The 459055-nt window shown below is 63.5% G+C and carries 442 protein-coding genes, 3 tRNA genes, 1 other RNA gene, 11 pseudogenes and 1 riboswitch (2 of these 458 cut by a window edge); of the genes and pseudogenes, 230 read left to right on the top strand and 227 right to left on the bottom strand.

Features of this window, described 5'->3' with window-relative positions; translation table 11 throughout:
- From WG907_RS03090 to WG907_RS03080, 3 genes are all read right to left on the bottom strand, one after another.
- Positions 1-443, bottom strand: partial view of a sensor histidine kinase gene (locus WG907_RS03090; RefSeq protein WP_340231122.1) — the beginning only. 925 nt of this gene lie to the left of the window's left edge; only the first 443 of its 1368 coding nucleotides appear in the window; its start codon is at positions 441-443; its stop codon lies beyond the left edge, outside the window.
- Positions 444-1130 carry a winged helix-turn-helix domain-containing protein gene (locus tag WG907_RS03085; RefSeq protein ID WP_340231121.1) on the bottom strand — a complete coding sequence of 229 codons (687 nt, stop codon included), beginning with the start codon at positions 1128-1130 and terminating at the stop codon, positions 444-446.
- Between the two features lie 121 nt (positions 1131-1251).
- Positions 1252-1674: a DUF3597 domain-containing protein gene (locus WG907_RS03080; RefSeq protein WP_340231120.1), complete on the bottom strand. Its 423-nt coding sequence runs from the start codon at positions 1672-1674 to the stop codon at positions 1252-1254.
- Positions 1675-1819: 145 nt separating this feature from the next.
- On the opposite strand from WG907_RS03080, the gene WG907_RS03075 reads away from it, so the two are divergent.
- Positions 1820-2383, top strand: a complete 564-nt coding sequence (locus WG907_RS03075; protein WP_340231119.1) for a DUF4142 domain-containing protein — start codon at positions 1820-1822, stop codon at positions 2381-2383.
- 57 nt (positions 2384-2440) lie between these two features.
- On the opposite strand, the gene WG907_RS03070 is transcribed toward WG907_RS03075, so the two are convergent.
- A complete protein-coding gene (locus WG907_RS03070; protein WP_340231118.1) occupies positions 2441-2929 on the bottom strand; it encodes a Ros/MucR family transcriptional regulator in 489 nt (162 codons plus the stop codon).
- Between the two features lie 306 nt (positions 2930-3235).
- On the opposite strand from WG907_RS03070, the gene WG907_RS03065 reads away from it, so the two are divergent.
- The 3 genes from WG907_RS03065 to WG907_RS03055 all read left to right on the top strand — a co-directional run bounded on the left by WG907_RS03065 (position 3236) and on the right by WG907_RS03055 (position 8432).
- Entirely contained in the window at positions 3236-4318 is a 1083-nt protein-coding gene (locus WG907_RS03065; RefSeq protein ID WP_340231117.1) for a sensor histidine kinase, read from the top strand.
- Positions 4319-4446: 128 nt separating this feature from the next.
- Positions 4447-4689, top strand: a riboswitch (cobalamin riboswitch).
- A gap of 175 nt (positions 4690-4864) precedes the next feature.
- The gene (locus WG907_RS03060) at positions 4865-7018 is read left to right on the top strand and encodes a TonB-dependent receptor (protein ID WP_340231116.1); all 2154 of its coding nucleotides are present in this window, start codon (positions 4865-4867) and stop codon (positions 7016-7018) included.
- Positions 7019-7106: 88 nt separating this feature from the next.
- Positions 7107-8432 (top strand): PepSY-associated transmembrane domain-containing protein, encoded by a 1326-nt coding sequence (locus WG907_RS03055; protein ID WP_340231814.1) that lies wholly within the window; start codon positions 7107-7109, stop codon positions 8430-8432.
- Positions 8433-8483: 51 nt separating this feature from the next.
- On the opposite strand, the gene WG907_RS03050 is transcribed toward WG907_RS03055, so the two are convergent.
- The 4 genes from WG907_RS03050 to WG907_RS03035 form a co-directional block, all read right to left on the bottom strand.
- Positions 8484-9263, bottom strand: coding sequence for an SDR family oxidoreductase (locus tag WG907_RS03050; RefSeq protein WP_340231115.1), 780 nt, complete (start codon positions 9261-9263; stop codon positions 8484-8486).
- 26 nt (positions 9264-9289) lie between these two features.
- Positions 9290-12847: a carboxylic acid reductase gene (gene car, locus WG907_RS03045; protein ID WP_340231114.1), complete on the bottom strand. Its 3558-nt coding sequence runs from the start codon at positions 12845-12847 to the stop codon at positions 9290-9292.
- Positions 12848-13028: 181 nt separating this feature from the next.
- Entirely contained in the window at positions 13029-15392 is a 2364-nt protein-coding gene (locus WG907_RS03040) for a TonB-dependent receptor (protein ID WP_340231113.1), read from the bottom strand.
- A 59-nt stretch (positions 15393-15451) separates the two neighbouring features.
- Positions 15452-16411 carry an AraC family transcriptional regulator gene (locus tag WG907_RS03035; protein WP_340231112.1) on the bottom strand — a complete coding sequence of 320 codons (960 nt, stop codon included), beginning with the start codon at positions 16409-16411 and terminating at the stop codon, positions 15452-15454.
- A 266-nt stretch (positions 16412-16677) separates the two neighbouring features.
- Between WG907_RS03035 and WG907_RS03030 the strand changes: the two genes are divergently transcribed.
- From WG907_RS03030 to WG907_RS03015, 4 genes are all read left to right on the top strand, one after another.
- Positions 16678-17817 (top strand): NADH:flavin oxidoreductase, encoded by a 1140-nt coding sequence (locus WG907_RS03030; protein WP_340231111.1) that lies wholly within the window; start codon positions 16678-16680, stop codon positions 17815-17817.
- 93 nt (positions 17818-17910) lie between these two features.
- Positions 17911-18567, top strand: a complete 657-nt coding sequence (locus WG907_RS03025) for a glutathione S-transferase family protein (protein ID WP_340231110.1) — start codon at positions 17911-17913, stop codon at positions 18565-18567.
- Positions 18568-18692: 125 nt separating this feature from the next.
- Positions 18693-19367 (top strand): glutathione S-transferase family protein, encoded by a 675-nt coding sequence (locus WG907_RS03020; RefSeq protein WP_340231109.1) that lies wholly within the window; start codon positions 18693-18695, stop codon positions 19365-19367.
- Between the two features lies 1 nt (position 19368).
- Entirely contained in the window at positions 19369-20004 is a 636-nt protein-coding gene (locus WG907_RS03015) for a hypothetical protein (RefSeq protein ID WP_340231108.1), read from the top strand.
- 71 nt (positions 20005-20075) lie between these two features.
- On the opposite strand, the gene ndk is transcribed toward WG907_RS03015, so the two are convergent.
- From ndk to WG907_RS03000, 3 genes are all read right to left on the bottom strand, one after another.
- Positions 20076-20498, bottom strand: coding sequence for a nucleoside-diphosphate kinase (ndk, locus tag WG907_RS03010; RefSeq protein ID WP_340231106.1), 423 nt, complete (start codon positions 20496-20498; stop codon positions 20076-20078).
- An 87-nt stretch (positions 20499-20585) separates the two neighbouring features.
- Complete coding sequence (locus tag WG907_RS03005) at positions 20586-21023, bottom strand: DNA polymerase III subunit chi (RefSeq protein WP_340231104.1); 438 nt, start codon at positions 21021-21023, stop codon at positions 20586-20588.
- Between the two features lie 23 nt (positions 21024-21046).
- Positions 21047-22492, bottom strand: a complete 1446-nt coding sequence (locus WG907_RS03000) for a leucyl aminopeptidase (RefSeq protein ID WP_340231813.1) — start codon at positions 22490-22492, stop codon at positions 21047-21049.
- Between the two features lie 212 nt (positions 22493-22704).
- Here WG907_RS03000 and WG907_RS02995 point away from each other — a divergent pair, with 212 nt between their 5' ends.
- From WG907_RS02995 to WG907_RS02975, 5 genes are all read left to right on the top strand, one after another.
- Positions 22705-24972, top strand: a complete 2268-nt coding sequence (locus WG907_RS02995; protein ID WP_445326757.1) for an LPS-assembly protein LptD — start codon at positions 22705-22707, stop codon at positions 24970-24972.
- 88 nt (positions 24973-25060) lie between these two features.
- Positions 25061-26449, top strand: coding sequence for a peptidylprolyl isomerase (locus WG907_RS02990; protein WP_340231810.1), 1389 nt, complete (start codon positions 25061-25063; stop codon positions 26447-26449).
- Positions 26427-27464: a 4-hydroxythreonine-4-phosphate dehydrogenase PdxA gene (gene pdxA, locus WG907_RS02985; protein WP_340231103.1), complete on the top strand. Its 1038-nt coding sequence runs from the start codon at positions 26427-26429 to the stop codon at positions 27462-27464. Before WG907_RS02990 ends, pdxA begins: the two co-directional genes overlap by 23 nt.
- Complete coding sequence (gene rsmA, locus WG907_RS02980) at positions 27454-28329, top strand: 16S rRNA (adenine(1518)-N(6)/adenine(1519)-N(6))-dimethyltransferase RsmA (RefSeq protein WP_340231102.1); 876 nt, start codon at positions 27454-27456, stop codon at positions 28327-28329. Before pdxA ends, rsmA begins: the two co-directional genes overlap by 11 nt.
- Before the next feature lie 293 nt (positions 28330-28622).
- The gene (locus WG907_RS02975; RefSeq protein ID WP_340231101.1) at positions 28623-28952 is read left to right on the top strand and encodes a hypothetical protein; all 330 of its coding nucleotides are present in this window, start codon (positions 28623-28625) and stop codon (positions 28950-28952) included.
- A 15-nt stretch (positions 28953-28967) separates the two neighbouring features.
- On the opposite strand, the gene WG907_RS02970 is transcribed toward WG907_RS02975, so the two are convergent.
- The 12 genes from WG907_RS02970 to ptsP form a co-directional block, all read right to left on the bottom strand.
- Positions 28968-29486, bottom strand: a complete 519-nt coding sequence (locus WG907_RS02970) for a tetratricopeptide repeat protein (protein ID WP_340231100.1) — start codon at positions 29484-29486, stop codon at positions 28968-28970.
- 77 nt (positions 29487-29563) lie between these two features.
- Positions 29564-30739: an RsmB/NOP family class I SAM-dependent RNA methyltransferase gene (locus tag WG907_RS02965; RefSeq protein ID WP_340231099.1), complete on the bottom strand. Its 1176-nt coding sequence runs from the start codon at positions 30737-30739 to the stop codon at positions 29564-29566.
- A 39-nt stretch (positions 30740-30778) separates the two neighbouring features.
- Positions 30779-32236, bottom strand: a complete 1458-nt coding sequence (gene guaB, locus WG907_RS02960) for an IMP dehydrogenase (protein ID WP_340231097.1) — start codon at positions 32234-32236, stop codon at positions 30779-30781.
- Between the two features lie 99 nt (positions 32237-32335).
- Complete coding sequence (locus tag WG907_RS02955) at positions 32336-33748, bottom strand: efflux transporter outer membrane subunit (RefSeq protein ID WP_340231096.1); 1413 nt, start codon at positions 33746-33748, stop codon at positions 32336-32338.
- Complete coding sequence (locus WG907_RS02950) at positions 33748-34929, bottom strand: HlyD family secretion protein (RefSeq protein WP_340231095.1); 1182 nt, start codon at positions 34927-34929, stop codon at positions 33748-33750. The genes WG907_RS02955 and WG907_RS02950 overlap by 1 nt, the downstream gene beginning before the upstream one ends.
- Positions 34926-36635: an MFS transporter gene (locus WG907_RS02945; RefSeq protein WP_340231094.1), complete on the bottom strand. Its 1710-nt coding sequence runs from the start codon at positions 36633-36635 to the stop codon at positions 34926-34928. Before WG907_RS02945 ends, WG907_RS02950 begins: the two co-directional genes overlap by 4 nt.
- Positions 36636-36954: 319 nt before the next feature.
- Positions 36955-38904 carry an ATP-dependent zinc metalloprotease FtsH gene (ftsH, locus tag WG907_RS02940; RefSeq protein ID WP_340231093.1) on the bottom strand — a complete coding sequence of 650 codons (1950 nt, stop codon included), beginning with the start codon at positions 38902-38904 and terminating at the stop codon, positions 36955-36957.
- 87 nt (positions 38905-38991) lie between these two features.
- Positions 38992-39183: a hypothetical protein gene (locus tag WG907_RS02935; RefSeq protein WP_340231092.1), complete on the bottom strand. Its 192-nt coding sequence runs from the start codon at positions 39181-39183 to the stop codon at positions 38992-38994.
- Positions 39184-39325: 142 nt separating this feature from the next.
- Positions 39326-40261, bottom strand: coding sequence for a tRNA lysidine(34) synthetase TilS (tilS, locus tag WG907_RS02930; RefSeq protein WP_445326756.1), 936 nt, complete (start codon positions 40259-40261; stop codon positions 39326-39328).
- 12 nt (positions 40262-40273) lie between these two features.
- Positions 40274-41224, bottom strand: a complete 951-nt coding sequence (locus WG907_RS02925; protein WP_340231091.1) for a hypothetical protein — start codon at positions 41222-41224, stop codon at positions 40274-40276.
- A 93-nt stretch (positions 41225-41317) separates the two neighbouring features.
- The gene (locus WG907_RS02920) at positions 41318-42286 is read right to left on the bottom strand and encodes a helix-turn-helix domain-containing protein (RefSeq protein WP_340231090.1); all 969 of its coding nucleotides are present in this window, start codon (positions 42284-42286) and stop codon (positions 41318-41320) included.
- 73 nt (positions 42287-42359) lie between these two features.
- Complete coding sequence (gene ptsP / locus WG907_RS02915; protein ID WP_340231089.1) at positions 42360-44633, bottom strand: phosphoenolpyruvate--protein phosphotransferase; 2274 nt, start codon at positions 44631-44633, stop codon at positions 42360-42362.
- Positions 44634-44795: 162 nt separating this feature from the next.
- Between ptsP and WG907_RS02910 the strand changes: the two genes are divergently transcribed.
- Both WG907_RS02910 and WG907_RS02905 read left to right on the top strand, forming a co-directional pair.
- A complete protein-coding gene (locus tag WG907_RS02910) occupies positions 44796-45953 on the top strand; it encodes a pyridoxal phosphate-dependent aminotransferase (protein ID WP_340231088.1) in 1158 nt (385 codons plus the stop codon).
- A gap of 233 nt (positions 45954-46186) precedes the next feature.
- The gene (locus WG907_RS02905; protein WP_340231087.1) at positions 46187-47350 is read left to right on the top strand and encodes a pyridoxal phosphate-dependent aminotransferase; all 1164 of its coding nucleotides are present in this window, start codon (positions 46187-46189) and stop codon (positions 47348-47350) included.
- 261 nt (positions 47351-47611) lie between these two features.
- Here the strand turns inward: WG907_RS02905 and WG907_RS02900 are convergent, their stop codons facing one another.
- Genes WG907_RS02900 through WG907_RS02885 form a run of 4 tightly spaced genes read right to left on the bottom strand, consistent with a single transcriptional unit; the run spans position 47612 to position 49764 of the window.
- Entirely contained in the window at positions 47612-48079 is a 468-nt protein-coding gene (locus WG907_RS02900) for an SRPBCC domain-containing protein (protein ID WP_340231086.1), read from the bottom strand.
- Complete coding sequence (locus WG907_RS02895; protein ID WP_340231085.1) at positions 48076-48570, bottom strand: VOC family protein; 495 nt, start codon at positions 48568-48570, stop codon at positions 48076-48078. Before WG907_RS02895 ends, WG907_RS02900 begins: the two co-directional genes overlap by 4 nt.
- Positions 48567-49379 (bottom strand): VOC family protein, encoded by an 813-nt coding sequence (locus WG907_RS02890; protein ID WP_340231084.1) that lies wholly within the window; start codon positions 49377-49379, stop codon positions 48567-48569. Before WG907_RS02890 ends, WG907_RS02895 begins: the two co-directional genes overlap by 4 nt.
- Before the next feature lie 25 nt (positions 49380-49404).
- Positions 49405-49764 (bottom strand): DUF1428 domain-containing protein, encoded by a 360-nt coding sequence (locus tag WG907_RS02885; RefSeq protein ID WP_340231083.1) that lies wholly within the window; start codon positions 49762-49764, stop codon positions 49405-49407.
- 116 nt (positions 49765-49880) lie between these two features.
- Between WG907_RS02885 and WG907_RS02880 the strand changes: the two genes are divergently transcribed.
- Positions 49881-50555, top strand: coding sequence for a winged helix-turn-helix transcriptional regulator (locus WG907_RS02880; RefSeq protein WP_340231082.1), 675 nt, complete (start codon positions 49881-49883; stop codon positions 50553-50555).
- Positions 50556-50565: 10 nt separating this feature from the next.
- Here WG907_RS02880 and WG907_RS02875 read toward each other — a convergent pair whose 3' ends face one another.
- From WG907_RS02875 to WG907_RS02865, 3 genes are all read right to left on the bottom strand, one after another.
- Entirely contained in the window at positions 50566-51333 is a 768-nt protein-coding gene (locus WG907_RS02875; RefSeq protein ID WP_340231080.1) for a hypothetical protein, read from the bottom strand.
- An 81-nt stretch (positions 51334-51414) separates the two neighbouring features.
- The gene (locus WG907_RS02870) at positions 51415-52431 is read right to left on the bottom strand and encodes an NAD(P)H-dependent flavin oxidoreductase (protein WP_340231079.1); all 1017 of its coding nucleotides are present in this window, start codon (positions 52429-52431) and stop codon (positions 51415-51417) included.
- Positions 52432-52561: 130 nt separating this feature from the next.
- Positions 52562-53827, bottom strand: coding sequence for an aspartate kinase (locus WG907_RS02865; RefSeq protein ID WP_340231078.1), 1266 nt, complete (start codon positions 53825-53827; stop codon positions 52562-52564).
- Between the two features lie 88 nt (positions 53828-53915).
- On the opposite strand from WG907_RS02865, the gene ubiG reads away from it, so the two are divergent.
- A complete protein-coding gene (gene ubiG / locus WG907_RS02860) occupies positions 53916-54677 on the top strand; it encodes a bifunctional 2-polyprenyl-6-hydroxyphenol methylase/3-demethylubiquinol 3-O-methyltransferase UbiG (protein WP_340231077.1) in 762 nt (253 codons plus the stop codon).
- Between the two features lie 107 nt (positions 54678-54784).
- Positions 54785-55477: an HPP family protein gene (locus tag WG907_RS02855; RefSeq protein WP_340231075.1), complete on the top strand. Its 693-nt coding sequence runs from the start codon at positions 54785-54787 to the stop codon at positions 55475-55477.
- A gap of 3 nt (positions 55478-55480) precedes the next feature.
- Here WG907_RS02855 and WG907_RS02850 read toward each other — a convergent pair whose 3' ends face one another.
- Positions 55481-56296, bottom strand: coding sequence for an HpcH/HpaI aldolase/citrate lyase family protein (locus tag WG907_RS02850; protein ID WP_340231808.1), 816 nt, complete (start codon positions 56294-56296; stop codon positions 55481-55483).
- A gap of 78 nt (positions 56297-56374) precedes the next feature.
- Here WG907_RS02850 and WG907_RS02845 point away from each other — a divergent pair, with 78 nt between their 5' ends.
- The 4 genes from WG907_RS02845 to WG907_RS02830 all read left to right on the top strand — a co-directional run bounded on the left by WG907_RS02845 (position 56375) and on the right by WG907_RS02830 (position 58874).
- Entirely contained in the window at positions 56375-57352 is a 978-nt protein-coding gene (locus WG907_RS02845) for an SPFH domain-containing protein (protein WP_340231074.1), read from the top strand.
- A 145-nt stretch (positions 57353-57497) separates the two neighbouring features.
- Positions 57498-57944: an NfeD family protein gene (locus tag WG907_RS02840; protein WP_340231072.1), complete on the top strand. Its 447-nt coding sequence runs from the start codon at positions 57498-57500 to the stop codon at positions 57942-57944.
- Positions 57945-58052: 108 nt separating this feature from the next.
- Positions 58053-58271: a hypothetical protein gene (locus WG907_RS02835; protein ID WP_340231071.1), complete on the top strand. Its 219-nt coding sequence runs from the start codon at positions 58053-58055 to the stop codon at positions 58269-58271.
- A 39-nt stretch (positions 58272-58310) separates the two neighbouring features.
- The gene (locus WG907_RS02830) at positions 58311-58874 is read left to right on the top strand and encodes a DUF1993 domain-containing protein (protein WP_445326755.1); all 564 of its coding nucleotides are present in this window, start codon (positions 58311-58313) and stop codon (positions 58872-58874) included.
- Positions 58875-59895: 1021 nt separating this feature from the next.
- Here WG907_RS02830 and WG907_RS02825 read toward each other — a convergent pair.
- Positions 59896-60216 carry a hypothetical protein gene (locus WG907_RS02825; protein WP_340231070.1) on the bottom strand — a complete coding sequence of 107 codons (321 nt, stop codon included), beginning with the start codon at positions 60214-60216 and terminating at the stop codon, positions 59896-59898.
- Between the two features lie 49 nt (positions 60217-60265).
- Between WG907_RS02825 and WG907_RS02820 the strand changes: the two genes are divergently transcribed.
- Positions 60266-60916, top strand: a complete 651-nt coding sequence (locus WG907_RS02820; protein ID WP_340231069.1) for a hypothetical protein — start codon at positions 60266-60268, stop codon at positions 60914-60916.
- A gap of 95 nt (positions 60917-61011) precedes the next feature.
- Here the strand turns inward: WG907_RS02820 and WG907_RS02815 are convergent, their stop codons facing one another.
- Both WG907_RS02815 and WG907_RS02810 read right to left on the bottom strand, forming a co-directional pair.
- Entirely contained in the window at positions 61012-61830 is an 819-nt protein-coding gene (locus WG907_RS02815; RefSeq protein ID WP_340231068.1) for a ferredoxin--NADP reductase, read from the bottom strand.
- A 160-nt stretch (positions 61831-61990) separates the two neighbouring features.
- A complete protein-coding gene (locus WG907_RS02810; RefSeq protein ID WP_340231067.1) occupies positions 61991-62302 on the bottom strand; it encodes a hypothetical protein in 312 nt (103 codons plus the stop codon).
- Positions 62303-62440: 138 nt separating this feature from the next.
- Here WG907_RS02810 and WG907_RS02805 point away from each other — a divergent pair, with 138 nt between their 5' ends.
- From WG907_RS02805 to WG907_RS02780, 6 genes are all read left to right on the top strand, one after another.
- Positions 62441-63145, top strand: coding sequence for a response regulator (locus tag WG907_RS02805; protein ID WP_340231066.1), 705 nt, complete (start codon positions 62441-62443; stop codon positions 63143-63145).
- Complete coding sequence (locus WG907_RS02800; RefSeq protein ID WP_340231064.1) at positions 63114-64706, top strand: sensor histidine kinase; 1593 nt, start codon at positions 63114-63116, stop codon at positions 64704-64706. Before WG907_RS02805 ends, WG907_RS02800 begins: the two co-directional genes overlap by 32 nt.
- Positions 64707-64779: 73 nt before the next feature.
- The gene (locus WG907_RS02795; RefSeq protein ID WP_340231063.1) at positions 64780-65211 is read left to right on the top strand and encodes an HPr kinase/phosphorylase; all 432 of its coding nucleotides are present in this window, start codon (positions 64780-64782) and stop codon (positions 65209-65211) included.
- A complete protein-coding gene (gene rapZ, locus WG907_RS02790; RefSeq protein ID WP_340231061.1) occupies positions 65208-66146 on the top strand; it encodes an RNase adapter RapZ in 939 nt (312 codons plus the stop codon). Before WG907_RS02795 ends, rapZ begins: the two co-directional genes overlap by 4 nt.
- A 22-nt stretch (positions 66147-66168) precedes the next feature.
- Positions 66169-66573: a PTS sugar transporter subunit IIA gene (locus WG907_RS02785; protein WP_340231060.1), complete on the top strand. Its 405-nt coding sequence runs from the start codon at positions 66169-66171 to the stop codon at positions 66571-66573.
- Entirely contained in the window at positions 66570-66842 is a 273-nt protein-coding gene (locus WG907_RS02780) for an HPr family phosphocarrier protein (protein ID WP_340231059.1), read from the top strand. Before WG907_RS02785 ends, WG907_RS02780 begins: the two co-directional genes overlap by 4 nt.
- Here WG907_RS02780 and WG907_RS02775 read toward each other — a convergent pair whose 3' ends face one another.
- Positions 66843-67724: a metallophosphoesterase family protein gene (locus WG907_RS02775; RefSeq protein ID WP_340231057.1), complete on the bottom strand. Its 882-nt coding sequence runs from the start codon at positions 67722-67724 to the stop codon at positions 66843-66845.
- Positions 67725-67794: 70 nt separating this feature from the next.
- On the opposite strand from WG907_RS02775, the gene WG907_RS02770 reads away from it, so the two are divergent.
- The 3 genes from WG907_RS02770 to WG907_RS02760 all read left to right on the top strand — a co-directional run bounded on the left by WG907_RS02770 (position 67795) and on the right by WG907_RS02760 (position 70887).
- Complete coding sequence (locus WG907_RS02770; RefSeq protein ID WP_340231056.1) at positions 67795-68688, top strand: diacylglycerol/lipid kinase family protein; 894 nt, start codon at positions 67795-67797, stop codon at positions 68686-68688.
- A 90-nt stretch (positions 68689-68778) separates the two neighbouring features.
- Entirely contained in the window at positions 68779-69576 is a 798-nt protein-coding gene (locus WG907_RS02765; protein ID WP_340231055.1) for a TrmH family RNA methyltransferase, read from the top strand.
- Positions 69577-69579: 3 nt separating this feature from the next.
- The gene (locus WG907_RS02760; RefSeq protein WP_340231054.1) at positions 69580-70887 is read left to right on the top strand and encodes an MFS transporter; all 1308 of its coding nucleotides are present in this window, start codon (positions 69580-69582) and stop codon (positions 70885-70887) included.
- A 69-nt stretch (positions 70888-70956) separates the two neighbouring features.
- Here WG907_RS02760 and WG907_RS02755 read toward each other — a convergent pair whose 3' ends face one another.
- From WG907_RS02755 to ffh, 7 genes are all read right to left on the bottom strand, one after another.
- Entirely contained in the window at positions 70957-73434 is a 2478-nt protein-coding gene (locus tag WG907_RS02755) for a TonB-dependent receptor plug domain-containing protein (protein ID WP_340231053.1), read from the bottom strand.
- A gap of 338 nt (positions 73435-73772) precedes the next feature.
- The gene (gene rplS, locus WG907_RS02750; RefSeq protein WP_340231052.1) at positions 73773-74141 is read right to left on the bottom strand and encodes a 50S ribosomal protein L19; all 369 of its coding nucleotides are present in this window, start codon (positions 74139-74141) and stop codon (positions 73773-73775) included.
- A 5-nt stretch (positions 74142-74146) separates the two neighbouring features.
- Positions 74147-74884, bottom strand: coding sequence for a tRNA (guanosine(37)-N1)-methyltransferase TrmD (trmD, locus tag WG907_RS02745; protein WP_340231806.1), 738 nt, complete (start codon positions 74882-74884; stop codon positions 74147-74149).
- Positions 74881-75159 carry a hypothetical protein gene (locus WG907_RS02740; RefSeq protein WP_340231050.1) on the bottom strand — a complete coding sequence of 93 codons (279 nt, stop codon included), beginning with the start codon at positions 75157-75159 and terminating at the stop codon, positions 74881-74883. The genes trmD and WG907_RS02740 overlap by 4 nt, the downstream gene beginning before the upstream one ends.
- Positions 75160-75164: 5 nt before the next feature.
- Positions 75165-75659, bottom strand: coding sequence for a ribosome maturation factor RimM (gene rimM, locus WG907_RS02735; RefSeq protein WP_340231049.1), 495 nt, complete (start codon positions 75657-75659; stop codon positions 75165-75167).
- 5 nt (positions 75660-75664) lie between these two features.
- Positions 75665-76126: a 30S ribosomal protein S16 gene (gene rpsP / locus WG907_RS02730; RefSeq protein ID WP_340231047.1), complete on the bottom strand. Its 462-nt coding sequence runs from the start codon at positions 76124-76126 to the stop codon at positions 75665-75667.
- 39 nt (positions 76127-76165) lie between these two features.
- Complete coding sequence (gene ffh / locus WG907_RS02725) at positions 76166-77623, bottom strand: signal recognition particle protein (protein ID WP_340231046.1); 1458 nt, start codon at positions 77621-77623, stop codon at positions 76166-76168.
- Between the two features lie 432 nt (positions 77624-78055).
- On the opposite strand from ffh, the gene dapF reads away from it, so the two are divergent.
- The 4 genes from dapF to ispZ all read left to right on the top strand — a co-directional run bounded on the left by dapF (position 78056) and on the right by ispZ (position 82069).
- On the top strand, positions 78056-78868 hold the full coding sequence (dapF, locus tag WG907_RS02720) for a diaminopimelate epimerase (protein ID WP_340231045.1): 813 nt from the start codon (positions 78056-78058) through the stop codon (positions 78866-78868).
- Entirely contained in the window at positions 78868-80244 is a 1377-nt protein-coding gene (mtaB, locus tag WG907_RS02715) for a tRNA (N(6)-L-threonylcarbamoyladenosine(37)-C(2))-methylthiotransferase MtaB (RefSeq protein WP_445326754.1), read from the top strand. The genes dapF and mtaB overlap by 1 nt, the downstream gene beginning before the upstream one ends.
- 119 nt (positions 80245-80363) lie before the next feature.
- Entirely contained in the window at positions 80364-81296 is a 933-nt protein-coding gene (ftsY, locus tag WG907_RS02710; protein ID WP_340231044.1) for a signal recognition particle-docking protein FtsY, read from the top strand.
- A 113-nt stretch (positions 81297-81409) separates the two neighbouring features.
- Complete coding sequence (ispZ, locus tag WG907_RS02705) at positions 81410-82069, top strand: septation protein IspZ (protein ID WP_445326753.1); 660 nt, start codon at positions 81410-81412, stop codon at positions 82067-82069.
- A 32-nt stretch (positions 82070-82101) separates the two neighbouring features.
- Here ispZ and WG907_RS02700 read toward each other — a convergent pair whose 3' ends face one another.
- A complete protein-coding gene (locus WG907_RS02700) occupies positions 82102-82665 on the bottom strand; it encodes a urate hydroxylase PuuD (protein WP_340231043.1) in 564 nt (187 codons plus the stop codon).
- Positions 82666-82872: 207 nt separating this feature from the next.
- Between WG907_RS02700 and WG907_RS02695 the strand changes: the two genes are divergently transcribed.
- Positions 82873-83484, top strand: coding sequence for a superoxide dismutase (locus tag WG907_RS02695; protein WP_340231042.1), 612 nt, complete (start codon positions 82873-82875; stop codon positions 83482-83484).
- Between the two features lie 21 nt (positions 83485-83505).
- On the opposite strand, the gene WG907_RS02690 is transcribed toward WG907_RS02695, so the two are convergent.
- The 11 genes from WG907_RS02690 to mscL form a co-directional block, all read right to left on the bottom strand.
- Positions 83506-83826 carry a (2Fe-2S) ferredoxin domain-containing protein gene (locus WG907_RS02690; protein WP_340231040.1) on the bottom strand — a complete coding sequence of 107 codons (321 nt, stop codon included), beginning with the start codon at positions 83824-83826 and terminating at the stop codon, positions 83506-83508.
- A complete protein-coding gene (locus WG907_RS02685) occupies positions 83823-84371 on the bottom strand; it encodes a J domain-containing protein (RefSeq protein ID WP_340231038.1) in 549 nt (182 codons plus the stop codon). Before WG907_RS02685 ends, WG907_RS02690 begins: the two co-directional genes overlap by 4 nt.
- Positions 84372-84487: 116 nt before the next feature.
- Positions 84488-84875, bottom strand: an RNA gene (gene rnpB, locus WG907_RS02680) — RNase P RNA component class A.
- 186 nt (positions 84876-85061) lie between these two features.
- On the bottom strand, positions 85062-85760 hold the full coding sequence (locus WG907_RS02675) for an N-acetylmuramoyl-L-alanine amidase (RefSeq protein ID WP_340231037.1): 699 nt from the start codon (positions 85758-85760) through the stop codon (positions 85062-85064).
- Positions 85761-85940: 180 nt separating this feature from the next.
- Complete coding sequence (locus WG907_RS02670; protein WP_340231036.1) at positions 85941-86813, bottom strand: CheR family methyltransferase; 873 nt, start codon at positions 86811-86813, stop codon at positions 85941-85943.
- 5 nt (positions 86814-86818) lie between these two features.
- The gene (locus WG907_RS02665) at positions 86819-87907 is read right to left on the bottom strand and encodes a chemotaxis protein CheB (protein WP_340231035.1); all 1089 of its coding nucleotides are present in this window, start codon (positions 87905-87907) and stop codon (positions 86819-86821) included.
- A 133-nt stretch (positions 87908-88040) separates the two neighbouring features.
- Positions 88041-88406 carry a response regulator gene (locus WG907_RS02660; RefSeq protein WP_340231034.1) on the bottom strand — a complete coding sequence of 122 codons (366 nt, stop codon included), beginning with the start codon at positions 88404-88406 and terminating at the stop codon, positions 88041-88043.
- An 80-nt stretch (positions 88407-88486) separates the two neighbouring features.
- On the bottom strand, positions 88487-88924 hold the full coding sequence (locus WG907_RS02655; protein WP_340231802.1) for a chemotaxis protein CheW: 438 nt from the start codon (positions 88922-88924) through the stop codon (positions 88487-88489).
- A gap of 11 nt (positions 88925-88935) precedes the next feature.
- Complete coding sequence (locus WG907_RS02650) at positions 88936-91305, bottom strand: chemotaxis protein CheA (RefSeq protein WP_340231033.1); 2370 nt, start codon at positions 91303-91305, stop codon at positions 88936-88938.
- A gap of 156 nt (positions 91306-91461) precedes the next feature.
- A complete protein-coding gene (locus WG907_RS02645) occupies positions 91462-91731 on the bottom strand; it encodes a hypothetical protein (RefSeq protein WP_340231032.1) in 270 nt (89 codons plus the stop codon).
- Between the two features lie 143 nt (positions 91732-91874).
- Positions 91875-92312 (bottom strand): large conductance mechanosensitive channel protein MscL, encoded by a 438-nt coding sequence (gene mscL, locus WG907_RS02640; protein WP_340231031.1) that lies wholly within the window; start codon positions 92310-92312, stop codon positions 91875-91877.
- 118 nt (positions 92313-92430) lie between these two features.
- Between mscL and WG907_RS02635 the strand changes: the two genes are divergently transcribed.
- The 4 genes from WG907_RS02635 to WG907_RS02620 are packed head-to-tail and all read left to right on the top strand — an operon-like array spanning position 92431 to position 95042.
- Positions 92431-93033 carry a LemA family protein gene (locus tag WG907_RS02635; protein WP_340231030.1) on the top strand — a complete coding sequence of 201 codons (603 nt, stop codon included), beginning with the start codon at positions 92431-92433 and terminating at the stop codon, positions 93031-93033.
- A gap of 4 nt (positions 93034-93037) precedes the next feature.
- Positions 93038-93829 (top strand): TPM domain-containing protein, encoded by a 792-nt coding sequence (locus WG907_RS02630; protein ID WP_340231029.1) that lies wholly within the window; start codon positions 93038-93040, stop codon positions 93827-93829.
- Positions 93829-94506 (top strand): TPM domain-containing protein, encoded by a 678-nt coding sequence (locus WG907_RS02625; RefSeq protein ID WP_340231801.1) that lies wholly within the window; start codon positions 93829-93831, stop codon positions 94504-94506. Before WG907_RS02630 ends, WG907_RS02625 begins: the two co-directional genes overlap by 1 nt.
- Positions 94503-95042 carry an NUDIX hydrolase gene (locus tag WG907_RS02620; protein ID WP_340231028.1) on the top strand — a complete coding sequence of 180 codons (540 nt, stop codon included), beginning with the start codon at positions 94503-94505 and terminating at the stop codon, positions 95040-95042. Before WG907_RS02625 ends, WG907_RS02620 begins: the two co-directional genes overlap by 4 nt.
- Positions 95043-95049: 7 nt before the next feature.
- On the opposite strand, the gene WG907_RS02615 is transcribed toward WG907_RS02620, so the two are convergent.
- Positions 95050-95508, bottom strand: coding sequence for a DUF6456 domain-containing protein (locus WG907_RS02615; protein WP_340231027.1), 459 nt, complete (start codon positions 95506-95508; stop codon positions 95050-95052).
- A gap of 96 nt (positions 95509-95604) precedes the next feature.
- On the opposite strand from WG907_RS02615, the gene WG907_RS02610 reads away from it, so the two are divergent.
- Together WG907_RS02610 and WG907_RS02605 are read left to right on the top strand one after the other, a co-directional pair.
- Positions 95605-96168, top strand: a complete 564-nt coding sequence (locus WG907_RS02610; protein WP_340231026.1) for a helix-turn-helix domain-containing protein — start codon at positions 95605-95607, stop codon at positions 96166-96168.
- Positions 96169-96213: 45 nt separating this feature from the next.
- Positions 96214-97398 (top strand): glycosyltransferase, encoded by a 1185-nt coding sequence (locus tag WG907_RS02605; protein ID WP_340231025.1) that lies wholly within the window; start codon positions 96214-96216, stop codon positions 97396-97398.
- Here WG907_RS02605 and WG907_RS02600 read toward each other — a convergent pair.
- Complete coding sequence (locus tag WG907_RS02600; protein WP_340231024.1) at positions 97395-99041, bottom strand: molybdopterin-dependent oxidoreductase; 1647 nt, start codon at positions 99039-99041, stop codon at positions 97395-97397. The two genes, WG907_RS02605 and WG907_RS02600, sit on opposite strands and share 4 nt — an antisense overlap.
- 160 nt (positions 99042-99201) lie before the next feature.
- Here WG907_RS02600 and modA point away from each other — a divergent pair, with 160 nt between their 5' ends.
- From modA to WG907_RS02565, 7 genes and pseudogenes are all read left to right on the top strand, one after another.
- The gene (modA, locus tag WG907_RS02595) at positions 99202-99987 is read left to right on the top strand and encodes a molybdate ABC transporter substrate-binding protein (protein WP_445326752.1); all 786 of its coding nucleotides are present in this window, start codon (positions 99202-99204) and stop codon (positions 99985-99987) included.
- Between the two features lie 5 nt (positions 99988-99992).
- Positions 99993-100688, top strand: a complete 696-nt coding sequence (gene modB, locus WG907_RS02590) for a molybdate ABC transporter permease subunit (protein WP_340231798.1) — start codon at positions 99993-99995, stop codon at positions 100686-100688.
- Positions 100678-101289 (top strand): ATP-binding cassette domain-containing protein, encoded by a 612-nt coding sequence (locus WG907_RS02585; RefSeq protein ID WP_340231023.1) that lies wholly within the window; start codon positions 100678-100680, stop codon positions 101287-101289. The genes modB and WG907_RS02585 overlap by 11 nt, the downstream gene beginning before the upstream one ends.
- Positions 101290-101358: 69 nt before the next feature.
- A pseudogene (locus WG907_RS02580) lies at positions 101359-101891 on the top strand (sugar nucleotidyltransferase); the annotation flags it as partial.
- Between the two features lie 101 nt (positions 101892-101992).
- Positions 101993-102046: pseudogene (locus WG907_RS02575) on the top strand (hypothetical protein); the annotation flags it as partial.
- A 193-nt stretch (positions 102047-102239) separates the two neighbouring features.
- Entirely contained in the window at positions 102240-102401 is a 162-nt protein-coding gene (locus WG907_RS02570; protein WP_340231797.1) for a GDP-mannose 4,6-dehydratase, read from the top strand.
- Between the two features lie 15 nt (positions 102402-102416).
- Positions 102417-102527: pseudogene (locus tag WG907_RS02565) on the top strand (NAD(P)-dependent oxidoreductase); the annotation flags it as partial.
- A 719-nt stretch (positions 102528-103246) separates the two neighbouring features.
- On the opposite strand, the gene WG907_RS02560 reads toward WG907_RS02565, so the two are convergent.
- The 8 genes from WG907_RS02560 to WG907_RS02525 all read right to left on the bottom strand — a co-directional run bounded on the left by WG907_RS02560 (position 103247) and on the right by WG907_RS02525 (position 113269).
- Positions 103247-105418 carry a glycosyltransferase gene (locus WG907_RS02560; RefSeq protein WP_340231022.1) on the bottom strand — a complete coding sequence of 724 codons (2172 nt, stop codon included), beginning with the start codon at positions 105416-105418 and terminating at the stop codon, positions 103247-103249.
- A 12-nt stretch (positions 105419-105430) separates the two neighbouring features.
- The gene (locus tag WG907_RS02555; protein WP_340231021.1) at positions 105431-105964 is read right to left on the bottom strand and encodes a hypothetical protein; all 534 of its coding nucleotides are present in this window, start codon (positions 105962-105964) and stop codon (positions 105431-105433) included.
- Positions 105965-106189: 225 nt separating this feature from the next.
- Positions 106190-107128 (bottom strand): GDP-L-fucose synthase family protein, encoded by a 939-nt coding sequence (locus tag WG907_RS02550; RefSeq protein WP_340231020.1) that lies wholly within the window; start codon positions 107126-107128, stop codon positions 106190-106192.
- A gap of 744 nt (positions 107129-107872) precedes the next feature.
- Positions 107873-108775 carry a GDP-mannose 4,6-dehydratase gene (locus WG907_RS02545; RefSeq protein WP_340231019.1) on the bottom strand — a complete coding sequence of 301 codons (903 nt, stop codon included), beginning with the start codon at positions 108773-108775 and terminating at the stop codon, positions 107873-107875.
- A gap of 131 nt (positions 108776-108906) precedes the next feature.
- The gene (gmd, locus tag WG907_RS02540) at positions 108907-109938 is read right to left on the bottom strand and encodes a GDP-mannose 4,6-dehydratase (protein WP_340231017.1); all 1032 of its coding nucleotides are present in this window, start codon (positions 109936-109938) and stop codon (positions 108907-108909) included.
- Between the two features lie 30 nt (positions 109939-109968).
- Positions 109969-111660 carry a glycosyltransferase family 4 protein gene (locus tag WG907_RS02535; protein WP_340231015.1) on the bottom strand — a complete coding sequence of 564 codons (1692 nt, stop codon included), beginning with the start codon at positions 111658-111660 and terminating at the stop codon, positions 109969-109971.
- Complete coding sequence (locus WG907_RS02530; protein ID WP_340231014.1) at positions 111657-112853, bottom strand: glycosyltransferase; 1197 nt, start codon at positions 112851-112853, stop codon at positions 111657-111659. The genes WG907_RS02535 and WG907_RS02530 overlap by 4 nt, the downstream gene beginning before the upstream one ends.
- A complete protein-coding gene (locus WG907_RS02525) occupies positions 112850-113269 on the bottom strand; it encodes a DUF4214 domain-containing protein (protein ID WP_340231012.1) in 420 nt (139 codons plus the stop codon). The genes WG907_RS02530 and WG907_RS02525 overlap by 4 nt, the downstream gene beginning before the upstream one ends.
- 193 nt (positions 113270-113462) lie before the next feature.
- Here WG907_RS02525 and WG907_RS02520 point away from each other — a divergent pair, with 193 nt between their 5' ends.
- The 3 genes from WG907_RS02520 (at position 113463) to WG907_RS02510 (ending at position 117431) form a co-directional block, all read left to right on the top strand.
- The gene (locus tag WG907_RS02520; protein WP_340231011.1) at positions 113463-114128 is read left to right on the top strand and encodes a hypothetical protein; all 666 of its coding nucleotides are present in this window, start codon (positions 113463-113465) and stop codon (positions 114126-114128) included.
- Between the two features lie 166 nt (positions 114129-114294).
- Positions 114295-116079, top strand: a complete 1785-nt coding sequence (locus WG907_RS02515; RefSeq protein ID WP_340231009.1) for a type I secretion system permease/ATPase — start codon at positions 114295-114297, stop codon at positions 116077-116079.
- A 32-nt stretch (positions 116080-116111) separates the two neighbouring features.
- Positions 116112-117431 carry an HlyD family type I secretion periplasmic adaptor subunit gene (locus WG907_RS02510; RefSeq protein WP_340231008.1) on the top strand — a complete coding sequence of 440 codons (1320 nt, stop codon included), beginning with the start codon at positions 116112-116114 and terminating at the stop codon, positions 117429-117431.
- 288 nt (positions 117432-117719) lie between these two features.
- On the opposite strand, the gene WG907_RS02505 is transcribed toward WG907_RS02510, so the two are convergent.
- Complete coding sequence (locus WG907_RS02505) at positions 117720-118400, bottom strand: hypothetical protein (protein WP_340231007.1); 681 nt, start codon at positions 118398-118400, stop codon at positions 117720-117722.
- Between the two features lie 324 nt (positions 118401-118724).
- Between WG907_RS02505 and WG907_RS02500 the strand changes: the two genes are divergently transcribed.
- Positions 118725-119474 (top strand): HAD-IIB family hydrolase, encoded by a 750-nt coding sequence (locus WG907_RS02500; protein ID WP_340231006.1) that lies wholly within the window; start codon positions 118725-118727, stop codon positions 119472-119474.
- Between the two features lie 151 nt (positions 119475-119625).
- Positions 119626-120214, top strand: a pseudogene (locus WG907_RS02495) (IS5 family transposase); the annotation flags it as partial.
- A gap of 13 nt (positions 120215-120227) precedes the next feature.
- Here the strand turns inward: WG907_RS02495 and WG907_RS18170 are convergent.
- Both WG907_RS18170 and WG907_RS02490 read right to left on the bottom strand, forming a co-directional pair.
- Positions 120228-120567: pseudogene (locus WG907_RS18170) on the bottom strand (transposase); the annotation flags it as partial.
- A 49-nt stretch (positions 120568-120616) separates the two neighbouring features.
- The gene (locus tag WG907_RS02490; RefSeq protein WP_340231005.1) at positions 120617-122191 is read right to left on the bottom strand and encodes a hypothetical protein; all 1575 of its coding nucleotides are present in this window, start codon (positions 122189-122191) and stop codon (positions 120617-120619) included.
- A 424-nt stretch (positions 122192-122615) separates the two neighbouring features.
- Here WG907_RS02490 and WG907_RS02485 point away from each other — a divergent pair, with 424 nt between their 5' ends.
- The gene (locus WG907_RS02485) at positions 122616-123560 is read left to right on the top strand and encodes a WcbI family polysaccharide biosynthesis putative acetyltransferase (protein ID WP_340231004.1); all 945 of its coding nucleotides are present in this window, start codon (positions 122616-122618) and stop codon (positions 123558-123560) included.
- Between the two features lie 455 nt (positions 123561-124015).
- On the opposite strand, the gene WG907_RS02480 is transcribed toward WG907_RS02485, so the two are convergent.
- Together WG907_RS02480 and WG907_RS02475 are read right to left on the bottom strand one after the other, a co-directional pair.
- Complete coding sequence (locus tag WG907_RS02480; RefSeq protein ID WP_340231003.1) at positions 124016-124834, bottom strand: class I mannose-6-phosphate isomerase; 819 nt, start codon at positions 124832-124834, stop codon at positions 124016-124018.
- Between the two features lie 30 nt (positions 124835-124864).
- Positions 124865-126034, bottom strand: a complete 1170-nt coding sequence (locus WG907_RS02475; RefSeq protein WP_340231002.1) for a polysaccharide biosynthesis/export family protein — start codon at positions 126032-126034, stop codon at positions 124865-124867.
- 776 nt (positions 126035-126810) lie between these two features.
- Here WG907_RS02475 and WG907_RS02470 point away from each other — a divergent pair.
- From WG907_RS02470 to WG907_RS02460, 3 genes are all read left to right on the top strand, one after another.
- Positions 126811-127920 carry a KpsE/RkpR family capsule polysaccharide export protein gene (locus WG907_RS02470; protein ID WP_340231001.1) on the top strand — a complete coding sequence of 370 codons (1110 nt, stop codon included), beginning with the start codon at positions 126811-126813 and terminating at the stop codon, positions 127918-127920.
- 134 nt (positions 127921-128054) lie between these two features.
- Complete coding sequence (locus tag WG907_RS02465; RefSeq protein WP_340231000.1) at positions 128055-128708, top strand: ABC transporter ATP-binding protein; 654 nt, start codon at positions 128055-128057, stop codon at positions 128706-128708.
- On the top strand, positions 128705-129946 hold the full coding sequence (locus WG907_RS02460) for a glycosyltransferase family 4 protein (RefSeq protein ID WP_340230999.1): 1242 nt from the start codon (positions 128705-128707) through the stop codon (positions 129944-129946). Before WG907_RS02465 ends, WG907_RS02460 begins: the two co-directional genes overlap by 4 nt.
- Positions 129947-129953: 7 nt before the next feature.
- Here WG907_RS02460 and WG907_RS02455 read toward each other — a convergent pair whose 3' ends face one another.
- The 7 genes from WG907_RS02455 to WG907_RS02425 form a co-directional block, all read right to left on the bottom strand.
- Positions 129954-130505 carry a D-glycero-alpha-D-manno-heptose-1,7-bisphosphate 7-phosphatase gene (locus WG907_RS02455; protein ID WP_340230998.1) on the bottom strand — a complete coding sequence of 184 codons (552 nt, stop codon included), beginning with the start codon at positions 130503-130505 and terminating at the stop codon, positions 129954-129956.
- A complete protein-coding gene (gene rfaE2 / locus WG907_RS02450) occupies positions 130502-130990 on the bottom strand; it encodes a D-glycero-beta-D-manno-heptose 1-phosphate adenylyltransferase (protein WP_340230997.1) in 489 nt (162 codons plus the stop codon). The genes WG907_RS02455 and rfaE2 overlap by 4 nt, the downstream gene beginning before the upstream one ends.
- Positions 130987-131949 (bottom strand): D-glycero-beta-D-manno-heptose-7-phosphate kinase, encoded by a 963-nt coding sequence (gene rfaE1, locus WG907_RS02445; RefSeq protein WP_340230996.1) that lies wholly within the window; start codon positions 131947-131949, stop codon positions 130987-130989. The genes rfaE2 and rfaE1 overlap by 4 nt, the downstream gene beginning before the upstream one ends.
- Positions 131946-132530, bottom strand: a complete 585-nt coding sequence (locus WG907_RS02440; RefSeq protein ID WP_340230995.1) for a D-sedoheptulose-7-phosphate isomerase — start codon at positions 132528-132530, stop codon at positions 131946-131948. The genes rfaE1 and WG907_RS02440 overlap by 4 nt, the downstream gene beginning before the upstream one ends.
- A 2-nt stretch (positions 132531-132532) precedes the next feature.
- Complete coding sequence (locus WG907_RS02435) at positions 132533-135709, bottom strand: glycosyltransferase (protein ID WP_340230994.1); 3177 nt, start codon at positions 135707-135709, stop codon at positions 132533-132535.
- Between the two features lie 9 nt (positions 135710-135718).
- The gene (locus tag WG907_RS02430; RefSeq protein WP_340230993.1) at positions 135719-136339 is read right to left on the bottom strand and encodes a DUF4214 domain-containing protein; all 621 of its coding nucleotides are present in this window, start codon (positions 136337-136339) and stop codon (positions 135719-135721) included.
- A 116-nt stretch (positions 136340-136455) separates the two neighbouring features.
- On the bottom strand, positions 136456-136830 hold the full coding sequence (locus WG907_RS02425) for a hypothetical protein (RefSeq protein ID WP_340231854.1): 375 nt from the start codon (positions 136828-136830) through the stop codon (positions 136456-136458).
- On the opposite strand from WG907_RS02425, the gene WG907_RS02420 reads away from it, so the two are divergent.
- Positions 136717-137631 carry a methyltransferase domain-containing protein gene (locus WG907_RS02420; protein ID WP_340231795.1) on the top strand — a complete coding sequence of 305 codons (915 nt, stop codon included), beginning with the start codon at positions 136717-136719 and terminating at the stop codon, positions 137629-137631. The genes WG907_RS02425 and WG907_RS02420 overlap by 114 nt on opposite strands.
- Before the next feature lie 89 nt (positions 137632-137720).
- Here WG907_RS02420 and WG907_RS02415 read toward each other — a convergent pair whose 3' ends face one another.
- Positions 137721-138518: an ABC transporter permease gene (locus WG907_RS02415; protein WP_340230992.1), complete on the bottom strand. Its 798-nt coding sequence runs from the start codon at positions 138516-138518 to the stop codon at positions 137721-137723.
- A 357-nt stretch (positions 138519-138875) separates the two neighbouring features.
- The gene (locus tag WG907_RS02410) at positions 138876-139922 is read right to left on the bottom strand and encodes a hypothetical protein (RefSeq protein WP_340230991.1); all 1047 of its coding nucleotides are present in this window, start codon (positions 139920-139922) and stop codon (positions 138876-138878) included.
- 641 nt (positions 139923-140563) lie between these two features.
- On the opposite strand from WG907_RS02410, the gene WG907_RS02405 reads away from it, so the two are divergent.
- Together WG907_RS02405 and WG907_RS02400 are read left to right on the top strand one after the other, a co-directional pair.
- The gene (locus WG907_RS02405) at positions 140564-144067 is read left to right on the top strand and encodes a calcium-binding protein (RefSeq protein WP_340230990.1); all 3504 of its coding nucleotides are present in this window, start codon (positions 140564-140566) and stop codon (positions 144065-144067) included.
- A gap of 293 nt (positions 144068-144360) precedes the next feature.
- Positions 144361-145464 carry a DUF2279 domain-containing protein gene (locus tag WG907_RS02400; RefSeq protein ID WP_340230989.1) on the top strand — a complete coding sequence of 368 codons (1104 nt, stop codon included), beginning with the start codon at positions 144361-144363 and terminating at the stop codon, positions 145462-145464.
- 509 nt (positions 145465-145973) lie between these two features.
- On the opposite strand, the gene WG907_RS02395 is transcribed toward WG907_RS02400, so the two are convergent.
- From WG907_RS02395 to thiS, 8 genes are all read right to left on the bottom strand, one after another.
- The gene (locus WG907_RS02395; RefSeq protein ID WP_340230988.1) at positions 145974-147068 is read right to left on the bottom strand and encodes a mannose-1-phosphate guanylyltransferase/mannose-6-phosphate isomerase; all 1095 of its coding nucleotides are present in this window, start codon (positions 147066-147068) and stop codon (positions 145974-145976) included.
- Positions 147069-147188: 120 nt separating this feature from the next.
- Positions 147189-148466, bottom strand: coding sequence for a capsule polysaccharide biogenesis protein (locus WG907_RS02390; RefSeq protein WP_340230987.1), 1278 nt, complete (start codon positions 148464-148466; stop codon positions 147189-147191).
- Entirely contained in the window at positions 148459-150093 is a 1635-nt protein-coding gene (locus tag WG907_RS02385) for a capsular polysaccharide export protein, LipB/KpsS family (protein ID WP_340230986.1), read from the bottom strand. The genes WG907_RS02390 and WG907_RS02385 overlap by 8 nt, the downstream gene beginning before the upstream one ends.
- A 36-nt stretch (positions 150094-150129) precedes the next feature.
- Positions 150130-151428, bottom strand: a complete 1299-nt coding sequence (locus tag WG907_RS02380) for a glycosyltransferase family 4 protein (RefSeq protein ID WP_340230985.1) — start codon at positions 151426-151428, stop codon at positions 150130-150132.
- A 54-nt stretch (positions 151429-151482) separates the two neighbouring features.
- Complete coding sequence (locus WG907_RS02375; RefSeq protein WP_340230983.1) at positions 151483-151923, bottom strand: HIT family protein; 441 nt, start codon at positions 151921-151923, stop codon at positions 151483-151485.
- Between the two features lie 10 nt (positions 151924-151933).
- A complete protein-coding gene (locus WG907_RS02370) occupies positions 151934-152584 on the bottom strand; it encodes a CoA transferase subunit B (RefSeq protein ID WP_340230982.1) in 651 nt (216 codons plus the stop codon).
- The gene (locus tag WG907_RS02365) at positions 152584-153294 is read right to left on the bottom strand and encodes a CoA transferase subunit A (protein ID WP_340230981.1); all 711 of its coding nucleotides are present in this window, start codon (positions 153292-153294) and stop codon (positions 152584-152586) included. The genes WG907_RS02370 and WG907_RS02365 overlap by 1 nt, the downstream gene beginning before the upstream one ends.
- Positions 153295-153373: 79 nt before the next feature.
- Positions 153374-154423, bottom strand: a complete 1050-nt coding sequence (gene thiS / locus WG907_RS02360) for a sulfur carrier protein ThiS (protein ID WP_340230980.1) — start codon at positions 154421-154423, stop codon at positions 153374-153376.
- 149 nt (positions 154424-154572) lie between these two features.
- On the opposite strand from thiS, the gene aroQ reads away from it, so the two are divergent.
- The 9 genes and pseudogenes from aroQ (at position 154573) to WG907_RS02320 (ending at position 159769) form a co-directional block, all read left to right on the top strand.
- Positions 154573-155013, top strand: a complete 441-nt coding sequence (aroQ, locus tag WG907_RS02355) for a type II 3-dehydroquinate dehydratase (RefSeq protein ID WP_340230979.1) — start codon at positions 154573-154575, stop codon at positions 155011-155013.
- Between the two features lie 71 nt (positions 155014-155084).
- Positions 155085-155567: an acetyl-CoA carboxylase biotin carboxyl carrier protein gene (accB, locus tag WG907_RS02350; RefSeq protein WP_340230978.1), complete on the top strand. Its 483-nt coding sequence runs from the start codon at positions 155085-155087 to the stop codon at positions 155565-155567.
- 13 nt (positions 155568-155580) lie between these two features.
- Positions 155581-156933: an acetyl-CoA carboxylase biotin carboxylase subunit gene (gene accC, locus WG907_RS02345; protein ID WP_340230977.1), complete on the top strand. Its 1353-nt coding sequence runs from the start codon at positions 155581-155583 to the stop codon at positions 156931-156933.
- Positions 156930-157274, top strand: coding sequence for an arsenate reductase (glutaredoxin) (arsC, locus tag WG907_RS02340; protein WP_340230976.1), 345 nt, complete (start codon positions 156930-156932; stop codon positions 157272-157274). The genes accC and arsC overlap by 4 nt, the downstream gene beginning before the upstream one ends.
- A 95-nt stretch (positions 157275-157369) precedes the next feature.
- Positions 157370-157501, top strand: a pseudogene (locus WG907_RS18165) (Flp family type IVb pilin).
- 82 nt (positions 157502-157583) lie between these two features.
- Positions 157584-157916, top strand: coding sequence for an ArsR/SmtB family transcription factor (locus tag WG907_RS02335; protein ID WP_340230975.1), 333 nt, complete (start codon positions 157584-157586; stop codon positions 157914-157916).
- Entirely contained in the window at positions 157913-158593 is a 681-nt protein-coding gene (locus WG907_RS02330) for an aquaporin (RefSeq protein ID WP_340230973.1), read from the top strand. Before WG907_RS02335 ends, WG907_RS02330 begins: the two co-directional genes overlap by 4 nt.
- A complete protein-coding gene (locus WG907_RS02325) occupies positions 158590-158934 on the top strand; it encodes an arsenate reductase family protein (RefSeq protein ID WP_340230971.1) in 345 nt (114 codons plus the stop codon). Before WG907_RS02330 ends, WG907_RS02325 begins: the two co-directional genes overlap by 4 nt.
- Positions 158935-159019: 85 nt before the next feature.
- Positions 159020-159769 carry a ParA family protein gene (locus WG907_RS02320; RefSeq protein ID WP_340230970.1) on the top strand — a complete coding sequence of 250 codons (750 nt, stop codon included), beginning with the start codon at positions 159020-159022 and terminating at the stop codon, positions 159767-159769.
- Positions 159770-159803: 34 nt separating this feature from the next.
- Here the strand turns inward: WG907_RS02320 and WG907_RS02315 are convergent, their stop codons facing one another.
- Entirely contained in the window at positions 159804-161594 is a 1791-nt protein-coding gene (locus WG907_RS02315) for a fatty acyl-AMP ligase (protein ID WP_340230968.1), read from the bottom strand.
- Between the two features lie 159 nt (positions 161595-161753).
- Here WG907_RS02315 and WG907_RS02310 point away from each other — a divergent pair, with 159 nt between their 5' ends.
- The 3 genes from WG907_RS02310 to WG907_RS02300 are packed head-to-tail and all read left to right on the top strand — an operon-like array spanning position 161754 to position 163308.
- Positions 161754-162287: a regulatory protein RecX gene (locus WG907_RS02310; protein WP_340230966.1), complete on the top strand. Its 534-nt coding sequence runs from the start codon at positions 161754-161756 to the stop codon at positions 162285-162287.
- A gap of 41 nt (positions 162288-162328) precedes the next feature.
- A complete protein-coding gene (locus tag WG907_RS02305; RefSeq protein WP_340230965.1) occupies positions 162329-162853 on the top strand; it encodes a DUF192 domain-containing protein in 525 nt (174 codons plus the stop codon).
- A 56-nt stretch (positions 162854-162909) separates the two neighbouring features.
- Complete coding sequence (locus WG907_RS02300) at positions 162910-163308, top strand: NADH:ubiquinone oxidoreductase subunit NDUFA12 (protein WP_340230964.1); 399 nt, start codon at positions 162910-162912, stop codon at positions 163306-163308.
- A 109-nt stretch (positions 163309-163417) separates the two neighbouring features.
- On the opposite strand, the gene WG907_RS02295 is transcribed toward WG907_RS02300, so the two are convergent.
- On the bottom strand, positions 163418-163573 hold the full coding sequence (locus tag WG907_RS02295) for a hypothetical protein (protein WP_340231853.1): 156 nt from the start codon (positions 163571-163573) through the stop codon (positions 163418-163420).
- On the opposite strand from WG907_RS02295, the pseudogene WG907_RS02290 reads away from it, so the two are divergent.
- Positions 163536-163706: pseudogene (locus tag WG907_RS02290) on the top strand (DUF2155 domain-containing protein); the annotation flags it as partial. The gene WG907_RS02295 and the pseudogene WG907_RS02290 sit on opposite strands and share 38 nt — an antisense overlap.
- 23 nt (positions 163707-163729) lie before the next feature.
- Here the strand turns inward: WG907_RS02290 and aat are convergent.
- Entirely contained in the window at positions 163730-164512 is a 783-nt protein-coding gene (aat, locus tag WG907_RS02285; RefSeq protein WP_340230963.1) for a leucyl/phenylalanyl-tRNA--protein transferase, read from the bottom strand.
- Between the two features lie 94 nt (positions 164513-164606).
- Here aat and WG907_RS02280 point away from each other — a divergent pair, with 94 nt between their 5' ends.
- Positions 164607-165890: a dipeptidase gene (locus WG907_RS02280; RefSeq protein ID WP_340230962.1), complete on the top strand. Its 1284-nt coding sequence runs from the start codon at positions 164607-164609 to the stop codon at positions 165888-165890.
- A gap of 237 nt (positions 165891-166127) precedes the next feature.
- Positions 166128-167270: a succinyl-diaminopimelate desuccinylase gene (gene dapE / locus WG907_RS02275; protein ID WP_340230961.1), complete on the top strand. Its 1143-nt coding sequence runs from the start codon at positions 166128-166130 to the stop codon at positions 167268-167270.
- On the opposite strand, the gene WG907_RS02270 is transcribed toward dapE, so the two are convergent.
- From WG907_RS02270 to WG907_RS02255, 4 genes are all read right to left on the bottom strand, one after another.
- Positions 167271-168962 carry a putative bifunctional diguanylate cyclase/phosphodiesterase gene (locus WG907_RS02270; protein WP_340230960.1) on the bottom strand — a complete coding sequence of 564 codons (1692 nt, stop codon included), beginning with the start codon at positions 168960-168962 and terminating at the stop codon, positions 167271-167273.
- A 97-nt stretch (positions 168963-169059) separates the two neighbouring features.
- The gene (locus WG907_RS02265) at positions 169060-169599 is read right to left on the bottom strand and encodes a Smr/MutS family protein (RefSeq protein WP_340230959.1); all 540 of its coding nucleotides are present in this window, start codon (positions 169597-169599) and stop codon (positions 169060-169062) included.
- Between the two features lie 6 nt (positions 169600-169605).
- The gene (mltA, locus tag WG907_RS02260; RefSeq protein WP_340230958.1) at positions 169606-170868 is read right to left on the bottom strand and encodes a murein transglycosylase A; all 1263 of its coding nucleotides are present in this window, start codon (positions 170866-170868) and stop codon (positions 169606-169608) included.
- Entirely contained in the window at positions 170865-171518 is a 654-nt protein-coding gene (locus tag WG907_RS02255) for a Tim44/TimA family putative adaptor protein (RefSeq protein WP_340230957.1), read from the bottom strand. Before WG907_RS02255 ends, mltA begins: the two co-directional genes overlap by 4 nt.
- A gap of 180 nt (positions 171519-171698) precedes the next feature.
- Between WG907_RS02255 and secB the strand changes: the two genes are divergently transcribed.
- From secB to WG907_RS02235, 4 genes are all read left to right on the top strand, one after another.
- Positions 171699-172205 (top strand): protein-export chaperone SecB, encoded by a 507-nt coding sequence (secB, locus tag WG907_RS02250; RefSeq protein WP_340230956.1) that lies wholly within the window; start codon positions 171699-171701, stop codon positions 172203-172205.
- 151 nt (positions 172206-172356) lie between these two features.
- The gene (murJ, locus tag WG907_RS02245) at positions 172357-173949 is read left to right on the top strand and encodes a murein biosynthesis integral membrane protein MurJ (RefSeq protein WP_340230955.1); all 1593 of its coding nucleotides are present in this window, start codon (positions 172357-172359) and stop codon (positions 173947-173949) included.
- 17 nt (positions 173950-173966) lie between these two features.
- Positions 173967-174971, top strand: coding sequence for a tryptophan--tRNA ligase (gene trpS, locus WG907_RS02240; RefSeq protein ID WP_340230954.1), 1005 nt, complete (start codon positions 173967-173969; stop codon positions 174969-174971).
- Positions 174972-175126: 155 nt separating this feature from the next.
- Positions 175127-175810: a DUF4136 domain-containing protein gene (locus WG907_RS02235; protein WP_340230953.1), complete on the top strand. Its 684-nt coding sequence runs from the start codon at positions 175127-175129 to the stop codon at positions 175808-175810.
- Positions 175811-175871: 61 nt separating this feature from the next.
- On the opposite strand, the gene WG907_RS02230 is transcribed toward WG907_RS02235, so the two are convergent.
- The 4 genes from WG907_RS02230 to mutM form a co-directional block, all read right to left on the bottom strand.
- Entirely contained in the window at positions 175872-176477 is a 606-nt protein-coding gene (locus tag WG907_RS02230; protein ID WP_340230952.1) for a peptidylprolyl isomerase, read from the bottom strand.
- Positions 176478-176734: 257 nt separating this feature from the next.
- Positions 176735-178126 (bottom strand): chromosomal replication initiator protein DnaA, encoded by a 1392-nt coding sequence (gene dnaA / locus WG907_RS02225; RefSeq protein ID WP_445326771.1) that lies wholly within the window; start codon positions 178124-178126, stop codon positions 176735-176737.
- Between the two features lie 439 nt (positions 178127-178565).
- A complete protein-coding gene (gene rpsT, locus WG907_RS02220; protein ID WP_340230950.1) occupies positions 178566-178829 on the bottom strand; it encodes a 30S ribosomal protein S20 in 264 nt (87 codons plus the stop codon).
- A 113-nt stretch (positions 178830-178942) separates the two neighbouring features.
- Positions 178943-179755 carry a bifunctional DNA-formamidopyrimidine glycosylase/DNA-(apurinic or apyrimidinic site) lyase gene (gene mutM / locus WG907_RS02215; protein ID WP_340230949.1) on the bottom strand — a complete coding sequence of 271 codons (813 nt, stop codon included), beginning with the start codon at positions 179753-179755 and terminating at the stop codon, positions 178943-178945.
- An 82-nt stretch (positions 179756-179837) separates the two neighbouring features.
- Between mutM and WG907_RS02210 the strand changes: the two genes are divergently transcribed.
- From WG907_RS02210 to infC, 10 genes are all read left to right on the top strand, one after another.
- Positions 179838-180569, top strand: a complete 732-nt coding sequence (locus WG907_RS02210) for a class I SAM-dependent methyltransferase (protein WP_340230948.1) — start codon at positions 179838-179840, stop codon at positions 180567-180569.
- Between the two features lie 50 nt (positions 180570-180619).
- Entirely contained in the window at positions 180620-182152 is a 1533-nt protein-coding gene (ubiB, locus tag WG907_RS02205; RefSeq protein ID WP_340230947.1) for a 2-polyprenylphenol 6-hydroxylase, read from the top strand.
- 4 nt (positions 182153-182156) lie between these two features.
- Positions 182157-182453, top strand: coding sequence for a nucleotidyltransferase family protein (locus tag WG907_RS02200; protein WP_340230946.1), 297 nt, complete (start codon positions 182157-182159; stop codon positions 182451-182453).
- The gene (locus WG907_RS02195; protein WP_340230945.1) at positions 182453-182803 is read left to right on the top strand and encodes a HepT-like ribonuclease domain-containing protein; all 351 of its coding nucleotides are present in this window, start codon (positions 182453-182455) and stop codon (positions 182801-182803) included. The genes WG907_RS02200 and WG907_RS02195 overlap by 1 nt, the downstream gene beginning before the upstream one ends.
- Positions 182800-184044 carry a bifunctional phosphopantothenoylcysteine decarboxylase/phosphopantothenate--cysteine ligase CoaBC gene (gene coaBC / locus WG907_RS02190; protein ID WP_340230944.1) on the top strand — a complete coding sequence of 415 codons (1245 nt, stop codon included), beginning with the start codon at positions 182800-182802 and terminating at the stop codon, positions 184042-184044. The genes WG907_RS02195 and coaBC overlap by 4 nt, the downstream gene beginning before the upstream one ends.
- Positions 184025-184480 carry a dUTP diphosphatase gene (gene dut, locus WG907_RS02185; protein ID WP_340230942.1) on the top strand — a complete coding sequence of 152 codons (456 nt, stop codon included), beginning with the start codon at positions 184025-184027 and terminating at the stop codon, positions 184478-184480. The genes coaBC and dut overlap by 20 nt, the downstream gene beginning before the upstream one ends.
- Positions 184477-185244 carry a HesA/MoeB/ThiF family protein gene (locus WG907_RS02180; protein WP_340230940.1) on the top strand — a complete coding sequence of 256 codons (768 nt, stop codon included), beginning with the start codon at positions 184477-184479 and terminating at the stop codon, positions 185242-185244. Before dut ends, WG907_RS02180 begins: the two co-directional genes overlap by 4 nt.
- Positions 185232-185597, top strand: a complete 366-nt coding sequence (locus tag WG907_RS02175; RefSeq protein WP_340230939.1) for a DsrE family protein — start codon at positions 185232-185234, stop codon at positions 185595-185597. The genes WG907_RS02180 and WG907_RS02175 overlap by 13 nt, the downstream gene beginning before the upstream one ends.
- 372 nt (positions 185598-185969) lie before the next feature.
- Positions 185970-187949, top strand: a complete 1980-nt coding sequence (gene thrS, locus WG907_RS02170) for a threonine--tRNA ligase (protein ID WP_340231794.1) — start codon at positions 185970-185972, stop codon at positions 187947-187949.
- Between the two features lie 127 nt (positions 187950-188076).
- Positions 188077-188610, top strand: coding sequence for a translation initiation factor IF-3 (gene infC, locus WG907_RS02165; protein ID WP_340230938.1), 534 nt, complete (start codon positions 188077-188079; stop codon positions 188608-188610).
- A gap of 65 nt (positions 188611-188675) precedes the next feature.
- Here the strand turns inward: infC and WG907_RS02160 are convergent, their stop codons facing one another.
- Entirely contained in the window at positions 188676-189929 is a 1254-nt protein-coding gene (locus WG907_RS02160; RefSeq protein WP_340230937.1) for a hypothetical protein, read from the bottom strand.
- Positions 189930-190041: 112 nt separating this feature from the next.
- Here WG907_RS02160 and xth point away from each other — a divergent pair, with 112 nt between their 5' ends.
- Positions 190042-190866, top strand: coding sequence for an exodeoxyribonuclease III (gene xth / locus WG907_RS02155; RefSeq protein ID WP_340230936.1), 825 nt, complete (start codon positions 190042-190044; stop codon positions 190864-190866).
- On the opposite strand, the gene msrA is transcribed toward xth, so the two are convergent.
- The 8 genes from msrA to WG907_RS02115 all read right to left on the bottom strand — a co-directional run bounded on the left by msrA (position 190842) and on the right by WG907_RS02115 (position 202400).
- The gene (msrA, locus tag WG907_RS02150) at positions 190842-191513 is read right to left on the bottom strand and encodes a peptide-methionine (S)-S-oxide reductase MsrA (protein WP_340230935.1); all 672 of its coding nucleotides are present in this window, start codon (positions 191511-191513) and stop codon (positions 190842-190844) included. The two genes, xth and msrA, sit on opposite strands and share 25 nt — an antisense overlap.
- Positions 191500-191658: a hypothetical protein gene (locus WG907_RS02145; protein ID WP_340230934.1), complete on the bottom strand. Its 159-nt coding sequence runs from the start codon at positions 191656-191658 to the stop codon at positions 191500-191502. The genes msrA and WG907_RS02145 overlap by 14 nt, the downstream gene beginning before the upstream one ends.
- Positions 191659-191853: 195 nt before the next feature.
- Positions 191854-193056: a pyridoxal phosphate-dependent aminotransferase gene (locus WG907_RS02140; protein ID WP_340230933.1), complete on the bottom strand. Its 1203-nt coding sequence runs from the start codon at positions 193054-193056 to the stop codon at positions 191854-191856.
- 271 nt (positions 193057-193327) lie between these two features.
- Entirely contained in the window at positions 193328-193951 is a 624-nt protein-coding gene (locus WG907_RS02135; protein WP_340230931.1) for an aminotransferase class IV, read from the bottom strand.
- Positions 193952-193981: 30 nt separating this feature from the next.
- The gene (gene pabB, locus WG907_RS02130) at positions 193982-195163 is read right to left on the bottom strand and encodes an aminodeoxychorismate synthase component I (RefSeq protein ID WP_340230930.1); all 1182 of its coding nucleotides are present in this window, start codon (positions 195161-195163) and stop codon (positions 193982-193984) included.
- A gap of 49 nt (positions 195164-195212) precedes the next feature.
- Entirely contained in the window at positions 195213-196541 is a 1329-nt protein-coding gene (locus tag WG907_RS02125) for a glycosyltransferase (protein ID WP_340230929.1), read from the bottom strand.
- A gap of 108 nt (positions 196542-196649) precedes the next feature.
- Positions 196650-198890, bottom strand: coding sequence for an O-linked N-acetylglucosamine transferase family protein (locus tag WG907_RS02120; RefSeq protein WP_340230928.1), 2241 nt, complete (start codon positions 198888-198890; stop codon positions 196650-196652).
- A 105-nt stretch (positions 198891-198995) separates the two neighbouring features.
- Positions 198996-202400, bottom strand: a complete 3405-nt coding sequence (locus WG907_RS02115) for an acyl-[ACP]--phospholipid O-acyltransferase (RefSeq protein ID WP_340230927.1) — start codon at positions 202398-202400, stop codon at positions 198996-198998.
- Between the two features lie 139 nt (positions 202401-202539).
- Between WG907_RS02115 and WG907_RS02110 the strand changes: the two genes are divergently transcribed.
- Positions 202540-203136, top strand: coding sequence for a TetR/AcrR family transcriptional regulator (locus tag WG907_RS02110; protein ID WP_340230926.1), 597 nt, complete (start codon positions 202540-202542; stop codon positions 203134-203136).
- On the opposite strand, the gene WG907_RS02105 is transcribed toward WG907_RS02110, so the two are convergent.
- A complete protein-coding gene (locus WG907_RS02105) occupies positions 203133-203693 on the bottom strand; it encodes a histidine phosphatase family protein (RefSeq protein WP_340230925.1) in 561 nt (186 codons plus the stop codon). The genes WG907_RS02110 and WG907_RS02105 overlap by 4 nt on opposite strands.
- 208 nt (positions 203694-203901) lie before the next feature.
- Between WG907_RS02105 and WG907_RS02100 the strand changes: the two genes are divergently transcribed.
- The 3 genes from WG907_RS02100 to WG907_RS02090 all read left to right on the top strand — a co-directional run bounded on the left by WG907_RS02100 (position 203902) and on the right by WG907_RS02090 (position 207303).
- Entirely contained in the window at positions 203902-204129 is a 228-nt protein-coding gene (locus WG907_RS02100; RefSeq protein ID WP_340230924.1) for a CbtB domain-containing protein, read from the top strand.
- Positions 204130-204132: 3 nt separating this feature from the next.
- Entirely contained in the window at positions 204133-204876 is a 744-nt protein-coding gene (locus WG907_RS02095) for a CbtA family protein (RefSeq protein WP_340230923.1), read from the top strand.
- Positions 204877-205086: 210 nt separating this feature from the next.
- A complete protein-coding gene (locus WG907_RS02090; RefSeq protein ID WP_340230922.1) occupies positions 205087-207303 on the top strand; it encodes a putative bifunctional diguanylate cyclase/phosphodiesterase in 2217 nt (738 codons plus the stop codon).
- Positions 207304-207323: 20 nt separating this feature from the next.
- Here WG907_RS02090 and WG907_RS02085 read toward each other — a convergent pair whose 3' ends face one another.
- From WG907_RS02085 to WG907_RS02045, 9 genes are all read right to left on the bottom strand, one after another.
- Positions 207324-207572 carry a hypothetical protein gene (locus WG907_RS02085; RefSeq protein ID WP_340230921.1) on the bottom strand — a complete coding sequence of 83 codons (249 nt, stop codon included), beginning with the start codon at positions 207570-207572 and terminating at the stop codon, positions 207324-207326.
- A gap of 24 nt (positions 207573-207596) precedes the next feature.
- Complete coding sequence (locus WG907_RS02080; RefSeq protein ID WP_340230919.1) at positions 207597-207872, bottom strand: HU family DNA-binding protein; 276 nt, start codon at positions 207870-207872, stop codon at positions 207597-207599.
- Between the two features lie 104 nt (positions 207873-207976).
- Entirely contained in the window at positions 207977-208774 is a 798-nt protein-coding gene (gene cobA, locus WG907_RS02075; RefSeq protein ID WP_340230917.1) for a uroporphyrinogen-III C-methyltransferase, read from the bottom strand.
- Positions 208761-211373 (bottom strand): molybdopterin-dependent oxidoreductase, encoded by a 2613-nt coding sequence (locus tag WG907_RS02070; protein ID WP_340230916.1) that lies wholly within the window; start codon positions 211371-211373, stop codon positions 208761-208763. Before WG907_RS02070 ends, cobA begins: the two co-directional genes overlap by 14 nt.
- A complete protein-coding gene (gene nirD, locus WG907_RS02065; protein ID WP_340230915.1) occupies positions 211370-211741 on the bottom strand; it encodes a nitrite reductase small subunit NirD in 372 nt (123 codons plus the stop codon). Before nirD ends, WG907_RS02070 begins: the two co-directional genes overlap by 4 nt.
- Positions 211738-214266 carry a nitrite reductase large subunit NirB gene (nirB, locus tag WG907_RS02060; protein WP_340230914.1) on the bottom strand — a complete coding sequence of 843 codons (2529 nt, stop codon included), beginning with the start codon at positions 214264-214266 and terminating at the stop codon, positions 211738-211740. Before nirB ends, nirD begins: the two co-directional genes overlap by 4 nt.
- Positions 214267-214550: 284 nt before the next feature.
- Positions 214551-215795: a nitrate/nitrite transporter gene (locus tag WG907_RS02055; protein ID WP_340230912.1), complete on the bottom strand. Its 1245-nt coding sequence runs from the start codon at positions 215793-215795 to the stop codon at positions 214551-214553.
- A gap of 219 nt (positions 215796-216014) precedes the next feature.
- A complete protein-coding gene (locus WG907_RS02050; protein WP_340230910.1) occupies positions 216015-217229 on the bottom strand; it encodes a CmpA/NrtA family ABC transporter substrate-binding protein in 1215 nt (404 codons plus the stop codon).
- Entirely contained in the window at positions 217226-217807 is a 582-nt protein-coding gene (locus WG907_RS02045) for an ANTAR domain-containing response regulator (protein WP_340230909.1), read from the bottom strand. Before WG907_RS02045 ends, WG907_RS02050 begins: the two co-directional genes overlap by 4 nt.
- A 220-nt stretch (positions 217808-218027) precedes the next feature.
- Here WG907_RS02045 and WG907_RS02040 point away from each other — a divergent pair, with 220 nt between their 5' ends.
- Positions 218028-220172 carry a TonB-dependent receptor gene (locus tag WG907_RS02040; protein WP_340230908.1) on the top strand — a complete coding sequence of 715 codons (2145 nt, stop codon included), beginning with the start codon at positions 218028-218030 and terminating at the stop codon, positions 220170-220172.
- Between the two features lie 40 nt (positions 220173-220212).
- Here the strand turns inward: WG907_RS02040 and WG907_RS02035 are convergent, their stop codons facing one another.
- Complete coding sequence (locus WG907_RS02035; RefSeq protein ID WP_340230907.1) at positions 220213-220806, bottom strand: nitroreductase family protein; 594 nt, start codon at positions 220804-220806, stop codon at positions 220213-220215.
- Positions 220807-220978: 172 nt separating this feature from the next.
- On the opposite strand from WG907_RS02035, the gene WG907_RS02030 reads away from it, so the two are divergent.
- Positions 220979-222316 carry an LLM class flavin-dependent oxidoreductase gene (locus WG907_RS02030; protein ID WP_340230906.1) on the top strand — a complete coding sequence of 446 codons (1338 nt, stop codon included), beginning with the start codon at positions 220979-220981 and terminating at the stop codon, positions 222314-222316.
- A 66-nt stretch (positions 222317-222382) separates the two neighbouring features.
- On the opposite strand, the gene WG907_RS02025 is transcribed toward WG907_RS02030, so the two are convergent.
- From WG907_RS02025 to WG907_RS01990, 8 genes are all read right to left on the bottom strand, one after another.
- Entirely contained in the window at positions 222383-223036 is a 654-nt protein-coding gene (locus tag WG907_RS02025) for a peroxiredoxin-like family protein (RefSeq protein WP_340230905.1), read from the bottom strand.
- A gap of 86 nt (positions 223037-223122) precedes the next feature.
- Positions 223123-223914 (bottom strand): class II aldolase/adducin family protein, encoded by a 792-nt coding sequence (locus WG907_RS02020; RefSeq protein WP_340230904.1) that lies wholly within the window; start codon positions 223912-223914, stop codon positions 223123-223125.
- Positions 223915-223993: 79 nt separating this feature from the next.
- A complete protein-coding gene (locus WG907_RS02015) occupies positions 223994-224950 on the bottom strand; it encodes an aliphatic sulfonate ABC transporter substrate-binding protein (RefSeq protein WP_445326770.1) in 957 nt (318 codons plus the stop codon).
- A gap of 1 nt (position 224951) precedes the next feature.
- On the bottom strand, positions 224952-226043 hold the full coding sequence (locus WG907_RS02010; RefSeq protein WP_340230902.1) for an LLM class flavin-dependent oxidoreductase: 1092 nt from the start codon (positions 226041-226043) through the stop codon (positions 224952-224954).
- A gap of 19 nt (positions 226044-226062) precedes the next feature.
- Positions 226063-227325 (bottom strand): rhodanese-like domain-containing protein, encoded by a 1263-nt coding sequence (locus WG907_RS02005; RefSeq protein WP_340230901.1) that lies wholly within the window; start codon positions 227323-227325, stop codon positions 226063-226065.
- Positions 227322-227942 carry a cysteine dioxygenase family protein gene (locus WG907_RS02000; protein ID WP_340230900.1) on the bottom strand — a complete coding sequence of 207 codons (621 nt, stop codon included), beginning with the start codon at positions 227940-227942 and terminating at the stop codon, positions 227322-227324. The genes WG907_RS02005 and WG907_RS02000 overlap by 4 nt, the downstream gene beginning before the upstream one ends.
- On the bottom strand, positions 227939-228730 hold the full coding sequence (locus tag WG907_RS01995; protein WP_340230899.1) for an ABC transporter ATP-binding protein: 792 nt from the start codon (positions 228728-228730) through the stop codon (positions 227939-227941). Before WG907_RS01995 ends, WG907_RS02000 begins: the two co-directional genes overlap by 4 nt.
- A gap of 2 nt (positions 228731-228732) precedes the next feature.
- Complete coding sequence (locus WG907_RS01990) at positions 228733-229551, bottom strand: ABC transporter permease (protein WP_340230898.1); 819 nt, start codon at positions 229549-229551, stop codon at positions 228733-228735.
- Positions 229552-229823: 272 nt separating this feature from the next.
- Here WG907_RS01990 and WG907_RS01985 point away from each other — a divergent pair, with 272 nt between their 5' ends.
- On the top strand, positions 229824-230660 hold the full coding sequence (locus tag WG907_RS01985; RefSeq protein WP_340230897.1) for a LysR substrate-binding domain-containing protein: 837 nt from the start codon (positions 229824-229826) through the stop codon (positions 230658-230660).
- 17 nt (positions 230661-230677) lie between these two features.
- On the opposite strand, the gene WG907_RS01980 is transcribed toward WG907_RS01985, so the two are convergent.
- Genes WG907_RS01980 through WG907_RS01970 form a run of 3 tightly spaced genes read right to left on the bottom strand, consistent with a single transcriptional unit; the run spans position 230678 to position 233801 of the window.
- A complete protein-coding gene (locus tag WG907_RS01980) occupies positions 230678-231634 on the bottom strand; it encodes a D-isomer specific 2-hydroxyacid dehydrogenase family protein (protein WP_340230896.1) in 957 nt (318 codons plus the stop codon).
- A gap of 3 nt (positions 231635-231637) precedes the next feature.
- Positions 231638-232819, bottom strand: a complete 1182-nt coding sequence (locus WG907_RS01975; RefSeq protein ID WP_340230895.1) for an acyl-CoA dehydrogenase family protein — start codon at positions 232817-232819, stop codon at positions 231638-231640.
- A gap of 4 nt (positions 232820-232823) precedes the next feature.
- Complete coding sequence (locus tag WG907_RS01970; protein ID WP_340230894.1) at positions 232824-233801, bottom strand: ABC transporter substrate-binding protein; 978 nt, start codon at positions 233799-233801, stop codon at positions 232824-232826.
- Between the two features lie 244 nt (positions 233802-234045).
- On the opposite strand from WG907_RS01970, the gene WG907_RS01965 reads away from it, so the two are divergent.
- Positions 234046-235398, top strand: a complete 1353-nt coding sequence (locus WG907_RS01965) for an FAD/NAD(P)-binding protein (RefSeq protein ID WP_340230893.1) — start codon at positions 234046-234048, stop codon at positions 235396-235398.
- 22 nt (positions 235399-235420) lie between these two features.
- Here the strand turns inward: WG907_RS01965 and prfB are convergent, their stop codons facing one another.
- Positions 235421-236548, bottom strand: coding sequence for a peptide chain release factor 2 (gene prfB / locus WG907_RS01960; protein ID WP_340230892.1), 1128 nt, complete (start codon positions 236546-236548; stop codon positions 235421-235423).
- A gap of 217 nt (positions 236549-236765) precedes the next feature.
- Between prfB and WG907_RS01955 the strand changes: the two genes are divergently transcribed.
- Positions 236766-237047, top strand: coding sequence for a BrnT family toxin (locus tag WG907_RS01955; RefSeq protein WP_340230891.1), 282 nt, complete (start codon positions 236766-236768; stop codon positions 237045-237047).
- Entirely contained in the window at positions 236998-237255 is a 258-nt protein-coding gene (locus WG907_RS01950) for a BrnA antitoxin family protein (RefSeq protein WP_340230890.1), read from the top strand. The genes WG907_RS01955 and WG907_RS01950 overlap by 50 nt, the downstream gene beginning before the upstream one ends.
- Positions 237256-237268: 13 nt before the next feature.
- Here the strand turns inward: WG907_RS01950 and WG907_RS01945 are convergent, their stop codons facing one another.
- Together WG907_RS01945 and WG907_RS01940 are read right to left on the bottom strand one after the other, a co-directional pair.
- On the bottom strand, positions 237269-239800 hold the full coding sequence (locus tag WG907_RS01945) for a penicillin-binding protein 1A (protein ID WP_340230888.1): 2532 nt from the start codon (positions 239798-239800) through the stop codon (positions 237269-237271).
- A gap of 66 nt (positions 239801-239866) precedes the next feature.
- Complete coding sequence (locus tag WG907_RS01940; RefSeq protein WP_340230887.1) at positions 239867-241147, bottom strand: N-acetylmuramoyl-L-alanine amidase; 1281 nt, start codon at positions 241145-241147, stop codon at positions 239867-239869.
- A gap of 524 nt (positions 241148-241671) precedes the next feature.
- Between WG907_RS01940 and WG907_RS01935 the strand changes: the two genes are divergently transcribed.
- The 8 genes and pseudogenes from WG907_RS01935 to yihA all read left to right on the top strand — a co-directional run bounded on the left by WG907_RS01935 (position 241672) and on the right by yihA (position 250059).
- Complete coding sequence (locus tag WG907_RS01935; RefSeq protein ID WP_340230886.1) at positions 241672-244479, top strand: Rne/Rng family ribonuclease; 2808 nt, start codon at positions 241672-241674, stop codon at positions 244477-244479.
- Between the two features lie 142 nt (positions 244480-244621).
- Positions 244622-245971: a M48 family metalloprotease gene (locus WG907_RS01930; RefSeq protein WP_340230884.1), complete on the top strand. Its 1350-nt coding sequence runs from the start codon at positions 244622-244624 to the stop codon at positions 245969-245971.
- Entirely contained in the window at positions 245968-246735 is a 768-nt protein-coding gene (locus tag WG907_RS01925; protein WP_340230883.1) for a DsbA family protein, read from the top strand. Before WG907_RS01930 ends, WG907_RS01925 begins: the two co-directional genes overlap by 4 nt.
- A 150-nt stretch (positions 246736-246885) precedes the next feature.
- Positions 246886-247020 (top strand): 50S ribosomal protein L34, encoded by a 135-nt coding sequence (gene rpmH, locus WG907_RS01920; RefSeq protein WP_340230882.1) that lies wholly within the window; start codon positions 246886-246888, stop codon positions 247018-247020.
- A gap of 32 nt (positions 247021-247052) precedes the next feature.
- A pseudogene (rnpA, locus tag WG907_RS01915) lies at positions 247053-247370 on the top strand (ribonuclease P protein component); the annotation flags it as partial.
- A 5-nt stretch (positions 247371-247375) separates the two neighbouring features.
- Positions 247376-247588 (top strand): membrane protein insertion efficiency factor YidD, encoded by a 213-nt coding sequence (gene yidD, locus WG907_RS01910; protein ID WP_340230881.1) that lies wholly within the window; start codon positions 247376-247378, stop codon positions 247586-247588.
- Between the two features lie 35 nt (positions 247589-247623).
- Entirely contained in the window at positions 247624-249327 is a 1704-nt protein-coding gene (gene yidC / locus WG907_RS01905) for a membrane protein insertase YidC (RefSeq protein WP_340230880.1), read from the top strand.
- Positions 249328-249411: 84 nt separating this feature from the next.
- Positions 249412-250059 (top strand): ribosome biogenesis GTP-binding protein YihA/YsxC, encoded by a 648-nt coding sequence (gene yihA, locus WG907_RS01900; RefSeq protein WP_340230879.1) that lies wholly within the window; start codon positions 249412-249414, stop codon positions 250057-250059.
- A gap of 9 nt (positions 250060-250068) precedes the next feature.
- Here yihA and WG907_RS01895 read toward each other — a convergent pair whose 3' ends face one another.
- Complete coding sequence (locus tag WG907_RS01895; protein WP_340230878.1) at positions 250069-250623, bottom strand: 2'-5' RNA ligase family protein; 555 nt, start codon at positions 250621-250623, stop codon at positions 250069-250071.
- 139 nt (positions 250624-250762) lie between these two features.
- On the opposite strand from WG907_RS01895, the gene WG907_RS01890 reads away from it, so the two are divergent.
- The 3 genes from WG907_RS01890 to WG907_RS01880 all read left to right on the top strand — a co-directional run bounded on the left by WG907_RS01890 (position 250763) and on the right by WG907_RS01880 (position 253506).
- Positions 250763-251176: a DoxX family protein gene (locus tag WG907_RS01890; protein ID WP_340230877.1), complete on the top strand. Its 414-nt coding sequence runs from the start codon at positions 250763-250765 to the stop codon at positions 251174-251176.
- Positions 251177-251275: 99 nt separating this feature from the next.
- The gene (locus tag WG907_RS01885) at positions 251276-253324 is read left to right on the top strand and encodes a carbon starvation CstA family protein (protein WP_340230876.1); all 2049 of its coding nucleotides are present in this window, start codon (positions 251276-251278) and stop codon (positions 253322-253324) included.
- The gene (locus WG907_RS01880; protein WP_340230875.1) at positions 253321-253506 is read left to right on the top strand and encodes a YbdD/YjiX family protein; all 186 of its coding nucleotides are present in this window, start codon (positions 253321-253323) and stop codon (positions 253504-253506) included. Before WG907_RS01885 ends, WG907_RS01880 begins: the two co-directional genes overlap by 4 nt.
- On the opposite strand, the gene WG907_RS01875 is transcribed toward WG907_RS01880, so the two are convergent.
- Together WG907_RS01875 and WG907_RS01870 are read right to left on the bottom strand one after the other, a co-directional pair.
- Entirely contained in the window at positions 253503-254435 is a 933-nt protein-coding gene (locus WG907_RS01875) for an XdhC family protein (RefSeq protein ID WP_340230874.1), read from the bottom strand. The genes WG907_RS01880 and WG907_RS01875 overlap by 4 nt on opposite strands.
- 54 nt (positions 254436-254489) lie before the next feature.
- Entirely contained in the window at positions 254490-255161 is a 672-nt protein-coding gene (locus WG907_RS01870) for a S24 family peptidase (protein WP_340230873.1), read from the bottom strand.
- Between the two features lie 115 nt (positions 255162-255276).
- On the opposite strand from WG907_RS01870, the gene WG907_RS01865 reads away from it, so the two are divergent.
- Positions 255277-255462, top strand: coding sequence for a hypothetical protein (locus WG907_RS01865; RefSeq protein WP_340231793.1), 186 nt, complete (start codon positions 255277-255279; stop codon positions 255460-255462).
- Positions 255459-255833: a hypothetical protein gene (locus WG907_RS01860; protein ID WP_340230872.1), complete on the top strand. Its 375-nt coding sequence runs from the start codon at positions 255459-255461 to the stop codon at positions 255831-255833. The genes WG907_RS01865 and WG907_RS01860 overlap by 4 nt, the downstream gene beginning before the upstream one ends.
- Before the next feature lie 30 nt (positions 255834-255863).
- Here WG907_RS01860 and WG907_RS01855 read toward each other — a convergent pair whose 3' ends face one another.
- Together WG907_RS01855 and WG907_RS01850 are read right to left on the bottom strand one after the other, a co-directional pair.
- Positions 255864-256832 carry a hypothetical protein gene (locus WG907_RS01855; protein WP_340230871.1) on the bottom strand — a complete coding sequence of 323 codons (969 nt, stop codon included), beginning with the start codon at positions 256830-256832 and terminating at the stop codon, positions 255864-255866.
- 54 nt (positions 256833-256886) lie between these two features.
- Entirely contained in the window at positions 256887-258113 is a 1227-nt protein-coding gene (locus tag WG907_RS01850; RefSeq protein WP_340230870.1) for a TIGR04063 family PEP-CTERM/XrtA system glycosyltransferase, read from the bottom strand.
- A gap of 99 nt (positions 258114-258212) precedes the next feature.
- Between WG907_RS01850 and WG907_RS01845 the strand changes: the two genes are divergently transcribed.
- From WG907_RS01845 to WG907_RS01835, 3 genes are read left to right on the top strand one after another with little or no spacing between them, the layout of a single operon-like run.
- A complete protein-coding gene (locus WG907_RS01845; protein WP_340230868.1) occupies positions 258213-258347 on the top strand; it encodes a hypothetical protein in 135 nt (44 codons plus the stop codon).
- Entirely contained in the window at positions 258340-259704 is a 1365-nt protein-coding gene (locus WG907_RS01840; RefSeq protein WP_340230867.1) for a putative O-glycosylation ligase, exosortase A system-associated, read from the top strand. Before WG907_RS01845 ends, WG907_RS01840 begins: the two co-directional genes overlap by 8 nt.
- Positions 259701-260414: a hypothetical protein gene (locus WG907_RS01835; RefSeq protein ID WP_340230866.1), complete on the top strand. Its 714-nt coding sequence runs from the start codon at positions 259701-259703 to the stop codon at positions 260412-260414. Before WG907_RS01840 ends, WG907_RS01835 begins: the two co-directional genes overlap by 4 nt.
- Here WG907_RS01835 and WG907_RS01830 read toward each other — a convergent pair.
- Positions 260374-260928: a type 1 glutamine amidotransferase domain-containing protein gene (locus WG907_RS01830; protein ID WP_340230865.1), complete on the bottom strand. Its 555-nt coding sequence runs from the start codon at positions 260926-260928 to the stop codon at positions 260374-260376. The genes WG907_RS01835 and WG907_RS01830 overlap by 41 nt on opposite strands.
- Positions 260929-261041: 113 nt before the next feature.
- On the opposite strand from WG907_RS01830, the gene WG907_RS01825 reads away from it, so the two are divergent.
- Positions 261042-262040 (top strand): DNA topoisomerase IB, encoded by a 999-nt coding sequence (locus WG907_RS01825; RefSeq protein ID WP_340230863.1) that lies wholly within the window; start codon positions 261042-261044, stop codon positions 262038-262040.
- A 19-nt stretch (positions 262041-262059) separates the two neighbouring features.
- A complete protein-coding gene (locus WG907_RS01820) occupies positions 262060-263181 on the top strand; it encodes a mechanosensitive ion channel family protein (RefSeq protein WP_340230862.1) in 1122 nt (373 codons plus the stop codon).
- A 10-nt stretch (positions 263182-263191) separates the two neighbouring features.
- On the opposite strand, the gene dgcA is transcribed toward WG907_RS01820, so the two are convergent.
- Entirely contained in the window at positions 263192-264190 is a 999-nt protein-coding gene (gene dgcA / locus WG907_RS01815) for an N-acetyl-D-Glu racemase DgcA (protein WP_340230860.1), read from the bottom strand.
- A 108-nt stretch (positions 264191-264298) separates the two neighbouring features.
- On the opposite strand from dgcA, the gene WG907_RS01810 reads away from it, so the two are divergent.
- Positions 264299-266086, top strand: a complete 1788-nt coding sequence (locus WG907_RS01810; RefSeq protein WP_340230859.1) for an ABC transporter transmembrane domain-containing protein — start codon at positions 264299-264301, stop codon at positions 266084-266086.
- Between the two features lie 1924 nt (positions 266087-268010).
- On the opposite strand, the gene WG907_RS01805 is transcribed toward WG907_RS01810, so the two are convergent.
- The 5 genes from WG907_RS01805 to WG907_RS01785 all read right to left on the bottom strand — a co-directional run bounded on the left by WG907_RS01805 (position 268011) and on the right by WG907_RS01785 (position 271066).
- On the bottom strand, positions 268011-268346 hold the full coding sequence (locus tag WG907_RS01805; RefSeq protein WP_340230858.1) for a PilZ domain-containing protein: 336 nt from the start codon (positions 268344-268346) through the stop codon (positions 268011-268013).
- A 192-nt stretch (positions 268347-268538) separates the two neighbouring features.
- Entirely contained in the window at positions 268539-268961 is a 423-nt protein-coding gene (locus WG907_RS01800) for an ExbD/TolR family protein (protein WP_340230857.1), read from the bottom strand.
- A gap of 24 nt (positions 268962-268985) precedes the next feature.
- On the bottom strand, positions 268986-269474 hold the full coding sequence (locus tag WG907_RS01795) for an ExbD/TolR family protein (RefSeq protein WP_340230856.1): 489 nt from the start codon (positions 269472-269474) through the stop codon (positions 268986-268988).
- 112 nt (positions 269475-269586) lie between these two features.
- Positions 269587-270342: a MotA/TolQ/ExbB proton channel family protein gene (locus WG907_RS01790; protein WP_340230855.1), complete on the bottom strand. Its 756-nt coding sequence runs from the start codon at positions 270340-270342 to the stop codon at positions 269587-269589.
- A 70-nt stretch (positions 270343-270412) separates the two neighbouring features.
- Positions 270413-271066 carry an energy transducer TonB gene (locus WG907_RS01785; protein ID WP_340230854.1) on the bottom strand — a complete coding sequence of 218 codons (654 nt, stop codon included), beginning with the start codon at positions 271064-271066 and terminating at the stop codon, positions 270413-270415.
- 327 nt (positions 271067-271393) lie between these two features.
- Here WG907_RS01785 and WG907_RS01780 point away from each other — a divergent pair, with 327 nt between their 5' ends.
- From WG907_RS01780 to glpX, 3 genes are all read left to right on the top strand, one after another.
- Positions 271394-272200, top strand: a complete 807-nt coding sequence (locus WG907_RS01780; RefSeq protein WP_445326751.1) for a hypothetical protein — start codon at positions 271394-271396, stop codon at positions 272198-272200.
- 99 nt (positions 272201-272299) lie between these two features.
- On the top strand, positions 272300-273604 hold the full coding sequence (locus WG907_RS01775; RefSeq protein WP_340230852.1) for a homoserine dehydrogenase: 1305 nt from the start codon (positions 272300-272302) through the stop codon (positions 273602-273604).
- A gap of 156 nt (positions 273605-273760) precedes the next feature.
- On the top strand, positions 273761-274744 hold the full coding sequence (glpX, locus tag WG907_RS01770) for a class II fructose-bisphosphatase (protein ID WP_340231792.1): 984 nt from the start codon (positions 273761-273763) through the stop codon (positions 274742-274744).
- 57 nt (positions 274745-274801) lie between these two features.
- Here glpX and WG907_RS01765 read toward each other — a convergent pair whose 3' ends face one another.
- The 7 genes from WG907_RS01765 to WG907_RS01735 all read right to left on the bottom strand — a co-directional run bounded on the left by WG907_RS01765 (position 274802) and on the right by WG907_RS01735 (position 283442).
- Positions 274802-275179 carry a MerC domain-containing protein gene (locus WG907_RS01765; RefSeq protein ID WP_340230850.1) on the bottom strand — a complete coding sequence of 126 codons (378 nt, stop codon included), beginning with the start codon at positions 275177-275179 and terminating at the stop codon, positions 274802-274804.
- Between the two features lie 70 nt (positions 275180-275249).
- Positions 275250-277037 carry a sensor domain-containing diguanylate cyclase gene (locus tag WG907_RS01760; protein ID WP_340230849.1) on the bottom strand — a complete coding sequence of 596 codons (1788 nt, stop codon included), beginning with the start codon at positions 277035-277037 and terminating at the stop codon, positions 275250-275252.
- Positions 277038-277135: 98 nt separating this feature from the next.
- Positions 277136-278611, bottom strand: a complete 1476-nt coding sequence (locus WG907_RS01755; protein ID WP_340230848.1) for a glycerol kinase — start codon at positions 278609-278611, stop codon at positions 277136-277138.
- Entirely contained in the window at positions 278608-280107 is a 1500-nt protein-coding gene (locus WG907_RS01750; protein WP_445326750.1) for a glycerol-3-phosphate dehydrogenase, read from the bottom strand. The genes WG907_RS01755 and WG907_RS01750 overlap by 4 nt, the downstream gene beginning before the upstream one ends.
- A 111-nt stretch (positions 280108-280218) precedes the next feature.
- Positions 280219-280596: an ATP-dependent Clp protease adapter ClpS gene (clpS, locus tag WG907_RS01745; RefSeq protein ID WP_340230845.1), complete on the bottom strand. Its 378-nt coding sequence runs from the start codon at positions 280594-280596 to the stop codon at positions 280219-280221.
- Positions 280597-280731: 135 nt separating this feature from the next.
- Complete coding sequence (locus WG907_RS01740) at positions 280732-281544, bottom strand: phasin family protein (protein ID WP_340230844.1); 813 nt, start codon at positions 281542-281544, stop codon at positions 280732-280734.
- A gap of 152 nt (positions 281545-281696) precedes the next feature.
- Complete coding sequence (locus WG907_RS01735; protein WP_340230843.1) at positions 281697-283442, bottom strand: PHA/PHB synthase family protein; 1746 nt, start codon at positions 283440-283442, stop codon at positions 281697-281699.
- 135 nt (positions 283443-283577) lie between these two features.
- Here WG907_RS01735 and WG907_RS01730 point away from each other — a divergent pair, with 135 nt between their 5' ends.
- From WG907_RS01730 to WG907_RS01720, 3 genes are read left to right on the top strand one after another with little or no spacing between them, the layout of a single operon-like run.
- Positions 283578-284786 (top strand): LL-diaminopimelate aminotransferase, encoded by a 1209-nt coding sequence (locus WG907_RS01730; protein WP_340230842.1) that lies wholly within the window; start codon positions 283578-283580, stop codon positions 284784-284786.
- A gap of 51 nt (positions 284787-284837) precedes the next feature.
- Positions 284838-285320 carry a DUF2721 domain-containing protein gene (locus WG907_RS01725; RefSeq protein ID WP_340230841.1) on the top strand — a complete coding sequence of 161 codons (483 nt, stop codon included), beginning with the start codon at positions 284838-284840 and terminating at the stop codon, positions 285318-285320.
- Positions 285317-285853, top strand: coding sequence for a (2Fe-2S)-binding protein (locus WG907_RS01720; protein ID WP_340230840.1), 537 nt, complete (start codon positions 285317-285319; stop codon positions 285851-285853). Before WG907_RS01725 ends, WG907_RS01720 begins: the two co-directional genes overlap by 4 nt.
- A gap of 7 nt (positions 285854-285860) precedes the next feature.
- Here the strand turns inward: WG907_RS01720 and WG907_RS01715 are convergent.
- The 3 genes and pseudogenes from WG907_RS01715 to WG907_RS01705 form a co-directional block, all read right to left on the bottom strand.
- A pseudogene (locus tag WG907_RS01715) lies at positions 285861-286656 on the bottom strand (DODA-type extradiol aromatic ring-opening family dioxygenase).
- A 59-nt stretch (positions 286657-286715) separates the two neighbouring features.
- Complete coding sequence (locus tag WG907_RS01710; protein ID WP_340230839.1) at positions 286716-289313, bottom strand: HWE histidine kinase domain-containing protein; 2598 nt, start codon at positions 289311-289313, stop codon at positions 286716-286718.
- Complete coding sequence (locus WG907_RS01705; protein ID WP_445326749.1) at positions 289306-289845, bottom strand: biliverdin-producing heme oxygenase; 540 nt, start codon at positions 289843-289845, stop codon at positions 289306-289308. Before WG907_RS01705 ends, WG907_RS01710 begins: the two co-directional genes overlap by 8 nt.
- Before the next feature lie 243 nt (positions 289846-290088).
- On the opposite strand from WG907_RS01705, the gene WG907_RS01700 reads away from it, so the two are divergent.
- The 3 genes from WG907_RS01700 to WG907_RS01690 all read left to right on the top strand — a co-directional run bounded on the left by WG907_RS01700 (position 290089) and on the right by WG907_RS01690 (position 292500).
- Positions 290089-291045, top strand: coding sequence for an RcnB family protein (locus WG907_RS01700; RefSeq protein ID WP_340230837.1), 957 nt, complete (start codon positions 290089-290091; stop codon positions 291043-291045).
- Between the two features lie 126 nt (positions 291046-291171).
- A complete protein-coding gene (locus tag WG907_RS01695; protein ID WP_340230836.1) occupies positions 291172-291849 on the top strand; it encodes a prolyl hydroxylase family protein in 678 nt (225 codons plus the stop codon).
- A 180-nt stretch (positions 291850-292029) separates the two neighbouring features.
- The gene (locus WG907_RS01690; RefSeq protein WP_340230835.1) at positions 292030-292500 is read left to right on the top strand and encodes an RcnB family protein; all 471 of its coding nucleotides are present in this window, start codon (positions 292030-292032) and stop codon (positions 292498-292500) included.
- A 197-nt stretch (positions 292501-292697) separates the two neighbouring features.
- Here the strand turns inward: WG907_RS01690 and WG907_RS01685 are convergent, their stop codons facing one another.
- On the bottom strand, positions 292698-294281 hold the full coding sequence (locus WG907_RS01685) for a lysine--tRNA ligase (protein ID WP_340230834.1): 1584 nt from the start codon (positions 294279-294281) through the stop codon (positions 292698-292700).
- 128 nt (positions 294282-294409) lie between these two features.
- On the opposite strand from WG907_RS01685, the gene WG907_RS01680 reads away from it, so the two are divergent.
- The 4 genes from WG907_RS01680 (at position 294410) to WG907_RS01665 (ending at position 298668) form a co-directional block, all read left to right on the top strand.
- Complete coding sequence (locus WG907_RS01680; RefSeq protein ID WP_340230833.1) at positions 294410-294781, top strand: PilZ domain-containing protein; 372 nt, start codon at positions 294410-294412, stop codon at positions 294779-294781.
- Between the two features lie 61 nt (positions 294782-294842).
- Positions 294843-297596 carry an ATP-dependent DNA helicase gene (locus WG907_RS01675; RefSeq protein ID WP_340230832.1) on the top strand — a complete coding sequence of 918 codons (2754 nt, stop codon included), beginning with the start codon at positions 294843-294845 and terminating at the stop codon, positions 297594-297596.
- Complete coding sequence (locus tag WG907_RS01670; RefSeq protein WP_340230831.1) at positions 297593-298135, top strand: SixA phosphatase family protein; 543 nt, start codon at positions 297593-297595, stop codon at positions 298133-298135. The genes WG907_RS01675 and WG907_RS01670 overlap by 4 nt, the downstream gene beginning before the upstream one ends.
- Before the next feature lie 5 nt (positions 298136-298140).
- A complete protein-coding gene (locus WG907_RS01665; RefSeq protein ID WP_340230830.1) occupies positions 298141-298668 on the top strand; it encodes a GNAT family N-acetyltransferase in 528 nt (175 codons plus the stop codon).
- On the opposite strand, the gene WG907_RS01660 is transcribed toward WG907_RS01665, so the two are convergent.
- The 5 genes from WG907_RS01660 to rpmF form a co-directional block, all read right to left on the bottom strand.
- Positions 298665-299015, bottom strand: a complete 351-nt coding sequence (locus WG907_RS01660) for a MerR family transcriptional regulator (protein ID WP_340230829.1) — start codon at positions 299013-299015, stop codon at positions 298665-298667. The two genes, WG907_RS01665 and WG907_RS01660, sit on opposite strands and share 4 nt — an antisense overlap.
- 72 nt (positions 299016-299087) lie before the next feature.
- Entirely contained in the window at positions 299088-299384 is a 297-nt protein-coding gene (locus tag WG907_RS01655) for an integration host factor subunit alpha (RefSeq protein ID WP_340230828.1), read from the bottom strand.
- Between the two features lie 148 nt (positions 299385-299532).
- On the bottom strand, positions 299533-300501 hold the full coding sequence (locus WG907_RS01650) for a beta-ketoacyl-ACP synthase III (RefSeq protein ID WP_340230827.1): 969 nt from the start codon (positions 300499-300501) through the stop codon (positions 299533-299535).
- Positions 300498-301523: a phosphate acyltransferase PlsX gene (plsX, locus tag WG907_RS01645; protein WP_340231791.1), complete on the bottom strand. Its 1026-nt coding sequence runs from the start codon at positions 301521-301523 to the stop codon at positions 300498-300500. Before plsX ends, WG907_RS01650 begins: the two co-directional genes overlap by 4 nt.
- 64 nt (positions 301524-301587) lie before the next feature.
- Positions 301588-301767, bottom strand: coding sequence for a 50S ribosomal protein L32 (rpmF, locus tag WG907_RS01640; RefSeq protein ID WP_340230826.1), 180 nt, complete (start codon positions 301765-301767; stop codon positions 301588-301590).
- A gap of 219 nt (positions 301768-301986) precedes the next feature.
- Between rpmF and WG907_RS01635 the strand changes: the two genes are divergently transcribed.
- Entirely contained in the window at positions 301987-302436 is a 450-nt protein-coding gene (locus tag WG907_RS01635; RefSeq protein WP_340230825.1) for an MAPEG family protein, read from the top strand.
- On the opposite strand, the gene WG907_RS01630 is transcribed toward WG907_RS01635, so the two are convergent.
- The 5 genes from WG907_RS01630 to WG907_RS01610 form a co-directional block, all read right to left on the bottom strand.
- Entirely contained in the window at positions 302433-303089 is a 657-nt protein-coding gene (locus WG907_RS01630; RefSeq protein WP_340230824.1) for an MBL fold metallo-hydrolase, read from the bottom strand. The two genes, WG907_RS01635 and WG907_RS01630, sit on opposite strands and share 4 nt — an antisense overlap.
- A 54-nt stretch (positions 303090-303143) precedes the next feature.
- Positions 303144-303569 (bottom strand): RrF2 family transcriptional regulator, encoded by a 426-nt coding sequence (locus WG907_RS01625; RefSeq protein ID WP_340230823.1) that lies wholly within the window; start codon positions 303567-303569, stop codon positions 303144-303146.
- A gap of 66 nt (positions 303570-303635) precedes the next feature.
- Positions 303636-304622 (bottom strand): glycerophosphodiester phosphodiesterase, encoded by a 987-nt coding sequence (locus WG907_RS01620; protein ID WP_340231790.1) that lies wholly within the window; start codon positions 304620-304622, stop codon positions 303636-303638.
- 44 nt (positions 304623-304666) lie between these two features.
- Complete coding sequence (locus tag WG907_RS01615) at positions 304667-305023, bottom strand: ArsC family reductase (RefSeq protein WP_340230822.1); 357 nt, start codon at positions 305021-305023, stop codon at positions 304667-304669.
- Between the two features lie 5 nt (positions 305024-305028).
- Positions 305029-305409, bottom strand: coding sequence for a RidA family protein (locus WG907_RS01610; protein WP_340230821.1), 381 nt, complete (start codon positions 305407-305409; stop codon positions 305029-305031).
- A gap of 131 nt (positions 305410-305540) precedes the next feature.
- Here WG907_RS01610 and WG907_RS01605 point away from each other — a divergent pair, with 131 nt between their 5' ends.
- A complete protein-coding gene (locus WG907_RS01605) occupies positions 305541-305888 on the top strand; it encodes a hypothetical protein (protein ID WP_340231789.1) in 348 nt (115 codons plus the stop codon).
- Between the two features lie 219 nt (positions 305889-306107).
- The gene (locus tag WG907_RS01600; protein ID WP_340230820.1) at positions 306108-306641 is read left to right on the top strand and encodes a thermonuclease family protein; all 534 of its coding nucleotides are present in this window, start codon (positions 306108-306110) and stop codon (positions 306639-306641) included.
- A gap of 76 nt (positions 306642-306717) precedes the next feature.
- On the opposite strand, the gene WG907_RS01595 is transcribed toward WG907_RS01600, so the two are convergent.
- Positions 306718-307329 carry a glycine zipper 2TM domain-containing protein gene (locus WG907_RS01595; RefSeq protein ID WP_340230819.1) on the bottom strand — a complete coding sequence of 204 codons (612 nt, stop codon included), beginning with the start codon at positions 307327-307329 and terminating at the stop codon, positions 306718-306720.
- 468 nt (positions 307330-307797) lie between these two features.
- Complete coding sequence (locus WG907_RS01590) at positions 307798-307986, bottom strand: hypothetical protein (protein ID WP_340230818.1); 189 nt, start codon at positions 307984-307986, stop codon at positions 307798-307800.
- Between the two features lie 203 nt (positions 307987-308189).
- Here WG907_RS01590 and WG907_RS01585 point away from each other — a divergent pair, with 203 nt between their 5' ends.
- Entirely contained in the window at positions 308190-309023 is an 834-nt protein-coding gene (locus WG907_RS01585) for an FkbM family methyltransferase (RefSeq protein WP_340230817.1), read from the top strand.
- A gap of 76 nt (positions 309024-309099) precedes the next feature.
- Positions 309100-309599 (top strand): annotated as a pseudogene (locus WG907_RS01580) (transposase).
- Positions 309600-309763: 164 nt separating this feature from the next.
- On the opposite strand, the gene WG907_RS01575 reads toward WG907_RS01580, so the two are convergent.
- On the bottom strand, positions 309764-310810 hold the full coding sequence (locus WG907_RS01575; RefSeq protein WP_340230815.1) for a ribonucleotide-diphosphate reductase subunit beta: 1047 nt from the start codon (positions 310808-310810) through the stop codon (positions 309764-309766).
- Positions 310811-310897: 87 nt separating this feature from the next.
- On the opposite strand from WG907_RS01575, the gene WG907_RS01570 reads away from it, so the two are divergent.
- The gene (locus WG907_RS01570; RefSeq protein WP_340230813.1) at positions 310898-311143 is read left to right on the top strand and encodes a DUF2171 domain-containing protein; all 246 of its coding nucleotides are present in this window, start codon (positions 310898-310900) and stop codon (positions 311141-311143) included.
- A 46-nt stretch (positions 311144-311189) separates the two neighbouring features.
- On the opposite strand, the gene WG907_RS01565 is transcribed toward WG907_RS01570, so the two are convergent.
- A complete protein-coding gene (locus WG907_RS01565) occupies positions 311190-313118 on the bottom strand; it encodes a ribonucleoside-diphosphate reductase subunit alpha (RefSeq protein ID WP_340230812.1) in 1929 nt (642 codons plus the stop codon).
- Positions 313119-313639: 521 nt separating this feature from the next.
- Between WG907_RS01565 and WG907_RS01560 the strand changes: the two genes are divergently transcribed.
- Positions 313640-314293 (top strand): glutathione S-transferase family protein, encoded by a 654-nt coding sequence (locus tag WG907_RS01560; RefSeq protein ID WP_340230811.1) that lies wholly within the window; start codon positions 313640-313642, stop codon positions 314291-314293.
- A gap of 7 nt (positions 314294-314300) precedes the next feature.
- Here the strand turns inward: WG907_RS01560 and WG907_RS01555 are convergent, their stop codons facing one another.
- The gene (locus WG907_RS01555) at positions 314301-314843 is read right to left on the bottom strand and encodes a hypothetical protein (protein ID WP_340231787.1); all 543 of its coding nucleotides are present in this window, start codon (positions 314841-314843) and stop codon (positions 314301-314303) included.
- A 129-nt stretch (positions 314844-314972) separates the two neighbouring features.
- Here WG907_RS01555 and WG907_RS01550 point away from each other — a divergent pair, with 129 nt between their 5' ends.
- From WG907_RS01550 to WG907_RS01535, 4 genes are read left to right on the top strand one after another with little or no spacing between them, the layout of a single operon-like run.
- A complete protein-coding gene (locus WG907_RS01550; RefSeq protein ID WP_340230810.1) occupies positions 314973-316493 on the top strand; it encodes a fumarate hydratase in 1521 nt (506 codons plus the stop codon).
- Positions 316494-316507: 14 nt separating this feature from the next.
- Positions 316508-317098, top strand: a complete 591-nt coding sequence (locus WG907_RS01545; RefSeq protein WP_340230808.1) for an NADPH-dependent FMN reductase — start codon at positions 316508-316510, stop codon at positions 317096-317098.
- 20 nt (positions 317099-317118) lie between these two features.
- Positions 317119-318036, top strand: coding sequence for an EamA family transporter (locus tag WG907_RS01540; protein ID WP_340230807.1), 918 nt, complete (start codon positions 317119-317121; stop codon positions 318034-318036).
- 38 nt (positions 318037-318074) lie between these two features.
- Positions 318075-319280: an MBL fold metallo-hydrolase gene (locus WG907_RS01535; RefSeq protein WP_340231786.1), complete on the top strand. Its 1206-nt coding sequence runs from the start codon at positions 318075-318077 to the stop codon at positions 319278-319280.
- Positions 319281-319332: 52 nt separating this feature from the next.
- Here WG907_RS01535 and WG907_RS01530 read toward each other — a convergent pair whose 3' ends face one another.
- From WG907_RS01530 to yajC, 8 genes are all read right to left on the bottom strand, one after another.
- Positions 319333-319707, bottom strand: coding sequence for a hypothetical protein (locus WG907_RS01530; protein WP_340230806.1), 375 nt, complete (start codon positions 319705-319707; stop codon positions 319333-319335).
- Positions 319708-319912: 205 nt separating this feature from the next.
- The gene (locus tag WG907_RS01525; protein ID WP_340230805.1) at positions 319913-321421 is read right to left on the bottom strand and encodes a YifB family Mg chelatase-like AAA ATPase; all 1509 of its coding nucleotides are present in this window, start codon (positions 321419-321421) and stop codon (positions 319913-319915) included.
- Positions 321422-321461: 40 nt separating this feature from the next.
- Positions 321462-322154, bottom strand: coding sequence for an RlmE family RNA methyltransferase (locus WG907_RS01520; protein WP_340230804.1), 693 nt, complete (start codon positions 322152-322154; stop codon positions 321462-321464).
- Positions 322151-323266, bottom strand: coding sequence for a Ppx/GppA phosphatase family protein (locus tag WG907_RS01515; protein ID WP_340230803.1), 1116 nt, complete (start codon positions 323264-323266; stop codon positions 322151-322153). Before WG907_RS01515 ends, WG907_RS01520 begins: the two co-directional genes overlap by 4 nt.
- A 169-nt stretch (positions 323267-323435) precedes the next feature.
- Positions 323436-323777, bottom strand: coding sequence for an Mth938-like domain-containing protein (locus WG907_RS01510; RefSeq protein WP_340231785.1), 342 nt, complete (start codon positions 323775-323777; stop codon positions 323436-323438).
- Between the two features lie 65 nt (positions 323778-323842).
- Positions 323843-324823, bottom strand: coding sequence for a protein translocase subunit SecF (gene secF / locus WG907_RS01505; protein ID WP_340230802.1), 981 nt, complete (start codon positions 324821-324823; stop codon positions 323843-323845).
- Between the two features lie 19 nt (positions 324824-324842).
- Positions 324843-326444 (bottom strand): protein translocase subunit SecD, encoded by a 1602-nt coding sequence (secD, locus tag WG907_RS01500; protein WP_340230801.1) that lies wholly within the window; start codon positions 326442-326444, stop codon positions 324843-324845.
- Positions 326445-326451: 7 nt separating this feature from the next.
- The gene (gene yajC, locus WG907_RS01495) at positions 326452-326787 is read right to left on the bottom strand and encodes a preprotein translocase subunit YajC (RefSeq protein WP_340230799.1); all 336 of its coding nucleotides are present in this window, start codon (positions 326785-326787) and stop codon (positions 326452-326454) included.
- Positions 326788-326974: 187 nt separating this feature from the next.
- On the opposite strand from yajC, the gene WG907_RS01490 reads away from it, so the two are divergent.
- From WG907_RS01490 to maiA, 6 genes are all read left to right on the top strand, one after another.
- A tRNA-Pro gene (locus WG907_RS01490) sits at positions 326975-327051 on the top strand.
- A 277-nt stretch (positions 327052-327328) separates the two neighbouring features.
- Positions 327329-327535, top strand: coding sequence for a hypothetical protein (locus WG907_RS01485; protein WP_340230798.1), 207 nt, complete (start codon positions 327329-327331; stop codon positions 327533-327535).
- An 18-nt stretch (positions 327536-327553) separates the two neighbouring features.
- Positions 327554-328027, top strand: coding sequence for a hypothetical protein (locus tag WG907_RS01480; RefSeq protein WP_340230797.1), 474 nt, complete (start codon positions 327554-327556; stop codon positions 328025-328027).
- Between the two features lie 173 nt (positions 328028-328200).
- Positions 328201-329484, top strand: a complete 1284-nt coding sequence (gene hmgA, locus WG907_RS01475) for a homogentisate 1,2-dioxygenase (protein WP_340230796.1) — start codon at positions 328201-328203, stop codon at positions 329482-329484.
- A complete protein-coding gene (gene fahA, locus WG907_RS01470) occupies positions 329484-330803 on the top strand; it encodes a fumarylacetoacetase (protein ID WP_340230794.1) in 1320 nt (439 codons plus the stop codon). Before hmgA ends, fahA begins: the two co-directional genes overlap by 1 nt.
- Entirely contained in the window at positions 330800-331441 is a 642-nt protein-coding gene (gene maiA, locus WG907_RS01465; RefSeq protein WP_340230793.1) for a maleylacetoacetate isomerase, read from the top strand. Before fahA ends, maiA begins: the two co-directional genes overlap by 4 nt.
- A gap of 9 nt (positions 331442-331450) precedes the next feature.
- Here maiA and WG907_RS01460 read toward each other — a convergent pair whose 3' ends face one another.
- The 8 genes from WG907_RS01460 to WG907_RS01425 form a co-directional block, all read right to left on the bottom strand.
- Positions 331451-332188 carry an IclR family transcriptional regulator gene (locus WG907_RS01460; RefSeq protein WP_340230791.1) on the bottom strand — a complete coding sequence of 246 codons (738 nt, stop codon included), beginning with the start codon at positions 332186-332188 and terminating at the stop codon, positions 331451-331453.
- A 34-nt stretch (positions 332189-332222) separates the two neighbouring features.
- Positions 332223-333032, bottom strand: coding sequence for an IclR family transcriptional regulator (locus tag WG907_RS01455; protein ID WP_340230790.1), 810 nt, complete (start codon positions 333030-333032; stop codon positions 332223-332225).
- 127 nt (positions 333033-333159) lie between these two features.
- Entirely contained in the window at positions 333160-334419 is a 1260-nt protein-coding gene (locus WG907_RS01450) for a spinster family MFS transporter (RefSeq protein WP_340230789.1), read from the bottom strand.
- On the bottom strand, positions 334419-334604 hold the full coding sequence (locus WG907_RS01445; RefSeq protein WP_340230787.1) for a DUF2783 domain-containing protein: 186 nt from the start codon (positions 334602-334604) through the stop codon (positions 334419-334421). Before WG907_RS01445 ends, WG907_RS01450 begins: the two co-directional genes overlap by 1 nt.
- Positions 334601-336208 carry an FAD-dependent oxidoreductase gene (locus WG907_RS01440; protein ID WP_340230786.1) on the bottom strand — a complete coding sequence of 536 codons (1608 nt, stop codon included), beginning with the start codon at positions 336206-336208 and terminating at the stop codon, positions 334601-334603. The genes WG907_RS01445 and WG907_RS01440 overlap by 4 nt, the downstream gene beginning before the upstream one ends.
- A 4-nt stretch (positions 336209-336212) precedes the next feature.
- On the bottom strand, positions 336213-337172 hold the full coding sequence (locus tag WG907_RS01435; RefSeq protein ID WP_340230785.1) for an MBL fold metallo-hydrolase: 960 nt from the start codon (positions 337170-337172) through the stop codon (positions 336213-336215).
- An 89-nt stretch (positions 337173-337261) separates the two neighbouring features.
- On the bottom strand, positions 337262-339475 hold the full coding sequence (locus tag WG907_RS01430; protein WP_340230784.1) for a TonB-dependent receptor: 2214 nt from the start codon (positions 339473-339475) through the stop codon (positions 337262-337264).
- Between the two features lie 412 nt (positions 339476-339887).
- A complete protein-coding gene (locus WG907_RS01425) occupies positions 339888-340925 on the bottom strand; it encodes an alpha/beta hydrolase (protein ID WP_340230783.1) in 1038 nt (345 codons plus the stop codon).
- Positions 340926-341310: 385 nt separating this feature from the next.
- On the opposite strand from WG907_RS01425, the gene WG907_RS01420 reads away from it, so the two are divergent.
- On the top strand, positions 341311-342582 hold the full coding sequence (locus WG907_RS01420) for a sugar MFS transporter (protein ID WP_340230782.1): 1272 nt from the start codon (positions 341311-341313) through the stop codon (positions 342580-342582).
- 13 nt (positions 342583-342595) lie between these two features.
- Positions 342596-344752, top strand: coding sequence for a beta-glucosidase family protein (locus WG907_RS01415; RefSeq protein WP_340230781.1), 2157 nt, complete (start codon positions 342596-342598; stop codon positions 344750-344752).
- 89 nt (positions 344753-344841) lie between these two features.
- Here WG907_RS01415 and WG907_RS01410 read toward each other — a convergent pair whose 3' ends face one another.
- Together WG907_RS01410 and WG907_RS01405 are read right to left on the bottom strand one after the other, a co-directional pair.
- Positions 344842-344985: a site-specific integrase gene (locus WG907_RS01410; protein ID WP_340230780.1), complete on the bottom strand. Its 144-nt coding sequence runs from the start codon at positions 344983-344985 to the stop codon at positions 344842-344844.
- Positions 344967-345401 carry a site-specific integrase gene (locus WG907_RS01405; RefSeq protein WP_340230779.1) on the bottom strand — a complete coding sequence of 145 codons (435 nt, stop codon included), beginning with the start codon at positions 345399-345401 and terminating at the stop codon, positions 344967-344969. The genes WG907_RS01410 and WG907_RS01405 overlap by 19 nt, the downstream gene beginning before the upstream one ends.
- Positions 345402-345775: 374 nt before the next feature.
- Here WG907_RS01405 and WG907_RS01400 point away from each other — a divergent pair, with 374 nt between their 5' ends.
- The 3 genes from WG907_RS01400 to WG907_RS01390 all read left to right on the top strand — a co-directional run bounded on the left by WG907_RS01400 (position 345776) and on the right by WG907_RS01390 (position 347973).
- The gene (locus WG907_RS01400) at positions 345776-347071 is read left to right on the top strand and encodes a class I SAM-dependent methyltransferase (protein ID WP_340230778.1); all 1296 of its coding nucleotides are present in this window, start codon (positions 345776-345778) and stop codon (positions 347069-347071) included.
- A 77-nt stretch (positions 347072-347148) separates the two neighbouring features.
- Positions 347149-347688: a glycoside hydrolase family 108 protein gene (locus WG907_RS01395; RefSeq protein ID WP_340230777.1), complete on the top strand. Its 540-nt coding sequence runs from the start codon at positions 347149-347151 to the stop codon at positions 347686-347688.
- 9 nt (positions 347689-347697) lie between these two features.
- Positions 347698-347973 (top strand): 3TM-type holin, encoded by a 276-nt coding sequence (locus WG907_RS01390; RefSeq protein WP_340230776.1) that lies wholly within the window; start codon positions 347698-347700, stop codon positions 347971-347973.
- Between the two features lie 473 nt (positions 347974-348446).
- On the opposite strand, the gene WG907_RS01385 is transcribed toward WG907_RS01390, so the two are convergent.
- Positions 348447-349013 carry a hypothetical protein gene (locus WG907_RS01385; protein ID WP_340230775.1) on the bottom strand — a complete coding sequence of 189 codons (567 nt, stop codon included), beginning with the start codon at positions 349011-349013 and terminating at the stop codon, positions 348447-348449.
- 141 nt (positions 349014-349154) lie between these two features.
- On the opposite strand from WG907_RS01385, the gene WG907_RS01380 reads away from it, so the two are divergent.
- From WG907_RS01380 to WG907_RS01260, 25 genes are all read left to right on the top strand, one after another.
- Complete coding sequence (locus WG907_RS01380; RefSeq protein WP_340230774.1) at positions 349155-349832, top strand: CDP-alcohol phosphatidyltransferase family protein; 678 nt, start codon at positions 349155-349157, stop codon at positions 349830-349832.
- 167 nt (positions 349833-349999) lie between these two features.
- Positions 350000-351022 carry a class 1 fructose-bisphosphatase gene (locus WG907_RS01375; protein ID WP_340230773.1) on the top strand — a complete coding sequence of 341 codons (1023 nt, stop codon included), beginning with the start codon at positions 350000-350002 and terminating at the stop codon, positions 351020-351022.
- A 544-nt stretch (positions 351023-351566) separates the two neighbouring features.
- A complete protein-coding gene (rpsM, locus tag WG907_RS01370; protein ID WP_340230771.1) occupies positions 351567-351935 on the top strand; it encodes a 30S ribosomal protein S13 in 369 nt (122 codons plus the stop codon).
- A 101-nt stretch (positions 351936-352036) separates the two neighbouring features.
- Positions 352037-352426 carry a 30S ribosomal protein S11 gene (rpsK, locus tag WG907_RS01365; RefSeq protein ID WP_092952865.1) on the top strand — a complete coding sequence of 130 codons (390 nt, stop codon included), beginning with the start codon at positions 352037-352039 and terminating at the stop codon, positions 352424-352426.
- A 117-nt stretch (positions 352427-352543) separates the two neighbouring features.
- On the top strand, positions 352544-353608 hold the full coding sequence (locus WG907_RS01360; RefSeq protein ID WP_340230770.1) for a DNA-directed RNA polymerase subunit alpha: 1065 nt from the start codon (positions 352544-352546) through the stop codon (positions 353606-353608).
- Between the two features lie 118 nt (positions 353609-353726).
- Positions 353727-354152 carry a 50S ribosomal protein L17 gene (rplQ, locus tag WG907_RS01355; protein WP_340230769.1) on the top strand — a complete coding sequence of 142 codons (426 nt, stop codon included), beginning with the start codon at positions 353727-353729 and terminating at the stop codon, positions 354150-354152.
- A gap of 117 nt (positions 354153-354269) precedes the next feature.
- Positions 354270-356471 carry a prolyl oligopeptidase family serine peptidase gene (locus WG907_RS01350; protein WP_340230768.1) on the top strand — a complete coding sequence of 734 codons (2202 nt, stop codon included), beginning with the start codon at positions 354270-354272 and terminating at the stop codon, positions 356469-356471.
- A 31-nt stretch (positions 356472-356502) separates the two neighbouring features.
- On the top strand, positions 356503-357087 hold the full coding sequence (locus WG907_RS01345; protein ID WP_340230767.1) for a hypothetical protein: 585 nt from the start codon (positions 356503-356505) through the stop codon (positions 357085-357087).
- A 52-nt stretch (positions 357088-357139) separates the two neighbouring features.
- Positions 357140-358369, top strand: coding sequence for a TCR/Tet family MFS transporter (locus WG907_RS01340; protein ID WP_340230766.1), 1230 nt, complete (start codon positions 357140-357142; stop codon positions 358367-358369).
- A 77-nt stretch (positions 358370-358446) separates the two neighbouring features.
- Positions 358447-360006, top strand: coding sequence for a glutamine-hydrolyzing GMP synthase (guaA, locus tag WG907_RS01335; protein ID WP_340230765.1), 1560 nt, complete (start codon positions 358447-358449; stop codon positions 360004-360006).
- Between the two features lie 122 nt (positions 360007-360128).
- The gene (locus WG907_RS01330; protein ID WP_340230764.1) at positions 360129-360599 is read left to right on the top strand and encodes a YbgC/FadM family acyl-CoA thioesterase; all 471 of its coding nucleotides are present in this window, start codon (positions 360129-360131) and stop codon (positions 360597-360599) included.
- A complete protein-coding gene (gene tolQ, locus WG907_RS01325) occupies positions 360596-361315 on the top strand; it encodes a protein TolQ (RefSeq protein ID WP_340230763.1) in 720 nt (239 codons plus the stop codon). The genes WG907_RS01330 and tolQ overlap by 4 nt, the downstream gene beginning before the upstream one ends.
- Positions 361315-361776 (top strand): protein TolR, encoded by a 462-nt coding sequence (gene tolR / locus WG907_RS01320; RefSeq protein ID WP_340230762.1) that lies wholly within the window; start codon positions 361315-361317, stop codon positions 361774-361776. The genes tolQ and tolR overlap by 1 nt, the downstream gene beginning before the upstream one ends.
- A 19-nt stretch (positions 361777-361795) precedes the next feature.
- On the top strand, positions 361796-362812 hold the full coding sequence (gene tolA, locus WG907_RS01315; RefSeq protein ID WP_340230760.1) for a cell envelope integrity protein TolA: 1017 nt from the start codon (positions 361796-361798) through the stop codon (positions 362810-362812).
- A 5-nt stretch (positions 362813-362817) separates the two neighbouring features.
- Positions 362818-364140 carry a Tol-Pal system beta propeller repeat protein TolB gene (tolB, locus tag WG907_RS01310; protein WP_340230758.1) on the top strand — a complete coding sequence of 441 codons (1323 nt, stop codon included), beginning with the start codon at positions 362818-362820 and terminating at the stop codon, positions 364138-364140.
- Positions 364141-364259: 119 nt separating this feature from the next.
- The gene (pal, locus tag WG907_RS01305) at positions 364260-364769 is read left to right on the top strand and encodes a peptidoglycan-associated lipoprotein Pal (RefSeq protein ID WP_340230757.1); all 510 of its coding nucleotides are present in this window, start codon (positions 364260-364262) and stop codon (positions 364767-364769) included.
- Between the two features lie 85 nt (positions 364770-364854).
- On the top strand, positions 364855-365466 hold the full coding sequence (locus WG907_RS01300) for a TetR/AcrR family transcriptional regulator (RefSeq protein ID WP_340230755.1): 612 nt from the start codon (positions 364855-364857) through the stop codon (positions 365464-365466).
- A 165-nt stretch (positions 365467-365631) separates the two neighbouring features.
- The gene (locus tag WG907_RS01295; protein WP_340230754.1) at positions 365632-366036 is read left to right on the top strand and encodes a hypothetical protein; all 405 of its coding nucleotides are present in this window, start codon (positions 365632-365634) and stop codon (positions 366034-366036) included.
- A gap of 140 nt (positions 366037-366176) precedes the next feature.
- The gene (locus WG907_RS01290; RefSeq protein ID WP_445326748.1) at positions 366177-368075 is read left to right on the top strand and encodes a potassium transporter Kup; all 1899 of its coding nucleotides are present in this window, start codon (positions 366177-366179) and stop codon (positions 368073-368075) included.
- 76 nt (positions 368076-368151) lie between these two features.
- On the top strand, positions 368152-368883 hold the full coding sequence (locus tag WG907_RS01285; RefSeq protein ID WP_340230753.1) for an AcvB/VirJ family lysyl-phosphatidylglycerol hydrolase: 732 nt from the start codon (positions 368152-368154) through the stop codon (positions 368881-368883).
- A gap of 79 nt (positions 368884-368962) precedes the next feature.
- Positions 368963-371515 (top strand): bifunctional lysylphosphatidylglycerol flippase/synthetase MprF, encoded by a 2553-nt coding sequence (gene mprF / locus WG907_RS01280; protein WP_340230752.1) that lies wholly within the window; start codon positions 368963-368965, stop codon positions 371513-371515.
- A complete protein-coding gene (locus WG907_RS01275; protein WP_340230751.1) occupies positions 371515-372975 on the top strand; it encodes an AcvB/VirJ family lysyl-phosphatidylglycerol hydrolase in 1461 nt (486 codons plus the stop codon). The genes mprF and WG907_RS01275 overlap by 1 nt, the downstream gene beginning before the upstream one ends.
- A gap of 144 nt (positions 372976-373119) precedes the next feature.
- Positions 373120-373902 (top strand): LPS export ABC transporter ATP-binding protein, encoded by a 783-nt coding sequence (gene lptB / locus WG907_RS01270; protein WP_340230750.1) that lies wholly within the window; start codon positions 373120-373122, stop codon positions 373900-373902.
- Positions 373903-373941: 39 nt separating this feature from the next.
- Entirely contained in the window at positions 373942-375447 is a 1506-nt protein-coding gene (gene rpoN, locus WG907_RS01265) for an RNA polymerase factor sigma-54 (RefSeq protein WP_340230748.1), read from the top strand.
- 199 nt (positions 375448-375646) lie between these two features.
- Positions 375647-376393 carry a Ros/MucR family transcriptional regulator gene (locus WG907_RS01260; protein WP_340230747.1) on the top strand — a complete coding sequence of 249 codons (747 nt, stop codon included), beginning with the start codon at positions 375647-375649 and terminating at the stop codon, positions 376391-376393.
- A gap of 52 nt (positions 376394-376445) precedes the next feature.
- Here the strand turns inward: WG907_RS01260 and WG907_RS01255 are convergent, their stop codons facing one another.
- The 5 genes from WG907_RS01255 to WG907_RS01235 all read right to left on the bottom strand — a co-directional run bounded on the left by WG907_RS01255 (position 376446) and on the right by WG907_RS01235 (position 381363).
- Complete coding sequence (locus tag WG907_RS01255) at positions 376446-377231, bottom strand: PhzF family protein (RefSeq protein WP_340231783.1); 786 nt, start codon at positions 377229-377231, stop codon at positions 376446-376448.
- A 317-nt stretch (positions 377232-377548) separates the two neighbouring features.
- Positions 377549-378649: a chorismate synthase gene (gene aroC, locus WG907_RS01250; protein ID WP_340230746.1), complete on the bottom strand. Its 1101-nt coding sequence runs from the start codon at positions 378647-378649 to the stop codon at positions 377549-377551.
- Positions 378650-378662: 13 nt separating this feature from the next.
- A complete protein-coding gene (gene fabI, locus WG907_RS01245) occupies positions 378663-379469 on the bottom strand; it encodes an enoyl-ACP reductase FabI (RefSeq protein ID WP_340230743.1) in 807 nt (268 codons plus the stop codon).
- The gene (locus WG907_RS01240) at positions 379466-380434 is read right to left on the bottom strand and encodes a YihY/virulence factor BrkB family protein (RefSeq protein WP_340230741.1); all 969 of its coding nucleotides are present in this window, start codon (positions 380432-380434) and stop codon (positions 379466-379468) included. Before WG907_RS01240 ends, fabI begins: the two co-directional genes overlap by 4 nt.
- A 14-nt stretch (positions 380435-380448) precedes the next feature.
- On the bottom strand, positions 380449-381363 hold the full coding sequence (locus WG907_RS01235) for a DnaJ C-terminal domain-containing protein (RefSeq protein ID WP_340230740.1): 915 nt from the start codon (positions 381361-381363) through the stop codon (positions 380449-380451).
- Positions 381364-381491: 128 nt separating this feature from the next.
- Here WG907_RS01235 and pdxH point away from each other — a divergent pair, with 128 nt between their 5' ends.
- The gene (gene pdxH, locus WG907_RS01230) at positions 381492-382067 is read left to right on the top strand and encodes a pyridoxamine 5'-phosphate oxidase (RefSeq protein WP_340230739.1); all 576 of its coding nucleotides are present in this window, start codon (positions 381492-381494) and stop codon (positions 382065-382067) included.
- 157 nt (positions 382068-382224) lie between these two features.
- On the top strand, positions 382225-383553 hold the full coding sequence (locus WG907_RS01225; protein ID WP_340230738.1) for a dicarboxylate/amino acid:cation symporter: 1329 nt from the start codon (positions 382225-382227) through the stop codon (positions 383551-383553).
- A gap of 72 nt (positions 383554-383625) precedes the next feature.
- On the opposite strand, the gene WG907_RS01220 is transcribed toward WG907_RS01225, so the two are convergent.
- On the bottom strand, positions 383626-384084 hold the full coding sequence (locus WG907_RS01220; RefSeq protein WP_340230736.1) for a hypothetical protein: 459 nt from the start codon (positions 384082-384084) through the stop codon (positions 383626-383628).
- Positions 384085-384535: 451 nt separating this feature from the next.
- On the opposite strand from WG907_RS01220, the gene WG907_RS01215 reads away from it, so the two are divergent.
- Positions 384536-385684, top strand: coding sequence for a calcium-binding protein (locus tag WG907_RS01215; protein ID WP_340230735.1), 1149 nt, complete (start codon positions 384536-384538; stop codon positions 385682-385684).
- Between the two features lie 708 nt (positions 385685-386392).
- On the opposite strand, the gene WG907_RS01210 is transcribed toward WG907_RS01215, so the two are convergent.
- The 6 genes from WG907_RS01210 to WG907_RS01185 form a co-directional block, all read right to left on the bottom strand.
- Complete coding sequence (locus WG907_RS01210; RefSeq protein ID WP_340230733.1) at positions 386393-386575, bottom strand: hypothetical protein; 183 nt, start codon at positions 386573-386575, stop codon at positions 386393-386395.
- Between the two features lie 17 nt (positions 386576-386592).
- The gene (locus WG907_RS01205; RefSeq protein WP_340230732.1) at positions 386593-387882 is read right to left on the bottom strand and encodes an adenylosuccinate synthase; all 1290 of its coding nucleotides are present in this window, start codon (positions 387880-387882) and stop codon (positions 386593-386595) included.
- A gap of 158 nt (positions 387883-388040) precedes the next feature.
- Entirely contained in the window at positions 388041-389171 is a 1131-nt protein-coding gene (locus WG907_RS01200; protein ID WP_340230731.1) for an ATP phosphoribosyltransferase regulatory subunit, read from the bottom strand.
- A complete protein-coding gene (locus WG907_RS01195) occupies positions 389168-389554 on the bottom strand; it encodes an endonuclease domain-containing protein (protein ID WP_340230729.1) in 387 nt (128 codons plus the stop codon). The genes WG907_RS01200 and WG907_RS01195 overlap by 4 nt, the downstream gene beginning before the upstream one ends.
- Positions 389555-389605: 51 nt before the next feature.
- Positions 389606-391186: a phosphoglycerate dehydrogenase gene (serA, locus tag WG907_RS01190; RefSeq protein ID WP_340230728.1), complete on the bottom strand. Its 1581-nt coding sequence runs from the start codon at positions 391184-391186 to the stop codon at positions 389606-389608.
- Between the two features lie 138 nt (positions 391187-391324).
- Positions 391325-392485, bottom strand: coding sequence for a phosphoserine transaminase (locus tag WG907_RS01185; RefSeq protein ID WP_340230727.1), 1161 nt, complete (start codon positions 392483-392485; stop codon positions 391325-391327).
- 159 nt (positions 392486-392644) lie between these two features.
- Here WG907_RS01185 and WG907_RS01180 point away from each other — a divergent pair, with 159 nt between their 5' ends.
- The 5 genes from WG907_RS01180 to WG907_RS01160 all read left to right on the top strand — a co-directional run bounded on the left by WG907_RS01180 (position 392645) and on the right by WG907_RS01160 (position 398102).
- Positions 392645-393349, top strand: a complete 705-nt coding sequence (locus WG907_RS01180; protein ID WP_445326747.1) for an extensin family protein — start codon at positions 392645-392647, stop codon at positions 393347-393349.
- A 229-nt stretch (positions 393350-393578) separates the two neighbouring features.
- Entirely contained in the window at positions 393579-394454 is an 876-nt protein-coding gene (locus tag WG907_RS01175; protein WP_340230725.1) for an LOG family protein, read from the top strand.
- Positions 394455-394506: 52 nt separating this feature from the next.
- Entirely contained in the window at positions 394507-395178 is a 672-nt protein-coding gene (locus WG907_RS01170; protein WP_340230724.1) for a pyrimidine 5'-nucleotidase, read from the top strand.
- Positions 395175-396014, top strand: a complete 840-nt coding sequence (dapD, locus tag WG907_RS01165) for a 2,3,4,5-tetrahydropyridine-2,6-dicarboxylate N-succinyltransferase (RefSeq protein ID WP_340230723.1) — start codon at positions 395175-395177, stop codon at positions 396012-396014. Before WG907_RS01170 ends, dapD begins: the two co-directional genes overlap by 4 nt.
- Positions 396015-396260: 246 nt before the next feature.
- Positions 396261-398102, top strand: a complete 1842-nt coding sequence (locus WG907_RS01160) for an ABCB family ABC transporter ATP-binding protein/permease (RefSeq protein ID WP_340230721.1) — start codon at positions 396261-396263, stop codon at positions 398100-398102.
- A gap of 145 nt (positions 398103-398247) precedes the next feature.
- Here the strand turns inward: WG907_RS01160 and WG907_RS01155 are convergent, their stop codons facing one another.
- Together WG907_RS01155 and WG907_RS01150 are read right to left on the bottom strand one after the other, a co-directional pair.
- The gene (locus WG907_RS01155) at positions 398248-398853 is read right to left on the bottom strand and encodes a hypothetical protein (protein ID WP_340230719.1); all 606 of its coding nucleotides are present in this window, start codon (positions 398851-398853) and stop codon (positions 398248-398250) included.
- Positions 398854-398950: 97 nt separating this feature from the next.
- The gene (locus tag WG907_RS01150) at positions 398951-399394 is read right to left on the bottom strand and encodes a globin domain-containing protein (protein WP_340230717.1); all 444 of its coding nucleotides are present in this window, start codon (positions 399392-399394) and stop codon (positions 398951-398953) included.
- Between the two features lie 83 nt (positions 399395-399477).
- Between WG907_RS01150 and WG907_RS01145 the strand changes: the two genes are divergently transcribed.
- Entirely contained in the window at positions 399478-399915 is a 438-nt protein-coding gene (locus WG907_RS01145; RefSeq protein ID WP_340230715.1) for an RrF2 family transcriptional regulator, read from the top strand.
- A gap of 8 nt (positions 399916-399923) precedes the next feature.
- Here the strand turns inward: WG907_RS01145 and WG907_RS01140 are convergent, their stop codons facing one another.
- Positions 399924-400322: an acyl-CoA thioesterase gene (locus WG907_RS01140; RefSeq protein WP_340230714.1), complete on the bottom strand. Its 399-nt coding sequence runs from the start codon at positions 400320-400322 to the stop codon at positions 399924-399926.
- Positions 400322-402388 carry a S9 family peptidase gene (locus WG907_RS01135; protein ID WP_340230713.1) on the bottom strand — a complete coding sequence of 689 codons (2067 nt, stop codon included), beginning with the start codon at positions 402386-402388 and terminating at the stop codon, positions 400322-400324. Before WG907_RS01135 ends, WG907_RS01140 begins: the two co-directional genes overlap by 1 nt.
- Before the next feature lie 94 nt (positions 402389-402482).
- On the opposite strand from WG907_RS01135, the gene WG907_RS01130 reads away from it, so the two are divergent.
- Complete coding sequence (locus WG907_RS01130) at positions 402483-404279, top strand: aminopeptidase P family protein (RefSeq protein WP_340230711.1); 1797 nt, start codon at positions 402483-402485, stop codon at positions 404277-404279.
- Here WG907_RS01130 and WG907_RS01125 read toward each other — a convergent pair.
- Entirely contained in the window at positions 404267-404413 is a 147-nt protein-coding gene (locus WG907_RS01125; RefSeq protein ID WP_340230709.1) for a hypothetical protein, read from the bottom strand. The genes WG907_RS01130 and WG907_RS01125 overlap by 13 nt on opposite strands.
- Positions 404414-404528: 115 nt before the next feature.
- Between WG907_RS01125 and WG907_RS01120 the strand changes: the two genes are divergently transcribed.
- The 5 genes from WG907_RS01120 (at position 404529) to WG907_RS01100 (ending at position 409487) form a co-directional block, all read left to right on the top strand.
- Positions 404529-404603: transfer RNA gene (locus WG907_RS01120), tRNA-Thr, on the top strand.
- A gap of 427 nt (positions 404604-405030) precedes the next feature.
- Positions 405031-406290, top strand: coding sequence for a CmpA/NrtA family ABC transporter substrate-binding protein (locus WG907_RS01115; protein WP_340230707.1), 1260 nt, complete (start codon positions 405031-405033; stop codon positions 406288-406290).
- A 21-nt stretch (positions 406291-406311) separates the two neighbouring features.
- Positions 406312-407301, top strand: a complete 990-nt coding sequence (ntrB, locus tag WG907_RS01110; protein WP_340230705.1) for a nitrate ABC transporter permease — start codon at positions 406312-406314, stop codon at positions 407299-407301.
- Between the two features lie 11 nt (positions 407302-407312).
- Positions 407313-408116, top strand: a complete 804-nt coding sequence (locus tag WG907_RS01105) for an ABC transporter ATP-binding protein (RefSeq protein WP_340230704.1) — start codon at positions 407313-407315, stop codon at positions 408114-408116.
- A 108-nt stretch (positions 408117-408224) separates the two neighbouring features.
- Positions 408225-409487, top strand: coding sequence for an alginate export family protein (locus WG907_RS01100; RefSeq protein ID WP_340230703.1), 1263 nt, complete (start codon positions 408225-408227; stop codon positions 409485-409487).
- An 850-nt stretch (positions 409488-410337) separates the two neighbouring features.
- On the opposite strand, the gene WG907_RS01095 is transcribed toward WG907_RS01100, so the two are convergent.
- From WG907_RS01095 to WG907_RS01085, 3 genes are all read right to left on the bottom strand, one after another.
- Positions 410338-410922, bottom strand: a complete 585-nt coding sequence (locus WG907_RS01095; RefSeq protein WP_340230702.1) for a hypothetical protein — start codon at positions 410920-410922, stop codon at positions 410338-410340.
- Positions 410923-411073: 151 nt separating this feature from the next.
- Positions 411074-411340, bottom strand: a complete 267-nt coding sequence (locus WG907_RS01090) for a cytochrome C oxidase subunit IV family protein (protein ID WP_340230701.1) — start codon at positions 411338-411340, stop codon at positions 411074-411076.
- Positions 411341-411349: 9 nt separating this feature from the next.
- Positions 411350-411937: a cytochrome c oxidase subunit 3 gene (locus tag WG907_RS01085; RefSeq protein ID WP_340230700.1), complete on the bottom strand. Its 588-nt coding sequence runs from the start codon at positions 411935-411937 to the stop codon at positions 411350-411352.
- 332 nt (positions 411938-412269) lie between these two features.
- On the opposite strand from WG907_RS01085, the gene WG907_RS01080 reads away from it, so the two are divergent.
- From WG907_RS01080 to WG907_RS01055, 6 genes and pseudogenes are all read left to right on the top strand, one after another.
- On the top strand, positions 412270-412875 hold the full coding sequence (locus tag WG907_RS01080) for a TetR/AcrR family transcriptional regulator (protein WP_340230698.1): 606 nt from the start codon (positions 412270-412272) through the stop codon (positions 412873-412875).
- Positions 412876-413299: 424 nt separating this feature from the next.
- The gene (locus tag WG907_RS01075) at positions 413300-413614 is read left to right on the top strand and encodes a hypothetical protein (RefSeq protein ID WP_340230696.1); all 315 of its coding nucleotides are present in this window, start codon (positions 413300-413302) and stop codon (positions 413612-413614) included.
- A 115-nt stretch (positions 413615-413729) separates the two neighbouring features.
- Positions 413730-413999 (top strand): CopG family ribbon-helix-helix protein, encoded by a 270-nt coding sequence (locus WG907_RS01070; protein ID WP_340230695.1) that lies wholly within the window; start codon positions 413730-413732, stop codon positions 413997-413999.
- Complete coding sequence (locus WG907_RS01065; RefSeq protein WP_340230693.1) at positions 413948-414289, top strand: type II toxin-antitoxin system RelE/ParE family toxin; 342 nt, start codon at positions 413948-413950, stop codon at positions 414287-414289. Before WG907_RS01070 ends, WG907_RS01065 begins: the two co-directional genes overlap by 52 nt.
- 3 nt (positions 414290-414292) lie before the next feature.
- A complete protein-coding gene (locus tag WG907_RS01060) occupies positions 414293-414724 on the top strand; it encodes a hypothetical protein (protein ID WP_340230692.1) in 432 nt (143 codons plus the stop codon).
- A gap of 18 nt (positions 414725-414742) precedes the next feature.
- Positions 414743-414958, top strand: a pseudogene (locus WG907_RS01055) (recombinase family protein); the annotation flags it as partial.
- Between the two features lie 291 nt (positions 414959-415249).
- Here WG907_RS01055 and WG907_RS01050 read toward each other — a convergent pair.
- Positions 415250-415339, bottom strand: a tRNA-Ser gene (locus tag WG907_RS01050).
- A 134-nt stretch (positions 415340-415473) separates the two neighbouring features.
- Between WG907_RS01050 and hspQ the strand changes: the two genes are divergently transcribed.
- The 3 genes from hspQ (at position 415474) to WG907_RS01035 (ending at position 418691) form a co-directional block, all read left to right on the top strand.
- Complete coding sequence (gene hspQ / locus WG907_RS01045; protein WP_340230691.1) at positions 415474-415845, top strand: heat shock protein HspQ; 372 nt, start codon at positions 415474-415476, stop codon at positions 415843-415845.
- Positions 415802-416620: a GDSL-type esterase/lipase family protein gene (locus WG907_RS01040; RefSeq protein ID WP_340230690.1), complete on the top strand. Its 819-nt coding sequence runs from the start codon at positions 415802-415804 to the stop codon at positions 416618-416620. The genes hspQ and WG907_RS01040 overlap by 44 nt, the downstream gene beginning before the upstream one ends.
- Before the next feature lie 130 nt (positions 416621-416750).
- Positions 416751-418691, top strand: a complete 1941-nt coding sequence (locus WG907_RS01035) for an OPT family oligopeptide transporter (protein WP_340231781.1) — start codon at positions 416751-416753, stop codon at positions 418689-418691.
- A gap of 37 nt (positions 418692-418728) precedes the next feature.
- On the opposite strand, the gene WG907_RS01030 is transcribed toward WG907_RS01035, so the two are convergent.
- Complete coding sequence (locus WG907_RS01030; RefSeq protein ID WP_340230689.1) at positions 418729-421518, bottom strand: TonB-dependent receptor; 2790 nt, start codon at positions 421516-421518, stop codon at positions 418729-418731.
- Between the two features lie 176 nt (positions 421519-421694).
- On the opposite strand from WG907_RS01030, the gene WG907_RS01025 reads away from it, so the two are divergent.
- Positions 421695-422765, top strand: coding sequence for a phytase (locus WG907_RS01025; protein WP_445326746.1), 1071 nt, complete (start codon positions 421695-421697; stop codon positions 422763-422765).
- 51 nt (positions 422766-422816) lie between these two features.
- Here WG907_RS01025 and WG907_RS01020 read toward each other — a convergent pair whose 3' ends face one another.
- A complete protein-coding gene (locus WG907_RS01020) occupies positions 422817-425477 on the bottom strand; it encodes a M1 family metallopeptidase (protein ID WP_340230688.1) in 2661 nt (886 codons plus the stop codon).
- Between the two features lie 154 nt (positions 425478-425631).
- A complete protein-coding gene (gene queF / locus WG907_RS01015) occupies positions 425632-426105 on the bottom strand; it encodes a preQ(1) synthase (protein ID WP_340230687.1) in 474 nt (157 codons plus the stop codon).
- Between queF and WG907_RS01010 the strand changes: the two genes are divergently transcribed.
- The 8 genes from WG907_RS01010 (at position 426104) to WG907_RS00975 (ending at position 434250) form a co-directional block, all read left to right on the top strand.
- Positions 426104-427339, top strand: coding sequence for a hypothetical protein (locus WG907_RS01010; RefSeq protein WP_340230686.1), 1236 nt, complete (start codon positions 426104-426106; stop codon positions 427337-427339). The genes queF and WG907_RS01010 overlap by 2 nt on opposite strands.
- Before the next feature lie 65 nt (positions 427340-427404).
- Positions 427405-428250 (top strand): 3-mercaptopyruvate sulfurtransferase, encoded by an 846-nt coding sequence (sseA, locus tag WG907_RS01005; protein ID WP_340230685.1) that lies wholly within the window; start codon positions 427405-427407, stop codon positions 428248-428250.
- Positions 428247-429458 carry a cystathionine beta-lyase gene (gene metC, locus WG907_RS01000; RefSeq protein ID WP_340230684.1) on the top strand — a complete coding sequence of 404 codons (1212 nt, stop codon included), beginning with the start codon at positions 428247-428249 and terminating at the stop codon, positions 429456-429458. Before sseA ends, metC begins: the two co-directional genes overlap by 4 nt.
- A gap of 8 nt (positions 429459-429466) precedes the next feature.
- Positions 429467-430711 carry a mechanosensitive ion channel family protein gene (locus WG907_RS00995; protein ID WP_340230683.1) on the top strand — a complete coding sequence of 415 codons (1245 nt, stop codon included), beginning with the start codon at positions 429467-429469 and terminating at the stop codon, positions 430709-430711.
- A gap of 184 nt (positions 430712-430895) precedes the next feature.
- Positions 430896-431636 carry a TorF family putative porin gene (locus tag WG907_RS00990; protein ID WP_340230682.1) on the top strand — a complete coding sequence of 247 codons (741 nt, stop codon included), beginning with the start codon at positions 430896-430898 and terminating at the stop codon, positions 431634-431636.
- A 92-nt stretch (positions 431637-431728) separates the two neighbouring features.
- A complete protein-coding gene (locus tag WG907_RS00985; protein ID WP_340230681.1) occupies positions 431729-432256 on the top strand; it encodes a sterol desaturase family protein in 528 nt (175 codons plus the stop codon).
- A gap of 73 nt (positions 432257-432329) precedes the next feature.
- Entirely contained in the window at positions 432330-433196 is an 867-nt protein-coding gene (lgt, locus tag WG907_RS00980; protein WP_340230679.1) for a prolipoprotein diacylglyceryl transferase, read from the top strand.
- The gene (locus WG907_RS00975; protein ID WP_340230678.1) at positions 433186-434250 is read left to right on the top strand and encodes a class I SAM-dependent methyltransferase; all 1065 of its coding nucleotides are present in this window, start codon (positions 433186-433188) and stop codon (positions 434248-434250) included. Before lgt ends, WG907_RS00975 begins: the two co-directional genes overlap by 11 nt.
- Before the next feature lie 124 nt (positions 434251-434374).
- On the opposite strand, the gene gmk is transcribed toward WG907_RS00975, so the two are convergent.
- On the bottom strand, positions 434375-435040 hold the full coding sequence (gmk, locus tag WG907_RS00970) for a guanylate kinase (RefSeq protein WP_340230677.1): 666 nt from the start codon (positions 435038-435040) through the stop codon (positions 434375-434377).
- Between the two features lie 52 nt (positions 435041-435092).
- Here gmk and WG907_RS00965 point away from each other — a divergent pair, with 52 nt between their 5' ends.
- Positions 435093-435650 carry a DUF2585 domain-containing protein gene (locus WG907_RS00965; protein WP_340230676.1) on the top strand — a complete coding sequence of 186 codons (558 nt, stop codon included), beginning with the start codon at positions 435093-435095 and terminating at the stop codon, positions 435648-435650.
- A 2-nt stretch (positions 435651-435652) separates the two neighbouring features.
- Here WG907_RS00965 and WG907_RS00960 read toward each other — a convergent pair whose 3' ends face one another.
- The 3 genes from WG907_RS00960 to WG907_RS00950 all read right to left on the bottom strand — a co-directional run bounded on the left by WG907_RS00960 (position 435653) and on the right by WG907_RS00950 (position 437989).
- Entirely contained in the window at positions 435653-435997 is a 345-nt protein-coding gene (locus tag WG907_RS00960; RefSeq protein WP_340231779.1) for a hypothetical protein, read from the bottom strand.
- Between the two features lie 65 nt (positions 435998-436062).
- Positions 436063-437448: a class II fumarate hydratase gene (gene fumC / locus WG907_RS00955; RefSeq protein WP_340230675.1), complete on the bottom strand. Its 1386-nt coding sequence runs from the start codon at positions 437446-437448 to the stop codon at positions 436063-436065.
- A gap of 64 nt (positions 437449-437512) precedes the next feature.
- Complete coding sequence (locus tag WG907_RS00950) at positions 437513-437989, bottom strand: SspB family protein (protein ID WP_340230673.1); 477 nt, start codon at positions 437987-437989, stop codon at positions 437513-437515.
- 99 nt (positions 437990-438088) lie between these two features.
- On the opposite strand from WG907_RS00950, the gene hisB reads away from it, so the two are divergent.
- The 6 genes from hisB (at position 438089) to WG907_RS00920 (ending at position 441907) form a co-directional block, all read left to right on the top strand.
- A complete protein-coding gene (hisB, locus tag WG907_RS00945) occupies positions 438089-438676 on the top strand; it encodes an imidazoleglycerol-phosphate dehydratase HisB (protein WP_340230672.1) in 588 nt (195 codons plus the stop codon).
- Positions 438673-439287, top strand: a complete 615-nt coding sequence (gene hisH, locus WG907_RS00940) for an imidazole glycerol phosphate synthase subunit HisH (protein ID WP_340230671.1) — start codon at positions 438673-438675, stop codon at positions 439285-439287. The genes hisB and hisH overlap by 4 nt, the downstream gene beginning before the upstream one ends.
- On the top strand, positions 439284-440045 hold the full coding sequence (gene hisA / locus WG907_RS00935) for a 1-(5-phosphoribosyl)-5-[(5-phosphoribosylamino)methylideneamino]imidazole-4-carboxamide isomerase (RefSeq protein ID WP_340230670.1): 762 nt from the start codon (positions 439284-439286) through the stop codon (positions 440043-440045). The genes hisH and hisA overlap by 4 nt, the downstream gene beginning before the upstream one ends.
- 37 nt (positions 440046-440082) lie before the next feature.
- On the top strand, positions 440083-440859 hold the full coding sequence (hisF, locus tag WG907_RS00930; RefSeq protein WP_340230669.1) for an imidazole glycerol phosphate synthase subunit HisF: 777 nt from the start codon (positions 440083-440085) through the stop codon (positions 440857-440859).
- A gap of 45 nt (positions 440860-440904) precedes the next feature.
- The gene (locus WG907_RS00925) at positions 440905-441225 is read left to right on the top strand and encodes a phosphoribosyl-ATP diphosphatase (RefSeq protein ID WP_340230668.1); all 321 of its coding nucleotides are present in this window, start codon (positions 440905-440907) and stop codon (positions 441223-441225) included.
- Positions 441226-441316: 91 nt separating this feature from the next.
- Positions 441317-441907, top strand: a complete 591-nt coding sequence (locus WG907_RS00920; RefSeq protein ID WP_340230666.1) for a hypothetical protein — start codon at positions 441317-441319, stop codon at positions 441905-441907.
- Positions 441908-441917: 10 nt separating this feature from the next.
- On the opposite strand, the gene WG907_RS00915 is transcribed toward WG907_RS00920, so the two are convergent.
- Complete coding sequence (locus WG907_RS00915; RefSeq protein WP_340230665.1) at positions 441918-442820, bottom strand: histone deacetylase family protein; 903 nt, start codon at positions 442818-442820, stop codon at positions 441918-441920.
- A gap of 56 nt (positions 442821-442876) precedes the next feature.
- On the opposite strand from WG907_RS00915, the gene WG907_RS00910 reads away from it, so the two are divergent.
- Genes WG907_RS00910 through WG907_RS00900 form a run of 3 tightly spaced genes read left to right on the top strand, consistent with a single transcriptional unit; the run spans position 442877 to position 445360 of the window.
- Positions 442877-444313, top strand: a complete 1437-nt coding sequence (locus tag WG907_RS00910) for a L,D-transpeptidase family protein (protein ID WP_340230663.1) — start codon at positions 442877-442879, stop codon at positions 444311-444313.
- Between the two features lie 4 nt (positions 444314-444317).
- Positions 444318-444632, top strand: a complete 315-nt coding sequence (locus tag WG907_RS00905) for a hypothetical protein (protein ID WP_340230662.1) — start codon at positions 444318-444320, stop codon at positions 444630-444632.
- 53 nt (positions 444633-444685) lie between these two features.
- Positions 444686-445360, top strand: a complete 675-nt coding sequence (locus WG907_RS00900; RefSeq protein ID WP_340230661.1) for a murein L,D-transpeptidase catalytic domain-containing protein — start codon at positions 444686-444688, stop codon at positions 445358-445360.
- A gap of 213 nt (positions 445361-445573) precedes the next feature.
- On the opposite strand, the gene WG907_RS00895 is transcribed toward WG907_RS00900, so the two are convergent.
- The 7 genes from WG907_RS00895 to WG907_RS00865 form a co-directional block, all read right to left on the bottom strand.
- Positions 445574-446302 carry a tetratricopeptide repeat protein gene (locus WG907_RS00895; protein WP_340230660.1) on the bottom strand — a complete coding sequence of 243 codons (729 nt, stop codon included), beginning with the start codon at positions 446300-446302 and terminating at the stop codon, positions 445574-445576.
- Between the two features lie 86 nt (positions 446303-446388).
- Positions 446389-447081, bottom strand: a complete 693-nt coding sequence (locus WG907_RS00890) for an ATP12 family chaperone protein (protein WP_340230659.1) — start codon at positions 447079-447081, stop codon at positions 446389-446391.
- A complete protein-coding gene (locus WG907_RS00885; RefSeq protein WP_340230657.1) occupies positions 447078-447347 on the bottom strand; it encodes a hypothetical protein in 270 nt (89 codons plus the stop codon). Before WG907_RS00885 ends, WG907_RS00890 begins: the two co-directional genes overlap by 4 nt.
- Entirely contained in the window at positions 447344-448006 is a 663-nt protein-coding gene (locus WG907_RS00880) for an HAD-IA family hydrolase (RefSeq protein ID WP_340230656.1), read from the bottom strand. The genes WG907_RS00885 and WG907_RS00880 overlap by 4 nt, the downstream gene beginning before the upstream one ends.
- Before the next feature lies 1 nt (position 448007).
- Positions 448008-449417 (bottom strand): RluA family pseudouridine synthase, encoded by a 1410-nt coding sequence (locus tag WG907_RS00875; protein ID WP_340230655.1) that lies wholly within the window; start codon positions 449415-449417, stop codon positions 448008-448010.
- Positions 449414-449797: a fluoride efflux transporter CrcB gene (gene crcB / locus WG907_RS00870; protein ID WP_340230654.1), complete on the bottom strand. Its 384-nt coding sequence runs from the start codon at positions 449795-449797 to the stop codon at positions 449414-449416. The genes WG907_RS00875 and crcB overlap by 4 nt, the downstream gene beginning before the upstream one ends.
- Positions 449798-449848: 51 nt before the next feature.
- Positions 449849-450610, bottom strand: a complete 762-nt coding sequence (locus tag WG907_RS00865) for a hypothetical protein (protein ID WP_340230653.1) — start codon at positions 450608-450610, stop codon at positions 449849-449851.
- 122 nt (positions 450611-450732) lie between these two features.
- Between WG907_RS00865 and WG907_RS00860 the strand changes: the two genes are divergently transcribed.
- Together WG907_RS00860 and rarD are read left to right on the top strand one after the other, a co-directional pair.
- The gene (locus WG907_RS00860; RefSeq protein WP_340231778.1) at positions 450733-450954 is read left to right on the top strand and encodes a hypothetical protein; all 222 of its coding nucleotides are present in this window, start codon (positions 450733-450735) and stop codon (positions 450952-450954) included.
- Positions 450951-451859: an EamA family transporter RarD gene (gene rarD, locus WG907_RS00855; RefSeq protein WP_445326769.1), complete on the top strand. Its 909-nt coding sequence runs from the start codon at positions 450951-450953 to the stop codon at positions 451857-451859. The genes WG907_RS00860 and rarD overlap by 4 nt, the downstream gene beginning before the upstream one ends.
- Here the strand turns inward: rarD and WG907_RS00850 are convergent.
- Complete coding sequence (locus WG907_RS00850) at positions 451856-453187, bottom strand: dihydroorotase (protein ID WP_340230651.1); 1332 nt, start codon at positions 453185-453187, stop codon at positions 451856-451858. The two genes, rarD and WG907_RS00850, sit on opposite strands and share 4 nt — an antisense overlap.
- Positions 453188-453245: 58 nt before the next feature.
- Between WG907_RS00850 and ygfZ the strand changes: the two genes are divergently transcribed.
- Positions 453246-453983, top strand: a complete 738-nt coding sequence (gene ygfZ / locus WG907_RS00845) for a CAF17-like 4Fe-4S cluster assembly/insertion protein YgfZ (RefSeq protein ID WP_340230650.1) — start codon at positions 453246-453248, stop codon at positions 453981-453983.
- The gene (locus WG907_RS00840; protein ID WP_340230649.1) at positions 453980-454726 is read left to right on the top strand and encodes a glutaminyl-peptide cyclotransferase; all 747 of its coding nucleotides are present in this window, start codon (positions 453980-453982) and stop codon (positions 454724-454726) included. The genes ygfZ and WG907_RS00840 overlap by 4 nt, the downstream gene beginning before the upstream one ends.
- Before the next feature lie 149 nt (positions 454727-454875).
- On the opposite strand, the gene WG907_RS00835 is transcribed toward WG907_RS00840, so the two are convergent.
- Both WG907_RS00835 and WG907_RS00830 read right to left on the bottom strand, forming a co-directional pair.
- On the bottom strand, positions 454876-455853 hold the full coding sequence (locus WG907_RS00835; protein WP_340230648.1) for a GGDEF domain-containing protein: 978 nt from the start codon (positions 455851-455853) through the stop codon (positions 454876-454878).
- Between the two features lie 203 nt (positions 455854-456056).
- A complete protein-coding gene (locus tag WG907_RS00830; protein WP_340230646.1) occupies positions 456057-456728 on the bottom strand; it encodes a glutathione S-transferase family protein in 672 nt (223 codons plus the stop codon).
- 183 nt (positions 456729-456911) lie between these two features.
- Here WG907_RS00830 and acs point away from each other — a divergent pair, with 183 nt between their 5' ends.
- Together acs and WG907_RS00820 are read left to right on the top strand one after the other, a co-directional pair.
- Positions 456912-458855: an acetate--CoA ligase gene (gene acs / locus WG907_RS00825; protein WP_340230645.1), complete on the top strand. Its 1944-nt coding sequence runs from the start codon at positions 456912-456914 to the stop codon at positions 458853-458855.
- 24 nt (positions 458856-458879) lie between these two features.
- Positions 458880-459055 carry the 5' end (the start) of a cytochrome b gene (locus WG907_RS00820; RefSeq protein WP_340230644.1) on the top strand. Its footprint extends 340 nt past the window's final position, so only the first 176 of its 516 coding nucleotides appear in the window; the start codon lies at positions 458880-458882; its stop codon lies off the right edge, out of view.

Below are 459055 nucleotides of genomic sequence, written 5' to 3'. Positions count from 1 at the left end.
TGGCCCGTCAGCAAGTGCGCGCCGCCCGGCAGCATGGTGGCGACCACCCCCATATGTTCGGGCAGATCGTTTCCGATGCGGCGCAGGTCGATCGTGGTCCAGCCGGCGCGCGCCGGCATCGGGGCAGGCCAGGCTTCGATATTGCCGGCTATGCGCGCGCCCGAGCGATCGGCGAGCAGGATGACCGCCGTACCGCCATGCGCCGAATTGAGCCGCTGGCGAATGAGCCGGGCCAGCGCGACCTCCCCGCCATCGCGGAATGCCACGCGCAATTCATCGCGCAGTTCGGCGACCAGCGCTTTTTCCTCGCCAAGAAGGGCGCGCTCGCTCGCCTGTTGGACGAAGATCAGCAGCCCACCCGTCACCGGCGCCTGAAACAAAAACGCAAGGGCGACAAAGCGCGCGGTCGTGGACCGCGTGAACAGGCGCAGCCGGGCAAGCATCTAGTCGGCGGCCCCGAACCGGTAACCGGCACCGCGAACGGTGTGTAGCAACGGCTTGGGAAAGCCATCGTCCAGCTTTCGGCGCAGCCGGCTGACATGCACGTCAATGACATTGGTTCCGGGATCGAAATGATAATCCCATACGCCTTCGAGCAGCATCGTACGCGTCACCACCTGATCGACATGGCGCAGGAAATATTCGAGCAGCCGGAATTCCCGTGGCTGCAGCTCCACGATCCTGTCGGCACGCCGGACCTTGCGGGACAGAAGATCCATTTCAAGATCGGCACAGACAAGCTTCGTGATAACCTGCGCGCCGGCCCCGCCCTTGCGCAGCATCAGCCGCACGCGCGCGAGCAGTTCGGCGAAGGCGAAGGGCTTGACGAGATAGTCATCCGCCCCGGTATGAAGCCCGGCCACGCGATCGTCCGATGTGCCGAGCGCCGACAGGATGATGACGGGCGTATCGAGTTGAGCGGCGCGCAGCGCGGCCAGCACTGCCATGCCTTCCATCACCGGCAACATGCGGTCCAGCACGATCGCGTCATAGCTGCCGTCGCTCGCGAGGAACAGGCCATCGCGGCCGTCCCTAGCGCGATCGACGGTATAGCCTTCTTCCGTCAGGCCCTTGACGATGTAGGCCGCCATCGCCTCATCATCTTCGATCACCAGCACCTTATACGTCATCGGCCCCCGCCCTTGCCTGCGACGCTGCTATAGCGCGGGTAACCGTGCCTTGCCTATATCGATGGTGGGTAAGCCGGCGGGCCGCAGACGGCAACCGGCCTCGCCCACAAGCCGCAGGCCATCAGGTCCGCAGGCTGTCGGGCACGATCCCGCCATTTTCGGCAAGCTTTGCGACGACGGCCCGATGCAGCGCGATATTCTGTTCAGCACTGCCATCGGCAGCCGCATGCACGCCCAGTTCATCGGCCAGTTCCTTGCGGGCGGTCAGACCTGAATCAAGGTCGAGCAGTTTTAGAAGATCGACGATCGAGCTTTGATAATTGCCGCCGCCGCCTTTCATTTCCGCCATCGTTGCAAGGACAGCGCCAACGTCGACCGCGGCGGGCGGCGGCGCGGCGGGCGACGCGGAAGATGCCGGCGCCTGTGGCACTGGCGTCGGCCGCACGGGTGTCGGCCCGGTCGCCGTCGGGGCACTCGTCGGCGTTGGCGCGGCCTTGGCGTCGTGGTGGAAGATCTTGTCCATTATCTTGCCGAAAATGCCCATTGTCATACCCTTTCGAGATTGTAGGTCCGCGCGGCGATCACCGCCTGCTGAGGGAACGGAGGAGACAGATTAAAGGTCCCCGGAACGTCGATGCCCGTCGAATGTTCTGGGGAGGTCGGTGACGATGCCGAACGGGAGACAGACTATGAAGCGCAGCATCTTCGTCACGCTATCGGTAACCGCGCTCGCACTCGCCTCGTGTGGCAAGAAGGACGAACCGATCGCAAACAATGTCGGCGCCAACGCAGCAAGTCCTGTCGTTACCGAGGCGCCTGCTGCGCTGAGCGCCGGTCAGGTCTTCGCCAATGCGGCCGCCGCGAGCGACGCCTTCGAGATCGAAAGCTCCAGGCTCGCCGCGACGAGCGCCGCCTCCGCGTCGACCAAGGCTTTCGCCCAGTCGATGATCAAGGGCCATACCGACTCCACGGCTAAACTGAAGAAGGCAGCGGCAGAGGCGACCCCGCCGCTCACGCCTGACCCGACCCTGGCGGGCGAACAGTTGCAGACGCTTGAGGCGCTCAAGGGCAAGGAGGGCGCTGCATTCGACGCCGCTTATGCCGACGCCCAGACCAAGGCCCATGAAATGACGCTGACGACCCTGCGCGATTATGCGACCGCCGGGGATGTGCCGTCGCTCAAGGCATTCGCCGCGGCCATGGTCCCGATCGTCACGGCGCATGTGAATATGGCGAAAGGCCTGGGGCGCTAAAGACCACAGAGAAAAGCTCGTCCGGCAGCGACACGGCCGCCGGACGAGTAATCACATTCAGGCGATTTCGGTTTCCGCCTTCGCCTTGGGCTTGCGACCGCGTGGCGCTGGCGCCTTGGCGACGGCTTCGGCGACAGCCGGTTCGCGCTTGCGGCCAAGGCCGATCTTGTGCGCCAGTTCCTTGCGCTGCGCCGCGTAGTTGGGCGCCACCATCGGGTAGTCCGAAGGTAGGTTCCACTTGGTCCGGTAATCGGCAGGCGTCATCTGATAAGTGGTCATCAGATACCGCTTGAGCATCTTCAACTTCTTTCCGTCTTCAAGGCAAACGATATAGTCTGGCTTGACGGAAGCGCGGACAGAAACAGCAGGCTCCTGTACCACGGCCGGTACTTCGGCGGGGCTGGCGAGCCCGGTCAATGCCGCGTGCACGCTGGAAATCAGCGCCGAAACATCGCCCACGCTGACCGAATTGTTCGAGACATGGGCCGAAACGATGTCAGCCGTAAGGGTAACGAGGGTATCTTGTGCGAGTTCGGTGTCGGACATGCGACCTGTCTTTCTGTGATTATGGAAGAGGATTGCCACAAGTGGGATGACAATTACGACTGTACATAGGCGTGACGGGCGCAATGTTCAAACCGCTATTATTTCCTCAGCGAGGCGTTAATCGACCTGGCCCCGCCATCATCGCCTCCAATCGCTGGCGCCTTCCGTCATAACCACACTTTCAGCGGCATCGCCCACAATTTGCAATCGCGGCGTTCCGGCATCGTGAACACTTTATCGGCGGCGGGGCAATCCGCTGCGCCCGCCGGCAATTTCATGATAAGGGGCTCCCAAGGGAGTATAGTTTTGGACGATGCAGACCATGGAGCGGCGAATGTCGAGCAGTTGCTCGATACCCCCGGACTTGCCGATGCGCTGGAAAGCGATCGGTTCAAGCAATTTCTCGACCATATGCCGGTGGCGATTGCCGTTTCGGAACTGTTGCCCGAAGAGCGCATAACCTACGCCAATCTGGAGTTCGAACGGCTGACGGGTCAGTCCGCATCCGAACTGGAAGGTAAAAACTGGCAAGCCCTGCCAGGTGTAGCGTCCGCCCCCGACGATGACCGGCCACTGAGCGAGGCCGTGGAGGCCGATGAGGAATATGTCGGGACCTTCTCGATCAGCCTCGACGGGCAGACCGTCAATGTCGATGCATGGTCCAATACCATCGAAGACGACAGCGGCGAACCGAGTTTCCGATTGGTCGCTCTTGCCAGGACGGGGCAGGGATTGCGCAACGACGAGGAGATGGTTCGCCAGTCATTGCGGGACAAGGATACATTGCTGTTCGAATTGCAGCACCGGGTAAAGAACAACCTTCAGATGATCACGGCGCTCATCCGCATGGAAGCGCGTAATGTCTCCGATCAGGAGACCGGGGAACGGTTCGATCGCCTTGCCGGCCGGATCAATTCGCTCGCTCTGTTGTATCGCTCGCTATCGATCGAGGGTCAGGGCGACACAATCGATCTGGGCGTGTATCTAAGCCAGATCGCGTCCGCAGTCATTCAGGCGCATGCGCCCGAAGGCATCCGGCTCGACCTGAAGATCGACACCTGGCCAGTCGCGCTGGACGTTGCCATGCCCGCAGGCCTGGTCGTCAACGAATTGCTGACCAACAGCCTCAAACATGCTTTTCCCAACGATGAAGGCGGCACCATCACCCTGCACAGCCTGGTCGACGAGACCGGATGCCGGGTGACCGTGGCCGACGACGGCGTCGGCCTCGCCGATGGCATGACCTGGCCCAAGCCGGGAAAGCTCGGCGCAGTGATCGCGCAATCCCTGCGCCAGAATGCGAAAGCCGACTGGACGGTCACTTCCCGTCCCGGAAGCGGCATGCGGGTCGACATTTTCTTTGCAAGGAAAGATGCCGCGCCGAAGTGACCGTTAGAATAGATGATGGACGATCAGCGCCATCACGCTTTGGGCCAGGAGCATTCGCGGCCAGCGCGAGAGCTACTTGCGAACCGCCCGCCTGCCCGCTATCGGAGCGTTGTTCGGGGCAGCAATGGCCCGGACATGATCGCGCCGGTGCCTTGAAAGAGGCTTAAAAGGGAACGCGGTGCGGATGGTTTACGCCATCCAACTCCGAGGCTGTCCCTGCAACTGTAAGCGGTGAGTGCGATGCATATCGCTTTCTCCAGACCGGAGGAAGCAGCCACTGGGCCGGACGCTAAGTCATGCGAGGCCTGGGAAGGCCGTGCGTCCTGCTATGACCCGTGAGCCAGGAGACCTGCCAGCGTCTGGTCGCTCTTGCCCGGTCCAGGGGTTGGTCACGGCACGGTATCTTTCCGTTTGAGCGACGAACGGGCGGTGGGGGCCGCATCGGTTCGCGTGGCGGTCGCCTCGGCGTCCGGCTGTCTGCGCGCGCCGACCGTCGTTGGCGGCACGTCTCCACCCTAGTGTCGCGTGACGCCGGGAAGACATGCAATGGAATGGAAGACCATAGGATTTTTGCTGGCGACGGGGCTTGCCGCAACGACGACGCAACAGGCGCGCGCGGATAGCGCGGATAGCGCCGCCGAAAGTTCGACAGACATCATCGTTTCGGGGGTCCGGCCGGGTGCGCTGTTGCAAGAAACATCGACCGGATCGCGACTGGGACTGACCGCGCTCGAAATGCCGGCCAGCGTCACGCGGATCGACGGCGATTCGATCCGCGCGCGCGGCGATCTCGATATTCTATCGGCCGTTGTCCGCGCGCCGGGCGTCACATCCTCGGCGAATCCCGGCAATGGCGGCACAGCTCTGGCGCTTCGCGGCTTTTCGGGTCAAGGCTCGGTGCTTCAGCTCGTCGACGGGGTTCGGCTTTTCCCGGTCGCGGGCACGATCACCTTTCCGACCGATCCGTGGAATGTCGACCGGATCGAATTGTTGAGCGGCCCCGCATCGGTCCTGTATGGCCAAGGCGCGCTGGGCGGCGCGGTCAATATCATCACCCGGTCGCCCAATGCCGAACGCACGCAATTCGACGCCGAGGCCGGCTATGGATCGCAGAACAGCTGGCGCGCGGCGGCAGGGGTCGGCGGCCCGTTGAACGAGCAGTTTTCCTATCGGATCGACGCCAGCTATCGGGAATCGGACGGCTATGTCGATCGTGGCCATTCCAAAAGCCTCGCGCTTTCGGGCGCGCTGCGCTTCCGGCCGAATGAGAATTTCTCGCTCACCCTGCGCAACGATTATGGCAATCAGCGGCCGATGGAATATTTCGGCACGCCGCTGATCGACGGCAAGCTGGTGAAGGGCAACCAGCGGCGTAACTATAATGTCGCCGACGCGAGCCTGCACTATCGCGACAACCGGACTTCGCTGACGGCGGACTGGACGGTGGCGGAAGGCATCACCCTGTCCAATGCCGCCTACCGCCTGACGAGCAAGCGGTTGTTCAGGAATCTGGAAAGCTATTTCTACAATGGCGGCACCGGGCAGATCGACCGGATGGACAATTACGGCATCGTCCATGACCAGACCCAATATGGCGATCAGGCAACCGTGCGCATCAACAGACCGATCGCGGGCCTCAAAAATGATCTGGTCGTGGGATTCGACGCCAATCTGATCAAGCTGACCTATTCCAATGATTTCGGGTCGGACCCGCAGGAGGATATGGTCGATCCCTTCGCCTTCGATCCGGGCCTGTTCTTCGACACGCAGGGGATCGCGCCGCGCTATCGCACGCGGACGAACGAATATAGCATCTTCGCCGAAGACCGGCTGGCGCTGACCGACCAGCTTTCGCTGGTTGCGGGCATCCGGCACGAGCGCGACAAGGTGCAGCGCCGGAACATCGTCTATAATCCCGACGGCAGCACGAGCGAGGTCAACGCCTTCCCGCTGGGCGCGACGAACCGGAAGTTCCGCAACACGACATGGCGGATCGGCGGCGTTTATCAGCCAACATCGAATATCTCGCTCTATGGCCAATATTCGACCGGGGTCGATCCGCTCGGCACGCTGACGACCTTTACGACGAACAAGGCGCAGTTCGTCTTTACCAACGCCACCGGCGATCAGGTCGAAGCTGGGATCAAGGCGGTGTTCCTGGACGGACGAGGCAGCGCGACGCTGGCGGCATACCGCATAGTCAAGAAAAAGCTGGTGGCCCAACGCACCATGTCCAGCCCGATAGAGCAGATCGGCCAGCGTTCGGCCAAGGGCATCGAGGCGTCGCTGACGCTGCAACTGACCGACCGCCTGGGCTTTGACGCCAACGGCACGGTGCTGGATGCCGACTATGACGACTTCATCAGCGGCGGCACCAGCTACACCGGCAACACCCCGCCCAATGTCCCCGAAGTCTCGGCCAATCTGTCGCTCTACTGGACGCCGGTCGACCGGCTGCGCGCCACGGCGAGCCTGCGCTATGTCGGCCGGACCTTCTCGGACAATGCCAACGACTATCGCGTGCCGGGCTATGCGGTCGCCGATGCGGGGCTGACCTATGAACTGACCCCCAATCTGGGCGTAAACCTGCGGGTCTATAATCTGTTCGACAAGGATTATGCGACCACCACCTATAATGACGAGCAGTGGATTTTGGGCCGTCCGCGCTCCATCGACGTCTCGGTGACCGCGCATTTCTGATGCGCTTACCCGGTGGCGGCATCGCGGCAAGCGGTGGCTGTATCTGACCCATCGCTGGCTGGGCATCTCCACATGCCTGTTGCTGGCGATGTGGTTCCTGTCGGGCATCGTCATGATGTATGTGCCTTTCCCGTCGCTGACCAAGGCCGATCGGCTGGCGGGATTGGCACCGATCGACTGGAACCAGGTGCATGGGATCGTTCGGGCCGATGCCGCATTGCAGCAGGGGCCGAACGGTCCGGTTTGGCTCGGCAGCAGCGTTTCTTCGGCATCGACCGGCCTTGCCGTAGGTCCTGTCGATGCCCGCCGCGCCGGGGATATCGCCACTGCGTTCGGCAACGCGCCGGCTTCCGATATCGAACGCGTCCAGCGTGACCAATGGACGGTCGCGGGCAGCTTCGACCGCTATCGGCCATTGTGGAAGGTGACGCTCCACCGCCCCGACGGGCTGACCCTGTATGTCGCGTCGACCACCGGAACCGTGGTGCTCGACACCAACAGGACGGAACGGTTCTGGAACTGGGTCGGGTCCGTCCCGCACTGGATCTACCCCACGGTCCTGCGCCAGCACCAGCCGCTGTGGCGACAGGTCGTCCTTTGTACATCGGGCGCGGGCATCGTCGGCGCGGTCAGCGGCATGTGGATCGGCGTCCTGCGCATGCGGCTGCGCCGCCGCTACAAGGGCGGGCGCGTATCGCCCTATCGCGGCTGGCAATGGTGGCATCATCTCATGGGGCTGTTCGGCGGCACGATGCTGGTCCTGTGGATCGCCAGCGGCTGGCTGTCCGTCGATCCCAATCGCTGGTTCGCATCTAAGGGCCTCGGCGACGCCGGCCTTGCCGCCTATGCCGCGGCGGGCATGGCGCCCGTGATCGACTGGGCGCGCTTAAGCGCTACACAACAGGCGACCGGGGCGCGCCAGATGCGGATGATCTGGACCGATGGCACCCCCTTGCTGCTGCTGTCGCGACCGGGACTTCAGGAAGCCATCCTCGACGCACGGAACCTGAAGCCGGCGAAGTTAGACCCCCGCCGCCTGACACGGGCAGCGGAAAGACTTCTCCCCGGCGCGCGCATCGAAGCGGTGGACCGGCTCACCCGAACCGATTCCTATTGGTACGCAGCCAAGGGCGATGTCGAATTGCCCGTTTTACGCGTCCGCTTCGCCGACAGCGCGAAAAGCTGGGTCCATATCAGTCCGCGCACGGGCGCGGTGCTCGGCGATCTGGATGCGCGCCGCCGCCTCTATCGCTGGCTGTTCGACGGGCTGCATCGCTGGGATTTCGGACCCTTGCTGAACCGGCGGCCCTTGTGGGACATCTGGATGCTGGGCTGGCTCACGGCCGGCGTCGTCCTGTCCATCAGCGGCGTCGTGATCGGTGTCCGCAGGATGCGAAAGCGGCGGCGACGCTGAACCGCCTCCCTCTCGCACCAGCGGAATATGATCAAGCGGCCGTGTATCGCCTCAAACCCCGGTGGCGACCGGCGGACGGATCACCAGTTCCTGGATGTTGATGTCGATGGGCTGTTCCAGCACATAGGCGACCGCATTCGCCAGATGGACCGGATCGGACACGAGCCGATGGGCGCCCGCCCCATCCGGACCGATGCCCTGCTGAACAAAGCTCTGCTGCACGGTGGCGAGCTGTTCGGCCTGGAATCCGCGCGCCAGTTGGGTCGCAAAGCCGCCGGGAACGATGGTCGTCACCCGGATATCGTCCTGCTCGGTCTCACCGCGCAGGCTGGCGGTGATATTTTCTACCATCTTCTTGGTCGCGCCGTAGACGCCCGTTTCTTCCCAGCGCGCCGCGACCGAGCCGATGTTGATGATATGACCGGGTTTGCCGTGAGTCCGCATGACGGCGACGGCGGCCTGCGCGCCTTCCAGAACTGCCAGCACGTTGACGGAGAGCATTGCGGTCCAACGATCGACCGATCCCTGCATCACCGGCTCGGGGAACATGAGGCCGGCATTGTTGATCAGCGCGAACAGATGATCGCTCGTGCCGGCCGCCTCCGCCACCAGCGCCGCGAGCGGTCCGCGCTCGGCAAGGTCTATGGCCCGGGTCTGCGGCGGCGGCCCGCCTGCGTCGACCACCATGCTGGCGGTCACGTTCAATTCCGCCTGCGACCGGCCGGTCAGCCACAGGTCCGCCACCGCACTGCCGAGGCGAATGGCGATGGCGCGCCCAAGGCCGCTGGATGCGCCGGTGATGATGATGGTCTTGCCGGTAAATTGGGTCATAATGCTGTTCCTTGGGGTTGGCAGGTTCATGCCATTTCGGTGGCGGCAAGCGCGGTCGGGGCGGGAACCAGATCGAGGCTTTGCATGTCCCACAGATATTTGTGGATGAAGGCTTCGTCGATATGCGGCACCTGTGGCCCGGCGGGCAGGCGACGAACCGCCTCCACGAACTGCCGTGAATCCGGGTGTGAAGGCGTCGGGTCGCCGGGTTCGGCAAAGCCGCTGGTGATGGCAATGGACGATAACTGGCGCTGCTGTTCGGGAAGCGTCCGTAACCGGTCCTCGAACTCGGTCATCCACTCGGCATAGTCGGCGATGCGACGAACGGGATAGCCCGCGCTCTCCACCCAGTCGATGATGGTGTCGAGCGACACGCCGTCATCATGCATGTTGACGATATTATAGGTGCGGAACGCGCCCATCGGTTCCGTGCCCAGTTGCTGCATCACGTCGGCGATGAAATCGACCGGCAGCCCGTCATAATGGGCGCGAACCCCGTCCGGCGCAGAGCGATAGAAAGAGGCAGGCGCGATGCCCGTCGCGATGACGCTGAAGAGCATCCGGGTGAACATGTCGGGGACGTTGATCTGCCCGGCATAATGGCGGTGCGCCAAAATCATGTCGGCGCGAAAGACATTGACCGGCAAGCCATAATGGTCGTGCGCCTCGCGCAGCAGCACCTCGCCCGCCCATTTGCTCGCGCCATAGCCGACCGCATAGCCATCGCTCAGCGCGCAAGCGGGGCCTCCGACGCGCACGTCCATGTCTTCGGCCTCACGCAGCGCCGGGTGCATCGATGGCACGGCGGTCGACGATGTATAGTCGAAGCTCTTTTTACGCCCCGTCAGTGCGAGACGGATGAGTTCCGCCGTGCCGACGACATTGGGCTCGAACAGATTTTCATAGGAAAGCCGGTGGTTAACCAGCGCGGCGGGGTGAACGATGTGATCGACGGACCGCGCGAGACGATCGAATGTTTCGGCGGGCAAGCCGAGCCGTGGCGCCGACAGATCGCCGGTCAGCACCTCCAGATGGCGATCGGCGAGACGCTGGAAATGCGCCGCCAGCTGCGGGTCGGGACCACCTAAAGCCTCGATCAGGCGTTCGCGGGCCGCATCCGCATCGCGCGCGCGGATAAGGCATGTGAGCCGGCCGCCCTTCTCCGCCAGTCGCTCCAGCCAGGTCAGGCACAGGAAGCGGCCAAGGAAGCCGGTAGCGCCTGTGAGCAGGACATGGCGCTTGTCGTCGGCAGGCGGCGCGGCCTGTTCGGCCAACTCAAAAGTCGCCGCATCGAGAAAACGGTCCAGCGTCAGATCGGACGCCGTGATCACGGTCGCGCCAGCGCCATGGACACTGGCGAAGGTCGGCCCGCTACCGTCGCCGGCGCGAGCCCGTTCCACGAAGTCGGCGAGCCGCTGCGCGCTGCCCGCCGGGTGCAGGATGACGCTCACCGGCACGGCGACCTCGAACATTTCCTCCAGCAGCGCCGCCAGCGACACCGCCCCCAGCGAATCGCCGCCCAGATCGGCGAAACACTGGTCGGACGCCGGGTCGACGGAGGCGAGGCCGAGATTGGCCTTGAAGGCGCCAGCGACGCGCTCGACCGTGGAGAGCGCAGCCCCTTCCCGTCGCAACATGGCGAGTTCGGCATGCTGCTGGCGATCCATATCCTGATACAGCGCCTCCAGCCGCTCGCCATAACGGCGGTAGAGATTGGGGCGCAGTGGCTTGCGGACGCTGGAAAGCAGCCCGTTTTCCAGGGCGAAGGCTTCGGTTTCGACCAAAATGTCGCGCGGGATTTCGAAGCTTTTAAGGCCGGCCGCCCGCGCGGTCGCCTGAAGCTCCGCCAGCAGCACGACCCTGACTTCAGCGCTATCCTGCGGCGAGAGGCCATGGCGATCGCGCAGGATGTCGAGGTCGGGCACGACCACGGCAAGCAGAAACGAGCGATAGGAACTGCCATAGACATAGATTTGCCGGATCAGCGCGCTGCCGCTCGTAAAGGCTGCCTCCAGCCCGCCGATCGCGACATATTCGCCCTGCGACAGCTTGATCACATTGTTGCGCCGATCGATCCACACGACATGGTCGGGGCCGCGTTCCTCGACGATGTCGCCGGTCCGCTGATAGCCGTCGGCGTCGAGGATCGCGGCGCTCTCCGCCGGGCGCTTGAAATAGCCGGGGATCGCCATTCTGGATTTGATGAGCAGTTCGCCGCGCGGATAGGGACGGTCCGTGGTCCGGTAACCCAGTTCGGGCACATCCAGCAGGCGGTAATCCTCGATGATGTTGCGCAGGATGCGATTGCCCGACGTAATACCGCCACCGGCCTCCGTCGTGCCATAGCCTTCCACGAAGGCGATATCGAAACAGCTGCGGATGAAGGCGCGCACTTCCGGCGCGGTGGGTGAGCTGCCGACGCCACCCGCCACCAGCCGGTCGCCGAGGAAATTTTTGGCCATGGCCGAGCGAACACTAGCGTCGGCGGCGTCCGGTTCCTCGCCGGCGGCGATCAGGCGTTGCAGTTCCGACTGATAATGCTGGTAGACCATCTCGCAGACGCGCGGGATGAACAGCAGGAAGGTCGGTCGCGCTATCCGCAGGTCCTCGAACAGGCTCGTCATGTCGCTTCTGAGCGTGAAATGGACCGTGCCGCCCTGCGCCAGGGTGGAGGCGACCATGTTTCGGCCCATGAAATGATTGAGCGGCGCATAGGCCAGCGTCACTATGGGCTGCATCCGGGCGATGCCGTTCCAATATTGATTGGCGATCCGCTCCGGGATCATCGCTCCCTTGGGCGTACCGGTGCTGCCGGAGGTGTACATGATCAGCGACAGCGCCTCGACGCCCTCGGGCGCGGACGGTAGCGGGGTCCAGTCATGCCGCGATCCGCGCGCGACCAGCTCTGCAAAGCTGACCAGTGTCACGCCGCTTCCCGAAAGGCGCGCCAGCGCCGCGTCGATCCGCTCGCGGTCGTCATCCACCTGCATGTCGGCATCGATGACGACCAGGCTGGCGATGGTCGGCTGACCGAGCGCGCGGTCGACGGCAAGCTCAAGATGATCCATGCTGGCGACCAGGCATCGCGGCGCGGTGTCGGACAATATGTCGGCCATGTCCGCAGCGGCGATGTTCGCCTGCAATGGCACGATGACGGCTTGGGCATAGGCGCAGGCGAGATCGATCGTAGCATATTCCGCGCCCGTAAAGCCGATGAACGCGACGAAATCGCCCGGCTTCACGCCAAGCTCCTCCTCGTGACGCCAGGCGCTGGCGATCGCTTCGACCTGCCGCCCGAGCGCCCCGTAGGTGATCGTCGCGAAGGACGGCCGATGATGACGAACCTGCCGCCCCGCTCCGTCGCGCCTTATGTCATAGGCGCGGCTGCCGAATGCTTCGCGATCGGCATAGCCGTCCAGCGTCGCCCGGACGATCTGGGCCAGGGACGCGCCCGGCGTCTTGATCGCCGCGGTCACGGCATCATCGGGAATGAGCCTTGCGATCTGCGGATCATGGGCCGACAGGTCCATCAACCGGCGGTAAGCACGCTCGAAGGCCTGGACCATATCGGGTTCGTCATGCATCGCTGTAACCTCTCCGGCATAGGGAATGTTGCCGGCCGCCTTTTGACGGTTCCGGCAAATGATATGGTGGCATCTTATATCGGTGGTAAGCCAACGTCACCGGACGGATCGTGCGAAAGCCTTCGCTTATCGTCCGTCCGCCGGCGCGCATCGCTGCGGCCGGCGAAGCGATATTCCTGGGTCAGCGCCCGCCCAGCCTGTCCAGTTGCACGCTAAGGCGCAGAATCAGTTCGCGCCCCCTGCTCACATAGGCCACGGTATCCGCGCCAAAGCCCGCCGCCGTGCCGGTGCCCGCACCCGTCAGCGGATTGTCCGCCGACCGCTGGAAATAATAGACGTTGGTGAGGTTGCGGCCGATCAGGGCAAATTCGACGCCTGACGACAGCGTCACCTTCGCCGACGCGTCCAGCATCCAATATCCCCGCTGGAAGCTGGCCGGCTTGTTGGTGGCATCGGTGAAATAGCCCGAACTATGGTTGGCGTCGACCGACATGTCGAACTGGTTCCCGCCGGCATCGGTGGCCGAATAGCTCGCGCCCAGGCTCTGGCCCCATTTCGGCGCGCGCGGCAGAACCGCGCCCGACAGGCTTTGCGCCCGGTAAACGCCACCTACCAGATTGAGGTCGCACCCGAGCCCAATCGTCTGGCCCGCATAGCAGGGAGCATTGGTGTAATCGGAGTAGCGCGCCTTGTTGAAGGACGCCCCGCCATGGAGCGACAATCCCTCCATCGGGGTTTTCCAGTTCAAATCGCCTTCGATCCCCTTGGTCCGGGATGAAGCCGCGTTCGTCACGACCTGGGTGACGCCGATCAGGGACGTGACCTGCTGACCCGAAATCTTGTAATTATAGACGGACAGATTGCCGGTCAGCATGCCGCCAAGCAATTTGGCCTTGATGCCGCCCTCGAACCCCTTGACCGTCTGCTGGTCATAGGAACGGTCGAGCCCCTGATTGCCGTTGCCGGCATTGAAGCCACCCGACAGGAAGCCCTGCTTGTACGACGCGAAAATCGTCATCCTGCCGCTTGGCCGGTAGCTGATCGTGGCTTCCGGCGAGGTGTTCGTCCATTTTTTCCTCGGGACGACCGTGCCGCCGGGCAGGGTCGGATCGAACGGCGTTCCATTCAACAATGTCGGTTCATAGCGTTTGCGTTCGTAGGAATAGCGGGCGCCGCCCGAAATTTCGATCGTGTCGATGGGCTTCACGCTCACGCTGCCGAATAGCGAATAGGCCGTCCCTTTCTGGGTCGTGTGATAGGGTGTGGAGATATAGGTCGGCGTGATCGCGTTGAGCGCCGTCGCCGAGTCATAATCAAGCCTGGCATTCTGATAATAGCCGCCGACCATGAAATTGAACGCGCCATCGAAATCGCTCGACAGCCGCGCCTCTTGCGACAGTTCGCGGATGGTCAATTCGCCTGCCGACGCCAGAATGCGGGCTGGCACCGTGAAATCGGTCGCATTGAAATTCTCGTTATAGACGAGGTGGTTGCGATAAAATCCCGATTGCAGGGCGAGCGAGAGACTGTCACTCAGCCGATACTGGATATCGAGACCCGCCAGATATTGCTGCTGCCGCAAATCGGGATCGGGCTTCAACCGGGGATTGAGCGTCTGGAAATTCGCGCCGAGGCCGGACCGCACCACCCGGTCGTCGGCCGTGCAATCATCGGGGCCGCCCAGTTGCGGCGCGCCGAGCGGACAAGCCACCCGCTGCGTATTTTCCGCGAGCCCAGCGGTTCGAACCGAGCCGTAAGCGAATTTGAACCGCGCCGACAGCGCATCGGTCGGCGTCCATTTCAGCGTGACCCGGCCACCAAATTCGCGATCATGCGGCACGCTGCGATATTCGGGGCCGTAGAGGGCGGACGGCGTGGTGATGTTGGTTACCCAGCCATCGGTGCGCGACACATAAGCCGCGATGCGGATGCCAAGCGAGTCGGTGATCGGGCCGGAAACATAGCCCTCGCCGCGCAGTTCCTTGCCATAGGCCTCATAGCCCACCGACATGCGCGATTGCAGGGTGTCGGTCGGGTCGCCGGTGCGGATGACGACGATGCCGCCGGGACTGTTCTTGCCGAAATACAGCGCCTGTGGCCCTTTGAGCACCTCAACCTGCGCCATGTCGAATTCGCCCATCCGCCGCGGCGCGGCGCGGGCGACCTGAAGACCGTCGAGATTGAAAGCCACGGCCTGGTCGCCGAAGGGATTGGAATCGCCCGCGCTGATGCCCCGCAATGCAATCGCTCCGCCCTGGATAGAGCCGGAGGCGTTGCCGATGATGAGCTGCGGAACGGTGCGTGCGATGCCTTCGAGGCTGACGATCGATCGGCGGCTGAGCTCTTCCGATCCGATCGCCGCGATCGTGACCGGTGTGGAAATCAGGGTTTCGTCGCGCCGCCGCGCCGTGACGATGATGTCTTCGACAGATGGCGGGGCCAATGCCGGTCCAGCCGCGCTCTCCTGCGCCATGGTCGCCAACGGCGAAAAAAAGGCACAGGTCATCACCGCCGCGCAACCGCAGCGTAGCCGATAGGATAACATTTTCTCTCTCCCTGTTGGACAGCGCCTTGTCTGCGGCGCTGCATTCTAACGTCTTCGGGTCATTGCCGGGTCGTCACGGCCGCCTCGCTATTCTGCGTGAACAGGCTTGGCGAAACGCCGTGATAGGATGTGAAGGCCCGGGTGAAGGATGACGCGATCCGATAGCCTACCCGCCGCGAGACCTCTGCAATGGCGAAACGGTCGCTCTGCAGAAGTTGCGCGGCCCGCTTCATGCGGATCTGGTTGAGATAGGCCATCGGGGTCATCCCGACATCGGCCGCGAAAGCGCTGGCGAAACAGGACCGCGACAGTCCGACCTCGCGCGCCATGATCGCGACCGTCCACTCCCGTTCGGGCTGGGCATGGATCGCCAGCAGCGCGGATGCGAGCCGCCGCGCATGGGGCGCCCATACCGGCATTTCACGGCCGTCCCACAAGCTGCGATGCATGTCGCGGAGCGACCGGATCAGCATCAGGTTCGCAAAGTTTGCCATGACGCCACGCGCGCCTGGCCCTTCGCAATCGGCCCGGACCTGGCCCGCGTCGAATGCAAGAGCGCAATCGGAGCCGTTACCGCCCTCGCGCCCCATCCGCCATAAGCCGAGACCCGCGCGAATGGAGTAGGCGGCAGGCGATACATGCGCGAAGCTGAACACCGTGCTCAATATCGTCGCGTGCTTTTGCACAGCCCGTGCGCCTGCCGGAATGCGAAGCTGCTCGATACCGTCTTCCCCGGCATTCTCCTCCCCCAGCGACAGCAACGCGGGGACCGCATCGGTGCCAAGGCTCAGACGATGATGATCGCCGTAAAAACAGGTCCCCGTTTCGCCCGGCCCCAGATTCAGATTCTGGTCGCCACCGACCAGGCCGATCGCTACCGTGCCGTCGAGAACGACATGCAGCACGGCACGGCCGTTGCTGACGATGTCGACCGAATGTCCATCGGCGATTTCGATGAGATATGTCGTGCTGTCCAGCACGCGAAGATCGCGCAGCAATATTTCGCTCAGGCCAGTCATGCCTTCATCCTCCACCCGATGAGCGACGTTCAAACATGATGCACGTCGGTGCCGGCATGCTCTCTGCGGAACGATTTGCCGACTTAGTGAGCTTGCATATCATGTTTTTCGTAAGGGGTATAACCCGCTTAGTCCGAAAGCCTTCGCAATTCGTCTTTGCCGCCAAGTTCGGCTGGATAAACGCGTCATCCGAGCGCAGCGCTCGCATCGAAGGCCCCATGCGTCTGTTAAAGCCGCGGCCGATGAAAAAAGCAGAGAGGCGCGCGATGACCGGCATCAAATCCGACGACAGAAAAAGTCTCTTCGAGCCGTTCCGGCAGCAGTCGCTTTCCTTGAGCAACCGGATCGCCATGGCGCCGATGACGCGCACCTTTTCCCCCGGCGGTGTTCCGGGTGCGGATGTCGCGGCTTATTATCGGCGGCGAGCCGAAGGCGGTGTGGGACTGATCATTACCGAGGGCGCATGGGTGCCTCATGCCGGCGCTTCTAACGAGGAAAATGCGCCCCGTTTCTATGGCGAGGATGCATTGGCCGGCTGGGCCGGAGTCGTTCGCGAGGTGCATGCCGCCGGTGGCCGGATCGTGCCGCAGCTATGGCATGTAGGCCTGACGCATCGTCCTAAAGCGCCGGGCGTGTACGACGATATCAGGGAGGATTTTTCCGGCCGGGTAAGCCCTTCGGGTTATGTCGCGGTCGGCGACAAGATCGCCGAAGGCATGGCCGAGCGCGATGTCGGGGCGGTGATCGCGGCCTATGCGACGGCAGCCGCGACCGCCAAGCGGCTTGGCTTTGACGGCGTGGAAATTCATGGCGCGCACGGCTATATGGTCGATCAGTTCCTCTGGCGGGAAACCAACAGGAGGACGGATCGCTGGGGTGGCGATATAGCCGGGCGAGTCCGTTTCGCCGTGGAACTGGTCCGTGCCTGCCGGGCAGCGGTGGGGCCGGACTTCGCCATCATCCTGCGCTTCTCGCAATGGAAATTGCAGGATTATGCCGCCCGGCTGGCCCAATCGCCGCAGGAACTGGCAGAATTTCTGCTGCCGCTCAGCGATGCGGGCGTTGATATTTTCCACGCGTCACAGCGGCGCTTCTGGGAACCGGAATTTGCAGACAGCGATCTCAATCTGGCCGGCTGGGCAAAGAAGATCACCGGCAAACCGTCCATCACCGTGGGATCGATCGGGCTCGACCAGGCGCTTTTGGAAACATCGGTCGACCCGGGCGTCGCGACCGACGTCGCCCATCTCGACCGCCTCTTTGAAATGCACGCGCGCGGTGATTTCGATCTCGTCGCCATCGGCCGCGCCCTGATCTGCGAACCGGACTGGCCGGCGAAGGTGCGAGAGGGTCGATATGATCAGCTGCGTCCCTTCGACGCCACCCGACTGACCCAACTTGTCTGACGCGCCCGATCCGTTGCGCAAGTCGAGCGCCCTTTCCGCTGATGGTGCGCCAGGACCGCGCCTCACTACCGGCCCAATGACACAGGTTTGCCCATGCTGACGCTATATCATGCCGCGACCACCCGCTCCTTTCGCATCCGCTGGCTGCTCGACGAACTGGCCGTGCCTTATGAAATGAAGGTGCTGGACTTCTACAATGACGATCGCGACCAGCCGGCGTTTCGCGCGGTCAGCCCGATGGGATCGCTGCCGGTCATCACCGACGGTGATTTCGCACTGATCGAATCGGGCGCGATCATCGACTATATCCTCGATCATTATGGCGAGGGTCGCCTCGGCTTTCCGCCCGGATCGCAGGAGGCCGCGCTGGTCGATCAGTGGATGTGGTGGTCGGAATCGCTGTTCGCGGTATATCAGCGCATCTACTGGGATCATTGCGCGCCATTTCCCGCCGGGCTCGAACACCCCGTGCCCCAGATCGGCATCGACGCGAAGGCGGTCGCGCTGCGCTATGCCGATATGCTGGAAGGGCATCTGGGCGAAGATGGGTTCGTGATGGGCGCGGGCTTGAGCGCCGCCGATTTCATGCTGTGCTTTCCCCTTTATCTCGCCTGGCTGGAACAATGGTTCTTGGGGCATCCCAAGATCAACGCCTATGTCGAACGACTGCTCGCGCGCCCGGCTTTTGCCAACGCCATCGTCGATACCAACGAGATCGTGGCGCAGTTCGAGGCATTGAAACAACAATAGCACGCCGCGCCCCAGGTCGCCGTCATCGCTTCAGACTCCAACGGCGGGACGGCTCGAATTTTTTTCGATCGGGCCCGATGGCTGCGCGCTCGACTTGTGCGCCCCGCCCCGGCTAAGACACGCGTATGATGAAGCTGTTCATTGGCAATAAGGCCTATTCGAGCTGGTCGCTGCGCGGCTGGCTGGCGTGCAAGCTGTCGGGCCTGCCGTTCGAGGAGGTGGTCGTACCCCTCTATGACGAAGCGTGGGAAAAGCGGCGCGAGGGCGATGAGTTCGCCCCTTCGTCCGGCAAGGTGCCGATCCTGTGGGACGGCGACGACATCGTCGTGTGGGACAGCCTCGCCATCGTCGAATATCTCAACGAAAAAACGGGCGGCGACACATTCTGGCCCGCCGATCCCGCCGCGCGCGCCATGGCGCGATCGATGGCCGCCGAAATGCATTCAAGCTTCGCCGCGCTGCGCCGCGAGCACAGCATGAACATTCGCCAGATCTATCCGCCATCGCCGCCGTCCGAAGCCGTCGCCCAGGATCTCGCCCGGCTCATGCAGCTTTGGGCGCAGGCGCGCGCCTGTCACGGCGGCGACGGCGATTTCCTGTTCGGGCAATTCGGCGCGGCGGACGTGATGTTCGCGCCCGTGGTCACCCGCCTCATCACCTATCAACTCCCCGTCCCCCGCTTCGCCCAGGGCTATATGGGGGCGGTCATCGCCCATCCCTGGATGCAGGAATGGATCGGCGGTGCGCAGGCGGAAGATTGGGTGATCGACCGCTTCGAAGCACCGCCGCAGCCGAACTGACATGAGCGATCTCGCCCCGGAATCGAAGGAAAGTCGGGCACAGGAAGCCGCAGCGATCCGTCGCCGCTGGATCACGCTTGGCGAGGTGCTGGCGGTGATCGCGGTGCTGATCTCGGCCATCACCCTCTACCTCAACTGGGCCGACAGGCGCGACGAGCGGACCGTGGAAGCGACGCGGAGCCGCGAGAAATCGGCCCGCGCCGCAACCTTGTTGCTGAATGCGGCGACGGCGAGCGACGATCGCCTGACGCTGAAACCGGCGGGCCCGGATCAGATCGTTCAAAGCCAGTCCATCCGCTTTCCGACAGCGCTCGGGATTGCTCCGGTTGACACGACGGGCGATCCCCGGATCGAGGGGGAATGGTTTTCCGAGGCCCTGAAAAAGGCTCGCGAAAAGGCGAAGCTGCCCGACGACAGCGTCGGCGACGAACGGCTGCCGGTCGCCATTGCGACCCGCTTCATCGTCGATGGCGATGCCCATGAAGAGGTGGCGCTCTACGACGTCGGCTATGGCATAACCGGGCGGCTGCTCGGCGGGCACCATCTGACGCTGCGCGGCCTGTCCCGGGTAAGCGCGATCAAAGCGGCCGATGCCCAGGCCGCACTCGACGCCCGGTGGGGCAAGCTGACGCGATAACGGTCCCGCAAACAAAAAACCCGGCCACTCGATGGAGAGCGCCGGGTCTTTTGTCAGCGAAAATGCCAGCGTCAGCCCACGATTTCTTCCGGCTTGAAGAAAAAGGCGATCTCGGTCGCTGCATTTTCCTCGCTGTCCGAACCATGGACCGAATTGGCCTCGATCGATTCGGCATAATCCTTGCGGATCGTGCCTTCATCGGCATTGGCGGGGTTGGTCGCGCCCATGACGTCGCGGTTGCGCTTTACCGCGTCCTCGCCTTCCAGCACCTGCACGACCACCGGGCCGGAGATCATGAAAGCGACCAGATCGGCGAAGAAGGGGCGTTCCTTGTGGACGCCATAAAAGCCCTCGGCCTGCTCGCGGCTCATGCGGATGCGCTTGGATGCGACGACGCGCAGACCAGCATCTTCCAGCTTCTTGGTGACCGCGCCCGTCAGGTTGCGACGGGTCGCATCGGGCTTGATGATCGAAAAGGTGCGAGTGGCGGCCATAAGCCTTTAAAACTCCGGACTGTGGGATTGAATGGCGCGCCCTTTAGACTGCGCTCTCCCTCGCTGCAAGTGCGTTGATCCAAGCCTTCAGGGGCCTTGGACCCACTTGCGTCCCTCTTGCCGCCAGAAGCGCGGGTCGACCTCGTCACGCTTCGACAGCGTCCGCCAGTTCGACCGGGCGCCTTCGATCGTTTCGGCATCGAAGAAATAGAAAGCGCGGTCGAAGCCGAACGCCTCGTCGCGCCAGACACCGTCCGCCAGCGCGACATGGCGCGCCCCGTTGGCGGCGACGCAGGTCGCGGACAGCAGGATGGGTTGCCCATCCTCCCGCCCGTCGCCTGCCGTCCCGTGCGCCAGAAAGCTTTCGGGCGGTCCGTTCCACAGGCCTTCTGAAATGCGCGCCAGCCGCTCGGGCTCGTCCGCGACCACCAGCAGCCGCTCGCCCATCCCCAGGATACGCGCCGCGATCGCGGGCAGCACCTGATCGACGGGATCGCGGCTGAGCTGGTAGAAATCGACTTGCACGGCGTTCCCCTACCGGCCTGGCATCAGCGCTCGAACTTGTCCGTCACGAGTCTGTCGAGCAGGCGCACGCCGTAGCCGGTCGCGCCCTTGTCCCATGTAGCGCCGGGCTTGTCGGCCCAAACCATGCCGGCAATATCGAGGTGCGCCCATTTGACGCCCTCGTCGACGAACCGCTTGATGAACTGCGCGGCGGTGATCGACCCGGCATAGCGCGCGCCCATATTCTTCATATCGGCGATCGCGCTGTCGATCAGCTTGTTATAGGCGTCGCCCAGCGGGAAGCGCCACAGCGGATCACCGGCGGCAGCGCCCGCCGCGATCAGGTCGTCGGCCAGTTGGTCGTCATTGGCGAAGATACCGCCATATTGGTCGCCCAGCGCGACGATCATCGCGCCGGTCAGGGTGGCGAGATCGATGATGACCTCTGGCTTGTAGGTCTTTTGCGCCCAGGTAATGACATCGCACAATACCAGCCGTCCTTCGGCGTCGGTGTTGATGACCTCGATCGTCTGGCCCGACATGGATGTCACCACGTCGCCCGGCCGCTGGGCATTGCCGTCGGGCATATTTTCCACCAGGCCGCAAATACCCACGACATGCGCCTTGGCCTTGCGCCCCGCCAGCGCCTTCATCGCGCCGACGACCGCGCCCGCGCCGCCCATGTCCCACTTCATATCTTCCATGCCGGCACCCGGCTTGATCGAAATGCCGCCGCTGTCGAAGGTTACGCCCTTGCCCACCAGCACGAGCGGCTTGCCCGATGTCTTCCCTGTGCCGTTCCATTCCAGCGCCAGGATGCGCGGTTCGCGCACCGATCCCTGCGCCACGCCCAGCAACGCGCCCATGCCAAGCTCCGCCATCGCTGCCTTGTCCAGCACGGTCAGCGTGATGCCCATGTCCGCAAGGTGCGCGCAACGCTCGACGAAGCTCTCGGGATAGAGGATGTTCGCCGGTTCCGACACCAGTTCGCGGGTAAAGGCGACGCCGCTCGCGACCGCCGACAAGCGCTCCCATTGCGCGCCCCCGTCAGCGGAAACGATCGTGATGCGCGTCAATGTGGGCTTGGCCGTTTCGGCCTGACGCGATCTGTAAATATCGAACCGCCAGCTCCGCAGGAGAGCGCCGAACGCCAGCCGCGCTGCGCCCTCGCCATTGACGCCGCCGGGAAGTTCGACGGCCGCATGGCTCGCGCCGCTGTTGAGCAGCCGCGCCGTCAGCGCCCCGCCCGCTTTTTCGAGGTCCGCGTCGGTCCCCGCGCCAAGGCCAAGCAGCACGACGCGTACGACCCGCCCGCCTTCCTCGACGAAGCTCTCGAAGCTCGATCCCGCCTCGCCGCTGAAACGGGCGGCCTGCGCGCCGGCGGCCAGCGTCGCGGACGCCGCTACCGGGGCGGCGGCGGCCGCGCCCTTGGCGAGCGCAAACACCAGGGTGTCGGCGGTGGGCCGGGACGGGCTGAAGATGATGTCCATCAAGGGTCCTCTTGTCGGTGCGGCTTTTCAGGGCGCAAATGTCGGGGCGCGGTCATCGAACGGACGCGTTTGTCCGTCAGATAAGGCGGCTTTTCCCTTCTGGCAAAGCCGTTCGGCCGATTTTCCGGGAAAAGACGCGTGAGGACAGATTGCGGCGCGCGCCAAGCAATGCGATAGGCGACCCTTGACGCGCCCTCGATAGAGCCTGACCCTTGCAGCATTTTCCCCTTTTGTTCCTGCGATCCCGATATGCGCTGCTTGCGGGCGCGGCGCTTGTATGTCTGACGCCGGCATCGCAGGCGCTGGCCCAGCAACTCGCGTCCCCGCCGACGCCCGTGGGCGCGCCGGACGCGCCGGTGCCGCAGGGCGACGACCAGATCGGCTTTGCCGCCGACGCGCTCGCCTATGACGACCGGAGCGAGATCGTCACCGCCAGCGGCAATGTGCAATTGCTGCGCGAAGGCAACCGGCTGCGCGCCGACAAGGTGGTGTGGAACCGCACCACGGGCAAGGTCGAGGCGCAGGGCAATGTCTCGGTCACCGATCCGGATGGCAATATCGCCTATGGCGACCGGTTCGACGTGACCGACTCGCTCAAGGACGGCGCGGTCGAAAATATGCTGCTGGTTCTTCAAAAGGGCGGGCGGCTCGCCTCGCTGACCGGCGAACGCATCAACGGTATCTACACGCTGCACCATGCGGTCTATTCCGGCTGCGCCGTGGTGGATGGCGAGGGCTGTCCCAAGGAACCGACCTGGCAGATCAAGGCGGTCAAGGTCGTCTATGATCCGACGAAGGAGCGCGTCACCTATACCCGTCCCCATGTCGAGCTGTTCGGCATCCCGCTCATCCCCCTGCCCGGCCTGTCGCATCCGGTCGGCGACAATGGCGGCAGCGGTCTGCTCGCGCCCAATTTCCGCTACAACCGCGCCAACGGCTTCGAAGTCGCGCTGCCCTATTATCTCAAGCTCGCGCCCAATCGCGATCTGACGATCACGCCGCACGTCTATACCAACACGCTGCCGATGGTGGAGGGCAATTACCGGCATTTGTGGGATCGCGGCGCTTATGAGATCACCGGCTATCTGACCTATGGCAGCCGCGTCGCAACCAGCAGCGCCGCGTCAACCACGCCCGCCAGTTCGCAGAAGGATATTCGCGGCTATATCGATGCCAGCGGCAGCCTTCAGCTGACGCCTGAATGGAGCATCAGCGGATCGATCCGCGCCACCACCGACCGCACCTTCCTGCGGCGCTATTATCTGAGCGGCGACGATCGCCTGCGCTCGACGGTCGGCGCGCAGCGGATCGGCGAAAACAGCTATTTCTCCATCGCTGGCTGGGCGATCCAGACTTTGCGCGCGGGCGATTCGCAGGGGCAGACTCCGATCGCCCTGCCGGTGATCGACTACCGCCTGCGCATGAAGGACCCGCTGCTTGGCGGCCAGATCCAGTTTCAGGCGAACAGCCTGGCGATCACCCGCACCCATGGCGAAGATACGCAGCGCGCTTTCGCCGCGTTCCAGTGGGACCTGCGCAAGCTGACCGCAATGGGCCAGGAAGTGACCTTCACCACCTATCTGCGTGGCGACGTTTATCACAGCAACGACAATCTGCTGGCCACCAATCCCAACTACGCCGGCAATCCGGGCTGGCAGGCGCGCGGCATCGCCGCCGCCGCTATCGACGTGCGCTGGCCGTTCATGGGTGAGGCGTTCGGCGGGGTGCAGCGGATCGCGCCGCGCGTCCAGATCGTCGCCGCGCCTAGACTGGCGAACCTGTCCGTCCCCAATGAGGACGCGCGCGCCATCGATCTGGAGGACAGCAACCTCTTCGCCCTCAACCGTTTCGCGGGCTATGACCGGTTCGAAGATTCGACCCGCATCACCTATGGGCTGGAATATAGCTTGTCGCTGCCGGACTTCAGCCTCGAAAGCGTCGTGGGCCAAAGCTATCGCCTCAACAGCCGCGAGAGCATCCTGCCCGACGGCACCGGCCTGTCCGATCGGCTGTCCGACGTGGTCGGGCGCACCACGATCCGCTACAGGAATTTCGTCAGCCTCACCCATCGCTTCCGGCTGGACAAGGATCATTATTCGGTTCGCCGCAACGAGATCGACGCGACCGTCGGGTCGGCCAAGACCTATTTCGAGGTCAGCTATCTGCGGCTGAACCGCAACGCGCTCGCGTCGCTGGAAGATTTGCAGGACCGGGAGGAACTGCGCTTTGGCGCACGGGTCCAGTTTGCCCGCTTCTGGTCGGTTTTCGGGTCGACCGTCGTCGACCTCACCGACGCGAAGGAGGACCCCTTGAGCGTTGCCGATGGCTATGAGCCGGTCCGCAACCGGCTCGGCGTCGCCTATGAAGACGACTGCCTGACGCTCGGCTTCACCTGGCGGCGCGATTATCAGACGACCGGCGACGCGCGAAAGGGCAGCAGCTTCCAGCTACGACTCGCTTTTCGCAATATTGGCATATAAGGATCAGCCCGCATCCCGCCGGCGCTCAGGGCCGGTTCAGGCGGCCCGGGGCATCAGCGCCGGACCACATATGAGAGTTTTGTCGAAGATGAAGCCTGCCGTTCCCTGTCTACATCGCCTTGGCTCGTCATTTCGCCGGGGTGCCCGCGTCCTGCTGCTCTCTTCCGCGCTGCTCGCCACCGGCCTCAACGGCGCCGCCGCCCAGTCCGTCGCGGACGAGGGCGAAGGCGTCGCGACGCAGCAACTGGCTCTGCCCAAGGACCTGACGCTGTTCGGCAAGGTGGACCCCAATGTCCGCAAGGCGACCGCGATCGTCAATGGCCGCATCATCACCGGCACCGATGTGGACCAGCGCCTCGCTCTGATCATTACCGCCAACGGCGGCAAGGTGTCGGCCGAGGAAAAGGACCGGCTGCGCGTGCAGGTGCTGCGCAACCTGATCGATGAAACGCTTCAGATCCAGGAAGCCGCCGCCAACGACATCAAGATCGGCGCGGACGAGGTCAACCAGAGCTATGAACGCGTCGCGGCCAATTTCCGCCAGTCGCCCGCCCAGTTCGAAGAATTTCTGCGCAAGCAGGGCAGCGCCCCCGCCAGCATCAAGCGCCAGATCGAGGGCGAACTGGCCTGGAGCCGTCTGCTCCGCCGCAACATCCAGCCCTTCGTCAATGTCAGCGAAGATGAGGTGAAGTCGGTGGTCGACCGCCTCAACCAGGCCAAGGGCAGCGACGAATTCCGCATCGGCGAAATCTATCTCTCGGCGACACCGGAAAACCAGCAGCAGATCACCGCCAACGCCCGCAACATCATCGACCAGATCAAGCAGGGCGGCAGCTTCGCCGCCTATGCCCGGCAATTTTCCGAAGCCTCGACCGCTGCGGTCGGCGGCGATCTCGGCTGGGTCCGCCCGGCGCAGCTGCCCAACGAACTCGCCGTTGCGGCGGCCGACATGCAGGTCGGCCAGATCGCCGGGCCGATCGCCGTGCCCGGCGGCGTGTCGGTCATCTATGTCATGGACAAGCGCAAGGTGCTGACCGCAGATCCGCGCGACGCGCTGCTCAGCCTCAAACAGCTCGCGGTCAATTTCCCGGCCGGCACGACCGAACAGCAGGCCGGGCAGAAGGCCGCAGCCTTTGCGGCGGCGGTCAAGGAAATCAAGGGCTGCGGTCAGGCCAATGACATGGGCGCGAAGATGGGTGCCGATGTCGTCGACAATGACAATGTGAAAATCCGCGATCTCCCACCTCAGTTGCAGGACATTCTGCTCAACCTTCAGGTCGGACAGACGACGCCGCCCTTTGGATCGATCAAGGAGGGCGTTCGCGTCCTGATCGTCTGCGGCCGCGACGAGGGCGGGGCCGCCGCCGCGCCCAATTACGAACAGATCATGGCGCAGATGGAAGAAGAGCGGGTCAACAAGCGCGCCCGCATCTATCTGCGCGACCTGCGACGCGATGCGGTCATCGACTATAACTGACGCCGCCGCCAGCCCGACCGTTCTGGCGCCCTTCGCGATACCGCTGGGCGACCCGGCGGGCATCGGGCCGGAGATCGTCGCCAAATCATGGGTCATGCGCGACGCGCGCGGCCTGCCGCCCTTCTTCGCGGTCGGCGATATCGCATCGCTACGCGCCATATGGGCGGGACCGCTCGCCCCTATCTCCACCCCGCAGGAAGCCGCCGCCGCGTTCGGCGCGGCGCTGCCCTGCCTGCACATCGCCGATGCTGGCGAGATCGTGCCGGGACAACCAGGCACCGATGGCGCGCGCGCGGCCTTTCAAGCGCTCGAAGTAGCGGTCGGCCTCGCCCGCTCCGGCTCGGCGGCGGGAATCATCACCGCGCCGGTCGGCAAGGAACAGCTTTATGGCGTGGGCTTCACGCATCCGGGTCAGACCGAATTCGTGGCCGAACGCTGTGGCGTCTCCCCCCAGAATGCGGTGATGATGCTCGCTGGCCCTTCGCTCAAGGTGGTGCCGGTGACCATCCACATCCCGCTTGCAGATGTAGCATCGGTGCTGACGATCGACCTCATCCGCGCCCGCGCGCTCACCACCGCGAAGGGTCTGCAACGCAATTTCGGGATTGCGCGCCCCCGGCTGGTGGTCGCCGGGCTGAACCCGCATGCCGGCGAAGGCGGAGCGCTCGGGCGCGAGGAGATCGACATCATCCGCCCGGCCGTCGAGTCCCTGCGCGAAGAGGGTCTCGATATCGTCGGCCCGCTCGCCGCCGATGGCCTGTTCCACTCGCGTGCCCGCGAAACCTATGATGTCGCACTGTGCATGTATCATGATCAGGCGTTGATCCCGCTCAAGACGCTGCATTTCGACGATGGCGTCAATATCACGCTCGGCCTGCCGATCATCCGCACATCGCCCGATCACGGCACCGCTTTCGGGATCGCCGGGACGGACAGCGCCAATCCCGGCGCGATGATCGCCGCGATCCGTATGGCTGCCGACGCCGCCCGGGCGCGCCTTGCTTATGGCGGCTGACGGCGTCCCCCTGCTCCCGCCGCTCCGCGAGGTGATCGCCGCGCATGGGCTCCAGGCCAGCAAGGCGCTCGGCCAGAATTTCCTGCTCGACGAACAATTGCTCGATCGCATCGCCGCCGTGCCCGGCCCGATCCTGGATCAGCCCGCATTCGAGGTCGGCCCCGGCCCCGGTGGCCTGACCCGCGCGATCCTGCGCGCCGGGGCGCAGCTTGTCGCGGTCGAGCGCGACCGGCGCTGCCTGCCGGCGCTCGCCGAACTGGAGGTCGCCTTTCCGGGCCGGCTGCGCGTCCTGTCGGGCGATGCGATGGAGGTCGACGCTCGCGCCGAGGCGGGCGAGGGCGCGCATATCATCGCCAACCTTCCCTATAATGTCGGCACGGCCTTGCTTGTCGGCTGGCTGTCGGCCGACTGGACGCCCCTGCCCTGGTGGTCGAGCCTGACCCTGATGTTCCAGCAGGAGGTTGCCGAACGGATCGTCGCAAAGACCGGCTCTAACCATTATGGCCGTCTCGCCATTCTCGCGCAGTGGCGCGGACAGGCGCGGATCGCGATGAAAGTGCATCGCAGCGCCTTCACCCCGCCACCTAAAGTCATGTCGGCGGTGGTTCACATCACGCCGACTGCCGCGCCCGAAGGCGTGGCGCTCAAGATGCTCGAACGCCTCACCGCAGCCGCCTTCGGCCAGCGCCGCAAGATGCTGCGCCAGAGCCTCAAGGGCCTGCCCGGCGCTCTCGCCGCGCTCGAACAGCTAGGCATCGACCCGCAACGGCGGGCCGAAACGGTCAGCGTGGACGAATTTGTTGCGATCGCACGGCAAATTGGGTCGCTAGAGCCTCTTGGGTCGAGTGTGAACCGGTCGCCCTGAGCGAAGGCGGAGAGGGACTTGCAATGGTAAGCCTGTCGCGTTTTCTATTTCCAGTCGGGCGCACTCAGCCAAAGGAAATTATACTCTGTCTCCGCGCCTCCGCGCCTCCGCGCCTCCGCGCGAAATAAAGGTTCAGCCGCTGAAGTCGATCCGGCTGACAAATGTTCCTGGTCCACGCCGATCCCCAGCAGACTACCGGCCATTATTAAATGTTGTTGCCCGGCCCGTCCGCGTGAACCCAATCGCTACTAGAGCGTTGTGAACGCGACATAAAACATCGACGGAGACGAGTGGTGGCAATCGCGGTTCTATTTCCCGACGGCAGCACACGCCACGTCCCCGCCCAATTACGCGCCTGCGCCCCTGCCGATGATAAGGGCGGCCCGCCAGCTTATGAGCAGGTTCCGCTTAATTATGATGCCCGGTGGCGCTTCGCCCGGGTGACGGGACGCTGGGTCGCCCTCCCCCGAAAGGGGAGCATTGTCGTTTTGCGGCCCCCGGCCGCTCCATGGTGGTCCGACATCGCGCTCATGCGCGACGGCATATCGACGGTCGAGCGCGGTGATACTATGGTCGTAGCGATCTCGTCGGCGCATCGGACCATCCGGGAATCCGCCGCCTGACTCATCATATTTTCGTCAGGGCGTCTCGGTCTGCGATGCCTTAGGCGCGGGCACGGCTTCCTTGGCGGTCATCGCGACCGCTGGCGGTCCCTTCTGGATCGCCGCAGCCAGCCTGCCGACCGCCGCACAATCCGTCTTGCACGCGCTTTGCGCCAGCGCGAGATTATCCTTCGCCTTGGCGATCGCTCCTTTTTCGACCATCGCCTCGCCCTGACCGACGAGCGCCGAGACATCGGTGGGGTCGAGCAGCAACGCCTCACGATAGAGGCGGATCGCCTTGCCCTGCAACCCCTGCGCGCGCGCGACCTGCGCCAGCTCGACATAGGCGGCGCGGTTGCGCGGATCGACCGCGAGCGCGCTTTCCAGCGCATCGTTCGCGCCGCTCAGATTGCCAGCGGCGCGCGCCGCCTCGCCGGCCTTCAGCCATTCGGTCGACAGCGGCGAAATTTGCGCATCGGGGCGCTGCGTCAGCCCGGCGCTCGACACGGTGGTCAACAATATGGCGAGGGCAATCGAGGCAGGGGTGAAACGCATGCAGATCTCCAGCCATGTTTCAGGCGCTGATTGGGGCCAAGTCTCGCGCGTTTGCACGCTCTTGTCCATCATGTGTTTCAGGGCGTCCGCCGCAGCGCCGCGAAGAAGAAGCCATCGGTGCCGTCATGCCCCGGCGTCAGCAGCACGCCCGCGCCATGCGCTCGACCCAGTGGCAGGTTCAGCGGCAGCGCCGCCCAGCCGGCATGGCGGGTCAAAAATCCATCCACCTGATCGCGTCCCTCCCGCTCGGTCAATGCGCAAGTGGCATAGACCAGCGTGCCGCCGGGCGCCAGCAGCGGCGCGGCGAAATCCAGGATGCGGGCCTGTTCCGCGACCAGCCGGTCGAGCCGCGCCGGGGTCAGCCGCCACCGTGCCTCAGGATTGCGCCGCCACGTGCCCGTGCCCGAACAGGGCGCATCGACCAGCACCACATCGACCTGGCCGCCAAGGCTCGCAAGCGCGCCAGCCTCATGCCCCTGATCCAGCAGCAGCGTCTCGATAAAGGTCGCTCCTGCGCGTTCGGCGCGCGGCCCGAGGCGCGCGAGCCGTGACCGGATCGCATCGGCAGCGATCAGCGCGCCCTTGCCCGCCATGGCGGCGGCGAGCGCCAGCGTCTTGCCGCCGGCCCCGGCGCACAGGTCGACCACCGTCATGCCCGGCTTCGCGTCACAGGCGAGCGCGATCATCTGACTGCCCGCGTCCTGAACCTCGACCAGCCCCTTCTTCCATGCCTCGCTTTGCTCGACCGGCGAGCCTTCCGGCAGGCGCAGCGCGTCAGGCAGTCCCGTGATGGCGGCGGCATCGGGCAATAGCAGTGCGGCGTCGCCCAGCGTCGCCTTGAGCCGGTTGACCCGCAGGTCCACGGGCGCGCGGCCCAGCAGGCCATCCTGTTCCACCGGCGCCGCGATCAGGGGCGCGAGCCATGCCGGCACGCCCCCTGCTGGTGCTGCCGGCTCATCCGGGTCGATCGGCGCGGGCCCATGCGCTGATCCGTCGAAGCACGCAGCAAGCTCGGGCCGCTCGCGCGCCAGCCCCACCATCGCCGCCCGGCCGCTGTCGGGCCGGTCCCCCGCGCGGCGAATCGCGTCATAGACATGGTCGCGCACCGCGCGACGGTCGCGCGATCCGGCATAGCGGCGGGCCTTGAAATAGCGGGCAATCAGCGTGTCGGCAGCGGGGCCGCCATCGCGCGCGGACACAATGATGGCGTCGAGCAGGTCGATCGCGGCCTGGATGCGTGCGGATGGAGTCATGTCGCGGCCGATCCCTTGACCGGCCAGGTTACGACGACGTTAACGTGTGGGATAATTGGGCGCTTCCCGGGTGATGGTGACGTCGTGCACATGGCTTTCGGACAAGCCCGCATTGGTGATCTGCACGAAACGCGCGCGTTCCTGAAGGTCCTTGATCGATCGGCTGCCGGTATAGCCCATAGCCGCCTTCACGCCGCCAACGAGCTGATGGATGACATCCTTGGCCGGCCCCTTGAACGGCACCTGCCCCTCGATCCCCTCGGGCACCAGTTTCATCTGGTCTTTGATGTCGGCCTGGAAATAGCGATCGGCCGAACCGCGCGCCATCGCGCCGACGCTGCCCATGCCGCGATAGCTTTTATAGGCGCGCCCCTGATACAGGAACGTCTCGCCCGGCGCTTCGGCGGTGCCCGCGAGCAAAGATCCCACCATGACGCAGCCAGCGCCCGCCGCCAGCGCCTTGGCCAGATCGCCCGAGGTGCGCAATCCGCCATCGGCGATCACCGGCACGCCATGCTTGGCGGCTTCCTCCGCTGCGTCCATCACCGCCGTCAATTGCGGCACGCCGACGCCCGCCACGACGCGCGTGGTGCAGATCGATCCCGGCCCGATGCCGACCTTCACGCAATCCGCCCCCGCGCCGATCAGCGCCCGCGTCGCCTCGGCGGTGGCGACATTGCCCGCGACCACCTGCACCTGGTTCGACATGCGCTTGACCGCCTCGACCGCGGCGGACACCTGCTTGCTGTGGCCATGCGCCGTATCGATGACGATCAGGTCGCATTCGGCGGCGATGAGCGCCTCGGTACGCTCCAGCCCCTTGTCGCCGACCGTGGTCGCGGCGGCCACACGCAGGCGGCCGGTCGCATCCTTGGTCGCCTGCGGATAATTGACCGCCTTTTCGATATCCTTGACGGTGATGAGGCCCACGCAATGATAGGCATCGTCCACCACCAGCAGCTTTTCGATCCGCCTTGCATGCAGCAGCCGGCGCGCTTCTTCCTCGCCGACCCCGGCCTTGACCGTCGCGAGATTCTCATGCGTCATCAATTCGCTGATCGGCTGGCCGGGATGTTCGGCGAAGCGCGTGTCGCGATGGGTGACGATGCCGACCAGCTTGCCGGACGACTCGACCACCGGAATGCCGCTGATCTTGTGCCGCTGCATCAGCATCTGTGCATCGGCGAGCGTCGCATTGGGGGTAATGGTGATCGGGTTCACGACCATGCCGCTCTCGAACCGCTTGACCGCGCGCACGGCGTCCGCCTGCTCTTCGATCGACAGGTTGCGGTGCAGCACGCCGATGCCGCCAAGCTGCGCCATGACGATCGCCATGTCGGCTTCCGTCACCGTGTCCATGGCGGACGACAGGATCGGGATATTGAGCTTGATCTCGCGCGTGACGAAAGTGCTGGTATCGGCCTGGCTGGGCAGTACGTCGGATTCGCCGGGCTGCAACAGCACATCGTCGAAGGTGAGGCCGAGGCGGATATCCATGGAACTAGCCACTTTCTGCTGCGAGGGCCGCACGAGGCGGCCGGGGATCGGTGGCGGCCCATGTAACCATTAACCCCCGCCACGGCCAGTCCCCGCTCATCATTTTGTTACGCGCTGCAATCTCCGGTCCGGCGCACCCTCCTCCGCCACGCCGCTCCACCCACCGCCCAGCACCTGATAGAGCGCGACCAGCGATGTCATCTGGTCGGCTCGCACCTGCACCAGCGCAAGATCGGCGGACAGCAGCGCGCGCTGCGCGTCGAGCTGTTCCAGATAGCTGCTGTAACCGGCCTGATAGCGATTGGTCGCGTGGCGCAGTGCCTGCGCTATGGCCAATCGCTGTGCCTCCGCCGTGGCGCGCTGCCGCGACAGGCTGGCGACCGCCGCGAGCGCATCCTCGACCTCGCGGAACGCGGTCAGCGCCGCCCGGCGATAGGCGAACGCCGCCTGATCGCGCCGCGCCGCCGCGCCTTCCACATTGGCACGCAACCGCCCCCCCTCGAACAAGGGCGCAAGAATGCTGCCGCCCACCGACCAGAGCGTCACCGGATCGGGCAATCCGCTGCTGAACACCGCCCCGGTCGAGGCGGACAGGCGCAGGCTCGGCAGGAACTGCTTGCGCGCAACCGACAGGCTGGCGTCGCTCGCCGCGAGCGACAGCTCCGCCTGCGCGATATCCGGCCGGCGGCGCAGCAGATCTGATGGCAGGCCCGCATCGGGCAGCGGCGGCCCAACCAGCGCGGCCAGCGAAGTCCCCCGCGTCACCGGCCCCGGCACGTCGCCCGCCAGCAACCGCAAGCCATTTTCCTGCCGCGCGATCGCAAGGTCGACCTGCGGCAAAATCAGCGCTGCGCCTTCATATTCCACCTCTGCCTGCCGCAGCTCAAGCTCCGACGTATAGCCCGCCCGCGCCCGCGACCGGGCCAGCCGCAGCGCTTCCGCGCGCGATACGATCGTCTCCAGCACCACCCTGCGCCGCGCGTCCAGCCCGAGCAGGGTGATATAGCCGGACGCCGCCGACGACGCGACGCTCAGCCGCGCCGCATCGCGCGCCGCCGCGCTCGCCAGCCACGCGTTGCGGGCGGCGGAAACCTGATCGGCGATCCTGCCGAACAGGTCGACCTCATAAGCCGCCTGCACCCCCGGCTGGGCAGACGATCCCTCGGACGCTACGCCGAGCGCTGAAACCGATCGCGCATGGGTCGTCCCGGCGCTCGCGTCCAAAGTCGGAAACAGTGCCGCTCGCGCGAGGCTTTCCTGCGCTCGCGCCTCCCGCACGCGCGCAACGGCCATAGCGATATCGACATTATTCGCGAGCGACCGCTCGACCAGTGCGGTCAGCGCCGGGTCCCGGAACGCGTCCCACCACGCCCCGTCGACCGCCGCAGCTCCGGCAAGGCCGCTCCGCCAGTCCGGTGGCGGCGCAACGGCGGCCGCATCCGGGCGCGGCGAATCCGGCGCGGCACATCCCGCCAGCACCGCCAGCGGCAAAAGGGCGAACCCTGCCCGCATCAGCGGCCTCGCGGCGAAGGACCGCCGGTCGTATCCACCCGCGCCTCCACCGACATGCCCGGCCGCAGCCGCGCGTAAAGCGGGTCCTTCGCATCGACCGCGATCCGCACCGTTATCCGCTGCGGCACCTTCACGAAATTGCCGGTCGCATTGTCCGACTTGATGATCGAAAATTCGCTCCCCGCCGCCGGCGCCATGCGTTCGACCCAGCCCTTGATTTCTGCGCGGCCCAGCGCATCGACGTTCAGCCGCACCGGCTGGCCGGGGGCCATGCGCGCGGTCTGCGCTTCCTTGAAGTTCGCCGCCACCCACACCAAAGGCGGCACGAGGAAGGTCAATTGCGTCCCCGCCGTCACATATTGGCCCAGCCGCACGTCTACCTCGCCCAGACGCCCGTCCTGCGGCGCGCGGATGATCGTGTTGGCCAGGTCGATCTGCGCCAGCTTGAGCGCCGCCTCCGCCGCCTCCACCCCGGCGCGCAGCCCGCCGCGTCCCACCGTCACGGTGCGCACCTGTTCCTGCGCGACGCTGCGCTGCGCCTGCGCCTGCAACACGCCCGCCTGCGCCGCCCGCAGCGCCGCCAGCGTCTGGTCCCGCTCGCGGATCGAGACCGATCCCTCACCCACAAGCTGGTCGACGCGGCGCATATCCGCCTGCGCGCGGGCAAGCTGCGCCTGCGCGTTGACGACATTGGCGGCCTGCCCGCCCAGTTGCGCCGCGCTCGACCGCTCGCTCTGCTGGCTGTTGTCCAGATTCGCGATCTGCGCCGCGATCTGTGCCTGCGCCTGTTCCACCCGCTGGCGATAGATGCGATCGTCCACCCGCGCGAGGATCTGGCCTCGCTTTACCTGCTCATAATCCTGCACCGCAACTTGCGTGACATAGCCGCTGACCTGCGGCGCGATCACCGTCGTCTGGCCGCGCACATAGGCATTGTCGGTGGTCTGCACCGCGCTCGAAAAGGGCGGCACGCCCCAGGCGTAGAGGATGAGCGCGACGCCGATAAGGAGAAAGATAATGGTCAGGATCGTCACCGGCCGGCTGGCGCGCGGCGGCGCCCAGCCCCGTTGCGGCTGCGGCGGGGCCTCAGTCACTGCGTCCGTCGACGCCTCGGGCGGCGTCTCGATCGGATCATCCAGTCGCTGCCCCTCCTCGGGCGGGCGTGGCGGCTGCTCGGTCATGCGGTCCTGTTCCTCATCGCGGCCAGTGCCGCCAGTTCGGTGGCGAGCGGATTGATCCCCTTCCGCCTATAATAGCTCCAGCGCCACAGCAGATAGACAAATGCGACCGTCGCCAGCACGCCCACCAGCAGGAACACATCGTTGAATGCGAGGATATTGGCCTCTCGCGTCACGATCTGTCCCTCCAGCACGGCCCCTTCGGCCTGCCGCAACAGCGGATCGCCGAGCGTCCGGGCATAGGACGCGCCCAGTTGCGCGAGCCGCGTCGCGACCTGCGGATCGGTCGGCAGGATGGCTTGAGTCAGCATTTCGGAATGAAACCGCTCGCGCATGATCTGAAAGCTGCCGAGCAGCGCCGCCCCGGCAAGGCCGCCCAGTTGCTGGGAAATGCCGAAGATCGCGGAAAAGCTCACCAGATGGCTTGGCCCCTTCACCAGCGCGCGCAGGATGCCGTTCATCACCGTTGGCCCCAGAAAATAGACGGCGGCAAAGCTGATCATCGCCTGCGTCCAGTAAAGCTGCGCCGGCCGCGTCAGATTGCTGGCGTCGGCATCCAGAAAAGCGGCGACCGCGATCAGCGCGCAGGACAATATCACCGGCTTGATCAGGTCCAGCGGGTTGAACGTAGCGACGCTCGCGGCCAGTCCGGCGGCGGAGGCGACGGTCACGATGGCGTAAAAGCCGACCAGTTGATCCTGCCCCATGCCGAGCACCGTCAGCAGCCCGGCCGCACCGAAATTCTGTTCGCCCAGCAGCACGCGCATGCTCGCCGCGACGATGGCGAAGCGGATGATCGCCGCGCTGCCGATCCAGCGTGTGTTGAGCAAGGGGTTCGCGCGATTATGCTCGACGATCAGCGCCAGCCCGATCAGCAGCATCGCCCCGGCCAGCGCATAGCCGAGCCAGGGCGTCGACCACCACTGGATGCGCCCCTGCACCAGCACCGCCGACAGCAGCGCGAGGCCCGGCGCGAACAGGCTGAACGTCAGGAAATCCAGCGGCTCGAACGCCCCGAACCGCTCGCTGGGCGGCAGGCGCAACATCGACACGCAGGCGAGGCACAGCAGGGTCAGGCCGAATTCGAACAGGAACAGATTCTGCACATCGCCGTGAATGAGCAACCCCGGCGAGATCACGCGCGCCAGCGGCAGCGCGACCTGCCCCATGCCCACGCCGATGATCATGCCCGCCAGCCGTGCGGCGGGCGGCATGGATTGCATGAAATAGAAGAGGGAGAGCGTGGACAAGCCACTCGCCACGATACCACTGCCGGCGCGGACGATCAGCTCGATGCCATAGCTGTGGACGAACAACTGCGACAGGTTGAGGATCAGAAATCCCGCAAGAATGTACCGGGTAAAACGCTGGATGCCGAACTGCTGCCGGAATTTGATCAGCAGCAGGCTCATGCAGACATTGGTCATGCTGTAGGCAGCGGTCAGCCAGCCACCCTCGACATTGGTAAGCCCGAGGGCCCCCTGAATTTGCGGCAGATTGGCGGTCAGCAGCCCGTTGAGGAAACCCCCGGTCATGCTGAGCAGCAGGCCGATCGCGAAATAGCCTATCCGGCGAGGGGTCGGGTGGTCCGGGTTCGCGGGCGATCCGGGCATCATCGCCCGCTCGTGTGGCTGGAACTGATAGTCCGATGATGACCGTTGCTCTGCCAATGCCCTGCCCCGATACGCGCGCGTGCCGAACGCCGTCATCGCCCGTTCGTTGCATGATGCCAATGGAAATGCGCCGAGGGGCGGCGTCATCTGTTCCCGGCTGACGGCAGGAACTCAAATCGGAAGGTGGAACCCGCCTTTCAGCCTTTGACTGAAGTTTATCCTGAGCGACTGCCGCAGGCAGGCAGGCGCATGGCCGGGGGAGCAGACTAAAAACATGGCACGATATGTTCCCCGGCGAAAGCCGGGTCCAGGTGTCCAAGCAGTAGAGTGGATGAGCCAGTGAAACGCATCGAACCCATCACAACGAAAAAGGGCGGCCTTTCGAACCGCCCTTTTCCTCAACCTGGCATGGACGTCACGCCCCGAGCGGCGTCGGATCGCCGAAGGGCCCGCTCCGCCTGCGGGTCTTGGGAATGGAAGACCCAGCCGCCGGCAGGGTCGACGGCTTGATCGTCGTCCCGTCGTCGCGGGTGATCTCGCCCTTCTCCAGTAGCGCCTTGATCTCGTCGCCCGACAGCGTCTCATATTCGAGCATGGCGTTGGCGAGCAGGTGCAACTGGTCCTCATGGCCCCTGAGCAGCTCCTGCGCGCGGGCATAGCCCTGCTCGACCAGTCCACGGATTTCCTTGTCGATCAGCTTGGCCGTCTCGTCGGACATATGCGTGCGCTGGCTCTGCGAATAGCCAAGGAAGGTCTCGCCCTGCTGCTCTTCATATTGCAGCGGGCCCAGCTTGTCCGACATGCCCCATTGCGTGACCATGTCGCGCGCCAGCTTGGTCGCATATTGAATGTCGCCCGACGCGCCCGACGACACTTTGTCATAACCGAAGATCAGCTCTTCGGCGACGCGCCCGCCCATGGCCACGGCCATGTTCGCATGCATCTTGTCACGGTGATAGCTGTAGCTGTCCCGCTCGGGCAGGCGCATCACCATGCCCAGCGCGCGGCCGCGCGGGATGATCGTCGCCTTGTGGATCGGGTCCGACGCCGGCTCGTGAACGGCGATGATGGCATGGCCGGCCTCATGATAGGCCGTCATCTTCTTTTCATCGTCGGTCATGACCATGGAGCGGCGCTCGGCGCCCATCATCACCTTGTCCTTTGCCGCCTCGAACTCGTCCATCGCGACCAGCCGCTTGCCGCGCCGCGCCGCCATCAGTGCCGCTTCGTTGACGAGATTGGCGAGGTCTGCGCCGGAAAAGCCCGGCGTACCACGCGCGATCGTGCGCGGCTCGACATCGGGCGCCAGCGGCACCTTCTTCATATGCACGGCCAGGATCTTTTCGCGGCCCTCGATATCGGGACGGGGCACGACGACCTGGCGGTCGAAGCGGCCCGGACGCAGCAAAGCGGGGTCGAGCACGTCGGGGCGATTGGTCGCCGCGACGATGATGATGCCCTCATTCGCCTCGAAGCCATCCATCTCGACCAGCAACTGGTTCAACGTCTGCTCGCGCTCGTCATTGCCATTGCCAAGGCCGGCACCGCGATGGCGACCCACCGCGTCGATTTCATCGATAAAGACGATGCAGGGCGCGTTCTTCTTGGCCTGCTCGAACATGTCGCGCACGCGGCTCGCGCCGACGCCGACGAACATCTCGACGAAATCCGAACCCGAAATGGTGAAGAAGGGCACGCCCGCCTCCCCCGCGATCGCCCGCGCCAGCAGCGTCTTGCCGGTGCCGGGCGAACCGACCAGCAGCGCACCCTTGGGGATCTTGCCGCCAAGCCGCGCAAATTTGGTCGGGTCCTTGAGGAACTCGACAATCTCCTCCAGTTCCTCGCGCGCTTCATCGATGCCCGCGACATCCTGGAACGTCACCTTGCCATGTTTTTCGGTCAGCAGCTTCGCCTTGGATTTGCCAAAGCCCATCGCGCCACTCGCGCCGCCGCCCTTCTGCATCTGGCGCAGTACGAAGAAGGCGATACCCAGGATCAACAGGAACGGCAGCGACTGGTAGATCATGATCATCCAAAAGCTCGGCTGCTCCTCGGCCTGGCCCGAATATTTGACGTTATAATTGTCCAGCAGGCCGGTAAGGCCCGGATCGCTGACCGGAAGCGTGGTGAATTTCTGTCCGCTCGACAGCGTACCGGAAATCCGGTCGGGCGCGATCGCCACCTCCTTGACCTGGCCTTCGGCGACCTTTGAGCGGAACTCCGAATAGGCGATGCCCGTGCCCGCCGTAGAGGCGGAACGACTGTCGAACATCGAGACGAACAGCAGCAGGGCGATAATCACCCCGGCCCAAATCATGGCGCTCTTGATCCAGGGGTTACCCTGGGGGTCCTTCTCGTCGTTCATTCGGCACTCTCTTTCGCCCTGCAAGATAGGATCGCCGCGCAAAAGCGCAAGCTGGCCGATGGACGACTGCGTACGCTTTGCGCGCGTTCAGCCCGGCAGCAGCGAGGAAATGGCGAGATAGGCGAGGATCATCACCAGCCCGGCCGACAGGCCGCACATCAGATAACCGACATAAAAGAGTATCGGCGGGTGAGGCCGCGCCAGTTTCCGGTTACGTTGCGCCGCCGAAAGGACGATGCTCGCCAGCAGGCCGTAGGTCAGGGCCGCAAATTCCATCATGCCAGTATATTCTCCGCTTGCGATGCTTAATACTGGCAATTCATCGCTGAAAAAACATTATTGCACCGCAGCAAATCGGCGGACCGTTCTCCCTATGCGACGGCTTGCGGAACTTTCTCGCGCCAGGGATCTGTTCGGTCGCTCAGCGCCGGCGAGGAGCGGGCCTCAGCGACCAGCGGACGCCGCCCTCCAGCACCCAGTCGCCAAGGCTGCACTTTTTCCCGGCACCGGCCATGGCAAGCGCCCGGTCGATCGACTCGCCGCGCGGAACCAGCAACGGCGCACCGCGCACCAGCATCAGCAGCAACAGCCGGCGCAACAGTTCACGCGGCAAATCGGTGCGATCGAGCACCCAGCCATCGCCATCGGCGCTTACATGGCGCGCGGCCAGTTCCTCCGCCGTCCATTGCAGCGCCGCATCGGCCTCGCCCAGCGCCGCCGCGCTTCGTCCCGCCGCCGCGCGGTCCAGCCACGCCACCGGCTCCAGCACGGATCGCAGCGCCGCCCGGTCAAAGCGCGGATCGTCGTTGGACGGGTCGGACACGAACGGCAGATTGTGGGTACGACCATAGTCCAGCAACGCTGCCTTGCGCATGCCCAGCAGCGGCCGAATGACCTGCCCGCTGCGCGCCCGCACCCCGGCCAGTCCCCCCACCCCCGCGCCGCGATTGAGCCGCATCAGCATGGTTTCCAGCTGATCGTCCGCGTGATGCGCGGTCATGATCCAGTCGATCCCGCTCGACGCCCGCCAATCTTCCAGCAGCGCGTAGCGCTGCGCCCGCGCCCAGTTCTGGACATTGCCGGTCACGGCCGTTGCTGGATGGAGAATGGTATGCGGAATGGATCGTTCGCCGCACCAGCGTCCGACCATCGCGGCCTCGCTCGCCGACTCCGGCCGCAGGCCATGATCGACCGTCGCCGCCGCGGTCCGGCCGGGGAAAGCGCCCGCCGCAAGATCGAGCAACGCCATGCTGTCGGGGCCCCCCGACACCGCCACGCCGAACCGCGCCTCGGTCACGTCGCCGACGATCGCCCGCGTCGCCGCCAGCAGCCCGGCGGAATCCGGAACGACCGCCACCGCCACCGCCCGTCAGCCGCTACATTTGGCCTTGGTCTTGCCCTTGTCCATCACGCCGCGCACGCTTGCGGTCATGGTCGCGCCATAGACCTGCTCCAGTTCCTCATAGACCTTGCAGGCGTCGGCCGGCTTCTTGAGCTGGATCAGCGCCTCGCCAAGATAGGCGAGGCTGTCGGGCGCACGGTCGCCGCGCGGTCGCTTCTGGTAATTTTCATAGAAAGCGACCGACGCCAGCGCCGGCTTGCCGTCGTCCAGATAGGCGCGGCCGAGCAGATTTTGCGCCCGGCTGCCGATCGATGTGGCGCCATATTTGTCGACCACGGCCTTTAGCTGCGCCTGCGCCTCGGGATAGAATTTCCCGTCCCACAAGCGATAGCCATAGGAATAGCCATCCATGCCCGCATCGCCTGTTTCGGGCTTTTCGATGGCGGCGACCGCGGCCTTGCGCGCCTCGCTTGCGGGGCCAGTGGCCGGCGCAGGCTTGGCGGGCGCGGGTTTCGCCGGCGCCGGCTTGGTCGCGGCCGGGCCGGATTCGATCGGGTCGGCGGCCGGCGCTGGGCCCGAAGGCCGGGTCGCCGACGTGTCGCCCGACGACAGCCGGCCGTCGGTATCCGCCTTATATTTATTGAACGCCGCTTCGAGCTGCTTCAATTTATAACTATTCTCCTCGACCTGACCGGTCATCGAGGCGAGCTGGGATTCCAGCGCACCGACCCGCGCGGTCAGGTCGGCGACCGGCGAGGAGGATGGGCTGCCCGGCGCGACCGAGGGCGCTGCGGGGCGGGTGATTTCCGGCTCCAGCGGGGTCCCGCCGGGAAACACCTTGCGCTGCACCGCGCGCATTTCCTTTTCGAGGCGGTCGACCCGCACCTCGACCGGACCCGACTGGGCCAGCGCGGGCAATGACGGCAGGAATGACGCCGCCAATGCCAGGGCGGATGTCGCGAAAACGGCGTAACGCATGTTAGTCCCCGATCGAAGCTCTCACCTTAACCATAGGGCCATATTTCGCCCCGTAAAGCGCGACGTGCGGCACGGGTTCGCCCGCCAGCCGCGCTAGTCGGCCGGGGTCGCGTTCGCCGCCGGCGCGGAAGGCTGCGCCGCAGGCTCGGCCGACGGGGACGGCGCCGCCGGCTGGCTCGCGGCCGAAGGCGTCACCGGCCGGCCTCGCAGGGCCGGTTCCATCGCGCTCCCGCCCGCCGAACCGGCCACGGGCGACACGGACGTGCCCGAAGGCGCGGGCGCGGGCGCGGTGCGCGCCAGTAGCGCCGCCGCGTTGACAGGTACATCGGCGATCGTCCGGTCCGCCGGCCCGAGCGACGGGATCGCCCTGCCCCCGACTGTGATCGCCACCGCCTGCGGTCGCCCGGTCAGGATCATCGGATTGCGCGCGCCCGCCGGCAGGGTGAAGCTCTCGCCCTTCTTGAGCAATCCGTCCTTGAGACGCTCGCCCGCCTCGTCATAGATGCGCAGCCACACATCGTCGATGGCGGTGAAGATCACCGGCTGCGCCTCCACCGGCAGCGTGGCGGCGGGGCGTGGGGTCGCCACCGGCTGATCGGCCTGTCGCGCGATTTCCTCGCCGGTCGGCGCCGTCAATATCTGGGTGCGCCACAAGACAAAGCCGGCGATCACCAGAATGGCGATCGCCGCCGCCGTCCAGGCCAGCGTACGCGAAGGCACCCGCGCCGGATCGGCCGGCTCGAACGCTTCATAGCGTGCCGTGCCCAGATCGCTGTTATTTACGGCGCGCCGCACATCGGCGGCGATGGCCACTTCGTCGAAACCGATCGCGCGCGCATAGGCGCGGGCAAAACCGATCGCATAGGGAATGCCGGGCAGTGCCGCATAATCGTCCCGCTCGATCGCCTCGAGCTGGCGTTGCGCGATCCGCGTGCGCGTCGCCACATCGTGCAGCGAAAGGCCCTGCGCCTCCCGCGCCGCGCGCAGCTTCGCTCCTGGCGTCGCGGGCAATGGCTCGGGCGAATCGGTCGCGCCGGTCAGGAATTCGGGTTCGTCTGCCATGCTGCTCCGCGAAAATATATCGCCGGCCTTGTCTCATTGAGGGACGGGGATTGTCAACGCCGCGCCCCGCGCTTCAGCTCAGTTCGACGCCCCGCTCGACCGCCCATCGCGTCAGTCCGGCGCGGATATCGGTCATCCCGTCCGCAAGCATGACGCGTAATATATCCTGGAGCTCGGCCACGTTGATCGACCGGATCATCGCCTTGACCGGCCCCACCGATGCGGGCGTGATCGACAGGCGACGGACGCCCAGCCCGATCAGCGCCATCGCCTCCAGCGTGCGCCCGCCCATTTCGCCGCACACGCCGACCGGCACCTGATAGGCGGCACAGGTGCGCACGACCCGGTCGAGGAAGCGCAATATGGCGATGCTCAGCCAGTCATAGCGTTCGGCAAGCCGGGGATGCGCGCGATCGGCGGCGAACAGGAATTGCGTGAGGTCATTGGTGCCGATCGACAGGAAATCGAGCTTGGGCAGCAATATGTCGAGCACCTCGGCCAGCGCCGGCACCTCCAGCATCGCGCCATAGCGCACCGCCACCGGCAGCTTCTTCTTCTGTCCTTGCAACCATTGCCGCTGATGTTCGACCAGCGCCCGCGCCTGCTCATATTCCCACGGCTCGGACACCATCGGGAACATGACGTGCAGTATCTTGCCCGCCGCCGCCTCCAGCAACGCGCGTGCCTGCGCCTTCATCAGCCCGTCGCGATCCAGCGCGAGCCGCAGCGCGCGCCACCCCATCGCCGGATTATCCTCCAACTCGTCATCGTCGCGCTGCATATAGGGCAGCGCCTTGTCGCCGCCGATATCCACCGTACGAAAGATCACCGGCCGGTCACCGGCCGCATCCAGCACTTCCTTATAAAGCCGCTGCTGTTTTTCGCGCTGCGGCAGCGTTGCGGAAACCAGAAACTGGAATTCGGTCCGGAACAGGCCGATGCCGTCGGCACCGACGATGTCGAGCGCCTGCGCATCCTCGCGCAAACCCGCATTGACCATCAGTTCGATCCGCGCGCCGTCCTGCGTGACCGACGGCAGGTCGCGCATCGCCGTGAACTCGGCACGGCGCTTTTGCGTGACGTGCAGCTTATTCTCGAACGCCTCCTCCATGTCGGGGGTCGGGCGGATCAGCAACGCATTGGCGGCGACATCCATCAGGACGAGGTCGCCTTCATTGACCTGATGACGGATGTCGCGCACGCGGCCCAGCACCGGCACGCCCATGGCGCGCGCGACGATCGTGACATGGGCGGTCAGCGATCCTTCTTCCAAAATCACGCCCTTCAGGCGACGCCGGTCATATTCCAGCAGTTCCGCCGGCCCCAGATTGCGGGCGATCAGGATCGCATCCTGCCGCAGTCCCATGGTCGCCGCTGTGCCGAGTTGGCCCGACACGATCCGCAACAGCCGGTTGGCCAGATCCTCCAGGTCGTGCATCCGGTCCTGCAACAACGGATCGTCGATCTGGCGCATGCGGATGCGCGTGCGCTGCTGCACCCGCTCGATCGCGGCCTCGGCGGTCAGGCCGCTCTCGATCGCCTCGTTGATGCGCCGCGACCAGCCCTCGTCATAAGCGAACATCTTATAGGTTTCGAGCACCTCCTGATGCTCGCCTTCCAGCCCGAATTCGGCCGCGCCGGTCATCCGGTCGATCTGCTCGCGCATCTTGGTGAAAGCGGAAATGACGCGCGCGCGCTCGGCTTCGGTATCCTCGGCAACGGTATGCTCGATATGGACGCGCGGCTGGTGAAAGACGATATGTCCCCGCGCCATGCCCATCACCAGCTGCAACCCGTGCAGGACCATGGTTCCGGTATCCTGCACCCGGGAATCGCTCGGCGAATCGTCGGCCAGTTCGGCATGGGCGATCAGTTCGGCCAGCACCATGGCGACCGTCTGGAGCGCCTCGATCTCCACCTCTTCATATTTGCGCGGCTCGACATGCTGCACGCTCAGCACGCCGATGGCGCGCTCGCGCCGCACGATCGGCACGCCGGCAAAGCTGTGATAGACTTCCTCGCCCGTCTCGGGACGATAGGAAAAATCGGGATGCGCGGCCGCTTCGTCCAGGTTGAGCGGTTCGACATTGGTCGCGATCAGGCCGACCAGCCCCTCGCCCTTCGCCATGCGGGTGACATGCACGGCCTCCTGGCTCAACCCGCGCGTCGCGAACAGTTCCAGCACGCCTTCGCGCACCAGATAGATCGAACAGACCTCGCTCGACAGCGATTCGCCGATCACCTCGACGACCTTGTTCAGCTTCGCCTGCGCGCTGTTGCGCGACGCCATCACCTCCTGCAGGCGGATCAGGATCTGGCGGGCGGCTGCGGCGGGCGTGCTGGGCATGAATGACGCGCTATCAGATAGCCGGGCTGCTTTCCAACGCGATTATATCCGCGCCGTTCGATGCCTGTCGCGGCGATCCGGTCATTTACGTGGCGGAAACATGCGCTAGCTTCGTCCTGCATCAAAAGGGCGCGCCCCGCGCCTGTCAGGAGATTGAGGATCATGGCTACGACGGCGCGCAGTGCATTCACCCAGGACCTTATCGATCGCGGTTATTCCCGCCGCCAGCTGGCCAAGGCGGCGGCGCTGCTCGGCGCGGGCGCCGCCGCCATGCGCTCGGTCGGCGCGGGCGCGCAGCAATCGGCCAGACCGGTCGCCGGCGCGGTGCAGATCGGCGCAAACGAATGTTGGACCGGCCCTTTTCCGGTCGCCGCCGAAGCGGCTTTCAAGCTGGTGAAACAAGGCAATCGCTACGAACCGGATAATGAACATGCCAAATTGTTCGCGGCCGTCGCCGCTGTCGAGGGCATTCCGGCCGACCGGATCACCGCCTGGCCCGGCTCCAGCGATCCGTTGAGCCGCGTCGCCATCGCCTTCGCCTCGCCCACACGCGGCATCGTGACCGGCGACCCGACCTATGAAGCGATCTGGCGGACCGGCGAGTGGATCGGCGCGAAAGTGACTAAAGTGCCCCTGAACAAGGCCTATGCCCATGATGTCCGCGCGATGCTGGCCGCTGATCCCAATGCGGGCGTCTATTATATCTGTTCGCCCAACAACCCGACCGGCACGATCACGCCGATCGCGGACATCGAATGGCTCGCCGCGAACAAGCCCAAGGATGCGGTGCTCGTCGTGGACGAAGCCTATATCCACTGGACCGATACGCCCCGCGCCGCGAAACTCGCCGCGACCCGCGACGATGTGCTGGTGCTGCGCACCTTTTCCAAATTGTTCGGCATGGCGGGCATGCGCCTTGGCCTGACCCTGGCCGCGCCTTCCCTCATGGCAAAGATGATGCGCTATGATGGCGCTTTCGTCACCGCGCTGCTGCCGATGACCGCCGTAGCCTGCGGCACGGTGTCGGTCGCGCAGGCCGACCTCATCAAGGGGCGACAGGTGGAAATGGCGGCCAACCGCGAACTGGCGGTCAGCTTCCTCACGAAGAAAGGCTATAAGGTCATTCCCGGCAGCCATGCCAATATGTTCATGGTGGACTGGGGCAAGCCGGCCAAGCCGATGTTCGACGCGCTGCTTGCGAACAATGTGCAGATCGGTCGCAGCTGGCCGATCTGGCCCAATGTCTCGCGTGTGACGGTGGGATCGACCGAAGAAATGAAGGCTTTTTGCGCCGCCGTCGACAAGGTCGGCAAGGCTTAAGGGTCTGACAGCTTATGTCGCGCAGAGGATGCGGAGATGAAAAGCCTCTCCGCGCCGCTGCGTCTCCGCGTGACCATATCTTCTGTAAACCCACCGGCGGCTGAATATCATCTGATCCCCATTGCTGGCCGTTTGGCGGGATCCAGGAATCTGTATGTGCCCATTGTGGCAATCAGCCCCCCCTTCGTTTCTCATACTGAACCATTTCATTCGCGCTTGAAGGGACAGACGACATGACCATGATGCTGGACAAGGACGCCAAGGAAGATCTGATCGCGCGCGGTTATTCCCGCCGCCAGCTGGGCCGGGTCGCCGCGCTGATCGGCGCGGGCGCGGCCGCCCAATCGATGCTGACGATGCCCGCTTTCGCGCAGCAGCAGGCGGCGCGCGGAATCAAGGGCGCGACGCGGATCGGCGCCAATGAATGCTGGACCGGGCCGTTCCCTGCCGGCATCGAGGCGATCCGCGAATCCGCCGCATCCGGCAACTGGTACGATCCCGACAATTATATGGGCGATCTGGTCAGCACCGTCGCCAAGGTGGAAGGCCTGCCCGAGGAAAGCGTTCGCGTCTGGCCGGGATCGGGCGGCCCGCTGGTCAGCATCGTCGCGGCCTATTGTTCGCCGACCAAAGGCCTCGTCACCGCCGATCCGACCTTCGAATCCGCCTGGCGCACCGCCGATTATGTGAAGGCGCCCATCGCCAAGGCGCCGCAGGCCATCGGCAAGGGTAGCGACGTCAAGGCGATGCTGGCCGCCAATCCCTATGCGGGTCTCTATTATATCTGTTCGCCCAACAATCCGACCGGCACCGTCACGCCGCTCGCCGACATCAAATGGCTGCTCGACAACAAGCCGGCCGACGCGATGCTGCTGGTGGACGAAGCCTATCTCCATTTCTCCGAAGCGCCCAGCGCCGCGACATTCCTTGCCGGGCGCAAGGACCTTATCATCATGCGCACCTTCTCGAAGCTGTTCGGCATGGCGGGCGTGCGCCTCGGCCTTACCTTCGCCGATCCCAAAGTGCAGGAGCGCATCATGCTGTTCGGCCCGGCGGCGGGCGGCATCTCGATCACCGCGATGGCGTGCGGCAAGGCGGTCTATACGCAGGCCGATCTCATCAAGGCGCGGCGCGCGGAGATGGTCGCCAATCGCGAAGAAACGATCGCTTGGCTGACCAAAAAGGGCATCATGGTGCATCCGGGCAGCCAGGCGAATATGTTCATGGTCGATTGGAAAACAAAGCCCGCCAAGGCGATGCAGACGGCCTTGCTGGCCGAGAATATCCAGATCGGCCGCAACTGGGCGATCTGGCCCACCGTGTCGCGCGTCACAGTCGGCTCCGCCGCCGACATGGCCAAATTCCGGGCAGCGGTGGACAAGACCTACAAGGCCTGACCCGCTCGAAGCGATTTCTAATCAGACGGAATCGGCTGATGACTGAGAAATCGCGATAAAACAAGGAACTAGAGTGGTTGATCCGACGCAGTCGGGTCACAAACCGCTCGGCCTTCGGCTCGCAGAAAAGGCGTCCGGCCACCCGGACGCCTTTTTTTCTGGGTTTGAACAAACGCCCCCTGCTCAACCCTCCCGTCGTCCCCGCGAAAGCGGGACCCCATCTCGCCCCGAAGCCTTGTATTACCGAAACTGACTCACCCCTCAATCACGCCCTACAGACTCCTCGCATAAAGCCTTGAACTGCGCCGCCACGATATCCCAGCCGGGATGAAAACCCATCGCCTCATGGCTCGCCTTCGCCTCGGCATCCCAATGGCGCACGGTCGCGTTATAGCGCGTGCCCTCGCCCTCGTCGGCGAAGCTCCAGATCGTCGTCATGAACGGCTTTTGCGGCACCCAGCCCACACGCCAGGCATCGGTCGTGACGATCCGCTCGTTCGGCACCACCTCCAATATCACGCCTTCCAGCGGCCCGGTGTCTTCGCCATTCGGCCCGGTCATGCGCAGCGCGGTGCGTCCCCCGGCGCGCAAGTCCTGCGCGATCATCTCCGTTTTCCACGGTGCCGGCGAAAACCATTCTGCCGTGCGCTGGGTCCACACGGTCCACACGACATCGCGCGGCGCGGCGATGAAGCAGGTCACAGACAGTTCATAGGCCTCGCCGCTCACGCCGCATCTCCCCGAAACGCAGCTTCCAAAACCGCGATGTCCAACTTGTGCATCGTCATCATTGCCCCGGTCATGCGCGCGATCGCCGCGCCGTCGCCCGATTTCTGCATCGCGATCATCGCCTGCGGCACAAGCTGCCACGACATGCCGAACCGGTCCTTCAGCCAGCCGCACGGCCGTTCCACCCCGCCATCGGCGGTCAGGGCGTCGAACCGCGCATCCAGTTCCGCTTGGTCCGCGCAGGTGATACTGATCGACACCGCCTCGCTCAGCGGAAATTGCGGCCCGCCGTTCAGGCCCTGAAAGCGTTGCCCGAACAGCGTGAATTCGACCAGCAGCACCGTCCCCGCCTTGAAAAAGGGCGGGAACTGCGAATCCTCCTGATAGCGCATGACGCCATCGATCGACCCGCCCAGCAGCGCGGTATAGAAAGTCGCGGCTTCCTCCGCTTCACCATTGAACCACAGGCATGTTGCGACCTGGCTGGTCATGCTTTGCTCCCTTGTTGGGCGCGCATGCCCACGACGGCAAAGGCCGCGCCCTGCGGATCGATCGCCTGCACGATCCACGCGCCGCCCGGCACCTCCATCGGCCCGTTCGTCACCGATCCGCCGCCGGCGGTAATCCGCTCATGCGCCGCGTCGATATCGCCGACATTGAAGTAGAACAGCCATCCGGGTGCTGGCTGCTGCGGGACTTTGGGCATGATCGCCCCGGTCATGGCATCGAAGCGCGCCACCCGATCCTGCGACCATAGTTGATAGGTGCCCATCGGCCCCATATCCATGCCATCGCCCGTCACCCAGCCGAACTGCCCGGTATAAAAGGTCAGGTCGGCGTCATAATCGCCGCTTGCCAGCTCGTGCCAGCCGACATGGCCGGTCGCCATCGCCGGCGGCGCCTCGAACCCCTCGGGACTCGATCCCTTGAGCAGCATGAAGATCGCCCCGCCCGGGTCGCTCATCACCGCGAAACGGCCGACGCCCGGTATGTCCTCCGCCGCGCGCTTCACGCGCGCACCCGCCGCCGTCAGCCGCGCGACATCGGCGTCGACATCGGCCGAGCCGACATAACCGCCCCACCAGGGTGTCATGCCGCACTGTTTGGCCTCCGCCGGGATCGCCATGACGCCGCCCATCTGCCCGCCCGATCCGGTCAGCACATGATAGGGATCGGCTCCCGGATCATCGCCAAAGCTCTGCGCGGTCCAGCCGACGACATCGCTGTAAAAGGCGATCGCCGCCTGCGGATCGCTGGTCATCAGCTCGTACCAGAAGAATTTGCCCGTCACGTCGGTCATCGTCGCTCTCCCGTTCGCTAATTCATCAGCCCTTATGTTCGACCAGCGACGCAAAACCGCCATAGATCATGCGCGCGCCCGAAAAGGGCATGTCCTGCCCCTCCATCTTCAGGCGAGGGTCGGCCATCACCTTGGCATTGCCCGCGTCGCGCGCTTCCTTGGATGGCCAGATGATCCAGGAAAAGACCACTTCCTCATCCTGCTCCGCGATCACGGCGGTGCGGAAATCATTGGTCTTACCGACCGGAATATCGTCGCCCCACGCCTCGACATAGTCGATCGCGCCATGTTCGATCCAGATCGGCCCGGCGATTTCCGCCAGCGCCTTGTAAGCCTCTTTCTTTGCCTTGGGCACAGGCACCAGAAATCCGTCGATATAGCGCATCGTCTCTCTCCTTATAGTCCCGCGCGGGCGCAGCGCCGTCAGCGCCGACTCGGTCGCTTGAACTTTCTGCAACAGATCATTATCTAAAACAACTTGTAAGTTAGAAAAGATAACCAATGACGGCCAGCAGCAGAAAAAGAGCCTATAATGACGGTTGCGCAACCGCCCATGCACTCGACCTTGTCGGCGATCGCTGGGCGATGCCGATCATGCGCGAACTCATGCTCGGCCCCAAGCGATTCACCGATCTGCGCGCCGGCCTGCCCGGAATCAGCGCCAATGTGCTGACGCAAAGGCTCGAAGAACTGGAAGCCGCCAGCATCCTCGTCCGGCGCCGCCTGCCGCCCCCCGCCGCTGCCCAGGTCTACGCGCTGACCGACTGGGGCCGCGAGTCGGAAATCCTGTTCAACGTGCTCGGCCGCTGGGCCAGTCGCTCCCCCACGATGCCGCCCGGCATGCCGATGAGCAATGTGTCGGTCATCCTCTCCCTGCGCACGATGATAGACCGCGCCGCGATCGGTGATCTCGACGCCACCATCGGCCTGCGCTTTGGGGAAGAGGAATTTCGCGGCCGGTTGCGCGATGGCGACTTTGCGATCGATCGGGGTCCTGCGGACGGCGCGGATGTCGTCCTTGCCGGCGATCAGAATGCGCTGGTCGCCGTCATCTATGGCGGCGCGACCTTCTCCGATGTCGCCGACGCTTTGACGGTCAAGGGCGACCGGGCGCTCGCCGACCGGTTCGTGGCGCTGTTCCCACTGCCGCCCAAAGCGCCCTCTACGGTCGCCTAGCGCCCCGTCCTCAGGATGGCGGCAGGATCATGTCCGACGGCTTTTGCGGCGGTGCATCGGGCATCTGCTCGGTCGGCAGATGGGGCGCTGCCGGAGCGGGCGGCGGCGCGGCATCGTCATGCCACCCTTCCACCTTCACGCTCGGCCGGCCATAGCGCCGCCGCCATTCTTCCAGCCGGCGCAGATATTCGGCATATTCGTCCCAGAAATCCTCGAACGGCTTTTCCAGCGCCTGCAACGCCTTGGGTGCATAGTCGATCAGCTGTTCCGGCGTCAGCCCGTTCACGATCGTCAGCGTCGCCACCGCCACGTCGCAAAAGGCCTTTTGCGCGGGCGGCAGGGCGAAGAAATTATAGACGACGGTGTTCAGCCGTTCGCGCATGTCGAACGCATTGACCCCATAGCGCGCCTTATAGCTCTCCTCGACCGCGTCATTGGCCTTTTTCAGCGCCACGACGTGGATATGCAGCATGCGGTTATACTGGACCTTGGCCGGCTCCCCGGGCGTCCGGCACCCTAGCGCCGCGACGTTCAGTGCCATGCGCACATGCCACAGCGCCTGCTCCCCCATCATATTGCGATTGGGGGTGATATATCGGCCGGTCGCGTCCTTGGCGGGCACTTCCATGTCCGGGGCCGACCCGCGCGGGGGCAGCGGCATGATCGTCGGTACGACCGGCGGGGGCGGGGTCGGCGGTGGCTTGGCCGGCTGACAGGCAGCCAGCATCAATGCCAGCACCAAGGCGAAACGATTAAAGAGCCGGCGATCGGCGCGCATTCCAGTCTCCGCGAAATATCGTTTTCTATTGCACTGCAATAGGGATCAAGGGAACAGGCGATTAACCGTTCACGGTATGGATCAGGCGGCTCGCCGCTCCAGCGCCGCCGCCGCCTCGTCCATCAGCTGCGCGATGATGTCGGCGACCGGCTCTTCCTTGGTGACCATGCCGACCGACTGCCCCGCCATCAGCGACCCGCCCTCGACATCGCCGTCGATCACCGCCCTGCGCAGCGCGCCCGCCCAATAATGTTCGATCTGAAGCTGGGCCTCCATCATTTCGATGGCGCCACCGTCGAGCAGATTGGCGACTTCGCGCTGCTTGACGGTAAAGCTCTCCATGCCGACATTTTTGAGCGCCCGCACCGGAATGACGGGCAGGCGCGGGTCGATCTGCACGCTCGCCACCGCATCGCGAGCCGATGCGCGAAAAAACGCCTTTTTGAACGCCGGGTGGGCGATGCTCTCGGTCGCGCAGGCAAAGCGGGTGCCAAGCTGCACGCCCGCCGCGCCCATCTCCAGATAGCCCGCGATCAATTCGCCCCGGCCGATCCCCCCGGCTACGAATATCGGCAGTTGCGACGCCATTTCCGGCAATATTTCTTGCGCCAGCACGCTGGTGGACACCGGGCCGATATGGCCGCCCGCCTCCATGCCCTCGATCACCAGCGCATCGACGCCCGAGCGCGCCAGCTTCTTGGCGAGGGACAGCGCGGGTGCAAAACAGATCAGCTTTGCGCCCTTGGCCTTGATCGCCTCGATACTGCCCTTGGGCGGCAACCCACCGGCCAGCACGACATGGCTCACCGCATGATTGGCGCACACCTCGATCAGCTCGAACAGCTGCGGATGCATGGTGATGAGGTTCACGCCAAATGGCTTGTCCGTCAGCGCCTTGGTCGCGCCGATCTCCGCATCCAGCAGCGCCGGCGTCATGGCCCCGCAGGCGATCACCCCGAACCCGCCCGCATTGGAAATTGCGGATACGAGATGCCGTTCGGACACCCAGCTCATCGCCCCGCACAGGATCGCGCTCGGACAGCCCAGAAATTCGGAACCGCGCGCCATAAGGGAGGTGAGTTTGTGGTTAGCGTTCATTTTTCAACCGTTCGTGTCGAGTAGGGATCGAGCTTGTCGAGAGCCCGTATCGAGACAGCTCGCGCCAACTTCTCGATACGCCGTCTCGACAGGCTCGACGGCTACTCGAAGCGAACGGAACTGGGAAGTATCAGGAAATGGTGGCGTCGAGCCCGTAGGCCGTATGCAACACCCGCACGGCCAGTTCCGTCTCATCCTCGTCGATCAGCACGCTCACCTTGATCTCGCTGGTCGAGATCGCAAGGATGTTGATACCGCGATCGGCGAGGCTCTGGAACATCGTACTGGCGACGCCCGCATGGCTTTTCATGCCGACGCCCACGACGCTGATCTTGGCGACCTTCGTATCGGGGATCACGCGGTTGAAGCCGATCGTCTCCTTCTGCGCCTCCAGCACGTCGAGCGCGCGGGCGAGGTCCGCGCCGGGCACGGTGAAGGTGACATCGGTCTCGCCCTTGTCGCGGCCGACATTCTGGATGATCATGTCGACATTGATCGCCGCATCCGCCAGCGGCCCAAAGATATGGGCGACCGCGCCGGGACGGTCGGGCACGCGGGTGACGGTGATCTTCGCCTCATTCTTGTCATGGGCGATGCCGGTGATGAGCTGACGTTCCATCTTGTCTTCCTTGAGCTTGGCTTCCAGTTCCTCCTCGCTGACGATCAGCGTGCCGGGCAGATCCTGTTGCGTCGGGTCGTCGAAGGAGGACAGCACCTGGACGACGACCCCTTCCTTCATGGCGAGCCCGACAGAGCGGGTCTGGAGCACCTTCGCGCCGACCGAGGCCAGCTCCAGCATCTCCTCATAGGTGACGAGGTCGAGCTTGCGCGCCCGCGCGACGATGCGCGGGTCGGTGGTGTAGACGCCATCGACATCGGTATAGATGTCGCAGCGGTCGGCCTTGATCGCCGCCGCCACCGCCACCGCCGACGTATCCGATCCGCCCCGGCCCAGCGTCGATACGCGGCCATCGGCCATCCGGCCCTGAAATCCGGGGATCACCGCGACCTGGCCAGACCGCATCGCGGCCAGCAGATCGTTGGTGTCGATGCTCTCGACCCGCGCCTTGGCATGCGCCTCGACCGTGCGGATCGGCAATTGCCAGCCGAGCCAGCTGCGCGCGTCCACGTCCATGGCTTTGAGCGTCATCGCCAGCAAGCCGCTGGTGATCTGCTCGCCCGCCGCGACGACGACGTCATATTCGGCCGGGTCGTACAGCGCGGATGCTTCCTTGCAGAAGCCCACGAGCCGGTCGGTCTCCCCCGCCATGGCGGATACGACGACGGCGACCTCATGACCCTGAGCAGCGACATGCTTGACCCGCGCCGCCACATTGCGAATCCGCTCCATCCCCGCCATGGAGGTGCCGCCGAACTTCATCACGATGCGCGCCATTTGCTTGTCGAGCCTGCCTGCTGGTAAGGCGGACCGAGGCGTCCGCCGGGTAAGAAAAGCGGCGCTCCTATTAGCAGCAGGGACGAATATGGCAAGCAACGCAGCCGACGCTAAGGCAGGCCCGGGCAACGGCACGATCGACCCCCGCGAAGCCGCGCATTTCGGCGCGATGGCGGCCGACTGGTGGGACCCCCGGGGCAGCAGCGCGATGTTGCACAAGCTCAACCCGGTCCGGCTCCGCTATATCCGCGCCGCGATCGACGCGCATTGGCACGGAGACGGCCACGCCTTCCGTCCGCTCACCGGCAAGCGCGCGCTCGACGTCGGCTGCGGCGCGGGCTTACTTGCCGAGCCGCTGGCCCGACTGGGCGCGGCGGTGACGGGACTGGACGCCGCCCCTGAAAATATCGCCGCCGCCCGCGCCCATGCGCAGCCGCAGGGCCTGCCCATCGACTATCGCGCAACGCCGGTCGAACAACTGGACGAGGCCGGCTTCGATCTCGTCACCTCGATGGAGGTCATCGAACATGTCGCCGATCCGGCCGCCTTCGTCCGCGCGCTCGCCGCCAGGCTCGCGCCCGACGGCCTGATGATCCTCTCGACCCCCAACCGCACGCCCCTGTCGCGCCTCGCGATGATCACCATCGGCGAAAGCGTCGGCGGCATCCCACCGGGCACCCATGACTGGGGCAAGTTCGTGACCCCCGAAGAACTGACCGCGCTGCTGGACGATGCCGGGCTGGAGGTGACGGACAGCAGCGGCCTCGCCTTCTCGCCCGCCAAGGGCTTCATCCTGTCCGCCAACAAAGCGATCAACTATCTGCTGACCGCGCGACACCGGGCCTCCTGATCGCGCCTGATAGCCGCGCTTTATTCCGCCCCGGCAAATGTCGGTGGATTTTTCAGGCGCCAGCTGGGAAAGGCGCTGGCGCCGCCGACGGCTTGGGAAGATCGACCATGCGCCATGCCCTGTTTCGCCCCTTGCTCGCGGGCGCCCGCTTCCTGCCGCGCCTGATCGCCTGCATCGGCGCGGCTGCGGGCGTCACGCTGACGATCATCGTCTGCGCCCAGTTTCCGCAGATATTGGGCGACCTCCCCACCATCGTCGCGCCGATCGGCGCGTCGGCGGTGCTGGTCTTCGCCGTGCCCGCCAGTCCGCTGGCGCAGCCATGGCCGGTCGTCGGCGGCAATATGATATCGACGCTGGTCGGCGTCGCGGCGGCGCGTTTCGTACCTGATCCCTATGTCGCGGCGGGCGTGGCGGTCGGCGGCGCGATCCTCGCCATGTCGCTGCTGCGCTGCCTGCATCCACCGGGCGGCGCGGCGGCGCTGACCGCCGTCATCGGCGCGCCCGCGATCCACGCGGCGGGCTTTGGCTTCGCCTTCGCGCCGGTGGCGATCAACTCGATCGCGCTCGTCTCGCTTGGCATGGTCTTTCATCGCTATAGCGGCCACAGCTACCCGCATCAGGCCGCCATGCCCCCCGCCATGATCGACGACATGCGCATCGCGGCGGGCTTTCACGCGCAGGATATCGACCGCGCGCTGGAGGATCTGGCGGACAATTTCGACATCGCCCGCGAGGATCTCGACCTGCTGCTCTCCCGCGCGGAAATCCACGCCGCCGCCCGCCTCGCCGGGCCCGGCTGAACCTTATCCTTCCACCGCCGCCGCCCGCGCGATCAGCGCCCTTGCCTCCTCGACATGCATCGCCTCGATCATCCGCCCCTCGAAACGCTCCGCCCCGCCGGTCGCCGCTTCCACCAGCCGCCGCGCCTCCGCCAGCGCCGCCGCATCCGGCCGGAACAGCCGGTTGGCCACCGCGATCTGATTGGGATGGATCAGCGTCTTGCCGTCGAACCCGAGCGCATGCCCCTCGGTGCACTCCGCCTCGAAGCCCGCCTCGTCCTCCAGCCGGTTATACACCCCGTCGAACACCGCAATCCGCGCCGCCCGCGCCGCCAGCACCACCGACTGCAAGGCAAGGCTCAGGCCCGCCCGCCCCGCCGACGCCGGAATCCCCAGATCCTGCCGCAGGTCGTTCGTCCCCATGAACAGCGCCGCCGTCCCTTCCGCCGCCGCGATCTCCCGCGCCGCCAGCACGCCCGCCGCGCTTTCGATCATCGCGATCACCGGCTTCTGGCTCACGCTGAACAGGTCGCTCACCTGCCGCGCGCTCTCCACCTTGGGCAGCACGACATAATCAAGCCTCGCGCCCTTCATCGCCACCATTTCCGCGCCATGGCTGGCCGTCCCCGCCATATTGATCCGCACCGCCGCGAGCCTGGGCCCAAACCCCTCCCCCAGCGCCGCCAACGCCCCGGCCAGCGCCTCCGCCTTCTGACCGTCCGGCACCGCATCCTCCAGGTCGAGCATCACCATGTCGCACGCCAGCGTCCGTGCCTTGGCGATGGCGCGCGGGTTGGACGCGGGCAGGAACAGCAGCGATCGGGCGTGGCGCAACAACATGGGGGCGGTCTCCGGCAATGACTTCCCCCGTTAACGATTTGCGCGCATAGTCGGCAAGCATTTCGGGGGGACACAGGCATGATCACGACATTCGCACTGACGGTCACGATATTGGTGCTCTTCTACCTCGCCGTCAGCGTCAAGGTGGTGCGCCAGGGCTATCAGTACACGATCGAACGCTTCGGCCGCTTCACCGAAGTCGCAAAGCCCGGCCTCAATTTCTACCCCGCCTTCTTCTACAGCGTCGGCCGCAAGATCAACATGATGGAGCAGGTCGTCGACATTCCGGGGCAGGAGATCATCACCAAGGACAATGCCATGGTGTCGGTCGACGGCGTGGTATTCTTCCAGGTGCTCGACGCCGCCAAGGCCGCCTATGAAGTCTCCGAACTATACGTCGCGATCATGCAGCTCGCCACCACCAACCTGCGCACCGTCATGGGCTCGATGGACCTCGACGAAACCCTGTCGAAGCGCGACGAGATCAACGCCCGCCTCCTCTCCGTGGTCGATCACGCCACCGGAAGCTGGGGCGTCAAGATCACCCGCGTCGAACTGAAGGACATCCGCCCGCCCGCCGACATCGTCAACGCCATGGGCCGCCAGATGAAGGCGGAGCGCGAAAAGCGCGCCAACATCCTCGATGCCGAAGGCGCGCGCGCTTCCGAAATCCTGCGCGCCGAAGGCGAAAAGGCGGGCCAGATCCTGCAAGCCGAAGGCCGCCGCGAAGCCGCCTTCCGCGACGCCGAAGCCCGCGAGCGCGAGGCCGAAGCGGAAGCCAAGGCGACCCAGATGGTCTCCGACGCCATCTCGGCCGGCAATCCGCAAGCGCTCAACTATTTCATCGCGCAAAAATATACCGAGGCGGTCAGCCAGTTCGCGACCTCCCCCAATGCCAAGACCATCCTCTTCCCGGTCGAGGCGACCCAGCTCATCGGCACGCTGGGCGGCATCGGCGCGCTCGCCCGCGAAGCGCTGGGCGGCGACGGCCCGCCGCCCGCACCCCCGGCCGCGCCCCGCCCCCGCCCGACCCCCTTCGGCCAGAGCCAGGGATGAGCGGCCCGGCCTCCCTTTCCCTTTCGCTCCTGCGAAAGCAGGAGCCCAGGGCCCCCAACCGCCACCGCCCGAACAGGCTCAACCCTCCAACATCCGTTCACGTCGAACCTGTCGAGAAGGCACCCCCTCACCGTCGTCCCCGCGCATGACCCCCTGGCTCCCCCTGCTCGAAGATCATTGGTGGTGGCTGGTCTTCGCCGCGCTGCTCGGCATCGGCGAAGTGCTGCTACCCGGCGTCTTCCTCATCTGGATCGCCATCGCCGCCGCCGTCACCGGCCTCGCCGCGATGGTCCTGCCGATCGGCGTCGCGCTCCAGTTCCTGCTGTTCGCGGCGCTGTGCATCGCCGCCGTCTGGGGCGGCCGCCGCTGGTACAGGGACAATCCGGTCGCGAGCGAGGACCCCCTCCTCAACGACCGCACCGCCCGCCTGATCGGCCAGATCGTGATCGTCACCGATCCGATCACCGCCGGCAAGGGCCGCGTCAAAGTCGGCGACAGCGTCTGGACCGCGCGCGGCGACGAGGCGCCAGCGGGTGAAAAGATGCGGGTCGTGGGCGCAGAGGGCACGATATTACGGGTCGAACGGCTGTAGGCCGAACAGCCCGACACCCGGCGTGCGCCCCCGCCCAAGCCGCAAACCCGCCACGCCGGGGGAACCACCAGCCCCGCGATGCGCTTCTTGCCCGAACGGAGGAACCGCATGCACACCGAAGACAATGGCACCGAAACCCATCTCGACAAGGTCGAGGCGCGCGCCGGCTCCCGCAACAAGGTCAACCGCAACGCCCTGGTCTGGGGCCTGCTGCTCGTGGTCGTGGCATTAGCTGTAGTCCTCGGCGGCGGCTTCCTGAGCACCAACCGCTCAGGCGCCGACCAGACGAGCGCGAACAATGTGGCGATGAACGAAAGCGCGCGATAGAGGGGCGAGGTCCCCCCTACCCTCGCAAGAAAGTCTATAATGCTGCTGGCCATGCTCGCGCCGACCTATGTGCAGATGTTGGGCGCACTGTCCGCATGGCTCGGCAAAGTCGAGATTGACCCGGCGGGCGATGGGGGACGGGCCTTGCTTACCGCGCGCCTCGCGCCCGACATGTTCCCGCTGTCGACGCAGATCAGCTTTGCCTGCGTTCAGGCACAGGAAGGCCTGTCCCGGCTAAGGCAGGAAGAATTGCCCCCATCGGTGGCCCTGTTACTGGACGAGGGACGCAACGCCGCCGAGCGTCCCGGCACCATCGCGGACGCACAGGCGAAAATCGCCGCCACCATCGGCATGGTGGAGGCGGCGGCGACCGACGCCCCCGCGATCGACCCGGCCACGCCGATCGCCCACGCCCTGCCGCAAGGCATGATATTCGACCTCACCGCCGAACACTATGTCCGTGACTGGGCGCTCCCGCAATTTTATTTCCACATCCTGACCGCCTACGCGATCCTGCGCGCGCACGGCATCGAACTGGGCAAAGCCGACTATGTCGCCCACATGTTCGCGCATCTGCGGCCGGGCACCCTGCCGGCGCAATAAGGGCAGGCGGATCGCGGCAACCACGTCAGCGCTGTCTATCTCTGAATAAGAAAGCGACTGCTGGGCCGTCGACCAGAAGCGGTCCTATTTTGAGCCCTCTCCCGTTTTCGCGGGAGAGGGTTAAGCGCAGACCGTCCGCAAACCACACTGTTCGGCCACACTTGGCGCCGATTTTACCCTGTCCGAAAGTGGCCGGATACCTTCACGGCGATTGAAGATGTCTCCGGACCATTGAACGGCGATTAGGGGTGGGAAGGAGACAGTCCGGTTTTAGGATGAGAAGGAGCTATAGCGGACCTTGCCCGCAACCCCGGCTTACGACATGCTCACATGGTGGATCACGAAGGTTATAGAAGCCCAGCTACAGGTGCTGGACGGATCGGATGTGCTGTCGCATCCATCTTTGGCATCGTATTTGGACTGCCGTTTTTCTTCATCGCGACCTATGCAAGTGGCGGCTGCGAAGGTGCGCCCCGTCCTTGCGAAAGCGATAACACATGGTTTTGGCTGGCGCTCATAATCATCGCGATTTCGTGCACGGCCGTAGGGTTGCTAACGCGGAGGGCCATTCTCCGCTTTCAGCGTCGCAAACGGTAAGGGTGGGTGGGTAGCGGAAAGTCGGCTTATAAGCACGCAAATCAGAAAGCAGACCTTACGCAAGCGCTGTCATCCAACGTGAGCGACGTGCCGCGCGCATAACCGTGAACGGTATCTCCAATGCGGCAGTGGAGGCGTGCCCTTAGAACAGGCTTTGATCCGATGGCTCCATCTTGACCTTTCGCCGTGACTACAAGCTCATTCGGGTTCCATTTTGGGTTCGCGTGCTCCGCAATGCTAACAACTACGGCCCAAGTCTCGCGCTTCGGTTGCTCCGAGCAAGCCGAGATCGCGCAAATCAGTGAAAGGACACCAAGCAGCCTCATGGCGCGATGTTCGCATACAGCATGAATGTCCGCAATCTCGCCGAGTTAAGTTTGCTATTTAAGGCTTGAAATGGTCATTTGTCGCCGCTGCTACAGCGCTATTCGTCTTCGCCACGAAAAAGAGCGTCTACGTCTTCAGGCCGCATTCGCTTAAGTTTTTCATCGAGCTTGCGATCAAAGCCGCGATCGTTCGGTTCCTCACCTTTTTGCGCCTTCCGCCCGATCTGCCGCAAGTATCGAGCAGTCGCTTCGGTCAGGCGTAGCTTCTTCTGACGTGCCTTCATGAACCCGAAATTATCATGATCGGAGACGTCCGCAATCGGCAAGTTCAAACGGGGATACCAGCGGCAATTTCTGGTCGACGACTGACCGGAAACTTTCCGCGTCTCCCGGCCGAAAACCGGACCTTCTGTTACCAACCGCCAATCCCCCTGTCCTATTCCCTAGCGTTCATGCCACACTCCCCGCATGACCGACCCGGACGACCCCCTTCTTTTCACCCCCGTCCCGCTCCAGCGCCGCGCGCGCGGCTGGTCGGCGGAGGCGCAAGTCGCCTTCATCGCCGCCCTCGCCCGGACCGGCGTCGTCGCGCAGGCGGCGCGCAGCGTGGCCTGTTCGCCGCGATCGGCCTATCAGTTGCGCGCGAAACCCGGCGCGGAAAGCTTTGCCGCCGCGTGGGACTGGGCGCTGGAGATGGGGCTGGACGCCGCCCGCGACCGCGCCTTCGGCATCATCCATGAATCGCCGCAGCGCCCGCTGCTGCGCCGGGGCCGCGTCATCGGCTTTCGGCAAGCGAGCGAGGCGCGGCTGATGCTGATCGCCCTGCGTGCGCTCGGCGCAGATCTCAACGGCGCGCGCGACGCCCTGCCCCACCGCCAGCGCATGGCCGCGCGCGAGCTGGACGAACGGCTCGCCGACGATGGCCCGCCCAATCCGGTCGACTGGGGCGCGGTCGACCTGCCCTGGTTCGACCGCTCCAGCATCGAACGCGGCCCGGCGGCGGTCGACGCCGCCTGCCGCGCTGCCCGCGCGACGCAGGCGCGGATGGAGGAAGAGGCCGACGCACCGGCCCCGTCCGCCCCCGCCGACCGCATTGGTCCGGGAGCGCGCTTGTTATGAAATGTCGCGGCCACGCAACAAATGGGCGAAATATGCGGGAAATATGCGAAGTTAAGCCCGCTTTCGCGCCCGCACCCCTCCTTCTGGCCGCCGGTCTATCCGACGAAGGCGCGCTCGATCACGAACTGGCCGGGTGCGGCGTTGGACCCTTCGGTAAAGCCGTTCGCCTCGAACCAGGCGGCGAACTGCTTGATCATCTCCATGCTGCCGCACATCATGATCCGGTCGGTCTCGGGATCGAACTTCGCCGCGCCGGGAATGCCCGCGAACAGCGCGCCGCTTTCCATCAGCATGTCGATCCGCGCCATATGCCCGTCGAACGGCTCGCGCGTCACGGTCGGCACATAATGAAACTGGCTCGCGGCCTGCTCCGCCACCAGCGGGTCCTCGGCGAGTTTGCTGCCCAGATCCTCATGGAACGCCAGATCGCTGACCCGGCGCACCGAATGGACCGCCACGACCTGCTCGAAAAAATCATAGACATCGGGATCGCGCGACAGGCTCAGGAACGGCGCGAGGCCGGTGCCGGTCGACAGCATGAACAGCCGCTTGCCCGGCAGCAGCGCGTCGGTCACCAGCGTGCCGGTGGGCTTGCGGCCGAGATAAATCTGGTCGCCCGGCTCGATCAGTTGCAGCCGGCTCGTCAGCGGGCCGTCCTCCACCTTGATCGACAGGAACTCCAGTTCCTCGTCCCAGGCGGGGCTGGCCAACGAATAGGCGCGCAGCAGCGGCTTGCCATTGTCGCCCTTCAGGCCGATCATCACGAACTCGCCCGACCGGAAGCGGAAACTCGCCGGCCGCGTGATGCGAAAGCTGAACAGATGCTCGTTCCAGTGGCGGACGGACAATACCGTCTCCACCGAAAGGGCGCCGGTGGGTTCAAGCGCCCCCTGTTCGATCGTCACGTCGCTCAAACCCTTCACTCCCGCCAAACCCATGCCTGCCGGCGCGCGCCAGTTGCATATCGTTCGCAATATTCGCTCACCGGCGCGAATGCCGGTTGCCCGTCCCCAAGGCAAGGCGAAAAAAACTTGGGGGGGCCCAAGCTGTTCGCCCCGACCCTTTTATGCGCGCTTATCCGAAAAGTCCCTTGGCGAGGCCGCTCAGCTTGTTCAGCGGATTATCCTCGCCCTCGAACATCCCGCCCAGCATCGCCATCATCGCCTGCGGATCGCCGAACTGGCCCATCAGTTCCTGCAACTTGTCCGCCGACACGCCATGCGCCGCCGCGACCTCCGCCAGCGCGGCGACGCTGGTCTCGCCGCCGCTGATCTTCGCGCTCATCTCGCCCAGCAACGCCTGCATCTGTTCCGGTTCCAGCCCCATGCTCGCGGCGATCGCGCCGATGCCGCCAAAATTTCCCGCCAGATCGTCAAACATGCCCATGGCCATAACTCCGCATTGATCGCCCCGGTATAGCATCCTTGGGGGACGCGCCCAAGAGTGACGGCGACTTCCTTGCGGCTGCCCGCCCCTTGGTCTAACGCACAGCGGACGCCCGCCCGGCGTGGACTGGAAGGACGCATGACCGCAACCATCGCCCTGGTGGATGACGACAAGAACATCCTCACCTCGGTTTCGATCGCGCTTCAGGCGGAAGGATTCGTGACGCGCATCTATTCCGATCCCGAAGCCGCGCTCAAGGCGCTGCTCGAAAACCCGGCGGACCTCGCCGTGTTCGACGTCAAGATGCCGCGCATGGACGGCATCGAGCTTCTGCGGCGGCTGCGCGAAAAGGCGCAGATGCCGGTGATTTTCCTGACGTCCAAAACCGATGAACTGGACGAGGCGCTGGGCCTCGCCATGGGCGCGGACGACTATATCTCCAAACCCTTCTCGCAGCGTCTGTTGATCGCGCGCATCCGCGCCATCTTGCGCCGCGCCGAAGTCAGCCGCACCCCGCCAGCGCCCGACGATCCGGTGGTGGAACCGATCGTCCGCGGCCGGCTGGAGATGGACCCGCCACGCCACCGGGTGAAATGGAACGGCCAGGATGTCACGCTGACCGTCACCGAATTCCTGATCCTCGAAACGCTTGCCACCCGGCCCGGCGTTGTCAAGAACCGCAACCAGTTGATGGACGCGGCCTATCAGGATGACGTCTATGTCGACGACCGCACGATCGACAGCCATATCAAGCGCCTGAGGCGCAAGTTCCGCGAGGTGGATTCCGATTTCAACGCGATCGACACATTATATGGCGCCGGATATCGTTTCTCCGAAGAATGACGGCCCCGTCGCGTTGCGCTGGTCCGGTCAGGTGAGCCTGACCCCGCGCATCCTGGCGGTGAACGTCTTCGCGCTCGCGTTGCTCGCGGGTGGCTTCTTCTATCTCGACAGCTATCGCACGCGAATCGTCGACGCGCGGCTGGAACAGTCTGCGCGCGAACTGCGGCTGTTGGCGATCGGACTCGAAAATGTGCCGGCCGAGCGGCAGAACGCACTGATCGCCGACTATGCGCGCCAGACCCAGGACCGGGTGCGCCGCTATGCCCCCGACGGGCGTCGGATCGCCGACAGTTTCACAATGGAAACCCCGCAATATCGGCTGCGCCTGCCGTCAGAAGAAGAATGGCGTCGCCATGTCGCGCGTTTCCTGGACAAGGCGATGGACCGGATCGTGTCCGCCGATCGCCCGCCCAATTTCGAGGAACCGCAAATCGATCGCGCGTCGGCGTGGCCCGAACTGATGCTCGCGCAAAAGACCGGGCAGCCGCAGACGATGGACCGCTACGCGCCCGATCGCACTTTGGTGATTTCGGCGGCTGTGCCGATGAAGGATGGCACCGCCCTGCTGGCGACCGAGAACGCCCGCGACATCACCCGGATCGTGCGCGCCGAACGGCTGCGGCTCGGCATCGTGCTGGCGGTCGCGATGCTCGCCTCGATCCTGCTGTCTCTCTTTCTCGCCCGCACCATCGTCCAGCCCCTGCAGAGGCTGGCGCGGGCGGCCGTGCGCGTCCGCCTCGGCCGGGCGCGCGAGGTCACGGTGCCGCGCCTGCCCGATCGCCGTGACGAGATCGGCATGCTCGCCCGCGCCTTGTCGGACATGAGCCACGCATTGCGCCAGCGGATCGACGCGACCGACGCGTTTGCCGCCGACGTCAGCCACGAGCTCAAAAATCCGATCGCCTCGCTCCGGTCCGCGCTCGATTCGCTCGACCGGGTCGATCAGCCCGCGTTACGCGCGCAGCTCATGGCGATCGCGCAGGACGACGTGCGGCGGCTGGACCGGCTCGTCACCGACATCGCCGAAGCCTCTCGCATCGACGCGCAACTGTCGCGGACGCGATTCGAACCGATCGACCTTGGCCTGCTCATCGAGCGGATGGTCATCGCCCGGGAGGCCCGCGGGATTGCACGCGGCGTTCGCCTCGCCTTCGCCCGGCCACGCAAGGATGTCGCCGTCGTCCTGGGTGAGGAACAGCGGCTTATCCGCGTGCTCGACAATCTCATCGACAATGCGCTCTCCTTCTCGCCCGATGACGGCCTGGTGCAGATCGTCGCGACAGTGGCGGACGATGAGGTGCTGGTCAGCGTCGAGGATGAAGGCCCCGGCGTCCCCGAATCGGAACGCGAGCATATTTTCCGCCGCTTCCATTCGGTCCGACCGGAAGGCGAGGGATTCGGCAAGCATTCGGGCCTTGGCCTCGCGATCGCGCGATCCATCGTCGAAGGACATCAGGGCAAGATCAGCATCGGCGACCGGGAGGATGCGCAGAGCGGGGCCAGCTTCATCATGCGCCTGCCGATGGCGGTGGAACGCGATCCCGGCATGGTATCGGAGTAGCCGGTCTCGGTTTGGGACGGCGCTGCAATTCCATTCCCACAGCCCCCAACAACCGCTAGAAGATGGCGGGGATATGGCGCGATCACTTTCATCCGATACGCTTCACGCGACCACGGTGGCGATCGACGGCCGCGCCGTGCTGCTGGCCGGCGTCAGCGGCACGGGCAAGTCCGATCTCGCCCTGCGCCTGATCGACCGAGGCGCGATCCTGATCAGCGACGATTACACGCTGGTCAAGCGCATCGAGGGCCAACTGATCGCCACCGCTCCGCAAACGATCGCGGGGTGCATGGAGGTGCGCGGAATCGGTATCGTGCCCATGCCCCATGCGGACGCGCCGGTCGCGCTGCTGGTGGACCTGTTCGACAAGGTCGAGCGAATGCCTGCAGAACCCCTTATGCGCGCGATAGCGGGCGTCGATATCCCCGTCGTTAAGCTCGCCGCGCTTGAAGCGTCGGCCCCGATCAAGGTCGAACTTGCCCTGAAAATGTGGGGCGCCGCATGACGACCAGCCAGCCCAAGTCGATCCTGCTCGTGTCGGGCCTTTCGGGCGCAGGCAAGACAACGACGCTCAAGACGCTGGAGGATATCGGCTGGGAGGTCGTGGACAATCTGCCGCTGGTCCTGCTCGACCGGTTGCTCGATACGCCGCTGCCCGCAGGTCATGGCGGCGAGGATGACCGCCCCCTTGCGCTGGGCATCGACGCGCGCACCCGGGGTTTCGACGCCAACGCCATCGTGCAGCGGATCAAGGCGCTACGCGAACGCCATGGTCATGATATCGAAACATTGTTCCTCGACTGTTCGGGCGCGGAACTGGAGCGCCGCTTCGCCGAAACCCGGCGTCGCCACCCGCTCGCGCTGGACCGCCCGGCCGTCGATGGCATCGCTCGCGAACGCGAATTGACGGAGCCGCTGCGCCGATGGGCGACTCAGGTCATCGATTCGACCAGCTTTAGCAGCAATGCTCTTCAGCAGGCTATCCGCGACCGGTTCTCGCGCGAACGACTGTCGGATCCGGTACTGACCATTCTGTCCTTCGGCTTTTCACGCGGCGTGCCGCGCAACGCGGACCTGATGTTCGACATGCGCTTCCTGCGCAATCCGCACTGGGACGATGCGCTTCGGCCCCTTACCGGAGAGGACCCGGCCGTAGCCGCCTATATCGCGCAGGATTCGGCCTATGAGGACGCCCTGGCAAAGATCGAGGATCTTCTGTTGACCCTGTTGCCGCGCTATGCGGATGGGGGAAAGACCTATGTCACGGTGGCCTTCGGCTGCACTGGCGGGCGGCATCGCTCGGTCCATGTCGCAAGGCGGGTCGCCAGACGCTTGCAAGATGCGGGCTTTTCGCCCACGGTCTCGCACCGCAATATGGAATCAGCGCCCCAGGACGCCCTGGAGAAGCGCCGTCCGGGAGGCCCGAAAGCAACATCATGACGCAGGTGGGCCATACAAGCACATGATCGGACTGGTACTCGTAACGCACGGATCGCTGGCGACGGAATTCGTCATCGCGATGGAACATGTCGTCGGGCCGCAGCAGCAGATCGGAACGATCTGCATCGGGCCGGAGGATGATATGGAATTGCGGCGCGCCGACATCGCGGCCGCGGTCGCGCGCGTCAATGACGGCAGCGGCGTCATCCTGCTCACCGATCTGTTCGGAGGAACGCCCTCCAACCTCGCCATCTCGCTCCTCAAGGCGGGCGAGATCGAGGTGATTGCGGGCATCAACCTGCCCATGCTGATCCGCCTGGAAAGCGCCCGCAAGGTGATGGACGTGCGCGCCGCGGTTGCCGCCGCTCGCGAGGCGGGGCAGAAATATATCAGTGTGGCATCGGAATTGTTGGGCAGTACGACATGAATGAATTGAGCCAGGAAGTCCTGATCAGCAACAAGCGCGGCCTGCACGCCCGCGCCAGCGCGAAGTTCGTGACCCTGGCAAGCGGCCTTCCGGCACAGATCACGGTCCGCAAGGACGGCAGCGAAGTGACCGGTACGTCGATCATGGGCCTGATGATGCTCGGCGCGGCGATGGGCGATTCGATCGTCATCAGCGCCACGGGGCCCGAAGCGCATGATGCGCTCGGCAAGCTGGTGATGCTCGTCGAGGACAAGTTCGGCGAGGAATAGCTACCCCGCGGCTCCCTTCTCCGCCACCGCCTTGCCCGGCACCGGCGCATCCGCCATCTCGCGCGCCGTCCACATCATGTTCGCCCGCCGATATTCAACATGGTGGCCGCGCTGGAAACTGGCGCCGTCCCATACCACAACCTGAAGCTCGATCTCGTTATGGTGGCGAACATGCAGCCAGTTGAAGCTTTGCGGTTCGGCATTGCGCAGTCGCGTCGAGGTTGCCGTTCCGGCCTGAATTACCAGCGCGCCGCCGGCATTGGCCACCATCCTGTCTGCCGCTTCCGCATAGGTCCGGTGAAAATGGCCCGCGAGCGCGATGTGGATGCCGGCCTCGCACACCGCCTTGACCGCATCGTCATGCTGGCCGACCGCTTCGCTTAGTTCGCCGCCCTTGCCGATCGGCATTGCAAACAGGGGATGATGGGTCACCAGGATGCGGGTCTTTTCAGGCCTGACATCGGCGAACCGCTCGCGCAGCATCCGCATCTGGTCATGGTTGATCCGCCCATCCTTGATCGTCAGCGACCGCGCCGTGTTGAGGCCCTGGATCGCGACTTCGTCATCCTCGAACCATGGGCAGAGATCATTGTCGATATAGCGCTTGTACCGATCGAGAGGCGCGCCGAAGCGACGAAACACGTCATAGAGCGGAATGTCGTGGTTACCCGGAACAGACAGAACCCGGTGCCCGGCGCCCCGCAGCCGGTTGAGCCAGACCGACGCTTGCTTGAACTGCTCGACCTTGGCGCGTTGGGTGAAATCACCGCTGATGATCACCAGATCGGGCTGACGCTCCGTCAGCCAGGCTTCGGTGGCGGATACGATCTTGGGGTCATTAGCCCCGAAATGAATGTCGGAAAGATGCGCGATTCGGGCCATGGCGCTCTAACGAGCGTGGGCATTTCTGGTTGCGCGCGGACCCCCGAACAACCTCACGAGTTGTGGCGGCATGGAAACCAGACCGCTCCCTCGCGAAGCCACCCTTGTCGTGAACGCCCACTCCCGCAAGGGCGAGGCCATGTTCGACACAGCCCGCACCGCGCTGGAGGCCGCCGGGGTCACCCTAATCGCCGCTCACGCGGTCAAGGATCCGGAACAGATGAACGCCACCGTCCAGCGCGCGATTGCCGATGGCGCACCGATGGTCATCGTCGGCGGCGGCGACGGATCGATGTCGGGCACGGTCGACGAGTTCGTCGGCAGGGATTGCGTGTTCGGCGTGCTCCCGCTCGGCACCGCCAACAGTTTCGCCCGCACGCTCGGACTGCCGCTCGACCTTGAAGGCGCAGTCGCCATTCTCGCTACGGGCCAGCGCCGCCGAATCGACCTTGGCATGATCGACGAGGATTATTTCGTCAACGCCGCCTCTCTCGGCCTATCGCCGATGATCGGCGACACCGTGCCGCACAAGCTCAAACGCTATCTCGGCCGGATCGGCTATCTGCTCTGGGCGGTCAAATGCTCCATCGGATTTCGGGCCTTCCGCCTGACCATCGACGATGGCAGCGGCGAACGGCGCATGTGGGCGACGGAAGTCCGCATTCTCAACGGCCCCTATCATGGCGGCGTCGAACTGTCCGATGACGCTACCGTCGACAGCGGCGAACTGGTGGTGCAGGCGGTCGTCGGCCGGAGCCATACCCGACTGGCGTGGGATTGGTACGCGAAATTCTTCAAGCTGCGCGACCGCAACGCGCATACGGAAGAATTTCGCGGAGCCAGCATTCGAATCGACACCAGGCCCGGACAGAAAATCTCGATCGATGGGGAAGTGCTGGCAAGAACGCCCGTGATCGCCAGGATCGCGCGCCGCGCCATCGAAGTCGCCGCACCCGCCGCCTGAGCCGACGCCCCTACCCTTTTGCGTCCTGCCCGGATAGAGAGGCGGCTTCCTCCGCCCTCCGGCGGAAGCTCCAAGGGGACTGGCGCAACCGTGGCACGCGAAATCACCGGATTTTCCAACCCGCTGGTCAAGCGCGTTCGGTCGCTCCGCGAAAAGAAATATCGCAAGGCCGAGGGGCTGTTCCTCGCCGAGGGCCTGCGCATTCTGACCGAAGCCCGCGCAGAAGGCGTGCTGCCCGAGATGCTGTTCCATGCCGGCTCGACGCACCCCTTAGCTCAGGACCTGATCGCGGCAATGGAGTGCGCTGGCGGCGAGGTGATCGAAACCACGCCCGACATTCTCTCCAAGATTTCAGGCAAGGACAATGCGCAGGCGGTCGTCGGCGTCTATCGCGACAGGCTGGTCCCCCTCGCTGTGCTGGATCGAGGCAAGGCGGACATCTGGATCGTCGCGCAGTCGCTGCGCGATCCGGGCAATCTCGGCACGATATTGCGCACTGGCGACGCGGTGGGTGCGGGTGGCATCATCCTGATCGACGATTGCGTCGACCCCTTCTCCGTGGAAGCCGTGCGCGCGAGCATGGGGGCGCTGTTCACGCAGTCGATCACGCAAACCCGATGGGAGGATTTCGTGCCTTGGCTGCGGGACGGCCCCGGCGAGTTGATCGGCACCAGCCTGAAGGCCACCCAGGATTATCAGGAGCCACGCTTCGCAAGCCCCTCTTTTCTGCTGGTCGGCAACGAAGCGCAGGGATTGCCGGAAGCCTATGAGGCCGAGTGCGACCTGCTCGTCAAAATGCCGATGCTGGGCAAGGCCGACAGCCTGAACGCGGCTGTCGCAACCGCCGTCATGGCCTATGAACTGCTGAATCAGAAACGGAAGAGATAGAATATGGCGGGGGACGGGAAGGAAGCGGCGACCGGAACGAGCGCCATGTGGCGGCACAAGCGCGTGCTGTCGGCAAGCCTCATCGGCACGGCGGTCGAATTTTACGATTTCTATATCTATGCGACCGCCGCGAGCCTCATCTTCCCCTCCCTCTTCTTTCCGTCCTCCTCGCCCTCGGCACAGTTGCTCGCCTCCTATGGCAGCCTGGCGCTGGCTTTCTTTGCCCGACCCCTCGGCGCGGCCATCTTCGGTCATTATGGCGATAGGGTAGGCCGAAAGGCGACGCTGGTGACATCGCTGATGCTGATGGGCGGATGCACGCTGCTGATCGGATTTCTGCCAACTTATCAGATGATCGGATGGTGGGCCCCTTTAATACTGTGTGTCCTGCGTTTCGGTCAGGGACTGGGGCTGGGCGGCGAATGGGGCGGCGCGGCATTGCTGGCGGTGGAAAATGCGCCATCCGGCTGGCGCGCGCGCTTCGGCATGTTCCCCCAACTCGGCGCGCCGGTCGGCTTCCTGGCCGCCAACGGCCTCTTTCTGCTGCTGGGTGCGTTTCTATCGGACGCGGATTTCTTCGCCTGGGGCTGGCGACTGCCGTTTCTTGGCAGCGCGGTACTGGTTCTCCTGGGCCTGTGGGTCCGCCTCAAGCTCACCGAGACGCCTGAATTCGCCGCCGCGCGCGCAGAGGCCCCGCCGCCGGCCCTGCCGATCGGCGCGCTACTTTCGGGCCATTTGGGCGCGGCGATCGCCGGCACCTTCGCCGTGGTCGCCTGTTTCGCGGTCTATTATATCGCGACCGCCTTTGCGCTGGGGTATGGAACGACCACACTCAAAATCGACCGGGAAAGCTTCCTTGGCATTCAGCTCGGCGCGATTCTGTTCATGGCGCTCAGCATCGTCATCGCGGGCTGGTGGGCGGACAAGACAAGCCCCACGCGAGTCCTGGCGATCGGCTGTGTCGGTACGGTGTTAATGGGCCTGATCTTTGGACCGGCAATGGGCACCGGCGAATTGCTGTCGATCTTCGCAATCCTTAGCCTTGCCCTGTTCCTGATGGGCTTCGTATACGGCCCTCTCGGGGCCTATCTGCCCGCGTTGTTTCCGGTGCAGCTGCGTTACACCGGCGCATCCTTTTCGTTCAACTTAGGAGGCATCCTTGGCGGCGCGCTCGCGCCCATCGTCGCGACCTGGCTGATCGCGGTGCAGGGGATCGCCTTTGTAGGTCTCTATATGTCCGCGGCGGCAGCAGTCAGCCTGGCAGGGCTTTGGTGGACCAGCCGCGCGGCGCGTCGGAAAACAATCGGCTGAATCCGGGTGGATCGGGTATGAAAAAGGGCGGCCACGCAAGCAGCCGCCCTTCCGATTTGACCGACAGTATCAGAATTTGAAGCTGATCCGACCGTAATAATAGCCGCCGTTGATCCCATAGGGCGAGATGCTGAGCGGTGCGTCCAGCACGCGGGCCCCGTCGATGGGGAAATCGTCCGCATCATTGGGCATGGTGTCGGCTTTCTTGTTGAGCAGATTGTTCGCGCCCACGGTCAGCGTGATGCTGTCGTTAAGCGTGTAGCTGGCTTCAAGATCCGTGATCGCCGCCGCACCGACCCGGACCGTCGGCGTCGTGTTACCGAAGATGACGACCTGCGACGTCTTGCCGTAGAAGGTCTCGCGCAAGTTGAAGCTGAACCCTCCCAGCGAGAACAGGGCCCCCGCTATCACCTTATATTTCGGCGAAGCGTCCTCCAGGATGCTGCGAGCGTCGGCGGCATACAGGTCGGCGGGAATGCGCAGCCGCTTGATCTTCGTCTCATTATAATTGGCCGACAGCGACCAAAGGATGCTCCCATCGCCAACCGGCGTCGTATAAGCGGCAGTCACGTCCACGCCGCGCGTGCGGGTATCTGCGCCATTGGTGAACAGGCTGATGCCGGCATCGCCGATCGACAACACATAGGGATCGAGCACATTGCCATGCGCGGCAATGGCGTCGAGCACCGACTGGTCGACGACCGTGCCGCCAGCTAGGCCCTGAATTGACCCAGTGCCCACGATCCGGTTCTTCAGCTTGATCTGATAGGCATCGACGGTGATGTTCAACTTGTCCACCGGGCGCAGCACCAGACCGAGGCTGAGATTTTTCGATGTTTCGGGCTTCAGATCATCATAGCCCAGCAATTTGGCTGCGGCGGAGTTTGGCGGCAATTGCACATAGGCCGATGTCGGCCCGACATTGGTCGAACTGTAGAAGGATTCGAGCAATGACGGAGCCCGGAATCCCGTGCTGATGGTACCGCGCACCGCGATCTGATCGCTGAAATCGATCCGGCTGGTCACCTTCCAGGTCCATTTGGTGCCGAAGTCGCTATAATCCTCGAAGCGTACGGCGCCATCGATCTTCCATATTTCAACCGGGTTCAGCGCTAGATCGAGATAAGCCGCCTTGTTATTGCGCGTGTGTTTTCCCGCGTCGGTGGCGAGGAAACCGGGATAGGACTGGCCCCCTTCGAAATAAGTAGAGGCAAAATCACCCCGACCTATCGTGAAGCTATTTTTGCGATATTCGGCACCGAATGCAAGATTAGCGGGCGACGCCATACCGAGTTCGAATTCCTTGGCGATATCGAGGTTACTCGTCCATTCGGACGCCTTGAGGAAGCCGTCGTAGAAATTGGATGGGGTTGTGCCGGTATTGATGAACAGGCTGCGGTTGGCGGAATCCAGCGTGTAAAGTTTGGCGTAATCCTGACCGTAAGTCGTGCTGATGTCCCAGCGAAAACCCCCGCTTTCGCCCCGAATACCGCCGGTGTTGGAGAAATCATCCTCCTTCGTCGCTTCGCGCGGATTGAAGCCCGTAGGGCTGACGAGAATCTGCTCACCCGCTACGCCAAGCACCGGCGAGCGAGTCACGCGCCACGGTTGCCGGTAATTTTCATAGGCGCTCGCTTGACGGCGCCCGTAGCTTCCAAAGGCATAGAGTTCGACACCGCCAAAATCATGACCGGCATTATAGACGATGGTGGTGAGCGTGGAACGGGCGTCGCCGACGATGCGGTTGGTGTTCGGAGCGCCAGGCAGGCCGATGGCGGCCATCGCCTGATGCGCGGCGGATATATCCGTACGGATCGACCCGTCGCGATTATAAATGCCGCGATCAACGCCTCCACGTTGCGAAAAACCGTGAAAGCGATGGAACATGGTGAAGTTGAGGTAGCTGTCTGGCCCCACGTCAGGCGCGAAGGTGATGCTACCGGAATAAGTCGTGCCGTCGCCTTTATAATATTGGCCCGCAGTGAAATTTCCCGAAATCACGTCCTTGTCGCTTTTGAGGATGATGTTGATGACGCCCGCGATTGCATCGGACCCATATTGGGCTGCCGCGCCGTCTTCCAGCACTTCGATGCGCGCTATCGAACCAGGCGGGATCATATCAAGATCGGGTGCCGCGCCGCCCTGATACGGGCCGCTCAGGACATGCAGGTTGGATGTGCCATGGCGTCGCTTGCCGTTGACGAGGATCAGCGCATGGTTGGGGCTGAGGCCACGCAGCCGGGCCGACAGGGTCAGGTTCGCCGTGTCGCCACCAAAAGCCTGGGCCGTGAAGGAAGGCACCAGCTGGGTGAGAACCTGGTTGAGGTTGGGCTGACCCACTTTCTCAAGCGCACTGCTGTCGATCACCTTGATCGGTGCGCTGCTTTCGGCTGCGGTTACACCCGACGCGCGCGTCCCTGTAACGATTATCGCAGCGCCCTCGTCGACGGCCGCCGCCTGCGGCGCAGCATCCTGAGCAAATGCTGGCATGGAATAGACTATGGCTGCAGCAATCGCGGCGCGAGAAACAACAGATTTATACTTCATGAAACAGCCCCCTATATTTCTTATGAAGAGGCCTCTCCCATTTATTATTATCGCAATCCTGCCTGTAGCTTTTAATCCCCATCAGACGATGCGAGACACCACTCAATCTCTTCAGAGTGAGCTTGAAAACATCGGACAATAACTAGAAACGGAAGGCTGACATAAATCCGCCATCTGAGAAATGGAATTTCGGCAGTGCGGCAAAATCTATTCGCTCACCCGATAGCGGCCACCGCGACAGTGGAGATTAAGCCTAAGAAAAGACACGAAAAAGGCGACATCCCCAAAGGATGCCGCCTGTATCATTTCTGCAACTGTCAAGGACAGTTAATGAAAGCTTAGCCCTCGCTACGGACGTCACGACGTTCCGCGATACGGGCGCGCTTGCCGGTCCGGCCGCGCAGATAATAGAGTTTCGCGCGACGCACGACGCCACGGCGAACGACCGTGATCGAATCAATGTTGGGCGAATAGAGCGGGAATACGCGCTCGACGCCTTCGCCGAACGAAATCTTGCGAACGGTGAAGTTCGACCCCATGCCCTTGTTGGAACGCGCGATGCACACGCCTTCATAGTTCTGGACACGGCTGCGTTCGCCTTCGATGACCTTCACGCCGACGCGCAGCGTGTCACCAGGGCGGAATTCGGGGATATCCTTGGCCAGAGCCGCGATATTTTCGGCCTCGATCTGCTGGATCAAGTTCATGTGACTTAGTCCTTCTTCATGCGCTGCGCACCAGAGGGCGACTGGTCCCGAACGCCGATATGACGTTCCCAAAGGTCCGGCCGCCTTAGCCGTGTGTCATCTTCCGCCCTTTGTTTCCGCCAGGCGGCGATTTTCGCATGATCCCCCGATCGCAACACTTCAGGGATCGTGCGCCCTTCCCACAAAGCAGGCCGGGTATAATGCGGATATTCAAGAAGGCCACTTTCGAAGCTTTCCTCATCCCCGCTGGAAGCCGCGCCCATTACACCGGGCAACAGACGGATGCAAGCATCGAGCAGCATCAGCGCGCCCATTTCCCCGCCGGACAGGATGATGTCGCCCATGCTGACTTGCTCAATGGGCCGCGCGTCGAACAAACGCTCGTCAAACCCCTCGAACCGGCCGCACAATATGGTCGCGCCCGGCCCCTGCGCCAGCGCCCGGACCCGCGCCTGCGTGATCGGCTGGCCGCGCGGCGTCATCGCCAGCACCGGCAGGTCGGGCCGCTGGGCCAGCGCATGATCTACTGCCCTCGCAACGATGTCGGCGCGCAGCACCATGCCCGCGCCGCCGCCCGCAGGCGTATCGTCCACCGTGCGATGCCGGTCGGTGGCAAAATCGCGAATCGAAACGGGACTGCACGACCATATCCCCTCGCTCAACGCTCGCCCGGCGAGCGATATGCCGAGCGGCCCCGGAAACATTTCGGGATAGAGGGTCAGGACCTGCGCTGTGAACGTCACGAGCGCCGCGCGCGCAGCCTTGCCGCCGAAAAGCCGCCAGCGAGGCAAAGAACGCCGCAGACGAGCAGGGTCAGTCCGAACCGGATCAGCAGGTCCGACCAGGCGCTGTCCCGCATGAGCGCCGGGATGATGAAAAGCAGCGGCACCGGCACGGCGAGCGCCAGCGCCGTCGCCAATTTCACCCGGATCGTCCAGCCGATGCTCCCTAATCGCCAGCCGGCGGCGAGCAGGAACAGCAGATAAAGACCCAGAACGAGTTTAGGAACGAGGGGCACGCCCGTCACTCCACGAAAGCGGCGTCGACCACCGCGCCCGCATCCTCCAAGGTCACCGCATGCATCGCGACCATGAAGCGTTTGCCGGCCTTGCCGTCCACCGGGGGCCGCTCGATCTCGATGATATCGCCCGCGCCGAAATTCTCGATAGCGACGATTTGTCCCAGAGCCGCGCCCTCACTCGAGGTGCAGGGCAGTCCGATCAGATCGACATGATAATATTCGCCTTCGTCCAGCGGCGGGAGGGCGGATCGCGGCACCGTCAGCACGGTGCCGCGCAGCGCATCGGCCGCGCCGCGATCGCCGATTTCAGCGAAGCGCGCCACCGCACCATTCGAACCGGGCCGCACGGACGTAAGCGTCAGCGTGCGGCCAGCGGCATCGAAGCTCTTATAGGCGTTGAGGCTCTCTGCCCCCTCGCCGAACAATTTCAGCCGAACCTCGCCCGTCACGCCATGCGCGCCGATAATAGCGGCCAGGGTGACAGGGAGATCGGTCAAGGGGTTCAGCCCTCGGCCTGTTCTTCGGAAGCGACGGCTTCGGCAGGCGCTTCCTCGGCAGCGGCCTCGGCAGGTGCTTCAACCGGTGCCTTGGCGGCTTCTTCGGCGGCCTTGCGGGCGTCCTCGGCTTCGGCCAGCTTGGTCGCCCGGTCCTCGGCGCGATCCTTGGCCTTCTGACCCGGCTCGCCCTTCTTGGGGTTGTTGCTCGCCTTGCGCTCCTGAACGCCGGCGGCGTCTAGGAAACGAGCGACGCGATCGGACGCCTGCGCGCCGACGGCAACCCAATGCTTGGCGCGCTCGACATTCAGCACGACGCGCTTTTCGTCATCCTTGGCGAGCAGCGGGTTGAAGCTGCCGATGCGCTCGATGAACGCACCATCGCGGGGCGAACGGCTGTCGGCCACGACGATCCGGTAATAGGGACGCTTTTTGGAACCGCCGCGCGAGAGACGAATGGACGTTGCCATGGAGTAAACCTTTCTTTGTAATCTGATCTGTTGAAACGATTATTTCTTCATGAAATTCTGAAAGCCGGGTGGCAGGCCGGGCGTCGATCCGCCACCGCCCAGTCCGGGCAGGCCGCCCGCCCCGCCGCCAGCGCCGCCGAACATGCCCTCAAGCCCGCCGCCGCCGAACATCTTGGCCAGCCCCTTGAGGCCGCCCATCTTGCGGATTTTCTTCATCGCGCCTTCCATTTCCTGATGCATTTTCAGGAGGCGGTTGACGTCCTGCACCGTGGTGCCGGCGCCCTTGGCGATGCGGATCTTGCGCTTGGCGTTGATGAGCGCGGGCTTTTCGCGCTCCTTGGGCGTCATCGACCCGATCATCGCGTCGAGATGGACCAGCGTCTTGTCGTTGGCGCCGCTCGACGCGATCGCCGCCTGCGCCTTTTTGAGGCCGGGGATCATGCCGGCCAGTGCGCCAAGGCCGCCCATGCGGCTCATCTGGTTCAGTTGCGCGCGCAGGTCATTGAGGTCGAACTGGCCCTTGGCCATTTTCTTGGCAAGCTTGTCGGCTTCCTCGACGTCGATCGATTCCGCCGCGCGTTCGACCAGCGACACGACATCGCCCATGCCCAATATGCGTTGCGCCACGCGCTGAGGATGGAAGGGTTCGATCGCGTCCAGCTTTTCGCCGGTACCAGCAAATTTGATCGGACGGCCGGTGACCGCACGCATCGACAGCGCCGCACCGCCGCGCGCGTCGCCATCCATCCGGGTCAGCACTATGCCGGTCAGCGGCACCTGAGTCGTGAAACTGGTTGCGACATTGACCGCGTCCTGGCCGGTCAGCGAATCGACCACCAGCAGGATTTCGGCCGGGGTCGCGACATCGGCGACAGCCTTCATCTCGTCCATCAGCGCCTGATCGACATGCAGGCGGCCGGCGGTGTCGAGCATCACGACATCGAAGCCCTGGAGCTTGGCCGACTGGAGCGCGCGGCGGGCGATATCGACCGGCTGCTGCCCGGCGACGATCGGCAGAGTCGCCACGTCGATCTGGGCGCCGAGCACCGCAAGCTGTTCCTGCGCGGCGGGGCGCTGGACGTCGAGCGACGCCATCAGCACCTTCTTGCGCTCGCGCTCCTTCAGCCGCTTGGCGAGCTTGGCGGTGGTCGTCGTCTTGCCCGAGCCTTGCAAACCGACCATCATGATGACGGCGGGCGGCGTGACGTCGATCAGAAGCTCCGACGTTTCGGACCCCAGCGTCTCGGTCAGCGTATCCGATACGATCTTGACGACCATCTGGCCGGGCGTGACCGAGCGCAGCACGTCGCTGCCGACGGCGCGTTCGGTCGCCTGATCGACGAACTGGCGCACCACGGGGAGCGCGACGTCCGCCTCCAGCAGCGCGATTCGCACCTCGCGCATCGCGGCGCGGACATCGTCCTCCGACAGCGCGCCGCGCCCCCGAAGCTTGTCGAATACCCCACCCAGACGATCGCTCAGCGAATCGAACATCATCACCTCAATTGGGCGCTAAGACCCGGAAAACATGGCATGACCCCGTAAACGACAAAATCGCCGGCGGGCGAAACCTCGCCGGCCAGCGTCCATACAAAGCGCCCTATGCACCGGGGTGCGCGCTCAATGGATATGTCAGGGTCTCGAACGGCAAGCCGCCCGATTGCTGGCGGGCCTTTAGCGCAGGCCGGGCGCGATCGCAAGCCTGGCCCTGCGCCCCGCGCGCCGGGCCAGAACCGCTTAACTTCGCATATTTCCCGCACATTTCGCCCATTTATTGCTTGGGATTGAAATAATATTACGATGGAGGCTGAAAGGATGGACGATGCGAAAGAGCCTTGGATACGGTCTAGCATAGCGGGCGTCGTGTAGGACAGCGGCCGGGCGAAGCGCTGGATTTTTGCCGCCGCTACGCCTACATGCGCGGCCATTATGAGCCGCTTTTCCAAGATGCATGGTCTGGGCAACGACTTCGTCGTGATCGACGCGCGCGCGGGTGGCGTCGCGATGACGCCTGCGCGCGCGCAGGCCATCGCCGACAGACATGCCGGTATCGGTTGCGACCAGCTGATCCTGATCGGCGCGCCCGACGGGGGCGATGAAGCGGCCGACGTGTCGATGCGCATCTTCAATGCCGACGGCAGCGAGGTCGAGGCGTGCGGCAATGCGACGCGCTGCGTGCCGCTGTTCCTTGGCCGCGACGTGCTGATCCGCACCAAGGCGGGGCTGCTCGATGCCCAGGCGGTCGACGGCGGCGCGAGCGTCGATATGGGGGCGCCTCGTTTCGAGTGGGATGCGATCCCGCTCGCCTATCCGATGGATTCGCTGACCATGAGCGCAAGCTGGGAGGACCTGCCCCCGCCCGCCGCGGTCAATGTCGGCAATCCGCATGTGATCTTCTTCGTCGACGATCTGGACGCGGTGGAGATCGAACGGCTCGGCCCCCTGATCGAACATGATCCGCTGTTTCCCGCCCGCGTGAACGTCAATTTCGCGCAGATCGTGGGCGAGAACCATATCCGCCTGATCGTGTGGGAGCGCGGCGCTGGACTGACGCGCGCGTGCGGCACCGGGGCCTGCGCCACGGCGGTGGCGGCGGTGCGGCGCAGGCTGATGACCGGGCCGGTGACGGTCAGCCTGCCGGGCGGCGACCTGGAGATCGAATGGCGTCCGGGCGGATCGATCCGCATGACCGGCCCGGCCACCCATGTCTTCGACGGCGAGGCCGACTGGGACCGGTTCTGATGCCGCCCGAGGTCATTACCCTGGGCTGCCGGCTCAATATCGCGGAGAGCGAGGCCATTCGCGACATGGCGGGCGGGCAGGATGATCTGGTCGTCGTCAACAGTTGCGCGGTGACGGCGCAGGCGGTGCGCCAGACGCGGCAGGCGATCCGGCGGGCGCGGCGCGCGCGGCCCGATGCGCGGATCGTGGTGACGGGCTGCGCGGCGCAGACCGAGCCGGAGACCTTCGCGGCGATGGCCGAGGTGGATGTCGTGCTGGGTAATCGGGAGAAGATGGAGGCTGCAAGCTACAGCGCCCCTCCCCTTCCTTTCGTGTCTAACGACGTCGAGACAGGGGATCGAGCGAAGTCAAAGATATCCGACGCTGCTGATCTCGACTTCGCTCGATCGGACTTCTCGACGTCGCTCGAAGCGAACGGGATTTTCGGGTCGGCCTTTGACCCCAAAATCCGCGTCGCCGACATCATGACGGTACGCGAGACCGCGCCGCATTTGGCGTCCGCCTTTGCCGATCATGCCCGCGCTTTTCTGGAGGTGCAGAATGGCTGCGACCATCGCTGCACCTTTTGCGTCATCCCCTTTGGCCGGGGCAACAGCCGGTCGGTGCCGGCGGGCGCGGTGGTGGACAAGGCGAAGGCGCTGGTCGACGCGGGGCATAGGGAAATCGTGCTGACCGGGGTCGACGTCACCAGCTACGGCCCCGATCTGCCGGGCAAGCCCTCGCTCGGGCTGCTGGTCGAGCGGATATTGAAGGGCGTGCCCGACTTGCCCCGCCTGCGCCTGTCGTCGCTCGACAGCGTGGAGATCGATGAGCGGCTGTTCGCGCTGATCGCGCACGAACCGCGCATGATGCCGCATCTGCATCTGTCGTTGCAGGCGGGCGACGACATGATCCTCAAGCGGATGAAGCGCCGTCATGCCCGCGCCGACGCGGTGCGCATCGTCGAGCGGCTGAAGGCGGCGCGGCCGGACATCAGCATCGGCGCGGACATCATCGCCGGCTTTCCGACCGAGGATGCGGCGATGTTCGAGAACAGCCTGCGCCTGATCGCCGATTGTGACATCGTTCATGGCCACATCTTTCCCTATTCGCCGCGCGCGGGAACGCCCGCCGCGCGCATACCGCAGGTCGATCGTGCGACGATCAAGGCGCGGGCGGCACGGCTGCGGACGGCATGCGAGGCGCAGCGCGCCGGCTGGCTGCGGGGGCTGGTCGGATCGACCCAGTCCGTGCTGGTCGAGCGCAGCGGGCAGTCGGGCCATGCGGAAAATTTCGCGCCAGTGCGGTTTGCGGGGGCGCGAACCGCCGGCGTAATCGTGCGCGGGACGATCAGCGCCCTTGAGAATGGCACGTTGATCGCGCAAGAGGCCGCATGATTTTGCACAGCCTCGTAATGTTCGGGCGCGCGGCGACTCCGGCTGCTCGTCGCGAAGGCCATGCCGAAGGCGACATGGATTCCCGCCTGCGCGGGAATGACGGATGAAAGTGGTACGATATGGCTGAATCATCCTGGCGCGACCGCCTGTTCGGGGGACTCAAGCGCACGTCCGACAAGCTGGGCGAAAATCTCACCGGCCTGTTCACCAAGGCGGCGCTCGACGACCAGACGCTCGACGAGATCGAGGAAGCGCTGATCGTCAGCGACCTTGGCCCGGCGACCGCCGCGCGGGTGCGCGAGCGGCTCGCCGAAGGACGCTTCAACCGCGAACTGACCGAGGAGTATCTGCGCGAGATCATCGCGGAGGAGATCGAGAAGGTGCTGGCTCCGGTCGCCCGCCCGCTGGAGATCGAGGCCTTTCCCCGGCCGCAGGTGATTTTGGTGATCGGCGTCAACGGGTCTGGCAAGACGACCACCATCGCCAAGCTGGCGCATAATTTCCTGGAGCAGGATTATGGCGTGATGCTGGCGGCGGGCGATACGTTCCGCGCCGCCGCCATCGGCCAGCTCAAAATCTGGGCCGAGCGGCTGGGCGTGCCGATCGTCGCAGGCAAGGAAGGCGGCGATGCGGCGGGCATCGTGTTCGACGCGGTGAAGCAGGCCACCGCGACCGGAATCGACGTGCTGATCGTGGACACCGCCGGCCGGCTCCAGAACAAGACCGAGCTGATGGACGAGTTGGCGAAGATCCGCCGCGTGCTCAGCCGATTGAACCCGGCGGCCCCGCACGACGTTGTGCTGGTTCTGGATGCCACCACGGGACAGAATGCGTTGAACCAGATCGAGGTTTTCAAACAGGTCGCGCAAGTGACGGGCCTCGTCATGACCAAGCTGGACGGCACCGCACGTGGCGGCGTGCTGGTGGCGGCGGCGGAGAAATATCGCCTGCCGATCCATGCGATCGGCGTGGGCGAGAAGATCGAGGATCTGCGCCCGTTCGATGCCGGCGACATGGCGCGGGCGATCGCCGGGACCGCTTATGCGCGGTGAGAAACGGGACCTCACCACCATTTCGTCATCCCAGCGAAGGCTGGGATCTCTTTTCTTCAACCCGCTTCAAAAGAAGTGAGATCCCAGCCTTCGCTGGGATGACGGAGTACATGATGGCCGACGCCACCCCTGCCACCAAACCCGCCCATGGCGGCAATCTCAGCCTGGCGCTCGATTTCGGGCCGCTGCTGGTGTTTTTCCTGACCTATAAGGGCGCGGGGTGGCTGTGGGGGGCTGGCAATGCGATTGCCGCGATGACGCTGGGCACCGGGGCGTTCATGGCCGCGATCATCATCGCCGTTATCATTTCCAAGGTGAAACTGGGCCGCGTGTCGCCGATGCTGTGGCTGTCGGCGATGCTGATCCTGTTTTTCGGCGGGCTGACCATCTATTTCCACGACCAGCGCTTCATCCAGATCAAGCCGACGATCATCTATGCCTTTTTCGCGGTGATGCTGTTCGGCGGTTTGCTGCGGGGCAAGCCGTTGCTCAAATATCTGCTTCAGGCCGCCTATGACGGGCTGACCGACGAGGGATGGAGCAAGCTGTCGCGCAACTGGGCGTTCTTCTTCGTCGCGATGGCCGTCGCAAACGAGGCGATGCGCCGCTCGATGAGCTTCGACGCGTGGCTGGCGGTCAAGGTGTGGGGCATCACCGTCATTTCGGTGCTGTTCGCCGCCGCAAACGTGCCCATGCTGCTGCGCCATGGCCTGAGCCTGGGCGAAAAGCTGGACAGTGAAGAGATTGGCGAGACAACCCCGCCGCAGGGATGAGGCGGACGCGACAAGCGCCCGCCTCCCTTTGCTCAACCGCCGTTGAAATTGATCATGCAGTACAGCATGGCCAGCGACAGCAGCGTATTGGTGCGCGAGAAGATCATCGCGGTGGTCGCCGCCTTGGCCTTGGCCGCGTCATCCACCGTTACGATACCGAGCGCCTTTTTCTGGTTCGGCCAGATCACGAACCATACATTGAATGCCATGATGAGCGCTAGCCACATGCCGATGCCGATCAGCACGAAGCCGGGCTGGAAGGTCAGCGCCTCGACCAGATAGGCGCTGCGCCAGGCGATGATCAGGCCGGTCAGCACCGTCAGCGCGGCGGACCAGCGGAAGAAGAACAAGGCCGACGGCGCGATGAATTTCGACACGCCCGGTTTCAGTTCCGCCGGCACTTTGGGCATGGTCGGTATCTGAACGAAGTTGAAATAATAAAGCAGGCCGATCCAGGTGATGCCGAAAAACAGGTGCAACCAGCGCAGGATCGCCTGTTCAGGAACCGCATTTGCAGGAACCGCGACGATGACCGCCAGCGCGAGCACTAGCCCCGCGACCAGTACCAGATGCAGATTACCGAAAAATTTTGCCATGCTTCTCCCCCTTATGCCCGCCCGGTCATACAGACGGGCTTGACCGCGAAGGTAGCGCATCGTTTCGTCCCTGTCATATGGATATTTCCGTAGGGTCGGATCGAACAATCCACTTTTTCGCAGTGCAACATCACTGCTAGAGGGGAAGGACCCTTTCGGCGCGCATCGTCGTTATGCGCGCTGTATCCATTATCCGAGGAACCCTACATGGCCTTTGTTTTGCCTGACCTGCCCTATGCCAAGGACGCCTTTGGCGACATTTTGTCGGCCGAAACCTTCGATTATCATCATGGCAAGCATCACAACGCCTATGTCGTGAAGGCGAACGAGCTGATCGCCGCCGATTCTGCCTTCCAAGGCAAATCGCTGGTCGAGCTGATCAAGGTCGCCAAGGGCGGGTTGTTCAACCAGGTCGGCCAGATCTGGAACCATACATTCTACTGGAAGTCGCTCAGCCCCGAAAAGAAGCAGCCGTCGGGCAAACTGCTCGACCTCATCAATGAAGGCTTCGGGTCGGTCGATGCGCTGCTCGACAAGCTGAAGGCCGAAGCCGTAGGGCATTTCGCCAGCGGCTGGGCGGCGCTGGTCCTCAAGGATGGCAAGCTTGCGGTCACCTCCTATCATGACGCCGACACGCCGGTCGCGCATGGCGACGCGCCGCTGCTGATCCTCGATGTGTGGGAACATGCCTATTATATCGACTATCGCAACCTGCGGCCCAACTATGCCGAAAAGCTGCTCAAGGAAGCGATCGACTGGGATTTCGTCGCGCTGAACCTCGACGGTGAGGGTGCGAGCCGGGCCGACCAGCCGGGCTGAAGCGACTATCCGCCCGTCGCGTCACACGGCGGGCGGATCATTGTCGACCAGATGCAGCGTGCCGGCGAGCGCATCGAGGTCGGCGCCGGGACGCACCAGCAGCCATTCGCGGGCGTCCGCGCCGTCGATCACCGTGACAGCGCCTTTGGGGCACACGCCCAGGCATCCGACCTCGATCACGCCAGCCGCAGCCTTGCGCCCCTTGCGCAGCGCAAGATGCTTGCGCAGCGCCCTCGCCAGCCGCTCGTCGCCGTCGGGACCGAAACCGCCGTCGAGCTTTTTGGAGCATTTGCGGCAGACCAGCACGGCGCTGCGCCAGTTGGAGCGGACATGATCCTTCAATCGGACGCGCCGCGGGGCTTCCAGGTGCGCCGCTCCTCGGCCGCGCGCAGCACTTCATAGGCGGCCTGAATCGTCTGGAAACGCATGGCGGCCTGCGCGTCGCCGGGCTTTACGTCGGGATGATATTCCTTGGCGAGCCGCCGCCAGCTTTTCTTGACCGCCTCGAAATCCGAATCATCTTCAAGGTCGAGCGCCTGCAACGCATGCATCTCGTCGCGCGAGCGACTGCCGTCGCCGGGCCCACCCCAGCTATGATAGGCGCTGCCCTGAAAGCCGCCCGCGTCGCGCCGCTCGTCGCGTTCGCGACTGGCGCGCTCTTCGTCGTCCAGCCCCTGAAAATAGTCCCAGTTGCGGTTATATTCGCCGGCATGTTCGGAACAGAAATACCAGCGTTCCGGGCTGTTGGGTGATTTCGGCGCAGGGCAGTCACCCGGCTGGTCGCAGCCATAGCGGTCGCACATGCGCAGCTGCTGCGCCTCGCGCGAAGCCCCATAGGCGCGCCAGCGGGGGAAACCCCAGTCATTCGATCTGCTGTTGCGTGCCATGGGTGCAAACTAGGGAAGCTTCGCGCCGAATGCCACCCCGATCGGCCGAATAGCGCGCACAGCGCCGATCAGCGGCGGAAAGTGATGGTCGTCGCACCGCCGGCAGAGCAATAAAAAATGCCAGAGGGCCTGTAAGCCGGGTTTTGTCCACTCCTCTCGGAGATAGGCGACCATTCCTCTAGGGGACGGATTGCTCCGGCCCTCAAGCAACCAACCCGGGCGGTCTCGGCCGAAAAATGCCTAGCGGACTTGCGTCCGCGCGCCGCCCCTATTCGGTCTTGCTCCCGGTGGGGTTTACCATGCCGCCGCCCGTTACCGGGGGCGCGGTGCGCTCTTACCGCACCCTTTCACTGTCACTGGGTCGAAACCTTAGCGACCTTCTCTCTGTTGCACTGTCCCTTGGATCACTCCAGCCGGCCGTTAGCCGGCACCGTCATTTCGTGGAGCCCGGACTTTCCTCGCCGTGGAAGTTACCCGCCACGCCGCGGCCGCCCGGCCCTCTGGCGTCGCCGCCACTACACGCATCGGGGTGGCGCGTCATCAGACTTCTTTGGAATAAAGCCGGCACCGGCCCGCTCCCCCGCCCAACCACCCGATCGAGTATCATCCTGTCGGGTGGTTGGGCGGGGGAGCGGGCCGGTGCCGCCAACAGAAACGCTCTTTCGCGATTTCTCAACAGTCTCTCAGACGCTATTCGTCGCCGCGCGGCTTGGGCAGCAGCAGCGCGAGCAGGATGGCGCGACATTCGCCGCATATGACCCCGTCGATCAGTTCGGGCCGGAAGCGGCGCTGGAAGGCGATGACCGCCGCCTGCGGATCGGTGATGTCGTAACCGAAGCGTTCGAGCGCTAGCATGAAGCCGCCATCGGTCCAGTGCGGGTCCATCAGGTTCTTCGTCGGGCGAGGCAGCGCGAGGCGCAGGCGGGCAAGCTGGCCCCAGGGGAAAAGCTCGCCCGGGTCCTGCTTGCGCGCGGGGGCAATGTCGCTGTGCCCGACGATATTGCCGCGCGTGATGCCGTGGCGGCCGACAATGTCGTGGATGAGCGGGATCAGCGATCCCATCTGCGCCTGTGGAAACGGCCGATAGCCCCACTCATGCCCGGGATTGACGATCTCTATGCCGATGCTGGCAGAATTAATATCCTCGACCCCGCGCCAGCGGGAGCGGCCGGCATGCCAGGCCCGCTTGTCCTCCGCCACCATGCGGATGATCTGGCCATCTTCGGTCACGCAATAATGGGCGGACACCTTGGATTCGGGATTGGCGAGCCAGTTGATCGCGCTCGCGGCGTCGGGCATGCCGGTATAGTGCAACACCAGCATCGACACCGGCAGGCTACGCTCATCGAAATTGGGCGACGGCGTGTCGATCATGGGCATGTCGATCATCGGGCCCAACTCACCGCGGGAAATCCAGTCACCCTATATCCCGTCACCAAATATCCTCGGCCATCGCACCCTCCGCCAACCGGCTCCGGCATTCAGCGAAGGCGTGGATTAACCATGGCGGAGACAGGGCACGCAATCAAGAGCCCCAAAGGCACGCGCTCGCCGGAAACCGATAAGCGCTCAAAGCGCCCGGCGCATCGCGCCGTCGGGCTGGGCGAGCGCGGCGGGCCTGCGGGCGTAGCTGCCACGAAAATCGGGGTGGGGAACGAAATCGTCGCTTTGGCCGATCACGGTCTCGCCCGCCCCCAACAGGAGGACGGACCCTGTATGGCTGTGACGCGCAAGCAGGCGGAGCACCGCCTGCCGCCTTTCGGCCGTGAAATAGAGCAGCACGTTGCGGCAGAACAGAAGATCATAAAATCCCGTCGGCGCGCGCGGATCGAACAGATTATCGGTTCTAAACTCGATCATTCCGCGCAGTTCCGCACTCGCCTGCCAGTCGTCGCCGACGGGTTCGAACCATTTGAGCAGATCGCCGACGGCAAGGCCCCGCTGGACGTCCATCTGGGAGAAGATACCCGACTGCGCCTGCGCAATGGCGGCGGTGGAAATGTCGGTCGCCAGGATTTCGATCCGCCAGCCGCGCCAGCGGGCAGCGTCGTTGCGGAAGCGGATCGCCAGCGAATAGGCTTCCTGCCCGGTGGAACAGCCCGCGCTCCAGATCCGCAACCGGCGATCCTTCCGGTCGGCATGGAGATGCGGCAGGATATGCCGGTGGATCATGTCGAAAGTCTGGAGGTCGCGAAAGAAGCTGCTTTCATTATTGAGCAGCGCGTTGACGACATCGGCTTCAAGCCGCCGGTCGCGCGAGCGGGCAAGGTGAAGCGCCAGTGCGTCGATATCCGCAAATTCATGGGCGCGCAGTAGAGGCTTGAGCGCCGTTTCCATGCGCCAGGACCGGCTTTCCGACAGGATCTGGCCTGTCCGCGCCTCCAGCAGGCCCGACAGGATGCGGGCGGCGCCCTGTAATCCGGCGGGGGGTCTGGTCGGCATCGCCGTCATTCGACGGCCTGTGCGCGACGCGCGACGAAATCCATGATGGCCGGCGGTTCGAGCAGCGCGCTGGTAAGCCCTGCCCCGGCGACCGACCCCGGCATGCCCCAAACGACGCTGCTCGCCTCGTCCTGCGCGACGATCCAGCCACCGGCGGCGACGATGTCGCGCGCCCCGGCCGTGCCGTCGCGGCCCATTCCGGTCAGGACGACGCCCGCAGCGCCGGCGCCATAGACCTGGGCCATGCTCGAAAACATCGGATCGACGCCCGGCAGGTTACCTGCCGGCGTCCGATCGGGATTGAGGACAATGGTCACCCGGCCGTCCATGCCCCGGCGCAATTGCAAATTGGCGTCGCCCGGCGCCACGAATATGGTGTCGGGCACGAGCAGGTCGCCGGTTTCCGCCACCTTGACCCGCAAGCTGGTCATGCGCGCCAGCTGCTGCGTGAAATAGGCGGTGAAGCTCGCGGGCAGATGCTGGGTCAGGACGATCGGCACGCCGAGCGGCGCGGCGAGCCCCTGGAACAGCTGACCGAGGGCATGGATGCCGCCGGTCGACGCGCCCACGCCCAGACAGGCCAGCTTATGCCTCGCCATATTCGGCATCGTGCGCAAAATGGGGTGAGCGGGGGCGGGTGTGGCCGTCCCGGTGGAGCGCCCGACCAGACGCAGCAAACGGTCGATCAGCGCCTGGGGAAAATGTTCGCCGAAACTGCCGCTGCCCGGCTTGGACACGATATCGCCGGCACCCAGGGCCAGCGCTTCGATGGCGACACCGCTGCCCTCGTCGCAATTGGCGGACAGAATCGCGACCTTGGCGCGAGGCGCTGCCTGCAGGATCGCGGGCAGTGCCGCGAGGCCGCTCTGGCCCGGCAGCTCGATATCGAGCAGCACCAGATCGACCTCATGCGCATGGAGATAGGCGAGCGCATGTTCGGCGGTGTTGGTCTTATGGACGACGGTGAAAGCGGGATGCTCGTTCAAAATGCGCTCGATCACGGTGCGCACCACGACCGAATCGTCGACGACCAGCGCCCGCACCACCCCGGAGGGGCTGCGGTTGCTGGCCATGATCGGCATCATCGCGGACATTGACGGGGCTTTCTAGAACGGGAGAGGCTGTAAACGGTGGGTCGGGGGTGCTGGATTTTTGTTTTTACGCGATTTAGCTTCGCTGGCCTGCGGCTCCCAGTCATCAGATGACGCCATCTGATTGGAAATCGCTCTAGATGACGCCGACGATGACCAGCTTGCTTTCCAGCGTCTCGCGGTCGAACGGCTTCATCACATATTCGTCCGCACCGGCCTCGACCGCCGCCTTGATATGGCTGATGCCGTTTTCGGTGGTGCAGAAGATGATCTTGGGGCGGGCGGACAGCTTTGCATGGGTCAGTGCCTGAAGAAACTCCATGCCGCTCATCACCGGCATGTTCCAGTCGAGCAGGACGACATCGGGCGCGGCGGCTTCGCACTGGGTCAGCGCATCGCGCCCGTCGACCGCTTCGCTGACCGTCAGGTCCAGCGACTCCAATATGTGACGCGCGACCTTTCGGATGACCTTGGAATCATCGACGACCAGACAGTTTTTCATGAAGCAACCCTTGTTTTGCGTCCTGTGCGACGATGCTTAACCGGCAAAACACAGTATTTGGTAAACGCTCCGGCGGATATTCACGCCGCCTGCGCCACCGCCCCCGCGTCGATGAAGCCGGCGAGCGAAATGAGCAGATGCGGGTCGCCTTCATGGTAGACGACCGCGCGGGCATAGCCGGCCCAGACCGGATCGAGCTGGCCTTGCAGCGGCCGTTCGCCCTTCGCGACATGGCAGATGTCCGACACGCCATCGACCATCAGGCCATAGCTATGGCCGCTGATGTTGGCGATGATCGCGAGATCGCGCCGCTCGGGGGGGGTCGGCGTGCCCAGGATCAACGCGGCCACATCGACGATGGTCAGCACGCGGCTGCGCAAGGCCGACAGGCCGGCGACATGCGCGCCCATGCCGGGCACCGGCGAAATTTCGGCCAGTTTGACGACGGCCTCGACTTCGCTGGCGTCGACCGCGACGCGCACGCCCGCGAGGGTCGCGAAGAGATAGAGTTGATGCATGGCCATTCCCCCTAACCCCGCGTTCCGGCGATCGCCGCCATCAGCGCGTCCCGATCATAGCGGTAGACGCTGCCGTCGGGCGCGCCCGGCGGCCGGGGCGACGCGCGCAGATGGACGACGCGGCAGCCCATGGCCTCGGCGGCCTGCGCGGCATCCGCATCCGCGCTCAACACGATGTCATCGGGTCGCGCGGGGGCATCGAGCGGCAGCCCCAGCACGACCTCATGTCCCGCCTGATGCAGCAACGGCGCCAGTATCTCGCGCGTCCAGCCATCGTCGGCATCGGCCAGAAGACAGCGCCGGCCCCGCCCCTCCTGAACCGGTTCCAGCGCCGCGAACAGCGCAAAGGGATTGAGCACTTCAAGCGGCTCGCCGTCGACCATGGCGACGCCGCTCAACAGACCCTGCATCGCAACAAGGTCGGGCACGACCGGCATCTGGACGATGTCGAGCACCGCGGCGACGGGATAGCAGATTTCGAGGTCGCCATCGCGCAGGCGAAGCGCCGACACCCTTGGCTGCGCGAAGACTTGCGGCGGATGGGCGACGGGCACCAGCCGGCCGTCCAGGCGGACAAACGCACGGCCGCCCGACTGGCCGAAGGCGGCGGCGTCGATATCCTCCACCCGATCTATCAGATAGAGTTTGAGCAGGCGGCGTTCGCCCGACAATTCCTCGAATCGCAGCGCCGGCACCATCTGGACGCAGGTCCGGCGGTCGGCCTTGTCCGATTGCTGCCCGGCACGATCGTCGATCATGTCGGGCAGGCGCGCGGCCTTGGCGAGGCCGCCCGCATCCAGCAGCAGCATCGGCTTGCCATTGTCGGGCAGGGTCATGCCGGCATAGACGCCCCGCGCCATGACTAGCGGCGAGGCCGGACGAATAACCAGTTCCTCATGATTGTCGACCGCCGACACGCCAAGGGCAAAGGGCACGCCAGTGGACGATCGCACCACCATGATCGCCCGTGGCCCCTGCTGTTCGGGCTTGTCCATGCCCAGCACGTCTTCCAGGTCGATCATCGAATGGCGGACCGACCGGATGGTCGCGATCTTCGCGCCGCCCACCGTGGCGATGCCCAGCGTTTCATTGGTGTCGTGCAGGATTTCCACGACCGCCGAGCGGGGAATGGCGAAATGGAGTCCGCCCGCGCGAATGATGAGCCCGGGAATGATGGTGAGGGTCAGCGGCACGCGCAACGTGATGCACAGCCCCTGCCCCGGATGATTGTCGATCGCGATGACCCCGCCGATACGTTCGACATTGGCGCGCACGACGTCCATGCCGACGCCGCGCCCGGAAACCGCCGTGACCTGCGCGGCGGTGGACAGACCCGGCAGGAAGACGAGGTCGAGCCGCTCCGCTTCGCTCATGCGCGCGGCGGCGTCCGGCGTCAGCCGACCGGCGGCGATCGCTTTTTCCACGAGGCGCGTGGTGTTGATGCCGGCGCCGTCATCGCGGATTTCGATGACGATCTGATTGCCGGACTGGCGCGCGTCGAGGCGCAGCAGCCCGGTTTCGGGCTTGCCCAGCGCGCGCCGCTTTTCCGGGGTTTCGATGCCATGGTCGATGCTGTTGCGGACGATATGGGTCAGCGGGTCGACGACCATTTCGACCATTTCGCGGTCCATTTCGACGTCGCCGCCTTCGAGCCTGAGGTCGATCCGCTTGCCAAGGTCGTGACCAAGATCGCGCACCATACGCGGGATCGCGGCGAACAGCCGTTCGACCCGCTGCATCCGCGTCTTGGAAATCGCATCGCGCATGTCGGCGACGCAGCTCGACAGCCGCTCGAACGCGCTTTCCAGTTCGGGATCGGCCGATCGGTCGCGCAGCTTGCGCGACAGTTCGTTGCGGGCCAGCACCATGTCGGACACGCCGTTCATCAACTGATCGATCAGCGATAGCGGCAGTCGGATCGTGCGCGGGCCGCTTTGGCCGCCGGCCTGTTTGGAGACGGGATGGTTGACCTCGACGCCCGACGTTACGGGGAGAAGCGCTGGGGCGCTTTCGTCCGGCGCGCTGAGCGCCGCGATCAGAAATTCGTCATTTTCATTGGGCAGCGCGTCGCCTGCGGCGACTGCTTCGGCCAGTTCGCCGATTCGGTCCATCACACCCAGGACCGCGTTCACCGTCGCCGGGTCGGGCGAGCGTTTGCCGGCGCGGATGTCGGACAGCACATCTTCCGCCGCGTGGCTCAACCGTTCGAATCGGGGCAGGTTGAGGAAGCCGCAGCTGCCCTTGACCGTGTGGAAGAAGCGGAAAATGGCGTCGAGCCGGTCGCTGTCGGTCGGGTCCGCTTCCCACGCGACGACCTCGCCCGCGAGCGCTTCCAGCGTTTCCTGGGTTTCGGAAATGAATTCCTGAAGTAGCTCGTCCATGCTCCACGATCCGACAGAGGTGCTGGCCGAAAGGGGCGCGCCACCGCACCATGGAGAACGCGTGGTTAAAGTGCCGTTAAAAGGTGCCGGATAAGAAAAGAGGCGCCGCGACCGAAATCGCGACGCCTCCCTTCAGCTTGGCTGAGACGCGAGAGCTTAGTGCTTGGCGTCTACGGCATCGGCGGCATTCTCGCCTGCGTCGCGCGTCGCGTCGGCCTTGTTCTCCAGCGCGTCGGCAGCATGCTCGGCAGCGTTGGACGCATTGCCCGACAGGTTGTCGGCCGCTGCTTCCAGATTGTCAGCCTGATTGTCGATCTTGTCCGCCTGATTCTCGTAAGCGTTCTGGACATTGTCCGCCTGCTTCGACTGGCACGCGCCAAGCGCGATCAGGCTGGCCATGCCCAAGACTTTGACGAAAGTTTTCACGGCGTATTCTCCTGTTATGCCCCCAGGGGCTGACGTCAATCGGCGCGGGCCGGGCGGATTTCACCGCCCACAACCCTGACGCGGATGAACCAGTCGTGCAACCGATGGTTCCCCGCATCGGCTCCACTCGTCGCATTAGCAGCTTATTTTTTCAAGGAATCCCGGATCTCGCGCAATAAAAGAACGTCTTCGGGCGTCGCAATGGGTTCCGCAGAGGCGGCTTCCTCGCGGGGCATCAGCCGGTTCACGGCCTTGACCAGCAGAAAGATGATGAAGGCGAGGATCAAAAAATTGACGAAGACCGTCAGAAATTCTCCCCAGCCGATCGTGGCTACCCCCGCCGCCTTCAAATCGGCATAGCTTTCCGGATTGCCCTTGAACCCGGCCGGGAGAGCGCCGAGGCGCAGGAAGTAGCCCGAAAAATCGGCGCCGCCGAAAAGGAAGCCGACGACGGGCATGATGAGGTCGTCGGTCAGCGACTTGGTGATGGTGGCGAACGCCCCGCCGATGATGACGCCGACAGCCAGGTCCATGACGTTGCCGCGATTGATGAAATTCTTGAATTCGGTGAGAAGCCCCATGATCGCCCCCTTGGCAGAAAGATCGGCCGGCTTAAAAAAGCGCCGCAGCCAGCATGGGGCGTTGCGCCCGATCGGACAACCACCTATTTCCGGGACGAAACAATGGGTAAGGATGTCCATGCCGATGCTCCGCCGCTTTAAAGCCATTCTGCTTCCCCTCGCCGGCGCGCTTGCGCTGTCCGCCTGCGGCATCAACAGCGTGCCCACCGCCGAGGAGGCCGCCAAGGCCAAATGGGCTGACGTGCAGGCGCAATATCAGCGCCGCTCCAATCTGGTCGGCAATCTGGTCGCCACGGTGAAGGCCGCAGGCAAGCAGGAGCAGGATACGCTCGTCAAGGTGACGGAGGCGCGGGCGAAGGCGACGTCGGTGCAGGTCAATGCCGCCGATCTTTCCGACCCCGCCAAGGTTGCGCAGTTCCAGGCGGCGCAGGCGCAACTGAGCCAGGGGCTTGGCCGGTTGCTCGCGTCGGTCGAGGCCTATCCCGACCTCAAGTCCAACCAGAATTTCCTCGACCTCCAGTCCCAACTGGAAGGCACCGAGAACCGCATCGCCGTCGCCATCCGCGACTATAATGGCGCGGTGCAGGACTATAATACGCGCATCCGCACCTTCCCCGACGCGATCGGCGCGAAGCTGATCCATGGGGCCAAGCCCATGACCCCGTTCCAGGCGACGACGCCGGGCGCGGAAGAAGCGCCGAAGGTCGATTTCGGCAAATGATGCGATGATCGCCCGATGGCTCCTGTGCCTCGCGCTGCTGGCGTTCGCTCCGGCGGCGCAGGCGCAGAGCTTTCCCACATTCAACGATAGCGGCGTCGTCGATGCTGCCAACCTGCTCGATCCGGCGCAGGAGCTGGCGCTCAGCCGGAAACTGATCGCGCAGAAGACAGCGAGCGGGCGGTCGCTGATCGTCGCGACCATCCCCGATCTTCAGGGCTATGATATTTCCGACTATGGCTATCGGCTGGGTCGGGCCTGGGGCATTGGCGACAAGGCGAAGAATGACGGCGCGCTGCTGATCGTCGCGCCCAATGACCGCAAGGTGCGGATCGAGGTCGGCTATGGGCTCGAAGGCTTTCTGACCGACGCCCTGTCATCCCAGATCATCCGCAACGCCATCACCCCGCGGTTCAAGGCGGGCGACATGGCTGGCGGCATCGACGCGGGGGTGGACCAGATCAGTAGCGTGCTGGCCTTGCCACCCGATGAAGCCAGGGCGCGGGCGGCTGCGGCGGAAACCGAGACTCGCCAGCAGAGCAGCAACGGCGGCGGCGCCAGTTTCTGGATCGTGATCTTCATCGTCTTCTTTCTGGTCCTGCCGATGCTGTCGCGGATGCGCGGCGGCAAGCGCTATGGGCGCGGCGGCGGCGGGCCTATCATCCTGTGGGGACCGGGCGCCGGCAATTCCGGCTGGGGATCGGGGTTCGGCGGCGGCGGATCGGGCTGGGGCGGCGGTGGTGGCGGATTTGGCGGCGGCGGCGGCTTCGGCGGCGGCGGCGCATCGGGGGACTGGTGATGGAGGTGCGCCTGACCGAAGCCGATCATGATCTCGTCGGTGCGGCCGTCGGTCAGGCGGAGGCGCACACGTCGGGCGAGATCGTGACGATCGTCGCCTGCCGGTCGGACAGCTATCATGATGTGGGCCTCAGCTGGGCGGCGGCGGCAGTATTCGTGGCGCTCGCTTTCGCGGCTGCCTTTCCGGCCGAAGTTCGCGGCCTGCTCTCGATGCTGCTGCGCGACTGGGAGCATGAACTGGCCGACTGGAAGCTGCTGACCGGGCTATTGGGGCTGCTGATCCTCAAATTCCTCGTCGTGCGCTATCTGCTGGCGATCATGAAGCTGCGCATGCTGGTCACGCCCAAAGCCACCAAGGCGCGCCGGGTGCGCCGCCGCGCCATCCTGTTGTTCCGCACGGCGGCAGAGGCGCGAACGCGCGGGCGGACGGGGGTGCTGATCTATCTGTCGCTCGACGAACATCGCGCCGAAATCGTCGCCGACCACGCTATCGATGAAAAGGTCGCGCCTGAGGTGTGGGGCGACGCCATGATCGCGCTGGTCGGGCATGTTCGTGACGGTCGGCCCGGCGAGGGGCTGGCGGAGGCGGTGCGGCAGGTCGGCATCATCCTTGCGGCGCATTTCCCGCGCGACAATGATGACATCAACGAACTGCCCGACCGGCTGATCGAATTATGAGCAGGGAGGATGCGCCGCCCGAAGAGGTGATGTGGCAGGGGCGATTCATTACGGCCAGACGGCGCGGCCAGTGGGAATATGTCGGCCGCGCGCGGGGCATCCGTGCCGCCGTGATCGTGGCGGTCGACGACGCGTCCGATGGCCGCCATGTCCTGCTGGTCGATCAGTATCGCGTGCCGCTGGGCAAGCGCTGCATCGAACTGCCGGCCGGCCTGGTCGGCGACGAGGATGAGGGCGAGGAGGCGACAGGAGCGGCCGCGCGGGAGCTGGAGGAAGAGACCGGCTATCGAGCGGGACGGCTTGAAACATTGGGCGAATTTTTCAGCTCGCCCGGCATGGTGTCGGAAAGTTTCACCCTGTTCCGCGCGCATGATCTGGTGAAGAACGGGCCGGGCGGCGGCGTCGACGGCGAGGATATTCGCGTGCTGCGAGTGCCGCTGGTCGATATCCATGCGCGGATCGCGGCCTTGCGCGGCGAAGGCTATGCGATCGACGTCAAGATTCTGTTGCTGCTCGGCGCCGGCCTGATCGGGTAGAGCGGCGCTAGGGCACTCGATACCATGTCGCCACCCGGTCGAGCGCGAGCGTCAGGACGAGCTTTCCCGCTCGGGTCGGCCAGCCCAGCGCCCGTTCGGCGGCGACCAGCCCTTCGCCCGCGCAGGCGACTCGCCACAATATGTCGGCAAGACCGGGGCCGGCCATGCGGATCGCCCCGTCGAAGCGTTCGCGCGCGGTCAATTGGGCATGGGTCGGATCGACCGCTGCGCCCGGCCCGCGCCGCCCGCTTTGTGTCGGCGCGGCATCCCAGCGCATCGTGACCCGCGCGCCCAGCCCCGCTTTTTCCCAGTCGGCCCGCAGCCGGTCGCCCGCGACATAATGGCGCTGGCTCAAATGGCCCCGCGCATGCAGCCATGCGAGCGGCGATTCGCCGATATTCACTGATACAGTCTGCCGCCGGCCGCTCGGGTCCTCGATCGATTGTTCGACAACTTGGGCGCGCATGCTGATCTCCCTGATCCGGTTGAAGGCCATGACGCTTGCCATAATCGCGATAATATAGGACAGAGGAAAAACCAAATGGGTAAATAGCAGGTGACGATGATCACGCGTATAAGAGAGGTTCGCCGAGCCAGAGGCCTTACCTTGGACCAGGTTGGCGCGTTATGCGACCCGCCGACGACGGCCCAGACCATCGGCCGGCTGGAAACGGGCACGCGCACCGTATCGGTCAAATGGCTGAACCGGATCGCGCTCGCGCTCGGCGTCACCACCGCCGATCTTGTCGACATGCCGGGACAGAATAATGTGCCTGTGGCGGCGTTGCTTGGGCCTGAAGGCGCACGCGCGCCGACCCGCCCGCTCGCCTTCACCCTGCCCGCCGCCGGTGGCGAGACGATCGGCGTGCATGTCAGCGGCAGCATCGGCGATTATCGTCATGGCGATGAAATCTGGTGTCGCCGGATCGCGCCGGCGGACTTTGCCGCAGCGGTCAACCGTGACCTGCTGCTGCCGCGCCCGGCCGGGCGATTTCTCTTCGGCCGGCTCATCGGGCGCGAGGCGGACCGGTTGCATATCCTGCCATTGGGGGCCGGCGCGCGCCAGCAGGTGATCAGCGATCCGCCATGGGCCGCGGTTGCCGCACAACTCGTCCGACGTCTTTAATCGCGCCCTAACCTTAACTTAAGGGCCATGTCATAAGGGAAAGCCATGACGCTGAACGTCCTCATGCTCTCCACCCTGTTCCCGGACATGAGCCGGCCGAATTTCGGCGTTTTCGTGGAGCGGCAGGCGCGCGAACTGGCCAGCCGTACCGAAGCGAGCGTGACCGTGGTCGCACCGGTTGGCCTGCCCATCTGGCCGCTGTCGCTCGCCGGCCGCTACGCGCCGCTGCGCGCGCTGCCCCGGCAGGAGCGGTGGCGCGATCTGACGGTGTATCGCCCGATCTTCTCCATCATTCCCAAATTCGGCGGCCGGACGAATGTCGCGGCTATGACCCGTGCGATCCTGCCGCTGGTCAGGCGGCTGCATGCGCAGCGGCCGTTCGACGTGATCGATGCGAGCTTCTTCTTCCCCGACGGCCCGGTGGCGCAGCAGCTGGCGCGGGCGCTCGGCATTCCCTATTCGGTCAAGGCGCGCGGGGCGGACATTCATTATTGGGGCGCGCGCAAGGGCACGCGCGCGATGGTGCGCAGCGCGGCCGACGACGCCGCCGGCCTGCTCGCCGTGTCGGGTGCGATGCGCCGGTCGATGATCGCGATGGGCATCGATGGGGACAAGATCCGGGTCCATTATACCGGGGTGGACCTCGACCATTTCGAAATCGCCGATCGCGCCGCGGCCAAAGCTGCCCTGGGTTTCGAAGGACCTGTCGTCCTGTCGGTCGGTGCGTTGATCCCGCGCAAGGGCCAGGATCTGCTCGTACGCGCGCTGCCGCTGTTGCCAGGGGTTACCCTCTTGCTGGCGGGACAGGGCCAGTATCGGCGAACGCTCGAAGGCCTCGCGCAGCAACTGGGCGTCGAACGGCGGATCGGTTTTCTGGGATCGGTGCCGCATCATAAACTGCCGCGCGTCTATGCCGCCGCCGACGTCATGGCGCTGGCTTCCGCGTCCGAAGGCCTCGCCAATGCGTGGGTCGAATCGCTCGCCTGCGGGACGCCGATCGTCATCAGCGACGTGGGCGGCGCGCGCGAGCTGCTGGACCAGCCGCAGGCCGGCCGGATTGTCGCTCGCGCGCCGGAAGCCATTGCGGATGCGATCCGGGCGCTGCTGGCGGACCCGCCCGAGCCGGCGGATGTGCGGGCAAGCGCGCTGCGATTTACCTGGGCGGCCAATGGCGACCTGCTGCTGGCGCATCTTTCGGCGATCGCGGCCGAGGACCGCCCTACCCCTTAAAGCCAGCTGGGAACCAGCCGCGCCCGGCCGTCAGGGGTCGGAAAATGGCCGTCGTCGAACGGCGCGCCACCCCAGCGCCAAGGCGTGAGCTCGTCATAGGCCGGATTGGAAACGGACGCATGGCGGCGCAGGTCGAACAGGCGCGCGCCGTCATTCTGATAAGCGGCGAGCCGCGCATGTTCGCGGTAGATGTCGGCGGGATGCTCATAGGGGAAAGCCGATCCCCAGCCCATGGCATTGGCGACCTTCATCACCATCCACCAGGGCGCGCGCGCTTCTCCCGGCGGGGTCAGGACCGGACGATGCCGGCTGATGAGGCGGTCGGCGCTCGTCATCGTCCCATTTCTTTCCAGCCCGGCGACGGCCGGCAGGACGATATCGATATGGTGCGCGAGGTCGGGATCGAGCCGGTCGGTCGCCATTATGGTGAAGGGGCTGAGCGCAATCGCTTGCCGCATGAGCGGGTCGTCGAGCGACGCGCCGCCGAACAACCAAAGGATATCGATCTCACCCCGGCGGATCGCCTCGACCAGCGGCTCGCCGGCAAGGCCGGGTGATCGCGCCATCGACGGTGCCGACCAGAAGCGCGCCACCCGGTCGACGGCGTCCGGGGCGAAGTCCATGTGGGCGGCGAGATCCGATGCCAAGCAGCCCGCCTCGCGCGCGCCCATGCCATTGCCGGCCCGGCCGATGATCATCGGCGCGGCGCCGCGTCGGCCAATCCGCCCCGTGGCCAGATGCAGGTTGAGGATGGCGGCGGCCAGATCGCGGTTTGGGCGATCCTCATCCTCGGGCACGAACAGGGACACCAGCCGCGACTGGGCGGCGACCCGGTCGAAAAAGGCGCGGATGGCGGATGGCGGCAAGCCGCAGGTCTGCGCCACCGACCAAAGATCATGCCCCCGCCGCAGGTCGCGCCAGAAATGCGTCGACGCGTTCACCGCCTGATCCAGCCAAGCGGCGTCGAGCAGGCCCGCATCGCGGCAATGGAGCAGAAGGCCGGCGAGCAGCGTGCTTTCGGTGCCGGGCCGCACTGGCAGGCCAAGGTCCGGGGCGGCACGCGATTCGGGCTCGCTGCGCCCGATCCTTATGAGGCGCAAGCCGTTCTGGGCGCGCGCCGCCTCGATCCGGTCGAACAGGATCGGGTGCGTCGAGGCGATATCGGCACCGATCTGGATCAGCACGTCCGCCTGCTCCAGATCCTCATAGGTGGCCGGCGTTACATCTTCGCCCAAAGCCGCGATGTGCGCTGCGGCGATGCCGCCCCCCTCCCCGTGCGCCAGGCCGATATGCGCGGTGCCAAGAAATCCCTTCATCAGCTTGTTGGCGGCGTAATAATCCTCTGTCAGCAGGTCGCCCGCCATCTGCATCGCCACGCGCGACCCGGACCGGTCGTCCGCCAGCCGGCGCGTGATGGCCGCAACCGCGCGGTCCCAGCCGACTCGCCGTCCCCCGACCAGCGGATGCAGAAGGCGTCCGGCGAGCGCCTTCTCCTCCCCGAGTGCAAGCCCGCGCTCGCACAGGGCTCCGGCGTTGGCGGGATGCACGGTGTCGCCCTCGATCGCCAGATCGCGGCCGGGGTCTAGTCTCGCGCGCACACCGCAGCCAACGCTACATTCGCCGCAAAGCGTCCGGACGATCATGTCAGTCGCGGCCCTGCCGGCATGGTCGGTCTTTAGATGAGAGCGGGGTGCGCATGATGCGCCGGCCCTTAGCGGAGTGGGGGTCGAGAAAAAAGCATCTCGGCGCGCGGCGGTGGGCGCGGCCATTGCGCCGCTGCGCCGTGCGCGGCACAGTGCCGCCATGAAACGCAGGATTTTCTCGCCTGGCGCCTGGCTTGCGCTGTTGCTGACCATGCTCGCGCCGTTCGCTCCACCGGCCCTTGCCAGACCGGGAAAAGGGCCGCTGATATTGTCCGCCATCAGCCTGCAGGACGTTATGAACAAGGCGGCCGATAACTGGGCGGCGCAGGGTCACGCCCGCCCGATCCTGTCCTTCGCCGGTTCCCCGGCGCTCGCCCGGCAGATCAGGGCGGGCGCGCCGGCCGACCTTTTCGTGTCGGCGGACGAGCAGTGGATGGACGATATCGAGCGGGGAGGCCTGGTGCGTGCTGGCACACGCGCCGATCTGGCCGCGAACCGGCTCGTCCTGATCGCGCCGGTGGGCCATGCGCCGCGACTGCGCATGGGCCGGGGCATTGCGATTGCCCGCGCGCTCGGGCGATCGCGGCTGGCCATGGCCGATCCCGACAGCGTGCCGGCGGGCCGATATGGCAAGGCGGCGCTGGCATCGCTCGGCGTCTGGCACTCGGTCGCGAACAAGGTGGCGCGGGTCGACAATGTCCGCGCGGCGCTGGCGCTGGTCGAACGGGGCGAAGCGGCGCTCGGGATCGTCTATGCCACGGATGCCCGCGCGTCGCGGCTGGTGAGCGTGGTCGGGACATTTCCGCCGGCCAGTCATCCGCCGATCCGTTATCCGCTCGCGCGCCTTAAAAGCAGCCGTAACGCCGATGCAGAGGGTTTTCGACGGTTCCTGCTGTCGCGGCAGACACGCCCGCTGCTGGCCCGCTACGGCTTCATCGCGCCTTGAGCCCGATATTGTCTGCGCAGGAATGGGAGATATTGGGTCTGTCGCTGAAGGTGGGCATGGTCGCCGTCTTCGCGATTTTGCCGCTCGCTTTCCTGCTGGCCTGGGCGCTGGCGCGGTGGCGCTTTCCCGGCAAGCTGTTCCTCGATGCGCTGGTGCACCTGCCTCTCGTCCTGCCGCCGGTGGTGACGGGCTGGCTGCTGCTGCTGCTGTTCGGGACGAACGGGCTGATCGGCCGCTGGCTGGCGGAGTCGCTCGGCGTCATCCTGCTGTTTCGCTGGACCGGCGCCGCGCTCGCCGCCGCGATCATGGCGCTGCCACTGATGGTGCGCGCGATGCGGCTTTCGATCGAAGCGGTCGACAGGCGGCTGGAGGACGCCGCCAGGACGCTGGGCGCGGGGGCGGCGCGCATATTCCTGACCATGTCGCTGCCGCTCGCCATGCCGGGCATATTGGCGGGCATCACGCTTGGCTTTGCCCGATCGATCGGCGAGTTCGGGGCGACGATCACCTTCGTGTCCGACATTCCGGGGGAGACGCGCACCTTGCCGATCGCCATTTATGCGGGGCTTCAAACACCGGGCGGGGAAGCGATGGTCAGTCGGCTGGCGATCCTGTCCGTGCTGCTGTCGCTCGGCGCGCTGATGATCTCCGAGCTGCTGGCGCGGCGGATGGCGCAAGGCGGACCCTATAATGGGCTTTGACATCGACATTAGCGGGCGCGCGGGCGAGCGGCGGATCGCGTTCCAGTGCCGGGACGATGGCGGCCTGGTCGCGCTGGCGGGGCCGTCGGGCGTCGGCAAGTCCAGCGTGCTCAATATGGTGGCCGGGCTGCTTCGTCCCGAACGCGGCCATATCCGCATCGGCGGTCAGACCCTGTTCGACAGTTTTGCCCGGATCGACCTGTCGTCCGCGCGGCGGCGAGCGGGCTATGTGTTTCAGGATCGCCGGCTGTTTCCGCACATGCGGGTGCGAGCCAACCTGATGTACGGACGGCGAGAGGGCGCGCTCGTCACGTTCGACGAGGTGCTGGCGTTCCTTGGGATCGGCCATCTGCTCGACCGCTGGCCCGCCACCCTGTCGGGCGGCGAGACGCAGCGCGTGGCGATCGGCCGGGCACTGCTGTCGGCGCCCGATTTCCTGCTGCTCGACGAGCCCCTCTCCTCGCTCGATCCGCCGCGTAAGGCGGAAATCCAGGAGGCGATCGATCAGATCCGCAGCCGGATCGCGCTGCCGATCCTGTATGTCACGCACGATGCGGCGGAGGCGGAACGGCTGTCGGCACAGATCGTGGTGATGGGTTAGGCATAATCGTAGCCGGCTGCTCGCGCTCATCTTTCTTCATCTTGGCTGGCGGTAGCGGCGGCCGCTTAGTTTGGCATCTGCCTCTCCTGTGCGGAACAGGCGCAGGCGAACGGCCTTGCCGAAGCCTTCGTCATCGGTGCCGACCATGTCGCCAGTGGCCCCAACGCGCTGATAGTTGGAGACAATATCTATCATGGCGAAAAACTGGGCGAGCGCTGCAGGGCGGCCGGCGGTGGCGCGACCGTCTTTGCCTAACATGTCGATGATCCGGAACGCTATGGTGTGGCGGAGTTGGATTCCCAAAGCGGCAAAGCCATCAGCATCGAAGAGAAGCCCGCGCATCCCAAATCCAACTGGGCGATCACGGCCTGTATTTCTACGATCAGGATGTAGTGGGGATAGCCCGGTCGATCCGCCCTTCCCCCACGCGGCGAACTGGAGATCACCGACGTTAACCGGGCCTATCTCGAGCGGGCGACCTGCATGTGTCGCATCTTGGGCGCGGCTATGCCTGGCTCGACACCGGCACGCACGACGCCTTGCAGGATGCAAACGCGTTCGTTCGTACGATCGAGCACAGGACCGGGGTCAAAATCGCCTCGCTGAAGGCGGTCGATAACGCCGATAATCATCGCTTCGTCGAAGGCGACATCGCACCCCGCTCGTCCACTCGCTGCTGCGCGAAGAGCGGGTAGATGGCATCATGCATCTTGCCGCCGAAACGCACGTCGACCGGTCGATCGACGGTCCTGCCGCCTTTATCGAAACCAATGTCGTGGGCACATTCCACCTGTTGTCTGCGGCGCTCGACTATTGGCGCGGGCTGGACCTGACAGGCGGGACGGCTTTCGCTTTGACCATGTTTCGACCGATGAAGTCTTGGCGCCCCTATCATTTCCCCGAAAAGCTGATCCCACCCACTATCCTGAACGCACTGGAGGGGCGGTCCCCTGCCGGTCTATGGCCAGGGAGCCAATACTCGCGACTGGCTGTTCGTCGAGGATCACGCCCTGGCGCTGGGCCAGATATTGGCGCGCGGCCGGATCGGCGAAAGCTATAATGTCGGCGGCCGAAACGAGCGTACCAATTTGGAGGTGGTCGAGGCGATCTGATCGACCTGCGCCCGCCGCCCGGCCAATTCCAGGCTCGATTGCAGACGGTTCGAAGATGTCTTCGACTTTCGCATGCCGGCATGGCAATCGTCCGTCGCCGCAACGGTCGCGCAGCTTGGAGAATGATCGTTTCGCGGGCCATAGCGGAGCAGGGCGTCGATCTATCGGGCGGCGTTGCTCCCCGTCACCGCGCGATGGATGCCGGGCCGGCGACATCCATCCGGTAACCTGGGTAGGGCGGTGATCCGATTGCATCGGATCACCGCTCTAAATTTTTGTTATTACGCGATTTAGCTGGCTTGCCTGCGACTCCGAGTCATCAGATGATTGGCTTCGCCAAACTGCGTTTCCATCTGATTGGAAATCACCCTATGCCCGTGGGGTTCCATCATGAATTGATGATGGCAACTGCAAGGTGGATCCTGGCCTCGAAGCGCCGGGCAGTTTGCAAACTCGCATTGCGATGCGCTTGAGCTCTTTGATTTTGCAGCCATGGACCTTGATGATGGTGGCATCGACCATGGCATATTCCGATGTCCGGTTCCTCCGACATGGGATCAAAAATCCTTTTTAAAAATCGGCTTCGCGCCAATCTCGGAGGCGCTGGAATGCCTTGCTCCAGTTGCCGAACATGGCAAGGCAGACCACTTCATGGCCGCCCGTTCGCACAATCCACAGCGCGGCCTCCATGAACAGCCGGCGTTCCCCCCGCTTCGTCCAGGGTCAGTCGCCTTGCCCAGACCGTGCGGTCCATCTTCACCCATTGGGTGTGTCAGTACAAAACGGCCTTTCAGATCATGAGTCACATCTCCGGTAGAAGTGGGAATCCTAAATCCCCACGATTCCTAGATGAAAATCATCCTGCATTGCGGATTGATATAGGAGACGGCCGTAGAGACGTTGCTCACCACGTGAAATAGAACGTCGCATTTTCCCATAAGAAAGGCGTCCCTTATCACTTCTCGTGCCATGGAAGTCGACCAGTTTTCTTCCGATGATGCGACGATATGTTGAAGCTGAAAGCCGTCGGCATTCTTCTCTTTTGCGGAGTCGAATTTGCTGTCTTCCACGTCCGTCGTTCGTCGAGCGTCTTCGACGACGGCGAGACGATCTCCGAACTCCTGCTTGAACCGTCGAACTACACGCTCCTGATCGGTCGCCAAAAACACTTTCCAGCTCCGGCTTTTTGGTACTTCATCTTCCACCAGACGGCGGATGCGCCTGATATAATCATTTGTATGTGCGATCAACGCGCCGGGCTGCTCTACTGTGTGGCTGGGATGCCGGACATGCGCGCCGATGATGAAGGCATCCTCAAGATGATCCGAAGCGAAAGTCGCGACTTCCTTTTTAAGGCCCGGCTCGAGTATGATATGATCCTGCAACACACGATGATACTGGTTGCGGAAACCCTGAAAATCCGGTGACTTATACAGCCGATATGCGTTGACATAAGTCATCAGCGGTTCGCGGCTTGTATTGAAAAGATCGTCCGGAATTTCGCTTCCCTCATACAGGAATTTCGGATCTTCGAACTGTGCCGCATCCAGACCATAAAGCGGTTCGAAAAATTTTGTCCAAATATTGCCGTCTTCGGGTCGACCATAACAAAAGCTGACCGGCTTGCTTCCAGCGTGACGGCCTTTGAACCGGTTAACGTCCCAGTCGGGAAGCACCATATGCACCCGGTGGTCTTGCTGCGCCCAGGCGAGATGCGTGAAAAAGACGTTGAAGATCGAGAAAAACCCGGCATCATGCGCAGGAATAACCACACGACGACAACCCGACAATCCGCCCGATGAGCGGATGATCTTTGCGCTAAAGGCTCGATATTCATCACTTATGACGACTTCGGGCGGTGATTGGGGTGACCGGCGGAATTTGCCGATAGCGGGATCGATAAGCTCCGCGACTGCATTGGATAGACGAGAGAAAGAGAAATCAGCGGCGCGATTGCGTCGGTCTATTACCGTCTCGGCATAGGATCCGTTTCTTACATAATCGATCGCCTTGCCGATTGTCTGAACGGCGTCATCTAGCCTGACCACGCGCTGCTCGCCGAAAACGCGATTGTCGATTTCCGGAAAACGCGCAGGCATTTTCTCCGGCGCTGCGACCATGAATACGCCGGGTGTGCCGCCTAACTCTATATGGCCGCCGACGTTGGAAAGTACGCACACCTTGCCCATAGCAAGCGCTTCACGGGGGCCGATCGAATATCCTTCTCCGCGTGAAAGATTGGCGAATATGTCGATCGTATCTATGAGGTCGGTCTTGGCCTCAATCGACATATTTTCGGTGCTGAGAATGACATTATCGACTTCGGCCCGTTCGATCTCCCGTTTTACGCGATCCACGGCACCCGGGAACGCCAGATTGGAGTGCAGCAATAACTCGACATCAGCCAAGCCTCTACACGCTTCGGCGAAAGCCCTGAGCAGCAAGGGGGTTCCCTTGCGAGGATGAAAGGCGGCAACGCAGCCGACCCTGATCTTTTTAGAGGGTTCGACAAAAGGCCTGCGCAGCAGCGGCTCCAGGTCCAGCGGCGGCGGAACGCAGATGATAGGAACTTCGCAACCGCTACGTTCGAGCGGCTCGCGCAAATGCGGACTTGTGATCACGGCTGCGTCGTAACGCGCATTGAGGATATTCATCCACTCGCTAGGGAAGACATCCGAGTCCCAGACGATGCACGCCAGTCTGAGGCCGGTCGAAGGCACCAGAGTGTAATTAAGATCCCACGTACCATTCCAAAATACGTCCACGAAGATCGACGCTTTGAGGGTTTGCCCACGCCACACCGGCACGGATCTCCCATTAGGCAATTTAATTTCCCGCTCCTCCCGAAGATTGGGCTCGGTCGGAAGAATACAGGTCGGGAAACTCCTGGAAAGCGCTTCCGCGAAGGAATAGGTCAACAATCCTATGCCACTGCTAAAATTGCAGCGTCCGATAACGCAAATCTCGGCACCGATGCTGCCTTGCATCACGCGGCCCAACTCGTTTGGAAAAACCATGCCGCTCCGCCTTTATGGACGCTTACGTTTCGGGACATTATCATTGTTCTGGACTGGCGGTGCTGGCGCGACCGTCGGTTTCGGCTTATCCAGCTTTGCGATCTTATCAGTCAGATCAGTCACGCTTTGCAGCAATCGCACTCTTTCGGTCTCGTAATTCCATATCCGGTCCTCAAGGAAGCCGATATATTCGTTCCGCACATTTATCTGTGCTTGAGTAGACGTGACGAAATCACGTTCCGCGTGACCGAATTTATAATAGTTGACCTCATCCACCAAGGTTTGACGCTGAAGTGCGAATACTGCGGCGGCACGGTTCGACTCGAACAATTCCTGGTGATACTCGTCCCGCTCGCGAGACAGACTTTCCAGCTTTCGAGTCAGCTCCGCCACAATATCGTCTGGATGCGTTGTCACTGCTCCGGTAACACCTGACGATAAAATGATTTTATCTGCAGCGGGCCCTGAAGATGAGGCGTATGCTGACATGCCGACCCCCGTCGTTACTTTCTCGTTTTTATCATCACTATTGCCAGCATCTGACATGGCGATACCCTTTCATCAACGCGGAAAGTTAAGTATCGTATAAGCCCGGAAAGCGGAGCCGGAACTCATCGGACGTCACAACCCGCACCACTAATTCCCGCTGAAATATATTTTCGCCGACAATACTCATGACCATCTGATAGCTCTCCGGCTCACGCCCGAGAAGCAGCCGATATACCCATTTGACATCGTCAGGTGTAACTTGTCTTTCCATATGGCTCTGCCCTATCTACGAACGTTGGGAAAGTTTTCCGCATACCAGTTGTACGTCTGCCGAACCCCTTCGCGGAATGATATTTGCGGCTTGAAACCAAGGCCCAGCAATTTCGTTATGTCATAATCACGGAGCATCTGGCCATTGGGCTTGGTTTCATCCCAGATGATCGGCTGTTTATAGCCCACGACATCTGCGATCGTCTCGGCCGTCTCCCGGATCGATATAGGATTTCCGCTGGCGACATTGATCGGGCCTTCTCCAGATTCTGCCGATAGGATCAGGGCCTTGGCCGCGTCCTTGGCAAATAGGAAATCGCGCTGGGCGGCACCGGTCCCCCACACCTCAACCTGACTTCCCGTTGTCACAGCGCGGTGAAATTTCGAGATCAGCGAAGGAAGGACGTGCCCATATTGTTCGTCGAACTTGTCATGCGGGCCGTACAGATTTGTGGAAATACAATAGGCATATTGTAACCCATAATGTTCCCGACAGGCCTCTAGCTGGGCCAACATCGCCCTTTTGGCATGTCCATATGGCGCTTCCGATCCGTGAGGCGCGCCCTGCCACAAATCATCCTCTTTCATCGGCAGCGCAATGGTATCCGAGTAAATGGCCGTCGTACCCATGGCCACAAATTTGGTCACGCCATTTTGCACTGCAGCGTCGATCACGTTGATATTCATCCGCGCATTGTCAGTGAAAGCAGCGGCTCGGTTGCGGAGATTTCCCATAATACCTGAAACACGTGCCGCGAGATGAAACACAAGATCGGGCTTTACATGAGCAAAAAGGTCGTGAACCGTCTGTTCCTTAAGAAGGTTCGCCTCTTTACTGGCAATGGCGGTCACATCAGTGAAGTTCCGCTCGCGGAGCTCTTCTACAAGAGCCTGCCCCATTACACCGGAGGCACCCGTTACGAGAATTTTCTTCCCGCTCAGCTCGCTCACCATCGCTGTTAACACCCCCAAAACGCGCCATGCCACTGAGAATCGCCGAAATTTTAGTCGAAGCAAATTGCGATTGCAAGTCGAAATTGGACACCTTCACGCCGGGCTATTCTATAAAACTATTGGGCATATGCTTTGATACGCAGAAAGATATACTATTCTGCGTGCGTGAATCTGCAAAGCCATAAAGCATTTCCCGCTGTTACATATTTTCTCGTCTCTTCTAAATACTTGGAATTTCAAGCCATGTGATAGCGTGGCCGTTGGGCTCGTCGAAAGCGCCTCCCGTCGCACCTCCGTAGCGCCTCAAGCGTCGCCACGGCCCGCCTTATATGCCGGTGGCGCACTGGCTCGACGGCGGCCAACCCCGAACGGCGCGCTAATGGCTGCGATTCGCATGACCGATCACCTTAACGGTCCTGAGCAAGCACCCAAATGGCGGTCGCTCGCCGACGTGCCATCGCGATCCGGGCCTTAACGGCATCGCCAAATATGTTTTGCACCGGCGAAATCCGGTCACGACTGGGCATCTTTTAGGATCCAACAGGAAAGGGCCATGCCAGTGCCCCGCGTTTCCATCTTGAACTCGGCTCTTGAATTTAGGGGTTTGTTCCTGCGTCGGCATTCTGCTCGAGGCTTCCCAGGGCACAACCTTACCATAGCCTGAAAGCCAATATGTTCATGATATCCATGGTGGATAATATCACAAGTTGTAGTCGTTCCGGCCTTTCGTAGATATTTACTCTAATATTTCAGCATCCAATTCAGAGTTTCTCGCAGAGGAATTCTTTCCTGATTCTGAATGAGAGAGTTCAGCCTCGAGCGGTCACCCCACAATTCCTTTATTTCATTCGCGCGTACCAATTTGTGATCGACAACAACGGCGAAATCATGGTTGGATAACTCTTTGATGATTTCCAATATGTCGTCCAGTCTGTACGCTTGGCCGGAACATATATTGACGACCTGACCAATCGCCTGCGGATTATGCAAAAGTTCGAGATAGGCGCCTACGACATCCCGCACATCGGAAAAGTCACGAGCCACGTCGGTGTTGCCTAGTGTAATTTCAGGCTCCCGGCGACGGACATGGTCGACGATCTTGGAGATAAGGAAATCAGTCGACTGGCCGACGCCAGTATAGTTAAAAGGCCGGGTAATGATAATTGGCAGGCGACTGTTATAGAGACGGCTTACATATTCCATGCCTACTTTGCTGACGCCGTAATCGTTCACCGGGTCGGGTGTCATGTCTTCGGATATCGCGCCCAAGCGCTGATTGCCATATACATTTGCACTGCTTGCGACCAATATCGCGCTGGGCGGACGATCCAGTTGCGCGAGCGCGTCCAAAAGATTTCTCGTCCCTAGCAAATTGGTCCGATAAAAAGATTCGACATCAGCGCGTCCCACAAAGGCGGCGCCCGCCAGATGAACGACCTGATCGGGTTTGACGGCATACACCAGCGCTTGCACGGCAGCCGGATCGTTAAGATCGCACGCATGCTGCACGGCGACCCCATCGAGCGGCGGGCTTTCAGACCTCACCAGCCCGTGTATTTCGACGTTCGGAAATCGCGAGCGCATCCGCGCGATCAGATGTTGGCCGGTGAAACCTCCGACGCCGGTAACGAGCATTCTCGTCATAATGCCATCCAGTCAGACTGCGTGTTTCGCAAGCCGATCACCGAGTGGAGCCGGTCCACCCGGTGAGTCGCCACGCATCCTGCTTCTACACGACCAACGTGTCACTGCCCAAAAGGCTGCGACACCATGAATCAAAAGGATGCGCCTGTCACGTTGCGCTGCAGATCGGCATCCACCATCATTTTGCACAGTTGCTCGAGCGTCGTCTGAGGTTTCCATCCGAGCTGCGCAGCAGCTTTGGCAGGATCGCCGATCAGCAATTCTACCTCTGCTGGTCGGTAAAAGCGCGGATTGATCCGCATCACCGTCTTTCCATTCTGGTCGACCGCGACTTCATTTTCTTCGCTGCCGCTGAAGGAGACATCGATATCGACCGCTTTGAACGCCAGGGATACGAAATCGCGCACGGTCTCCGTCCGATTGGTTGCCAGCACATATGTATCCGCGACATCCGCCTGGAGCATGAGATGCATGCCTTCGACATATTCCTTGGCGAAACCCCAGTCACGTTTGGCATCGATATTGCCCAATTCCAGGCATTCCAGCTTTCCCAATTTGATCTTGGCTACCGAATCCGTGATCTTGCGCGTCACAAATTCGCGCCCCCGCAATGGGCTTTCATGGTTGAACAATATGCCACTGCAGCCAAATATGTCGTAGCTTTCGCGGTAATTTACCGTGATCCAATGCGCATAAAGCTTGGCGACGCCATATGGACTGCGTGGGTAAAAAGAGGTCTCTTCAACCTGGGGGACGGCTTGCACTTTCCCGAACATTTCCGAAGTGCTCGCCTGATAAAAGCGAATCTTAGGATTAACGATCCGGATGGCCTCAAGCAAATTGAGCGGCCCGATGCCGGTGATTTCAGCGGTTGTCACCGGCTGGTCGAAAGATACGCCCACGAAGCTCTGTGCTGCAAGATTGTATACTTCCGACGGCTTGGCAGTGTCCAGCAAGCGAATGCTCGACGCCAGATCGGTCAGATCATACTCCACCAGATGCAAATTTTCATGATTCTGAATGCCTAGTTCTTCGATACGCCAGAAGTTCACGGAACTCGTTCGACGATAGGTGCCGTAAACCTTGTACCCCTTGTTGAGCAGCAGCTCCGCCAGATAGGCACCATCTTGTCCGGAGATACCGGTAATGACCGCAGTTTTCATCGTACCTCGCATGATTTTAAATTATTTATATTAGGATTGCTGACGGGCAGGCCGAATCTCAACACGATTGATGGAAATCATTAGCCCCTTGTCAACATAAATTACTACCTCAAAATCGGTCACATCCGTTTCGAACAGAACTTGACGCATCAACATCGACCCGGATGCCTCGGCTTCGTCGAACTGGCGATCGACACCCGCCCGGATATTCTTGCCAATTTCGCATGCGACCATAGCCTGACATTTGCCGGACGACCCGGCAAGCTTATCGAAAAAGATTTCGATGTCATAGCTGCCCTTTTGCACGCCTATATATGGACCGAAGGTCAGCGCCCCTGCGTCCCCGGTTGAAAAAATGATGCCGCCACAGGCCAGACCGGCCGATGTACTCATCTCATATCCGGGGGAGAATATGATCGGTTTCGGTGGCTGCCGTTCAATGATCGAAGTGATGGCGTTCTTCACGGCCACACCCGTGTCCGCCCATTCCCGCTTACGGTAATTCTTCACGATCTTCATATGAGCGGCGTCAAGCGCTTCCGCCGACGTTGCAAAGTGATGGATCTTGTTCGCCCACTCACGGGGATTCCAGGCGTCGGCATAGATAACGAGATCGCCGCCTACTTCCGGGATCGATCCCTGGTCGGACGCGATGACGACTTTGCCAAAGGCCAGCGCTTCTCCAACAGGAAGGCCCCACCCTTCATAGAAGGATGGATAAACGAAGAATTTCGCTTGCTGATAGAGGAGGGCAAGCTCGGCATCGGAAACATGGTTGAGAATGACGATCTTGTTTCTCACCAGTGGGTCGAGCTCAATATCCTTGAGCAAATCGCCGACGCCCCATCCGGCCATGCCGATGAAAACCAGCTTTGGAACGTCTTGGAGCTTACCCTCACGCGCGAGCAAATGATAAGCGCGATATAATACTTCATGATTCTTGCGCCGCTCAATTGTCCCAACGAACAGGATGAACGGTTCGTCCATCGCGCGCACGACGGCATCACTCAATTTGGCGTCATCTTCGACGGTTGCCGGAGCGACATTGTCGCCGAGGGGCATGACCGCGGTAGGAACTTGCGGAAATCCCATCTGGTCGGCCAGGCGGATATAGTCGCTTTCCGATTGCCGCGAAATACACAGGACAAGATCGGAAGACCACGATACTTTCGTGAAATACTGCTTGAAATAGGCTGCTACCTCGCCGACGCAGAATTGCGGAAACAGGATGGGGATCAGGTCGTAACAGCAAGTAACGAACCGAATGCCCATTTTTCGCTTGAGATCGGCGAAAAGATCGGCAGCGCCGCTATCCCAATCCAGCCCAACCGAAATGATGATGTCGCCAAATCCGAATTTTGGCCTGGGTTTCGGGGGCGCAGCAGGAAGAGGGTCGCGATCCGTCCGGGAGGTCGCGCTGGCGGCCGCGATCTTTTTCTTGCTCGAAAATAATTCGAACGTGGAACTTCTCGGAAAACGCCGGGACGGCTCCGGCCAGAACTGCCCGGTTTCGAGCTGCCTTTCTTCATCGTCCGGAAAATAGGGAACAAACGCGCCTTTCTCCAGCACGCATTGCGAAAAGCGATCACCATAAAGCTTGCTCAGCTCTTTGCAGAGCTCCTGCTCGACACGGACGATCCCAACCGCAGGACGCGTCCAGTTGACCGTCGTGGTGACATTCATCCAGATGCGGGGGATATGGACGGGGGCGTGATCCGTCATGCCACGCGCTCCATCGCGCCGACTTCGCGGATGATGCTGGACAGCGTCTCTTCCCAAAGAACGGCGCGCCGCCGATCACGTTCGTCCATTGTCAGATCCAGCCGGGGTTGCATAAAAAAGGTCCGGATCGCCCGGTTGAAGCCTTGGCCGTCATTTTCCACGACAATTCCGCGACTGCCGACAAACTCCTCAAAACCGCGCATCGCGGATTGGGTCCCTACGACGTAGCGGCCCGACCAGATCGCCTCGGCCGATTTGAGGTTCGTCCCGCCCCCATGGGTAATGGGCAACAAAACCATGTGCGCCGTCGCCAGCAAGCCGCGCAACATGCCGCCTGACACTTTCCCCGCGTCTATATAGATCGCGGACAGCCCACCCGCCTTGTGAAATTGGGGACTGTCCTTGATCGACTGGCCCGCACCGCCGGCCACGACCAGTTTTGCGCCTGGCGGGAAGCTGCCTACGCCTTTGCCGAAAATTTCGAAAAAGCCGTCGAGATTTGGCGGATGAGCGCTTGCGCAATAAAGGGCGAAGGGCTTTGCGTGGGTCAACTCGTTCGCCGATCGGATATCGTCGAAGGAGGCAACGCCGTCCGCCACACCGTTCGGCGCGAGAAAGGGCGGCTTTTTGGAATATTGGGCCGTCCAGGCACGGTCGCCTTCGGATACGCAGAACACCAGATCGGCGGACCGGATAGCATCAAGCTCGCACTCCAGGACCTTCTGGCGAAAATCCGCTGCGTCCCGACTGCCGAACCATCGTTTGGCTATCTCATATTTCAGAGCGCTCTCAATATTATGCGACGAATAGACGATGCGTGCCCGGCCACGCAGCCTTGAGCGGTTGAATTTCTGCGCGAATCCGAAGAGCCAGGGCTGCTCGACGAGGATCAGATCAGGCGACCAGTCGATCCGGTCAGCCAACTCACGAAAATAGCCTTCATTATGGACCGCAAGTTGTCCGATTGCCCAATCTTCCATGAGCGCTGGCCGCTCAAGAAACTCTTTTAACGCCAGATCGCCCGGATATTTCAGGAAATAAGGACTTTTGTCATAGGACGGATGTCCAAGGACGCCCGCAGTGCGGACTTCATGACCGGCAACCCCAAGCAGGCGCACGATATTGGTCACACGGTGCTGACCGCCATGAGTAGGATTTTCGATAGGATAGGTGCCGACGGTCAGGATTTTCACTGCGGCTTCTCCTGCTCGATGTGGACCGAAAGGCGGTAAACATGGTTTTCCAGCGCTCGCAAATCCTTCAAGAATGTTTCGATCTTAAAAAGAAACACGAGGGCCTGAACAAAACGACCCAATAAAGGGATGGCTGCCAGCGATCGGTATATGCGATAGGATTTCAGGCCCGCGAGCGGCTCTTTGCGAGAGGCGAATTCGCGCGACGATGCGATATTGCTGATGATTTCGTAACGGCTTACACCTGCCCTCACAAGGCTGAGATAATATGCATTACCTTGGACGTCCGGTTTGCGCTTCAACAGCTTCGCATACACTTCCCAGACAAATTGTTCGTCGTAGAAATTCAGGAAATAGGAGGCATGGAGCGGAGCACTCGGCGCACGCGCTGGAGCCTCGGCATCATAGGAATCCATCGTAACGCCTCGCCGCCCCGCATTAGAGATTGGTGCCCGCCCGGTCACCACAGTCCTGGTCGCCTCATCGGACGCTGTTGCAATGCACAAAACGGTCGAACTTGCCAAGTGCTAAGTTTGCAAGGGCTTTTCCTTTCCGACCGTCCGTCCAATAGCCTCGCCCTTGTACATAAGAGTACAACATTGCACTTATGTGCCGATCCGGGATTTATCGATTGAGGAATGGCACAACATGTGTGCGATGAAGCAGAAACTACGCTGCCTGGAGGAGCAGATCCTGTTGCTGGAGGCCCGACTCGCCGGATTGAGCAGGACCGTGGCGTCGTTGGCTGTGGCGGAGCAAAGCGGCGGCGCGATGATCCATATCCCTGGCAACATGCACAAGGCTGCCTCGATAAGCGAGGCAGGCGTCAGGCTGAACGCGGCAGGCTTTCCGATCCTGGCGCGGGACCTGCTCGTGGAATTTTCCGACCCCGCAAACATCATATATCTGGGCGTCGGGTGGTGGGGGACCGAACCTTGGGGAACCTGGGGACGAAAGAGCGCCGAACTGCGCTTCTGCCCCGGTGAAGGCTATGTTGGCGGCTATCTCGAAGTGCATCTAGGAGTTCGGAGCGTCGTGCCGCTGGAAGGTCAGCGCCCAACGCTGAAAATTCTTGCCAACGGCTTTTTTCTTGGAGAATTCTCCCTGAGCGGCTTGCAGAAAATGGTGCGCGTGCGCATCCCTCCCGCGGCGATCGGCGAAGGCGATATCCTCATGGTGCTTGTCCATAGCGACCCGCAGACGCCCGAGCCTGTAGGGGACAATCCGGACCGGCGAACGCTGGGCATCGGCCTGGCCTCGCTGTTGCTGCCTTAATGCCGCTGGCTGGCGAAGCGGGCGTGGCTGGACAAAGGATGGCTGGACCGGCGCATTCCGGACGCGTAGGCACGCCACGCGTCAGCAGAGGGAAATCAGCGCGAGTCATTTACTCGGCCCGGAGGGTCTGGCAGCCGCTTTACCTGATCATGGAGTGCTCGAAGTGGTGACAGGATCACGGCCGCCAACGATCGGCGAGCGAATGCGGGCCGTGTCGGCTTCGGAATTGGGGCTGGCTTTGCGGCGTTATCGGTCAGCATTCTGGATCGTGGCGCTGCTCACATCTGCGCTCAACATCGTCCTTCTGGGCGGTTCGATCTATATGATGATCGTATATGATTCGGTGCTGCCAAGTCACAGCCTGCCGACGTTGGCCGCACTGTTTTTGCTGTTGATACTGGTTTACGCGTTCCAGGGGTTCCTCGACCATCTGCGTTCACAGATTCTGAACCACGTCGCCAACGGCTTTGGCCGGCAATTGGTGCGCCGGGTGCAAATCGCCATGTCCGACGCCGTGCTGTCGGGTCGGTCGCGCGATGACGAGGGGCTGCTTGCCATGCGTGATCTGGACGCAATCAGGGCATTTTTGGGCGGGCCGGGGCCCGCCGCCATCATCGATTTGCCCTGGTCGCTCTTTTTCGTCGCCATCATGTTGATGTTGCATCCCTATCTGGCGCTGGCCGTCGCTGTGGGGGGTGCCGTGCTGCTGGCGATCACACTGCTGATGAACCGGGTCAACCGCCCGGCCGTCGAACGGGCGACCAAGATAAACGGCATTCGCAGCGCGGTGTCCGACCGCGACTTGCGCCATGCCGAACTCCACGTGGCGCTCGGCATGCGCGAACGGCGGCAGGACCAGTGGAACGAGGTGAATGAAACCTATCTTTCGGTTCAGGCGAGTCTCAGTCATAATCTAGGCCTGGCCTCCGTGCTTTCGCGCATCATGCGCCTGTTCGTGCAGTCGTCGGTGTTCACGGTCGGCGTGTTGCTGGTGCTCGACGGCAAAGCCAGCGGCGGGGTAATCTTCGCCGCCTCCATCCTGTCGTCGCGCGCCCTGGCGCCGATCGACCATATGATCGAAAGCTGGCGCAACCTGACGCGCGCGCGTCAGGGTTGGGCAAGGTTGACGATGCTGCTGGAAGCCATGCCAGCCAAAGACCTCGGCCGCACAATATTGCCACCGCCCCAGCGGGAACTCGCGGTCCAGCAGCTCAGTCTGGCGCCTCCGGGTGTCCGGTCGGCCACGGTCAGGGGCGTAACCTTTCGTCTCGCGGCCGGGGATGCCGTCGGCATATTGGGACCGAGCGGCGCGGGCAAGACCTCGCTCGCCCGCGCGCTGCTGGGCCTGTGGCCCGTGCTGCAAGGTTCGGTGCGTCTCGACGGAGCGACGTTGGCGCAATGGGACCGCGACAGGCTCGGCCAGTATCTCGGCTATCTGCCTCAGACGGTGGAACTGTCCGAAGGAACCGTGGCGCAGAACATCGCCCGGTTCGAACGGCACGCCACGTCAGGCGCGATAATCGCCGCGGCGCAGTCTGCTGGCGTCCACGACATGATCGTCGGACTGCCCGATGGCTACGAGACCCAGTTGGGCGAGGATGGGCTTCAACTGTCCGCCGGTCAGCGTCAACGCGTCGGCCTCGCGCGCGCGCTCTATGGTGATCCCTTCCTGGTGGTCCTCGATGAGCCCAATTCGAATCTCGACCTCGAGGGCGAACGGGCACTGGGCAGGGCGATCCAGTCGGTGCGATCCCGTAAGGGGATCGCCATCATCATAGCCCATCGTCCCGCGGTGCTGGAATCGGTCAACTATCTTTTGCTGATGCGCAACGGGCAGATGGAAATGTTCGGGCCAAGGGAAGACGTTATCAGGAAGATGGCATCAGCGGTTCCCCGAGCCACGGGCGACCTGGAAGCTGCGTCCGGCGCTTCATCGGGTGCCCGCGCATGAACGGATCGCAGAACCTGCCGGAAATCGCGCCTATGCAGTCAGACCCGGGCTCCGAAAGCATGGCCTATGATCCCGATATCGCGATCGCCCGCAAGAGTCGCCATGCACTATGGGCCGTGCTCGCGCTCATTATGGTGCTGGTCATCGGCGGCGCCCTTATTCCGATCGGCGCTGCCGTCATTGCCAGTGGCCGGATAGGAATCGAGGGCCGGGTAAAGCGCATCTCGCATCAATATGGCGGCACTGTCGCGACCATCGCTGTGACGGATGGCAGCAGCGTAAGCCAGGGACAGGCGCTAATCCGGCTTGATGACAGCGTGTCGAGCGTCGACGCGACACTTTCGTCTTCCTCTGCGGACGAACTCAGGGCGAAGCTCGCCAGGCTCGATGCGGAGCGCCTGTCGCTGCCGGCCATACGCTTTCCGGACGACCTGTTACGCCGGCGCGATGCGTCTGCCCGGCGTGCCATGGCCGATGAGGCGCGTCTTTTTGCGGTGCGTAACCGCCAGATGAGCGGGGAGATCGCACTTCTGCGGACGCGGGTCGTTCAGGCGCGTGAGGAAATCGCCAGCTACCGCGCCCAGATAGCGGCGCTCAGGGAGCAGGGCGTGCTGATCCAGCCGGAACTGGAAGGCTTGCGCAAGCTTTACGAAAAACAGCTGGTCACGATCGGGCGCAAATCACAGCTTGAACGCGCGGCCGTGCAGATTCAGGGGAGCATCGCGGCGTTGTCAGCCAATATCGCCGGGACCGAGGCGAAGGTAGCGGAAGCCGAAACCGAAATTCTTCAAACAGCCCAGCGCAGGCGTGCCGAAGCAGGCGTCGAACATGAAGAGCTCAAGGTCGCGCTCAATCAGCAGGACGTGCGCCGGGCTTCTGCGGGAGAGGCGCAGAACAGAATGGTTATCCGGGCCCCGGTGGATGGCGTGGTCGAAAAACTGCGCGTGCATTCCCCCGGCGAACTGGTCCGTCCCGGCGACCAACTCATGGAAATCGTGCCCCGCAACGATATCCTCGTCGTCGAGGGTGTGGTTGCGCCCAGCGACATCGATCAGGTGCGCGTCGGCCAGCCGGCACGCATCCGCTTTTCCGCCTTCAATGTCCGTACGACGCCCGAGATCACCGGGAAGGTGATCTTCGTGGCATCCAATGAGACCACCAGCGAAGATAACCAGCGCAGCTTCTATACGGTGCGACTCGCAATCGATCGGCGCGCCGTGGCGGACGCGGGGTTGGCATTGCGGCCGGGCATGCCGGCCGAGATATTCATCTCCACCGGCAGCCGTTCCATGCTGTCCTACGTCACCAAACCACTGGTCGATCAAATGGCGCTGGCGTTCCGGGATAATTGACGGCTCACGCGGTGGGCGCCAAACCTGTCCGTCACGTCGCCGCTTGATGGCGGAGACTCTGAGGGGCGATCCCAGCCGGTGTTCGATTTTTCGGGGAACACGATAACTGCGGCGCTGGACGTAACCCATATACACGCGCGGGAGCAGCATTCCGGCAACGCTGCCCGGTTCGCGTCACCATCGCCTCTCATTCACAACCGCTTCAGGCGTTTATATTGAAGCGTTTTTCAGCCATCAGGTGATCGGCTTCGCCGAACTGCGTTTCATCTGGTTGGAACCGCTCTAAAATCAGCTCGGGTTGAATGTCCTGAACACACGAGCCCATTCGCCTTCGTCGCCTTCCCAGCCCGATTCATCGCGAGCGATGACGTGAACCTGCGCCCGGTCGATCGTCTTCGTCAGGTCGAGCGCGTGACGATCCTCATAGGTCACGAAGACATAACTGGCTTGGCCGCTGGAAAGAATGTCGCCAGCCCTCATGATTTTGTCGACGGCATCATATGTCAGGACGACATCCAGGTTGGCGCATTCCGTCGATACGTGATCGAGGTTGTTCTGCGAGTTAGACCACATGAATATAGTCTTCTTCGCCTGCGCCATCGTCTTGAGGTTCGATGCAGTGTAGCTGAACTTCCCGCGCAGACTGTCGAGCCCTTCCTGGCTGGAATAATAATTATGCCAGGGATCAATAAACTCATGATAAAATAAAATATTCTCCTTGACCCATTCGGGCTTACCGCACGCCCAGCCAATCTCATCGAGACTTTCGGGGAGGGGCAATCCTGCTTCGATCAGCTTGAGCGTGCTTCCCGACGGTGCGATGATCCAGTCAAAATAAGTGCTCAATTGAATCGGATAAGACGCCCGCAAAACATCGCCGATCAAACTGATCTGGGCATTGATCTGATGATTTGTCTGACAACTGCAGCCCAACGGCAGTACGGCAAAATTTTCGTCGGTATAAGCCATTATGATCGATCTAATTTTCTTGTCTGGCTTGTCAAGCCTCAGCCGCCCCGGGGTAGCCGGCATCAGGGACTGTGCTGTGGCGCTATGTCCCGCTTGCCTCGCCGCATCGGGTCGATGTCGTGCAAGCCGTGTTTCTTTTCTGAAGGACCGGGATTTTGCGTGTCACCCGAAAAACCGGAATATTTTGCGTCGGCGCTCGCCGGGGCGAGCGAGCCTGCGTGACGTCAGCCCGCAAATTTCTGAAGTACGCAATCCGCTGGATTGCACGGAGGGCACCGCATGGTTAGGAGCGACGCTTAAGTAATTTGGCAGGAGATAGCCTAGATGAAGCAACTAATAGCTTTTGACCTGGACGGTACGCTTGCCGAGAGTAAGCAACCGCTGCAGGAACCAATGCAGGAGGCGATCGCCGATTTGCTCACGGTTGCCCACGTCGCGGTAATATCCGGCGGCGACTGGCCGCAATTTGAAAAGCAGGTCGCCAGCAGACTTCCCGGCCGGGCCGATCTGTCCCGTTTGTGGCTCATGCCCACTACAGGGACTAAGCTCTATACGCACCAGAGCGACTCATGGTCGGCGGTCTATGCCGAACTGTTCGACGACGCCCAGAAAGCGGCTATATTCCAAGCGTTCGACGCTTCACTTGAAGCAACAGGTTTCGTCCCGGAGCAGACCTGGGGCGAGCGTATCGAAGACCGCGGAAGCCAGATCACTTTTTCCGCCCTGGGCCAGCAGGCGCCCATCCATGCGAAAGACGTGTGGGACCCCGATTTCGCCAAGCGCCGGATTATTCAGGCAGATTTGCAGGCACGTCTGCCCGGGCTCTCGATCAACATGGGCGGCGCGACTTCGATCGATATAACGAGCAAGGGTGTGGACAAGGCGTACGGACTTAAAAAGCTGCGGGACGCAAGCGGCATTCCGCTGGACGACATGATGTTCATCGGCGATGCGATTTTCCCTGGCGGTAACGACTATCCTGCCAAGCAACTAGGGCTCGACACTATTCTTGTGCGCGACCCTGAGGAAACCCTGTCGGTCATCGCGACCATCGTCGCCTGTTACAAAAGATAGGGCTGCGGCCGGAAATTCGCGCGGACTTGCTGGATGCTTGTCCTCGCGCGGTTTTTTCGGAGGGCGATTGGCGAACCAGGCTCAAGACCTATTAAAAGGGTTACAGAGATTCTGATTGGTTGATTCAATGGCGGCGTGAGGAGGCGCTGCCATGAGTGATCTGATCTGGTTGTCGGAGGCGCAGATGCGCCGGATCGAGCCGTATTTTCCGCTGTCGCATCGGGTGCCGCGTGTCGATGATCGCCGGATCATCAGCGGGATCATTTTTGTGATCAGGAACCGCCTGCGGTGGCGCGATGCGCCTGCCGATTACGGCCCGCCCAAGACGATCTACAACCGCTTTATCCGCTGGAGCCGGCTTAGCGTGTTCAACAAAATCTTCGCAGGCCTTGCGGCGAAGGGGGGAAGCCGGATCAGCTAATGATCGACGCGACCCATCTGAAGGCACATCGCACGGCAGCGAGCCTGTCAAAAAAAGGGCTGTTCCCCGATATATCGGACGCACCGAAGGTGGCCTGAACTCCAAGGCTCTCCTGAGCTTGTCGAAGGGCTCCATGCCGTATGCGATGGCAAGGGCAGACCGCTGGTCATGCCGCTGAGCGAAGGCCCAGATGAGCGACCACAAAGCCTGTCTCTGAGCGGGACTAAGGGGCGCAGCCCTCATGATTGACGCGACGCCCAAGGCCAAAGCCCTGCTCGGTGACAGAGAATACGATGCCGACTGGTTCCGCGCCGCTCTGGCAGACCGCAAGATGCTGTGAGTTTGATGAAGCCGAGAAAGTTTGCGGGAGTTTGTCGTATCGCGTGGCGATGCGTCGGTATTGCTTGAACCTGGCGAAGAAGCCCTCGATGCCCCACCGGTTCTGGTAGGCGATGTGGTCGTCGCCGTCGTGAGGCCGCTTGCGCTGGCGGCGCGGCGGATGACGACGGTTCCACCTTGCGCCGCCATCTTATCGCACCGGCTGTTGGCATCATAGGCTTTGTCAGCGAGGACTATTGGACGTTCAGACCCTCGATCAGGTCGTTTGCGGCCGCCATGCATCTGCTGCCCGGGACCAGGGTCGAAGCGTACCTGCAGACCAGGCGCATGGACCGGGCCCGCCTCGTTCGAAATGCTTTTCGCAAGCAGCGTGTTCCAAGGCCTATGCTCCGACTGAACTAGCGGCCGGCTTTGCCACGATATACATGCCATAGACTTCAACGCTGCCTATCACAGATAATCTGGGCTCTACGAGCGCCTGGGGAATGGTGCATTCGAAGACAACGCTGATTTCGCGTCGCCCCGTTATGTCAAAAGCCATTTTCGGGGTAAGGTTGACCAGTCCTCGTTGGGCGATGACGTTAATAAACACATTGGGCTCCAAGGGCGCTCTGCCTCCCTTTTCCGCTCTGACATCGAAAAAGACTTCATAAGATCCTGCGGGCAGATCGAAATGAGGGCCATAGCAAACAAGTCCCTCTGATTCCGACACAAATCTGACGACCGAATATCCGTCTGACGGGCTCATCTCGAGCAAGGATCCTTGCGGCAGATATACGGATGAAGGTGAGAACCGCAAAAGATTGTCGGGGTCATTTTCGTTGCGATGACCGTAACTGATATAAGGCGCCAGCGATCTCAACGGCAGCGAGCGCGCATTCGCTTCCAGGAGAAGCAGTGATTTGAGAACCTTCCCGTTGAACACCCTGCTGCTTTCAACAGGAAAGGAAAGATCCGGCAAAAACAGGGCGTCGATGTAAGCCTGGGTAGAAGGCGAAAGGTAATATGTCGACGGCGCCAAAGCGCTGAGACCGCCGAAATCCAGCTTGAAGCACCCGAGGGCGATTTTTTCAATATCGGGAAGCATGTCGGAATAGGCCAGATCTTCGTCAATGGCGAGTGAACCTCGGAAACGAGAGGTGTCGACCGCGACGCCATGTTGCTTAAGCAGGCCGTTGAGATCGGCTTCACGTTGTCCCAGCGGCAATTCGAAACTGACATCTGCCTGGACAACGCAGTTCAAAGTGCTCCAAAACCAAACGTACATAAAGATAAAATAAAGCTCGGCTGTCGACAGGGACTTGGCGACACGTTCATAGAAATTATGTTCTTCAGCGTACATCGCGTTTGAAAAGATAGGAATATCCACAAACTTCAACGTCAATGCACGGGCTATAGGTACGATGTTGAACGCGTAGACCTGACAGACCTGCGCCAGAAAATACCAGTTGCCATGTCGGGCATTCCATCGATACGACCGAAACTGTGATCGGGGATCGCGGATCAAACCAATGTGAACGCCCCCAAATCTCTTTCGCAACCAAGAAATCCGGCCTTGCGTCCGAACCTCTTTGATTACCGGGCGCAGACCACGGCTTTTGGCCTCTTCCAACAGAATATCTATATAATTTTGAAGAGGCGGATGATCGTCATCAGGCCCCAAAAACATCCGCTCCGTCCCAAATGCCTTGCGAAAGCCTTTGACGCCCCCCATCGGCAGCTCAAGCGCCGAAAAAAAATCCCCCTGCTGGTTGGGTCTCTGTAATAACTGTGGAATATTGCCGAAACCCTCATGGAGAGGTTCGTATATTTTTACCACATTCTCCTGTATGATGAGGTGGTCCAAGACATAAGTACTCGAAGACCGAAATGCAGCATGTATAAATATAGGTTCATCATGCAAAACATCGTGAGTGGCGGAGGCGTCAGGCCTTCCCTCATCATTCACCAGGTCCAATATGGTCTCCATTTATGTGGTCGATCGCCATGCAGCGCGGTTTGACGGACAAGCGAAGAGATTTAACAGGTCCAAATTGTCTCACGCATGCGACGTGCCCCTCCATTAAGGCAGTAACTGTGGCATAGTGACAGAAAAATGACAAGATGGCCGTATCTCCCGATCTGTTTGCGACACGGGAATTGTCATGGCCCATGGGTTATAATTCGAATCGTTAAAATTGGGTAAATCCGTCACGATCACCTCGTTATCCAAGATGAAGCACGCCGATCCCAGTTGCCCCGACAAATATTTCGGGCTAGATTCATTCTATATGGAATTCAATTGATTCAATTCGGAGCTCAATTTAATTTATAAATCCTAGGTGGCACCGTCAAATATCGCGTCTTTGGCCTGCTAAGGCCATGATATTGGAGGAAAATAAATGAATGACAAACCTGTTTTCGTCATTTTTGGGAATAGCTCCGCCGAGGCTCTTTCAAATATCGTAAGATCTGTTTCCATTGTTTCCGATGAATATGATGTGGTTTATCGCAATAGCTCCAGGTCCACGGCAAGTCCGGTCGTTATCGACGGTGACCTTGCGGCGCGTCTGCGGATCGGTTGGATTCAATATGATTTGAAACACAAACTCGATTTAAATAGCATTCCGCCCAGTGCCGATATTTTGACATTTCCCGATCTCAATTGTTCGGCACTTTGGCCATTCCATATCGCAGACCCACTGAATTTTGCTAATGGCGTGCCCGGCGGGGCCATACCCTATGGCGATCGGGCGGTCATTCGATTGTCGGATACACCCGATCTTACCGCCGATCGATTATGCGCCGCATATGAGGCGGAGTTGGCGACGGTCGATCACGATCTGCTCTGGGCTGCCCAGATTCAACGCTGGAAGCAGATGGACAGTTCATGCCAGGTACAGATGACGCAGTTTTTGACATCGCACTTTGGTCTTCGAAAGCTGTTTTTGACACCGGATCATCCCACATCTTTATTGCTGCTGGAGCTTTTGCGGCAGATATTGAGCTTCAATCGCGCGCTGAGTGGCGCCCAGATTGGGGCTATCGCCAAGAAGGCGGTGGATACTTTGTCGATGGAGCCTTTCCGGGCCATCGAAACGCCTGTTTTCCGCTCGGTGGCGAAAAAATATTCGCTCCAATGGTGGGATGAGGGCGATCACTATGCGTCATTCGACCAGAGCGTGACTCGCGAGCAGTATCTGTATAATTATTATCTGACCCGGCGAGCCCAACTGCCACCCGCGACAGCGCTGGAGGTCGAACCACAAACCGAAAACGTCATGTCGGCAATCAGATCGCAAATAGCGCGGTTCTTTGACATGATTGCGAAGCGCGCTGATCACTAGTCTTGCTCAGACGATATCTGGCGACATGTTTATAGCCGCTTGCGGAGGCATAGAGCATCGGTGCTTGCTCAAGGGCGGTCTGTTGAGGAAGACGGTCCCGCGATGGATGGAAACCTGATTCGATCCTCGCGAGGTTGAGGTGCGAGGCACCGACGAAGGTCGGATCAGATGTTTTCCGATGGTTATTTGGAACTCCGTGTCCGCCCCCCCCATTGCGAGCCAAGCGGGAGTTCGGGAGCGAAACGCCGGAGGTCGCGCTTGACCATCTGTCCAGCGTCAAGTCCAACCGGAACGGGCAAACGCTTCCTCCCTGGCGACGGCCGCAGTTACCAGGACCGCGCGTGGCTTCACCCTTTCCCAAGGCCTGATCGCACAGATTGCTTTGCCCGGTCGCATGCCAATGGCATTTAGCGGGCAGTCCACCTGAACCGTGACAATCTCAATCTTTCGGAAATCTAGTCTGTGGGGCGCTCGCCCGCCAGTAGCGCGGACGTTGTGCTGAATACCGTCAGTTGGCTGCGCCTATCGAGCAGCCAGCATTGACCTGGAGCCCAGGGCTGGCCGTCGATCGTGCCAGCGCCTTCCAACGGCGTGAACCATATGCGGTCGGAGTCGGGCAACGCGACCTCCTCACTCGCCTCCCACGCCACCAGGTCCAGCCAGAAAGGCGCCTCATGCGCTGACACCAGCTTTGTGCCTCCGGTCGCACGCGTGGTCACAGGCGCCCGCCCATAGGGCGCCAGATGACTTACTGCCGCCCCCTGCTCCAGATGTAGTTCGCGCGGGCGGCCATAGTCATAGATCCGATAGGTTATATCGGCATTTTGCTGCACTTCAGCGAGCGTGATGCCGGCGCCGATGGCGTGGACCGTGCCGGCGGGAATGAAATAGCAATCTCCCCGTTGCACCTGCTTCCAGTCGATCAAATGTTCAAGCGATCCATCGAGCGCGGCGGCGCGGAAGGCATCGGGCGACAGCGGTTCGACAAGGCCGATACCCAGCCTCGCATCGGGTTCGCAGTCCAGAATATACCATGCCTCTTCCTTGCCCCGCGTCAGCCCTGCTGCCTGCGCCTCCTGGTCGTTGGGATGGACCTGGATAGACAGGCGCTCGCTCGTGAAAATATACTTCACGAGCAGCGGCAGCGCCTGTTCAGCCGCGCCCTCATACCAGATTTCGCCGATGCGATCGCCGGCAACATCAGTAAACGGCGGCGGCAGCACGGTTTTGCCCCAAGGCTTTTCGACGGCTTTTCTGTCGAGCATCTGTGCCATGCGGTATATCCTGCCCTTCTATCCGGACGCTCAGTTGGAAATGGAGTTTTCGGTCTGAACGATCGGCAAGGCGGCTGACGTAATGACGCCGATAAACCGCTGGAAATCGGCGACCGGGCTGTTGGAAACATAGAGGATGTCGCCATTCTTCATGGCGAAGCCCTGCATCGCGAAATAGGTGGCGGGATCCTTCATATTGGCCTGATAAATAACCGGAACGCGGCCATCCGCGCGGATAATGGCAGAGCCCGCTCCACCCGCCAGAACCGCGGGATCTTCCCATCGGAATACAAACACGCCCTTCGCATCGGCACGGCCATCCTGCAGCCCGCCGACCCGCCCCATGGCCTGCGCCAGCGTCAGGCCCGTTGCTTCGAAATTAACCTCGTCATTCCGGCCCGTAGCACCAAGAACGGTGAAGCTATAGGGTTGATAAAGCAGGGTAACAACATCATCGGTCCGCAGGGCGATATTCTGCCGGACGTCGCTGACGACTGCGGTCAGCGGCATCGAATAGACCTGCCCTCCCCGGCCGACCTGAACGGTAATCTTGGTGATCGGCTGGCGCGTGCCACCGGCTGCCGCGACGGCATCAAGCAGCCGCTCGCCCTTGGGGGTCAGCGGCATGCGCGTGCTGTTGACCACCTCGCCCACGACGGTGACCGTCGCCGTAGCGTTCCGGGTCAGGCGGACCATGACCTGCGGCAGATGGGCTTTGCCGCGCAACCGTTCGGTAATGTCACGTTCGATCTGGGGCGGAGTCTTGCCCGCCACGGTTACGAGACCCGCGAACGGCACGGAAATCCGACCGGACGGGCCGACGATGAAATCCGGAAGCGACGTGGACCGGCTGGTCTCTTGCGAAGTCGACAGCGCCGACACACCGAAAAGCGCCGCAGGCGGTGCTTCCCAGATCGTGATTTCCAGCACATCACCCGAATTCACGATGGTGCCGACCTGTGGCGGCCCGGCCAGTGTCTCGGCAAAGCCGGGGACTGGCCGGCTGCGCAATTCCCGGCTTGGCGCATCGTTGACATCCAGGACTCGAATGCCGTTGACGACGCCCGTCGATGTCGAGTTGAGCACCGACTGCCGGCTCGGCCCGCTCGACACGCAACCTGAAAGAAGCAGTAGCGACGCTGCAATGGCAGGCAACGCGCCGATATCGGCCCGGACAGGATTTTTGAAGAAACGAGGCATGAAAACTCCCACGCGCCGAGTGCATTGCTCGCGGGGCGCGTTAGCCTTCTTCCAACTATAGATACCCATTTTTTGCAAGTGGTTTATCCGTACGATCCGGCGAAATGCAGGGATCCCAGGCTGCGTGAGAGACTAGGGATACCCGGTCGTCGGCGGAATTGACTGCCGTTCTGCGATCCGCCTTGTCTGGCCATGAGCGGTCGCCCTACATCGTGACAGGCTGTAGCGGCAGCTCCAGGATCAAGTTTCAAACATGGTGCCTGATCGTGAAAATGCTCCCTCGGGACGGGACAGCCGGCTACCGGGTCTTCGGCCTATGTTGCCCCGAGGTTGGCAACCGCGCCTCCGCCTGAAGCCGCAGGCATCGAACGCGTTCCGCGATCTGATCAGGATCGAGATCGGACGCGATTTCGGCAATGCAACCTGCGAAAGGTGGTGGACGGTGCCGAGGGCGCGGCCATATTTCGACAGGGATTTGTAGAAAGGGAGTTCACCAATGATGCTGCAAGTGCGATCTATGAATTTCGCATAATGTCGATTCGGCGATAATCGAGAGCCCCCCGCGCTGTTATGGCGCTCGTCTGACCTATATCGGGCAGGCGCGATCGATCTGCCGGCCCGATCGCTGCACAAGGCAAAGCCGGCCTAGCGATCTGCTAGCAGTTGCAAAAGATCTTCGGCTGGGGCAAGGATAGCGGCGAAGCGCGAGAGGGGGTCAACCCGCTCATTTTGCGTTCGAGACATTAAGATTTCTCCTGTTTTGGTCGGAAACGCGAATGAATATGGATTTCAGGGGCAGGGTTAAGTCGATCAATCCTCTCTTCATCGTTACTGTCATTATTCCTACCCTGCTGGCGGTCCTCTATTTCGGCCTACTCGCTTCCGACGTTTATATCTCGGAATCGCAGTTCGTCATTCGCAGTCCCGACAAAAAGATGCCTTCCGCACTGGATTCGCTGTTTCGTACCTCGGGAATGTCGACGGCGGGTGACGAGATTTTCGCCGTACAAAGCTATATCGAATCCCGCGACGCGCTGAAGGCGCTCAACCGCGATGGTTCGATCGCCCGGGCCTATTCCGATCCCCAGATCGACATGTTCGCGAGGTTCGGCGCGCTGGGCCAGGACACGACCTTTGAATCACTCTATAAATTCTACAAAAAACGGGTCGAGATAAACCACGAAACGTCCTCGACGATCACCGCCATGCATGTGCGCGCATATTCCGCGCAGGACGCGCACAGGATCAACGAAAAGCTGCTTCAGCAAGCGGAGACGCTGGTTAACCGGATCAACGACCGGAGTCGCGAAGACCTGATCCGTTTTGCGACGGCCGAAGCGCAGAATGCAGAAAGTGCCGCCCAGAACGCGGCGATCGCGCTTTCGGCATTCCGCAACACCCAAGGCATTCTCGATCCCGAACGCCAAGCAACGGTTCAGTTGCAACTGATATCTAAGCTTCAGGACGAGCTGATTTCGACGAAAACGCAACTGCTGCAACTGCGCGCCTTTACGCCCGACAACCCACAGGTCCCCGTTCTCCAGACACGTGTGTCCGGCTTGGCCCGGGAAATTGATCAGGAAATCGGCAAGATTGCGGGCGACAAAGGCTCGCTGGCAGGCGCTGCCGTTCAGTTTCAGCGGCTGACGCTTGAAAATGAATTCGCCCAGAAACAGTTGGCCAGCTCGCTTGCTTCCCTGGGCGATGCCCGCAATGAAGCGCGACGCAAGCAGGTTTATCTTGCCCGCATTGTCCAGCCCAACATACCTGATGAAGCATTGGAGCCGCGGCGTCTTCGCGGTATATTGTCCACCTTCGGCTTGGGTCTGGTCGTGTTTGGCGTTCTCAGCATGCTGCTGGCCGGCATCAAAGAACATCGTGATTGATGCATGGAGATGAACCGATCCGGCGGTAACTGGCGCCTCGAGTCAGACATGAGAGATGTCGCGCCATGGGCGGCTTCCTCGTGGAGGCCGATTTTCGCACCACTTCCCGACATATCTCATAAGGTCTTTGCCGAGTGATCCGGGTCCAAAATCTCTGGAAAAGCTATCCCACGCGTCGCGGCATGCGGACGATCCTGCGCGACGTGAGCCTCGACATTCATCCCGGCGAAAAAATCGGCATTCTGGGACGAAACGGTGCCGGAAAGTCGACCATGATCCGGTTGATCAGCGGTGCCGAATTGCCCACTAAAGGCCGGGTCGAGCGTGAGATGAGCGTATCATGGCCACTGGCCTTCGGCGGCGCCTTTCAAATGTCGCTGACCGGCCTCGACAATCTGCGGTTCATATCCCGCATATATGGTGTCGATGCCTATTCGAAGCTCGATTTCATCGAGGAATTTTCGGAACTGGGAAGCTATATGCGCGAACCGGTGTCCAGCTATTCGGCGGGCATGCTGGCTCGGCTTGCATTCGCCATATCGATGAGCGTTGAGTTTGATTGCTTCCTGATCGATGAAGTAATCGCCGTCGGCGACAAGCGATTCCATGATAAATGTCATGTCGAACTTTTCGAAAAGCGAGCCGATCGCGCGATGATCTTCGTATCGCATGATGCCGGGTATGTGATGGAGCATTGCGAGCGTGCGGCCGTCCTCCACGATTCAGAGCTGACCGTGTATGATACGGTGGACGAAGCCTATCACATGTATAATGAGACCCAGCGTTGAAGGGAAATAGTAAGGGCGTAGCTTTCCTTGCCTATTATCTGAGATACTGGCCGGAACGGTATAGGGAGGCACATCGCGCACGCGCAGCCAATGCCTCCCGTTTCATTTACGTCGACGTCTCGATCATCTTCCGGCGGGACAGCGGCACAGGCATCCAGCGCGTCGTCCGGGCGTTGATGGCACAGTTGATCGCATCTCCACCCAGGGGAGCCATGATCGTGCCGGTGGTGGCGACCAAATACCGCCCCTACAGGGCTATCACGGTCGATGCCTGGCTATCCGGGGACCAGAGCGCGCTGGATCGTACAACCACCGTGGTACCTCGCCCGCGCGATATCTTTCTTGGACTCGAACTGGCGGCTCATTTGATCCCCCGCCATCGCATTCAGCTTCGATGGTTGAAAAGTCGAGGCGTGCGCATAGCCCTGTTCCTCTACGACCTGCTGCCAGACCAGAGCCCCCAATATTTCACGCCCGCCAATGTGGGCAAGTTCCGGCCCTGGCTCGCGTTTCTGATTGCCCGGGCCGATGCCGTCATCTGCATTTCCCGGACCGTCGCCGAACAGCTTCGGCAAAAGCTTCCCGCTCGACAGTCGAGTGACAATGCGCCTTCGATCGCGGTGATTCCCATGGGCGGCGACATACTCAATTCGGCGCTCCGTCTGGGCGTATCGGATCGTGAGCGGCGGTTTCTGGAGACGTTTTCACCTGATCAGCGGACCATCCTCATGGTCGGCACCGTCGAGCCTCGAAAAGCCTATGAAGTGGCACTTGATGCGATGGAGTGGTTATGGCGCCAATCCGCTGGCCAGAATGTCAGATTGGTCATCGTGGGCCGCCGCGGCTGGCGCTCGGATAGTCTAGAAGATCGGCTGGCGCATCACCCGGAGACGAACAAGCGACTTTTCCGCCTGGACGATGTGAGCGACGAATATCTTGACGCGCTGTATCACGCGAGCAGCGGCCTGCTGATGACGTCTTATGCCGAAGGGTTCGGCTTGCCCGTGCTGGAAGCATTGCAAAGCAAATTGCCCGTCCTCGCGCGCGATCTGCCGGTCTTTCGCGAACTGGGCCATCCTGGCCTATCCTATTTCGAGGATGACGGGTCGGATGCTCTGGGCGATGCCATATTGAACTGGATCAGCCATAAGCCGGTCGACCACGCACCCGCATCAACGAAAAGTCTGACATGGAAAGATGCGGGCGCCAGGCTGAATGAAATACTCGATAGTCTGTGACACGGCTTCAGCCCGGGCCGTCTGCGATGGCCTGGAATATCGGCGAATGGATTATAGCTGCCAGTGATGCGAACCGGCTGACCCCATCAGCGGCGGAGGCGTCGATGAGAAAGCAGTGGCCCACCCGCGCATTCCGGCCCGCCTGAATGTCGCTGGGCTTGTCGCCCACCAGCACGGATCTGGCGGGATCCAGCCGGTGGTCAGCGCACGCCTGCAGGATCATTCCCGGGGCGGGCTTACGGCAAGCACATGCGATGGCGAGGTCTGACCGCGCACCTTGCGGATGATGCGGGCAATGATAGATGCCCGTGAAGGAAATACCTTTCGCCGCGAATATATCGAGCATGTGCCGCTCCACCGCGAAATAATCTGCCTGCGTGAAATAATTGCGTGCGATGCCCGATTGATTGGTCACGACGATTAAATGGAAATCCAGTGACTGTGCCTGCGCCAGCGCATCAAACACACCAGGTATGACATCGAACCGTTCCGCACTGCCGATATAGCCGTGATCGATATTGAGGACGCCGTCTCGGTCCAGGAAAAGGGCACGCGTCATGACGCGCTGGGCTTCAATGCCCGAATATGTTCGACCAACCTCGTTGTCGAATAGCCTTCTCGCAAGGCTATGGCTTGTGCTCTTCCCCCCCAGGATGTGACCAGCGCGGCCTCCGGCAGCCGGTCGACGTCATAATCGCCGCCCTTGACGTAAATGTCCGGGCGGACATGATCCAGCAAGGCGAGCGGCGTCCTTTCAGCGAACAGGCACACCATGCTGACCGACTCCAGCGCCGCGAGCATGATCGCCCTGTCACGCTCTCCATTGATCGGGCGGTCATCGCCCTTTTCCAGCAGTCGGACCGAGCTGTCGCTGTTGAGACCGACCACCAACGCCCCACCCAGCGCCCGGGCGTCGGCGAGATATTCCACATGGCCACGATGCATCAGGTCGAAAACACCGTTAGTGAAGACTATCGGCCGCGCCAGCCGGGACAGCCGCTCGGGCAACCCATCGAGCCCGACGATTTTATCATCGATGCTCATCGCGACAGCCGCCAACTATCGATATCGTCCAGGAGCGGCGCGACTTCGTCGAATTCGACGACCGATGTACCAAGCTTGCTGACGACGAGCCCGGCAGCGGCATTCGCGAAATCAACCGCCCGATCCCAACCAGCTCCTATCCCGATCATGATCGCAACAGCAGCGATGACCGTGTCACCAGCGCCCGAAACATCAAAAACCTCACGCGCCTGAGCGGGCTTATGCAGCGTGTTTTTTTCGCGAAAGAGCATCATGCCCTGCTCGCTCATCGTCACCAACAATGCCTCCAGGCCTAGAGACTTGCGCAGAGCCTCGGCCCTGTCCGCCATGTCTTCGGGCGACTTCCAGCCGCCTGCCACCTCGGCGAGCTCGGAGCGGTTGGGCGTGATCGCGGTTGCGCCGGCATAGCGACCATAATCGGCGCCTTTGGGATCGACGAGTATGGGCTTCCCCCTGTCGCGCACCGCGGCGATCAGTTCCTCGATATGATCGAGCGCGCCTTTGCCATAGTCGGAGAAGACGACGAGATCGGCCTCATCGATAACGCGTTCGAACTCGATCTTCTTTCGGTCGAGCGCCTCTCTGGACGGCGCGTCTTCGAAGTCGATGCGTAACATTTGTTGCTGCTGTCCGATCACGCGGAGCTTCACGGTCGTGCGAATGCTGGGATCGGCATACAGGCGGTGGTGGATGCCGGCCGCGTCGAGAACGCCTCGCAACCGGTCGGCGGCGCTGTCCGCTCCGACGACGGACAACAGGGTCGCCTGAGCGCCAAGCGCGACAATGTTGCGAGCGACATTCGCGGCGCCGCCAGGCCGCTCATCGGATCGCTGGACATGTACGATTGGCACCGGCGCCTCGGGTGAGATACGGCGAACGTGGCCAAACCAATATTCGTCCAGCATCACGTCACCAACGATGATAACGCGCAGCTTCGCAATCGCGTTTCGAATACTCACTGAAAAACAATGTCCAGATGGGCGCATAAGGCATGATAGGTCAGCAGGTGCGCCACCTGAATCTGGTCCGTCGCGGCAAGCGGTGCGACCATCGCGATGTCGCTCAGCGGCAGCAGCTTACCCCCATCCCGGCCCAAAAGCCCCATCGTCGTGACGCCGATTTGGCGTGCGCTTTCGAACGCGCGGACGACATTCGCTGAATTACCCGAGGTCGACAGACCCATCACGATATCGCCGGGGCGCGCCAGAGCTTCGACCTGGCGACTGAACACCGTGTCATAGCTGTAATCGTTGCTCCATGCCGTCAGGATCGAGCTGTCGGTAGTCAACGCAATCGCCGCGAGGGCCCTTCGTTCGACCTTATATCGTCCCACGAGCTCGGCCGCGATGTGCTGGGCATCCGCGGCAGAACCACCGTTCCCCATGATTAACAGCTTACCGCCCCCCCGCAAGGCGCGGGCAAGCGCGTCCGCACTCCGCTCGACAGTCGCACAATAATCGGGCGTGAAGGCGCCCTGCAAGGCGGAAAGCGTGGCATGGATCTCCATGGCCAGTGGGGAGCCTGCTTTCGAACTGACCATATCTATTGTCCTGCTGTAACAGCCAGGCGCGCAGAATCCTTCGCACCACGCTCCCCCCGCGCCCGGAGGAGCACGTCGGCAAGTCTGGCGCCTGTTTCGCCGACAGCGCTCTTCGCAATGCCAGGCTGTCGTTCAGGTGATGTGCGGCCCTCGCTCCCGAGGTTGCACACCGCAATGGGGCGTTCGCGCGGAGGCATGTTGGCCGCTACCCAGTCCTCGAGCGATCGATCACGGTCACCGCCCGTTACCAGCAGGTCGAAATGCATCGTCTCACGCAAAAAACGGTCCATCAGCGCTGCGTCTTCGCCCTCGCCCCTGGCCAGGCGCCAGTCCTCCATATCCGTATCGGAAAGCAGGAATGCGATCGAAACGCCAAGCGCCCGCCAGCTGAACAGCAAATCCCACTGCGCGGCATTGCGGAAGAGATAGCTGTCGATCCCCAGATAGATATCGCCGGCGATCGGGCGAACGACCTTGGCGTCCCGAAGGCTGATCGTCAGATCTTCCAACTCGGCGAAAGGTAAAGCGTAAAATTCATGGTCATGCTGGCCGGACGCGATCGTAACCACTTCATAATCAGCCGGAACGCTGCGGCGCAGCCCTTCGACCAGTGCACGCGCCACCCTCCATTGAGCATCCGTCTTGGGCGCTTGCACATGAACGTCGCGCCGGAAATTTGACATATCGACATAGATGACCGACCCGCTGCGGGTTCTTTCGGGGAAATTGAGCGTCACCGCCGCGCTGACCGCCAGTTTCTGTTCGGGCCGCAGTTCGCCCATCAGGCCCCTGGCCCTATGCTTGTTGAGGTCGTTCACCAGGGACTGGATAGCGCTCGCCGGATTGCTGGCGACGATCTCGGACCGATAGGTAGTTTCGACCTCTCCCGCGACCTCTGCCAGTACAAGATCAAAGACCGTCTTTACAGAGATATCTTCCAGACAGAACATATCGAAGGCACAGCTTTCCCGGTCGGGAAGATGGCATGGCGCGCAGGCCGCATCGACCATGACCGCTTTTGCTTCATTGAAGGCAGGACCCCACTGTTGGGAAAGTTCATGCCCGCTATATATGCCGATCGTCCGGCAGCCGGCATAGCTGGCGAGATGGACGCCGAAACTATTATTCCCAACGCAAATCTGGTTGCCGGACAGAGATGTATAAAGATCGCCGAAGGGCAGCCCGCAATGCAGACGCAGCTTCGCATGATCGGGAATCGGGATGATGTCCAGCTCTTCCGCCTTGCCAGCATAGACATTGATCTCGCTGATTGAAGGCTCAGCTGCCAATTGCTTGAGAAGGAGGCCGAACCGGGTGGAGTCCCACTGCCGCGCATCAAGGCCAACCCGGGGAAAAACGGCGACCGCGCCGGGGCGTGCCGGCAACCGTTTACCCATATCGGGAAGATGGAGATAATCGTTCACGTCGAACGGCAGTGTATCGATGATCCGCAGAAGCTGTTCGGCGGTATGGGTTTCCTCGAAATAACGCCGTTCGCCGCGATTTTCCGGATGGATTTCGAGAGCCGATGTCAACAGATTGTCGAGATTGTCGTCGCCGGTCTTGTACCCGAAATAATAGTCGGCATTGACCTTGAACAGAATGAAACGCGTGCCGGATTGTCGCCGCAGATCGACAGCATAATCGTAAAATGGCAAGTCACGGAAAATGGCAAGCTTTTCATCGTCCAGACTGGGCCGATCCGATGACTTCGCCTTGAAATAATCAAAGGTGTAGATCGTGTCGAACAATCCACTGGCTGTCGCCGCGTCCCTGTTCCAGCTGCCGATCAGTGCGTCGATCCGCGCGTGAGGATAGCGCGCACGCAATTTCGCCATCGCCGGCAACCCAAGGAAAAAATCGCCATGATGGTCCAGCTTCTGGACGAGGATAGACAGTTTCTTTTGCTCAAAAATTCCCGTCTTCACTACCGTCGCTCGCCGATTGCGATCCACCGGCGGGTTCACCTTCAGCGCTTCGAGCGCACGCAGCGCCCGGTCGGCGCAATCCTCCCAGGTGAGCATGTTCGCCCGGGCAAGACCGGACGACGCTAGTCCGCTCTTGACGTCCGGATTGGTCAGGACCTGGGTAATCTTCGAGCCGATGGCGCGGGGCGATTCCGGATCGAACAATGCCGCGGCGTTATTCAGGATTTCAGGCAAGCTCGTTCGATCGGACACGATCGTGGCGGCCCCGCACGCCATTGCTTCCAGCGCCGGCAGTCCAAAGCCTTCCCTCAATGACGGGAAGACGAACATTTCGCACGCATTATACAGGTCGATGAGATCGTCCTGTGATACATATCCGACCACCGCGATCATGTCGCGCACGAGCGGATCCTGCGCATAAGCAAGGATTTGTTCCGGTTCACCGGGATTGCGCTTGCCCACGCACACGAACTGATAGTCCGTCCGCAGGCGCTCGGGCAGATAGGACAGCCCTTCGACCAACATTCGCAGATTTTTGTTGAGTTCGAGTCCCCCCGTATAGAGGATGAACGGCTTTTCCAGCCCAAAGCGGTGACGCACCGCCGCTTTTTCAGCCTCCTCGAACCCTTTGAAGCTAAACTCATCATCGCGGCCGGCGAAGATATTAACCACCTTCTCGGGTGCGAAGTCGAGTTCCGTCAACGCTTCCTGGCGGCTGCTTTCCGAAATCGCCAGTAAGAGGTCGCTCTTGCGCAGGCTGGCGATTCGATCACGATACCAGCGGCGGTGGATCGGACTTGTCTGGAAATGCTCGTCCGGCAGGATCAGGGGCGTAAGATCATAGAAAATGCACGCTACCGGTATGTCGGGCACGACCTTCTTGATCGATAGCACCGCGTCATCGTCAAGGCCTTCGAACAGGCTCGTGACAAGGATGACGTCGGGTTCGAGCGAGCGAATGAAATGCTCGCGCATGATTTCCGCGACCTCACGGAGATTTTCGCCGTCGTCATCGAAATAGCCGACAGGGCCGGGGCTTTGCCATACCCTGATCTGTGACTGGGGGAGGTATGATGCGAGATCGGCACGAATGCGTTCGATGCCCGCCGCGAACTGACCGTTGAGCACAATGATAAATTCATGCTCGCTTCCCCTGCTTATCATCGCCTTGAGCAAAGACGTCGAATAACGACCTATTCCGCGATACCGACTGCCGGTCTGCGCGCCCTGAAAATCAACGATGATCCGCATATCGCCCCATTAAATTCGTAATGTGTTCATCGTTCGCCGTCCGCTGCTGGACAGGTCTACATCCCGTACGTCATATACGGACCGCAGTCGGGGGTTATGGGGTGCGCCAGCGACCTTCGCCGGGGCCTGCGCCAGCCCTTGCGCATGCAAACCCGAAGCCAGAAGCACGTTTTGCTGATTGAGCAGCGTTGTGGCCAGCTCGCGCAAGCTGTCCTGGCCGGCCGCCAGTGCGTTCGAGGCGTCCCTTATATCGTGGCGGATATGACCAAGCATATTATCGCGCGAGCGCGCGCGCCTGAATGATGCGCGGGTCCCAATTTCGGGATCACTCCAGCGCAGCCACGCGCCGGTCAGGAACCGCCGCGACTTGCGAAAACGGGTGAGGGTCGCTTCCAGGTCGCGTACCTGATCCCATAGCGGATCCGACTCCGGGGATTTCCAAAGCTGATCCAGCACTGCGGTACGGCTATGCCCCGCCCGCAACCGCTTGAGATAATAGCGCATGCCTTCCGGGTCCGGGGGGCGTTTCAGCATGACGCGATAGGCCAGTTCCACAAACGGCCGATCAAACCATTCCATAAGGTCGACGACGGATCTGATCGACCCGCCAATCTGATCATATGCTACCAAGGATGGTCCCCCGAGTCCGAAAATGGCTATTGCAAGGCGAGGATAATCGAGGGCACTGGCGCTTTTCCTGAAACGAAATGGACATCAAGCCAACCACATGCCTTTGCTATAGATGCTCAAACCAGCGATGGGAAGAGCGCTGCGGCCATGCGCAGGTTACAGTCTTTGGTTCTACAGAACTGCATCCGGCCACCCGCGGCGCGCCGTGTACGATCGAGAAAAGCGGCGCGCGACATTTCCACATGGCGATCACCGCGTGAGCCAAAGAGGTCGAACAGGCAGGAGCGCGCTTTAGTGAACTCGCCGAGCGCCTTTACGTCTATGACCCCGGCATGGCATAGGTCGGCATAATTGATGCAATCGTCCATATGAGTAAAATGAGCGCGGAAACCGAAACTAATGCGATGGGCAGTGACGCCTTCATAGTCGCGCTCTACGAAGGATTGCTCAACAGGAGTCCCGACGCGGTCGGGCTGGAGAGTTTCCAACATATGATCGACGGTGGCGTAAGCCTCGCCGAGATCATGCGTCTGGTCGTCAACAGCCAGGAGTTCAGGGAACAACAAGCCGCATCGAACTATCATGCGACGCCCCCCGCCCCTAGCGGCACACCTGCATTTTCCGACTATTCACCGCCCCCCGACGAGGCCGGGCGAAGCTATGCAAGGCGGCTTCAATCAGGTTTCCTGAACCGCTATTGCGCAGGTGAGCAAGTGCTGGACGTCGGCTTCAGCGGCTATGACAATCCTGATCGAAAGACGGCCCTGCCCCACGCCATCGGGATCGATCTCAACTATCCGGGATATGACGGCAGACATTTGCCCTTCGAAGACGGGTCTGTCGACACGGTCTTTTCCAGCCATTGCCTGGAACATATCGCCGACGACCATGCCGTCATCCAGGACTGGTTCCGTGTTCTGAAAATCGGCGGATTCATCGTTTGTATGGTACCGCATCAAGCGCTGTATGAAAAAAAAGATGCGCTGCCTTCGGACTGGAATATGGACCACAAGCGCATGTACACCCCCGCGTCATTGCTCGCGAGCTTCGAGACAGCGCTGGAGACCAATTCATATCGGGTGCGGCATCTGGCCGACAATGACGAAGGCTTCAATTACGCGCTCGGTCCCGGGGTCCATTCCGATGGGGCCTATGAAATCGAACTGGTCATCCAAAAGATAGAGATGCCGTCATGGACGCTGGCGACCTCAGCCCCCGAGGACCGTCCCGAGGCAGTCGGGCGCACGCCCCGTTTCCTGCGATGGCTGCTTCCGACGAGGGATCAGGCCTGAGGCGGCCGACTGCCGTTGGCGCAAGGGACGCACACGCGCGAAGGCCGCGTTCACAACCCTTAACGCGCCCAACGCCAGATACAGATCGATTATTTCGGGGTTACCTTGCCTGTAATGTCCCGGATGAGCAGTAACGCCATGAAGGTCAGGCCAAGGTTGACCAGCACGACATAAGTCATGTCATAAAAGGCATGGAACTTTGATCCAAAATATCCCTCGCGAATAAATTCGGTGCAACTAACCATGGGTATCCACATGATGAACTTGCGGGACGCAACGGGGAGGGCTTCCACCATGAATGCCGCGCCGGATAGTGGAAACATCAGATAGGTGAAGGGGTGCCAAAGCTTGTCCACCAGCTCCGATTTTTCCGCGAACGCGCCCATCATGCAAGCCAGGGCAAAGCCGAACCATGCAAGCGCCAGCCAGCCCAGAATGATTTGGCTGATATTTTCGGGAGGGCTGATCCATTCAAACAGGTAAATGAAAATAAGGCTCAATATGAAGAAGGACATCGTAGCGCCCATCCCCTCCAGGATCAGACGCGCCACGAATATGTCAATGATGCGCACGTTCCGATGGTACATGAGGGCCAGATTCGGCTGAATCGCGCCGATCGATCGCGAAGGCATGTTGCGCCAAAGCAGCACGCAGGAATATCCGGTCAGCGCGAAGACGGAAATCGGCAATGACGACCCGTGATTGAGGCCCGCCGAATACCATAGGAGGGTCACGCCGATCGTGAAGATCATCGGCTCCACGAACAGCCATAGAAATCCGATATTGTGCCGGCCATAGCGCGTCAACGCCTCGCGCATCAGCAACGCGAAGATAACACGCCGCTGCAGCGCCCATGACCGAGCGAGGGAGGTTATTGCTTGCGCCATATTATTCGCGGGTCCCGAGCGAACCGACCAGCAACCACCCGGGAGATTGCCCACATCCCTGTTCGCCAGCCACAATCAGATATCGTGCCGGTGCGCCCCTTCCCGAGACGGGCGTCATAACAATGGTGATACCGGACATGATGTAGAGAAACTCCAGCTGAGGCGGGGGCAAACAGGTTCCATTTGCGTCCCACGGGGGAGGCTGAACTTCGCCAAAGCGAGCGCAGAGCCTGCCTTAATGATCTGCCGGACCCTCCCAAATTGTCCTCGCGTCTTGCCTTAGTCGACTTCTTTTTGCAATGGCGTAAGTCACGCCGTGCGCAGCGACAGCCGCCCCGGCCCTGCCTTGGGCGCCCGTCATTGTGCCGCGCCCGTCCCGGCTAGAGGCGACCAGTCCGATGATATTCGCCAGTCGGACTTACCCAGACGCCGGCCCAATAAGGAATTTGCGCCGCGATTGCCGCTCGGCTTGGCCACTGCCGGCTCTTCAAAAGCCTTGCCCGTCCAATATTCGATCATGCCGAAGCTGTAATTTTCGGACTGCTGCAACGCCATATTCGCAAAACGGGACAGGGGACGTGCGGAGGTGGGCGAGCCATCCCAATCCCTGAACACCCGCCAGATCAGGACACGGTCGCCCGGCGTCATCGACGGCCCGCCAATCTTCCCGGCGGCTTCCAGAAAATCAGGCGGCCTTATCGTAGTGCCGAGGGCTCGTGGCCCCCAGGACGGATAGCCGATCTCCGTCACCAGGATCGCCCGCGCATGGCCGTCCCAACGCTTGTCACCCCAGGCCGGTATGGCCAGCTGGGTCTTCAGCATAGTCAAGACAGCGTTAAAGCGCGCTTTCGTGGCGGCCCAGCGCTCGCTGGCCCGATCACCGTTATCCAGACTGGCCTCCGGATAGAGATGGATATTGGGGATGGCCCGGCCCGCATGCGCATAATAGTCGCGATACCAGGAAAGATAATCCTTTGGCCGGCCCGAGATGATGGAACTGGCGATTACGTCCCGTACCGGCACGCCGGCCTTTGCCAATTGCGTCTGCGTTTGCGTATCAAGCACCGCCATCATCGCCGGATCACCGTTGAAAGCATTGAATTCGTTCAGCGGTTCGATGCGCAGCCGCGCGGCCATCCAGCATCGATCGATCTGCCCTCGCCTGTTGAGAGCGGCCATCAAATCCGCAATCGTGTCCGCGATTTGCACCATTTGGGCCCGGACATCCACATTGCCGCTGGAAATATGGTCCGGCAGCGCCTCATGTCCAAAGGCTAGAATGAGTTCGATGTCGCGGCTCGCATAAAGCTTCAGGACCGCTTCGATATCGGGCACGAAGATTGTCGCTTCGTGCCCGTCATTCTGCGGCTCGGCGATGCGGAGCGAAATAATTTCGCGGTGCACGGCGCGCGCCTGTCGACGAGCAGGGCAGACGCCGCCGACGGCTTTGGAGGAAACAGGCCTGGGCGCCTGATAGAGTCGATCCAGCAGCTTGCCGGCCGCCAAAAGGCTCAATGGCGGCGCATTCTCGGTGCATGGCCGGGGCCCCGAGCACCAGGTCGACCACGGCGCCGATCGACCTTTATCACGGACGTCGAGCAGCCGTCCCAGGATTAGTTCCTCGTTGAAGCCGACCAATGGCTCGGACCGGGCCGGTGCGCACGCGGTCACCAAAATGAGCAGGGCGAATATGGCTGAGGACATATGTTTCATCGGTCGGGCATAAGGCCGGGCGGGCCTGGGTGGCAAGCGGCCAGACGGCCCGGCCGGTCGACCTTGCGGCCCTCTGGCGATTTCGGAAGTGGCGCACCGCGGAAAGGATCGGATCGATGGTGGAATGAATAAGCCGAGCCGATCACGCTTTTATCGCAACCGTTACTTTATCGTTTACTTCAGTTTTCAGACAAGCGACGGACCTATTGTCGATCAGATGCCCATTAGGGCGATTTAATCCATAGACGCTCCAGAGGCCCTATGATATTGCGTCCTTCGGTAAAGATTAGGCCGTTCTTGCACGACGGCGGTCGACAGGGGTTTTCTTAGGCATGGCGAGTATCTTGGGCACCAACAATGGTGAAACGCTGACCGGCACCAACGGCGACGACGTCATTACAGGTCTGGCGGGCGCCGATATCCTGAACGGCCTGGACGGCAACGACGTGCTGAACGGTGGATTGGGCGCCGACGCATTGAACGGCGGCAACGGCACGGACGCCGCGACCTATTCGACCGCCACTTCGGGGGTGAACGTAAACCTTGTCGCCGGGTCTCAGCCAAACACTGGCGAAGCCTTTGGCGACACATATGTTTCCATCGAAAATCTGATCGGCTCCGCGTTTAACGACTATCTGGCAGGCAATGCCGCCAATAATAGTATCTGGGGCGGGGCCGGTGACGATACGCTGTGGGGTTTTGGCGGTTCGATCAATTATCTTTACGGCGAAGACGGGACCGACACGATCGTTGGTAGCACCGCTGTTGATATCATGGACGGCGGCACCGGCGTCGACATATTGCGCTATAACGGCGACACGGTCAGCTATCAGTTGTCCGGTGCGGCCGTCACCGCTTCGTTGAAGGATCAGTCCGTCAACACCGGAGACGCGGCCGGCGACAAATATATCGCAATGGAAGATCTGACGGGCACGATCTATAACGATATCCTGTACGGCGACGATAATAAGCTGAACAATATCATGGGTCTGGACGGCGACGACAAGCTGTACGGGCTTGGCGGAACGGACATTCTGATCGGCGGCGCGGGCGCCGATCGCCTGGACGGTGGCGCGGGCGACGACGTCGCCGACTATGAAACATATCGGTTCGACGAATTCGACGCGATCGGCGCGCCTAATAATCTGACTGGTGTGACCGCGTCGATGCTCGATCCCAGCAAGAATACCCTGGACGCGGCAGGCGATACCTATTTCGATGTCGAGAACATGGCAGGTTCGCTTCTGAATGATACTTTGGAAGGCGACAATAATCGAAACGTCATACTGGGCTGGGCCGGCAACGATATTCTGCGCGGTATGGGCGGCGACGATACTTTGGAAGGCATGCCTGGCGCGGACGCCCTCGATGGCGGCGCAGGTGAGGATACAGCCTCTTACAACACTGCCGGTACGCTGGTGATCGCCACGTGGGGATACTATACCTTGGTGGGCCAGGGCGTCACGGCGTCGCTGCTGAACCCGTCCATCAATACCAATGACGCGGCTGGCGACAGCTACGTCAACATTGAAAATCTATATGGGTCCGGTTTTTCCGACACGCTGCAAGGCAATGATCTGGCTAACACGATTTTCGGCCAGGGCGGCAACGATGTCCTAAAGGGGGAAGGCGGCAATGACGTGCTCGAAGGCGGTGCCGGCGCAGACCAGATGTTTGGCGGTGCCGGCTATGACTTCGCCACTTATGCCGATGCGACCAGCGGCGTGCAGATTGCGCTGGACGGTTCGCTAGGGGGTTATGGCGAGGCCATTGGTGACACGTTCAATGGTGTAGAAGGCCTGCTTGGCTCATCCTTTGACGATGGATTGCTAGGCGATGCCTTCAACAACACTATTCAGGGTGGCGCGGGCAGCGACTTTATCGACGGCTTAGGTGGCGACGATCTGATCGTCGGCGGCGCGGGCGGGGATTCGATGAGCGGCGGAGCGGGCAACGATACTGTCAGCTATCAGTCGTCGGCCACCGGTTTGACGATATCGATGCAGAATCCGGGTCTCAATACCGGCGAAGCAGCGGGCGATCTTGCGGTGGGCTTCGAATTCCTGCACGGATCAGAATTCAACGATAGCCTCTATGGTTATGATTATGCGGCTATCACCATCCGCGGTCTGGGCGGTAACGACAAGCTCTATGGCGGCTTTGCCAACGACGTGCTGATTGGCGACGCGGGCGCGGACCAGTTGGACGGTGGCGAAAATTACGACCTCGCATCTTATGTCACTGCCACGTCCGGCGTAGTCGCTAATCTTGGCAACTCGGCCGGGAACACGGGTGATGCTGCCGGCGACACTTATATCAGTATCGAAAATCTCGCCGGGACGAATTTCAACGATACGCTGACTGGCAATTCCATAAACAATACTATTCTGGGTCTTGACGGTCAGGATATATTGAATGGTGGTGATGGTATTGACGATCTGGATGGCGGTGTCGGCAACGATACGCTTAATGGCGATGGCGGCAATGATCGCCTATTTGGTGGGGTTGGTAACGACATCCTCAATGGCGGGCTCGGCGATGACATCATTTTCGGCGACGCTGGCAGCGACTCGATCAACGGGGGCGACGGCACCGACCTGCTGAGCTACGACAGTTCGGTCAGCGGCGTATCCTTCTCGATGGCTTCGGGCGCAGCAGGCACGGCGGGGGATGCACTAGGTGACACCTTCGCTGGCATCGAAAATGTCATTGGCTCGGCGTTCGGCGACACGATCGGGGGTACATCAGGCAATAACCGCCTGCTCGGCCGGGGCGGCAACGACATTCTCATCGCCAATGGTGGCGAGGATCATCTGGAGGGCGGGGCTGGCGGCGATACGCTCGACGGCACCAGCGGATATACCTATGCCGACTATACCGAGGCCACCTCCAGCGTCAGTGCCTATATGCAGTGGGAAGCCGGCAACTCGGGCGACGCCGCAGGCGACCATTATATCAGCATCGAGGGAATGATCGGTTCATCCTTTGCCGACCTTCTATACGGCAATGGCGTCGAGAACACGCTGCAGGGAGGCGATGGCAACGATTGGCTGCTAGGTGACGGCGGCGGTGATTATCTGGTCGGCGGCAATGGCAGCGATGTTCTGTCAGGCGGCACAGGAAGCGACTATATGGACGGGGGCGACGGGATCGACGTTGCCTTTTACCGCAATGTCGGCCCGACGCAGTTCACCGTCGCGCAATATGGCTACAAAAATGGCCTCGTGGATGGCCGTTTTTACGGCGTCAGCGTCGACACCAATTTCGACAATGCGATCAATAATTTTGGCGAGGCCGCCTATGACAGGCTGGTCAACATCGAAAATCTCTGGGGCTCGGACTATTCGGACGTGCTGCGTGGCGATGACGTAGGTGGCCAGATGTATGGCTTTGGCGGAGACGATATTCTTGACGGTCGTGGCGGCAACGACGTATTTTATGGCGGCGCCGGCAAGGATATGATGACTGGCGGTGCGGGCGCGGACGAATATTTCTTCCTGTCCTATTACGATCATGTCAACGCTTTCGGGACCCCCGAGCCTAATGAAGGTGGCGATATCTTCACCGATTTCGAACATGGCATCGATCATATCACGCTGAGCCGTTACTGGTTCGGCTTCGGAAACATCCCGGGGCCGGCTGCCCCCCTTTCTTCAACCTATGCCGACTTCGTATCGCCGGGCGGCGTGACGTCGACCAAACCGACATTCATCTGGGACAATCAGGCCAGGACATTGGATTTCGATCCTGACGGGATTGGAGGATCGGGTACGACCCATCTGGCAAGCTTCCAGCCCGGTGTCGTACTGACGCTTTCCGATATATGGACGGCGTGACATCATCGCAACATCGCCCTCGGAAACAAAGGCGGGGATGATCGTGGACTGACGGTATCGACATGATGTGGCGGTGCGCTCGCGTGAAACGGGGTCCCGTCGCGCAAGTGAACCGCCCATCGGCCGGGCCATTATCTGCCGGGTCTGGCAGCTGCTGACGCGGGCGGAGACATCCGCCTGTCGCTTCCTTTGTCATGATGACCTGATTTTGCGCCACCTCTTTACTTTAGCTCGATTTTAGCCCAGCCCTTGGCTGATGAATCTGGGGGATTCTGCGGTGGGGGACGGCAGACATGAATTTTGTTCTATTTCGGCCTTTGGTGGGTTTTCTTGCGCCTTTAGCGCTGGCGCCGAATGCCAATGCGGTCGTCGATCTGTCGACGGATGCGGCAAGCGGCCAGCCAATTATTCAAGCCGCTGAATCCGGCTTCGATGGATTCCGTCTTGGGCCAACTTCTATACCTGACAGGGCGGATACATCGCCACTGGCGTTAAACAACGGGAATATTCTACCGCAGGGTTTCGACACCGGAAATGACGATGCTGTGTTGGCACCTCGCGTCCCGATCGATGTCGCAGGACCGCCTGCATCCAGCGCGGAACCGGGCGGAGAACAACAATCCTCCTTTCGTTATAAGTCGCTCGGCAGCAGAATGGGCGCGGCGAAGTGGGAAGTGCTGGGCATCATGGCCTACACGACCGGCGTCCAGAGCCTGTTGACCAACCCCAATACCAGTTTCCACTTCAGCAACGAAGGGTGGTTTGGTAAAGACACTGCCAATCTGGGGATCGACAAGCTCACTCACGCCTTTAATGCCTACCTCTTCTCCGAATTTTTGGGGCATCGCATCGGACGGAAAACGGGGGATCGGGCGGGTGCTGCGCTTCCCGCGGCGCTGATGGGTTTCGGCTTGCAATTCTATGGCGAGCTTTGGGATGCCCATAAGACCAGCAGCGGATTTTCCATTCAGGACGTCACCTTCAACGCGCTGGGCGCGACCTTTTCCTATTTCCGTCACACCATTCCGGGACTCGAGGAAAAGCTCGATTTTCGTCTCATGTCGGTGCCCAATCGCAAGATATTTTCTCGCAGCGGCAAAAAACATTATGAGCAACAGCATTTTATGTTCGCCGTACAACTTGCCGGCTTCGAAAAGCTGAAAAGCGGCCCGCTAAGGTTCGTTGAGCTTCACGTCGGCTATCGCGGCAAGGATTTTACCAACGCAGAGCGCGCCGCCGGGGTGAAACCGAAGCGCGACATATTTTTCGGCCTTGGCCTCAATGTCAGCGAGCTATTCTTCGGACGTAGCCGGTCCCGGATCAGCCGCGCTATCGCCAGCGGTCTCAACTATTTCCAGCCGCCTTACATAGCGACCCACAATTATGACAATTGGTGAGCGACGCTGCCACATCCCTTGCCGCGAGCGTCACTGACACGGGCAAGGTAACTGTAGCACGCATAGCGCGAGAGGCGGACGGGCAGAAACGCATCCCCTCGCCGGCAGGCGTGCTATAAATGGGTCGCATGCGCTGATGACGCATCCGATGCTTCTCATGAGTGAGGCCGAGACATGCAAGTGCCTCTGACGGCCGGTATCCGATAACTGAAGCAGGTGATCCAATTGGATCACCTGCTTTGAGTGATAAGGACCATGTCGAGGCCTTATGAACACCTGATTGGCCCGATGAAGGCGTTGCCGTAAACGTCTCAGGCGTGAAGACGTCAAAAGCTGCTGAAGCCCGACGACCACCAGCGCGAGGAATAGCAACGTAGAGCGATTTTCTAATTGGATGGAACGCAGTTTGGCGAAGCCAATCTCTGATGATTTGGAGCCGCAGGCCAGCGCAGCCAAATCGCATAACACAAGAATTTAAGGCGGCGATCCGATGCAATCGGATCGCCGCCTTAATTGCCGACCTGCTGCCTGATCTTTTCAACCGCCAGTTTCACGTCCTGTGAACGGCTAAGCGGGGCTACCAAAATCCCATCGGGGGTCGACACGATGATGGAGTTGCTAATGCCGATCGCCGCTACAGGGGGGCCGCCGTCGACGTAAATGAGGTTGCCCGATCCGTCGAGATCGGCCACGGTCCCATGATAGGAGTTGCCGTTATCGTCCTGCTCCCGGATCGCCCAGAGGGCATCCCATGAACCGACGTCGGACCAGCCGATATCTGCGGCGATCACCGCCACCTTTTCCGCTTTTTCCATGACAGCATTGTCGATGGAGACATCCGGCGCGGCGGCAAAGGCGACGGGGTCCGCACGGACCGACTGACCGTCCTGTACGGCCGCCTGTATGGCGCTCGCACATGCATCGGCGACCTCTGGCGCATGGGCTCGTAAGGCCGCCAGGATGGCGCTGGCGCGGAACAGAAAGATGCCGGCGTTCCACAAATAGTTACCCGCCGCGAGATATTGTTCCGCATTCGCTCGCGCCGGCTTCTCATGAAACTTCGTTACGGCGTTGATGTCCTCAAGGTCCAAAGCTTCGCCAACCTCGATATAACCAAAGCCCGTCTCGGCGTGCGACGGCTTGATTCCAAACGTCATCAAATAGCCTTCCTGCGCCGCCGGAACGGCGCCGCCGATCAACCGATGAAACTCGGCCACGTTGCCGATCACATGATCGGACGGCATGACCAACATCAGACCATCACCATGATTACGCACGATCCATTCTGCCGCAATGCCGACGGCAGCCGCCGTATTGCGGGCCATAGGTTCGAGAATGACGGCAGCCGATTCTACGGAGAGGCCCGCGAGTTGTTCCCGGACCAACGGTTCATGGGCGTGATTAGCCACGATGATTGGCGCGCCAAAACCATCGATGCCCTGCATTCGCCGTAATGTATCCTGCATCATCGAATATTCGGAGACGAGCGATATGAACTGCTTGGGGCGGTCCTTCTGCGACACCGGCCAGAGCCTGGTGCCCGAACCGCCGGAAAGGATTACCGGAAATCCGATATCAGCCGAAAAGGACGCATTATCACCCATGAAAATTTCTCCGAAAGCCCGAACTTATATTTGCCCGGAATTTGCATCTCTATTCAGCCCCGACTCACAAGTTCGCGGCCGATCACCATTATTAGTCAATAAAGTCTATTTCCAGACAGGTCACGCGGCATAGTCGGTCAGGCCGTGTAGCGTGGCCCCGCCCTCGCGGGCCGCGGACGGCATTTTATGTGCTCCCGTCCGAGTCAGCCGCTCGACTGCATGGCTGACCAGTAGAGCCAGACCCTCTTCACTCAGCAATCCGCCGCGGATCAGGCACCGATCCATCAAGACCCGCCTGAAAGCACTGTATGTCGCGACATCGGGTGCGCGCGGCGCACCCCAGAATTGGTCTAAGTCCCCTTGATGGGCGACGCCCTCGACCTTGTACACCGCATGCCCCAACACCGCGACCGGTCTGCCGATATTCAACGCGAGGGTCCCGACCGTACTGTTGACCGTAACCACGCCCAGAGACCGGTCCACCACTTCGCTGATATCCCAGTCGTCCAGATAGAATACCCGGTCCGCAACGCCGTAACGGCCGGCAAGTTTACGCGTCAGGCCTTCCCAACGTACGAGCCCCGGATCGAGCGGATGCCGTTTAACGACCAGGCTGATGTGATCGGGCGCATGGCCGGCAAAGCTCTTCAGGATAAACCGCAATGCCGCACGCATGTCGCCAAATGGCGAATGATGGCGGATCTGATAGTCCGAGTTGAGCTGGAGCGGCATCACATAAAAGGGCCGGTCCTTGACCGCTTCCCACCGCACGCGAGACCGCGCCAGGGCTTGCTTGCGCAAAAATAGTTTGCGGGCCCATCCGACCGACTCCATGACGAAACTATGAGGCCGATGGGTCGTGTAAAAAGGAAAATAGGGCCTCAGAACCGCCGAAGCGAGGCCATTGCGCATGGTGTTGCGGGCGCGGGCACGAAAGGTCGAAGGAACGGCGGGAAGGGTCGGATCATAATCGGGCAACCCGTCCGCCTGATCCAAATACCATTGCGGATCCAGGGGCAGGGTCGAATTGCCGTTTACCCCGTCATCCTGAAGCGTCAGGAAGTCAGGCCGGATATAGCCTTCTTCGACCACATGAACGCGGACATTGCGCAGCCGGGCCATGCCGTGCGCCGACGCATGATAGGGGCGACAATCGCCAAAAAGGATAAGGTCGGTGACCCGATGGTTGACGAGAAAGTCATCGAAAAACAGCGGCCAGTTCCGTAAGGTGCCACGATAATCGACGGCATCTCCGACCCAGTCTATCTTGTCGCCGCCGTTGATATTGATCCGCCGCGCTTCATGACCGCGCTCGATCAATGCCGCCGCCAGCATACTAAAAAAAGGTCCGTGAGGCCCCTGCAAAAATAGGAAGGTCTTGGCCGGCGCGTCAGACACGGAGAAACTCGGCAGATAAAGTCATAAATCTTCGTAACTTCCCCTGTGCAACGCGCAACATGATAAGCCATGTCATCGGCGGTGTCGATCCATCAGCCATCCGGTCCACCATGATTTCCGGCCCGCATGGCAGCCGCGTCACCGGGTCGATATAGCGCGGATAAAGAATGAGGGTGGCCGCCACAAGCTGATCCAGCGTCAGTCTGCGCCCTCGCCGTCCGCGAGGTTGCGCCAGGTCGCGGGTCAGCCCCCAGCCCGCATAAAAGGGCATGCCGTGCACCGTCACCGGCCGGTCGCGCATCAGCGCCTCGAACCCGGTAAGCGAGGACAGAACGTGGACTTCGTCCACCGCCTGGACGAGTTCCATGAGCGGCGCGCCGATGTCGATCCGATCCGCATGCTCCAGCACGACCGCGTCGCTCAAATGGCCTTTGCGGTGCCCCGCCTGCACATCGGGATGGGGGCGGTAGATGATCCACGCGCCGGGTTCGGCACGCCGGACGCGGGTGAGGAAATCGAGGTTGCCCGCCACCCCGGCGCCCCCCTTTTGAACGGAAAGGTCGTCGTCCACTTGCCCGACCGCCAATATGGTGCGCCGGCCGGGCGGCAGGTCGAGCATCGCGCCGGATTGCGCGCCATATTTGGTGACGCCTGCGGCGCTGATGCGCTGCCGCAGCCGGCCCGCCCGGGCCACCAGCGCGTCCGGGAAGTCATAAGTCGCCAGCAATGTTTCCAGATCGCTGACTTTGGTCGCGTCATAATAAATGCCCGATCGGTCGACCACGACCGAGCCGGGCGGATGCAGGGCGGCCCCTAAACCGCGCGAGCGCAGGAAACCGTCCTCCACCCGGCAGTAGGGCACGCCCTTCTCCGCCGCCTGCGCTACAAGCGAAGCCGGCACACGGGACGGCCAGGCCGCCAGCGCGCCGCCCCTGGCCTTCGCTCGCCGCAGGGCGCGTGCGGGCGGCAGGAACGGCGGTGAGCGAAGCCCATCCCACAGGAAGTGCGCGATCGCTTCCCGTTTCCAAAAGGCCATGCCGGTCGCGGCCGCGATGCCCCGGTTGCCGTCGATGTGACGCCGCCAGTCGGTGAGCTGCGTGACGACCGCGCCGACATCGGCGGGCGCGCCGGAAAAACAGTCGCGATAGGCAGCGCTCGCCAGTGCCCTTCGGGCGGCCTCGCGCAGATCGCCGGGCGCGATGGGGAGGCAATCCGGGCCGAAGACGGGCACGCCCAACATCCCCGCGACGATCGCCAGTTCATCGTCCAGCGAGGCATGCACGGAGGACGCACCCTCCGCCAGCGCCCAGGGGTCGCACGGCGATGGCACTGTCACACCGATGGCCGATGATTGGCCCGGCAGCGCGCCCGGTACGATGCCGACTTCCGACGTTGCGATCCCGACCAGTCGTTCAGGCGAAATAGGCACGCCCTGACGCGCGATCACCCTGAAGCCTGCCGGCCGATGGCCCCAGAAATCGCCGCCGACCCGCGCCCGAGCGACCGCATCGATCATGTCGTCGGCCGCGATCGGGGTCGTGCCGAACTCGGCCGCCCTGCTCACCGCCGCCAGCGCAGGCGCGATGCCCGGAAAGGGAGGAGAACGCAGGAAGGGCGGCGGGGTCATGATCTGACCCAGCCTTGGGGTTCGCAAGGGCGCACGTCAAGGACGACCGGGGGCCGCCACCTCATCGAGCAGGTCGGTGACGACATCGAAATAGTCGCGCCAGGTCGGGGCCCGCCACTGATCGATCCTGGCCAGTTGCGCCACGCGCTCGGGCGAGTCCGGGCGGCGATAGGCGTCGATGATTCGCAGCCAGCCCAGCCCGTCGAGCGGATCGAGATAATCGGGTGCGTCGCCGCCGACCTCGCGATGCGCCAATATGTCGCTGCAAATGACCGGGATGCCCGCCGCCAGCGCTTCGACCACCGGCATGCCGAACCCTTCTTCGAAACTCGGCATCAGCATGGCGCGGGCATGGCTGACCAGTTCCTGCATTTCATTGTCGGACACTTCGCCCGCCTCGATCACATGGCCCCGCAACGCTTCGGCGCGTTCCAGCATATCGACCACATTTTCATTTTCCCAGCCGCGCCGGCCGATCAGCATCAGCACCGGCGCATCATCGCCCAGCCGTTGGATCAGCCGACGCCATACATTGAGCAGCAGCAGGTGATTCTTGCGCGGTTCGATCGTGGAGATGTAGACGAAATAGGGGCGGGAGGGCACCGCCAGCCCCCGCGTCCCGAAAATGTCGACCGGATCGGCGCCGAAATGGATGACGCGCACGCTGCGACCCGCCAGCCCGTTTTGCATGTGGGGCGCGAGCGCGTCGATCGTGGTCTGGCTGTTGCCGATGATGCCGGTCGCATAGGCGTCGATCGTGCGCACGCGCCGCCGATGCTCCTCGGCCCCCTGGGGCCGGGCGAACTCGGGATGGCTGAGCGGAATGACGTCATGGACCAGCGTGACGAACTTCGCACCCTCCGCTCGCAGGATCGCGCCTACCTGCTGGGGATCGTCGAGATGATGCGGCGATACCTGAAGATAGACGCGCGGGCCCCTGGGCTTGGGCACCGGGCGCGGGCGCAGCGCGAAAAGGTGTCGGATGATCGCCGCCTTGTTCTTGCTCTGATCAGGCGATGCGGCGTTGCGCCATTTCGCGGTGGTGAAGGCCAGGAACTGCCGCACCGCAGCCGTGCTCAGCCGGCCATAATAGCCCCCGGCCGGATGGACGGCCGCGAACGCCAGCCGGTCCGGCATCCGTTGCAGCAATTCGCGCGCATAGACATATTCCACCCGGTCGATGCCGGTCGGGGTCGGATGAAAGCAGCGCGATAGCAGGCGCGACAGATCGAGGATGACTTCAGATTGCTCGGGCGTCGACCGGAGCGCCATGGCGGCGCGCTTGGTCAACAGGGCAAGCCGCGCGCCGGGCGCCTTGAAGGGTTTCAGCACCATATCAATGGCCGCCGGACGATGCGACCCGAAGGCCGACAGATTTACAGCGCAGCATCAGAGGTGCGCGCGGATCTCGTCGGCCAGCGCGTTCAGCGCGTCCGCATCGGCGAAATCGCCCTGCGCATGCGCGGAAAAGCCCATCGGCCCACCTTCCCAACGCGGCACGATATGGACATGCAGGTGAAACACCGTCTGGCCGGCCGGCGCGCCGTTGAATTGGGCGATATGGATGCCGTCGGGCTGCACCGCCGCCCGGATCGCACCGGCGACCTTCCGCACGCTCGCCATCACCTGACAGAGCGCCTCCGGCTCGATCTCCAGGATGTTGCGCGCCTTCGACCATTTTGAAATGACGAGGGCATGCCCCTTCGACTGCGGCTGTATGTCGAGAAAGGCATATGTATGCTCATCCTCATATAATTTAGTCGAAGGAATCTTGCCCTGAAGTATCAGGGCAAAGACATTGCTCTCGTCATAGCGGCCATCAAGGCTCATGGTCGTGCTCTCAGCTTACATAATGCGCGGTGGTCTTGGCCGCGACTTCCTCTGCGGTTACGCCGGGGGCCAGCTCGACCAGCCGGAACGGGCTGTCATGGTCGGTGCGCTGAAAGACGCACAGGTCGGTGATGATCATGTCCACGACGTTGCGCCCCGTCAGCGGCAGGGTGCAGGCCGGGATGAACTTGGGATCGCCGTTCTTGCTGTTATGTTCCATCACGACGATGATCTTCTTGACCCCGGCGACGAGGTCCATCGCGCCGCCCATGCCCTTGATCATCTTGCCGGGGATCATCCAGTTGGCGATGTCGCCATTTTCCGCGACTTCCATCGCGCCCAGCACGGTCAGGTCGATATGCCCGCCGCGGATCATCGCAAAGCTGTCGGCCGAGCTGAAATAGGAGGATTGCGGCAGTTCGCTGATCGTCTGCTTGCCTGCATTGATGAGGTCGGCATCCTCTTCGCCCTCATAGGGGAAAGGACCTATGCCCAGCATGCCGTTTTCGGACTGGAGCGTCACTTCGACGCCTGCCGGAATATGGTTGGCGACCAGCGTCGGAATACCGATCCCCAGATTCACATAAAAACCGTCCTGCAATTCCTTCGCGGCGCGCGCGGCCATGTCATCGCGGGTCCAGCCTTTGCTCTGCTCGGACATTATGCGGCCTCCCTCTGGCGGACGGTTCTAAATTCGATCTGCTTGTCATAGGGGCTGCCAAGGACGAGCCGCTTCACATAGATGCCGGGCACATGGATGCAATCTGGGTCGAGGCTGCCGGTCGGCACGATTTCCTCGACTTCGGCCACGCAGATCTTCGCGGCGGTCGCCATCGGCTGGTTGAAATTGCGCGCGGTCTTGCGGAAGATGAGGTTCCCCGCTTCGTCGGCCTTCCACCCCTTGATGATCGCAAGGTCGGCGAAAATGCCGCGTTCGAGAATATACTCCTGGCCGTCGAAGGTCTTCACTTCCTTGCCCTCGGCCACGGCCGTGCCCACGCCCGTCTTGGTATAAAAGCCGGGGATACCCGCCCCGCCGGCGCGGCAGCGTTCGGCCAGCGTACCCTGCGGGCAGAATTCGACTTCCAGCTCACCCGCCAGATATTGCCGCTCAAACTCCTTGTTCTCGCCGACATAGCTGGCCATCATTTTCTTGATCTGGTGCGCACGCAACAGCTTGCCGAGGCCGACATTATCGATCCCGCAATTATTGGAGGCGATCGTCAGGTCCTTGACGCCATTTTCGAGGATCGCGTCGATCAGCCGTTCGGGAATGCCGCTAAGCCCAAAACCACCCGAAACAATCTGCATTCCGTCGAACAGCAGGCCCTCCAGCGCGGATCGGGCATCGGGGTAGAGCTTATTCACCATTCTGACATCCTCCAGTAGCCGGGCCAATGCGCATAAGCACAACCGGCGAAAGCGTCAATTTACCCGAATGGCGAATATTTCAGATCAGGCCCGCAAGCGGACTGGATGGGTCGGCATAGAGGCGCTTGCCCATGCGTCCGGCGCGATAGGCCATCCGTCCGGCCTCGACCCCCGCCTTCATCGCCGCGGCCATCAGCACCGGGTCCTTGGCTTCGGCGATGGCGGTGTTCATCAGCACGCCGGTGCAGCCCAGTTCCATCGCCTGCGCCGCTTCCGACGCCGTGCCCACGCCCGCATCGACCAGCACTGGCAGGTTCGTGCCCTCCACGATCAGGCGGATCGTCACCCGGTTCTGGATGCCGAGGCCCGAGCCGATCGGCGCGCCGAGCGGCATGATCGCGACCGCGCCGACATCCTCCAGCCGCTTCGCCGCGATCGGATCGTCGACGCAATAGACCATGGGCTTGAAGCCCTCCTTGGCCAAAATCTCGGTCGCGCGCAGCGTTTCCACCATATCGGGGTATAATGTGCGCGCCTCGCCCAGCACTTCGAGCTTCACCAGGTCCCAGCCCCCCGCCTCGCGCGCCAGCCGCAGCGTGCGGATCGCATCCTCGCCGGTGAAGCAACCCGCCGTGTTGGGCAGGTAAGTGATGACCTTCGGATCGATATAATCGGTCAGCATCGGCGCCTTGGGGTCCGACACATTGACCCGGCGCACCGCGACCGTGACGATCTGCGCGCCCGACGCCGATACCGCCGCCGCATTCTGCTCGAAACTCTTATATTTGCCGGTGCCCACGATCAGCCGCGAGCGGAAGGTCCGGCCAGCCACGGTCCAGCTATCATCGTCCAGCACCGCGACATCGCCTTGCGCGACCGGATGGTCGCCGCCACCCCCCGCGACCGGATGGTCGCCACCACCAACGAAATGCACGATCTCCAGTTCGTCGCCATCCTCGACCCGCACCTGCGCCAGGGTCGATCGCGGCACCACCTCCAGATTGCGCTCGACCGCCACTTTTTCGGGCACGAAGCCCAGTTCGCTTGCCAGTTCCGCCAGCGTCAGGCCGTCGCGGATGCGGCGATGTTCGCCGTTGATGTGGATGGAAATCGTGCCGTCAACGCTCACTGCTTCGGTCCCACTGGGTCAATCCCGTTCGTGCATCGGATAACGTGTCTCGACTTGGCGCGACACGAAGGGTTAAAGGTCAGGGCGCATATAGGGCTGCCAAGGCCCCGCCCGCAACATGCAACTCTAAATGCCCTGGGGGACGTCAGATGGCCGATGCTCGCAAAATCTATGTGCTGAACGGCCCCAATCTCAACATGCTGGGCACGCGCGAGCCGGACATCTACGGCTATGACACGCTGGACGACATCGCCGAGCGGATGGAGGATGTCGCCACGCGCGCCCATGTCGAGCTGGATTTCCGCCAGTCCAATCATGAAGGCCATCTGATCGACTGGTTGCAGGAGGCCAATGGCGAGGGCGCGCACGCCGTCATCCTGAACCCCGGCGGCCTGACGCATACGTCGGTGGCATTGCACGACGCGATCAAGGGGATCAGCGTTCCCGTGATCGAGGTTCACCTCTCCAACCCCCATGCGCGGGAGCCATTTCGCCACAAAAGCTATGTGGGCATGGCGGCAAAGGGCACGATCGCCGGCTTCGGCGCGCTTTCCTATATGCTCGCGCTCGAAGCCGCGTTCGAGCTTTAGAAAGTTGCGCTTGGGTGCAAAGGCGCATAGGCGCTTGGCGCAAAGACGGAATAGACCGCTAGGGACCGGACATGAACGACAAGACTGAAAAGGGCGCGATGCAGGTGGATGTGCAGCTGGTGCGCGATCTCGCCGCGCTGCTGGACGACACCAACCTGACCGAAATCGAGGTCGAGGACGGCGATCGCAAGATCCGCGTCGCGCGCAAGGCCGCCAGCAATGGCGGTGCGGCTTTTTACGCCCCGCCAGCCGCCGCACCCGCCGCTGCTCCCGCGCCGACAGTAACGGCTACCGCTTCGGCCGAACCAGCGCTGCCCGCCGGCACCATCGTCCGCTCGCCGATCGTGGGCACCGTCTATCTTTCGGCCGAGCCGGGCGCGGCCGCTTTCGCACGGGTCGGTGCGCAGGTCGGCGCGGGCGAGACGTTGCTTATCGTCGAAGCGATGAAGGTCATGAACGCGATTGCCGCGCCGTCCGCCGGCACGATCAAGGCGGTGCTGGTCGAAAACGGCCAGCCGGTCGAATATGACCAGCCGCTCGTCGTGATCGAATAAGGCGCTGAACGCCATGGCCATCGAGAAACTGCTGATCGCCAACCGGGGCGAGATCGCGCTGCGCATTCATCGCGCCTGCCATGAAATGGGCATCAAGACGGTCGCGGTGCACTCAACCGCCGATGCCGACGCCATGCATGTGCGCCTTGCCGACGAGGCGATCTGCATCGGTCCGCCGGCGGCCAAGGACAGCTATCTGAACGTCGCGGCGATCATCTCCGCCGCTGAAATCTCCGGCGCGGACGCGATCCATCCCGGCTATGGCTTCCTGTCGGAGAACGCCAAATTCGCCGAGATCGTCGAAGCGCACGGCATCGCCTTCGTCGGTCCCAAGCCCGAGCATATTCGCATCATGGGCGACAAGGTGGAGGCCAAGCGCACCGCCGGCGCGCTCGGCCTGCCGCTGGTGCCAGGATCGGACGGGGCGATCGAGACATTCGAGGAAGCAGCGCCCATCGCCGCGAAGATCGGCTATCCGGTCATCATCAAGGCCGCGTCGGGCGGCGGCGGACGCGGCATGAAAGTTTGCGAGTCCGAGGACCAGCTCGAAACGCTGATGCAACAGGCGGGCAGCGAGGCGAAAGCCGCGTTCGGCGACGCCACCGTCTATCTCGAAAAATATCTGGGCAACCCCCGCCATATCGAGTTCCAGATATTCGGCGACGGCAACGGTAACGCGATCCATCTTGGCGAACGCGACTGTTCGCTCCAGCGTCGCCACCAGAAGGTGCTGGAGGAAGCCCCCTCTCCCGTCATCACCGCGGCCGAGCGCGAGCGGATGGGCGGCATCGTGTCCAAGGCGATGGCCGACATGGGCTATCGCGGCGCGGGCACAATCGAATTTCTCTACGAAGACGGCGAATTCTACTTCATCGAAATGAACACCCGGCTTCAGGTCGAACATCCGGTGACCGAGATGATCACCGGCCTCGACCTCGTGCGCGAACAGATCCGCATCGCCGAAGGCCGGCCACTGTCGGTCGAGCAGAAGGATCTGGAATTTCACGGCCACGCCATCGAATGCCGCATCAATGCCGAAGATCCCCGCACCTTCGCGCCCTCGCCCGGCACGGTGACGCGCTATCATGTCCCCGGCGGCATGCATGTCCGCGTCGATAGCGGCCTGTATCAGGGCTATAAGGTGCCGCCCTATTATGACAGCATGATCGGCAAGCTGATCGTCTATGGCCGGACCCGCGAAGGGGCGATCATGCGGCTGAAGCGCGCGCTTCAGGAATATGTGATCGAAGGGATGAAGACCACGATCCCGTTGCATCAGGCGCTGTTGGAGGACCCCGATTTCCTCAACGGTGACTATACGATCAAATGGCTGGAGGAATGGCTGGAGCGGGACGGCCAGCCGTGAAGGCGACGATCTGGCACAATCCGCGCTGCTCGAAATCGCGCGCGGCGCTGGCGCTGCTGGAGGCCGCGCCGGGCGTCGAGGTCGAGATCGTCGACTATCTCAAAACCCCGCCCGGCCGGGCCGAGATCGAAGCCGTGTTCGCCAGAGCCGGCATCAGCCCGTCGCAGGCGCTGCGCAAGGGCGAGAGCGTCGTGAAGGCGATCGGCCTCGATATAACGGACGAAGGCGCCATTCTGGATGCGATGGCTATCCATCCGATCCTGATCGAACGCGCGATCGTTATCACCGACAAGGGTGCCGTCATCGCCCGCCCGCCTGAAGAAGCGCTGCGCCTCCTCTAGCGGCGGATGGAACGGGGCGATTTAAGATAATGAAACCATGAAGGACTGATCGACCTTTGAGGGAGCCTCTCTCTCGCACAGGGAGAAGGACCGTGATCGCCGCAATCCGCTCGCTCAGGCACCAGCCCAAAGGCGCGACAGCGATGGAATAGGGCCTGATCGCCGCCCTCATCGCGGTCCCCGCCATCGGCGCGATGACCAGCCTTGGCAGCACGTTAACAATGTAAATGGCAATTTGCGCTGATATTCATACCGATCAGCGAAAATCACCGCTTGGCACCGTATCTTCATTTCGATAATACCCGAAATATGGAATCGACAGAAGCAGTTGCCGCCCTGAGCGCGCTGGCGCATCCCGCCCGCCTGTCCCTCTTTCGGGCGCTTGTCCGCGCCGGTAACGGCGGCGAAGCGGCCGGCGATCTTGCCGACCGCCTTGCCCTGCCGCCCTCGACCCTCTCTCATCATCTCGCGACGCTCGAACGATCCGGTCTGATCGCCCATGCGCGCCACCACCGCCACCTGATCTACGCCGTCGCTCCTGCCGCCATCCGCGACCTGATCGCTTTTCTGGTCGAAGATTGCTGCGAAGGCCGCCCCGAATTATGCGGCGGCGCGCCCAGTTGCGGGATGCCTGCATCATGACCCGCGCCCTTGCCGCCGAAGCGATCGGCACCACCCTTCTGGTCGCCACGGTGATCGGATCGGGCATCATGGCGGAGCGGCTTTCGGCCGGCAACGCAGCGGTCGCCTTACTGGGGAACGCGGTCGCGACCGGTGCCATGCTGTTCGTGCTTATCACTCTGCTGGGGCCGCTCTCGGGGGCGCAATTCAATCCGGTCGTGACCCTGTTGCTGGAGCGCGGCCAGGACAGGCAGGCGCGGATCGCGGTCCAGTTCACGGGCGCGATCCTCGGCACGATTTTGGCCCACGCCATGTTCGGCCATGCCGCGCTTGAAATCGGCACGAAGGTCCGGTCCGGCCCCGGCCAGTGGCTGGGCGAGGCCGTCGCAACCTTCGGCCTGCTGATGACGATACATCTCGGCACGCGCTTCCGTCCTGCCGCCCTGCCCGCGCTGGTGGCTGCGTGGATCGTCGCCGGCTACTGGTTCACCGCCTCGACCAGTTTCGCCAACCCCGCGGTCACGCTGGCGCGCGCCTTCACCGATAGTTTCGCCGGTATCCGGCCCATGGACGTGCCGGCATTCATGATCGCGCAACTGGCTGGGGGTCTCGCCGGCCACCATGCCGGGCGCTGGCTGAGCGCAGATCCCGCGCAAGCCCTCATCCTTGTCGAACCGGAAGGACGAACACAGCCATGAAAGCGACCATCTGGCACAACCCCGCCTGCGGGACATCGCGCAAGACGCTCGCGATCCTGGAGGAAACGCCGGATGTGCAAGTCGAAATGATCGATTACCTGCATACGCCCTACACCCGCGACAAGCTCGTCCAACTGATCGCCGATGCTGGTTTGACACCGGCACAGGCCATCCGCAAAATGGGCACCGATGCCGAGGAAATGGGCCTGCCCGGGATGGACGACGATGCCATTCTCGACGCCATGACCGCCAACCCCGCCTATGTGAACCGGCCGTTCGTTGAAACCGGAAAGGGCGTTCGGCTGTGCCGTCCGCAGGATGTGGTGCGCGAGATTCTCTGAAGATTCACGCGATTGTCTTCATTCCGTAACAATCGCGTGATTGAGTGCTTGCCACGAGGGCGCCGGAGGACTTAGCCTCGTGCCCATGGCAAAGGGCATCCCATTGGCGACCATCGCCGTCTACAGCCTCAAAGGCGGCGTCGGCAAAACGACCTTCGCCATCAACCTCGCCTGGGCTTCGGCCAGTATTTCAAAGCGCCGCACGCTGTTGTGGGATCTCGATCCGCAAGCGGCGTCGAGTTGGCTGCTGTCCACCGACGCGACGAGCCGCGACGCGGCGCAGGCGATCTTCAGCAAGGATGTCGACGTCCACAAGCTGATCCAGCCGTCGACGGTGCCGGGGCTTGACCTGATCGCGGCCGACACGTCGCTGCGCAGCCTCGACCATCTGTTCCGTGAAATGGACAAGAAGAAGCGGCTCGCCAAGCTGATCGAAAGTCTGGGCCGCGATTATGACCGGATCATCCTCGATTGCCCGCCGGGCCTCACCGAAACCAGCGAACAGGTGCTGCGCGCCGCGAACATGATCGTGATCCCGGTAATCCCTTCACCGCTGTCTCAGCGCGCGATGGGCGAAGTCGCGCGCTATCTCGTCCAGCGCGGCGGGAGCCATGCGCCGATCCTGCCGGTCTATTCGATGGTCGACCGCCGCCGCGCGCTGCACCGCAAGGCGCTGGAGGAGCAGCCGGGCTGGTCGGCAATTCCGATGGCCAGCACGATCGAGCAGATGACCGTCCGCCGTAAACCGCTGGGGGCCTTTGCGCCATCGTCGCCGCCCGCGAAGGAATTCGCCGGCCTGTGGACGATGATCGAGCGCCAGTTGCTGGCGCGCTGACCGATCGGATTCCCTGCCTCGTGAAACGGCCCGCTCAGGCCGCGATGTCGTAGGGCCGGATTTCCCCGGTCAGGTAAAGATTGCGCGCCTTGGACCGGCTGAGCTTGCCCGAGCTGGTGCGGGGCAGGGTGCGCGGCGGCACCAGCTCGACAACGCAGTTCATGCCGGTGATCGCGCGCACTCGCTCGCGAATCTGGTCGCGCAGGCGCGAACGTTCCTCATTGTCGGAGGTGCGGCAATGCACCAGTACGGCCGGGGCTTCCTCGCCGCCGGAGGTGGTGATCGCGAAGGCGGCGATATCGCCCTGCTTGAAGCCGGGAAGCTGCTCCACCGCCCATTCGATATCCTGCGGCCAGTGATTCCGGCCGTTGATGATGATCATGTCCTTGGCGCGGCCGACGATGTAGAGATAGCCCTCGCTCAGATAGCCCATGTCGCCGGTGTCGAGCCAGATGCGGTTCGATGCATCGGTGGCCATGCAGGCGTCGGTCGCCTCCTGATCGCGGAAATAGCCCACCATCAGCGATGGTCCGGTGGTCCAGATCTTGCCGATCTGGCGCTCGCCCATCAAGCCGCCATCCTCGTCGCGAATTTCCACGGTCATGCCGCGCGCGGGCTTGCCGCAATTGACGATCGAGCGGAATCGCTGCGGACGCCCCTCGGTGGCGTCACCGCCCGACAGGTCGGTTTCCTCGACCAGCTCGACCACGATACCCTCGCCCGGCGGCATGATGGTGACGGCCAGTGTCGCTTCGGCCAGGCCGTAGCTGGGCAGGAAGGCGCGCGGGCTGAACCCGGCATCGGCGAAGGCGTCGACGAAGCTCTGCATCACGTCGGGCCGGATCATGTCCGCGCCATTGCCCGCCAGCCGCCAGCGTGACAGGTCGAACCGATCCTGCGCCTTGGTCTGGCTCGACATGCGCCGCGCGCAGATGTCATAGCCGAAGGTCGGCGAATAGCTGATCGACGTGCCGGTGTTGCGGCTGATGAGGTCGAGCCAGGCGAGCGGGCGCCGCGCGAAATCCTCGGTCTTCATATAGTCGGTCGACACCTGGTTCGCGACGACCGACAGGAAGCAGCCGACAAGGCCCATATCATGATACCAGGGCAGCCAGCTGATGCAGCGATCGCTGTCCTGCACTTCCATGCCATGGCTGTGCGCGGCGAGATTGCTCAGCAGCGCATGATGGGTGACGGCGACGCCGTGCGGAAAGCGGGTCGATCCGCTCGAATATTGCAGATAGGCGATGTCTTCGGTCTTCGCCTGCGGCAGCGGGCCGGGCTTGGGCGCGCGCGCGATGAAATCCTCGAAATCGATGCTCTCGACGCCGCGCAGCCGCCCCGCCTCGCCCGCCATATCGGCCAGTTCGGCCGGAAACAGGAAGAGATGCGGGTCACAGCTCGTCAGCTGCACCACCAGCTGGTCGATATAGCTGTCCTTGCCGCCGAAGCTGGTCGGCAGCGGCAACGGCACGGGCCAGGCGCCGGCATAGATGATGCCGAAGAAAAGCTGCGCGAAATCGGCCCCGGTCTCCGCCACCAGTGCGACGCGATCCCTGGGCCTGATGCCATGGGCGACCAGCCGATGCGCGCAGGCGACCGCATCGCCGCGCAGTTCCGCGAAGGGATAAGGCCGCGCCAGATTGCCGCGCGCATCATGGAAATTCAGCCCGCGCCTGGTGCGCGCCGCATAGTCCAGCGCTTCGCCCAACGTGTCGAAATCCGAAAAACGGCGCGGCATTTCATCCATCGTCGGCGTGGGAGCGATTGCCGCGCTGTCATTCATTTTTTGCGAACCCGTCATATTGGTGTCACCCAATGTCATATCATCCCGTCCGGTGGCCGCTATCATCTTTGAACCCGGCTTGCACCGCTCGTTGCATAACAAATCCAGCTTGTAGCGCATAAGGCGCGGTTAAATTCCGGCCCGACTGTGGCATAAACATGGCGGCGGGCGCATGATGACCCGAATGATGCACATATTATGAGCCGAAAAGCCCCCCGTCCGCCCCTGAATGACGAAAGTTTGCGCGAGCTGGCGCTGCATTATGTCGGGCGTTTCGCCACCAGCCGCGCGCGCCTGCTCGCCTATCTGGAGCGCAAATTGCGCGAGCGCGGCTGGAGCGGCGAGAACCCCGCCGCACCGGACGCGCTGGTCGAGCGGCTCGGCGAGCTGCGCTACGTCGATGACGCCGCCTATGCCACGATGAAGAGCGGCGCGCTGGCCCGCCGCGGCTTTGGCCCCCGCCGCGTGGAACAGGCGCTGCGCGAGGCGGGGATCGAGGCGGCGGACCGCGTGGCCGCGACGACGCCGGACGACGCCGCCGCGTGGGAAGCGGCCAATCGTTTCGCGCGGCGCAAACGCCTTGGTCCCTATGCGACGCAGACGCCCGATCCGGCCCAGCATCAAAAGGCGATCGCCGCCTTCCTGCGCGCCGGCCATGATTTCGCCACGGCCCGCCGCTGGCTAGATGCGCCGCCCGGCATACCGCCCGAACGGCCGGACAATGAGGGTTAACCGCCTCCCTTTCGACCATAAGATCGGCTAGGCACGGGCCCATGACCCGCTTGCTCCTCGCCGCCCTGCTGCTGGGCATAACCGCCTGCTCCTCCCACCCGGCGAGCGCCGACAAGGCAGATGCGAGCGCGGCCGCAACGCAAATTCGCCTCCCCCTTGTCATCCGCAACGCCAAGGGCAATCACCGTTTCGACGTCGAGGTCGCCCGCTCTCCGCAGGAACAGGAGCGCGGCCTCATGTTCCGCACGAGCATCGAGACCGATGGCGGCATGCTCTTTCCGATGTCGCCGCCGCGCACCGCGAGCTTCTGGATGGAAAATACGCTCGTGCCGCTCGACATGCTCTTCATCCGCACCGACGGCTCGATCGCCTTCATCAAGGCGAATGCGGAACCCTATTCGCGCATTCCGGTGTCGGCCGGCATTCCGGTCGCGGCGGTGCTCGAACTGCGCGGCGGTCGCGCGGCGGAGCTTGGCATCGCGCCGGAAGATCGCGTCCGTTGGGGCCGCTGCGCCGCCCCTGCCGAAAAAGTTGCGGACGGCCTCGATTTCTGCCCCGCACCCTAGCGCTTCGCCACAACCGCCTTGCCAATCGCCCGCGCGCCGGAGTAAGCGCTTGGCCCATGGGACTCCTCGGCAAGATCTTCACTTGGTGGGATGGCGCGACCATCGGCACCGCCCTCTTCACCTCGCGCAAGGGCTCGAAGGTGGGCGAGGATCATCAGGGCAATATCTATTATCAGGGCGGCGTGGGCCTCGACGGCAATCCCCGCCGCTGGGTGATCTATAACGGCGCCAACGATGCGAGCCGCGTGCCCGCCGAATGGCATGGCTGGCTGCACCAGACGATCGAGGGCACGCCAGAAAGCTTCCTGCCGCCGCCCCGCATCTGGGAGCGGGAGTTCACCCCCAACGCCACCGGCACCATCGACGCCTATCGCCCGTCGGGCGCGCTCGAAAAGGGTGGCCAGCGCCAGCGCGCCACGGGCGATTATGAAGCGTGGAGCCCCGACGCATCATGACGCCGCGTCCGACGGGGGGTCTCCTGTCGATCCTCTCGAGCGCGCTCCTGCTGTCCGGTTGCGGGGGCGATGACGTGCCGGCCGCCAACCAGACCGGCCCGGTGCGCATTCAGGGCACGCCCATCCGCAGCGGCGGCGCGTCGGCCCTGCCTGGCACGCCGATGGCGGAGCGCGTCGCGGTGATCGGCCTGCTCAACAAGCGCAACGGCATTACCCAGGACCTGACGATGAAGCCGGGCGAAGCCTTGCGCGCGGGCGACGCCATCGTCCGCCTCCAGGCGTGCGAGACCACCGCGCCATGGGAAAATCTTCAGGACAGCGGGGCCTTCGTTCAGCTCGACGTGCGCAGCAGCGCCGATGGCAAATGGCGGCGCAATTTTTCCGGCTGGCTGTTCCGCGACCGCCCGGACCGCAATGTCGTTCAGCACCCTGTCTTCGACGTCTGGGTCAAAAGCTGCACGATGTCCTGGCCAGAGACCGGCCCCGATACGGTCAAGCTGGGCGACAAGGGCGAGCCGGTGAGCGGATCGGCCGGCGGATCGGCGGCCTCGCCCGCCAGCGCCGCGAACGCCAGCGAAGCCGCCTCGCCCGAGCCGTCGGCCAGTACGGCCCGTCCCGAGCCGAGCGGCACGTCCGCCACCGCTTCGCCAAGCAGCACCAGATAATCCTTCTGGCTGATTTCGGTCGCGCCCAGCGATTGCAGATGATCGGTCATGAACTGGCAGTCGAGCAGGGTGAAGCCACCCGCGCGTAGCCGCGCCACCAGCCAGGCCAGCGCCACCTTCGATGCGTCCGTGCGACGCGACACCATGCTTTCGCCGAAAAAGGCGCGGCCGAGCGCGACGCCATAAAGCCCGCCGACCAGCTCGTCACCGTCCCAGCATTCGATCGAATGGGCAAAGCCGATGGCGTGCAGATGCCGATAGGCGCGCTCGATCGCGGCGTTGATCCATGTGGAGGGCCGGTCCGGCGCGGCCTGCGCGCACAGCGCGAGGATGCCGGCGAAATCGCGATTGGCCGTCACCGCGAATCGCTCCCTGCGGATCACCTTGGCCAGCGAATGCGACAGGTGAAAGCCGTCGAGCGGCAGGATGGCGCGCTTTTTCGGTTCGACCCAATAGACGTCCCGTGCGTCGCGATCGTCGGACATCGGGAACACGCCGATGGCATAGGCCTGCAACAGCATTACGGGATCGATCGTCATTGCCGCCCGGTCTAGCAGAGCAGGCGAGGGAGGAAAGCCCGCGCGAGCGCAGGCGCGTCATTGACTTGGAACCGCGCCGGCCTAGGCTCGCCGCATGAAGATGTTCGCCGCCCTGCCCCTGCTGCTCGCCGCCCTCCCGTCGCCCGCGCTCGCCGCGCCCGATCCCTATGCCGCGCGCATCGCCAGACTGCTGGCGCGCACCCCGCTCATCGACGGGCATAATGACTGGGCGGAGGCACTCGCCGAAAAGGCGAAGGATGCGCGCTGGACGACGTCGCTCGAAACGCTGGACCCCAAGGCGTATCAGACGGACATCGCCCGCCTGCGCGCCGGCAAGGTCGGCGGGCAGTTCTGGTCGGTCTGGGTTTCGGCCGACCTGCCCGCCCTCCAGCAGGTGAAGGCTACGATCGAACAGATCGAACTAGTTCACAATTTCGCCCGTCGCTACCCCCAGACCTTCGCGCTCGCGACGACAGCGGCGCAGGTGCGCGCCGCGCACAAGGCGGGCCGGATCGCGTCGATGATCGGGGTCGAGGGCGGTGGCCAGATCGATGAAAGCCTGGCCGTGCTGCGCGCCTATAAGCAGCTTGGCGCAGGCTATCTGACGCTCACCCACAGCCGCACCATCGCCTGGGCGGACAGCGCGACCGACGATCCCCGGCACGACGGCCTGACCCCCTTTGGCGAAGCGGTAGTGCACGAACTCAATCGGCTGGGCATGCTGGTCGACCTCAGCCATGTCAGCGAGGGCGTGATGCTCGACGCGCTGCGCGTGACGAAAGCGCCGGTCATCTTTTCCCATTCGAGCGCGCGGGCGCTGTGCGACACGCCGCGCAACGTCTCGGACGCGGTGCTCCGCCAAGTCGCGGCCAATGGCGGGTTGGTGATGGTCAACTATGCGCCGCAATACATCTCCGAAGCGCGCCGCGTCTGGGGCGCGGCCCGCAGCGCTGAGATTGCGCGCAACAATGCGCCGCCCTTCGGCGGGCTGCACATCGGCGATCCGGTGGCGGCGAAGGCGGCGCTGGAAATATGGGAAAAGGCCAATCCTGAGCCGGTCGCCACGCTCGCGCAGGTCGCCGATCATATCGACCATATCGCCAGAGTGGCCGGCGTCGACCATGTCGGCATCGGCAGCGATTTCGACGGCGTCGGTCGCATGCCCGAGGGGTTGGGCGGCGTCGAGACCTATCCCGCTTTGCTGGCCGAACTGATGCGCCGTGGCTGGAGCGACGCCGATCTCGCCAAACTCGCCGGCGAAAATATCCTGCGCGTGATGCCGGCGGCGGAAAAGGTCGCGGCGTCGATGGCGGGCGAACCTGAGGGCAGCGGCACCGTCGCGGCGCTGGACGCCGCATTGCCCGCTGTAAATCCGTAAGGCCGGCCTGACAGGTGGTTCAATAATTTCGCGCGGAGGCGCAGAGGACGCAGCGATATTTATTTTGCCTTCTCGGTCGCGCCGCAGGGTGGACCCGCGATAAATCGGCTGCACGCCAGTATAATTGAGATGCTCTCCGCGTCCTTAGCGCCTCTGCGCGCACCATCTTCCTTTTGGTGTATAGCGTCTGGTCCCGACCCGCTGGCCAAGAACCACCGCATTCGCTAACGCCGCGTCATGACCATGAACAGCACCAGTGCCGATCCCGTGGCCCTTGCCCAGCGCCTGATCGCCTGCCCGTCCGTCACCCCCGCACGAGGCGATGTGTTCGTTGCGCTCGAAGCGATGCTGACCCCGCTCGGCTTTACCGTCGACCGCTTCACGACCGGGGAAGCCCCCGATGGGGCGGTCGAAAATCTGCTGGCCTGGCGCACGACCGGCGCGGGGCCGCATTTCGCTTTTGCTGGCCATCTCGACGTCGTGCCGCCGGGGCCGGGCTGGACCGCCGATCCGTTCAGCGCGCAGATCAGGGGCGACCTGCTGTTCGGACGCGGCGCGGTCGACATGAAAGGCGCGATCGCCGCTTTCGTCGCCGCGCTGGAGGATCTGCCCGCCGATCTGCCCGGCACGATCAGCCTGATCATCACCGGCGATGAGGAAGGTCCTGCCACCTATGGCACGCTGGCGCTGATCGACCGGATGGCGGCGCGCGAGCTGCGCCCCGATCTCTGCCTCGTCGGCGAACCCACCTCGTCGGTGCGGCTGGGCGATGTCGTCAAGATCGGCCGTCGCGGTTCGGTCAATATGTGGGTCCGCGTGGCGGGCGTTCAGGGCCATGTCGCCTATCCGCACCTGGCCGACAATCCGATCCCGCGCCTGCTGCGCATCCTCACCGCGATCGAGGCGGAGGTGCTGGACGAAGGCACCGACTGGTTCCAGCCGAGCAATATCGAGATCACCGACCTCGAGGTCGGCAATAGCGCGCACAACATCATCCCCGGTGCCGCGACCGCGCGCATCTCGATCCGCTTCAACGACCGGCACAGCGGCGTGTCGCTTATCGAACGCATCACCGCGATCGCCGCGCCCGAAGGCGGCACCGTCGAAGCGAAGATCAGCGGTGAACCCTTCCTCACCGCGCCGGGCGCGCTGTCCTCGCTGGTGGCGGACGCGATCCGGGACGTGACGGGCATAGAGACGGAACTGTCGACCACGGGCGGCACGTCGGACGCGCGCTTCCTCTCGCGTCTTTGCCCTGTGGTGGAATTCGGCCTCAACAACGCGACCATGCACAAGCTGGACGAAGCGGTGGCGCTGGACGATCTGCGCGATCTCGCCCGGATTTACGGGCTGGTCGTGCGACGCGCCCTCAACGGCTGATCAAAGCGAGCGGCGCTCCGCCCCTGCCGGCGAAGCGGCAAAACGATCGATATAATCGGCCTCACGGGTCGGATGCGCGAGGTGGTAGCCCTGGAAGAGGGTGCATCCGATCACGCGCAGCATCTCCATCTGCGCCTGCGTCTCGATGCCCTCGACCACCACTTCCATGCCCAGCCCCTGGATCAGGCCGACGACCGCGCTGCAAATGGTGCGCGCTTCGGCCGATGTCGCGATGTCGCGCACGAGGCTGCGGTCGATCTTCACCCGGTCGACCGGGAGTTCCTTGAGCCGCGACAGGTTGGAATAACCGGTGCCGAAATCGTCGATCGCGATCCGTACCCCGTCCCGCCGCAGGGCAGCCAGCGCATCGAGAATGCGCGGCTCCATCTCCATCGCCAGCGATTCGGTGATCTCCAGCTCCAGCATCGAGGGCGGCGTCCGGTGCGTCGCCATCGCGTGGCGCAGGCGCAGGAAGAAATCGGCCTGCGCCAGCTCGCGCGTGGAAATATTCATGGCGATTCGCTGGTGGATGCCCTGCCCAGCCCAGCGCGCGGCGGTCTCGCAGACCCGGCTCATCACCCAGTCGCCGAGCGCGACGATCGTACCGCTCTCTTCCGCCACGGGCACGAAGAAGCCCGGCAAGACGATGTCATGTTCGGGATGCGCCCAGCGCACCAGCGCTTCGGCCGCCACCGCGCGGCCGCTCATAATGTCGATCTGCGGCTGGAATTCGAGCAGAAACTCCTCCCGATCCAGCGCCAGCAGCAGGTCGCGCTCAAGGTCGGCGCGGTCGGCGGCTTCGAGCGCCAGTTCGGCGGTGAACATCTCCGCCCGGCCGCGCCCTTCATGCTTGGCATGATACATGGCGATATCGGCCGACCGCAGCAGCGCGGACAGGGTATCGCCATGATCGGGATAGCAGGCGATGCCGATCGACGCGCCAAGGTCGATATGCTGGCTGCCAAGATCAAATCGTTCCCCCAGCGCGAACTGGATCGCGCGCGCGATCCGCTGCGCCACGTCCTTGTTCGGCAGGCTGGAAAAGAACATCGTGAACTCGTCGCCCGCGAGCCGGCCGATGATCGCATCACCCGTTCCCGCGCTGGCCTGCGCCATGCCGACTTCGCGCAGCCGCCCGGCGACGCGTGCGAGCAACTGGTCCCCGGCCGCATGCCCCAGCGTGTCGTTGACTCCCTTGAACCCGTCGAGATCGATGAAGAACAGCACCGCCGCGCCCGCCCCAGGCCCCGACTGCGCGCGCTCGCCGAGCTGACGCTCGACTTGCCGGCAAAAGCTGGTGCGATTGGCAAGCCCGGTCACCTGATCGAACAGCGCGAGCGCCTGAACATGGTCGAGATTGGTACGCACCTGACTGAGCAGGCTTTCCATCGCGACGGCGAGATCGGGCAGTTCGAGTGCGACGCCGCTCGGCACCCGCGACTGGAGATCGCCATGCGCGGCGCCCAGCAGCCGCTCGATCGCGGCGTCCAGGGCGGCGGCGGTCGTCGCGATCGTGCGTTGCGCCGAGGCCCAGCTCATCGTGCCGCACAGGATTGCGATGATCAGCGAACGGCCGACGGCAACGACATCGTCGCCCTCTCCATGCCCAAGCACCAGCGAGAGGATGAAGACCAGCGCTCCCGCGCTGCAAGCGAACGCAGCGGCGCGGCTTTTCAATGTCACGCCGTGCATATGCCTCCCAACCCGCTTGGGCCAAATACTGGCCGATTGATCGATCGGATATGAAGGATAGTGGTTAAGGAAAAGTCAGTGGAAGCCTGTGTTTTCGCTATTTTTTGCGTCGCAATATTATGTAGAGCGCGCCGTCGCCGCCATGTCGTCTATGGGCGATGCGAACGCTCGCGACGCTGGCGGCGTAGGAACCGGAGCCGAGCCACTGGCCGATCTCCGCACGGATCGCCCCGCGCCGCGATCCGTCGCCCCAAGCGCCATTTTTGGGCGGTTTGCCGGTCACGACCAATATCACGCGCAGATCGCGGGCAATGGCCGCCGACAGCGCCTGATTAAGCCTGGCATGGGCGGCGGCCAGGCTGTGCCCGTGCAGGTCGATCGTCATGTCGGGCGCGAGCGACCCGCTGCGGATGCGCCGCTCCCATGCCGAATCGAGCATGGCGGCGGGCGCCGGGGCAACGGGCTTGACCGGCGCGGCGGGCCGAAACGGAGCGACCGTCAACCCCTTCCTGGCCGGTATTGTCGCTGCGGGCTTTGGCGGCACGGGACGCTCAACCACCGGCCGGAGCGCCCGCACCGAGCGGGTCAGCGCCGTCCAGAGCGACTCTTCATCGGGGGAAAGATGTCGGCGCGCCATGGCGGTTCATGGCGTTCGCAGGCGCGCATAGCTGCCGATGGGCAGCAGTATGAGGGCGCTGCCCCGCGCCGACATGCCACCTGCAATGCCGCGTGCCCGCGCGCCCGCGCCCCAGAAACTATCGAAGCGGTTCGCGCCCTTGATCGCCCCGCCGGTGTCCTGCGCGATCCATATGCCATTGGGTTCGGCGCGGTCGAGCGAGAGCAGGACCGGCGCGCCCAGCGGCACATATTTGGGGTCTGCCGCGACCGTGGCTTCGGGGGTCACCTCCACCCCCATCGCGCCGACCGGCCCGCTAGCCAGTTCGCGGAAGAAGACGAAGCTCTTATTCTCGTTCATGATCGCCGCGCCGTCGACAGGGTGAGCGCGCAGCCAGGCCATGATGTCCTGCATCGACCCCGACTGGATCAGCCCGCGATCCTTCATCAGCTTGCCGATACCACTATAGTCGCGGCCGTTCTGCCCGTCATAGCCGATGCGCATGACACCGCCGTCGGGCAGCAGCAGCCGGCCGCTGCCCTGCACCTGAAGAAAGAAGAATTCGACCGGATCGGCGGCCCAGGCCAGTTCGAGCCCGCGCCCGGCCAGCGACCCCGCGACGATCTGCCCCCGTTCGTCGAACGGCACGAAATTGCCGCCCTCCACCTTGCCGCGAATGGTCTTGCCCTTCAGCGCATCGCTGAACAGACCGAGATTCACGTCGACCAGCTCGGGCGGGCGGCGATAGATCGGCACGTCATAGCCCGGCTGACGGCTGCGCGCGCCGGCAATCTCCGGCTCATAATAGCCGGTGACGAAAGCCGCCCCGGTCCCCACCTGAACCGCTTCGAAATAGCGCGCGAAAAATGCATTGGCGCTGGCTTGCGGCCAGCTCGACGCCGCCGCGCAGGCATTGTTCCAGTCCGCCCCGCGCGTCAGGCCGCTCGCGTCGGTCCGCTTCATCAGCCCCGGGCAGGAGAGCCGAAACGCCTGCAACGCCTTGCGCGATCGTTCGCCGGGCGGGACGAGCGACGATATGTCGGGCCCCAGCGTCAATCCCGCACCGACTGCGGTGGCGATGTCGGTCGACTGATCGAAGGGAAGGGCGGGGGCCAGAACGGGCCGCGGCGTTGCTGCAACCGGCCGGGTCGCGACGTCATCGCCCCGTGCGTCGACGACCGCTGGCCGCTGCGGCGCCGGACCTGCCCCTGTGGGCGGGATGACGCCCCCGGCGCAGGCGGAAAGCAGAAGCGCGGCGAGCAGCGCGGCGCCCGACTGGCGCTGCGTCATGCCTCGTCGGTTTCGCTAAGCTTCCAATTGGGGTCGGCGCTGCCGATATCGCGAGTGAAGGTCCAGATGTCGTTGGTGCTGATCGCATCCGTCATCGACCCGGCGATCACATTGCCGTCCCGATCGCGCGTGATCGCCGCCATGTCCGCTTCGAAGCGCAGCGTCACTTCGGCGACCCGGCCGTTGACCGCCGCGCTCATGATCTGCGCCTTCTCGATGCGCACCAGTCGATTGTCGAGCACCTCGCCCTGCGCCTCGCGCGCGGCGATCGCCTCTTCGAAAGAGGCCAGCACGTCGCTGTCGCACAGCCATGCCAGTTCATCGCGGTCGCCGCGCCAGAAGGCTTCGAGCACCATGCGATAGGCGGACTTCGCGCCGTCCACAAATTGCGGCACGTCGAACTGGCGATCGGACGCGATCAGCGCGCGGACCCCGGCTTCGCCACCGGGCGCAATCAAACCATCGGCCAGCCGCACCGAATCGGCGGGGCTGTCGGCCGAAGGGCGCGGCTGTACCAGCGTCACCTTGGCGCGCTCATCGGCCGGCCGGGGCGCGGGTTCCTGCTCGTGCCCGGTTCGCTTTCCCAGCACGGAATAGAGCCGCAATGCCAGAAATCCGGCAATCATGGCGAGGATGACGATCACATACACGAGGGGCAAAACCCTTTGTTCGAAGGATTGATGGGAACAACATAGGCATGTTTGAGCCCATATTCAAATAGGGCGGCGCGCGCGCCCGGCATTGCCCTGCTTATCCGCCCCTGCTAAGCGCGCGGGTCATTATCGGTGGGCGTCCGCGCCCGCTGCCAACGGACTTAGCAAGGACAAAAGATGGCCGACGAAGCCGATACGATCCAGTCGACGATTTTGCAGGGCAATGGCGCGGATACGAGCCCGCAGATCGCGCTCATCAGCCAATATGTGAAGGATCTGTCGTTCGAAAACCCGAACGCCCCGGCGGTCTATCAGTGGCAGGATCAGCCGCAGATCGACGTCCAGTTCAATATCGGCGCGGAAAAGGTCGCCGACGACGTGGTCGAGATCGTGCTCAAGATCGAGGTCAAGGCGACCGCCCCCGAAGGCACCGCTTTCGCCGTCGAACTGCTCTATGCGGCGCTTTTTGGCATGCGCAACGTGCCCGACGACCAGATGCAGCCCTTCATGCTGGCCGAAGCGCCCCGCCTCATCTTCCCGTTCGCCCGCCGGGTGCTGGCCGACGCGATCCGCGACGGCGGCTTCCCGCCGCTGCTGCTCGACCCCATCGATTTCGGCGCGCTCTACCTTCAACAGGCGCAGCAACTGGAAGCGACCGCAGGCGAGCCGGCCGGCAACGCCTGATCTCTCCCACAACCGTTCGTGCTGAGTAGGGACTGAGCTTGCCGAAGGCCCGAATCGAAGCATCCGCGCCAGACCGCATCCTTCGATTCGCCGCTTCGACGGGCTCAACGGCTACTCAGGACGAACGGGGCATTTGCGGCATGGCGGATCGATGAAGCTCGCCAAAGCCCTCGGATCGGTCGGCGGGCTGACGCTCGCAAGCCGGATCCTGGCGCTGGTGCGCGATTCGCTGGCAGCGCGCTATGTCGGTGCGGGGTTCGCGTCGGACGCCTTCAACGGCGTCGCCTTCCGCCTGCCCAACATGTTCCGCGCCCTGTTCGCCGAGGGCGCGTTTTCGGCCGCCTTCATACCGATGTTCAACCGCAAGGCGGCGGGCGAAGGCGGCCTGCCGGCGGGCTATGATTTCGCCGAGCGCGCGCTCGCCGTCCTGCTGCCGGTCCTGATCGGCTTCACTTTGTTGCTGATCGCCGCCGCCTGGCCGATCACCTGGGCGCTGTCGGGCGGTTTTTCGCGCCAGAACCCGACGCCAGCGCAATTCGACTTTGCGGTCATGCTCGCGCGGATCACCTTGCCCTATCTGGCGCTCATCTCGCTTGCCTCGCTGCTCGGCGGCATCCTCAATTCGCTCGATAAATTCTGGGTCAATGCCGCCGCGCCGATCCTTCTCAATGTCGCGATGATCGCGGGTCTATGGCTGTTTCACGGCGCGAACGAATATGAAACCGCCCGGGTACAGGCGATTTCCGTCACCGTGGGCGGCGCGCTGCAACTCCTGTGGCTGATCCTCGCCTGCCGCCGCGCTGGCGTGTCGATGCGCCTCCGCCGGCCGCGCCTCGACAAGGATGTGCGCGACCTGCTGCGCCTCATCCTGCCCGCCGCCGCCGGGGCGGGCGCCTCGCAGATCAACCTGCTGATCTCTACCGCGCTTTCGGGCTGGCTGCTGGCGTCGGGTTCGATCACCTATATCTACTATGCCGATCGCCTGAACCAGTTGCCGCTCGGCCTCATCGGCATCGGCCTTGGCACCATATTGCTGCCGACCATCTCGCGCATGCTTTCGCGCGGCGAGGAAGGCGCGGCGATGGAAACGCAGAATCGCGGGATCGAGCTGGCGCTGTTTCTGACCTTGCCAGCGACCATCGCCTTCATTGTCGTTGCCGAGCCGATCGTGCGCGGCCTGTTCCAATATGGCCGCTTCACCATAGAGGATGCACGCGCCTGCGGCTGGGCGCTGTCGGCTTTCTCGATCGGGCTTCCCTCCTATGTGCTCGTCAAGGTGCTCACCCCCGGCTATTATGCGCGCGGCGACACCAGGACGCCGGTGCGCTATGCGATGCTGTCCATCTTCATCAACATCATCGGCAATATCACGCTCATTCCGCTGCTTGGCCGCTTCGGGATCGGCCATGTCGGGCCACCGCTGGCGACCGCGCTGGCCTCCACGGTCAATGTCTTCATGCTCTATCGCACGCTCGTCGCACGCGGCCATTTCGCCGCCGATGCGCAGTTGAAGCGACGACTGCCCCGGCTCGCACTCGCCGCGATCGCGATGGGCGCGGCACTTTTACTGTTCGACGGGCCGCTCTATCCCTGGCTCACCGGGCCGATGCTTCACCGCTATCTGGCACTCGCCGCCCTTGTCGGCGCGGGCGTCGCGATGTACGGGCTCGCCTGTTTCGCGACCGGCGCCTACCGGATCGCCGACTTGAGGGCGCTGATGCGCCGCCGAGCCGCCACCGATTAGAAGAACGGATCAGTCACATGCGCGTCCTTTCCGGCATCCAGCCGACCGGCAATCTGCACCTTGGCAATTATCTAGGCGCGATCCGCAACTGGGTGCGGATGCAGGACGAGATGGACAGCGCCAGCCAGTGCTTCTTCTTCCTCGCCGACATGCATTCGATCACGGTGCACGAGACGCGCGAACAGCGCATCCGCAACGTGCGCGACATGGCCGCCGCGCTGGTGGCGGCGGGGATCGACCCCGACCGCTCCGTGCTGTTCAATCAGGCGCGGGTGCCCGCCCATGCCGAACTGGCCTGGCTGCTCAACGGCACCGCGCGGATCGGCTGGCTCAATCGCATGACCCAGTTCAAGGATAAGGCGGGCAAGGATCGCGAGGGCGCATCGGTCGGCCTGTTCGTCTATCCCGTGCTCCAGGCCGCCGACATCCTCGCCTATAACGCCACCCATGTGCCGGTGGGCGAGGACCAGAAACAGCATCTGGAGCTGGCGCGCGACATAGCGGCCAAGTTCAACGCCGATTTCGGGGTCGATCTGTTCACCCTGCCCGCCCCCATCATCCCGAAGGAAAGCGCGCGCATCATGTCGCTGCGCGACGGCACCGCGAAAATGTCGAAATCCGACCCCAGCGACATGAGCCGGATCAACCTGACCGACGATGACGACCTCATCATGCAAAAGGTGAAAAAGGCCAAGACCGATCCCGAACCGCTGCCTGAAATGGCAGAGGGCCTCGCCGGACGGCCGGAGGCGAACAATCTCGTCGGCATCTATGCCGTGCTGGCGGGCTGTTCGCCCGACGCGGTCTGCGCGGAATTTGCCGGCAAGGGATTCGGCGCGTTCAAACCGGCGCTGGGCGACCTGCTGACCGCCGCGCTCCGCCCGATCCGCGAGCGATTCGTTGCGCTGCGCACGGACGATGCGGCGCTGGACGCGATCCTGGAAAAAGGCGCCGCCAGAGCGGCAGCAGCGGCAGAACCGACGCTGCGCGCCGCCTATGACGCGATGGGCCTGATGCGCTGACGGGTTGCGCCGGGTCACAGCGTCCTCATCTTCAGAAGAGCAGCGATTGCGCCCATCCGGGCATTCGGTACGTTCAATCGATGTTCAGTTGCGTTCTGCTACCGCCGGGCGCAAGAATGAATGGCAGACCCATGCCTGATACAGGACGCAGAAAAATGATCCGTTTCAACAAGATTGGTCTGGTCGCGGCGCCATTTCTCGCGCTCGCGACTTTGTCGGGTTGCGCGACTCCCTTCAAGGCGGACGTTGCCCGCTTCCAGCAGCTTCCCGCCCCCGCCGGGCAGAGCTTCGCCGTCGTCGCCGACGATCCCCGCCTCGCAGGCGGGCTTGAATTCGGGCATTATGCCGATCTGGTGGCGGCGCGGCTGGCGCAGACCGGCTATGTCGCCGCGAGCGACCCGGCCCGTGCCGACCTCATCGTGCGCGTCGCCTATGACATCGACGCCGGCCGGGAAAAGGTGCGCAGTACGGGCTTTGGCGGCGGCTTCGGGCCCGATCCCTTCTACGGCTCCTATGGCGGCTTCGGCTGGGGTGGCGGATGGGCCCGGCGCGGCGGCTGGGGCCGGCCATGGGGTTATGGCTTCTACGATCCCTGGCTGTTTGGCGGAGGCGGCTATAGCGACATCAGCAGCTATACGGTCTATACCAGCGACCTGAGCGTCAGGATCGATCGAGCCGTGGACAATCGCCGCCTGTTCGAAGGCAAGGCCAGCGCGCAGTCGCTGTCGAACAAGCTCACCTATCTGGTGCCCAATCTCATCGATGCGATGTTCACCAATTTCCCCGGACAGAATGGCGAAAATGTGAAGATCACGCTGCCGCCCGAGCCCAGGCGCTGATCCTCCGTCCCACATAACGCATAAAGCCCGGCGATCATCGGTCGCCGGGCTTTTTATGGTTTCAGGGCAGCCGCCGCGCAGTCACTATCTTCACTGGCGGTTCCAGCATCTGACCCTTCATTGCGCCCTCCCCCGCCGTGGGTGACCGGGGCGCGGCGACGATCGCCTTCACCACCTCCAGCCCTTCCACGACATGGGCGAACACGGCATAGCCCTGATTGTCGCCCGGCGCCTTGGGGTCGGCGTCCATGCTGGGCATCTTGCCGAGCACGATGAAGAAATCGCCGTTCGCCGTACCGGGCACGTCGCGCGCCATCGACAGCGCGCCGTCATCATGGGTCAGGCCGGTCTTCGTCGTCGGCTCATGCGCGATCGGCGGGCGCACCCGCTTGGGGTCGTTCTTCGTACCCCCCTGGACGAAACCATAATCGGGCGTACCGAAGGCGCGGTAGAAGATCTTGCCATCGAAGCGCTTCTGATCGACATAGCGCAGAAAATTCCCGCCCGTGACCGGCGCCTGCCCGACATGCACGGCGACGACCACGCGCCCCGCACTCGTCTCAAGCGCGACCCGCACGTCCGGCGGGGGAGAAGGGGTCGCCACCTGCGCGGCAACGGGACCGGCGGTCAGCAGAGCGAGAAGGAGCAGCCAGAGCGATCGAATCATACCGCCAAGACTAGAGCGGATGTCGCTTAATGGAAATGTTCATCCTGACGCCAAAGGCGTTGGTGCCGAGATGTTCGTTACAGCCTGTTTTTCGCGCGGAGGCGCGGAGGACGCGGAGGCGGTTGCATCCTCGCGCCCGGTCCTGCTCCTCGCCACACCCGGATATCTCTCAGGAAAAGACGCGAAGGCCCGCCTTCGCAAAAGCGATCTCCGCCTCCTCGCGCCTCCGCGCGAACACTCTCCTGAGTCGCGCCGGCCTACCCCTCCAACTGACGCAGCAACGCGCGGACGTCGGCGTCGATATCGGGATTGCTCTGGCGCAGCGCCTCGATCGTACGGACGGCGTGGATGACGGTGCTGTGATCGCGCCCGCCGAAGATGCGGCCGATTTCGGGCAGCGAGCGCGGCGTCATCTTCTTGGCGAGGTACATCGCCACCTGACGTGGGCGCGCGATGGCGCGGGCGCGGCGCTTGGAGCGCATTTCCGATGCGTCGATCTTGTAATGGGCGGCGCACAGCTTCTGGATCTCGTCCACCGTGACTCGGCGGGCATTGGCGCGCACGGCGTCCGCCAGCATCGCCTGCGCGAATTCCAGGTCGATCGACCGTCCGGTCAGCTGGCCATAGGCTATCAGCTTGTTGAACGCCCCTTCCAGTTCGCGCACGTTCGACCGGATCGACCGGGCGAGGAAATCGATCACCGCGTCCGGCACCGGCGGGTCGCCTGCGAAAGCGCGCTTGGTTTCCAGGATAGCGAGGCGCAGGTCGAGCGCCGGCGGCTGGATATCCGCGACCAGGCCACCGGCGAGGCGCGAGAGGATGCGCGGGTCGATCGCGTCCAGCATCTGCGGCGCACGATCGGCGGTGATGATGATGCGCGCGCCAGAATCGATCAGGTCATTGATCGTGTGGAGAAATTCCTCCTGCGTCGAACCCTTGCCGGCGATGAACTGGATATCGTCGATCAGCAGCAGCCGGGCCGCGCGCAGCCGCGCCTTGAACGCCATCGTTTCGTTGGCGCGCATCGCGTTCACAAATTCCATCATGAAGCGTTCGGCCGACATGTAGAGTACCGGCGCGCCCGGCATGTCCGCGATGAAGGCCGCGGCGATCGCGTGCAGCAAGTGCGTCTTGCCCTGCCCGGTCCCGCCATGGATGAACAGCGGGCTGAAGCGCGGTTCGGCGCGCGCCGCCATCGCCTGCGCCGCGGAAAAGGCGAGGCGGTTGCTTTCGCCGGTCACAAAGCCCGCGAAATCATGGCGCGGGGTGAAATTGCTCGCGGCGGCTGACGCGACCATCGGCGGCGCGTGCTCTGCCGCAGGCGCAGCTGCAACCTCCAGCAGGCGAGGCCCGGACGCGTCGGGTGCCCGGAGGATGCGAACCTCGCGGACGCCAACAGCGGCACTGCGCCAGGCCATGCGCAGGCGGTCGCCAAACTGGCCGGTCACGAAATTGGCCGTGAAGTCCGATGAGAAATACAGATCGAGCGTCTGCGAATCGGGGCAATAATCGCCGAGCAGCGCGGGCTTGAGCCACTGATCGAACATGCGTGCGCCGATGTCGCGGCGCAGGCCAGTGCGAATGGCGCTCCAGGCAGCGTCGAGCGGCGCAACGTCCTGCGCTCCCGTTCCTGCCTGAGACATCGCCATGGCCGTCCCGTCCTTCATATGACCCCTGATCCTATCATGATGCCGGCCCCCCAAGGCCAAAAAAACGACGCAACGACCCCGTTCGGAAAAAGCCCCCGCTTTTCCGACCATCTTGCGCATGTTCAGCCAGTTGATGGCCACCAAATGATTCGATTGGCGGCCCGAGAGCTAAATTAGACAGGCCCGCGCCATGGGATCAAGAGCGAGACCCGTCAAAAAAATGAAATAAAGACCGTTGACTCGGTAAACCCACGGAAAACGAACGGCAATGAATTTATGTATATATTTCAGTAGTTTATTTAATGGATTTTATGCTGCGGCGCGTCGAATCGCGGGAAATGCGCCACTCCCTGAAAATGACCGTTCCATGAACGACATATGCGAAAAGCCCGCCCCGATGGATCGGGACGGGCTTTTGAAAATCGACGCTGAAGCCGGCTTAGCCGAGCGCGCTGACTCGCTTGGTCAGGCGGCCGAACTTGCGCGATGCCGTATTCTTGTGCAGCACGCCGCGCGCGACGCCACGGGCCAGCTCGGGCTGAACGCTCTGGAGCGCGATGGTCGCCGCGTCCTTGTCGCCAAGGGCAAGCGCACTTTCGACCTTCTTCACCAGGGTACGAATGCGGCTGATGCGGGCGCCATTGATTTCGGCGCGGCGCTCGTTGCGGCGGATGCGCTTCTTGGCTTGCGGCGTATTGGCCATTTAGATCCTCGGGCTTGCAAATCTCGTGAAAGAACCCTCCGGGACAGGCCGGTGGCTCGTGAAGGCGTGGCCCTTACAGCGCCCGGGGGCCATCGTCAACCGGGGACAGCCGGCTAATGCTGGCATGTCGGGCAGTAAAAGGTCGATCGGCCGCCATCGACGCGGCGGCGAATCGTGCCGCCGCACGGGCATGCCAGCCCTTCGCGACCATAGACCCGCCATTGTTTGGAAAAATAGCCAAGCTCGCCGTCGGGCCGCGCATAATCGCGCAGGGTCGATCCGCCCGCCATGATCGCGGCCGCCAGAACCGAGCGAATCGCCTCTACCAGCGCCTTGAGCCGCGCCGCGCCGATTCGCCCCGCCGCGCGCGTGGGCGCGATTCGGGCCATGTTGAGCGCTTCGCACACATAGATATTGCCCAGCCCCGCGACGATCCGTTGGTCCAGCAGTGCGGCCTTGATCGACGTCGCCTTGCCATCGAGGGCCGCCGCCAGCACGGCGGCGCTGAAATCCGGGCCGAGCGGCTCGGGGCCCATGCGGGTGAAGGGCGCATAGCTTTGCCACGCGTCGCTGCGCACCAGATCGAGCGACCCGAACCGGCGCGGATCGTTGAGCGCGAGCATATGGCCCGCATCGGTCTCTATCAGCAGATGGTCATGAGTCCCGATTTCGACCGGGTCGATCCGCCAGCGGCCCGACATGCCCAGGTGAAAGATCATCGTGTCGCCGCGCTCGGTATCGATCAGGCCATATTTGGCGCGCCGCGACAGACCCGTCACGCGCGCGCCGGTCAACCGCTGGCGCAGATCGACGGGGATCGGAAAGCGCAGGTCCGCGCGGCGCGGCTCGATTCGCGTCAGCACCGCGCCTTGCAGCACGGCGCGCAGGCCAGCGACGGTGGTCTCGACTTCGGGAAGCTCCGGCATCGCCGCTATCTAGGACAGCAACGGGCATAATCCCAGCCTTGACGCTGGCGGGCCGTTCAAATCATGGCTAGAGGCTCATGCCATGAACGACACCGCATCCTTTGGCTATCGCGACGTCGATGCCGCGCAAAAGGCCGGCATGGTCCGCGCCGTCTTTTCCAATGTCGCCGCCAAATATGATCTGATGAACGACGCCATGTCGATGGGCGCGCATCGCCTGTGGAAGGACCAGTTCGTCGCCCGCGTGAAGCCCCGCCCCGGCGAGGCGATCCTCGACATGGCCGGCGGGACCGGAGACATCGCCTTCCGCATGGCAAAGCAGGGCGCGCAGGTGACGGTGTCGGACATCAATCCCGAAATGCTTGCCGTCGGCGTCGAGCGCGCCGCCAAGAAGGGATTTGAAGGTCTCGCCTGGTCGGAACAAAATGCCGAGGACCTCAGCTTTTCCGACCGCAGCTTCGACGCTTATACGATCGCCTTCGGCATCCGCAACGTCACCCATATCGACAAGGCACTGGCCCAAGCGCACCGCGTGCTCAAATTCGGCGGGCGCTTTTTCTGCCTCGAATTTTCGACCACGACCTGGCCGGGCTTTTCCGATGTATATGATGTCTATTCGCACCGGATGGTGCCCAAGCTCGGCAAGCTGCTCGCAGGCGATGAGGACAGCTATCGCTACCTGATCGAATCGATCTGCCGCTTCCCCCCTATGCCCCAGTTCGAAAACATGATTCGCGCGGCCGGCTTTGCGAACACGAAGGTCGAGCCGATCCTGGGCGGTCTTGTCGCGATCCACAGCGGCTGGAAGGCATGAGCGGTATCACCGCTCATGTCCTCGCGCAGGCGGGGATCAAGACCAGCTAAATGACCTCCCATGTCACGCATATCTGGCGGCTGCTCAAATGGGGCCGCATCCTCGCGCGCCACGGCGCGTTGAGGGGGATCGAGCGCGATCCGCTGACCCCCGCCCCGGTCCGGCGGCTGGCGCGGCTTGCCCGGCTCGGCGCGCGCGTGCCCAAGCAGCCGCGCTATGCCGACGCGTTCCAGGCGATCGGCCCGGCGGCGATCAAGCTCGGCCAGACGCTCGCGACCCGGCCCGATCTGGTGGGAGAACATGCCGCCAACGACCTGCTGCGCTTGCAGGATGCGCTTCCCCCCGTACCCTTCGCGACGATCCGCGCGGAAATCGAACAGAGTTTCGGCCGCCCCCTCGAAGATATCTACGCAAGCTTCGACGAAGCGCCCGTAGGCGCAGCCTCGATCGCGCAGGTGCATCGCGCCGTCACCACCGACGGCCGCACCGTCGCGGTCAAGATCATCCGCCCCGGCGTGGCCGACCGCTTCAACCGCGACATCGCCACCTATGAATGGGCCGCCGCCCATCTCGAAATGCTGGGCGGCGAAGTCGCCCGCCTGCGCCCCCGCCTCGTCGTCGCCAACCTCAAACGCTGGACCGCGCGCGAACTCGACTTGCGGCGCGAAGCGGCTTCCGCCTCGGAACTGGCCGAAGCGATGGTGGCCGAGCCGGGCTATATCATCCCGGCCATCGACTGGGACCGGACATCGGGCAAGGTCATGACCATGGCCTGGGTCGACGGCGTCAAGATCGCCGACCGCGCCGCCATCATCGCGGCGGGGCATGACGTCAAGGCGATCGCAGCCCGCCTCGTCAACGCTTTCCTGCGCCAGGCGATCGCGGAGGGCTTCTTCCATGCGGATATGCATCAGGGCAATCTGTTCGTAACGCCCAAGGGCGAGATCGCGGCGATCGACTTCGGCATCATGGGGCGAATAGACCGGCGCGCGCGTATGTGGCTGGCGGAAATTCTCTACGGTCTCATCACCGGCAATTACAGGCGCGTCGCCGAAATCCATTTCGAGGCGCAATATGTCCCCGCCCATCACGATGTCGCCGAATTCGCCACCGCCCTGCGCGCCGTAGGCGAACCGATGCGGGGCAAGCCGGTCAGCGAACTCTCGGTCGGCGGCATGCTCGACGGGCTGTTTGCGATCACCCGCGATTTCGACATGCAAACCCAGCCGCACCTGCTGCTGCTGCAAAAGACGATGGTGATGGTGGAGGGCGTGGCGACGGCGCTCGACCCGGAAATCAACATGTGGGAAACCAGCGGCCCCTATGTGAAGGAATGGCTGCGCACCGAACTGGGCCCCGAAGCAAAAGCCGCCGACGCCCTCATCCAGAACTGGCGCACCTTGCAGCGCCTGCCCGACCTCGTTCGCCGGATCGAGGATGCTTTCCCGGAAAGGGGCGGCGCGCCACCCCCGCCGCCGCTGACCGAAGTCAGGCTGATCCGCGTCGGCGGCGGCTGGCGCTATGCGCTGGTAGCGCTGGTTGCGGCGGCGGCTGGCATTGGCGCGACATTGCTATTATCCTGAGGCCATGACCCGCGAGGAAGCCATTGCCCGGATCAAGCCGCATGAGGCCGAACTGCGCGCCGCGGGCATCACCGCGCTCGCGCTGTTCGGATCGGTCGCGCGCGGCGACAATCGAGAGGATTCGGACGTCGACCTGATGTGCGAGATCGACAAAGGTCAAGTCGTCAGCCTTCTGGATTTTATCGGCTTGCAATTGCAATTGGAAAAGCTGCTGGGCAAGGATGTCGATCTTGCGGAGCAGGACATGCTGATGCCCACTATCGCCCGCCATGCCGCTCAAGACATGATAACCATCTTCTGATGCTGCCGGAAGAGCGTGATCTGGCTGTCCTTCAGACGATTCTCCTGCTCATCGAGCGGATCAGGGCGCATATGGGCAAGGTGTCTGCGGTCAGTTTCGTCGAAAGCGACGATGACATTGACCTGCTCGCTTATCGCCTTTCGATGATAGGAGAATATGCAAACAAGCTGTCGGAACGTTTGCGAGAGCGACACGCCCACATGCCATGGACGGCGATGACAGGATTGCGCAACATCGTGGCTCACCAATATCGGCGAGTAACGCCAAGCCGTCTGTGGGATACAGCCGCCAATGATCTCGGCTCGCTTGAACAGCTATGCGTGGAGGAAATCAAATCGCTCGAGTCATGACCCAGCGCATCCTCCTCATCGTCTCCGGTGGCATCGCGGCCTACAAGTCGCTCGAACTCGTCCGCCTGCTCAGGCGCAAGGGCATCGCCGTGCGCGCCGTGCTGACGGAAAGCGCGGAAAAATTCGTCACCCCGCTCTCGCTCGGCGTGCTGACGGAGGATCATGTCTTCGGACAATTGTTCGACCTCAAGGAAGAGCGCGAGATCGGCCATATCCAGCTCAGCCGGCAGGCCGACCTGATCGTCATCGCCCCCGCCACCGCCAATATCCTGGCGAAGATGGCGAACGGCATCGCCGACGATCTCGCCACCACGATCCTGCTCGCCACCGACAAGCCGGTGCTGGCCGTGCCGGCGATGAACGTGCGGATGTGGCATCACCGGGCGACCCAGCGCAATCTGGAGCGGCTCCGCGCCGACGGCATCCACATCATGGAGCCGGACGATGGCGACATGGCCTGCGGCGAATATGGCAAGGGCCGCCTGCCCGAACCCGAAGCGATCGCGCGCGAAATCGAACGGCTGCTCGCTCTTCCCCCCTTGCCCGATCCGCTCACGGACCAACCCGACTTCGCTCCGCCCCCCAACAAAGGCGGGCTGGCCGGGCGGCACGTCCTCATCACTGCCGGCCCCACGCATGAACCGATCGATCCGGTGCGCTTCATCGCCAACCGCTCGTCGGGCAAACAGGGTTTCGCCATTGCCGCCGCCGCCGCGCAGGCCGGGGCGCGGGTCACGCTGGTGGCGGGGCCGGTCGCCCTGCCGACCCCGGCCGGGGTGAAGCGGGTCGATGTCGAAACCGCGCGCGAGATGCTAGGCGCGGTCGAGGCCGCGCTGCCCGCCGATGTCGCGATCATGGTCGCGGCGGTGGCCGACTGGCGCACGGCCGATGCCGTCGGCCAAAAGATCAAAAAGGATGGCTCCGGCGCGCCCGCTCCGCTGGCTCTCGTCGAAAATCCCGACATTTTAGCGACGCTTGGCACCTCGTCCAGCCGCCCCGCCCTGCTGATCGGCTTCGCCGCCGAAACCCAGAATGTCACCGAACATGCACAAGCCAAGCTTGCGAAAAAGGGCGCGGACTGGATCGTCGCCAATGACGTGTCTGGCGATGTAATGGGTGGCGAGACCAACGCGATCCATATCGTCACCGCCGACGGCGTGGAAAGCTGGGCCGACATGCCCAAGGCCGCCGTCGCCAGCCGCCTCATCGAAAAGGTCGCCAATGTCTTTCGCGCCGATTGAAATCCGCCTGAAGCGTCTGTCTCATGGACAGGGCCTGCCCGTACCCGCCTATGCCACTGCGCACGCGGCGGGCATGGACGTGGTGTCGGCGGAAGACCTGACCCTGCCCCCCGGCGGTCGTCATGCCGTCGCGACCGGCTTCGCCATGGCCATTCCCGAAGGCTATGAGGTGCAGGTCCGCCCGCGCTCGGGCCTCGCGCTCAAACATGGCATTTCGCTGCCCAACACGCCGGGCACGATCGACGCCGATTATCGCGGCGAACTCAAGATCATCCTCATCAACCTTGGCGACCAGCCCTTTGTCATCGCGCGCGGCGACCGCATCGCGCAACTCGTCGCCGCGCGGGTCCAGATCGCCACCTTCGCCGAAGTCGAGATATTGGACGACACTGCGCGCGGGTCCGGCGGCTTCGGATCGACCGGTATCGCCTCATGACCATGACCGACGCGCAGCTGGAGCGCTATGCCCGCCATATCGTGCTCAAGGAGATCGGCGGCGCGGGGCAGGCGCGGCTGCTGTCGGCCGACGTCGCGGTGATCGGCGCGGGTGGCATCGGCAGCCCGGCGATCCTCTATCTGGCGGCCGCCGGGGTCGGCACGATCCGGGTGATCGACGACGATCATGTCGCTTTGTCCAATCTCCAGCGCCAGATATTGTTCGGCACCGCCGATATCGACGCGCCCAAGGCGGAACGGGCGATGGCGGCGGTCGCGCGGATCAATCCCGATGTGAAGCTCATCCCGATCAATATGCGGATCGACGCCGACAATGCCCGCCTGATGCTGCGTGATGCCGATGTGGTGCTCGACGGCTGCGACAGTTTCGCAACCCGGCTGGCGGTGGCGGACGCCGCCCATGGCTTGCGCATCCCGCTGGTCTCGGCGGCGGTCGGCCCGTTCGAGGGACAACTCGCCACCTATCGCGGCTGGGAAGCGGACAAGCCTTGCTATCGCTGCCTCGTCGGTTCGCCCGAGGATGCGCCAGAGCGCAATTGCGCCGAAACCGGCGTGATCGGCGCGCTGACCGGCGTAATGGGCAGCCTCGCCGCGCTCGAAGTGATCCGCGCGCTGGTGCCCTTCGGCACCGACATGGCGGGCCGGCTGCTCATCGCCGACCTGCTCTCGATGCGCTTCCGTTCGCTCGACGTCGCCAAGGACCCAGCCTGTCCCGCCTGCGCCGTGGAACTATGCGGGACTTAAGGATCGTCGTCACGACGGCGGACGCGGAACGGTTTCGCGGCGCGCTGGTGCTGGCGTCGGCGCAGGCAGCTTTGGGTGGCGAAGCGGCGATCTTCCTGCAACTCGACGCGGTGGCGCTGCTGCGCGCGCCGCTGGGCGCTCCCGAAGACGAAGCACATGGCCGCGCCGGATTGCCGACTCTGACGGCCCTGCTGGCCGAAGCCTTGTCGCTCGGTGTCGCCGTCACGGCCTGCCAGAGCGGGCTGGCACTGGCCGCATTGTCGGCGGCCGATCTGCCGGACAGCGTGGAGGCGGGCGGCCCGGTGGCGTTCCTGCAAGCGACAAGTGACGAGGCACGGCTACTGATCGCCTGACCGCGAACATGTCCAACCCCTCACCCGTCATTCCCGCGAAAGCGGGAATCCATCTCGTCCCACGCCACTGGTTTGCATGCATGCACCCCCTGTCCTACAGCCACCCCGCCATGCGATAAGGCTCGCCCACCAGCTCTTTCACATCGTCCGCTCAGTCCACCCAGACTTTCCGATAGGATCAACGCCGCGCAATAAATGGGCGAAATATGCGGGAAATATGCGAAGTTAAGCCCTTCGACGGCCTCCCACCCCTACGCCCGCGCGCCCTTCCCTTGACAGGCCAAGCCGCCCATCTAAGGGATCAGGCGCGAAAATTGCGCCAGCAGCCCACTATTGCCCTGCCTCCGATCGGAAAGACAACCCGTGTCCGCCATGCTCAACATCACCCTGCCCGACGGTTCCGTGCGCCAGGTCGCGCCCGGCACCACCCCGGCGGACATTGCGGCGGCGATCGGGCCGGGTCTTGCCAAGGCGGCGATCGCCGCGCGGATCGATGGCGAACTGCGCGACATCATGCGACCGCTGGTACAGGATTCCCATCTCGCGCTGGTGACGGCCAGGGATGAAGTTGACGCGCTCGAACTGGCGCGGCACGATTTCGCGCATATCCTCGCCGAAGCGGTGCACGCGCTGTTTCCCGGCACCCAGATCACCTTCGGCCCGTCGACCGACGACGGCTTCTATTATGACTTCGCGCCGAAGGATCGCCCCTTTACCGAAGAGGACCTCCCCGCGATCGAAGCGAAGATGCGCGAGATCATCGCCGCCGACAAGCCGCTGGTGCGCGAGGAGATCGACCGCGACGTGCTGATCGCCAAATGGCGCGCGGCGGGCGAAACCTTCAAGGCGGAATGGGCCGCCGAACTGCCCGGCGACGAGCCGCTGACGGTCTATCATAGCGGCGACTGGTACGACATGTGCCGCGGCCCCCACCTCGCCTCGACCGGCCGGGTCGATCCGGCGGCGTTCAAGCTGACGCGCGTGTCGGGCGCTTACTGGCGCGGCGACCAGAAAAACGCGATGCTTTCGCGCATCTACGGCACCGGCTGGCTCAACAAGAAGCAGCTTGCCGCGCATCTCATGCGCCTCGAAGAAGCGGCCAAGCGCGACCATCGCAAGATCGGCCAGGAAATGGACCTGTTCCATCTTCAGGCCGAAGCGCATGGCAGCGTGTTCTGGCATCCCAAGGGCTATCTGATCTGGCGCGAACTGGAAGCCTATATGCGCCGCGCGATCGACAAGGCCGGCTACCGCGAGGTCAAGACGCCGCAGGTGATGGACGCGCGCCAGTGGGAGCAGTCGGGCCATTGGGGCAAATATCGCGAAAATATGTTCGTGATCCCCGATGAGGTCCCGAACGTCGACGACGAAGGCCCGATCGTCTCCGACGACGCCGACTGGATGGCGCTCAAGCCCATGAACTGCCCGGCCCACGTCCTGATCTTCCGCCAGGGCATCAAATCCTATCGCGACCTACCCTTGCGCCTTTATGAAAATGGCTGCTGCCATCGCAATGAACCGCATGGCGCGCTCCATGGCCTCATGCGCGTGCGCCAGTTTACACAGGACGACGCGCACATCTTTTGCCGCGAGGACCAGATCGTCGCCGAAGTCCGCGCTTTCTGCGCGCTGGCCGACCGCATCTACAAGGATTTCGGCTTCACCTACTCGATCAAGCTGGCGCTGCGTCCCGACAAGCGCTTCGGCACCGAAGAGATGTGGGACATGGCCGAAACCGAATTGCGCGAGGCGGTGGTCAGCGCCGGTCTCGCCACGGCCGACTATGGCTGGGAAGAATTGCCGGGTGAAGGCGCTTTCTACGCGCCCAAGCTCGAATGGCACCTGACCGACGCGATCGGGCGGACCTGGCAGGTCGGCACGATCCAGTCGGACCGGGTGCTGCCCGACCGACTCGACGCCTCCTATGTCGCGGAGGATGGCGAGCGCCACCGGCCGGTGATGCTCCATCGTGCGATATTTGGCAGTTACGAGCGCTTCATCGGCATATTGGTCGAACATTTCGCCGGCAAGCTGCCGCTATGGCTCGCGCCGGTGCAGGCTGTGGTCGCGACCATCGTGTCGGATGCGGACGACTATGCCGCGCAACTGGTCGAGCGGCTGAAAGCCGCGGGCATCCGCGCCGAACTTGATGCCCGCAACGAGAAGATCAATTACAAGGTGCGCGAGCATAGTCTGGCCAAGGTGCCCAACCTGCTGGTCGTCGGGCGGCGCGAGGCGGAGGAAGGCACCGTCGCGCTGCGCGTGCTCGGCAGCGAGGGACAGACGATGCTTTCAGGCGACGACGTCGTTTCCCGGCTTGCAAATGAAGCGCTGCCGCCCGATATGCGTTGAGGCAGCAATGCCACAGGGTCGGTGATTCCGTCGTGACGGAACCGCCGACCCCTTTCGGCTTTGTGCAAAAGCCGCTAAGAGCCGTTCGTTTTTCACGACTATAGGAGAGTCTGCTATACCTCCCCCGATGATGCGCCGCCCGCTGGCGCCGCCGCCGAAGTCCGGCCCTCGCTATAATGAATTCATCACCGTGCCCAAGGTCCGTGTGATCGACGAGGAAGGCGAAAATCTGGGCGTGATGTTCACGCAGGAGGCAATCGAGCAGGCAGCCGATGTCGGCCTCGATCTCGTCGAAGTCTCGCCGACCGCCGACCCGCCGGTCTGCAAGTTTCTGGACATCGGCAAGTTCAAGTACGAAGCCCAGAAAAAGGCGAATATCGCCCGCAAGACCCAGAAGACGCAGGAACTCAAAGAGATCAAGATGCGTCCGAACATCGACGATCATGATTATGATACGAAGATGAAGAAGGTCCATGATTTCATCGGCGATGGCGACAAGGTGAAGATTACGCTGCGCTTCCGTGGCCGCGAACTCTCGCACCAGCAGCTCGGCATGGCCCTGTTGCAGCGGGTGGCGGAAAATGTCGCCGAAGTCGCAAAGGTCGAAGCCTATCCGCGCATGGAAGGCCGGCAGATGCTGATGGTATTGTCGCCCAAATAGGCGTCGGTGCGACGATCGGGCAGGAAGCCGGAAACCGGCTGTCCCACCCGGTTGGAACGCCTATATCAAAAGTTCAGATTGATCATAGCGCCCAGCATTGTCGGCGACAGGCAGATGATGATCACCAACAGCCGGGCATAGCGCCAGCGCGGATCGAAACGAGCGACAGCCATGGTCGCCGCCAGCGCCACGCCCGGCCATAATATATTATAATAACGTGTCTGCATGATGGTGAGATCGCCCAGCGTCAGATAGCTGCGCCAGCCGAACCCGAAATGAATCGCCATCAGGGCGGCAAGTCCTATCGCATAGGCGATACCCCATGGCCGCGATTCCCGGTAGCGCAAGCCCATCGCAGCCAGACCAAGCGGTGTAAGAACGCCGAGGACCGCGACCGGCAAAGCGTGGGAAAATTCCGACGCGGGCCATTTCAGCACCAGCCCCTTGAAGAACCAGCTCGCAAAACCGAGCAGGTCGAGATGGAGCCGCTGGGCGACCGGTATCCGCCACAAGGCTTCGTTGACCCAAAGGAGCTGGCCGGTTCGCATGAAGGTGACGAGATAGGGCACCGCTCCCACCGTGACGCCGAGGGCAGCGAGCAGCACGCGCCGATCCGGCAGCTTCATCCTGCCTGCAAGAATTTCGATGCCCAGCCACGCGCCCGCGACAGCCGCTAGACCGATAAAGGCCGTGAGTTTCGTCCAGCCGGCGATCGCCAGCCCCGCCATTATCCACCAGGCGGCGCCAGGCAGTCCCAGCATCCCGCCAAACAGCGCGGCGCCCGCGAAGGCGGCAAGATTGTCGTTATTGACCATTCCGCCGACCACGGCCGCCTTGGGAAAGCTGGCGGCAAAAATCGCGAACAATTCCGACGGAACGACATCCGGGGTAAAATGACGGCGCGCGGCGACCATCACGATCGCGAGGGCCGAGGTCGAAATGACCACGTTCACGAGGCGAAAGACGACGGGATCGTTCGAGAGCGACATCAGGGGCGCCAGCAGCAAATAATAAAGCGATGGATGATTGATATAGTTGGACGTCGCCGACCACTGCGTGAGATCATCGGGTCGCAGGATCAGATATTCGCTCCAGTCGGGAAACAAGGTGGGATGCTCATACTGGGCGCGGATCACCGACAGATGCTGAAGCTCGTCGACCTGGGACGGGAACGGGACCAGAAAGACGACGATAAGCGTCATAAGGACGAAAACCGCGAGCGCGAACAGCATCGGCCTTGGCAACATGCCCGCCAACAGCCGGGCGTTTTTCGCGCGCGGCAAGTAAGGTCGGACAGCGGACAGGGATGGCGAGTTCATGCAGGCACCATTCATGGTTTCCCCCCGCCTGTCGCACGTTAGCCTTGATATTTCGTTTTCAACGGCAACGCCATGACCGGAACGACTTGCCTGCCGCCGATGTTCATCGGCAATGAAGATTGCCACCTATAATGTGAACGGGGTCAATGGGCGCTTGCCGGTGCTGCTACGCTGGCTGGGCGAGTCTCAGCCGGACATTGTCTGCCTTCAGGAACTGAAGGCTCCGGACGAACGCTTCCCCGAGGCTGAGATCAGGTCGGTGGGCTATCACGCGATCTGGCATGGACAGAAAAGCTGGAACGGCGTCGCGATCCTGAGCCGGGTCGGATCGATCGAGGAAACGCGGCGCGGGCTGCCCGACGATCCCGACGAAACCCAGAGTCGCTATATCGAAGCGGCGGTCAACGGCCTCTTGATCGGCGGGCTTTATCTGCCCAATGGCAATCCACGGCCTGGACCCAAATTCGACTATAAAATGCGCTGGTTCGACCGGCTGATCGATCATGCTGCGGCGCTGCTGGAATCGGGACTGCCGGTCATGCTGGTTGGGGACTTCAACGTCATGCCGACGGAACGCGACGTCTACAAACCCGAACGTTGGATGGACGACGCGCTATTCGCGCCCGAGGTGCGCGCCGCCTATGCCCGGCTGCTGGAGCAGGGCTGGACCGATGCGCTGCGGGCGATGCATCCGGACGAGACGATCTACACATTCTGGGATTATTTCCGCAACGCCTTTGCGCGAAATGCAGGGCTGCGGATCGACCATCTGCTGCTCAGCCCGCCGCTGGCTGCACGCCTGAAGCAGGCGGAGGTCGACAGTCATGTCCGCGGGTGGGAGAAGAGCAGCGATCACGCGCCGGTGTGGATCGAGCTGAACGACACGCCCAGGCGACGACGACGCGGCCCCGCTCAGGCGGAGGGTCTGGCGCGGTAGAGCGCGGGATACATCGCCTTGAACGCCGCGAGTTTGGGCGCATCCCAACGCTGGATATAGGGATGTCGCGGGTTTCTTGTCATGAAATTCTGATGGCCCGCCGCTGCATCCTGAAAACCGGTGAAACGCTCGATCTTCGTCACGATCGGCCCGCGCCAGAGATCGGATTTCCCGAGCTGCGCAAGATAGGCGCTGGCCGCCTGCTGCTGCTGCGCGTTGAGCGGGAACAGCGCGCTGCGATATTGAGTGCCATGGTCGGGGCCTTGATAGTCGAGCGTCGTCGGATCGGCGATCACCGAAAAGAACACGCGCAACAAAGTGCCATAGCTGACGATCCTGGGGTCATAGGTGACACGAACCGATTCGGCATAGCCGGTATCGCCTGCGCTCACCGCCTCATAATCGACCTTCCGTCCCTTCGGGCCACCGGCGAAACCCGACTTGACGAGATGGACGCCGTTCACATGGGAAAAAACGCCCTCGACACCCCAATAGCAGCCGCCCGCGAAGACCGCCGTTTCGAGGGCCTGATTCGGTTTCGCATCCACTGTCGGGACCGGCGCGTGCACCACGCGCTCCGCACGCAGGGGTGACGCGACGGCGAGCGCCGCGAGAATGACAAGGCAGATGCCGTCAGAGCGCTGCATTGCCGCTAGGGGTCGCCGTGGAGGCAATGGCGGACGTGCTGAGAGCAGGCGGCTCATTGGGCTGAAGTACGAACACTCCGACCGCTCCGATGGCAAAGCCACCCAGAAAGCGAAGGAACAGTTCGGATCTCAAAAACGCCAACATGGCCAGTGCCTTTCTTGTCTCTTATCGGCATCAGCCGGTCGACTAAACGATCTCGCCTTGCTCGCCGCTGAACCGGCACGAGGGACGAAACCATTATTTCAGTTTTATTACGCAACGGGTATATAGCGCCCTTCTCGCTATCCACAAGACGGCGCGAAGGGAAAAGGACCGTTTCGAATTTAATGCGCGCGACGATTATTTCAGCGCGGCGCAGGCCTCCTGGATTCGCGTGCAGGCCTTTTTCAGCACTTCGTCAGACGTGGCATAGCTGATGCGGAAAGCCGGCGAGAGACCGAAAGCGCCGCCATGGACCGCCGCGACCTTCGCTTCGTCGAGGAAATAGCCGATCAGCGTTTCGTCGCTGTCGATCCTCACCCCCTTGGGCGTGGTCCTGCCGATCAGGCCGCTGGCGTCGGGATAGACGTAGAAAGCGCCCTCCGGCGTCGGGCAGTCGAGGCCGGGCGCATCGTTCAGCATCGCGACGACCATATCGCGGCGCTTTTTGAAGGCGGCGTTGCGGTCTTCCAGGAAATCCTGGGGTCCGGTGAGCGCGGCGACGGCGGCCGCCTGGCTGATCGAACAGGGATTGCTGGTCGATTGCGACTGAAGCTTGCCCATCGCCTTGATGATCCATTCGGGGCCACCGGCAAAGCCGATCCGCCATCCGGTCATCGAAAAAGCCTTGGAGCAGCCGTTGACCGTCAGTGTACGGTCGTACAGCTCCGGGCACACCTGCGCGATGGTGGCGAAGGGCGTGGGCGCGTACCAGACATGTTCGTACATATCGTCGGTCATCACCAGCACATGGGGGTGGCGAAGCAGCACCTCGCCCAGCGCTTTCAACTCAGCCGCCGAATAGGCCGCGCCGCTGGGGTTGGACGGCGAGTTCAGCATCACCCATTTGGTGCGCGGCGTGATCGCGGCGTCCAGTTGCGCCGGAGTGATCTTATACCCCTGCCGCGCGGGGCCCTCGATGAACACCGGCGTGCCGCCCGCGAAATTGACGATATCGGGATAGCTGACCCAATAGGGCGCCGGGATGATGACTTCGTCGCCCGCATCGACAGTCGCGACCAGCGCGTTGAACAAGGTGTGCTTGCCGCCCGAATTGACGCTGATCTGATTGCGGGCATACTCGATGCCATTGTCGCGCTTGAACTTGAAGGCGACCGCATCCTTGACCGCGCTCGTGCCGTCGACATCGGTGTAGCGCGTCTGATTGCCCCGGATCGCGGCGATGCCGGCTTCCTTGACGAAATCGGGCGTATCGAAATCGGGCTCCCCCGCCGACAGGCCGATCACGTCCACGCCTTCGGCTTTCAGCGCATTGACCCGCGCGCTCATGGCGAGCGTGGCGGAAGGCTGGATGCGACCGAGGGCGGCGGAAGTCTGGCTCATGATGCGAATCTTTCCTGGAATTTCCCCTAACCCGCTCAGCCGAGCGGACGCGGCGTCCCTTAGGCCGCAAAGCCGGTCGGGGCAACCGCCAGTTCGCGGTCGGTGGCGCGCTGCGCGGTTAGGGTCTGTTTGGAAATGCGCCTCTTGGTGCATCCGCACCAGCCCTCACCCCCACCCGACCGCCCAGACATGATATCCTGATGGGCGGTCGGGTGGGGGTGAGGGCTGGTGCGGCCTGAAATGCGCGACCAAGCGCATTTCAAACAGACTCTCAGCGCGCGAGCGTCGCCGACACCATGCCGCGTGCAGCATTGCCGATGAAGAAGCCATTTTCAAGGTCATAGGGTCGCAGGTCGCCCTCGACCGCCTCGCCCATTTCCAGCAGGCTTTGCCGCAGGATACCGGGCAGCAGCCCGCGCGACAAAGGCGGCGTCACCAGCTTGTCGCCGCGTTCGACGAAGATCGATGAAAAACAGCCTTCGGTCAGATAGCCTTTGGCATCGGTCATCAACACTTCGAACGTGCCGCCGCGTTGCAGCGCGTCGCGATAGATCGAACGGTCGGTGGTCTTGAAGCGCAGGCGAGGATCGTCGGCGGGCGCGCGGCGCGGCACCACCGCCACCTGCATGATCGGTTCGGGCCAGGTGCGATAATCGCGCACCTCGATCGCCAGTGCGCCGCCACGCGACGCGAGCAGGCGCAGGCGGCTGGCCACCCGCAGGCGGAAGGTCGCCGCCTGCAATTCATTGCGCGCGGCATGTCTATCGAAGGCGAAGCCCAGTTCGTCCGCCGCCCGTTTCAGCCGCGACAGATGCAGATCGAGCATGCGGATGCCGTCGACGGGATCGAAAGCCATGGTTTCGAGCAGATCAAACCGACCGTCAGCCAATGCCATCCAACCTGTTCAAACTCCGCCACGTCACGTTCAGGCCGGGACCAGGAAGCGGCCCTTTGCCAGGCATTCCGCCCATTCCGATGCAGGATCGGAATCCGCGACGATGCCCGAACCAAGGCCCAGGCGCCCCACGCCTGTGCCCTCTTTGACCGAAATGGTGCGGATGGCAACATTGAACGCGGCGTCCCCTTCCGGGTCGATCCATCCCATCGTGCCGGTATAGACGCCACGCGGACCGGTCTCGATCAAGTCGATGATCTCCATTGCCCGCACTTTCGGCGCGCCGGTGATCGATCCGCAGGGAAACAGAACGCGCAGTACGTCAACCGGCGACAGGCCCGGCAGAATGCGGCCGCGCACGGTCGACACCATCTGGTGCACGGTCGGATAGGTTTCGACCTTGAACAGTTCGGGCACCGTCACCGACCCGGCACGCGCGACGCGGGACAGATCGTTGCGCAGCAGATCGACGATCATCAGATTTTCGGCGCGCTGCTTCGCGTCGGCGACGAGTTCGAGCGCCAGCGCCGCGTCGCGCGCCGGATCAGGATCACGCGGAGCGGTGCCCTTCATCGGCCGCGCGGTCAGTTGCCCGCGCACCTGGCTGAAGAAAAGTTCGGGCGAGAAAGAGAGGATGGCGTGTTCGCCGGTGCGAATGACGCCGCCATAGCCGGCAAGCGCGCGCGGGCGCAGCGCGGCGAACAATGCCATCGGATCGCCGGAAAAATGCACGTCGCAGGGAAAGGTCAGGTTGACCTGATAAATGTCCCCCGCGCGGATCAAATCCTGCACCCGTTCGAATGCGGCGCGATACGCGGTCTCGTCGATCAGTGGCGTCAGCGCGGAAACCGCCGCGCCGTCGGCATCCGGGAGCAGGCCGGCGACCTCGCCGGGTGGGATCAGCCGGCATCCTTCGAACAGGCCGAACCACAAGAGCGGTTCACCCGCGCCACCAGGTTGAACGCGTGGCCGCGCCGCCAGAGAAAGGAGCCGGTCCTCGAAGGCGAGACCCGCTTCATAGCTGAGGAAGCCGGCGGCATGGAGCCCGGCCTCGCGCGCGTCGGCGAGGCGATCGAGCGCGGGCTGCACCTCGTCCGCGCTGTGGGCGACGATCGTCGCCACAGGATCGCGATACAGCCGCGCCGGCGCCGCGCGCGGGGTGCGCGCGTCGTCGAACAGGGCGAAACATTCGGTCGGTCCGGGGAGGCGCATGCCCTTGTCTTAACAGGCTTTGCGCCGCGCGAAAGGGCGATGCGAACGGTTAGGCGGCGAGGCGCAGGTCGGGTTTGGACAATAGAGCGAGCAGCGAAATGCGGTTGAAGAACCACATGCGCTCGACCGTCAGGCCGCTATATTTGCGGACCGTATTGGTGAAGGTATAGGGCGTATACCACACATTATGGTCCGGGTGCACGACCTCCACGAACGTCTGCGTTCCCTCGACATAGTCGAAATGCTCCGACCGGCACTGAAAGGCGTCGGGCACCGACATGAAGTAGCAGGGCGAATCGATCGCCTGCAACTGTTCCAGAAATTCGGCGACATTGGCGACATGCTCCATGACTTCGGGCACGAGAACCATGTCGTAGGAGCCCTTTATATCCTCCATCCGCGAATAGAGAGTACCGCTGGTGAGCGGCGCGAGTTGCTCCAGCGCCTCGACATGCGGATCGAAGCCGTCGAGCTGCGCGCAATAGGGTTCGAGCGCGAGATGCAACGAGGTCGCGGGGTCGGTGATCGGCCAGTCCGCGCAGCCGATATGCAGGACGCGCTTGCCCTGGCAGAGCTTGCCGAACACGTCGAGCCGGTTGAGGCCGACAATGTCGCTGGACACTTCGACGCGCTGGACGAAATAGGGGTCGTGCCGGGTTTCGAGCGCGGAGCCGACTGCCGATACGACTGGTTCGGCGGGCGAGGGGTCGGCGATCCCGGCGGGCGACTGCGTGACTGTGCCAAAATCATGGCGATGGATTTCGTCATAGGCCCGGCGCGTCGATCCCCAGAGCTGATGGGCATAGACAGGGTCGCTGCCCTCATAATTCGCGCCGGAAAAATGTTGCGGAATGAAATAGTGGCTCGGGTAGATGCGCAGCTTCGAATAGGCATATTTGCGATAGCTGTCGGTCAGCCGCTGCGGCCCGACCGTCTCCCATGCCATCCTGTCGATCACGGTCGGCTCCGCCGCGATGTCGTCGATGATTTGGCGAAGGAACGGATTGCCGGCCACGCTGCCGAAATAGCCGGCCGCGATCAGGCCGGGTCGTACGATCTCATTTTCCCAGCAGGCGAAAGCTTCGCAATCGAGCAGCGATTCGGGCAAAGGGCGTAGGGCAATGCTGTCGGCGTCGACCAAGATGCCGCCATGGGCATGGAGTATCTCCCAGCGCATCATGTCCGCAACGCCATTGAGTTCGCGGTCGAACATGGCGGTCATATGCCGGCGGTTGGCCCATTCCATCCCCTCCAGTTCGGCATTGCCCCACAACAGGAAATCCCAGCCGGGATTCATCGACTGCCAGGTCTCGATGCAATTATCCGGCCGCTTGGAGTCATCGCCGACCCAGATGAAGTGAATGAGCTTGGGGATCATGATCAGGGTCCTGCCTTGGATATGCGCCGGAGGCCGGCGGAGGAGCCGTGGCCACGGTAAAAAGGTAAAGCGAAATGCCTAATTTTTCCTTTCCGTGGGGCGGCGGCGTCAGTCTATCCAGATGGCGGCGGGTTCCAGTCCGTCGAGCCGACGCTGATGCGCCGCCACATAGGCAGCCTCGATATGTCGCGCATAGGTCGCGGTGTCGAACAGCGCGGAGGATTGACGGTTAACGGCCAGCCGCGATTTGAGCGCGGCGAGTTTGCCCGGCGATTGCGCCAGTTCGAGCGCCTTCGCTTCATAATCGGCTTCCGAACCGGCGATGAGGTCAGGCAGATCGATCGCGGTCAAAAGGCTCGCGCCCACCCGCGCGGCGAACTGTCGGCCCGGCATCGTCAGGACCGGCAAGCCGGCCCAGAGCGCATCGCTGGCCGTGGTGTGCGCGTTCACGATAAAGCTGTCGAGGAAAAGATCCGCATGGCGGTGACGGGCGAGATGATCGGCATGGCTCCGTTTTTCGGCAAAGACGAGCCGCGCCGGATCGATGCCGCGCGCCTGCGCCTCCCGGCGAAGATTCGTCTCTGCCCAAGGGTTGGAACGGATCAGCCACAGGACGCTGCCCTCGACCCTGGCCAGCAGGCGCATCCAGATCGAGAATTCGCGCGGGGATATCTTCCAGTTCTGGTTGAACGAACAAAAGACGAAGCCCTCCGCCGGCAGGCCGAGGCTGGTGCGGTCCTCGGCGCACTGGCCGATGACGCGCCGGTCGTCATTGGGCTGATAGCTACCGGGCAGGCGGATGACCTGTTCGCTATAATATACTTCCTGTCCGGACGGAATAACCACGGGGTCGGCGATGATATAGTCCAGGAAATCGCCACCGATCGATCCGGGATAGCCCAAATAGCCGATCTGCACCGGGGCCATCCGCCCGGCGAAAAGGGCGGGCCGGGCGTCGCGTGTATGCCCTTTGAGGTCGATCGCGATATCGAGGGCATGGCGGCGGGCGAGGTCGATCGCTTGATCGTCGGTGAGGAAGCGGATGTCGTGGAAGGCGTCGAGATGCGGCCTGATCGCGTCGCGCGCGCCCTCGCCATCGTCCGCGCCGAGGCTGAAGGCATGGATTGCGAAACGATCCCTGTCATGCGCCCGCAGCAGCCCGCTCAGCAGGTGCAGCGTAGCATGGTCGTGGAAGTCGGCCGAGAAGTAGCCAATGCGGATCTTTTCGCCCGGCTCGGGTCGCGGAAGCGGCAGGACCCGGCCCGGCTGCGCGGCATGCGCCACGATCCGGGAGCGGGCGAGCTGGCGCGCGGGATCATCCTCGAACGGGAGGGCGATGAAGGGCGGGATCGGATCGCTGCCGCGCACCGCGTGAACCGGCAAGGCGGCAAAGCTGTCGCGGCCAGACCAGTCGCATAGATGCGCTTCGAGATAGAGCAGCTGCGCGCGCAGATGGGTATCATCGGGCGCAAGCTGGATCGCGCGGTCGAAGGCGACATGGGCCTCGTCCAGCGCGCCGCCCAGCGTCAGGGCGTTGGCCAGATTGACATGGGCCTTGGCTGTGTCGGACTCGATGGCCGTCGCCTGGCGAAAGACCGCGATGGCCGCGTCCCGGTCGCCAAGTTCCAACCGTGCATAGCCCAGATTATTCAGCGCGTCATAATGATCCGGCCTGATCGCCAGCGTCCGCGCATACAGGTCGACCGCCTCGGCGAACGCCTTTCGTTCGCGATGGATATTGCCCAGATTATACAGCGCATCGACATAATCCGGCTTGAACGCGAGCGCCGCGCGATAGCTGGCGATCGCCTCGTCATATCGATCCTGAAGGCCAAGGAGGTTGGCGAGATTATAATGCGCTTCGGCATGGTCGGGCTGGATGGCGATCGCCGCCGCATAGCAACGCTCTGCATCCGCGAGCCTGCCCTGCCGCCGCAACGCGATGCCCAGATTGCTTTGGTTCGCGGCGTCACGCGGATTGTCGGCCAGCGCCTTGCGAAACGCTTTTTCCGCAAGGATCGCATCATCGAGGCCGAGATAGGCGGCGCCCGACAGGCCATGCAAAGCGGAAACCTGCGGAAACCGCGCGATCAGGGCCTCGGCCCGCCGCGCCATTTTCGCATAGTCGCCCTGCGCATGGAGCGTCCCGATTGCACCGACCTCCGCCTGGAGAGCCGACATGTCCGAACCGGCCGCCGGATCAAGCCGCGACAATCCTTCCGCAGCGCGCCGATTCTGGGGATAGCGGCTCAACAGGTCGGCGAGCAAACGGCGCGCCTCCTGCGGATCGCCCCGTCTCTCGGCCTGCCTGGCTTTCGAAAATAGGATTTCCAGTCCACTACTCGGCATCGGTCCACCCTGCTGCGGCATTCGTTGCGCCGCAGCTTAGGAAGCAGCCGATAAAAGATGGTTAACGATATCCTTGCGTCCGGCCGGCACACGCCCCGCGCGCGCCTATGAAGCCGCGCTCGCCGCCAGCGCGCCCATCGTCACATAATCGAGCTTCCCGGTTCCCAACACCGGCAGCGCGTCGACCGGGCGAATGTCGCGCGGGATGGCAAGTTCGGTGACGCCGTTCGCCCGTCCCCAGCCTTGCAGGTCCGCCGCTTTGGCATCCTTCCGCGTCGTGAAAAGAACGAGCTGCTCGCCCTTGCGCGGGTCCGGGCGCGTGACCACGGCATGCTCGGCATCGGGCCAGAGCGCGGCGGCATAGCCCTCCACCGCCGGCAGCGAGATCATCTCGCCGCCGATCTTGGCGAAGCGCTTGGCGCGGCCCCGGATCGTGACGAAACCGTCCTCATCGATGGTCACGATGTCGCCGGTGTCGTGCCAGCCGCCTTGCGGCGGTTGCAACTGGCCGGGCGCATCGGCCTTCATATAGCCGGTCATGATGTTGGGGCCACGGATCGACAGGCGACCGCCCTCAGTGATGCCGGGCACAGCGTCCAACCGCGGTTCGATCCCCGGCAGCAGACGGCCCACGGTGCCGGCGCGGAAATGCATCGGCGTGTTGACCGCGATCACCGGCCCCGCCTCGGTCGCGCCATAGCCCTCAAGGATGCGCAGGCCGAATTTTTCGGCATAGGCCTTGCGGGTTTCGTCACGCACCCGCTCGGCGCCCGCGAAGATGTAGCGCAGCGAGTAAAAGTCATAGCCATGCGCCATGCGGGCATAGCCCGACAGGAAGGTGTCGGTGCCGAACAGGATCGTGGCATTGCTGTCATAGGCGAGCGCCGGCACGATCCGGTAATGGAGCGGGCTTGGGTAAAGCAGCGTCTTCACCCCGTGCAGGATCGGCAGCAGCGTGCCGCCGGTCAGGCCGAAGCTGTGGAACACGGGCAGCGCATTCAGCACCGTATCCGCCGTGTTGAAATCGATCCGCGCCGCGAGCTGACGGCAATTGGACAGGAGGTTGCGGTGGCTGAGCACCACGCCCTTGGGCAGGCCCTCCGACCCGCTGGTGAACAGGATGACGGCCGGCGCATCCGGCGTGATGCGGAGGCGCTTGTGGCCCCGCGCGACAAAGCGGCTCGCGACGAGCGCCCGCAATTTGGCGGCGGCACCGATCGATGCGCCAATATCCTCCAGCCACAGGATAGCGATCCCATCGGCTTCCAACGCCGCGACCACCTCGGTGAGCTTGCCCTGCGTCACAAAGGCGCGGGCCGTGACGATCGTGCGGATCGCGGCGGCGGTGCAGGCCGCCTTCAGGTTGGTGAGCCCCACCGTATAATTCAACATTGCCGGCACGCGTCCATGCGCCTGAAGCGCGAAGAAGGTGGCGACCACCGCCGACACATTGGGCAGCAGCACGCCCACCGCCTCGCCCTGTACCGTCGCGGCGGCGAGCGGCCGGCCCAGGGCCAGACTGCCAGTCACGAGCCGGCCATAGGATAGGGGCTCGCGCTTGACGTCTTCCACCACCGCGGCCTTGGTCCCGTGAATATGCCGCGCCTCCAGCAGCGCCTCGAACAAGGTCTCGTCGGTGCGGGAGGTGGCGAAGATCATCGCGCTCATCTCGTCATACAGACGTCGGCCGGCGATCGCGCGGCGCGCGCGCGCGGTCATCTCGCCGTCGATCGCGAAGCGGCGCGGCGGCAGGACGGTCAGGCGGATCTTCGGGAAAGTGCGCAGCCGCACCCGGCCACGCAGCCGCGAAAAAGGCGTATATTGCGCGCCGTCGATGCGGACCGGGATGATCGGCGCATCGGCCTTGTCCGCGACCATGCCGGGGCCGTCGAATATCTTCATCAGCGCGCCGGTCACCGTGATCCTGCCTTCGGGGAAGATGACGAGCGTGCGCCCCTCCCGCACGGCCTTGACCATCGCCTTGGCCGCCATCGGGTTGGTCGGATCGACCGGGAAGGCGTCGAACAGCGGCAGAAAAGGCTTGATCCACCAGGCTTTGGCAATGCGGGTATGGACCGCGAAGGTCGGCTTGCCGGGCAGGAATGCGGCCAGCAGCAACCCGTCGAGGAAGGACACATGGTTGACGACCACGACGGCCGGCGTACCGGCTGGCGGCATATGCTCCGCGCCCGCCACCTCGACGCGATAGAAGAGCCGGAGCGCCCCGCGAAACATCGCCTTGATGAGCGTTTCGGGGAGCAGCCAGCAGGAAATGAGCGCGATCGTCAACGTCGCAAAGCCCATCACGCCGATGATTCCGGGCACGGTCTCGCCCCGCGCCAGCATCATGGTGACCGCCAGGACGACCAGGACGCTGACGGCCGCATTGACGATATTGTTCGCCGCAATGGTGCGCGACCTTTCCTCGCGCGGGGCATGGGTCTGAAGGATGGCGTAGAGCGGGACGATGAACATGCCGCCGGCAAAGGCGATGCCGAACAGGTCGACGAGGATGCGCCAGCTTCCCGGTGACGCGACGAACGCCGTGATGCCGACATCGGTGGCGGTCGGGACATAGGCGGTGGTGGACAGCCAAAGATCGATCATGCACGCGGCAAGCGCCAGCGCCGAGATCGGCACGTAGCGCGCCGATATTTCGCCGCGCAGCAGCCGGTTGACCAGCAGCGACCCCAGCGCGACGCTCAACGAGAAAACCAGCAGAAACAAGGTGGCGACGTCCTGCTTCGCCTTGAGCACACCACTTACCAGCGGCGCGAATTCGGACAGCAGGACCGCGCCGACCGCGAAGAACCAGCTGATGCCGAGGATCGAGAGCCAGACGCCCCTGCCATGGCGAGCGGCCTTAAGGATGCGCCAGGTGCTGCGAAAAATATTGCGGTCGATATGCAGCCCTTGCGCCACCGGCGGCGCGGGCGGAACGGCGAAGCTAGCCAGCAGCCCAAGGACGGCGATGCCGATGGCGACAAGGCCGGCGGTCTGTGCGGGAATGACGCCCGCCAGCAGTTGGCCACCCAGAATGGCCAGGAACGTCCCCGCCTCGATCATCCCGGTGCCGCCCACCATTTCGTGCGGCCCCAGATGCTGGGGCAGGATCGAAAATTTGACCGGGCCGAACAGGGTCGAATGCAATCCCATCAGGAACAGACAGCCAAGCAACAGCGGCACCGATTGCAGCCAGAAGCCGATCAGCGCCAGCGTCATGATGACAACCTCCGCCGCCTTGACCGCGCGCACCAGCTTGGCCTTGTCCCACGCGTCGGCAATCTGTCCGGCCAGGGCCGAAAACAGGAAATAGGGCAGGATGAACAATCCGGTCGCGATCGTCGCCAGCAGTTCCGCCTTGTCCGGCTCCGCGCGGAACAGGCCGAAATTGGCGAGGAAGAGCAGCGCGAACTTCAGCAGATTGTCGTTGAACGCACCCAGAAACTGGACGACGAACAAGGGTGCGAAGCGGCGCTTGCCGAGCAATGACAGATCAGGTGCAGACATGGACGAACCCCCGTGATCGAAGCGGGCTAGCCGATAATGATGGCCAGCGCGTTAATCGCAGCTTCCGCATTAGGCATGAATTATACAGTGGTCAATTGATATATTAGACAGTGATCAATTTCCGTTTTACAGGATGTGCATGGGAAGACGATCCGACCATAGTCGTGCCGAGCTGGAAGCGATGATCCTGGCGGAGGGTCACGCCCATATGGCGCAGATCGGCTTTGCCCGCTTTTCCGCGCGAGAGGTCGCCAAGCGCGTCGGCTATGCGGTCGGCACCCTGTATAATATTTTCGGCAGCTATGACCGGCTGATCGCCGCGATCAACACGCGCACCTTCGATCTGTGGGCCGAACATCTGGAAAAAAGGCTGGCGACCGGCTCCGACGACCGGATCGCTGCGCTGGTCGAGGGCTATTTCAGCTTCGCCAGCGAGAATATGAACCTGTGGACCGCCATTTACGATCACCGCCTGCCCCCTGATATGCCAATCCCCGGGGCATTGGCCCAGCGGCGCGGCGCATTGACCGACATCGTCGTGCGCGAAGTGACTGCGGCATTACCGCCCGGTGCGCGGGATCGCGCGCCCCGCCTTGCCCGCTCGCTGGTCGCGACCGTCCATGGCCATTGCATCTTCGCGCTGACCGGCAGCTTCGCGCTGCTGGGCGAGGATGCACCGCTGGACATGGCGATCGCCCGGGTCAGGGAGTCGCTGCACGCGGCTGGCGCAGCCTAGCCGCAGCCGAGCGCCTGAAGCCGCCACTGCCGGTTCCAGCCGAGCCGCACGATGCCGAGCGGCGCGATATCGATCCGCAGGCTTGCCTCCAACGGCATGTCAATCGCCGCGGAGAGGGCGGCGCGGATCACCATGGGATGGGTAATCGCCCATAGCGGCCGATCGTGCATGATCTGCGCGGCCAGCCAGTCGGCCATGCGCGCGCGAACAGACGCCAGCGGTTCGCCGCCGGGCGCGCCAGCAGCAGGATCGGCCACCCACGTGGCCAGGCCGTCCGGATCGACCGCCATCATGTCGATCAACGTCCGGCCCGCCCACGACCCATGATCCATGTCACGAAGCGCGGGGTCGACGGTGGCGACCACACCCAAAGCCTCCGCCGTTTGCCGTGGCGCCAGCGCTGGACCCACAATATAGGGAATGTCTCTGGCGGGCGGACCCAGTGCCGCCAGTTTAGCGATGCCCCCCGCATCGATCGGTTCAGCCTCCGACGCGAAGCCGCCCTGCCGCATCATCCGCGTGCCGGCATGGCACTGCAATATCAGTTCGAATGCCATGGCATGCTCCACGATCGTTGACGTCCCGCATCAATCCGGCGTAGGGCGAAACGGCAAGACTGAGGAAGAAGCCGGTTCAATTCCGGCACGGTCGCGCCACTGTTAACGTGCCTGGGCTCGCCTTGTCGAGATTCAGCTACGGAAAGTCAGACCTTCCTCAGTCGATGGACCATCTACGGGACGCGCACATCCCGCAAGGAGACTGAACATGGCGGTTACCACGCTTTTTCCAGACGACGCCTTCATTCCGGTCGGCAACGGCACCGCGATCCCCCTTCGCGAGCTGCTGCCCTGGGCCATTTTCGGCCTGACCCTCGCGATGATCTTCCTCTATTTCGTCAGCACCGAACAGGGCGCCATGTCGCTGTTCAAGGGCATGTATGTGCATGAATTCGTCCATGACGGGCGGCACCTGCTCGGCTTTCCCTGCCACTGATCCGTGGCGCGGAACCTCCTGATCCGCGGCATGATTGCCGGCGTGATCGCCGCTGTGCTCGCGACACTGTTCGCGCGCCTTTTCGCTGAACCCCAGGTCGATCTGGCGATCGCCTTCGAATCCGGCCATGCCGCGATGGCCCATGCCATGAGCGCTGCGCCCGAACCTGAACTGGTCAGCCGCGCGACCCAGAAAGGCCTTGGCCTGCTGACGGCCGTGGTCCTGTATGGCGCGGCGGTAGGCGGCCTGTTTGCGCTGGTTTTCGCGGTCGCTTATGGTCGGGTGGGGCAGATCGGCCCACGATCGCTGGCGCTACTGCTTGCGGCCGGGGCCTTTGTCGCGGTCGCGCTCGTCCCCGCGCTCAAATATCCGGCGACGCCGCCCGCCGTCGGCCTGCACGAGACGGTCGGGTTTCGCACTCTTGCCTATTTCGCGATGATTGGGTCCTCGGTCGCGGCGCTGGTCCTTTCCATAAAGGCAGCGCGAGGCCTCGTTGGCCGGCTTGGCGCCTTCGACGCCATGCTGGCGGGCGCGGCGCTCTACCTCGCCGTGATCGTCGCGGCGCAGTTGGCGTTGCCCGCGATCGATGAGGTCCCCGGCGATTTCCCGGCGGTGTTGCTCTGGACCTTCCGAATCGCCTCGCTCGGGATGCAGGCCCTGTTATGGACCATCATCGGGCTGGTATTCGGCGCATTGGCCGAACGACAGTTGCGCGCCCATGCGCAGGCCCCGCGCCGCCTTCGCTGAGCCGGACATCGGTCCACTTTAATCGGGGCGATTTTCACCGGGCCTTAACCTTCCAAACCTACCCCGGTTCGAACATGGAACGGACCCCGTAATGAGCCGGCGACATCCGGTCGCGGCACGCGCGCCGACGCAGCGCCACCCCATAGGTTCAGCCGTGGATCGCTGGGCGTTCAGCCAAGGGGCGCGCACCAGGGCAGCGGACAAAGCATCATGCGGTCACTGAAGGACCTTATAGCCCGGCGTCCCGCGCGCCCTGCCCCCATCCGCCCGTCGCTTGCCCGCATGCCATGGTATGTGCCGCTGACCCATTTATGGCCCATCCTGTTGCTCGTCGGGCTGAGCCTGGGATGCCTGTTCGCGCTGCTGTTCCACCTGACGACCGTTCAGGACAGCATGGAGCGGGGACGCGAACGCCAACTGGTCGAAAATGCCTTCAGGACGGCGGCGACGATGACCCTGCGCGACATGCGTGATTATGCGATTTGGGATGATGCGGTCGTCCACCTCGTCCGCCGGTTCGACAGTGGCTGGGCCGACGATAATCTCGGACCCTATCTCGGCAAAAGCCAGGGGTATAGCTATGTCGTGGTTGTCGATGGCGCGGACAGGCCAACCTATGTGTTCGCCCACGGCGCTCGCTCGCATGCCCCCTTCGATGTCGGAAAAACGCTGGGACCGGCATTTGTGCGGACCCTCGCCGAGGTGGATTCGATCCATCCGGCGAACGCCTCTCGCGTCGGGTTCAGCCGCGCGGGCGACAAGCTCTATGTTTTTGCGGTCGCCGCGATCATTCCGCTCACGGACAAGGTCAGCCTGCCGCCCGGCCGCCGCCATGCGGTGCTTGTCGCAGCCGAAGTGACTCCCGCCTTCCTGGCGGGGCTGTCGCGCGACAACAGGACGCCGGCCCTGCAAGTCCTTAAAGAGGGCGTTCGGCAAAGTGGGGAAAGCATCGGCATAGGCGGCAGCGACGATATGCCGGTCGCCCGGATCGGCTGGACCGCCAGCCGCCCCGGCCTTGCGTTGCGCGACAAGATTTTTCCGGCATTTCTCCTCGTCGGCCTCTGCTCGCTGGCGGTGGGCTATATCATCCTGCGTCGGACCCGGCGAGGCATCGACGCGCTGCGCCTTAGCGAGACGCGCGCCCAGCATCTGGCATGCCGCGACATGCTGACCGGCCTGTTCAACCGGCGCGCTTTGCTCGACCACCTCCATGCTTGCCTGGATGCGGACACGCCGTTGCGCCTGCTCTATATGGATCTGGACGGTTTCAAGGAAACCAACGACGTCTACGGCCATGGCGCTGGCGATGAATTGCTGCGCGAAGTAACGCACCGGCTCAACCGCGCCTGCCCCCGCGCCGTCATGGTCGCGCGGGTCGGCGGCGACGAATTTGCGGTGCTGCTGCAAGGCATCGACGATGACGCCGCACGGCAGGCGCAATCGATCCTGACTCAATTCGAAGCGCCATTCATCGTCGGCGGCTATCGCGTGGCGCTCGGCATCAGCATCGGCATGGCGGCCAGCATAGCGGGCGACAGTGCGGAGGAACTGGTGCGACGCGCCGATGTCGCGATGTTCGCGGCGAAGGCTGGGGGCAAGAATTGCGCCCGCGCCTATGATCCGGCGCTCGATGCGGGACGTGAGATGCGAAAGCGGATGGAACAGGATCTGCGCCTCGCGATCGAGCGTCGCGAGATCGCCGTCGTCTTCCAACCGATCGTCGACGCCGGCCGGCAACAGATCGTCTGCGTCGAGGCGCTGGCGCGCTGGTCGCACCCCGATCATGGCGCGGTGCCGCCCCAGACCTTCATCTCGATCGCAGAGGAAAGCGGGCTGATCGTCGCGCTGGGCCGCGACGTACTGGTGCAGGCCTGCCGTCAGGCGCTCGACTGGACGGTGGACCTCGCGGTCAACCTGTCGCCCGCGCAATTCTGGGATCGCGGCCTTGGCCATACCATCCGTGACGTGCTGGCCGAAACCGGCTTTCCCGCGCACAGGCTGGAACTGGAGATTACGGAAGGCTATCTGCTGCGGCGCCCCGATGCGGCGGGTGAGATACTGGATCAGCTCCGGGCGACCGGCGTCCGCGTCGCACTGGACGATTTCGGCACCGGGTTCGCCAGCATCGGCTATTTGCAGCGCCTGCCCTTCGACCGGATCAAGATCGACCGCAGTTTCATCGCGCAGATCGACGAAGAGGCGGGCGCATCGGAACTGGCGCGGGCGATCGTGGCGATCGGCGATGCGCTGCGGCTTCCGGTGACGGCGGAGGGGGTCGAAACCGCTCGCCAGGCGATGGTCATGCGGCAAGCAGGCTGTGCGCGATTGCAAGGCTGGCTGTTCGGGCGGCCGATGGACGCAGCCGCGATGGCGGCGCATCTCGCCGTGCGCGGCGCCTTTCAATCGATGCGGGCAGCAACCGGGTAGAGGGCGCCGGCGGGCGCGATTTACTGCTCGCTTAAATGCATGAAGGTGCGCGCCGCATCGCGGTCGGCGGGGTCCTTGAACGCCTTGTCGAGGTCCGGCGCGCCGCCCAGCAGGAACAGCAGCGACCATAAGGCGAAGCGTCGACCCCGGTCCGTTTCCAGACCGAGGTCGACCTGCATGCGCTCGATACCGGCCGCCAGCGCGTCCGGCGGCACAGCCTCGATATCCACGACGCCGAAATAGCGATGAAGCTGGTCGTCCAGATTCATGGCCGGCTTCCGGCGATCGCGCGATCAGCCGTTGAGCTGGTCCTTGACAGCCTTGGCAGGCGTGAAGGTCAGCTTCTTGGACGCGGCGATCTGAATGGTCGCGCCGGTTGCGGGGTTGCGGCCCTCGCGCGCTGGCGAGTCCTTCACCTTGAACTTGCCAAAACCGCTGAGCGAAATTTCTTCGCCTTTCGAAGCTGCCTCGGCAATCGCGGCGAACACGCCGTCGACGATCGCGCGTGCATCGGCCTTGGAGATGCCGCCGGTCGCGGCCACGCTGTCGGCGAGATCACTATTGTTCATGGAGGTGCCTTTCTTTGTGATGAACAGCGCACATAGCCAGCCTGCGCGCGCGGGTCCATCGCTCGCTGCGTCAGGAAGGGCAGGAAAATAAGCTTTTTTGCGATTTAGCCGGCCGAATGTGATCTGGATTGAGTCCCGACCGCGATCTGGACCGCCGCACAGGGACTCGCAGCGACCGCCTCGCCGATCAGCAGCAGGGTCGGATCATCGTCGCTGATCGTCGCGACCAGAAAGGCCAGGCCCGACAATCTGCCGCGGATCAGACGCTCGCCGGGCAGCGAGACGTTGACCGCTACCAGCACCGGCGTTTCGGGGTCACGCCCCGCCGCGATAAGCGACCTGGCGATCTCGCCTGCCGCGGCGCGACCCATATAGATGCCGATCGTCCCCTCCGGCCGGGCGAGCATGGCCCAGTCGAGCTTCAACGGCTCGCCCGCGCGCAGATGCGCCGTCACCAGCGTCAGCCCGCGCGCCTTGCCGCGCAAAGTCAGCGACGCGTTCGCGCTTGCCGCCGCTGCGCTCGCGGTGGTGACGCCGGGACAGATATGCACGACGACGCCAGCGCCACGCAGATGATCCATCTCTTCGGCGGACCGGCCGAAGATCGACGGGTCGCCACCTTTTAGCCGCACGACGCGCTTGCCCGCCAGCGCTGCCGCCAACAGCAGGTCGTTGATGCTTTCCTGCTGTTTGGAATGGCGGCCCGATCGCTTGCCGACGCTCACCTGCTCGACGCCCTTAGCGATAAGGTCGAGCACGCCGGGACCCACCAGCGCATCGTAAAAGACTATGTCGGCAGCGGCGATCAGCCGTTCGGCCTTGCGCGTCAAAAGGTCCGGATCGCCCGGCCCCGCGCCCACCAGCCAGACCTGTCCCGGCGCGATACACTCATTCGGCTGCATCGAGAGTCTCCGTTGGAAGCTGGCTCAGGATAGTGGCGAGCGCCGGTCGGCAGGAACCGCAATTGGTGCCCGCCCCCAATGCCTTGCCGATGGCGGGTACGTCAACGAGTCGCTGCTCGCGAATCGCGGCGACGATGCTGTTGAGGCCGATATCGAAACAGACACAGATGATCGCGCCCTTGTCGACCTGCCGACCCGGCCCGCGCGCGGCCAGCACCGATGCGCCGACATCATCGGCCCCAAGCTGATCGATCAGCCAGTCGCGCGCGGGCAGCAGGCCGTCACGCGTGACGATCAATATGCCCGCAAGCTTGCCATCGGCGATGATCGCGACCCGGCGGGTTCCCCGCGTGACGTCGATCGCCTCGACCCGTTCGCCCTTGGGCAGGCAGGCTTCGAGCCGCGCGGGATCGCCATTGCCCGCGACCTCATAGAGCGCGCCGCCCGGCACCGTGATGCGCGTCGCCCACAGGCAGGGGACGCGCACGGGCTCTGCGCCGCGCAGGATCAGGAAGCCCTTCCATTCGGTAACGACCTTGTCGACCCGCGCGGGCGTCGCCTTGAAGCCCGGCTGTCCCGAATGCGGATCGACCAGCGGCCGGGGCAACAGGCCGGTGCGCCCGCCCGTCGATTGCTGGTCGGTCCAGTGGATCGGGGTAAAAATCTCGCCCGGCCGCTGCCCCGCTTCCAGCCGCACGCGGAACAGACTGTCGCCCTGCGGCGTCGCAACGCGGGCGAGGTCGCCCTCGGCAAGGCTCAGCGCCGCGCCGTCCTGCGGATGCAGTTCGACCAGCGGTTCCTCGCGATGGCGCGCAAGTTTGGGCGACAGGCCCGTGCGGGTCATAGTATGCCACTGGTCACGATAACGGCCGGTATTGAGCGTCATCGGCCAGTCGCGCAGCGGCTTTTGCACATCCGATTGCGTCACCGGCACGAGCTTCGCCTTGCCGCTGGCTGTCGGGAAGCGCCCGTCAGCAAAGGCCGCGCCGCCCCAGCGGAACGGCTCCATCGCATCATAGGCTTCATTGCCGATCGTCGCGTGGGTGCGCAGATCGAGCAGCCGCGCGCCGTCATTCTGATAGGCTGTGAGCCGCGCATGTTCGCGCCAGATATCGGCAGGCCGTTCATAGGCGAAGGCGGTGCCCCAACCCATGCGCCGCCCGACTTCCTTAACGATCCACCAGTCCGGCTTCGCCTCTCCCGGCAGTGACATCAGCGCCCGCTGGCGGCTGATCGTCCGGTCGCTGTTGGTGACGGTGCCGTCTTTCTCGCCCCAAGCGGCGGCGGGCAGCCGGACATGGGCATGGGCGCTGGTGTCGGTCTGCTCCATCACATCGGAAACGACGACGAAAGGACAGGCCGCCAGCGCCTCGCGCACGCGTCCGGCGTCGGGCATGGACACGGCGGGATTGGTCGCCATCACCCACAGCGCCTTGATCCGGCCCTCGCTAGTGCCGCGAAAGAGATCGACCGCCTTGAGGCCGGGCTTGGCGGCCATGGCGGGCGCAGCCCAGAAGCGGCCGACGCGCGCCACATTGTCGGGCGCGAAATCCATATGCGCCGCCAGCGTGGAGGCGAGCCCGCCAACCTCGCGCCCGCCCATGGCGTTGGGCTGGCCGGTGATCGAAAAGGGCGCGGCGCCCGGCTTGCCGATGCGGCCGGTGGCGAGATGGACGTTAAGAATCGCGTTGACCTGATCGGTGCCGCGCAGCGACTGGTTGATGCCCTGGCTGAACATCGTGACGGTACGCGGGGTGGCGGCGAACAGTTCGAAAAACTGCTGGAGCAAAGCGGGCGGCAGATCGCAGGTCTTTGCCGTCGACCAGAGATCGTGACCGCTGCGGATCTGGTCCCAGAAGCCGTCGGGCGCATCGACGCTGTGCTGCATGAACAGGGGATCTATGCCGCCCGCCCGATCCATCCATGCCAGCAGGCCGTTCATCAGCGCGACGTCGGTTCCAGCCTTCAGGGGGAGATGCAGGTCCGCCCCCTCGCAGGTCTCGGTGCGGCGCGGATCGATCACGACCAGCTTCGCGCCACGCGCCTCCCGCGCGGCCTGGATGCGCTGATAGACGATCGGGTGACACCAGGCGGTGTTCGATCCGATGAGGACGATCAGGTCCGCCTCGTCCAGATCGTCATAGCTGGCGGGCACGACGTCCTCGCCAAACGCCCGGTTATGTCCCGCCACCGCACTCGACATGCACAGGCGGCTGTTGGTGTCGATATTGCCCGAACCGATGAAACCTTTCATCAGCTTGTTGGCGACATAATAATCCTCGGTCAGCAACTGGCCCGAGACATAGAAGGCGACGCTGTCCGGCCCGTGCCGGGCGATGGTGTCGCGAAACCGCTTCGCCACCAGATCGAGCGCCTTGTCCCAACTCGCCCGCCTGGCCCCGATCATCGGGCTGAGCAACCGGCCTTCGAGACCCACGGTCTCCCCCAGATGCGTGCCCTTGGAACAGAGACGCCCGCGATTGGCGGGATGCGCCTCATCGCCCCTGATCTGGACCGATCGCTCCCCCGTCGGCGTCGCCGCGATGCCGCAGCCGACACCGCAATAGGCGCAGGTGGTGCGGATCGCGGCCTCGCTCATGCCGCCGCCTTCGTCGCGGGCACCGCCGGGATCACCGCCTCGCGCAGCAGGAACAGCCGCCCGGCGTCGACCTTGAGCGGAATGGTCGGCACGCAGCCCTCGTCGCTGCCCAGCGCCTTGCCGGTCTTGAGCGAGATGTTCCAGTTGTGCAGCGGACAGGTGACGACGCTGCCATGGACGATGCCCTGGCTGAGCGGTCCCTGCTTGTGGGGGCATTTATTGACCAGCGCGAAAAAATTATTGTCGAGCGTATGGAAGATCGCGATCTCCTCGCCGCCACGCACCGGCAGCGTACGGGCGTGGCCGGGCGAGATTTGCTCTATCGGGCCGATATCCAGCCATTGGCCGACATTGTCATTGGGGATCATGCGACAAACTCCATGGGACGCACTTCGGCGAGATGCTGGTGCAGTTCGCTTTCCTCGCCCGCCGCGCGCTTCGCCCACGGGTCGTCCTGGCTGAAGCTTTGCGAATAGAGGAAGCGGGCGCGCAGCGCTTCGCGGCCGGTCTCGTCCTCGACGATGCGGCTTTTCACATAATCGACGCCCACCCGCTCGATCCAGGGCGCGGTGCGTTCCAGATAGCGGGCTTCCTCGCGATAAAGCTGGGTGAAGGCGGCGCAATAGTCGAGCGCCTCCTGCTCGGTCGCGACCTTGCACAGAAAGTCCGTGGCGCGAACGTGTATGCCGCCATTGCCGCCGACATGCAGTTCATAGCCCGAATCGACGCAGACGATGCCGAAATCCTTGATCGTCGCTTCCGCGCAATTGCGGGGGCAGCCCGACACCGCGATCTTGAACTTGTGCGGCATCCACGACCCCCAGGTCATCCGTTCGGTCTTGACGCCAAGGCCGGTTGAATCCTGCGTGCCGAAGCGACACCATTCGGAGCCGACGCAGGTCTTCACCGTGCGCAGCGACTTGCCATAGGCGTGGCCCGAGACCATGCCGGCGGCATTCAGATCGGCCCAGACGGCGGGCAGATCCTCCTTCTTGATGCCGAAAATATCGAGCCGTTGACCGCCGGTGACTTTCACCATCGGCGCGTCATATTTCTCGACCACGTCGGCGATGGCGCGCAATTCACGCGGATTGGTGAGACCGCCCCACATGCGCGGAACGACCGAATAGGTGCCGTCCTTCTGGATATTGGCGTGCATACGCTCGTTGACGAAGCGGCTCTGCTGATCGTCGACATAATCGCCGGGCAGGGCGCAGAGCAGATAATAATTGAGCGCGGGACGGCAGGAGGAGCAGCCATCTGGCGTCGTCCAGTGCAGCTTCTGCATGACTTCGGGGATCGAGCGCATGGCCTGCGCGACGATTTCGCGGCGGACATCGTCATGGCCGAAGCTGGTGCATTTGCACATCGTCTTGGGGCCGGACTGGACGTCGTCGCCCAGCACCACCGCCAGCAGATTTTCGACAAGACCAGTGCAGGAGCCGCAGCTCGCCGACGCCTTGCACCCGGCGCGCACCGCGTCGAGGCTGCTTGCGCCGCCATTGATGCAGGCGACGACCTGGCCCTTGCTGACGCCGTTGCAGCCGCAAATCTCGGCATCGTCCGAGAGCGCCGCAACGGCCGCCTTAGGGTCCAGCGCGCCTCCTCCCGAGGCGAAACCCTGGCCGAAGATCAGCAGGTCGCGAATGTCGCCAATATCCTCGCCGCGCCGAAGCAGGTCGAAATACCAGCCGCCATCAGCCGTATCGCCGTAGAGCACAGCGCCCACGACCCGATCGTCCTTCACCACGACACGCTTGTAGACGCCGCGCGAGGCATCACGCAGCACGATATCCTCGCACCCTTCGCCGCCGGAAAAGTCGCCGGCGGAAAACACGTCGAGGCCCGCGACCTTGAGCTTGGTCGAGGTTACGGACCCCTTATAGCCCGAATGCTGATCGGTCAGGCCGTCGGCCAAGCTGCGGCACATGTCCCACAGCGGCGCGACGAGGCCATAGACATTGCCGTCATGCTCGACACATTCGCCGACCGCCAGCACGTGCGGATCGCTGGTGACCATATGGTCGTCCACCTTGATGCCCCGACCGATGTCAAGACCGGCTTCCCGCGCCAGCGCGACCGACGGGCGAATGCCGACCGCCATCACGACCAGGCTCGCCGGAATGTCGCGGCCATCCTTCAGGCGGACGCCCTCGACCTTGCCGTCTCCGTAGATTTCGGCGGTATCGGCCCCGGTCAGGACGGTCTGGCCCCGGCCCTCCAGCGCGGATTTGAGCAGCCAGGCGGCGGCTTCGTCGAGCTGACGCTCCATCAGCGTCGGCATGATGTGCAGGACCGTGACCTTCATGCCGCGCAGCGTGAGGCCATGCGCCGCTTCGAGGCCGAGCAGGCCGCCACCGATCACCACCGCTTCGCCGCCGCCCAGCGCCTTGCCCGCTTGCGCGGCCGCGAGCATCGAATCGACGTCCTTCATGTCGCGGAAGGTAATGACGCCAGGCAGGTCCTTGCCCGGCACGGGGATGATGAACGGATCGGAGCCGGTGGCGATCAGCAGCTTGTCATAACCCACCGTGCGACCCGCTTCGCTGGTGACGGTTTTGGCCGCGCGGTCGATCGAAGCGACCGGATCGCTGGTGATGAGATCGATGCCATTATCGCCATACCATTGCTGGCTGTTGATGATGATTTCTTCGAATGTCTTTTCCCCGGCGAGCACCGGGGACAGCATGATCCGGTTATAGTTCACATGCGGTTCCGCGCCGAAGATGGTGACGCGATAGCGGCCCGCATCGCGCGCCAGCAGTTCCTCGACCGCCCGGCAGCCGGCCATGCCGTTGCCCACCACGACCAGATGTTCGCGTGCATCTTCCGCCGGCACGAAGAGAGACTCTCCGCTGTCCGCCGCCGGGTCGATCCCGTCCTGAAATTCCATCCTCGTGACTCCAGAAAAATAAAAAGCCGCCATCCTGATCCCCGGCCCAAAAAAACCGGAAGTCAGGATGGCGGCTTTGCCATCATTTGCGCCGCACCGATCCGTCCATGGACCGGTCTGGCTATATAGGAAGGGCGACCTTGCCCTCTTGCACTGCAACATAATCCGAATCACGCACCTGCTCAAGCGATTCCTGTCGAGGCGAGCGAGATAGTGCGCAGGAAAGAAATGGGCGGCGGCCTCCATGGACCGCCGCCTCCTCTCCAACCGCTCAGATGCGATTTTCAGATGCGCGCGCCGGTGCTCCAGCTTGCGCGCCACCGCGCCTTGACCAAAGTCAGGCCGAGCAGCGCTATCAGGGCGAGACCGGCGAAGATCAGGAAGCCCGACGAGAAGCTGCCTGTCAGTTGCTTGGCGATACCGAGCGAACTGGCGAGGTAGAAGCCGCCGATGCCGCCGGCCATGCCGACGAGGCCGGTCATGACGCCGATTTCCGCGCCGAAACGCTGCGGCACGAGCTGAAAGACCGATCCGTTGCCGGTGCCGAGCGCGAGCATGGCGAGGACGAAGAAGCCGAGCGCCCCGGTCAGCGTCGAGGCATAGGCCACGCCCGACAGGGCCAGCGCCGCCACGAGATAGACCATCGTCAGCGTCTTGACCCCGCCAATCTTGTCGGCGAGCGCGCCACCCATCGGGCGAACCAGCGATCCGGCGAACACGCAGGCGGCCGTGCAATAGCCCGCGATGATCGGGGTCAGGCCGAACTGATCGGTGAAGTAGATGGGCAGCGAGGCGGCAAGGCCGACGAAACCGCCGAACGTCACGGCATAGAATGCCATCAACCACCAAGCGTCGGCCTGCTTCAAGGGCTGAAAATAATCGACCAGTTTTTTGGGCGGGGGTGCGTTGGGCGCGTCCTTCGCCATCAGCATGTAAGCCACGAAAACGATCGACAGCGGGATGCAGGCAAGGCCCAGCACCGCGTTCCAGCCGAACAATTTGGCCAGCATCGGGGCGAACAGCGAGGCGAGCACCGTGCCCGAATTGCCCATGCCGGCAAGACCCATCGCCTTGCCCTGATGTTCGGCGGGATACCAGCGGCTGGCGAGCGGCAGCGCGATGGCGAAGCTGGCCCCGGCAAAGCCCAGGATGACGCCCAGCGCCAGCGTGCCGCCGAAGCTGTTCACGCCCAGCAGGTAAGCCGTCAGCAGACCGACGATGACGATGATCTGGCTGATCGCGCCCGACCGCTTCGGTCCGATCCGGTCGACCAGCAGGCCATTGACGACGCGCAACAAAGCGCCCGCGAGCGTCGGCGTGGCGACCATCAGCCCCTTTTCGGCCGGGGTAAGCATCAGCGTCTTGGAAATCATGGGCGCGAGCGGCCCCAGCAGCACCCAGACCATGAAGGCGAGGTCGAAATACAGAAAGGCGGCGATCAGGGTCGGCGTGTGGCCGGCCTTCCAGAAGCTTGTCGCGGGCGTGGCCCCAGCGGCCTCGCCCTCACGATCCCAATAAGCGGTAGCCATATTGCGTTCCCCATGACGGAAATGGACACGAAAAAAAAGCCGCAGGCCAGACCCATGCTCGATCGCATGGTCCGGTCAGCGGCTTTGCTGCTTTTATTCGGTGAGGACACGCGGTCCCGACCTTGGGAGAGCGTATCCGGATAAGCGCGCTTCATCGCGCGATGCCTATATCATCTCGCGAATCGCTTCATGTTGCAAGGCACAATTTTCGCCGCGATTTCAACGTCGCGCGCCGAACGTCTCCAGGAACGCCTCGATTCGGTCGGGGTCGAACACCCGCCCGTCGAAGAAGCTGTCGGGGCCGAGCGTCAACTCGCCCCGGCGCGAACCCACCGCCAGCGGCGCGGCGACCGCGCCCTCCAATTTCATGCTGGCGCCCGGCATCGGCTCAGCGCTGTTCGCCAGCGCCCGGCGGAATATGTCGGGCCGGAACACCCCTCCGGCTTTTGCCGCATTGTCCGCACTATGTTCCACCATGCCCCAGCGCGCCAGCTGCGAATAGATCCACAGCGCCTGGCTGCGCCATGGAAAGGGCGTCGCTTCACGGGAAAACAGCATGAAGTCGGGATTGGCGACCGCCGGCTCGCCGACGCGGGCGACAATATTCCCGGACAAGGCGCAGGCGATCAGTTCGGCCGGCTGGTCGACATAGCGCGGCTGCGACAATAGATGCGCCAGCTCGCCATGATTCGCCGGATCGTCACACCAGGCAGCGGCTCGCGCGAGCGCGCGCAACAGCCGGTCGACGCTGTCGGGATTTTCCTCCATCCAGCTTTCGCGGAAGGCCAGTATCTTTTCGACGCCCCGCCGCCAGATCCGCTCGCCGATCGCCGCCGTTTCGGCAAGGCCAGCATCGACCGCCGCACTGCCCCATGGCTCGCCCGCGATGAAACCGTCAATCTCGCCCGCGCGCATCGCCTCCACCGTCAGCGACGGCGGCAGGACCCGCATCATCACGTCGCGGTCGGGGTCGACGCCCGCGCTCGCCAGCCAGTAGCGCAGGGTGAGCGCATGGCTGGAAAAGCGGTGGACGACGCCGATCACCGGCTTGCGCCGCCACAGGCCGATCGCGGCGGCGAAATCATGCGCCGTGCCGAGCGGATCGGCGAGCCGGCGCACTATGTCGGGGTCCAGCGCCTTGGCGAAGTCGCTCGCCATGACCAGCATATTGCCGTTGACGTTGAGCTTGAACGGGGCTGCCAGTGCAGCGGGTTGCTGGCTCAGTCCCAGCGTCACCGCCACGGCCAATGGCGCCAGCATGTGCGCGGCCTGCACCTGCCCGTAGACGAGGCGGTCGCGCAGCGTCGCCCAGCTGGTCGTGCGGACGAGGTCCAGGCTCAGCCCCTCCTCCTCCGCAAAGCCGCGCTCGCGCGCGACCGCCAGAACGGCGGCGTCGGTCAGCGGCAGGAAGGCGATCCGCAGGCTGGTCATCATAGGGGTCCTCCGAGCAGATCGCTGGCGGTGATCAGCGCCTGCGCCATATCGACGATTTTCTTGCCCTGGTTCATCGCGCTCGATCGCAGCAGTGCATAGGCATCCTGTTCGGTCAGGGATCGCTGGTTCATCAGGATCGACTTGGCGCGATCGATGATCTTGCGATCGGACAGGGCGGTGCGCGCCTCGTCCAGTTCCGCCTGGATGCGGGCAAAGGCGTTGAACCGGCGCACCGCAAGCTCCAGCACGGGCTTCACCCGTTCCTTGCGCAGACCGTCGACGACATAGGCCGACACCCCGGCATCGATCGCGGCGCCGATCATCATATCGTCGGACTGATCGACGAACATCGCGATCGGCTTGGCCAGCGCGCGGCTGACCGTCAACATTTCCTCCAGCGTGTCGCGGCTGGGGCTGCCAAGGTCCATCAGCACGACATCGGGCGCCATCCGCTCCAGCCGGGCGACGAAAGCCCCGCGCGGGGGGACGATATGGATATCGTCATAGCCCGCCTCGCGCAGGCCCTCTTCAAGGACCGTCGCGCGCAGCCCGCTGTCGTCGATGATGACGATTCTCATGAAGCCCCGTCCAATGCGCCAATCGATGATGCCGCATGGCCAAGCCGCATCCTGCGGTCAACGATATAAAGGCGGCGATCCCTGCGCCGATCTATGAGTTCGCCTTGCGAAGGATTGACCAAACTCGCTTGAGCAATTTGTCTACTGATTTACTCGGCAATGCACCTCCGGGCGCGCGCCAACATGCCCGGAGGACCAAAAAGGGGGAATTTCAGAGACGATGAAAAAGAGCATTTTGACCGGGACGGCGATCGCGGTCCTCGCGGCGGGGTCGATGGCGACGGGCGCTTATGCCCAGGCGCCTGAGGACAACGCGGCCGACAGCGGCGGCGAAATCATCGTCACGGCGGAGCGTCGCGCGACCGACCTTCAGAAAACCCCCATCGCGATTTCGGCTTTCACGCCCGAATCGCTGGCCCAGCGCAATATCAGCAATATCCGCGATCTGGCGGGGCAGGTGCCCAACCTGTTCGTCGCGCGGACATCCATCAGCCACACGACGCAGACCTTTTCGTTGCGCGGCGTGGGCGAGGCCGATCCGATTCAGGAGCCGGTGATCGCCATCTATGTCGACGACGTCTATGTACCGCGCCAGATCGCATCGATGAGCGAATTCGTCGATCTGGAGCGCATCGAGTTGCTACGCGGACCGCAGGGCACACTCTATGGCCGCAATTCGAGCGCCGGAGCGTTGCGCATCATCACCCGGGAGCCGGACGAGACGACGCATGTCACCGCCGACCTTGGCTATGGCAGCTTCAACGATGTTCAGGGTCGCGCCCTCGTCAGCGGCAAAATCGCGGACGGACTGTCGGGCAGCATCGCCTATATCCATCGTTCGCGCGACGGCGTGACCTATGATCCGACGCTGGGCCGCGACGTCAACCGCATCAAACTCGACGCCTGGCGGGGCAAGCTGCGCTTTACCGGGATCGATAATCTCGACGCGCTGCTGACGCTCAACATCACCCGCGACCGCAGCGATACCCGGTCCTATATTCCGGTCGTACAGCCGGGCGGATTCAGCCGTCGCCGCTCCTATTCCGAAGTCGATCCGATCCAGCCGCTCAATGCCGCCAGCGGTTCGCTGCGGCTGGTCTACACCCTCTCGCCGCAGCTTTCGATCAAATCCATCACCGCCTATACCGGCTTCAACCTCGACCCGGTCGCCTATGACAATGACGGTCAGGCGGCGCTGATCCAGAAGAACATCATTCATTATAATGACAAGGCGTTCAGTCAGGAACTGCAACTGAACGGCGAATTTGGCGACGTCTCCTTCACCAGCGGGCTATTCTATCTGCACGAACGCTTTTTCGTCGAGCGCGACGGCTTCAGTCGTGTCGGCCCCCTGCCCACCTCCGCCATCAACAAGCAGCGCGCGCATAACATCACCTATACCGACGCCTATGCCCTGTTCGGCGAAGGCACATGGAGGGCGAATGACGTTTTCAGCGTCACGGCCGGCCTGCGCGGCACGATCGAAAAAAAGCGCTTCGTGTTCGACAACAAGGTGATCGACGATAACCGCAACGTCGTGGCGCAATCGATCAAGGGGGAAGCGGAAAAGACATGGAAGGCGCTGACGCCGAAATTGTCGGTGCAGGCGCAATGGGCGCCCGAATTGCTGCAATATCTGACCTTCTCGCGCGGGTTCAAATCGGGCGGGTTCGACAATCGCGCGACTCGGCTCGACCTGGCCACCCTGCCCTTCGACCCGGAAAAGGTTTCGACCTATGAAGGCGGGTTCAAGGCGACATTGTTCGACAAGGCGCTGCGCAGCAACCTTGCCATTTTCTATAATGATTATAAGGATTTGCAGGTATCATTCTATGATCCCGTCTATGTCGGCAACCGCCGCGGCAATGCGGGCAAGGCGCATAGCTGGGGCATCGAGCTGGAAAACGACCTGCGCCTGTCGGATCGTTTCTCGCTCCAAGCGTCGGGCGGCTATCTCAAGGCCGTCTATGACGACTATAAGGGCGCGGGCGGCCCCGGCGTCGACGCCGATGGCAATCCGTTGATCAACGCGCCCAAATGGTCGCTGTCGGGCGGCGCCAATTATGAACTGCCACTGGGGCCCGGGACGAGCGCGCTGCGCCTGTCGGCGAACGCGCAATATCAGAGCGGCTTTACCCAGAATGCGCTGAACCGGCCGCAGGATCGCGTGCCCGGCCAGACCTTCGTCAACGGTTCAGTAACATGGGTCCTGCCCGACGATCGCTTCCAACTCTCCCTGCAGGGCAAGAATATATTGGGGGCGGACAAGCCGGTCGGCTCGGTCTACATCCCCTCGACGGGCATTTATTATAAAAATTACGCCGATCCCGCGACCGTGCTGATCAACGCGCATTTTTCCTACTGATCGCAGGAGGTGTCGCAGCACCCCCCTGTCAAAACGTCGATCAGCGAACGAATTTCCCTTCGAAGGCGAAGTCCGTGATGGGCTTTCGATCGCTTGGCTGCTCACGCGCCTGCAACGCTTCCGACAGGTTCGCCGGATCGCCGCGCCGGCCGATGGCCACCGCCGCTTCGATCCGAAAGCGGTCGGGAACCTCCAGCGCCACCCGCGCCGCGTCGGGGTCGATCCCGGCCATGCCGTGGCAGTGATAGCCAAGCCGCGTGGCTTGCAAGGCGAGCGAGGCCCAGGCTGCGCCGGCGTCGAAACTGTGGCTGCCGAGCGGCTTGGGTTCTGCGCCATTGGCCTGATCCATCAGGCTGTCCGACAGGACGAACAATAATAGCGAGGCATGCTGCGCCCACTCCCGATTGAAGGGCAACAAAATGTCGAGGGAGCGCTGCCAGTCGGCCCCGTCCCGATGGGCGTAAAGGAAACGCCAGGGCTGATAGTTGAAGGCCGATGGCGCCCAGCGCGCGGCTTCCAGCATGGAATCGAGATCGGCCTTCGGGATCGCGGTCGGATCGAAGGCGCGGGGCGACCAGCGCTCGGTAAAAATCGGATCGATCGGGTGCGCGGCGGCGCGGGTCTGGCTGGTCATCGGATCTCCTTTTAGGCTGCCGGGGCGATAACAGCGGGATCGCGCGCTGGACATCAATTCCTCAAACGGCCGCTATTTGCCCAAATCATATGCGCTTGACGACTTAGCGTTGGTTCGACCGCGCGGTCGGGCATAAATCAAGATGGCTCCCCCTTCAGTTCGAGGAACGGTCATGGCCAAATCCCAACATATCAAGCTCGGTTTTCTGCTGCACGGTGTCGGCCGGACCTGGAACGACTGGCGACATCCCGACCGCGACGTCAACGCCAGCACCAGCCTGGCCCGTTATCAGGAGCATGCCGCGATCGCCGAACGCGGCAAGTTCGACTTTCTCTTCGTCGCCGACAGCCTGTCGATCAACGAGAAATCGAGCCCGCATTATCTCAACCGGTTCGAGCCGATCACCATCCTGTCCGCCCTTGCCGCCAAGACATCGCATATCGGCCTCGTCGCCACCTTGACCGTCAGCTATTCCGAACCCTTCAACGTCGCCCGTCAGTTCGCCTCGCTCGATCATCTGAGCGGCGGGCGCGCGGGATGGAATGTGGTCACGTCCTGGCTGGGCGAGACCGCCGCCAATTTCAGCAAGACCGAACATCCCGCCCACGCCGTACGCTATCGCATCGCCGCCGAATATCTCGATGTCGTGCGGGGATTGTGGGACAGTTGGGAGCAGGACGCCCATGTCGGCGACAAGGCGACCGGCCAGTTCGTCGATCCCGAACGGCTACACCGGCTCGATCACAAGGGTGAATTTTTTCAGGTGCGCGGTCCACTCAACATCAAGCGGACACCGCAGGGTCAGCCGGTGATTTTCCAGGCGGGCGCTTCGGACGACGGCCGCAACTTCGCCGCCAGACATGCGGAAGTCATTTTCACCCACGCCCCGACGCAGGACGATGGCCGGGCCTATTATGCCGATGTAAAGGCGCGGGCGCGAGGCTTCGGGCGCGATCCGGACCAGCTGTTCGTCCTTCCGGGTGCAAGCGCGATCATCGGTGATACGGACGAGCATGCCGAACAGCTCTATCGCGAACTGGCGTCGCTCGAATCGCTCGACACGGGGCTTGGTTATCTGTCCCGCACCTTCAGCGACCATGACTTCCGGCAATATGATCTCGATGCCCCCTTCCCCGATGTCGCGCATATCGGACTCAACAGTCAGCAGAGCAGCACGCTGCGTATCCTGGCCGAAGTGAAGGCGGAAGGATTGACCCTGCGACAGGTGGTCGAGCGGCTCGCGACGCCGCGCGGCCAGTTCGTGGGCACGGCCGAAAAGGTCGCGGATCAGATTCAGGCCTGGTTCGAAGGCGGCGCGGCTGACGGGTTCGTGCTGTTCGAGCCGTTGCCGGGGCAGCTGGCGCTCTTCGTCGACCGGGTCATCCCCCTGCTTCAGGCGCGCGGCCTGTTCCGCACCGACTATGAGGGCACGACCTTCCGCGAACATCTGGGGCTGCCGGTGCCCGAGAACCGCTATTCAGCGGCGCGGCGCGAACGAACCGCAGCCTGATCGGCAACGTCATAAAGGGGGCCGGGAAGTCCGCTTCCCGGCCCCCTTCATATCGACTGTTCGTCGTCAGCTATCGAGGCGTGCGAGTATTTCTTCTGCTTCGGGCCGGTCGAGCCAGTCCGGGCTGACTTGAAGCCATTGCACGGTTCGGCCGGGACCGATCGCCAGCACGGCAGGCTGCGGCAGTTCCCAACTGTTGGTGCCGATCGCTTCGCCGATCCATCCCGCAGGGGGCGGCGACGGGCGGTCGTCGGGCTCGAAACTGATTCCGAGCGCGCGGGCGAGCGCATTGTCCCTGTCCGTGGCGACCTCGAAGGGCAGCGAATGACGTAGCTTGATCTCACCCAGCAAGGTTGGCGGCTGCGGACTGACGGCGACGAGCGGTATCCCGCGTTCGCGCAGTTCTGGCCAAAGCGTCTCGGCATAATAGGGCAGCGCGATGTTGCAGGCGGGACAACCGGCGAAGCGGAAGAAGATCAGCACCGCCGTGCCGTTTGCCGTCAATGCATCGAGCGTGAGCGCACCGCCCTCGACAGTGTCGAGCGTCAGCGGGGCAAGACGATCGCCGGGCTGCGCGACCGCTGCGGGATCTAAGCGATCCACCAGCGTCTGCCGCTGCCGTGCATTGCCGGCAAGTTGCGCCGGCGACCACTCCTGTTCACGCTGCGCCTGCAGCGCGTCGTAACGCGCCTTGAGCGAATCTGTAAGCACCCTCGTCATGCCAGTCCTCCTCTACGATCGGACGAAGGTGACGGCGCTGGCTGACGATCGCCAATGAAAACTGGCGTGAAGCCGCCGATAAATCCTTATATGTCGAAGCCCGGCACGTGCCGCTGCGCCTTGCGCAACGCCGCCTGCCAGACAAGATCGTGGAAGGAAACTTGTCCTTCCGCGACCGAACGTGACCGCGCCATTTGATTACGGACCTCTGCCTGCGCGGCTTCGGGCGCGATCAGCACATTGTCACGGCCGATGCTGAGCGTACGGACCTGCGCCGTGCAGGCGGATTCGAGATTGTAGATATTGCCCCACGCTTCTCCCGCCGACGCGCCAAGTGCCAGCGTGCCATGGTTGCGCAGCAGCATGACCTTCGTGTCGCCCAGATCGGCGACCAGCCGGGCCTGTTCATCCAGGTTGAGAGCAACGCCTTCATAATCATGGTAGGACAGGCGCGGGATCAGGACGAGCGCGCGCTGGTTGAGCGGCAGCAAGCCTTCGGCATGGGCCGAAACCGCCATGCCGTCGGGGCTGTGGAAATGGGCGATGAACAGCGCGTCCTCGCGCGTACCATGGATCGCCGAGTGGATCACATAGCCGGCATAGTTGATGCCATAGTCGCTTTCCCCGATGATATTGCCATCGAGGTCGACCTTGACCAGACTGGACGCGGTGATCTCCTCGAACATCAGGCCGAGGGGATTGATCAGGAAATGATGATCCGGCCCCGGCACGCGCGCCGAAATATGGGTGAAGATCAGATCGTCCCACCCATAATGCGCGGAAAGACGGTAGAAAGCCGCGAGATCGACGCGGACCTTCCATTCCGCCTCGCCGATGCCGGCAGCCGTGAATCGATCGTCTTTAAAGATGGTGGCCATTGCATGGGCTCCTTGGGAAACTGAGAATGTCATCCCGCGCTGGCGAGAAAAAGGAATGGCGGCGGATGGCGGGCGGACATCATTTGCCGTCGGCGAAACTGATGTCGAAAGCATCCGTCACATCGCGCTTCACGTCGATCAAACCGGCATGCCGATACCGGCCGGCAATGGCCCGTACATGCGCGACGATCGCCGCATCGACCGGCTGCGAAATGCGATTGCTGCGGTCGAAACTGGCGCGGGCGATGTCGAGCGGCAGGCCGGTCTCCTTTGCCAGCACCGCCGCGAACTTGTCAGGGTTGGCGCGCGTCCATGCGACCGCCTTCGCCTCGCGGGCGAGAAAATCCGCCAGCAGGGCGCGCTTGGGCTCGATGGCGTCGTCATTGGCGATGTCGATATAGAGCGGCAGGCCATAATCCCTGGCGTCGAGGGCGGCGCGCGCGCCTTCCTTGATCGCGACATTGGTATAGGGCGTCCAGGTCGCCCAGGCGTCGATCGCGCCGCTGTCGAACGCGGCCTTCGCGTCGCCGGGCGGCAGGAACGTCACTCTGACCTTGTCAGCCGGAATTTTCGCCCGCTCGAGCACCTGCAACAACAGATGGTGGCCGATCGATCCGCGCGTGGTCGCCACCGACCGGCCGATCAGATCCTGCGGCTGACGGATGGGCGAATCCCCTTTTACTATTATCGCCAGTGCTTCGGGCGCCTGTCGGGCCGGGGCCTGAACGGCGATCGCCTTCACCGGGCTGCCGCTCAGATAGGCGAAAATAAAAGGCGCGTCGGCGGCAAGGCCAAGATCCGCAGCGCCGCTGCCGACCGCCTCCAGCAGCGGCTGGGCGGCGGCAAATTCGGACCATTCGACCCTGTAGGGCGCGCCTTCGAGCGCGCCCGACGCCAGCATCATCGCCCTGACCTGGCCTTTCTGGTTCGCGACCCGCAAAACTGTGTCGTCATGGCGAAATTGCGTGGCGGCGAAGGCTATGCCCGCCGCCGCGACGACAGCTGCACCGATGATCGCTGCCTTGACCTTGCCCATTTCAGCTTGCGAGCGCGAGCTGCGCCGCATCGCGTTCGGCCACCTTGCGGCGGACGACGGGCAGCAGTTCGCGCCCGTAAACGATGCTGTCCCCCAGCGGATCGAACCCGCGGATCAGGAAATGATCGATGCCGATATCATAATATTCGAGCATCGCGTCCGCGACCTGCTCGGGCGTACCGACGAGGCCCGTCGAATTGCCCTGCGCGCCCGTCAGCGCCGCCACCCCGGTCCAGAGGCGCGTGTCGCGCCGCTTGCCGCCATCGGCGGTCGCGAGCAGGCGCAGCGATCCGGCGTTGGGCGGGCGATGACCGGCGATGGGCAGACCCGCCGCGACGCGATTGTCACGCACCTGCTCCTCGATCTCGTCCGCGCGTTTCCAGGCTGCCTCTTCGGTGTCGGCAATGACCGGCCGCAACGAGAGCGAAAAACCCGGGTTGCGGCCGTACCGCGCGGCCGAGCGACGCACCTGCCAGACCGCATCCTGCACGGCCTCCAGCGATTCGCCCCACAGCGCATAGACATCGGCATGACGACCGGCGACATCGATCGCCTCATCCGACGATCCGCCGAAGAATACCGGCAGATTGTCCGGCTTGATCGCGCTGAACGCCTGACGGATGTCGTAGAATTTGCCCTGGTGATCGAAGGGCTGCGCCTGCGTCCACTCCTGCCGCAGGATGGTCAGATATTCGTCCGTGCGCTGATAGCGTTGGGCCTTCACGGTATGACCGTCGCCATCGCGCGCCATTTCCTCATCCGCGCCGCCGGTGATGATATGCACGGCCACGCGCCCGCCCGACAACTGATCGAGTGTCGCGAGCTGCCGCGCGGCGACGGTCGGCTGGGTGAAACCGGGCCGATGCGCCACCAGAAAGCCGAGCTTCGACGTGATCGCGGCGGCATGGGCGGCGACGATCTGGCTTTCGGGCGTGTTGGAACCGAAAGGAATCAGCACCCGGTCGAAACCGCCCTCTTCCTGCGCCTTCGCCGCTGCCTCGACATAGGCTTTGTCGAGAATGCGGCTGCGTACCGCTGCATGGGTCTCCGAATCATTGTTGAAACCGATATAGCCGATGAACTTGACGCTCATGAGAGCCTCCTTTGAAATGTCAGATGACGGTGAAGCCATGGGTGCCGTCGCGCTCCAGCTGGGCGACGAGGCCATATTCCCAGTCGAGATAGGCCTGCATCTTTTCGGCCTGATTATCGGTGCCTTCATAGGGCCGCTTGTAGCGCCCTTCGGGTCCGCGCGCGGCCGGCGCGCCGCCCTTGCCCTGCTCCAGCGTGACGCCGGACCAGTCGACGTCGAGAACATAGACCTCCCAGCCCAACTGGGCGAGCCAGGACGCGGTCATATCGGCACGAGGACCCAGATCGTCGGACAGGACGATGCGCGCGCCGCGCACGGGCGCATTATGGTCGGTTTCCTGCACCAGCTGGCCGCCCTGCGCATTGCGGAAGCCGGGTAGGTGCCCCGCTTCATATTCGCGCGGTTGCCGCACATCGTAAAGATAGAGCGTGCGACGCTCGTCGGCCCTGAGATGATCGAGTTCGACCCAGCCGATCCACTTTACCCCGGCGCGGTAGGCGACCGCGCGGGCGTGGGGGCGCGCATCGCCGATCGCCGCATCATCCACCTCCGGCGCGACCCGCACCTGCCCGGTTTCGAGCTGCTGTCCGGCGAGCGTCCAGCCGATCGTGCCGTTGCGCAGCGCATAGACCCGATTGGGCAGGCCGGCATTGACGAGCGACTGCGCGCCGATGATCGATCGCGTGCGGCCAGCGCAATTGACGATGATGGTCGTGTCCGGGTCGGGCGCGATGGCACGCGCGCGCAGCACCAGTTCCGCGCCCGGCACGCTGGTGCCGGTGGGAATGCTCATGGTGTGATATTCTTCGTAGCGGCGGGCGTCGAGGATCGCGATATCCGCCTTTTCCCGGATTAGCGCCTGAACCTCTTCGGCGGCGAGCGAGGGCGTATGCCGATAATGTTCGACGAGTTCCCCGAACGCCTTGGAATAGCTGTTCACATCCTCGAACAGTTCGTAGCCGGCCTCGCGCCACCCCGACAGACCGCCGTCCAGTTCCCGCACATCGGTATAACCCAATGCCTGAAGGCGAACGGCGGCCTTATGCGCCAGACCCTCGCCGGCATCATAGACGACGACCGGGGTATCGAGCCGGGGCATGCGCCATCGCGCCTCGGCGTCGATCAGCCGCAACGGTATCTGCGCCGCGAAAAGCGGGTGGCCTTGTGCGAAATCATGCTCCTCACGCACGTCTATGAGCGCGATCTCGTCGCGCGCCAGCAGGGCGGCGCGGATCTGGGCTGGCGTGGCGAGGTGCGTGCGGTCGAGAGTGTCGGTACTCATAGCTCTTTCGATCTGTCCCACAAATTGGGAAGGACGTTGCTGGCGTAGCCGGAAATGAACGGCTTGGGTTTACCGTTGGGGACATAGATGGTGCGTTGCACAGCGCCGATATTGCCGCCGTAGACATGGATGCTGACCGAAGGCGCATCGTCGCGGCCATTAGACACGCGATGTATGTCCCCGATGCGCGGCGATACGGCATCTACCTCGCCTTCGCGCAACAGCGCCTCGCCCTCCGGGACAAGACCACCGGTCGGCAGGCGACTGAAGCGCTCGACCTTTTCCGATCCCCGCAGGATGCCCACCAGGCCCCAGACGCCATGGTCGTGGACCGGGGTGGATTGGCCCGGTCCCCAGACGAAGCTCACCACGCTGAAGCGTTCGCGACTGTCGCAATGGAGCAGATATTGCTGATAGCGATCGGGATGAGGCCGCGCATATTCGGGCGGCAGCCAGTCATCCTTCGCGATCAGGCGACCAAGCAGCGCGCGTCCGCTTTCCAACAGGGAGCGTTCGTCGCGGGTGGAGGCGATCAGATCGGCGAGCGCGGTCACGAAACCGCGCAACCGGCCGGGATTGGTATCGGCCGGCCGCTCGATGGAGGCGAGCGCGTTCATTCCGCAGCCTGCGCGATCGGGGCGAAGGGGATGACCCCATCGTCCTGCTTTCCACCCAGATGAGAAAGCAATTGCTCACGCAAGCGCGCGGCAAAGCTGGCCCTATCGCCGCGCGGAGCGGTGATCCGTTCCTCCGCCACGATCCTGCCGCTGTCGAGGACGAGCACGCGGTCGGCGAGGGCGATCGCCTCATCGACATCGTGAGTCACCAGCAGCACCGCCGGGCGATGCCGACGCCAGAGCGACAGGACCAGATCGTGCATGCGATAGCGGGTCAGCGCGTCGAGCGCCGCGAAAGGTTCGTCCAGCAGGAGCAGTTGCGGCTCCCGGACGAGGGCGCGGGCGAGCGCCGTGCGCTGCGCCTCGCCGCCCGACAGAGTGAGCGGCCAGGCGTCGATGCGATGACCAAGGCCAACCTCGTTCAGCGCGATCTCGCTGCGCTGGCGGATGTCATCGCCTTTCAGGCCGAGCGCCACATTCTTCCAGACCGGCTTCCACGGCAGCAGGCGCGCATCCTGAAAGACGACCGCCCGCGAACCGGGCACTTCGATATCCTGTCCGCGCACATCGTCCAGTCCGGCGAGTGTGCGCAGCAGCGTCGTCTTGCCCGATCCCGACCGCCCGAGCAGGGCGATGAACTCGCCCGGTGCAATGTCGAGGTCCAGACCATCGATGATGATGTTGGGGCCGAAGCGGCGAACGAAATTGCGCAGGCGGACCACGGGTTCGGGATGCGGGTCCCCGTCATACACGGAATCGACGATCGAAAATCCAAGGCGAGCGTCCATGATCATTGCTCCACTAGGCTGGGGCGCCAGGCGAGGGCGCGGGCTTCCACGATCCGGACCAGCCAGTCGGCGCCAAGGCCGAGAATGGCGTAGACCATCAGGCACACGACGATGATGTCGGTCCGCATGAAATCGCGGGCGTTGTTGATGAGATAGCCAAGGCCCGCCGACGCATTAATCTGTTCGGCGACGACGAGGACGAGGATCGAGATGGACAGCGCATAGCGCAGGCCGACCAGTAGCGAGGGCAGGGTCGCCGGCAGGACGACATGCCATATCTGCTCGGAACGGCTGAGGCCGAAACTTTTGGCGGCGTCGAGCAGCCGGACGTCGACTCCGCGAATGCCGCTGTAAAGGTTGAGATAGACCGGGAAAATGGTCGCGAAGGCGATCAGCGCGATTTTGGGCGTTTCACCGATGCCGAACCACACGATGAACAGCGGCGTGAGCGCCAGGGCCGGGATCGTCCGCTTGATCTGCATCAGCGGGTCGATCGCCATCTCGCCCGTCCGCGACAGACCGGCGGTCAGGCCGAAGACGACGCCCAGACTCACGCCGATCAGCAACCCCGCCGCGACGCGGGCGAAGGAGACGAGCAGGTTCGAGGGCAGTTCGCCGGTCAGGATCATCTCGAACAAGGTGCCGACGACCGCTGAAGGCGCGGCGAGGGTCCGCTCCGGGATCAATCCGATGCGGGAACCCAATTCCCACAGAAGCAGAAGGACAACCGGCGAAACCCATCTGCCACCTAGCCGGGCCAGATGGATTTTGCGAGGCGGAGAGGGGTGCGCTGCGCCGATGTCGGGTGCCAGACTGGCCATGGAATGCGTCTCTTAGCTGGGGAGCCGCAATCCCAACATGATCTCTCTACTAATTCAATTGAGTTTTATCTTCATTGGCTATAAGCAAATCTTATAGGTCGACAAACCGCCCTTCCATGGAGCCATCCGGCCCGAAAACGGGGCTTTCGCCATTGGGTAAAGCTTTTGATCGGCCCGATAAATGTCAACTTGTTTGATTGACATAAAAGCCTTGCTGATAAGGCGGCTTCGGCCGCCCCCACCCGGTTCCCGTTTTCAAAGTGAGTTCGATCGTGCCAGTCAATCTGCCAACCAACCTTCTCCGCAGCTTTGTCGCCATCGTCGACACCGGTTCCATGCTCAACGCGTCGGAGCAGGTGTTCGTCACCCAGTCCGCGCTCAGCCTGCAAATCAAGCGGTTGGAGGAGCTGGTGCAGCAGGCCCTGTTCCTGCGCGAGGGACGGCGCCTGCACCTGACACCGGCGGGCGACGTGTTGCTGGACTATTCGCGCCGCGTGCTCGGCCTGCACGACGAAGCGGTGGCCGCCGTGAGCGCCGGGCGCTTCGACGGGCCGGCGCGGATCGGCATGGTGCAGGATTTCGCCGATACGCTGCTGAGCGGCCTGTTGTCCCGTTTCGCCCAGCTTCATCCCGACGCGCAAATCTATGCCCGCGTTGCCGGAACGGCAGAGTTGCAGGGCCTGCTCGAACGGCGCGAACTGGACATATTGCTAGGCTTTGCCGCGCCCAATGATGCGAACGCGATAACGATCGCGCCCATGGCCTGGTATGGCGAATATAGCATCGTCGACCGCAATCCCATTCCGCTCGCCGTCCTTGAAGAGCCGTGCCGGTTCCGCGAGGCCGCGATCCGCGCGCTTGAAGATGCCGGGCTGCAATGGCGGATCGCGGTGGAAACGCCCAATCTCGCGACTCTCAAGGCCGCCGTCAGAGCAGGCCTTGGCATCACATGCCGCACCCATTTGTTCCAGGGCGATGGCGCGGCGCTGGACCATGAGCGGCTGCCCGCCCTGCCCCGCGTCGCCGCCATATTGCGCGCTGGCGACAAGCTCGACCGGGCGGCCCATCGTCTTGCCGAGTTGGCGCGCGAGACGGTCGAGGCGCTCTGATCGATCCGGCCGCTTTACTAATAGCCGCGCACGGGATCGACGATATCGGTCGGCTTTTCGCCCCGGATGAACCGGGTGAGGTCGTCATTGACCTTCTCCAGCAGCCTGTGGCGCACCTGCTGATAATTGCTGGAAATATGCGGCGTCAGGCGCACTTTGGGGTGCGTATAAAGCGGATGGCCTTCGGGCAGAGGTTCCGGATCGGTGACGTCGAGCGTCGCAAATCCCAACCGGCCATCGTCCAGCGCGCGGATCAACGCATCCTGATCGACGACCGATCCCCGCGCGACGTTGATAAGATGCGCGCCCGGCCTGACCTGCGCCAGCAGCGCGTCGCCGACCAGATGGCGGGTCTGCGGTGTCGCTGGCACGGACAGCAGGATATGGTCGGCCTGCGCCACCAGATCGGCGACATCCCCAACCAGTTGCACCCCCGCGACGCCCGCTTGCGCGCCCGAGCGACGCACGGCGATGACCTGCGCACCAAGGGCGAGACCGCGCCGGGCGACGGCCGCGCCGATCGCACCGAAACCGACGATCCCGATCGTGGTCCCCGATACCCGGCCCAGCGGCGACTGCACCCACTGCGCGCGCGATCGCGCCGTCACCGCCTCCAGATTCTTCGCCTGCGCATAGATAGCGGCGATGACATAATCGGCGATCTCCTCCGAAGCGACGCCGCGCCCGCAGGTGACCAGCGGCGCATCGAGCAGCCAGTCGGGATAGAAGTCCACCCCCGCCGAGGCGCTGTAGACCCATTTCAGCCGGCCGGGCCAGAGGTCGGGGCGCGGCACCGATGGCTCTCGCCATGACGGCGACGGGCGGATGAGCAATATGTCCGCCTCTTCCGCCGCCTTCCAGGGCGCTTCGTCGCCGATATCAATCAGGCGCGGCGCGGCGGGATGACTGGCGAGGCTCGCGTTGAAATCGACATCCAGCTGGCTGGCGATGACCAGACCGCCTGTTCCCTGCATGGCTCAGTTCCCCAGCGCCGCGCGCCCGGCGGCGACCAGGATCGTGTCGGTCTGCGGCGAATGGATTCGACTGCACAGCACGTCGCGATAATGGCGTTCGAGCGGATTTTTGCGGCTGATGCCGGGATTGCCGGTCAGTTCCAGCCCGATCTCGACCGCACGGATGGCGTTGGCGGTCGCCACATATTTGATGGCGTTCGCCTCGACTGCGCCGGGCGGATCGCCCGCGTTGGCCCGTGCCGCCGCGTCGCGGACCAGCGTGCGATTGACCTGAAGCAGCGCCTCGATCTCGCCGAACTTTTCCTGCACGCGCGGCAGGGTTGCGAGCGACGCACCAAGATTGGTCGGCACGCGGTCGTTGAGATAGGCGCGCAGCCAGTCGCGCGCGGCGCGGGCGACGCCGTCATAAATGACGGAGATGGACAGGGCGTTCCAGAGCATCTGGAAAGGATCGGGCGGCGCCGCCGCCCATTCCTCAGGTCTGCGGACATCGACCCCGTGATCGAACGGCGTCGGCGTGCCGGCGAAATGGACGGCATGGCTGACGGTCGCACGCATGCCCAGATGGTCCCAGGCCGGCTCTATATCTATGCCCGGCGCATCTGCGCGGACCAGAAAATTGCCCACGCGGGGCGAATCCTCGTCGGTCTTTGCCCAGACCGAAAACCAGTCGAGGCCCGTCGAGCCGGTGGAATAAATCTTTGTGCCGGTCAGGGCCCATCCGTCCGCCGTCCGCCGCGCCACCGTGGCCGGCAGGCCGCCGCGTACCGGGGTGCCGAGTTCCGGCTCGACGCGCAAGCCGCCGATCAGCCCCCGGCCCGCCACGGCATCGCGCGCAAGCTGTTCGTAAAGCCCCGCCGGCCAGTTGCGCGCGCGCGTCGGCGTGGCATGATAATGATAGGTCATGAAGAGGATCAGCGCTGTCGAAGGCTCGCCCTTCGCCACCGCGCCGAGCACGCGCATCGCTTCGGAAAAGGATGCGCCGCCGCCGCCATATTCTCGTGGCACGGTCAGGCCGACCAGCCCCTCTTGCGCCAGCAGGTCAAAACAGGCGCGGGGAAATTCGGCGGAGCGGTCATATTCTTCCGCATGAGCCGCAAGCTGCCGGGTGATCCGGTCGAGCGCCTGAGTGGACACATCCACCGACTGCGGCAGGGACGCGATGGGGGCCGGGCTGGTCGCCATGATATCAGCCTTTCTTCAAAAGCGCGGCGTTGAAACGATCGTCCCACAAGGACCGCACGTCGATGGGTTTGGGGATGAGACCAGCCTTGGTGAACACATCCGCCACCTCCTGCTGCGACGTGATCGCGACGGGAGTCACAGGCCGCACCTCCAGATCGGCGCTCTTGCGCGCGAACTGATCGACGACATATTCGCGGGGCACGCGGATATCGTTCGCGACGATGCCCGCCCATTCATCCTGATGCGCGGCCGCCCACGCATAGCCTTTCTGCATAAGCGCGAGATATTCGCCAAGGAGCCTGCTCTTTGCGGGGTCCGCCAGCGCGTCGACATGGGCCACGGCTACATAATTGCCCGACAATATGCCGTTGGCCGTCGCCAGTATCCGCGCACCTTCGGTCGCGATGGCGCGCTGGATCGGGAAGCCGAAAATCACCCAGGCATCGAGCGCGCCCTGCGAAAAAGCCGCCGCGCCATCGGTCAGGCCCATGGCGACCGGCTTGACGTCATCCCACCCCAGTCCGGCCTTCTCCAACAGACGGATCAGGAGATATTGGGAGGTGGTCGCCCGCACATAGCCGACGCGTTTGCCGCGCAGATCGGCGATCGACCGTGCCTTTGACTCGCGCGGCACGAGCAGCACCTGGTTATTGACGTCGCCATGCAGGACCGCGATCTGCTTGAAGCTCTGGATCGTCGAGGCCGCAGCGAAGATTGGCGGTATCTCGCTCATGCCGCCAAAGTCGAGCGAACCGCCATTCAGCGCCTCGACAATCAGGTTGCCGGAGGCAAATTCGCTAAAATCCAGCGCGAGGCCATCCGTGGCAATACCCGCCGACTTGAACAGCAGGCGCGTATTCCACTCTCCCTTGCCGGTGACGGCGACGCGCAGCCGGGCCCCGCCCGATGTGGCCGCGCCGCAGCCGCTCAGCATCAGGCCGCCCGCGACCGCCGATCCCATGAACGTCCGTCGTGAAAACATCCTAACGCGCCGCCGCTTCATGATGCCGTGGCTCGAACATCTCTTCGGCGCTCCGCTCGAACAGGATCACTGTCGGCGGCCGCAACAGGCTTCGCCTGGCGAGGGTGCAGGATTGGGCAATCCAGCGGGGCAATCGTCGACTCACGTTCAGCACCTCACAGGCCATTATCCCTATTTATCTATTGTACGAGTAGAGATAAGTCTCTCAAGCAATGCTGTTCGACTCATTAGATTTGCTTGACCGATGAGAAGCACCGACCATGTAGTGATCGTGGGCGGGGGCTTCAGTGGCACCCTGCTCGCCATCAACCTTTTGACCCACGGCGCGCGGCGGGTGACGCTGATCGAGCGAAGCGCCGACCGGCTGGCCAAGGGGCTGGCGTTCGGCGGGGCGCAGCCCGACCATATCCTGAACGTCCGGGCCGGCAATATGAGCGCCTTTCCCGACCGGCCGACGCATTTCGTCGACTGGCTGGCGCAGCGCAAGGCCGGTGGCGATACATCCTTCGCCACGCGCGAGACCTATGGCCATTATCTGCAATCCTTGCTGGCGGTGGCGCGGCTCGAAGCGGACGACCGGCTGGGGATCGTGCAGGATCAGGCGGTGGACGTCGAATTTCGCGCCCGCGATTGCGTGCTGACTCTGGCTTCGGGACGGCGGGTAGAAGGGGACATGGTCGTGCTTGCTCCCGGCAACCTGCCGCCGCACGATCTGCCACCCTTTCGCGACCTTTCGCCGCCCCGCTACATCCGCGAGCCATGGGCGCAGGATATCGCGGCGGGCCTGGCCACCGGTGATAGCGTCCTGTTGCTGGGCAGCGGGCTCACCGCCGTGGATTGCGCGCAGACGCTCGAAGCCAGCGGCTTTGGCGGGCGGATCATCGCGCTGTCACGCCGGGGACTGATGCCGCGCAGTCATGAAGCAGCTGCTCCTTTCACGCCGTGCACCGACCGGCCGGGCGGGTCTTGCGCCGCGCTGGTGCGATCGCTGCGGCAGCGCGCCGACGCGATAGGCTGGCGCAACGCGGTGGACGAAATCCGGCCGTTCACGCAGGATATCTGGCGCGGCGCATCGCCCGCCATGCGCGAACGGTTCCTGCGCCACCTGCGCCCCTATTGGGACGTGCACCGGCATCGGATCGCGCCGGCGGTGGCGGAACGGATCGCCCGCATGACAGCCAGCGGCAAGCTGGAAACGCTGGCAGGCAAGGTGCGCAAGGCGGTTCCGGCGGGCGATGGCGTCATGGTCAGTTGGCGGCCACGCGGAGCGGCGGTGGAACAGCAGTTGCGGGTCGCGCGCGTGATTAACTGCACCGGGCCGCTGTCCGACCTGTCGCGCACGATCGACCCCCTGCTCGGCCGGCTGGCGAAGCACGGGCTGATCCGCCCCGACGCCCATGCGATCGGGATCGACGTGGATGGGCAGAACCGCGCGATCGCACGGGATGGGACCGCGCAGGACCGGCTCCTGGTCGTAGGCCCGATGACGCGCGGCGCGCATTGGGAAATCGTCGCCGTACCCGACATCCGCCGGCAGACCTGGTCGATCGCCCGAGCGCTGACCAGCGCGCACTGGGTAGAGGCGGAGGGACTGTAGAGACCGATCGCGCGCAAGCCGGTCAGTCGACATCCTCGACGTCGACCTTCTCGCCCGTCACCTTCTGGCTCAGCGCCGCCGCCATGAACGGATCGAGCGCGCCATCGAGCACATCGTCGGGCGCGGTCGAGGTGACGCCGGTGCGCAGATCCTTCACCAGCTGATAGGGCTGGAGCACATAGGAGCGGATCTGGTGGCCCCAGCCGATCTCGGTCTTGGCCTGATATTCACCTAACGTCGCTTCCTCGCGCTTGCGCAGTTCCGCTTCATAGAGGCGCGCCTTGAGCATGTTCATCGCGGTGGCGCGGTTCTTGTGCTGCGACCGGTCGTTCTGACTCGCCACGATGATCCCCGACGGGACATGGGTGATGCGGACAGCGGAGTCGGTCGTGTTGACGTGCTGGCCGCCAGCGCCGGACGCGCGATAGGTGTCGATCTTGAGGTCGGATTCCTTCACCTCGATCTCGATATTGTCGTCGATCACGGGATAGACCCAGACCGACGAAAAGCTGGTGTGGCGGCGCGCCGCGCTGTCATAGGGGCTGATGCGGACCAGCCGGTGGACGCCGCTTTCGGTCTTGGCATAGCCATAGGCGTTTTCGCCCTTGATCAGGAAGGTCGCGGACTTGATGCCCGCCTGATCGCCCGCCTGATAATCGACCAGATCGACCTTGTAGCCGCGTCGTTCGGCCCAGCGCCGGTACATGCGGCTCAAAATTTCCGCCCAATCCTGGCTTTCGGTGCCGCCTGCCCCGGCATGGATTTCCAGATAGGTGTCGCTGGCGTCCGCTTCGCCCGAGAGCAAGGCCCTGATCTTGTCTTCGTCGGCGCGGTCGGCAAGCGCCTTGAGCGACGCGATCGCCTCGGCAACCATATCCTCGTCGCCCTCGGTCTCCGCCATTTCGATCAGTTCGGCATTGTCGGATTTTTCCGCCTCGATCGCGCGGGTCGCGCCGATCGCGCTGTCGAGCCGGGTGCGCTCGCGCATCACCTCCTGCGCCAGCTTGGCATTGTCCCACAATGTCGGGTCCTCGACGCGCGCGTTCAGCTCGTCGAGCCGCCGCAACGCACGATCCCAGTCCAGCGACTGGCGCAGCAACCCGAGCGCGGCGTCGATTCGATCGATATATTGCAGCGCTTCGGCGCGCATGGGAAATCTCCAGCAGGTGCGTACATCTGAACGCCTCAAGCGCCCGCCCCTATCCGAGGGCAGCCGATTTGGGAAGGCCACGCATTTTTGTGCTACATAAAATATTGCACAATTTATTTTTCGTGTTACTTTTAATCGCCACTGAGCCGACGGGCCAACCAGGCGATGGAAGGAAAACTTATGAACCATCTCTATCGACCTTGGGGAATAACCCGCCATGAAGATCGAATACGACCCGAATAAGCGTCAGCGCACTCTTGAAGAACGGGGCCTCGATTTTGAATCCGTCGTTGACGTTTTTGATGGTTTTTATCTGCTCCGGGCGGACGAGCGAAAGGATTATGGCGAGGTTCGCCAAATCATGCTTGGGGCGCTGGAAGAGCGACCCGTCGTCTGTGTCTGGACCGCGAGAGGTGACGCCATTCGCGTCATCTCAATGAGGATTGCTGATGATGAAGAACGCGAAATCTACCGGCGCGAATTGGAGAGATCCAGATGACGCCCCCAAACTGACACAAGAGTGGGCGAACGGCGCCGACGCCTATCGTGGTGAGGCGCTGGTGCGGCGCGGTCGACCCCGTCTTGCGCAGACCAAACAGCATGTGTCGCTGAGGCTAGATCCCGACGTACTGGAAAAATTCAAGGCTGAGGGGCCAGGATGGCAAGTGCGCATCAATGACGCGCTGCGAAAGGCGGTAGGACTGTGACTGCCATTACCCCTCAATAAATCCCGCCCTGGTCCGACAGGAAATCGCTGTCCGTTCGAGCGCGGGTGGCGCCGGCCGCCCGCTTTTCGGCGACCTTGGCCTGCGCCTCCGCCTCTTCCTTGCGGATCGTGCGGCGTGGTTCGGATTCGGGCTTGAACGCTTCCCAGATCACGGCGGCCTTGGGCTCGTCGCTCGGCCAGGCGCCATAGACGCGCTTGCCCGACCGGCGGTCGATCGCGACCATGCGCATGCCCGCTGGCGCGATGAACGGCGTCTTGGGCATGGTTTCCAGGATGGGGCCAAGCGCCGCCTTCCAGATCGGCGCGGCGATGCGCCCGCCCTGCGCCCAGCCGCCCAGGCTGCGCGGCTGGTCATAACCGATATAGACGCCGCCGATCAGGTCGGGCGTGCCGCCGACGAACCAGACGTTGGTCGGGCCATTGGTGGTGCCGGTCTTGCCGAACAGCGGGCGCTTTAGGTCCGCCAGCACCGTCGCGGTGCCGCGCTGGATCACGCCCTCGGCGATATGCACCACCTGATAGGCGGTCATCGGGTTCATGACCTGCTTGCCCTCGAACCCGAAGCGCGGCATCGGCTTGCCGTCCCAATTGGGCATGTTGCAGCCGTCGCAAGCGCGCCAGCGTGCGGGCCAGATCACCTTGCCGCGCCGGTCCTGCACATAGTCCATGACCTTGGGCGTGAGCTGCTGTCCGTGGTTGACCAGCATCGCATAGGCGTTGACCATGCGCTCGACCGTTGTTTCGCCCGCGCCCAATGCGAAGGACAGATAAGGCTGATAATCGCCGATCCCCATCGCCTTGATCGTGCGCACCACGCGTTCCATGCCGGTCTGGCTGGCGGCGCGGACGGTCATGAGGTTGCGCGACTGTTCGACACCCCAGCGCATCGTCTGCGGCCCGGCGCTGCCGCCTGAGAAATTGCGGAAGCATTTCTGGCCGAGACTCGCGGTCTGATAGACGCAGAGCGGCCCGTCGACGATGATCGAGGCGGGCGTCATGCCATAATCGAGCGCGGCGGCGTAGACGAACGGCTTGATGGTGGAGCCGGGCTGGCGCAGCGCCTGAGTCGCCCGGTTATAGGAAGACAGGCGCGAATCGAAACCGCCCTGCATCGCCCGCACCCGCCCCGAATGGGTTTCCTCGACCATCATGCCGCCCGACACTTCGGGCACATTGCGCAATGCCCAGCTTGCCCCGTTGCGCGCGACCAGGATAAGGTCACCCGCTTTGAGCGCGGAAAAAGCGGGGACGCCCATCTTGCGATACCCCATCTGCGCCGCAGCGGCGGGCAGAACGCCCGTGGAGCCGTCGGAAAAGCCGATCTGCGCCTCTGAAGAGGTCCGGCCAAGCACCGCCGCAACGCGCCAGCCGGCATAATCGACACTGACATAGCTCGCCGCCAGTTCGCGCTCCCAGCCGTTACCAATGTTGATATGCCCGACCGGACCAGACCAGCCGTGCCCCGCGTCGAAGCGCAGCAGGCCGTTGCGCAACGCGGTCGCCGCACTGTCCTGGATCACCGGATCATAGGGGCTGCGGACCCATAGGCCGCCGGCATAGACGCTGTTCGGGCCGTCCGCCGCCTTTTCGCCGAATTGCTCGATCAGGCGGCGGCGCACTTCTTCCATATAATAGCCGCCAGCCCGCGCGTCGAAGCTGGAGCCATGCGCCGCGACGGTTCCGAGCGGTTCCGCCCGAGCCGCGTCACGCTGGGCAGCGGTGATCCAGCCGTTCGCGACCATTTCCCCCAGCGCCCAGTTGCGCCGCTCGATCGCGCGCGCATGTCCGGTCGGGCTTTCCGGGCGGTAATTGGCCGGCCCCTTGGGCAGGATGGCGAGATAGGCCATTTCGTGCAGCTTGAGGTCGGCGACATCCTTGTCGAAATAGGCGCGGGCCGCAGCCTGCACGCCATAGGCATTGCGGCCCAGGAATATCTGGTTGAGGTAAAGCTCTAATATCTGCTGCTTCGACAGCACGCCTTCCATGCGATAGGCGAGTATCATCTCCTTCACCTTGCGCGTCGGCGAATATTCGTCACCGATCAGCAGGTTCTTGGCGACCTGCTGGGTGATGGTGGAGCCGCCGCGCGCGCGCTGGCCTGAACCCAGCTTGCGGGCATAATCGAACACCGCGCCGAAGAAGCCGGGAATATCGACGCCATGATGTTCGAAGAAAGTCTTGTCCTCCGCCGCCAGATAGGTGCGGATCAGCAGCGGCGGATAATCGCTATATTGCAGTTGCACGCGCCGTTCGCGGGCATAGCTGTGGACCGGCCGGCCGTTGATGTCGCGCACCATGGTGGGCAGCGGCGGTTCATATTCCAGGAGGGTGGCGGCATCGGGCAACCCACGCGCGAAGATCAGCCAGAACAGGGCGATCGCCAGCAGGAATCCGCCGGCCAGTACCGACAACCAGCGGAACCAGCGCCTGGCCCAAAGGCCGCGCAGGCGGCCCATCGCGCCGCCGGCATCGCGTTGAAGACGGTACGCGAAAGAGCGCGCGGGTTCGGGTCGAGCCTCATCCATATGAGCGCAGGCTCTAGGCAGAAAAATGGATGAGCGCCAGCGGCTATTCCTGCCCGATCGACCGCTTCACCCGCCCGCCCGATCCTCGCGCATCACCAGTTTGCGGGCGAAATGCACCTCGATCGCGCGGGCGACGCCGCGGGCGATCCTGTCCTGCCCCTCGCGCGAAGAGAGAAAGGCCGAATCATCGACATTGCTGATATAGCCGGTCTCGAACAACACCGACGGCGTGTCCGGGGCCTTGAGCACCATCAGCGAGGCGAAACGGTGATAGGCGCTGCGGAAGGGCACATAGGGCGCGGCCTCGCGCTGGAGCAGGCGGGCGAAACCGGCCGAGATATTCATCGATTCGCGCTGGGTGAGATCGATCAGGATCGATGACACGTCGCCCGATTGGCCGCCAAGGTTCACGCCGTTGATGATGTCCGCCTTATTCTCGCGCGCGGCAAGGCGCGCCGCTTCGCGATCCGACGCGGTTTCGGACAGGGTATAGACGGTCGCGCCATGCGCCTCGTCATTCTCCGCCGAATCTGCATGGATCGAGATGAAGAGGTCGGCATTGAGCTTGCGGGCAATGCCATAGCGTTCCTGCAATATGAGGAAGCGGTCATCGTCGCGGGTCAGCGCCACGCGCACGCGACCGGACTTGAGGAGTTGATCGCGGATCGCCTGCGCGATCGCCAGCGTCACATCCTTCTCGCGCTTGCCGTTTTCCCGGTTGATGGCGCCCGGATCATGGCCGCCATGGCCGGCGTCGATCACCACCAGCGGGCGGGCGCCATCGCGCGGTCCAGCCACGGCGGGCAGGACGAGGCCTCGGGCAGCGGCCGGAATCGGCACGGTGATGCTGTGCATGCGCCGGGGCGCGCGGGCCATCATGGCCGTGGGCGCATCGATCCGCGCCCGGCCCTTGCCAAGCGCGGCGCGAAATCCGCTATCCGATACGCCCTGAAGCGAGAAGCTGAGCGACTTGCCGTCCTGCGCGAACTGCGCATTACTGACGATTGCGGGCGTGACCAGATCGAGCACGACACGCGCCGTTTCGTCACTCACCTGCCCCTGCCGCACGGCAGAAACCGCGCCTCCCCCACCCGTAAAGCCGTTGGCGCCGATGCGCGCGCCGGAAATATCGAGCGCGATTCGGCGCGGTTCATTCAGCAGGAACGCCGACGCGCCGTCGACGCTGTCATCGAAACGCAACGTCACCTGGTCGCCGCGCACGTCGACAGCCGAGATGCCGCCGGCATTGCCAGGCGTCGCCGCGAACATCACGCTTGCCAGGGCAAGGCTATTGAGCATGCGCCGTGTGTGCAACGCAGCAGTATCGGCCGTCCAGCCAAATTTCATGACGTATATCCGTCCAGCGCATCCCCACGCTGAATTGTGGATTAAGCATCAGCCCTTGTGCCCCGGTAAAATGAATCGGTTAACACCCGTTTCAGCATGAATCAGGACAGCGCGAACCGCCTTTCCGCGGTGTAACATTATTTCGAGCGGCCGTTGCCCCTTGGGTCTTTGACTGCTACCCATTCATATCCCCGAAAGGTTCGCCCTCAAGATGGCGAGCCCCATGGGGGTTTTCACAAATGCATCGGCGGGCGAAAGCGCCCCGAAAGCCGGCGCATGAACAGGTTGACGCTGCATGAGGCACGATTTCCATTCCCCGCTGACCCCGATACCGGGCGATGCGGCGTGGATGGTCCGGTCCGGCACATTGTCCGGCCCTGCCAGCGCAGCAGACGCGAACATCATCCTTCAAACCCGGACGACCCCGCAATACGTGGCTATGACAGCGCGCACGCGGCCGTCCCTTCACTATCGCGTGGCGGCCCGGCTCAAAGCCTGCGGCCGCCGACGCCGGAGATATATATATGACAATGCGTATGCTGATCGATGCGCGCCACCGGGAAGAAACCCGGGTCGCGGTCGTCAAGGGTAACCGGATCGAGGAATTCGATTTCGAATCGGCCGAGCACAAGCAGCTCAAGGGCAATATCTATCTTGCCAAGGTGACGCGGGTCGAACCCTCGTTGCAGGCTGCGTTCGTCGATTATGGCGGCAACCGCCACGGCTTCCTCGCGTTCAGCGAAATCCACCCGGACTATTACCAGATCCCGCGTGAGGACCGCGAGGCGCTGCTCAAGGAAGAGCGCGCCCACGCCGAGGAAGAGGCAGCGCTGCGCGCCGATTATGATGACGAGGATGACGAGGACGGCGAAGCCGGCAGCATCGAAACCGTAGAAGCGTCGCATCATCATGATGACGAAGATGAAGGCGGCGAGGACGAGCGCGCCGAAGGCGAGCCGGCCGCTGAAAATGCGGTCGAGGGCGGTGCGCCGCAGCGCGGCCGTGGCCGCGGCCGGGGCGACGATGCCGCCGACGAGCTGCGTCGCAAGCGCATGGCGCTGCGCCGCCGCTACAAGATTCAGGATGTCATCAAGCGCCGTCAGGTATTGCTGGTGCAGGTCGTCAAGGAAGAGCGCGGCAACAAGGGCGCGGCCCTCACCAGCTATCTGAGCCTCGCCGGCCGCTACTGCGTGCTCATGCCCAATACGAGCCACGGCGGCGGCATTTCGCGCAAGATCAGCAATGCGGCCGACCGCAAGCGATTGAAGACGATCATCGCGGAAATGGCCCTTCCCGCGTCGATGGGCTGCATCGTCCGCACCGCCGGCCTTCAGCGCACCAAGCCCGAAATCAAGCGCGACTTCGACTATCTTGCGCGTCTGTGGGACGAGATCCGCGAAAATACGCTGAAATCGGCCGCGCCCGCGCTGATCCACAATGACAGCGACCTGATCAAGCGCGCGATCCGCGACATCTACAATAAGGATATCGAGGAAGTCATCGTCGAGGGCGAACATGGCTATCGCGCCGCCAAGGACTTCATGCGCCTGCTGATGCCGAGCCATGTGCGGCGGGTGAAGCAATATGCCGACGCGGTGTCGCTGTTCCAGCGCGCCAGCGTGGAGGACCAGCTCGCCGGCATGTACAACCCCGTTGTCCAGCTCAAATCGGGCGGATATCTCGTCATCAACCCGACCGAGGCGCTGGTGTCGATCGACATCAACTCGGGCCGCTCGACCCGCGAACATGGCATCGAACAGACTGCCGTCGCCACCAATCTGGAGGCTGCCCGCGAAATCGCCCGCCAGTTGCGCCTGCGCGACATGGCCGGCCTCGTCGTCATCGACTTTATCGACATGGAGGTGAACTCCAACATCCGCAAAGTCGAAAAGGCGATGAAGGACGCGCTCAAGGACGATCGCGCCCGCATCCAGGTCGGCCGCATCTCCGGCTTTGGTCTGATGGAAATGAGCCGTCAGCGCCTGCGCACCGGCGTGCTGGAAGCCTCCACCCGTCAATGCCCGCATTGCGAGGGCACCGGCCTCGTCCGCACCGCCTCGTCGGCGGGCCTGGGCGCGCTGCGCATGCTGGAGGAAGAAGCAGCGCGCGGTCGTGGCAGCATCATCACCCTGCGCGCCAGCCAGGAAGCCGCCTTCTATGTCCTTAACAACAAGCGCCGCGAGCTTGACGAGATCGAGCAGCGCTATGGGGTGAGCATCGTCGTGCTGCCCGATGGCGAGATCGAGGGCGCGCGCATGTCGGTCGAGGCGAGCGGTCCACGGCCGGAACGCGTCGTGACCTATGCGCCTCTGCCGCAGGAGGAAGATGACCTCGACATCCTCGACGAGGAGGAAGAGGAAGAGGAGGAAGCCGACGAGGCCGCGCCCGCCGAGCGTGAGGGACGGAGCGAACGCGAAGAGCGTGAGGACCGCGAGGACCGCGAAGGTGGTCGTCGCCGTCGCCGGCGCCGTCGCCGTAGGGGCGGGCCGCGTGACGATGCGCTTGAGGCGAATCGGACCGAAGGCGATGTCGCGGAAGATGGCGAACCGGTGGCCGCAGAAGCAGCGGACGAGAGCCTTGGCGAAGGCGAAGAGCCCGAGGCGGCCGAAGCCGGTCCGGACGGCGACGATGCCGGCCGCCGTCGTGGTCGTCGCGGCCGTCGTGGCGGCCGTCGCCGGCGCGAGGGTGGCGAAGCCGGGACCGAGACCGGGCCTGAAGGTGACGCCCCTGGCGAAACCGGCGATGCGGACATCGCTGGCGAGCCCGTCGCGGATGACGTGATCGAGGAAGCGCAGCCCGCTGTCGTCGAGGCATCTGCCGTGGAGGAGACGCCCAAGACGCGCCGTCGCCCACGCGCTCGCAAGGGCAAGGATGTCGCCGCCGCGCCTGCAGAGGTAGCGGAAGCTCCCGAAACGCCCGCAATCGTCGAAGCCGCCGAAGCGCCTGTCGCGGAGGTGGTCGACAAGCCCAAGCGGAGCCGGCGCAAGAAGCCGGCCGCGGCAGAGGCCGAAGGGGTCGAGGCGCAAGCCGCGGCCGACGCGGCGACCGCCGAGGCCGTGCCCGATGCGGCAACCGAGGCGCCTGCCAAGCCCAAGCGGCCTCGGCGCAAGAAGGCCGCTCCCGCTGCGGTCGAAGGCGCTGACGTCGTCGTGGAGGAAAGCAGCGTCGTCCCCGATTCAGTCGATGAAGGGAAGCCAGCCGAGGCAGCGCCAGCGGAAGCGGCAAGGGACTCTGCCGAGGCCATGGCCGCGCAGACGCCGACCGAAGACGGACCGGAAGAGGATGACGGCACGCCGCGCCGTGGCTGGTGGCAGCGCACCTTCGGCCAGTAAGATGATGAAACGCCGCCGCCTTGCCGGTCGACACCGGACGGCGGCGGCGTCTCGTCCTTGCGCGCAGGAACTTCACTGCTCATTCAGGCGCGGTATGACATCCGCTTCGTCCGATGGAAAAACGACCACGCTGGGCCGGCGCATGACCGGCAGACATGCCCGCCACATCGCGATCCTGCTGGCTTCGCTTGCCCTGATCGTCCGGCCCGCACTGGCGCAGAGCGTCCTGCGCGATGCCGAAACCGAAGCCTTTATGCGCGACATGTCCGCCCCGCTGGTGAAGGCGGCGGGCATGGAACCGCGCAATGTCGAGGTGCTGGTCCTCAACGCTCCCGATATCAACGCCTTCGTCGCGGGCGGCCAATATGTCTGGGTGCATAGCGGGCTGATCGCGGCGGCCGACAATGTGGGCCAGTTACAGGGCGTGGTGGCGCATGAACTGGGTCATATCGAGGGCGGTCATGTCGTCCGCAACGACGGCATCAAGGAAGCGACCGGCATTACCTTGCTCAGTCTGGTACTGGGCGCGGCAGCGATCGCAGCGGGCGGCGCGGAGGCCGGCATGGGCATATTGGGCCTCGGCCAGCAAGCTGCGATGGGCAAATATCTCGCTTTCTCCCGCGCGCAGGAAAGCTCCGCCGATCTTGCCGGCGCGCGCTACCTCGGCAAGGCGGGGATCAGCGGGAAGGGCAGTCTCGATTTCTTCAAGAAACTGCAGAATCAGGAATATCGCCTCGCGATCCCGCAGAACGACAGCTACGGCCGCACCCATCCACTATCGGGCGAACGCATCACCGTGCTGCGAGAGGTCTATACGGTCGACCCCGCCTGGGACAAGCCATCGAACCCGCAGCTGGAGGCGCGGTTCGAGCGGATCAAGGCCAAGCTCATCGGCTATGTGTCGGAACCGCAGCAGACGCTGATCAAATATCCCGTCAGCGACCAGTCGATCCCGGCCCATTATGCCAGAGCCTATGCCTGGCATAAAAGCGCCTATCCGCAAAAAGCGCTGGACGAGGCGAACGCGCTGTTGAGCGCCGTGCCGCATGACCCCTATTTCCTCGAACTCAAGGGCCAGATACTGCTGGAAAGTGGCAGGCCCGCCGAAGCCGTGGCGCCGCTGCGCGAGGCGGTCAGGGAAACCAATCAGCCGCTGATCGCCACCCTGCTGGGCCATGCCCTGATCGCGACCGAAGACGACGCCAATTTCGCCGAGGCCGAGCAGGTGCTGCGCAACGCGGTCGCGCGTGATCGCGAAAATCCCTTCGCCTGGTATCAATTGGGCGTCGTCTACGAACGCCGTGGCGACATTCCGCGCGCGGCACTGGCGACGGCCGAACGCTATGCGATGACCGGCGAGCATCCGATGGCGCTGCGCAGCGCGGACGCGGCGATGCAGGGACTGAAGCCCGGCACCGTCGATTATCTGCGGGCGCAGGATATTGCGATGGTGTCGCGCGCCGCCGTCGAACAAAAGCGGAAGAAGAAATGACCGACCTGCCCCCGCCCCGCTTTTGGGCAGCCCTTTCCAACAGGATGATCCAGATGACCCTCGGCGCTTTCGCCTTCCTTGCCGCCGCTGCCGGCACCGCGCTGCTCGCCCAGGGGCCCGCTAGCGTCGGCGGCAGCGATCGCGCGGCGATCGAGCAGATCGTCCATGACTATATATTGGACCATCCCGAGATCATCCCGCAGGCCATCGAGAAATTACAGGCAAGGCGGGTCGCCGGCACGGTCGACGCCAACCGCAAGGCGATCGAGACGCCCTATGCCGGCGCATGGGAAGGCGCAGCGAAAGGCGACGTCACCATCGTCGAATTTTTCGATTATGCCTGTGGCTATTGCCGCGCCTCGTTGCCCGATCTTGCCAGGTTGGTGGAGGAGGATAAGGGTTTGAAGATCGTCTATCGCGAACTGCCCATCCTGTCGGACGAAAGCACGGCGGCGGCGAAAATCTCGCTGCTGGCGGCCGAAAGGTCGCAATATATGCCCTATCATCGCGCGCTCTATGCAGCGGGCAAGGTGACGCGCGACACCATGCTGGCGGCGGCCGCGTCGGCCGGGATCGACCGGAAAACCGCTGAGGCGGCCATCGCTTCGGGCCAATATGACACCGAAATCCAATCCAATATCGCGCTGGCGCAAAAACTGGCGGCGAGCGGTACGCCGACCTTCGTGATCGGCGATCAGGTGCTGAACGGCGCGGTCGGCTATGACGCGCTAAAGGCGGCGGTGAGTGCAGCGCGGGGGAAATAGACCCGCTCATCTTCTCCCGTTCGGTGCGCGTCGAACCTTGACTTGACCGCCCCCTTTGCCTATCGGACGCCCCCTGACATGCGGTCGCCTTTACCGGCGGCCCTTTTTCGTCACGCCCGATTCTAAAATTTTGCCTTTGAGGAATGAACGATGAAGCGCACTTTTCAGCCGAGCAATCTGGTTCGGAAGCGCCGTCACGGTTTTCGCGCCCGCATGGAGACACCCGGTGGCCGCAACATCATCCGTGCGCGTCGCGCGCGTGGCCGCAAGAGCCTGAGCGCCTGAACCAGCGCTTGCCGGAAGCCGCGCTCGCCGGAATGGCGAAACGCGCGGATTTTCTGGCGGCGAATCGCGGGCGACGCGCACCGATGCCGGGTTTCGTCCTGCTGGTGCGTGATCGCGGCGATGGCGATCCGGCGATGCGCTATGGCATCACGGTAACGAAAAAGATCGGCGGCGCCGTCATCCGCAACCGGATGAAGCGCCGCTTTCGCGTTCTGGCCCGCGAACTTTTGCCGGTTCACGGCGTCGCTGGAGCGGACCATGTGCTGATCGGCCGCTCGGGCGGGATCGAGCGCGACTTCGGCCAGTTGCGCGGCGAACTGGAAAAGGCGCTGCGCAAGGTGGTGAAGAGGGCGTCGTGATCGCCCGCATCCTCATTCTGATCGCACGGGGCTGGCAGATCGGTCCGTCCCGCATTCTCCCCCCAACCTGTCGCTATGCGCCCTCCTGCTCCGAATATGCCATCCAGGCGGTTCGCAAATATGGTGCGATCAAGGGTAGCTGGCTGGGGTTCAAGCGGCTAATGCGATGCCACCCATGGGGCGGTTCGGGCTATGACCCGGTTCCCTGACATTTAGTTTTTACGATTACGGCGGAGCCGAGAGCGTGGACGACAAGAAGAATATCATTCTGGCGGTGATCCTGACCGCCGCGATCCTGTTCGGCTGGCCCTATATCGCCAATCATTTCTTCCCCGCCGCCAATCCGCCTGCGACGAAGATCGAAGGCGGCAAAACGACGCCCGTCGCCAATTCCGCCGCCGACCCTGCGGCCGATTCTGCCGTCGCGATCCGCGACCGCGCCGTCGTGCTGAAGGAAAGCCCGCGCGTGCCGATCCGCACCCCGCGCCTGACCGGTTCGATCAGCCTCAAGGGCGCGCGCATCGACGATATCGTGCTGCCGACCTACCGCGAAACGCTCGCCAAGGATTCGCCGGCCATCCGCCTGTTCAGCCCGAGCGGCACGCAGGACGCCTATTTTGCCGGCTTCGGCTGGCAAGGCGAGGGCCTCAAGACCCCTGACAAGGATTCACTCTGGACGGCGCAGGGCAGCGCTTTGACGCCGACCAGCCCGGTGACGCTCAGCTGGAACAATGGCGCCGGCCAGACCTTCGAAATCCGCCTGACGGTGGACGAAAACTATATGATCACCGCCGCCCAGAAGGTGTCGAACAGCGGCGCGGGGGCGATCGCGGTTCGGAATTACAGCTATATCAACCGGGCGAACGCGTCGAAGGACCCCACCTCATGGACGATCCATGTGGGCCCCATGGGCGTGTTCAACGGCGCGGCCAATTATAGCGTCAATTATAAGGATCTGGACAAGGGGCCCTCGACTCAGAGTTTCCAGTCGACTGGCGGCTGGCTCGGCTTTACCGACAAATATTGGCTGTCGGCCCTCGTGCCTGACCAGAAGGCGCCATTTGCAGGGCAGATCCGCAAGGGCGCTGGCGGGCAATATCAGGCCGATTTCAGCCTCAATCCCGTGATGCTCGCACCCGGCAAGGCGGTTACCCAGACGACCCGCCTGTTCGTCGGCGCCAAGGAAGTGAAGACGCTTCAGGCCTATGAGCGCGCCGGGGTGCCCTTGTTCGACCGCGCGATCGACTGGGGCTGGTTCTACTGGTTCGAACAGCCGATCTTCGCGCTGCTGCACTGGCTGTTCGAAACGCTGGGCAATTTCGGCGTGGCGATCATCTGCCTGACCTTCGTCGTCCGGGCGATCATGTATCCGGTCGCCCAGCGCCAGTTCGCCAGCATGGCGGCGATGCGCGCGGTGCAGCCCAAGATGAAGGCGCTGCAGGAAAAGTACAAGGACGACAAGCCGCAGCTTCAGCAAAAGATGATGGAGCTGTACAAGCAGGAGAAGGTCAATCCGCTGGCCGGGTGCCTGCCGATCTTCCTTCAAATCCCGATCTTCTTCGCGCTCTACAAGGTGTTGCAGCTGACGATCGAAATGCGGCATCAGCCGTTCGTGCTGTGGATCAAGGATCTGTCCGCGCCCGATCCGCTGCACATCCTCAACCTGTTCGGCCTGCTGCCGTTCCAGCCGCCGGCCTTCCTCGCGATCGGCGTGCTCGCGCTCCTGCTCGGCATCAGCATGTATTTCCAGTTCAAGCTGAACCCGGCGCAGATGGACCCGATGCAACAGCAGGTGTTTTCGATCATGCCATGGATGATGATGTTCATCATGGCCCCGTTCGCGGCGGGCCTGCTGGTCTACTGGATCACCAACAACTGTCTGTCGATGGCGCAGCAATGGTGGTTGTACAAACGCCATCCCGTGCTGAGTACGGCGCTGGCCAAGTAGCACCGACTTAAAAACCCGTTCGGTTCGAGCTTGTCGAGAACGGTGTGCTGAGTTCTCGACAAGCTCGAACCGAACGGATGTTGTGTGGAAGAGAATGAAAAAGCCGCGCTGATCGAGGAGGCCCGGAAACTATTCTCCGGGCCGATCGCGTTCCTGAAATCCGCGCCGACGCTCGAATTTCTGCCGGACATGGCGGTGAACGAGGTCGCCTTCGCCGGCCGGTCGAACGTGGGAAAATCTTCGCTGCTCAATGCGCTGACCAACCGCAATGGCCTCGCCCGCACGTCGAACACGCCGGGACGCACGCAGGAGCTGAATTTCTTCGACGTAGGCGACCCGCTGCGGTTCCGCCTCGTCGATATGCCGGGCTACGGCTATGCCAAGGCGCCCAAGGACATCGTGCGCAAGTGGAAGTTCCTGGTGAACGACTATCTGCGCGGGCGGGCGGCGCTTAAACGGGCGCTCGTACTGATCGACAGCCGCCACGGCATCAAGGATGTCGATAACGACATGCTCGACATGCTCGACGGCGCGGCGGTCAGCTATCGGATCGTGCTGACCAAGGCTGACAAGATCAAGGCGGCCGAACTTGTCGCCGTGACGCAGGCGACGGCCGACGCGATCCGCAAGCGCCCCGCCGCCCATCCCGAAATCATCGCGACGTCCGCGGAAAAGGGCCTCGGCGTGCCCGAACTGCGCGCGGCCGTGCTCGAAAGCGTGATGCTGGGCTGAGCCTGCCCGTCATAGAAGCCTGTATTGCGCGCCGCCCCGCAGCGGCCAAGTGCCCAGCCTTTCGTGCCGGGTGTGGCCGACATGGCTGCACACGAGCATGAACCGGTCGGCACGCCAGCAAAAGCCTTCGATTGCGCGTTGATCGAGCGAACCCTTGCGATGGAAAAGCGTCTGGTGCGGACTGAATTTCCAGCCGGGACGCAGTGCGATGCCCCTCGCGCTCATCGCGGCGCCCATCTCTCGTTGCAACGCGTACAGCATCGGCTCGCGGCGTGATGGCCGCAACGCCACCGAACCGGCCCAGAATTGCAGATGATCCAGCATCAGATCGAAAGGCTCGGCCATGATGTTCGCGCCAATGCCGAGCATCGCTCCGATCAGCGCATCGGGATAGATTGCATGATCCTGCGTGATCGCTAGCGTCACATGCTGATGTTCGAGGCGAATGCGCGGCCGGGTGCCGGCCAGCCCTTCCGCAAAATGATCGATCCGCCGCGCCTCAACAGGATCGGGCTTGATCGCGAAGAAGAGCCGGTAACAGGGCGCGGGCTGGCGGCAGGTCAAGCTAATCGGTTCCATATGTTTATGGTATGTTCTTATGGCACGATCACCAAGGTCCCATCTTGGACCTGCCTGCCGATTCACGCGTTTGGACAGACCGGTGCGCGCCATTCTCCCGCACCTTGCGGAGATGAGAGCGCCTATGTCCACCCTCCCCGAAAGCAGGCCGCGCAAGGTTGCGCGCGGCCTGCTGGCCGCCGCCTTTGCCATCGCCGGCGTCGCCCACCTGACCCGGCCCGGCGGCTTCGTCGCGATCACGCCGCACTGGGTGCCCGCACCCGAAACGGTGGTCGCGCTGACCGGGGGAGCGGAACTGGCCGGTGCGGCAGGGCTGCTTATCCCGCGCTTGCGGACAGCTGCCGGCATCGGACTCGCCCTCTACGCACTGTGCGTCTGGCCGGCTAACATCAACCACGCCCTTGCCGACATCCCGCTGGGCGGAACGCATCTGAGCTGGTGGTATCATGGGCCACGCCTTGCGCTGCAACCCGTCATCATCTGGTGGGCGTTATGGGCAAGCGGTGCGACGAACTGGCCGATGACGCGCAAGCGCTAGGGCATTCTAAAGGCGCTGGAACAGCCGGCCCGCAACTTGCCTTTCTCGCCTCACCCCCTACTGTGCGCGACCTTCCATTGAGCGGAGCAAGAGAGCGCGATGGCCCGACATATCCCATGGATTCTGATCGCCATTCTCGGCGCAATCGCGCTGGCGGTAGTCGCGCTGTCGCGCGGTGAGTCCGTCAACGCGTTATGGATCGTGGTCGCCGCCGTTTCCACCTTCCTCGTCGCCTATCGCTATTACGCACTCTTCATCGCGCGCAAGGTCATGCAACTGGACCCCATGCGCCCCACCCCGGCGATCCGGCGCGCGGACGGCCTGGACTATGTCGCGACCGACCGCGCCGTCCTGTTCGGCCATCATTTCGCGGCGATCGCGGGGGCGGGGCCGCTGGTCGGCCCCGTTCTCGCCGCTCAGATGGGCTATCTGCCGGGCACCCTGTGGATCATTGTGGGCGTCGTGCTGGCAGGCGCGGTGCAGGATTTCATGATCCTGTTCATCTCCATGCGCCGCGACGGCAAGTCGCTGGGCGAACTCATCCGCATCGAAATGGGGCAGGTCGCCGGCACCATCGCCTTGTTCGGCGCCTTCATGATCATGGTCATCATCCTCGCCGTGCTGGCGCTGATCGTGGTCAAGGCGCTGGCCGAAAGCCCCTGGGGCATGTTCACCGTAGCGGCGACGGTGCCGCTCGCGCTGTTGATGGGCGTCTATACCCGCTGGATCAGGCCGGGACGGATCGGCGAAGTCTCGCTTCTGGGTCTTGTCGGGCTACTGGCGGCGATCGTCTATGGTCAGGCGATCGCCGCGTCGCCGGCATGGGGACCGGCCTTCACCTTCACGCCGGTGCAACTATGCTGGATACTGATCGGCTATGGTGCGGTCGCCTCGGTTCTGCCGGTATGGCTGCTGCTCGCGCCGCGGGACTATCTGTCGACCTTCCTTAAGATCGGCGCGATCGCGGCGCTGGCCATCGGCATCGTCATCATGGCTCCGCCACTACGGATGCATGCGGTCACCCAGTTCGCCGCCGGGGGTGGTCCGGCCTGGGCGGGCGGGCTTTTCCCGTTCCTGTTCATCACCATCGCCTGCGGAGCGGTCTCCGGATTCCATGCGCTCATTTCCAGTGGCACCACGCCCAAGCTGATCGCGAGCGAAGCCCATGCGCCGATGATCGGCTATGGCGCGATGCTGATGGAAGCGTTCGTCGCGATCATGGCGCTGGTGGGTGCGTCGATCCTCGATCCCGGCATTTATTTCACGATGAACAGCCCGGCCGCCATCATCGGCACCGACGCGGCCAGCGCATCGGCCGCCGTGACCGGAATGGGCTTCCCGATATCCGCCGACCTCATCACCCAGACCGCGAAGGATGTCGGCGAACACTCCATCATCAGCCGCGCGGGCGGCGCGCCCACGCTGGCGGTGGCCATGGCCGAAATCTTCAGCCACGTCTTCGGCGGGCCGGCGATGAAGGCCTTCTGGTATCATTTCGCGATCCTGTTCGAGGCGCTGTTCATCCTGACGGCGGTCGATGCCGGGACTCGCGCCGGGCGCTTCATGTTGCAGGATCTGATCGCGCTCGCCGTGCCATCTTTCAAGGACTCGAAAAGCCATGCGCCGGGCATCATCGCGACGGCGCTGACCGTCGCGGCCTGGGGCTTTTTCCTTTATCAGGGCGTGACCGACCCGTTGGGCGGCGTGAACACGCTGTGGCCCGTATTCGGCATCTCCAATCAGATGCTGGCGGCCATTGCCCTGATGCTCGCCACTGCCGTCCTGTTCCGCATGAAGCAGGATCGCTACGCATGGGTCACGGCACTCCCCACGGCGTGGCTTCTCATCTGCACCATATCCGCGAGCCTGCTGAAGCTCTTTTCTGACGACGTGAAGGTCGGCTTCCTGGCGCATGCCGCGAAATTCAGCGCGGCGGCCGGTGCCGGAACGGTGCTGGCGCCGGCCAAGTCGATGGATGAAATGCGGGCGATCATCTTCAACGACCGGATCGACGCGGGACTGTGCGCGATTTTCCTGAGCGTCGTGCTGGCGGTGCTGTTCTTCACCATTCGCACCTGTCTGGCGGCGCGCCGCGAAGCGAGGCCGACCGCGCATGAAATCCCGGCGCAGATGGTCCCGGCCGAATGAGCGGCCTCTTCGCCACATTACGACAGACAGCGCGGCTGATGGTCGGCCTGCCCGACTATGACGCCTATCTGCGCCACATGCGCGAGCATCATCCGGGACAGCCCGCGATGAACCGCACGCAATATTTCCGCGACCGGCAAGAAGCCCGTTATGGCGGCAAGAATGGCGGACGCTGCTGCTAGAGCGATGGACCCAGGCGACGCGCGTTGAAGCCCGCGATCATGCCGGCCGCAATCGACAGCGCGATTTCGGCCGCGCCGATCGCACCTATATCCAGCCCCGCCGGCCCGTCGATCCGGGCGAGATCATCCGGTCCCCACCCCAGCGCCGCCAGCCGCTGATGCCGCGCCGCATGACTTTTTCGCGACCCCAGCGCCGCGATATAGCCGGTGGACGCCCGCAAGGCGGCATCCAGCGCAGGATCGTCGATCTTGATGTCATGGCTGAGCGTCACCACCGCCGTCGATTCGCCCGGCCGCCGCGCAGCGACCGCTTCATCGGGCCAGCGGTCGTCCAGCTCGACGCCCGGAAAGCGTTCCGATGTCAGAAAACGCCCGCGCGGATCGATCACCACGGGTGTCACCCCGATCGCGCTCGCAAGGGGCGCCAGCGACTGGGCGATCTGGACCGCGCCGATGATGAGCAACCGGCGCGGCGGATCATATCGATTGTGGAACGCATCTGGTTGTAGGCCTTCGATGGTTCGGCCGGTATCCAGATAGGTCGACAGCGTCACCGCCCGCCCCGACGCGGTGGCGGTGGCGATCGAGTCGAACAATTCGCCGGCAAAGCCCATAGCGCTCACGGGCTGGATCAGAACGCTGATCTCGCCGCCGCAGGGCAGGCCGACCGCCCATGCATCGCCATCGGCCACGCCATAGCGTTCCAGATGCGCCGGCCGCCCAGCGATCACCTCCATGGCGCGTTGAAGCACGTCCGTTTCGACACAGCCGCCCGAAATGCTCCCTTCGAACCTGCCGTCCTCATGCACGATCATATGGCTGCCACGCGGCCGTGGGGCCGATCCCCAGGTCGAGATCACAGTCGCCAGCGCCAGCCGCGCACCGCGCCATTCCCGTCCCTTGGCGATTACCCCGTCATGATCGTTCACGCACCATATCTCCTGTCATCCGCCGGGATAGGAGGATGAACGCGCTCCACCAAGTCAGACGAGCCGTCGCCCCGTCCACACAACCCGACCGACGATCACGACAAAGGCCGGATCGATATCGGTCCAGTTCGGATAATGCGCATTATCGCTCAAAACGCTGAATCGATCCCGCCGGGGTCCCATCGCAACTCGCTTCACCATCAGCACACCGTCCAGCCGCAATACATAGACGCCATCGCGCAGCCGGTCGGCGTCATCTTCATGATCGACCATGATCTCGTCGCCGTCGCTCAGCGTAGGGGCCATCGATTCGCCGTCCACCCGGATGATCGACACTCGCTGTGGCTTGACGCCAAGACCGCGCAGCCAGTGCGCATCGAAAGCCATGACGCCAGCTGCCCGTTCGTCTTCGTCCAGCGACCCCGGACCGGCCGACGCCCCCAAGGCCAGACGGGGCACGGCAACGACCATGGGCGCTCCGCGTATCCGACGGGATGGGAGAGTGCCCACCGATGGCGCGCCCAGCACCGATTCCTCGACGCCGAAATAGCGAGCGAGAATGCGCCGGTCGGCTTCATCGAGCTTTCGGGGCGTACCGCGTTTGATGAATTGCTGGATATAGGCCGGATTGCGACCGAGCAGACGCGACAAATCCGCATAATTCTCGCCCCGCTCGGCAATCAGCCGTTCCAGCGCGACTCGCGTGTCCAGAACCTCTTCAACCATAAAGCATCCATAATGATAGGAATTTTCCTAGACAAGTAGGAAATAGGGTTAGAGATAGGAATATACCTATCGAATCGCACCGGGCGAATCGAGCAGCCTGGGGAGATGAATGCGAATGCTGTTGCGAACGATCGAAAAATTTCTGCGCGAGACCGGACTTGCAGCCACGCGGTTCGGCCACGAATGCGTGCGCGATCCGCGTTTGGTGTTCGACCTGCGCCGGGGCCGCGAGCCGGGGGACCGCATGAAGAGACGTATAGAACATTTCATGAACACATATCGCAGGAGCGTCGGCCAATGACAAGTATGCGTCACCCCCGAACCGCCACCATATCGGTCGAAAATGCGGAAAATGCCATACGAACGCCCGACCCGCTTCCCCGCCTGCTGACGCAGTTGATCGCCCGCGTCGGCGATCCCAGCCTGATCGTCCGGGCGACGAGCCGCGCCTGGGCCAGTGCCCTGTTTCAAGGCCGCCGCCATGTCATACTGATCCAGATCGGCGGCAGCGATGCGCTGGCCCGGCAAGCCCGGTTTGCCGACGGGCTGGCGGAGGTCGACTGGTCGTTGCCGCGTCATTTCGTCGCCGACATCGTGATCGACGATGTGAGCCGCACGCCGGACGGTGCGCTATGGATGGAATTGTCCGCTCTCACCATCGAGGACTGGTGAAAACGGGCTAGTCACTTGGCCTTTCGACGCTCAGCGCCCCCGTGCGGTCATCGTGCGAAGCGTACCCAGCGCGGTGCGCAGGGCTTCGTCGATATCGTCCGCGACGGCCTCGCGGACGGGCACCGGCGGCGCAACCGGCATGTCGGCGATGACGCAGCCGGCTGGCGCGGGCGAAACCACGTGCCGGCGCGCAACCAGCCCCCGTTCCAGCCGCTCGATCAGTTCGGCCACGGACAGCTCCGACACCCGCGACGGGGGCGCAATTTCAGGTGCCGGGGCGATGGCTTCCGGCGCTACGGACTGGACGATGGGTTCCGGTGTGGGAGAAACCGCAACGGCCGAATCCTCCTTATCGCACTGCGCCGGCTCCGGCATGCCGAAACCGATCGACGGGCGAATGGCCGCCTCCGCTGGTTCCGCCGAAAATAGCGTGGATACCGGCTGCGTGAATATGTCGTCGGGCAGCGGTGGCGGCGCGCTGGGCATGTCGAGGCCCATGGCGGGCACGATCGGGTCCTTTTTGGGTTCGGCCTTCACGACCAGCGCCCGATGGCCCGGCTCCGTGCGCGCGAAGATATCGAGGCCGACGAAATCGCGGCTGGCGAAGATCGGCGGCCGCGACGGCGCATCGGGATGGGCGTCGGCGCGGCGAAGGACGGGCACGTCCCGATGGACTGGCGACCCGATTCGCGCCCGCGCCAGGGCGGTCAGCTTTGACAGTGCGAAACCCATTTTTCTTGCTCCCTGAACGCCTTTTTTGCGCCCTGTTCCATTATATACGGTCCGTGCCCCCGACGGGTCGCGGCGAAGCGCCGCCGTGGCCGCCACCGCCATCAACGCGGCGAAGAGCGCGACCAGCAGCCGGGCCTTCAGCCCCAGCGGCGGTGCCGCGCTCGGCAGGATTTCGCTCATCCCGCTCGACGCGGCCAGCATTTCGACCAGCCCGACCGGCGTGGACAGGACGGCAAGCGCCGCGCCGACGCCAAAAAGCGCCGCCATCGTCCACTGCCTGCCTTTTCGTCCCGATCTGGCCACTATCGTTAAACACTCTTGTCAGGCCGCTGCCCGCGCCGCCTGGGGGCGGTCGAGCAACCGTTGGTAAACAGGTTCGTAACGCAAAATGTTTGACGACCAGTTACGCTCCTTCTCGACGAACCGGCGCGCCACCTCGCGGCGCGCATCCCATCCGCTGCGGTCGGAAAGCAGGGTGGCCAGTGCCGCCGCGATGGCAGCCGGATCGTCGGGCGTAAACAGCGTGCCGGTGACGCCGTCCTCGATCAGTTCGCGATGGCCCCCCACGCTCGACGCCGCGACCAGCCGGCCCTGCGCCATCGCCTCCAGCGGCTTGAGCGGTGTCACCAGATCGGTCAGGCGCATCGCCTTGCGCGGATAGGCGAGGATATCGACCTGCGCATAATAATGTTCGACCTGATCATGCGGCACCCGGCCGACGAAGACGATATGATCGGCAAAGGGCGAGGCGGTGGCCTGCGCCCGCAGCGCCGCCTCCATGGGCCCACCGCCTACCAGCAGCAGTTTCGCGCTGGGCCGAGCACGCACGAGTCGCGGCATGGCGGCGATCAGGTCGTCCAGCCCCTCATAATCGTAGAAGCTGCCGATGAAGCCGACGATGTCGCCCCCTTCAAGGCCCAGCTTCGCGGCGAGCGCGGGATCGCGCGGCACCGGCGCGCCGAACTGATCGAGATCGACGCCGTTGGGCGATACGATGATCTTGCGGGCATCGACGCCGCGTGCGACCAGGTCGCCGCGCAACCCTTCACAGATGACCGCGACCGCATCGGCGGCGCGCACGGCATGGGTTTCGAGCTGCCGGGTCAGCCAGTAACGCGGGCTGCCTTCCGTCCCCGTGCCATTGCCGACCGCCGCATCTTCCCAGAAAGCGCGGATTTCGTAGATCAGCGGAATGCCATGCCGCCGCGCGACTCGCTGCGCGGCGATAGCGTTGAGTACCGGGGAATGGGCATGGATGACGTCCGGCCGCCAGTCCCGCACCAGCGAATCGATCGCCTCGGCATGGGCGGCGATGTCGCGCCATTCGCGCAGCAGGGGGGTGCCGGTGGCCGGCGCGCCGGGCGTGCGATGGAAATGAAGCCCGTCGACGACCTCCTCCATTCCGCCCGAAAGCGTATGCCGATGGCCAGTCAGCCCGCGAACGTCCCAGCCCCTCGCCATCTGCGCCCGCAATAGCGCGCGGGTGCGGAAGGTATAGCCGCTGTGCATCGGCAGGCTGTGGTCCAGCACGTGGAGAATCCGTGTCATAGCCATCCCTGTCTGCCGGAAAAGGTTTAACGGCCCGTCAACTCTGAATGGATAGAAGGACTTATGGGCGCGCCGCCCAGACGCCAAGCCAGACGGACGATGATCGACACCTTCACCCTGCTCCTTAGTCATGGCGTCATCCTGCTCGCGGCATGGCGGCTGATGCCCCGCGCCGATCTCGACCGCGACCCCGAACCCGATCGAACCGGGGAAAGGGCCGGCGACGATGCGTGACCTGTTCTTCATCGCCTTTCTGGGCATCTTCTTCCTGATGGGGTTCCGGCGGCCGTTCCTGCTGATCGCCGTCTATGCCTATATCGACATCGTCTCGCCCCAGCGCCTGTCCTATTTCCTGCTCAACAGCATTCCTATTTCGCTCATCGCCTTCGTTCTCGCAGTGGGTGCGTGGATCGCGGTGGACGACAAGAAGGATTGCCGATTCTCCGTTCGGCAGGTGCTGCTGCTGCTGCTGCTCGCCTGGTGCGGTTATACGACCGCGACCGCAGACTTCCCCGTCAACGCGCTCACCAAATGGGGCTGGGTGTGGAAAGCGATCATCTTCGCGGTATTCCTGCCGATCACGCTACGCACGCGCCTGCGAATCGAGGCGCTCACCCTGTTCATGGTGCTGTGCGCCAGCACGATCATCATCAATGGCGGCATGAAGACCGCGCTGTCGGGCGGCGGCTATGGCGTGCTGAACCTGATGGTCGAAAATAACAGCGGGCTGTATGAAGGCAGCATCATTTCCTGCGTCGCGATCTCGCTGATCCCGCTCATCCTTTGGCTCGCCAAATATGGCACGATCTTTCCGCCGGACTGGAAAGTGCGCGGTTTCGCCTATGCGCTCTGCCTCGCCTGCCTGCTGATGCCGATCGGCACCGAAGCGCGCACCGGCCTCATCTGCATCGTCATATTGGCCGGGCTGATGCTGATGCGATCCAAACGACGCTTCGTTTACGGTCCGCTGATGGCGCTTGCCGCGCTCGCCTCCATCCCCTTCCTGCCGGCCAGCTTCACCCAGCGCATGTCGACCATCGAAAATCATCAGGGCGACGAAAGCGCATCGACTCGCGTCGCGGTGTGGATGTGGACGCTCGACTATGTGAAGAAGCACCCGGCAGGCGGCGGCTTCGACAATTATCTCCAGAACAGCTTCACCTATTTCGCGCAGAGCGAAGTCACCGACGGCGGCGGCAAGCGCATCGAGCGGCGGCTCGTGACCGATCATGGCCGCGCCTATCACAGCGCCTATTTCGAAATGCTGGGCGAACAGGGCTATATCGGTTTCTTCATCTGGGTGCTGATCCACGGCATCTGCTTCATCCGCACCGAAGCGGTGCGCCGCGCCTATCGCAAGCGCGACGGGCCGGGCGAGGCCTGGGTCGCGCCGTTCGCGCTGGCGCTGCAACAGGGGCATATCGTCTATATGATAGGCTCATTGTTCGTGGGGATCGCCTATCAGCCGTTCATCTTCATGATGCTTTCGCTCCAGATCGGACTCGATACCTATATCAGCCGCCGCGCGAAGCAGGCGGCGCGGCAGCCCATGATCGCGGCGCAGGCCAACGCGACCGGCCTTCCCGCATGAACGCCCGGTTGCGCGCGGTGGACTGGGCGCAGGGATTGCTGCTGGCGCTGCTGCTTGCGGCCCCGTGGATCGGCGGCGCCTGGCTGCCGCGCGGGGTTGAAGCGCTGTTCGTCGTTTCGGCCTTTCAGTTGCGCCTGATGGACCGGCGCCGGGACATGCGGCCGGGGCCGAGCAACTGGATCAGCCATATCCGCATCATGCCGGTTCGCCTCCTACCCTATGCCGCGATGGCGCTGGTCGCCTTCATGGTGGGCGACCGCGGCACCGCCGGCGCCGCGATCGCTGCGGCAATTCTCGGCGAATTGCTTGTCTATCCCCTCGTCGCCCTCTTGCTGGGCAAACTGCCCCGCTATGGCGCGCTCGCCGCCCTGATACTGTCGCTCGCCGGCAGCAGTACGGCAAGCGATGAGACCGGTCGGCTGCTGCTGGCCTTTGCCGTCGGAGTGACCGGCTGCACGGCGTGGCTGCGCGGCCCCGATGGCGGGATTCGATCGATGGCGCTGGCCATGCTCGGCGCCGTCATCGCCGGCATGGCTATGATCGTCCACCCGCCAAGCGTTCCGGGCGCGTGGCCCGCCCTGCTGATCTGTTTGATATGGGCGCTTGCGCATGTGTCGATCCGGCGGCGGCGGCCACTGCCGTGGCGGCCCTGGGGCAGCGGCGCGCGATTTACGCCGCGACGGGCCGGGCTTCCGTCACCGCCTTCCTGAATGCCGCGACGAAGGCGGGAATGTCGGCCGGTTTCCGGCTGGTGATGAGGTTGCCGTCGATCGCCACTTCCTGATCGACGACGGTCGCGCCGGCATTGGCAAGGTCGGTGCGCACCGATGGCCAGGATGTCATGGTCCGGCCCGCCACGACACCGGCCTCGACCAGCAACCAGGGGGCGTGACAAATGGCGGCGACGGGCTTTCCCGAACCCACGAAGTCGCGGACGAGAGCCACCGCCGTCTCGTTGGTGCGCAGCGAATCGGGGTTTGCGACCCCGCCGGGCAGGATCAGGCCGTCATAATCGTCGATGCGGACGTCATCCAGCAGGATGTCGGGCGTGATGGTCGCGCCCTTTTCATCATGCCGCATCCCCTGAATGGGTTTTCTGCCCGGCGCGGCGAGCGTGACCGTGGCGCGCGCGCCGATCAGTTCGGCGCGTGGGTCCAGCAGCTCCGATTCCTCGAAGCCATCGGTTGCGATGATGAGGATGCGCGACTTGTCGATAGGGGTCATGGCCGATCTCCTTGCGGTAATGCGATGTCGCTTCAACGGTCCGGTCGCCTGCAAGTTTCGGAACGAAGCGACGGACGGCGGGTTCAGGGGGACGAGAGAAAGCGCGCGGCTCCATGACCCTATCGACCCTGTTCCATTGCGACGACGGCAGCCCCGGCATCAGGCGCAAGGCGCTGAAACGGGGCTGGGCCTATTATGATTGCGACGGCGCGCGGATCACCGACCGCGACGAGATCGACCGGCTGAACGCCATCGGCATGCCGCCTGCCTATGGCGATTGCTGGTTCTGCCCCTCCCCCCACGGTCATATCCAGGCGACCGGCTATGACGCGCGCGGGCGCAAGCAATATCGCTATCATCTGGATTTCCGTGCCGCCCGCGACGACGAAAAATATGCAAGCTGCGCCGCGTTCGGGCGCGCCTTGCCAAAGCTGCGCGCGCGGATCGAAGCCGATCTTTCGAGCCGTGGCCTGCGCAAGGCGCGCACGATCGCCGCCGTGGTCCGCCTGCTCGACCTCGCGAAGGTCCGCGTCGGCAATGAATATTATGCGGCCACCAACAAGAGTTTCGGGGCGACCACGCTGCGCCCCCGCCATGTCGACCTGAAAGGGCAAAAGCTGCGGCTGCGTTACCGGGCGAAATCCGGCAAACAGCATGACCTGACCTTGACCGACAAAAGACTGCTGAAGTTCGTCCGCGCGGTGCAGGACCTGCCGGGGCAGCATCTGTTCCAATATCTCGACGAAGACGGCCAAGCGCGTCCGATCTCCTCCGGCGATGTGAACGCCTATATTGCGGACGCCATGGGTGGCCCCTTCACCGCCAAGCATTTCCGCACCTGGGGTGCATCCACCATCGCGTTTGCGACGCTGGCATCGGACAAGGTGTCGCTCAAGGACATGGTCGCTCCGGTCGCCGAGGCGCTGGGCAATACCCCCGCGATCAGCCGTAAAAGCTATATCCACCCCGCCCTCATCGACCTGTGCCAGCAAGGTCAGGACACATGGCGGGCAGGGCTTCGCTTGCCGCGCCAGACGCGCTATCTGTCGCGCGCCGAACGCGGCCTGATCGCGTTCCTCGACGAGCAGACGGCGCTGCCGCTGGCCGCCTGACAATGTTTGAAGGACCTAAATGGCTACGAAAGACGCGCTGGACCCGCACCAGATCTGGCAGATGACCCTGAACTGGCTGTCGCTCCACTGGCTCCAGATCGTCATCGCACTGGGCGCGGGCATCCTCATCTACATCGCGCTCGCCGCCTTACGCCAGTTCGGCAAAAGGTTGCGCGGCAAACCCGGCGACTCGCTTGGCCTGGCCGTGGTGGCAGGGCGCACCTTTGCGCGGACGACCCATTTCTTCATGGTGATGGTCGCGGCGCGGCTGGTTGCCGGCTATGCCCATCCACCGGCGGCGCTGCTCAAGACGATCATATTCCTCTTCACGATCGCGGCCGTTTTCCAGGTGGCGATCTGGTTGAGGGAGATCATTCTGGGCCTCATCGAACGGCGCACGGTCGAGGACGGGCATGGCGAGACGCTGGCGAACGCCATGTCGTTGATTCGCGTGCTGGTGACGGTCGCGCTCTTCGCGATCGCCATCGTCGTCCTGCTCGACAATCTGGGCGTCAACGTCACAGGCCTCGTCGCGGGGCTCGGCATCGGCGGCATCGCCATCGGCCTCGCCGCGCAGGGCATTTTCTCCGATCTGTTCGCGGCGCTTTCGATCATCTTCGACAAGCCGTTCCGTCGCGGCGAGATGATCACCTATGACCAGACGACCGCTCGGGTCGAGCGGATCGGCCTCAAAAGCACCAGACTGCGCGCCGCCAGCGGGGAAAAGAAGGTCATTTCCAACGCGCAACTGTTGCAAAAGGAAATCACCAGCCTCCAGACCCTGACCCAGCGGCGGGTGACCTATGCGATCGGCATCATCTATCAGACGCCCGAGGACAAGGCGGACGCCATCCCCGACATGCTCAAGCAGATTGTCGAGGCCGAGGGGCTGATCTTCGTCAATGCGGGCATCGTCCAGTTCGGCGCGAGTTCGCTCGACTATCAGCTCAATTTCGACGTGCCCGATCCCGACCATCATGACTATTTCATCATGCGCCATCGTATCGGCATCGCCATCTGGAAACGGTTCAATGCCGAAGGCATCGAATTCGCCTATCCGACCCAGACCAGCTTCACCGCCGCGCCGGACGGCAAAACCATCATGCCCTATCCAGAGCACCCTGTCGCCGAGCACGGCTGAAGCCCGACGACTAAAGGGCGTCGCTTGGAGCAGGCGTGCCCATCCCCCAAAGCGTCCCCGGCTGGAGCAGCCCGTCGCGCAGCGCCAGCCCCCCCGGCCGGTCGCGCGCCAGCAGCAGCGCGCCGTCGAGGTCGATCCAGTCGGCGCCCTGAGCCACCAGCGCGGCCGGCGCGATGCTCAGCGACGTGCCCAGCATGCAGCCCACCATGACGCGAAAGCCCCGCTCCCGCGCCGCACGGGCGAGCGCCAGCGCTTCCGTCAGCCCCCCCGCCTTGTCGAGCTTGATATTGACCGCGTCGAAATCCCCCAGCCGGTCGAGGTCGGCGCGCGTGTGGCAGCTTTCGTCGGCGCAGAGCGGAAGCGGCGATCGGATGCCCGACAGCCGTTCCTCGCGACCGTGGACGATGGGCTGTTCGACCATCTCGACGCCCAGATCGGCCAGCGCCTGGGCCTCGGCGACGATATCCCGGTCATGCCAGCTTTCATTGGCGTCGACGATCAGGCGGGCGTCAGGCGCGCCGGCGCGCACGGCGGCGACCCGCCCGGCGTCGCCCTCTCCGGTCAGCTTGCATTTGAGCAGGCCGAATCCCCGCGCGATGGCGGCGCGGGCATCCGCCTCCATCCGTGCCGGTTCGCCCAGGCTGATGGTGAACGCCGTGGCGAGCGGCCGGGGTTCGTCAAGGCCGGCCAGTTGCCATACCGGTATGCCCGCCTGCCGCGCCTCCAGATCCCACAGCGCGCAGTCGAGCGCGTTACGCGCCGCGCCGCGCGGCATGTGTTTCAACAACGTGTCACGCTCCAGCGGACCGTCATAATCCCGTATCGCCGCCGCGCAGCCCTCCGCCGTCTCTCCCTCATAATAGATGGCCGTGCCCTCGCCCCGGCCGATATGGACGCCATCCCCGACCGTGCAGACGACGACATCGACAAGGGTTTTCGCGCCCCGGCTGATCACGAATGCCCCCGCGACAGGCCAGCGTTCGACGGTAGCGGACAGGATGCGGATCATCGGTCTTCCGAAGGATAAGGGTATGGCGAGCCTAGGCGGAAACCCCCCGTCGCGCATAGCCCCTCATTCCGATTGAGGCTTGGCCGGCCGCCTGCTAAGCGCGCGGCCATGGCCAGAGCGGAACACTCTTCCAAAGCCGAAACGGCGCGCGCGCCGATCGGCAGCCTTTCGATGCTTTGGCATTTCGCGCGCCGTTATCCGGGACGAATCGCGGGCGCGCTGCTCGCGCTGACCATTTCATCGGCGGCGACGCTCGCCATCCCGAGCGGGTTCAAGCTGGTCATCGACCGCGGCTTTACGGGCGGGGGCAATATCGATCGGTGGTTTCAATATCTGTTCCTGATCGTGCTGGTGCTGGCGATCGCCACCGCATTCCGCTTCTACTTCGTGTCCTGGCTCGGCGAGCGGGTCGTCGCCGATATCCGCTCGGCGACGCAGGCCAATCTGCTGCGGCAGGCGCCGGCCTTTTTCGAGGAAAATCGCCCCTCCGAAATCGCGTCGCGCATGACATCCGATACCGCGATCATCGACCAGGTCGTGGGATCGACGGTTTCGGTCGCGCTGCGCAATCTGGTTACCGGGATCGGCGGCCTCATCTATCTGTTCGCGCTCGCGCCGAAGCTGGCCGGACTTCTGATGCTCGGCATCCCTGTGATCGTGCTCGCAATGGTCGCGCTCGGGCGGCGGGTGCGGTCCTTGTCGCGCGCCAGTCAGGACAGGCTGGCGGACGTCGGCAGCATCACCGCCGAAGTGCTGGGCGCGATGAAGATCGTTCAGGCTTTCGGTCAGGAGGCGCGGGAAGCCGCGCGTTTCGACGCCACCGTCGACCGGGGTTTCATGACCGCACGCCGGCGCATCCTGCTGCGATCGGTCATGACGGCGGTCGTGATCGCACTGGTGTTCGGATCGATCACGGCGGTGATGTGGCAGGGCGCGGTCGACGTCGCGGCGGGGCGCTTGTCGGGCGGCAGCATCGCCGCCTTCGTGCTGACCGGCGGCCTTGTCGCGGGCGCTTTCGGTTCACTGTCCGAAACATGGGGCGACCTGTTGCGCGGTGCCGGCGCGGCCAGCCGCCTCTATGAATTGATGACGAGCGCGCCGCAGATCAGCCCGCCCACAGACCCCGTTCGCATTCCGGGCGAGGGGCGCGCGGCCCGGCTGTGCTTTGACGATGTCGTCTTCCATTATCCCACGCGGCCGGACCAGGCCGCGTTGCGCGGCATCACGCTCGATGTGATGCCGGGTGAAACCGTCGCCGTCGTGGGGCCATCGGGCGCGGGGAAATCGACGCTGATCCAGCTTGCCCAACGCTTCTACGATCCGCAGGCGGGCGTCGTCAGCCTCAATGGCGTGCCGCTCACCCATGCCGATCCCGCTGAGGTGCGGAGCCTGATGGCGATGGTGCCGCAGGACAGCGTGATCTTCGCCGCCTCCGCGCGGGACAATCTGCGCTACGGCAAATGGGATGCGAGCGACGACCAGATCTGGGCGGCGGCGCGCGCAGCCAATGCCGAGGCATTCCTGCGCGCCCTGCCGGACGGGCTCGACAGCCAGTTGGGCGAGGGCGGCGCGCGCCTTTCGGGCGGCCAGCGTCAGCGCGTGTCGATCGCGCGGGCCGTGCTGCGCGATGCGCCGATCCTGCTGCTCGACGAAGCGACATCGGCGCTGGACGCCGAATCGGAGCGGCTGGTCAAGGATGCGCTCGACCAGCTGATGAAGGGGCGCACGACGATCGTCATCGCGCACCGCCTGGCCACGGTGCGGGCGGCGGACAGGATCATCGTTCTGGACGAAGGGCGGATCGTGGAACAGGGCAATCATGCCACTCTGGTCGCCGAACAGGGCCTCTATTCCCGGCTCGCGGCGCTACAGTTTCAGGACGCCCCGATAAGCTGAACAAGCAGCGCATCCTTCCGGCTCGCCACCCGTCTGCGCTGCCGGGCACGGATCGTCGCCACCGGCATGGGGCCGCGACGAACAGAAGGGCCAGCAGGCTCCATGACCAGAATCTGAGGTTCGCTTCATTGATTCATAGGGCTCAGGACCTTCAAATCCATCAGGATCATAGGCGAAGATCGGATTCCGGAGCCTGCTGCCTTTAATGGAACCGTTGCTCCCGCATACCATTGCGCTTGTCGAAAATGGTTGCCCGGAACCTGCCCCCCGCAAAGGCGGGGGACGAGCGGCTCAACCCGATCTCATCGGACTCTAATATGTTTATGGGCCGGCCATATGCATGGGCCTTGGCTGCAATATGCAGCATATTTCGGCTCCGCCACATCAGAACGGATTGCGATCCTATTATCGGATCAACGCTCGAGAGAATCGCGCCTCAAATCGGGATCGTCTCTCATCCGTTCGGGCTAAGCCCTTCGAAGGCCTGCTTGCAACAGGCGCTCGGGACAAACTTCACTGAACGGGACGGCGAAGCCTTCCACTGACCCCGGACTTGATCCGGGGTAAATGCGCTTCGCCTCCGCTCAATGCGAGCGGCTCCATGTTGCGCAAAATGCGCTAAATTACTGTTTTTAAGCGATTTAATGGCGATGGCCTGCGGCTCCGGGTCATCCGATGATCCCATCTGACTGGAAATCGCTCCAGATTGCGACGATCTCAGGTCGATCGTCTTTGCTCCCCGGCGCAGGCCGGGGTCCAGGGTTACGAGGCGCCGTTCTCGGACCCCTGAACCCCGCCTCGCCGGCGAACCCCAGGCGGATCGACCTTCAACGCGTCCGTTAGGGGAGCCATTGGGACCAAGCCTGTGAAGTGGGCGGTTGCGCGGTCATGACGGGTCCCCAGGCGACGGGCCTGTTGGGCCGGTTTCGATACGGTCGCGCTGTTTATAGAGGATGGCGTCGTGGGGTAAGATAAGTTGCGGGAGCGGTTCGACGGCATCACGACTGCAGCCTTCATCTCGGGATGAGCGTGCATAAGGCGTTGCTGTCACAGGCTTTATCGGCGAACACGGCCATCGTCGGCCTGGCCTTCGGGCAGGGCTCGTGCCTAGGTGACGTCGCTCGTCCGTCCGACCTGATCAGGAAGCGGAGCGGCCGACCGCGCATTACGGCGAGGATGGGATTTTGGCGGTCAATCCGCTTGGGGAACGCCCCATCGTCTCATCACACGCCCCTTGTCCCATCGCCGCCCGCTGGTGCGCGCGAACGATGCTGCTGGCGATCATCAGATACGCCTTCCCGATCGGCGGCGAGCGCCGCAAACACCCGTTCCCCCATCCCGGCATGACCCCACTCGCCGAAAAGGCCACCTACGGTCTGTCACGGAGCCGCCGCCGCCCGATGGGCCTCCCACGGCATCAACGTCACCACGCGCCACCTGCGTGCCTGAATTCACCTCCCCCTGTCCTACAGCCACCCGCCATGCGATAAGCGATGCCTACCGGCTCATTCCCATCGTCCGCTTACGCCATCTGGACTTTCCGATAGGATCAACGCCGCGCAATAAATGGGCGAATTATGCGGGAAATATGCGAAGTTAAGCCCTTCTTGGTCTCGCTGGCCCTCAAGCTTCCTGTCCCTGGCAAAGCGGACCGCCCGTCTGGCGACCAACCACAAAACGCATACGGGCCCTTTGCCTTTTGCTGAACTGACCGGCCGCCCCCGAGCGCACCATGACGCTCTATAACGCTGCCAGACGGCCTGTTCGACGAGCCGCGAGCCGCCAGCCAGGTGCGCGCGCCGGCCGCGATCGGCTGGCCCGCGGCCTAAGCGGGCCGACGCTGCACAGTCATGCAATGGTAACGCATTTGGGCAGGCGCGTTGGACACCGGGATGAAGATCGGGACGCCCGGCTTATCGGACGCTTATAATTCCTGCGTTGGTCGATCCTCACTGAGCCTGACCACATGATCGAGGATCGCAGGATGCAACGGATGTTCGAAAGCGCATCCGGATTCATGCGCCCGCGTCCAGAGGATCTGCGCCCGACGAGCCTCGAAGCCGGGGAGCATGATCCACAAATAGCTTCCGACGATCAATTTCATGAAGCTTTGGAGCCGAAAGCCCGTGACCGACATATCGGCAACCCGACTGACAAACCAGGGTTCGCCGGGGCGTCGCACTTTGACGCTGACGAGCAGATGACGGCGCTCGGCGAGCCGGCCCTGTTGATCTAATTGCGTTTGTTGCTCCGCCGTCATGCTTAATCGCCCTGCCCCATTTCCTCCTTCTGCGCCTGGAGCGTAATAAAAGCGTTAAAGCGGGATGCCCGACGGCAGATTCAAAAAGGGGCCGCAAAGGCGGCCCCTTTCAGATTCGATATTTCCACGGCGATTGGCGGCCCTACTGGTGACGACGGGAAGTCTGCATCGCCGCCGTTGAGCCGTCAGACCTTAGAAATTGCCATATTGCTCGTTACCGACGAAACCCAATTTGGTCACGCCAGCCCGCTTGATCTCAGCCAAAACCTCGTCGACCTTTACATAGCGGGTCTGGGCATTTGGCTGGAACTGCAACTCCGGCTCCACCGGCAACCGCAGCGACTGCTGCAGATACTGGCGCAGGGTCAGTAGATCGATCGGCGCGCCGTTCCAGGTAATGATCCCGCCGGTGTCGATCGCGACCTTATTCTTGACCGGGTCGATCACGCTATCGGTAGGCGGCGAGTTTTGCGGCAGATCGATCTTAACCGCGTGGGTCTGGATCGGGATGGTGATGATGAACATGATGAGGAGAACGAGCATGACGTCGATCAACGGCGTCGTGTTCATTTCCACCATCGGCTCGCCATCGTCCGATCCGGTGCTCATTGACATGAGGCGATACTCCTAGAAAAACGCTTACAGACGCTGGGTGTTCGTGCCCGGCTCGGGCTCGGAAATGAAGCCCACCTTGGGGAAGCCGGCCCGTTGCATCGTATAGATGGTGCCGCCGATGCACCGATAAGGGACGTTGATGTCGCCGCGGATATGCACTTCGGGCAGATCCTCGGGCGTCAGGTTCGCTACACCGCCGGCCTTTTTGATGTCCGCTTCGAGCTTCGCGACCGCACGGTTGAGAAGTTCGCTGGAACTCACCTTGGTCAGGTTCCAGTAGACCGCGCAGCTGCCATCGGCGGCTGAGGTGATAGAAAGCGAGACATTTTCCGGCTTCGTCGTAGTCGGCTCGAATGCGACCTTGGGAAGCTTGAGCTGAACGGTCTGGACGACGACCGGAACAGCGATGAGAAAGATGATGAGCAACACCAGCATGACGTCGACGAGCGGCGTCGTGTTGATGTCGGACATCGGCTTGTCGTCACCGCCGTCGGAGCCAACACTCATTGCCATTTATAAAATCCTAACATCCGTATCGATGGCGCCCCATGTCGCGAGGCCCACGGCCGGGGAGACAGCGGACGGTCGCAACCGTCCGTCCGCCGTCTCACCGGCGTCTGCACAATCAGGCTTTGGTCGGAGCGGCAGCCGGCTTGGCGGCCACTGCAGGCGCAGCGGCAACCGAAGGCCGCACCGCGCCATTCGACACCAGGAACGCCAGCAGATCGACCGTGAAGCCGTTAAGCTGTTCGGCGATCGACTTGTTGCGGCGCTGCAGGAAGTTATAGGCAAGCACCGCAGGAACGGCCACGGCCAGACCCAGCGCGGTCATGATTAGCGCTTCGCCGACGGGGCCGGCGACCGCGTCGATCGATGCCTGCCCTGCCGCGCCGATCTTGATGAGCGCGCGATAGATGCCGATAACCGTACCGAACAGACCGATGAACGGCGACGTCGAACCCACCGTCGCAAGGAAGGCGAGACCGCCACCCAGGTTGGAGTTGATCGACGCTTCCGAACGGGCCAGCGAACCGTGCAGCCAGTCATGTGCCTCGACCGGGTCGGTCAGCTTGCCATGCTCTTCCTGCGCCTTGATGCCGTCGTCGACGATCTGCTTGTAGGCCGAATTCTTTTCGAGCTTGGCGGCCGCTTCCTTAAGCGAAGCCGAACGCCAGAAAGTGGCGCGCACCTTCTTGCCCTGATTGATTACCTTCTGCTGTTCGATCAGCTTGGTGAACAAAATGTAGAAAGTGCCGATCGACATGATCACGAGAATGCCGAAAACGGTCTGCGCGATGAGGCCACCCTGTTCGAGCGCCTCCTTGAGGCCGTACGGGTTAGCCGCCTTCGGGGCGGCGGCGGCTGCGAGATACATCAACATGTGCAAGACTTCCCTCTAATAGGTCAACAAAAGGGGAAGGCCGCGCGGAGCGCCGGCCTTCCCGTCAATATTATTCCGGCAATCGCCACGTGATGCGGCCATTGTACGTGTCGGACATGGGAGCACCCCCGACAGCGGTAGCCGGCTTGAAGCGGGCACGCTTGGGCAGCAGACGACATGTCGCTTCGTCGAGGTCGGCATGACCCGTAGACGATGTGATCGTGCAACTCGTGACTCGGCCATCGGGACCGATTTCCAATCGAAACCCGGCCGTACCCGCACGCTCTTCACGCTGGGCGCGACTTGGATAGTCCGCGTCGCTCACCCAGCTCCCCGGGGCACCCCTTGGAGCCGCGCGGCTCGCAGGCGCCGCAGGAGGAGGCGGAGGCGGAGGCGGCGCGGGAGCCGGCGTCGGCAGGAATACCGGCGGAGGCTTGGGCACAGATTGGATCTGCGGCGCCTGCACAGGCGTCTGCACGATCGGGGGCGGAGACACGACCGGCGGCGGCTCGACCGGCTGGTCTGGCGGCGGCGGCGGCGGCTCCTCGTCTGGTGGCGGGGGCTCTTCCTTGACGTCGATCACGTTCAGCTGTTCCGCCGCCTTTTTGACATATTTCATGCCAAGGCCGGTCACGAAGGCATAGCCCAGAACAGCGTGAATGAGGGCGACGATGACGATCGAGACGGTGCGACTCGATCCTTGCGAGTGGTCAGCATAGGCCATTCGGCAACGACACTCCTTAACTCATCTATCTGTTGTTGTACAAATCAGCCAAAAACGACCAAAGCCGTCCGGGGTGCACCCGACCAGCTTCGGCCACTATCCGTCAGTTTCATCCCGAACGAACTCCTATCGCGGCACATCGTGGCACGCAAACGCTTTATCGAAGAACCCATTTGCGGTTACCATTTCATACATGAATGACTTGCCTGTGACATCCGCGCCACGGCTCGCGATCTTAGGACGAAAGTGAAAATGAAATCCACCATCATATTAAAAGCTGGTCGGGGGCTCTGCCTCATTTCAGCCCTAAATCCTGCGGTTTTCCTAATGTCGGCTGGATCGGCGACTGCCGTTGAAAGGGCGCAGAACAGCGCTTTGCAACCGTCGCGGCTGAGTTACGCGGACATAGTCGACCTTGCCGATACCGCGCCGCTGGTTCTTCAGGCTCGCGTCCTCAATATGATAGCATTGCCGCCCGCGCCGGCCACAAATGTGGTTCCGGGCACCCGCCGCTATTATATTGAAGCGCAGGTTACGGGACTGATTCGCGGCGACGGCGGCATCAGTCCGACGGTTAGCTATCTTTATGACGTCCCGCTCGACGCGCGCGGCAAGCCGCCCAAGCTCAAAAAAACGACGGTGATCCTGTTTGCCCGTGCCGGCGCCCGGCCCGGCGAGATCCAGCTGACTGCACGCGACGCGCAATTGGCGGCGACGCCTGCCGAAATCAGCCGGGTGAAAGCGATTCTCTCCGATCTCGTCGCCCCTGGCGCGCCGCCCCGCATACTCGGCCTCGGCGACGCGTTCCATGTCGCGGGCACCGTGGCGGGGGAAGGCGAGACACAGATTTTCCTGCGCACCGAGAATGGTGAGCCCGTCTCGCTTTCGATCATCCGGCGACCGGGGCTTGAGCCGCGCTGGGCCCTGGCGCTGGGCGAGATCGTGGACGAAGCGGCGCGCCCGCCCGAACGCGGCAGCCTGCTATGGTATCGCCTCGCCTGTGGCCTGCCCCCTAGCTTGCCTCCCCGGTCGGTGCGGACACTGGCGGCGCCCGATGCGGAAGCGGCGCGGGCGGATTATGAATTGGTGATCGCGGCACTGGGCCGTTGCGATAGGACCAGACCGGCAAGCTGACCTTCACGGCGGCACGGCGCCGCTTTTCCTTGGACAGCGGCGCGACGGCGGCTATCAGCGCGGCTTCCATCCAGCCCAAGCCCAGGGATCCGGCACGCCATGACCAATCTGCACCGTCACGCACCGCTGCGCGTCGCGCTCGTCGGCCTGGGGACAGTCGGCGGCGGCGTGATTCGGCTGCTCCAGACCAATGGCGACCTGATCGCGCGGCGGGCGGGCTGCCCGATCCAGATCGTCGCCATATCGGCGCGTGATCGCAACAAGGATCGCGGCGTCGACCTTTCGCCGTTCGAATGGGTCGACGACATGACGACGCTGGCTGCGCGCGACGATATCGACGTCATCGTCGAGCTGATCGGCGGCGCGGACGGCCCGGCGCTGACGCTTGCGCGCCAGTGCCTGAGCGCGGGCAAGCCGTTCGTCACCGCCAACAAGGCGATGCTCGCGCATCACGGGCTTGATCTGGCGACGCTGGCGGAAAAGGCCGGCATCGCGCTCAAATTTGAAGCGGCAGTCGCCGGTGGCATCCCGGTCATCAAGGGGATGCGTGAAGGCGCGGCGGCGAACGAGATCGCCCGCGTCTATGGCATCCTCAACGGCACCTGCAACTATATCCTGACGACGATGGAGAAAGAAGGCCGGGGCTTTGACGAGGTGCTGAAGGAAGCGCAGGAGCTGGGCTATGCCGAAGCCGATCCCGGCTTCGATATCGATGGCGTGGACGCCGCGCACAAGCTGTCGATCCTTGCCTCCCTCGCCTTCGGCACGGAAATCGACTTTCCCCACGTCGCGACCACCGGTATCCGCCATGTGATCGCCGCTGACATCGCCGAAGCGGCGGCGCTGGGTTTTCGCATCCGCCTGGTCGGGATGGCCGATAATGGGCCGGACGGACTGTTCCAGCGCGTGCATCCGATGCTGGTGCCGACCGACCATCCGCTCGCCCATGTTGACGGATCGCTGAACGCGGTCGTGGCGGAAGGCAATTTCGTCGGCCGCCTGTTCTTCCAGGGGCGTGGTGCTGGCGACGGCCCGACTGCCTCGGCCGTCGTTGCCGACCTGATCGACGTCGCTCGCGACGAATATGGCGACGCCTTCGCCATGCCCGTCGCCGCGCTGTTGCCCCAGCCGCCAGCCGATGCGGGCCGCCGCACCGGCCGCGCCTATATGCGCTTCAAGGTGCAGGACCGGCCGGGCGTGCTGGCAGAAATCGCCGCCGCCACTCGCGATGCGGGCGTTTCGATCGAAAGCATGATCCAGCGCGGCGCGAATCAGGCCGATGGCGTGCTGGTCGCCATCGTCACCCATGCCGGCGAAGAGCGCTGCGTACGGGATACGCTGGAACGGCTGGCGGGATCGGATAGCCTCCTCCAGACCCCGATCGTGATGCATATTCTCGATTAGCCGGGCCGGTCGCCGGTCAGCGCACGTTCGGCCAGACCCGCGTTTTCATGTTGGCGGCCACCCCGTGCCTAAGCGGCCCTGTGCCGAGGAGTTTGCTCGACAAGGCCGGGATGACATCCTATCCGCCTGCCATATAAAAAAGGCGGAGGAATGCACATGGGACAGGCCGATTCAGTTCTCGATCGGGTGCTGGTTCTCGAAATGGTGCGGGTGACCGAGGCGGCTGCGATCGCGGCGTCCAAACTCGTCGGCCGGGGCGATGAAAAGGCGGCGGACGCCGCTGCGGTCGAGGCTATGCGGCTCGCCTTCAACGATCTCTACATGGATGGCACGGTCGTCATCGGCGAGGGCGAGCGCGACGAAGCGCCGATGCTCTATATTGGCGAGAAAGTGGGCGCCGCGATCGGCTCCGGTCCGCGAATCGACATCGCGCTCGATCCGCTGGAGGGGACGACGATCACCGCCAAGGCGGGCCCCAATGCGCTGGCGGTACTGGCCATCGCCGAAGAAGGCGGGCTGTTGAACGCGCCGGATGTCTATATGGACAAGATCGCCGTGGGACCGGGCTATCCCGACGGCATCATCGACCTCAACCGATCGGTCGCGGACAATGTCGCCGCGGTTGCGGACGCAAAGGGCGTGGAACCGTCCGACATCATCGTGTGCGTGCTCGACCGCCCCCGGCACGAAAAGCTGATCGCCCAGTTGCGCGCGATCGGCTGCGGCATCATGCTGATTCCGGATGGCGATGTCGCGGGCGTTATCGCGACGACCGATCCGCAAACCACGATCGATATGTATATGGGATCTGGCGGTGCGCCCGAAGGCGTGCTCGCCTGCGCGGCGCTGCGCTGTGTCGGCGGGCAGTTCAAGGGACGCCTGCTGTTTCGCAACGAGGATGAAAAGGGGCGCGCCCGCAAATGGGGCATCACCGATTTCGACAAAATCTATGACCTTAAGGATCTTGCGAAGGGGGACTGTATCTTCGCCGCCACCGGGGTGACCGACGGATCGTTGCTGGCGGGGGTCAAGCGCCTGCCGGGTGGCCGGTTGACGACGCAAAGCGTGGTCATGCGGGCAAGCACCGGCACCGTGCGCTGGGTGAAGGGCGAACATCGACTGGATCACAAGCCGCGCTGAGGCTGGCTGGCAGCGTATTTTAACCGAGGCGGCGCAAGCTCGCTGCTTCAACCAGCGTCAGCGGCCAGCACGGTGATTGAGATCATGGCCGAGGGCCAGGATGGCGACACCGAGCACGGTATAGACGCTTTCCTGAAAACCATGATCCATAGTGAGCGCGCCGGCCATGATGCCCAGACCCAGCGCCCCGATCGCGGCGGGCATCATGAAGCCATGCGCGACCGCACCATGGCCGAGCGCTACCGCGCCGAGCAGGATCGCCAACACCAGACCGGTCTCGTGAAATAACGGATTTTCGAAAATGCCGCCAGCCGAAGCCAGCAGACCCAGCAGCACAGCCGTGGCGAAACAATGCGCGACGCACAGGCCGGACACGGCCATTGCGACTCGGTCGATCCGACCATGGGCGAATATATGGCGAAGGCTGAGCGTCATCGTGACGGCTACATAAGCCCCCGCGCGTAAAGTTACAATATATCATTCAGCCGATGTGAGAAAGCGCCTTTCAGGCAGCAAGGCGCAGGCAATTGCGGCCGCTATGCTTGGCGCGGTAAAGCGCCTTGTCAGCCGCCTCAAGCATGGTCGCGCCCGTCGCTGCGCCTTCCAGTGCGACGAGGCCCGCGCTGAACGTCACGGTCACGACCCGGCCATTGCCGATCTCCACCGGGTTGGTCGCTAGCATCAGGCGCAACCTCTCGCAAATGCGGCTCGCGCGATCGATATCGGCATTGCGCAGGAGGATCGCGAATTCCTCGCCGCCCAGCCGGCCGATCCGATCATTGCCGCGCACGCCCGGCCGCAGCCTGTCAACGAAGGCGCGAAGCACTTCGTCCCCCGCTGCATGACCATGGCGGTCGTTGATCGCCTTGAAATGATCGATATCGATGAGCAACAGGCAAGATCGCGCGCCGCGGCTCGCCGCCCGGATTTCTTCGTCCAGCTGCTGCAGAAACGCCCGGCGACTGTCCGCTCCGGTGAGTGCGTCGCGGTTGGCCACCTGTTGCAGCGCTTCCTGCAAAGCCTTGTGACGCGAAATATCACGCACCGTGCCGACGACGCCGACGGGCGCGCCGCAATCGTCCAGGATCGCGCGCATCACCACCTCGCACCATTTGCCGTCGTAACGCCCCGATCCGAGGGAGCGAAATTCCACCTTGTGAACATCGTCGCCATGCGCCAGCGCCCGCCGGTGCGTGACGACCACGGCTGCCCGATCTTCCGGGCTGATCAGGTCGAGTGCCGATCTGCCGATCAGGCTGGCCGGATTGATGCCGATCTGGTCCGTGACTGACGGCGAGGCATATTGGATGACGCCGTCCACGCCGAGGTTGAAAACGACATCGCCACTATGTTCGGCGAGGATTCGAAACCGCTCCTCGCTTTCGCGCAGCATCTGAAACAACCGGCGACGGCCATTAAGTTCGGCCGAAACAGGCACCGACAACAGAAAGGTGAACGCCAGATAGAGCTGAAAAAACTGAATATGTTCGCCTGGAAGACCGGGAAGCCGCGAGATCGGGCCGACGCCCCCCATGGTTGCCGCACCGCCGATGAACGCCAGGACGACAATCGACGCGGCGGAGCCCAGATGGCCGATGCGGAAGGCGATGATGACGAGCGGCAGCACCGGTGCGAACAGCAGCGGGTAACGCGCCCTGTAGAAGACCCACCATGTCGTCAGCGCAAACAGGATGAGCCAGCCCAATGCTTCCACCTTGGTCTTCGCGGATGTATCGCGGATCCATCGGCGGCCTTCGCCTTGCAGTAGCAACGTCAGAATCGGCGTGCAGGTAAGCCCGCCCAGAACATGGCCGGCATACCATTGCAGCCAGGCACCCGAGAAGGACACCGTCGTTAGATGGGAGGCGACGAGAGCGGCGCCCAGCCCACACATGATATTGGCGACGCCGCCCAAGGCGATGATGAAGACGACGAGCAGTCGCAGCGAGGCCGCGCCGCTCCCCCTTCCCGCGAATCGACGACATATCAGGGCGACGATGAGGGATTCGGCCATGTTGATGATGGAGAGGGGGATCGCGGCGAGCGGACCCATGCCGAACAGCGCAGTGGCGACGGCGCTGGCGATGCCACAAATTAGGATCATCCGCGGCCAGCAGGCCATGCGGGAGTTCATGAGTTGCGCCATCAGAAAGGCGTTGGCGCCCCAGATGAAGGCGAGCCCCCCTTCGAACCGGGAGACGCTCAACGCGCCGGCGGCGGTAAGGAAATAAAACAGGCCAGTCAGCGCTGGGCCCCACCAGGTCGGGGTATGATGAAGGGCGGTCCGTTGCATGGTCGGCCATGTCTTATGCCGCTATCGTTAAAATATGCTCACGATCCAGGCCATCCTGGTGCAGCCACGACAGCCGTCCCCGACATGAGCCCACTGGATCAGGACGCCGGCGTCATATGACGAAGCATCGCTTGCCAGCCGCCCAGCCGATACTGACGGGTCTCGCGCGGCATGGCGGGCATGAACTGCGCACCGGGCGGACGCATCGCGCTTGCCTCGTGCAGCGACGCGAACAGGCCGGCGCCGACCGCAGCCAGCATCGCGGCGCCCAGCGCCGTCGTCTCGACATCGGCAGGGCGTTCGACCGGAATGTCGAGCATATCGGCCATATCCTGCGCGATCCAGTCATTGGCGCTCATGCCGCCGTCGATCCGCAGCCTGTCCCATGGCGCGCCATCCGACGCGAAGGCTCCCGCGAGGTCATGGACCTGATGGGAAATCGATTCGAGCGCGGCCCGCACGACATGGGCCCGCGTCGATCCCTGGGTCAGGCCCGCGATCACGCCGGTCGCGTCCGGTCGCCAGTGCGGCGCGCCAAGGCCAGCCAGCGCGGGCAGCATGAAAACACCGCCATTGCCCGGAACAGATCGGGCAAGCGCCTCGCTATCTGCCGCCTGCACAATCAGGCCAAGCCCGTCACGCAGCCACTGGATCAGGCTGCCCGCAGCAAAGAGCGAGCCTTCGAGCGCATAGGCGCGCCGATCTCCTATCCTATAGAGTAAGGTGCCGAGCAGCCGATGCCGCGAAACGGGGATGACCGGTCCCATATTGGCGAGGATGAACGCGCCGGTCCCCAGCGTGGCCTTTGCCTCTCCGGGGTGGAGGCAGCTCTGGCCGATCATCGCGGCCTGCTGATCTCCGGCAAGACCGCAGATCGAGATCGGACCGCCGAACAGATCGGGCAGAGTCGAACCGAAGCTCCCGGCATTGTCGACGATTTCGGGCAAAGCCGCACGGGGCACGCCGAACAGGTCACACAAACCCTGATCCCAGCTGTCGCCGTCGAGCCGCACCAACTGGGTCCGGCTGGCATTGCTGGCATCGCTGACGTGGCAGCCGCCGGTCAGTTTCCATACCAGCCAGCTTTCGACCGTACCGAGCGCCAGACCAGCACCGGCGTCCCCGACGGCAGGAACATGATCGATCATCCAGCGGATCTTGGTGGCGGAGAAATAGGGATCGATAACAAGGCCCGTCGCCTCTTGCAGCATCGGCTCTAGCCCCGCCTCGCGCAGATCCGCGCATCGATCGGCCGTGCGGCGGTCCTGCCAGACGATCGCCCGTGCCAGCGGCTCGCCGGTCTTCCGGTCCCACGCGACGATCGTCTCGCGCTGGTTGGTTATGCCGATGGCGGCGATGCGGGACGCGCCTCCTGCCCGCTCGACCATCTGGCGCGCGCATTTCAAGGTTCGCTCCCAGATTTCGGCGGCGTCATGCTCCACCCAGCCGGGCTGTGGATAATATTGCGTGAGTTCCGCCTGTGCTGTCGCGATCCGCGTACCCTGCGATGCGTAGAGCATGGCCCGGGTCGACGTCGTGCCTTCGTCCAGCACCAGGATATATGGCTCGCTCAAGACTGCGCCTCCAGCCATGCATCGAGCCGCGCAACCTGCACCGGGTTGAAGCGCAGCCCCAATTTGGTGCGCCGCCAGAGAATATCCTCGCTCGTCCGCGCCCACTCCTGCGTCATGAGATGGCGCAGTTCGACTTCGGTCAGGCCATGGCCGAACGCTTCGCCGAGCATCCCAGGGTGGGAAGCGTCCGCCAGCCAAATCCGCGCCCGCGTGCCATAGGCGCGGGCGATCCGGTCGACCGTAAACCGTTGCAGAAACGGGTAGTCCGCCGCCAGCCCGGCTGTCAGCGCAGGAAGGCCTGTCATCGAAAAATCGCCGCCCGGAAGCGGCGTGTCGGCTGTCCAGTCCTTAGAGCCAAGGCCGGGCATGCGCTGCCGAAGCAAGTCCACCGCTTCAGCCGCGAGGTGACGATAGGTCGTGATCTTGCCGCCGAAGATATTGAGCAAGGGCGGCTCCCCCTCCAGTTCGAGCGTGTAGCCGCGCGTAGCGGCTTCGGGCCTTGCCGACCCGTCGTCGATCAGCGGCCGCACGCCCGCATAGGACCATAGCACATCCGCCGGCGCGATCGCGCGCGCGAAAAAACGGCTGACGCTGTCGCAGAGATAGGCGATCTCTTCCGCGCTGGCGGCGACCCGATCGAGGCCGCCGTCATGATCACGGTCGGTCGTGCCGATCAGCGTGAAATCGCTTTCATAGGGTATGGCAAAGATGATGCGGCCATCGGGAAGCTGAAACATATAGGCGAAATCATGGTCGAACAGGCGCGGCACGACGATATGGGAGCCGCGCACCAGACGCATGAGCCGATCGGACGGTTGGTGCGCCCGGTCGAGTAACGCAAGGACCGAAGGCCCGGTCGCGTTGACGACCGACCGGGCGCGAAAGCAGGTTTCGCTGCCATCCGGCGTCCGGCTCTCCAGCGACCACAGGCCATCGATGCGCTCAAGGCGGATCACTTCCGTTCGCGTCCGGATGTCCGCGCCACGATCGGCGGCATCGCGGGCGTTGAGTATGACGAGCCGGGCGTCGTCGACCCAGCCGTCGGAATAGATATAGGCGGGGCCAAATCCGGGACCGAGCGGATCGCCCGCCCGATGGTGCCTCAGGTCGATCGCCTCTGTGGGCGGCAAGGCGCGACGGCCGCCGATATGATCGTAGAGGAACAGTCCCAGGCGCAACAGCCAGCGCGGACGTAGCCCCGGCACCCAGGGTAGGACGAAGCGCATCGGATGGATGATGTGCGGTGCGATGCGCCAGAGCCGCTCCCGTTCCGACAGAGCCTCGCGCACCAGCCCGAAAGCACGATGTTCAAGATAGCGCAATCCGCCGTGGATCAGCTTGGTCGAGGCCGAGGAGGTGCCCTGCGCCAGGTCGCCGCGTTCGAACAGCAAGACCGACGCCCCGCGCCCGGCGGCGTCGCGCGCGATCCCGCAACCGTTCACGCCGCCGCCGATCACGGCGATGTCATAGGGCTCCTGCTCCATGGACTGCATCATTGCCGGCGATGCTAGCCACTGCGCGCGGGCGTGGGAACTGATTTTGGAGATAAGGGGCCGGTGCGCAACGTGCGGGCCGGCTTTGCAAATCAGATGGGGGGATTGAGCAAATCAGGCCTTTTCAAGCGTGCATTGCAGTGGATGCTGGTTCTGCCGGGCGAAATCCATCACCTGATTGACCTTGGTTTCCGCGACTTCATAGCTGAAGACTCCGCACACGCCGACCCCGCGCTGATGAACATGCAGCATCACCCGCGTCGCCTCCTCCATATTCATGCGGAAAAAGGACTGGAGCACATGGACGACGAATTCCATCGGCGTATAATCGTCGTTCAGCATCAACACCTTGTAAAGCGATGGCTTTTTGGTGCGGGTACGGGTGCGGGTGGCGATACCGACGCCGGGCGCGCCGGTGCCTTCGCCCTGATCATCCTGATCCTTGCCCGCCATCATTGCGGGACGTGCCGATAGTGAGCCGATGCTGTCCATGATGGACGAGAATATGGCGATTTACCGGCCCATGGCAAGGGGCGAGAATGATAGCAATGATCGCGAACGGACAAAAAGAAGCCCGCCTTCCTGTTGCGGAAGGCGGGCTTCTTTCAATCGTCTATGACGCTGCGCTCAGGCGGCGAGCGACTTGACCTTGTCGGTGACCAAGCTCACGCGAGCGGTCAGCGGCTGGGCGATTTCGCCAGCCAGCTTGAGGAACGCTTCGCTGTTCTTGGCCGCTTCCTTGGTGAAGTCGTCGAAGCTGCTCGAAATCAACTGGCTGTGCAGTTGGAAGAATTCCGTCGGGGTCTTGACCGTCGAATAGCTCTTGAACGAGGCGGTCGCCTTTTCAAAGCTCTTGCGGCTGTAGTCGACGGCATCCTGGCCCAGCGTCTCGACGCCCTTGGCGGCGATCTTGCCGGATTCGACCAGCGCTTCGACATTGCCCTTGGCAAGATCGCTGATTTCTTCGATTGCCTTGGTCGACTTTTCGACGCCGGCCTTGGCCTTTTCGTTCAGACCGGCATAAACGGTCTCAAGCTTCGCCTTGGCGTCTTCGGCGAACTTCTTGCTGGTTTCCATCACGTCGTTCATCATCGTGGTTCCTTCTATGATTGGCAAAGGGTCGGAGGGAGTGGGCGCGGCTTCGACCGTCGAAAGGACGGGCGTTTCCGGCACAGGCGCGGCATCCACCGCTGTGGTCGAGGCGGCCACTGCGAGCGGCGCAGGAGCAGCGGCGATATCGGCAACCGGCGTTACGGGCTCAGGCTTTGCTGATACGGGCGCCGGGCTTGCCACCGGCGTTTTCTTGGGCAGGACCTTGGCCGGCGCGCTACCGATGGCCGATTCAGCGGCCTTCAGCGCTTCGCTGGCCGACAGCGTGGTCGCCGGGCCTTTCGCCTTGAATGGCTGCTTTGCAGATGTCGTCTTCGGGGTAACGGCCACAACCAACTCCTCTTGTTGCAGTGCACAATAAGCTAATTCATGCAACTTTGCAAGGATTATTGTGCACTGCAACAAAAGTGAGATATTCGGTTCGTCTCAGTTAAAAGGCGGAACGCCGCAATGCCAGTCAGGACATATCCTGACGTCTGTTCCTAACGGCTTTTCACATAGCTGCCGGGCGCGTCTTCCAGGGCTTTCAGCTTGCCCTTTCCGGGCTTGCGTGCGCCCGTGGCCGACACGGTCGAATCCCCCAGCCCGCGTACCCAGTCGGCCCAGTCGGGCCACCAGCTCCCCTTGGTTTCCGTGGCGTTATCGATGAATGCGTCGAGCGAAGGTTGAGCCGAATCGCAGGTCCAATACTGATATTTCCCCGCAGCCGGCGGGTTGATGACGCCCGCAATATGGCCGGAACCCGCGAGCAGGAAGCGCACTGGCCCCGAAAGCTGCCCCACTAGCTTCCAGACGCTGGGGAGCGGTGCGATATGATCCTCCCGACCCGCCTGCACATAGGCCGGCGTCTGGATGCGGTGAAGGTCGATCGGCGTGCCGTCGACGCTGAGCGCATCGGGCACCACGAGCTTATTGTCGCGATAGAGCTGATTCAGATAATCGCGATGCCAGCGCGCCGGCAGGTTGGTGGTGTCGCCATTCCAGTGCAGCAGGTCGAAGGGCGGATAATCCTCCCCCAGCAAATAATTATTGACGACATAGCTCCAGATCAGGTCACGCCCGCGCAGCAGGTTGAAGGTCGCGGCCATATATCGCCCGTCGAGATAGCCGCGGGCCGACAACTGATCGAGAAGCGCCATATGCTCGTCGTCGATGAACAGGGTGAGGTCGCCGGCCTCGGTGAAATCCACCTGCGCGGTAAAGAAGGTCGCGCTCGCCACTTTGTCGGCCTCGCCCCGCGCCGCCAGCAGCGCCAGCGTCGCGGCGAGCGTGGTGCCGCCCACGCAATAGCCGATGGTATGGACGCTGGGCACGTCCAGAAGCTCGCGCACCGAATCGATCGCATCGACCTGGCCGCGCAGGATATAGTCGTCCCACATCAGATCCTTCATCGACTCATCGGCAGACTTCCACGACACCAGGAATACGCTGATGCCCTGATCCACCGCCCATTTGACGAAGCTTTTTTCCGGGCTGAGATCGAGAATATAGAAGCGGTTGATCCATGGCGGGAAAATGACGAGCGGCGTCGTGAGCACCCTGGGCGTCGTCGGCGCATAGTGGATGAGCTGATAGAGTGGCGTTTCCTTGATGACCTTGCCGGGCGTCGCGGCAATGTTGCGGCCAAGCTCGAACGCCTTGCCGTCGGTGTGGGTCAGCTGACCTTTCTCAAGGTCGGCCATCATATGCTTTAGGCCCCTGACCAGATTTTCGCCCCCCGTCTGGATCGTTCGCTCCATGACTTGCGGGTTGGTTAACGCGAAATTGCTTGGTGAAAGCGCATCGATGAGCCCCGTCGTGGCAAAACGCAGCTTGGCCTTCTGTTTGGGATCGCCGCCGTCCACCGAATCGGCGAGGCGCAACAGATAGTCGGACATCAGCAAATAGCTTTGCCGGATCACGTCATAAAAGGGGTTGGCCGTCCAGGCCGGGTCGGCAAAGCGGCGGTCCCGCGCCGCTGCGGGACTCCCCGGCGGCGGCGGCTGGGGCTGGTCGCGAAACAGTCCGCCCGAATCGAGGAACCGCTGCCATAGCGCCAGTCCCTCGTCGAAGAAGCCGGTCTGGATGCGGGCCACCGCCTCTGGATCGAATGGCAGGGCCTGCCCCGAGGCGCCCGCTACCTGCTCCAGCATGAGTTGCTGGGTGCGCCCGATGACATCGGTCCATTGCTGCATCTGCTCCAGCGTCGGCAGATGCGGTTCGGTCGCCTGCGTTGTATTCGTGGCCATTTCGCTCTCCCCGGCCTTGTCCCCTGCACCGCTTTCGCTGGCGCGGCCATCGCGCCCGGTATATAGCCGGGACGCGTCGCCGCAAAAGCACGCACCCCACTATCCTCCACGGAGCGCCTTCAGGAAAGCCTTATAATGTCCGAAGAATTCTATCGCATCAAACGCCTGCCCCCCTATGTCATCGCCGAAGTCAACGGCATGCGGGCCGCGGCGCGCGCGGCGGGCGAGGACATTATCGATCTTGGCATGGGCAATCCCGATCTGCCGCCTCCCCCGCATGTCATAGCCAAGCTGATCGAGGTAGCGTCCAAGCCCGACGCGCACGGCTATTCCCAGTCCAAGGGGATTCCGGGGCTGCGCAAGGCGCAAGCGAATTATTATGGCCGCCGCTTTGGCGTCGATCTCGACCCCGAAACCGAAGTCGTCGTGACGATGGGGTCGAAGGAGGGTCTCGCCAGCCTCGCGACCGCCATCACCGCGCCGGGCGACGTTGTGCTGGCCCCCAACCCCAGCTATCCGATCCACATGTTCGGCTTCATCATCGCCGGGGCGACGATACGCTCCGTGCCGACGACGCCGGACGAACATTATTGGCAGGCGCTGGACCGGGCGATGGCCTTCACCGTGCCCCGCCCGAGCGTGCTGGTGGTCGGCTATCCGAGCAATCCCACAGCCGAAACCGTCGACCTGGCCTTTTACGAACGGCTGGTCGCCTGGGCACGGGAGAACAAGGTGTGGGTGCTGTCCGATCTTGCCTATTCCGAACTTTATTATGACGGCAACCCGACGCCCTCGATCCTTCAGGTGCCGGGCGCGAAGGATGTGGCGGTCGAGTTCACCTCGCTCAGCAAGACCTATTCCATGGCTGGCTGGCGCATCGGCTTCGCGGTGGGAAACCGCCAGCTCATCTCTGCGCTGACGCGGGTGAAATCCTATCTCGATTATGGCGCGTTCACGCCCATTCAGGCAGCGGCCTGCGCTGCGCTCAACGGGCCGCAGGATATCGTGCAGAAGAACCGCGAACTCTATCACAAGCGCCGCGACGTGCTGGTCGAAAGCTTTGGCCGGGCGGGCTGGGAAATCCCAGCACCGCGCGCTTCCATGTTCGCCTGGGCGCCTTTGCCGCCCGCGCTCAAGGACATGGGGAGCCTCGAATTTTCCAAGCAATTGCTCACCCATGCCAAGGTCGCGGTGGCGCCGGGCGTCGGCTATGGCGAGGATGGCGAAGGCTATGTCCGTATCGCCATGGTCGAAAATGAGCAAAGATTGCGGCAGGCTGCGAGGAACGTGAAAAAATATCTCCAGTCCATGGGCATCAACACGCCCGCCAAGGGCGCCGCCTGAGCAGTTCGGGCGAGGCGCGATGCGGTTGGCCATGGGACGATGAACGCCGCTATGAACGCCCTGCCCCAGGTTTCCCAGGTCGCGCAGACGATCCAGCTCGCGCTGGCGCCGGTATTCCTGCTTACCGGGATCGGCGCGTTCCTTAACGTCTGCACCGGTCGGCTGGCGCGTGTGATCGACCGGGCGCGCAAGGTCGAAACACTGGTATTGTCCACGCGCGGGCGGGAGCATGACCGGCTGGTCAGCGAGATCCGCATGCTCGACCGGCGCATGAGCGTCGTCAACAGCGCGATATTCCTGTCGGTGGCGTCGGCCTGCGCGGTCTGCCTCGTCGTTATACTGCTGTTCGCGGGCAATCTGTTCGGCGCGCATCTGGGCACGCCGATCGCGATCCTGTTCAGCCTTGCCATGGTCTTACAGGCCGCCGCGTTCGGCACCTTCATTCAGGAGATCCGGCTCGCGTCGCGCACTATCCACATCCGCAACGAGGTGCTTTACCACGAGGCCGAGGATGAGGCGGACGCGCAGCCATGACCAAGTTCACCGTCAATGACCGCCCCGTCCATTATCGCATGGACCCTGACACGCCGCTGCTGTGGGCGCTGCGCGACGCGTCAAACCTTACCGGCACGAAATATGGCTGCGGGACCGGCGATTGCGGTGCCTGCACGGTCGACATCGATGGGGAGGCGATCCGTTCCTGCCAGATCAGCATCGGCAAGACCGAAGGGCGGTTCGTCACGACGATCGAGGCGCTCTCGCCCGATCGCGGCCATCCTGTGCAACAGGCGTTCATTGCCGACAATGTCTCGCAATGCGGCTATTGCATTCCCGGCATGATCATGGCCGCGTCGGCCCTGCTACGCCGGAACGCCAATCCGACCGACGCGGATATCGATGCCGCGATCACCAATATCTGCCGCTGCGGAATCTATCCCCGCTTGCGCGGTGCGATCCAGCGAGCCGGGCGGATCATGCGGGGCGAGGAGCAGGTGACCGGCGCGCCGCCTCCCGGCATCACGCCCGACGATGCCGGGCGCGACGTTCCGGCATTGCGCAAGCCGTAGGAGCGCATCAACCGAACCGGTATCCCGACACCGTCCAGCCAAGCACAGTGTTGCGATGATCGCCAACGGCGGGATCGTCCCCACCGGCACCCGGCGCCACCATCAGCGGCTGCAGATGCTCCTCGCGCGGATGGCGAAGCGCGCATGCGGCAGCATCTCCCATGCGGCGATCCGGGCGGCGCGGCGTTGCGGGTCAGGGTCGGTCAGGGCATCATGCAGGGCGTCGCCCCACTCCACCGATGGCCCGGTGGCTGCCGACCCGCGTACGGCAAGATTATGGAAGCTCATGCCCGATCCGACGATCAGCACGCCTTCGTCCCGCAACGCCGACAATGCTTGTCCGGCTGCGACATGGGCGAGAGGATCGAGATCACGTCGCAGGGACATCTGCGCAACCGGTATGTCGGCTTCCGGCAACGCGACCTCGAGCGGAATGAAGACGCCATGGTCCCAGCCGCGCGCCGATTCCTCTTGCGTCGCAAAACCGGCGTCGGTCAGCAAATCCGTGACGCGCCGGGCAAGGCGGGGCGCGCCCGGCGCGTCCCAGCGCAGCCGGTAGATGTGCGGCGGAAAGCCATGATAGTCAAACAGCGGAGTCGGGCGATCCTCGGCATGGATGGTGAAGGCCGGCTCCTCCCAATGGCCCGACACGATCAGGATAGCGGGGCCGCTCCCGTCTATCAGGCCGCGCAGACGATTCTGCACCGGTTGCCAAATTGGATCGCAGTGCGGCGGTCGGGGCCGCCTGCGTTCATGAAGAAGCAGGGACCGCCATGGGGAATGAAAAAGGTCGGCTGTCTCATGCCGGCTAGATCGGGGTCGCGGAATCGGGACGTAACCCCGCGCCGCGAAACAATCCGTTTCAGACGTTTCCTACGCCTGCATCGGCAAGCATGGGCGCGAGCGCGCCGGCCAATGTCGCGCCCGAATAGGGTTTTTTGACCAATATGATGTCACGAAAGCGGGTCGGCAGCTCCAGCCCGTCGCCATAGCCTGTCGCGAACAGGAACGGAATGCCGCGTTCGACCAGCATATCCGCTACGGGCAGGCTGCTCTCGTTACCGAGGTTGAAGTCCAACACAGCGAGATCGACGCGATGGAGCGCGATCGCCTCCAGCGCCCTGCCGACACTGGCGGCCGTCAGCACCTCCGCACCGATATCGCGCAACGCGTCTTCGCCATCCATGGCGATGATCATATTATCTTCCACCAGCAGAACAACGCGGCCCCCGAGCAATTCCGGCGTCGGCGCGACCACGGGCGCGGGATGGGCCTGCCCGACAACATCGGGCAACACCGACACCACATGAGCGGACGGGATGCAGAAACGGGCTTCCAGCCCCGCCAGCCGATAGTCGATCTGGACGGCGCCATCCAGATCATAGGGGATGGAGCGATCGATAACCGTCGATCCAAAGCCGCGCCGCGTAGGCGCGACCACGGCCGGACCCCCGCTTTCGGTCCAGTGTATAAGCAGGCTGCCATCGTCATCGACTCGCCAGTCGATCGCGATCGTACCACTATCGGACAATGCGCCATATTTGGCCGCGTTAGTCAGCATTTCATGGATGACGAGCGCCAGCACGGTAAAAGCACCGGGGGTCAGCAGCACATTGGGGCCCGTCAGCCTTACCCGGTCGCGCCGTTCGCCAAGATACGCCCCGGCCTCGACCTCGATCAGGTCGTAGAGGCGCGCGGGGGCCCAGCGGTCGGCGGTGATCTGATCATGCGCGCGAGCCAGCGCATGGACCCTGCTTTCCAGCGTCTCGATAAACGCATCCACCGAAAGGGCGCTGTCTTTCGTCTGTGAAATGAGGCCGCGAATCAGAGACAGGATATTGCGGACCCGGTGGTTGAGCTCGGCGATCAGCAATTCCTGCTTCTCATGCGCGCGCTGACGCTCTTCGTCGACCGAATCGGACAGACGCAGCACGACTTCGAGCAGGGCGGTACGCAGCGCTTCGGCGACGCGCAGTTCCGCAGGCTTGAAGGGAATGGCGCGGCCCTTGACCAGTTCCGACCATTGCTCGAAACTTTTGCGGGGGGTCAGACGTGGGCCGTTGGGGCCATGTTCGATAGTTTTTTCCTGCTTGCCCGCCCAGCGCACCGAGCGCAGCTGTTCGGCGCGGAACAACACGACATAGTCGCGCGGTTTGCGCGACAAGGGGATCGCCAGCAGGCCCGACGCCCGATCGGCATAAGCGACCGCCTCGGGCATGATGCCGATGATGTTGTCGGTGCTGAAGACCTGACTCGCAGCATTCCGGTTGAGCATCGACACGATCGCGGAAAAGGCCGCCGGGTCCGGGGTCAGGCCCGAAAAGCTCATCCGCCCATCGGTATAGACCGCCACGCCGTCGGCCGGGATAGTGTCGAAGATGATATCGCCCAGCCAGGGGGCGTCGGAGAGCAGATCATGATCCTGCGCCACCGCCGCCATCAGCCGATCGGCGACCTGTCGCGCTTTACCCTCATATTCCGCCGTTTCGGTCCGTTCACGGCTTTCGAGCATCATCGAGAATATCTGGCCGAACAGCTCGGCGGCGCTGCGTTGCGCAAAGCTCGGCAGGCGTGGACTATAATGATGACAGGCGAACAGCCCCCACAACCGACCGCCGACGACGATCGAGATGGAAAGCGACGCGGCGACGCCCATATTGACGAGATATTCGATATGAATGGGCGACACCGCGCGCAGCAGGCAAAGCGACATGTCCAGCGCCGCGCCCGAAGGATCGAGCGTCGGCACCACCGGCACGGGCTGCGCCTTCACGTCGGCGATAATGCGGAAGATGTTGCGAACATAGAGCGCACGCGCCTGCGCGGGGATGTCGGATGCGGGATAGTGCAGGCCAAGGAAGCTCTCGACGCCGGGCCGCAGCGCTTCGGCCACCACTTCGCCATCGCCGCTGGCGGCAAAGCGATAGACCATCACGCGGTCGAACCCGGTCACGGCCCGCACCTGTCGCGCGCCGTCCCGCAGGAACGCGGCCATCGAATCGGTCTGGGCAAGGCGCGCGACCATCGAGCGGACCATGCCGGCCGCTTCCATCTCGTCGGCAGCCGCCGGCTCCGCTTCGATCATCACCAGCGACCCGGAGAAATGCACCGCAACGTCGAAGGGACGGCCGCCCTCCATCAGGATGAGCGAGAAGATCGGCTCGACTGCGTCGGGGCCCCGCAGCAAGGTAATCCGGTTGCGGATATTATGCACCGCATCCTGCCGAAAAATGCCCGCAATGGGACGCCCCAGCAGCTCTGCGGGCTCGAGGCCGATATGATGGCCGCTATTGGCCGACACCCGCGACACGAGCCAGTCGGCGGTCAGGGCGATCAGGAAGCCGAACGACTGAATCGTGCCCGGCACATGGATGGGCTCGCGGTCGCAATTATTGATGTCGACGGCAAAATTCTGCGTTGCCGCCAGTACTGCGCTATCAGCTTCGTCCTTGTCAGCCATTTGCCGGTTCATCCTGTTGCGCGCCCGCCGCAGCGAACAGTGCGAAGGCGGCTTGCGCGCCTGCAACCGCATCCCTTAACCAGCCGTCGCCGCCAGCCGCGCCAGCTTCGTCCATGGACGCTTGGAAAGCAGCCCAGCCGCCTTTAGGGTGCACCGCCAGCAGATAGGAACGAGGCAGATCGGCCGGCACCCGACGCGCCAGCATCGCCCCGCCAAGCCGCGATCCTTCCAGTGCATAAAGCAGCCCCCAGCGAAAAGCCTCGCTCACGCGGCGATCGAACTTGAGTGCGGGGGGCATCGCATATCCCAGCGCCGCAAGATCGCCGGTGATCAGCGGCAGGCGAGGGGAAGCAGGTTTCGCCACAGGCTCAATCGCGCCGAGCGCGCGGGCATGGGCCAGGAGAAAGGCGCCATATTCGAAAGAGAAATCAAGCCGGAAGCGCGAAAACAGCGCATCGACGCTATGATGGCTTTGGGCTGTCGCGGTGCGCAGCGCCTGGCGGATAAGGCCATGAGAAACGATCGTCACCAATTAGCCCTACGGATTGTTACGCACCAGTGCCATGATTTGCATCAATTTTGAAAAGGCGCAGCGCTAACTGGCCGATTACGCGGCACAAAAAGTGTGAATAAAGGCAATGGAAGGGTAGTGTCGAGCCCTTCTATGCCTGCCAAGCTTTCTAATCGCTGACGGATGAATTCAGCATCGCGACATCCTGGCTGATCTAAAAGCTCTTTAACAGGGGCGTCATGCCCACTGAAGGAAGGCAGAGAGATGTTGAGGAAGATCATTCTGGCTGGCCTGATGGCCGCCACGGCATTTGGCGGTATCGCCCCGGCTTATGCCCAGGGGCGAAGTGATGGCCGAGACGGACGCCCCGATCGCGCCCAGCGCGAAGGCGGCGCGCGCCCGGAAGGCCGCTGGCAGTGGCAGGGAAACCGCCAGCCGGCCCAACAGATACAGCAGCAGGCTCAGCATCCGGTTGACCGCCCGGTGCCCGGCCGGAACTGGCAGCAACGCAATGACGGCGAAGCGCGGCAACGCGCGGGGACTGGTGGAGCGCCGGATCGGCGCGAGGGCCAATGGCAGCAGCGGACGGGCCGCTCGGCCGGGCAGGAGCAGCGTCAGCCTCCGGTCGCCGGCGGCAATGACGATCGCTATCTGCGGGGAAATGCCGTCGACAACGGTCAGATCCGGCGCGACGGCAACCGCAACGACAGGCAGGACTGGCGTCGCGACGGGCGCGTCGACAATCGCGGCGGGAACGACGGACCCGGCGTGAATGATGGCCGGCGCTGGAACGGCGACCGCAATAATGACGGGCGCAACGGCGGCTGGCGCAATGGCGACGCGCGCAATAGCGGGCTGCGCAACGACGGTCGCCGCTTCGACGACCGGACCCGCTGGTCCGATCAGCGGCGGTGGGACAATGGCTGGCGACAGGACCGGCGCTATGACTGGTCCAGCTATCGCGCCCGCTATGGCGACCGATTCCGCATGGGTCGCTATGACGCCCCGCGCGGTTGGAGCTATGGTTATCGTCCCGTGTCGACCGGCTTCTTTTTGTCGAGTCTGCTCTATTCCAACAATTACTGGCTCGATGATCCGTATAGCTATCGCCTCCCGCCCGCTTATGGCGCGATGCGCTGGGTACGCTATTATGACGACGCACTGCTGGTCGACACGCGCGACGGATATGTCGTCGACGTGATCCGTGACTTCTTCTGGTAAGCGCGCACAGGCCCGCAACTGATCGAGCTTCCTGAACTGGCCTTCAGGAATTCCTGGACCCGGAGCCGCAAGGTTCCGGGTTCTTTTCATTTGCGCGGGTGAACCGGGAAATGGCAGGGAGTCAACATGACGGAGATCATCGATGATGGTGGCGTCGGATCACCGATGCGCACGCAAATCGGCGCAGCGGTCCGGCAAAGGCTGGATCGCAATCCCATGGTCAGCCGGATCGCCGCGCCGAAGCTTGATATATATCATCGCCGCGATTTTCTGAGCGATGAAGAATGCGCCGGCCTACGCGCGTTGATCGACGACGAAGCCCGGCCCTCGACGCTGTTTTCTGGTAGCGCCAATGCCGATTACCGCACCAGCGCCAGCTGCAACCTCAACCCGTTCGATCCGCTGGTCGCCACGATCAGCGACCGCATCTGTGCGTTGACCGGCCTGTCTGCCGACACCGGCGAGACGCTCCAGGGCCAGCGCTATTATCCGGGCCAGGAATATAAGCATCATTGCGACTATTTTCCGGTGACGGCGGACTATTGGCCCGCGATGCTGGCGTCGGGCGGGCAGCGTTGCTGGACGGCGATGATCTATCTTTCGGCAGTCGAAAGCGGGGGTGAAACCGATTTCCCCCTGTGCGAATTCATGGTGCCGCCGCGTGAGGGCATGATCCTTGTCTGGAACAATCTCGATCCCGATGGCGCGCCCAATACCCAGAGCCTCCACGCCGCCCGGCCGGTGGTAAGCGGTTGCAAATATGTCGTCACCAAATGGTTTCGCGAACGGCCCTGGACGCCCTGAACAGCGCTCCGGCCCCGCCCACGCCATTACACATTGCGACATAAATGACTGATTCCTGACGATGTTATTCCACGCCGGTTCAGATGGACAGGCTCATATCTGCTTCGTGGAAATGGAACCCGCTTTCCCTGAAAAGGTTTTCAAAGGGGCGTTCCAACCACCCATTGTGGGAGAAGAAACATGCGTAAGATCATCCTATTCGGCCTGATGGCGGCGGCCGCCATGCCCGGGATAGCCGCAGCGCAATCGCACGGCGAATTGCGGCATGACCGCCGCGAACTCCGTCAGGAACAGCGCGAGCTGAGAGATGCTCAACGTCATGGCGACCGACGCGACATTCGCGAACAGCGCCGTGACGTGCGCGAAGCCCGGCAGGAATATCGCGAAGACTGGCGCGATTATCGTCGCACCCATCGCGATGTCTATCGTGGCGGCAACTGGCGCGCGCCGTTCCGCTATTCATCCTGGAGCGTCGGCGCGCAGCTCCGCCCGTCCTATTACAGCTCGCGCTATTATATCAGCGACCCCTCGCGCTATCGTCTGTCCCGTCCGGGCGCCAACCTGCGTTGGGTAAGACATTATAACGATGTCTTGCTGGTGAATGTCCGCACCGGCCGCGTGGTCCAGGTCAATCGCGGCTTCTTCTGGTAAGACTTCGAGCCTACCAGACTCAGGAACGGCCCCGGCAATCCGGGGCCGCTTTCTGTTTCGGGAGACCCCGATGGCCGCGCCGGCCGTTTCCAACCAGGCGCGGCCGATGACGAGCGCTAGCAGCGCCACCAGTCCGAAAGGGGGGTGGACCGCCACGCTGAACGTGCATCCGGACCCAAGGTTCCTTTGCCCGGTTGTCAGGCGGCAGCCAGTGCCTGCGCGATAAGCCGGCGGCTGTTTTCGATACCGTAAAGCGCGATGAAGCTGCCCATGCGCGGGCCCTGATCGGCTCCGAGCAGCGTTTGGTAAAGCGCTTTGAACCAGTTGCGCAGTTCGGCAAAACCAAAGGCCTCGTCCTTGCCGATGGCATAGACGATATTCTGGATATCCTCGGCCGATCCCCCGGCCGGAAGCGCCGCCAGCTCATTATCCAGCCTGCGCAGCGCCGCGGCTTCATGGGGCTCGGGCGCGCGGAGGCAAAGCGTCGGCGCCACGAAATCGCGATGATAGGCCAGTGCATGACCGATCAGCGCGTCGAGTTCGGGATAGGTCGCCGCGTCGGCATCGGCGACATAGTTGCGCAGATAGCCCCAGACCTGATCGGCGGTCGCATCGCCCATCACGCCCACCAGATTGAGCAGCAGGCCGAACGTCACCGGCAGCTTGCCGTCGGGAAGCTTGCCATCATGAATATGGTGAACGGGATTGCCGAGCCGCTGCTCGATCGCCTGCCCCTCATAATTGCCGCGGAACTGCCAATATTCGTCGATCGCGCGCGGGATAACGCCCATGTGCAACTGCTTGGCTTTTTTAGGCTCGCGATAGGCGTAGAAGGCCAGGCTTTCCTGTGGGCCATAGGTCAGCCACTGGTCGAGGCTGAGGCCATTGCCCTTGGACTTGGAGATTTTCTCGCCCTTTTCGTCGAGGAACATCTCGTAATTGAAGCCTTCGGGCGGGCGCGCGCCCAGCGCCCGGCAGATGCGCGAACTTTGCGTGACCGAATCGATGAGATCCTTGCCCGCCATTTCATAGTCTACGCCGAGCGCCACCCAGCGCATCGCCCAGTCGACCTTCCATTGCAGTTTGGCTCCACCCGACAGGATCGACTGTTCGATAGTCTCACCTTCATCCTCGAAACGGATCAGGCCGGCGTCGGCATCGATCACTTCGACCGGCACCTGAAGCACGATACCGCTTTTCGGGCTGATCGGCAGCACGGGGGAATAAGTCGCCTGCCGTTCCTTGCGCAGGGTCGGGAGCATGATGTCCATTATGTCCTGATACTGGCGCAGGACGGTCTTGAGCGCGTCGTCAAAGGCTCCCGACCGATAGCGGTCGGTCGCGGAGACAAATTCATAGTCGAAGCCGAAGCGGTCGAGAAAGTCGCGCAGCATCGCATTATTGTGATGCGCGAAGCTTTCATGCGTCTCGAACGGATCGGGCACCTGAGTCAGGGGTTTGCCCAGATGTTGGGCCAGCATGTCCTTGTTGGGCACATTGTCGGGCACCTTGCGTAGGCCGTCCATATCGTCGCTAAACGCGATCAGCCGGGTCGGCACATCCGACAGCGCGTGGAAGGCGTTACGTACCATCGTCGTCCGCAACACTTCGTTGAAGGTTCCGATATGCGGCAAGCCCGAAGGGCCATAGCCGGTCTCGAACAGCACATATCCTTTTTCCGGCGCCGCCGCCGGATAGCGCTTGAGGAGCTTGCGCGCCTCTTCATAAGGCCAGGCCTTGGAGGATAAGGCAGCGGAACGGAGTAAATCAGAAGCGGTCATGGGCCAAGCCGATAGCCTCGGGGAGCAAAAATTGGAACGCTATTCGATAGCAAATCCACGTTAAGAATCGATCGCATCTTTAGCATTCATTAACCCTGTGGAACGATAATTGTCCTACTGGAGGCCCAATGCAGATCATCCGCAGCCGCGAACGCATCATCGTCGATATCCCGATCGTGATCACGACGGTGCTCGACTGCATGGAGGGCGCCATCGTCGACCTCAGCGAAGGCGGCGCGCAGGTGGTGGGGTGCAGTCTGCCCCCCAAAACCCAGTGCCAGCTGGATATGGACGGCCACATCGTATTCGGCACGGTGCGCTGGTCGGAAATCGACCGGATGGGCATCCGCTTTCCCTATGAACTGCATGATGGTCCCTTGCTGGAACGACTGGAGATGGCCCGTGCGGCCATGCGTGCGGCCGCCGGATTTCAAAGTCGCGGCGTCAGGCCACTCCTTGCCACAGCTCCCCAGGGTGGATTCGGGCGGCGTTCCGCCTGATTCGCCGCTCTTCGGCCTATTTTCGGTTTCCCTTTTGTTCCTGCTGGCTTAAGCCGGCCCAGTGATCGATCCCGCCAATCTGCCCGCCTTGCATGCCAGTCATGGCGGTATCTGGTTGCGCGAAGACGGCAGCACCCATGCGCTCGCCAAAGGACAGGCCATCGCGCGCGCGGCGGAGACTCCGACCTTGCTGCTCAATGCGCCACTGACTGGCCAGCGGCTCGGCTATCCCGACCTTAATGGCCTCGACATTCTGGAATTATGGGCTTTTGTCCACCCCGCCCGCTTCCTGGTGCCGACGCCCAAAGGGCTGGCCGAGGCGCTGAACCTCACGCGGCCGGCGGGCGAAGGTGATATTCCAGCGCTGTTGCAGGCCGCGACGGTCGAGCTGCTGGCGCGTCTTGAGTCGCCGGACTGGACGGAGCGTGAAGGCAGCTGGACGGCCGCACAAACGCTGCATCGCCTGCGCTGGACGTGGGCGCCGCTGGTAGCCCCCCGCATCGTCCGGCCGCGTGAGGCCGAACGCTGGCTGTTCACCAAATTGCCCGAATGGGAAGAGGTCGCCACCCGCCCTGCGCCGCGCTCGATCACGCTTGGCGAAGATGCCGTGCTCGCGCGGCTGGATTTGCTGACCGGCCAGGGCGCCGAAGCGCGGGCCGGCCAGCGCGCTTATGCCGCGGCCGCCGTCGAACCATTTCGACCGCGCGCACACCGGGACCAGCCCAATATGCTGCTCGCGGAAGCCGGCACCGGAATCGGCAAGACCCTAGGCTATCTTGCACCCGCGTCGCTCTGGGCAGATCAGGCGCAAGGCACGGTATGGGTTTCCACTTACACCAAGGCGTTGCAACGCCAGCTTGACCGGGAATCCCTGCGTCTGTTCCCCGACCCGGTGATCGCCGCGAAGCGGGTGGTAGTGCGAAAGGGCCGGGAAAATTATCTCTGCCTGCTCAATCTGGAAGACGCGCTGCAAGGCGGCTTTGCCGGCCGCGCCGCCATATTGGCGCATCTGGTTGCGCGCTGGGCGGCCTTTACCAAGGATGGCGACATGGTCGGCGGCGACCTGCCCGGCTGGCTGCCCACCCTGTTCCGGCGCAATGGATCGACCGCGCTGACCGACCGTCGGGGCGAGTGCATCTATGCCGGCTGCCCGCATTATCGCAAATGTTTCATCGAACGGTCGGCGCGGGCATCGGCAGACGCCGATATCGTCATCGCCAATCATGCGCTGGTGATGATCAACGCCGCGCGGGGTCGCGAGACGGGACAGCGGCCACAGCGGATCATCTTCGACGAAGGCCACCATCTATTCGACGCCGCCGATTCGACCTTTTCCACGGCCTTGTCCGGACAGGAGGCGATTGAGCTGCGTCGCTGGATCATCGGGCCGGAGGGCAATGCGCGTGGGCGGCGGCGTGGCCTTGCGGCGCGGCTGTCCGATCTTGCCAGCTATGACGAGGAGGGCGGCGAGGCGATCCGCGCCGCCGGGACCGCCGCGCAGGCGCTGCCGTCGGACGACTGGTTGAAGCGGGTCATCGCTGGCGAACCCTATGGCGCGATCGAACGGCTGCTGGGCGCGGTGCGCGGCACAGTCTATGCGCGAGCCGCCGAAACGGGTGAGGCGGACGCGGGCTATGGGCTGGAGACCGAACTGGCCGAGCCCGATGGGCCACTGGTCGACGCCGCCCAGGAAGGCGCGCAGGCGCTCGATACGCTGCTGCGTCCTTTGGCGCGACTCGCCAAGCGGCTGGAGGCGGTGGTCGAGGATGCGCCCGACTGGCTGGACGGCGCGGCACGCGCGCGGATCGAAGGGGCGATAGCGTCGCTGGGCTGGCGGCGTGACCTGATCAGCGCGTGGCTCGCCTTGCTCGCGCGAATAGGTGGCTCGGCCGACGCCGATTTCGTCGACTGGATGACCGTCGACAGGGCCGAGGGCCGCGAATATGATATCGGGCTCCATCGCCACTGGCTCGATCCCACGCGGCCGCTTGCTGAAACCGTGCTGAAGCCCGCCCATGGCGTGCTCGTGACCTCGGCCACGCTCAAAGGCGGCGGCGACTGGAGCAATGCGGAAGACCGCAGCGGTGCCACCCACCTGCCCCAGCGCGCGACCCGGTTCGAGGCCCCCAGCCCATTTGATTACGCCGCCCGCGCCGAAGTGTTGATCGTCACCGACATCAAGCGCGGCGACATCGGCGCATTGTCGGGCGCCTATGCGCGGCTGATCGAGGCAGCGGGAGGGGGTACGCTGGGGCTTTTCACCGCAATCCGGCGGCTGCGCGCGGTGCATGCACGCATCGCCGACCGGCTGGCGCGCGGCGGTTTGCCGTTGTACGCCCAGCATGTCGATCCCATCGACACCGGGACGCTGGTCGATATTTTCCGTGACGACCCGCGCGCGTCGCTGCTCGGGACGGACGCATTGCGGGATGGCGTGGACGTACCGGGCGATTCACTGCGGCTGGTGGTGATGGAGGGGGTGCCCTGGTCGAAACCGACGGTGCTGCATGCCGCACGACGGCTGGCTGGCGGGGGCTCCGCCTATGACGACCGACTGATCCGCGCGCGGCTGGCACAGGCCTTTGGCCGCCTCATCCGCCGCGCTGAGGACCGGGGACGATTCGTTATCCTGTCGGCGGCCATGCCGAGCCGATTGCTGTCCGCCTTTCCACCGGGCACACCGGTCCGCCGCCTGACGCTGGACCAGGCAATCATCGCGGTCAGCGCGGATTCGCGCAGCGACCGTCTTGGCGAAGACATGTCCTTAGTGCATCAGGGTTCCGAATCGGGTAGGCCTGATCTGGAGCAGAGATGAAACGGCTGACCTTGTTGCGTCACGCAAAATCGGACTGGGACGATCCGGTGGCGCGCGACTTCGACCGCCCGCTCAACCAGCGCGGGGAGAAGGCGGCGCGACTGATCGGCCAGTTCGCGCGCGCCCGCCAGATGCATTTCGACTTAGCCATCGCTTCGCCTGCCGTTCGCGTCGTCGAAACGCTCAATCATTTCTATGCTGGCTATGGGACGATCTTGCAGCCTCGCTGGGACCGCCGCATCTATCTCGCTTCCGTGGCGACCCTGATGGATATTCTGCGCGACCTGCCCGACAGCGCCGACACCATATTCGTCGCGGGTCACAATCCAGGGCTTGAGGAACTGGTTCTCGACCTCGTGCCCGATGACGGCGCCAGCCAGTTGCGCGAGGACGTGGAAGTCAAGTTCCCGACCGCCAGCCTCGCCGTGCTGGACCTCACTATCGATCGCTGGTCGGACGTCGCAGAAAACAGCGCGACCTTGGTGGGGTTCACCCGCCCGCGCGACCTTGATCCTGCTTTGGGTCCGGAGACGCGCTGATCGCTATGCCCGCGACCCCTATTCTCTGGCGGCACGCCGACGAAGCGGATGCCGCAGCACTTTCGATTTTGGGCGGAGCCACCTTCCTCGCCAGCTTTGCCCATGATCATCCCGGAGACGCGTTGCTCGCCCATATTCGCAGCGCGCATGGCGAGGCCTATTATGAGGCAGCGCTCGCCCATCCGGCCTGCACGGTCCTGATCGGCGAAACCCCGCTCGGCGCGCCTGTGGGCTATGCGCTGATCACCCAGCCCGATCTGCCGATCGCGACGCATGAAGGCCGCGATCTGGAACTCAAGCGGATTTATCTGCTGGGCGGCTGGCAGGGCGGGGGCAATGGCGATGCGGTAATGGAACTGGTGATCGCCAATGCGCTCGCCCGCCGCGCTGATCGGCTGCTGCTGGCGGTCTATCCGCAAAATGATCGTGCACGTCGCTTCTATGCCCGCCACGGGTTCGAACAGATTGGCGAGATGACCTTCATGGTCGGCGACGTCCCTTTTCGCGACCTCATCTACGCCCGCAAACTTTAGCCGGGGGCACCATCGTCGATCGCGGCAGCCAATGCGGCGCGGATGGCGACAAGGCGGTTCACAAAGTCATTGTCGGATGGCCGTACCGCGGGCGGCTCGACCAGGACGGCGCCATCGGTCAGCGCTTTTTGCGCGCCGCGCACCGTAAAACCTTCAACATTGAGCAACTGGTTGATCCTGCGCGCGAGCACGACGTCGGCAGGTCGATAATAGCGGCGATTGCCCGATCGCTGCAGAGGGCGGAGCGCGGGAAAGCGGGTTTCCCAATAGCGCAGGATATGCTGGGGCACGGCAAGCTCGCCGGCCAGTTCACTGATTGTCAGAAATGCACCGTCTGCCTTTTCCATGACAACGATGTTGCACCCACAGCGGCCTCTAGGTCAACTATGGTAAATCGATGTAAAGGCAGGAAAACAATCCTAGCCGCCGGCGACCCGCTCCCGCATGGTCTGGCTGGCGCGAAAGGTCAGAACCCGGCGCGGCTCGATCGGCACTTCGACCCCTGTTTTGGGGTTACGGCCCATACGCTCGGTCTTGTCGCGCAGGACGAACGTGCCGAAGCTCGAGATTTTCACATTTTCGCCCCGGGCAAGCGCGGCGCACATATGGTCAAGGATAGATTCGACGAGCGACGCCGCCTCCGCTCGCGACAAACCGACATTGCGGTTTACGCTCTCCGCCAGATCAGCACGTGTCAGGGTTCCGCCACCGGTCATGAGTCCCCCACCTTTCCCGCCGCCAGATCATCGCAATCGATGACCGGTTGCGAATGTGCTGCATCCGGTTCGATTCGGCAAGGATCGTTACACATAACGATGCATTATTTTGTTGCAGTGCGACGAAGCGTTGCCCTGGCGCGTCCGTTCATACCCTCAGCACACAAGCGCCCCAGGTGAAGCCCCCACCCATGGCTTCCAGAACCAGTAAATGGCCCGGCTGCACCCGCCCGTCCCGCACCGCAGCATCCAGTGCGAGCGGCACGGAGGCGGCAGAGGTATTCGCGTGCCGATCCACGGTCATCACCACGCGCTCGGGCGATAATTTAAGCTTGCGCGCCGTCGCGTCCAGGATGCGGGCATTGGCCTGATGCGGGATCAGCCAGTCGATATCGGATGCGGGAAGGCCGGCGAGAGCCATCACCTCAGTCAGGACCGAAGCGAGATTGACGACGGCGTGGCGGAACACCTCCTGCCCCTTCATCCGCAGCTTGCCGACCGTTCCCGTCGTCGAAGGACCGCCATCGACATAGAGGAGCTGGTTGTGACGGCCATCGGCGTGCAGCTTGGCGGCAAGAATGCCGCGCGCGCCATCCTCGCTCTCTTCCGCCCCCAGCACGATCGCGCCCGCGCCGTCGCCAAACAGCACGCAGGTCGTGCGGTCTTCCCAATCGAGGATGCGGCTGAAGGTTTCGGCGCCGATGACGAGCGCGCGATTGGCCGCGCCCGACCGGATCATACTATCGGCGACCGTAACGGCATAGAGGAAGCCCGAACACACCGCAGCGACATCGAAGGCCACCCCGTCGTTTATGCCGAGCGCCGACTGGACGATGGTGGCGCTGGCGGGAAAGGTCTGGTCCGGCGTGGCGGTGGCCAGGATGATGAGGTCGATCGCGCTGGCTTCCAGTCCGGCGGCGGCCAGCGCCGCGCGGGCCGCGTCGGTCGCGAGGCTCGCGGTCGTCTCGCCTTCGCCCGCTATATAGCGGTTACGGATGCCGGTGCGCTCGACGATCCATTCGTCGCTCGTGTCGACGGTCTTCGCCAGTTCGGCATTGCTGACGGCACGCGCGGGCAGGGCAGAGCCCGTGCCCAGAAGGACGGAACGACGGATCACTTGGCGGGCATCTCCAGACGCGGTGCGTTGGCGGAGGCCGCCTCGATATTGGCGACGTCGGCAGCAATCCGACGGGTGATATCCTCCTCCAATAGGCGCGCGGCAACATGCACCGCATTCGCCACACCCTTGGCGTCGGCATTGCCGTGGCTCTTCACGACCACGCCGTTAAGGCCGAGGAAAACCGCGCCATTATGATTATTGGGATCAAGATGATGCTTGAGCAGATGCATCGCCGGCTTGGAGATCAGGAAGCCGATCTTGGACCGCACCGAACTGGTAAAGGCCTTGCGCAGCAGATCGGTGACGAACCGCGCCGTCCCTTCCGCCGTCTTGAGCGCGACATTGCCGGAAAAGCCGTCGCACACGACAACGTCGGTGTCACCGCGCCCGATCTTGTCGCCTTCGGTGAAGCCCTCGAACGACATGGGCAGCGCCGTCGCGGCGCGCAGGATCGCGGCGGCGTCGCGAATCTCTTCGGTGCCCTTCATATCTTCGGTGCCGATATTCATCAGCCGAACGCGCGGGCGTTCGAGGTCGAACGCGATGCGGGCATAGGCCGCGCCCATCACGGCAAACTGGACGAGGTTGCGCGCATCACATTCGGTGTTTGCGCCGAGATCGAGCATGATGACGTCATTGTCGCCGAGCGTCGGCAGCATCGCGGCAAGCGCCGGCCGGTCGATGCCAGGCATGGTGCGCAGCGCCACCTTGGCCATCGCCATCAGCGCGCCGGTATTGCCGGCCGATACGGCGGCGCCCGCTTCGCCAGCCTTCACGGCCGCGATCGCCATGCTCATCGAGCTGGTCTTCTTGCGGATGGCCACGCCCGGCTTGTCGGTCGGTTCCACCACCGAATCGGCGTGGAAAACTTCGGATGCCGCCCGTAAATTGGGGTGACTCTCCAGCGCGGCGTTGATCTGCGCTTCGTCGCCGAACAACGAGAAGCGCAGCCCTTCATGACGGTGGCGGGCGAGCGCAACGCCCGCCATCATGACGCGCACGCCTTCATCCCCGCCCATCGCGTCGATTGCGATTCGCGGCTGGCTGGACACGTCAGGTCACCTTTACGAAAGGAGGAACTCTTTACGCCCCGACAGCGAGAATTTCGCGGCCGTTATAATGGCCGCACGCGCCACAAAGATTGTGCGGACGCTTGAGTTCGCCGCAATTAGTGCATTCGTTGAACGTGTCGACCTTCAGCGAATCGTGGCTGCGGCGCATGCCGCGCTTGGAGGGGGAAGTTTTCCTTTTGGGGACAGCCATGTCGGCACCTGTTTCCGTGAGCTAAATCTGGTTATGCGACTGACCGGTTCCGAATGGAAAGCTGACGGCGCTAGGGCCGCAGACCCATGCGGCCCGGATGATCGCGAAGCCATGCGCCTATAGCGTTTTTTGCCTCCCGTGCAAGTCCTTCCTTGCCGCATCCGGCGGCGCGCCTATGCTGCACCGATCGGGAGTTGGACTGGAAGGTCAGGGAAAATCATGTTGCTGCCGATCACGCTGACGCTGGCTGCCGCCTGCGCGCTCATCAACCTGTGGCTGGCCGTTCGCTGCACCCTGTTGCGAATGGCGACCAAGACGCTGCATGGCGACGGCGGCGATCCCCGGCTGGCGCGACGCATGCGGGCGCATGCCAATTTCACCGAATATACCCCGATCATCCTCATCCTGTTCGCGCTGATCGAGCTGGCGAACGGCGCGTCGATCATCCTGTGGGCCGGCGCGGCGATCTATGTCGCCGCACGGCTTGCGCATGGCGTCGGCATGGATGGCGCTGGCGAAGGTCCGCATCCCATGCGCGCGATCGGCGCGACGGCAACCTGGCTCGTGATGCTGGCGCTCGCCTTCGCCGCGCTCTACGTCGCCTATAGCGCGACCCGCGCACTGCCCGCCCCGCCGGCGATGGCCCAGGCGGAGCCAACCTCGCCTTAGCCGAACACCGAATCCGCGACAAAGCTGTTTGTCCGGCGCTCATGCGCGAAATTGCTCATGGGACCGTGGCCGGGCACAAAGGCGGTCTCGTCGCCCAGCGGCCACAGCTTGCCGGTGATCGAATCTATCAACTGCTGGTGATTGCCGCGCGGAAAGTCGGTGCGGCCGATCGATCCCTGAAACAGCACGTCGCCCACGATGGCAAGCTGGCTCGGGCGATGGTGAAACACGACATGGCCGGGCGTGTGTCCGGGACAATGGATGACGTCGAGCGTCAGATCGCCGACCGTCACCTGATCGCCATCGACGAGCCAGCGATCCGGCTCGAAGGTTTCGCCCTCCAGGCCGAAACTATTGCCGCCGCCGCCCAGCTGTTCGATCCAGAAGCGGTCACCTTCATGCGGCCCCTCGATCGGCACGCCTAGTTCCTTGGCCAGGATGCCGGTCTGGCCGCAATGATCGACATGGCCGTGCGTGACGAGCAGCTTTTCGATCGTTACGCCATGCTCGGCCGCCGCTGCCTTGAGCCGCGGCAGATCACCGCCCGGATCGACGAAGGCTCCGCGGTTGGTAGCGGTGCACCATAGCAGAGTGCAATTCTGCTGGAACGGGGTGACAGGCACGATAGCGGCCTTGAGCGGGGGCATGGTCATCGACGGGATGTGGCGGACGTGTGCGGTCAGTGCAAGGGGTGGGTGTTGGCCCGCTTACTCGGCGCCTTCCAGCGCCAGCGGTTCGGCGAGGCTGATGCCGTCCAGCACCTTGGCCGTTTCGTCGCGGACGCGCAGCATGACGCGGTGCAGGCGGCATTCGCTTTCGGGCAGGCAATTGGTGCAGGTCTCGTGCGCGAATCGGCTGGCGCAAGGTGTCAGCGCCAGCGATCCGCGAGTCAGGCGAACGATATCGCCATAGCTGATGTCGACCGGGGCGAGCGCCAGCCAATAGCCGCCATCGCGGCCGCGCTGGGTCGCGACCAGCCCCTCGCGCGCCATTTCGGACAAGATGACGGTGAGGAATTTGGCCGGGATATTCTGCCGCGTCGCGATCTCATTGAGCGGCACCGGACCCTGGCGGTAACGGTCGGCAAGATGCTGGAGGGCGCGGATGGCGTAACGGGTCTTTTGCGAAAGCATGATGCCGTTATTCGCCGGGCCGCCGGATTTGGCAAGCGGGGTCTATCAGTCCTTTGCGCCGCCCTTCTACGGAACCGGCTTTTCCAGCGCGGCGCGCGCCTGTGCGGGGAAGTCGCTGAAAATCGCGTCGACACCGGTCGCGGCGACGGCGCGGACATAGGTTGGGAAATCGCCCCGACCGCGCTCGTCGTCGGCGCGCTGATATTGCGGCGGGAGGAAGCTGTTCTCCATCCGCAGCGTCCAGGCATGCACCTGCAGCCCCGCCTCATGGGCCTGGCCGACCAGCGCGGTTGCGCCTTCGGGCGCGAGGACCAGCGCGACCGATGGCCCGATGCCATCGGCATAGCCGGCAATGGCCCTGAGCCCCTCGATCGTCAGCATGTCGGCATAGGTCGTGCCGGGCTGGTCGGCGGGGCCACCCTGCGCGTCGACGAGCTGGATGAGGCGCAGGCGCGAGACGGCGCGGATCGCCTTGAGGTTACCGACCTCGAAGGACTGGATGAAGACCGGGTCGGCCTCCGTCGCATAGCCATATTTGCCGAGCAGATCGAGCAGCGCCGCCTGGTGCGGCAGGCCGATGCCGGCGAAATAGCCCGGATGCTTGGTTTCGGGATAGATGCCGATGCGCCGTCCGGCCTCCGCCTCCTTGGCGCGGACCAGCTCCAATATCTCTTCAAAGGTGGGGATCGGGTAGAGACCGTCGAAACGCTTGTTGGCGGGGCGCAGCTCGGGCAAGCGCTCGCGGGCGCGCAGGGTGCGCAGCTCGGCGAGGGTGAAATCTTCGGTGAACCAGCCGGTCACCGGGTGGCCGTCGATCGTCTTGGTGGTCGCGCGATCGGCGAACTCGGGATGGACGGCGACATCGGTGGTGCCGCCTATCTCATTTTCATGGCGGGCGACGAGGATGCCGTCTTTGGTCAGAACGAGGTCGGGTTCGATATAGTCGGCACCCTGATCGATCGCGCGTTCATAGGCGGCGAGCGTATGTTCGGGCCGCTCGCCGCTGGCGCCGCGATGGGCGATGATGAAGGGATCGGCGAGAGCGGGGGTCATGGTCAGCAGACCCAGCAGGAGAAGGCAGGAGCGGAGCAATCCGCTCACGCCTTCACCCCTTGCAGCGCATTTTCATAAGTCGTCGCCTTGAACCCGATGATCGTTTCCCGGCCGGTGTCGAGGATCGGCCGCTTGATCATCGACGGGTTGGTGATCATCAGCAGGATGGCCTTGTCCGCGTCGATGTGCGCCCGGTCGCCTGAATCCAGCGCCTTGAACGTCGTGCCCGAGCGGTTGAGGATGGTTTCCCAGCCATGTTCCATCACCCAGTCTTCCAGCTTCGCCTTGTCGACGCCGGACACCTTATAATCATGGAAATTATAGCTGACGCGTTCATTGTCGAGCCAGTTGCGGGCCTTCTTGATCGAATCGCAATTTTTGATGCCGTACATGGTAATCATGGGATTCAACCTTTGAAGGCGGTGACTTCGATTTCGATCTTCATTTCCGGCTTGATGAGGCCGACGACGACGCAGCTGGCGGCGGGGCGGATGTCGCCAAACACCGAAGCGGTCGCATCGCCCAGATCGTCCCAGTAAGACGGGTCGGTGATATAATAGGTGACGCGCACGACGTCGGCAAAGGAAAAGCCCGCATCGTCGAGCGCCTTGCCGATGACCTTGAGCGCATTGCGCCCCTGTTCCACGACACTTTCGGGCATCGTTTTAGTTTCGGGATCGGAGCCGGTGGTGCCGGCGACGAAGCACCAGTCGCCCTGGACGACCGCGCGCGAATAGCCGACCTGCGCCTCGAACGGCGAGCCGGAGGAAATGAGCTGGCGGGGCATGGAGAATCCTTGTTGCAGTGCGAAGGAGGATCGCGGGGCTCTTGCGCTCTCGCGTCCGGGCTGTCCAGCGGTTTCAGGGAACGGCTGTGCCGACGGACCGTTGAGCAAGGCATAACTCAAGGAGACGCATGATGGACCGCCCGAGCGACGAGCGCCTGCCCGATATCGATGAAGAAAATGCCGAGCAGGATGAGCGCGGCACCCAGGCCAATGACGTCGCCGACGATGCGCGGTTGCGGCAGACCGACCTGTCGCAGGACAGCGAGCGCGGCGGCCGCAGCAATCCGGCGCAGATCATCCCCGATGACGTGCCGGACCTGGTCGACAAGATGAAGGAAATGAACCGATCCGGCCGGATCGACAATGGCGCTTTCGAAGGCGAGCCGCAGCTCGACGATGAGGAAAGCGCGCTGGGCGAGACCGACGATCTGGACGATGATGACGGGCTGACCGTGATCGACGATCTGGCGGAGGATTGAGTCGCGCGGGCTTAACTTCGCATAATTCCCGCATATTTCGCCCATTTATTGCGCGGCGTTGATCCTATCGGAAAGTCGCGGGTGAACGATGGGAAAGAGCCGGCGCGGAACATAGCATGGCCCGGCGCGAATAGGACAGTGCGCCTACCGGTCCGTTCCGGCGGAAAAACGGAGCGGGTTTAACGGGCTGTTTCCCAGTGCTGCGCTAATCCTCGCGCCATGGTTCGCCCCTCTCCTTTCCGCCGCCGCCGGTCGCGCGTCCTTTCCGGCCGCGCGCTTCTTTATGCGATTTCTCTAGGGCTGATGATCGGCTGGTACGCCCCGCAATGGCGCGCCGATCCGCCATGGGAGCGGGCCAGGCCCTGGTCCGCACCGGTGAGCGCGCCCGCCGCCTCGTCGGACATGCTGTCCGCCCGCTTTGGCTTTTGCCACAGCGGCGGCGGCGTCGATTGCGTGGTCGATGGCGATACATTCTGGTTCCGGGGCGACAAATACCGGATCGCCGATATCGATACGCCGGAAACGCATGGACCGCGCTGCGCCGCCGAGGGCGCGCTCGGGGCGCGGGCGACGATGCGGCTTCAGGATTTGCTGAATGCCGGGCCGTTCACGCTGGAGAGCGGGGATAGGGACACCGATCGCTATGGCCGGGCGCTGCGTGTGGTGACGCGGGATGGCGCGTCGATCGGCGGGATGCTGGTGGCCGAGGGGCTGGCGCGGACATGGGACGGATCGCGGCATCCATGGTGTTGAGGCTGGCCTGATGTTGAAGCCGGGCTGGTGCTGATGAAAGGGCGGAGGCGCTCGGAGCGCCCCCGCCCTTCTCAGCTCAACGGCAGTTCAGGCTGCCGCGATCGACTTCGCGGCCAAGCAGCGCGCCGGCACCGCCGCCGATCAATATGCCCGCCGTGTTCGAGCGGCCGCGATCGAGCTGGCTGCCCAGCAGGCCACCCAGGGCCGCGCCGACGATCAGGCCGGTCGTGCCATCCGAGCGACGGCAATAATATCTGTCGTCATAGCCACGATAGATGCGGGTCGAACGGTCGACGCGGATCGGCGCATAGCCGGACCGATAATAGCGGTCGGGCCGGTAATAGCGGCCATAGCGCGGATCGGGACGGTTATGGTCGTACCGATAGACGATGGCGCCCGGACGGCGGAAATTGTCGCGGTCGCCCCGGCGGTCATGGCGGCGATCATCGCGCCGGTCATCCCTGCGGTCGGCCCAGCGATTGTCGCGGCGCTCGTCACGGCGCTCCGCGCGACGGTCGTTACGGTCGTCCCGGCGATCATCACGCCGGTCCTGACGATCTTCGCGGCGGTCTGCGCGATCCTGCCAGTTCTGGCCGGGCTGAGCGAAAGCGGGGGTGGCAGCGAGGCCGCCCAGCGTCATCGCGCCTAATGACAGCGCGGTGATCGCGCCCTTGATCGGAAATCGCATGGGTCCTGCTCCTTGTTTTTGTGAGAACATGCGAAGCTAGAACCCGGCGGCGATGCAATTGTTTCATGAACGCAATAAAACAGGGCGTTCATCGGGGAGGTGTTAGTGCGGGGCGGGCCTCGGCTGTCGGATTTTTTCGCGCAGAGGCGCAGAGGAGGCGGAGAGATGGTGCTTACCGCCCTTTTGGTTTGGCCCATCATTATTGGGTTATGACGCGATGACATCAGCTTGATATTCTTTGTTCCCTAGCCGACGCCGGGGTCCAGAGTTTACGAGGCGCAGTGCTTTGGGAACCCTGGACCCCGGCGTCCGCCGGGGAACAGTGTAGACAGGTCGCGATCGACGCCTTTGACGACAGGATAACGATTTGCTTAAACGTCATCCCGCTCCCCTGGGGGGAGTTCCCTCTTATCTCCGCGTCCTCTGCGCCTCTGCGCCTCTGCGCGACAAAATAATTCAAGGCCGGCGCTACAGAGCGTTGGCTATATCTTGACGCTGCTGCGGGATGAGGCCGTCCGTGGCGCTACTGTCACCCTGCCCGCTTTTATCGTCGGAGGTCCCGACGAACTGGATCGCGGTGAGGCAGACGAGGATCGCCCACAGGATCGCCATCCAGCGGCTGGTGAAGAGCGAGCGGAGGCGGACGCCGATGAGCATGGGGCAGGATAAGGGGGCGGGGTTAAGGAGGGTGGCGGGGCATCCTCACTGCTCACACATATTCATGCTGCGAACTAAGAGCATCTGCTCCAGCGTCATAATATCGCAACATCCTAAGAGCTGAGAACCATCTCTCCGTATGATAGGACGTTGCTTTAATTTCTACCCATGTTTAGCAGGGACGAAAATGATGAGGAATTGATATGGCGGGTGTGGAGAATGTTGAGGCGGTTCTAAAGGAAGCAGACGCATTTTGCGTGAATGGAACGGCGAAGCTTTACGGATTTGAACAGGACGAATATTTCCGCCAGATTCTACAGAATCCTGGCCTCGACGTAGCTTTCCATAATCCGCTTTTCAGCCAGGTCGCTGCCGCGCTGCCTGGGAACGCCACGATCATTGATATCGGTGCCAATATCGGGTTAACGACCATTCCGTCTTCCCGGTATCTGCCCCAAGGCCGCGTTATATCCATCGAGCCGTCGCCAAAGATCTTCTCGGCTCTGGCGAAAATGACCTCCGCAAATGGCCTGAAAAATGTCACCCTTGTGAATAAATGCATCGGCGAAGTTGCCGGCCAAGTGCCGTTTGTGGAGAATTTTGATTTTCTGGCAGGGAGCTATGCTGGCTCGGATGCACGCGAAGAATCGACTGTGATGGTTGAAATGATTACTCTCGACAGCCTGGTTCGTTCAGAAAGACTCGATCGCATAGATCTTATAAAGATCGATGTAGAGGGCTTTGAACTGGATGTTCTTAAAGGTGGATCATTCACACTCGATAATTATAATCCGATTTTTGTTATGGAATTTAATTCTTTTGCTTTGACGGCTAATAGAAATCTTTCTCCACGCGCTCTTCTTGACTTCATTCTGGATCGATTTGGATCGTTTTCAGTGCTCCGCCAGGGTGAGAAATACAGGATATCGACTGCTCGTGCAGTGCGCGACTTTATATATGCAAACATGGCAATGTATGGTTGTGTAGAGGATATAGTTTTCGGGAACGAAACCCTCATCTCGGAGATTTCCGCATAACCAGGGTCAGGATCTGTTAAATCACCTGCGGTAAAGGCGATTGGTTGAATTGATGGCGGCGCAGGGAGGCGTTGTCATGAGTGATTTGATCTGGTTTACGGCAGCGGAGATGAGGCGGATCGAACCATTTCCCCTTGTCGCACGGAGTGCCATGGGTCGCTGATCGTCGGATCATCAGCAGGATCATCTTCGTGATCAGGAACGGCCTGCGGTGGCGCGATGCATCTGCTGACTATGGCCCTGAGCGAAGGGCAGATGAGCGACGGCAAGGGTTCTGCTCTCTGCTGGATGCGTTGCCCAGGGCCGAAGCTCTGCTCGGTGATCGAGGCTATGACGCCGACTGGTTCCGCAAGGCGCTTGCGGATCGCAACATCAAACGTCTGCATCCGTCAAAGAAGAACTGCAAGATCCAGATCCAACACGATGCCGCACTATATCGCCAGCGCCAGGATCAAGAACATGTTCGGCAGGCTGAAGGACTGGCGGCGTATCCACACCCGCTACGACCGATCTACCCACAGTTTCATGTCCGCCATCTGCATCGCAGCCACCGTCACCTTCTGGCTCAATCAATGAGTCCTGAGCTTAGATCGGGGGGTCTTAAAGGTGGCGAAAACTCACGATTTAATCGTGTCTGCTTTTCATGCGGGCGTGCCCTTTCTAAGGTTTTGACGTTGGCAGCAACCGTCCATTCCTTTGGCGGAAAGAATGGGCGCTTTCGCCGATAGCGCCCCCCTGCCTCACTCCGCCGCGATCCCCGCCGCCCTGAACATATCCGGGTCAACCTCATCCGCGTTGGCCGGTTCGCTGCGCACCTTCCTGCGGTCGAAGGCGTCCCATACCTCGTTCCACTGGCCGCGCGTCGCGCCCTTTGAATATTCGGTGGCGCGGGTTTCGAAGAAATTGGCGTGTTCGACGCCGTTCAGCAGCGGGGCGAGCCAGGGGAGCGGGTGCTCGTCGATCATGTAGATCGGCTTGAGGCCGAGCTGGCCCAGCCGCCAGTCGGCGATGTAGCGGACATATTTCTTGATGTCCTTGGGCGTCATGCCGGGCACCGGCCCCATTTCGAAGACGAGATCGACGAACGCGTCCTCGATCCGCACCGTCTTGTGACACATGTCCATGATGTCGTCCTTGACCGCGGGGGTCAGGCACTGGCGCTCGGCGCAGAAGGCGTGGAACAGCTTGATGATGCCCTCACAATGCAGCGTCTCGTCGCGCACCGACCAGGTGACGATCTGGCCCATGCCCTTCATCTTGTTGAAGCGCGGGAAATTCATCAGCATCGCGAAGGAGGCGAAGAGCTGCAAGCCTTCGGTAAAGCCGCCGAACATGGCGAGGGTGCGGGCGATATCCTCGTCCGTGTCGACGCCGAACTGTTGCAGATAGTCATGCTTGTCGCGCATCTCCTTATATTGGAGGAAGGCGCTATATTCGCTTTCGGGCATGCCGATCGTGTCGAGCAGATGGCTGTAGGCGGCGATATGGACCGTTTCCATATTGCTGAACGCGGTCAGCATCATCTTGACCTCGGTCGGCTTGAACACGCGGCCATATTTTTCATGGTAGCAATCCTGCACCTCGACGTCCGCCTGGGTGAAGAAGCGGAAAATCTGGGTCAAAAGGTTGCGCTCATGATCGGACAGCTTTTGCGCCCAGTCGCGGCAATCCTCGCCGAGCGGCACTTCCTCGGGCAGCCAGTGCAGCTGCTGCTGGCGCTTCCAATATTCATAGGCCCAGGGATATTCGAAGGGCTTGTAGACCTTGGAGGCTTGGAGAAGGGACATGAGGGCAGCTCCGCGTTAATGGGTGGGCGCAACCTGCGCGGGGGCGAGGCGTTCAACGCCCGTCACCCCCGACATAGGAGCATAAAAATGGTCGATCTGAGCCAAATCAAGGAACATGCCGAAATCATCGGCGCCGACGGCGTGCATGTCGGCACCGTCGATCATGTCGATAGCGACCGGATCAAGCTGACCAAGGCGGACAGCGGCGAAGGGTCGCATGAAGGGCATCACCACTATATCAGCCAAGGCCTGATCGCCGCCGTCGAGGAGGACGGGACCGTGCGCCTTTCCGCCAATGGCGACGTCGCGGTGACGTTCGAAGAGGAAGCGTGACGGCGCGGGCGCGGCAGCCAAAGCTGCTGCGCCCGGCTTCAATGCGTCACTGGCAAGCGAGGCATTCGTCATAATCGGTGCTCCCGCCGGCCAGTTCGAATTTGGGCGCGTCGATCGTGTTGTCGGCCTCCACGCCGCCCGCGAAACCGGCGCGCTGCACGGACTTGGAACGCAGATAGTAAAGCGACTTGATCCCCAGTTCCCATGCGCGGAAGTGGAGCATGAGCAGGTCCCATTTTTCCACATCGGCGGGGATGAACAGGTTCAGCGACTGCGCCTGATCGATATAGGGCGTGCGGTCGGCGGCGAGTTCGAGCAGCCAGCGCTGGTCGATCTCGAAGCTGGTCTTGAACGTGTCTTTCTCCTCGGACGACAGGAAGTCGAGATGCTGGACCGATCCGCCATTTTCCAGGATCGAGTTCCAGACATTGGTCGAATCCTTGGCCTTTTCGACCAGCAGCTTTTCCAGATAGGGGTTCTTGATCGAGAAGCTGCCCGACAGGGTCTTGTGGGTGTAGATGTTCGCCGGGATCGGCTCGATACAGGCGGAGGTGCCGCCGCAGATGATGCTGATCGAGGCGGTCGGCGCGATCGCCATCTTGCACGAGAAACGCTCCATCACGCCCATGTCGGCGGCGTCGGGGCACGGGCCGCGCTCGACCGCGAGCTGCATCGAGGCTTCGTCGACCTGCGCCTTGATATGTTTGAACATGCGCAGGTTCCACGATTTGGCCATCGCGCCCTCGAACGGGATGCCGCGCGCCTGGAGGAAGCTGTGGAAGCCCATGACGCCAAGTCCGACCGACCGTTCGCGGGTCGCGCTATATTTGGCGCGCGCCATTTCGGGCGGGGCGCGGTCGATATAGTCCTGCAGCACATTGTCGAGGAAGCGCATGATATCCTCGGCAAAGAGCTTTTCGTCCTTCCATTCGTCCCAGGTTTCCAGATTCATCGACGAGAGGCAGCAGACCGCCGTGCGATCATTGCCGAGATGATCGCGGCCGGTGGGCAGGGTGATTTCCGAACAGAGGTTCGAGGTCGACACTTTGAGACCGAGGTCGCGATGATGTTTGGGCATCGTGCGGTTCACGGTGTCGTTGAACACGATATAGGGCTCGCCGGTGGCGAGGCGGGTTTCGACCAGTTTCTGGAACAGCGAACGGGCGTCGACCTTGCCGCGTTCCGACCCGTCCTTGGGGCTGCGCAGAATGAATTCAGCGCCGTCGCGCACCGCTTCCATGAACTCGTCGTTCAACAGGACGCCGTGATGGAGGTTCAGCGCCTTGCGGTTGAAATCGCCACTGGGCTTGCGGATTTCGAGGAATTCCTCAATTTCGGGATGCGACACGTCGAGATAGCAGGCGGCGGAGCCGCGACGCAGGCTGCCCTGGCTGATCGCCAGCGTCAGGCTGTCCATCACGCGGACGAAGGGGATGATGCCGCTGGTCTTGCCGTTGAGGCCAACCGGCTCGCCGATGCCGCGCACGCTGCCCCAATAGGTGCCGATGCCGCCGCCGCGCGAGGCGAGCCAGACATTTTCGTTCCAGGTGTTGACGATGCCTTCCAGGCTATCGTCGACGCTGTTGAGATAGCAGCTGATCGGCAGGCCGCGCCCGGTGCCGCCGTTCGAGAGCACCGGCGTGGCGGGCATGAACCAGAGGCGCGAAATATAGTCGTAGACGCGCTGGGCATGATCCTGATCGTCGGCATAGGCGGCGGCGACGCGCGCGAACAGATCCTGATAGGATTCGCCGGGCAGCAGATAGCGGTCGTTGAGCGTGTCCTTGCCGAATTCGGTCAGCAGCGCGTCGCGCGACGAATCCGTCACGACGGCAAAGCGCCGTTCCTGCACGGTCGAGGAGGTCATCGCAGGCGTCGCCGGCTTCACCGGGTCGGGCGCGATCGCGTCCATCAAATCTTCCATCACGGTCGCCACGTCGCCTGCACCACCTTGTTCGCTGTTCCGAAAATCCATATCCGCCCCCGAATGTTCCCGTTTCGTTCGATTCGGTCAAGCCAGTCCGGGGCGAGCCGCAGACAATAGCATGAATCCCAACATAACGGCATGGCAAAGGGACCAACCTGGCCGATTACCGGGATGAAAATCCCGGCCCGCCGAAAAATGTCATCAGCGGTCAATCACAAGCTGTTGGGTAGCCCCTGTCACCCCGATACAAGGGATAGTGCCACAGCGCCCCGTGCGATCAAGAGGGTAAATGACAGTTCAGGGACTTTAGAGCCTACCCTGCCCGGCCCCGTCGATAGTCGCGATACGCGGTGCGATGCAGCGACGCGCGGAGTTACTAGGCACCCGCAAATCGCAAGCTGCAAATCGCCGCCGAAAAATAAATTTGCCTTGCCACCTAAATGCGTCGGCAGAAAAATCCGCGCGCATCGAACATGGCGTAACTGTCCCGAAACCGATTTTGCACCTGCCGTCCCGCCAGGGCATATAGCCCGATCCCGGCCACGCCCTTTGCGGGAGTTTTGTGAACCATGCTTTTCTACTATCACCCGCTGTCATCCTATTGCTGGAAGGTGCTGATCGCGCTGTATGAGAATGCAACGCCCTTCACCCCCGGGATGATGGAGGATGACGGTATCGCGCAGGAATGGAGGACGCTGTGGCCGATCGGCAAATTCCCGATCCTAATGGATGGCGACAGGTTGGTGGCCGAGGCGAGCATCATCGTCGAATATCTGGGACAGGCCGCGCCCGGCCCGTTCGTGCCGATCCCCGCCGATCCGGACACCGCCCTGGAAGTGCGGCTGATGGACCGATTGTTCGACAATTATGTGATGGCGCCGATGCAGGCGGCGGTGGCGGACCGGATCAGGCCCAATGGCGTGCCGAAAGATCCTTTCGCCGTCGAGCAGGCGATGGCCCTGCTCGCCAAAGCCTATGACCTGATCGAAGCGCGGATCGCCGGGCGTCACTGGGCGGCGGGGGCGGATTTCAGCCTGGCCGATTGCGCGGCGGCCCCGGCGCTATTCTACGCCGATTATGTCTTGCCCTTCCGCGACAGCCATCCAGAGCTTGGCGCCTATATGGCGCGGCTGGAAGCGCGACCCAGCTTCGCGCGGGTGCTGGAAGAGAAGGCACCTTATTTCCATTATTTCCCGTTCGCCGATGCCAAGGGCGCGCGCTGAAAAGGCATCAGCCCCGCCACGCCTTCATCGCCTTGTCATAACGCGCGCGGGCCGCGTCACGGGCTTGGGTGAGCTTGTCGGTCTCTTCTTCCATCCGTTTTTCAAGCGCCTGCCGCTCGCGACGAAGCGCGGCTTCGCGATCGGCGAGTGCACGGCGCTTAGCGTCATGGCTATCCCCCGCCGTGCTCAGCGCCTCCTCGGCGGCGTCGAGCGCCGAGCGATCGGGGCGGGGCTTAAGCCTTGGCGCGGGGGCCGAGGGGCGACGCGCCTTGTCGGCCTTTGGCGCGGGGGCGTCTTTTGGCGCAGGCTGGTCTTCGGGCAGGGCGGCGAGATGCTCCGCCATGCTGCCGCGTACCCGCTTGACGACCGTACCAGGCTGCGCGAGCGGCTCCGCCATCAGCGCTTCGTCGGTCACTTCCTCCGCGACCCCGCGCGCGAAAAGGTCAGCATCGGCACCCCATGCCGCGAGCGCGGCCTTCCGGCTGGACGCGGCGACATAGGCGTCGTGAAAGCCGATCGCCGAACGGAAAACCTTGAGCTTGCGCGCCATGCGCGACAACCGCACCCCTATGCATTCGGTTCGATCGATGCTGAAGGCTGGACTCAAAGCGGCATTTTCTTATAGCCGGTCGCGACGCACCCGCAGCAAAAGCGGGGCCAGATACAAGGACACGGGTAGATGACGCTCATCAAGGAAGCCGATCTCGTCGAGAGCGTCGCCGACGCGCTCCAGTTCATCAGCTACTATCATCCGATGGATTATATCCGCGCGCTGGGCGAAGCCTATGAGGCGGAACAGTCGCCCGCCGCCAAGGACGCGATCGCGCAGATCCTGACCAACAGCCGCATGTGCGCCGAGGGGCATCGCCCGATCTGCCAGGATACCGGCATCGTCAATGTCTTCGTCAAATGGGGCATGGATTGCCGGCTGGACGTGACCACCCGGTCGTTGCAGGAGATTGTCGACGAGGGCGTGCGCCGCGCCTACCTCCATCCCGAAAACAAGCTGCGCGCATCGGTACTGGCCGACCCCGCCTTCACGCGCCGCAATACCAAGGACAACACGCCTTCGGTCCTGCATGTCGAGATGGTGCCGGGCAATAAGGTGACCGTGGACGTCGCGGCCAAGGGCGGCGGTAGCGAGAACAAGTCCAAGTTCAAGATGATGAACCCGAGCGATTCGATCGTCGATTGGGTGCTGGAGATGATCCCGCAAATGGGCGCTGGCTGGTGTCCGCCGGGCATGCTGGGCATCGGCATCGGCGGCACGGCCGAACATTGCGTTCACCTCGCCAAGAAGGCGCTGATGGAGCCGATCGACATGGGACCATTGAAGGCGCGCGGGCCGCAAAATGATATCGAACGCTTGCGCATCGAGATTTTCGACAAGGTCAATGCGCTCGGCATCGGCGCGCAGGGGCTGGGCGGGCTTTCCACCATCCTCGACGTCAAGATCATGGACGCGCCCTGCCATGCGGCGGGCAAGCCCGTGGCGATGATCCCCAATTGCGCCGCGACGCGCCACGCCCATTTCACGCTCGACGGATCGGGGCCGGCCTATCTGGAGCAGCCCAACCTTAGCGAATGGCCCGACGTCAACTGGACGCCGGACAAGGCGGCGATCCGCGTCGACCTCGACAATCTGACGCCGGAGATGGTGCAAAGCTGGAAGCATGGCGACCGGCTGTTGCTGAACGGCAAGATGCTGACCGGACGCGACGCCGCCCATGCGCGGATCAAGGCGATGCTGGAAGCGGGCGAGGAGCTGCCGGTCGAATTCCGGGGCCGCGTCATCTATTATGTGGGTCCCGTCGATCCAGTGGGCGAGGAAATCGTCGGCCCGGCGGGTCCCACCACGGCGACCCGCATGGATAAGTTCACGCGCATGATGCTGGAACAGGGGCTGCTGGCGATGGTCGGCAAGGCCGAGCGCGGTCCCATGGCGATCGAGGCGATCCGCGATCACAAGAGCGCCTATCTGATGGCGGTCGGCGGCGCGGCCTATCTCGTCGCGAAGGCGATCAAGGGATCGACCGTGGTCGGCTTCCATGATCTGGGCATGGAGGCGATCTACGAGTTCGAGGTGCAGGACATGCCGGTCACTGTCGCAGTCGACAGCGAGGGGCAGAGCGTCCACCATCTCGCGCCGCTCGTGTGGCAGGAAAAGATCAAACGCGAGAAGCTGCTCGAAAAGGCGTGAGCCAAGGAGGCGTGATGCCCAATTATATTCCGGTTTTCTACGGCTCCTACCGCACCGACCGGATGGGCATCCGCCTCGCCCGCTATATCGTCGCGCAATTGCAGGCGCGCGGCGACGAGGCCGAACTGATCGACGCGCAGGCGGTCGGCCTGCCCATGCTCGATCGCATGTTCAAGGAATATGCGCCGGGGGATGCGCCGGAGGCGATGGCAGAGCTGGCTGGCAAGATCAGGCGGGCCGACGCGTTCATATTGGTCACCGGCGAATATAATTGGGGGATGCAGCCTGGCCTCAAGAACCTCACCGACCATTTTCTGGAGGAATGGTTCTGGCGGCCCGCCGCCATCGCCAGCTATTCGGCGGGCCGGCTGGGCGGCGCGCGGGCCAATTCGGCCTGGCATGCGACCTTGGCGGAAATGGGCATGGTCGTTATTTCCAGCACGCTGACGGTCGGGTCGATCGGCCAGAGCCTCGACGCGGACGCGCAACCGGTGGGCGATGGCGGCAAGGCGCTGGAGCGCGGCTTCCCGCGTTTTGCCGATGATCTGGCCTGGTGGACGGAAGCGACGAAGGCGCAGCGCGAGCGGCGCGCCCCGCCCTACTGACCCGCCCACACGCAACCGGCATGATCACATCTCCCATCTGGCTGCCCGCGACGCTGATCGCGGGAGCGACGCAGGCGTGGCGTACCGCGCTTCAGCGGCGGGTCAGCCAGAGCCTGTCGCTCAATGCCGCCGGGCTGGTGCGCTATCTGTACGGCCTGCCCTTCGCGCTGCTGCTGCTGGCGGGGTATCAGGCGCTGTTTCCCACGCCCTTTCCCGTGCTTGGGCCTTTGTTCCTGCCGTTCTGCGCGGCAGGTGGGCTGGCGCAGATCATCGCCACCAACCTGCTGATCCTGGCGTTCGGGCATCGCAATTTCGTCGTCGGCACCGCCTATTCCAAGACCGAAGCTGTGCAGGGGGCGATCCTGTCTTTCCTGCTGATGGGCGAGACGCTGAGCGCGCTGAGCTGGGCCGGAATAGGCTGCGGCGTAACGGGCGTCATGCTGCTGTCGACCGGGGGCAAGCGGATGGGGCCGATGGATTTCGTGCGCGCGCTCGGCCAGCCGGCGGCGCTGACCGGGATCGCGTCGGGCTTTTTCTTCGCACTGACCGCGATCGGCATCCGCCGCGCGACGCAACAAGTGGGCGGCGGTGATCCCGTCCATGCCGCGCTGATCGTGCTGTGCGTCACGGTCGCGTTGCAATCGCTGATGCAGGGCGGCTGGCTGTTGTGGCGCGAGCCGGGCGAGATGCGGCGGGTGTTTGCGAGCTGGCGCGTGTCGGGACAGGTCGGGCTGCTGTCCGCTTGCGGATCGGCCTGCTGGTTCACGGGCTTTGCCACCGCGCCGGTCGCGCTGGTGCGGATCGTGGGGCAGATCGAGGTCGCCTTCACGCTCGCCTTCGGGCATTTCTATCTGGGTGAGCGCATGGCGCGCAGCGAGGTCGCGGGACTGTTGCTGGTGGTGATCGGCGTGGCGCTGGCGCTCGCCGGAGCGTTGTGACGGTTGCCCGCCGCGCCGCCGCTTCCTATGGCTGGGGCATGACCTTCGCGAAAAAACTGGGCGCGGCGCTGCTGTGGATCGTCGTGGCGCTGTGCCTCGCCGTCACCCTCATCCCGCCTTTCCTCGACCGCATCTATTATGAGGGACGGCCGAGCCGCCATTATGACGGCGCGCATTTCTTCAATCCCGATGGCGAGATCGAATTTTCCGGCCCCCCCGGAGCCAGCCGGCAGGGCTTCGTCACGCGCTGGCTGCTCGGCCGCGACGATCGCCCGGACTGGCCCGATGCGATCGCGGTGAAGCCGGCGCAGCCCGCTCCCTTCGCCGCGCCGCGCGGCATGGTGGCGACCTGGGTGGGCCATGCGACCGTGCTGGTGCAGGCGGCGGGGATCAACATCCTGACCGATCCGATCTGGTCGGACTATGCGAGCCCCCTGCCCCCCTTCGGCCCGAAGCGCGTCGCGCAGCCGGGCGTCCGCATGGAGGACCTGCCAAAGATCGACCTGATCCTCATCAGCCATAATCATTACGACCATCTCGACATCCCGACGCTGAAAAAGCTGTGGGCGCGGGACCGGCCGAAGATCGTCACCAGCCTTGGAAACGATGCGATCTTGAAGGCCAACGGCATTCCCGCGGTGGCGCTCGACTGGGGCCGGTCGGTCAGCGGGGCGCAGTTGAACGGCCTCGCGCCGAACGCGGTCATCCAGTGCGAAAATTACGAACATTGCCCCGATTATCGCGTCCATGTGACCCGCGCCCATCATTGGGGCAGCCGCTGGGGGACGGACCGGAACCGGGCGCTCTGGTCGAGCTTCGTCGTCGCCACGCGGGCGGGCAACATCTTCTTCGCTGGCGACACGGGCGCTGGCGACATGGCGTGGCCGGGGGAGGCGGCGCGGCTCGGGCCGATCCGGCTGGCGCTGATCCCGATCGGCGCGTTCCGCTTCTGGCCGGGGCAGATGGAATCGGACGCCCATATCGGGCCGGAACGCGCGGTGCAGGTGTTCGAACGGCTGGGCGCGTCAACCGCGATCCCCATACACTGGGGGACGTTCCACCTGTCCTACGAGAAATGGGACACGCCGCCGCGCATGCTGGAGCACTATCTGCGCTGCGCCGGGATCGAGCGCAAACGCTTCGCGCCGCTGCGCATCGGGCAGGCGATCATGGTGCCGGGCTATTCGCCCGTGCCGCGCCGCAAGCGGCGGTGCGATCACCGGGCGATTGATGCGCTGGAGTAGGTGACTGCTTTGGGTGCGTAGGGAAATGGCGGCTTTCAAAGCATGGTCTGCATTAGCGGACGATCCGCTCTTTCCCTTGCTGGCCGTATTCCATCCCACCACAAGGCGCAGACGTGTCATTGATGCCACCCGTTGCGACAATACGAACATCGCGACCCCAGAAATGCGCAATTCGATCTATGTCGACGAACGTCGCATCCTTGTAGGTAATATGAAGATTGTTGCTGTCAGCCCATCTGATATTGACGCCGTAGGCACAATCACTTCGAACCGCCCCATACAGGCCAGCGACTGCATGATCCCAATAAATAGGCCATCGTCTAGCGATATTAATCTCATAGGCAAAATCGGTTGTTGCACCGCCGTTAATTTCAGTGACGGTAGCGACGAGCGCGCCGTCCGGTGACTGAGCCTTCATGACATCCACGCGCGATACGCATGTGTTGAGGAGCAGAATGACGCAGAGAGCCAAGCCCAGAAATCCAATGCCTAGGCAACCTTTAGCGCCCAATCGCGGTCGATCATATTTCTGGCCATCGTTCATACTGCAGAGTTAAAGCCGAGGCTCAATGTCTGCAATTGAGACACCTGCGTCGGTGATCGGACGACGACAATTGGTTCGCTTCCAGCCATCAACTCACCGGCGCTCTTCGCCGATAGCTGAGCGCCTCGGCGACATGCACGCGCCCGACCCCTTCCGCCCCGGCGAGGTCGGCGATGGTGCGGGCGACGCGCAGGACGCGGGTGTAGCCGCGCGCCGACATCTTCATCGCGGCGGCGGCCTGCGCCAGTAGCTGGCGGCCTGCCTCGTCGGGACCGGCGAATTCCTCCAGCGCCTCGCCATCCACCTCCGCATTGGTGCGCACTTTCGTTCCGGCGTAGCGCTCGGTCTGCACCGCGCGCGCGGCGGCGACTCGGTCGGCGACCTCGGCCGATCCTTCGGGCGGCGGCGGCAGGACGAGATCGGCGGCGCTCACGGCCTGCACCTCGACATGCAGGTCGATACGGTCGAGCAACGGTCCCGACACCTTGGCCTGATAATCGGCGGCGCAGCGCGGCGCGCGCGAGCAGGCCAGCGCCGGATCGCCCAAATGGCCGCAGCGGCACGGGTTCATCGCCGCGATCAACTGGACGCGCGCGGGGAAGGTGACATGGGCGTTGGCGCGCGCGACCGTGACCTCGCCCGTTTCCAGCGGCTGGCGCAGCGAATCGAGCACGGCGCGCTGAAATTCGGGCAGTTCGTCGAGGAACAGCACGCCCAGATGCGCCATGCTGACCTCGCCGGGACGAGCCTTGAGGCCGCCGCCGACCAGAGCCGCCATCGACGCGCTGTGATGGGGATTTCGGAACGGCCGCGCGCGGCTGATCCGGCCCCCCTGCAAGGTGCCGGCGACGCTCGCCACCATCGAGCTTTCCAGCGCTTCGGAGGGCGTCATGTCGGGCAATATGCCGGGGAGACAGCTCGCCATCAGCGACTTGCCTGCGCCCGGCGGCCCGACCATCAGCAGATTATGTCCGCCCGCCGCGGCGATCTCCAGCGCGCGTTTGGCGGTTTCCTGCCCCTTGACCTGCTTGAGGTCGGCGGTGCGAACCGGCATTTCCACCGGACCCGGCTGCGGCGGGGAGAGTGCCCCTGTCCCCTTGAAATGGTTGAGCAGGCTCAAAAGGTCAGGAGCGGCGATCACCTCCACCTGCCCGGCCCATGCAGCCTCGGCCCCCTGTGCGGCGGGGCAGACAAGGCCCAGTTCCCCTTCACCGGCATGAAGCGCGGCCAGCAATACGCCGGGCGTCGGCGCGGTGCGCCCGTCCAGCCCAAGTTCGCCGACGACGATATAGCCGGCCAGCGTTTCCGCATCGATCACGCCCATGGCGCCCAGCAGCGCGAGCGCGATGGGCAGATCGAAATGTGAGCCTTCCTTAGGCAGATCGGCCGGCGACAGGTTGATGGTGATCCGCTTGGGCGGCAGCGACAGGCCGATGGCGGCGATGGCGTTGCGCACCCGCTCGCGGCTTTCGGCCACGGCTTTGTCGGGTAGCCCCACGAGAATGAAATTGGGCAGGCCCGGCACCAGCTGGCACTGGACCTCGACGCGGCGCGCCTCCAGCCCGAGATAGGCAACCGTCGAAACCGTCGAAACCAAACGCCCCGTCCTTCCCCCTGATGCCGTCCCGTGGCGGCCGTCAGCCCTCTTCGTCCGCCGACGCCTTCGCTTCAACCCGCCCCTTGAACCCTTGCGCCACGACATACCATTCGACGCTGCCCTTGCGGCTGGCCGGGGGCTTGGCATGCTTGATCGTGGTGAAATGCTTTTTGAGCATGGTCAGCAATTCGCCGTCGGTGCCGCCAGCGAACACCTTCGCCACGAACGTCCCGCCCTTGGCCAGATTTTCCACCGCGAAGAACAAGGCTGCCTCGACCAGCCCCATCGTGCGCAGATGATCGGTCTGGGCATGGCCCACGGTGTTGGCCGCCATGTCGGAAATGATGAGATCGGGGGCCTGCCCCAGCGCCTCGCACAGAATATCCGGCGCCTTGTCGTCCATGAAGTCCATTTCGAACAGGGTGACGCCGGCGATGGCGTCGGTCGGTAACAGGTCGATGCCGACCACCGCCGCCTTGGGGGCCAGCTTGCGCACCACTTGCGCCCAGCCGCCCGGCGCGACGCCAAGGTCGATCACGGCGCGGCTGCCCTTTACGAAATGAAATTTCTCGTCGAGTTCGAGCAGCTTGAAGGCGGCGCGGCTGCGCCATCCTTCGGCCTTGGCCTTGCGGACATAGGGATCGTTGAGTTGGCGTTCGAGCCAGCGCGTCGATTGCGCCGTGCGCCCCTTCGCCGTCTTGACCCGGACCTTGCCGACGCCCGCGCCCCTCATGAACCGCCTCCGTCGCGGTCCATCAGGCCACGCAATATGCCTTCCCTGATGCCCCGGTCGGCAACGCCGAGCCGCTGTGCGGGCCAAATGTCCATGATCGATTCGAGAATGGCGCAGCCTGCCACCACCAGATCGGCGCGCTCGGTGCCGATGCAGGGCAGTTTCTGCCTTTCGGCGAGGCTCATCGTCGCGAGCCGCGTGGAAATCGCGCGCATCGATGGCGCTGGCACGATCAGCCCGTCGATCGCCTGCCGGTCATAGCGCGGCAGTTCGAGATGCAGGCTGGCAAGTGTCGTCACCGTGCCCGATGTGCCAAGAAGCCGCATGCCGATCGCGTCTCGGGGCAGCCGCCGGGCGAGCGGTGCGAAGGCATCGGCCACGCGCGCGCGCATCCGGGCATAGGCAGCGTGGCGCTCTTGCGCGTCGCCATGGTCGAACAATTCGCTTTCCGTCAGCGATACGACGCCCCAGGGCGCGCTGACCCAGTCGACGATGCGCGGCGCTTCATTACCCCTAGCGTCGACCAGAACCAGCTCGGTCGATCCCCCGCCAATATCGAAGATCAGCGCAGGGCCATCGCCCGGCTCCAACAGCGCATGACAGCCCAGCACCGCCAGCCGCGCCTCTTCCTGCGCGCTGATGATGTCGAGGGCGATGCCGGTTTCGCGATAGACGCGATCGATGAAATCCGCGCCGTTCGACGCGCGGCGGCACGCTTCGGTCGCAACCGAGCGGGCGAGGGTCACATGGCGGCGCTTGAGCTTGTCGGCGCAGACGGCGAGCGCCGCGATGGCGCGGTCGATCGCCACGTCGCTGATCCGGCCGGTCGCGGCCAGCCCCTCGCCCAGCCGCACGATGCGGGAAAAAGCATCGACGACGATGAAACCGTCGACCGAGGGCTTGGCAATCAGCAAGCGGCAATTATTGGTGCCCAGGTCGATCGCCGCATAGGCGCGCCGGCCACGCTGATGGGGTGGAAGCCCCCGTGCTATCGACGGGGGAGGAATGGCCGCAGCCTTGCTCCCATTGCCGGGGCCGGACGGGGTATGCTTCCCCGATAAACCCCCGGCGGGACCGGAACCCTGCGGCGATGGGCGGCTATGCTGCACCAAGGCCCTAATCTCGCTTCATGCTCGCCGGGCCGAAAGGCACCGGAACTTGAAAGTGAACCTAGGCGGCTGTGCGGCAAAGCGCAAGGCGGGGGCAAGCCGTCTGAAATGCGCGGAGGGAGCTTTTTCTTCCGGGGCCGCATGCGCCAGCGGCGCATTTCCAAACAGGCGCTTAAAGCGGCAGAAGCGCGGCGACGATCCAGCGTTCCTCCGCCCGCAAAAGTCCCCAGGCGCGGGCGGCGGCGCGGCTGTCCATCGCTTCGACGCCGACCCCCAGCGATTCCAGACTGCGCACGAAGGCGCGTGGCGGCTGTTGCAGGCCTGCGCCCGTGCCGAGCAACAGAAATTCCGGGCGCGGGTCACCATCGAGCAGATCGCCAAGCGCGACTATCGTCAGCGCACCGGCCGCCGGCGCCGCGTCCCACGCCAGCGCGCGCGTCGGCGTCAGCAGCAGTCCCCCGGGAAAGACGTCGTCCTTTACCCGGAAACCGCGCCCGGCAAAGCCCGTGACGATCGGCCCCTGTCCGGTCTCGTCACGGCGCAGCTCGATGCCGGCGCGGCGCTGGTCGGGTGTATCGGTCAGGGCTGTGCCCCGTCGCGTGGCCCCATGCGCTCGGCCTGCGCCGCCAGCCCCTTGGGCGCCTTGCGTTCGGCCATGCCGGGCTTGAGGCCCAGCGAGATCAGGAGCGACGAGGACACATAGACCGACGAATAGGTGCCGACGATAATGCCCAGCATCATCGCGGCGGTAAAGCCACGCAGCACATGGCCGCCGAACAGCAACAGCGCGCCAAGCGCCAGCATGATCGTGAGCGAGGTCATGACCGTGCGCGGCAGGGTTTCGTTGACCGACAGGTCGATCAGCGCCTTCATGTCCATCTTGCGATATTTGCGCATATTTTCGCGGATGCGGTCGTCGATCACCATCTTGTCGTTGATCGAATAACCCACGATCGTCAGCACGGCGGCGACGATATTGAGGTCGAATTCCAGCTGGGTGATGGCGAAGAAACCGAGCGTCATCAGCACGTCGTGCATGATCGCAACGAAGGTCGAGACGCCGAACTGCCATTCATAACGGAACCAGGAAAAGATCGCGATGCCGACCACGGCGAGCATCACCGCCAGCACGCCGTTGCGGATCAGTTCGCCCGAAACCTTGCCCGAAACGGTATCGTAGCGGGAAAAGACGACGCCGGGGAAACGCGCGGTCATCGCCTTTCTGGTTTTTTCGACCACGGCATTGGCCGCGCCAGCGCCACCCTGCTCAGGCAGCGGCAGGCGGATTTGAACGGTTTGCGGATCGCCGAACTGCTGGAGCGAGCTTTCGCCCACGCGCAGGTTGGCGATAGTGTCGCGCACCTTGTCGGTTTCCACCGCTTGGGGGAATTTCGCCTCGATCATCAGGCCGCCGACGAAATCTACGCCCAGATTGAGGCCACGATAGGCGGTGGCGCCGACCGCGAGCACGGTCAGCAGCGCCGTCAGAGCAAAGGCCCAGTGGCGGATCGCGACAAAGCCGATATTCGTGTTGTCGGGGACGAGTTTCAGAAGTTTCATGGGTGTGTCCTCCCGCCCCTTAAATGGTGATGTCGGTCGGCCGGGTGCGGCGCACCCAGTTGGCGACGACCATGCGGGTGAAGGTGACGGCGGTGAATACGCTGGTCGCGATGCCGATCAGCAGCACGATGGCGAAGCCCTTCACCGGGCCGGAGCCGAGCGCCAGCATGATGCCGCCAGCGATGGCGTGAGTCACGTTCGCTTCGAAGATGGTGCGGCTCGCTTCCTTGTAGCCGAACTCGATCGCCTGGACGACGTTGCGCCCGCGTCGCCGCTCCTCACGGATTCGCTCGTAGATGAGGACGTTGGCGTCGACCGCGGTGCCGATGGTCAGCACGAAGCCGGCAATGCCGGGCAGCGTCAGCGTCGCGCCAAGGATGCCCATCACGCCCAGGATTACGAGCACGTTGATCGCGACGGCGAGGTTGGCGTACATGCCAAAGCGCCCGTAGCTCATAAACATGAACAGCGCGACGGCGACCACGGCGATGATCGACGCGATCAGGCCCGCCCGGATCGAATCCGCGCCAAGACCGGGGCCGACGGTCCGTTCCTCGACCACGGTCAGTGCAACGGGGAGATTGCCCGAGCGCAGCGCGATGGCGAGCTGGTTGGCGGTTTCGACGGTGAAATTGCCGGATATCGTGGCCGAGCCACCGAGGATGGGTTCATTGATATTGGGCGCGGACAGGACTTCATTGTCGAGGATGATGGCGAACGGGCGGTTGACGTTCTGCGACGTCACCTCGCCGAACTTGCGCCCGCCCGCGCCGCTGAAGCGGATCGTGATATTGGGCTGATTGGTCTGCTGGTCGTAGGTCTGCTGCGCGTCGGTCAGATCCTCGCCCGACACCATGACCTGCCGTCTGACCGCGATCCTGGGGACGCCGGACGGATTGCCGGGATAGGACAGCACCTCGCTGCCCACCGGCGCGCGGCCCTGCGCCACTTCGGCCGGGTTGGCGGTGTAATCAACCAGCTTGAATTCGAGCTTGGCGGTCTTGCCAAGCAGGTCCTTGAGCGCCTTGGGGTCCTGAAGGCCCGGCACCTGCACGACGATGCGATTGTCGCCCTGCTGCTGGATATTGGGTTCGCGGGTGCCCAGTTCATCGGTACGCTTGCGGATGACTTCGGTCGCGACCTTCATCGCGCTCTTGACCGCATTGTCAATGCCGGCGGGCGTTGGCGTAATGGTGATGGTGGAGCTGTTGACGACCTCGACATTGAAGTCGCGCTGGCCGGTCAGCCCCGCGCCCTGCGTCAGCGGGCGGATGCGTTCGACCGCCGCGTCCACCTGGGCCGGGTTGCGCACCATGAAGCTGAGTTTCCCGTCCCGCGCGGAGATATCGCCGATCGCGATGCGCGGGTCGCCCCGGCGCAACTCGGTGCGGACCTGCTCCTCCATATTGGTCAGGCGCTGTTTTGCGACATCCTGGGTGCTGGCTTCGAGCAGCAGATGGCTGCCGCCCGACAGGTCGAGCCCCAGATTGACGCGGGTCTGCATGAAGCCCGGCAACTGGCTGACCACCCGGTCGGGCAGGAAGGTCGGCACCGCGCACAGGATGCCGATCAGCAGCGGTAGCAAAATCGCAAACACCGCCGAGCGCGAGAAGTTCAGCATGGTTGGTTCAGTCGTTCGCAGGCTTGGCGGCCATCGGGTCGATGACGTCGGACAGGGTGGACTTGACCGCCTTGACCTTCATGCCGGGCGCCAGTTCGATATCGACATAGACGTCGTCGACGCGCGCAACCTTGCCCACGAGACCGCCGCCGGTGACGACGCTGTCGCCTTTCTTCACTGCATCGATCTTTGCCTTGTGCGCCTTCATCCGCTTTTGCTGGGGGCGCAGGAGCAGGAGGTAGAAAACGGCGAAAATCAGGACCAGCGGCAGCATCTGCATGGCGATGGAAGCGCCGGACGCTGGCCCGCCTGCGGTCTGGGCAAAGGCTGGAGTGATGAACATGGATGGGGCTTTCGCTTGGGTCACGGGTCGCCGCAGGACGATTGGAACGCCCACGGATCAAGGGCGCGCGGCTAACACAGATGGGGGCGCGGGGGCAACATGATTAAGGGGCCGCCGGGCGGCTGGGAGGGCCTGCGCCTAATGGCTTGCAACTTGGGGCGCGCCGCTCTAAGAGCCGCCGCTCGGTCGGGACGTAGCGCAGCCTGGTAGCGCATCACACTGGGGGTGTGGGGGTCGGAGGTTCGAATCCTCTCGTCCCGACCAAGATTTCAATGACCTAGCCGATATTTTCACCCCGCCAGGGGCCACCAAATTCGCTCTGGTGGTGCGCTGGTGGTGCAAATTTAATTTTGGCGATGGCCACGCAGTGCATGGCAACGCCTCGACATCGCACGCGTCCGGCACCCTTCCGATTGAAGATTCGCCTCACTCTGCTTATGCCAGCCGATAGATGCGAGAGCCCTTGCCTCTTCGCCCCGCCGAGTTCGTCAAAATTCGGGATGGCTATAGTGCGTTTCTGAAACGACCCGCAGGAACGGCTTTGACCGCCATCATCCCGACAAGCGTGCTTGGCGCGATGGCATCGGCGGCGAAACGCGGGCGCAAACGTCGCAACGGGCTACACTTAGCGCAATTGGCCTCGGTCGTCGTCGTATTGCTAGCTGTGGTCCTGGTCGCTGCTCAAGATCGGATCGCACACGGCGGCGGTTTGGTTCTGCTTTTTGCCGGAGGCTGCACCTTCATATGAGCGCGCAAACGCGCCAAGGTGCGCGATGAACCGGAAATCGAGGAAATCCTCACCGAGCCGGACGAAACGCTGGCGCGTAATCTGCGGGCGCTTGACGACTTTCGAAAACTGATCGCCAGCGGCGACATCTCATGTGTCGAGCGACGTCCCGATGGGAGCCTTAAGCCCGTTACAAAGACCGCCCTTCGCGCATTTCTCGCCGATCATGGCATGCTTCTCATCGTCAGCCGGGATCAAAACCTTTGGCAATGCATCCCGCACCGCCCAATTCCCATGAACGAATTGCTGGTCAAGCTGGGCGGTCGCGTTGCCCCTGGCCGCCTGGCTGTAGGCCGGTCCCATGTCACGCTCCCACCAGACGGCCGACATCCAAATGCAGGCAACAAAATCTGGACCACATCTACTATTTGGAAGAGCGATCGATCTCCCGCTCCTGGGCTGTTCGATTATATCTACCTCTGCAGCCGCTTGTCGCACCCAGGCAACGCCTAGGCAGTCCTTGGGCGACACGCCGGCGGGTTGAAATACCATCTTTTGTGTTTTTAACGAACTCATATTCTATTATCAAATTTTTTGTTGCGCTGGCCGCGTGCGCGGGACTAGGCGATATAATGATATCCTGCGCGCACCGCCTCGTCGCAGCCAAATGTCTATTGGAGTGTCACATGCGCGCGTACAATCCCGGCTTTGGCAACCATGTTTCGACCGAGGCGATCGCCGGCGCGCTTCCGCTGGGCAGAAACTCGCCGCAGAAAGTGCCGTTTGGTCTTTACGCTGAACAGCTTTCCGGCACGGCTTTTACAGCGCCACGCAGTGAAAACCGGCGTAGCTGGCTCTATCGGATGCGACCGGCTGCGAACCATCGGCCTTTTTCGGTCTATGACAAGAACGCGCATTTCAACACCGGGCCTTTTGCCGATCCGGTGCCGCCCAATCGGCTGCGCTGGGACCCGCTCAAGCCCGCCGATGGATCAAGCGACTTCCTCGACAGCCTCGTGACGATTGCGGGCAATGGCGATGTACAAGCAGGCACGGGCATCGGCATCCACCTGTTTTCCGCCAATCGCGACATGGAGCGCCGCGCCTTTTCCTCAAGCGATGGCGAAATGCTGATCGTGCCTGCGTCCGGCAGGATGGTCATCAGGACCGAACTGGGCGTGATCGAGATCGAGCCGCAGCAGATTGCGGTCGTCCCGCGGGGCGTGCGGTTCAGCGTTTTTTTGCCCGATGGCCCGGCGAGCGGCTATGTCTGCGAAAATCATGGGGCTTTGCTGCGCCTGCCCGACCTTGGGCCGATCGGCGCCAACGGTCTCGCCAATCCGCGCGATTTCGAGACGCCGGTCGCGTCTTTCGAGGATATCGACGCGCCGTTCGAGATCGTGCAGAAATTCTCCGGGCGCCTCTGGACGACGACGTTGGACCATTCGCCGTTCGATGTCGTGGCCTGGCACGGTAATCTTGCGCCCTACCGCTATGATCTGCGCCGGTACAACAGCATCAATACGGTGAGCTACGACCATCCCGATCCGTCGATCTTCACCGTGCTGACCAGCCCGAGCGACACGCCGGGAACGGCGAATATCGACTTCGTCATCTTCCCGCCGCGCTGGATGGTGGCTGAGGATACATTCAGGCCACCCTGGTTCCACAGGAATATCATGAGCGAGTTCATGGGGCTGATCCACGGGGCCTATGATGCGAAGGAGGGCGGCTTCCTGCAGGGCGGCGCGTCGCTGCACAACTGCATGAACGGCCACGGTCCCGACAAGGCCAGTTATGAAAAGGCCATTGCAGCCGATCTGAAGCCGCACAAGATCGAAGAGACGATGGCGTTCATGTTCGAAAGCCGCTTCATCATCTGTCCCACCGCCTATGCGCTGGGCCTTCCCGAATGCCAGTCCGACTATGACGAGGTCTGGTCCGGATTTACCAAGGCGGAGTTGCCCTGATGACCAGACCAGCGATTGACGAAACCCATGACCCCTTGCGGACGAGCTGGATCGAGAGCGCGAACGGCCATGCCTGTTTCCCGATCCAGAACCTTCCTTTGGGTATCTTCTCGGTAGCCGGAGACACGCCGCGCGGCGGCATTGCGATTGGCGATTCCATTCTCGATCTCAAGGCGCTGGCCGGGTCGCAGTTTTTGCAAGGAGAGGCCCACCGTGCCGGTGAAGCAGCAGCCCGATCGCATCTCAACGCGCTGCTGGAAATGGGCGCGCCCGTGCGGGTCGCGCTGAGGAAAGCGGTGTCTGACCTGCTCTCCAACCCAGACCATCAAGCGCATGTGGAACCGATGCTGGTCACCCGGTCCACAGCGACGATGCACCTCCCGGCAAAGATCGGCGACTATACCGACTTCTATGTCGGCATCCATCACGCGACCAATATCGGGTCGCTGTTCCGGCCCGACAATCCGCTGTTGCCCAACTACAAGCATATCCCGATCGGCTATCATGGCCGCGCATCGTCCATCCGGCCGTCGGGCACCGCCGTCCGGCGTCCCAACGGCCAGCGCAAGGCGCCGGATGCGGACGCGCCGCTGTTCGGACCGACCCAGAAGCTCGATTATGAACTGGAACTGGGCGTGTGGATCGGCCCCGGCAACGCGCTTGGCCAGCCCATCCCGATCGGCGAGGCAGGCGCGCACATCGCGGGTCTGTGCCTGCTGAACGACTGGTCGGCGCGCGATTTTCAGGCATGGGAATATCAGCCTCTGGGACCGTTTCTGGCTAAAAACTTCCTGACCAGCATCTCGCCGTGGATCGTCACCGCCGAAGCGCTCGCGCCTTTCCGCATCGCGCAGCTGGCGCGGCCGCAGGGCGATCCCAGACCGCTCCCCTATCTGTGGGACGAGGCCGATCAGGCGCAAGGCGCGCTGGGGCTGACGCTGGAAGTCGGGTTGCGCAGCAGGGCCATGGCCGACGCCGGAATGGACGCGCATCGCATCGGTCGAGGCCCTGCATCCAACATGTACTGGACGGTCGCGCAGATGGTCGCGCATCACACGTGCAACGGATGCAATCTCCAGGCCGGCGACCTGCTTGGCACGGGCACGATATCGGCATCGACCAGCGACGGTCTAGGTAGCCTGATGGAGATCACACGCAACGGGTCCGCGCCGATAGAATTGCCCACCGGCGAAAGGCGCGCCTTTTTGGAAGGCGGTGATGAACTGACGCTCACCGCGACCTGCGAGGCGGACGGTTTCGTGTCGATCGGGTTCGGGGAATGCACCGGCCTGATCCAGGATGGCGGTTTTGCGCCATGATCCTCCACGGCTACTGGCGGTCGAGCGCGTCCTATCGGGTGCGCATTGCCCTTGGTCTGAAAGGCTTGTCGTTCGAACAGGTCACGCACGACCTGCGGACGTCAGCGCACGAGGGAGCCGACTATGGCTTCATCAACCCGCAGCATTTCGTACCGGCGCTGGAGACGGACGACGGCACGTCGCTCATTCAAAGTCCGGCCATCCTCGAATGGCTGGAAGAGCGCTTTCCCTCTCCGCCACTGCTGCCGGATGCTCTTAATGACCGTGCGATCGTTCGGGCAATGGCCGCTATCATCGGCTGCGACGTCCATCCACTGAATAATTTGCGGGTCCTCCGCTCTCTCAAGACCGACCTTCACGCGCAGCAACATCAGATCGACGCCTGGATCGCGCGCTGGTTCAGCGAGGGTTTTTCGGCGCTTGAGACGTTGCTGGAGCGGCATGCCGGCGAATTCGCATTCGGCGATGCGCCGACGCTGGCCGATTGCTACATCGTTCCGCAGGTCTATTCCGCCCGACGATTCAATGTCGACCTTCGTCCCTTCCCGCTCGCGGAACAAGTCAGCAGCGCAGCAGAGCTTTTACCCGCATTCGCCGCCGCCCATCCCACGGCTCAGCCCGATGCCGATATCGCATGATCGCTGCTCTCAGGCGGTGCGGGTAAACGCCAGCAACGCTTCCGCCGGACTGCCCGCACCCTGAACATCCAGCGCCGCTCTCGGGCCGATGATCATGGCCACCAATATACATTCGCCATCCCGCAGAACCGGCACCGCTATGGACGCCAGTCCCGGCACCGGACTTTCGACCATCATGGCATAGCCTGACGTGCGAATCCGGGCGATTGCGGATTCATAAACCAGCCGTTCCCCATCGCCGCTGGCGCTCGCTAGTTCAGATGCAAGGCGCTCCTTCACGGCAGGCGATGTGTCGAATGCGCCGAATATTCTGCCGGCAGCCGAATTGAGAATATTGAAGGTCGTGCCCGGCCTGAGGTTGGTGTTGACGATCTGGCTGGCGTCATGGACGCGATAGACGGTAGGCGCCGCCGGACCCCACACCAGCAGTGCGAGCATGACACCCAGCGAATGCGCGAAATCGGGCGCGCGCGCGTTGATGTCCGACATGGGATCGAACGTCTCCATCCGCGCGCTGGCCAGCCGGTTGGTCGCCGGTCCCAGAATATAGCGACCGCTTGCCGGCTCCTGCTCGACCAGTTCGGTGCGGCGCAAACTCGTCAGATAGGCATGGGCCTGCGCCGCGCTGATCCTGGCCTCCTGCGCCAGATCGCGCAGCATCATCGGCGAACCCGACCGCATCAGGGACAGCAACAACCTGTTCCCGACTTCGACCGACTGGATGCCCCGTCCGGCGCTTTTGCTCATATGCCTAAACTCACGCTCGCGCTGATCCTGGAACTCATGCGATTTTGACGGGATGTTGGTAACCCGCTCTCGCAGAGATCGCGTTTGCAAGGCCGAGGACCTCGCGAACCCGCTCGGCAGAAGGGTCGAGATCGAAGGACGGCACCGGGCCGATGACCGTGATGGCGCCCGTCAATTCGCCGCCGGTCTCGAATATCGGGGCGCTCATGGCGCTGATGCCGGGGATGGGATTGGATGTCGTCGTCGCATAGCCCGCTTCACGAATATGCGCCAGTTCCGCCCTGATCGATCTGAAATCGGACACCGAACCGACGATGCGCGATGGAAATTTCTCGGCTTTTTGCAGCTTGATCGCCTCGACGACAAGTTCAGCCCCCAGATTGGCGCAGAAGATCCTGCCCGTCGCCGAACCAGTGAGCGAAAAGACGGTTCCGGGTCGAAGCGCGGTGTGGATCTGATCCGATCCTTCGTAGATTTGCACGACGGTGGGGCCATAGGCGCCCCAGACGGTTATGGTGACCGACATACCCGTGTCGGCCGCGAACCGCGCCGCGGCCTCACCGGCAGCCTTGAGCGGATCAAAGCTGCGCAGCCGGGCCAATCCCAGTTGCAATGCCAAGGGCCCAAGGCGGTAGCGGCCGGACTCCCTGTCCTGCTCGACGAGGTTGGAGCGACGGTAACTCACAAGATAGGGATGCGCCTGAGCCGGTGCGATCCCGGCTTCAAGCGCGATATCGCGCAGCATCACGAGTTCGCCCGCAGCCGCGATCGCCTCCAATATCCGGGCGCCGACTTCTATCGACTGAACCCCGCGCGCCTCTGCAGCCACCCCGTTCATCTCCATTTGCAGCGCCAGTCAGTATCACCGCCGTCGTCATAACGTCGCGGCCTCGCTGCCGCCATCGCAGCGTCAAGCCTTTATGGCAATAACAGCCTTCGCCGCCGGCCCGACGCTCAGACCTGTACGGAATTCACTGCACGACCTGCGCCCGCGCCGTTGCGCGCGACACCAGGCGCGCGGTAACAAGGTTCGCGATCGCCGCGGCGATGAGGAACGGCACGAGACCGGCAAGCGCGATGCGCAGCGATGCCGTCCCATGGCCGGGATGCAACCAGTCGCTAACCATTCCGACATAGAGGGGACCAATGCCCATCCCGATCAGGTTGACGAGCAGGAGCTGGAGCGCGGCGGCGGCGCTGCGCTGCGACGCGTTGACCGAATTTTGTATGAAGCCGACCGCCGGAGTCAGATAGGCGCCTGCGCAGCCAAGGCTCAATCCCAACAGGGGCAAGGCGATCTGCCAGCGCTGGACGCAGAGCCCCATTATCAGGAACGGTACCGCGCCGATCATCGCCGCGCCACTGACCCAGGCATAGGCGCGACTGTCGCCTGCGCCAAATCGGTCGGCAAAAAAACCGCTGAGCCAGGTGCCCGCGCCCATGGCAATGGCGATGGTGAGGCTGAGATAAATGCTCACCTGCGTCAATGTCATGCCGAGGACCCGGATCATGTAACCCGGCATCCAGGCCATCAGAGCGTAATTGGGGATACCTCCGATCGCGCATGCAAGCGCTGTGGAGATGATCGTCGGCGTGCGGAAGAAAATCTTCGCGGTGTCACGAAGCGACGCCTTGGGCTGGACCACGCCGCCGTCCATCCCGCCGCGCCGCGGCTCCGGAACCAGGCAGATCAGCAACAATGCGAGTGCGAGACCGGGAAGGCCGACGATGAACAGGCTCGTTCGCCAGCCCCATTGCGCCGCCGACCATCCCGCCAGCGCCGAACCCAGCGCCAGACCGAACGGAACGCCCAGCGAAAACACGGCGAGCGCGCGGGCGCGCTGTGATGGGGGGAAGAGGTCGGAGATGATCGAATAGGAAGGCGCGACCCCGCCGGCCTCGCCCAGACCCACCCCGATCCGGGCGGCGGCAAGTTGAGCGAAATTGGTCGCCAGTCCGCAGGCGGCGCAGCAGATGCTCCAGAGCGAACAGGCAGCGGCGAGTACCTTAACCCGCGATATCCGGTCCGCGAGCGCCGCCACCGGCAGACCGAAGCCGGTGTAGAATATGGCGAAGGCGAAACCCGTGAGCATGCCCAGTTGCGTGTCGCTCAGCCCAAGGTCGCGCTTGATCGGCTCGGCAAGGACCGACACAACCTGACGGTCCATGAAGTTGAACGTGTAGACGACACACAGCAGCGCCAGCGTCCATCGGGCATCGCGAATTTTCATCAGGATCGCCTGGCTTGGCGGAGCGCCTCGGCCAGCACCGCCTTGTCGCCGATATGGTTGGCCAGGATCAGGATCAGCTTCGCATTGAGCACGGCGCTTTCCTGCTCATCAAGACCATCATGCAACGCGATCAGGGCAGCGTAGAAGTCATCGGTCGTTTCCATATGCGACGGCGCTGGGGTCATTGCGATTCCACCTTGAGCATGGCGGCACGATCATAGGCCGATCGCATCTTTTCGATCGTCGGATAACGCCAGCGCGCGGCGACATATTGGTCGGGCCGCACGAGATAAGCCGATCCTGGCGTGAGATCGTAGCGGGACGCGATCATGCCCTGCCGATCGCCCAGTGCATCCACCACGATCATACGCACTCCCGGCAAGGGAGGCACGCTTTTGTCGGCTGCGAGAAGGACGAAATCCCCGCCCATCAACTGCATCAGCCAGCCGCCATCGATCGGTGCATCCACGGCGACATGGCCGGGCGCTATGCCGTGCCAGCGATCGTCCGGCTGGTCCGCCTGGCTCAGGGGCGAATCCGGATAGGCGACAGCGGTCGAGAGGCGGCCGGAATTGACGAACGGCCGCGCCCAAGCATGATCCTTGGCCAGTTGCAGAACAGCGTCGCGGAAGGCGTGACTGACAGGCGACTTGGGCGTCAGAAAATCGGTGGAGCGCGAGGAATTGAGAATATTCTCATCGGCCGTGACGATCGCTTCGCTATTATAGGCTTCCAGCAGTTCATGCCCGGCCTCACCCGCGATGACCCTGTCCAGCTTCCACGCCAGATTGTCGGCATCCGCGACGCCGCCATTGCAGCCGCGCGCGCCGAAGGGCGACACCAGATGCGCGGCGTCGCCGGCAAACATCACGCGGTCATGAACGAAGCGCGCCATGCGCCGGCACTGGAAGGTGTAGACGCTGTACCATTCCTGCTCGAACTCGATGTCGTCGCCCAGCATACCGCGAACCAGCGGTTCGACATAGTCGGGACGCATGCAGCGTTCCCGGTCGATGTTCCAGCCCAACTGGAAATCGAGACGCCAGATATCGTCGGGCTGTTTGTGCAGCAGCGCGGAGCGGCCGGGATTGAAGGGCGGATCGAACCAGAACCAGCGCTCGGCGGGGCGCTCCTGTTTCAGTCTGATGTCGGCGATCAGGAAATTATCCTCGAACACCCGGCCGTCGAAATCCAGGCCCATCATCGCGCGAACGGGAGAATTATGACCGTCGCACGCCACGACCCACGGCGCATCGACAGCATAATGTCCATCGGGTGAGGCGACGTCCAGCGACACGCCGCCTTCGACCTGCCTCAACCCCGTGACTTCGTGGCCCCAGCGCATCGTGATGCCGGGAACCTGCGATACCGCGTCGATCAGAATGTCTTCGCAACGATATTGCTGAAGGTTGATGAAGCCGGGCATTTCCTGATGCTTGAGCGGCAGCATGTCGAAGGTGAACACCGGCTCCGCGCTGTCTCCCCAGAACACCTTGCCGACATTCCAGGCGACACCCTTCGCGACCATCGCGTTGGCCACACCGAGGCGGTTCCAGATATCGAGCGTGCGCTTCGAAAAGCAAATCGCCTTCGAACCGGCGGCGACGAAATCGCGCTTGTTGAGCAGCAGCACCCGCCGGCCCTTCTTGCCGAGGTCGAGCGCAAGCGTCAGGCCGACCGGACCGCCGCCGACGATGACGACGTCGAAATCGCCCGGCGCATCATCCAGCGGGGTTGCACCGATGTCGCGCCAAATGGGAATGCCGTCCCGGCTTAGTGCGGTGGGCATAATCCTATCCCTGCAACTTGGCCCACACGTCCCTGTCGCGTTCCATCGTCCAGATGCGCGGCCAGTCGATCCCGTCAAATTCATCCCACAGGCGCTGGACGTCGAACGGCAGGCAATGCTCGAAAATGGGCCAGTGGCCGAATTTGGGGGCAAGCGCGGCATGGGTCGCTTCGAAAGCCGATTTGAGATCGCCGCCGGTCTTATGGGCATGGCCCACATGCTCGATCATCGCATTCAGAAATTCGCGGGTCTGCTCGATGGCCGCGTCGGTCGCTTCGACGCCCCGGGCGATGGTCCCCCGTCCGCCGACCAGATTTTCGGCGCGAAAGGATTTGACGCTATCGAGCGTCCTCGTCGACCAGTCGAAGTGAAACGCATCGCCGGTGTAGAGCGCGGCTTCGCTCTCCACGAGATCCCCCGCGAACAGGGTCCGGGATTTGTCATGCCAGGCGACGATATCGCCCGCCGTGTGGCCCCGCCCGCAATATTTGAGGTCGATCGCACCGCGATCGCCGCCCAGTTCGATATGATAGTCGGTGTCGAAGGTTTCGGTCGGCCAGGTCAGCCCCGGAATTTCCTCGGGTTGCTTGAACAGCCGCGGCATGCGGCCGAACTCGCTGTCCCAATCTTGCCTGCCGCGCTCCTCGATCAATTGCCGCGTGACTTCGCTGGCGATGATATGGTCGGCATCGAATGCACTCGCCCCCAGCACGCGAACCGCGTGATAATGCGTCAGGACGAGATATTTGACCGGCTTGTCGGTATGCTCGCGCAACTTTGAAAGCCAGTCGCGCGCGGCCGCCGGTGTCGCCCGCGCCTCGAAACAGACAAGAAAATCCTCGCCCTCGATCGCCCCGACATTGGGATCGCCTTCGGCGGTCAGCGCATAAACGCCCTCAGCGAGAATCTCCAGCTTTTCCGTCGTGGGCGCCATGTCGGCCGAAGATGCGAAAGGCTTTACCAAAATATTAGCTCCAGATTAGGCCCGCTCGTGCGACCGAGCATAGGGGCTGTCTTTTCAATCGCATCTTCCGGTTACAAGGGGCCCGCCGTTCAGAAGCGAACCGAGGCCCGGCCCCCGAACTGCCGTGGTGCACCATAATACCAAAGGCTGCCATTCGCGCCCCCCGGATAGACCTCCTTGGTCAGGTTCGTGACGAACGCCTCGAAGTCGAACCGGTCGGTGCTATAGGTCAGCTTGGCGTTGATCAGGTCGCGCCCGGGGAGAATGGACGTGGCGTCGTTGAAGAAAGACGTCTTTTGGCTCGCGGTGCGGGTATATTCGACATGCGGCGTCAGCCTTTTGTCCTCACCCAGTTCGATATTGTAAGAAAGGCCGACAGCGATGTTGAATTTGGGCGCAAACGGGAGCGGTCCCGTCGCGGTGCCCACATAGGGACCATAGTCGAAACAGGATGAAGCCTGCCCCGGTGCGCATTGCGGACCAAGCGCCCCCTGCCCCCCATCGGGAAGGGATGGCCTGTTGACGATGTTGTTAACTGTAATCTTGGACTTCAGATAGGAGCCGGCGATGGTCATATCGAAATTGCCAAGGTGCAGGCCCAGTTCGACTTCCGGACCGTAGGTTTCCGCCGATCCCGCATTGAAGATCGTAGGTTGGCCATTCGAGGGGAGTATGTTCTGAATCTGCATATTGGTATATTTGGAATAGAAGCCGCCGACCTGCGCTCGCAGCGCGCCGCCGAGCATCGACCCCTTCCAACCGGCCTCATAATCCATGACGGACTCCGGGGCGAAATTTGAAACGGGGCTTTGGACACCGCCTCCCTTGCGACCCTTTGCCACGAAGGCATAGAGGAAGTTGCGGCTGTCGGCGGTATAGTTGACCCCAATCTTCCAAGTCAGGCCCTTATCGGACTGATTCCCCGTCGTCGGAAAGGAAAATAGGAAAGCATTTGTGGTTAAATCGAACAGAGAGCTTTTATTTCTGCGATCTTTATCGGTTTTTGACCAGGTATAGCGAGCGCTGCCCTCCACTTCCAAAGCATCTGTTAGCTTGTACTTCAAGCCGCCATATATAGCTTTGGATTGCTTTATGGCGCGGTCGTTATTAGCGAACAGCTGGTTTGCGAAAAAATTCTGGCCGAATACCGGCACATTGTTTTTGTCATGAAGATAATATCCGCCGATCGTCCATTTAAGCGGCTTGTCTTCAGGCGAGATGATAGTAAATTCTTCCGAGAATATCGGCTCAACGGCGGAAACATTGATCGTTACCGTCGGAAACGAAACACCAATGACGTCGGTCCCCTGGTGGAACTCCGCAATCGTCAGACCGATCATGTTGCGCAGCATGATGCCGTTGCCCAGCGTCAGGGTCGATTCATTGTTCACGCGAAAGGTCGATTCTTCATAGCGCGGCACATTCGCGAAATTGATCGTGTAGGGATCGGGCGAAACCAATGACGCGAAGACTGTTCCCGGAATTGGTTTGCCCGTAAAGCCGCCCGTATTATTATGGTAATATTCCATCTTGGTCAGGCTCTGGAAATCCTCCGAGGGCTTCCACAGAAGGCTGATCCGCCCAGCGACGATGTTAAGCTCGCCGGGCGTAGCGTAGTTGCTCGACGGGCTGTTGGGCGGGTTGCCGTTCTTGAAGAAACTGGCACGATGCTGATCATAGGTCGCGATGCGCACGGCGAGCGTATCGCTGATCGGGATATTGACCGCACCTTCAAAGGCGATATTGTCGTAAGTGCCGCCGGTCAGGGTCGCATAACCACTTGCGTCTCCCAGCTTGGGATCAGCGGTCTTGACGAACAGGGCGCCGCCGGTCGAGTTATTCCCTACGAAGGTCCCCTGGGGACCGCGCAACACCTGGACGCTGCCAATGTCGTAGAAGGGTTCGTTGGCGACGATCGGTCCCTGGAACAGGTTATCGCGATAGATGGCCACGCCGGAATAGACACCAGGATTTGTTATGCCGAGGCCGATGCCGCGGATGTTGAGCTGACTGACAAGGCCCGTGTCGGCAACCGACAGGCCCGGCACAAAGTTCTGAAGCTCCCGCACGCTGCGGATCTCATGCTGCTTGAGATCCTCGTCCGACAGCGCTGAAACGGCGATGTTCGTGCGCAGCACGGTGGTTGACCGCTTTTCCGCAGTCACCACGATTTCAGCCGACGAATCGCGATTTGCGCCTTCAGCCTGCCCGGACTGGTCATCGCTGACAGGCGCGGCAAGCGCGGCGCCGGGCGCCACCATGGCGATTAAAGCGGCTGACAGCAGCCATTTCGTCCTGATCATTTCTGTCCCTCCCCTTATTCCGCCGGTTTCCACCAGCGCTATGCCACCCCCTAGTGCACATCAGCCATATTAGTCAAATGCTAATCACTTCGTATTTGGGGAATGTCTATTGGAAGGCTGACCCTGCTCTCATGCCCCCCCTGGCGTGTGCAGATGCAGCGATGGGCGCCTCGCCCTCAATGCGTTGGCGCGCTGCTCGACGCATGGTTTTTACTACCGGAATGCGCGTTGCGACTCTGTTCTGAGATCCGCCGCAACGGATTTGCCCCTGGAGCGTGATCCGTTCATACTGAATCGGATCACGCTCTAATAATTGTTTGATTTCCGCATTTTCCGAGCCAGCAAACTTTAGCGTCTGCTTCGAAAATGCTCTAGATTGGCCACGATCCGCGCAGGACAGGATCGGCCCCGCCTACTTGCGTAAATGCTGCTCGAAAAAGGCGGCCGCCCTCGAAATCGCCGTATCGGCTTCCGGCGTATTCGGAAGCATGGACGGAAAGACGTGGGGCATGCCCTCGTAAAGATCGAGCACCGCTTCATGACCGCCGCTACGGATCGCCTGATATTCCCTGACCGCTTCGCTGAGCAGCAATTCTCGCGTGCCGGCCTGGATCAGCGTTGGCGGAAATGGCTTGGTGTAATCACCGAACAGGGGGGAAATATAGGGATGCTTTACGTTCGTTTCGGCGGCATAGGCCTTCAGATAGGTGGTGAAGTCCTGCGGCCGGAGCATCGGGTCATAGGGCCCGACCGTAGCGACGGTATCGCCGCTCATCGTCAGGTCGGCGCCCGGCGAGAGCAGGTAGAGCGCGCCGGGCAACGGAACGCCCTGGTCCCGCATTTTCAAAGTGAAGGCGGCAGTCATGTTCCCGCCGGCCGAGTCGCCGAACAGCCCCATTGCACGCGGATCGTTTCCGGCTGCGATGAGGGCCCGCCACACGGCGATCACCTGGTCCGAGATCGTGTTGACATTCCCGCGCGGCGCCAGGGTATAGTCGATCGAAATCACCTCGCGCCCCAGCGCCTTGCCGAGCAGCGAAGGCAGCACCTGCGTCGACAGGGCCGAGAGGACGATGTAGCCGCCGCCGTGAATATAGACGAGCGGCGGTCGCCCGCGCACGGCATTGGGCGGAACGATCCGCAATATGCTGACGCCCCCGATCTTTTCCCTGACCGAACGAATGTGCATCGCATCCGCGAATTGCTGGCTTACCGGCATGGCCTGGGCTTCGACCGCCGCATTCATCCGGTCGAAGTCTTCGAGGGTCTTGAGCAGCGGCATGGGCGGCCGCGCCTGTGCAGCGGCATAAAGCGCGCAAAGTTTTGCAGCCGCCGGCTGCGATACGCTCTCCGGCACGCGGAAACGAAGATCGGGGTTGGGTGGACAAGCCGCCGCCGGCGCCGCGTAGACCGCAAAGCCGAGCAACATCCCGCACATAACAGATCGCATCGTTTCTCTCCCAAAAGCTTCGCCCGCCTTCTGGCGTCCTGACGGTGGCCACGAATTCGCGATAAGGAAAGCTACCCGCCGAGCCTTTACCTATTTACGAACTAATTCATTATATGTAAATCGCTAAATCGAAGATCGCGGTCTTGAGATGGCAAGCGGTCCGCACCCAGAGCCCGTTGCTCGAGGGTGAGCATTGGAGAGGACATATCGATGCCGAGCTTTGCGCTGCTGGTAAAACGCGTACAATGGCAATCGGAAATTGAGCTAGTATCCGGACAGGCGGCGTACGCACATTGCAGTACGAAGCGTCGAGACTTGGCGTGATAGGTCATACGCACCCTGTGGCAATATCCTTCCGCTGCCACCAAGCAAAAGGAAGAAAGCAATGACTGCCTTGACCCCCGATCATGCCGGAGCCGGCTCGGAACGGATGCCCGCGTCACGCGCCCTGGTTGCGGCGGTTGTCGCTCTCTTTTTTCTGTGGGGCGGGCTTACCAGTCTCAACGACATCTTGATCCCCAAGCTCAAGGGGCTGTTCTCGCTCTCCTATACTGAGGCGATGCTGACCCAGTTCGCCTTCTTCATGGCCTATTTCATCGTATCGATTCCCGCCGGCGCGCTGATCGCGCGGATCGGCTATCTCAAGGGTATCGTCGTTGGCCTTGTAACCATGGCGGTAGGGTGCCTGATGTTTGTCCCCGCTTCGTCGTCGGGGATCTACCCCGCTTTTCTAGCGGCGTTGTTCGTACTGGCCGCCGGGATTACGATCCTGCAGGTCGGCGCCAATCCGCTGATCGCCAATCTGGGCGATCCGGCGACATCCCACAGCCGCCTGACGCTGGCGCAGGCGTTCAATTCGCTCGGCACCACCTTGTTTCCCCCGGTCGGCGCGCTCATCATCCTCGGTTCCATGAGCAAGGTGGATCCGGCTGGGCTTGCGCCAACAGAGCGCGCCCTCTTCCTGGCAAAAGAGGCGTCGGTCATTGGCTACGCCTATATCGCGATTTCCGTGATACTCGTGGCCGTCGCGCTGTTCTTCTTTCTACGACGCGCCGCGATCACCGGCGGACAGGGCAACGCCGTCAGCCTGGCCGGATCATTCGCCCTGCTGCGGCGCAGGCGGCTGGCGGGGGGCGTGGTGGCGCTCTTTCTGTATGTCGGGGCGGAGGTTGCGATCGGATCGATGCTCGTCAGTTACCTTGCGCAGGATCGAGTCATGGGACTGAGCGAACAGGTGGCCGGAACGATGATCGCGCTCTATTGGGGCGGCGCGATGGTGGGCCGCTTCATCGGAGCCATGCTGCTGCGACGCTTCAGGCCCGGTCTTGTGCTGGCGACGGTCTGTATCGGCGCCGGGCTTTTGATCGCCCTGTCGGCATTGAGCACGGGCGCTGTAGCGGGCTATGCGATCCTGGCCGTCGGCCTGATGAACGCCATCATGTTTCCGACGATCTTCAGCCTGGGGATCGAAGGTCTGGGAGAGCGGACGCCGCAGGGGTCGGGCCTGTTGTGCATGGCCATCGTCGGCGGTGCGATCATCCCTCTGCTCACTGGCGCGATCGCCGACGCCACTTCCCTGGCGATGGCGCTCGCCATCCCTGCCATCTGCTACCTGCTGATCGCCATCTATGGCTGGTCGGCACGCAATTCAGCCTGACGAAGGATTATTCATGCGCGTTGCTTTGTTTACCCTGTCGTGCCTCCTCGCGTCGCAGCCGCTGATGGCGCAAAACAGCCAAGAGGACGTAGACGCAAAGGCTGCGCGTCTGGAAGCGCAGATGACCGATGCCGAACGGATCGGCCTGCTGTCCGGGATCATGCCGATTTCGTTTCCCGGCTTTGAAGTGAAGGTTCCCGAAGGCGTGCCCGCGACGGCGGGCTATGTGCCTGGCATTGCGCGCCTGAATATCCCTCCTCAGCTGTCGACCGACGCGAGCCTTGGGATCGCCAACCCTGCCCAATTGCGGAAGGGCGATGTCGCAACGGCGATGCCATCGGGCCTGCTGCTGGCTTCGTCGTTCGACCCCGCCCTCGCGGAACGGATCGGCGCGACCGTCGGCGCCGAAGCGCGGGCCAAGGGTTTCAATATCCTCCTTGGCGGGGGCATGAACCTTGCTCGCGATCCGCGTAACGGTCGCAATTTCGAATATCTCGGCGAAGACCCTTTGCTCGCCGGAACGCTTGTCGGTCATGCCATCCGCGGCACCCAGTCGCAGGGCGTGGTTTCGACCATCAAGCACTTTGCACTCAACGGCCAGGAAACGCTGCGTCACACGGCAGATTCGGTGATCGGGGAAAGCGCGATGCGGGAAAGCGAACTGCTGGGCTTCCAGATCGGCATCGAGATCGGCCGACCGGGCGCGGTCATGTGCGCCTATAATCTGGTCAACGGGGATAAGGCGTGCGGTAACGACTATCTGCTGAACCATGTGCTGAAGGATGAATGGAATTATAAGGGCTGGGTCATGTCGGATTGGGGCGCGGTCGACGACGTCTCCTATATCAAATCCGGCCTCGATCAGCAGATGGGCTATCAATTGGACAAGCAGCACTGGTTCGGCCAGCCGCTTGCCGACCTGATGGCCAAGGGCGACATCCCGAAGAGCCGCATTTCCGACGCTGTGCGCCGCATTTTGCGCAGCCTGTTCACGGTGGGCATCGCGGCTCCATACAATCCGCAACCGATCGATTACAAGGCGCACGCCCAGGTCGCCCTCGATGCGGCGCGCGGCGGCATCGTCCTGCTCAAAAATGACGGTATATTGCCGCTCGCCGCCAAAGCGCGGACCATTCTCGTGGTCGGCGGGAACGCGGATTTCGGGGTGTTGTCGGGCGGCGGGTCGAGCCAGGTCACTCCATCCCGTGGCGCGCCGCGCATCATTGAACAGGGCGATGGGCCAATGGCATTGTTCAGCCGCCAGCTTTACATGCCCGGCTCGCCACTCAAGGCATTGAGCGAGGCGCTGCCCGATGCCAAAATCCGCTTCCAGAACGGCTATTCACCCGAAGTGGCGGCGGCCTATGCCGCCAAGGCCGATCTGGTGATCGTTTTCGCGACCAAATGGGAGGGCGAGGGCATGGACTCTGGCTCGCTTACCCTCCCACAGGGACAGGATCGGTTGATCACGGCCCTCGCCGAGGCCAACCCCAATCTGGTAGTCGTGCTCGAAACGGGCAATCCGGTGACGATGCCTTGGCTCGACAAGGCCAAAGCCGTCGTGCAGGCTTGGTATCCCGGCCAGGAAGGTGGTCAGGCCATCGCCGATGTCTTGACTGGCAAGGTCAATCCGTCGGGTCGCCTGCCGATCACCTATCCTGCTTCGATCGATCAATATCCGCGCGTCGCCCTGCCAGGGCTTGGCCTGCCGGACCGCACGCCGGTCAAGGTTGCTTATGACGAGGGCGCGGATGTCGGCTATCGCGGCTTTGCCAAGGCGGGGAAAACGCCGCTCTTCGCCTTCGGTCACGGCCTGAGCTATACCAGATTTTACCACGGGCCGCTGTCGGCGCGCGCAGGCGCGTCGGTCCGCCTGCGCTTCACGGTCCGCAATGGCGGCGACCGCGCCGGGGCGGATGTGCCGCAGCTTTATCTGGTCGATCGCAATGGTGAAAAGCTCCAACGGTTGGTGGGATTTCAGAAAGTAGTGCTGGTACCGGGCGAGAGCCGCACGCTGACGCTTGATGTCGACAACCGCTTGCTGGCTGACTGGAAAGACGGCGGCTGGTCGATCGCCGGAGGGCGCTACAGCTTCGTTCTCAGCGAAAGTGCAGCAAAATTCGGTAAGTCGGTCATCGTTCGCGTGCCCGCAAAGACCTGGAAGGAGTGAAGGCACAGCCAATCCTGCGTTTCGGAGTTCCATAGCTTCCGATAGGCTAATCCGAGCGCTTCGCGGTTGAGCGGGATATGGCGTTTGCGTCACGACTTGGCGGTGGCCCCCGTCACGGTCAGGATACGCCGATCGAGATCGACATTCGACCATGTGAGATCGAACAATTCACCGCGACGGCAGCCGGGGTTGATCGACAGCAGGATCAGCGGCTTCATATGATCGGTGAACATGACCGTGCGCAGGCTGGGCAGTGGTACATAGTCCCTTTCCCGCCGCCAATGATTGGCGGAATCGCGTTCGGCGCGGCGGCGTTCTTCGCGGGCATCGATCGCGGCGCGCAAACCGACTTCTCGGCATCGCTTAAGAACCACACCTTGAGGCAATCGTCGGTGCGCGACTTCTTGACCTTGGCCAGCGGGTTGGTTCCGATCAGTTCCCAATCCACCGCCCGGTTGAACGCCTTGATCGACGAAATATCCCGGTTGATTGTCTGAAGGCTCAAGCCTCGCTCGATTTCGCCCGCCCGCCAGCGTTCGACATCCAGCCCGGTGATCTTGTCGAGCGGCTTGTCGAGCAAAGCCTTGAAGGCTGTCGCCAGCCGGTTGAGATTTTGCGCATGGGCTTTCTGATTGGCTCTGGCCCACACGGCATAATCGCCATCGAGGAACCGCAGGTGAGGTTTTTGCCTCTTTGAAGACCGTGCTTGAGGCCGACAATCGGGATTCTGAGGCTGGCTGGGAGAGATTTGCCATGACGCTGACAGGTCAGTCAGGCGTGACGCTTGCGCTAATTAAGCCTGATAGCCCCCTCCTTCTGCCGCCAAGCAATTTCTGAAGACGGGTTACAGACACATCTGCAGCGATATGGATTTCGGTTGGAGCGTGCTTAGCAATCTTAATCGCTCTTGCGGCGCTAAACATTATTTGACGTTCGTGGCAGCACCCCGAGGTACTGGCGTAATCCCTTGCACTTCCCCGTCACCACGTCATGCTTCTCCCAATTGCCGGGGGGACATAGACGATGGCCGACTTACTCGAACGCGCGCGATCGATGATCGGGCTGATGGCGGATCATCTGCGGGCGGACCTCAGCGTCGAATTGTGGAATGGCGAGGTGCTGCCGCTCGGGCCGGGGGCGCGGGACGATATTCGGATCGTCATCGCCTCGCCGGTCGCGATCGGGCGGCTGGTGCGGTCGCCAAAGCTCATGACGCTGTTCGAGGTCTATATGACCGGCGGGATCGATATCGTCGGCGGCGATCCGTTGGAAGCGCTTAACCGCTGGGATCATTTGCGCGCGCTCGCGATGGTCAAATCGCTCGACCGCAAGCGCATGCTGCGGCTCGCGCTGCCGTTCCTGTTCGTGCGCGCCGCGCCCGACAAGGCGATGAGCTTCGGCCAGCGGGTGCGCGCCGCGTTCGGGCGGGGGCGCGACGATACGGCGATGATCCAGTTTCATTATGACGTGTCCAACGCCTTCTACGCGCTCTTCCTCGACCCCGAGATGCAATATTCGAGTGCGGTCTTTCCGACCTTCGACACCAGCCTCGCCGATGCGCAGATCGTCAAGATGGACCTGATCTGCCGCAAGTTGGCGTTGAAGCCGGGCGACCGGATGCTGGACCTTGGCTGTGGCTGGGGTGGGCTTGCCTGTCATGCGGCCGAGCATTTCGGCGCGACCGTGCATGGCGTGACGCTGTCGCAGGCGCAGATGGAGCGGGCGCGGCAGCGGGTCGCCGAACGGGGCCTGGGGCATCTCGTCACCATCGAGTTGCGCGACTATCGCACGATCGACCAGCCGGGCGCGTACGACAAGATCGCGCAGATCGGCATGTTCGAACATGTCGGCATCGATAATCACGACCGCCATTATCAGGAAATCCATCGGCTGCTGCGCGATCAAGGCCTGTATCTGCATCAGGCGACGACGCGGCGCGCGACGCGTGACCTGAGCAAGTTCCGCACGACATCGGCCTATATGAAGGTCATCCACCGCTATATTTTTCCGGGCGTCGAGCTGGACTATATCGGCATGACGACGACCAATCTGGAACGGTTCGGGTTCGAGGTGCGCGATGTGGAAAGCATGCGCGAACATTATTATCTGTCGCTCAAGGCGTGGACGGAGGCGCTCTACGCCAATCGCGAGGCGGCGATCGCCGAAGCAGGGGCGGAGCGCACGCGGCTGTGGCTGCTCTATCTCGCCATGTCGGCGGCGGGCTTCTGGCGCGGAGTATTGTGCGATTTTCAGACGCTGGCGCAGAAGCGGCGCATCGGCCTGTCGGGCCTTCCGCTGGACCGTGACTATAAAAGCTGAACGGGCCCGCACGTTTCCGCTGTCCTACAACCAACCATATGGGATAAATGACCCGCTTTCACTAGCAGGAGGCGGGTATGGACATAGAATCGCTGATCGACGAGATCATCGCGCGGGAGGGCGGCTATAGCAATCACCCGGCCGACCGGGGCGGGCCGACCAACTGGGGGATCACGCAAAGCGTGGCGCGCGCCAATGGCTATGTCGGCGACATGCGAGCGCTGCCGCGCAGCGTTGCCGTGACCCTCTATCGCCGGCTCTACTGGGAGCAACCTGGCTACGGCTTTGTCGCGAAGACATGCCCGACCCTGGCGGCGGAACTGTTCGACACGGCCGTGAATATGGGCACGGCCACCGCCACCGGCTTCCTCCAGCGCGCGCTGAACGCGCTCAACCGCAACCAGAAGGATTATCCCGACCTCAAGGTCGACCGCACCATCGGCGCGAAGACGCTGGCGGCGCTCGCCGGCTTTGTCGCGCTGCGCGGCAGGGCCGGCGAAAAGATACTGCTGACGGCGATCGAGTCGCTGCAAGGCGAGCGCTATATCGCGCTGGCCGAAAGCCGGCCGGCCAATGAGGCCTTTCTATATGGCTGGCTGGCGAACCGGATCGGTTAGGCGGTCGAGATGGCCACAGCACCCGATCCGGGCGATATGCCGCCCGACGCATGGAGCGCCCGCGCGCGTCCCGCCTTCCTGTATCTCATGTATGCGCTGCTGCTCTGGTCCATCCCGATGGGCCTGATCGCCGGGGTGCGGCCCGATGTAGCGGCAGCGATCACGGCGGGGATGCGCGCTTATCTCAATGCCCTGCCCGAGCCGCTCTACGCGCTGTTTGGCACCGGCTATCTTGGGTACACCGCCGCCCATGCCTGGGGAAAGGCGAAGGGGGTGGAGCGATAGCACCCCCGCGCGAAACACATTGAGGGGAGAGCGAGCGCCCTCCCCGATTTCAGGACCATTAAGCATGAGAGGGGCCGCCGGGCAGGACGCCCGACGGCCCATCATGTGCATGGTCAGCGGCCGGAAGTGCCGCCCAGGGGAATGTTGGTCGCGCTATCCGCCGATCATGGCGCACCGTCCGCGAAAGGCGGAAAAGACGGCTGATCGCCAATGTTCGGCAAGATCGACGCCTTCAGGCGTCGCTCAGCGGCGCATTCCCCGACTGGACTTGACCGACCCCATTGCTGAACCATGAGACATCGGATCACCTCCTTTCGCTATGTTAAAAGCCGTGTGGCCGACTTCGGCTGCGTCCTTTGACGGCCACAAAGCTGAATGTGAATCAGACGCGCCCTATGTTCAAGGCTTGTATTATTCTTTTTTCGAATCATACTACTGCCTCCGTGATCGGGTCCGTCGCACCCAACCGGGTGCTAGCCCCGACAGTCCTCGATCACCCGGGACACTTCGCCCCAGGCGGGCAGGTAGAGTGGTTCCAGCCCGGCGACTTCGACCATGAAACGGCCCCGGCTATAGGCGATCTGATCGAGCATGGCATCGCTCGCCGCGCGGATGGCGACCGTTGCGGCGGCACCGGCCGCGGGCGTGACCGGCCAGTTCGCCGCGCCGCCGCTCGTCCTTATGGTCATCGCGCCCTGCCCGACGCCCCCCGGGCGCGCGAACGTCATGCGCCCGCCGGCGCGGTCGCAACGGATCGAAAAACGCGCGTCGCCCGCACCCGGCCCGAACAGCGCCACCGATCCAGCGCTTTCGGCGCGGTAGGTCCAGTTGCCGGGAGTCGCCGGTCGATACTGCCATTCGGTTGCGAGCGGCACGGGCGCGGGCATGGCTGCCGCCGGAGCCGGCACCGGGCGGCGGGGTGCTGGCGGCGGCGCGGTTGAAGAATGGGGGGCCTGCGGCGCCGGCCCGACGCAGGACGACAACAATAGCAGAAGCGGCGTGGCGAGCGTCATGGACAGGGTGAGGGACAGGAAACGCATCGCGCCCTCATGCCCGAGCCCGAACCGGGGCTCAATCGGAAAAGGGCCGGACGATGCCCCGGATCGCCGAGCCGGGGCGCGCAAGCGCCAGGCAACCGCGCGCGATGTTGCAGAAATATGAATGCGCTTCCATAAGGCTCCATGACCAAGCCACTCGAACGCACCGTTGCGCCACTTTCCCGAATCCAGCAAAATGTCCTCGCGCGATCGGAGCGGCAGCTGCTGAACTGGCTGTGCGCGCGCATGCCGCATTGGGTGACGCCCGACTTCCTTACCTCGCTCGGCATGGTCGGCGCGGTCGCGATTTTCGTCGGCTATGCCGCCAGCGGCTTTTCGGTCAGCTGGCTCGCCTTGGCGCTGGCTGGCTATGCGATCCAGTGGTTCGGCGATTCGATGGATGGCAGCCTGGCGCGCTATCGCCAGATCGAGCGCCCCGCTTATGGCTATTTCATCGACCATAGTTGCGACGGCCTCGCTACCCTGCTGATCCTGGCGGGCATGGGGATCAGTCCGTTCGTCCGCATGGATGTCGCGCTGATCGCGCTGGCGGGCTATCTGCTGCTATCGGTCCATGCCTTCCTGTCGGCGCGGGTATTGGGCGAACTCAAACTTTCCTATCTCGCCGCAGGGCCGACCGAGTTGCGGCTGATGTTGATCACGCTCACGCTGATGATGATGATGCTGGGCGCCACGCCGGGCCTGTTCGGCGCTGTCTCGGGCTTCGACGTGTTCGTGGGCACGGTGGGCGGCGTACTGATCCTGCTGTTCGTGTTCCAGACGCTGGTGACGGGACGACGGCTGGCGCTGCGCGGCGGCTGAAGCACTTTCAAGTCCGGCGGACGTAAGCTGACGACTCGGAAAATGCGTAAAAGCAAAGAAATCCGAGCATGATGCGCACGCTGGACTTGCGCGTCCGACTGACCTAGCTGCGGGACGAGTTTCAACCCGCCGCGGCTTTGCGCCCGGCCCGTCGCGAGTAGCAGTCCATGGCGCGCACTTCCCTCACCCGCTTCCTGATCGAACAGCAGCGCCTCGCCAACGCGCTGCCCGCCGAACTGCGCTTGCTGATCGAAACGGTTGCGCGCGCGTGCAAGACGATAAGCCATTCCGTCAGCAAGGGCGCGCTCGGCGAGGTGCTGGGCAGCCTCGACAGCGAGAATGTGCAGGGCGAGGTCCAGAAGAAGCTGGACGTGATCGCTAACGAACTGTTGCTGGAGGCCAATGAATGGGGCGGCCATTTGGCGGGGATGGCTTCGGAGGAGATGGATACGCTGTATCGCATCCCCAATCGCTATCCCAAGGGCGAATATCTGCTGCTGTTCGATCCGATCGACGGATCGAGCAATATCGACGTCGATCTTTCGGTCGGCACGATTTTCTCGGTGCTGCGCGCGCCCGAAGCCGTGTCGGGCCGCGATGTCACCGAGGAGGATTTCCTCCAGTCGGGCCGGCATCAGGTTGCCGCAGGCTATGCTATCTATGGGCCGCAGAGCCTGCTCGTGCTGACCGTGGGCACCGGCGTCCATGAATTCACGCTCGACCGCGAGATCGGGTCGTGGGTGCTGACCGACAGCAATATGGTGATGCCCCAGGGCAAATGCGAATTCGCGATCAACATGTCCAACCGCCGCCAATGGTCGCCGGGCATCGCACGCTATATCGACGAGCGGGTCGAGGGTGCGGCGGGGCCGTGCGGCCGCGATTTCAACATGCGCTGGACAGCCTCCATGGTCGCCGACGTGCACCGCATCCTCAAGCGCGGGGGCATCTTCATGTACCCCGCCGACCATCGTCATGAGAACAAGGCGAAGCTGCGCCTGATGTACGAGGCCAATCCGATGAGCTTCCTGATCGAGCAGGCGGGCGGTGCGGCGACCGACGGCTTTGGTCCAATCATGGATATCGCGCCGACCGGCCTGCACCAGCGTGTGGGTGTGGTTTTGGGCGATTGTGCCGAAGTTGCGATGGTCACGGCCTACGGGCTGGAGACGTCTGCCCAGCAGGACTGAAAAGCGCGTGCCGTCGAAAAAGTGGGGGAGAGCAAAGCGCATCGCGCAGCTCAATCCCCCGCTTGCTTTGCCCGGCCATGCCGGTCTTACCGGCGGCCCCCTCTCCAAGGATATATTATGTGTGCGGCCGGACGACAGCGGCCCTTCCGTAGCGTAACCCCGCAATAAAAAAAAGGGCCGATCCGCAGACCAGCCCTGAAAAGTTTAGGAGAGGATGCCTGAAAGGCACGCCCCTTTTGTCGGACGCACGCCGATGCTGCAAATGCGAAACGCGGGATAACGATTGCACAAAGCGCAATCGTCAGGCCGCGAAAAGGCCGGGCCGGAGAGTGCAGCCATCGCGACGCCTGTCATTGACAGTTTCGCGCCGACTCGCTAATGGCCCGGCATCCCGACACGCTGGCAAGCGGCGGTGCGCAGGCACTGGCCGTCTTTTTTGCGTCCCGGGGCACATGAATCGGTCGCGCGCCTTTCGGGCGTCCCGGCCCTGACGCTTTGAGATGGGGCGGCGCCAACCGCCCTGTGGAGCAGGAGAAACTTACACATGGCACGTATTGCGGGTGTTAACATCCCGACCAACAAGCGCGTTATCATCGCGCTCACCTATATTCACGGCATTGGCCGCAAGACCGCCGTCGACATCGCCGACAAGCTGGGCATCGACCATGCTCGCCGCGTTCAGGACCTGTCGGACGCCGAAGTGCTCCAGATCCGTGAAACGATCGACGCCGGCCTGACGGTCGAGGGCGATCTTCGTCGCGAGACCGCGATGAACATCAAGCGCCTGATGGACCTCGCCTGCTATCGTGGCCTGCGTCATCGCAAGGGCCTGCCGGTCCGCGGCCAGCGCACGCATACCAATGCGCGCACCCGCAAGGGCAAGGCCAAGGCGATCGCAGGCAAGAAGAAGTAAGATATAGTCCGCCGGACTGTATCGTCTTCTTCTCCGCCGGAGGCAGCTATCCGCAAGGAAAGGCGCCGCCAGCAACACAAGTTTCAGTAGGATAGAGCAAAATGGCACGCGAACCCCAGCGCATCAAAAGGCGCGAGCGCAAGAACATTTCGGCCGGCGTGGCCCACGTCAACGCCAGCTTCAACAACACGATGATCACCATCACCGACGCCCAGGGCAATGCGATCAGCTGGTCCTCCGCCGGCATGATGGGCTTCAAGGGCAGCCGCAAATCGACGCCCTATGCCGCGCAGGTTTGCGCCGAGGATGCCGGCCGCAAGGCAGCCGAGCATGGCGTTCGCACGCTTGAAGTCGAGGTCAAGGGCCCCGGTTCGGGTCGTGAATCGGCTCTGCGCGCGCTTCAGGCCGTGGGTTTCCACATCACCTCGATCCGTGACGTCACGCCAATCCCGCATAATGGCGTCCGTCCGTCCAAGCGCCGCCGCGTCTAAACCGGCTGGCAATTTCGGCAGGCGGCGGACGCGTCGCCTGTCTGCCCATCTGCATCGGCCGGAACGTCCTGTTGGGTCCAGGGCTCAAGCGTTCGGCCACATCCCCAGGGGAATTACATGACTGTCAACATGAAGAACTGGCAGGAACTGAAGAAGCCCGGCGCGCTCGACATCAAGTCGACCGGCGATGGCAAGCGCAAGGCGACGTTCGTCGCCGAGCCGCTCGAGCGCGGTTTCGGCCTGACGCTCGGCAATGCGCTGCGCCGGGTTCTTCTTTCCTCGCTCCAGGGCGCGGCGGTCACCTCGATCAAGATCGAGAATGTGCTGCACGAATTTTCCAGCCTCGCCGGCGTCCGTGAGGACGTGACGGACATCGTCCTCAACATCAAGCAGGTCGCCCTGCGGATGGAAGGCGATGGTCCCAAGCGGCTTCAGCTGTCCGCGACCGGCCCGGCCGAAGTCAAGGCCGGCGACATCGCCGTGGTCGGCGACATCGAAGTGATGAACCCCGATCTGGTGATCTGTCACCTCGATCAGGGCGCGACGCTGAACATGGAACTGACGGCCGATGTCGGCAAGGGCTATGTCCCGGCCGTCGCCAACCGTCCGGCCGATGCGCCGATCGGCCTGATCCCGATCGACGCGCTCTATTCGCCGGTCCGTCAGGTCGCCTATAAGGTCGACAATACCCGCGTCGGCCAGGAACTGGACTATGACAAGCTGTCGCTGACCGTCGAAACCGACGGCACCGTCACGCCCGAAGATGCGGTCGCCTATGCCGCGCGCATCCTTCAGGACCAGCTCCAGCTGTTCGTCCACTTCGAGGACGCGCTGCCCAGCGCCGTGCCGTCGACCGCCGGCCATGCCGCGCCGTCGTCGAGCGAAGGCGAGAGCGACACCAACACGATCAATCGCTACCTGCTCAAGAAGGTGGACGAGCTGGAACTGTCGGTCCGGTCGGCTAACTGCCTTAAGAACGACAACATCATCTATATCGGCGATCTGGTCCAGAAGACCGAAGCCGAGATGCTGCGCACCCCCAATTTCGGGCGCAAGTCGCTCAATGAAATCAAGGAAGTGCTGTCGTCCATGGGCCTGCGTCTGGGCATGGACATCCCCGGCTGGCCGCCGGAAAATATCGAGGAAATGGCCAAGAAGCTCGAACAGGAGCTGCTGGGCTGATCCGAATTCCGTCATCCCGGCGAAAGCCGGGGTGACGATCGGGTGAAGGGGCGACGACCTGAACAGTCGCCTGGTCTGGGTTACCTCATACGGGCCCTTAACGAACGAAGGACATATCATGCGTCATAAAATGGGTCAGCGTAAGCTTCAGCGCTCCACCGGCCATCGCAACGCGCTGCTGCGCAACCTCGCCGCATCGCTGATCAAGCATGAGCAGATCACGACCGGCACGGTCAAGGCGAAGGCCCTGCGTCCCTATGTCGAAAAGCTGATCACGCTGGCGAAGAAGGGTGGCCTGTCCAACCGCCGCCTGGCGCACAGCCGGTTGCAGGACGACACACAGCTGGTCAAGCTGTTCGAGGTTCTGGCCGAGCGCTACAAAGACCGCGAAGGCGGTTACACCCGCGTGATCAAGGCCGGTTTCCGCGCCTCCGACGCCTCCCCGATCGCGATCATCGAACTGGTCGATCGCGACGTTTCGGCCAAGGGGCAGGATTCCGGTCCGCTCCAGAATGCCGACGAAGATGAATTCGAAGCGGCGTAACGGCCGATTCTGCGGCCCGGCCATTTAGCCCGGACCGGACGCTTTACCGACAGGCCGTGGCTCGTTATGAGCCGCGGCCTGTTGCTTTTCAAAATAGAAATGAGTTGTCGAAAGAGGATGCCGGCCGCTCGCCGCCTTGCCCTGTTGCTGGCCCTGATCGTCGCGCAGCCCGCCATCGCCGATACGGATGTGAAGACGTCCACCGCCCGCGCGCCAGGCCTCCAATATCCCGCCACCCAGCGGCTCGACATCGTCGAGGATCATTTCGGCGTGAAGGTCGCCGATCCCTATCGCTGGCTGGAAAGCGACCTGCGCTCCGACCCGGCCGTGAGGGATTGGGTGCGTCGGGAGAATGGCCTTACCCGAGCCTATATCGACGCTCTGCCGGGGCGCGACGCGCTCAAGGCGCGCATGCAGGCGCTGTTCTCCCATGGCCGCTTCACCATCCCGCGCAAGGCGGGCGGGCGCTATTTCTACGGCTATAATAGCGGCCTGCAGAACCAGACGCCGCTCTATCTGCGCGAGGGGCTGGACGGCAGGCAACGCCTGCTGCTCGACCCCAATGACTGGGCCAGGGACGGAACGGCGGCACTCGCCGAATGGGCCCCCTCGCCCGATGGCCGCATGCTGCTCTATGCGGTCCAGGAGGCGGGCAGCGACTGGCGTTCGCTGCGCATTCTCGACGTCGACAGCGGCAAGACAGGCGAGGATCGGATCGACTGGGTGAAATTTTCCGGGCTGAGCTGGGACGGCCGCAGCGAGGGATTTTTCTATTCACGCTTCCCTGCGCCCGCGACAAGCCAGGTTTTTCAGTCCGCGAGCCAGAACCAGAGCGTCTGGTATCACCGGCTTGGCACAGCGCAGGCGCTCGACCTGCTCATCTATGCGACGCCTGACAGGCCGACCCTGGGACACAGCGCCGAAGTGACCCGCGATGGCCGCTGGCTGGTGGTGAGTTCGTTCGAGGGTACGGGCCCGCGTCGCGAGTTGCACGTCGCCGCGCTGGATGGCGGGCCGATCAGGCTGCGTGCGCTGGTGCGGGGGCGCGACAGTGACTGGCGGATGATCGGCAGTGTGGGGTCGACGCTCTATTTCATCACCGACAGGGGCGCGCCCCGCATGCGCGTGGTCGCGCTAGATGCCGCGCGGCCGCGCCGGGGCGGGCGGCAGATCGTGGCGGAGCGCGCGGATTCACTCGCCGGCGGGTCTTTGGTGGGCGACCGCCTGATCCTGGCTTACGCCACCGATTCCATGACGGTCGCGGAACTGAGCGAGCTGGACGGGCGCAAGGTCAGCGGCGTGCCCCTGCCCGGCGTTGGAACGGCCGTGGGCTTCGGCGGGCGGGCGGGCGATCCCGAGACTTTTTTCAGCTTTTCCGACTTCACCACCCCGCCCGGCATTTATCGCTTCGACACCGCGACGCTCAAAACCTCGCTGTTCGCGCAGCCCGACATGCCGTTCGATCCCGATGATTTCGGCATCGAGCAGCTGAGCTATCCATCGAAGGACGGCACGCTGATCCCGATGACGATCATCCGCAAGAAAGCGCTGGCGCGCAGCGGCAAGCCGGCGCCCACCATCCTCTATGGCTATGGCGGGTTCAACATCTCGCTGACGCCGGGCTATTCAGCGCCACGGCTGGCCTGGCTGGAGCAGGGCGGCGTCTATGCCATCGCCAATCTGCGTGGCGGCGGCGAGTTCGGCAAGGCGTGGCATGATGCCGGACGGCTCGCCAATAAACAGAATGTGTTCGACGATTTCATCGCGGCCGGCGAGTTTCTCAAGGCGAGGGGCTATACCACGGCCGATGGCCTTGCGATCGAGGGCCGCTCCAATGGCGGGCTGCTGGTCGGTGCGGTGGTGAACCAGCGGCCCGACCTGTTCGCCGCCGCGCTGCCGGCGGTGGGCGTCATGGACATGCTGCGTTTCGACCGTTTCACTGCCGGCCGTTACTGGCTGGACGATTATGGATCGCCTGGCAAGGCGCGGGATTTCCCGTTGCTCTATAGCTATTCGCCCTATCACAATATCCTGGGCGGCAGGGATTATCCCGCGATCCTTGTGACGACGGGCGATACCGACGACCGGGTGGTGCCCGCGCACAGTTTCAAATATGCCGCCGCGCTCCAGGCCGCCGCGATCGGCGACAAGCCGCATCTGTTGCGGGTGGAAACGCGGACCGGCCACGGATCGGGCAAGCCGGTCGACAAGCTGATCGACGAATATGCCGACAGCTATGCTTTCCTCGCCTATTTCACCGGCCTCAAGATCGACGCCACGCCGCGTCGGACGTTCAGCGCCGCGACAGCCGGACACTGATATCGCTCCAGTCATGGCAGGAGGAACGGGCATGACAATGGCGCGCTGGATAATGGGATCGATGGTGGCCCTCGCCTTGTTGACGGGCGGCGTCGTGCCGGCGCAGGCGCGCCCCTATCATCATGGCTATGACCATCGGCGCCATCATGGCGGCGGGTTCGGCTTTGGCGACGCCGTCGGCGTCGCGGCGCTGGTCGGCGCGGTGGCGATCGTCGCCTCCTCGGTATCCAAGGACAAGCAGCAGTCGCAGAGATCGGATGTGGGCAGCCCGCCGGATGGTCACCGCTATGACGAGGATGAAGCGCCACCCCCCGCGCAGGGCACCGATTATGGTGCGGACGAATCGCGCGATGAAGGCACGTCCAACGACGACCGGATGAGCGACGCCTGTGCAGTGGCCGCTCGTGAGGAGGCCGAAGGACAGGGCGGCGGCTATGCCGAGGTCCGGAGCATGGACGCGCCCCGCGCCTCCAATGGCGGCTATGACATTGATGGCGAGGTCGAGACCCGCGCCAGCTATCGTGCCGAGAACGGCTCAACGCGCCGCTTTACCTGTTCGATGCAGGACGGCCGCGTCGCGCAGGTTTATCTGAGCCGCGATGTCGTGACGCGCTGAGCGGATGGCCGACGGGCTTGCGTGGTGAGGTCCAGAACCTTACGCCCCGCCCATGTCCCTCACCCCTCCCCCGCATAAGGCCGCTATCCTCTTCATCCTGATAACAGCGATGCTCGACGTCATGTCGATGGGCATCGTCATCCCGGTGCTGCCGCAGCTGATCGAATCGCTCTCGGGCTCCAGCAGCGCCGCCGGGCTGTGGAACGGGCTATTCGTCGCGCTGTGGGCGGGCATGCAATTTCTGTGTTCGCCGGTGATCGGATCGCTGTCCGACCGGTTCGGGCGACGGCCGGTGATCCTGATCTCCGTTGCCGGGCTGGCGCTCGACTATGTGCTGATGGCGCTCGCGCCCAATCTGTGGTGGCTGGCGGTCGGGCGGCTGCTGGCCGGCCTCACCTCCTCCAGCTTTACGTCGACCTTTGCCTATATGGCCGACATCACAGCGCCCGAGGATCGCGCGCGGGGCTATGGTCTGATCGGCGCGGCGTTCAGCGGCGGGTTCGTCGCCGGGCCGCTGATCGGCGGGATGCTGGGCGAAATATCGCTGCGCGCTCCGTTCTGGGCGGCGGCTGGCCTGTCCGGTCTAGCCTTCGTCTACGGCCTCATCGTGCTGCCCGAATCGCTGGCGGCGGACAAGCGGATGGCGTTTGGCTGGGCGCGCGCCAATCCGTTCGGGGCGTTGCGGCTGCTGCGCTCGCACCCCGAACTGTCGAGCCTGGCGGTGGTGAATTTCCTGCTCTATTTCGCGCACCATCTCTTCTCCGCCGTGTTCGTTCTCTATGCCGGCGATCGCTATGGCTGGGGCGCGTGGCAGGTCGGCGCACTGCTGGCGCTGGTCGGTCTGTTCGACATGGGGGTGCAGGGCATGCTGGTCGGGCCGGTGGTCAGACGGCTGGGCGACCGCGCGACGATGGTGATCGGCCTGTCGTTCGGCGCGATCGGCGTGCTGGCCATGGGGCTGGCACCTACGGGCTGGCTGTTCGTGGCCGCAATGCTGCCCAATGCGCTTTGGGGCCTCGCCATGCCGACGATCCAGTCGCTGATGACCGCGCGGGTCTCGGAAAGCGAACAAGGCCAGCTTCAGGGCGCGAACAACAGCGTCGGTTCCATAGCCGGGATCGTGTCGCCGCTCTTTTTCGGTGCGGTCTATTCCCTGTCGGCGGGCACCCACCCCACCCTCCCCTTCATCGGCAGCGCCTTCGTGCTGGCGTCGCTGGTGCTGGCGGGCGCGGCCGTGCTGGGATGGGCGGCCGGACGAGGGCTCGACCGAGCACAGACCTGAGCGCGACAACTGGACAGGAGCGGGCCGGGCGACTAACCGGGCGCGACTCCTTCCTCCTTGCATATAAAGGCGATCCGATGACGCTGCCCCTTCAGGATTCCATTCTCATCGTGGATTTCGGCAGCCAGGTGACGCAGCTGATCGCGCGCCGCGTACGCGAGGCCGGCGTCTATTCGGAAATCGCGCCTTTCAACAATGCGGCACAAGCCTTCGAGCGGCTCAAGCCCAAGGGCATCATCCTGTCGGGCGGGCCTTCGTCGGTAATGTGGGAAGACAGCCCGCGTGCGCCGCAGGCCTTTTTCGACGCCGGCATTCCCATACTTGGCATCTGCTATGGCCAGCAGACGATGATGCAGCAGCTGGGCGGGAACGTCGAAGGCGGCGAAAGCGGCGAATTCGGCCGCGCTTTCATCGAGGTGAAAAAGCCCTGCGCTCTGTTCGACGGCCTGTGGTCGCAGGGCGAGCGGCATCAGGTATGGATGAGCCATGGCGACAAGGTGACGAGCCTTGCGCCTGGTTTCGAGGTCGTCGCGGTCAGCGAGGGCGCGCCCTATGCCATCACCGCGAACGAGGCGAAGCGCTTCTACGCCACGCAGTTCCACCCCGAGGTCATGCACACGCCCGATGGCGGCAAGCTGCTCGCCAATTTCGTGCGCCATGTGTGCGGGCTGGCGGGCGACTGGACCATGGCCGAGTTCCGCGAGGCCAAGATCGCCGATATCCGCGCGCAGGTGGGAGACGGCCGGGTCATTTGCGGGCTTTCGGGCGGGGTCGACAGCGCGGTGGCCGCCGTACTGATCCACGAAGCGATCGGCGACCAGCTGACCTGCGTGTTCGTGGACCATGGGCTGATGCGACTGGGCGAGGCCGAACAGGTGGTCAGCCTGTTCCGCGAACATTATGGCATCAACCTTGTCCATGTGAATGCGCAAGAGCGGTTTCTGGGCGGACTGGCCGGGCTCACCGACCCCGAAAAGAAGCGCAAATTCATCGGCGGCGAGTTCATCGCCCTGTTCGAGGAAGAGGCCGCAAAGATCGGCGGTGCGGACTTTCTGGCGCAGGGTACGCTCTATCCCGACGTGATCGAGAGCGTGTCCTTTACCGGCGGCCCTTCGGTCACGATCAAATCGCATCACAATGTCGGCGGCCTGCCCGAACGCATGAACATGCAACTGGTCGAGCCGCTGCGCGAGCTGTTCAAGGATGAGGTGCGCGTGCTGGGCCGGGAGCTTGGCCTGCCCGAGATTTTCGTCGGTCGCCACCCCTTCCCAGGACCCGGCCTTGCCATCCGTATCCCCGGCGAGGTGACGCAGGAGCGGTGCGACATCCTGCGCAAGGCCGATGCGGTCTATCTGGAGGAAATCCGCAACGCGGGCCTTTATGACGCGATCTGGCAGGCATTTGCGGTGCTGCTCCCGGTTCGTACCGTGGGCGTGATGGGGGACCTTCGCACCTATGACAGCGTCTGCGCGCTGCGCGCCGTGACCTCGACCGACGGGATGACCGCCGACATCTATCCCTTCGACGCCGCTTTCCTGAGCCGCGTCGCGACCCGCATCATCAACGAGGTCAAGGGCATCAACCGCGTAGTCTATGACTATACGTCCAAGCCACCCGGCACGATCGAGTGGGAGTGACACGCAAGCGCATGGGATTGTAAGACATAGAGGACGGACGGCCCCGCCCATCTGGCGAAAAGCGGGGCCTTGCGCGATTTCCGGCTTTGCGCGCTTTGGACATGATGGTTAAAAGGCGGCACATGGCCGTTTCAGACCAGCTTCCTTCATCGGCGACCGGGCGATTTATCGCAGCCGATCATTATTTCCCGCTGCGTATCTATTTCGAGGATACGGATCTGGGCGGGGTCGTCTATCACGCCAATTATCTGCGCTACATGGAACGGGCGCGATCGGACATGTTGCGGATCGCGGGGATCGACCAGCGGGCGAACCTGGAAGGCGGCGAGGGCGTTTACGCCGTCATCAGCGTCAGGATCGACTATCAGCGACCAGGGAAGCTGGATGACGATTTGATGGTGATCAGCCGCGTAACCCATGTCAATGCCGCGACCTGTTCCATTCATCAGGCGGTCATGCGTGGCGACGAATATCTGACCACCGGCGACGTTTCCGTCGCCTATCTCACGCCCCAGGGCCGGCCCAAGCGCCAGCCGCGACCCTGGATCGACATATTCACCCGCCTGTCCAGAGGGGAAGATTTCCACCCATGAGCCTGTCCATGCCCGACATGACCGCCGCCGCAGGCGCGGCAGCCAGCGCCGCCACCATCTCTCCGCTCGCCCTGTTTCTTCAGGCCGACATCGTCGTGAAGATCGTGATGATCGGCTTGTTGCTGGCGAGTATCTGGACCTGGGCGATCATCCTTGGATTCAGCTTCACCCTGCGCCGCGCGGCCAAGCACAGCCAGTCTTTCGAGCAGGATTTCTGGAAAGCGGAGGATATCGATCGCTTCTACGAGAGCCGGGGCAAGACCGACTTTCCGAGCGCGAAGGTGATGGCGGCGGGGGTGGCCGAATGGCGGCGGTCGACGGCGCAGAAGGTGATCGACCGGGACGGCACGCGCGACCGGCTGTCGACCGCCATGTCGAGTTCGATCGCGGCGGAGGTCGACCGTCTATCGGATCGGCTCAACATTTTGGCGACGGTGGGATCGGTCGCGCCCTTCGTCGGGCTGTTCGGCACGGTCTGGGGGATCATGCGCGCCTTCACCGCGATCGCCGCCGAACAGAATAGCAGCCTCGCGGTGGTCGCGCCCGGCATCGCCGAGGCGCTGTTCGCGACGGCCATAGGCCTGTTCGCGGCGATCCCGGCGGTCATCGCCTACAACCGGTTCAGCCATGGCATCAATCGCCTCGAATCGCGGCTGACGCGCTTTGCCGACGGCTTTTACGCCACCCTGAGCCGCGAATTGGAGGGGCAGCGCTGATGGCGATGTCCGGTCCTCCGTCGGCCCGTCGGGGGCGGGGGCGCGCACCCATGGCCGACATCAATGTAACGCCGCTGGTCGACGTCATGCTGGTGCTGCTGATCATCTTCATGGTGACGGCCCCGCTGCTGGTGACGGGCGTTCCGGTCAACCTGCCCGAAACGAGGGCCAAGGGGCTGGACGCCGACCAGAAGCCCATCGTCGTGTCGATCGACCGTGATGGCGGGGCGTATATTGACGAAGCGGCGATCAGCGACGCGGACCTGTCCGATCGCCTCGCAGAGATCGCGTCGGCCAATGCCGGCAAACCCGAACCGCAACAGATCTTCCTGCGCGCCGACACCGCCCTCGATTATGGCCGCGTCATGCGGGTCATGGGCGAACTCAACCGTGCCGGCCTCAACAAGGTCGCGCTTGTGAGCACGGGCGCGCAAGACGGCGTCAGCGGCAGTTCAGAATAGGATTCATAGGTCGTTGGGCATGGAGCGCGCGGAAAAGATCGGCCTGGGGGTCGCGACGGCAGGGCATGTCCTGCTGTTCGGCCTGCTGTCGGCCGGCTTACTGACGCCGTCCAAGCCGTTGAAGCTGAATCCGCCGCCGATGGAGATCAGCCTGGTGGACGAAGTGGCGCTCAAATCGGCCGCGCCGCTGGTTTCGAACGAGCCGCCCCCGCCCAGCGTCGCGCCCGAAAAAGGCCCGACGGAGGACGCGAAACCCGCGCCGGAACCCGAACCGACGCCGGAGCCGACGCCTGCGCCGCCCAAACCCATTCCGCCCTTGCCGCAACCAAAACCCAGGCCCGCGCCGCCGGAAAAGCCGGCGCCCAAACCTGCGCCGCAGCCCAAGCCGTCTCCGCCCAAGAAGGACGTGCCCAAGGCAACGCCAAAACCCAAGCCCGCGCCCGAAAAGCCGGCGCCCGCCAAAGCGAGGCCGAGCCCGGATACGGCACCTGCCGCTAAAGCGAAGCCGACGCGCGACAAGCCCAAGGCCGCCGCCGCTGCGCCGGCCGCCGCGAGCAAGAGCGCCGCCAAAGCCAAAACCAATGCGCCCGCCCGCGCGTCGGGCACGGGCAAGGCGGACAAGCCCAAGGGGTCTTTATTGGGCAAGGATTTCCTCAAAGGTATCGACACCGACAGCGACGCCCCGCGCAAGCCCGCGCCGCCGCCCGCCGCCGAAATGGGACCCGAGCAAAAGTCGGCGCTCAACGCCGAAATCCGCCGGCAACTCAAACCGCACTGGAAAGCCCCCACTGGCGCGGACGCGGATAGCCTGCGCACGATTTTGCGGGTACAACTCGACAAGGGCGGATCGCTGGTCGGCACGCCCCAGGTGATTGACCAGACCGGGATCACGCCCAGCAACAAATCCCAGGCCGGCCTGCACGCGGAACAGGCGATCAAGGCTGTCAGGCTGGCATCGCCCTTCAAACTGCCTCCGCAATTTTACGAGCAGTGGAAAGATCTCAAACTCGGTTTTGACAGAAGGCTTTCGCAATGAACGTCATGAAGAGAATGTCCACGCTGATCGCAGGTGCGCTGCTTGGCTTAATCCAGCCGGCGGTAGCGCAACTGGCCGTAGACGTGACCGACGACAGCGCGAGCGACAAGCTCAGGATCGCCGTGCCACCGCTTCCCGCGCAGCAGGAAGTGGACACGCCCGCAGGCGGGACGACCGAGTTGGGGCGCAAGATCGCCGAAGTCATTTCATCCGATCTCAAGGGATCTGGCCTGTTCGAACCGTCGGGGCCGGGCGGGTTGCCGGCGGTCGCCTTTGCCGAAGTCACCAATCCCCAGTTCGACAAATGGTCCGTCTATCAGGCGCTGGTGCAGGGTTTCGTACGCACCAGCGGCGGCGAGGCGGACATCACCGTCGGCTGCTATCTGTACGATGTCGCGTTGAAACAGGAACTGACGCGGCAGGGCTATGTCGTTGCACCGCGCGACTGGCGGCGCGCCGCGCATAAATGCGCCGACGCCATTTATGCCCGCTTGTCGGGCGAGAGTCCCTTTTTCGACAGCCGCATCGCCTATATCGCCGAAAGCGGCCCCAAGGGCGCGCGCGTCAAGCGGCTTGCGATCATGGATTCGGACGGCGCGAACCATCGCTTCATCACCAACGGCCAGTCGATCGCGCTGACGCCGCGCTTTTCGCCCGATTATGGCTCGATCGTCTATGTCAGCTACCTCGCCAACCGGGTGCGCATCTTCGTCTATGACATCGGCTCGGGCAAACAGCGCCTCGTCACCGAAAGCAGCAACCCGACCTTCGCCCCGCGCTGGTCGCCCGATGGGCGCACCATCCTGTTTTCGATGGCGATCGCCGGCAATACCGACATTTATCGTGTGTCCGCCCAGGGTGGAACCCCGGTGCGGCTGACCACCTCACCGGGCATCGACGTGGGCGGCAGCTATGCGCCCGACGGTTCGCGGATCGTGTTCGAGAGCGACCGGTCGGGCGGTCAGCAGCTTTATGTCATGAACGCGGACGGTTCCGGCCAGCAGCGGATCAGCCATGGCGGCGGGCGCTATGCGACGCCCGAATGGAGCCCGCGCGGCGACCTGATCGCCTTCACCAAGATTTCCGGCGATTTCAAGATCGCGGTCATGACGCCCGGTGGCGACAATGAGCGCATCCTGACCAATGGCTGGCAGGACGAACAGCCAAGCTGGTCGCCCAATGGCCGCGTGCTGCAATTTTTCCGCACCTCGCCGGGCCGCGAGGGTAACAGCCAGGTGTGGCAGGTCGACCTGACCGGGGTGAACGAGCGTCGCATCCCGACGCCTTTGAGCGGATCGGACCCGGCGTGGGGACCATTGCTGCCGTGATTGGCGATACGAATATCGCGCTGGCAGGGAACCCAATCGTCTTGACAGCGTAACGAACTTCACGAACCATGGCTTGTCGTTCGGGGGGAGGGACAGCAGGAAACTTCAAGGAGACGTCGATGAAAATTTCCCGCCCCATCCTGATGGCCGCCGCCATCATCGCGCTGGCTGCCTGCGCCAAAAAGCCACCGGCCGAACTGCCGCCGGCGCCAGGCGATTCCAGTGCGGGATCGTCCTCGTCCGGCGGGCCACGCGGCCCGGTAAAGGGCAGCCAGGAGGATTTCGTCGCGTCGGTCTCGTCCGACCGGATCTTCTTCGACACCGACCAATATGATGTCGATGCGCAGGACCAGTCGACATTGCAGAGCCAGGCCGGCTGGCTGCGGCAGAACCCCGCCGTGCGCGTCACGATTGAGGGTCATGCCGACGAACGCGGCACGCGCGACTATAATATCGCGCTCGGCGAACGGCGCGCCAATGCGGCGAAAAACTATCTTGCCTCGCTCGGCATCGATTCGAGCCGCATCTCGACGGTCAGCTATGGCAAGGAACGGCCGGCCGCGCTCGGTTCCGATCCCGCCGCCTGGGCGCAGAACCGACGCGCAGTGACGGTCACCGTCCAATACTGACGGTCCTGAAGCATATCTGAGCCGCGCGAGGCCGCCGACTGCAGGAGTGGACGGCGGCCTCGCGCGCTCCTATATACCGATCGGTATGGAACAGACCGCCCCCTCTCCCTCGCGTGGACGTCCCCGCGAATTCGATCCCGACGAGGCGCTGTCGGCCGCGCTCCAGATATTCTGGCGGCGCGGCTATGAAGGCGCGTCGATGGCCGAACTGACCGAGGCGATGGGGATTACCAAGCCCAGCCTCTATGCCTGTTTCGGCAATAAGGAAGCGCTGTTCCGCAAGGCGCTCGACCTCTATGAGCGCGAGAAGCTCTGTTACATCGGCAAGGCGCTGGAAGCGCCGACCGCGCGCGCGGTAGTGGAGCGGCTGTTGTACGGCGCGCTGGCGATCCAGACCGACAAAAGCCAGGCCCTGGGCTGTATGGGCGTTATTTCGACCGTCGCGTGCGGCGGCGAGAATGATTCGATCCGTCAGCATGTGATCGACCGTCGCGCCTCGTCCGACATTGCCATCGTCGCCCGTTTTACGCGGGCGCGGGAGGAGGGCGATCTGCCGGCGCATGTCGATCCGGCGGCGGTCGCCGCTTATCTCTCCGCGATCGTTCAGGGCATGGCGGTGCAGGCCGGGGCAGGCGCCCCCCGCGAGTCGCTGGAGCGGCTGATCGAGACCGCCCTCTCCTTGTGGCCCAGCGCCTGAGCAGATTAATGGGCATTCCAGGCTCCGCGAGATAAACATACCGATCGGTAATAAAATCGATTGACGACTCTCTCCCGCTGTTTATATACCAATCGGTATTGATTGCTCGGCGGACCTGCGGCGCAAGGCGTTGCAACAGGTTTGACGCACCAGGGAGCGAGTGACATGGCCTTTTTCGATTTCGCACAGCCCGCCGCCGGCCCCTCTCTGTCGGTCGGCAGCACGGCGCAATTGTCGGTTGGCAGGACCGAAGCGATGGGCTTTGCCGGCGTCGAATGGCGCGTCATCGGCCTCGCCCGGCACGATGGCATGCGGTCCTTGCGCGAACCCGGCAGGCTGGACAGGCTGCGCGCGCTGCTGTTCGGGCGCAGCCCCGATCCGCGCCTCGCCAGTCCCCGGCTGGAGGCGCTGCGCAGACTGGCGGTCGAGGCCTGGCACAAAGGCTATGCCGTTTCGCTGCTCGCGCTCGCGGATTTCCGCAAGGCCGGCTTTACCAAGGCGCAACTCGAATTGCTGCTGGCAACGATCAGCGCCGGCCGCACCCTGCGCAACCGACGGTCTGTTTCCTAAACCGATCGATCCCTCACGGCATCCGACCTTCCCGTAAAAATTCGTCACTCAGCCGCAAATTAGCCGCGCCAAGTTTTTGCAAAGCGCCTATTGGGCGTCGCGGGATATCGCCGGCAGGCGTGCGGAGGGACGGGCGGATCATGAATGCGCAGGTGGGCGTTGCGCCGGGGCATGGACATGGCGCGCAGGAAAAGCTGCCGATGCTGGCGCTGGGGGCGCTCGGCGTCGTGTTCGGCGATATCGGCACCTCGCCGCTTTATGCGCTTAAGGAAAGCTTCGTCGGGCATCATCCGCTGGCCGTGGACCCGCCGCATATCTATGGCGTGCTGTCGCTGATCTTCTGGACCATGACGCTGATCGTCACGGTCAAATATGTGTTCATCGTCATGCGCGCGGACAATGACGGCGAGGGTGGCAGCATGGCGCTGCTGGCGTTGATCTCCCGTCGCCTGGGCGAAACGCGCTGGACGCCGGCCATCGCCATGCTGGGCGTTCTGGCCACGGCGCTTTTTTATGGCGACGCGATCATCACCCCGGCCATTTCGGTCCTGTCGGCGGTCGAGGGGCTGACCATCGTCAATCCCGGCATGGCCGATTGGGTGTTGCCGATCGCCATCGCTATCCTGATCGGCCTGTTCCTGATCCAGAGGTTCGGCACGGCGCGGGTGGGTACGCTGTTCGGCCCGGTAATGGTGGTTTATTTCCTCGTCCTCGCCTTGCTCGGCATCGCCAATATCCTGCCCCATCCCGAGATCGTCACCATCATCAATCCATGGTGGGCGGTGAATTTCTTCCTGCTCGACCCCAAACTCGCCTTCCTCGCGCTCGGATCGGTGGTGCTGGCCGTCACCGGCGCGGAGGCGCTTTATGCCGATATGGGCCATTTCGGACGGAAGGCGATCAGCATCGCCTGGCTGTATGCCGCCTTCCCCTGCCTGATGCTCAACTATATGGGACAGGCCGCATTACTGCTCGACCAGCCGGGCGCGGCGGAAAATCCCTTCTTCCTGCTCGCGCCGGACTGGGCGCGGCTGCCGCTGGTGATTCTGGCGACGCTGGCGACGATCATTGCCAGCCAGGCGGTCATTTCCGGCGCTTTTTCGGTGACGCAGCAAGCGGTGCAGCTCGGCTTTCTCCCCCGGTTGCGCATCCTGCATACGAGCGCATCGGCGGCGGGCCAGATCTATGTGCCGATCGTCAACTGGCTGCTGCTGATCTTCGTCATCCTGCTCGTACTGGGTTTTGGCAATTCGAGCGATCTTGCCGCCGCCTATGGCATCGCGGTGACGGGAACGATGGTCATCACCGCCTGCATGCTGGGGGTGCTGACCTTCACCGTCTGGCGCTGGAACCCCATCCTTGCGGCGCTTGCCACCGGCGTTTTCGTGGCGGTCGACGGTCTGTATTTCGCGTCCAATGTCACCAAGATCCCCGATGGCGGCTGGTTTCCGCTGCTCGTCGCGGCCATCGTGTTCGTGGCGCTGACGACTTGGTCGACGGGACGAAAACTGGTGCGCCGCCATTTGCAGGAAGGGGCGCTCGACCTCGATCTGTTCATCGCGTCCACCGCCCATTCGATCAAGCGCGTTCCCGGCACCGCCATCTTCCTGTCGTCGACCACCGAAGGCGTACCCCCCGCGCTGCTTCACAACGTAAAGCACAACAAGGTCCTGCATCAGCGCAACATCATCCTGACGGTACGTACCGAGCGCGTGCCGCTGCTGCCGCTCGACGGGCGCATCGCGCATAGCGAACATGGCCATGGCTTCCACCGGCTGACCTTGCGCCACGGCTTCATGGAAGAGGTCGACATTCCCGCCGCGCTGAAAACGGTGCGCGAATGCGGCGGGCCGATCACGGTCGTGGAAACGAGCTATTTCCTCAGCCGCCAGACCCTGATCCCGTCGTCGCGACCCGGCATGGCGATCTGGCGCGAGAAGCTGTTTGCATGGATGGTGCGCAACGCGGAAAGCCCGATGGACTTTTTCAAGCTGCCGACCAACCGGGTTGTGGAGCTTGGATCGCAGCTGGAAATCTAGGCTGTGCGAGGCCAAATGGCCGAATGGTAATGCGGCGGTCATGCGGCCGACGACGCGCCCGCTTTAAGCCGTGATCATGGGCAAGCGCATCAAGATCACCATCCTCTCGGTCCTGTCGCTCCCGGCGGCGCTGGTCGGCGTTGCCGCCTATCTGGGCTATTTCGGCGGGCCCGTTTTCGTGGACATTCCCGCGACCGCCCGGCCCGCCAAAATCAACGCGGGACTCGCGGCCGTCGTGCTGTCGGGCGACATGGGCTTTCGCATCGGTATGGGTCCGCGCGTGGCGAACCGGCTGGCGGCGGACGGCATTCCGGTCGTCGGCATCAATTCGCTGACCTTTTTCCGCAACCGGCGCTCCCCAGCGGAGGTCAAAGCCCTGATCAGCGCGGCCGCCCGTCGTGCACTCGCATTCGGCCATGCCGGCCGCGTCGTTCTGATCGGACAGTCGTTCGGCGCGGACATGCTGCATATCGGCCTCACAGGCATGGCCCCGGCCCTGCGCGCGCACGTGGCGATGGTGGCGCTGGTGGTGCCGACCGACACCATTCTTTACCGCGCATCCCCTTCGGAATTACTGAATTGGACGAGGCCGGACGCCGCCGCGCTGCCCACGGCGCGCCAGCTGACCTGGGTGCCCGTCACCTGCATTCAGGGAGCGGAAGAGACGGACAGTCTGTGCCCGATGTTGACCCAGCCCAATGTCCACCGGGTTGCGCTGCCGGGCGGGCACCCCATGCATGGCGATACCGACGCGGTCCATGCCGTGCTCGCCAAAGCGATCGCGGCGGCCAACATTACAGGACGTTAGGAATGCGCCCATCTGCCCTTCATTCGCAAGGGCGCAGGCGCGAAGCCAATTAGGCCGAAGGCCACAAAATGGAGGGATTTTGAAGGTGCGGAATTTTCTGGGCGCGTATCGGACGCCGTTGTCCGTCGGGCTGGTCGCGACGCTGGCGGCGTTGGGCCTTGTCGCGCTCTATCATCTGCTGCACGCCGTCCGCCCCGGCGAAGTCACCGCAGCGGTTGCCGCACTACGCCCGTCCCGCATTGCGCTGGCGGTGCTGTTCACGGCCGGCAGCTATGCCACGCTCACACTCTACGATGTCCTCGCCCTGCACGCGATCGGTCGGCCCCTGCCCTATCGCACCGCTGCACTGGCGTCGTTCACCAGCTATACGCTCAGCCATAATCTGGGCCTGTCGCTGCTCACGGGCGGGTCGGCCCGCTATCGCGTCTACAGCGCCGCCGGCCTTTCCATGGGCGATATCGCGCGCGTGGTGGCGATTGCGAGCTTCACCTTCTGGGGCGGCGTCCTGTCGCTCGCGGGGCTGATGCTCGCCTGGCGTCCGCAGCCGGTCGGGATCGGCGGGATCGGCCTTGGCGCAAACGCTATGCAGGCGATCGGCTTCACCCTGCTGCTCGCCATAGCGGGCCTGCTGCTCTGGTCCGGCCGCCGGGGACGAACGCTGGTGCTGGGCCGCTGGGCCCTGCCGCTGCCCGGCATCGGTCTTGCGCTAGCCCTGATCGCGGTCGCGGCGAGCGATCTGGCCTTTGCAAGCGCGGCCTTGTTCATCCTCGTGCCGGGCGTCGACCCATCGCTCTGGCCGATATTTTTCATCGGCTACACGATCGCGATCATCGCGGTGCTGATTTCCCACGTGCCCGGCGGCATCGGCGTGTTCGAGGCCGTCATCCTCGCCGCCCTGCCGACATCCAGCAGCCCGGCGCTGGTGGCGGCGCTGCTCGTCTATCGCCTGATCTATTATATCGCACCCCTGATGCTCGCGATCGCCATCGTCGCCGTTCAGGAAGGGCGGCGGTGGCGCAAGCCGGTGCATGGCGCGGTCCGCAATCTTCAGCTGGTCGCTGCCGGGCTTGCCCCCGTGATGCTGTCGGCACTCGTCTTCGTGGGCGGATGCATCCTGCTGGTGTCGGGGTCGCTGCCGGCCGAGCCGCAGCGCACCGCGACGCTCATCGATCTGCTGCCGCTGCCCTTCATCGAAACATCGCATATGGCGGCCAGTCTTTCGGGCGCGGCGCTGCTGATCCTGTCGTCCGGGCTTTACCGCCGGCTGGACGGGGCATTCTGGCTGACCCGCCTGTTTTTGCTGGCGGGGGCGGGCTTCTCGCTGCTCAAGGGGCTGGATTATGAAGAGGCGATGGCCCTGCTCGCTATCGCGGCGCTGCTCCAGTGGACGCAGCCGGCCTTTTATCGCCGAACCCAGCTGACCGGCGAAGCGCTCAGCGCCGGGTGGCTCGCGACCGTAGCGGTGGCGGTCGGCCTGTCTGTGTGGATCGGTTTTTTCGCGTATAAGCATGTCGACTATCAGAATGATCTGTGGTGGCGCTTTGCCGTGCGCGGCGATGCGTCCCGCTTCCTGCGCGCGACTTTTGGCGTCGCGGTATTCCTTGTCGGCCTCGCCGGCTTCCGCCTGATGCGGCCCGCCCGAATCCGCCCGCCCATAGGCAGCGCCAGCAATCGGCCCGATCCCCAAGCGCTCGCCCTTTCCAGCCGGACCGAGGCTAATCTCGCCTTCACCGGCGACAAGCGCTTTTTGACGTCGGCTTCGGGCGCGTGCTTCGTCATGTATCAGATCCAGGGTCATAGCTGGATCGTCATGGGTGATCCCGTGGGCGCGCCGGAGGAATGGAACGACCTGCTGTGGCAATTGCGCGAGCAGGCGGATGCGGCGCAAGGGCGCTTGCTGCTTTATCAGATCAGCGCGGAAGGGCTTCCCATCGCGATCGAACTGGGTCTGCAGATCGTCAAATATGGGGAGGAGGCGCTGGTCGATCTTCCGCGCTTTTGCATCGAAGGGCCAGCGGCCAAGGCGCTGCGTTACGCCGAACGCCGCGCCGCCCGCGAGGGCGCAACCTTCGAGATCGTCCCGGCCGAACGGGTCCCTGCGATCATCGATCTGCTCGCCGGCATCTCCGACCGCTGGCTCAAGGCCAAGGGTCATCGCGAAAAAGGCTTCAGCGTCGGCCGCTTCGACCCGGATTATATCGCCCGGTTCGACTGCGCGCTCGTCCGTCAGGGGGACCGGATCGTCGCCTTTGCCAATATCTGGGCCACCGCGGACAAGGCGGAACTGTCGGTCGACCTGATGCGGCATGACGAGGATATGCCCTATGGCGCGATGGATTTCCTGTTCATTCATTTGATGCTCTGGGGCCGGGCGCAGGGCTATGCCCGGTTCAGCCTGGGCCTGGCACCGCTGTCCGGGCTGGAGGCGCGACGGCTCGCGCCGCTATGGGCAAAGCTGGGCGCGCTCCTCTATCGCCACGGCGAGGCGCTCTACGGTTTTGAAGGGCTGCGCGCCTATAAGGATAAATATGCGCCCGTCTGGGAGCCGCGCTTCGTGGCGGGGCCACAGGGACTGTCGCTGGGCCGCGCGCTGATCGATCTTCAGGGGCTGATCGCGGCGCGGAAAACATGATGGCCACCATGATCAGGAAAGGCCTCCTGCTGCTGGTGGCCATGGCGCCGGGCCTGCTGACGGGCAGCGCGCCGACGCGCAGCGGGGACCTTGCGCAGGGTCAGCGCATCGCCCGCTATCGTTTCGCGCCATTGGGCCAGATTGCGGTCTATCGACCGGAGGGCGAACCGCGCGGCGTCGTCCTGCTGCTGTCCGACCGCGATGGCTGGACCCCATCGATGGACCAGTTGGGCGAGGCACTGGCGCGGCGCGACCTGTTGGTCGCCGGCGTTTCAACCCCGGCGCTGCAGCGCGCGATGACGCAGGCGAAACGGCTCTGCGCCAATCCGGATTATCCGCTTATCGATCTCAGCCGCGATCTGCAGCACGCGGCGGGCGTGGCGCGGTACAGGAAACCGCTGCTGATGGGGGTTGGGACCGGCGCGACGCTGGCTTATGCAGGCCTTGCGCAATGGCCCAATGGCGGCTTTCAGGGGGCGGTCTCGATCAACCCCGTTGGAACGCTGAACAGCCGCAAGCCATGGTGCGCCGCGCCGGGATTTTCCGCTTTGCGAAGCGAAGGGCCGGGGCATGAAACGGCATGGAAATTCGGCGTGGATCGACGCCTTGCCGTTCCGTGGGTCGTCATCGGGCAGGAGCCGGCAACGGTCGGGAGTTTCACCCTGTTGCGCTTCGTATCCGCCGTTCCGCACGCCAGCCTGATCCGCCTTTCAGACAATGGCATGAGTGAGTCAGGCGCCGCCCATCTGCGCTCTCGCGCCGCCGCGACCGTTCTCGCACTGCTCCCCCCACCTCCACCGCACGGGGCCGCAGGCGATGTCGCCATTCCCGACATGCCGCTGACCCTCGTCCCTGCTTCGCAGATCATGCGGGCGGATCGCATGGCCATTCTCTATTCGGGCGATGGCGGCTGGGTTGGCATCGATCGCGATCTCACCAGCCAGATCGCCGCCGCCGGTATTCCGGTCGTCGGTGTCGACAGCCTCTCCTATTTCTGGAGCGTGCGCTCGCCGCAGGGCGCCGGCCGCGATCTGGCCCAACTGATCCGGGCGTTCGGCCGGCGCTGGAACAAGCGCAAGGTCATGCTGATCGGCTATAGTTTCGGCGCGGACGCGCTGCCGTACATGATCGCCGCGCTGGATCAACGGACGCGGGCGCAAATCGACAGCGTCTCGCTCCTGGGCCTTGGCCCGAGCGCGCAATTTCAATTTCATATGATGTCGTGGCTCGACTTCGATTCTTCCGATGCGCTGCCGACCCTGCCTGCCATCGCCAGATTGAAGGGATTGACGATCCGTTGCATCCGGGGCGAGCTTGAAAAGGACAGCGCCTGCCCCTCGATCCCGCCCTGGCTCGCCGAACATTATGTCGTACCGGGCGGGCATCATTTCGGCCGTAACACCCCCCTGCTCGCCCATATCGTGCTGGGCCAGCGCCGGCCGGGCCGGATAAGTCGATAATGCGGCAGTTCGTGCGTGCGAAGCGGCAATTTTTCCTTGCCCCGGCGATAATCCCATGCACAAAGCTTGCCAATTGCCGTCCGATCGCGACCGGACAGCCGAATTACACCGGCACTTAACCGTGCGGCGGTAAGGACAGGACCGATGGACGACGTGACGCTTCAGGACAGGGCACCGGCAAGGCCGATAATCCCGCAGGAAGTGGGCGAAGGGCTGTCGGTCATCTCGATCGCTAAAAGCTATGACAAGCGCGCGGTGTTGACGGACGTGTCGCTGACCGTTGGGAAGGGCGAGGTCGTCGGCCTGCTCGGCCCCAATGGCGCGGGAAAGACGACCTGTTTCTATTCGGTAATGGGGCTCGTGCGCCCCGATCAGGGTCGCATCATTCTCGACGGTCAGGATATCACCGGCCTTCCCATGTATCGCCGCGCGATCCTGGGCCTTGGCTATCTGCCGCAGGAAACCTCGATCTTTCGCGGCCTGACCGTGTCGCAGAATATCAGCGCGGTGCTGGAGCTGGCCGAACCCGACAAGCCTTCGCGCGCGGCCCGGCTCGAACAGCTGCTCGACGAATTCGGCCTTACCCGGCTGCGCGATTCGGCGGCCATGGCACTGTCGGGCGGCGAGCGACGGCGCTGCGAGATTGCGCGGGCGCTGGCGGCCAACCCGTCGATCGTTCTGCTGGACGAGCCCTTTGCCGGCATCGATCCGCTGTCGATCGCCGACATCCGCGATCTCGTGAGACAGTTGAAGACGCGCGGCATCGGCGTGCTGATCACCGATCATAATGTGCGCGAAACGCTGGAAATCGTGGATCGCGCCTGCATCATCTATAGCGGCCAGGTGCTGTTCACCGGCAGCCCCACCGAACTGGTCGCCAATGCCGACGTCCGGCGGCTGTATCTGGGCGAGAATTTCTCGCTGTGACATGAGCCCGCTGATCTCCGCTGTCCGAGGCAATTCCTGATGGCGCTCGGCCCCAGGCTGGATCTGCGACAGAGTCAGTCGCTGGTCATGACGCCGCAGTTGCAGCAGGCGATCCGCCTGCTTGCGCTCAGCAATCTGGAGATTGAAACCTTCGTCGCGGGGGAGCTGGAAAAGAATCCCCTGCTCGAATCGGCGGGCCCGGGCGAGGACGGATTTGACCCTGACGGCCCAGCTCGCGATGGGGAGCCAGCCATAGTTTCCGCGGAAACGGGGGAAGCGGATTCGCTGATGGCGCAGGGTCTGGGCGAAAGGGATAGCCCGCTCGATATCGATCACGCCGCCGACATTTACATCGACGACAGCCCCGCCGACCGCGTCCTGGGTGGCGGAACAGGCGCGGGCGACGCGCTGTCCAGCGGGGCGGAGGCGCCCGATTTCGACAGTTTCGCCAATCCCGAACCCGGCCTGCACGAACATCTGATGAATCAGGCGCGGTCGGCGCTGAGCGGGATGGCGCTGGTAATCGCTGGACAATTGATCGGCCAGATCGACGCGGCGGGCTATCTGGAGGCCAATCTGCTGGAGACCGCGCATGGCCTTGGCCAGCCGCTCGCCGAGGTCGAGCGAGTACTCGGCGTGATCCAAAGCTTCGATCCCACCGGCGTCGGGGCGCGCAGCCTTGCCGAATGCCTCGCGCTGCAAGCGAAAGAGGCCGACCGCCACGACCCCTGCATCCAGCGGCTGCTCGCCAATCTCGACCTTCTGGCGAAAGGCGCGCTGCCGCAGTTGCGGCGGATTTGCGGCGTCGACGAAGAGGATCTGGCCGACATGATCCGCGAACTGCGCAGCTATGATCCCAAGCCCGGCCTGCGTTATTCCAGTGATCACTCACCGCCCGTGACGCCCGACCTGTTCATCACGCCGACGCGGGACGGCTGGGCGATCGAGGTCAATGGAGCGACGCTTCCGCGCATACTCGTCAACCGCGACTATTATGTCGAACTGGCGGACGGGGCGCATGACCGCAACGCCAAGGCGTGGCTCGCCGAATGCCTGGCGAGCGCCAACTGGCTGGTAAAGGCGCTCGACCAGCGGCAAAAGACGATGATCAAGGTCGCAAGCGAGATCGTCCGTTGCCAGGAGGATTTCTTTCGCAAGGGCGTTGCGCACCTCAAACCGCTGACGCTCAAGACAGTGGCCGATGCGATCGAGATGCACGAGTCGACTGTGAGCCGCGTCACGTCGAACAAATATCTATCCTGCCCGCGCGGCGTTTATGAACTCAAATATTTCTTCACCAGCGGCATCGCCGCTTCGGACGGCGAGGGATCCGTTTCGGCGGAAGCCGTAAAGAGCCACATAAAGGCGCTTATCGCGGTCGAGGAGCCCCACGCCATCCTGTCCGACGATGCGCTGGTGGACCTGTTACGCGTCAAGGGCATGGACCTCGCCCGGCGCACCGTCGCCAAATATCGCGAGGCGCTCGGGATCGGATCGTCGGTGCAACGGCGACGGCAAAAGGCACTGCGCGGCACAATAGCATGACTGCGCCGTCCGATCGCCCGACATCCGATGCAGGAAGCGCTATCCACGCATGGGTTGCAACCATTGTGATGAGCAAATGTTAACGTGCTATTGTTGGACAGCTGAGCAATGAAGCGACCGACCAGACCCGAATACACGAATTTACAATCGATCTAAAACGTTGCATGATTGGTCAACGCTCTAATAAAAGGTCTTCTTCATGGCGGATATCGAACAGCCCGACGTCACCGCGCTCACCGTTCAGCTCCTGAGCGCATATCTCGCCAATAATATTGTCGCGCACACCGATATCGCGGAGCTTGTTCGCGCCACCAAGGCGGCTCTCGTCGAAGACAAGGCGAGCGCGCCTGTCGAAGTCGAGACACCGGCACATGCGCCTGCTGTCACGGCCCGCAAAAGTCTTGCCGCTTCCGGTCACATATTGAGCCTGATCGACGGAAAGCCCTACAAGACACTCAAACGCCATCTTTCCAAACATGGGCTGACGCCCCAAGCGTATCGCGAACGCTATAACCTTCCCGCGACCTACCCGATGGTTGCCCCGGACTTTGCGGCCGAACGCCGCGCGATCGCCAAAAAGATCGGCCTCGGCCGGCGAGCAGCGCCAGCCGTATCAAAATTGAGCGAGGAAGCGCCCGACAAATCGCCTGCGAGCGCCGCACCGGCCAAGCCCGCTGGGAGAAAAGCGACAGCCAGCACTGCAAAGACCGCGCCCAAAAAAGCACCCGCATCCCTGGACACCACGAGCGAGGCCAATGGTGCCGCTGGCAAACCCAGCCGAAAGGGTGGCCGCGTAACGCTCAAGCTGTTCACACCGAAAGACGGGGCCGCCAAGGCGGCGGGTTCCAAGCCGGGCCCCAAAAAATCCCCCGGCAGACCTAAAAAACCCGTCGAGCCAGCACCGGCCGATGCGACCGTCAATGGTAACCCGGTCACTGCCGACTGAGGATTCTTCCCAATAGAGCGCGCATCCGGCGTCGAATGGGACGCGGCGCGCTCTACAGGAAAAATCGCCCCTCGATCACGGTACGGCAGATGCCGGTCAGGATGACGCGGTCGCCTTCAAGCGAGCAACCGATGCGGCCGCCACGCGCGGACGCCTGCACCGCGCTGATCGCATTTTTCCCCAGCCGTTCTGCCCAAAAGGGCGCGAGCAGGCCATGGGCAGAACCGGTGACCGGGTCTTCGTCGATACCGCCGCCCGGCACGAACACGCGCGACAGGATATCGCTATCCTCGCCGGGCGCAGTCGCGATCAGCATCAGATCGCCATGGGCCTTGAGCGCCGCAAAGTCGGGAGTAAGGGCGCGCACGGACGCGGCATCGGGATAGAGGAACAAGGTATAACCACCGTCGCGCCAGTAGGATTCGCGCGCGGTGCCGCCCAGTGCCTGCGCCAGTTCGGGCATGGCGCGGGGAGTCATGGTCCATGCTGGCAGGGACAGGGCATAGGCTGCGCCAACGCGCCGGACGCTAAGCACACCGGCATGGCGCGTGCGAAAGCGGATCAGATCGCCGGCGAGCAAGATATGGCCGCTGGCGAGCGTCGCATGGCCGCACAACTTTACCTCGACAGCGGGCGTGAACCAGCGAAGGGCATAGTCCGCTTCCGGATCATCGGGCGTCGCGACGACGAACGCGGTCTCGGACAGATTATTCTCCGCCGCGATAGCTTGCAGCATCCTATCGTCCAGCCATGCGTCGAGCGGCATGACGGCGGCGGGGTTACCGGTGAACGGTGCATTGGCAAAGGCATCGACCTGATAGAATGGCAGGCTCGGCATGGTCACGGCTTTCCTGGGAGAGGTGAAGCCGGTTTTCTAGAGCCCGGGCACGACGGAAAACAGGTCCGCCAGCGGCATAGTGGCGCTCTTCATTCACGCGAACCAAAAAAGGGCCGGCCATGTCGCCATGGCCGGCCCGGATCGCGGCGTTCGGGGACGTTTTGACCGTCATATCCCGAAAGATGATGACGCTCCCCTGCTTTAGCATTGCCGCATGGCCCTTCGTGAGGGCGTGCTTCGATGCTAACCCTGTTCGTCCGCATTGTCCCATGCCATCAGCGCGGCCGGGCTGAAATGTGGAGCGGTCCGGCGTGCGATCAGCGGAAGATGCCGCCCTGGTCGCCACATTGGGCACGGTGAAGCAGCTTCTGGTCGGCGAGGACGAGGGCGACCATCGCCTCGACCACCGGCACACCGCGAATGCCGACGCAGGGGTCGTGACGTCCTTTGGTGATGATCTGTGTCGCTTCACCCTCCCGGGTCACCGTTTCGACTGGGATCAGGATCGAACTGGTCGGCTTGAAGGCGACGCGCACGACCACCGGCTGGCCCGTGGAAATGCCGCCTGCGACACCGCCGGCATGATTCGAGAGGAAGATCGGACCATCATTGCCCCCGTCGCTGCGGGGTCGCATCGGATCGGCATTCTGTTCGCCACGCAAAGCGGCGGCCGCAAAGCCGTCGCCGATCTCGACGCCCTTGACCGCGTTGATGCTCATGCAGGCGGCGGCCAGCTCGCTGTCGAGCTTGGCATAAAGGGGGGCGCCCCAGCCGGCCGGAACGCCGGTGGCGACGCATTCGACCACCGCGCCGAGCGAAGAGCCATCCCGCCGCGCGTCGTCGACCAGCGTCTCCCAGCGTTTTGCCGCTTCCGGGTCGGGGCAGAAAAAGGGATTACGCCCGATCTCGGCCGCGTCGAACCGGGCGGAATCGATCGCGTCGCCGCCGATCGCGCTGACCCAGGCAAGGATTTCCACCTCTGGGATCACCGCCCGTGCCACCGCCCCCGCCGCGACCCGGCTCGCCGTCTCGCGCGCGGAGGATCGCCCACCGCCGCGATAGTCGCGAAAGCCATATTTGGCGTCATAGGCATAGTCGGCATGGCCCGGCCGATAGGCTTTGGCGACGTCCGAATAATCTTTGGACCGCTGGTCGGTATTCTCGATCATCAGGCTGATCGGCGTGCCAGTCGTCCGCCCCTCGAACACGCCCGACAGGATGCGCACCTCATCGGCCTCGCGCCGCTGGGTCGTGAATTTGGATGTGCCGGGCTTGCGCTTGTCTAGCAGCGGCTGGATATCCGCCTCGCTTAGCGCCAGTCCGGGCGGGCAGCCGTCCACCACCGCGCCGATCGCGGGTCCGTGGCTTTCGCCCCAGGTGGTGAAGCGAAAGACGCGGCCGAAGCTGTTGAAGCTCATTTTTCGAGCGCCCTCATTTCTCCAACGCTATATCGGGGGCATCCTCGGCCTTCATCCCGATGACATTATAGCCGGCATCCACATGATGGACCTCACCGGTGACCCCCGATGCCAGATCCGACAACAGGTACAGCGCCGCGCCGCCCACATCCTCGATCGTGACATTGCGGCGCAATGGCGAGTTCAGCTCGTTCCATTTGAGGATATAGCGGAAATCGCCGATGCCGCTGGCAGCCAGCGTCTTGATCGGCCCGGCCGAGATCGCGTTGACGCGGATATTTTCCGGGCCAAGGTCCATCGCCAGATATTTGACCGAGGTTTCCAGCGCCGCCTTGGCCACGCCCATGACGTTATAGTGGGGGATGACCTTTTCGGCGCCATAATAGCTGAGCGTCAGGATGCTGCCGCCATCGGGCATCAGCGCGCGCGCGCGCCGCGTCACCGCGACGAAGCTATAGGCGGAAATATTCATCGTCATCAGGAAGTTTTCTAGGCTGGTGTCGACATATTGGCCGCGCAGCTCATTCTTGTCCGAAAAACCGATGGCATGGACCACGAAATCGAGCCCGCCCCAGCGCGTCTCGATTTCCGCAAAAGCCGCATCGAGCTTTTCCATATCCGACACGTCGCAATCGATCAGGAAATCCGAGCCGACCTGCTCCGCCAGCGGCCTAACGCGCTTGGCCAATGCCTCGCCCTGATAGGAAAAGGCGAGTTCCGCCCCCTGTGCATGCAAGGCCTTGGAAATCCCCCACGCCAGCGACTTGTCATTGGCGAGGCCCATGATGAGCCCGCGCTTTCCCGCCATCAAGCCGTTCATTCTGTCGTCCCGTTCCCTTGGTCTGTCGCTGCCCTCGCCTGTTCCTCTTCGGGAAATTCCGCCAGCGCCGCATTCAATTCCGCGCCAATTACCACGCCAAGCCCAACGAGGAAGAAAAAAATCAACGTGATCATAACGCCGGCCAGACTGCCATAGGTGCGGCCATAGCCGCCGAGTAGCGAAAGCGTGACCGGCAACAGCAATGTGACGCCGTACCACCACAGCGCGGTGGCGATCGCGCCCGGCCATTTGGGGAAGCGCGGATCGCGATAGGCGCTGGGGGTGAGCGAGGCGAACAGCGAATAGAGGGCGACGCACAGGATCGCCATCGGCACCAATTTGGTGAGCGTCACGATGCGGATCGCGTCGTCGGCGAAAGGGAACAGGCGATGCACGAGCTGATCGATGCCGGTGATCATGACCTGGAGCGAAAAGGCGAACATCACCGCCAGCACGCTCGCCAGCGTAATGCCGATCGCGGTGAGGCGATAATGCCAGAAGGGGCGCGTGCTCTTCGTCCCGTAAGCGCGGCGCAATATGTCGCGGATCGTTTCGATCAGGCTGCCGACGGTCCACAGGCCGACGAGGCCGCCGAACCAGAGCAGCGGCCCCGTGCGGGCGGTCAGGACATCCTCGATCGGCTGGCGAATCACATCCGCGACACCGCGCGGCACGGTGGCGAGGAACGCGCCGACCGCCGCCAGCCCGTCCTGCGACCGCCCGAAGATGCTGGCTACCGCAGCCGCTACGATGAAGAAGGGGAACAGCGTCATCAGCGACAGATAGGCGAGGTTTCCGGCATGGATGAACCCGTCATTATAGGTGCCGATGGCGACCCGCTTCATCACCTCGAAACTGTAGGAGCCGGGCCGGATGCGGTCCATGTGGCGATGGAAATGTTCGCGCGCTTCCCCCGCCATGCGCTGGCGGCGCGATTCGGGCGATTGGGGGGAGGGACGCGGCATTCGCTCCTGACGTCCTACACGCCCAGATGAGCGCGGACGGCGCGACTGTCGCTCCAGCTTTCGACGAGTGCCACGAGGGCCGGATCGTCGGCGGGGATATCAATTTGCAGCGTGACGAGCTGGTCGCCGCGCTGGCCGTCCTTGGCGGTAAAGCCCCGGCCGCGCAGCCGCAGCGTCTTGCCCGAGCTGGCACCCGCGGGCACGCCCAGCATCACCGGCCCATCGACGGTCGGCACCTTGACCTTGCCGCCCCGGACCGCCTCATCGAGGGTGATCGGCAAGTCGAGCAAAACATTGTCGCCATCGCGGCGGAAAAAGGCGTGCGGCTTCACCTCGATCGTCACGATCGCGTCGCCAGCGCCAGCCGGCCCTGCCTGCCCCTTGCCCGACAGGCGCATCTGCGTGCCCGTCTCGACCCCGGCGGGCAGTTTCAGGTCGATGGTCTTGCCGTCCTGCAAGGTGATGCGCTGGGGGGCGAGCGTCGCGGCGTCGACGAACTGTACGGCGAGCCGATAGGCGACGTTCGCCCCTTTCGGCGGTGGTGCACCACGCCCGAAGCCACCACCCGGTGCCCGCCGGCCACCGCCGAACAGCCCCTCGAAAATATCGCCGAAATCGCCGCCATCGCCAGGGTCGAACCCGCCCGGCTGACCCCCGCCCGGCCGGCCACGGGGGCCTCCGCCACCAAAGCCGAAGGGCGCGGCCGGATTGCCATCGCCGTCGATCTCGCCCCGGTCGAAGCGGGCGCGCTTGTCCTTGTCCGATAGAAGGTCATAGGCATTCGTCACATGCGAAAAGCGTTCCGACGCCTTGGGATTATCCTTGTTGCGGTCGGGATGCAGTTCCTTGGCGAGCTTGCGATAGGCCGACTTGATCTCGGCCTCGCTCGCGCCGCGCGCAACGCCTAATGTGGAATAGGGATCAGCCATCGGCCGGTATGCATCCTTGGTAAGACAGGTGGTTCTAAATTAAACCCTATGTGGCGAAAACGGCCCGATCCTTCAAGCCGGTCAAAGCCGTATCGACATGCCCTTAGCGCGCGCCTAAGCCTTGCGCCATGACCGATCCCTTTACCCTTTTCGACGAATGGTACGCCCAGGCGCGCGAGACCGAGATCAATGACAGCAATGCGATGGCGCTCGCCACCGCCGACGCCCGGGGTCGCCCGTCGGTGCGCATGGTCCTGCTCAAGGGTCACGGACCGGACGGATTTATCTTCTACACCAATTTCGAGGGGCGCAAGGCAGGCGAACTGCTCGAAAATCCGCACGCGGCCCTGCTGTTTCACTGGAAGTCCCTGCGCCGGCAGATCCGCATCGAAGGGCCGGTGGGTCCGGTCGACGATGCCACCGCCGATGCCTATTTCGCGACCCGGGGGCGGGATAGCCAGCTTGGCGCATGGGCGTCCGACCAGTCGCGGCCCCTGCCGTCGCGCGCGGTTTTCGTGGCGCGTTTCGAGCAGGCGGAGGCCCGATTCGATGGCGGCCCCGTGCCACGCCCGCCCTATTGGTCGGGCTTTCGTCTGACGCCGCAGCATATCGAATTCTGGCAGGATCGCGAACATCGCCTGCATGAACGGCGGCTGTTCGAGCGGGACGGCGCGGGCTGGCGCGAGGGGCTGCTTTACCCCTGACGCGCGCAAGCGGGGCGCGGACTGTGCCGGCTCGTTCGTCTAAGCCATCGAACCCGGCGCATCCGATTGCGAGCGCGTCCGGCGCCTGATAGGGTTCGACGCCCGAGGGCATGGGATTGGGCGCGCGGCCAGCCGCGTGCCGGTTAGAGGGGCGTGAATGCGTAACAGACTGACGGCCTACATTCTCACGGGCATGATCCTGGGCGTGCTGGTGGGATTTGCGGCGAATGTCTGGATCGGGGACGACGCGGCCACGGCCAAGAGCGTGGCGGGCTATTTCCATCTGCTCGCCGACATTTTCCTGCACCTCATCAAGATGATCATCGCACCGCTCGTCTTTTCGACGCTGGTGGCCGGCATCGCCCATATGGGAGACAGCGCGGCGCTCGGGCGGATCGGCGGGCGGGCGCTCGCCTGGTTCATCATCGCCAGCCTCATTTCGCTGACGCTCGGGCTCATCTTCGTCAATTTCTTCGCGCCCGGCGAAGGGCTGAACCTGGTCCGCAGCGGCGCGGAGTCGGGGGTCAATACCGAGGCGCTCAACTTCCGCGACTTCATCCTCCATGTCTTTCCCACCTCGATGGTCGGGGCGATGGCGGAAAATTCCATCCTCCAGATCGTCGTCTTTTCGTTGTTCGTCGGCGTCGCGCTGACCGCCATCGGCGACAAGGGCAGGCCGATCGTCACGGTGATCGAGTCCATGGTCGAACTGATGCTTCAGGTCACCGGCTATGTCATGCGGGTAGCGCCGTTCGCGGTGTTCGGGGCGCTGGCGTCGGTGGTCACGACCGAAGGGCTGGGCGTGCTCAAGACGTTCGGGCAATTGGTCGGCGAATTCTACATTGCGCTGTTCGTGCTGTGGCTGCTGCTGGTGGGCGCGGGGTCGATCTTCCTTGGCAAGCGGATGTTCAAGCTGCTTAAATATGTGCGCGAGCCGATCCTGATCGCCTTTTCCACCGCTTCGTCCGAAGCGGCCTACCCCAAGATGCTGGAGCAGCTCGACCGTTTCGGCGTGCCGCGCCGCATCTACAGTTTCGTGCTACCCTTGGGCTACAGCTTCAACCTCGACGGGTCGATGATGTATTCGACCTTCGCGACGATCTTCATCGCGCAGGCCTATGGCATCGACCTGCCGATCGCGACGCAGATCACCATATTGCTGGTGCTGATGGTGACGAGCAAAGGCATCGCGGCGGTGCCACGCGCCTCGCTGGTCGTCGTCGCGGCCACGCTCGGCCAGTTCGATCTGCCGGTCGAGGGGGTGGCCTTCATCCTCGCGGTCGATCATTTCATGGACATGGGCCGCACCGCCACCAACGTGCTGGGCAACGCCATCGCGACATCGGTCATCACCAAATGGGAAGGCATGCTGGAGGTCGAGGAGCCGGTCGACGGCGTGTTGCCCAAGGCGCCGGCGCACACTGCGGCACATGGCCGGGCCGGGCTGGAACTGGCGTCGGATATGGTGGATCGGGACAAGGGGTAAGAGACCAAAACTGGAGGGGTATTGCGCCCCGGTCGCGCTTAACTTCGCATATTTCCCGCACATTTCGCCCATTTATTGCGTAGCGCTGATATTTTCGGAAAGTCCGGAAAAATGGGTACGGACGATGGGAAAGAGCCTACGGCGGCGAGTATCGCAACGTACAGCGGAAAAGGACAGCGGATTGATGAGTGTCCGGCAACGACCATCTGTTGCCGATCGATAGGCTTTAGCGGCTTCCTGATAGCGGACATCAAACAATAAGGCTAAAACGGCGGAAGGAGACCACCATGCCGACCGTTGAAGTGTTTGAGAAAGGTGAGATGACGCCCCTTTTTCAAGGCGATTTCTCTTTTTTGCCCCGGATCGGGGAATATCTCCAAAGACGCAGGAGGATATTTCGACTATTACAATGTGGTCGAGGTATGGCACCGTGAAGAGGGTGAAACTGGCGTCTTTCGAGCGTGCATTCGTGTCGAAATCAACGACTAGGCCATAGTAAACAGACGACCACTTGCGGAAGTTGACGGACAATAGCCTATCGCCCACAATCAGTCACCATGACGACCAAAGCATTAGCGATGTGGTTTGCTGTTTCAGCGTTGGCGTTTGCCGCCTGCTGTGTCGTGATGCTTCAATTTGGTCCTTCTTTGGACACGCCCCTATTGGTTTATCCGTTTATGGCCGTCTGGGGAGTGAGCGCACTCGCTTGGCCCCTATTTCTTGTTTGGTTGCTGCGCAGGTACATTCGGGCTGCTTTTCTCAAGCCACGTCCATAAGCAGACAGTCGCCAATCCACCCCTCATCGCCGTTCGCGACCCGCGTATCAGATCGCGGGGCCGAACAGCCGACCGTCCGGTTCCAGCCCGGAACGCTGCCGGTGGCATCTCGACCAATTCAACACATGCATCGACGCATCACATACCTAGGAAAGACCATCGTAATGCTGACCTTCATGATGTAGTGTTAGTGGCAGGGAGATTTTATGGCTGTGATTTACGGCACCACGGACGATGACACACTCATCGGGCTGGATTTGGAGAGCGACGAGGCCGCCGACACCATTTATGGGCAAACGGGCAACGACATTCTGCGAGGCCTCAATGGCGACGACATCCTGGATGGCGGGTTGGGCGCAGACCTGTTGGATGGTGGAAATGGACAAGACACGGCCTATTACGGTCTCTCGCAGTTCGACGTCGCCGCTTATCTAACTTGGGAAGCGGGGAATCGGGGCGAAGCGGCCGGCGATCGATATACCTTGATCGAAAGGCTTACAGGGGGCGTCGGCAATGACATCCTTGGCGGCAACGACGCAGCCAACCTCATATCGGGAGGCGGAGGATCGGACTGGCTGCTCGGTTTAGGCGGTGATGATCATCTGCGTGGCGGGGCCGATAATGATGTTCTGAACGGCGGTCTGGGCAGTGACATCTTGGATGGTGGTGGAGGCGCTGACGTCGCCTATTATGGAGACGCTTCAGGAGAAATCTACAGCGCGGCGGTATCGGGTTCCAATCCCTATTTGGTAAATGGCGTAAGCTATGGCATTGTCGTTGATACAAAGACCCCTTCGAACAATTTCGGCGAAGCCAAAGGCGATACATTTACTGGTATCGAAAATATCTGGGGGTCCAAATTCAATGACGTCATCATCGGTGACGATGCCGGCGGACAGCGCTATGGATTTGCTGGGGACGACATATTGGACGGAGGCGGCGGCGATGACGTCCTTATTGGGGGGCCGGGCTTCGACGTGATCACTGGAGGAGCGGGGCACGACGAAATCTTCTTTCTGTTGTGGAATGATCACGTCAACAGTGACGGTTTGATGGAGCTCCATGATGGACCTGACACCATTACCGATTTCGTACATGGCATCGACCATCTAACCGTCAGTCGCTATTGGTTTGGCTTCGGCAACATTGACGGGCCAGCCGCAGCGCTCACATCCGATTATGCCGACTTTATAACGGAGGGGGCTGTGATCAGCACCAAGCCAACATTCATTTACGGCACTGGGGTTCAGGAATTATATTTCGACCCCGATGGCATCGGCCCGACAGCACACGTTTTCATCGCAGACCTGCAACTCGGTGCAACTTTAACCTTATCAGACATTTGGACGGCTTAGGCCGTGCTGGAGAAAAGGGGTTCTTAATCGTTGGGCACTGCTTCAACGCAACGTTTTTTGGGCAGCTGTCGGCCTTAGAAGGCTGAAATATCACTTTGGGACGCCGGCGCGAATTCCGCACTCGACCACTTTTAGTCGCTCCTTGCTATCATCCACTTCCCTGGAACCGGCTACTCATTCAGATGGCACGTTGAAGGCTGAATGAGGAAATCTGGTAGGAAGCGGCCATTCGTTATAACGCAGCGCTTGCGCAGCGCTGGTTGATGGAGTTTGCTGTTTCGATGCAAACCTACCGTCGTGCTTGGCTCTTCACCGGCTGGGTGATTCTTGTCTTTATCACCATGCCGATTTGGCTATACGGCTGGCTCCAGCAGCTTGGAGACGCCTTCATGCTTATGGGTGGCATCGTCTGGCTGCTGCACGGCGCTGCCACTCTGATCCTATTCCGATGCGAGGAATGCGGAACTTCCCTCTACCGGACGGGACCTACCTTTATGCCATTCTACACACCATGGCCTCATCGCCGGTGTCGAGAGTGCGGCCATGATGCTGCGGAAGCTGACGTCGGCTAATGGGGCGATTGTTGCTAAACGAATTTTCTCCGCGCAGTGTCAGCTATAGCCGATCATCTCCTCCAAACCGGACGGTCTCCTACCCACCCCTTTCAGACATCGGGTGCCTCCGCAAAAATCGCGGCGCGGCGCGGCGCTACCGCAGCTTGGCGATGTTCAGGCTGTCTTCCTTGGCCCGCTGTTTGACCGATTCCTCGGTGCGGGTCAGCGCCTTGGCGATGCCCTTGAGGCCCATGCCCTTTTTGGCGAGCGTGTGCAGCTTCTGGACCTCGTCCTGGGTCCAGGGCTGTTTGTGCCGTTCGAACCGTTCGCCTGCCATCGCCCCGACCCTCCCGATCAGTCCGCGAAGGGATCGCGGACGAGGATCGTATCGTCGCGCTCGGGGCTGGTCGATACAAGCGTTACCGGGCAACCGATCAGCTCCTCGATGCGGCGGATATATTTGATCGCCTGTGCGGGCAGATCGGCCCAGCTGCGCGCGCCGGCGGTCGTATCCTGCCAGCCTTCGATATCCTCGTAGATCGGCTGCGCCTTCGCCTGATCCTGCGCATGGGCGGGAAGATAGTCGTAGGTGCGCTCGCCGATCCGATAGCCGACGCAGATTTTCAGGCGTTCGAAGCCGTCGAGCACGTCGAGCTTGGTGAGCGCGATGCCGGTGACGCCCGAGACCGCGACCGACTGGCGCACCAGCACGGCGTCGAACCAGCCGCAGCGGCGCTTGCGCCCGGTGACGGTGCCGAATTCATGGCCCCGCTCGCCCAGCCGCTGGCCGGTCTCGTCTTCCAGCTCGGTCGGGAACGGGCCGGAGCCGACGCGGGTGGTATAGGCCTTGACGATGGCGAGCACGAAGCCCGCGCCCGAGGGGCCAAGCCCGGTGCCGCTCGCCGCCGTACCCGCGACCGTGTTGGACGAGGTGACGAAGGGATAGGTGCCATGGTCGATGTCGAGCAGCGTGCCCTGCGCGCCTTCGAACAGGATGCGCTTGCCGTCCGCCTTGGCGCGGTTGAGCGTCAGCCACACGGGCTTGACGAAGGGCAGGATGAAGTCGGCGATTTCAGTGAGTTCCGCCATCAGCGCGTCGCGATCGATCGGCGGCTCGCCAAACCCGGCGCGCAGGGCGTCGTGATGGGCGGTGAGGCGGTCGAGCTGTGGCCCCAGATCGTCGAGATGGGCGAGATCGCAGACGCGGATGGCGCGGCGGCCGACCTTGTCCTCATAAGCGGGGCCGATGCCGCGCCGGGTCGTACCGATCTTGCCCGCGCCGCTCGCATCCTCGCGAAGGCCATCAAGGTCGCGGTGGAAGGGCAGGATCAGCGGGCAGGTTTCGGCGATCTGGAGATTGTCCGGGGTGATCGTCACCCCCTGCCCGGTCAGCTTGGCGACTTCCTCCTTGAAGTGCCAGGGATCGAGCACCACGCCATTGCCGATGACCGACAGCGTGCCGCGCACAATGCCCGATGGCAGCAGGGACAGTTTGTAGACTTTTTCGCCGACGACGAGCGTATGCCCCGCATTATGGCCGCCCTGAAAGCGCGCGACGACATCGGCGCGCTCCGACAGCCAGTCGACGATCTTGCCCTTGCCCTCATCGCCCCACTGGGCGCCGATCACGGTGACATTTGCCATGGATATACGACTCCGCCCTGCCAGAGCGAGCCCAGGCCGCCCTTCGACAGGACTCGGCGACCGGACATGATATCGAATGGACTGCCCCATGCGGGCGTCCTGTGCGGGGCGCGCGTTAGCCGTTCGGCGGCGCCCAAGTCAAGCCGGTAAGCGCCCAGTCAGTAGGCGCGCGGCTCCGCCCCGTCGAGCCAGTGCGAGCAACGCAGCGATGCGCCGTCTTCGCCTGCGCCCAGCGCGGCGACGGTGTGCCAGCCTTCGCTGCGCAAGGCCGCGGTGCGCGCAGCGTCAGCCCCGATCGGCACGAACAGGCGGCGGGGCGAATCGCTGCCGAAGCCCGCGTCGATTAAAGGATCGGGGTAGAGCGAAAAGCCCACGGCCGGCTCGTCGGTGCCGTCGGCATGGGCGATGGCGTAGCTGCCACCCCGGCCGATTTCGCCGATAAAGCCTTCCGCAAAGATCGAGAAGCCGAACCAGTTCTGATATTCAAACCCATGGCGTTCGGTGGGATCGAGCGTCAGGTTGATGTCCCAGCCGATCGGTTTGGCGATCGCGCGCAGCCCGGCGATGCGGCTGGCGATGGCACCGCCAAGCGCGTGATCGAGAGCCTCAAGGCGCTCCATCGCAGCGTGGAACGGCCCGGTCGCCTCGATCAGCGGCAGATAGGCGGCGGCCTGCGGCGAGATGGCCACCAATGCGCCCGCATCCTTGGCATCCAGTTCGCTACGCACCGCTTCGATCTCTTCGGCCGCGAGCGGCAATGGCCCGGCGGCGAGCGCGTCGATCAGGTCGGGCAGGGTGAAATCGATGGTGATGCCGGTGACGCCCGCTGCCTGCAACGCCTCGATCGCGACATTGACGATCTCGACCGCGGCGGCGACGCCGTCCGATCCGATCAGTTCGGCGCCAAGCTGGAGCTTTTCGCGCTCGGGACGAAGCTGGTTCGCCTTCAGGCGGATCACAGGGCCCGCATAGGACAGGCGCAGCGGGCGAGCCATGCCGGCCAGGCGGGTCGCGGCGATGCGGCCGACCTGAGCCGTCATATCGGGCCGTAGCGCGAGGCTGCGCTGCGATACCGGATCGACCACCCGCACCAGATCCTGCGCGCGCACCGATTTGAGGCGACCGACCAGCGTTTCCTCGAACTCGGCGAGCGGCGGCATGACCCGCTCATAGCCGTGCGACGCCACGGTATCGAGCACGCGCCGCGTCAGCCGCGCTGAGGCTTCGGCCTGCGGCGGCAGGCGATCGGACAGCCCTTCGGGCAGGAGGCCGGGGGGGATCATGGTCATCTAAAGCCCTCTCCCCCTGGGGAGAGGGTTGGGAGAGGGGGAACGCGCAATGCCCGAGCGATCTCGCTCAACACCCCTTCCAGATTCCTCATTACATCATGATTAGCGAAGCGGACCACTTTATACCCCAGCGATTCCAGAAACTCGGTTCGCTGCGCGTCATAGCGATCTTCGGCGAAATGTGTATCCCCATCGATTTCGATCACGAGGCGCGCCGACTTTGACGCGAAGTCGACGATATAAGGCGCGATTATCGTCTGGCGCGTGAATTGCCGGTTTTCAAAGCGATTCGCGCGAAGGGCCAGCCATAATATCCGTTCGGCTGGCGTAGGATTTGCGCGCATATAGCGGGCGCGTACCTTTAGCTTCGCGTCCAGGCGCAATGGTGCTCCCCCTCTCCCAACCCTCTCCCCGAAGGGAGAGGGCTTCAAGGTTTACGCGAAGCGCAGCAGCTTCACCTGCCTGACGCCGGTCAGTTCGCAGATTTGCAGCCGCAGATCCTCTGTCACCGCGCCGTCGACCGACAGCAGCAGCACCGCTTCGCCGCCCTGATTGCGCCGGCCAAGGTGGAAGGTGCCGATATTGACGCCGGCCTCGCCCAGCGTCGTGCCGACGCGGCCGATGAAGCCGGGCGCGTCCTGATTGACGATATAGAGCATCGTGCCGGCGAGATCGGCCTCGACCTTGATGCCGAACAGTTCGACGAGGCGGGGCGCGGCATGGCCGAACAGCGTGCCGGCCACCGACCGGTCGCCATTTTCGGTGGTGACGGTGACGCGCACCAGCGTCTGGTAATCGCCTTCGCGATCATGGCGCACCTCGCGCACGTCGAGGCCGCGTTCCTTGGCGAGGAAGGGCGCGTTGACCATGTTCACAGTGTCCGAATAGACGCGCATCAGGCCCGCGAGCACGGCGGCGGTGATCGGCTTCTGGTTGAGTTCGGCGGCATGACCCTCGACCTCGACCGCGACGCCCGTAATCTGGTCGCCTTCGAGCTGACCCACAAGCGAGCCCAGCCGCTCGGCCAGCGCCATATAGGGCTTGAGCTTGGGCGCTTCCTCGGCGGACAGGGACGGCACGTTCAGCGCATTGGTGATGCCGCCGTCGAGCAGATAGTCGCTGAGCTGGTCGGCGACCTGGAGCGCGACATTGACCTGCGCCTCGTCGGTCGATGCGCCCAGATGCGGGGTGCAGATGAAGTTGGGCGTGCCGAACAAAGGCGATTCCTTGGCCGGCTCCTGCACGAATACGTCGAGCGCGGCGCCAGCGACCTGGCCCGAATCCAACGCTTCCTTGAGCGCTGCCTCGTCGATCAGGCCGCCACGCGCGCAGTTGACTATGCGCACGCCCTTCTTGGTCTTGGCGAGATTCTCGCGGCTCAATATGTTGCGGGTCTGGTCGGTCAGCGGCGTGTGCAGCGTGATGAAGTCCGCCTTCGCCAGCAGCGTGTCGAGATCGGCCTTTTCCACGCCCATTTCGATGGCGCGCTCGGGCGTCAGGAACGGATCGAAGGCGACGACCTTCATCTTGAGCCCCAGCGCGCGGGACGCGACGATCGAGCCGATATTGCCCGCGCCGATGAGGCCCAGCGTCTTGCCGGTGACCTCGACGCCCATGAAGCGATTCTTTTCCCATTTGCCAAGCTGGGTCGAGGCGTCGGCCTCCGGCAGCTGGCGGGCGAGCGCGAACATCAGGGCGATGGCATGTTCGGCGGTGGTGATCGAGTTGCCGAACGGCGTGTTCATGACGATCACGCCCTTGGCCGAGGCGTAGGGGATGTCGACATTGTCGACGCCGATGCCGGCGCGGCCGATGACCTTGAGGTTGGTCGCGGCGTCGAGGATGTCCTTCGTCACCTTGGTCGAGGAGCGGATCGCGAGGCCGTCATACTGGCCGATGATCGCCTTCAGCTCTTCTGGCGTCTTGCCGGTGATTTCGTCGACTTCGACGCCGCGTTCACGGAAGATCGCGGCGGCGCGGGGGTCCATCTGGTCGGAAATGAGAACTTTTGGCATCTGAGTTTCCTTCTGGAATATGGGAAACCGTTCGGGCTGAGCGAAGTCGAACCTCTCCACTGAGCGAAGCGAAGTAGCCTCCCTGTCGGTCGGCCGAGCCCTTCGACTTCGCTCAGGGCGAACGGAATTTAAATAAGATCAGGCAGCCTTGGTCTGGGCATAGGCCCAGTCGAGCCAGGGGCCGAGCGCTTCGATATCGGCGGTCTCGACGGTCGCGCCGCACCAGATGCGCAGGCCGGCGGGGGCATCGCGATAGCCGGCGATGTCGAGCGCCGCGCCTTCCTTTTCCAGCAGGCCGGCAAAGCTTTTGATGAACGCTTCATCGGCACCGGCGACGGTCAGGCAGACGCTGGTCTTGGAGCGCGACGCCGCATCGGTGGCGAGATGGCCGAGCCAGTCACGCTCCGCCACGATCCTGTCGAGCGCCGCCGCATTGGCGTCGCTACGCGCGATCAGGCCGGCCGCGCCGCCGATCGACTTGCCCCATTCGAGCGCGAAGATCGCATCTTCGACCGCCAGCATCGACGGGGTGTTGATCGTTTCGCCCTTGAACACGCCTTCGGTCAGCTTACCCTTGGACACGAGGCGGAAAACCTTGGGGAGCGGCCAGGCGGGGGTGTAGGTTTCAAGGCGCTCGACCGCGCGGGGGCCCAGGATCAGCACGCCATGGCCGCCCTCGCCGCCCAAAACCTTCTGCCAGGAGAAGGTCGCGACGTCGATCTTCGCCCAGTCGATCGGATAGGCGAACACCGCGCTGGTCGCGTCGGCAAAGGTCAGGCCTTCACGGTCAGCCGGAATCCAGTCGGCGTTCAGCACCCGCACGCCGCTGGTGGTGCCGTTCCAGGTGAACAGCACGTCGGTCGCGAAATCGACGGTCGAAAGATCCGGCAACTGGCCATAATCGGCCTTGATGACGGTGGGGTCGAGCTTGAGCTGCTTGGCAGCATCCGTCACCCAGCCCTCGCCGAAGCTTTCCCACGCGATGGTGGTGACGGGGCGAGCGCCCAGCATCGTCCACATCGCCATTTCGAACGCGCCGGTGTCGGAACCGGGCACGATGCCGATGCGGTGGGTGTCGGGCAGGTTGAGCAGCTCACGCATCAGGTCGATGCAAAGGCCAAGCCGCGTCTTGCCGATCTTGCTGCGGTGCGAGCGGCCGAGCGAGTCGGTGGCGAGCGCGGCGGCGCTCCAGCCCGGAGGCTTGGCACAGGGACCGGAGGAGAAAAAGGGGCGAGCCGGCAGGGTTGCGGGCTTTGCTGCGGGCGCAATGGTGGCGCTGGCATCGGTAACGTCAGTCATGTCATGCTTCTCCTTACAGAGAGCTGCGCGGCGTTGGGACCGCGTGGCCCGCTGGCTGCCCTAGAGATTTCGGTTTATCTGTCAAGTACGGCGCGGAATGCGACGAGCCGAAGAGCGCGTTAACCTTCCGCCAAATTTTAGCGCGCTAATCTGGCCGACATGGTGGAGTGGGCAGGCAAGAGTCGGATTTCGCGCGGCGTCGCACAGTTGCTCATGCTTGCGACGACAATGACGCTGGCGGCATGCGGCGGCGATCTGGTGCCACGTGGCCGGGTGGCGACGCCGTCGCGGACGACGCCATCGTCTGCACGCCCACAGCCGTCCGCTCAGCAGGCGTTCGATCTCAACCAGTGCCATGCGAAGCTGGCGACGGCGGCAGTCGCCTTCACCCCCCTGCCCGACCGGAATTTCGGCAATGGCTGTAGCGCCTATGGCGCGGTCAAGCTGCTCGATATCGGCGTGCCGGCCACCAATCTGGGTGCCATGACCTGTGGCCTTGCCGCCAATTTCGCCGCCTGGGCCCGCTATGGCGTCGAGCCGGCGGCGCGGGCGATCCTGGGGGCGGAGATCGTGCGGATCGAGACATTCGGCACCTATAATTGCCGGCCGATCGCAGGCAGTGCGAAACTGTCCGAACATGCCCATAGCAACGCCGTCGACGTGTCGGCCTTCGTACTGGACAACGGCCGGCGGATCACGATCGAACAGGGCTGGAATGGCGACAGCCGCACCCGCCAGTTCCTGACCGTGGTGCGCGCGAGCGCGTGCAAGCGCTTCAACACCGTGCTCAGCCCGGACTATAACGCCGCCCATCGCGACCATCTGCATTTCGACATGGGCGGCCGCGGCGGCTTTTGCCGCTGAAGCTATGTTTGGAAATGCGCGAAAGAGCGCGTTTCGGGGCCGCACCAGCCCGCACCCCCACCCGACCGCCCATCAGGATACCATGTCTGGGCGGTCGGGTAGGGGTGCGGGCTGGTGCGATTGCGCTAAAGGCGCATTTCTCAAAAGACTCTTGGCGCAACAAGCGCCCGGCGGCTTTTGCGGCTGATCAGACTTGGTTTTGTTTGGGGCAACCCCTAGGTCGCCCAACATGACTCGCAAGGAAATCGAGGAACGCAAGTTCCGTCCCGCCCGGCAGGAAGCGCGCGACGCGAAAAACGCCGTCGCCACGCCGCAGACCAGCAGCACCGCCTATCGGCTGGCGTTTCAGGACACGGACTTCCTGCTGCGCGACGATCTGCGCCCGATCCGGTTCCAGCTCGAACTGCTCAAGCCCCAGTTGCTGATGGACGAAGCGGGGATCGAGTCGACCTTCGTTTTCTATGGCTCGGCGCGCATCCCCGAGCCGGAACAGGTGCAGGCGTCGATCGACGGCGCAACCACTCCCGAACAGCGCCGGATCGCCGAGAATCTGGGCCAGAAGGCGCGCTATTATGACGAGGCGCGCGCATTGGCGCGGATCGCGGCGCAATATCCGGTGACCGATGCCGGGTGCCGGCATTTCGTCGTCTGTTCGGGCGGCGGCCCTTCGATCATGGAAGCGGCCAATCGCGGCGCGGCCGATGTCGGGGCGCAGACCATCGGCATGAACATCGTCCTGCCGCACGAACAGGCGCCCAACGCCTTCGTCACCCCCGAACTGTCGTTTCAGTTTCATTATTTCGCGCTGCGCAAGATGCACTTCCTGCTGCGGGCGCGGGCGCTCGCGGTGTTTCCCGGCGGCTTTGGCACGTTCGACGAGATGTTCGAGCTTTTGACCCTGATCCAGACCGGCAAGATGAAGCCGATCCCTGTGCTGCTGTTCGGGCGCGATTTCTGGAACCGGGTGGTGGATTTCGAGGCGCTGGCGGACGAAGGCGTGATTTCGCCGTCCGACCTCAACCTGCTGACCTGGGTCGAAACCGCACAGGAAGCGTGGGACGCGGTGCAGACCTTCTATGCGGACAGCGAAGCGCCGGGGTGTTGACCGGACGGGATCGGCTCTTGCTCGCTGCCTTGCCGCGCATTAGGGCCGCGCCATGCTCCCCCGGCTCGCCCATATCGATTGCTGGATCTTCGATCTGGACAACACGCTCTATCCGGCGAAGGCCGACCTGTTCGCGTTGATCGACGTGAAGATGGGCGAGTTCATTCAGGGCCTGCTCGGTTGCGACGCCGAGATCGCGCGGGCGACGCAGAAGCGCTATTTCATGGAGCATGGGACGACGCTGGCGGGCCTGATGCAGCATCATGGCATCGAGCCGCGCGCTTTCCTCGATTATGTCCATGATATTTCGATGGACCGCCTGACGGTGGACGAGGCGCTGAACGCAGCCATCGCCGCGCTGCCGGGTCGCCGCCTGATCTTCACCAATGGCGATGCCGACTATGCGGCAAGGGTGCTCGACAGGCTGGGCCTCGCCGGCGCGTTCGAGCTGATCCACGACATCCATGCCTGCCAATATGTGCCCAAGCCCGACCCGTCGGGCTATGCCGCGCTGTGCGAGACCCACGGCGTCGATCCGACCCGCGCCGCCTTTTTCGAGGATATGGCCCGCAACCTGAAACCCGCCAAGGCGATCGGCATGAGCACCATCTGGGTCAATAACGGGTCGGAAGCCGGCAATCACGGCCATCACCCCGACTATATCGACTTCGAAACCGACCATCTGACGCCATTTCTGACCGACATATTGGGGACACGACCATGAGCCACGACCTGATCGCCACCATCGACGCCGCGTGGGAGGACCGCGCAAATATCGGCCTGTCCACCCAGGGGCCGGTGCGCGAGGCCGTGAACCGGGCGCTGGGCCTGCTCGACAAGGGCGCACTGCGCGTCGCCGAGCCGGTCGCGGACGGCTGGCAGGTCAATCAATGGGCCAAGAAGGCGGTGCTGCTCTCCTTCCGCCTCAATGACAATGCGCTGATCGACCATGGCCCCGGCGGCGGCCAGTGGTGGGACAAGGTGCCGAGCAAGTTCGCCGGCTGGGATGAGGCGGCGTTTCGCGCGGCAGGGTTTCGCGCTGTGCCCGGCTCCCTCGCCCGTGCGGGAAGCCATATCGCGAAGAACGTCATCCTGATGCCGAGCTTCGTCAATATCGGCGCATTCGTCGATGAAGGCACGATGGTCGATGCCTGGGTGACGGTGGGTAGTTGCGCCCAGATCGGCAAGAATGTCCACCTTTCAGGCGGCGTCGGCATCGGCGGCGTGCTGGAGCCGTTGCAGGCCGATCCGGTCATCATCGAGGATGACTGCTTCATCGGCGCGCGATCCGAAGTGGTGGAAGGCGTGCGGATCGGCCGTGGTTCGGTGCTGTCGATGGGCGTGTTCATCGGCCAGTCGACCAAGATCATCGACCGCGCCACCGGCGAAATCTTCATGGGGGAAGTGCCGCCCTATTCGGTGGTCGTGCCCGGCAGCCTGCCCGGCAAGCCGCTGCCCGACGGGTCGGCCGGCCCCGGCCTGTACTGCGCGGTGATCGTCAAGCGGGTGGATGCGCAGACGCGGTCGAAGACGGGGATCAACGAGCTGTTGCGGGACTGATTCGACCGCTGGTTGGGAGAGGTAGCGGCTCATTTCCGTCGTCCCGGCGCAGGCGGGGACCCGACTTGCCCCCAAGGCGCGCCAGTCGCGTGAGGAGAGATGGGTTCCCGCCTGCGCGGGAACGACGGGTTGGGCTGGCCATGTTCGGACGGGGTGCGTTAACCTGCACGCGTCCCACAATCATGGGGCCGGCCCCCTCCCCGCCGGGGAGTGGCGTTTAACCGCCCGCCGCCCTACATAGCCACCATGCCTCCCGATACACCCACCGACGCCCCGATCCCGCCCGCCTGGGCGACGCTGCGGCGCTTTCTGCCCTATCTCTGGCCCGCCGGTGCGCCCGCGCTGCGTCGCCGGGTGGCGATCGCGCTGCTGCTTGTCGTGCTGGCGAAGGCGATCACGCTCGTCATGCCCTTCGCCTACAAGGGTGCGATCGACCGGATGGCACCCGGGCTCGAACCGGCCGCCGGCCTCGCCATCGCGTTCATCCTCGCTTATGCGGGCGCCCGTTTCGGCGGCGTGTTGTTCGACAATCTGCGCAACGCGATCTTCGAGAAGGTCGGCCAGGAAGCGGGCCGCCGCCTGTCCGACGATGTGTTCATCCACCTGCATCGCCTGTCGCTGCGCTTCCATCTGGACCGGCGAACGGGGGCGGTCACCAAGATCGTCGAGCGTGGTACGAAGAGCATCGACACGATGCTGTATTTCCTGCTGTTCAACATCGCGCCCACGGTGCTGGAACTGGGCGCGGTATGCATCATCTTTTTCGTGAAGTTCGGCTGGGGCATCGTCGTCGCTACGCTGGCAATGGTGGCGCTCTACATCTGGTATACGCGGTTCGTAACCGAATGGCGCAACCAGTTGCGCCGCGACATGGTGGATATGGACACCAATGCCGTCGCCCATGGCGTCGACAGCCTGCTGAATTTCGAGACGGTCAAATATTTCGGCGCGGAGGCGCGCGAGGCAGAGCGCTACAGCACGGCCATGCGCAATTACGCGCGCGCGGCGGTGAAGAGCGAGAACAGCCTCGCCTGGCTCAATATCGGCCAGTCGCTCATCACCAACCTGATGATGGCGGGGGCGATGGCCTATACTGTCTGGGGCTGGAGCAAGGGGACGTTCACCACCGGCGACGTGGTGCTGGTGAATACGCTGCTGGCGCAGCTGTTCCGGCCGCTCGACCTGCTCGGCATGGTCTATCGCACGATCCGGCAGGGCCTGATCGACATGGAGGGCATGTACAAGCTGATCGACACGGAGGCGGAGATCGCCGACGCGCCGGACGCGCCCGATCTGCGCGCGGGCGGCGGCGAGGTGCGGTTCGATCATGTGCGCTTCGGCTATGATCCGCAGCGCGAGATTCTGCATGATGTCAGCTTCACCGTGCCGGCGGGCAAAACGCTGGCGATCGTCGGGCCTTCGGGCGCCGGCAAATCGACCATCGCGCGCATCCTGTTCCGCTTCTACGACATCCAGTCGGGCCGCGTGACCATTGATGGGCAGGACATAAGGGGCGTCACGCAGGAGTCGCTGCGCGGCGCGATCGGCATAGTGCCGCAGGACATGGTGCTGTTCAACGACACCGTCGGCTATAATATCGGCTATGGCCGCGAGGGCGCGAGCCAGCCGGAAATCGAGGCGGCGGCGAAAGCGGCGGCGATCCATGATTTCATCATCAGCCTGCCGCTCGGCTACGACACGCGGGTGGGCGAGCGGGGCCTCAAGCTATCGGGCGGGGAAAAGCAGCGGGTGGCGATCGCACGCACATTGCTCAAGGACCCGCCGGTGCTGGCGCTGGATGAAGCGACCAGCGCGCTCGACAGCCGGACGGAGACGGAAATTCAGGATGTGCTGCGCAGCATTTCGCGCAAAAGAACCACGATCGTTGTCGCGCACAGGCTATCGACCGTGGTCGATGCCGACGAGATTATCGTGCTGGATCAGGGACGGATCGTCGAGCGCGGCCGGCATGCCGATCTGGTGCGCGCCGACGGGCTATATGCGATCATGTGGACACGGCAGGCCAGCGAGCGCGACGATATGGAGGTGGAGCCGGCGATCGACGACGAGGTTGCGGCGATCCGCTGACGCCGGTCAGCCAACGCGCAGCGACCGATCGCCCTCCCAGGCTCGTTGACGGAACGCTGGCAGTGAATGCCAGCTCTGGTCGAAGCGTGACGCAGCTTCGCAGCTGCCATAAAATGGGGGCGGCCTGTGAGGCCGCCCCCAAAGCTTATTGATGCGTGACGGTGGTCGTAGTCTTTTCGGTGAGGGCGGCGCGGGCGGGCGCCGATCTCGTCTTGCGCACGACCTTACGCTTGCGGGCCGGCGCTTTGGACACCGTTACGGGTGCAGCGGTCTTGACCGTTTCGGTCGTCACGGTGGTGACGGCCGGCGTCGTCGCCGCTACCGCCGCCGCGTTGCGTGCGGCCTGCGCATCGGCCGCGGCGGAAGCGGCGGCCTGTTCGGCTACGCTTGCCCTGGCGTTGGCGGCGGCGGCATCCTGTTGGGCACCGGCAACCGTCGAGGCCTGAACCTGCGCATCGACCTCCGCGCGCTGCTGGCTTTCACCGATGGCGGTATCGGCAAATTGCTGCGCAGCAATCGCATCCTTGATCGCCTTCTGCTCCTTGCCGCTCTTCAGTTCCTCCTGGGCAAGCCGCAAGGACGCCTGCGCCTTGGCGAGCAGTTCCGGCGATGCGGTGCCGCTTTTCAGCTTGGTCGCCGCATCTATCTTGCCCTGCGCCTGCGCGATGGCGGCAAGCGCCTGTTCCTCATCCCCGGCGAGAGCCGGCGACGCGACCAGAAAAAGTGCGGACGCAGCAAACATACCGCGCATGGCGGACCCGATCCTAGGCATAAATTCTCCTCTCATGATAACGGAGAAGAAACGTCCTGCGCGTGACCGGGTTCCGGTTTGGAAAGGCTTTGCGTTATCAGGCCGCTTGCGCATAGGCTCTGGCTTCGGCCGCGATCAATATGTCGGCCAGCATCCAATAGGCCTCGCCCCACGCAGCCAGTACCGCATCGGTGGCAACGTCCGCCCCGACCACGTCGCGGATCGCGGGCAGCAGGGCGTCAGCGACGTAAGGATAATGTTCGGACTTCACCCCCGTCTCTACATGCCGGTGCACCATCCGCTCTACCGCCGCGCCGAGATTTTCGAGTTTGTCGATATTGCGGGCATAGGCAAGGATCGCCGCTGCCAGCCGCCGGGGCTGTTCGCCGCTCTGCTGCGCAGCCTGATCGAACATTTTGGCGATCTCCGCATTTTCAAACAGACGGGCGTACATGGCGGTGGTGATGGCCAGCCCCTGTTTTTCGATGACCGGCGCGGTGGCCTTCACGATGGCGATGGCCTCTGGCGAAACGGTGCGCATGATACGACTCCCTAAATATGGTATTTTATATACCAGTATTAGTGATATGCGTTTTATGCAATGTCTTTTCAGCGGACCATGACATGCAACTGACCCAGCACACCGATTTCGGATTGCGCCTGCTCATCGTGCTGGCGCGCAGCGGCGGAGGCCCGGTGCCGTTGACCGGCTTCGCCACGGCGCATAAATTATCCTATAATCATGTCGTCAAAGTCGCGCAGGCGCTCGTCCATGCCGGCTTCATCACCAGTCAGCGTGGTCGCAGCGGCGGCGTGACGCTGGCGCGCCCGGCCGAAGGCGTCAGCATTGGCGAAGTGGTACGCGCGCTTGAGCCCAATCTGCGCCTCGCCGATTGCGCGGGCTGTGTGTTGCGCGCCGATTGTGCGACCAGCGGGATATTGGCCAAGGCGATGGCGGCCTTTATGGCGGTGCTGGACGAAACCCCGTTGTCGCAGGCCGCAGAAACCGACAGCCCCGCCTTTCCCGCCTGGGCTATGCCGCAGGGTGCCGGTCTGGCCTAAAGCTGGCTTCAATCGCCGAGAAAAGGCGCGGCGACCTCTGCAGGCACGCGCAGGATGCGCCCCGACACCTTGTCTATGATTGCCCAGGTAGAACGGGCGGCGACCTTCACCTTGCCGTCCGCGCCGATAAATTCCATCAGCCGGTCAAAGCGAGCCCCGCGCGGCGGCTCCGCGATCCATGTGCGCGCCGTCACCCGCTCCCCTTCATGGACATTGCCGCGATAGTCGATCTCGTGCCGGGTCACGACCCAGATATAGGCGTCGACATGCGCTGGATCGGCGTCGCGGGTCCAATGTTCGGTGGCGACCTGCTCCATCCACCGCACCCAGACCGCATTGTTGACATGGCCGAGCATGTCGATGTGCTCGGGCAGCGCGGTGATGGTCGTGGTGAAGCTGGATGCCATCAGTCGGCGACGCCCAGCTGCCACAGGATGAAGGCGAATTCCTCCGCCGTTTCATGCAGGCTTTCGAACCGCCCCGACTTGCCGCCATGGCCCGCGCCCATATTGGTCTTGAGCAGCAGCGCATTGCCATCCGTTTTGGTCGCGCGCAGCTTCGCCACCCATTTGGCCGGCTCCCAATAGGTCACGCGCGGATCGTTGAGCCCGGCCGTGACCAGCAGCGGCGGATAATCCTGCGCCGTCACATTGCTGTAGGGATCGTAACCCAGGATCGTTTCGAACGCCGCCTTGTCCTCGACCGGGTTGCCCCATTCGGGCCATTCGCCCGGCGTCAGCGGCAGCGATTCGTCCAGCATGGTATTGAGCACGTCGACGAACGGCACATGCGCGACCACCGCGCCCCACAGGTCGGGATCGGAGTTGATGACCGCGCCCATCAGCTCGCCCCCGGCCGACCCGCCCGAAATGCTGATCCGGCCCCTGGTCGTATAGCCGCGCTCGATCAGCCCCTTTGCGACATCCACGAAATCGGTGAAGGTGTTCGTGCGCTTGTCGAGCTTGCCGTCGAGATACCATTGCTGACCCAGATCGTCGCCGCCCCGGATATGCGCGAGGGCAAAGGCGAAACCGCGATCGAGCAGCGAGAGGCGAGCGGTCGAGAAGCCGGGCTCCATCGCAAGACCATAGGCGCCATAGCCATAGAGGTGGAGCGACGCGCTGCCGTCACGCGGGAAATCCTTGTGGTAGACGATCGACACCGGGATCTGCGTGCCGTCGCGCGCCGGGATCATCAGCCGCTCGGTCGAGTAGCGGGCCGCGTCGTAGCCGCTCGGTATCTCCTGCACCTTGAGCAGTTCGAACCGGCCCTCAGCGAGGTGATAATCGTAGATCGTATCGGGCGTGACCATCGATTCATAACCGATGCGCAGCTTGGTCACGTCATATTCGGGATTGTCGTCGAGCGAAGCGGAATAGCTCGCCTCCGGGAATGACAGGCGTTTCGCGGCGTGGCTCGCATAATCGCGCAACTCGATCTGATCCAGCCCGTCCTGCCGCCCTTCGGTGACGTAGAAATTTTTGAAGAGGGTGAAATCGGTGAGGTAGAAATGATCGTCCGGTGCGATGATCTCTTCCCAGTCCGCAGGCGCGTCGAGCGAGGCTTTGACCAGCCGGAAATTGGGATGGGTATCATTGGTGCGGATATAGAGAGTGCCGTCATGCTCATCGACATCATATTCGCGGCTGGGCTGGCGCGCGGCGACGAGCAGGGGCGCCGCGGTCGGATCGTCGGCGGGGACGAGCCAGGCCTCGGTCGTCACATGATCGCCGGTCGAAATCACGATCCATTTTTCCGACGAGGTCAGTCCGACCGAGACGCGGAACCCCTCATCATCCTCATGGAACAGCTCGACATCGCTCTCCACCGGATCGCCCAGCCGATGGAGGCGCGCATTGTCGGTGCGCCAATTCTCATTGGCGAGGCCGTAGAGCAGGCCGCGGCTGTCGCTGGTCCACACCAGGGCGGACAGCGTATTCGGGATCACCTCGGGCAGTATCTCGCCGGTGAACAGGTCCTTGATCCGTGCCTCGAACCGTTCCGACCCGTCATCGTCGATGGCGTAGGCGAGATAGCGGCCATCCGGGCTGACCGACATCGCGCCCAGTCGGAAATAGTCATGGCCCTCCGCAAGCGCCGGTTCGTCGAGGATCAGCTGGTCTTCGCCACCGGCAACGGGCTTGCGATACCATTTGCGATATTGCGCCCCCGTTTCGAACGCGCGCCAGTAGATATAGTCGCCATCCTTTTGCGGAACCGAACTGTCATCCTCCTTGATGCGGCCCTTCATCTCCGCGAACAGCCGGTCCATCAGCGGCTTGTGCGGCGCCATCGCGCTTTCGAACCAGTCATTCTCCGCCGCCAGATAGTCGAGTACCGCCTGGTCCTTAACGTCCGGGTAGCCCGGATCGCGCAGCCAGGCCCAATCATCCTGCACGGTGAGACCGTGATGCGTGAAGCTGTGCGGACGGCGGGGCGCGAGGGGAGCAGCGGAGGCAAGCGTTTCGGTCATTCAGGTTCCATCTGTTGGCATAAGCGGCCGGGGCTGCTTATGTTGTCGTCATGACCGCCCGCGCAAGAGGGCTGACGCGCTTGAGGAAATTTCGATGTCCAACCATCAAGACCGACTGACGGCTTTGCGCGAGCAGCTGGTGCGCCAATCGCTGGATGGTTTCGTCGTGCCGCTGACGGACGAGCATATGAGCGAATATGTCGGCGCCTATGCCCAGCGCCTTGCCTGGCTGACCGGATTTCAGGGGTCGGCGGGGAGCGCCGTGGTGCTGCCGCTGGAAGCCGCGATCTTCGTCGATGGCCGCTACACGCTGCAGGTGCGCGAGCAGGTGGAGGGGGCACAGTGGCACTATGAGAATGTGCCGCAGACCTCGATCGCGGCCTGGCTGAAGGATCATGCGGGCGCGGGCGGGCGGATCGGCTATGACCCATGGCTGCACACGCGCGCATGGGTGAAACAGGCCAGCGAGGCGTTGAGCGGCAAGGGTGCCCGGCTGGTCGCGGTCGACACCAACCCGATCGACAGCATCTGGCCCGATCGCCCCGTCCCCAGCGGGGCCCGGCTGGTGGTGCATGAGGATCGCTTTGCAGGACAGGGCGCGGCGGACAAGCGGGCGGCGATGGCGGCGTGGCTTCAGACCAGTCAGGCCGATGCCGTCATCCTGTCAGCGCTCGATTCGATCGCTTGGACCTTCAATATTCGCGGGCGCGATGTCGACCGTACGCCGGTCGCGCTCGCCTATGCCATCATCCATGCCGATGCGACCGCCGACCTCTTCGTCGCACCGGAAAAGATCGACGCGGGCGTGACCGCGCATCTGGGCGACGCCGTTCGCGTGCATGATCGTTCGGCCTTCGCCGGCGCGCTGGCCGCGCTTTCAGGCAAGACCGTCGTCGCCGATCCCGAGCGCGCGGTCGCGGCGATCTTCGACGCGCTGGAGGCCGGCGGCGCGACCGTGCTGGCGCTGCGCGATCCCGCCGTCCTGCCAAAGGCGATCAAGAATGCGACCGAGATTGCGGGGCACAAGGCGGCGCAGGCACGCGATGGCGCGGCGCTTTCCCGCTTTCTGCACTGGCTGTCGATCGAAGCGCCCGGCGGCGGGCTCGACGAGCTTGGCGCGGCGGCGCGGCTGGAGGCGTTTCGTCGCGATACGGGCGAGCTTGTGGACCTGTCGTTCGACACGATCAGCGGCGCGGGGCCCAATGGCGCGATCGTCCATTATCGGGCCGGGCCGAAGACCAACCGGACGATCGAGAACGGGTCGCTCTATCTCGTCGATTCGGGCGGGCAGTATCGCGACGGCACCACCGACGTGACCCGCACCATCGCCATCGGTACACCGACAGAAGAGATGAAGCGGCGTTTCACCCTCGTCCTCAAGGGTCATATCGCGCTCGCCAGCGCCGTCTTTCCCAAGGGCACGCGAGGCAGCCAGCTCGACGCGCTGGCGCGGCAGTTCCTCTGGGCGGAGGGCCTCGATTATGCGCATGGCACCGGCCATGGCGTCGGCAGCTTCCTGTCGGTGCATGAAGGGCCGCAACGGATCGCCACCACGGGCGGGGCGGATGAGCCGCTGGCGGCAGGCATGATCATCAGCAACGAGCCCGGCTATTATAAGACAGGCGAATATGGGATTCGCATCGAAAATCTCGTGCTGGTCGAAAGCCGCGACGTGGCGCAGGCGGAGCGCGACATGCTGGGTTTCGAGACGCTGACCTTTGCGCCGATCGACCGGCACGCCATCGACGTTGCGCTGCTCACACCCGCCGAACGGGGCTGGCTCGATAATTATCATCGGCGCGTGCTGCAGATTGTCGGCCCGCAACTCGACGGCGATGCGCGGGGCTGGCTCGAAACGGCCTGCGCACCGCTTGGCGCTCAGCCGGCCTGATCGTCACGCCCGGCGGGTTCGCCGCGATCCGGCTCGACCGGCTCAGACGCGCGGGCCTGCGCCTTGCGTCGGCGCAGATTGTCGCGCAACGCCTTCGCCAGCCTGTCCCGACGCTCGTCGCTTCCGTTGGTCATACACTCCCCCCTACCCAATTTCCCCCGCGCACCGCAAGCCGCCTTGACAATCGAGCCCGTTCGCGGCCATAGGCCCGGCTCCGTCGCCCGCGTGGCCCGGTGAAAATGGTTAAATGCTGCCGTAGCTCAGTGGTAGAGCGCATCCTTGGTAAGGCTGAGGTCGGGAGTTCAATCCTCCCCGGCAGCACCATTTTTCCTGACAGCTTATCGGCGCCCTTAGGGGGAACTGCGCTGCGAATCGCAGAGGTTCCGACGGATCGCCTTTTGTCATCGCGGTATCCGGCTCCTGGCCAAATCGCGACGAGAGCCGGATCGGCTTTCCGCTAAGCCGTTATATCGCCTCGAAAAATTGCAGCGCATAAAGATTTTGCGCTGCACCATAAAAGCGCTTGTGCCGGGCCGCAAAAACTGTAGGCTTTGGAACGGCCGCACAACAAAGTGCGCATATATTTTGTGGTCTTCCCAATGACGGGAAGGCGCAAGGACTGTGCAAAATACAGTCTATGGCAATGACGCCGCCCGAACCGATCCAGCCGGATCGTCGTTCGAGGCGGCTTTTTCTTGTTCAAAATCCGGGGGGAAAAATGACCGACAATTCACGTCAAGATGATGCTGCGATGCAGCGCAGGAAGTTTATCAAACTGGGCGGAGGCGCTGCGACGCTGGCGGCGGCGAGCGCCCTGCTGCCATCCGGCGCACGGGCGGCCGCAGGCGTGCCCGAGGTCAAGGGCGCAAAGCTCGGCTTCATCGCGCTGACCGACGCCGCGCCGCTGATCGTCGCCAGGGAGCTGGGGCTGTTCGCCAAATATGGCATGCCCGACGTTCAGGTGGTCAAACAGGCGAGCTGGGCCGCGACGCGCGACAATCTGGTGCTGGGCGCGGGCGCGGGCGGCATCGACGGCGCGCATATCCTGACGCCCATGCCCTATTTCCTGACGCTGGGGGTCAACGGCAAGACGACGCCGATGAGCATCCTCGCCCGGCTGAACGTCAACGGCCAGGGTATTTCGGTGGAGAAGGAATATCTGTCCGCCAAGGTCGACATCAACGCCGGGAAGATGAAGGGCATCATCGCCAAGCGCAAGGCGGCGGGCAACAAGATCACCATGGCCATGACCTTTCCCGGCGGCACCCATGACATGTGGTTGCGCTACTGGCTGGCCGCCGCGGGCATCGATCCCGACAAGGATCTGGAGCTGATCACCGTGCCGCCGCCGCAGATGGTCGCCAATATGAAGGCGAACACGATGGAAGCCTTTTGCGTCGGCGAGCCATGGCACGACCAGCTGATTTCGCAGGGGCTGGGCTATACGGCGGTGTCGACCGGGCAGATGTGGATGAACCACCCGGAAAAAAGCTTCGCGATGCGCAGTGACTGGGTGGCGGCCCATCCCAATGCCGCCGTCGCCATCACGGCGGCGATTATCGATGCGCAGCGCTGGGCCGACAATCCGGCCAATGTCGGCAAGCTGGCCGCCATGATCGGCGGACGTGACTGGCTGAAGGTCGCGCCGGCCGACATTCAGGATCGTCTGGCGGGCACGTTCAACATGGGCGATGGCCGCATCATCAAGAACGCGCCGTTCAAGATGAAATTCTGGGCCGCCAACGCATCTTTCCCGTTCAAGAGCCACGACCTGTGGTTCCTTGTCGAGAACAAGCGCTGGGGCAAGCTGCCCGCCGGACTCAACACCAACGGGGCGATCGCCCGGGTCAACCGCTCCGACATCTGGCGCAAGGCGGCGGCGCTGGCGCGGGTGCCCGCCAACCAGATCCCCAAAGGCGACAGCCGCGGCGTCGAAAAATTCTTCGACGGCAAGGTTTTCAATCCCGGCAATCCCGCCGCCTACCTCGCCAGCCTCGCCATCAAGCGTTGAGCGACTCCAAGGGAGCATGAGATGACCGCCATTTCCGTCCTTGCAACCCCGTTCGAAGGCGGCGACCCGCAGCCGGCGAACGACCTGTCCGACAGCCCCCCTATCGGCTCCGCCCCGTCCGGCGCCACCCCATCGGCGCCGGGGGCTCCCGGGACGGACGGGAATGCCCCGGCGCCGACCGCGCCCGCTCTTTCGGCCTTGTTGGAGCGGGCGCGGGATCTTGCCGCGTCCATCCTGCCCACGCTGCTGATGCTGGTTCTGCTGCTGGCGCTGTGGGAAGCGACGTGCGCCAGCCCCGCGTCGAGCCTGCCCAGCCCGTCGCGCGTATGGACCGAGAGCCATGAGGTGATCGTCCATCCGTTCAAGGGCGTGACGGTCGACGCATCGGGCGTGCACATCCAGGATGGCGGGGATGTGGGCATCGCCGGGCACATCCTGACCAGCCTGGAGCGGGTCGCGATCGGCTATGGCCTGTCCGCCATCGCCGGCGTGGCGCTTGGCATATTGATCGGCCAGAGCCTGTTCGCGTTCCGCGCGCTCGACCCGCTGTTCCAGGTGCTGCGGACGGTGCCGCCGCTCGCCTGGCTGCCGATCAGCCTCGCAATATTCCAGCAGGCCGGCCCGTCGGCGATCTTCCTGATCTTCATCACTGCAATCTGGCCGATCATCCTGAACACGGCTGCGGGGGTGCAGAACATCCCGCCGACCTATCGCAATGTCGGTCGCGTCCTGGCGCTCAGTCCGCTGCGTTATCTGCTGCGCATCATGCTGCCCGCGACGGTGCCCTACATGTTCACGGGCCTGCGCATCGGTGTCGGCATGAGCTGGCTCGCGATCGTCGCGGCGGAGATGGTGCAGGGCGGCACCGGCATCGGCTTCTTCATCTGGGACAGCTATAACAGCTCGCTCCTTACCGACACCATCGTCGCGCTGATCTGGATCGGCATGGTCGGCTTCAGCCTCGACCGGCTGGTCGGCTGGATCGGCCGCCGCGTCGCCCGCCAGGGTTGAAAGGAACCGCCATGAAACAGCAAGCCTATCTCTCGCTCGAAGGCATTGGCGTCACGTTCGAGACGCGCAAGGGGCCCTTCACCGCACTCCAGAATGTCGATCTCGCCATCGACAAGGGCCAGTTCGTCGCGCTGATCGGTCATTCAGGTTGCGGCAAGTCGACCCTGCTCAACATCGTCGCAGGGCTGGTCAGGCCGACGCGCGGCGTGGTGCTGCTCGACGGCGGGGTGATCGACCGGCCGGGCCCCGATCGTGCGGTGATCTTTCAGGACCATAGCCTGCTGCCCTGGCTGACAGTGGAGGAGAATGTCCGGCTCGCGGTCGATCAGACGATGAAGAGCGCGAGCAAGGCGGAACGGCGCGACTGGGTGCTGCACAATCTCGAACTGGTCCACATGGCGCATGCCGCAGCCAAGCGGCCGGGCGAATTGTCGGGTGGGATGAAGCAGCGCGTGGGCATCGCCCGCGCGGTGGCGATGCAGCCGCGCGTGTTGCTGATGGACGAGCCGTTCGGCGCACTCGATGCACTGACCCGCGCCAGTTTGCAGGACGCGGTGATGGAGATCCAGGCCAGGCTCAACAATACGGTGGTGATGATCACCCACGATGTCGATGAAGCGGTGCTGCTCGCCGACCGGGTGGTGATGATGACCAACGGCCCCGCGGCGACCATCGGGGAGGATCTGGCGATCGACCTCGCCCGGCCGCGCAACCGGATCGAAGCGGCCGAAACGCCCGCCTATAATCATGCCCGGCAGGCAGTGCTGCACTTCCTGCACCAGCGCTACTCCAATCCGTTCGACAGGGCCGCCTGAGCGGAGGCGCTGCTGCGCCCGGCATTCCACTGTCGATACACCGGGTCCGTCGTCCTGCGACGGGCGGTGATCCATGTCGCATATCCATTATAAAAAGGGGGAAATAGCATGTATTACAGACTGATATCCACGCTCGGCATGTCGGCGGCTGCCCTGGCAGCGGCGCAACCAGCCTATGCGGACAGCTTCAAGCTCAAGCCGATCATCGACGCGCGGCTGCGCTATGAGGGCGTCGATCAGGACGGCCTCGCCAAGGATGCCGACGCACTGACGCTGCGGATGCGCAGCGGTGTCGAAGCGACCAGCGGCGCTTTTTCCCTCCTCGTCGAGGCTGAAGGCACGCTGGCCCTGTCGGAAAATTATAATAGCGGCGTCAACGGGAAGGCAGCCTATCCGATCGTCGCCGACCCGGAAAATGTCGAACTGAACCGCGCGCAGATCCAGTTCAGAGGCTTGCCCAAGACGGTCGTCACCCTCGGCCGCCAGCGCATCAATCTCGACGATCAGCGCTTTGTCGGATCGGTCGGCTGGCGGCAGAATGAGCAGACGTTCGACGCCGCCCGCGTGGAATGGACCGGGGTCAAGAATTTGAAGGCCGACGTCACCTATGCCTGGAGCCAGCGTACCATCTGGGGCGTCGACGGGTTCGGCGCGCGGCAGCAGGCGGTGAGCGGCGACAACATCCTCGCCAATCTCTCCTACAAGCTCAAGACCGGCATGATCACCGGCTTTGCCTATATCGTCGATCAGGACGAGGCGGCCGTCACCTATCTCGGCCGGCCCTTCAGCCTGTCGAGCCAGACTTATGGCGCGCGCGCTGCTTTCAGCGTGCCGCTGTCCAAGGCGGTCAAACTCAACCTGCTTGCGAGCTATGCGCGCCAGTCCGATTATCATCGCAGCCGGATCGACTATGCGGCGGATTACTGGCTGGGCGAAATCGGCATTTCCGCAAAGGGCTGGACCCTGACCGGCGGCTATGAAGTGCTGGGCACGGATGCGTCCGCCTGCAACAAAGTAAACGGGGCCGCGGTGGTCGCGAGCCTTCAGACGCCGCTTGCGACGCTCCACAAGTTCAACGGCTGGGCCGACAAGTTCCTCGTGACGCCGCCCAACGGGCTGCGCGACGCCTATGGCAGTATCGGCTACACCCTGCCCAAGGTCGGGAAGATGGGGCCGCTCGGCCTGCTGGTCGCCTATCATCGGTATGACAGCGACCGGCTCGGCATCGATTATGGCAGCGAATGGAATGCGCAGGCGACGCTCAAGATCAGCAAGCGGCTGTCGGGGCTGATCAAATATGCCGACTATAATGCCGATGCCTTCGGCACCGACACGCGCAAGCTGTGGGCGCAGGTGGATTATTCGCTTTAGGGCGAATGTTCCAAATCGAGCAATGATCGAAAGCGCGCTGCGTCTTGCGACGCGGCGCGCTTTTGCGTGAATGCTGCCCCGACGCAATTGGGCGGTCTCGCGCATTTCCGGTTTTGAGGTTATTGGCGGAGAGGCAGGGATTAATAACCGTCAACAAAAACGGCGAAAATCCAAACTTTTATTGCACGTTACCCGAGGCTTTACCACACCAGTTCCCGCAGGCGCCTCTGCTGATCATAAACTCACCAGCTTGATAGCATGCTAATATAAGGCAAGACACCAGGGCGCGAAGCAGAGAATGGATCCACCGATTGACCACGGAGCGCGTAGTTCGGCTGGTTCCCCCGAAACCAGCCTTGACGGTTAACCCGGGCGTCGCCGCGCGCAGATCAAGCTCTGAAACGATCTGAGCCTTTGCAAGCGTATCGCCGCTGACCACAGCAACGGCAACAGGCGTTTTAGCAAGGCTTGCCTCTCGCCGTTATGCCGTAACGACGATATCGGTGCTTACCCCAGTATCTGCGTCACCGGGCGATGAGACAGCTGATTGCTGAGCATAGGTTGGCACGACGATCGTGGTGCAACCGAGTGCTAGGCCAACATGGACCGACTTAAACATTTTTCTCATAATAACATCTTCCTTAAACTATGCTCTCAACAGATTTCGATTGGACATAACCATCCACGCACCACAAATGACGTGTATGTGGAGAGCAGGCATCTGTAGTATCGTCGGAGCAGGTCGTCACATCTGCTCTAACAATAGGGAATTGCTCGTTTGATATAGGACCTCATCCGCTTCGAGCGGTGAGTGCTTAATTCACGAAATAGCTACAGCAGCGGCAAATCCTTAAGCAGCTTGGCGAGCGACAGCGCGCTGCCGCAAGATAGCCCGCAACGTAAATCCATAGTTGAGCCACATCCATATAAAATATCCGGTTGCCGGAACCCAAAAGCCAAGTGGCCCCGAATATGTGAACGGGCCTGTCTGGAAGACGGGTAGAAGAATATCAGGCAGGAATGTCAGAACCAGAAGGATATTCCAGTATCCCAACCAACGCGGATATATTTCCTGCCCCGATTTGTTGCCAAGAATCCCGATTGCCTGAATGAGATTTAGAGGTATTTGTGTCCAGATCCCGCCGATGAACATGAACCAAGCCAGGTCGATAAAAATGACTTTCGCATCGGGCAGGATGTCGGGACGATAGGATACAGCCAGCCAAATGGCGCAGGGCAAGAAATTGCATACGCATGTCAGCGCCGCCATGACATTAAACAGATTGGAGAGAACGGAATTTGGTCCTTCCATCCTGCGCAGCTGGGCTGCGATTGCCGCCATCGGAAAGGCAAAAATGCAGGATCCCAGTAGAGCCAATAGTATCCCAGCACGCATCATCACGTTGTCGGGGGAAAAAACTTTTGCAATCTCCACAGGCGGAATGCTGGGAGATGGAGGTGGTAGAAACCCCGCCATTAGAAATGCGCCGATACAAAGCGTTGGCACAAATACCCAAACTGCATTTATACAGAGTAATTCGTTTCTCGAGTTATCCATTTCCGTCCTCCCCAGTCATTGACCCTCGTTAAAACGGTTTCCATTGGTAGAGCGCTACCAGCGTCAAGGGCACTGCAACCAGCCACACTGTGATGAATATTCGCAGTATCAACGGCGCTGTACGAACTTCCATAAATTCATACGCTATCAACCGCATTTTAAACGCGGCAATAGCGATTGTGCTTACACTGATAAGCAAAGATTGTTCTGACCCACCTGGCCAGGCCACGAGAGCCGTTGCTGCAGTGGCGAGCAACAGCATCGACAGAATAAATGTTTCGCGGTTAACAAGCATGGTTGCGCCTCATCGCACAAGATAGAGTAATGCGAAAATCATTACCCACAGGAAATCGGTCAGGTGCCAGAATATCGATACACATTCTATGAACGGCATATCGGATGGAATATCAGCCGGCTGGCGAACCTTGAAAAGAACAAATATCATGACCACCATTGCTATGATGACATGGAACAGATGCATGCCGCTGATGGCGAAATAATAGAGGAAAAACAGACTTGATCCTGGGGTAAAACCAGAATTTATCTTTCCATGGAAATCGACAACCTTCAGGATACAGAATGCCAGTCCGCAGACCATTGCGAGAACAACGAGTCTCGTGGCCGCCTGACTCATCCCTCGGCGCTTTTGACGTAGGGCCATTGCCACAAACCAAGAGCTCACCAACATCAATAAGGTGAAAATGATCCCTGTCGTCTCGTTCAGATGCGTGCTTCCATCAATGAACATGGCCGCGTTCCGAGCGCGATCCCACATGAATATACAGAAGATCGCACCGAAGACGACCATATCGCCGCAGATCATAGACCAGAATGCCGGATCGCCGGGCCATCGGCTTTTCGCCGAATTCACTTTTAAGACTTCGGTCAGCATTGAGTATCTACAGGAGCGTTCAGGGGCCCAGATCGATATGCGTCATTTAACGTCGATCGAAGTCCCTCAAATGCAGTTCGTTGAAGACAATGAATCCTTGCAGACATCTTTTGCATCCTTCCTCCCCCGAACTTATTTTGATCAATTTAGAAACGCACCCGCCATTCGGCGCTCTTGCCAGGCCGGAAGGTCACGAATTGGCCAGCGGCGTATCCTGCCTTTGCTCGCACAATCTCACAGAGTCAATATAAATTGGTCAACCATTCGAAAACTGGCTTCGCCTCTTGGATGTGCCACTTCTTATTGCTACGGGGCGGTCCGGAGGAATGTTTATGGCCAAGTCTGCGCGGTCGAAGTCGCAATCTGAGACGCGAGATCAACGGAAGACTCAAATTCTTGATGCGGCACGGATTTGCGTCCGCGATCATGGGATCCATGCTGCGACGCTAAATCGCATCGCCGCGCTCGCTTCGATGAGCGGCGGTCATGTCTATCATTTCTTTGCCACAAAAGAGGCGCTTATGATCGCCCTGTGCGATCGCGATTTGGACGATTTTATGATGCACATGTCGCAATTCACTGAGCGTGCGCGGGTCGATCCGGGCAATGTGGCAGAGGCTCTATCAGCAGAAATTATGGCTTGGTTCAGCCAGGACCGCGCTGCGCTTACAATTGAATTTGTGGCCGAAGCGGGACGAAATCCAAATTTTCTCGAGATGGTGCTGCGTAACGAAGGCCGGATGCGGGAAGCGATCCATTCTATCATGGGACCGTTGTTAGTCGGGCTTCCCGAGCCGGAAATCAAAAAGCGGGTCGAGACATTGCTCGTTATGATGCGTGGCCTTGCTGGTCATGCCTGCACACGCCCAAAAGCCGAATATGGCGTTCTGGCAGAGACTTTCGAGATCGTTCTCCGGGGAGTACTCACCCTCAAGTGAAGGACAAACTCGAATTTGCGGAGACCACTACCGCACGCACGGACGATGGCAGCAAGATACTGAAAGCCGCCGTCTTTCCGAGGTTAGCAAATGGCAGCTTCGTCCCAAGACCAACAATAATAGTGAGGGCGCGGACCCCGAACGGGCCGGCGGCCCCGATGCCCATGGCCAGGCCGCCATGCTTCTGGTGGAAAGCCTGATCCACGGCCTCATCGCTGGCGCAGTCATCAGTGTGGCCGACGCGGTGGAAATTGTAGGCGGGCAGCGGAGGTGAAGGAGGAGATATCCGCGAAGCGCTGCGCCTTGGTCGGCTGCCAGCGCTCATCGAAAAAGAGCGAGCCAAGGATAATGGCGGAAACAGTCGCACCGCAATCGATGCACGCGCAAAAGCGGATCAGCGAAAATAAAGGGCGATCCGATCACATTGCCGACCAATGCCGAAATGGATGCCCTTATCGACAAGGTCGCCGGCGGCATCGAAGCTGGCGAGGTAAAGGAGGCGTCAGACCTTACCATCAACCTATCCGCTGACGAGCGGCGCAAGCTGATCGGCTACATCATCCGGCCGTTCAACTTCCTGAAGCATGCGCAGCGCGATCCGTTGGCGACACTCGACGAAGGCGATTTCAACCCGGACGGTGCAATCATCCATGCGCTCACGGCCTTCTCGATGATCTGCCCGGGCAAGCCCCTGCCGGACACGATCGTGCCGTTCCTGGCGGAGCACGGGCTTTCATAAGTGGTAGGGCACCTTGTCGCTTGCAGCAGCGGGGGCGTGTCTTTCCTATGCCACCTACTAGCGCTTCTCAACATTTTCGATTATATTTTAATCGGATTGATAGCAGGTGATAAACATGGCGACCGATACGAAAGTGCTGACCGCGCATGTCCCCCTAGGACTCGCTGAAAAGGTTGAAGCGATGGCTTCGCGGCTGGAACGCTCGCGCGGCTGGGTGATGAAGCAGGCGCTGGCCGCCTGGGTCGATCAAGAGGAGGAGCGTCACCGGATGACGCTCGAAGCCCTTGAAGATGTCGATGCTGGCCGCATCATCGATCATCAGGCGATCCAGGCATGGGCAGACAGCCTCAGCACGGACAGGCCGTTACCGCCGCCCGTAAAATGAATATCCAATGGACCAGCAAGGCGTTTTCGGACCTCGTGCGCTTGCACGAGCATCTGAGGCCGGTCGCGCCTGACGCTGCCGCTCGGGTCGTTCAGCAGCTTGCGCACGCGCCTGACCGGCTGCTCGATTATCCGCGGATCGGCGAGAAGCTGGAAGCCTATGAGCCGCGCGAGGTTCGCCGGATCATCGTTGGCAACTACGAGCTGCGCTACGAGATCGCCAACGTCACGATCTTTATCCTGCGCCTCTGGCATTGTCGTGAAAACCGCAGTTTCCAGTCGGAGGAATAGGTAATGGCGGCCCAAGAGAGTGCCGGCGCAGGGGCGCGACGTAAGAAAGCCGCCGCACGCCCCTATCTGCGCTACGCCGCGACGGATGCTTTGTGTCGAGGCGCGGCAAAGCAGCCTGTCGGGATGGTCGCGCCCCGCAAACTTCGTTGTCGAACGCCACGCCGCCCGGTGGAATGTCCGGCCGACCTGCTCGATTATGCCGACACGCCTTCGCCACGCCGTTCTTTGTCGCGGTCGTGTCCGGCGTCCGATCAGCTCGAACGAATACTGGGATATCAATGGCCCCATCCGGGCCGTCCGCCCAAAGACGATCTCTCGGTCTGGACCGTCACCGACGACTGGCCGGAGCACGTGCCAGTCACGAGCGCCGAGGTGGACGTGTTCGAGGCATGGTTCGGCGATGTCTTCGACGAGCTGTTCGGACCATGCCAATGATGTGAGGAGTTCGCTGTCATGACCGTGTCCCAATACGGCAAAGGGGCGCGCGCCGCTCTCTATCTGCGCGTCTCTACGGCGCGGCAGGCCGAGCATGACGTGTCGATCCCCGATCAGCGCAAGCAGGGCGAAGCCTATTGCCTGTCGCGGGGATTGGAGTTGGTTGATACCTTCGTCGAGGCGGGAGCGTCTGCGACCAATGACCGCCGGCCCGAGTTCCAGCGCATGAAAGCCACCCGCGATCAGGCGCGGGCGGATGCCGAGCGCGCGTCGGCTTTGCTGCAAAGCTCGGCTCAGCAGGCAATCACGCCCATGATGCTGCGCAGCTTTGCCCGAACTGCCCGCCAGCGCATCCGGTTGGAAGGCGGCGGCTATCGCCGCGATCATTTGCGCGCGCTAGCGCAGAGGGTGGAGGTCGATCAGGGCGAAGTCCGAATCATGGGCTCCAAGAGCAACCTATTGCGGGTGCTCGCCGCTAACGGCGTAGCCTCGGCGGCGGGCGGAGTGCCCACCGTTGTTCCGAAGTGGCGGAGAGGCAGGGATTCGAACCCTGGGTACCGTCACCGGCACGCCGCATTTCGAGTGCGGTGCATTCGACCACTCTGCCACCTCTCCGCAGAAGGTCCGCCGCGCCATTGGCGCCGCACGTCCCGGTCGAGCGGCGCCAATAGCGAATGATGGCGGGCTTGCCAAGCATGGCCTGCGGCTATTTTTCTTGTGCGCCAGCGCAACTGTCCTACATTGGAGATATGACAGACGCGATTCAGATTTTCGGCGCCGGCGTGACCGCCCCTCCCATCGTCCATGCCCGATTCAGCATCGGCGATGTCGTCAAGCATCGCCTGTTCGCGTTTCGTGGCGTCATATTCGATATCGATCCCGTTTTCGCCAACAGCGAGGAATGGTATGAATCGATCCCGGAGGCGTCGCGCCCGGACAAGCATCAGCCTTTTTATCACCTGCTCGCCGAAAATGGGGAATCGAGCTATGTCGCTTATGTAAGCCAGCAGAATCTGGTCGGCGACGACAGCGGCGAGCCGGTCGATCATCCCGGCATTTCCGACATGTTCGGCGCCTATGCGAATGGCAAATATCGACTGCGCCCGCTTCATCGGCATTGATCGCGCCAACGGCGGCAATGCCCGGTCCGTTGGTCGCCGTTTGAGGCGGTCTGCGCGGATCATGATGGCGCTGGCGGGCGCGACGTTGATGATGGGCAGCGTTCATGCCGCCGAACCCGGCGCCAGTCGCGCGGGCGCACCCAAGGCCGACCCGGCCTTTCCTTTCTCGAACGAGATCGAAGCCTTCGCCAGGGCCAATGATGCCGGCCCCGCACTGGGCGAGGCGACCCTGTTCATGGGCAGTTCCAGTATCCGCCTGTGGGACATTGCCGGCAGCTTTCCTGACATCCCCACGGTCAATCGTGGCTTTGGCGGCGCGACCACGCCCGACGTGCTGCGCCATTATCGACGTCTGCTGCCGCGCAAGCCGCCGCGATCGATCGTGGTCTATGTGGGGGAAAATGACCTAGCCGGCGGCGCGCAGCCGCAGGAGGTGGCGCGCGACATTCTCACCCTGATGGGCCGGCTGCGCAGCGACTATCCGCGCGCGCATATCCTGTGCCTGTCGCTCAAACCCAGCCCGATCCGCTGGACGCTCTGGCCCAAACTCGCCGCGGTCAACATGACGGTTGCGGCTCGGTCCCGCGCCAGGGGATTCGACTATCTCGACGTCGGCCGAACGCTGCTCGCCGCGGACGGCTTGCCTGACGCGTCCCTGTTCGGCCCGGACGGACTCCATATGAATCCGCGCGGATATCAGCGCTGGACGGCTCTTATCGACGCCTGGCTGGACCATGCGGCGCTGGACGATGCCGGTCGCAAGGGTGCGTCGTGACCACAAGGCCATATAGGGCCTAGCCTCTCACTTTCCGATTGATCCACGACCAAGCAAGATTATTACAAGCCACTATATAGGATGGCGAGAGGACCCGGCAGTGACGATTGATTCTGGCAAGGCGGCGCCGATGGTGGAACTCACCCTGCGGGGCGTGATCCTGGGCGCGCTCATCACCCTCGTCTTTACCGCCGCCAACGTCTATCTCGGCCTCAAGATCGGCCTGACCTTCGCGACGTCTATCCCGGCCGCCGTCATATCCATGGCGGTATTACGATTGTTCGCGACCGGCACGATCCTCGAAAACAACATCGTCCAGACCATCGCGTCGGCTGCCGGCACGCTGTCGGCGATCATCTTCGTCCTCCCCGGACTCGTCATCATCGGCTGGTGGCAGGGCTTTCCCTACTGGCTATCCGCCTGCACCATCGCGCTCGGCGGCATATTGGGTGTCATGTATTCGGTGCCGCTGCGCCGAGCGCTCGTCACCGGATCGGATCTTCCCTATCCCGAGGGCGTCGCCGCCGCCGAAGTGCTCAAGGTGGGCGCGGGGTCGCGCGAAGGGGCGGAGGAAAATCAGCGCGGCCTCGCGGTCATTGCGATGAGCACGGTCGCCGCCGCCGCTTTTTCGATTCTCGCCAAAACCCGCCTGATCGCCGAGGAAGCCGCGACCTTCTTCAAGCTGGGCGCTGGTGCGACGTCGGTTTCGACCAGCTTTTCCATGGCTTTGATCGGCGTCGGCCATCTTGTCGGATTGTCCGTAGGCGTCGCCATGTTCTTCGGCCTGCTGATAAGCTGGGTCGGTATCGTGCCCTATCTCACCGCCCCGTTGCCGGCGGGCGCGGACCTCGCAACGCTGGTCGGCACGACCTTTCGCATGAAGGCGCGCTTCATCGGCGCGGGCACGATCGGCGTCGCCGCGATCTGGACCCTGCTCAAGATACTGGGGCCGATCGTCGGCGGTATCCGCTCCGCCATGGCGGCGGCGCGGGTGCGCAAGGGGGGCGATGGCGGCCTGCTCGCACTGACCGAGCAGGACCTGCCGATCGGCATCGTCTTTGGCACCATCCTCGCCAGCCTCGTGCCGATCGCCGTCTTGTTGTGGGTCTTTGCGCAGGGCGGCCCGATCGCGCTGCATCCGGTGCCGATCATCGGCCTGACGCTCGTCTATATCCTTGTCGCTGGCATCGTCATCGCGTCGGTCTGCGGTTATATGGCGGGATTGATCGGCGCGTCCAACAGCCCGATCTCGGGCGTCGGCATCCTCGCGGTGCTGGGTGCATCCCTGATCCTCGCTGCGATCTACGGATCGGGTGGGGACCCTAAGCAATCGCAGGCGCTGATCGCCTATGCGCTGTTCACCACCGCGATCATCTTTGGCGTGGCGACGATCTCGAACGACAATCTTCAGGACCTCAAGACCGGCCAGCTTGTCGGCGCGACGCCGTGGAAACAGCAGATCGCGCTGATCCTCGGCGTGATCTTCGGTTCGCTCGTCATCCCGCCCGTGCTGGATCTGCTCAACAGCGCCTTTGGTTTCGCCGGGGCGCCGGGCGCCGGCCCCAATGCGCTGCCCGCGCCGCAGGCCGCGCTCATCTCCGCGCTGGCCAAGGGCGTATTGGGCGGCGACCTCGACTGGGGCCTGATCGGCATCGGCGCTGGCATCGGCGCGGTGGTGATCGTCATCGACGAGGCGCTGGGCCGGGCGGGCAAGCTGCGCCTGCCCCCGCTCGCGGTCGGCATGGGGATTTACCTGCCGATGGCGCTCACCCTGTTGATCCCGGTCGGCGCGGTCATCGGCCATCTCTATAATCGCTGGGCGCTGCGCCAGTCGCACCCGGAATTCGCCGAGCGCATGGGCGTGTTGATGGCGACGGGCTTCATCGTGGGCGAAAGCCTGTTCGGTGTCGCCTTTGCCGGGATCGTGGCGGCGACCGATAGTGACGCGCCGCTGGCGCTGATCGCGGAAAATCCATGGGGTGCAATAATGTCCGTGATCCTCTTCTTCGGCGTCATCGCCGCGCTTTACGCGCGACTGAGGCATCAGGCTTCCGCCCCACTCGCCGTTTAGGTAAAGGGCGGACCCATGGCCCGCCCTTTCACCCTGATCAGAAGTTGAACCGGATGCCGCCGGTATAGCGCCGGCCGAACCGTTCCCATTCGATCGTCTGGTTGCTCGATCCCTTGGAAGGGATGCCGGTCGCGGTCAGCAGATTGCCGGGATCGGAAAAGCGGCGGCCCGGATGGTTGAGCAGGTTCGACGCGTCGAAATAGATCTCGAAATTCTTCGTGATCGCATAGCGCGCGGAGAAATCCAGCTCGTCGTCCGAATCCCAATAGGTGTCTCCGGCATCCGCCAGCGTGTTCGACACCGTGTCCAGCCACTTGCCCCGGTTCTGATATTGCAGGCGCAGCGAGAGGCCATATTTTTCATAATAAGCGCCGACATTATAGACGAAGTCCGACGTGCCCGGCAGCCGCACCTTGCGCGCGGGGACCAGGAGAACCTTGTTGTCGAAAAAGTCGGGCTTGGTAACCTTGCTGTTGTTGAGCGTCAGGTTGGCCGACACGCCAAAGCCGCCGATGAATTCGGGCAGGCCCAGATCCTGCGTCCACGGCTCAAGCTGAAGCTGCGCCGCGACTTCCAGCCCGTAAATCCGGCCGTCGCCGCCGTTGACGATACCCGAATAGGTGTAATCGGAGCGGTTGAAGCCACCGCTATCCAATATGTTCGAATTAAAGGTGCGCGACGAGTTATAGAGGACGTCCTTGACCTTTTTGTAGAACAGCCCCGCCATCAGATAGCCCTGCGGCCGCAGATACCATTCGAAATAGGCGTCGACGCCATAGGCGCGCTCGGGCTTGACCGCCGGGTTGCCGCCGGAAATGGTCTGGGCGGTGTCGTTGATGACAACATTGGGACGCATCTGGTCATAATCGGCGCGCGCCGCACCGGAGTTGAACGACAGACGGAATTTCTTGGTATCGTCGACATTGTAATTGATGTGCAGGCTCGGGAAGGCGAGCGTCTGTTCCGCCTCCGCCGTGATGCCGGTGGCGATGCCGCGATTCTTGATATGCTCGACGCGCACGCCGCCGACCACCGAACCCCAGTCATAGCGGACCGTGCCCATGGCGAAGCCGGCAAAGACCTGCTCGCGCACGTTATAATTGTTGGCGGTGTTGGGCGTGAAGGCATTGGCCGCTCGGACGGCTTCGGACGCGTCGCGCATCTTGTCGGTATCGAAATAGCGGAAGGTGTAGCCCATGGGGATTTTTCCCAGGAAATCCTTGTCGAGCGAGAACTGATTATAGTCGGTGGGGAGATATTTTGCCGCGTCGGTCGCGTTGAGCGAAATCTGTTGCTCGTCCGCGATCTTGGTGCGCTGGTCGAACTGAAAACCGACCTTGAAGGTCGCCTCTCCACCCAGGAAGCCCATGTCGTGGGCGAGCACCAGCCGGCCAGTATAGGCCTTGGTCGTGTCCACGAAATCCTGCACGACGAAGGAGGAGAGCGGCTTGGCGAATGTGTCGATCGCCTTCACCGCTTCGCCCGCCGAGAAGCGGGTCGGTCCGCTCTGCTGAAGCGTGCGGTAGAGCAGCAGCTTCGAGCGGTTCGGGTCGGAAAAATCGTAGGACACGGTCGGGCGCGCCGAGCGGGTGCCGGGACTGTCCCATGTCGCCTCGCCAACGACCGAGCGGTCGTCCTTGGACTCTGTATAGTTGCCGGCCCATGACAGTTTCCAGTTGCCGTCGCCGAACGAGTGATCGCCCGCCAGCGTGTTGGTGAAGACCGACTGCTTGTACGCACGCAGCGTCGACCGCTGGCGGATGTCGACCCCGTAGACCGTACCCTTTTGCGGCGTGTTGCCGGCGCAGATATCGGCATAGCCCGAGGTCGTGTTGGCCGTGCTCGCCCCGCAGGCGGCGCTATCGGCGACCAGATCGCCCTCGCGGTCGTCGAGGTCGAAGCGGTAATTGTCGCGCGCCTCGTCGTCCGTGAAGATCGTATAGACCGACCGCACCGAAATGAGATTATTATCGTCGGGCTTCCAGTCGAGCCGGCCGGAAACCGACCAGTTTTTGCGGGTCAAACGGTACAGCTTGTTTTCCGCCTCATGCGCCCAGAAGCGCGTCTGATTGCCGGGGCGCGCGTCGCGGCCGACCGGCTCATAGTCGGTCTCGAAATTGTCGGTGACCATGTTGCGCTCATAATAGCTGCCCGACAACAGGATGCCGATTTCGCCCATGCCGGTCTGGAAGCGGTTCGAGACCACCACCGAGCCTTCATATTCCTTCTTGTCGCCCAGTTCGGCAAAGCCAAGGCCGCCCTTGCCCGCAAGGTGGAAGCCGGAATAGTCGAACGCCGACCGGGTGATGACGTTGACGTTGCCCGCCACCGTCTCACCCGGCATGTCGGGCGTCACCGCCTTTGACACGATGATCTGGCCCGCGATGGCGGAGGGGATGGAATCGAACCGTGCGTCGCGGCCTTCGGGGCTGACCACGTTGATGCCGTCGAAGGACAAGGTGGTCCACGTCTTGGGGCTGCCCCGCAGGTTGATGTAGCGCGCCTGGCCCTGATCGCGCTCGACGCTGACGCCGGGCAGGCGGCTGGTGGCCTGGGCGATATTCTGGTCGGGCAGGCGACCCACGGAATCCGATGCGACGACGGTGACGAGCGAGTCCGAATTTTTCTGGATCGTCAGCGCGGTCGCTTCCGATTCGGCGATCGGTCGCGCGCCGGTGACGACGATGGCGTCGGCTTCTGCCTCCGCTTCGGCGGGCGCCTGTGCCATGGCGGTCGAACAGCCGAGCGCGGCCCAGGCAACGCCGCTGACCAGCGCAAGACGAGCGGACGGGATGCCGGCGCGGGGCCGGGCGGACTGAATGTTCATGATTTCCCCTGTTACGTCGCCATGCTGGCGAGTTGCCGGGGTCCCTAAGGGCCCAACAATACAGCGTCATGAAACTGGCGTGACGGTTTGGTGACAAGGCGGGCGCGCCAGCGATCGGTCGTCACATGTCTGTCACCAAGCATCGTCATGTGCCCGCCATCGAACAGGGGACACAGATGAACATTTCACGGCATGTCGCGCCTTTTTCTCTCCTTATGCTCGCCGGCTGCGCTCCCCCGGCGACCGAAATACCCGTCGCCCAGCGCATCGCTAACGCCAGCCCGGCAGTCAGCGTCACGGCGCGCGGCGAGACCGCGCCGGTCGGCACCGCCAATGCCGACGCCGCCGATGATCCGGCGATCTGGCGCAATGCCGCCGATCCGGTGCAGAGCCTGATCGTCGGCACCGACAAGAAGGCGGGTCTTTATGTCTATGGCCTCGACGGCAGGGTTCGGGACTTTTTGAATGCCGGACGGGTCAATAATGTCGATCTGAAGGATGGCGTGACCATCAACGGCGCGCCTGGCGTGCTGGTCGTCGCCAGCGACCGCAACGACATCGCCCACGCGAGGCTCGCGCTGTTCCGGCTCGATTCCGAAAGCGCGAAGCTGACCGCACTGGGGACGGTGGAGGCAGGCGCTGGCGAGGCCTATGGCGTGTGCCTCGGTCGCGATGAGACCGGACTTTCCGCCTTCATCGTGCTGAAAGACGGCACCATCCATCAGATCGCGCTGGATGCTTCGGGCGCAACCCCCGCCGGCCGGATCGTCCGCTCGCTCAAGCTTGGCACCCAGTCGGAAGGCTGCGCGGTCGATGATCGCACCCATATCCTGTATGTCGCGGAGGAGGATGTCGGCCTGTGGCGCTTCGACGCGCGCGCGACCGGTTCGTCCACGCCTATCAAAATCGCGGCGGCGGATGGCAAGAACCTCGTCGCCGATGCCGAGGGCGTCGCGATCGCGCCGATGGGAGACAAGGACGGCTATGTCCTCGTATCGAGCCAGGGCGACAATGCCTATGTCGCCTATCGGATGGGTGACGACAGCTATGCCGGCCGGTTCCGCGTGATCGACGGTACGATTGGCGGATCGGAAGAAACCGACGGTATCGAGGTGATGCTCGGCGATTTCGGCGCGGCCTATCCCGGCGGCCTGTTCATTGCGCAGGATGGCCATAACGCGACCGCCGCGCAGAATTTCAAGCTGGTGGCTTGGGACGATATCGCAAAGGCGCTTGGCCTGAAATAACTCACCATCCCGGCAAAAGCCGGGATGGTGAGTTGGCGAAAGAACGGCGGCCTAACGCTTCTTCGCGAACCACGCCGCGAGCGCGGGTTTCAGCCGGGTTCGCGTCTCGATCCGCGTCTTGATCGCCGAGATCGACCGGTCGACGACCTTGCGCGATTCCGGGGTCAGATACTGGGTCGCAAACGCATCGAGCTTCGCCGGCATCGCGGGATCGGCCGAGCTTCCGCCCAGCCGCGCCAGCGCCTGGCTGCGCGCCGACACGTCGATCATCGCTTCATATTGCTGGCGATGGGCCAGCACATAATCGACCGCTAGCATGCTATGTTCGCGCCCGACCGCAGCGATGATCGCGGCGCTGGTCGTCTTGCCCGGCTCGTCGGTCATGGCAAGATCGAGCGCTTGGCGCGCCAGCGCCTCATCCTTCGCCGCGCCGAGCATCGAGAAGAGCTGGCTCTTTTCAAGGTCGGTCTTCGCGCCGTTCGCCATCGCCCGCAGCTTTGTCCACGTCGCCTGATCGGCATTGGCGGCGATGATCGCGAGCCAGTTGGTCTTGAGCGGTCCGTCGAGCGCGGCCGGATCTGTCGCGAGCGCGGCGAAGCGGCGGTTCGCCTCCGTCACCACGGTCTTGTCGCCCATCGCCCCCAGCGTGCTGACCAGCGTCGCCCGCAACACCGGCACCTGCGGCCCTTCGCCCGGTTTCGCCTCATAGCCGATCGACTGGAGCGTGGGCGAAAGCTTGGCCGAGGCATAGGCGGAGATCTTCGCCCGCTGCGCCGCATCGCCCTCGAACATCTGATAGGCGCCAAGCAGATAGGAGGGAACTTCCGACAGCACGGCCGGGCTCGCGCTGGCGGGCACCGCGTCGATCAGGTCGAGCGACAGGCCGATGGGCTGATAGCCGCCAAGGCCCAGCGCCCAGTTATCGGCGAGCAGGCCGTTCTGATCGATCGCCGCAAGCCGCGTGAAATCCTTCGCCAGCGCCTTCATATTGGCGGCGGGATAGAGCGAGCGATAATAGCCCGTCTGCCCCGCATTGACGACATAGGCGCCACAGCCGGGCAGGCTGATTTGCCCCTTGCCTTCAAGTATCAGTCGCTGCGGTGCGCCACCCAGCATTTGGGCCATGACCGGTACATGCCAGCTGAGCGGCGTCTTGTCCTTGCGATCGCGGCTAAACTCGCTCTGGCTCAGCGTCAGCAGCGTGTTGCCCCCCTTGCAGGTCGCACTTTCCACCTTGACCAGCGGGATGCCCGGCTGGCTGGTGAAATCGCGCGCGATGCCCGACAGGCCCTTGGCCCCCGCGCCCTCGACCGCATTCCAAAGGTCTTCGGTCACGGTGTTACCGTAAGCATGCGCCTTCATATAGGCGCGGATACCGCTGCGCCACACATCCTCGCCGGCGAAACCCTCCAGCATGGTGATGACGGCCTCGCCCTTCTGATAGGTGATGTCGTCGAACGCCTGGCTGGTTTCCTCGACCGTGCGGATTTTTTGCACGATCGGATGGGTGGTGCTGAGCGAATCGAGGTTCATCGCGCGCTCGCGTCCGTCGACGCGGCCGAGGAGCGCTTCCCAGTCGGGTTGCAGCTTGTCGGTGACCTTGGTCGCCATCCAGCTGGCAAAGCCTTCGTTCAGCCACAGATCGTCCCACCAGGCCATGGTGACGAGGTCGCCGAACCATTGATGCGCCATTTCATGCGCGACGATCTCATAGATGGTGCGGCGCGTGCCTTCGGACGTGAATTTGGGATCGACCAGCAGCGCGCGTTCGAAGGTGAAGATCGCACCCCAATTTTCCATCGCGCTGAAAAACTGGCTCTGGCCCGGACCCGCGACATTGTCGAGCTTGGGCAGCGGAAAGGGCACGCCGAAATAGTCGTTATACCAGGGCAGGATCGCCGCCGACGCGTCGAGCGCCAGTTGCGCCTTGCCGGTATTGCCCTTGCCGGTGATGACGCCGACTTCGGTCGCGCCAGCCATTTTGGTGGCGCGGTCGAGTTCGCCAAGTCCGAAGAACAGCAGATAGGACGACATTTTGGGCGTGGTGCCGAACATCACCTGCGTCCTGCCGCCGCCCAGATCCTTGCTCGCCTTCACGGGCATATTGCCGACCGCCATCTGGCCCGTCGGCACGATCGCGCTCAGGTCGAACGTCGCCTTGTAGCTCGGTTCATCGAAGCTCGGCACGAAGCGGCGGGCATCGGGCGCTTCGAACTGGGTGAAAAGCGCGCGCTTCGCCTTGCCCGCATTGTCGGTATAATCGAGCGCGAACAGGCCGTTCGCCTGAGTGGCGATGACGCCCGCATAGGCGATGTCGAGCTTATAGACGCCGGGCGCGATCGGCTTGCCGAAATCCAGCGTCACCGTCTGCGCGGCGGCGTCGACCTTGGACGCGCCCTTGAAGGCCTTGCCCTTCGCGGGGGTCAGGGCGACATCGCCGAAGGTCAGGTCTGCCGCGTTCAACACCAGTGCTGGCATGGTCGTGCTAACCGTCAGGTCGATCGTCACCCTGCCGGTGAAGCGCAGGTTCGCGGCATCGGGTGTGACCTCAATGGCATAATGGCTGGGCGCGGCACCGCGCGGCAATTGTGTGGTGATGCCTGGAGCGGGGCCGGCGGGGCTGGCCGAACCGGTCGTCTGGGCGTCGAGCGGTGCAGCGAGCGCCAGCGGGGCGGCGGCGCACAGCAGTGGAAGCAATCTGGTGATGGTCATGGAACAGGTGACTCCGACAAGTCTGATCTGCGGGCAACGATCCGCCCGCTATACAGCACGGATTGTCACAATCCCGCGGCCCTTCCAACTGTTCCGTTGCGTGGCGCATGTCGCCTGTCGAACTGCATCGACCGTTCGTCGTTGCGCTGGGGATTCAGCCCCGCCCGCGATAGCCCGGCACATCCTGCAAGGGCAGCCACAAACCTTCGGGCGGCGCGCCCGACTGCCAGAAGACATCGATCGGGATGCCGCCGCGCGGATACCAGTATCCGCCTATGCGCAGCCAGACCGGGCGCATTTCGTCGAACAGCCGTTCGCCGATGCCGACGGTGCAATCTTCGTGGAAAGCGGCATGGTTGCGGAAACTGCCCAGGAAAAGCTTGAGCGACTTGGATTCGACGATGGTCCCCGCCGGCGCATAGTCGATCACCAGATGGGCAAAGTCGGGCTGGCCGGTGACAGGGCAGAGCGAGGTAAATTCCGGTGCGGTGAACCGCACCAGATAGGGGCGGCCCGGTCGCGGATTGGCGACATAATCGAGGACCGCCTCTTCGGGGCGGGTGGGGAGGCTGCTGGCGCGGCCGAGATGAAGCGGCGCGCCGATGGGCGCTGGAGGCGTATCGGTCATGCCGGCCGTCTACGCGATTGCACCGCCGATGTCACCGCTGCGCGCCGTTCATCTGGCGTTCAGCGGCCACGCTGCCTTGGCTGGTTCCATGGGGTTCCGTCACTCGATCCTGCTGATGCTGCCATTGGTGCTGGCCAGTCCTGCGCGCGCGCAGGACGATAGCGCGGCGCCGATCTTCAATCTGCCACGCGCCGGCGCGAACCCGCCTGCGGATACTCGCCAGCAAGGGCCGGAGCTGGATGTGTTCCGCGGGCCGGCAGCCCAGCCGGTAACGCCGCCGGTCGCCGATCCGGTCGCACCGGTCATAGCCCCTGTGCCCGCGCCGCCGGTTGCAGCCACCCCCGCGCCCGCCACGCAGCCCAGGGTGCCGCGTCGCCCGACGGCGACTCCGGCAGCCCCGCCGAAGGAGGAACCGGCCGCCGCCCCGCGCCCGCAAATCGAGCCCGCACCACCGCCGACCCAGACTGAACGAACCGGCGCTTCGTCGGTGGCCCCACCCGTCATCGCACCGGCACCGCCGCCGGTGACCAGAGCCGCGCCCTCTGCGGCCCTACCCTGGGAATGGATCGCAGCGGCCGGGGCATTGCTGGCGCTGATCGCGGCTGCGCTGATCCGCCGCCGCCGCGCGGAACCCGAGGCGCTTGCGGAAGAGTCGCCGCCGCCGATGCCGGTCGTGCCGCCATCCCCGGCCTTCGTCCCTCCGCTAGTCACCCCCGCAGAACCCGACGGCGCGCGCGCCCGGCTGGATTTCTCGCTGGAGGTGGACGCCGCGCGTTATTCGCTGATGGGCGCGACCATTTCCTACAGGCTTGCCGTCCATAATCTGGGGGAGCAGCCGGCGGAGGAGATATTGATCCGGGCTCTGCTGACCAATGCCGGCACGACAGAGCAGGCGACGCTCGACGCGTTTCTCGACCAGTCGCTCGGCTCGCCCGCCCATTCCATCGTCGCGCTTGCCCCCGGCGAGGGACAATGGCTCAGCGGCGAGTTGCGCTTGTCGCCCGACGAGATCGCACCGCTTCACGTTGGCGAACGGGCGCTGCTGGTGCCGCTCGCCTTGTTCGACCTCCACTATCACTGGAGCGACGGCGAGGGCCGCATCGCGCGCAGCTTCCTTGTCGGGCAGGCGCCGGCCCAAGCGGAGGATCGCCTCGCGCCGCTGCGCATGGACACCGGGCCTCGCCAGTTTCGCAACCCGGCCGCGCGCGCGGTCGGCGATCTGGTCAGCCGCTAAGCCCTCTTTCCAGCCGTTCCTCTGCCTTATACAAGCGGACCCGAATATTGCAGAGGGTGCCCAGCATGGACATATTGGTTTCCACCGACTGGCTTGCCGCCGAACTCGGCAAGCCCGATCTTCGCATCGTCGACGCCAGCCTGTTCCTGCCCGGCACGCCGCGCGATCCGCGCGCCGAGTTCGAGGCTGCGCATATTCCCGGCGCGACGTTCCTCGATTTGCCGACGCTGTCCGATCCCCGCGATCCGGTGCCGGGCCAGTTGCCGACCGACGCCCTTATGACCCGGCGGGTTCAGGCGCTGGGCATCGATGCCGACAGCCGCATCGTCGTCTATGACAATAGCCCGGTCCACAGCGCGGCGCGGGGCTGGTGGATGATGCGCCTGTTCGGCATCGGCGCGGGCGCGGCGATACTGGATGGCGGCCTGCCCAAATGGGTCGCCGAAGGTCGCCCGACGCAGAGCGGCGCGGCATCGCCGGCGCCCGGCACGGCGATCGCCCGGCGCGACCCCGGCCCCGTTCGGAACAAGGCCGATCTGCTCGCCAATGTGACGAGCGCCGCCGAGCAGGTGCTGGACGCGCGCGGCGCGGGCCGCTTCACCGGCGAGGAAAAAGAGCCGCGCCCCGGCATGGCCTCGGGCCATATTCCAGGCTCGATGAACCTGCCTTCCTCCGCCCTGTTCAATCCCGACAACAGCATGAAGTCAGGCGAGGAACTGCGGGCATTGTTTCTGAAAGCCGGGGTTGATTTCGACCGGCCGCTCGTAACCACCTGCGGCAGCGGCGTGACCGCCGCGATCCTGCTCGCCGGGCTGGAGACGCTCGGCAAGCAGGATGTCGCCCTGTATGACGGCAGCTGGTCGGACTGGGGCATCGATCCCGCCACGCCCAAGGCGACCGGCCCGGCATGAGCGACGGGGGCGACGCGCGCAAACCGCTGACGAAGCTCGTCCAGGCTGGACGCCGGCCGGAATGGACCGGCTTGCCGGGGCAGCCCGGCGGCATCGTCAGCCCGCCGGTCTGGCGTGCGTCGACCATCCTCTATGACGATGTCGCGCATTTGCGCGCGGCGACGACCAATACCCATGAACGGCTGTTCTACGGGCGCAAGGGCACGCCGACCGCCTGGAGCCTGGCCGACGCGCTTACCGAAATGGAGCCGGGCGCGGCAGGGACCATGCTGTTCCCCTCGGGCGTCGCGGCGATCGCCTGTGCGCTGATGGCCGTATTAAAGCCGGGCGACCGGCTGCTGATGGTGGACAGCGCCTATGATCCCACCCGCAGCTTTTGCGAGAATATGTTAAAGCCCCTAGGCATCGAGACGGTTTATTATGATCCGACCATCGGCGCCGGCATCGCGGAACTGCTGACCGACAAGGTTCGCGCCATCTTCCTCGAAAGCCCCGGCAGCCTGACCTTCGAGGTGCAGGATATCCCGGCCATCGTCGCGGCGGCACGGGCGCGCGATATCGTCACCCTGATCGACAATACATGGGCGACGCCGCTCTTCCTGCCCGCGCTGTCGCTGGGTGTCGATATCTCGATCCTCGCCTGCACCAAATATATCGTCGGCCATAGCGATGTGATGATGGGATCGGTGACCGCGAACGAGGCGCTATTCGCGAAGGTTCGCCAAACCGCCTGGCTTTTCGGCCAGATGACGAGCCCGGACGACGCATGGCTCGCGGCGCGGGGTATGCGTACGCTCGGGGTCCGCCTGAAACAGCATCAGGACAGCGCGCTGCAGATCGCGCAATGGCTCGGCGGTCAACCCGGTGTCGCGCGCGTGCTGCACCCGGCCTTCCCCGACTGCCCCGGCCACGATCTTTGGCGGCGCGACTTCACCGGCTCCAGCGGACTGTTCAGTTTCATACTGGCAGGCGGCGACGAACGGGCGCGCGCAGAGCTGATAGACGGACTGGCCCATTTCGGCATCGGCTATAGCTGGGGCGGCTTTGAAAGCCTCGCCCTGCCGGTCGATCCGGCGCGCCACCGCAGCGCCACCAGATGGCAGGCGGAAGGCCCCATCGTCCGCCTCAGCATCGGCCTGGAAGATCCCGCCGATCTGATCGCGGATCTCGACGCAGGGCTTGCCCGCTTCCGCGCTGCGCGCCGGTGACCGATCGAATGACGCAGCTGCTCGCGCTGACGCCGGGCGATGCCGGGATCGTCCATCCGCTTGTGGCGCTCGCCGTCGCGCTGCTGCTCCACCTGATCGCCGCCGCTTGCGCCCGGTTTCTCGCCCCCCGGCTGACGCGGCGCATGCCCGCACTCGACCTGGCCCTTGCCGACCGGGTCAGGCCGATGTTGCGCCATGCCTTCTCCGCTCTGCTCATCGGCCTTGCCACCGCGCTCTGGCCGCAGGGCACGACGGCGCATCTGGTGCTGGGCGCGGGCCTCGGCCTGTCGGTCGCCCTGCTCGCCGATCAGGGCCTGCGCGCGCTCGCCATGCCACGCTGGGCCGCGTTGCCGCTGGCGCTGATCCTGTTCCTCATGATCCTGTCGGGGACGAGCGGCGGGTTGGCGCCGGTGGGACAGATGCTCGACGCCGTCGGCATCGACCTTGGCAAGCGGCGAGTCACCCTGCTCGGCCTTGCCCAGATCGCCGCGACCTGCATCCTTCTTTTCGCGCTCATCCGCCTCGCCAACCGGCTTGTCGGGCGCAGCATTGCGCGCGCCGACGCGTTCGATGCGACGCAAAAGCTGCTGGCGCAAAAACTCGCCGCCATCGCCGTCGTCATCGCCGCCTTTTTCATCGGCATCGACATGCTGGGGATCGACCTGACCGCCTTCGCCGTCTTTTCGGGCGCGCTTGGCCTGGCGGTCGGGTTCGGCCTGCAAAAGACGTTCGGCAACCTGATCGCGGGCATCATCCTTTTGATGGACCGGTCGATCAAGCCGGGCGACGTGATCGTGGTGGGCGACAGTTTCGGCTGGGTAAACAAGATCGGCGTGCGCGCCGTCAGCGTCATCACCCGCGATGGCAAGGAACATCTGATCCCGAACGAAAATCTGATGACGCAGGAGGTGGAAAACTGGTCCTATTCGGATCGCAACGTGCGCGTGCGCATCCCGGTGGGCGTCGGTTACGACAGCGATCTGGCGCTCGCGCAGCAGTTGATGCTCCGCGCCGCACAGGAAAGTCCCCGCGTGCTGCGCACGCCCAAGCCCAATGTCTGGCTTACAGGCTTTGGCGAAAGTCGCGTCGAACATGATATATTGGTGTGGATCAGCGACCCGGAAAGCGGGGTCGGCAATGTCCGTTCCGACGTGCTCAACCGGCTGTGGATCCTGTTCCGCGAGCATGGCGTCACCATTCCCTATCCGCAGCGAGTCATCCACGGCGCCGAGTTTCGCTCGCAGACGCAATAGCCCCTATTGTTGCATGACAGCAACAATAGGGCATCAAATGACATGAATCAGCAATAAATTCTTGTGCAGCGCAACGCGTGGAGGCATGCCCGGATCGTCAAGGCGATGCGACCCGGCCCTTTGGGGTACAGAGGCCGCAACCTGGCGCAGGCGGGACGATCGCTGGTCCATTAAGGGGAATATTATGCGTAAGTCCATTCTCGGCCTCTCGGCCGTAGCTCTCGTCGCGCTGTCCGCGCCGGCTCTTGCCCAGGACGCACCCACATCGGAAATCACCGTGACCGGCAACGCCGCTGTCGTGAGCGACTATCGGTTCCGCGGCATTTCGCAGACCGACAAGCGGTTCGCGCTTCAGGGCGGCATCACCGTCGCCCATGCGTCGGGCTTCTATGCTTCGGTCTGGGGTTCTTCGATCGACGATTATGTCGCGGCCGGGAGCGACCAGGAACTCGACCTGATCGGCGGCTATAGCAAGACGTTTGGCGCAGCCACGGTCGATGTCGGCGTGCTCTATTATTACTATCCCGGTTCGGGCGGCGCGAATACGGATTTCGTCGAACCCTATGCGTCGATCAAGGGCACGTTCGGCCCGGCGACGGCCAAGCTGTCGGTCGCCTACGCCCCCAAGGCGAAAGCGCTTTCGGTCGGCAACGGCAAGGAAGATAATTTCTACGTCGCGGGCGATCTGTCGGCCAGCATCCCCAACACCCCGCTGGGCGTGTCGGCGCATCTTGGCCACAGCTATGGTCCCAGCTACCTGACCATCGGCAAGGGCTATACCGACTGGAATGTCGGCGCGACCTATACCTGGACCCATCTGACGTTCGGCATCAGCTATGTCGACACCGACAAGGCGCTTTACAGCCCGAGCGGGCGTAACATCAGCAAGGCCGGCGTCGTGGGTTCGGTTACCGCCTCCTTCTGATCGTCCTGAAAATATCGAAAAGGGCCGCGATTCCAACCGGGATCGCGGCCCTTTTCTTTGCCTAGTGCGGGCGGGGGCAGTATAGCGGCCGCATGTCGTTGCCCCCGGCCCCTGCATTGCTGTTCCTCGCGCTGCTCTTCCTCGCCACCGTCGCGGCGATGGAGGGGTTTGCCTATATCATGCACCGCTGGGTGATGCATGGGCCGGGCTGGTTCCTGCACGCCAGCCATCATCGCCCCCGCACCGGGCGATGGGAGGCGAACGACCTGTATTTCGTGATTTTCGCCCTGCCCTCGATCCTGCTGCTGCTCGGCGGCGTGCAATGGGGCTGGGGCGGCTGGGCGACGGCGGTCGGTGCGGGCATCGCCGCCTATGGTGCCATCTATCTCGGTTTCCACGACATCATCGTCCACCGCCGGGTCGACCATCGCTATGTGGCGCGCGGGCGGTATATGAAGCGCATCGTTCAGGCCCACCGCCTGCATCATGCGGTGGAAACGAAAGCGCACTGCGTGAGCTTCGGTTTCCTCATCGCGCCCCGTCCCGAAGCGCTGAAGCGAGAGCTGACCCGGCGCGGGCGCGCCGGTATCCGCCCGGCCATCGAGCGAGAGATCGCCTGAAGGGACACTGCCCCCTTCATCTTGCGCCCTGATTGCCCTATGGCGATAGCCTGTTTCCGAGGGAATGAATGATTTGATCCTGGACCTTGCCGCCGCCGCTGCGGGCGCCATCCGCTTTGAAGATCTGGGGCTCAGCCCGGTTGCGCTGGATCTCGGCTTCTTCACGCTGAAATGGTACAGCCTCGCCTATCTCGCGGGCATATTGATCGGCTACTGGTATCTGCTCAAGCTGGTCGCCCAGCCCGGATCGCCGATGGCCCGCCGTCATGCCGACGACATGATCTTCTACGCGACGCTGGGCATCATCCTGGGCGGACGCATCGCCTATGTGCTGTTCTATCAGCCCGAAATTCTTGCCCATCCGCTCGATATCTTCAAGCTGTGGAATGGCGGCATGTCCTTCCATGGCGGCGTGATCGGCGTGTCGCTCGGCATTCTCTATCTCGCCCGCAAGGAAGGGCTGTCGTGGCTACGCGTCCATGATTATGTCGCCTGCTGCGTGCCGTTCGGCCTGTTCTTCGGCCGCCTCGCGAACTTCGTGAACGGCGAATTGTGGGGCAAAGAAACCGACGTGCCCTGGGGCATCATCTTCCCGACCGGCGGCGCTTTCCCGCGCCATCCAAGCCAGCTTTACGAAGCGCTGCTGGAAGGGCTCGTTCTTTTCCTGATCCTCGCCTTCGCCTTTTGGCGCACCAAAGCGCGCTACCAGCCCGGCCGGCTCGTCGGGCTGTTCCTGTTCTGCTACGGCATTTTTCGCTTCGGCATCGAATATGTCCGCGAGGCGGATGTGCAGCTCATGGAGTTCGCCGCGCGCACGGGCCTGCACATGGGCCAGTGGCTGTGCGTGCCGATGATCCTGGGCGGCCTTTACCTGTTCGTCACGGCCAAGGGCCGCCGCGTGCGGGTGGAGCCGATCGCGGGCGGCGCGAGTGTCAGCTGAACCGCTGACGCTCGGCCAGCGGCTCGCGCGGCAGATCGACGCGGGCGGGCCGATCTCCGTCGCCCATTATATGGCGGAGGCAAACCAGCATTATTACGGCACGCGCGACCCGCTGGGCGCGGATGGCGACTTCACCACCGCCCCCGAAATCAGCCAAATGTTCGGCGAACTTGTCGGGCTGTGCCTTGCCGATATATGGATGCGGTCAGGGCACCGACCGGGGCCGCTCTATGCCGAACTCGGGCCGGGCCGGGGCACATTGGCGAGCGACGCCTTGCGCGCCATGGAAGGCGCGATGCTCGCCCCGCGCGTGCATTTCGTCGAGACCAGCCCAACCCTGCGCGAACGCCAGCACGCTTTGTTGCCGCATGTCGTTCATCATGATTCGGTCGAAACCCTACCCGAAACCGGGCCGCTGCTCGTCGTCGCCAATGAATTTTTCGATGCCTTGCCCGTCCGGCAGATCATTCGCGTGGCCGATCAGTGGCGCGAGCGGGTGGTGATCCGGCGCGAGAGCGAAGGCCGCTTCCTCGCCGTGCCCGGATATCGACGGATCGAATCGGGCATTCCGGCCATTGCCGCCGACGCGCCCGATGGCGCCATTTTCGAAAGCCCCGATGCCGGCGCGACCATCGCTTTCACGCTCGCCAACCGGATCGCGCGGCAGGGGGGCGCGGCGATCATCATCGATTATGGCTATGAAGGCCCGGCGCTCGGCGACTCGCTTCAGGCAGTGCGCGATCATGGCTTCGCCGACCCATTCGCCGATCCGGGCGAGGTCGATCTGACTGCCCATGTCGATTTCACGGTCATCGGCAATATGGCGCGCCACGCCGGGTTGCGCGTGTTCGGCCCGGTCGGGCAGGGCGCGTTCCTGCAACGGCTCGGCATCGATGCGCGCGCGGCCCAACTCGCGGCGACGAGTCCCGCGCGCGCGCAGGAGGTGGAGGCCGCCCGCCGCCGCCTGACCGATGAAAATGCGATGGGCAACCTGTTCAGGGCGATGACCTGGGTCCATCCCGACTGGGCAGACCCTGCCGGCTTTGCCGATTAAATCTAGGGCGGTTTGCGATCCGATTGCATCGGATCACTGCTCCAGATTTTTGTTTTTACCCGATTTAGCTGCGCTGGCCTTAGGCTCCGAGTCATCAGATGATTCCATCTGATTAGAAATCGCTTCAGTCGTCGATATGCAGCCGGTTGAGCTTGCGTATGAAGCCGATGAGGCCGGTCTGGCGGCTGCGTTTCATCCGCTCGGCATGCAGGATCGTCTGCACCCGTTCGAAACAATCCTGCGCGTCGACATTGCACAGCACATAATCGTAGCCGTCCCAATGCGCGATCTCGCCCGCCGCGCGCGCCATGCGGCCGGAGATCACTGCGTCGCTGTCGGTCGCCCGGCCGCGCAGCCGCTTTTCAAGCTCCTCCATCGAAGGCGGCAGGATGAAGATGCGCACGACATCGCCGCCGGCGATCTGATGCAATTGCTGCGCCCCCTGCCAGTCGATGTCGAACAAGACGTCCTGCCCGCTCTTGAGCATCGCTTCCACCGGCGCGCGAGGCGTGCCGTAGCGCTGACCGAACACATGCGCCCATTCGAGGAACTCGTGATCGGCGGTCATCCGCCGGAATTGCTCGAGATCGACGAAATGATAATCCTTGCCATCCACCTCGCCGGGGCGGATCGGCCGCGTCGTCGCCGATACCGACATCGACAGGTCCGGTTCGGCGGCCAGCAGCTTGCGCGCGATGGTGGACTTGCCCGCGCCCGAGGGCGAGGACAGAACGAAGAGCACGCCACGGCGCTTGAAATCGGGCGTCTCGGTCTGGATGCTATCGGCCATGGCCGCTAGTGCCGTCGAAGCCGCATTTTTGCAAGGGGGTCGCAGCGCAGCCATGTCCATCCATCGTCGGGGCCTGATCATAGCCGGTCTGATCGCCGCGCTCGCCGGCGCGATCCTGTTCGCCATGGGCCGCCCGCCGATCTGCACCTGCGGGACGGTCGAACTATGGCATGGCGCGCTCGACAGCGGCAACAGCCAGCATCTTTCCGACTGGTACAGCCTTAGCCACATCATCCACGGCCTGCTCTTTTATGCGGCGACGGCGGCGCTGCTGCGGAAATATCCGGCGGGCATCAGGCTGGCGATCGCTGTCGCGATAGAATCGGCGTGGGAAATCCTGGAAAACTCGCCGATCATCATCGATCGCTATCGCACGGCGACCATTGCGCTTGGCTATAGCGGCGATTCCATACTCAATTCGATGAGCGATATCGGCATGATGGCGCTTGGCTTCATTTTCGCCGCACGGACGCCGGTCTGGGCGGCAGTGGCGCTCGGCCTATGTTTCGAACTTTTAGCCCTGGCGGTCATCCGCGATAATCTGACCCTCAATATCCTCATGCTGGCATGGCCTGTCGACGCGATCAGGCAATGGCAGGCAGCGCTATAGGGTCAGATCTTTCGCGCCTTGCGTGCTTCGTCCAGCTGAACCGGTTCGTTGCTCAAATCGGGAAGCAGCTTTTGTGTGCGCTTGCGGTCGACTTCCCGTTTCGCCTCGTACAGCTTGCCCGCCATATAGGCGCCGCTCACCATCAAAGCACCCACCGGAAAGCGCATGATCAGGCTCTTGGCCCCCACGCCCGCGACCAGGCCGAGCACGCCCTTCTTGCCGGTAGCGGCAGCCACCCGGGCCGCGACCACGGTCGCTCCCACGCGTGCGGCTTTGCGCAGCAGCCCGGCCTTGCGTGGCGGGCGGATAGTGACCAGAGATTGGGGAGCGGCGAATTTCTTGGGCATCGGGCGTCCTTCCTTCAAGCGCTCAATGTACCGGATCGACGCATGTTCCGCCATGCTGATCTCGATCAGACCATATTTTCAGGCCGCACCAGCCGGTCGAACGTGACCGCGTCCACCAGACCCAGCGCCAGACCGGCTTCGCGCAGCGTCAGCCCTGCCGCGTGGGCATGTTTGGCGATCTTCGCCGCATTGTCATAGCCGATTTCGGGGGCAAGCGCCGTCACCAGCATCAGCGAGCGATCGACCAATTCGGCGATCCTGTTTTCATTGGCCTCCAGCCCCTCGACACAGCGCTCCGCGAAACTGTCCATGCCGACGCTCAGCAGATGGATCGAGCGCAGCACGGCCGCGCCGATCATCGGCTTGAACACGTTGAGTTCCAGATGGCCCTGCAAGCCGCCGACGGTCACTGCCTGATGATTGCCGATCACCTGCGCGGCAACCATGGTCAGCATCTCGCACTGGGTCGGATTGACCTTGCCCGGCATGATCGAGCTGCCCGGTTCATTGGCCGGAAGATCGAGTTCGCCCAGGCCCGAGCGCGGTCCGGAGCCGAGCAGCCGGATATCATTGGCGATCTTGGTGAGCGCCACCGCGAGCGTCGCCAGCGTCGATGACAGGTGGACCAGCGGATCGTTAGACGCCAGCGCCTCGAACTTGTTGTCGGCGGTGCGGAAAGGCAGGCCGGTCAGCGCCGCGATCTCGGCCGCGATGGCGACATCGAAGCCCTCCGGCGCATTCAGGCCGGTGCCGACCGCCGTGCCACCCTGCGCCAGCGCCATCATGCCGTGCATCGCGGCCGGCTCGATCCGCTTGCGAGCGCGGTAGAGCTGGTGGACATAGCCGGAAAATTCCTGGCCCAGCGTCAGCGGGGTTGCATCCTGCAAATGGGTGCGGCCGATCTTGACGATGGAGGCCCAGGTCTTCGCCTTGGCGTCCAGCGCGTCATGGAGCCGGTCGAGCGCCGGGAAAAGCTGGCCCGCCACCGCCCGCGCCGCCGCGATATGCAGCGCCGTCGGGAAACTGTCGTTGGACGACTGGCCGAAGTTCACACCGTCGTTGGGATGCACCGGCACCTTGCCGCCGCGCCTGCCGGTCAGCATCTCGTTCGCGCGGCCGGCGATCACCTCGTTGACGTTCATGTTCGACTGGGTGCCGCTGCCGGTCTGCCAGATGACCAGCGGGAACTGGTCGTCATGGCTGCCGGCGGCCACTTCGGCGGCAGCCGCCTCGATCGCGTCGGCCAGCTTGCTGTCCAGACCATGCGCCCGGTTCACCCGCGCCGCCGCCTGCTTCACGATGGCGAGCGCATGGACGATACCGATCGGCATCCGTTCGGTCTCTCCAAACGGAAAATTCTCGATGCTCCGCTGCGTCTGCGCGCCCCAATAGGCGCTGGCGGGAACGGCGATCGCGCCGATGCTGTCGGTTTCCGTGCGCGTGTCGGTCAAGACGGGCTCCTTCGACAATGTGCGGTCTCGCCCATTTGGGAAGCCGGGGATGCCGACGCCAGCTTTATTTCTTTTTGCCGAAATCCACGGTAACCACGTTGGAGCCGTCGTCGCTGACCACGGCAGGCACGTCGTTTTCCGGCGCGTCATGGGGTTCGGGCAGCGCGTCCGCCTGCGCCTGGAACTGTAAGGCGAAATTGACCGCCGGGTCGACGAAGGCGGTGATCGCGCCGAACGGAATGACGAGGTGCGCGCCGATCTGGTTGAACGTCAGGCTGACTTCGAAATGATGGTCGCTGACCTTCAGGTCCCAATATTTATTCTGGAGGACGATCGTCATTTCGTCCGGGAACCGCTCGGCCAGATGGCGCGGGATGTCGACGCCGGCACCATGCGTCTTGAAGGTGATGTAGAAATGGTGGCTGCCGGGCAGCCCGCCCGAACGCTGCACTTCGCCCAATACGCGGCCGACGACCGCGCGCAGCGCCTCCTGCACGATCTCGTCATAGGGAATCAGGCTGTCGGGCAGGTCATCGCTCATGGCGCAATGTCCTAACGCTGAGAAACGGCGGGTCAAGCCCGGCGTCCCCCGATGCGCGGCGCATTGCATGGCGCGCCCGACTCGCTATAGGGCCTTGCCATGCGCACGGCCGACATTCACCGCGAGACCGCGGAAACATCGATCGACGTCGCCGTCAATCTCGACGGCACCGGCGTCTATACGGTTTCGACAGGGATCGGCTTTCTCGATCATATGCTGGAACAGCTGTCGCGCCATTCGCTGATCGACATGAACATCAGGACCGTGGGCGACCTCCATGTCGACCAGCACCACACGACCGAGGATACCGCAATCGCCATCGGCGAAGCGGTGGCGCGGGCCCTGGGCGACAAGCGCGGCATCACCCGCTACGGCACCGCCTATGCCCCGATGGACGAGACGCTGACCCGCGTGTCGCTCGACATTTCGGGTCGCCCCTGGCTGGTGTTCAAGGCACCTTCCACCGTCGCTCGGCTCGGCGAATGGGACACCGAGCTGATCGAACACTGGTTCCACAGCTTTAGCCAGGCTGCGGGCATCACGCTGCATGTCGAAAATCTCTACGGCAGCAATAATCATCATGTCGTCGAAAGCTGCTTCAAGGGGCTGGCCCGCGCGCTGCGGCAGGCGGTCGAGATCGACCCGCGCAAGGCCGACGCGATCCCGTCGACCAAGGGAATTTTGTGACCCTCGCGCTCATCGATTATGGCGCGGGCAATCTCCATTCGGTCGACAACGCGCTGCGCAAGGCCGGCGCTGAGGATGTGATTATCACCGCCGATGCCGATGTGGTACGGCGTGCCGACCGCATCGTCCTGCCCGGTGTCGGCGCGTTCCGCGCCTGCCGCGACGCGCTGGTGGCGATCCCCGGCATGGTGGACGCGATGAACGAGGCGGTGCACGAGCGCGCTGTGCCATTTCTCGGCGTATGCGTCGGCATGCAGTTGCTGGCCGATGCGGGCGAGGAATTCGGCCGGCATGAGGGGCTGGGCTGGATCGGCGGCACGGTCCGCCTGATCGAACCCGCCGACCCGGCGATCAAGGTGCCGCATATGGGCTGGAACGATGTGGCGCTCGCCAACCCGTCGCCCCTGCTGGAGCCCGGCGAGGCCTATTTCCTGCACAGCTATCATTTCGACGTCGCGAACCCCGCCGATATCGCCGCAGTGACCGACCATGGCGGCCCGCTGGTCGCCGCCGTGGCGCGCGACACGGTCATCGGTTGCCAGTTCCACCCGGAAAAGAGCCAAAGCTATGGCCTTTCCTTCCTGTCCCGCTTTCTGGAGTGGCGGCCATGACCCCTTCGACCTCGCTCAGGACAGGCCTGATCGTCTTCCCCGCCATCGACCTCAAGGGCGGCCAGGTCGTCCGCCTGGCCGAAGGGGATATGGACCGCGCCACCGTCTATGGCGACGATCCCGCGCGCCAAGCGCTGCTGTTCGCGGACGCCGGGGCGCGGCACCTGCATGTCGTCGATCTCGACGGCAGCTTTGCCGGCCATGCCGTCAATGCGGACGCAGTGGAGAAGATCGTCGCGGCCTTTCCCGGCCATGTCCAGCTCGGCGGCGGCATCCGCAATCGCGAGTCGGTGGAACGCTGGTTCGACCTTGGCGTATCGCGCATCGTCATCGGCACCGCCGCGCTCAAGGACCCGGCTTTCGTCAAGGCGGCAGCGCGCGACTTTCCCGGCGGCATCGTCGTCGCGGTCGACGCGCGCGACGGCTTCGTTGCCACCGATGGCTGGGCCGAAAAGTCCGACATGCCGGTGATCGACCTCGCCCGCCGGTTCGAGGATGCAGGCGTCGCCAGCCTGCTCTTTACCGATGTCGGCCGCGACGGCATGCTCAAGGGCTGCAATATCGAGGCGACCGTCGATCTCGCCCGCGCCACCCAAATTCCGGTGATCGCCAGCGGCGGGGTCGCGGGCATCGCCGATATTCGCATCCTCAGCCTCCATGCCGATGAGGGGATCGAAGGCGTCATCACCGGCCGCGCGCTCTATGACGGGCGGCTCGACCTCAAGGCCGCGCTGGCGGTGGCGCAGGCGGCGGCGTGAGTTCATACATCGTCCTCTCCGTTGGAAGCATGTTTCAATGACCGTGCGTACCCGCGTCATTCCCTGTCTCGACGTCGCCAATGGCCGGGTGGTCAAGGGCGTCAATTTCGTCGACCTGCGCGATGCCGGCGATCCGGTCGAGCAGGCGAAGCTCTATGACGCGGCCGGGGCGGACGAGCTGTGCTTCCTCGACATCACCGCCACGCATGAAGCGCGCGGCACCATCCTCGACGTCGTGCGCCGCACCGCCGAGGTCTGCTTCATGCCGGTGACGGTCGGCGGCGGCGTGCGCAGCGCCGACGATGCGCGCGCGCTGCTGCTGGCGGGGGCGGACAAGGTTGCGGTGAACAGCGCTGCCGTGGTTCGGCCCGAACTGGTCGCCGACATCGCCGACCGCTTTGGCAGCCAGTGCATCGTCGGATCGGTGGACGCGCGCAGGGTCGGTGACGGCCGCTGGGAAATCTTCACCCATGGCGGGCGCAAACCGACCGGCATCGACGCGCTGGAGCATGCCATTCGTCTGGCGGAACTGGGTGCCGGCGAACTGCTCGTCACGTCGATGGATGGCGACGGGACCAAGGCGGGCTACGACCTCGCGTTGACCCGGACGATTGCCGATGCGGTATCGGTGCCGGTGATCGCCAGCGGCGGCGTGGGAACGCTCGATCATCTGGTTGAAGGCGTGATCGAAGGCCATGCGAGCGCGGTGCTGGCCGCCTCGATCTTTCATTTCGGCCAGCATAGCATCGCGCAGGCGCATCAGGCGCTCGCCGCCGCCGGCATAGCGGTGCGCTCGCCCGTGGCGCTCGCCTGACGTTTTCAAGTTGACGGCGCGCGCGCGGAACGCTTGATGGCGGCGATGCGCGACACCCTCTTGATGCTCGAACAGACCATCCGCCAACGGCGGGCAGCGGACCCGTCATCCTCCTATGTAGCGAAGCTTTCGGGCCGGGGCCGCGCAAAGATCGCGCAGAAGGTCGGCGAGGAAGCGGTCGAGACCGTGATCGCGGCGATGGCCGGGGACAGATCGGGCGTGGTGGGCGAAAGCGCGGACCTGCTGTTCCACCTGCTGATCCTGCTTGCCGATCTCGACCTATCGCTCGACGCCGTCTGCGATGAGCTGGAACGGCGCGAAGGCGTTTCAGGGCTTGCGGAAAAGGCCGCCCGGTCCGAAGATTGAAAAGGCGCGCCTCGTAACGGCGGTGGAAAGAAATTGCGCGCCCCGCGTTTTCGCGCTGACCCTCGACTCATCGGGGGAGAGGAGGCTTTGCATGATTCGAACGGTCCTTGGCGGCCTGCTTGGCGGATTCGCCATGTATGTCATCGGCTTTCTGTTCTGGGGCACGCCGCTCAGCGCTATCGCCTACAACCATGCAGACGGGCAGAGCAGCGCCAATCTTCAGGCGGCCATGGCGCAGGCGCTCTCACCGTCGGGAACCGGGGTCTACATCGTCCCCAATCCAGCGACGGCGGATGGCACCATCCTCTATGGCAAGGGGCCGGTGGGGCTGCTCTTCTATAACAGCACCGGTTTCCCCGTCACGGACAGCACCAGCCTGATCGGCGGGCTGATCCTCGCCCTCGTGGTCGGCCTGCTGATCGCCTTCGCCCTGCGCCTCGTCGCGGCGGATTTCGGTACGCGGGCGCGGGTAGCGCTGCTCATTGCGCTGGTCGCGATCCTCTGGCTCCATATCGGCCAGGCGATTTTCAACCATGCGCCCTGGGGCTATATCCTCTATCTCGCCTTTTCCGATTTCGTCGGGCTGTCCGCCGCCGGGCTGATCGCTGCCAAGCTGATGGGCGATCGGCCAGAGGCGCAATCGGCCCCGCCCGTGCACGAAGCGCCACCCGGCGGTTATTGAGGTAAGCGGGTCACGATCGGTTCGCCTCGTCCGCCAGCGCGATCATGCAGGCGACGTGGCGGCGGGCGACCGCCATGCGATCCTCGCCATAGCCGCCGCCCACGGTGCTGGCCAAAGGGATGCCCCGCAGCCGCGCCGCGCGCATCACGGCGCGGTCGCGAGCATCAAGGCCCGCATCGGTCAGCGCCAGTCGCCCAAGCCGGTCATCGCCATGCACGTCCACGCCCGCCTGATAGAGGATGAGGTCGGGCGCGAAATCGTCCAGCGTGGCCGGCAGAACATCCATCAACGCCGCCATATAGGCGTCATCCTGGGTCCCGTCGGGCAAGGCCAGGTCGAGCGAGGAGCGTGCCTTGCGAACCGGGAAATTCTTTTCCGCGTGCAGCGACAGGGTGAAGATGTCCGGCCGTCCCGCCAGCAGCGCGGCCGTGCCATCACCCTGATGCACATCGAGGTCGAGGATCAGGATGCGTTTCACGTCGCCTTGGGAGATCAGCCGATGCGCGGCGATGGCGAGGTCGTTGAACACGCAATAGCCCGCGCCTGAATCGTACAGCGCGTGATGGCTGCCGCCCGCGCTGTTCGCCGCATAGCCATGGACGAGCGCCAGCCGCGCCGCTTCCCACGTCCCGCCCGGCGAAAGCATCGAGCGCGAGCGCACCCGGTCGGTGACGGGGAAGCCGATCCGCCGCTCCTTTTCACGCGGCACGGCAAGGCTCGCCACCTCCTCGACATAGGCAGGGTCATGCACCGCCTCGATCCATGCCCGCGGCATGGGATCGGGCTGATATTGGGTGAACGCCACGCCGCTTTCCCGCAACGCCTCCATCACCAGCCCATATTTGTCGAACGTAAAGCGGCTGCCCGGAGCGGCAGGAAAGACATAGGCGGGATGGTGAACGACGTGGAGCATGATCTTTTCCGCTATCCCGATTTGAACGATCGCCGCTTTGCGCTATCTGGTCCAGCATGAACTGTCCCCCACTCATCCGTTTCCTCGGCCTGCCCATGCTCGCCGCGATGGCCCTGCCAGCAATGGCGCAGCCGCCAAAGGTCGTGCCGACCATCCCCGTGCCACTCCCTGCGCCAGCGCAGCCGGCTGTTTCGGTCATGCCGCCCATCCCGCTGCCCCCTTTGACGCCCGCGCAAGAGTCCGTTCTGAACGACTGGTTGGCGAGCGGCGCGGCGCAGGGGCTGATGGCGCGCGCCAAAAGCTTCACGCCGCTCAGGGGTGAGGCATTGACCGCCGCCGTACTGGATCGCGCCAAAGCGCTGGGCACCGGGCGAGTCGATACCGCCGATTTCCTCGACATCTGGGCGCTGCGACCCACGCCGTTCGATCCGCGCGTCTCCTTCGCCAAGGCGATCGCCGAAAACCGCCTGTCGCAATGGACGACCAATCTGACGCCGCCCTATGCGGGCTATGACGCCCTGCGCAAGGGCCTGATCGCCTATGAACGCATCCGCGATTCGGGCGGCTGGCCGGTGCTGGGAGCGCAATCCTCCCCCGATGCCGTTCGCGCGCGGCTCGCGATCGAGGACAAGAGCGCCAAGCCCGGCGAGAAGCTCGTCGACGCGCTCCAGCGGGCGCAGAGGCGCTACGGCCTCAATCCGACCGGCCTGCTCGATGCGCGCACGCTCAGGGAACTGAACGTGCCGGTCGACGATCGTGTCGCCGCCATCATGGCGAATATGGAGCGCTGGCGCTGGATGCCGCGCGAATTGCCCGTCAACCGCGTGCAGGTGAATATCGCCGCCGCCGTGCTGACCGTGTTCGAAGGCGACCAGCCGGTGACGTCGATGCGCGCCGTCACCGGCAGCCCCGACAATGCGACGCCGATGCTGTCGTCCAACATCCATTCGATCGTCGTCAACCCGCCGTGGAACGTGCCAGCCTCCATCGCCAAACGCGAATTATGGCCCAAGGGCCGTGCGGCGCTGATCCGTCAGGGCTATAAGATCGTTGGCTCGCCCGAAACCGGCGAGCGGATCGTCCAGCCTGCCGGTCCCAACAGCGCGCTGGGACGGCTGAAATTCGACTTCGCCAACCCCTTCGCCGTCTATCTGCACGACACGCCGTCACGCGCGAAATTTTCGAGCTACGACCGGCTGGCCAGCCATGGCTGCGTCCGGCTCGAAAAGCCCGTGTCGCTGGCCGAATTGATGGTTGCGAGCGACCCGACCCTGTCGGGCCAGGTCCAGTCGCTGATCGACGCGGGCAAGACCCAGCGCGTGTCGCTGCCCAAGCAGGTCGCCGTCTATCTTCTCTACTGGACCGCCTTTGCCAGCGCGAACGGGACGATGAATTTCCGTGCAGACCCTTATGGCTGGGACAAATTGCTCGCTCAGAAGATCGAAGCGTCGAGCCGCCGCGCCGATCCCACCACCATCGCAGCCAAGGACTGATTCCATGCGCAAGATCGCTCTGTTCGCCCTCGCCGGTGCGCTCGCCCTTTCGGCCTGCGGCAAAAAGCATGAGGAAGAACCGACAACCAACAATCTGGTCGAACCGCCGGTCGAGAATGTCATCATCGACGAGCCCGACGCCACGCCGCCCCCGCCGCCGGTCGGCAATAATGTCGCAGCACCGGCGGCACCGGCCCCGTCCGTGTCGGAACAGCAGCAGATTCAGGACGATGCCGAAGCGACCGGCATGACGTCCCGCCTGCGCGACGCGGGCGAAAACAGCGCCGCGTCCGACCAGGCGGTCAATAGCGGCGGTTGAAGCGATCGGCCCCGGTCTTGGACCTGGGCGCGGAATTTGCTATATGCGAGTCCATGGATCGCCGCAATTTTACGAAGTTCGCTTTGAGCGGACTCGCATTTTCCTTACTGTCGGACAGTGTCGGGCGGGCTGCGTTGCCGACCACCTCTGGCCTTAATGGTCCGATTCCGCCGGCCACGCCCGGACCGGCGTCGCTCGCCCGCAAGCCCTATGCGGCGCTGCTCGATCGCGCCAGGGCGGCGCTCGACCAGCATAGCGCAGCCTTCACCCTGCGCGATCGAGTCGCGCTGGCCGATTTCAACGCGCCATCGCGCGAGCTGCGTTTCCACATCGTCGACCTGATCGGCGGCCAGACCAGTTCCTATCTCGTCGCCCATGGCCGGGGGTCGGACCCCGAACATTCGGGCTGGCTGCACAGTTTTTCCAACGAACCCAATTCACTGGCGAGCAGCTCGGGCGCGTTCAGGACCGGCGAAATATATGAAGGCCAGCATGGCCGCGCCATGCGCCTGGCTGGCCTCGACCCGCAGAACAACAATGCCGAACCCCGCGCCATCGTCATCCACGGCGCGGACTATGTGAGCGAGGATCATATCGCCACATGGGGCAAATGCGGCCGCAGCGAGGGCTGCTTCGCCGTCGCCCGGCACATGCTGCCGCAACTGCTGGGCTTGTTGGGACCGGGCCGGATGGTCTACGCCAACAAGCTGGACGGTATCGTCACCTGATCAAACGCACATCGGCGCTCATACTCAAATTGACCGTCCCAAAGGCGTAACCCGCCTCCACTAGATCGTCGTCCCCGCGCAGGCGGGGACCCAACTTGCCTCATGCATTGGCCGACCCGAGATACACATCTTTCATGCGACTTCATCGTCTAGCGGTGAAATAGGTCCCCGCCTGCGCGGGGAAGACATAAAGTCGAATATCGACGCTTCGCCTCAGCCAGCTTTCTGGGCAGTCATCGCGTCGATCGAGGGTTTGTTGACCGGGTCGATCGAGCCATCGGCCACCATCGCCCTGCCAAGCGTCACCGCCTCGGTTTTGATCGCCGGATCGCTCCCCGTCTGGCTCGCCCCGATCAGCGCCGACAAAAGAAGGTTCTTGTTCACCTTGTCCGCAGCATTTTCGGCCACCGACTTGCGGGCCAGGGCGAGCGCTTCCTGATAATAGGGGTCTGCGCCCGGCGCGTCCTTGGCGCTGAGCTTCTGGTTGCCAAGCTGCACCAGCATGCCGGCGAGAACATTCCGACTAGCCGCATCTGCGGGCTTGGCTTCTACCACTTTGCGCCAGTGGGGCGCCGCCTCGCCGAACAGGGTGATGGCCTGATCCACCTTGCCAAGGCTCGCCTGCGCGGCCGCGTCGGCGTAAAGCACATTGGCGAGGAAGGTCACATTGTCGATCTTGCCAGGGTCGGCCTGCACGACCGTTCGAATCGCGGGGAGCGCAGCTTCATATTTCGCCACCGCACCCGCATTGTCGCCGGCCTGCTGCGCGGTCTGACCGGCAGTAAAATCCGTCACCGCTTTGTTGAAGGCCGTGATCTGCGCGGGGGTGAGCGCGCTCGCGGCGGGGGCGGATGCGGGCTGCTGGGCCAGAGCAGGCATCGTCGCCGCCAATGGCGCGGCAATCAGAAGAGCGGTCAATCGGCTATGGAATGGCAAGGTCATCTCCCTGGACGTTTTGAAAATGCATCGGCGCGAGGCGCACTCCATGCTTTCAATGACCGAAGGGCAATCCAGGTTCCAGGCCGCTATTACCGCGCCATCGCGCAGAAAGCGCAACTCGTGGCAAAATCGCGCGCGCGCCGCGCCGCGCGCGCGGATGCCTGCGCATCCTCGCCCCACCGCTCGACCTGCCAAACCTCGTCGATTTCCGCCGCCGCCCAGATCGCGTCCGGCGCATGCCCGCCTTCGAGCAGCGCCAGCCCGGCGACCAGCGAACCGGTCAACGCGACGACCGTAGAAAGCCCCGCCAGCGTAAAGGCATCGAGCGCAGCCACGACATGGGCCAGCCGGTCCAGCGTTTCCTGCGGCTGCGGCACGGGCAGGACACCCTGCGTCACTCGAAAAACAATGTCGTAGCGTGCTCGCGCCCATTCGAGCAGCGGGTCCCAGGCGGCCGCTTGCCGCTCCACCAGTTCCTGCGGTCCATCGGCGCGATAACAGAGAAGATCGCTCTCGCCATAACGCGCGACATCGGCGGCAAAGGATGCCGAATTGGGTGCGACATGATCGATCGCGGCATTGGCGAGCCCCGTGAAGGGCATGGAGGCAGGATCGATGACCTCATTCTGCTCACGCCACTCGCCGGCCACAGCTTCAGCCAGCACCATGTTAGGCAGCGCAAGCAGGGCGCGCGCAGGCGTGCGCACCGGACGACCATCGAGGCGGATCTCAAATCCGCCCTCCCCCGGAATCACAGCGACCTCGGTGTAAAAACGCCTCACGGCCTGGTCCGCCTGAACAGCGCCAGCATCAGGCGCGGCACGATCATGAACTGGAACAGGCCGACGACGACCATGATCGCGCCAAACGCCTTGGCCTTATTGCCCTGAACCCAGGAAAAGCGCTGCATCAGCGCGAGGAAGCCGACCATCACGATGATCGCGCCGGACAGCCGAAACAGGCTGATGGCGAAGTGGCGCTGACGCGCGACCTTTTCGGCGGCGCCCATTTCAGGGGGGACGGGCGGCGGAGGCGGAAAATCGGTCATGGCGCGCCGATATGGCGATGCAGCGCTTCGCTGTCCATCGCCACGGCATGCGCGCCCGCCGCCCATAAAGCTTCGGGCGCATGATAGCCCCAGCCGACGCCGATAGACCGCACCCCGGCGGCGATCCCCATGTCGATGTCGAACACCGTGTCGCCGATCATGACCGTCGTCCCGGGTTCCGCGCCCGCCTCCGCCATGGCCTCGATCAGCATCGCGGGATGTGGCTTGGACGGATGGCGATCGGCGGTCTGGAGCGTCACGAACCGCTCGGCCAGCCCATGATGGGCAAGACACAGGTTGAGACCCCGGTCGGACTTGCCGGTCGCCACACCCAGCAGCCATCCTTCGGCATCGAGCGCGTCGAGCAACGCCGCAATACCGGGATAAAGCGGCTCCTCGACGCCGCCGCCGCGCCGCATATCGTGGAAGGCGCGCTTATACGCGTCCGACAGATGATCGTGGAAATCGGCCTCCGCCTCCGGCAGCAGTCGCGCCATCGCATAGGGCAGCGACAGGCCGACGACGGACAGGATCGCCTGCCGGTCCGGCGGCGGCAGCCTGGCCCCCTCGAAGGCACGGACCATCGCGGCGCAGATGCTGTGCTGGCTGTCCACCAGCGTCCCGTCGCAATCGAAGACGACCAGCCGGTTGGTCCGCACCCTAAACCTCGCCGCGCCCCCGACGCTCGCCGCGCCGGCCCTTGCGCACCTGTTTGGCGTGCGCTCTCGCGAACTTCTTCTCATCCTCGCGCGTCGGGGTCCGGTCGATCTCGTCGTCCAGCGGCATGTCGCCGATCGATGCGTCGAAACCCAGATCCGTAAGACTTGAGGCGAAATGCGAGGGCAGCTCCGCCATCACGTCGACCCTCCCGCCATCGGGATGGTCGACCCGTATGCGGCGGGCATGAAGATGCATCTTGCGGCTGATCGTGCCGGACAGGAAAGCGTCCTTGCCGCCATATTTGCCGTCGCCAACGATCGGGTGGCCGATCGCCGCCAGATGCACGCGTAACTGGTGGGTGCGGCCGGTATAGGGTTGCAGCTCGACCCAGGCGGCGCGATTGCCCGCGCGCTCGATCACGCGATAGCGGGTGCGCGCCGGCATCCCTTCCGCTTCGTCGACATGCATCTTCTCGCCGCCGGTGCCCGGCTGCTTGCCGAGCGGCAGTTCGATCATGCCGTCGTTGATGCTGGGCACGCCGATGACCAGCGCCCAGTAGACCTTGCGCGCGGTGCGGCTGGAAAAGGCCTTGGCGAAATGCCCCGCCGCGCGCGAATTGCGCGCGAGCAACAGCGCGCCGGACGTATCCTTGTCCAGCCGATGGACCAGCTTGGGGCGCGATTCGAGGTCGAACAACAGCCCGTCGAGCAGCCTGTCGACATGCTCGTCGGTTTTGGTGCCGCCCTGCGTCGCAAGACCGGGCGGTTTGTTGATGACGATCGCCTGCGCATCCCGGTGGATCACCATGTCCTGCACATAGGCGATCTCGTCGGGCGTCAGGTCGATGACGCGGACCCGCTTGGGCTTTTCGGCGGCCGGCGCCCTGGCCTCGGCGGGCGGCACGCGGATCGTCTGCCCTTCGAGGACGCGATCGCCTGGCGCGGCGCGTGCGCCGTCGACGCGCAGCTGTCCGGTGCGTGACCAGCGCGACACGATGTTGAAGCCGACGTCAGGCAGATGCCGCTGGAACCAGCGGTCGAGGCGGATGCCGTCATCGTCGCCGGCCACGCGATATTGCCGCACGTCGAGCGATACGCCCTTGAGCGCGGTCGATTTGACCGGCGCGGCGGCCTGCACCGGTGCCGGTTTCGCGGCGGCGGGCTTGGTGGCGGGTTTCGCGCGCGGCTTGAACGGCGGTTTCGCGCCATCGGCTTTGCGCGCCGTCGCAGCCTTGGGTCCGCCGCGCGCGCGTCCGGGCGCGCCCGCTTTTGCAGCGCCGCCCGGTCTGGCCGCGCTATCCGGCTTGCGGCTGCGTGGCGGACCGGACTTGCCCGTTCCCGGTTTGCCCGTTCCGGCTTTGCCCGTTCCGGCTTTGCCCGTTCCCGACGGGCCTGGCGGACGGCCCCTCATGCGACGCTCCGCACAGTGAAAAGGCCCAGAGCAAGCGCCGCGACCGCACCGATCACCGACAACAGCGCATAGCCGATCGCCATGCCTGCGTGTCCGCGTTCGATCATGGAAAGGGTTTCCAGACTGAAAGAGGAAAAGGTCGTGAAGCCGCCGAGCACGCCGACGCCGAGCAACAGCCGCACAGGCTCGCCAGAACCCACGCTGCCGCGTGCCAGCCATCCGGCAAGCAGGCCCATGGCAAAACCGCCCAGCAAATTGGCCGCGAACGTGCCCCATGGCCACGCCGCGCCCGGCATCATATGCAGGGACAAGCGCCCGAGCAGGTAGCGCAGCGCGGAACCCACCGCGCCGCCACCCATGACAAGCAGAATATTGATCATGCCGCCCGCCTACAGGCAAATGGCGACGAAGGAAATGCGTCAGTTCAGCGTTTAACCACCATGGTCGGCGATGATATCCACCCCGGTCTTGCCGCCCGGTGCGTCGGTGAAGACGATGAAATAGGCGCTGTCGTCATTTTGCCGGCTGCCGCCGAGCACATTGTCGCCGCCCAATATCCTGTGTTCGGCTGCAAATCCCGCGCGCTTTGCCATGGTATAATAATAATCGATGACGCTTTGTTTGGGCGCGGGCGTCACGAAGCTCGCCGCGCGCAGCGAACAGCCGTCGCGATCCGCGCCAGCGGCCTCCATCAATTGCGCGCCGGGATAAAGGGTGAAAGGTTCGGGCAGGCGGCTGGCCCATTGCATGGCGTAGGCGAGCTTGGCGCTGCAACCGGCGTTCCCGCCGCCGCGCCGCGCCTGTTCCCGCGCCAGTGCGCCGAGCGTCACCGTCGATTCCATCGCTTTCCCCTCGCTCGGGGCAGGCGTGCTCAGCAGCTTGCCGCCGGCAATGCGCTGTGCCTCCGCCTGCGCATGGCCGGCGTCGCCGTTCAGAACCGGCAGCGGCGCGCTGGCCGGCCTGTCGGGCCCGCGAACGGCGTTGCGGTTGGACTGGCCGGCCAGCTTGGGATCGACAACGATCTGATCGGCGAGCGCGCTTTTAAGCGCAGGATCGACGGCATTATTGGTGAGTTGCGCGTCGAGCGCGGCGAGGCTCTGCTCCTTGTCGCCCTTGCCGCACGCGGCAAGCGGGAGCGCCATAGCGGCGACGAACCAGCATGATCTGGTGTAAACCGGCCCGAAACCCTGCATGCGCGTCACTCCTTCGTAAACAAGCCATGAAGAGCAGAGGTTAATTTTCCGTTAGGATTTTTGGTGAATCCCCGGATTTTCCCGGCCTTGCCGCGCGGATGCAAAATCGCCATCTACAGGGGATGCTCAATATATTGTCAGGCCTGATCGGCCTAGTCACCCTGATTCTCATGATCCCGGCAGTCATTCCGCTGCTTGGAGCGCTCAACTGGCTGCTTGTGCCCATAGCCTTGTTCGGCGCCGTCATCGGCATGATCTCATCCAAAAATGGCGGCCGCAATTTCTGCCTGATCGTCGCCGCCTTTGGCGCGCTTCGACTGTTCATCGGCGGCGGCCTGATCTGACCGGGTCCGACCATCAGGCGGAACAGCGCGCCGGCCTGCTCGCCGCCATCGTCGCATATGGCCTGTGGGGCCTGTTGCCGATCTTCGTCAAGCTGGTCGACAATGTGGGATCGCCGGAGGTGGTGGCGCAGCGGATCATCTGGTCGCTGCTGCTGATCGTCGCGATCCTGAGCGCGCGCGGCGCGACGGGATCGCTGATCGCGGTGTTGCGCGATCCAGGACTGATGCGCCCGCTGACACTGTCGGCGCTGCTGATCGCGACCAACTGGCTGACCTATGTCTGGGCCGTCAACAGCGCGCATGTCTTGGCGGCGAGCCTTGGCTATTTCCTCAACCCGCTCGTCAACGTCCTGCTCGGCGTGCTGGTGCTCAAGGAAAGGCTGCGGCGCGGCCAGATGGTGGCGATCGCGGTCGCCGCGCTTGGGGTCGCGATCATGGCGGCGGCGGCGCTGTCGACCCTGTGGATCAGCGTCGCGCTGGCGCTGACCTTCGGCTTTTACGGGCTCGTCCGCAAGCTGACGCCGGTTGCGCCGATGGCGGGGCTCGGCGCGGAAACGGCGGTGCTCGCGCCGGTCGCGCTCGCCTGTCTCGGCTGGCTTGCGGCGTCGGGCGGCATCGCCTTTGGCCACGATGTTCGGACCAGCGGCCTGCTGATCGGCATGGGCGCGGTGACGATGGTGCCGCTCGTCCTGTTCGCCACCGCCGCCCGTCGCCTGCCGATGGCGACGCTCGGCCTGCTGCAATATCTCGCCCCGACGCTGCAATTTCTGTGCGGCGTGCTGCTCTTTGGCGAGTCGCTCAGCCAGGGCCAGATCGTCAGCTTCGGCCTGATCTGGGTCGGGCTGCTGCTGTTCGCGCTGGACAGCTATACCAGCGCGAGGCGCAACAGGCTGGTCCCGGTTTAGGAAAATTCGGTCGCCTCGAAACGCACCGGTTCGCCCATGGCGGCGTTGGCGAGCGCATCTTCCCACATCACCCGATGACCACGCACGATCGTGCCCACCGCCTTGCCGGTCAGTTCCATCCCCTCGAACGGCGACCAGTCGCAGCGCGACGCCAGCCAGTCACGCTCGATGGTCCAGCGCTTCTTCAGATCGACGATCGTGAAGTCCGCATCATATCCAAGCGCGATCCGCCCCTTGCCGACCAGACCGAATACGCGTTGCGGCCCCGACGAGGTCAATTCGATGAAGCGGCGCAGCGACAATCGCCCTTCCGCGACATGGTTGAGCAGCAGCGGCACCAGCGTCTGTACGCCCGGCATGCCGCTGGGGGATGCGGGATAGGTCTTTGCCTTTTCCGCGATCGTGTGCGGCGCATGGTCGCTGCCCAGAACATCCGGCACGCCCTGGTTCAAATAATACCACAGCCCGTGCCGGTGCGCCGCCGACCGGATCGGCGGGTTCATCTGCGCATAGGTGCCAAGGCGCGGATAGGCGTCTTCCGCCGCCATGGTCAGATGCTGCGGCGTCACTTCGCAAGTCGCGATATCCTTGTTCCGTGCAATATAGTCCAGTTCGGCGGGCGTCGTGATGTGCAGGATATGGATGCGGCGGCGCGCCTTGCGGGCGAGCGCGATGATCCGCTTTGTCGCGATCATCGCACTTTCATCGTCGCGCCAGACGGGGTGCGAAGACGGGCCGCCTTCCAGCGCATACGCCTTGCGCGCATTCATCCGCGCCTCGTCCTCGGCATGAATGGCGACGCGCCGGGTGCCGCTGGCCAGCACGCGAGACAGGGCGCCGTCATCGTCCACCAGCAGGCTGCCGGTCGACGCGCCCATGAAGATCTTCACCCCCGCTGTGCCGGGGATGCGCTCCAATTCCCTGAGTTGCTCGGCATTGTCCGCAGTCGCGCCGACGTAGAAGGCATGATCGCACCACATACGATGATGCGCGCGGGCAAGCTTGTCATGCACCCGATCGGCGGTGTCGGTATTGGGATTGGTGTTGGGCATTTCGAACACGGCGGTGATGCCGCCCAGCACCGCCGCACGGCTGCCCGATTCGAGATCTTCCTTATGTTCGAGGCCCGGCTCGCGGAAATGGACCTGGCTGTCGATGCAGCCGGGGAGGATATCGAGGCCGGTGCAGTCGATCACCTCCCCCGCGTCCCCCAAAGATGTGCCGATCGCGGCGATCCTGCCCCCGCGCACGCCGACATCGACAGGGTCCGCGCCGCCCGGCGAGTGAACCGTGCCGTTTTTCAGGATCAGATCGAAAATGTCGGGCATGGAAAGGTGCGCCTTGCAAAGACTTGGATAAGGATGCGCCCTGTCCTACCTAAAGCCGATGACCGGCACCACCCTCACCGACCGCGCAATCCTGAGAATTTCGGGCGAGGAGGCCCAGGCCTTCCTGCAGGGCCTGCTGACCCGGGACGTGCTGACCCTGACGCCCGGCGCGCCGCGCTGGACCGCACTGCTGACGCCGCAGGGCAAGGCGCTGTTCGACTTCATCCTGTGGGGGGATGGCGACGATGTGCTGATCGATTGCGAAGCGGCCCAGGCCGACGCGCTGGCGAAACGCCTCAGCCTCTATCGCCTGCGCCGCAAGGTGACGATTGCGCGTGACGAGGGGTTGGCGGCGCATTGGTCGCCCGACGCGCCCCACCGGCCATTCGACCCCCGGCTTCCCGCCCTGGGCCATCGCTGGATCGCGCCCGCCGGCGATGGCGACGCCACCGCCGCTTTCCGCACCCACCGCCTGTCGCTCGGCATCTTTGAAGGCGCGGATGAGCTTGGGCAGGACCACATTCTCTGGCTTGAAACCAATGCGCAGGAGCTGGGCGGCGTCGATTATGACAAGGGCTGCTATATCGGCCAGGAAAACACCGCGCGCATGCATTATCGGGGCAAGGTCAACCGACGCCTTGTCGCGGTGCCACTGGCGGAGGCCGATGAAAAGCGCCAGCGTGCCGCGCTGCCGGAGCTTGGCCTGTCGATCGAGCTGCGCCGGGTCGACGATATTGACCCCGCGACCCTGCCCGGCTGGCTGGCACAAGCCATCGCAGCGCAGGCGGCGGAATGAGGCGCATTCTCGTCGCACTGCTGGCCGCACTCGCCTTCGTCACGCCAGCTCTTGCCGACACGCGATGGACATTGGTCAAAATCTACCCTCATGACGCGACCGCCTTCACCGAGGGCCTCTTCTTCCTCGATGGCACGCTCTATGAGAGCACGGGCCTCGAAGGGCAGTCCGAAATCCGCAAGGTCGCCCTCAAGACCGGCAGGGTGATCACGCGCCGCAGCATCGACCCGGCCTATTTCGGCGAGGGCATCGTCAACTGGAAAGACCGGCTGGTGAGCCTGACCTGGCGGCACCGGCACGGCTTCGTGTGGACTCTCCCCGATTTCGCGCCCGTCTCCTCCTTTCGCTATGACGGCGAAGGCTGGGGCCTGACCCAGGACGGCGTGAGCCTCATCATGAGCGACGGCAGCGCGCAGTTGCGCTTTCTCGATCCCGACAGCTTCGCAGAACAGCGCCGCATCACCGTGCGCTGGAAGGGCCGCCCGGTCGATCGGCTGAACGAACTGGAATATGTGAAGGGCGAAATCTGGGCCAATATCTGGTACGATAGCCATATCGCCCGCATCGATCCCGCAACCGGCCAGGTCATCGACTGGATCGACATCGGCCCATTGGTGCAAAAAAGCGGCGCGCGCGGCGACGAGGCGGTGGCAAACGGCATCGCCTATGATGCAGCGAAGGACCGAATATTCGTGACCGGAAAAAACTGGCCCAAATTGTTCGAAATCAGATTGGCGAGATAAAGTAGCCGGTTGCCGCTTCAAACTTCCACGCCTCATCGCTTATCCACTGGATTTACGACAGGACGTTCAAGGTTTCCGCATTTTCCGAGCCAGCAGACGTTAGCGTCTGCTTCGAAAATGCTCTAGCCAGCCGGTCCGGCATTTACAGTTCACGCCCCACCGTCCACGCCCGGCGCAAAGACAAGCGATCTGGAGGCGCGGTTGCGCCCCTCGCTCTTGGCCCGATAGAGCGCGTGGTCGGCGGCCTGTAAAAGACCTTCTGGCATCCGCATCGTCCCTCCCACGCGGGCAAGTGCAGTGGCAATTCCGATGCTCGCGGTCACGACCGGCGCGGCGGAGTTTCCAAGATGGGGTATCTGCAACGCTTCGATCGCGAGTCTGATCCGGTCGGCAACTTCCGTCGCCCGGTCCGCGCTCGTTCCGCTCAAAATCACGGCAAACTCTTCGCCGCCATAGCGGCAGGCAAGGTCACCGGGGCGGGTAAGCGCGGAGCGGGTGGCAGCCGCCACGCTGCGCAGGCAATCATCGCCCGCCTGATGTCCATATTCGTCGTTGAATTGCTTGAAATTATCCAGATCCAGAAGCAGCAATGAAAGCTGAGACATCTCGCGCACTGTCTTGCGCCATTCAAGATCGATGGTCTGGTCGAAGGATCGCCGATTTGCGAGCCCCGTCAGACCATCCTCAAGGGCCAGCGCAGCCAGTCTATCCTCCAGATGTTTCCGATCGGTGATGTCGCGCAGGACGAGAATGGTCGATCCCGTGCCATCCTCGGAGAGAACGGAGTTGCCTTCGACCCAGATGGGCGTTCCATCGGCGCACAGCAAACGCGTCTGGTGACGGAGCCGCACCGTCTGACCGCTCAGATGAAGCGCCAACGCCTGGACAAGGGCAGGTCTGTCCTCTTCGGGAACCAGCCACACCATGTCAGTGCCGACCACCTGTTCCGGCTTATAGCCGAGCATGGATTCCACCGAGGGCGATATGTAGCTTACCGTCCCGTCAGGCCCAAAATGGGCGAGGACATCGGACGCCTGTTCGGCGAGCATGCGATACACCGATTCATCAATCGGCCGGGCAGACGCCAGGGGAGACTTCCACCGAAGAAAATCGCTGAAGAACGTCATGGGCCATTCCCTAAATGAGGCAGAATAGGCCGGGATGCTTAAAAATTGGTGTGCGGCAGCAGGATCGCACCCGGCGACGCGGCATCGGATCGATCCAGGCCGGCGTGCGGCTTGACTTCGCTTCAATCTTCGCCGCCGGGCAGGTCGGCGACATCACCAAGGCACCGGCACTGCTCGAAAGCCAGGCCGAATGTCAATCTGTCCTAGAAATCGGGCTTTTCATAATGGGGCGGCGGGGTGATCACCTCCATCCGCTCCGACAGCAGCGGCCGGAACGAGGGCCGTGACTTGAAGCCCGCATACCAGCGCTTGACCGGGTCATGACCCGCCCAGTCTATACCGCCGAGATAATCCGCCACCGAAAGATGCGCTGCCGCCGCGATATCGGCGAGGCTGAGAGTTGCCCCCCCCATCCAGCTGCGATGATCGAGCAGATAATCCATATAATCCATATGGACATTGGCGCGCTTCATCGCTTCGCGCAGCACCCGCGCATCGGGCGGCGCCCGCTCGATCAGCCGCTTCTTCATCCGCTCGTGGAGCAGCGGCCCGACCACGTCGCCGTAGAAATTCTGGTCGAAAAAGGCGGTCAGGCGCCGCACTTCCGCCCGGCCCGCCGCCGTGCCGGAGATCAGCGGGAATTTCTCCACCGTCTCCTCGAAATATTCGCAGATCGCCTGACTGTCGATCAGGGTCATGCCCTTGTCCTGATCGACCATCACCGGGGTGGTGCCGGCGGGATTGAGATCGAGGAACTCGTCCCGCATCGCCCAGGGCGATTCGCGCACGAGATCATAGCCCACGCCCTTTTCCCCCAGCAGCAGGCGCACCTTGCGCGAGAAAGGACAGAGCGGGAATTGGAAGAGTTGCCACATATGTCTGTCCTGTTAAGCGGACCCGCGCTCGCGGGAAAGCGGCAATTGGGCCTTTTGGACGAGCCGGCGGATACCCGGCCTATAAACTGGCCTCGACCAGGCGCGCATGCTCTTCCGATATCCGCGCTCGCGCTCTAGAACGACCCGAAGGCGTGCATAGTTTCGCCCATGAAAGGATGCCAGATGTCGGACGATTTCTTCCCGGTTCCCGCGATATGGGCGCAGCAGGCGCGGCTGGACAAAGCGGGACGCGCCGCCGATTACGCCCGGTCGATCGAGGATGCGGACGCCTATTGGCTGGACCGGGCAAAGCGGCTGGACTGGATCACCCCGCCGACGCGCGCGGACGAAAGCAGCTTCGACGAGGCCGATTTCGGCGTCAAATGGTTCGCCGACGGCGTCCTCAACGTCAGCGCCAACTGCATCGACCGGCATCTGGCCAGCCGGGGCGACCAGACCGCGATCATCTGGGAACCCGACGCGCCGCTGGATGAGCCGCGCCGCTTCACCTATGCCCAGGTGCATGAGCAGGTGTGCCGCTTTGCCAATGTGCTCAAAAGCGCCGGCGCGAAGAAGGGCGATCGCATCACCATCTATATGCCGATGATCCCGGAAGCAGCCTTCGCCCTGCTCGCCTGCGCGCGGATCGGCGCGATCCACAGCGTCGTGTTCGGCGGCTTTTCGCCCGAGGCGCTCGCGAGCCGGATCATCGATTGCGATTCCACGCTCGTCATCACTGCGGACGAGGGGCGGCGCGCCGGCAAGGCGGTGCCGCTCAAGGCCAATGTCGATGCGGCGCTCGCCGAATGCCCCGGCGTGCGGCGCGTTATCGTGGTCAAGGCGACCGGTGGCGCGGTGACGATGAAGGACGGCCGCGACCAGTGGCTGCATGAGGAAAACGCCAGGGTCTCGGCCGACTGCCCGCCTGAACCCATGAACGCGGAAGACCCGCTGTTCATCCTCTATACCTCGGGCTCCACAGGCAAGCCCAAGGGTGTACTGCACTCGACCGGCGGCTATCTGCTGTGGGCGAGCCTGACGCATGAGCTGTGCTTCGACTATCGGCCCGGCGACATCTGGTGGTGCGCGGCCGATATCGGCTGGGTCACGGGCCACAGCTATATCGTCTATGGCCCGCTGGCGAACGGCGCGACCACATTAATGTATGAAGGCGTGCCTAATTATCCGACCCCCAGCCGCATCTGGGAGGTGGTCGACCGGCATCAGGTGCACACCGTCTTCACCGCGCCCACGGCGCTGCGCGCGCTGATGAAGGAGGGTGATGCCTATGTGAAGGCGACCAGCCGCGCGTCGCTCAAGCTGCTAGGCACGGTCGGAGAACCGATCAATCCGGAAGCCTGGCGCTGGTATCACAATGTCGTCGGCGAGGGCCGATGCCCGATCATCGACACCTGGTGGCAGACGGAAACAGGCGCAGCAATGATCGCGCCGATGCCGGGCGCGGTCGACCTGAAACCGGGCAGCGCGACGCTGCCGATGCCGGGCGTCGTGCCGCAGATCGTGGACGCCGAAGGCGTGGTGCAGGACGGCGCGACCGAGGGCAATCTCGTCATCGCGCGCAGCTGGCCGGGACAGATGCGTACCGTCTGGGGCGATCATGATCGCTTCTTCCAGACCTATTTCACGACCTTTCCCGGCAAATATACCACCGGCGATGGCGCGCGGCGGGACGCCGACGGCTATTACTGGATCACCGGGCGGGTCGACGACGTCATCAACGTCTCGGGCCATCGCATGGGCACGGCCGAGGTCGAAAGCGCGCTGGTGCTGCACCAGAGCGTCGCCGAGGCGGCCGTGGTCGGCTTCCCGCACGACATCAAGGGGCAGGGCATCTACGCCTATGTGACGCTCAACAGCGGCGAGGAGCCAAGCGACGCGCTCAGGCAATCGCTGGTCAAATGGGTGCGCGCCGAAATCGGCCCGATCGCCACCCCCGACGCGATCCAGTTCGCCCCCGGCCTGCCCAAGACCCGCTCGGGCAAGATCATGCGCCGCATCCTGCGCAAGATCGCCGAGGGCGAGGTGTCGGCGCAGGCGCTGGGCGACACCAGCACGCTGGCCGATCCTGGCGTGGTGGATAATCTCGTCGCCAATCGTTTGGGATAAGGGACAAAGCAAGGAGCTGCCCCCATGGTCCGCTACTCGGCCGTTGCCCGCACCCTGCACTGGATCATGGCGATACTGATCCTTTTCAACCTGTGGCTGGGGCTGTTCCACGAATCGCTGCCAAAGGAATGGAAAGTCATGCCGGTCCACAAGTCGGTGGGGCTGACCGTGCTGGCGCTCACGATCCTGCGTATTATCTG

The organism is Sphingobium fluminis (genome assembly GCF_037723805.1).
GTDB lineage: Bacteria > Pseudomonadota > Alphaproteobacteria > Sphingomonadales > Sphingomonadaceae > Sphingobium.
This window is presented reverse-complemented; position numbering and strand designations above follow the sequence as displayed.

Excerpts from the sequence above, each read along its gene's own strand:
- WG907_RS03085 (WP_340231121.1), bottom strand. The coding sequence starts at position 1,130 with ATGACGTATAAGGTGCTGGTGATCGAAGATGATGAGGCGATGGCGGCC.
- WG907_RS03080 (WP_340231120.1), bottom strand. The coding sequence starts at position 1,674 with ATGGGCATTTTCGGCAAGATAATGGACAAGATCTTCCACCACGACGCC.
- WG907_RS03075 (WP_340231119.1), top strand. The coding sequence starts at position 1,820 with ATGAAGCGCAGCATCTTCGTCACGCTATCGGTAACCGCGCTCGCACTC.
- WG907_RS03070 (WP_340231118.1), bottom strand. The coding sequence starts at position 2,929 with ATGTCCGACACCGAACTCGCACAAGATACCCTCGTTACCCTTACGGCT.
- WG907_RS03060 (WP_340231116.1), top strand. The coding sequence starts at position 4,865 with ATGGAATGGAAGACCATAGGATTTTTGCTGGCGACGGGGCTTGCCGCA.
- WG907_RS03055 (WP_340231814.1), top strand. The coding sequence starts at position 7,107 with ATGTGGTTCCTGTCGGGCATCGTCATGATGTATGTGCCTTTCCCGTCG.
- WG907_RS03050 (WP_340231115.1), bottom strand. The coding sequence starts at position 9,263 with ATGACCCAATTTACCGGCAAGACCATCATCATCACCGGCGCATCCAGC.
- car (WP_340231114.1), bottom strand. The coding sequence starts at position 12,847 with ATGCATGACGAACCCGATATGGTCCAGGCCTTCGAGCGTGCTTACCGC.
- WG907_RS03040 (WP_340231113.1), bottom strand. The coding sequence starts at position 15,392 with ATGTTATCCTATCGGCTACGCTGCGGTTGCGCGGCGGTGATGACCTGT.
- WG907_RS03035 (WP_340231112.1), bottom strand. The coding sequence starts at position 16,411 with ATGACTGGCCTGAGCGAAATATTGCTGCGCGATCTTCGCGTGCTGGAC.
- WG907_RS03030 (WP_340231111.1), top strand. The coding sequence starts at position 16,678 with ATGACCGGCATCAAATCCGACGACAGAAAAAGTCTCTTCGAGCCGTTC.
- WG907_RS03025 (WP_340231110.1), top strand. The coding sequence starts at position 17,911 with ATGCTGACGCTATATCATGCCGCGACCACCCGCTCCTTTCGCATCCGC.
- WG907_RS03020 (WP_340231109.1), top strand. The coding sequence starts at position 18,693 with ATGATGAAGCTGTTCATTGGCAATAAGGCCTATTCGAGCTGGTCGCTG.
- WG907_RS03015 (WP_340231108.1), top strand. The coding sequence starts at position 19,369 with ATGAGCGATCTCGCCCCGGAATCGAAGGAAAGTCGGGCACAGGAAGCC.
- ndk (WP_340231106.1), bottom strand. The coding sequence starts at position 20,498 with ATGGCCGCCACTCGCACCTTTTCGATCATCAAGCCCGATGCGACCCGT.
- WG907_RS03000 (WP_340231813.1), bottom strand. The coding sequence starts at position 22,492 with ATGGACATCATCTTCAGCCCGTCCCGGCCCACCGCCGACACCCTGGTG.
- WG907_RS02990 (WP_340231810.1), top strand. The coding sequence starts at position 25,061 with ATGAAGCCTGCCGTTCCCTGTCTACATCGCCTTGGCTCGTCATTTCGC.
- pdxA (WP_340231103.1), top strand. The coding sequence starts at position 26,427 with ATGCGGTCATCGACTATAACTGACGCCGCCGCCAGCCCGACCGTTCTG.
- rsmA (WP_340231102.1), top strand. The coding sequence starts at position 27,454 with ATGGCGGCTGACGGCGTCCCCCTGCTCCCGCCGCTCCGCGAGGTGATC.
- WG907_RS02970 (WP_340231100.1), bottom strand. The coding sequence starts at position 29,486 with ATGCGTTTCACCCCTGCCTCGATTGCCCTCGCCATATTGTTGACCACC.
- WG907_RS02965 (WP_340231099.1), bottom strand. The coding sequence starts at position 30,739 with ATGACTCCATCCGCACGCATCCAGGCCGCGATCGACCTGCTCGACGCC.
- guaB (WP_340231097.1), bottom strand. The coding sequence starts at position 32,236 with ATGGATATCCGCCTCGGCCTCACCTTCGACGATGTGCTGTTGCAGCCC.
- WG907_RS02955 (WP_340231096.1), bottom strand. The coding sequence starts at position 33,748 with ATGCGGGCAGGGTTCGCCCTTTTGCCGCTGGCGGTGCTGGCGGGATGT.
- WG907_RS02950 (WP_340231095.1), bottom strand. The coding sequence starts at position 34,929 with ATGACCGAGCAGCCGCCACGCCCGCCCGAGGAGGGGCAGCGACTGGAT.
- WG907_RS02945 (WP_340231094.1), bottom strand. The coding sequence starts at position 36,635 with ATGACGGCGTTCGGCACGCGCGCGTATCGGGGCAGGGCATTGGCAGAG.
- ftsH (WP_340231093.1), bottom strand. The coding sequence starts at position 38,904 with ATGAACGACGAGAAGGACCCCCAGGGTAACCCCTGGATCAAGAGCGCC.
- WG907_RS02935 (WP_340231092.1), bottom strand. The coding sequence starts at position 39,183 with ATGATGGAATTTGCGGCCCTGACCTACGGCCTGCTGGCGAGCATCGTC.
- WG907_RS02925 (WP_340231091.1), bottom strand. The coding sequence starts at position 41,224 with ATGCGTTACGCCGTTTTCGCGACATCCGCCCTGGCATTGGCGGCGTCA.
- WG907_RS02920 (WP_340231090.1), bottom strand. The coding sequence starts at position 42,286 with ATGGCAGACGAACCCGAATTCCTGACCGGCGCGACCGATTCGCCCGAG.
- ptsP (WP_340231089.1), bottom strand. The coding sequence starts at position 44,633 with ATGCCCAGCACGCCCGCCGCAGCCGCCCGCCAGATCCTGATCCGCCTG.
- WG907_RS02910 (WP_340231088.1), top strand. The coding sequence starts at position 44,796 with ATGGCTACGACGGCGCGCAGTGCATTCACCCAGGACCTTATCGATCGC.
- WG907_RS02905 (WP_340231087.1), top strand. The coding sequence starts at position 46,187 with ATGACCATGATGCTGGACAAGGACGCCAAGGAAGATCTGATCGCGCGC.
- WG907_RS02895 (WP_340231085.1), bottom strand. The coding sequence starts at position 48,570 with ATGACCAGCCAGGTCGCAACATGCCTGTGGTTCAATGGTGAAGCGGAG.
- WG907_RS02890 (WP_340231084.1), bottom strand. The coding sequence starts at position 49,379 with ATGACCGACGTGACGGGCAAATTCTTCTGGTACGAGCTGATGACCAGC.
- WG907_RS02885 (WP_340231083.1), bottom strand. The coding sequence starts at position 49,764 with ATGCGCTATATCGACGGATTTCTGGTGCCTGTGCCCAAGGCAAAGAAA.
- WG907_RS02880 (WP_340231082.1), top strand. The coding sequence starts at position 49,881 with ATGACGGCCAGCAGCAGAAAAAGAGCCTATAATGACGGTTGCGCAACC.
- WG907_RS02875 (WP_340231080.1), bottom strand. The coding sequence starts at position 51,333 with ATGCGCGCCGATCGCCGGCTCTTTAATCGTTTCGCCTTGGTGCTGGCA.
- WG907_RS02870 (WP_340231079.1), bottom strand. The coding sequence starts at position 52,431 with ATGAACGCTAACCACAAACTCACCTCCCTTATGGCGCGCGGTTCCGAA.
- WG907_RS02865 (WP_340231078.1), bottom strand. The coding sequence starts at position 53,827 with ATGGCGCGCATCGTGATGAAGTTCGGCGGCACCTCCATGGCGGGGATG.
- ubiG (WP_340231077.1), top strand. The coding sequence starts at position 53,916 with ATGGCAAGCAACGCAGCCGACGCTAAGGCAGGCCCGGGCAACGGCACG.
- WG907_RS02855 (WP_340231075.1), top strand. The coding sequence starts at position 54,785 with ATGCGCCATGCCCTGTTTCGCCCCTTGCTCGCGGGCGCCCGCTTCCTG.
- WG907_RS02850 (WP_340231808.1), bottom strand. The coding sequence starts at position 56,296 with ATGTTGTTGCGCCACGCCCGATCGCTGCTGTTCCTGCCCGCGTCCAAC.
- WG907_RS02845 (WP_340231074.1), top strand. The coding sequence starts at position 56,375 with ATGATCACGACATTCGCACTGACGGTCACGATATTGGTGCTCTTCTAC.
- WG907_RS02840 (WP_340231072.1), top strand. The coding sequence starts at position 57,498 with ATGACCCCCTGGCTCCCCCTGCTCGAAGATCATTGGTGGTGGCTGGTC.
- WG907_RS02835 (WP_340231071.1), top strand. The coding sequence starts at position 58,053 with ATGCACACCGAAGACAATGGCACCGAAACCCATCTCGACAAGGTCGAG.
- WG907_RS02830 (WP_445326755.1), top strand. The coding sequence starts at position 58,311 with ATGCTGCTGGCCATGCTCGCGCCGACCTATGTGCAGATGTTGGGCGCA.
- WG907_RS02820 (WP_340231069.1), top strand. The coding sequence starts at position 60,266 with ATGACCGACCCGGACGACCCCCTTCTTTTCACCCCCGTCCCGCTCCAG.
- WG907_RS02810 (WP_340231067.1), bottom strand. The coding sequence starts at position 62,302 with ATGGGCATGTTTGACGATCTGGCGGGAAATTTTGGCGGCATCGGCGCG.
- WG907_RS02805 (WP_340231066.1), top strand. The coding sequence starts at position 62,441 with ATGACCGCAACCATCGCCCTGGTGGATGACGACAAGAACATCCTCACC.
- WG907_RS02800 (WP_340231064.1), top strand. The coding sequence starts at position 63,114 with ATGGCGCCGGATATCGTTTCTCCGAAGAATGACGGCCCCGTCGCGTTG.
- WG907_RS02795 (WP_340231063.1), top strand. The coding sequence starts at position 64,780 with ATGGCGCGATCACTTTCATCCGATACGCTTCACGCGACCACGGTGGCG.
- rapZ (WP_340231061.1), top strand. The coding sequence starts at position 65,208 with ATGACGACCAGCCAGCCCAAGTCGATCCTGCTCGTGTCGGGCCTTTCG.
- WG907_RS02785 (WP_340231060.1), top strand. The coding sequence starts at position 66,169 with ATGATCGGACTGGTACTCGTAACGCACGGATCGCTGGCGACGGAATTC.
- WG907_RS02780 (WP_340231059.1), top strand. The coding sequence starts at position 66,570 with ATGAATGAATTGAGCCAGGAAGTCCTGATCAGCAACAAGCGCGGCCTG.
- WG907_RS02775 (WP_340231057.1), bottom strand. The coding sequence starts at position 67,724 with ATGGCCCGAATCGCGCATCTTTCCGACATTCATTTCGGGGCTAATGAC.
- WG907_RS02770 (WP_340231056.1), top strand. The coding sequence starts at position 67,795 with ATGGAAACCAGACCGCTCCCTCGCGAAGCCACCCTTGTCGTGAACGCC.
- WG907_RS02760 (WP_340231054.1), top strand. The coding sequence starts at position 69,580 with ATGGCGGGGGACGGGAAGGAAGCGGCGACCGGAACGAGCGCCATGTGG.
- WG907_RS02755 (WP_340231053.1), bottom strand. The coding sequence starts at position 73,434 with ATGAAGTATAAATCTGTTGTTTCTCGCGCCGCGATTGCTGCAGCCATA.
- rplS (WP_340231052.1), bottom strand. The coding sequence starts at position 74,141 with ATGAACTTGATCCAGCAGATCGAGGCCGAAAATATCGCGGCTCTGGCC.
- rpsP (WP_340231047.1), bottom strand. The coding sequence starts at position 76,126 with ATGGCAACGTCCATTCGTCTCTCGCGCGGCGGTTCCAAAAAGCGTCCC.
- ffh (WP_340231046.1), bottom strand. The coding sequence starts at position 77,623 with ATGATGTTCGATTCGCTGAGCGATCGTCTGGGTGGGGTATTCGACAAG.
- dapF (WP_340231045.1), top strand. The coding sequence starts at position 78,056 with ATGAGCCGCTTTTCCAAGATGCATGGTCTGGGCAACGACTTCGTCGTG.
- mtaB (WP_445326754.1), top strand. The coding sequence starts at position 78,868 with ATGCCGCCCGAGGTCATTACCCTGGGCTGCCGGCTCAATATCGCGGAG.
- ftsY (WP_340231044.1), top strand. The coding sequence starts at position 80,364 with ATGGCTGAATCATCCTGGCGCGACCGCCTGTTCGGGGGACTCAAGCGC.
- ispZ (WP_445326753.1), top strand. The coding sequence starts at position 81,410 with ATGGCCGACGCCACCCCTGCCACCAAACCCGCCCATGGCGGCAATCTC.
- WG907_RS02700 (WP_340231043.1), bottom strand. The coding sequence starts at position 82,665 with ATGGCAAAATTTTTCGGTAATCTGCATCTGGTACTGGTCGCGGGGCTA.
- WG907_RS02695 (WP_340231042.1), top strand. The coding sequence starts at position 82,873 with ATGGCCTTTGTTTTGCCTGACCTGCCCTATGCCAAGGACGCCTTTGGC.
- WG907_RS02685 (WP_340231038.1), bottom strand. The coding sequence starts at position 84,371 with ATGGCACGCAACAGCAGATCGAATGACTGGGGTTTCCCCCGCTGGCGC.
- WG907_RS02675 (WP_340231037.1), bottom strand. The coding sequence starts at position 85,760 with ATGATCGACATGCCCATGATCGACACGCCGTCGCCCAATTTCGATGAG.
- WG907_RS02670 (WP_340231036.1), bottom strand. The coding sequence starts at position 86,813 with ATGCCGACCAGACCCCCCGCCGGATTACAGGGCGCCGCCCGCATCCTG.
- WG907_RS02665 (WP_340231035.1), bottom strand. The coding sequence starts at position 87,907 with ATGTCCGCGATGATGCCGATCATGGCCAGCAACCGCAGCCCCTCCGGG.
- WG907_RS02660 (WP_340231034.1), bottom strand. The coding sequence starts at position 88,406 with ATGAAAAACTGTCTGGTCGTCGATGATTCCAAGGTCATCCGAAAGGTC.
- WG907_RS02655 (WP_340231802.1), bottom strand. The coding sequence starts at position 88,924 with ATGCATCAACTCTATCTCTTCGCGACCCTCGCGGGCGTGCGCGTCGCG.
- WG907_RS02650 (WP_340231033.1), bottom strand. The coding sequence starts at position 91,305 with ATGGACGAGCTACTTCAGGAATTCATTTCCGAAACCCAGGAAACGCTG.
- mscL (WP_340231031.1), bottom strand. The coding sequence starts at position 92,312 with ATGGGGCTTCTCACCGAATTCAAGAATTTCATCAATCGCGGCAACGTC.
- WG907_RS02635 (WP_340231030.1), top strand. The coding sequence starts at position 92,431 with ATGCCGATGCTCCGCCGCTTTAAAGCCATTCTGCTTCCCCTCGCCGGC.
- WG907_RS02630 (WP_340231029.1), top strand. The coding sequence starts at position 93,038 with ATGATCGCCCGATGGCTCCTGTGCCTCGCGCTGCTGGCGTTCGCTCCG.
- WG907_RS02625 (WP_340231801.1), top strand. The coding sequence starts at position 93,829 with ATGGAGGTGCGCCTGACCGAAGCCGATCATGATCTCGTCGGTGCGGCC.
- WG907_RS02620 (WP_340231028.1), top strand. The coding sequence starts at position 94,503 with ATGAGCAGGGAGGATGCGCCGCCCGAAGAGGTGATGTGGCAGGGGCGA.
- WG907_RS02615 (WP_340231027.1), bottom strand. The coding sequence starts at position 95,508 with ATGCGCGCCCAAGTTGTCGAACAATCGATCGAGGACCCGAGCGGCCGG.
- WG907_RS02610 (WP_340231026.1), top strand. The coding sequence starts at position 95,605 with ATGATCACGCGTATAAGAGAGGTTCGCCGAGCCAGAGGCCTTACCTTG.
- WG907_RS02605 (WP_340231025.1), top strand. The coding sequence starts at position 96,214 with ATGACGCTGAACGTCCTCATGCTCTCCACCCTGTTCCCGGACATGAGC.
- WG907_RS02600 (WP_340231024.1), bottom strand. The coding sequence starts at position 99,041 with ATGATCGTCCGGACGCTTTGCGGCGAATGTAGCGTTGGCTGCGGTGTG.
- modA (WP_445326752.1), top strand. The coding sequence starts at position 99,202 with ATGAAACGCAGGATTTTCTCGCCTGGCGCCTGGCTTGCGCTGTTGCTG.
- WG907_RS02585 (WP_340231023.1), top strand. The coding sequence starts at position 100,678 with ATGGGCTTTGACATCGACATTAGCGGGCGCGCGGGCGAGCGGCGGATC.
- WG907_RS02560 (WP_340231022.1), bottom strand. The coding sequence starts at position 105,418 with ATGGTTTTTCCAAACGAGTTGGGCCGCGTGATGCAAGGCAGCATCGGT.
- WG907_RS02555 (WP_340231021.1), bottom strand. The coding sequence starts at position 105,964 with ATGTCAGATGCTGGCAATAGTGATGATAAAAACGAGAAAGTAACGACG.
- WG907_RS02545 (WP_340231019.1), bottom strand. The coding sequence starts at position 108,775 with ATGACGAGAATGCTCGTTACCGGCGTCGGAGGTTTCACCGGCCAACAT.
- gmd (WP_340231017.1), bottom strand. The coding sequence starts at position 109,938 with ATGAAAACTGCGGTCATTACCGGTATCTCCGGACAAGATGGTGCCTAT.
- WG907_RS02535 (WP_340231015.1), bottom strand. The coding sequence starts at position 111,660 with ATGACGGATCACGCCCCCGTCCATATCCCCCGCATCTGGATGAATGTC.
- WG907_RS02525 (WP_340231012.1), bottom strand. The coding sequence starts at position 113,269 with ATGGATTCCTATGATGCCGAGGCTCCAGCGCGTGCGCCGAGTGCTCCG.
- WG907_RS02510 (WP_340231008.1), top strand. The coding sequence starts at position 116,112 with ATGCAGTCAGACCCGGGCTCCGAAAGCATGGCCTATGATCCCGATATC.
- WG907_RS02505 (WP_340231007.1), bottom strand. The coding sequence starts at position 118,400 with ATGGCTTATACCGACGAAAATTTTGCCGTACTGCCGTTGGGCTGCAGT.
- WG907_RS02500 (WP_340231006.1), top strand. The coding sequence starts at position 118,725 with ATGAAGCAACTAATAGCTTTTGACCTGGACGGTACGCTTGCCGAGAGT.
- WG907_RS02485 (WP_340231004.1), top strand. The coding sequence starts at position 122,616 with ATGAATGACAAACCTGTTTTCGTCATTTTTGGGAATAGCTCCGCCGAG.
- WG907_RS02480 (WP_340231003.1), bottom strand. The coding sequence starts at position 124,834 with ATGGCACAGATGCTCGACAGAAAAGCCGTCGAAAAGCCTTGGGGCAAA.
- WG907_RS02475 (WP_340231002.1), bottom strand. The coding sequence starts at position 126,034 with ATGCCTCGTTTCTTCAAAAATCCTGTCCGGGCCGATATCGGCGCGTTG.
- WG907_RS02470 (WP_340231001.1), top strand. The coding sequence starts at position 126,811 with ATGAATATGGATTTCAGGGGCAGGGTTAAGTCGATCAATCCTCTCTTC.
- WG907_RS02455 (WP_340230998.1), bottom strand. The coding sequence starts at position 130,505 with ATGACGCGTGCCCTTTTCCTGGACCGAGACGGCGTCCTCAATATCGAT.
- rfaE2 (WP_340230997.1), bottom strand. The coding sequence starts at position 130,990 with ATGAGCATCGATGATAAAATCGTCGGGCTCGATGGGTTGCCCGAGCGG.
- WG907_RS02440 (WP_340230995.1), bottom strand. The coding sequence starts at position 132,530 with ATGGTCAGTTCGAAAGCAGGCTCCCCACTGGCCATGGAGATCCATGCC.
- WG907_RS02435 (WP_340230994.1), bottom strand. The coding sequence starts at position 135,709 with ATGCGGATCATCGTTGATTTTCAGGGCGCGCAGACCGGCAGTCGGTAT.
- WG907_RS02420 (WP_340231795.1), top strand. The coding sequence starts at position 136,717 with ATGAGCGCGGAAACCGAAACTAATGCGATGGGCAGTGACGCCTTCATA.
- WG907_RS02425 (WP_340231854.1), bottom strand. The coding sequence starts at position 136,830 with ATGTTGGAAACTCTCCAGCCCGACCGCGTCGGGACTCCTGTTGAGCAA.
- WG907_RS02415 (WP_340230992.1), bottom strand. The coding sequence starts at position 138,518 with ATGGCGCAAGCAATAACCTCCCTCGCTCGGTCATGGGCGCTGCAGCGG.
- WG907_RS02405 (WP_340230990.1), top strand. The coding sequence starts at position 140,564 with ATGGCGAGTATCTTGGGCACCAACAATGGTGAAACGCTGACCGGCACC.
- WG907_RS02400 (WP_340230989.1), top strand. The coding sequence starts at position 144,361 with ATGAATTTTGTTCTATTTCGGCCTTTGGTGGGTTTTCTTGCGCCTTTA.
- WG907_RS02395 (WP_340230988.1), bottom strand. The coding sequence starts at position 147,068 with ATGGGTGATAATGCGTCCTTTTCGGCTGATATCGGATTTCCGGTAATC.
- WG907_RS02385 (WP_340230986.1), bottom strand. The coding sequence starts at position 150,093 with ATGACCCCGCCGCCCTTCCTGCGTTCTCCTCCCTTTCCGGGCATCGCG.
- WG907_RS02380 (WP_340230985.1), bottom strand. The coding sequence starts at position 151,428 with ATGGTGCTGAAACCCTTCAAGGCGCCCGGCGCGCGGCTTGCCCTGTTG.
- WG907_RS02375 (WP_340230983.1), bottom strand. The coding sequence starts at position 151,923 with ATGAGCCTTGATGGCCGCTATGACGAGAGCAATGTCTTTGCCCTGATA.
- WG907_RS02370 (WP_340230982.1), bottom strand. The coding sequence starts at position 152,584 with ATGTCCGAGCAGAGCAAAGGCTGGACCCGCGATGACATGGCCGCGCGC.
- WG907_RS02365 (WP_340230981.1), bottom strand. The coding sequence starts at position 153,294 with ATGGTGAATAAGCTCTACCCCGATGCCCGATCCGCGCTGGAGGGCCTG.
- aroQ (WP_340230979.1), top strand. The coding sequence starts at position 154,573 with ATGGCCGATGCTCGCAAAATCTATGTGCTGAACGGCCCCAATCTCAAC.
- accB (WP_340230978.1), top strand. The coding sequence starts at position 155,085 with ATGAACGACAAGACTGAAAAGGGCGCGATGCAGGTGGATGTGCAGCTG.
- accC (WP_340230977.1), top strand. The coding sequence starts at position 155,581 with ATGGCCATCGAGAAACTGCTGATCGCCAACCGGGGCGAGATCGCGCTG.
- WG907_RS02335 (WP_340230975.1), top strand. The coding sequence starts at position 157,584 with ATGGAATCGACAGAAGCAGTTGCCGCCCTGAGCGCGCTGGCGCATCCC.
- WG907_RS02330 (WP_340230973.1), top strand. The coding sequence starts at position 157,913 with ATGACCCGCGCCCTTGCCGCCGAAGCGATCGGCACCACCCTTCTGGTC.
- WG907_RS02325 (WP_340230971.1), top strand. The coding sequence starts at position 158,590 with ATGAAAGCGACCATCTGGCACAACCCCGCCTGCGGGACATCGCGCAAG.
- WG907_RS02320 (WP_340230970.1), top strand. The coding sequence starts at position 159,020 with ATGGCAAAGGGCATCCCATTGGCGACCATCGCCGTCTACAGCCTCAAA.
- WG907_RS02315 (WP_340230968.1), bottom strand. The coding sequence starts at position 161,594 with ATGACATTGGGTGACACCAATATGACGGGTTCGCAAAAAATGAATGAC.
- WG907_RS02310 (WP_340230966.1), top strand. The coding sequence starts at position 161,754 with ATGAGCCGAAAAGCCCCCCGTCCGCCCCTGAATGACGAAAGTTTGCGC.
- WG907_RS02305 (WP_340230965.1), top strand. The coding sequence starts at position 162,329 with ATGACCCGCTTGCTCCTCGCCGCCCTGCTGCTGGGCATAACCGCCTGC.
- WG907_RS02300 (WP_340230964.1), top strand. The coding sequence starts at position 162,910 with ATGGGACTCCTCGGCAAGATCTTCACTTGGTGGGATGGCGCGACCATC.
- WG907_RS02295 (WP_340231853.1), bottom strand. The coding sequence starts at position 163,573 with ATGGCGTCGCCCGCGCGCAAGGCTTCGCCCGGCTTCATCGTCAGGTCC.
- aat (WP_340230963.1), bottom strand. The coding sequence starts at position 164,512 with ATGACGATCGATCCCGTAATGCTGTTGCAGGCCTATGCCATCGGCGTG.
- WG907_RS02280 (WP_340230962.1), top strand. The coding sequence starts at position 164,607 with ATGAAGATGTTCGCCGCCCTGCCCCTGCTGCTCGCCGCCCTCCCGTCG.
- dapE (WP_340230961.1), top strand. The coding sequence starts at position 166,128 with ATGACCATGAACAGCACCAGTGCCGATCCCGTGGCCCTTGCCCAGCGC.
- WG907_RS02270 (WP_340230960.1), bottom strand. The coding sequence starts at position 168,962 with ATGCACGGCGTGACATTGAAAAGCCGCGCCGCTGCGTTCGCTTGCAGC.
- WG907_RS02265 (WP_340230959.1), bottom strand. The coding sequence starts at position 169,599 with ATGGCGCGCCGACATCTTTCCCCCGATGAAGAGTCGCTCTGGACGGCG.
- mltA (WP_340230958.1), bottom strand. The coding sequence starts at position 170,868 with ATGACGCAGCGCCAGTCGGGCGCCGCGCTGCTCGCCGCGCTTCTGCTT.
- secB (WP_340230956.1), top strand. The coding sequence starts at position 171,699 with ATGGCCGACGAAGCCGATACGATCCAGTCGACGATTTTGCAGGGCAAT.
- murJ (WP_340230955.1), top strand. The coding sequence starts at position 172,357 with ATGAAGCTCGCCAAAGCCCTCGGATCGGTCGGCGGGCTGACGCTCGCA.
- trpS (WP_340230954.1), top strand. The coding sequence starts at position 173,967 with ATGCGCGTCCTTTCCGGCATCCAGCCGACCGGCAATCTGCACCTTGGC.
- WG907_RS02235 (WP_340230953.1), top strand. The coding sequence starts at position 175,127 with ATGATCCGTTTCAACAAGATTGGTCTGGTCGCGGCGCCATTTCTCGCG.
- WG907_RS02230 (WP_340230952.1), bottom strand. The coding sequence starts at position 176,477 with ATGATTCGATCGCTCTGGCTGCTCCTTCTCGCTCTGCTGACCGCCGGT.
- dnaA (WP_445326771.1), bottom strand. The coding sequence starts at position 178,126 with ATGGCGATGTCTCAGGCAGGAACGGGAGCGCAGGACGTTGCGCCGCTC.
- rpsT (WP_340230950.1), bottom strand. The coding sequence starts at position 178,829 with ATGGCCAATACGCCGCAAGCCAAGAAGCGCATCCGCCGCAACGAGCGC.
- mutM (WP_340230949.1), bottom strand. The coding sequence starts at position 179,755 with ATGCCGGAGCTTCCCGAAGTCGAGACCACCGTCGCTGGCCTGCGCGCC.
- WG907_RS02210 (WP_340230948.1), top strand. The coding sequence starts at position 179,838 with ATGAACGACACCGCATCCTTTGGCTATCGCGACGTCGATGCCGCGCAA.
- ubiB (WP_340230947.1), top strand. The coding sequence starts at position 180,620 with ATGACCTCCCATGTCACGCATATCTGGCGGCTGCTCAAATGGGGCCGC.
- WG907_RS02200 (WP_340230946.1), top strand. The coding sequence starts at position 182,157 with ATGACCCGCGAGGAAGCCATTGCCCGGATCAAGCCGCATGAGGCCGAA.
- WG907_RS02195 (WP_340230945.1), top strand. The coding sequence starts at position 182,453 with ATGCTGCCGGAAGAGCGTGATCTGGCTGTCCTTCAGACGATTCTCCTG.
- coaBC (WP_340230944.1), top strand. The coding sequence starts at position 182,800 with ATGACCCAGCGCATCCTCCTCATCGTCTCCGGTGGCATCGCGGCCTAC.
- dut (WP_340230942.1), top strand. The coding sequence starts at position 184,025 with ATGTCTTTCGCGCCGATTGAAATCCGCCTGAAGCGTCTGTCTCATGGA.
- WG907_RS02180 (WP_340230940.1), top strand. The coding sequence starts at position 184,477 with ATGACCATGACCGACGCGCAGCTGGAGCGCTATGCCCGCCATATCGTG.
- WG907_RS02175 (WP_340230939.1), top strand. The coding sequence starts at position 185,232 with ATGCGGGACTTAAGGATCGTCGTCACGACGGCGGACGCGGAACGGTTT.
- thrS (WP_340231794.1), top strand. The coding sequence starts at position 185,970 with ATGCTCAACATCACCCTGCCCGACGGTTCCGTGCGCCAGGTCGCGCCC.
- infC (WP_340230938.1), top strand. The coding sequence starts at position 188,077 with ATGATGCGCCGCCCGCTGGCGCCGCCGCCGAAGTCCGGCCCTCGCTAT.
- WG907_RS02160 (WP_340230937.1), bottom strand. The coding sequence starts at position 189,929 with ATGAACTCGCCATCCCTGTCCGCTGTCCGACCTTACTTGCCGCGCGCG.
- xth (WP_340230936.1), top strand. The coding sequence starts at position 190,042 with ATGAAGATTGCCACCTATAATGTGAACGGGGTCAATGGGCGCTTGCCG.
- msrA (WP_340230935.1), bottom strand. The coding sequence starts at position 191,513 with ATGCAGCGCTCTGACGGCATCTGCCTTGTCATTCTCGCGGCGCTCGCC.
- WG907_RS02145 (WP_340230934.1), bottom strand. The coding sequence starts at position 191,658 with ATGTTGGCGTTTTTGAGATCCGAACTGTTCCTTCGCTTTCTGGGTGGC.
- WG907_RS02140 (WP_340230933.1), bottom strand. The coding sequence starts at position 193,056 with ATGAGCCAGACTTCCGCCGCCCTCGGTCGCATCCAGCCTTCCGCCACG.
- WG907_RS02135 (WP_340230931.1), bottom strand. The coding sequence starts at position 193,951 with ATGGCATTGGCTGACGGTCGGTTTGATCTGCTCGAAACCATGGCTTTC.
- pabB (WP_340230930.1), bottom strand. The coding sequence starts at position 195,163 with ATGCGCCTCCCCGGACCGACCGAATGTTTCGCCCTGTTCGACGACGCG.
- WG907_RS02125 (WP_340230929.1), bottom strand. The coding sequence starts at position 196,541 with ATGATCCCCAAGCTCATTCACTTCATCTGGGTCGGCGATGACTCCAAG.
- WG907_RS02120 (WP_340230928.1), bottom strand. The coding sequence starts at position 198,890 with ATGCCGAGTAGTGGACTGGAAATCCTATTTTCGAAAGCCAGGCAGGCC.
- WG907_RS02115 (WP_340230927.1), bottom strand. The coding sequence starts at position 202,400 with ATGTCTGCACCTGATCTGTCATTGCTCGGCAAGCGCCGCTTCGCACCC.
- WG907_RS02110 (WP_340230926.1), top strand. The coding sequence starts at position 202,540 with ATGGGAAGACGATCCGACCATAGTCGTGCCGAGCTGGAAGCGATGATC.
- WG907_RS02105 (WP_340230925.1), bottom strand. The coding sequence starts at position 203,693 with ATGGCATTCGAACTGATATTGCAGTGCCATGCCGGCACGCGGATGATG.
- WG907_RS02100 (WP_340230924.1), top strand. The coding sequence starts at position 203,902 with ATGGCGGTTACCACGCTTTTTCCAGACGACGCCTTCATTCCGGTCGGC.
- WG907_RS02090 (WP_340230922.1), top strand. The coding sequence starts at position 205,087 with ATGCGGTCACTGAAGGACCTTATAGCCCGGCGTCCCGCGCGCCCTGCC.
- WG907_RS02085 (WP_340230921.1), bottom strand. The coding sequence starts at position 207,572 with ATGAATCTGGACGACCAGCTTCATCGCTATTTCGGCGTCGTGGATATC.
- WG907_RS02080 (WP_340230919.1), bottom strand. The coding sequence starts at position 207,872 with ATGAACAATAGTGATCTCGCCGACAGCGTGGCCGCGACCGGCGGCATC.
- cobA (WP_340230917.1), bottom strand. The coding sequence starts at position 208,774 with ATGCAGCCGAATGAGTGTATCGCGCCGGGACAGGTCTGGCTGGTGGGC.
- WG907_RS02070 (WP_340230916.1), bottom strand. The coding sequence starts at position 211,373 with ATGAGCGAGGCCGCGATCCGCACCACCTGCGCCTATTGCGGTGTCGGC.
- nirD (WP_340230915.1), bottom strand. The coding sequence starts at position 211,741 with ATGATCCCCAATGACAATGTCGGCCAATGGCTGGATATCGGCCCGATA.
- nirB (WP_340230914.1), bottom strand. The coding sequence starts at position 214,266 with ATGGAATTTCAGGACGGGATCGACCCGGCGGCGGACAGCGGAGAGTCT.
- WG907_RS02055 (WP_340230912.1), bottom strand. The coding sequence starts at position 215,795 with ATGGCTACCGCTTATTGGGATCGTGAGGGCGAGGCCGCTGGGGCCACG.
- WG907_RS02050 (WP_340230910.1), bottom strand. The coding sequence starts at position 217,229 with ATGATGACCAGCCTGCGGATCGCCTTCCTGCCGCTGACCGACGCCGCC.
- WG907_RS02045 (WP_340230909.1), bottom strand. The coding sequence starts at position 217,807 with ATGAGAATCGTCATCATCGACGACAGCGGGCTGCGCGCGACGGTCCTT.
- WG907_RS02040 (WP_340230908.1), top strand. The coding sequence starts at position 218,028 with ATGAAAAAGAGCATTTTGACCGGGACGGCGATCGCGGTCCTCGCGGCG.
- WG907_RS02035 (WP_340230907.1), bottom strand. The coding sequence starts at position 220,806 with ATGACCAGCCAGACCCGCGCCGCCGCGCACCCGATCGATCCGATTTTT.
- WG907_RS02030 (WP_340230906.1), top strand. The coding sequence starts at position 220,979 with ATGGCCAAATCCCAACATATCAAGCTCGGTTTTCTGCTGCACGGTGTC.
- WG907_RS02025 (WP_340230905.1), bottom strand. The coding sequence starts at position 223,036 with ATGACGAGGGTGCTTACAGATTCGCTCAAGGCGCGTTACGACGCGCTG.
- WG907_RS02020 (WP_340230904.1), bottom strand. The coding sequence starts at position 223,914 with ATGGCCACCATCTTTAAAGACGATCGATTCACGGCTGCCGGCATCGGC.
- WG907_RS02015 (WP_445326770.1), bottom strand. The coding sequence starts at position 224,950 with ATGGGCAAGGTCAAGGCAGCGATCATCGGTGCAGCTGTCGTCGCGGCG.
- WG907_RS02010 (WP_340230902.1), bottom strand. The coding sequence starts at position 226,043 with ATGAGCGTCAAGTTCATCGGCTATATCGGTTTCAACAATGATTCGGAG.
- WG907_RS02005 (WP_340230901.1), bottom strand. The coding sequence starts at position 227,325 with ATGAGTACCGACACTCTCGACCGCACGCACCTCGCCACGCCAGCCCAG.
- WG907_RS02000 (WP_340230900.1), bottom strand. The coding sequence starts at position 227,942 with ATGAACGCGCTCGCCTCCATCGAGCGGCCGGCCGATACCAATCCCGGC.
- WG907_RS01995 (WP_340230899.1), bottom strand. The coding sequence starts at position 228,730 with ATGGACGCTCGCCTTGGATTTTCGATCGTCGATTCCGTGTATGACGGG.
- WG907_RS01990 (WP_340230898.1), bottom strand. The coding sequence starts at position 229,551 with ATGGCCAGTCTGGCACCCGACATCGGCGCAGCGCACCCCTCTCCGCCT.
- WG907_RS01980 (WP_340230896.1), bottom strand. The coding sequence starts at position 231,634 with ATGCAGGGAACAGGCGGTCTGGTCATCGCCAGCCAGCTGGATGTCGAT.
- WG907_RS01975 (WP_340230895.1), bottom strand. The coding sequence starts at position 232,819 with ATGGCGACCAGCCCGGCCCCCATCGCGTCCCTGCCGCAGTCGGTGGAT.
- WG907_RS01970 (WP_340230894.1), bottom strand. The coding sequence starts at position 233,801 with ATGTTTTCACGACGGACGTTCATGGGATCGGCGGTCGCGGGCGGCCTG.
- WG907_RS01965 (WP_340230893.1), top strand. The coding sequence starts at position 234,046 with ATGAGAAGCACCGACCATGTAGTGATCGTGGGCGGGGGCTTCAGTGGC.
- prfB (WP_340230892.1), bottom strand. The coding sequence starts at position 236,548 with ATGCGCGCCGAAGCGCTGCAATATATCGATCGAATCGACGCCGCGCTC.
- WG907_RS01955 (WP_340230891.1), top strand. The coding sequence starts at position 236,766 with ATGAAGATCGAATACGACCCGAATAAGCGTCAGCGCACTCTTGAAGAA.
- WG907_RS01950 (WP_340230890.1), top strand. The coding sequence starts at position 236,998 with ATGATGAAGAACGCGAAATCTACCGGCGCGAATTGGAGAGATCCAGAT.
- WG907_RS01945 (WP_340230888.1), bottom strand. The coding sequence starts at position 239,800 with ATGGATGAGGCTCGACCCGAACCCGCGCGCTCTTTCGCGTACCGTCTT.
- WG907_RS01940 (WP_340230887.1), bottom strand. The coding sequence starts at position 241,147 with ATGAAATTTGGCTGGACGGCCGATACTGCTGCGTTGCACACACGGCGC.
- WG907_RS01935 (WP_340230886.1), top strand. The coding sequence starts at position 241,672 with ATGACAATGCGTATGCTGATCGATGCGCGCCACCGGGAAGAAACCCGG.
- WG907_RS01930 (WP_340230884.1), top strand. The coding sequence starts at position 244,622 with ATGACCGGCAGACATGCCCGCCACATCGCGATCCTGCTGGCTTCGCTT.
- WG907_RS01925 (WP_340230883.1), top strand. The coding sequence starts at position 245,968 with ATGACCGACCTGCCCCCGCCCCGCTTTTGGGCAGCCCTTTCCAACAGG.
- rpmH (WP_340230882.1), top strand. The coding sequence starts at position 246,886 with ATGAAGCGCACTTTTCAGCCGAGCAATCTGGTTCGGAAGCGCCGTCAC.
- WG907_RS01890 (WP_340230877.1), top strand. The coding sequence starts at position 250,763 with ATGTCCACCCTCCCCGAAAGCAGGCCGCGCAAGGTTGCGCGCGGCCTG.
- WG907_RS01885 (WP_340230876.1), top strand. The coding sequence starts at position 251,276 with ATGGCCCGACATATCCCATGGATTCTGATCGCCATTCTCGGCGCAATC.
- WG907_RS01880 (WP_340230875.1), top strand. The coding sequence starts at position 253,321 with ATGAGCGGCCTCTTCGCCACATTACGACAGACAGCGCGGCTGATGGTC.
- WG907_RS01870 (WP_340230873.1), bottom strand. The coding sequence starts at position 255,161 with ATGGTTGAAGAGGTTCTGGACACGCGAGTCGCGCTGGAACGGCTGATT.
- WG907_RS01865 (WP_340231793.1), top strand. The coding sequence starts at position 255,277 with ATGCTGTTGCGAACGATCGAAAAATTTCTGCGCGAGACCGGACTTGCA.
- WG907_RS01860 (WP_340230872.1), top strand. The coding sequence starts at position 255,459 with ATGACAAGTATGCGTCACCCCCGAACCGCCACCATATCGGTCGAAAAT.
- WG907_RS01855 (WP_340230871.1), bottom strand. The coding sequence starts at position 256,832 with ATGGCGGCGCTTTTTGGCGTCGGCGCGGCGCTTGCCGTCCTGTCCACG.
- WG907_RS01850 (WP_340230870.1), bottom strand. The coding sequence starts at position 258,113 with ATGACACGGATTCTCCACGTGCTGGACCACAGCCTGCCGATGCACAGC.
- WG907_RS01845 (WP_340230868.1), top strand. The coding sequence starts at position 258,213 with ATGATCGACACCTTCACCCTGCTCCTTAGTCATGGCGTCATCCTGCTC.
- WG907_RS01840 (WP_340230867.1), top strand. The coding sequence starts at position 258,340 with ATGCGTGACCTGTTCTTCATCGCCTTTCTGGGCATCTTCTTCCTGATG.
- WG907_RS01835 (WP_340230866.1), top strand. The coding sequence starts at position 259,701 with ATGAACGCCCGGTTGCGCGCGGTGGACTGGGCGCAGGGATTGCTGCTG.
- WG907_RS01830 (WP_340230865.1), bottom strand. The coding sequence starts at position 260,928 with ATGACCCCTATCGACAAGTCGCGCATCCTCATCATCGCAACCGATGGC.
- WG907_RS01825 (WP_340230863.1), top strand. The coding sequence starts at position 261,042 with ATGACCCTATCGACCCTGTTCCATTGCGACGACGGCAGCCCCGGCATC.
- WG907_RS01820 (WP_340230862.1), top strand. The coding sequence starts at position 262,060 with ATGGCTACGAAAGACGCGCTGGACCCGCACCAGATCTGGCAGATGACC.
- dgcA (WP_340230860.1), bottom strand. The coding sequence starts at position 264,190 with ATGATCCGCATCCTGTCCGCTACCGTCGAACGCTGGCCTGTCGCGGGG.
- WG907_RS01810 (WP_340230859.1), top strand. The coding sequence starts at position 264,299 with ATGGCCAGAGCGGAACACTCTTCCAAAGCCGAAACGGCGCGCGCGCCG.
- WG907_RS01805 (WP_340230858.1), bottom strand. The coding sequence starts at position 268,346 with ATGACGGCGGAGCAACAAACGCAATTAGATCAACAGGGCCGGCTCGCC.
- WG907_RS01800 (WP_340230857.1), bottom strand. The coding sequence starts at position 268,961 with ATGTCAATGAGCACCGGATCGGACGATGGCGAGCCGATGGTGGAAATG.
- WG907_RS01795 (WP_340230856.1), bottom strand. The coding sequence starts at position 269,474 with ATGGCAATGAGTGTTGGCTCCGACGGCGGTGACGACAAGCCGATGTCC.
- WG907_RS01790 (WP_340230855.1), bottom strand. The coding sequence starts at position 270,342 with ATGTTGATGTATCTCGCAGCCGCCGCCGCCCCGAAGGCGGCTAACCCG.
- WG907_RS01785 (WP_340230854.1), bottom strand. The coding sequence starts at position 271,066 with ATGGCCTATGCTGACCACTCGCAAGGATCGAGTCGCACCGTCTCGATC.
- WG907_RS01780 (WP_445326751.1), top strand. The coding sequence starts at position 271,394 with ATGTCGGCTGGATCGGCGACTGCCGTTGAAAGGGCGCAGAACAGCGCT.
- WG907_RS01775 (WP_340230852.1), top strand. The coding sequence starts at position 272,300 with ATGACCAATCTGCACCGTCACGCACCGCTGCGCGTCGCGCTCGTCGGC.
- glpX (WP_340231792.1), top strand. The coding sequence starts at position 273,761 with ATGGGACAGGCCGATTCAGTTCTCGATCGGGTGCTGGTTCTCGAAATG.
- WG907_RS01765 (WP_340230850.1), bottom strand. The coding sequence starts at position 275,179 with ATGACGCTCAGCCTTCGCCATATATTCGCCCATGGTCGGATCGACCGA.
- WG907_RS01760 (WP_340230849.1), bottom strand. The coding sequence starts at position 277,037 with ATGCAACGGACCGCCCTTCATCATACCCCGACCTGGTGGGGCCCAGCG.
- WG907_RS01750 (WP_445326750.1), bottom strand. The coding sequence starts at position 280,107 with ATGATGCAGTCCATGGAGCAGGAGCCCTATGACATCGCCGTGATCGGC.
- clpS (WP_340230845.1), bottom strand. The coding sequence starts at position 280,596 with ATGGACAGCATCGGCTCACTATCGGCACGTCCCGCAATGATGGCGGGC.
- WG907_RS01735 (WP_340230843.1), bottom strand. The coding sequence starts at position 283,442 with ATGGCCACGAATACAACGCAGGCGACCGAACCGCATCTGCCGACGCTG.
- WG907_RS01730 (WP_340230842.1), top strand. The coding sequence starts at position 283,578 with ATGTCCGAAGAATTCTATCGCATCAAACGCCTGCCCCCCTATGTCATC.
- WG907_RS01725 (WP_340230841.1), top strand. The coding sequence starts at position 284,838 with ATGAACGCCCTGCCCCAGGTTTCCCAGGTCGCGCAGACGATCCAGCTC.
- WG907_RS01720 (WP_340230840.1), top strand. The coding sequence starts at position 285,317 with ATGACCAAGTTCACCGTCAATGACCGCCCCGTCCATTATCGCATGGAC.
- WG907_RS01710 (WP_340230839.1), bottom strand. The coding sequence starts at position 289,313 with ATGGCTGACAAGGACGAAGCTGATAGCGCAGTACTGGCGGCAACGCAG.
- WG907_RS01700 (WP_340230837.1), top strand. The coding sequence starts at position 290,089 with ATGTTGAGGAAGATCATTCTGGCTGGCCTGATGGCCGCCACGGCATTT.
- WG907_RS01695 (WP_340230836.1), top strand. The coding sequence starts at position 291,172 with ATGACGGAGATCATCGATGATGGTGGCGTCGGATCACCGATGCGCACG.
- WG907_RS01690 (WP_340230835.1), top strand. The coding sequence starts at position 292,030 with ATGCGTAAGATCATCCTATTCGGCCTGATGGCGGCGGCCGCCATGCCC.
- WG907_RS01685 (WP_340230834.1), bottom strand. The coding sequence starts at position 294,281 with ATGACCGCTTCTGATTTACTCCGTTCCGCTGCCTTATCCTCCAAGGCC.
- WG907_RS01680 (WP_340230833.1), top strand. The coding sequence starts at position 294,410 with ATGCAGATCATCCGCAGCCGCGAACGCATCATCGTCGATATCCCGATC.
- WG907_RS01670 (WP_340230831.1), top strand. The coding sequence starts at position 297,593 with ATGAAACGGCTGACCTTGTTGCGTCACGCAAAATCGGACTGGGACGAT.
- WG907_RS01665 (WP_340230830.1), top strand. The coding sequence starts at position 298,141 with ATGCCCGCGACCCCTATTCTCTGGCGGCACGCCGACGAAGCGGATGCC.
- WG907_RS01660 (WP_340230829.1), bottom strand. The coding sequence starts at position 299,015 with ATGGAAAAGGCAGACGGTGCATTTCTGACAATCAGTGAACTGGCCGGC.
- WG907_RS01655 (WP_340230828.1), bottom strand. The coding sequence starts at position 299,384 with ATGACCGGTGGCGGAACCCTGACACGTGCTGATCTGGCGGAGAGCGTA.
- plsX (WP_340231791.1), bottom strand. The coding sequence starts at position 301,523 with ATGGGCGGGGATGAAGGCGTGCGCGTCATGATGGCGGGCGTTGCGCTC.
- rpmF (WP_340230826.1), bottom strand. The coding sequence starts at position 301,767 with ATGGCTGTCCCCAAAAGGAAAACTTCCCCCTCCAAGCGCGGCATGCGC.
- WG907_RS01635 (WP_340230825.1), top strand. The coding sequence starts at position 301,987 with ATGTTGCTGCCGATCACGCTGACGCTGGCTGCCGCCTGCGCGCTCATC.
- WG907_RS01630 (WP_340230824.1), bottom strand. The coding sequence starts at position 303,089 with ATGACCATGCCCCCGCTCAAGGCCGCTATCGTGCCTGTCACCCCGTTC.
- WG907_RS01625 (WP_340230823.1), bottom strand. The coding sequence starts at position 303,569 with ATGCTTTCGCAAAAGACCCGTTACGCCATCCGCGCCCTCCAGCATCTT.
- WG907_RS01620 (WP_340231790.1), bottom strand. The coding sequence starts at position 304,622 with ATGACCCCCGCTCTCGCCGATCCCTTCATCATCGCCCATCGCGGCGCC.
- WG907_RS01615 (WP_340230822.1), bottom strand. The coding sequence starts at position 305,023 with ATGATTACCATGTACGGCATCAAAAATTGCGATTCGATCAAGAAGGCC.
- WG907_RS01610 (WP_340230821.1), bottom strand. The coding sequence starts at position 305,409 with ATGCCCCGCCAGCTCATTTCCTCCGGCTCGCCGTTCGAGGCGCAGGTC.
- WG907_RS01605 (WP_340231789.1), top strand. The coding sequence starts at position 305,541 with ATGGACCGCCCGAGCGACGAGCGCCTGCCCGATATCGATGAAGAAAAT.
- WG907_RS01600 (WP_340230820.1), top strand. The coding sequence starts at position 306,108 with ATGGTTCGCCCCTCTCCTTTCCGCCGCCGCCGGTCGCGCGTCCTTTCC.
- WG907_RS01595 (WP_340230819.1), bottom strand. The coding sequence starts at position 307,329 with ATGCGATTTCCGATCAAGGGCGCGATCACCGCGCTGTCATTAGGCGCG.
- WG907_RS01590 (WP_340230818.1), bottom strand. The coding sequence starts at position 307,986 with ATGCTCATCGGCGTCCGCCTCCGCTCGCTCTTCACCAGCCGCTGGATG.
- WG907_RS01585 (WP_340230817.1), top strand. The coding sequence starts at position 308,190 with ATGGCGGGTGTGGAGAATGTTGAGGCGGTTCTAAAGGAAGCAGACGCA.
- WG907_RS01575 (WP_340230815.1), bottom strand. The coding sequence starts at position 310,810 with ATGTCCCTTCTCCAAGCCTCCAAGGTCTACAAGCCCTTCGAATATCCC.
- WG907_RS01570 (WP_340230813.1), top strand. The coding sequence starts at position 310,898 with ATGGTCGATCTGAGCCAAATCAAGGAACATGCCGAAATCATCGGCGCC.
- WG907_RS01565 (WP_340230812.1), bottom strand. The coding sequence starts at position 313,118 with ATGGATTTTCGGAACAGCGAACAAGGTGGTGCAGGCGACGTGGCGACC.
- WG907_RS01560 (WP_340230811.1), top strand. The coding sequence starts at position 313,640 with ATGCTTTTCTACTATCACCCGCTGTCATCCTATTGCTGGAAGGTGCTG.
- WG907_RS01555 (WP_340231787.1), bottom strand. The coding sequence starts at position 314,843 with ATGGCGCGCAAGCTCAAGGTTTTCCGTTCGGCGATCGGCTTTCACGAC.
- WG907_RS01550 (WP_340230810.1), top strand. The coding sequence starts at position 314,973 with ATGACGCTCATCAAGGAAGCCGATCTCGTCGAGAGCGTCGCCGACGCG.
- WG907_RS01545 (WP_340230808.1), top strand. The coding sequence starts at position 316,508 with ATGCCCAATTATATTCCGGTTTTCTACGGCTCCTACCGCACCGACCGG.
- WG907_RS01540 (WP_340230807.1), top strand. The coding sequence starts at position 317,119 with ATGATCACATCTCCCATCTGGCTGCCCGCGACGCTGATCGCGGGAGCG.
- WG907_RS01535 (WP_340231786.1), top strand. The coding sequence starts at position 318,075 with ATGACCTTCGCGAAAAAACTGGGCGCGGCGCTGCTGTGGATCGTCGTG.
- WG907_RS01520 (WP_340230804.1), bottom strand. The coding sequence starts at position 322,154 with ATGAGGGGCGCGGGCGTCGGCAAGGTCCGGGTCAAGACGGCGAAGGGG.
- secF (WP_340230802.1), bottom strand. The coding sequence starts at position 324,823 with ATGAAACTTCTGAAACTCGTCCCCGACAACACGAATATCGGCTTTGTC.
- secD (WP_340230801.1), bottom strand. The coding sequence starts at position 326,444 with ATGCTGAACTTCTCGCGCTCGGCGGTGTTTGCGATTTTGCTACCGCTG.
- yajC (WP_340230799.1), bottom strand. The coding sequence starts at position 326,787 with ATGTTCATCACTCCAGCCTTTGCCCAGACCGCAGGCGGGCCAGCGTCC.
- hmgA (WP_340230796.1), top strand. The coding sequence starts at position 328,201 with ATGCGCGCGTACAATCCCGGCTTTGGCAACCATGTTTCGACCGAGGCG.
- fahA (WP_340230794.1), top strand. The coding sequence starts at position 329,484 with ATGACCAGACCAGCGATTGACGAAACCCATGACCCCTTGCGGACGAGC.
- maiA (WP_340230793.1), top strand. The coding sequence starts at position 330,800 with ATGATCCTCCACGGCTACTGGCGGTCGAGCGCGTCCTATCGGGTGCGC.
- WG907_RS01460 (WP_340230791.1), bottom strand. The coding sequence starts at position 332,188 with ATGAGCAAAAGCGCCGGACGGGGCATCCAGTCGGTCGAAGTCGGGAAC.
- WG907_RS01455 (WP_340230790.1), bottom strand. The coding sequence starts at position 333,032 with ATGGAGATGAACGGGGTGGCTGCAGAGGCGCGCGGGGTTCAGTCGATA.
- WG907_RS01450 (WP_340230789.1), bottom strand. The coding sequence starts at position 334,419 with ATGAAAATTCGCGATGCCCGATGGACGCTGGCGCTGCTGTGTGTCGTC.
- WG907_RS01445 (WP_340230787.1), bottom strand. The coding sequence starts at position 334,604 with ATGACCCCAGCGCCGTCGCATATGGAAACGACCGATGACTTCTACGCT.
- WG907_RS01440 (WP_340230786.1), bottom strand. The coding sequence starts at position 336,208 with ATGCCCACCGCACTAAGCCGGGACGGCATTCCCATTTGGCGCGACATC.
- WG907_RS01430 (WP_340230784.1), bottom strand. The coding sequence starts at position 339,475 with ATGATCAGGACGAAATGGCTGCTGTCAGCCGCTTTAATCGCCATGGTG.
- WG907_RS01425 (WP_340230783.1), bottom strand. The coding sequence starts at position 340,925 with ATGCGATCTGTTATGTGCGGGATGTTGCTCGGCTTTGCGGTCTACGCG.
- WG907_RS01420 (WP_340230782.1), top strand. The coding sequence starts at position 341,311 with ATGACTGCCTTGACCCCCGATCATGCCGGAGCCGGCTCGGAACGGATG.
- WG907_RS01415 (WP_340230781.1), top strand. The coding sequence starts at position 342,596 with ATGCGCGTTGCTTTGTTTACCCTGTCGTGCCTCCTCGCGTCGCAGCCG.
- WG907_RS01410 (WP_340230780.1), bottom strand. The coding sequence starts at position 344,985 with ATGTTCACCGATCATATGAAGCCGCTGATCCTGCTGTCGATCAACCCC.
- WG907_RS01400 (WP_340230778.1), top strand. The coding sequence starts at position 345,776 with ATGGCCGACTTACTCGAACGCGCGCGATCGATGATCGGGCTGATGGCG.
- WG907_RS01395 (WP_340230777.1), top strand. The coding sequence starts at position 347,149 with ATGGACATAGAATCGCTGATCGACGAGATCATCGCGCGGGAGGGCGGC.
- WG907_RS01390 (WP_340230776.1), top strand. The coding sequence starts at position 347,698 with ATGGCCACAGCACCCGATCCGGGCGATATGCCGCCCGACGCATGGAGC.
- WG907_RS01385 (WP_340230775.1), bottom strand. The coding sequence starts at position 349,013 with ATGCGTTTCCTGTCCCTCACCCTGTCCATGACGCTCGCCACGCCGCTT.
- WG907_RS01380 (WP_340230774.1), top strand. The coding sequence starts at position 349,155 with ATGACCAAGCCACTCGAACGCACCGTTGCGCCACTTTCCCGAATCCAG.
- WG907_RS01375 (WP_340230773.1), top strand. The coding sequence starts at position 350,000 with ATGGCGCGCACTTCCCTCACCCGCTTCCTGATCGAACAGCAGCGCCTC.
- rpsM (WP_340230771.1), top strand. The coding sequence starts at position 351,567 with ATGGCACGTATTGCGGGTGTTAACATCCCGACCAACAAGCGCGTTATC.
- rpsK (WP_092952865.1), top strand. The coding sequence starts at position 352,037 with ATGGCACGCGAACCCCAGCGCATCAAAAGGCGCGAGCGCAAGAACATT.
- WG907_RS01360 (WP_340230770.1), top strand. The coding sequence starts at position 352,544 with ATGACTGTCAACATGAAGAACTGGCAGGAACTGAAGAAGCCCGGCGCG.
- rplQ (WP_340230769.1), top strand. The coding sequence starts at position 353,727 with ATGCGTCATAAAATGGGTCAGCGTAAGCTTCAGCGCTCCACCGGCCAT.
- WG907_RS01350 (WP_340230768.1), top strand. The coding sequence starts at position 354,270 with ATGCCGGCCGCTCGCCGCCTTGCCCTGTTGCTGGCCCTGATCGTCGCG.
- WG907_RS01345 (WP_340230767.1), top strand. The coding sequence starts at position 356,503 with ATGACAATGGCGCGCTGGATAATGGGATCGATGGTGGCCCTCGCCTTG.
- WG907_RS01340 (WP_340230766.1), top strand. The coding sequence starts at position 357,140 with ATGTCCCTCACCCCTCCCCCGCATAAGGCCGCTATCCTCTTCATCCTG.
- guaA (WP_340230765.1), top strand. The coding sequence starts at position 358,447 with ATGACGCTGCCCCTTCAGGATTCCATTCTCATCGTGGATTTCGGCAGC.
- WG907_RS01330 (WP_340230764.1), top strand. The coding sequence starts at position 360,129 with ATGGCCGTTTCAGACCAGCTTCCTTCATCGGCGACCGGGCGATTTATC.
- tolQ (WP_340230763.1), top strand. The coding sequence starts at position 360,596 with ATGAGCCTGTCCATGCCCGACATGACCGCCGCCGCAGGCGCGGCAGCC.
- tolR (WP_340230762.1), top strand. The coding sequence starts at position 361,315 with ATGGCGATGTCCGGTCCTCCGTCGGCCCGTCGGGGGCGGGGGCGCGCA.
- tolA (WP_340230760.1), top strand. The coding sequence starts at position 361,796 with ATGGAGCGCGCGGAAAAGATCGGCCTGGGGGTCGCGACGGCAGGGCAT.
- tolB (WP_340230758.1), top strand. The coding sequence starts at position 362,818 with ATGAAGAGAATGTCCACGCTGATCGCAGGTGCGCTGCTTGGCTTAATC.
- pal (WP_340230757.1), top strand. The coding sequence starts at position 364,260 with ATGAAAATTTCCCGCCCCATCCTGATGGCCGCCGCCATCATCGCGCTG.
- WG907_RS01300 (WP_340230755.1), top strand. The coding sequence starts at position 364,855 with ATGGAACAGACCGCCCCCTCTCCCTCGCGTGGACGTCCCCGCGAATTC.
- WG907_RS01295 (WP_340230754.1), top strand. The coding sequence starts at position 365,632 with ATGGCCTTTTTCGATTTCGCACAGCCCGCCGCCGGCCCCTCTCTGTCG.
- WG907_RS01290 (WP_445326748.1), top strand. The coding sequence starts at position 366,177 with ATGAATGCGCAGGTGGGCGTTGCGCCGGGGCATGGACATGGCGCGCAG.
- WG907_RS01285 (WP_340230753.1), top strand. The coding sequence starts at position 368,152 with ATGGGCAAGCGCATCAAGATCACCATCCTCTCGGTCCTGTCGCTCCCG.
- WG907_RS01275 (WP_340230751.1), top strand. The coding sequence starts at position 371,515 with ATGGCCACCATGATCAGGAAAGGCCTCCTGCTGCTGGTGGCCATGGCG.
- lptB (WP_340230750.1), top strand. The coding sequence starts at position 373,120 with ATGGACGACGTGACGCTTCAGGACAGGGCACCGGCAAGGCCGATAATC.
- rpoN (WP_340230748.1), top strand. The coding sequence starts at position 373,942 with ATGGCGCTCGGCCCCAGGCTGGATCTGCGACAGAGTCAGTCGCTGGTC.
- WG907_RS01260 (WP_340230747.1), top strand. The coding sequence starts at position 375,647 with ATGGCGGATATCGAACAGCCCGACGTCACCGCGCTCACCGTTCAGCTC.
- WG907_RS01255 (WP_340231783.1), bottom strand. The coding sequence starts at position 377,231 with ATGCCGAGCCTGCCATTCTATCAGGTCGATGCCTTTGCCAATGCACCG.
- aroC (WP_340230746.1), bottom strand. The coding sequence starts at position 378,649 with ATGAGCTTCAACAGCTTCGGCCGCGTCTTTCGCTTCACCACCTGGGGC.
- fabI (WP_340230743.1), bottom strand. The coding sequence starts at position 379,469 with ATGAACGGCTTGATGGCGGGAAAGCGCGGGCTCATCATGGGCCTCGCC.
- WG907_RS01240 (WP_340230741.1), bottom strand. The coding sequence starts at position 380,434 with ATGCCGCGTCCCTCCCCCCAATCGCCCGAATCGCGCCGCCAGCGCATG.
- WG907_RS01235 (WP_340230740.1), bottom strand. The coding sequence starts at position 381,363 with ATGGCTGATCCCTATTCCACATTAGGCGTTGCGCGCGGCGCGAGCGAG.
- pdxH (WP_340230739.1), top strand. The coding sequence starts at position 381,492 with ATGACCGATCCCTTTACCCTTTTCGACGAATGGTACGCCCAGGCGCGC.
- WG907_RS01225 (WP_340230738.1), top strand. The coding sequence starts at position 382,225 with ATGCGTAACAGACTGACGGCCTACATTCTCACGGGCATGATCCTGGGC.
- WG907_RS01215 (WP_340230735.1), top strand. The coding sequence starts at position 384,536 with ATGGCTGTGATTTACGGCACCACGGACGATGACACACTCATCGGGCTG.
- WG907_RS01210 (WP_340230733.1), bottom strand. The coding sequence starts at position 386,575 with ATGGCAGGCGAACGGTTCGAACGGCACAAACAGCCCTGGACCCAGGAC.
- WG907_RS01205 (WP_340230732.1), bottom strand. The coding sequence starts at position 387,882 with ATGGCAAATGTCACCGTGATCGGCGCCCAGTGGGGCGATGAGGGCAAG.
- WG907_RS01200 (WP_340230731.1), bottom strand. The coding sequence starts at position 389,171 with ATGACCATGATCCCCCCCGGCCTCCTGCCCGAAGGGCTGTCCGATCGC.
- serA (WP_340230728.1), bottom strand. The coding sequence starts at position 391,186 with ATGCCAAAAGTTCTCATTTCCGACCAGATGGACCCCCGCGCCGCCGCG.
- WG907_RS01185 (WP_340230727.1), bottom strand. The coding sequence starts at position 392,485 with ATGACTGACGTTACCGATGCCAGCGCCACCATTGCGCCCGCAGCAAAG.
- WG907_RS01180 (WP_445326747.1), top strand. The coding sequence starts at position 392,645 with ATGGTGGAGTGGGCAGGCAAGAGTCGGATTTCGCGCGGCGTCGCACAG.
- WG907_RS01175 (WP_340230725.1), top strand. The coding sequence starts at position 393,579 with ATGACTCGCAAGGAAATCGAGGAACGCAAGTTCCGTCCCGCCCGGCAG.
- WG907_RS01170 (WP_340230724.1), top strand. The coding sequence starts at position 394,507 with ATGCTCCCCCGGCTCGCCCATATCGATTGCTGGATCTTCGATCTGGAC.
- dapD (WP_340230723.1), top strand. The coding sequence starts at position 395,175 with ATGAGCCACGACCTGATCGCCACCATCGACGCCGCGTGGGAGGACCGC.
- WG907_RS01160 (WP_340230721.1), top strand. The coding sequence starts at position 396,261 with ATGCCTCCCGATACACCCACCGACGCCCCGATCCCGCCCGCCTGGGCG.
- WG907_RS01155 (WP_340230719.1), bottom strand. The coding sequence starts at position 398,853 with ATGCGCGGTATGTTTGCTGCGTCCGCACTTTTTCTGGTCGCGTCGCCG.
- WG907_RS01150 (WP_340230717.1), bottom strand. The coding sequence starts at position 399,394 with ATGCGCACCGTTTCGCCAGAGGCCATCGCCATCGTGAAGGCCACCGCG.
- WG907_RS01145 (WP_340230715.1), top strand. The coding sequence starts at position 399,478 with ATGCAACTGACCCAGCACACCGATTTCGGATTGCGCCTGCTCATCGTG.
- WG907_RS01140 (WP_340230714.1), bottom strand. The coding sequence starts at position 400,322 with ATGGCATCCAGCTTCACCACGACCATCACCGCGCTGCCCGAGCACATC.
- WG907_RS01135 (WP_340230713.1), bottom strand. The coding sequence starts at position 402,388 with ATGACCGAAACGCTTGCCTCCGCTGCTCCCCTCGCGCCCCGCCGTCCG.
- WG907_RS01130 (WP_340230711.1), top strand. The coding sequence starts at position 402,483 with ATGTCCAACCATCAAGACCGACTGACGGCTTTGCGCGAGCAGCTGGTG.
- WG907_RS01125 (WP_340230709.1), bottom strand. The coding sequence starts at position 404,413 with ATGACCAACGGAAGCGACGAGCGTCGGGACAGGCTGGCGAAGGCGTTG.
- WG907_RS01115 (WP_340230707.1), top strand. The coding sequence starts at position 405,031 with ATGCAGCGCAGGAAGTTTATCAAACTGGGCGGAGGCGCTGCGACGCTG.
- ntrB (WP_340230705.1), top strand. The coding sequence starts at position 406,312 with ATGACCGCCATTTCCGTCCTTGCAACCCCGTTCGAAGGCGGCGACCCG.
- WG907_RS01105 (WP_340230704.1), top strand. The coding sequence starts at position 407,313 with ATGAAACAGCAAGCCTATCTCTCGCTCGAAGGCATTGGCGTCACGTTC.
- WG907_RS01100 (WP_340230703.1), top strand. The coding sequence starts at position 408,225 with ATGTATTACAGACTGATATCCACGCTCGGCATGTCGGCGGCTGCCCTG.
- WG907_RS01090 (WP_340230701.1), bottom strand. The coding sequence starts at position 411,340 with ATGCTTGTTAACCGCGAAACATTTATTCTGTCGATGCTGTTGCTCGCC.
- WG907_RS01085 (WP_340230700.1), bottom strand. The coding sequence starts at position 411,937 with ATGCTGACCGAAGTCTTAAAAGTGAATTCGGCGAAAAGCCGATGGCCC.
- WG907_RS01080 (WP_340230698.1), top strand. The coding sequence starts at position 412,270 with ATGGCCAAGTCTGCGCGGTCGAAGTCGCAATCTGAGACGCGAGATCAA.
- WG907_RS01070 (WP_340230695.1), top strand. The coding sequence starts at position 413,730 with ATGGCGACCGATACGAAAGTGCTGACCGCGCATGTCCCCCTAGGACTC.
- WG907_RS01065 (WP_340230693.1), top strand. The coding sequence starts at position 413,948 with ATGGGCAGACAGCCTCAGCACGGACAGGCCGTTACCGCCGCCCGTAAA.
- WG907_RS01060 (WP_340230692.1), top strand. The coding sequence starts at position 414,293 with ATGGCGGCCCAAGAGAGTGCCGGCGCAGGGGCGCGACGTAAGAAAGCC.
- hspQ (WP_340230691.1), top strand. The coding sequence starts at position 415,474 with ATGACAGACGCGATTCAGATTTTCGGCGCCGGCGTGACCGCCCCTCCC.
- WG907_RS01040 (WP_340230690.1), top strand. The coding sequence starts at position 415,802 with ATGCGAATGGCAAATATCGACTGCGCCCGCTTCATCGGCATTGATCGC.
- WG907_RS01035 (WP_340231781.1), top strand. The coding sequence starts at position 416,751 with ATGGTGGAACTCACCCTGCGGGGCGTGATCCTGGGCGCGCTCATCACC.
- WG907_RS01030 (WP_340230689.1), bottom strand. The coding sequence starts at position 421,518 with ATGAACATTCAGTCCGCCCGGCCCCGCGCCGGCATCCCGTCCGCTCGT.
- WG907_RS01025 (WP_445326746.1), top strand. The coding sequence starts at position 421,695 with ATGAACATTTCACGGCATGTCGCGCCTTTTTCTCTCCTTATGCTCGCC.
- WG907_RS01020 (WP_340230688.1), bottom strand. The coding sequence starts at position 425,477 with ATGACCATCACCAGATTGCTTCCACTGCTGTGCGCCGCCGCCCCGCTG.
- WG907_RS01010 (WP_340230686.1), top strand. The coding sequence starts at position 426,104 with ATGCCGGCCGTCTACGCGATTGCACCGCCGATGTCACCGCTGCGCGCC.
- queF (WP_340230687.1), bottom strand. The coding sequence starts at position 426,105 with ATGACCGATACGCCTCCAGCGCCCATCGGCGCGCCGCTTCATCTCGGC.
- sseA (WP_340230685.1), top strand. The coding sequence starts at position 427,405 with ATGGACATATTGGTTTCCACCGACTGGCTTGCCGCCGAACTCGGCAAG.
- metC (WP_340230684.1), top strand. The coding sequence starts at position 428,247 with ATGAGCGACGGGGGCGACGCGCGCAAACCGCTGACGAAGCTCGTCCAG.
- WG907_RS00995 (WP_340230683.1), top strand. The coding sequence starts at position 429,467 with ATGACGCAGCTGCTCGCGCTGACGCCGGGCGATGCCGGGATCGTCCAT.
- WG907_RS00990 (WP_340230682.1), top strand. The coding sequence starts at position 430,896 with ATGCGTAAGTCCATTCTCGGCCTCTCGGCCGTAGCTCTCGTCGCGCTG.
- WG907_RS00985 (WP_340230681.1), top strand. The coding sequence starts at position 431,729 with ATGTCGTTGCCCCCGGCCCCTGCATTGCTGTTCCTCGCGCTGCTCTTC.
- gmk (WP_340230677.1), bottom strand. The coding sequence starts at position 435,040 with ATGGCCGATAGCATCCAGACCGAGACGCCCGATTTCAAGCGCCGTGGC.
- WG907_RS00965 (WP_340230676.1), top strand. The coding sequence starts at position 435,093 with ATGTCCATCCATCGTCGGGGCCTGATCATAGCCGGTCTGATCGCCGCG.
- WG907_RS00960 (WP_340231779.1), bottom strand. The coding sequence starts at position 435,997 with ATGCCCAAGAAATTCGCCGCTCCCCAATCTCTGGTCACTATCCGCCCG.
- WG907_RS00950 (WP_340230673.1), bottom strand. The coding sequence starts at position 437,989 with ATGAGCGATGACCTGCCCGACAGCCTGATTCCCTATGACGAGATCGTG.
- hisB (WP_340230672.1), top strand. The coding sequence starts at position 438,089 with ATGCGCACGGCCGACATTCACCGCGAGACCGCGGAAACATCGATCGAC.
- hisA (WP_340230670.1), top strand. The coding sequence starts at position 439,284 with ATGACCCCTTCGACCTCGCTCAGGACAGGCCTGATCGTCTTCCCCGCC.
- hisF (WP_340230669.1), top strand. The coding sequence starts at position 440,083 with ATGACCGTGCGTACCCGCGTCATTCCCTGTCTCGACGTCGCCAATGGC.
- WG907_RS00925 (WP_340230668.1), top strand. The coding sequence starts at position 440,905 with ATGCGCGACACCCTCTTGATGCTCGAACAGACCATCCGCCAACGGCGG.
- WG907_RS00920 (WP_340230666.1), top strand. The coding sequence starts at position 441,317 with ATGATTCGAACGGTCCTTGGCGGCCTGCTTGGCGGATTCGCCATGTAT.
- WG907_RS00915 (WP_340230665.1), bottom strand. The coding sequence starts at position 442,820 with ATGCTCCACGTCGTTCACCATCCCGCCTATGTCTTTCCTGCCGCTCCG.
- WG907_RS00910 (WP_340230663.1), top strand. The coding sequence starts at position 442,877 with ATGAACTGTCCCCCACTCATCCGTTTCCTCGGCCTGCCCATGCTCGCC.
- WG907_RS00905 (WP_340230662.1), top strand. The coding sequence starts at position 444,318 with ATGCGCAAGATCGCTCTGTTCGCCCTCGCCGGTGCGCTCGCCCTTTCG.
- WG907_RS00900 (WP_340230661.1), top strand. The coding sequence starts at position 444,686 with ATGGATCGCCGCAATTTTACGAAGTTCGCTTTGAGCGGACTCGCATTT.
- WG907_RS00895 (WP_340230660.1), bottom strand. The coding sequence starts at position 446,302 with ATGACCTTGCCATTCCATAGCCGATTGACCGCTCTTCTGATTGCCGCG.
- WG907_RS00885 (WP_340230657.1), bottom strand. The coding sequence starts at position 447,347 with ATGACCGATTTTCCGCCTCCGCCGCCCGTCCCCCCTGAAATGGGCGCC.
- WG907_RS00875 (WP_340230655.1), bottom strand. The coding sequence starts at position 449,417 with ATGAGGGGCCGTCCGCCAGGCCCGTCGGGAACGGGCAAAGCCGGAACG.
- crcB (WP_340230654.1), bottom strand. The coding sequence starts at position 449,797 with ATGATCAATATTCTGCTTGTCATGGGTGGCGGCGCGGTGGGTTCCGCG.
- WG907_RS00865 (WP_340230653.1), bottom strand. The coding sequence starts at position 450,610 with ATGCAGGGTTTCGGGCCGGTTTACACCAGATCATGCTGGTTCGTCGCC.
- WG907_RS00860 (WP_340231778.1), top strand. The coding sequence starts at position 450,733 with ATGCTCAATATATTGTCAGGCCTGATCGGCCTAGTCACCCTGATTCTC.
- WG907_RS00850 (WP_340230651.1), bottom strand. The coding sequence starts at position 453,187 with ATGCCCGACATTTTCGATCTGATCCTGAAAAACGGCACGGTTCACTCG.
- ygfZ (WP_340230650.1), top strand. The coding sequence starts at position 453,246 with ATGACCGGCACCACCCTCACCGACCGCGCAATCCTGAGAATTTCGGGC.
- WG907_RS00840 (WP_340230649.1), top strand. The coding sequence starts at position 453,980 with ATGAGGCGCATTCTCGTCGCACTGCTGGCCGCACTCGCCTTCGTCACG.
- WG907_RS00835 (WP_340230648.1), bottom strand. The coding sequence starts at position 455,853 with ATGACGTTCTTCAGCGATTTTCTTCGGTGGAAGTCTCCCCTGGCGTCT.
- WG907_RS00830 (WP_340230646.1), bottom strand. The coding sequence starts at position 456,728 with ATGTGGCAACTCTTCCAATTCCCGCTCTGTCCTTTCTCGCGCAAGGTG.
- acs (WP_340230645.1), top strand. The coding sequence starts at position 456,912 with ATGTCGGACGATTTCTTCCCGGTTCCCGCGATATGGGCGCAGCAGGCG.